Genomic DNA, 461,373 nt, shown 5'->3' with positions numbered 1-461,373 from the left:
AAATTTATTTTTATATTGTCTCCTAAAAATTGCTTTATTTGGTCTTCATAAATTTCTCCAGCATCTTTTTTTAAACTTACAATAGCTAATTCCATTTGTTTCATTTTAACCTCTCATACAAATTTGACTTATTTTAGATTATATAACAATTAAACTAGATATAAATAATTTTGTTTAATTGTTATTATAAATTCATTATAGATTATACATTGAAGTAAAAGAAATCGCTAAAATTGTTCCTTTTATTTTTGTTTTTTGTATCTATTTGGTATAATAGTATTAAAGCATATAATAATTTAGGCAAAATTTTTAAATAGGAATATTAGAGGAGAATACAACATGAAAAAATGTCTTTACTGTAATAGGGATATAAAGTCACCAAATAATAAATTGGCTATACAATATGATGACAATACAAACATATATCCATGTCGTGCAGAATGTAAGGAAAAAATTGAAGAATATATAGCAAAAAAACCTACTTATAAATTTATAAATATATTAGAGGTTCTTTTAGGTGTGTGTGGAATATTTTGTTTTTTGAGTAAATGGACTATTGCAGCCCAAGTTGTACTTGGAATTGATGCATTAGTTATATTTTTATTTCCATTAGCAGGATTTAAGATGAATGGAAAGTTAAGTATGGAACAAACTAAGAATCAAAGTAGGTCTATTGCAATATCAATTTTAGCATTTATAGTAATAATAACTGTATTGTATTTTAAACAAATTGGTAAGTAAAGCATAATTGCATAAGACATCATTAGAGTATGAGGTGAGTTTATGGAAGAAAGAAAATTAGCACCAAACAATGAGAGAGAAGCTCTTATAAAAAGATTAAAGAGAATAGAAGGTCAAGTAAAAGGGATACAAAAGATGGTAGAGCAAGAACGTTATTGTGTTGATATATTGGTTCAAATATCGGCTATAAGGTCTGCTATAAACAGAGTAGGTACGATTATATTGGAAAATCATATAAAAGGATGTGTAGCAGAAAGTATCAAACATGATGATGGCGAGCAAACTGAAGAAATGATAAAAGAACTTATGGATACTATAAATAAATTTACAAAATAAGGAGGCGGTTAGTTATGAATCAACAAGGATTTATTATGGAAATTGTTGATGATAGAACTGCAAAATTAAAAATGCAAAGACATTCAGCTTGTGCTGCTTGTGGAAAATGTGCTACTACAAATTCAGCAGAATCAAAGGAAATATTAGTAGAAGTAGATAACACAATTGGTGCAAAAATTGGTGACCATGTAGAAGTAAGTATGGATAATATGAATGTATTAAAAGCAGCTGTAATGGCTTATATAATACCACTTATAGCACTTCTTGTTGGAACAATAGGGACTTACTATATATTAGGTGCAATAGGTATGAAATCTGGGGTTGAAGCCATAAGTGGATTAGTTGGAATTTGTCTTACAATACTTTGTTATTTATACTTAAAGAAGAATGACAAAAAATTCAGAGATAGTAGAGAGTTTATACCAGTAATAACAAGAATATTAATTGACCTTTAAAATAATTATAATTAAAAATAGCAATGTACTTTTTGAATAAATACTCAGTGTGTATTTGTAGAGCTTTAGCACATTGCTATTTTTATGTTTTTATTTTGATTTTCTGTAAGGAATAAAGTTTTTTCTGATTTTCAAAAGATTCAATGTTCTTACAAAAGAAGTTACAACTAATACACCGAGTGCTATTGCAGCACTTAAAAATAGTGCATCTGTTCCTTTTGACATGGCTAAAGAATAATTTTTTTGAATCAAAGATAACATTGTATTGTACAATCCAATACCTGGTATTAAGGGAAGAATACCTGGGATTACGAATACAATAGCTGGTTGCTTTAATTTTCTAGCTAGAGTCTCACTACATGCTGATACTAAAGCAGCAGCTATAAAACCTGCAAAAACTGCATTTGTAGTAAAATTAAATAAATAAACATACACAATCCAACCAATTCCACCAGTTATTCCAGCTGGAAGAAGTAGATAAAGTGGTGCATTAAAGAAAACAGCAAATCCAGCAGTTGCAATGCCTGAAAATAAAAAATGTAAAATCATTGACATATCAGTCATTAGAAAGGACCTCCTATTCTATACCATGTATCAAGAACAAAACCTACTCCAGAAGCAATTGCGATAATAATCATAGCTGCATCAAAAGCACGAGAAATTCCTGATATTAAATTACCTGATATTAAATCCCTAATAGCTTTTATAAAGGCAACTCCTGGGAGTAGTGGCATTATAGCACCAACTATAAGCATTTTAGGGTCATTTAAAATACCTATTTCAACTAACAGAACTCCTGAAAGTGCAATTAAAAAAGAAGATACTAAACAGGAAAACGCAGATATCGCACTTATTTTCATAGTTTTATCATAAGTAATTGCGGCAAAGATTGCTATTATAAATGTAAGTATAAAATTTAATACAGAATTCCCTCCAAGCAAACAAGCAAAACAAGCAGATGCAATTCCTGTACAAGAGTAAAATATCCATAAAGGATAAGGTTTTACATCTTGTATTTCATAAAGACGTGCAATGGCATTATCAATATCATATTCTTTGTCGCCTACAAATTCTCGAGAAAAACTATTTAATAAAGAAATCTTATTTAAGTTTATACCTCTTGATTGAATCGTTTTCATAAATGAAAAGCCATCAAATTTTTCATCAGAAATAATTATTACTGTAGGAGTTGTAAAAATATTTACATGATAAAATCCTCTTGACCTGCATATTCTAAGGACACTGTCTTCAACCCTAGATGTTTCAGCTCCATTTTTTATCATAAGTTCCCCTACAAATAGAGCTAATTTTAGAATATTTTTCTTGTATTCAAGCTCCTCATTTTGATTCATAAATACACCTCCAAATTAAAAAACATAATATTGAAATTATACCAAATTTCTAGGCAATATTCCTTAATATATATATAAATTATATTATCTTTTTTTATTTAAAAATAGTCACATTTAAATTATATCCAATTAAAAGAATTAGACAATATTATTTCTTATATTTTAACTTAAAAATAAAGAAAGTAACTATGTTAAATATGGAAAAATGGCAAAACACTTGACTATTAATTTGTAAAGGACTATAATAATAAATTATCATATTGATAAAAACGAAAATTATGAAATGTCTGTAAAAATGAAAATTAAATAATAACTAGGAGGAGTAATATGTTTGAGAACTTGAAAAAAGCGGACCCTGAGATTTATGAAAGTATGAAAAGAGAGTTAAAAAGACAACAAAGAAATATTGAATTAATAGCATCTGAAAACATAGTATCAGTTCCTGTGATGGAAACTATGGGAAGTCATCTTACAAATAAGTATGCGGAAGGTTACTCAGGCAAAAGATATTATGGTGGATGTGAGTACATAGATGAAGTTGAAACTCTTGCAATAGATAGAATTAAAAAAATATTTGGAGCAGAACATGCTAATGTTCAACCTCACTCTGGAGCAAATGCAAATATTGGTGTATATTTTGCTATGTTAAAACCAGGTGATGTTGTTATGGGAATGAATTTATCTCAAGGTGGGCATTTAACTCATGGTGCTCCCGTTAATATTTCTGGTCAGTATTATAAATTTTATGAATATGGCATAGACAAAGATAGTGGACTTATAGATTTTGATGAGGTTAGAAAAATAGCACATGAAGTAAAACCTAAAATGATAGTTGCAGGAGCAAGTGCATATCCTAGAGAAATAGATTTTAGAAAGTTTAGAGAGATAGCTGATGAGGTTGGAGCATTGCTTATGGTAGATATGGCTCATATAGCAGGTCTTGTTGCAGCAGGTCTTCACCAGAATCCATGTGAAGTGGCCGATTTTGTTACAACAACAACTCACAAAACTTTAAGAGGACCTCGTGGAGGAGTTATTCTTTGTAAAGAAAAGTATGCTAAAGCTATAGACAAAGCGATATTCCCTGGAATTCAAGGTGGGCCTCTTGAACATATAATTGCATCTAAGGCAGTTTGTTTTAAAGAAGCTTTAAGTGATGACTTTAAAGAATATCAAGTGCAAGTTGCTAAAAATGCAAAAGCACTAGCTGAAGAACTTATTAAAAGAGATTTTAAATTAATTTCTGGAGGCACAGATAATCATTTAATACTATTAGATTTAACTAATAAAAATATAACTGGTAAAGCTGCAGAAAAAAGATTAGATGATGCTTACATAACAGCTAATAAAAACACAATTCCATTTGACCCAAACGGTGCTCTTGTTACAAGTGGAGTAAGACTTGGTACTCCAGCTGTAACTACTAGAGGTATGAAAGAAGAAGATATGGCGATAATTGCTGAGGCTATAGACCTATGTTTAACTTATAATGAAGAGTCTAAGGCTAGAACATTAGTTGTTGGATTAACTGAAAAATATCCTTTATATGAAGAATATAATATTATGGATTAGTTATAAAGAATAATTAAATAAAGTATGTTTAAATAATTATAATGATTGTGTATGTATTTGAATATATATAGATATAAAACCCAATTAGTATAGGAGATAATCTTCTATATTAATTGGGTTTTGTATTTTTTAATTAAAACTTTAAGATTTCTTAAGAATTATACTAGGTTTTTCTAAAGATTTAAAGTCTATACTTATAAATATAGTAATTAGAGGAAAAGAAAGGCTTTAATGAGGAGGGAATCTTATGAAAGTATTAATTCTTACAGGAAAATTTGGGATGGGTCATTACTCAGCATCAAACTCTTTAAGTGAAGATATAAAAACTAAATTTAATAATTCAGAAATAATAATTAAAGATATATTTGAATACATTATGCCTAACTATTCAGATAAAATGTACAAGACTTTTTCTATCCTTGTAAATCGGGGAAGTAGTCTTTATAATTTATTTTATAAATGTACAGAAAATGGGAAGAAAGATATAAAATTTACTTTTTCAGATTATTTTTTAACTAAATTAGACAAGTTACTTGATGAGATACAACCAACAGTAGTTATTTCAACTTTTCCATTTTGTTCACAATTAGTATCAAGATATAAGGAAAAGTATAATTCAAAGCTTCCTCTGATAACATGTATAACAGATATAAGTAGTCACTCAGAATGGATTAGTAAAAATACAGACTGTTACTTAGTAGCTAGTAAATCTACTAAGGAGGAACTTGTTTTTAAGGGTATAGATGAAGAGAAAGTTAAAGTTAATGGTATTCCAGTAAAAAAAGAATTTAAAAGAATAGAACATATAAATCATTCAAATAAAAAAAACATACTTATAATGGGTGGAGGATTAGGATTACTACCTAAATCAGAACAGTTTTATAGTGAATTAAATAGTTTAGAAGGAGTAAAAACTACTGTAATAACTGGTAATAATAAAAAAATGTATTATAAGTTATCTGACAGATATGAAAATATAGAGGTAGTAGGTTATACTAATGAAGTATATAAATATATGAAAAATGCTGATCTTATTATTTCTAAACCAGGTGGAATAACATTGTTTGAAACAATTTATTCAGAACTTCCAATATTAGCATTTAATCCATTTTTACAACAAGAGATAAATAATGCTGATTTTATATTAAATAATAAGATTGGAAGAATACTTGATAAAAATAAAAAATACTACGTAGATGAAATAAAAGATTTAATTTATGATGATGCTACTCTTCAAGAGATGAGTAAAAATATGAAAGAATTAAAAAAACAGTTTGATAATAATACATTAGAAAATATTTTATTTTCATTTGATGAACAAGGAGAGTGTATAGAATGTATGTAGTAGGTTTAATTACAGTTGTTGCATTGATTTTTTTAGTACATTCAATTATACCTACATATTATAACAAACTATTAAATAAAGATGTATTAAAAAATATGACTAGAGAAAATGAAATTGCACTGACATTTGATGATGGTCCAGATAAGAGATATACAGAAAAATTATTAGATGTATTAAAAGAAAATGATATAAAAGCCATGTTTTTTGTAGTTGCAAAGAATGCTGAAAAAGAGCCTGAAATTATAAAAAGAATGTTAAGAGAAAATCATGTAGTTGGTTTACATTCATTGGAACATAAAAATGCATGGCTTTACAGTTATAATTATGTTAAAAAAGATTTTATAGAAAGTATAAATATAATGAAAAATTTAGGTGTAGATATAAACTATTATCGTCCACCATGGGGTCATACTAATATATTTTCAAATTCATTTGTTAAAAAATATAATCTAAAAATGACCTTATGGGATGTAATGGCAGAAGATTGGAGTAAAGATAGTACTGTAGAGATTATTATAAACAAATTAATGTGTAGGACAAAAGAAAATTCTATAATTTGTTTGCATGATGCAGGTGAAAATTCAGGTGGTGCAGTGGGTGCACCTGAGCGTACTATTGAAGCTTTGAAGATAGCCATTCCAAGACTTAAAGATAGTGGTTTTAAATTTGTAACACCAGAAAGGATGTAGCTATGATAAGTAAAACTGAAAAGAAAAATAAATGCCTAGGTAGTGTTGCTTTTTTAGTTTTACTAATGGGCATAACAGGATATTTTGTTTTTAGAGGACAATCAATTGAATCGTTAATAAAATCATTAAAAGGTGCAAGTCCTATGTTTATATTAATTGGATTTATGATGATGATTATATATGTTGCTTGTGAAGGTATAAATATATATTTAGGTATAAAAGCTTTAAAACAAAAAACTACTCTTTTAAAATGTATGGGATATGCTTTTATTGGATTTTATTTTAGTTCTATTACACCTTCAGCATCAGGTGGTCAACCAGCACAAGTTTATTATATGAAGAAAGATGATATAAATATATCTTATTCTTCACTTATATTATTAGTTATTGTTGTTATTCATCAAGTGGTTATATTGGCATATAGCGGAATAATGTTCATTATGGAACGTGAATTTATACTAAACAACGTAAGTGGTATGAATATTTTATTAATATATGGTGTAATAACAAATGTAGCTCTTGTAGCTGGAGTAATAGCAATTATATTTTCAAAAAAACTGGTAAATAATTTTATAATATTAATAACAAAATTATTAGGAAAGTTAAGAATAATAAAAGATGTTGAGAGTTCAAGAAAAGTCATAACTTCTCAAATTGAAGAATACATTAAAGGTGCTCAATATATAAAACAGAATCCAAAGCTTGTAATACAAATTTTAGCTATAACTATTGTACAAATAACAGCTATGTTCTTAGTACCATTCTTTGTATACAAAGCTTTTCATTTATCAACATATACTGTATTTGAGATATTGGCAATACAATCACTACTAAATATTGCTGTTTCATCATTACCATTACCAGGAGCTGTTGGAGCTTCTGAAAACAGTTTTATGACACTGTTTAAGATATTTTTCCCAGGTCATTTACTAGTTCCAGCAATGCTACTTAGTAGAGGAATAAGCTTCTATGCATTTGTAGCTATAAGTGGTTTGATATGTATTATGGTACATGTAAAATCTTCTGAAAAAGTGAAGTCAGTAAAAAAAGTTATTTATGCAAGATAGTATAATATAGATTATTTTTATAAACGTGTCAATTTATGTATACTTGTTAATTGAACATTAAATGCACTTACAATAGTAGAAAGTATTAAAACGTGTGACATTGCTAAGCTTTTGCTAATAAAGTATAATATTTTATATAGTTTGAAATATTTAAGAAATATAGCAAAGAAAGGAGCTTGGTGATGAATAAAGAGATTCCAAAAAAAATTTTAGTAGCTGATGATAATCCTGAGATTAGAGAAATTGTAGAAATACTTTTAACTGGTGAAGGTTATGAAGTTGTTATGGCAACGAACGGGGAAGAAGCTGTAAACTTAGTAGATAGTACGATTGACTTGATTATTTTGGATGTTGTCATGCCTGTAAAGACGGGGTTTGTTGCATGTAACGAAATTAGAGAAAAAACAACAGCCCCAATCTTATTTTTAACTGCAAAAACTCAAGATTCTGATAAAGTTATTGGATTTTCAGCAGGAGGAGATGACTATTTATCAAAGCCTTTTTCATATTCTGAATTAATTTCAAGAGTTAAGTCACTACTTAGACGTTATTATATATATCAGGGAAAGGAAAAGGAAAGAGAGCCAAACATATTACATACAAAAGAATTATATGTCAATTTAGATACTCAAGATGTTACATTGGATGGAGAACCTGTGTTTTTAACAACTATAGAATATAGTATTTTAGTTCTTATGTTAAAAAATAGAAAGAAGGTTTTTTCATCTGAAAATCTATATGAAACTATTTGGGATGAACAATATTTTTACACAGCAAATAATACTATAATGGTGCATATTAGAAATTTAAGAAAAAAATTAGAAAAAGACCAAAAAAATCCACAATACATAAAAACTGCATGGGGAAAGGGGTATTATATTGATTAGCAAAATTAAGCCATCAAAGTTGGGTGTTATATTATTGATATATGTTGTAATCTCAGCTGCAGTGGCTTTTGTTTTAAATATACCACTTTACTCTGCTGTTGAATCTATAGTAAAAGATGTATCAGAAGGAAAGGTGTACTTTAAAAGAGAAGTAGACCAACTTATGGATGATTTTCAACTTTATGTTACTGAGAATAGCATAAGTTCAAATGATGGAGATGATATAGCAAAATGGAATGGTGATAACTGGTTTGTTTCTATGAAAATATACAAAGGAAATAAGGTTTTTTATGATACATTATACTATCCTAATGAAGTTCCTGATAAAAGTGAGGAAAATGAATTTTATAGTAGTTCTATGGCTAGACATTATGAGATACAATTTTCTAATGTTAAAGCTGATATAGTTGTAATAGCTTTATTTAGATTTAGATTTCAAAATTTTATAGATGCAATTTCTATTACATTCATGGCACTTACATTTATTATAACATTCCTGCTATTGCTGAGTAGAAAGATAAAATACCTAAGAAAAATAGAGATGGGTATAAAGATAGTAGAGAGTGGCAGTTTAAAGTATAGAATTCCAGTAAAAGGGAATGACGAATTATCATCACTTGCATCTAGTATTAATGAGATGAGTCAAACATTAGAGAATCAACTTATAAAAGAAAGAGAAATGAAGAATAAAAATAAAGATATAGTAACTTCAATATCACATGATGTTAGGACTCCATTAACATCAGTAATATGTTATTTAGATTTGATTAAAGACCATAAATATAATAGTCCTGAGCAACTAGAACAGTATATAAAAAATGTAAGGTCTAAAGCATATCAAATAAAAGATTTAACTGATGACCTTTTTACCCATTTTGTCAATTCTGGAGAGGAAGTTTCCAAAGAATATGAAAAGATAAATGCAAATGAATTTATTTTTCAATTGCTTTTAGATAGTTCATACACATTGGAAGAAAAAGGATTTCATATAACTATAGAGAATGAACTTTATAATCAGTATCATATTTATGTAGATGTAACACAATTTAGGAGAATATTTGATAACCTATGTTCTAATATAATAAAATATGCTAGAAGAGATAAACCAGTAGTATTTTTAATTAAAGTCGAAGATTCAAAATTATTAATCGTACAAAAAAATAGAGTGAGTAATTTTTCCAAAAACGTAGAAAGTTTTGGAATAGGTATAAAGAATTGTGAGAAAATAGTTGCACACCATAATGGAAGTATAAATGTAAACTCAGATGATAAAGAGTTTTCTATTGAAATAGCTATCCCAGTAAAAGAATCATAAAAATTTAAATTTTATATTGTATAGTTAATCATTGTGTATCTGTAAGCAAGTAACAAGTTCACTTACAAGACCATATAATATTATTATCTTAAAAAAAGGGGACATAATAATATGGTTTTGACAGGAGCACATTATATTTACATTATATTTATGGTAATTATATTAATTACTATGATTATGAAAAAGGATACAATAGTACCATGTATATTGGGTGTTTTTTTCATGGGGTTGTTCTTTGAGAAAAATATATTTGGTGCCATAACAGCAGTGTTTAACTCATTTATTATATCTTTGAATGAGTTGGGTCCAATTATTTTAATTATAGCTATTATGGTTGCTTTATCTAAAGCATTAGAAGCTAATAATGCTATACAGTATATGGTAAGACCATTTTCAAAAGTTATAAAAAATTCTAATACTGCATTTTTTGTAACTGGATTTGTTATGTTGATTCTTTCTTGGTTTTTCTGGCCTACTCCAGCTGTTGCTTTAGTTGGGGCTGTATTTTTACCTGTTGCTATGAGAGCCGGATTACCAGCAATTGGTGTTGCAGTGGCATTAAATTTATTTGGTCATGGTCTTGCTTTATCTACAGACTTTGTTATTCAAGGGGCTCCAAGCATAACAGCTGGTGCAGCAGGAGTTGCAGTATCATATGTCATAAATGATGGTATGATTTTATTCTGGGTAATGGGAATTGTAACAATATCTATGGCATTTTATACATTGAAAAGAGACATTAATAAGGGAATGTTTAGAGAAGAACTCAAAGATTTTGAAAGTGAAGAAGTAGAAGAATTTAATGGAAAATCTAAGATAGCAACTATTTTAGTAGCTTTAGGATTTCTTACTGATATAATTGCAATGTATGTATTTGACCTAAAAGGAGGAGATGCTTCAGCTCTTTTAGGTGGAACAGCAGTATTTTTAATAATCATTATAAATACTGTAAATTTTGGAAAAGATAGTCTTGAAAATGTTTGTGAGAATATAATTGATGGTTTTGTATTTGGTATAAAAATATTTGGCGCAATTATACCAATAGCAGCGTTCTTCTATATGGGCGAAGTTGCACCTTTAACAGGCGTATTTGGAAAAGTGTTAGCACCAGGTTCTCAAGGTTTATTATCAGATATAGGTATAGCTCTTTCTCAAACAATACCACTTAATAAATTTGCTGTATCAGGTATAGAAACAATAGTAGGAGCAATAACTGGACTTGATGGTTCTGGATTTTCTGGAATTTCATTAGTAGGTTCACTTGCTTCCGTGTTTGGAACAGCTATTAATGCAAGTGTTGGTGCATTAGCTGCATTAGGACAAATCAGTGGCATATGGGTAGGTGGAGGATGTCTAGTTCCTTGGGGACTTATTTCAGCAGCAGCAATCTGTGGGGTTAGTCCAATAGAATTAGCAAAACGAAATTTTGTTCCTGTTATAACTGGGTTGATTGTAACAACTATAGTAGCAATGTTTATTATTTAGTTGAGCGAATAAGCCTTAATTATATGCAAATTTAAACAAACATTGATTATACAAATTAAAAATAGATGTATAACTATAATTTATAATAATGATTTTAATAACATTAAGCTATACATCTATTTTTTATTGGTATTCTTCTATTAAAATTATTTAATTAAGAAGAATATTTTTATGTTATATTTTATAATTCTTAATAAGCTATGTAAAATTGCATACTTTAGATGCAATTTACAGTATTAATATTTTAAAAGCTCAAACTCATATCCTAAATTTCTTGCATCTGATATAAAATCATTTAAAATTTCTGTGCTAGTTTTGGAAACTGCATGTAATAGTAAAATAGAACTATCATGTAAATTATCCATTATTTTTTTGCTTGCTTCCTCATGTGATGGTTGCTTTTCAGTATCCCAATCTCTGTATGCAAAACTCCAAAACACAGTCTTATATCCTAAATTTTTAGTCATTGCCAAGCTTTTCTCTGAATATTTACCCATAGGAGGTCTGAAGAATTTAACCATATCTTTCCCAGTCACATCCTTATAGAGTCTTTCAACATCAGAAAATTCTTTATTAAAGCTTTCTAAATTATTTGTTTTTGTTGCCATAGATGGATGAGATTTACTGTGATTTCCAACTATATGTCCTTCAGACACCATTCTTTTAACTAAGTCTTTATTTTCTTTTATGTATGGAGATGTAACAAAAAAAACTGCTTTAATCTGATTTTGTTTTAAAATATCTAGTATCTTTGATGTATATCCATTTTCATAACCCTCATCAAATGTAAGATATAAAGTTTTCTGACCATCTTTTTTCTGACCATTGTATATGGCATCATAGTCAGAAAATTTAAAGTCAATGTCAGTATTCACTTCTGGTGTCTTGTGTTTAGTGTTTGGTATGTAGAACCAATCAAGAGTAGTGTTATCTAAAGAGGATACATCTAGCTTATCACTACCATTATTAATAGTATCTTGTTTTGATGGCTTATCTGTTCCATCTGAAACGATAACATTGGAAGTATCTTTATCGTTATCTACTTTTTCAGTATCTTCTTGTGACTGTGTTTCTTTATTTTGGTTTGTATTTTGTTTGTTCTCTGAGCTTGAACATCCAACAATAAAAAAAATAGATAGAGAAAGTAGTGTTAAAAAATATAATACCTTTCTAAACATTTTGAAGCTCCTTTCTAAATTAATAACAATTGTATATAGTATCATTATAATTGCAAATTGTTACTAATAATAGTTACATCTTTGAAAACAAAGTCACAATAGTATTACAAAAGGTGAATAATCGATAAATTTAAGAAAAAATGAAAAAAGTAGTTGACCATACTAGAATAAGATGTTATTATAATAAATGTGCTCAACAAGAAGTAAAAAAATAACAAGCACAAAATTGAAGGATAAGTTAAATGAACTTTGAAAATTAAACAGTAGGTTAATTTATAAAACAAGAAACAAACCATAAAGCCAGATATTTTGATAACAATAGTATCTGAGCCTGATAAACTTTTATTTGAGAGTTTGATCCTGGCTCAGGATGAACGCTGGCGGCGTGCCTAACACATGCAAGTTGAGCGATTTACTTCGGTAAAGAGCGGCGGACGGGTGAGTAACGCGTGGGTAACCTACCCTGTACACACGGATAACATACCGAAAGGTATGCTAATACGGGATAACATATTTGAGAGGCATCTCTTAAATATCAAAGGTGAGCCAGTACAGGATGGACCCGCGTCTGATTAGCTAGTTGGTAAGGTAACGGCTTACCAAGGCGACGATCAGTAGCCGACCTGAGAGGGTGATCGGCCACATTGGAACTGAGACACGGTCCAAACTCCTACGGGAGGCAGCAGTGGGGAATATTGCACAATGGGCGAAAGCCTGATGCAGCAACGCCGCGTGAGTGATGAAGGCCTTCGGGTCGTAAAACTCTGTCCTCAAGGAAGATAATGACGGTACTTGAGGAGGAAGCCCCGGCTAACTACGTGCCAGCAGCCGCGGTAATACGTAGGGGGCTAGCGTTATCCGGATTTACTGGGCGTAAAGGGTGCGTAGGCGGTCTTTCAAGTCAGGAGTGAAAGGCTACGGCTCAACCGTAGTAAGCTCTTGAAACTGGGAGACTTGAGTGCAGGAGAGGAGAGTGGAATTCCTAGTGTAGCGGTGAAATGCGTAGATATTAGGAGGAACACCAGTTGCGAAGGCGGCTCTCTGGACTGTAACTGACGCTGAGGCACGAAAGCGTGGGGAGCAAACAGGATTAGATACCCTGGTAGTCCACGCTGTAAACGATGAGTACTAGGTGTCGGGGGTTACCCCCCTCGGTGCCGCAGCTAACGCATTAAGTACTCCGCCTGGGAAGTACGCTCGCAAGAGTGAAACTCAAAGGAATTGACGGGGACCCGCACAAGTAGCGGAGCATGTGGTTTAATTCGAAGCAACGCGAAGAACCTTACCTAAGCTTGACATCCCAATGACATCTCCTTAATCGGAGAGTTCCCTTCGGGGACATTGGTGACAGGTGGTGCATGGTTGTCGTCAGCTCGTGTCGTGAGATGTTGGGTTAAGTCCCGCAACGAGCGCAACCCTTGTCTTTAGTTGCCATCATTAAGTTGGGCACTCTAGAGAGACTGCCAGGGATAACCTGGAGGAAGGTGGGGATGACGTCAAATCATCATGCCCCTTATGCTTAGGGCTACACACGTGCTACAATGGGTAGTACAGAGGGTTGCCAAGCCGTAAGGTGGAGCTAATCCCTTAAAGCTACTCTCAGTTCGGATTGTAGGCTGAAACTCGCCTACATGAAGCTGGAGTTACTAGTAATCGCAGATCAGAATGCTGCGGTGAATGCGTTCCCGGGTCTTGTACACACCGCCCGTCACACCACGGGAGTTGGAGACGCCCGAAGCCGATTATCTAACCTTTTGGAAGAAGTCGTCGAAGGTGGAATCAATAACTGGGGTGAAGTCGTAACAAGGTAGCCGTATCGGAAGGTGCGGCTGGATCACCTCCTTTCTAAGGAGAATTGCCTACTGTTTAATTTTGAGGGTTCGTTTTTACGAATACTCAAAATTAGCACTTGAATCAACTAGATAAACTAAACCAATGTGAAGTTTGTTTGTTGAAGATGTGCGTTAGCACCTTAAAAACTGCATATATATTTAGTGATATGACATCTAATTTGTAATATATAAAGCTGATAACTTTTTAAAATTATCAAACCTTTTTAACTGGTCAAGTTATTAAGGGTGCAGGGCGGATGCCTTGGCACTAGGAGCCGATGAAGGACGCGATAAGCTGCGATAAGCTTCGGGGAGTTGCACGTAAACTTTGATCCGAAGATTTCCGAATGAGGAAACTCACTTAGAGTAATGTCTAAGTATCATTAAGTGAATTCATAGCTTAATGAGGGGAACTCAGGGAACTGAAACATCTAAGTACCTGAAGGAAGAGAAAGAAATTCGATTCCGTAAGTAGCGGCGAGCGAACGCGGAAGAGCCCAAACCAATAAAGTTTTCTTTATTGGGGTTGCGGACATATCATAACGAAGAGGTATCGTAATTGAAGAGGTTTGGAAAGACCCACCACAGAAGGTAATAGTCCTGTATGTTAAACGAGAAGACTTTAGATATGATCCAGAGTACCACGGGACACGTGAAACCCTGTGGGAAGCAGGAGGGACCACCCTCCAAGGCTAAATACTACCTAGTGACCGATAGCGTATAGTACCGTGAGGGAAAGGTGAAAAGAACCCCGGGAGGGGAGTGAAATAGAACCTGAAACCCTGCACTTACAAGCTGTGGAAGCACATTTCTTGTGTGACCGCGTACTTTTTGTAGAACGGGCCAACGAGTTACGTTAAGTAGCAAGGTTAAGCACTTAAGGTGTGGAGCCGTAGCGAAAGCGAGTTTTAACTGAGCGTTCAGTTACTTGACGTAGACCCGAAACCGGGCGACCTACCCATGAGCAGGATGAAGCGAAAGTAAAATTTCGTGGAGGTCCGAACCCACGAGCGTTGAAAAGCTCGGGGATGACTTGTGGGTAGCGGTGAAATTCCAATCGAGCCCGGAGATAGCTGGTTCTCCCCGAAATAGCTTTAGGGCTAGCCTCAAGGTGAGAGATACGGAGGTAGAGCACTGAATGTCCTAGGGGGTATTGCACCTACCGAAGACTATCAAACTCCGAATGCCGTCATCTTATACTTGGGAGTCAGACTGTGGGTGATAAGATTCATAGTCGAAAGGGCAACAGCCCAGATCGTCAGCTAAGGTCCCTAAATGTAAGTTAAGTGGTAAAGGATGTGGGATTGCACAGACAACCAGGATGTTGGCTTAGAAGCAGCCACTCATTCAAAGAGTGCGTAATAGCTCACTGGTCGAGTGATCCTGCGCCGAAGATTTCCGGGGCTAAAACTTACTACCGAAGCTACGGCATCATTATGATGGGTAGGGGAGCTTCCCATACGGGTTGAAGCATGACCGTAAGGACATGTGGACAGTATGGGAGTGAGAATGTTGGCATGAGTAGCGAGATGTGGGTGAGAATCCCACAGGCCGTAAACCCAAGGTTTCCAGGGGAAGGTTCGTCCGCCCTGGGTTAGTCGGGACCTAAGCTGAGGCCGAAAGGCGTAGGTGATGGACAACAGGTTGATATTCCTGTACTACCGATAACCGTTTGAGAGATGGGATGACACAGTAGGATAAGCTAAGCACACTGTTGGTTATGTGTGCCCAAGCATTGAGGCAGTCAGAGTAGGTAAATCCGCTTTGATAATGCTGGGATGTGATGGGGAGCGAAATTTAGTAGCGAAGTAGCTGATTTCACACTGTCAAGAAAAGTCTCTATCGAGGTTAAAGGTACCCGTACCGCAAACCGACACAGGTGGGTGAGGAGAGTATCCTAAGGCCCGCGAGAGAACTGTTGTTAAGGAACTCGGCAAAATGACCCCGTAACTTAGGGATAAGGGGTGCCACCATCTGGTGGCCGCAGAGAATAGGCCCAAGCGACTGTTTACCAAAAACATAGGTTTCTGCTAAGTCGCAAGACGATGTATAGGAGCTGACGCCTGCCCGGTGCTGGAAGGTTAAGGGGATCTGTTAGAGCAATCGAAGCAGTGAACTTAAGCCCCAGTAAACGGCGGCCGTAACTATAACGGTCCTAAGGTAGCGAAATTCCTTGTCGGGTAAGTTCCGACCCGCACGAAAGGCGTAACGATTTGGGCACTGTCTCAACAACAGACTCGGTGAAATTGTAATTCCGGTGAAGATGCCGGATACCTGCGACAGGACGGAAAGACCCCATGGAGCTTTACTGTAGCTTGACATTGGGTCTTGGTACTACATGTACAGGATAGGTGGGAGGCTTTGAAACCAGGACGCCAGTTTTGGCGGAGCCATCCTTGGGATACCACCCTTGTAGTACTGGGACTCTAACCATAGGCCATGAATCTGGTCTTGGGACACTGTCAGGTGGGCAGTTTGACTGGGGCGGTCGCCTCCCAAAAGGTAACGGAGGCGCTCAAAGGTTCTCTCAGTACGGTCGGAAATCGTACGTAGAGTGTAAAGGCAAAAGAGAGCTTGATTGCAAGACATACAGGTCGAGCAAGGATGAAAATCGGACTTAGTGATCCGGTGGTTCTGCGTGGAAGGGCCATCGCTCAACGGATAAAAGCTACCCTGGGGATAACAGGCTTATCTCCCCCAAGAGTCCACATCGACGGGGAGGTTTGGCACCTCGATGTCGGCTCATCACATCCTGGGGCTGTAGTAGGTCCCAAGGGTTGGGCTGTTCGCCCATTAAAGTGGTACGCGAGCTGGGTTCAGAACGTCGTGAGACAGTTCGGTCCCTATCCGTCGCAGGCGTAGGAAATTTGAGAAGACCTGTCCTTAGTACGAGAGGACCGGGATGGACGTACCTCTGGTGTACCAGTTGTTCTGCCAAGGGCATGGCTGGGTAGCTATGTACGGAATGGATAAGCGCTGAAAGCATCTAAGCGCGAAGCCGACTTCAAGATAAGATTTCCCACCGCAAGGGTAAGACCCCAGAAAGACTATCTGGTTGATAGGTCGAAGGTGTAAGTGCAGCAATGTATTTAGCTTATCGATACTAATAGGTCGAGGACTTGACCAAATTATTTGATGTTCATTCAGTAAGATATATGTGCAGTTTTTAGAGTGTTAATTTTAAAAAATAAGTTTGCTGGTGTGGCTCAACGGTAGAGCAGCTGACTTGTAATCAGCAGGTTGTAGGTTCGATTCCTATCACCAGCTCCAGTAAAGACTATGTTTTTAACATAGTCTTTTTTTTATTGTCTAATATATATATTATTTTATAGTACATATTTTTAGTGATTTATGAGTTATTGATATAGAAAATAACACAGTCTAAAATAAGTATTTTAGACTGTGTCTAGAAGTTTTGAATGCAGAAGTTTTTTAATAAAAATATTTAAATATCTATTAAAAATGTCCTTAATTTGAAACTAATTTACCATGAATCACCATTCTAGCATCATCAAATTCATAAGTACAAGTAGAAAGTGTAACTATTTTATCATTACTACTTACCTTAATAGGTGATTTGTGTAAAGATTTAGAAGTAATGTCTTTTATATAATTTTGATAATCTGATTCACTGTTAAAACTTGTTTTTAAATAGTCATAATCTGATTCTACAATGTAAGCAGAAAATACATCATATAAAAACTCTTTTCCATTAATGAGAATTTTTATTTGATTATTTTCTTTAAAAAATGTTTCATCTTTGAACTTATTTAGATTATTAAACATAGTTTTATTTTTCATATTATGTCCATATATTATGACATTTTGGTTATCAAGAGATTTATTTCTATAATCCATAAATAATGTACCTGAAATAGACTCTTTTTTATAGAAATCTTTGTCTAGGTAATAAGAATTATCTTTAGATTGTACAACTGGATAATTTATATTTGTATTCTTAACAGAAAGCCAAAACTTAAAATCACTATTTATTTTTGATAAGTCCTCTTTTTTATCTTCTTTTTTTTGAAGTTCAGAGGATGTTTTAGTATCATGATTGTATTTAGTAAGTTTTGAGTATATATTAAATCCGCTGTAAATTATTACTAATATTAGTATAATGTTAATTATCATTTTATATGGTTTTTTCAATATTTCACCTCAAGTCAAAATAGTTTATATACTTATATTACACTATTTTTGAAGAAATTTAAATTTTTAGTATAATATGTCTTTGACATATTGAAAAATTTATGTTAACATAACTAAGTAAAATGAATATTAAGTAAGCCAGATAATCGCATGTAGTTTTACATGAGGAAAGTCGGAGCTCCGTAGAGCAGGGTGCTAGGTAACGCCTAGTGGGAGCGATCCTAAGGATAGTGCAACAGAAATAAACCGCCACTTTATGTGGTAAGGATGGAAAGGCGAGGTAAGAGCTCACCAGCGGCTAGGAGACTAGTTGGCTATGTAAACCCCACCTGGAGCAAGACCAAGATAGGAATGAAGAGTGCTGCTCGTACTCTCCGGTAGGTAGGTCGCTTGAGCTTATTGGTGACAATAAGCCTAGAAAGATGATTATCTAATACAGAACTCCGCTTATAGACTTGCTTAATTATTTTGATAGTCGAAACATCAGTTTAAACTGATGTTTTTTTATTTGTAAATTTGTCTAATTTACTTTTAAAATTTTGAGGAATATTGTAATATAAGTTAGTACAGATATTAAAAATGGTATAATATAAGGTAGATATAAAAAGAAAAAGTAAAATGATGTAAATAATATGATATGATATAAGATGTAGCAAATTTAATAGATAATTATTTAAATATCATAATCAAATTAGCAGTTTTGCACAATGTAAATATCACAATAAAATAATTGATTTAAGGAGTGAAGGTTTTGAGTGAAAATAATATAATAAGAAACACTGTTTTAAATGTCACAGCAAGTTTTTTAAAACAAGAGTCTAAGATAAATGAAAAATTAGATGGTGTTTTGGAAAAGAAATTTGAAAAAGTAGAATTTAATGAAGCAAAATATGCTGAGCTTTTAAAATTTAATATATTGTTTTATAAGACATTAGCAAGAAATACAGAACCACTTATTGGAAAATGGATAGTAGATAAGTACATACCTGAGATAGATGAGTTAGAAAAGGATTTAGAATTAACTACAGCTAAATGTAGAAAGTATGTAAATAAGGCGATGAAAGAAGGTTTAGACTCTCTAAAAGCCAATGATTTAAATAGTTTTTTAGCGTATGATAAAATGGAACTATCAGAGCGAAGAAGACGTTTAGAAAAGGATTATAAGGTTTTAAACTTATATAAAGACCTTCTTAATATATCACTTAGAAAAATAAGTTTAGAAAAGAAAGAATGTGGAAGTTTATTTCTTAAAAATCAGGCTGATGCAAAAAGAGAATTAAAAAGAGAGATTATATTCTGTGTAAATAAGATATTGGCTAGTAATAAAGATATAGTGTCTAAGAATATTGAAGAAAACAATGAACAAGACAAAGTGGAAATAAAAGCAACAGAAATTGAAGATTTACAATTAGGTAAAGATAATTCAGAAAATGATACATTATTAAATGAAGCTAAAAAATCAAACGTAGGACAAGAATTAAAAACAAATGATGTAGACTCAAAGTTTATGGACAAGTTAAATAGTTTAAATGATGAAAGTATATCTCAAACAATATACAATGAATATAAGAAGTTATGTGGATTAGAAGAACTTCATTCTGTTGAAGGATATGGCTTTGGCAAAGATGCTATTAAAGATTTTGCTTGTGCAACAATTGCATTGGAATTTTTAAAGAGAAGAAATAGAGACCTTATAGAAGGTGCAATGAGATTAACTATAATTGGAGAATTTGGTGCTGAAAATTTTAAGGAATTTGTAGACTATGTAATTAAAAACAAAACAGAAATTAGTGAAGATGTATGGAATGAAGCCAATAATCTGATAAAAGACAACTACAATGAATTAGAAAATCATGAGATTGCATCAAAAAGAACTAGAAAAAATAAAGATATCGACATTGAAGAATATATTTATATGATAAAAAATGCAGATAAAGATATTTGTTTTAGAAGTAGTATTTCTATAGAAGATGATGTTAAAGAAGAGACAAAAGAAGAAGTAGATAATCATGATGAAAATATAAGTAATGTTGTAGAAGAAAAAGAAAATATAGATAAAGAAGACAATATTGGCAAAGAAGATACAAATGAATCAGAAAATAAAAAGAGTAAAAAGAAAACTAAATTATTTGGATTCATGAAAAAAGAAAATAAAGAAGAAAAAATTGAAGAAGAGATTGAACAAGAAGAAATTAAGCAGGAAGAAACTAATTTAGATGATATTTCTTCTGATGTAACTTTAGATGAATCTATTGAAAACAATCAAGAAGAGTTAAAAGAAGTGAAGCAAGAAGAGTTAAAAGAAGTAAAAGAAGACCTAGAAGAAGAACGTAGTGTAAAAATAGAAAAACCAATAAATAATGATTTAGATGAAAAAGTATCTTTAAATAGTGAATCTAAAACTGAAAAAGTAAGTAAAGACTCAGAAGATGAAATAAAAGAAGAAAAATTAGAAAATGAAAAATCAGAAAATGAAAAGTCAGTAATAATACCTATTAATAAGAAAGAAAGAGGTAATAAAAAATCAAAACATTCTTCTAATAATAAACCTAAAGATAATAAGGTAGAAATGAAAAAGCAGGAATCAAATAAGGATGATTTTGTAGATGAAGAAGAAGTTGGTTCTAAGAAGAGTAGAGTAAAAGAAACTATTATAGCAGTAGTTATAGTAGCAATTGTTGGTGTGGGTTACTTCATAACGGTAGGTAATAACAAGAAAAATGAAAAAGCTGTTACTCCAAAAACATCAACTCAGCAACAAGCTAACAATAAACTAACTGAGGAAGAGAAAAAAGCAAAATCTGAAAAAGAGAAAAAGGAAGCAGAAGAAAAAGCAAAAGCTGAAAAAGAAGCAGAAGAGAAGGCGAAAGCTGAAAAGAAAGCAGCAGAAATGGAAGCCTATAAAGATGGTAAAGGTGTGTATTACACTGTTTACGCTGGTTCACTTAAAGTTGAAAAAACAGCAAAAGAAACAGCAAAAGAATATGAAGCTAAAGGTATCTCTTCAACAATAATTCAAGAAAATGGATACTATAAAATAAAAATAGGTGATTATTCTCAATATGGAGAAGCACAAGAAAAATGTAATGAGTTAGCTAAGAAATCTATTGATACATATATAGCGATGTATGATAAGTACTATGATTATAAATTAGAAGATTTGAAAGAATCAGCTCCTTCATTGAGTGCTGAAGAACTTAGACAAAAATATGATGATTTAAGAAGTGAGTTAAAAAATAAATCTGGATATCGTGAATATGTTAAACATTTAGATAAACTTTATGAAGAAATAGTTAAAGGTGCTTAGAATATTATAAAAAATAAGGAGAAATTATGTCTCAGAATAAAGAGTATTAAAAGATATTATTTATTTTGAGGCATTTTGTTCACCTTTAGATAATACTTATAATTTTGTTTAGGTGGTGAAGGTATGTTGAAATTAGGAGAAAAAATCATATATGAGCTTTCAGATGGCTTTGAGCTTAATGGTATCAGTAGATACTCAAAAGAATATAAAAAACTTCATATAACAAATTTAGGTAATATAATAATTAGCAAAGCGGATGAAGTTAATGATGATACAGGAGTAAAATATATATATAGTTTTTCAGACAATAAAGAAAAATTAGAAGCAGTTTTAGAGGGCTCTAATATAATTGTCCATGGAAATAACTTGCCTTTTTATATAAAAAGTGAAAATTCAAGTAAGAATGTTACAGCAAATCTAACTATGAAAATAACTGTGGATGAATATGATTTAATCTGCAAAAGTCAAAGAGAATTTATATTTTATTTAAAAGATAATATGACTATATTAAGTTTAGATGATAATAAGTTTTATATGGGTGGAATCAATAAAGATAATGAGAAGTTCATATTTATCAGTGGGAAAAATAGATTTGAAATAAACTTTGATGATATAGAAAGATATATTTTAGAAGATAAAAGAGTCTCTTTAAAGGGTTATTTTCATATGGAAAGAGAGGGAATTATAGTAAGAACTGTCTCTATATTTAATAACAATATAGAAAATGTAGTTCCATCTGATTTGAATGAAAAGGTTAGAGATAATAAAAAAATAGGAAACCTTCCTAAAGATTGTGACATAGTATTTTGTAAGATATCAGGCAATATAGATGGATTTGATTACAAAAATACAAATATGCTTTTAGTAAAATATCAAGACCAATTGATTTTTATAAACAAGAAGTCTAAAAAGACTATTGTAAAGTCAGCAAGAGATAATTGTTCAAAATTGAATTTTGGAGAAGATATTATATTATATGACAATAAAAATGTATTCAACTTACATATAAATGATAAAAATAAAGAGCTTATGCAAATAGATGATTTGAATGATATAGAAAATGAAATAGTAGGATATACATTAAAACATGCTCCATTTTTTATTCAAGAAGATTTTGATAGTCTGACTATTCTAAAGTCTTTTCAAAAAGAAATCATATCTATAAAAAATAGTGATGTAAAAGATATTGTAATTAATAAAGAGCTTGAAAGTGAAAATTCTAACTTTGTAGAGACAGAAATAAAATTTAATAATCAAAAAATAACTTTAAATCTAAGTAAAAATATGGTTCAAAAACTTATGCAAGATGTATTTATATACGCAAAACAACCTCTACTTAAAGATACTTCTGTTGAAGTATTATATAAAAACTGGTCTAAAGCTATGAATGATATGATAATATTTAATTTCTTTGGAAATATTTATTATATGAAATATGAGTTTGATAAGGTTCTAAAAAAAGAATTAAATGATGAAATAAGAATAGATGTTATAAATGAACTTTATAAGCAAGTACAAGAACAAAGAAACAATTTAGATTTATTATCAGCCTATATGCCAAGGATATTAGAAAATCAAGAAATAGAGTTATTTGAAAAATATAATGCTAAACTTGATATACAGGTATTTAAGCAGGTTAAAAACTTATTATTTGATTTATCATATAACATTAGTAGTTATTTAGATGAAGTTGAAAAAAGCTTAGATAACATTATATTTGTAATTTCAGGAGAAGATAAGAAGAAATATAATTATAGAATGTTAAAGGAAAGTGAAAGTGCAAGTCTTGATGTATTTTTAAAACAAGCTATATCAAGATTAAATCATTTGGTAGAAAATATGTATCCTTATTATGTGGATGAAACTAGTAGGGAAATGTTTAAGTTATTTGAAGTTTTATGGAAAAACTATAAAAATATCAATGACGATAGTATAAAAGAAATATTATTCGAAAGAATAACAAATACATATGTATTTAGACAATTGACATTAAATAATGGTACAAATGAAAGAAGAAAAGACATAATTGAAAAAATATATAATTCTGTTGATTATGAAGCCAATAAACTAGATGAAAATATGTTTTTCACAGGAGGAATAAAATATGTCAAGTAAATACAATGTTTGGAATTTTAACTATGAGTTTTTAGGATTAAACTCAGGCGATGAAAAAAATAATGAAGTTTATTATGAGATTGATTTAGATGAAATTTTAAATGAAAATTATATAGGTGAAGATATAGATGGAGATTTAGATGCTGATGGAAATAGTATTTTAGGAGAATTAATATCAGAAATGGATATAGATGAGGATGTAAGTGTTGATATGACATATCAAGAATTAGAAGTTGATTTAGAAGATTTAGATTCTTACTTGGATGATGATATAGATAGTGATATTAAAGGTATCTTAGATGAAATTTAGTATCTATATAAGTTTTAGATAAAATATAAACAATAATATATTAACTCATAAAATTAAAGGTAGATGAAATTTCATCTACCTTATATGGTCTTAAGGCATTAATTATTGGGATAATATAGAATTTGAAGAAAAAGTATAAATATGGTATATTAATTTGGTACAAGAGAAAATTTACGAAGAAGGGTGAAAAATGAAGATGACAGTTAAAAAAGCGATAATACCAGCAGCAGGTTTAGGGACTAGGTTTTTACCAGCAACAAAATCACAGCCCAAAGAAATGCTTCCTATAGTAGATAAGCCAACTTTACAGTATATAATAGAAGAAGCTATAGAATCAGGGATTGAAGAAATTCTTATAATAACAGGTAGAAATAAAAAATCTATAGAAGACCATTTTGATAAATCAGTTGAATTAGAATTAGAATTAGAACAAAAAGGTAAGACTGAGATGTTAGAAATGGTAAGAGATATATCAAATATGGTAAATATTCATTATATAAGACAAAAAGAGCCAAAAGGTCTTGGGCATGCAATTCACTGTGCAAAAAGCTTTATAGGTGATGAACCATTTGCTGTATTATTAGGTGATGATATAGTAGACTCAAAAGTTCCTTGCCTAAAACAATTAATAGATACTTATAATGAGTATAAAACAACTGTTCTAGGTGTACAAAAGATAGCTAAAGAAGATACTAATAAATATGGTATATTAGATGTGAAACATATAGAAGAGAGAGTATACAAAGTTAAGGATATGGTTGAAAAACCTGCAATTGAAGAAGCACCATCAGATATAGCTATACTTGGAAGATATATAATAACGCCTGCAATCTTTGATATATTAGAGAAGCAAGCACCTGGTAAGGGTGGAGAAATACAACTGACAGATGCGCTTCAGACTCTAGGGAAGCAAGAGGCTATTTACGCATATAACTTTGAAGGAAAAAGATATGATGTAGGAGATAAGATTGGTTTTTTAGAGGCGACAATAGACTTTGCATTGAAAAGAGAAAATCTAAAAGATGATTTAATGGATTATATGAGAAAAAAAGTAAGTGAAAAATAAATATTAGAAAAGAGGTAATTACTATGGCAGTTTTAGTAGCTGGGGGAGCAGGGTATATAGGAAGCCACACAGCAATAGAACTTTTAGAATCAGGTTATGAAGTTGTTATAGTTGATAACTTAAGCAATAGCAATTCAATAGTCGTTGATAGAATTAAAGAGTTATCTGGAAAACCAATAAAATTTTATAATATTGATATCAGAAATAAAAATGAAATGCATGTTGTATTTAAAGAAAATAATATTGAGTCAATTATACATTTTGCAGCTTTAAAGGCTGTTGGTGAATCAGTAGAAAAACCAATTGAATATTATAGCAATAATCTAATAAGTACTTTAAATCTATTTGAATTAATGAGAGAATATGATGTTAAAAAATTTGTATTTAGTTCTTCAGCCACTGTATATGGAGACCCACATACTTGTCCTATATTAGAGGATTTCCCACTTTCTGTAACTAATCCATATGGAAGAACTAAGCTTATGATAGAGCAGATGTTAGTAGATATATCGAAGGCAGACGATTCATTAGATATAGCACTTCTAAGATACTTTAATCCAGTAGGTGCTCATAAGAGTGGTAGAATAGGTGAAGAGCCAAATGGAGTTCCAAGTAATTTAATGCCTTATATAACAAAAATAGCAGTAGGTAAATTAAAAGAATTAAGTGTGTATGGGAATGATTATCCAACACATGATGGTACAGGGGTTAGAGATTATATACATGTATTAGACTTAGCTGCTGGTCATGTAAAAGCATTACAAAAATTAGAAGAAAATCCAGGTCTTGTTGTTTATAATTTAGGGACTGGAAAGGGCTATAGTGTTCTTGATTTAGTCAAAGCATTTTCTAAAGCAAGTGGAAAAGAAATACCATACAAGATTGTAGGAAGAAGAGCTGGAGATGTAGCTATGTGTTATGCAGATTCTTCTAAGGCAGAAAAAGAGCTTGGATGGAAGGCTAAATATGAGCTTGAAGAAATGTGTCAAGACTCTTGGAGATGGCAAAGTATGAACCCAAATGGATACGATGAATAGAATATAATTAAATGTATAAATGTAACAAATTTGTAAATATAAGGTATTAGTAATTTTATGTTATAATTAGACACATGTAGTAATGTTTCTAAAAGAGGGGGAAGTTATAGTGAAAAAAAGTCTAAAAAAGTATTTAGTACTAGCACTGACTTTAGTTCTAGTATTTGCATGTGGCGTGCCAGAATCAAGTGCTGCTAGTAAGCATGTAATTATAGTAAACTCAAGAAAAAATACTCTAGGATACTTTGTAAACAGTAAACTTATAAAAGAATTTAAAATTGCAACAGGGAAAAAGGGATCAGAGACACCAACAGGAAAAACTAAGGTGGTTAATAAGATAAAAAATAGACCATATTATAAAGGTAATATACCTGGAGGAAGCCCAAGAAATCCATTAGGAGATAGATGGATGGGGTTAGCATTAAAAGGAACTTATGGAGATACATATGGAATACATGGAAATAATGATGAGAGTTCTATAGGAAAGCATATTTCTGGTGGATGTATAAGAATGCATAATAAAGAAGTTAGATGGTTATTTGACCAAGTTCCAGTGGGTTCAGATGTAATTATAGATTATAGTAATGACAGTTATATAAAAATAGCTGCAAAATATAAGATAAATTTAAACCAAACAGGATGGAAAACAGAAAATGGTAAGAAGTATTATGTAAAATCTGATGGAACATATCAAAAAAATAGTTGGTTAAAAGTAAGTGGAAAAATGTATTATTTTGATGCTTCAGGAGTAATGCAAACAGGATGGAAAACAATTAACAACAAGAAATATTACTTAGGAACTGATGGAGCAAGAGTATCTGGATGGAAAGTAATTGATGGAAAGACTTATTACTTTAATGCAGATGGAGTAATGCAAACAGGATGGCAAGAAAAAGATGGTAAGAAATACTATCTAGACGCAGATGGATTAGCAGTTACAGGATGGCAAGAAATAGATGATAATAAATATTACTTTGACAAAACAGGAGTAATGCAGACAGGATGGCAACAAATAGAAGGAAAATCTTACTATTTAGATAAAGATGGTAAAATGCTAACTGGCACTCAAAAAATAGATTCAAAAGATTATACTTTCAATGAAGATGGAACTATAAATCCTACATGGGATACAATCATAGGAGCAAATAGATTTGATACAGCTAAGAAGATAAGTTCAGTTGGAAATTGGAATGCTGAGAGTTCAGATACTGTTGTACTAGTAAATGGTAATGCAATAGCAGATGGAATAACAGCTACTCCTTTAGCAAGTAGTTATAACTCAACAATATTACTTACTAATACAGACAAATTACCATCTGAGACTATTGAACAAATGAAGTTATTAGCACCTAAAACAGTAATCTTGATAGGTGGAGAAAATGCAATAAGCTCTAAACTAGAACAAGAAATAAAAACTACTTTTAATGCGGAAACAAAGAGAATAGCAGGTCAAGACAGATACCAAACTGCTACAAAAATAGCTACAGAACTTGGAAGTAGAGAAGAAATAAAAACAGCTTATATGGTTTCTGGAAGTGGAGAAGCAGATGCGCTATCTATAGCTTCTAAAGCTGGAGAAGAAAAGCAACCTATAATATTAGTTAAAAAAGATGGAATCACTGAAGAATCTTATGCATGGCTAACAGAAAAAAAATTAGAAAATGCATACTTTATAGGTGGACCAAGTGCAATTAGTGATTCAGCAATAGCTAAAATGAATGAGATAACTACTGAAGATGTTTCAGGAAATAGAATATATGGAAATAGCAGATTAGATACTAATGCTAAAGTAATAGAGAAGTTCTATGGAGATGTTGATTTACAAGCTATATTAGTTAGTAAATCAGATACTTTAGTGGATGCTTTATCAGCTGGACCATTAGCTGTAAAATTACACTCACCAATAGTTTTAATGGATAATTCAGGATTATCATCAGAACAACAAAGAGTATTTGCAAATAAAAAAGTTGAAACTCCTTATCAAATTGGAGGCGGAGTATCTTATATAGTAATGGATAAACTAATAGATATTCTTGGAAAATAATAAAACTATATATTGAGAAATAACTATAATTGAGATGTGAAATCCAATCGCCAAAAGCGTTGATTGTTTTACATCTCAATTTTTTAGTCCAAATTTAAATTTAAGTTGTATAAAAATCTTGGAATATTTTTAAAACTCATATAAAATGGATATAGATGCTATCATCATAAGTTAAGAGGGTGAGTGAGATTACAAAGAAAAAATATATAATGTTTATCGATGAAAGTGGAAGAGCTGATATAAATCATGAAGACCCATTTACATTAACAGGAGTAATTTTTGAATATAAATATGCAGTGAGTCAAGGAGACTATGTCTGTTCTTTAAGAAAGGAAATGGATGTATTTAAAGAACAGTGTTTTGGAACTAGTAATATAGGAATACATCTTACAGATATATCAAGAAAATCAAGAGCATTTGAGAAGTTTGATGATTCACAAATTAAATTTTTTTACGATGAGTTGCCTTTATTTCTATCGAGATTAGAGTGTACTATAATATCAGTAACAGTAGATAAAGCTAGATTAAAAAAATATTATGCACCTTCAAAGGAACCTTATGTAGTGGCTTTTATACATGTACTTCAGAACTTTTATTCGTTTGTAAATAATGAAACTGTGGAATCTGCAAGAATAGTTATCGAATCAAGAGATGATGTATCAAATTTAAAAGTACAAAAGGCATTTTTTGATGTTTTTAATAATGGAACAATATATCTAGACATAGATGAAGAATTAAGAGATAAGGTTAAAGGTTTTATAATCGCTAAAAAAGAAGATGTAGATTATAGAGAAGGTTTAGAGATAGCAGATATTTTATGTAATCCTCTTAGTAGAGCAAGAAGAGGATTAATAGAAGCTAATCCTAAGTGCATGCAATATGGAGAGAAAAATAAAATATTTAAATCTGTAAGAAATAAGATATATACTCCAACTAGTGTGAATGACATAAGAAATTGGGGATTCAAAGAAGTTCCTATTATAGAGCCTGTTGGACCATGGCTTGAAAAAATGAGATAGATAGTATTGACAAGTATTATAAAGTCTGATATAATATAAGTGAATTAGTTATTCAGGAACTGAAATCCAGTTGCTGTTGTATAACGATAATTGCTGAGACTCGGATGCCGACTGTCAGTTAGGAATCTATACTTTTAAGAGTATAGATTTTTTTATTTTATAAAAAGAATAAAGAGGATATTAAAAAATAACCCCTTTATTAATAAATTATAGTTGAGCGTTTTTAATGACAAAATTTTTAAAGTTTTTAATTGCAGGAGGTAAATATCTATCTTTTATAAATGCTAAGTAGAAATTTCTTTCCCAACTTGGGTGAACAATCTGAATTACTTTCACTTTTGTAAAGCTAAGCATATTCATATTTGGGACTACAGCAATTCCAAAGTTTTTCGCAACTAATCCAGCAATTACTTGGTCTTCTTCCACTTCATAGACTATGTTAGGTTGTTGATTTATTTTATTAAACATATCATCAATTATATATCTAAGCCCACTTCTCTGATTAAATACTATTTGAGGATAAGGTATGGTTTCTTTTAAGTCTATAGTATCTTTTGCAGCCAATGGGTGGCTATATGGTACAATTAGCACTAAATCTTGTTTAGCAACAGGTATAAATTCAATTCCCTTTTCTTTTTCAAGTTTTGAACAAAATGCAATATCGTATTTTCTTTCCTTAAGACCTTGAATAATGTCCGTAGTTACACCAGTATGGAATTTAAAATCTATTGATTTATCAGGATTAGATTTTAAAAATTTATGCACTATATCAGGTATAAAGTCAGTACCAAGTGTTCTAAGGAAAGCTAAATCTATTTGTCCTTCACCAGTACCAGTTATTTTTAATGACTTTACACTTGAATCTAAAATTTCTAATGATTTTTCCACATCTTTTAAAAATATTTTTCCATATTTAGTAAGAACTATATTTCTACCTTCCTTTTCAAATAGAGCTATTCCAAGCTCACTTTCTAGCAAAGATATAGCATGACTTAAGCTTGGCTGTGTTATAGATAAATTTTCTGCTGCTTTTGTATAATGTTCTAAATGTGCTAGTGTAACAAAATAGCGTAGGTGGTATAAATTCAATTTTTGTTCATCCTTTCCTGAGTACTTTTATTTATATATTTGGAGAAGTTGACCTTTAAGATATTTTTCACATTTTTATTATATATGATTATGCAGTAAGAATAAAAGCTTTTAAAGAAATTTATCGTTTTTTGTCTGAATTATAGGATAAAGATATTTATATAATGTACTAGAAAAGCAAAAGAATTATCCTATAAATGAAATCTATAAACAAAATCTATGAATTGATAGGAAATTATCAATTTGTTATTAATAAAGTCTCATGGTACAATAAATTTATAAAATCTAGATAAAGATAAATCAAAAAGCACTTTTGTTTTTAAAGCTAAATAATACTACTAGTAGGATAATTAAAAATATAAAATCAAAAAAACTATTATTTTTAAAGAAAATAAAGGGGGAAATTTAACTCATGAATAATCAAAAAAATCTTAATATTCCAATTACAATTAGTTCTTATACATTAGGTACAGAAGTTTCATTCCGTGATAGAGTACGTATTGCGAAAGAAGCTGGTTTTGATGGAATTGGATTACGAGCTGAAAATTATGTAGATGCAAAAAATGCTGGTGTTACAGATGAAGAAATGCTTGCAATTCTTGATGAATACAATATGAAGGTTACAGAAGTAGAATACATAACTCAATGGGGAACAGAAGAAGATAGAACAGAAGCTCAAAGAGAAAAAGAGAAAAATGTTTATCATATGGCTCGTTTATTTAATGTTAAACATATAAATTGTGGTTTGTTAGAAATGATACCAGAAGAACAAATTATAAAAGCATTAGGAGAATTATGTGATAGAGCAGGAGAACTTATTATAGGTCTTGAGTTTATGCCATATAGTGGTGTTCCAGACTTAACTACTGCATGGCGTGTTGTTAAGGAATGCAATCGTGAAAATGCAATGCTTATACTAGATACTTGGCACTGGGCTAGAGCAAAACAGACAGCAAAAGATCTTGCACCTGTTCCAGCAGAGAAAATAGTATCAATTCAAGTATGTGACGTTTTAAAAACTCCTTATGAAAAACTTAGAGATGAATCGCTACATGACCGTTTAGCTCCAGGTGAAGGATATGGAAACACAGAAGAATTTGTAAAAATAATAAAAGAACACAACATATCACCTAGAGTTATAGGAGCAGAAGTAATATCTGATTCTTTAATATCTAAGGGATTATCAACTGCTGCTGAAACTGTGTTTAATACAACTAAGAAAGTTTTAGATAAAGCATGGCCTGAAGTATCTCCAAAATAAATCTATACAATATAAAAAGATACAAAGTATTTATAATATAAAAATTTAAAATTGAAACTTGAAAGGAAGGAAAACCTTATGAAGATTAGTTCTATGTTTACACCTATAAAAATTGGTTCGATGACAGTTCCAAATCGTTTTGTAGTTCCTCCTATGGGAAATAATTTTGCAAATACAGATGGGACTTTAAGTGAAACTTCTAAGGCTTATTATCTTGAACGTGCTTTAGGTGGTTTTGGATTGATAACAATAGAATCGAGTGTTGTAGACAAAAAAGCAAAAGGAGGTCCTCGTAAACCTTGTTTATATGATGATAGTACAATAGATAGTTTTAAAAATGTAATAGATGCTTGTCATAATGCAGGTTCAAAAGTATCTATACAATTACAACATGCTGGTTCTGAGGGGAATGAAAAAATAGCAGGTCATCCATTAAAAGCTGCATCTGCAATACCTTCATCAAATGGTTGTAACACACCACTAGCAATAACGACTGAAGAAATATATGAACTTATAGAATCTTATGGAAATGCTGCATTACGTGCACAAAAAGCTGGTGCAGATGCTGTTGAAGTTCACTGTGCTCATGGATATTTAGTTAGTAGCTTTATATCACCAAGAACAAATAAGCGTGTAGATGAGTTTGGTGGATGTTTTGAAAATAGAATGAGATTAGCTCGCCTTATTATTGAAAATATACGTAAAAAAGTAGGAGATTCTCTAGCAATATTATGTCGTATAAACAGTACAGATGATATTTTAGGTGGAATTGATGTACATGATAGTTCAGTAATAGCAGCATATTTAGAAGATTGTGGAGTAGATGGACTTCATGTTTCTCGTAGTATACATATACATGATGAATATATGTGGGCTCCTACAGTTTTACATGCTGGATTCAGTGCAGAACTAGTAACAGAAATAAAAAAAGCTGTTAGTATACCAGTAATAACAGTTGGACGTTATACAGAACCTCAATTTGCTGAATTAATGGTTAGACAAGGTAGATGTGATTTAGTAGCATTTGGTAGACAAAGTTTAGCTGACCCAGAAATGCCTAATAAGGCTAAAGATGGAAAGCTAGATGAAATGATACCATGTATTGCATGCTTACAAGGATGTGTACCAAATATGTTCCAAGGTAAACCTATAGCCTGTCTTGCAAATCCTATATTAGGTCATGAAGCAGAACTTAAACCAGCTGAAATAAGTAAGGAAGTTCTTGTTGTTGGCGGAGGTGTTGGAGGTATGCTTGCAGCATGGGTATGTGCTAAAAGAGGGCATAATGTAACTTTGGTTGAAAAAGCGGACATTCTTGGTGGTCAAATGCGTTTAGCTGCATATCCTCCAGGTAAGGGAGATATCACTAATTTAGTTAGAAGTTATGTTTCAAAATGCAATCAATATGGTGTGAAAATATGTACTAATACAGAAGCTACAGTAGAATTTATAAAAGAAAAATCACCTGATGCAGTTATTATAGCCACTGGAGCAACTCCACTTGTACTTCCTATACCAGGAATTAATGATTCAGGATTAATACATGCTGTAGACCTTCTTGATGGTAAGAAATCTTGTGGGAAAAAAGTACTTGTTGTTGGTGGTGGAATGGTTGGTTGTGAAGTAGCAGCTTTCCTTGGAGAACAAGAGCATGAGGTTACGGTTATTGAGCTTAGAGAAGAAGTTGGTGCAGATGTAATTTCAGAGCATCGCAAGTTCCTTATGAATGATTTTGAAAATTATAATATACATACTGTTACTGGTGCAAAAGTCGCTAAATTCTATGATAATGGTGTTGACTATTTACTTGCAGATGGTACAGAACATGATTTAAAAGGGTTTGACTCAGTAGTACTTGCTATGGGTTCTCGTAATTATGACCCATTAAGTGAATCTGTAAAACAGTTTGTAAAAGAAATTCACGTTGTTGGGGACGCCGTAAAAGCACGTAGAGCATTAGACGCAACAAAAGAAGCCTTTGAAGCAGCATTAAATATATAAATAATAAATAAATTTTCTTTGCAAATAGTTGGATAGACTATTTGCAAAGAAAATGATAATACTGGGAGGAAAAGATAGTTATGGAAATTTCAGGTAGAACAGGATTATTTGCATTAATAGGTACACCAGTTGGTCATTCTAAATCACCAGTGATGTATAACTATAGTTTTGAAAAATTAGATTTAGATTATAGATATTTAGCTTTTGATATTACAGTAGATAAGGTAAAAGATGCACTTTCAGCAATAAAAACTTTTAATATAAAAGGAGCTAATGTAACTATGCCATGTAAGTCTGCTGTTACAGAATATATGGATGAACTTTCTCCAGCAGCTCGTATAATTGGAGCATGTAATACAATTGTAAATGAAGATGGAAAGTTAGTTGGTCATATAACAGATGGAGTAGGTTATGTTCGTAACTTAAAAGAAAATGGAGTAGAAGTTAAAGACAAAAAGATTACAATTATGGGTGCTGGTGGTGCTGCAACTGCTATACAAGTACAATGTGCATTAGATGGTGCAAGAGCAATATCTATTTTTAATGCTAAGGATGATTTTTATAAAAGAGCAGAAAAGACAGTTGAGAATATAAAAAAAGAGGTGCCAGAATGTGTTGTTAATCTATATGATTTAGAAGATACAGAAAAGCTTTATGAAGAGATAGCATCAAGTGATATATTGACGAATGCAACTCTTATTGGTATGAAACCTTATGATAATGAAACTAACATAAAAGATGTCAGTATTTTAAGAAAAGAATTAGTAGTAACAGATGTTGTTTATAATCCAAAGAAAACAAAAATGATTGAAGATGCTGAGGCTAATGGATGTAAGGCCATTGGTGGATTAGGAATGCTATTATATCAAGGAGCAGAAGCTTTTAATCTATATACTGGATTAGAAATGCCTGTAGAAGAGATTAAGGAATTGTGTTTTAAATAATAATTTACAAATAAATTATCATAGTGGGTTATGTATCATAGTTTAGTTAAATTTAAAGATTTGACTATACTTTAAACCCATTATGGTGATAAGTTTATTGTACATAAAAATGTTAATAAATTAACAAGAATAGGAGAAGAATTATGAATAATAAAAAATATTATCCTACTGCCATAGCATTGTATTTTTCATATTTTTTACTTGGTATTGGAATTTCAATTTTAGGACAATATAAACCAGAATTTTCATCAATGTGGGGGGCTAAAACGTTATCAGATGGGACATTAGATGTAAGTATTGTTTTAGCAGTTATTGCTGCATTGGGATTAGGTAGACTTATATCATATCCATTTGCAGGACCTATATCAGATAAGTATGGAAGAAAAGTAAGTGGGCTTATAGGAAATTTTTTACATGCGATTTTCTTTGTTGGAATTGTATTTTCACCAAATTTTTATGTAGCGTATGTATTTGCAATAATTGGAGGAGCTGCTAACTCATTTTTAGATACATGTGTAACTCCTTCTTGTATGGAGATATTTGCTAGTTTGGGAACAATAGCAAATATGTTTACTAAGTTTACAATAGCTTTAGCACAATTTTTACTTCCTTTTATAATTGGTTTTGTCGCAGCAAATTCAATATCATTTAAAGTTATTTTTATAGTGACAGCTATTCTTATTGTCATAGATGCAATTTTAATAGCTATATTACCATTTCCACCAGCTAATGATGTTACTGATAATAAAGGAAAAATAGTTAAATCAGAAAAGATGAAATTTACACCAACAAGTATAGCTCTTGTTTGTATTGGATTTACATGTACATCAACATTTGTATTATGGTTAAATTGCAATCAGGAATTGGGAAAATTATATGGCATGGCTGACCCTACAAAAATTCAGTCTTTCTACTCAATGGGAGTAATATGTGCAGTATTAATAACTTCTGTACTTATTAAAAAGTATATTAAGCCAATAAGAATACTAGTTATATATCCTATAATAGCTTTAATTATGCTATTAGTAGTATATTTTGTCCAAACTCCAACTATTTGTATGCTAGGAGGATTTGTAATAGGTTATTCAGCAGCAGGTGGTGTCCTTCAATTAACAACGTCAACAGCAAATGAAATGTTTCCAACTAATAAAGGAAAAATAACATCTATAGTTATGATTGCATCGAGTATAGCAAACTATGTTATTTTAAATATAGCAGGTATTATCACAAAATCAGGTGGAGTGAATGGACCAAAATATGTTGTATTATTTAATGTGGCTATAACTTTTGTTGGAATTTTACTTGCATTATTTGTAAATATGAGATACGGAAAAGAAAAAGTGTGTGATTATGATATTTAATTTTAACCAGTTTGAAAGCTGAGGTGTCACTATGGAAAAGATAGAAAAGATAAGAGAAAAAATAGATTTATATGATGATGAGTTTATAAATTTGCTTGAAAAAAGAATGGAATGTATAAAGGATATTATAGATATTAAAAAAGAAAAAGGTCTGCCTATTTTACAGTCAGAGTATGAAAATAAAAAAGAAGTGGCGTTGATTAACAAATTAAAGGGTAATAAATTTGAAAATGAAATTATAGATGTTTTTAGATACATGGTTAAAACAAGTAAGAAAATACAAGCTAAAAATTTATTTTCTTATAATATAATGCTTGTTGGATTTATGGGTGTAGGTAAAAGTACTATATCATCATACTTAGGCCATTTATTAGAGATGGAACGAGTAGAAACGGATTCATATATAATAAAACAACAAGGAATGAGTATTTCTGAAATATTTGAGAAACTAGGGGAGGAATATTTTAGAAATCTTGAAAGCCAAACACTAATAGATTTACAAAAAAAGAAAGGTATTGTTGTTTCCTGTGGGGGAGGAATTGTACTTCGAGATAAAAATGTAGAATATATGAAAAAGAATGGAAGGGTTGTCTTGTTGACAGCAAGTCCAGAAACTATTCTTCAACGTGTTAAACATAGTGATGAAAGACCAATACTTAATAATAATATGAATGTAGAATTTATATCTGACCTAATGAAAAAGCGAGAAGGAAAATACCTAGCATCTGCGGATATTATTATCAATACAGACAATAAGACAATAAAAGCAATTTGTGAAGAGATGATTGTAAAGTTAACTGAATTTGATAAGTAAATTTAACATTAGAGCAGGTTTATATTAAAAAAATTGGCATTTAAACTAATAAGGATGTTATTTACTGTTAGAAGATAAGGTATTTACATAATAAATCTTACTAATATTACTAGAATTTCAAATTCTAGTAATATTTTTTTGTGTAAAAATGTAAACTTGCTGAAATAAGTAGTATAATCAATATAAATTACATCATGTAAAGGAGGATAATTTAATGGAAAGTATTTTTAAACAATTGCAGGGATTTAAGGGTTATGATGGATATAAAGAATCATTTGAAATGAATTACCTATGCATATATGAAAATATACCTTTAAGAGAACAAGTGGAACTTTCAAATAATCTAGTAGATGGAATTTTAAATATGTATAAAAGTCAATCTAATGAAATCTATTTATTGGAGAATAATAATTTTAAACCTCTAATTTGCTATTTTGAAATTTTTATAAAAAAGATAAATACTTTAGTAAAAGAAATGATTATTGATGAGAAATGGTTATATAAATTAACTAAAGAATTAATATATAAAAGTAAAAAGGCTGAATATGTAAAACTTGGATTAGTTTTAAGTGAGAGATATTTAGAGGTGGAAAATATAAGAGAAGTTGTGGATACTTTTTCTAAATCTGGAGAATATGTATTTTATCTTAGTAATACTATTAAGAAACTAGAATTTTACAATACATATTTATTTAATTTATCTAAAAAAGCTACAGGCTCGATAAAAGTATTTGCTATTGTCAACATGGAAATTTTGGATTCTAAAATAAATTCCTATTTAATTGAACAGGGTTACAAAGATATGAAACATGAACGATTATTGATGAATTATATTATTTCTATTATTGATTTGGATAAATATCTTGAAAGAAGAGATTTAGATAGAGAAAAGATAAATAACTTAGCCTATCTGATATGTAACTACTTGTTAAGTGTAGATTTTAAATACATAGGAAATAAAGTCCAATTAGTAAATCAATTTTTACCAATTGTAGTGACCTATGGAACTACTTTTGAAAGTTTATATTCAATTTTTTTAATAGCTATAAATGTCTTGAAAGATGAAAATATAGAGTGCGATAAGATTGAATTTGAGAAAGAAATGAATGCTGTCTTACTTAGTGAAAAGTGGAAGAATATATATTTTGAAGCATTAAAAAATGCAAGAGGTAAGACAGAAGATATGATAAAAATATCAAAAACTTATGATGTGAATTTATCTTTTGATGATTTATTACCATATTTGGATAGAGATATTAGAGATTTTGAAGTATATTGGTACATATCTAAAAAAGGGGAGAAAAGCTCTAGATTAAAGTTATTAAGCTTTTTTGAAAATACATTTAACCTAGATAATTTAACCGGAAAAATGGAAGATATAGAAAAAGATAGATTAACACAAGAATATTATGATGATATGTTATTTTTTATTGTCACTAAAGGCAGTAATTCCCTATATCCTGAAGGAAAAGATATATCTTTGAAAGGTATATTTGGCAATATAAATGAAGTTAGAAAAGAATCTATAAATATTTTAAAAAGATATAGAGAAAAATTATCTCTTGAAGAATTGAAAATAGTTAAAGAAGCTTATGAAAAGGAAAAAAATGTAATGTTGAAGGATGAACTGAGAAGATTATTATATGAAAGTAATAATTTGAAGAAAGAATTTATAAATATTGAAAAAATAAAAGTAGATGAACATGGTAAGGACATATACTTAACTTCAGTAGCTGTTGCGGGTTCAAGATTTAGAAATAGAGAATGTCTGGAAAAAGAATTAGAAGAGAGTAAGATATATTATCTAAATAGGGAGAAAGGTAATCTATACGATGAAAAGGCTATTAAAATAGTTGGGGAAACTGGTTATGTAATAGGTTATGTTCCAAGAAAAGATAATTATATTTTAAGCAATTTAATAGATGGAGGAAAGTTATTGTATTGTAGAGTAACTGAATACAATTTATATGAAGATTATATTTATGTAAATGTATACTTAAGTTATAAGGATGTAATTGAAACGGTTGAGAACTCTCTAAAAATGGTATTAGATAAGAGTAAAGTAAAAATTATAAACTAATAATTCTATATATTTATTAAGAATTAAATTATAAACAGCAACATTTGATATTATCGGGTTGAAATATAGAAAAATTTAAAATACAATGAATATATAAATAATTTCAATGTGAAATTTGTAAATATGGTTTTAATTTTGGGGGAGTAAATACATAAGTTTATAAGTAAAATAAATGAATAGTAAATATCTAAAGAAATTTATATTTATATTGTTTATTAAAAATAGGGGGAGAACTTATGAAGATACAAAAAAAAATATTTATTATTCTTATATTAGTTTCAATAATTCCATCAATAATCATTGCTGGAATCTGTATACATAAATTTACTGAAAATTCTAATGATTTGATGGAAAATAACATCAAAACAGCTACAATAATACAATCAAAACGATTAAAGAGTTTTTTTAGTCAAAAAGAGGTAACATTAAAAACGACTTCTCAAATTTCTGAAATTCAAGAGTATCTATCCAGTGAAAATAAGGAAATTTTAGATAATAGATTAAAACAAGAAAATATAAACGAGATATTAAGAGATATTAATAATAAGGAAAAGTTTTTGCTTAGAATGTCCCTTATTGATAAAAATGATGTAGTAGTAGCGTCAAGTGATGAAAATATTATTAATAAAAAAGCACTAATGTCAGGTTCAGAATTTAAAGGATTAGCACAAGATAGTTTGAAAATTTCTAATATAAATAATAAGAGGAGTTTTTATATAAGTAAAAGAAACTTTGTAATAGGTTATCCAATTTGGATTAATAATGAATATCAAGGTTTTGTATCCTTTATTGTAGATACAGACTATATTAAAAATATAATAAATGATATACCTTCTTTTAATACAGGTAAAATGATTATAATTGATTCTATAGGAAATACAGTTGCTAATGATGGTAAATATAAATATAAAAATATAATAGATGACGAAAGTTTTTTTAAAGAATGGAAGTCTAAAAATTTTAAAAAGAATCCAGATGGTTTTATAAGTTACTCTGAAGACGATATCAAAAATATTGGATATTATTCTGAAGTATCAGATGGATGGTTTATATTAAGTACTGTGGAAGCATCAGAGATAATGAAGCCAATTGACAGGGCTATATTTGTTGTACTTCTTTTTATGGTTTTAATTATAGTTTTTATATGCATAATTTCTGTATATGTAAAAAAACACTTTTTAAATCCTATGGGTAAGTTGATTGAGGGGATAGAAAAAATAAAAGATGGTGATACGAGTATAAGATTTAATCTTAATACAAATAATGAGTATGCTAAAATTACTACTGCTTTCAATAGCCTGATTGACAATATGGTCAATAATTCTGAAGAGCTAAAAAGAATAAATGATGATTTTAAAGTGCTGACTGCAAACATTCCTGGAGGAGTATATAAATACAGTTGTGATGGAAATTACATATTTAACTTTGTTAATGAAGGATATCAAAATCTATTGGGATATACAAAAGAGGAGCTTGAATTATTTTTCGATAATAAATTACTGAATGTAATATATGAAGATGACCGTGAAATAGTTAAAAATGAACTAGAAATGCAACTAAAAAATGGAAATATACTTGAAGTTGAGTATAGAGTAGTTCATTCAGATGGAGAGATACGTTGGTTATTGGATAAAGGACAAATAGTAAAAGATAAGTATGGAGATTCATGGGTATATTGTGTTGTTATTGATATTACATCAAGTAAGTCGGCGCAAGAACAATTAGATGTAAGTGAAGAGTGCTATAGAATTGTTATGGACCAAGATAATAACATTGTCTTTGAATGGAATCTAAATACAGATACAGTAAACATTTCTGACAAATGGGAAAAGAAATTTGGATACAAACCAGTAAGAAATAATCTAATTGATAACATGTTAGAAAAAGAAATGATATACAAAGATGATATAGCAAAGTATATAGAACTTTTTACTAGAGCTATGGATGGTGACAATGAATATAATGAAACAGAACTTAGATTTAGAAAAGGAAAAAATGAATATATTTGGTGCAAAGTTAGATTATCTAGTATTATTGATAAGTATAATCAATGTACACGAGTTATAGGTGTTGTTGCAGACATAGACAAAGAAAAAAGGAAAAATGATGAACTTAAAAATAAAGCACAGAGAGATTTACTCACAGGATTATATAATAAAATTACAACAGAAGATTTAGTTAGAACTTATTTAGAAAATGAAGGCAAGGAATGTAGTAGTGCATTGTTTATAATAGACGTTGATGACTTTAAGGGGATTAATGATAATCTAGGACATTTATTTGGAGATGCAGTTTTAAATGATATAGCATCTAAGTTTATAAATATATTTAGAGAAAGTGATATTATTGGACGTATAGGAGGAGATGAGTTTTTAATTTTTCTAAAAAATTTGAATTCAGAAGAAATATTAAAACAAAAGGCAGATGAATTAATGAATTTATTTAGACGCTCATTTACAGGGAAAAATAAAGGCTATAAAATCTCTGGAAGTATAGGAATTGCTATTTATCCTCAACATGGTAAAAATTTTAATGAACTTTTTAGAAGTGCAGACAATGCATTATATGTTGCAAAAGATAAGGGAAAGGATTGCTATTGGATATGTGAAAGTAATAGTCAATCTATGGATAGTGAGATAATAAGGACTAAAAACTTTACTTCTGTATTAGGAGGAGAAGAAGATATTGATGAAGTATATAAAACAAAATCTACATTTAAACAAAATCTTTCTGAGTATATATTTAGAATTTTATATGAATCTAAAGATGTTGATACTGCAGTAAATTTTATCTTGGAACTGGTTGGTAGGTCTTATAATGTAAGTCGTGCATATGTATTTGAAAATTCAGATGATAGTACTTATTGCAGTAATACATTTGAATGGTGTAATGATGGAATTGAAGCAGAAATAGAGAATCTTAGAGAAGTATCGTATAGTTTAATTGGAGATTATAAGAAATATTTTAATGAGAGAGGAATCTTTTATTGTAAAGATATATCTACACTTAATGGTGAATTATATGAAATATTGAAAGCACAGGGAATTGTTTCTATGTTGCAGTGTGCAATCTTAGATGAAGGCGAATTCAGTGGTTATGTAGGATTTGATGACTGTAATGGAAATAGGTTTTGGACAAAGGATGAAATAGAATCTTTAACCTTTATATCAGAGATATTAAGTGTATTTTTGATTAATAAACATAAACAAGATAAATTAATGAAATCTTATGAGACTACAAAAGTAATTATGGACAATTTGAATTCATGGACTTATGTAATAAACAAAAATACTTATGAACTATTATTCATAAATCAAAAGACCTTAAGTATTGCTCCAAATGCAAAGATAAATCAATTATGTTATAAGGCTTTTTGGGGGAGAGATGAGCCATGTGATATTTGTCCAATGAATGGACTTAATGAAGAAAAAAGGTCTTGTACAATTGAGATATATAACGATAATCTTAATGTTTGGAGTAGTGCAAATGCTTCATATATAGAATGGAATGAAGAAAAAAGAGCTTGTCTAATGTGTTGTAATGATATAACTAAGTATAAAGTTAATGAATGCAAAGTTTAATATATAACTAAATTATTTTTAAATCAAATAAAAACAATTGTTTTGTATATATTATGTATAATCAAAGCTATATATTCATATATACAAAACAATTGAAATTTGTATTATTTTATTATTTTAAATTTAGAAGGAATTTTAACTTCTGCTTTTTCTTTTATTTTAGAAGCTTGTTCTTTAACTTTGTTTAACAATTCAGATTCATTTACAACTAATACATTTCTTTCTTTCATTAGCCATTTACCATCACAAATTGTAGAATCTACATTTTCACTAGTCATAGAATAAACTATATTCCCAATTGGATTATGCATTGGTAAAGAATGAATTGTATCTGGATTTAGAATAATCATATCTGCTTTTTTTCCTACTTCAAGGCTACCAATTTCTTTTTCTAATAGAGCGCATTTTGCTCCATTTATAGTAGCCATTTCTAATACTTCTTCAGCAGGAATAACTGTTGGATTTAAAGTTCTACCTTTATGTATTAATGAAGTTAAATACATATCTCTCATAAGGTCCATTCTATTATTTGAAGGTGCTCCATCAGTACCAATTGAAACAGGTATCCCTTTTTCTAACATTTCAGGAATTGATGCAAACCCTAGAACTACTTTCATAGCTGCAGCTGGATTATGAGAAACTTTTACATCATGTAATCTAAATAAATCAATCTCTTTATGAGTAAGCCAAACTGTGTGAGCAGCTAAAAGATTTGGACCTAATACACCTAACTTATCAAGATATTCAACTGTTCCAACTCCATTATTTTGTTTTACAAATGAAATCTCATCAGCTATTTCAGCAATATGCATATGTATACCAGTATCATACTTGTCAGCTAGTTGTTTAGTTCTAACAAGTAATTCTTCTGTTGTATTAAAAATAGTTCTTAATGCAAACCATATCTTGATTCTTTCATTAGATGTATTATTAAATTTATGGAATAAGTCCAATTGAGTATTGATTTCTTCATCAGTAGTTCTTTGCCATGCTTTAGGAAGACCATCTCCTGTATCCATAACTGATTTAGCTAAACACGCTCTAAGTCCAGTTTTGTCAACAGCTTCAACCATAGCATCTACATATTGACCACCAGATTCTAAAAATGTAGTAACACCAGATTTTATCAACTCAATACAACATGCAGTGGATGAAATTAATGAATCTTCATAATTAAAGCTACTTTCAAATGGCCAGATTCTTTCTCTAAGCCAAGTTAAAAGGACAACATCATCTGCAAGACCACGTTCTAATTGTTGGGATAAATGAACGTGTGTATTTACTAATCCTGGCATTAATATTTTTCCTTTAGCATCGTATATCTCGGCATCTTTATCAGCAATATTGCTATCAAATTTGCCAACCTTTTTTATAATGTTATTTTCAATAAGTATACTTCCATTCTCGTATACTTCTCTATCTGCATTCATAGTAATTAGATATGCATTTTTTATAAGTAATTGTGACATAAGTATCCTTCCTCTTTTACATATTTTTGTATCCACATATTATGATAATAAATTTTCTATACAAAGTTAATAGCAAAATCAATTTTATATATAAAATTGATTTTGCTATTAATAAATTAAAAATAAATAAGATTTTATTTTATATATTTTAAAATATTAACTTAGAACTAAGTTTACAACTGCAAGTAAACCTATAACCCAAAGTGTAATACTGATTTTATTAGTTTCTTTAGCTACAACATGCATTATTATATATGAAATAAATCCAAAGCATAAACCAATACTTATACTATAAGTTAAAGGCATCAATAAAACTGTGACAAAAGCAGGTACTGCTATTTTACTATCAGCAAAATCAATTTGTTTTATACTTTCGAACATGAAGACACCAACCATGACAAGTGCAGGTGCTGCAGCGTAAGTAGGAACTATACCAAGTAATGGTGTGAATATAAGTGTGGCTAAGAATAATGCTGCTGTTACTACAGAAGCAAGTCCAGTTCTTGCACCTGCTGCTATACCAGAAGCAGATTCTCCAAATGTTGTAACTGTACTAGTTCCTAAGAATGAACCTATTAAAGTAGAAGAAACATCTGCATATAACATTTTTCCTAAATCTTTTATTTCACCATTTTCATCTTCAAGACCCATTTGTTTACAACAAGTAATAAGAAATGCTAATGAATCAAACATATCTATAAACATGAAAGAGAATATAGGTCCAATTAATGAGAATTTTAATGCTCCTACAATATCTAATTTAAAAGCAATTGGTGCTATACTTGGTGGTTTTGAAATTATTGCTGTTGGTAATTCTACAAATCCAAATATAATAGCTATTATTGTTGCAACAACTATACTTATTAATATTCCGCCTTTAACTTTTTTATATTCCAGTATTGCCATTAAGATAAGAGCAAAAAGGGCTATTAAAACTGTTGGTGTAAAATCTGCAAGTGAAACTATAGTATCTGGGTTTGCTATTATAACACCCATATTTTTCAAACCAACAAAAGCAAGGAAAAGACCTATACCTGCTGAAGAAGCTACTGCTAATTCCCTAGGAATTGCATCTGCAATGGTCTTTCGAAGCCCTGTTACTGCGAGTGTAAAGAATACGCATCCAGATAAAAAGACTACCCCAAGACCTGTTTGCCATGGTATTCCTGCTCCTATAACCAAAGAGTATGTGAAAAATGCATTTAATCCCATACCAGGTGCTAGAGCGAATGGTGCATTTCCTAAAAGTGCAAATATAAGTGTACCAATGGCTGTAGCTAATATAGTAACAGTTATAAGTGCGGCTTTATCCATACCAGCTTCAGATAATATAGCTGGATTTACGAAAACTATATATGCCATTGTTAAGAATGTAGTAACCCCACCTATCACTTCTGTTTTAAGATTAGAGCCACGTTCGCTGAATTTAAACATTTTGTCTAAAAAGCTTAATGATGAATTATTTCCATCTGGTTGTACATTGTTAGTGTTTGGTACCATTTTTACCTCCAAAAAACTTTAAGATATAAACAAAAAAATATATATTCATATAGATAGAATAGAATATATATTCAAAGTTGACATTCTATTCATAGAAAACTCATTTAAGGTGAGTTTGTAGAAACTATTAGACCATATTACTAATATTATATGAACATTTTCTATTTGTTTTTCTGTTGTATTATATCGTAATATTGTATTATTTACAATAAATTTAATAAAATTATTCGTTTTTTTGTCGATTTTATAAAAAATTAAGGTTATTTATTGTTGGAAATTATTATCTTTAATAATAAAATATTTACAGGTAGAGTACTAGTTATATTCAAATGACTTATACTATTAATGGAAGTTTATTATAAATAAGTTTGTGATATAATTATAAATGTACTGAATACAAGAATATTTCGTAAAAACTTTTTAATATATTAAATATATATATTAAGTTAATATATTTAAATAAAATACAGATAAAAAGAATATAATTTATAGTGGAGGGGAAAATGACTAAAATTATTAAAGTACAAAAGCCTAAATTTAAAGAGGAATTAGAAACTATTGAAAATCTTGAAAATATGATTGATGATATACTTAATGATGAAAAAATATTTAATAAAATTATAGAAAATGAAATTATAAGTGATTTAGATGCTATAAGGGTTAGTTTTGAGTCTTGTATATTTAGAAATGTATCTTTCGAGAATTGTAACCTAAAAAAGATTGATTTACTTGATGTGGTATTTGAAAACTGTAATTTATCAAATACATTTTTTGATGAAGGAAGTATCTATAGAGTTGAGTTTAAAGACAGTAAATTGATAGGAGTTAGATTTGATGATTGTATACTTAAAAACGTTTTGTTTAAGGATGTTTTAGGTAAGTATTCTAACTTTTCCTTCTCTAAATTTAAAATAGTTTCTATTTTAGATTCAAATTTTGAGAATTCTGTATTTCAAGAAGTAAACAATGATAATCTAGTATTCGAGTATACAAATCTTAAAAAAGCGAATTTTAATGGAACTAAACTTTCTGGTGTAGATTTTACTACTAATAATATTGAAGGGATTGAGGTTGGAATAAATGATATTAGAGGAGCTATTTTTGATGTATCACAAGCAATTGATTTAACGAAATTGATGGGAATTATAATAAAATGAAAAAAATATTCATAAAATAAATTGGGAAAACGTTAACAATATGTGATTTTTTACCAGATTGACATTTTTCTGAAAATAAAGTAAGATTATCTTAATATTCAAAATATTTTCAAAGGGGGTAGTTTGGTGTGAGTAAGCAGATGAGAGATATTTTTGTAGTTGGTTTTGCTTTATTTTCTATGTTCTTTGGCGCAGGAAATCTTATGTTCCCTCCATTTTTAGGAATGGAATCCGGCAAAGACTGGTTAATTCCTCTTGTTGGCTTTGTTGTTGCAGATGCTGGTATAGCAATGCTTGTTATTATAGCAACAGCAAGATGTAAGGGAAGCATGGATGATGTACTTAGGAGAGCAGGTAAAGGCTTAGCAAGAGTAATGAGTGTAGCTGCTCTAGCGTGTTTGGCACTTCTTGTTATACCAAGAACTTGTGCAACAACATATGAGATGGGTATTATACCTATATTTGGAGACCATGGACCAGCAGCTAAAGCTATATTTTCAGTGATTTTCTTTGGATTAACTTTAGCATTTACAATTAGGTCTTCTAAGGTTATAGACATAATAGGTAAGTATTTGACTCCAGCGTTATTATTAGTATTATTTGTTTTAATAGTAAAAGGTATAATTTCACCAGCAGGACCTATGAGTCCAGAGCATATGATAGATAAAAACCTATTTGGTGAAGGTATATCACAAGGTTACCAGACAATGGATGCTCTAGGGGCAGCCTCTATGGCAACTATAATGTTAATGTCTATAGTGGGCAAAGGATATACATCAGATAAGGACCAAATAGGAATGACTATTAAAGCTGGCTTTGTAGCTTGTGTATTTCTAGCATTAGTATATGGTGGTCTTACTTATTTAGGTGCAACAGCTTCAACATTATATGATACTAGTATACCTCAAGCATCTTTATTGGTTGAAATAACTAGTATACTATTATATGGTCAAGTAGGAAAGATAATTTTAGGTATAATTGTAGCACTTGCCTGTCTTACTACTTCTACAGGTTTAACAGCATCAATATCAACTTATTTTGAAGGAATAAGTAAGGCAACTTACAAACAACTAGTTATAGGTATATGTGTGGCTAGTATGCTTATATCAAATTTAGGTGTTGATTCTATAATAGCTATATCAGTTCCAATATTGCAAACTATATATCCTGTTTTATTAGCAATAGTTATCATGGAATTGGCTGGTAAAAATATAAAAAATGATAATGCATTTAAAGGTGCAGCATATGTTACGTTAGTGGTTAGTGTATTATCAGCTATAAATGGAATGACAGGAGCTATTCCATTTATACAAAGTTTACCACTTGCAGGTTTGGGCTTTAACTGGGTAATACCAGCTATATTGGGTGGAATAGTTGGTAACTTCATAAAAAGCAATAAACAAGTAGCATAATAATTTGTAATTAATTTAATTTTATAATATATAATTTTTTAGTACTATGGGTAGGTTTAATCAAAACCGAATCTACCCATAGTACTTTTTAGATTGAAGTATAATAGTGTGTATATAATTTTTTTATAATATAATTTTTCTTTGAAGTATGATAAAATTAGTAATAGTGATAAGAAAGTACAAATTTAGGAGGTTTTAACTAATGCTTAGAAAAATAACAGCATTTATGCTATCTATATGTTTAATTATTGGACTTACAGGCTGTAGTTTGATTGCAGGCAAGAAAGATAAAAAGGAAATTATAGATGACTTTAAAGTTGCAGTAGTGACTCAACCATTATCTGAAAACAAAGTACAATATAATATAGTAGAAAGTCTAGCAAAAGAGTATGAAGAAGAGAATAAAATTGATAAAGACAAAGATGGTAAAGCTAAAGTTAAACAAACTATAAAACATGTTGTATTACCAGAAAACTTTACTTCTAATATAGATAGCTCTATAAATAAAATAGTAAAATTAGCTGATGATAAAGAAATTCAGGCAATTGTAGTATCTACAGACCAAGCAGGCCTTTTACCAGCTTTACAAAAGGTAAAGGAAAAGCGTCCAGAAATAATAACTATTTCTGCTCCTATGGGAGATGACAAAAATCAATTAAGCCAGTATGTTGATGTAAACTTGGGGGCTAATATAGAGGAAAGAGGAAAGTTGTTAGCAGAACATTCAAAAGAAATGGGAGCAAAGGCTTTCATTCATTATGCTTCTAAAGATGACTTGAAAGATGCTAATATAGCCAAAAGATTAGAAAAGATTAAAGAGACTTGTAAAAATATAGGACTACAATTTGTACAAGTGGATACACCAAACATGAATACTGAAGAAGATAAAAATAAAGTTAAGCAGTTTTTAAATGAAGACATTGAAAAACAAGTTAAAAAATATGGAAAAGACATAAATGTATTTGGCGTAAATGCGGTTATGGATGAAGTTATATTAACTAAAGGTTTAGAGTTAAAGTATATAGTTGCAGAGCAAAGTAATCCATCACCAACGCAAACATATCCTGAGGTTATGGGACTAAAAATATCTAAAAAAGATGCTCAAAATTATAATAAAATAAATGATATGATAAGTGAAAAAGCTAAAGCTGCTGGTATGTCAAATAGACTTGGAGGATATCCTATGCCAATGGATGCTTTTATACCAGCATTAGCAACCCATCTTGCTACTGAAATGGTAAAGGGAGACTTAACACAAGAAGATGTAAGTGCTAGAGATTATTTAGAGGGATTTGTAGAATTAAAATTTGGTATTGGTTCAGAATTTACACCTTTAACAGAGGTACTTTATAATTATCAATTAATAGTCTTAAATCAATTAATATATTAATATTAAAAGCTATGAAATTAGTAATAAAATACTAATTTCATAGCTTTTTGTGATAATAAATAAGTTTGATTATTTAATATGAAGATTTATAGAAAAACAAAATCTTAGGATTATATAAAACTTGATAAAGTAAATATGAATTACTATAGGTTTAAATTATATTATTTTCTATTATTTTTATGCCTTTTTCAGTTAAAGAGGAGCCTTTTCTTCCTTTGCTAGAAGATAAGTATCCATTGAGTGTTAAATATTCTAACATACTTCTTACCTCATATTCTGTGACATTATATTCCATAAATTTCATTAGTTTTGTTCTTCCCATAGGTTTCATATATAATGATTTTAAAATAGAAATACATATATTTTTGTCATATTGACTTAAATCACTAAATATAGAGATATTATTTGATGTAGGATAATTATTTAATTTTGAAGATATATTTTGAGGTAAATCATTTATTGTAAGATAATTAGAACCCATATAAGCCATATATTCAATACAATTTCTCAATTCCCTAATATTACCCATCCAAGTGTAGGAATTTAAAGCATCTAAAAGATACTTATCTAGTTTAACATTTTTATAAGGAAGTTCTTTTAAAAATGATTCTAAAAGAAGTGGAATATCTTCTAATCTATTTCTAAGAGGAGGTAAGTCCAAAGTAAACATACTTATTCTATAAAATAAATCCATCCTAAATTTATTTTCTATAATTAATTTTTCTAAATCTTTATTTGTGGCAGCTAATATTCTTACATCAATTGGAATAATGCCTGTACCACCAATTTTTCTGATTTCTTTTTCTTGTAAAACTCTCAGAAGTTTAACTTGTAAATTATGTGGCATATCTCCTATTTCATCTAAAAATATAGTTCCAGTATGAGCTAATTCAAACAATCCTTTTTTCCCACCTTTTTTAGCACCAGTAAAAGAACCATCTTCATATCCAAATAGCTCACTTTCAAGTAGCTCACTTGGTAATGAAGCACAATTTATAGCTACAAAAGGTTTATTTTTTCTATTTGAATGATTGTGTATTGATTGGATGAAGGCCTCTTTACCTGTACCTGTTTCACCTGTTATTAATATAGGATTATCTGTAAGAGACATTTTCTTTGCCTTTTCAATACAATCTTTTATAACTGAGCTATTTCCAATAATATTATTAAACTTGTATTTAGCTACATAACCTCTTTTAACAGAATCACTTCTTATTTTCTGTTCTAATATCTCAATATCATTTACATCTTTTAATGTAATTAAGCAACCTTCTATATTTTTATAAAGGTAAAATGGTTTTTTAGAAAGTATGAATTTTTTATCTATTTCATCTATGTATATAATCATATTGTCTATGTTTAAGTTCTTCGTAATTTTATGTAAAAAATTCTTTGGAAGATAATCCATTAAAGAGGGAGATTTTATAAATTTTTCATCTAGTTCCAGCATGTTAAGTAAGGATTTATTTACAAAAGTAACTTTGTTGAAAGTATTAAAAAATATTAAACCATCCCCTATTTCATCGATAGTCATGTAAAGTATTGTTTTTAACTTAGATATATTATCTAATGATGTATTTAAAAAATCATGACTCAGTGTTTCCTTAGATAATTTATATAATCTTTCTATAAATTTTTCATTCTTTAATTTTAATACCACAAGTAATGACATATATGTATCTAATGAGATTTTTCTCCATCCTAAGTCAACTATGTTTTTTATGTATTTTGGAATAAATCTAATTTGACCTGGTGTTATAGCTGTATCCAAATCATATATTTCATCACAATCTGGATATGTTGGTACAAAATCTATATGATTTATACCAATCTTATATAGATAAGTAGCCATTTCAAATGCAGATGTTTTATTAGTTGTCATAAGTAATGATTTTGTGCCAGGAGGTAATTGCATCATCTTTTCATATCCAAGTTTTGAAAGTGCTTTTGTTCCATGAATAATCTCAATATCTTCTTTAAAATGTTTTATTAAAAAATTACTAGTTAAAGGTGATAGAGAAAGCACAACATCTCCTTCTAAATTTTCTTTTATGCCATCGATTATATTTTGTGTTTCTATGATTATCTCATCTCCAAAAAAGTTTATTAACTCTTCTCTGTAATGATTGCTATTTAATTTATCGTATGTTATAAGGATTAATTTCTTTTTATCCATTTTATTTCTCCTAACAAAGTAGTATTTATTTTATTTTTTAAAGTACAAGGTAAGTTATATTATACAACAAATAATATGATAAATTTAGAGATTTGATTAAAAAGGTTTTTATAGGATTTTATCCTATAAAAACCTTTTTTATAAAAATATTTTGATAAATAACTAAGACATGTTTTTATATTAAGAAGTATATTTTTATAATCAATAAAGAAAATAATGTATTTAAATACTTTAAAAGTTAGTAATTATAAGTGATTTGTTATATGGAATAAATTTACAATAAAAAAATGGATATAAAGACCTTATTATTAAGTTATTGGCATAACTTTTGCTTATTAAAGAGATATACTAATAAATTTTATTTAAACAGGGGGGAGAATTTAAATGAGCAAATTGGAATTAACAACAGAAAAAGTAGAAGTAAAATGGTATGGATATGTAGCATTAATCTTGGGTGCACTATTCTTTTCAGGAATATTCAAGGATGCGTCAGGTCCATTAAAAGTATTGGATTTTAACAATGTACTGGGTTCTTTTGGTACGTTAGGAACAGTTAATGATGGTGTAGGCACATTAGCTGCAAATTTTAGAGGTGATGGAGGTACTGGTCCTAGAGATGGATGGCTATACGCTTTGACACTAATACCATCTGTTATGTTTGCACTAGGAATAGTTAGGGTTATAGACCATTTGGATGGGATGAAGGCAGCTCAGAAGCTTCTTAGCCCACTATTAAAACCACTATTAGGATTACCTGGATTTGCAGGATTAACTTTGATAGCTAGTTTACAATCTACTGATGCAGCTGCATCTATGACTAAAGAACTTAAAGATGATGGATATATAGACGAGAAACAAAAGGCTGTATTTTGCGCATTTCAATTTTCAGGTGCATCAGCAATCACAAACTTCTTTGCTTCTGGAGCTGCATTGTTTCCATTTATCGGAGATGTTCCAATATTTATACCACTTGCTTTAATATTAATTATGAAATTTGTTGGAGCAAACTTACTTAGACTATATTTAAATAAATTTGACAAGGAGGAAGCTTAATATGAGTGAGGTAGCAAAAAAAGAAGCAAAAGCTAAAAAGGGGAATGTGATAGATGCATTTATTGGAGGGGCTAGAAATGGATTTCAAATAAGTACAAATTCAATGGCTCCAAATGTTATCTTTGGCTTTGCTATAATTTCTATATTTAATTTAACAGGTCTTTTAGACTTGATAGGGACAATATTTACACCTGTAATGAGTATATTTGGACTTCCAGGTGTTGCGGCGACTGCAATAATGACAATATTTATATCAATGGGGGGAGCATCTGGAGTAATAGCAGGTCTGTTTACAGCAGGTCAGATAAGCCAAGCACATGTTGCAATTCTTTTACCAATGTTATTGCTTTCAGGTGCCCAGATACAATTTATGGGCAGACTCTTAGGAACTGCTGAATTAAAGACAAAATATTATCCACATATGTTTGTGATAGCAACTTTAAATGGTTGTATTGCAATGCTTATAATGAATTATTTTGTAGTATAGGTAGTTATAATAAAAATTTACTATAAACATAAGATTTACATTTTAAGGAGGAATTATATTATGGAAACTAATAAAAATTATATTGAGTATGTACATAGTGTGTATGATTATTTACATACTATACCAGAAAAAGGATTTGAAGAATATAAGACATCTGAGTTTGTTTTAAAAGAACTTGAAAAAATGGGTTTTGAAAATATTCATAAAGGTATTGCCGGAACTGGTATTATAGTAACTATAGATTCGAAAAAAGAAGGGCCAGTATTTGCTATAAGAGCAGATATGGATGCATTGGAATTTATAATAGATGGAGAAAAGAAAATGATACATGCTTGTGGGCATGATGGTCATACTTCGATGCTTTTAACAGCTGCAAAATTAATAAAAGAAAGAAATCTAGTAAAGATAGGAACTTTAAAAATACTTTTTCAACCAGCAGAAGAAAAGCTATATGGTGCATTAAGAGTAATTGATTCTGGTTTATTGGATGATGTAGAAGAAATGGTAGGTATGCATTTAAGACCTGGACAAGATTGTAGATTGGGAAAGGCGATACCTGCAATGTATCATTGTGCTAGTTGTATAATGGAATTTACTATTAAAGGAATTACTTGTCATGGTTCTAAACCACACTTGGGAGTAAATGCAGTAGATGCTGTTTGTTTAGCAGTAAATGCAATAAATGCAATAAGAGTAAATCCAGCTATACCAAATTCAATAAAAGTAACAAATATATCAGTTAAAGGAGAAACATATAATAATATACCAGATGAAGCATTTATGGCTTTAGATATAAGAGCAGAAAGTAATGAGATAATAGAAGAATTAAAAGAAAAAGCCATACATGCTATAAAAACTGCTGCAAATTCTATAAATGCAGAAGCTATGTTAATTTCAAAGGATGGAGTACCAGCAGCAGAATTTGATGAAGAACTTGTGAACTTGGCTGAGGAAACTATAAAAGATGTATTGGGAGAAGATGCATCTATAGGTATATTTAAGAATTCTGGTGGAGAAGATTTTCACTACTACACACAAAAACTAAAATGTAAAACTACATATATTGGATTGGGGGCTGATGCTACACCAGGATTTCACAATCCAAATGTGACATTTGATACAAAAGCTTTGGAATATGGAGTTGATATATGGTGTAGATTAGTTGAAAAGAGATTGGGGTAATATCTAAACTAATGATTCTACATTTACAAATTTAGAAGTTATAGAAAAGATTGCTTATGTCAGTTGAAATATAATTAATATGAGCAATCTTGTTTTAATATAGTGAAACTATTTTTACAACATTGAAAAAAACTATAACGATAAAAATAAGTATATTTTAAATCTATTGGACAAAAAAGTGTTACTATTATAATATGTAGAATTGTAAAATAGCACCAAATTACATCCAGTTATATACTTAATAATTATAAAATTTGTATTTTTAGGAGGAGTAAAATGAGTAAATATAATTTTGACCGAGTAATAGATAGAGTAGGGACAGATTGTGTAAAATGGGATTTTAGAACTAATTGTTCACCAAAAGCTCAAAAAGATGGTTTACCTTTTTGGATTGCAGATATGGATTTCGAATGTGCAGAGCCAATAATAGAAGCATTACATAAAAAAGTTGACCACAAAATATTTGGATATAGCTCTAATGATAGTGAGAAATACTTTAATGCAGTTTGTGGTTGGTATAAAAGAAGATTTAACTGGGAAATAAATAGAGAAGATATTATTTTTAGCCCAGGAGTTGTACCAGCGGTTGCTATTTTAGTAAGAATATTAACAGATTCCAATGAAGGTGTAATAGTTCAGAAACCAGTGTATTATCCATTTGAAGCCAAGATAAAAAGTAATAATAGAGAAGTTGTAAACAATCCTCTTATATATGAGAATGGGACATATAGAATGGATTATGCTGATTTAGAAGAAAAGGCTAAGTGTAGTAGTAATAAAGTACTTATACTTTGTAGTCCTCACAATCCAGTTGGAAGAGTATGGAGAGAAGAAGAATTAAAAAAGGTTGTAGAAATATGTAAAAAATATGACTTATGGATAATAGCTGATGAAATACATTCTGACTTAATTAGAAAAGGATTTAAACATACACCTTTACAATCATTATGCCCAGAGTACAAAGATAAGATAGTTACATGTATAGCACCAAGTAAAACGTTTAATCTAGCTGGAATGCAATTATCCAATATAATAGTGAATAATAATGAATTAAAAAAGAAATATCAAGAAGAAGTCACAGCTGTTGGAGTTGGAACTTCACCAAATCCTTTTGCTATTGTAGCTACTATAGCAGCATATAATGAAAGCGAAGATTGGGTCGATGAATTGAATGAATATTTAGATAATAATATAAAATTTATTGATGAATACTTAAAAGAAAATTTACCAAAAGTAAAACTTGTTTATCCAGAAGGAACATATTTAGCATGGTTAGATTTTACTGCCTATGGTTTGAATGAAATAGAACTTGAAGATTTAATGTTTAAGAAAGCTAATGTATTATTTGATGAAGGCTATATATTTGGAAAGCAAGGAATAGGATTTGAAAGAATAAATGTAGCATGCCCACAGTCTTTATTAAAAGAATGTATGGATAGATTAAAGTCTACATTTGAAAATTTATAAGTATAGGTAAAAAGTTATAGAGTGTAGAAAAATAAAAAAATATTAAACTTGACAAATTTTAACTAATCACTTATCATACTATTATGAATAAATAGAAAACATAAGAGAGTGAAATTTTATTAGATTAAATTCTTAAAGACTTTGAAAGGAAGAGTAGTTATAGAATGTAGTTAAAGCGAGTTGGTGATGGTGTGAGACCAATATGAAGTCTATAATGAAGAACATCCTGGAGTTGCTAACCGAAATTTTAAAATAGTAGGCTTAGTCGGAACCAAACCGTTATCAGATTGGGATGTATCGAGTAATATCTGTACATTATGAGCTGGGTTTAAATTTATTTTAAGCTAATCAGGGTGGTACCGCGGAAAGATAACCTTTCGTCCCTTTTATATAGGGATGAAAGGTTTTTTTAATGGAAAAATATATAAATATAGGGAGTGAAATAATATGAGTACAATAATACCAAAAAATTATAAAAGCAGTTTGAATGTAATTGATACACAAGTAGCTATAAAAAAATTAAAAGATTTTTTTGAAATGAGATTGAGTAATGAATTAAATCTAATAAGGGTTTCTTCTCCATTATTTGTATTACCTGAGACTGGTGCAAATGATAATTTAAATGGAGAAAAGGCTGTAAGTTTTGATATACCATTTATGAGTAAAAATGCAGAAATTGTTCAATCACTTGCAAAATGGAAGAGATTAGCCCTTAAAAAATATGGTTTTGAAGTTGGCAGTGGTTTATATACAGATATGAATGCTATAAGAAAAAACGAAGAATTAGATAACATACATTCTCTTTATGTAGACCAATGGGATTGGGAATTGGTGATAGATAAAAGTAGTAGAAATGAAAAAACTTTAAAAGATGTTGTAAAAAGACTATATGGAGTATTTAAGGATACTGAAATATTTGTATGTAGTATGTATGAGGGAATAAAAGAAATATTGCCAGAAGAAATAACTTTTATAACATCACAAGAGTTAGAAGATATGTATCCAGAATTATCTCCAAAGGAAAGAGAAGATAAAATTGTAAAAGACAAGAAAGCTGTATTTATAACTCAAATAGGAAAAACGCTAATATCAGGAGAAAAACATGATGGAAGAAGTCCTGATTATGATGATTGGGAACTGAATGGAGATATATTATTTTATAATCCTATTTTAGATTCTGCACTAGAACTGTCTTCAATGGGAATTAGAGTTGATGAAGAATCTCTTGATAGACAATTGAAACTTGCTGGATGTGAAGAGAGAAAAGAGTTTGATTATCATAAGATGCTGTTAAATGGTGAACTTCCATATACAATTGGTGGAGGTATTGGTCAGTCAAGAATATGTATGTATTTCTTACAAAAGGCACATATAGGAGAAGTACAGGTTGGAGTATGGCCACAAGATATGATTAAAAATTGTAGTAGTGCAGGAATTGAATTGTTATAATTTGAATATATACTAGTTGATAAAATTTATATATAATATACTCATCAAATTAATTATATCGGTTATAATGTAGAATAACCTATAATTATAAGAGGTGATAAATATGGAATTTCTAAAAAGAGTGGTTAATATAATTTTAGATTTTTTTAAAAAAATTTTAGTGAGATTTAAAAATGCTAAATTTGGTTTGCTTTTTATATTTGATTTACTTAAACTACCTGATTTTATGACTGATAAAAGAATCAATATAGTTTATAAAGTAAAAGTAGTTTCTGTTTTAATTTTTACTATATCGTACTTTGTATCTGGCATTGATATAATCCCAGAGATGCTTACTGGAGCATTTGGATTTATAGATGATATTATAGTATTAATTTGGAGTATAGGTATTGTGAATGAAGAAATTAATAGATATAGAAATATTACCAAAAAGGATAAACATTCAAATATAATTGAAAATGTAGAATTTTCTATAAAAGATGAAGAAGAATAACAATTTATATATGTTATTCTTTTTTTTATTAACAAAAAATGGTTAAATTGTTGACGGAGAGATAAAACTCTATTATCATAATAAGTGGATATCCAATATTTAACTAAGTATTCAATGTACAAGAGTACTTAATTTAAAAAAGTTAAGGAGGGTAAAATATTATGAAAAAGAAAATAGGTTTAGTGCCCAAGCTAATCATCGGTATCATAGTTGGTATTTTAATCGGGAGTTATGCACCAGAAATAATAGTACAAATATTAGTAACAGTTAGTACTTTATTCTCAGCATTCTTAAAGTTTGTAATACCATTTATAATTATAGGGTTTGTAACAGCAGGTATAGCAGATTTAGCAACAGGTGCAGGAAAATTATTAGGAATAACTACAGCAATAGCATATGGTTCTACTTTAATCGCAGGATTATTATCATTTGCAGTATCTATGTTAATTTTCCCAAATTTTATTGATGCAAGTGTAGCAAGTCAAATTGGAGACCCAGAAGCGGGAATGTTAGCTCCAATCTTCACTATTCCATTAGAGCCTATGGTAGATGTAACAGCAGCAATTGTGTTTGCATTTGTAATGGGACTTGGAATATCAGCTTTAAGAAATCATGGAAAAGGAGAAGTTTTATTTAAATTCTTCCAAGAATTCCAAGAAATCGTAACAAAAACGTTATCAACAGTAATTATACCTTTATTACCTTTATACATAGCAGGAACTTTCGCAAATATAACTATAGCAGGACAAGTATGGACAATATTAGGTGTATTCTGGAAAGTCTACTTAGTAGTAATACCTTTACATTTTGTATATATGGCATGTCAATTTACAGCAGCAGGAGCGTTTTCAGGAAAAAATCCAGTAAGAATGTTAAAAAATCAAGTACCTGGATATTTAACAGCTATAGGTACTCAATCTTCAGCAGCAACTATACCAGTTAATGTTGGTTGTGCAGAAAAAAATGGAGTAAGTAAACAAATCAGAGAATTTGTTGTACCTCTTTGTGCGACAATACATTTATCAGGTAGTATGATATCAATAACAGGATTTACAACAGCAGTTTTAATGATGAATGGTATGCCACATGGAATAGGTGTATTATTCCCTTATATTGCAATGTTAGGTATAGCAATGGTTGCAGCACCAGGAGCACCAGGTGGAGCTATAATGAGTGCACTTCCTTTCTTACCAATGGTTGGAATACCAGCAGATGGTGGTCTTGCAAGTTTAATGATAGCTTTATACTTAACTCAAGATAGTTTTGGTACAGCATGTAATGTATCAGGAGATAATGCAATAGCAGTAGTTGTAGATAAAATAAATGATGGAATGAGTAAAATCGGAAAAAAAGAAAATCAAAGTGCTTAATTTATTAATAAACCAAAATGAGTTATCTCAAATAGAGATAACTCATTTTTTATACTTATAAAATTATACAATAAAGTATTTTTTTATTTAAAAATTGATTTAAGAGATGATATTAATAACTTATTTTCATTAGGTTTTAATATACATACCCTAAAAAAATATTCATCTAGACCTTCAAATGAATAGCAATCTCTTATTATTATTTTTTGAGAAATTAGCATGTCACGAAGTGATTTAGCCGTAAATTCCTTTGTTTTGATTTTACACAATATGAAATTGCCTCTAGTATCATACACATTTAAGTTCTTTATGCCTTTAAGTTCTTTAATTAAGTAATCTCTTTCAGTATTCATTAAAGAAATAGTACTTGATATAAAATTGAAATCACTAAACATGATTTCTCCCATTTTAGAAGCGATTATATTTATATTCCATAAATCTAAATTTTTATTTATTTCATTTTTAACATTATTGTTAGATATAAGCCCATATCCAAGTCTTATGCCTGGTGTTGAAAAAAACTTTGATGTACCTCTTATAACAAATAAATTAGAATAATCATCAACTAATTGAGTACAAGAGTATATGTCTGTATCAGTAAACTCTACATAAGTCTCATCAATCATCAAAAAAGAATCTGTATTTTTTAAGATTTCTCTCACTTCTATTTTAGTAAATGCAAATCCAGTAGGGTTACTAGGATTGCAGATTATAACCAAATCATAATTTTTAGAGTTAATAGTTTCTATAAGATTTTCTAAATTTATGTTAAAATTATCTTCTTCTTTGGCAAAATATTTATCTATAGAACAATTAATTTTAGATAGCTCTTTTTCATACTCTGAATATACAGGGGAAAGTAAAAGAGCCTGTTTAGGGTTAATTGTATGTATGAATGATGAGATTAATTCTGTAGCTCCACTGCCAAGGACTATATTATCTATAGAACATTTGCAGTAACTTGATATAGAAGTTTTTAAGTCTATGTAATCGGGGTCAGGATACATAGATACCATATCTATATTGTTTACGATGTATTGTTTGGCTAAACTTGACGTACCAAAAGGATTTATATTCGAACTAAAATCCATAAATTCTTCTTTTGAAAAGCCATACTTACTAGATAAACTATATAAATTAGCTCCATGATTTGTGCTCATAAAAGTACCTCCAAAAATAAAATTATATAATTGATAAAAATAGCTGATTAATATATGTACATATAGATTATAATACAAAGGAATGTTTATTCCAAATTTTTAAGATAAAAAGCAAAAAAGTATGGATAAGCTGTTACTTTAAGTTTAAAAATGATGAAAAATATTTTAATTGATATTTTGGTATGCTATAATATATAGGTTAATAGATGGAAAGCGGGAGGGTACAAGATGTACAAAATTACAGGAAAAATGTTGACAGAAGAACAAATAAAAGAAAAAGTTTATGAATTAGGAAAAAAAATAGAAGAAGATTTTAAAGGTGAAGACTTGTTAGTAGTAGGTATCCTTAAAGGAGCTAGTGTATTTGTTTCAGACTTAATAAGATGTATAGACTTAGATGTAAATATAGATTTTATGAGTGTTACAAGTTATGGCAGTTCAACAGAATCTTCTGGAACAGTTAAAATATTAAAAGATTTAGATGTAGACATCGAAGGGAAGAATGTGTTAATTGTAGAGGATATAATAGATTCTGGATTAACATTAAGTAACCTAGTTGCAGCTTTGAAGACTAGAAGTCCAAAATGTCTAAAATTATGTACTTTACTTGACAAACCTCAAAGAAGAAAAGCTAATATACCTGTAGACTATGTAGGATTTGTTATTGAAGATAAATTTATTGTTGGTTATGGAATAGATTATGCTGAGAAGTATAGAAATTTACCTTATATAGGTATAGTTGAGGATGTAGAATAAGACTTAAATGTGAATTAAAAGCACTAATCTCTAAGGGATTTAGTGCTTTTTAATTAAGTATATAAAATCTTAGTGAAGGAGACATCTATATGGATATTCAATTAAGTATATTATTATTTTTCCAAAATTTAAGAAATCCAATTTTGAACTTTATATTTCTTGTGTTCACAATAAGTACAGAAGCACCACTATTAATATTAATTACAACAATCATTTATTGGTGTATAAACAAGAAATGTGGACAGAAAATATTGTTTGCTATAATTGGAAACTTTGTTGTGAATTTAGGAATCAAAGAATTTGTAAAAGCTCCTAGACCAATAGGAATAAAAGGTCTTGAGTCATTGAGAGTTTCTACTGCTGGTGGTTACTCTTTTCCAAGTGCTCATACTCAAACTGCAACTACATTTTGGGTTAGTATTATGACTATATTTAAAAAGAGATACATTCATTTGATTGGTGCAGTAATGGTGTTAGGTGTTGGTTTGTCTAGACTATATTTGGCAGTTCATTGGCCTATAGATGTAATAGCTGGCTGGACGTTAGGCATATTTTTTACAGTAATATTTGTAAAAATATTTGACTATATTGATGATAATAAAAATTATATTTTTCTTGTGGCTTTACTTATACCATTTGTAATAGTAGCTATATTTTTAAATAGCCCTGACTATTTTGAAAAGTTTGGTATTATAGTAGGGTTTGTATTTGGATATATAGTTGAAGATGTATTTGTTAAATTTAATACAGATAATAATAATAAAATTAATTTTAGTAGCAGGAATAAAAATAGTAAAAATATAATATTTTCAAGAATTTGTAGATTTTTGGTTGGGATAGTAACGATAGGCATGTTATATATTGGCATTAAAGTATTTATTTCAATGTTAATTGTTACTTTAAATCTAAGTGATTCTAATATGAGTATAATTTTTATGAATTTTATTAAGAATACTGTAGTTGTTTTTTATGGAGTTGCAGGAGCTCCTGCATTATTTAAACTTTTGAAGTTAAATTAAGTTAAATTACTTTATCAATAATTTGACTTAAAAAATTAAGGGAAGAAAAGAGTGATTATTTGAAGAAGGTAGTAGTAATAGGTGGTGGACCAGCAGGGATGATAGCAGCATCAACTGCATGTGAAAGAGGATTTGATGTAACATTGATTGAGAAAAATCATAAATTAGGTAAAAAACTTGCAATAACAGGAAAAGGTAGATGCAATATAACTAACGCTTGTGATATAGAAGAATTAATAGAAAATGTTCCTACAAATGGAAAGTTTTTATATAGTGCTTTTTATACTTTTACAAATGATGATGTAATAAGCATGTTTAATAATCTTGGTGTAAAAACTAAAACAGAAAGAGGTAAAAGAGTATTTCCAGAAAGTGATAAAGCATTTGATGTTGTAAAAGCTCTTGAAAAACAACTCAAAAACAAAAAAGTGGATATATTATTAAATTCGAAGGTAGAAAAAATAATATCTAAAAATAATAAAATTGAAAAAGTAGTTTTAGCCAATAAAAAAGAGATTAAGTGTGACTCAGTTATAGTAGCAACTGGAGGATTAAGTTATCCACTTACTGGTTCTACTGGTGATGGATATAAATTTGCTGCTTCACAAGGGCACACCATTGTAGATACAAAACCATCTTTAATTGGGATTGAGGTACAAGAAAGCTTTATAAAAGATTTGGAAAAATTATCATTAAGAAATGTTGAAATAAAAGTGTTTAATAGCAAACAAAAGAAAGTTTACAGTGATTTTGGAGAACTTGAATTTACTAAGTTTGGCTTAGATGGAGCTATAATTAAGTCTGCAAGTTGTAGAATGAAAGATACAACTAAAGAAAATTACACTATATTGTTAGATTTAAAACCAGCGCTAGATGAAGAAAAGTTAGATAAAAGAATTCAAAAAGATTTTGCAAAGTATACAAATAAAAAATTTGAAAAAGCATTGGATGATTTACTTCCAAAAAAACTTATACCTGTAATAATAGATTTGAGTGAGATTAATCCAGATACAGTTGTTCACCAAATTTCTAGAGAACAGAGAAAAAACTTAGTGCATTTACTAAAAAATTTAAAATTTACTGTAAAAAGATACAGACCTATTGATGAAGCTATAATAACTTCTGGTGGTGTAAAAGTAAATGAGATAAATGCAAGTACAATGGAGTCAAAATTAGTGGAAGGTCTATTTTTTGCTGGAGAGATAATTGATATAGATGCATATACAGGAGGATTCAATTTGCAAATAGCTTTTTCTACTGGATATTTGGCAGGTTTTAATTGCTAAAAATTACCTGAATTAAAAATGTTTAAAATCACATAATATTATCAGCAACACAAAATAAATTAAACAGAAGGAAGGTAATCAACATGGCAAGTAACAATAACAACAACAGAACAGTAGTACCAGGAGCAAAAGAGGCTTTAAACCAAATGAAATTAGAAATAGCTAACGAACTTGGTATGAGTAATTATCAACAAGTTGATAAAGGAAACCTTACTGCAAGAGAAAATGGTTATGTAGGTGGATACATGACTAAAAAATTAGTTGAAATGGCTGAACAACAAATGGCTGGAAAAAGCAACAGATAGTTAATAAATAATTATTTATAACTATTAAGCTATTAGTTTAGCTAAAGCTATCTCAAATATAGAAAGTAATTTCTAAATTGAGATAGCTTTTTTTTATTAAATTTTACATAGGTGCATTTTTATGTAATAAATTTTATGAATTTGGATAAAATAATACAAATGAATATGTTACATAAGGAGTGATGTAAAATGAGTAGTGTAAATTTTGAGGATTTAAAAAACAAGTTTATTAATAGTGACTTAGATGAAAAAATAAGAATATACACAACAACAGAAGGATTATCAGTAGAACAATTTAAAGAACTATTAAAATATTATCCAATACAACATTTATCTAAATTAGAAAAAGCTCTTGGATAATAATCTTTGATTAAAAAATTAAAAAGGCAATTTATTTAATATTAAAATAGTTTTTATTAAATAAATTGCCTTTTTATAATAGCTTCATATTATCATATTTTTGATATATAGTTATATATTCTCTCATTTCCAAGCTCAATAGACCCAGTATTAATTAGAGTGACTATTCCTTCTATATCCTTAGAAGTTAAGTATTTATATGGAATCAATAAATTATAACCAGTATCATTTAGTAAGTTTTTTAATTTGAGTATCTGAGAGATGTTGAAACACTTTACAGGCTTAGTAGATTTTTTTCTAGAATTAGATAAATTTTCATTTTGTATTTTTATCAAAGTTTCTATATAGTTTCTATAAGATGACTTAAAGTCGTATTCCTTGATTATTTTTTCATCAAGTATATTACTAATAAAACCTTGAGATAATATATTATCTGCAAATTTATCTGCTGTTAATTTCCCAGATGTTATACCTTTTTGGTATTTTCTAAGTATTTTTTTAGTATAGCAATATATTTTGTTTCTTGTTTCTAAATCAAGTTGTTCTATTTGCACACAACCACTTCCTTTTAATTGTAAAAATATTTATTTTTAAAAATTCATACTTAGCCTATAAAGTTTAACTAACTTATTTACAATAAATACTAAATTATAAAATATTTGTTATTTTTTATTATTACCAAGTATAAAAAATATTATAATTGTAAAACTTACAAATATATGTAAAATATTTAGGAGTGATGAAAATGTTAAATGGGATAATAAAGCTTTTTTATTCTGAAATTGTAAAAACAAAGATTAATAATTTAGATTCAAGTGGATATTCTTTAAGAGATGAGTGTAAAGAAATTAGAAATATAACTTTAAAAATAGATAGTGTATTTTTTAAACTTTTAAAGTTAGTTTTTGGTTCAATATTACTTATGGTAGCTTTTAATTTAAACTTGGTTTTAGGGATGGGGGCATTTTTAGTTGGTGTAGTTTATATTCTATATAAAAGAAATATGGAAGAACAAGTAAAAGAGCATATAAATAATGTAAAGAACAATATAGATATATCTAAAATTACTTTTATGGATGAAAAAGGGAGAACAGGTCTAAATGCATTAATTACATTGCTTCTTATAGGATTATTGACAGGATTTAACTGGATATTAGTTGCTAGTTTTGTCGTTGTTTTTGTTTTTACTATGAAGAATGTATGTTAAAATACTAATAAATAGTTTAATATATAGGGGGAGAAATTGAGTATGACTAATGGCAGTTATAAAATGAAGAATTTAGTGGAAATATCCGCTATGGTGACTGAATCTACAGATTTTTTTAATATAAAAGATGACATAATAGAAAAAATGTTAGAGGTTGTTCACCCTACAAAGGCATGTGTAAATCTATTCTATAAAAATGATTCTAAATATGCCTATTTAGTATGTTCACAAACCTTAGAATATGTACCTCAAATTTTTCCAATCAATAGTCTTAAAGGTGCAAAGATTGATTTTGACACATATCCAGAATATATACATGAAGCTGTAAATGAAAAGAAGATAATATATGTAAAAAATGTATTTGAAGATTCTAGAGCAGAAGGTGAACGAGATTTAGCAAAATCTGAAGGTTATATTGGGAGAATAGTTTTTCCTTTTATAATAAACAATTTAGTTGTTGGATTTATGACTTGTTTTTTAAAAGAAGAGGATTATTTAACAGAACAAGATATAGACTTTATATCTTCTGTTGCATCACTTCTAAGTTTATCAATAGAAATAACTAATAAAAATAATAATGTGCAAATTTTAATTGACAAGTTAAGAGGTTCAATAAGTGCTATAAATGAAGCTACTAAAAAATTGTACCTTAATAAGAGTATAGATGGGTTTTTAGAAAATTTAAGTAAACAAGCTTGCAATATTACTAATAGTAAAGAAGCTTTAATAATTATAACTGGTCATGATAATAAGGATAAAATATTTAGCTGTTACAATACTGAGCAAAAAAAGAAAACTAATTTATACCCTATGCTTGACACGTTTTTAAAGAAAGAGTCACTGGGAGGATACTTAAATAACTTAAAACCATGTTCAAAAAAAGGCATCAACTTGGAAAGTTATATATATTATAAACTTCAAGATAAGAATGAGACTATAGGATGTATAGTTTGTGCAAACAGCAAAAACTATACTAGTGATGATTTAAATATCCTTAGCATATTATCCAAACAAGTTTCTGTTGGGATGCAATTATATGAGCATAATGAAAAAGAAGTAAAGCATAAGGTTCTTGAAAATGAGTTGAATATATTAAATAAACAGCAACAACTTATTATGGACAAAGGAAAAATGGATTGTAATGAAGACAAAGAACTTTATTTTTATCATAAACCAGCAAGAGTAGTTGGAGGAGATTTTTATTATGCTACAAGAGTAGATGATGAGCATATAGTCTATATTGTTGCTGATGTAATGGGACATGGAATGGTATCAAATTATGTTGTTGCGATGATAAAAGGTGCTTTTAAAGTATTATGCAATCAATATAATACTCCAAGAGAAATAATGACACATTTAAATAGCATGTTATATGACGAGTTTGACAAAATGGGTGTATTTACAACTTGTTTAATAGGCATTATAGATACTAAAGAAAATATTATTACAGTATCTAATGCTGGTCACTATAGTCCTGTAGTTGTAAAGAAGGATGGGACAATAGAAAATAATTTAAGTTGTAAAAAGGGGATACCTATTGGGATAATGGAAGACGCTACTTATGAAAATAATATTCTTTTAATGGAAGATTATGCAATGGTATGTATGTATACTGACGGAATTTTAGAGATAAAAAACACATCAAAAGAAGAATATGGTATAAACAGATTAGAAAACTTCCTAAAAGAAAACTTTAAGTTAAATCAGCAATTGATAGTAGAAAATTTAAAATTAGATTTAAAGAAATTCTCATCAAAAGATAATTATGATGATGATATTTTAATAGTTATGTTAAAGGATAGGTAGACTGATTATGGATTTAAATGATAAAAAAGAACTTAAAAGTCCAGAGATTATGATAATAAATGGAAGTCCAAGAAATAATAAAAATTGCAGTTTTATAGCAAATGAAGTAAAGGTTAAATTAGAAGAGAATGGATTGAGTAGTAAAATATTTAGTATATATGATATGGATATTGAATATTGTACAGCTTGTGGATTTTGTGAAAAAACAGGTTTTTGTAAGTTTAATGATGATATGAAACCCTTATATAAAATGTTTGATGAATCAAAAGGAACTATCGTGATAAGTCCTGTGCATTTTGATTCAATATCAGCTAAATTAAAAACTGTTGTTGATAGAACTCAAGCTATATATGCAAGTAAATATGTGTTAAAGAAACCCTCAATTGATAGGAATAAGAAACGTGTTGGTATGTATATTGCGGTAGGAGGTAGTAAATCTTATGATTCACAATTTAAAGGTGGACAGATTGTCATGGACTTTTTCTTTAAGAGTATAAATACTAAACTTTTACACAATATATATTTAAATAATACAGACAATGTACCTTATACAGATAATCAAGAATTTAAAGATATAATATATAAAAATTTAAAGATATATATTGATTCAATATAATTTGATTTTGTAGGTAATATTATGTATAATTGTATTGCAATAATTTAAAATAATTAAAAGGAGGGAATTTCAATGAAATTACCAATAGCATTATCTAATAAACATGTTCATTTAAGTCAAGCTGATATAGACGTATTATTTGGAGCCGGTCATGAATTAACTAAATTTAAACCATTATCTCAACCAGGACAATATGCCTGTGAAGAAAAAGTAGATTTAGTAGGTCCAAAAGGAACTTTAAAAGGAGTTAGAGTACTAGGACCAGCTAGAGCTCACACTCAAGTTGAAATATCTTTAGCAGATGGTTTCCCATTAGGAGTAAAAGCACCAATAAAAGAATCTGGTGATATAGCGGGGACTCCAGGTGTTAAATTAGTAGGACCTGCTGGAGAAGTAGAAATGAAAGAAGGAGTTATAGTTGCTTCTAGACATATACATATGAGCAATGAAGACGCTGCTAAATTTGGTGTAACAGATAAACAAATAGTAAAGGTTAAAACATCTGGACCAAGAGCATTAGTATTTGAAAATGTACTAGTAAGAGCTAGTGATAGCTTTAATTTAGAAATGCATGTTGACATGGAAGAAGGAAATGCAGCAGGTGTTAAAAATGGAGAGTTAGTAGAATTAATAGTTGATTAATATTATAAATGAAGTTTATGCTAGTGGATGCTATATTTGCTAGCATATTTTTTTAAATGTAATAAATTTCTATCTGATAAGTTTAATCTATTAGATTAATTTATAAAATAAAGGGGTATTATGAAAAATATAATAAAAACTTACAAAAATATGATGTAATATGGTAAAATTATATATATAAAAATTTACATATAATAAAGAGAAATATTTTGCTTTTATATTAAATATACACAAATAGATGAAAAAGTTTGAAAAATCTAACTTAATTTATTATATATTGTATACAAAATTATGAAAAAAACTTAACATATTTAATTTAAAAAAAAATCTACTTAAATATGTAATTAATTTACAATTTTCAAAGGAATTTTATCTAATCTGTAGTATTATATTAGAAGATAGAGTATTTGCGCGACTATATGTGTGTTTATATTTTTGTTGTGTAAATTATATGTAAATATAAAAAATAGACTTGTTATAAACAAGTACAATTGTAGCTATCAAGGAGGATACATATTATGGCTAAGTTTATGAAAACACTTGATGGAAATACAGCTGCAGCTCACGTTGCCTATGCGTTTACAGATGTAGCAGCTATATATCCAATCACACCATCTTCAACTATGGCTGAAGTAGTTGATGAGTGGGCATCACAAGGAAGAAAAAATGTATTTGGACAAGAAGTTAATGTTGTTGAAATGCAGTCAGAAGCAGGAGCAGCAGGAGCATTCCATGGTTCTTTACAAGGAGGAGCTTTAACTTCTACTTTTACAGCATCTCAAGGTTTATTATTAATGATACCAAACATGTATAAAGTTGCAGGAGAGTTATTACCAGGAGTATTCCATGTAAGTGCTCGTGCTTTAGCATCTCAAGCTTTATCAATATTTGGGGATCATCAAGACGTTATGGCTGCTAGACAAACTGGATGTGTATTATTAGCTTCTGGTTCAGTTCAAGAAGTAGCTGACATAGCACCAGTTGCACATTTAGCTGCAATAGAAGGTAGATTACCATTTATACATTTCTTTGATGGATTCAGAACTTCACATGAAATCCAAAAAGTTGAATTATTAGAAAATGAAGATTATGCAAGTTTATTAAATTTTGAAGCAGTTCAAGCATTTAGAGATAACGCATTATCTCCAAATCATCCAGTTACTCGTGGTACTGCTCAAAATCCAGATATATATTTCCAAACTAGAGAAGCTTCTAACAAATACTATCAAAATATAGTAGGTATAGTTGAAAAATACATGGAAAAAATGAGTAATTTAACAGGTAGAAAACATAGTTTATTTGATTATTATGGAGCAGAAGATGCTAAGTATGTATTAATAGCTATGGGTTCTGTAACAGAGACAATAGAAGAAACTATAGATTACTTAAATGCTAATGGAGAAAAATATGGTTTAGTTAAAGTTCATTTATATAGACCATTCTCAATGAAACATTTCTTAGATGCTATGCCATCTACTGTTGAAAGAATATGTGTACTTGATAGAACTAAAGAGCCAGGTTCAACTGGTGAACCATTATACTTAGATGTACGTGATGTATTCTATGGAAAAGAAAATGCTCCTATGATAATAGGTGGAAGATATGGATTAGGTTCAAAAGACACTACTCCTTCAGATATAAAAACTGTTTTTGATAACTTAGTTTCAGAACAACCTAAGAATGGATTTACAGTAGGTATAGTTGATGATGTAACTAATACTTCTTTAGCTCCTGCTGAGCCAATTAAAATAGCTTCTAAAGGAACTATAAGATGTAAGTTCTGGGGATTAGGTTCTGATGGTACTGTTGGAGCTAATAAACAAGCTATAAAAATAATCGGTGACCACACTGAAAAATATGCTCAAGCTTACTTTGATTATGACTCTAAAAAATCTGGTGGTATAACTATGTCTCACTTAAGATTTGGTGATACTCCAATAAGAGCAACTTATTTAATAGATGAAGCTGACTATATTGCCTGTCATAAACAATCATATGTTTATCAATATGATTTATTAAAAGGTCTTAAAAAAGGTGGTACATTTGTACTTAACACTATATGGGACCAAGCTGGACTTGAAGAAAACTTACCAGCTCCTATGAAACAATATATAGCTAAAAATGATATAAAATTCTATACAGTTAATGCTGTTAAACTAGGACAAGAAATAGGTCTTGGAAATAGAATAAACATGATAATGCAATCTGCATTCTTTAAATTAGCTGAAATAATACCAGAAGAAGATGCTGTTAAATACTTAAAAGATTCTATAGTTAAAGCTTATGGTAAAAAAGGTGAAAAAATAGTTAATATGAACTATGCTGCTGTTGATGCAGGAATAAATGCTTTAGTTAAAGTTGAAGTTCCAGCTTCTTGGACAAATGCTGTTGATGCAGATAAAGAAGAAGTTAAAGAACCAGAATTTATAAGAAATATATTAAGACCAATGACTGCACAAGAAGGAAATAACTTACCAGTAAGTACATTCAATGGTATAGAAGATGGAACATTCCCTTGTGGTACTTCAGCTTACGAAAAACGTGGTATAGCTGTTGATGTTCCTGAATGGGTAATGGATAACTGTATCCAATGTAACCAATGTTCTTTTGTATGTCCTCATGCATGTATAAGACCAGTATTAGTTACTGAAGAAGAATTAGCTAATGCTCCAAAAGGATTTGAAGCTAAAAAAGCATTAGGTAAAGGATTAGAAGGATTAAAATATAGAATGCAAGTTAGTCCACTTGACTGTACAGGTTGTGGAAACTGTGCTGACATATGTCCAGCTAAAGAAAAAGCTTTAGTTATGAAACCAATAGATACTCAACTTGACCCTGAATTAGATAACTGGGCATTTGCAGTAGATACTGAAAAAGTAGCTCCAAAAGTTGATGTTATGCCTGCAAATACTGTTAAAGGAAGTCAATTTAGACAACCATTAATGGAATTCTCAGGAGCATGTGCTGGATGTGGAGAGACTGCTTACATTAAATTAGTTACACAATTATATGGAGATAGAATGATGATATCTAATGCTACTGGATGTTCTTCTATATGGGGGGCTTCTGCACCATCAACTCCTTATACTTGTAACCATGAAGGTAAAGGTCCATCTTGGGCAAACTCTTTATTTGAAGACAATGCTGAATACGGATTTGGTATGTACACAGCTGTTAAACAAATAAGAGGAAAAATAGTAGATGCTATGACAGAATTAGTTTCTATGGATATCTGTGAAGATGCTAAAGCAGTATTTACAGAATGGTTAGATTCTAGAAATGATGGAGAAGCTTCTAAAGTAGCAAGTGCTAAAGTTGTTGAATTATTAGAAAAACCAGCTTGTGATTGTACAGATGCAAAAGCTAAAGAGTTAGTAGAAGCTATAAAAGATAGAAAAGATTATCTAGTTAAGAGATCACAATGGATACTAGGTGGAGACGGTTGGGCATATGACATCGGTTACGGTGGATTAGACCATGTTCTTGCATCTGGTGAAAATGTAAATGTACTTGTATTTGATACAGAAGTATATTCAAATACAGGAGGTCAAGCTTCTAAAGCTACTCCAGCTGCTGCTATGGCTAAGTTTGCTGCAGCAGGTAAGCAATCTAGAAAGAAAGATTTAGGAATGATGGCTATGACTTACGGAAACGTATATGTAGCTCAAGTTGCTATGGGTGCTGATAAAAACCAATTTATTAAAGCTGTTCTAGAAGCTGAAAAACATGATGGACCATCTTTAATAATAGCTTATGCTCCATGTATAAACCACGGATTAAAAGAAGGTATGGGAAGAACTGTAGCTAACGAAGCACAAGCTGTTGCTTGCGGATACTGGCATTTATACAGATTCAATCCAGAAGTAAAAGCTGAAGGTAAAAACCCATTCACTTTAGACTCTAAGGAACCAACTGCAAGCTTCAGAGATTTCATACTTGCACAAGTAAGATACTCTGCTATAGCTAAACAATTCCCAGAGCAAGCTGAAGGATTATTTACTAAAGCTGAAGCTGATGCTAGAGAAAGATATGAAGGATATAAAAAATTAGCTGAATAATATTAAAGTATTATAAGCTTATATAAAATATAGATTTGATAAAAAGAGGCTATCTCAAAGTAGAGATAAGCCTCTTTTTTATTGTTGAAATGATGAAAATATATTTGATTTAACATAAAATATTAAAGTTTTGTTTACATCTTTTGAGTATTTTTTTTAGTGATATTTTAGGAAGAAACATTCCAGTTTTTTTACGATAAGCAATATAGTTATTTCCAAATTCATTTATCATATCATTCTCTTCTTTTTTTGCTAATCTATAATATACAACTACTAATATAGGCCACATGATTAAAAGAGGAATAGTTGCCCATTCAAATATCATGCCAAGAGTTATTAGTAAAAATCCTGTATATTGTGGATGTCTTATATGCCTATAAATTCCTGTAGTCACCAATATTCCTTTTCCATCCTCATATTGCCAATATTTTTTATATATTGCTCTCCAACCCCAAATTACTAGTAAAGCGCCAATGATATTTAAGATTATACATATGTACATTCCAAAGTGACCAATATATTGATTTAGTGTATGTCCCCATAAGATGCCATCTGGTAATTGTTTGCCAAAAAACCATGCTACAAAGTACATACTCATTGGTATACCAAACATTTCAAGAGCATAGGCTATTATAAATGCTAGATAAGCTGTAGTAGGTTTTCTTTGACTTTTTTTGTAAAAAGGCAGAAAGAATAGAAAGACTCCATATATTAGTATCCAAATAGTTACGCCATCCCAATTACCATAATGTAAAAGTGCCATATCATTCATAAAATTACCCCCAAAGATTTAAATAGTATTAACTTACCTTAGAAAAATAAAAAAATTTTAATTATGTATTGAAAAATAGTGTTATATTAATAAATCTATTAACAATATTTTTCGACCGGTGGTCAGATTTTCTTTATTGTATCATGTTTTCGACCAGTGGTCAACTTTTTGAGCCTATGTTATAATACAATATAAAGGGGGTGAGTATATGGACAAGAAAGAATTGATTTTAAATGCTATGCAGGAATTATTAAAGGAAGAGAAAGGGGCAACTTGTTCAGTTAGTGATATTGCAAAGAGAGCAGGTATTGGAAAAGGGAGTATCTATTATTATTTTAAGTCTAAAGATGAAATCTTTGATGCAGTGGTTGAACGTACTTATAAACAAATTATAGATAAATGTAAAGCTATTGTGGATAAAAGTCAATTAGATTCAATATCAAAATTAATGTTGTTGTTTCAAAGCTACGTTACATCAACTGTTGAATCATCTATTGACGAATATTTGCACCAACAATTTAACGCTTCAATTCATCAAAAATCTCTTGCAAAAATACTTACTTCACTTTCTCCTATTGTAGCAGAAATCTTTCAACAAGGAGTTAAAGAAGGGTTATTTGAGTGTGAATATACATTAGAAATTTCAGAAATAATTTTATCTGTTTTTACATTTTTACTTGACCCAGGTATTTTCACTTGGGATAAAGAAGAAAGAAACCATAAATTAAAAGCATTAAGTTTAATTTTAGAAAGAACTTTAATTGCACCTAAAGGAAGCTTTGATTTTTTTACGAATGATTTTTAAAGTATATATTACTAAATGATGTTTATGTTGTATCTATTTGTATTTAATGATTTTGAATATAGATACAAAAGAGTATCTCATTTGTGATTTTATTTAATCATTTAGAGATACTCTTTTGATTTATATGCTAAAAGAGTATTTTATCCTACAAAGATTTGTGTCCAATAAAGTGAACCACCACTTTTTTGTGCTACTCCAACACCTATTTTACTAAAATTTGGATTTAGTATATTTTTTCTGTGACCTTCAGAATTCATCCATGCATTTACAACTTCTTTTGGAGTTTTTTGACCCATAGCTATATTTTCACCAGCTGTTTTATAACTTATCCCAAACTTTTTCAACATATCAAATGGAGAACCATAAGTTGGAGAATTATGTGAAAAATAATTGTTATCAATCATGTCTTGAGACTTCTTAGTAGCAACATTTGATACAGAAGAATCAAGTGTAAGAGGATTTAATCCAGCTTTAGCTCTTTCTATATTTACTAAATCAACGACTTCTTTTTGGTAAGCTGAAAAATTTCCATTTGTAGAATCCGAATTATCATCTTCAGGTTTATTAGATTCTGAGTTGTTGTTATCCTCAGGTTTGTTAGATTCTGAGTTATTATTGTCCTCAGGTTTATCAGTAGAGCCTGAGTTATTATCGTCTTCAGGCTTATTAGTAGAGCCTGAATTATTATTGTCCTCAGGTTTATCAGTAGAGCCTGAGTTATTATCATCTTCAGGCTTATTAGTAGAGCCTGAATTATTATTGTCCTCAGGCTTATTAGTAGAACCTGAATTATTATTGTCTTCAGGTTTGTTATTGTTGTTACAATTCTTGTCATTATGGTTCTTATCTTTGCAAGAATTATCTTTATCAGGCTTAAGCTCTGGTTTTACAGAACAATTTGGTTTTGCTGAAAACTTGTATTTAGTATTGCTATATACTAAACTTTTGTTACTTAGATTTACATTATTTTCAAGTGATGAAGCACTTGCAGTAACAGCACTAGATGCTGTAGCTAAGGTTAACACTCCCAATGCTAACATAGTTTTTAATTTTGTTGGTATATTTTTTTTCATTATACACACCTCTCAATCTAAAAATTCTAAAAATGTTACTAATTTGTAACCTTTAGTGTAGGGGGTACCCGTGCATCTATACTAACATAAGAATAAGCATTTTTTCACTGTAAAGATATGTAAAAAGAGTATGCATGGAATAAATAGGTATATTTAAGAAAGATTAATAAGTTGCATCATAAAGCTACATAGTATGAAATCACTAGCTTTGAAAAAAGTGTATTTTTATAATAATTTTATAATGTAAATTTGTGGTTACGAAAAAAAAATTATATAGTTATTGAAATTTATTCAATATACGTTTTAGTGCCAATAATAAATTAGTCTTATTGAAATCTTTGAAAAATAAGAAAGCCATCTATTGGAATAGATGACTTTTTATATAGTAAATTATAATATATTTTAGTTTAATACATTAGTAATCCTAATGTAATTACAATAATTTCTGCTATTAATGAGCCAACTGCGACTACAATGAAAGTTTCTTTAAATCCAGTTTTATGTGTTAACTTAGATAAACTTAAGAAAGTAAGAAAAACACCACTTTGTGGAACTATAGTCAATATATTTGACGCTATTGTAGCAACACGGTGGATTAACTCTGGGTTCAGACCAGTGCTTAAATAATAATCTGCAAAGTTTGGCATTACTATTCCTAATGCACCAGAAGATGAACCTGTTATTGCTGACATTGTTGAAGTTAATACAGTAAGACTTATAAGTGGACTTCCAGGTATTGACATAATAAGTTTGCTGAATACATTAAAACCTGGTGCAGTCATTATTACTGCTCCAAATGCAACAGCAGAAGATGTAGCAAATATAGGTCCAATAGAACCACTAGCTCCTATACTCAATGTCTGTATCTTGGATGATAAAAATTTACGGAATAAAAAGGCAGATAGAATAATTGCAACTATTAAAGCTATGTAAATTACATTTTTTTTCAAAAACTCTGAACCAAAAGTACTTCCAACTATTGCTATAATTACAAGTGCTAATAGAGGAAAGATACTTGCAAAAAATCCTGGTAATTCTCTATCTATAGATTCTTCTTCTGATTCCGAAGTGTAAGTTGCATAAGTTTCACCATTTTTAATACTTTTGTTCAGAGCGTATTTCATGTAGACAAGTCCAAATATAGCACAACCTATACTTCCAGCAATACTTGGTATAATAGCTGCAGTAAGAGAAGTATTTAGATATTGAATAGGAATAACATTTTGAATGGCTGGTGTTCCAGGAATCATAGTCATAGTAATTGTCGCAATTCCAAGCCAAAGAGGTATTTGAATGAGGTTCCAAGAAATATCAAGTTTTTTAAATAGAGTTCTTGCAAGTGGAATGACTGCAAACATAACTACAAATAAACTTATACCACCATATGTCAATATAAAGCTTACTATAAATATAGCAACTAGTACTCTATAAGGATGTTTAGAGCCAAATTTATTTAAAATAAAATCTGCTATAGATACAGTGGCCCCACTTTCTTCCATAAATTTAGCAAGTATTGAGCCTAACAAGAATATTGCAAAATAGCTCATTATATAATTTCCAAGTGCTCCCATGTAATTGTTTTTGCCAGCACCTAGCATCGATGTTACAACATCCATTTTATTTAAAAGAACAACTATTAAGGTTGCTATTGGAGCAGCTATAGTTATATGAATTTCTTTAACTGAAAAATATATAATAGCTATTATACCAATAATTATACCAATTGGTGCGATGATACTCATAAATATCCCTCCTTAGTAGAAGGACTTGAAGAATAGTTTCTTCAAGCCCTAAATATAATAACTACTGTGCAGTATATCCTCCATCTAGTAGGCAAGCTTGTCCTGTAATTCCTTTAGCTTTATCACTTGCTAAGAACATAGCATAATCTGCAATTTCTTGAACATCTAATAGACGTTTTTGTGGTACAAGTGGATATAAAACTTCTTCCAATACATTTTCTAATGGTATATTACGAGTTTTTGAAAGGTCATTAAACTGACCTCTAACAAGCGGAGTGTCTACATATCCAGGGCATAAAGCATTAACTGTTATACCAGAATCAGCAGCTTCAAGGGCAGCAACTTTTGTCAATCCTATAAGTCCATGTTTTGCTGAGTTATAAGCAGCTTTACCAGCAAATCCTATTACACCGTTGATAGAAGCCATATTTATTATACGACCAAAGCCTTGTTTTTTCATTATAGGGAATACTTTTTTAGTAGCTATAAAAGGTGCTGTTAGCATTATTTTTATCATAAATTCAAATTTATCTGTTGGGAAATCTTCTATCATAGAAACATGTTGAAGTCCAGCATTATTTATTAATATGTCTAATCTACCGTACTTTTCAACAGTTTTGTCTATAGCTTGGTTAATTTCTTCTTCTTTAGTTACATCACACTTTACATTCATACAATCATAGCCTTCTTTTTGTAGCTCTGTTGTGACCTTGTCTAAAGCTTCTTGATTTATATCAGAAAACATTACTTTAGCACCACTTTTTAAAAATGATTCAGCTATTTGTTTACCTATTCCGCTTGCAGCTCCTGTTACGAATACAACTTTGTCTTTAACCATTTTCATTTCCTCCAATTTTCTTTTATTTTTATATTAATATTTTGAATAATATAAATTTGCATCTAATACATTTTTATTTTTAATTACTTTAAACAACTGATATGTTTCCCTCTAATGAGTCTGATAATATTAAAGGTGCTTCAGTAGCGGAAATAACATCATCTAATGTAAAAGCAGGATTTATTTCCTTAAGCAAAATCCCATCTGATGTAATCTCCATAACTCCCATTTCGGTAACTATCAAATCTACAGCATTGGTTGCAGTAAGTGGAAGAGTGCAATTATTTAATATTTTTGCAGAACCTTTTGAAGTATGTTCCATTGCTACAATAACTTTCTTAGCACCAGTTACTAGGTCCATAGCTCCACCCATACCTGGAACCATCTTGCCTGGAATCATATAGTTTGCTATATTGCCATATTTATCAACTTGAAGTGCACCAAGAACTGTTATATCTACATGGCCTCCTCTAATTATTCCAAAAGATGTAGCACTATCAAAGAAACATCCGCCAGGAAGTATCGCAACTGGCTGTCCACCAGCATTTACAATAGTTTCATCACTTAAATTACTGTCTTCAGCTACTCCTAAACCTAGAAAACCATTCTCAGATTGCAAGATAATGTTTACATCATCTGGAATATAATTTGCTACTTTAGTTGGTAGACCTATGCCAAGGTTTACAACAGCTCCATCTTTTAATTCCTTAGAAACTCTATTTGCAATATATTCTTGTATTTCTAATTTATCCATTATAAATTACCTCCTTCAACGATGTAATTCACAAAAATACCTGGTGTAGTAACTTCATTTGGGTCAATATCACCAATTTCAACGATTTCATCTACTTCAACTACTGTAATTTTGGCAGCTGAGGCCATTAAATTATTAAAATTGTTCATAGAACCCTTATAAACTAGATTTCCTGCCTTATCAACCTTTGATGCAAATAGAAGAGCGACATCTGCATGAATTGGTTTTTCAAGAAGGTATTCTTTATCATCTACTACAATTTTTTGTTTTCCTTCTTCAACAAGAGTACCAATACCAGTAGGTGTTAATATACCTCCCAAACCATAACCAGCTGAACGTATTTGTTCAGCGAGAGTTCCTTGAGGAACCAACTCAACATCTGTTTCATTATTGTTCATTTGTCTACCTGTTTCTTTATTTAATCCTATATGGGAAGCAATTATCTTTTTGAATTGTTTGTTTACAACCATTTTTCCAACGCCTTTGTCAATAAAGCCAGTATCATTACAAATTAATGTTAAATCTTTTATATTTTTATTACATAAATAATCAATCAAATTTTCTGGTGAACCATTAGCCATGAATCCACCAACCATTATTGTATCTCCATCTTTTACATGAGATAGAGCCTCATTGATGCTAACTATTTTATTCATATTTCCTCCTATCGTGAAACCACCATTGATATTCCTTGACCACCACCGATACAAAGTGTTGCAAGACCAGTTTTAGCTTTACGTTTTTGCATTTCATAAAGTAGGGTAACAAGTATTCTAGCACCACTTGCACCTATTGGATGTCCTAATGCTATTGCACCACCATTAACATTTAATTTCGAAGAATCTATTTGAAGTTCATTTTTAACAGCTAGTGCTTGAGCAGCGAATGCTTCGTTTGCTTCTATTAAGTCAATATCATTAATATTAAGTCCAGCCTTTTCTAGTGCTTTCCTAGTTGCAGGGATTGGACCAGTCCCCATTATTTCAGGTTCAACACCAGCTGATGCATATGATTTTATTTTAGCAAGTGGTTTAATTCCTAGCTCATCTGCTTTTTGTTGACTCATTAATATCAACATAGCTGCACCATCATTAATACCTGAGGCATTTCCAGCTGTTACAGTACCATCTTTTTTGAAGGCAGGATTAAGTTTGGATAAACCTTCAAGTGTTATACCTAACTTAGGATATTCATCTGTATCAATAGTCTCTACTTTACCATGGCGTACTAAAATATCTACTGGAACGATTTCATCTTTAAAACGATTGTTTTTTATAGCTTTCTCAGCTTTGTTCTGACTTTCTAATGCTAGTTTATCTTGCATTTCTCTAGTAAATTCAAATTTAGTGGCAATATTTTCGGCAGTTATCCCCATATGGTACTGATTGAAAGTATCAATAAGACCATCAGTTAGCATACTATCTACCATAGTTGTATTGCCCATCTTACTACCAAAGCGAGCAGTTGGAACAATATAAGGAGCTTGACTCATATTTTCAGTACCACCTGCAATGACTACATCATTTTCTCCAGATGTGATTGATTGAGCAGCTAACTGAACACTTTTAAGTCCTGAGCCACATAATTTATTTACTGTATAACTTGGGATAGAATTTGGTATACCTGCGTTTATAGCAATTTGTCTAGAAACATTTTGTCCAAGTCCCGCTTGTAATACATTTCCAATTATTACTTCATCTATTTCAGATAAATTAAGACCTATACGTGATATCGCTCCTTTAATAGCGGAGGTTCCAAGTTGAACAGCAGAAGTATTTTTAAATACTCCTCCAAAACTTCCTATAGGTGTTCTGACTGCTGATACGATTACTACATCTTTCATGTTTAATAGCTACCTTTCTTGAATGATAATTAAAAATTTTCTGAATAAACAAAATATAGAAAACTATAATAAAGTACTTTTAATACAAGCTTGCTTTTAAGTATTTTAATTATTTTTATTTCTAATGCTTTAGGTTTTCCTGTTTCTAATTATAGATTACGGCGAAAAAAGTGTTTTGTCTAAGTCTAATTTTTTATATAGTGTATAAGAAAAATTTATAGGACAAAAATTTATATCATATTTAGAAAAATATTTTGTTAAAATATTAATGAAATTATGTTGATTTTCCTATAGAATATTACTATAAGAAAAACATAATCTAAACTATACTTTTGAGAAAGGTGGTTTAAAATGGATATAAAACAATTAAAATATTTTGTTGAGATAGTGAAATCTGGTTTTAATTTATCAATAGCATCTAAGACACTTCACATATCTCAACCAGCACTAAGTCAAATCATTAAAAATTTTGAAGAGAGTGAAGATGTATACTTATTTGAGAGGTACAAAGGCAGGTTAAATGGATTAACGCCAGCAGGAGAAAGATTTTATGTAAATGCAGAACATATTATAAATGAATACAAAAACATGATGGAAGATTTAAGGGAAGATTCAGTTCAATTTAAAGGTAAAGTTAGAATAGGAATACCTCCACTTATACTTGGAATAGCCTTTTCAGATGTAGTTGCACAATTAGTTGCAAACAATCCAGATATAGAATTTGATATAGTAGAGAAGGGGGCATATGATTTAAGTAGAATGCTTATCTTACAAGAATTAGATTATGCAGTATTGTTACATCCACATAAAATTGATAAAAGTGTAGTAACTGAACATGTGCTTCAAGAAGATGAACTTACAGCTTTTTTAAATGTAAATCATCCACTTGCTAAAAAAAATAAGATAGACTGGAATGATTTGAATGAGCAGTTGCTTGCAATATTTAATCCTACTTTTATGATACATCATAAGTTAATGCAAAAATTTACAGATGAAAACGTCAAATTAAAAAGATATATTATGTCTGGTTCATGGGATTTTTTATTGTTATCAACTACAAACTCTGACTTTATAACCATTCTACCATCACCAGTCCATGATTTCTTTGAGAATAGTAAAATTATAGAAAGACCATTTAATCATCCCATTACATGGAAAGTTGTATTATGCAGACCTAAGAAAGAACGCTATAGTCATGTAGATGAACATGTATTTAAATTTATTATAGATTTCTTTAGTAAAAAGAATTCATAAATTGTTATTAAAATAACAAATAAAAGTAAATAAATTTTTTGAAATTACAATAAACTATTAGTTTTTTCTCTATATATTTTATAGATAGTAATAGGTTTTACATATGTATTAAATTAGTATTAGAAATTATAATGTACAAAATATGTTTTCTAAAAATAAAAAATAAAAACAGTGAGTATCTGCAGATAGTCACTGTTTTTATTTTTCTATACAAAAAATAATTAAGTATTACTAGAAAACTTTTTGCTTATTATAGTTAAGCTCATAACTGTTAAAAATATAAGTAGACCTGGAAATACAGCTAAATATAACTTATCAAAAATATGTCTTTGAGCATCTTGAAGCATATTACCCCATGATGCAAGAGGTAATTGTATTCCAAGACCTAAAAAACTAAGAGCAGATTCAGTTAAGATAGCATTAGCAATATTTAATGAGCCTGCAACTACGATAGTCTCTTTTAAGTTCAAAACGATGTGTCTTAATAGTATATTTCTAGTTTTAATGCCTGTAGCTTTAGCAGCTATGCAGTATTCATTTTCCTTTATTTTTAATGTTTCTCCACGAACGATTCTTGAGACTTCCATCCAACTTAAAAATCCAATAATTAGTATAATAGTGGAAACTTTAGGTGTTAGATAAGTGTTTAGCACAATTAAAACTAAGAAGCTTGGGATGCTCATAAGCATATCTACTATTCTCATTAAGAATTGGTCTAACTTGCCACCAATATAGCCACTAATAACACCTACAGCAGTACCAAATACTATAGAAATAATCATTGATAAAATACCAACACTAAGTGAAATTCTTCCGCCATAAAGAGCTCTGGAGAAATAATCTCTACCCAGTTCATCTGTACCGAAAATATGCTTTAAACTAGGTTCTTGAAGTTTAGAAGTAGTGTCAATTGCATTAGAATCTATATTTAATATGAAAGAGGCTATGATTGATATGATTATTATACTAAGAGTAATGCATGCAAAAGCAAAAGCCTTGTCTTTTTTTAATTCTTTTAGAATATTCGTAAACATAATCAGAAGCCTCCCTTACTAGATTTAATTTTGGGGTCAATTAATAGGTATAATATATCAGCTACTAAATTACCTAAAATTAAAAAGAGTGCTGATAACATAGTTATTGCCATAATTATGGTATAATCTCTTGAAAAAATTGAATCAATCATTAACCTACCCATGCCTGGCCAAGAGAAAACTACTTCTGTAACAAATGCACCAGTAACTAGTTTTTGTATACTCATGCCAAGAATTGTAACTAATGATGTCAGTGAATTTTTCAAGACATGTTTAAAGAGTATGATTTTTTCTGATAATCCTTTTGCTCTTGCTGTAACAACATACTGTTTTTTTAATTGTTCACTTACACTAGCCTCTACATAGTTTGTAAAAATAGCTGTATTATATAAACCTAAAGTTATTACAGGGAGCACTAAATGTTTTACTAAATCTCCAAGACTATCATTTCCAATAGTATGCATACCTCCTGATGGAAAAATATTAAACTTAACTGAAAAAATTGAAATGAGTATCATACCTATCCAAAAAGAAGGAATAGAAACACCTATATAATTAAAAATAGATGATATTTTACTAGTTATTGAATTTTTATTTACAGCTAAAAATATTCCGAGAGGTATAGCTACTAATATTGAAAATATTAAAGAAGTTCCCATAAGAATAAATGTATTTCCCATCTTCTCCATAATTTGTTCTGTAACAGGCATATGGTTTATATAAGAAATACCTAGATTTCCACTTAAAGTGTTTTTTAACCAACTTAGGTATCTTATGTATACTGGCTTATCAAGTCCCATGTTAACTCTTATATTTTCAATATCTTGTGCAGACATTAAAGGATTTATATATGCATCTGCTGGGTCACCAGGAGCTAATTCTAAAAGTCCAAATGATAATATAGATATTAAGATTAACATAGGTATTAAAACTTTTACTCTATTTAATATTAATTTCAACATAAATGAATTCTCCTAATTAAAGGAGATGTCTCATTTTATAATAATAAAACAATGCAATGGACACTAAGTTCAAAGTTGCCATATTATTTTTAGACATCTCCCTTTTTAATTAATAATATAAAATTTTACATAAATTATTCTACATATACTTTAGACCAGTCTTCAAATAATATTGCAGGAGATGGTTTAGCATCTTCTATTCCTTTTAAATTTTTTTGAGCTGCCATTAAATTCTGTTCATAATCTATAGTGTAAATAGGTGCATCTTTAGATATATCCTGTTGTATCTGTTTGTATATTTCTTTACGTTTTTCTTTGTCTAATTCAGTAAATCCTTTTTCCCATAAAGCATCTATCTCAGTATTAGAATATTTAGTTTGGTTACAATATTGGCCAGTTTCAAACATACCTCTATATGGATTTGGTTCTAATCCCCAAGCATATCCATTTACATACATATCACATTCAGTACCATTACTAAATAATATATTGAAGAAAGCTTTACTTTCATAAGGAACTATTTCAGCTTCTATACCAATTTTTTTCAACTCTTGTTGAGCTACTAAAGCATAGTTTTTATGCCCAAATCTACCTGTGTTATAACCTATTTTTAATTTATCAATTTTTACACCACTCTTAGCTAATAAGTCTTTAGCTTTATTTGTATCTTGGTTATATCCTTCAACACCTTCTTCAGTGTAGAAGTCTGCTTCTGGAACTAATATAGATTTAGCAGGTACAGAACCTTCTTTTCCATATGCTGATTCTATCATTTCATTTCTATTCAAGGCATATGATAATGCTTGTCTTACTTCTTTATTAGCCATATTAGCTATATTTTGGTTAAATACAATATAGTTTAGTCTTTCTTCACTATAAGTATAAGTTTGTAAGTTTGAATTTGATTTTGCTTTTTCATATCCTTCAGCAGATGTCTTCATAAGCGAAATTTCACCATTATTTAAAGCTGCTTCTTGAGATGCTTCATTAGGTATTATTTTTAATGCTATAGAGTCTGCCTTAGGTTCTCCACCAAAATAATCTGTATTTTTTTCAAATACTATGCTTTCACCTTTTTTCCATTCTTTGAATTTGAATGCCCCAGAACCAACTGGATTATTATTTTTTTCTGATTTAGCTATATTTGCTTCTCCTTCAAATACATGTTTAGGTATTGGAGCTATTTTAGATATACCATACAAGAAAGATTCACTTGCAGTTGGCAAGGTGATTTTAACAGTTAAATCATCAACCTTTTCTACTTTAACTGGTTTTTCGCCTATCAATAAGTATTGTCTTGATGGTGAATTTTGTTTTTCGTCTAAAACTGTATTAAATGTAAATAAAACATCTTCAGCAGTTATTGATTTTCCATCATGCCATTTTAAGTTAGATTTTAATTTTATAGTTAATTCTTTACTATCTTTAAAATCTACTTTTTCTGCTAGATAATTTACTAGAGTTCCTTTTTCATAAGTATAAAGAGGAGCATAAACTATATTTGATGCCAGAGAATCTTCTTTAACATTTGCAAAAGCTCCATTGATTATATCAGGGTCACTTGCCATAGGAATTACAACAGTTCCACCCGATTTACTTTCTCCTCCACTAGATTTGTCTTTATCATTAGAACTACAAGCTGTGAATGTAAGCATTAATGCCGAAACTAAGATTAATGATGCCAATTTTTTGAATTTCATATTCTTATAAAACCTCCATAAAATAATATTTGACGCACATTTTTTATTGTATAATAAGAATCATTATTAAATCAATACATATAGAAATTAACTATCATGCTGGCTTTATTAATAGAAAAAAAGAATAAAATGTAAGAAAATGTTGTAATTTAAAATTTTATAAAATACAATCAGAAAGTGTATGTTATTTTAAGCAATTTTGCTGAAAGGAGAAAATAATGAATAAAACACTAGTTGAGGTTAAAGATTTAAAAGTTTATTTTCATACAGATAAAGGGATTGTAAAGAGTGTAAATGGAGTAAGTTTTAATATAAATGAAGGTGAAACTATTGGAATAGTTGGAGAATCAGGATGTGGTAAATCTGTAACAGCTATGTCTTTGATGAAGCTACTTCCAACATCAAAAATAGAAGGTGGAGAAATAATATTTCAAGGGAAAGACATTTTAAAGATGAATGAAAATGAACTTATGAGAATAAGAGGAAATGAAATATCAATGATTTTTCAAGAGCCAATGACATCTTTAAATCCAGCATTTACTGTTGGGAATCAAATCATTGAAGGAATTCTGTTGCATCAGGACTTATCAAAAGAAGAGGCCAAAAAAAAGGTAATAGACATGATAAAGCTAGTAGAGATACCAAGAGCTGAAGAAATATATAATTCATACCCACATGAGTTATCAGGTGGTATGAGACAGAGAATAATGATAGCTATGGCTTTATCCTGTAATCCAAAATTACTTATAGCTGATGAACCAACAACCGCTTTAGATGTTACCATACAAGCTCAGGTTTTAGATATAATGAAAAATGTAAAAGAAAAATTAAACACATCGATAATGATGATTACTCATGATTTAGGGGTAGTTGCAGAAATGTGTGATAAAGTAATAGTAATGTATGCGGGTAAAGTTATAGAAGTAGCAGAGGTTGTTGAATTATTTAAAAATCCAAAACATCCTTATACTATTGGACTTTTAAAGTCAAAACCTATTCTTGGAGAAAACAAAGAAAAAAGATTGTATTCAATTCCAGGACAAGTACCAAATCCAATTGGAATACCAGATTCATGTTACTTTAGTGATAGATGTGAAAAAGTATGTGATAAATGTAGGACTCAGATACCTCCTTTAATAGAATTGAATAATGGTCATAGTACTGCATGTTGGTTATATAAACAGGAGGAGATATAAATGAAAAAAGAAGAAAGTTTATTAAGAGTAGAAGGTCTTAAAAAGTATTTTGAAGTTAAATCTGGATTGTTTAATAAGGAAGCTAAATATGTAAAGGCAGTAGATGGAATTTCTTTCGATTTAAAAAAAGGAGAAACTTTAGCTATAGTTGGAGAATCAGGATGTGGAAAATCAACTGCTGGAAGAACAATTCTTAGATTGATTGAAAAAACTGAAGGTAAAGTTGAATTTAATGGTATAGATATATATAAGTTAGAGAAGGAAGAACTTAGAAGATTAAGACCCAAAATGCAAATGATATTTCAAGACCCATATAGCTCATTAAACCCAAGATTAAATGTAGAGCAAATAATATCTGAAGCAGTTATAGAACATAATTTAGTACCAAAGAATGAAATAAAAGATAATATATTAAATGTTGTAGAGAATTGTGGTCTTTCTAAGTACCATTTAAACAGAAAACCAGGTGAGTTTTCTGGAGGTCAAAGACAGAGAATAGGAATAGCAAGAGCGTTAGCATTAAATCCAGAATTTATAGTCTGTGATGAACCTGTTTCTGCACTAGATGTTTCTATCCAATCTCAAATTATAAATTTGCTTATGGATTTACAGGATAAATATAAACTTTCATATTTATTTATATCTCATGATTTAAGTGTAGTAAATCATATTGCACATAGAGTCTGTGTAATGTATCTAGGTTCTATAATAGAAATTGCAACTAAAGAAGAACTTTACTTGCATTCTCAACATCCATATACAAAAGCACTTATGAGTGCAGTACCAATACAAGACCCTACAATTAAGAAAAATAGAATTATATTAAAAGGGGATATACCATCTCCAACAAACCCACCAAGTGGATGTAAGTTTCATACAAGATGTCCTTATTGTAAAGAAATATGTAAAACAGAAGTTCCAGTTTTGAAAGAAATATCAAGTAATCATTTTGTTGCATGCCATCTAGTATAGATATTTTCAAAATTAAGTTTGAGAGATATAATAAGGTTAATAGAATAAATTGAAAATTTTTTTATGCAGATAAAATTATGCTCTATTAATATTAAGTTAGTTGATATATAAGTTTAATCTATAATGTAATTATTGAAAAGAGGGGTAGGCATGTCAATTTTAGTAACATTATTAGGGTTATTGGTTTGTACGACAATTTCAACTGTACTTAGTAAAAAATGGAACAATATTCCTCTTGCAATATATCAAATTGTATTGGGTGTAATATTGTCTATTTTGCCATTTAAATTTTCATTTTCATTTAATCCAGAGATATTTGTAATATGTATAATAGCTCCCTTATTATTTAGTGAAGGGCAAAATGTGTCGAGAAAAGAGTTGTTGGAACTTAGAAAACCAATTTTACTTCTTGCATTTGGACTAGTTCTTACAACCGTATTTGCAGGTGGAATTTTTATACATTTCCTTATTCCTGAGATGCCTATGTCAGTTTCATTTGCTTTAGCAGCAGTAATATCTCCAACTGATTTAGTGGCAGTAAAATCAATCACGCAGGGATTGGATTTTCCTAAAAATATGATGAATATACTTGAAGGTGAATCTCTATTAAATGACGCTGCTGGAGTAGTAGCATTTAAAGTAGCAGTACTTGCCACAGTTACAGGAGCATTTTCAATAAAAGAAGCAGGCATTCAATTTATAATTACTGCTTTTGGAGGAATAATATTAGGAAGTCTCTTAGGATACATAATTATAAAAATAAGACTTAGTTTACATAAGTGGAATCTGGAAGAAATTCCAATGGTAATAGTTATACAAATAATGACTCCACTTTTTGTGTATTTTGTGGCAGAAGAAGTGGGTGTATCTGGAATACTAGCTGTTGTAATGGCAGGAATAGCTCATGGAATTGAAAAAGAACATTTACAAAATACAACTACTAAACTAAGGATAATATCAGACAATACATGGTATGTTTTAGAGTATGTATTGAATGGGTTTGTATTTACATTACTTGGTTTTTTATTACCAAGTATATATATAGGACTTAGTACTAAAAATGAAAATATGGCATTGAAATTGACTTTTATTGCTGTTTTAATTGTACTTATTTTATTTTTAATAAGATTTATATGTGTATATTTGTGGCAGGATTCTTTTATAAAGACTAAAAAGAATCCATTAAATAATTTCTTTATAGGATTTTTAGGTTTTAAGAATGAAGAAGTTGTAAAAGACAGTATTTCTAGATGTAAATACTCATTAATAGTTGCCACTTGTGGTGTTCATGGTACATTTACACTAGCAACTGCACTGTCCATACCATTTTATCTAGCTAATAAAGATATATTTCCGATGAGGGATACAGTTTTATTTATATCATCAGAAGTTATTCTTATAAGTTTAATACTGGCCACAATTTTATTGCCAAGATTATTAAAAAATAATATACAAGAATCAGAACATTTACTATCTGATAAAGAAGCGTATCAACTAATTTTGAAAGAAGCTATTTTAAAACTTAGCAATGAAAAAGTACAAGAAGTACAACCAGTTATACATGATTTAAATGAACAGTTAGTAGACTCTGAAAAAGGAATATTAAATACTCCAGATAACAAACTTATAAGTATGATGATTGCACAAGCAGACCATCAAGGTTTGTTGGCTGTTCAGAAACTATTAGAAGATGGAAAAATTTCTGACAGAGCATTTAAATTGTATAGATTTTATATTACAAAATCAAGAAAATCTGTTCAGAAATCTATATTTAAGATTGCAAGGTTAAAAATAAGTATGTGGATTATAGATAGAAAAGTAAAATTAGAACTAAAAGAAAAAATTACAAAAATAATATCCGAAAATAAAGAAATAATTAAAGAATTTCACCATGCATATGCACTTTCTACTAAAACTGCTATGTCTTATATAAATGAAAATACTGGTGAAAACAACAGACATGAGTCCTTAATAGTAATCAGATTTTATAATCGTTATTTGAATTGGCTGACTAGAAAGGTTCAAAATGATGAAAAATTTGAAGCGAAAGTAGAACACTACAGATTAATGGCAATCCAAAGTGAAAGAGATAGTGTTCAACAATTAGTTGAAACTAAACAAATATCAAGAGAAGTAGCTAAGGAATTATTGGAGAATATCCTTTATGATGAAATGATGATGATAGAATCATAAAAACAATGGAATATAGTGTGTGGTCTTTGACATTAAAATTAATCTGGAAAAATAGGAAATAGTTTTCAATAATTTGCTTGACAGATATATTTATTTATAATAGAACAAAACCATAAATTGAATACAATATTTATAAGCATTAACAAACTGGATTGTTACTGGAAATCAGGCAATACCTAAGTTAAGATATACAGGTGAATTGTATCTTAATTTAGGTGTTTTTTTATGAATAAGGGAATTTGTATTTTGGGAGAGATATTGATTATGATTATTCAACAAATTTATAATAATAATGTTGTATTGGTTCTAGATGAAAATATAAAAAAAGAATTGATATTAACAGGATGTGGAATTGGATTTCAGAGAAAGAAAGGTCAAGAAGTAGACAAAAGTAAAATTGAAAGAACTTTTATAATACAGGATGAAAATTTTGTAGATAAAATTGGAAAACTAGCAAGCCAGGTTGATGAGAAATTTTTTGAGATTAGCACAGATATAATTGCTTATGCAGAGGAAATTTTGAATACTGAACTTTATGAATATATTTATGTAGCACTTACTGACCATATTGCATTTGCAATTAAGAGATATAATGAAGATATAACCATAAAGAATGACTTACTACATGAAATAAAAAGAATACATAAAAAAGAATATGAGATTGGTAAATGGGCTGTAGATTATATAAATAAAGAATTTAATGTAGAATTTCCACTTGATGAAGCTGGTTTTATAGCTATGCATGTAGTAAATTCAAATTACAAAGGAAGTTCAAAGGAATCTCTATTAATTACTAAAATTGTAAAAGATATACTCAATATTATAAGATACTACTATAGAGTTGAATTCAAAGAAGATGATATAAATTATGATAGGCTTCTTACTCATCTGAAGTTTTTTGCAAATCGTTTGGTAAAAAGGGAAGAAATAAATGATGCAAGTAATGAAATTATAGATATAATAAAAATAAAGTATGAAAAAGATTATAACTGTGCATATAAAATAAAAACTCATGTAGAAAAGAATTACGATTACTATGTAAGCCAAGATGAATTACTGTATTTAACACTACATATCAAGAGAGTTATATCTGTATTGAATTCATAAAAAATAGCAATTTGATACAAAGTATATAGGTTTAATATATTATTTAAAATTTAATACAAAATAATAATTTTAAAACATTAAGGTTGTTACTGATGATGCAGGCAAGACTTAGGTTTATAAAAAAATTATAATAGTTTATTTTTAATTCTTAAATTAGGTTAATATAGTTCTATTTATATTAGCATAAGTTGTATTTTTGAATTAAGTGTACTAATGTAATTTTTTATAAACTTAAGTCTTTTTTATTTAAAAATATAAAATAATAAGGAGAGAAGAGTAAATGAAAAAAATATTTGGTATTTTACAAAAAGTAGGTAAATCTCTAATGTTACCAGTTGCACTACTTCCAGCAGCAGGTATATTACTTGGTGTAAGTAATGCTTTAGCAGGAGAAGCATTATTGGCTCATTTTCCGGCTTTAGCGAACCCTACATTTCAACTTATAATAAGTATAATGGAAAGTTCAGGTCAAATTATATTTAATAACTTACCACTTATATTTGCAGTTGGTGTAGCTGTAGGTTTGACTGAAGGAGAAGGTGTTGCAGCATTGGCAGCCATAGTAGGTTTTTTAATTCTTAATACATCTATGGGTGTTATGGCAGGAGTTACAGCAGATATGATAGATAATTCTATGTATGCAAATATTGTTGGAATACCAACCATTCAAACAGGAGTATTTGGTGGTATCATAATAGGCATAGTCGCTGCTTATCTTTACAAAAAGTTCTATAAAATTGAATTACCTCAATATTTAGGTTTTTTTGCAGGTAAAAGATTTGTTCCAATTGTTACTTCATTGGCAGCTATAGCGATAGGAATTGTATTGTCTTTCGTTTGGCCTCCAATACAAGAGGGATTACTTAGTTTCTCAAAAAATGTCATAGAGACAAATCAAACATTAGCAGCATTTATGGAAGGTTTTTTAGAAAGACTATTGATACCTTTTGGCTTACATCATGTTTTTCATAATCCGTTTTGGTATCAATTCGGCGAATATGTAAATAAAGCTGGTGAGCTTGTAATGGGTGACCAAAAGATATTCTTTGCTCAACTTAAAGATGGAGTAACTTTCACATCAGGTACATTTATGACAGGAGCATTTCCATTTATGATGTTTGGTCTTCCAGCAGCAGCTCTTGCTATGGTACATGAAGCAAAACCAGAAAAGAAAAAATTTGTAGCAGGTATAATGGCATCAGCAGCATTGACTTCTTTTTTAACAGGAATAACTGAACCAATAGAGTTTGCGTTTTTATTTGTCGCACCAGCATTATTTGCAGTACATTGTTTATTTTCAGGTTTATCATATGCAGTGATGCAATTATTAGGAGTTAAAATTGGTTTTACATTTTCAGGTGGATTAATAGATTTCTTATTATTTGGTGTACTTCCTAATAGAACTCCATGGTACTTGGCTATTTTAGTAGGTCTTGGGTTTGCAGTATTATACTATAGTGTATTTAGATTTATGATAAGAAAGTTTAACTTAAAGACACCAGGAAGGGAAGATGAGTCAGAAAATAATGTTGAGGTTATCGAAATGTCTAAAAATGAATTAGCATCAGAGATTTTGGTTGCTCTAGGAAATAAAGAAAATCTAAAAAGTTTAGATGCTTGTATAACAAGACTTAGATTAGTTGTAAATGATATAGATAAAGTAGATAAAGAAAAGCTAAAATCACTTGGAGCAGCAGGTGTTATGGTTATTGGTAATAATGTTCAAGCTATATTTGGACCAAAATCAGATGCAATAAAATCTGACATAAAAGATATAATAGAAGGAAAAATAAAAGTTGAAGACAAAAACGTTAAAAATACATATAAAGATAAAGTGAAAAAAAACAACACAGAAATCATCAACATGAAAGATACGTTATTAGAAGAAGAGATTTATTCCATTACAAATGGAGAGTTACTAGATATAGAAGATGTGCCAGACTCTGTATTTTCAAGTAAATTGATGGGTGATGGCTTTGCAATTAAATCTGATGATGGATTAATATACTCACCAGTTGATGGAACTATTGGAGTTGTATTTCCAACTAAACATGCAATAATAATAAAATCTAAAAAAAGTGGAGTAGAAATACTTATACATTTAGGCATAGAAACTGTAAATTTAGAAGGAAAGGGATTTGAAGTATTCGTAAATGTAGGGGATGAAGTCAAAGCAGGGGATAAGTTGGTGAAAATGGATTTAGAGTATGTTGAGAAAAATGGTCTATCAACAATAAGTCCTGTAGTATTTACGAATTTAGAACAAAATCAGAAACTAAGCATTAAAAAAGGAAGAATCACAGTAAAAGAAGAAAATCGTGTAAGTATCCTAAAGGATAATGTTGAAAAGATTGGATAGATACATAATATTCTAATTTACTTAATAATATATTTTAGCAGATAAAGACCACATAAGTTTATATCTTAACATAATTTGAAATACTAGCAAACATGAGATATTAGTAAGGTAAATATACTAATATCTCATGTATTCATTAAAATAAAATTTATAATAAATAATTTACTCATCTAAAAGAGTAATATCTAAAGGATTTTTATTGCTTATATAATTTTTAGGAGATACACCATAGTATTTTTTAAATGCTCTTACAAAACTAGAGTAATCATTGAATCCACATTTACTACAAACTTCACTCATAAGATTACCATTTATTATTAATGATTTTGCCAAAATTAATCTTTTTTGAACTATATAATTGTGTATGGATGTTCCAGTATAAGACTTAAATTTTCTCATAAGATAATATTTACTTATAAAAAACTCAGAGGATATACTATCTATTGAAAGCTTATTATCTATATTTGAATTTATATAGTTTAATATTTTTTTTATAGTGTCATCATAAAAAACATCTTCTGTTGATTCTATACTTTCGCTTTTTAAGAAAAGTCTATTTAAGAATATCATGAGTTGTATAAACAATGTATTTCTCAATAGTTCATTTCCAAATTCATTATTAGACTCAGAAATATTTATTTGCTCGATAAAAGTCTTAATGGATTGAATATCATGTATATTTAAACGTAATCTATTACATTTATTTTCTGTAGCTATTTTAAAACATTTTTCTAAGTCACTAGTAGTATCACTATTTTTTTTCATAAATTCTGGACTAATCCATATTGCAATTCTCTCGTAAAATACATCTGAATCTATAACTGGTTTATGGATTTCATCATTACTGATAAAAAGTATATCCCAAGGTTTTAGTTTATAAGGAATTCCTTCAACAAAATAAGTGACATTTCCATCTATAAATATAATTATCTTATTAAAATCATGATTATGGTATTCAAATTTTATATCTTTTTTATCTCTAATATTAAATATTTTGAAATTATCATTTAAGTACCCAATTTTTTTATCCATAGCTTTTGTATAAGACCTTTCTTGAGTTATGTTATAGAAAATTATAGAGCATTTTTTGCAATATTTCAAGCATTTTTAACCATTCACATAGTAAAAAATTCTTAATATAATATTATATGTAGTGTAATTTTAGCAGAAAGAGTTTAAAGGGAGGAAAGCATTTATGAAATTAAATGATATTATACAAGGTTTGGATGTAATCAATGTCAAAGGTGAATTAAATATAGATATTAATAATGTACAATATGATTCAAGAAAGGTTACAGAAGGTACATTATTTGTATGTATAAAAGGATTTGTGTCAGATGGTCATAAATATATAAAAGATGCTATAGAAAAGGGAGCAAAAGCCTTTATTGTTGAAGAAGATGTAGAAATAAAAGGATATACATTTATAAAGGTAAAAGATACAAGAAAAGATATGGCAAAAATAGCTGATAATTTTTACAATCATCCATCTCAGAAATTTAATATTATAGGAGTTACAGGTACTAATGGAAAAACTAGTATAACTACTATACTAAATGAGATATTAACTTTAAATAAAAATAAAGTTGGTCTTATAGGAACTATAAAAATTTTTGATGGGGAAAAAGACATTGTTTCTAGTTCAACGACTCCAGAAAGTATAGATTTACAATATCATTTTAATAATATGTTAGATAATGGATGTGATTACTGTGCAATGGAAGTTTCATCACACTCATTAGCATTAAATAGAGTTGATGAGACAGACTTTAAACTAGGCATATTTACAAACTTGACACCAGACCATTTAGATTTTCATAAAGATTTAGAGGATTATAGAAAAGCTAAAGAAAAATTATTTTTTAAGACTACTATGGCAAACATAATAAATATAGATGATGAAGGTGGCAAAAAGATATACGAAAATATAAAAGATTTAAATGTACCTTGTTACACTTATGGTGTTAATACTAAAGCTGATTTTATGGCTAGAGATATAAAATCAGATTCGGATGGAGTATCTTATAGATTGATAACACCTTCTTATGAAGAAGTTATCTTTATACCTGTTCCAGGGATGTTTACAGTATATAATACATTGGCAGTTATAGCTGCTTGTTATGTACTTGGCATACCTAAGCCAGTGTATAAAGAAGGTCTTAGACTTTCTAATGGAGTATCAGGAAGGTTTGAAACAGTTCCAAATGATAAGGGAATAAGTGTAATTGTAGATTATGCTCATACTCCTGATGCACTTGAAAATGTATTGAAAACAACTCAACAATTTGCAGAGGGAAAAATAATTTCTGTATTTGGATGTGGTGGAGATAGAGATACTGAAAAGAGACCTTTAATGGGAGCTATTGGACAAAAGTATTCTGATTTATGTATTATAACTTCTGATAATCCAAGGACTGAAGAACCAGAAGCAATAATAAAAGACATACTTGAAGGAATTGATGAGAAAAAAGAAAATTATCATGTTGTTGCTGATAGAAAACAGGCTATAGCAGAGGCTATAAGCATGGCAAAGAAAAATGATGTTGTTATAATAACAGGTAAGGGACATGAAAATTATCAAATTATAGGTAAAGTTAAGCATCATTTTGATGATAAAGAAGTTGCAAATGAATGTTTAAGTAAAATGTAGTATGAGAATTTAATAAAATATGACATCTAAAAATGTAATATCAAAATTTATTTTGATATTACATTTTTATTTTGTATATGGAAATTATTGTAAAATAGGTAATACAATAATAGCAGTTCTAATAGCTACATTAATTAATTTATTATTGTAATAAAGTTTATAATTTTGTATAATTACAGTAAATATGGAAAAATAAGTATCATTATAAAATGCTTACAGTAATTGACATAAAATAATAATTATATATATAGATTCTAGAAAGGCAGGAAGCATAATGTTAAGTGATGCAAAAAATAATAGGCATGGTTTGTCCATAATTGCGGTAACAAGTATCTTAGTAATTACAATTTCCTGTTTGATTTATGGTTCAAGATTGAATAAGACATTAGGTGAAGAAACGAATCAATATCTTTCAGAAATAGCAAATCAAAGCGTCAATGTGTTAAGAAAACAAATTAATGGAGATATAAAGTTATTACAATCAATTTCAATATTTGTTGAAGGAGAAGGGTCTTTTAAAGTAGATAATATCCTTTCTATACTTAAAAGAGAAGCTATTAATAGCTCATTTAAAAGAATGGGGGTTATTTTGCCAAATGGCACAGCATATACTACAGATGGTCATGTAGAAGATTTATCTAAAAGAGATTATTTCTTAAAATCGATGCAGGGAGAAGTAGCCATAACGGGCAAGTTAAAAGATGTAATAAAAGATAACGAAAATGTTAATAACGACATTAATGTATATTCTGTACCAATTTATAAAGGTAATGAGGTTAAAGGAGTCATATTTGCCACACATAATACCAAGTTGTATGAAAAAATACTTTCTGTACCAACCTTTAACGGAAGAGGATATTCTTATATAGCTAAGAGTAATGGCGATATTGTTTTAAATCCAAGTAGTAAAAATGCCAACACTAATAAGGAAAATTTATTTACTTATATTGGTAAAAGTGATTCTTTATCAAAGTCTACTCTCAATAGCATGAAGTCAAACATAAAGAATTTTAAGTCTGGTTCATTTAGTTATAATATGTCTGGAAGAGGATATTATTTGAGTTATGCACCAATAGGAATCAATGATTGGTATCTTTTTTCTGAAGTACCTAAAACTGCTGTATCTGAAAAGTCATATGCTATTATAAAGCTTACATTATCAGCTTGTATAGTTTTGATTATAATATTTACTGCATTAACAATTTACATATTGCTTATACAGAAAAAGAGTAAGGAAAAATTAGAAGATTTTGCTTTTAAGGACAACGTTACAGGTATAGGAAATTCAAATAAATTTAATCTTGAGGGAGGTAAATTCTTATCATCTCATGAGAAGAAGAATCTAGTTTTAATTTATTTTGATGTGGATAAGTTTAAGCTAGTAAATGATAGGTTTGGATATGAAGAAGGAGATAGAGTATTAAAAGAAATAGCGGATATAATTAAGAATATATTCAAAGAGCAATCTGTATTTTCAAGAATTTCAAATGATAATTTTGCTATAATATTTGAAAAGAAAAATAATAGAGAATCAGTTATTGAAATATGTGAACTTATACGTAAAAAATTATCAATGCTAAAAACTAGTTTGGGAGTAGAGCTAAATTTAATTCCATCAATAGGAGTATACTTTGTTGAAGAAGGAGAAACAAATATTTCTACCTGTCTTGATAAAGCTATGATTGCAAAAACTACAGTAAAAAGAAAATATTTAAAAGTTTATGAAATTTATGCTGAAAATTTAAAAGAAACTCTCATAGAAGAACGTGATATTGAACAAGAAATGCATGATGCTTTAAAGAATGAACAATTTAAAGTTTACTTACAACCGAAAATCGAATTATCAACTGCTAAAATTGTAGGTGCTGAAGCTCTTGTACGTTGGCAGCATCCTAAAAAAGGATTAATAAGCCCAGGCGTATTTATTCCTATTTTTGAGAAGAATGGTTTTATAACAGAATTAGATATGTTTGTATTTACTCAAGTTTGTAAAAATTTTAAACGTTGGGAAAATGAAAGTTTCCCTACATTTCCTATATCAATAAATTTATCAAGAGTGCATCTTGAAAATCCAGATTTTATATTTGAGCTTGAAAACATAACAAAAGAATATGGAATTGAACCAGATTTAATTGAAATTGAACTAACAGAAAGTGCAATTTTTGATAATACAAAAATACTGTTTAAAATAATGCAAGCTTTAAAATCTGTTGGATTTAAAATTTCTATGGATGATTTTGGTTCAGGTTATTCTTCCTTAAATATGCTTAAAGATATGCCAATTGATGTATTAAAATTGGATAGAGAATTTTTTATAACTGTAGGAGATATGAAGAAAAGTCAAATTGTCGTTTCAAGTATTGTCCAAATGGCAAAACAACTTAATATAAAAGTTGTTTCAGAAGGTGTTGAGACGTTGGAGCAAGCTGAGTTTTTGAGAGTTATAGGTTGTGATATGGCTCAAGGATTTTTATTTGCTAGACCAATGCCAATCGAAAAATATGAAAAACTAATATTAGATAGATATAATGTAAAAGGTAAAGAAACAAATTAAATAAGTTTTAAAATATAACATAAAAATTTATAAAAAGTGAACCTTGTTTAATCAATGCTCACTTTTTTTATATAAAAATACACTATTATAAGAATATAAATTGTTATAGAAATAAAATGATATTTTATACAAAATATATGAAATATTCTGATATAAATTTTTAGTCTAATAGTATTGTTTATGAAATTAAGCATATTAAAAATTATTGGAAAACTTAGGAGGTAAATTTGGATAATATAATAATTAGAGAAATGGAAGCTGATGAAAGAAGGTTTGTGTGGGAACTTGGTAAATCAAGTTTTGGATTAGTTGAAGGGTTGGCATTCAAGAAACCCAAAGAAGCTTTTCTTTCTATAGTAAATGGACATATTGTTGGGATGGCTTCTTATAGGATTTTTTCTGCGAAAAATAGTCAAAATATTGGTTATCTAGAAACAGCTTATGTAAAAAAAGGTTATGAGGGCAAAGGAATAGGAAGCGAACTTTATAAAAAAGTAACTATATTTTTAAAAGAACAAGGTTGTAAAACAGTAACTGCCACTGTAAAAGATGATAATGTTGCATCATGGAAGCTTTTTGAAAATAATGGATATAATATTATGAGTTTTACACAGATGTTACAAAACTATGGGTTAATTGGTACTATACAATTATGGATACACAGTACGCTTTTTATTGCATCTGGATTTCATCTATGGAGTACTTCAGTACAAAAAAGTAATTCAACAATTCAACAACTAGTAACTTATATGATTTTAAACTTATTGATATTACTTCCTATCTTATTGTTTAATAGTAATTTAATTGATTTTAGCATCATGGTAGGAGCTTTTTTTTCTTTGTTGATGATATCCTTAATTAGTGGAATGTTTGCAACTTTAATTTTACCTGAAAAATGGACATTTACTGTTACACGAGGTGGATTGTTTATATCATTATTGGTTACAATGTTAGGTGGTATATGGCCAATGATAGGTCGATTTTATCCAAAAGAGTACAAGTCAACTGCTAGATTTAGACGTAACATGGCTATTGAAGGATTATTTGAATGGTTAGGATTATTGTGTTTTGTTTTATGGGTAGCAGTTGTAGGACAATCAGAGTTTTGTGAATACATGGTTTCACTTGGAAAAACCTTATTGATTTTACATAGTATACCTTTTTATCCATTTGAATGTTTTGGTGGAAGGCGTATTTGGGATTATAGTAAAATATTTTCAGTAGCAACAGTAGTAATTTCTATAAGTATATTATACATATTTTAGAATTAAGATTTGAGGTTAAGATTTTATTATATGTGATATATTAGGTTTTATCATATGAAAAAGAGAGTTTTTCATCGTGATTATTATAAATCATTTAGAATAACTCTCTTTTTTACAAAAAATCTATCTAATTATTGTAAGATAATAAAAAATTTCATTATTATAACTATAATATTTTAATCATAGTCCTTGCAATAGCCAAAGTGCAAAAAGTTAATTATTTTAAACATTAAATCTAAATAATATAACATCTCCGTCTTTAACTATGTATTCCTTACCTTCTAGTTTAACTAACCCTTTTTCTTTAGCAGCAGCCATAGTACCATGCTCAACTAAATCATTAAAAGCTATTGTTTCAGCTCTTATAAATCCTCTTTCTATATCAGAGTGTATCTTTCCCCCTGCTTGAGGAGCTTTACTTCCAACTTTTATAGTCCATGCTCTAACTTCTTTTGGACCAGCAGTTAAGAATGAAATTAAACCAAGTAAAGCATAAGAAGATTTTATAAGTTTATCAAGCCCTGATTGTTCAAGACCTAATGTCTCTAAAAATTCTTTCTTTTCTTCAGGAGAATCAAGTTCAGAAATTTCTGCTTCTATTTGCGCACATACAACAACAACTTCAGCATCTTCTGTTTCAGCAAATGCTTTAACTTGTTGAACATACTTATTATTTTCTCCATTATCAGCTAAATCATCTTCTGATACATTTGAAGCATATATTACAGGTTTAGATGTAAGCAAATCTAGTGAATTTACGAATACCTGTTCATCTTCTGTAAATTCCATAGTTCTTACACACTTACTTTCTTCTAAAGTAGACATAATTGATTTTAATAAATCAAGTTCAGAACCTAAAGTCTTATCAGCTTTAGCAGCCTTTTGAGTTTTATGAATTCTTCTTTCAAGAATTTCTATATCAGAGAAAATTAATTCTAAGTTTATAGTCTCTATATCACGAAGTGGGTCTACAGAACCATCTACATGTATAACATTTTCATCTTCAAAACATCTAACAACATGGACTATTGCATCAACTTCTCTTATATGTGATAAAAATTTATTTCCTAAACCTTCTCCTTTAGAAGCACCTCTAACTAAACCAGCTATATCACAAAATTCTATAGCAGTAGGGACTATTTTTTCGGAATTATATAATTCTTGTAGCTTGTTTAATCTTTCATCTGGAACAGATACAACTCCAATATTTGGGTCTATTGTACAAAAAGGGTAATTTGCAGATTCTGCACCTGCTTGAGTTATTGCGTTAAATAGTGTGCTTTTACCTACATTTGGTAAACCAACTATACCTAATTTCATATTAATCGTCCTCTCTCTTATTCGTTTTTATATTCTTTATATAACTTTAAACAATCAATCTATAGGATTGCAAAATTGTTTTAATTATAGACATACATATTAATTATACATCATATATATTAAGCTTGTAAACTAGACTTTAAAGCAGATTGATTTAAATAATATTTGAATTTAATTTAAATAAAAATATTACTTTTAGAAAATAATAAAAAGGATATAATTAAATAGAAGGTTTTTATATGTTAGTATATACAATTAGAAAATAAATAAATTTCAATTTAAAAATTGATGTTTAAATAAAAATAGGAGGTACATATGGTTAATACTAAGAAAATAATAAATTTAGGTAATAATATTAATCTTACTTTGATAAAAACAGAGAAGTTTAAATCAAATCTTATAAGTTTATATGTTCAAAGAATACTTGATGAAAAAGAAACTACAAAAAATGCTTTGCTTCCAGCAATAATAGCAAGTGGAAGTGAAAAATATCCTAGTGCTAGAGCTATATCTAATAAACTAGATGATTTATATGGCTCATCTATGGGAGCTGATGCTGTAAAGCGTGGAGAACGACAAGTATTGAGTTTCAAAATAATCAATATAAGTGAAAAATATTTAGATGAGAGTATATTTGAAGAAGTAGTGGAATTTTTTAATGAAGTAATAAATAACACGCTTATTGTAGATGGAGGATTTAAAGAAGAATATTTAAATATTGAAAAAGAGAATCTAAGAGAAAAAATACAATCAGTAATAAATGATAAAAAAGAGTATGCACAAGACAAATGTATTGAAGCTATGTGTAAAGGTGAGAGATACAGTATAAGTGAATTTGGTTATGAAGATGAAATAGATAGTATAACTTCAAAAGATTTATATGAACATTATAAAAATATACTTAAAACATCACCAATAGATATAGTTGTAGAAGGTGATTTTGATGAAGATAAAGTTGTGGATATAATAAGTAAGAATCTAAAATTTGAAAGAGAAGATATTATAGAGATACCAAGAGCAGATTTTATAAAAAAAGTAGATGAAGTAAAAATTGTAGATGAACAAATGGAAATAACTCAAGGTAAGTTAGTTATGGGTTATAGAGCAAATATTGATTATGCAGATACAGATAGATATTATGCTCTTGTTGTTGGAAGTAATGTATTAGGTGGTGGACCTCATTCTAAATTATTTGTGAATGTAAGAGAAAAAGAAAGCTTATGTTATTATGTATTTTCTTCAATAGAAAAGTATAAAAGTATTATGTTTATATCTTCTGGTATAGAAACTAAAGATTATGATAAAGCTGTGAAATTGATAAAAGAACAAGTAGAAAGTATAAAAGCAGGGGATATATCTGATGAAGAATTAGAAAATAGCAAACTTGCTTTAGTTAACTCTATGAAATCTATAACAGATAATATAGGTGGGATGTCTGACTTTGCTTTTTCTCAGTCTATGTCAAAGACAAATTCTGAAGTAGAAGACATAATATCTAGTATAGAAAAAGTTACTAAAGAAGATATAGTCGCAGCTATAAAGGGTATAGAACTTGATACTATATACTTTTTGAGAAATTAATGGAGGAAATGTCTATGGAAAAAATAGTTAATGATATATTGAGAGAAGAAGTTTATTATGAAAAATTGCAAAATGGACTAGATGTATACTTTATGCCTAAAAGAGGTTTTACTAAAAAGTATGCTATTTTGGCTACTAATTATGGTTCAAATGATTTGGAATTTATACCAATTGGAGAAGATAAAAAAATTAAAGTAAATGAAGGTATAGCACACTTTTTAGAACATAAGATGTTCGAACAACCTGATGGAGGAGATGCATTTGATAAATTTTCTAAGTTAGGAGTAAATGCAAATGCATTTACTAATTTTACAATGACAGCATACTTATTTTCTGCTACTGAAAATTTTTATGAGAGTTTAGAACATTTAATTGACTATGTCCAAACACCTTATTTTACAGATGAGAATGTTGAAAAAGAAAAAGGTATAATAGCACAAGAAATCAAAATGTACAATGATGACCCTGATTGGAATGTATACTTTAATTGCTTGAAGGCAATGTATGTAAATTATCCTGCTAGAATTGATATAGCAGGTACAGTAGATAGTATATATAAGATAACTAAAGAAGAACTATATAAATGTTACAATACTTTTTATAATCCAGGAAATATGGCTTTATTTGTTGTTGGTGATTTAGATGTAGAGAAAGTTATAGATGTAACTAAAAAAGCAAATAACTATGATGTAGATAAGCTTTCTAAGAGTATAGAGAGATTTTATCCAGAAGAGCCTAAAAGTGTAAAAGACAAAGAAGTCATAGAAAAATTCCCGATATCTATGCCTATGTTTAATATAGGTTTTAAGGATAGTAATGTTGGTTTAAAAGGAAAAGAACTTCTACGTAAAGAGATTGTAACTGACATACTTGTGGGTATGTTATTTAAAAAAGGAAGTAAACTTTATGAAGATTTGTATATGCAAGGATTAATAAATGAAAATTTTGGCGCAGGATTTTCATCTCAAGTGGATTATGCTTTTAGTATAATAGCTGGAGACTCTAAGGAACCTAAAAAAGTAAAAGATATAATTATTGAGTATATAGAAAACTCAAAAAAAGAAGGTTTATCTAAAGAAGAATTTGAAAGAACTAAAAAGAAAAAGATTGGTTCATTTATTAAATACTTTGATTCAATAAATTTTATAGCAAACAGTTTTATATCTTATGTATTTAAGGATATAAATATATTGGATTATTTAGATGTTGTTAAAGATATTACTTTTGATGAAGTAGAAGAAAGATTAAAAGAACACTTTAAAGAAGAGTATTGTGTTATTTCTATTGTAGAACCTAAATAAAGATTTAATTATAATAAGAATAACTAGATAAATACTAAATTGTAAGTTTGAATACTTATTTAAATAAAAAATAAATTTATAAAATATATTTATGTAAATTAAGTTGAAAAATTTAAGAATCATATATAAAAATGTATAAGAGGTTGGTGCATAAATGTACCAATCTCTTTAATTTTAAAGAATTTTAAAGCAATTATATTGGTATAATATATGTAATATATTATGGGTATTTGTAGAATTAGTTTTAAAATTTTTTGTGGAATTGACATTAATATGTTATCATAATTTAGTATAATTACAATTAATTGTAAAAATAAGTATATTGCTTTGGAAATATTTTTAATTAATACGAAGAGGTGACGTTATGGATAGAGTGGCATTTACACTATTTGGAATAGACATCATGTGGTATGGAATACTTATGGCATGTGGAATGATTCTAGGAACTTTGATTGCAATAAAAGAGTCAAAAAGAGTAGGAATTAAAGAAGATGATGTATTAAATATAGCTATAATAGCAATTCCAGCAGGACTAATCTGTGCAAGAATCTATTATGTAGTATTTAATTGGAGTTACTATGCTCAAAATATATCTCAAGTCTTTAATTTTAGAGGTGGCGGACTTGCTATACATGGAGGTTTAATTGGTGGAATATTAGCTGGATATATATACACTAAAGTTAAAAACATTAACTTCTTAAAAATGGCTGATACAGTTATACTTGGAATGCCCTTAGCACAAGCTATAGGAAGATGGGGAAATTTTATCAATGGAGAAGCACATGGAGGTGCGACTAATTTACCTTGGGGAATAATGGTTGATGGAGTAAAGGTACATCCAACTTTTCTATATGAATCTATATGGGATTTTGGTATATTTATAGTTTTATTGCTGTTTAGAAAAAATAAAAAGTATGAAGGTCAAGTTATAGTTACTTATATAACTTTATATTCAATAGGAAGGTTTTTTATAGAGGGATTAAGAACCGATAGCTTAATGTTAGGGCCACTTAGAATGGCACAAGTTATAAGCCTAGTTGGAGTGATTGGTGGTATAATTGCACATATTTATTTGTCAAAGAGAAATAAAAAAAATATTAGTGAATAATAGTTTAAATAGTGAATTTAAGGGAGGTAACTATGGAATTTCATCATGTATCAGTTCTTTTAAATGAGTGTATAGAAAATTTAAAGATAAAACCAGATGGAGTGTATGTAGACTGTACTATGGGAGGAGCAGGACATTCTAGCGAGATAGTAAAAAGACTATCAGATAAAGGATTATTTATAGGATTTGACCAAGATAAAAATGCTATAAATACAGCGAGAGAGAGATTGGGTGAATATGAAGGTAGAGTAAAGTTTGTTCATAGTAATTTTGAAAATATAAAAGAAGAATTGGAAAAAATAGGTGTTTACAAGATTGATGGTGTATTAGCAGATTTAGGAGTATCATCTCATCAACTTGATGAAGCAGATAGAGGTTTTTCTTATATGCAAGATGCACCACTTGATATGAGGATGGATGTTAGATGTGAGTTTTCTGCATATGATGTAGTAAATACTTATACAGAGGATGAACTTGCTAAGATAATAAAAGATTATGGTGAAGACAACTGGGCTAAACGTATAGCTAAATTTATAGTTGAAGAAAGAGCAAATAAACCCATAGAAACTACAGGTGAATTGGTAGATGTAATTAAAAAGGCTATTCCTAAAAAAGCTAGAATAGATGGACCTCATCCAGCTAAAAGAACTTTTCAAGCTATACGAATAGAAGTAAATAATGAGCTTGGAGTAATTACGAAGATGATAAATGATGCTTCTTCTATAATGAATGAAGGTGGAAGAATATGTATAATAACATTTCATTCATTAGAAGATAGAATAGTAAAGAATGCATTTAAATATCTAGCATCAGATTGTATATGTCCACAACATTTACCTATATGCCAGTGTGACAAAGAATCCGAGGTTAAAATAATAACTAGAAAACCAATATTACCTAGTGATGAAGAAATAGAAGCAAATCCACGTTCAAGAAGTGCTAAGTTAAGAGTAGCAGAAAAAATATAACTTATACAACTTAGGGCTAAAGAGTAAGTTTATGTAAAGAAGGTCTATTATAAGCAATTAAAAAGTATGATAGATTATGTTGTATTAAAAAGTATTTTAGAAACAGTTGCTACTATAAGGTATATTTTTGTTATTGATATAAGTGATGAAGATTTAGATATAAAAATATGGAGATAAATAATATATAATGAAGAGATTAATAATAAAAAATAGATAAACTAGTTGCATATTGTACTTATGGAAAAGATTATCTGAATATAATATAATTAATAAAAATAAATAAAATTAGTGTATAACCTATAGATTCAATATAAGAGTATAAGTGAATTTATAGGTTTTTTGTTGTGTATAGAAAAAATTACAATTAGATTGTGTATTAGTGTATTAATTTAGCGAGGGAATTTTAGAGGAAGAGATATGATTAAGAACAAATATAGTAATAGAGGAAAATTTAAAATATATATTATCGGGGTGATAATTTGAAAAAAAATTATAAAATACATAATCTAAATGAATATAAAAATAAGAAAAAGAATAATTATAAAAAGAGAAATAATAAAAAAATAGGGGCTAAATGTATTTTATTGATTGCAACTTTTACAGTAATAATATTGAATCTATGTGGTTATTCGAAAATCTCAGAAATGAAGTATGACATTTATTATTTACAAAAAGATTTAAGAAAAAAAGAGATAGTACTAGAAGAACTAAAGGCAAAAGAAACTGAAAAAACATCGATAAAAGAAATTGAGCTAAAGGCAAAAGACTTGCTCAATATGGACTATCCAAAAGATGGACAAATAAAGTATATAGATGTGGATAACTAGGGGGAATAGATTTGAGAAAAGTAAAGAGGATAAGTAAAAAAAGACTGGTACTCGTTCTTATTCTATCATGCGCATTGTTTTTTTGCCTTGTTATTAGGACTGGATACCTACAACTTATGAAAGGAAATTGGTTAAGTACAAAAGCATTAGAACAACAAACAAGAGATATACCAATAGAGCCTAAAAGAGGAACTATATATGATAGAAATATGAAAGAGTTAGCAGTAAGTGTAACTAAGTATACTGTCTGGTGCAAACCTGTAGAAGTGGAAGATAAAAAAGAAGCAGCTCAAAAAGTAGCTGACATTTTGGATGAAGATTATAAAGATATTTATGCTTTAATAAGTAAAAAAAATATGGCTCTTGTAAAAGTCAAAAGATGGATAGATGATGATAAGGCAAGCCAAATAAGAGATGCTAAACTGGGTGGAATATGGGTAGCAGAAGATAATCAAAGATATTATCCATATGGAAACTTTGCACCATATGTACTGGGACATACTTCTTCAGATGCAACAGGTATATCTGGTATAGAGATGCAATATGATAAAAAATTAAAAGGAAAGCCTGGAAAATTGATAGTGAGTACTGATGCTTCAGGAAGAGAAATACCACAAGGAATGGAAAAGTATTATGAACCTGTTCAAGGTAATGGGCTTGTTTTATCTATAGACGAAGTCATTCAACACTATACTGAAAAAGCAGTACAAAAAGCTTATGAGATAAACAATGCAAAAAAGGTCACTGCAATAGCTATGAATCCTAAAACTGGTGACATACTTGCTTTAGCATCAAAACCAGACTACGACCCTAATGATTCTAGAACACCAATATATCCATACTATCAAGAAGAACTTGAAAAGTATAATGATAAAGAGAAAATAAAAGGTTATTATCAAATGTGGAGAAATCCAGCAGTAAGTGATACATATGAGCCAGGTTCTACATTTAAACTTATCACATCTTCTAGTGCCCTTGAAGAAGGAGTGATTAAAGATGGTGAGAAATTTACATGTACAGGTAGTGTAACTGTTGGAGGAAGAAAGATTAAATGTTGGAGACACTATAGACCTCATGGTACACAAGAGTTTAAACAAGCAGTACAAAACTCTTGTAACCCTGTATTTGTTGAGTTAGGAAGTAGATTAGGTGTTGGAAAAATGTATGATTATATAGAATCTTTTGGTCTTATGGATAAGACTGGCATTGATTTACCAGGAGAAGCTAAAGGAATATTGTATAATGAAAAAAATGTAGGTCCAGTTGAATTGGCTACAATATCATTTGGTCAATCTATATCAGTGACTCCAATACAACTTATAACTGCTATATCATCAATAGCAAATGGTGGAGATTTAATGCAACCAAGAGTTGTAAAATCTTATACTGATAACAAAGGAAATATAACTGAAACAGTAAAGCCAAAAAAAGTAAGAAGTGTTATATCTAAAGAAACATCTAAGAAAATGTTAGAAATTGCAGAGTCAGTTGTAAGTGAAGGTGGAGGAAAGATAGCCTATATACCAGGTTATAGACTTGGTGGTAAAACTGGAACAGCTCAAAAGGTTATAGATGGGAAATATGCACAAGGAAAATATATATGTTCCTTTGTTGGAATAGCACCTTGTGATGACCCACAAATTGTAGTTCTTGCTATTGTTGATGAGCCAACAGGAGTGAGTGCATTTGGTAGTACTACAGCAGGTCCAATAGTAAAAGAAATAATGAACGATTCTTTAAAATATTTAGGAGTTAAACCTGTATATAAAGAAGAAGAGAAAGCTGAATATGAAAAGAAACAGGTTCAAGTGCCAGATGTAAGAAATCTAAAAATTGGTGATGCTGTGAAGGCTTTAGAAGATGCTAAGTTAAAACCAGATTTAGATACAGATATAGAGCTTCCAGAGAATACAAAGGTAAAAGATATATTCCCAAAACCTGGAGTAAAAGTTAATGAGGATTCAAGTATAACACTATATTTTGAGAAGTAAAAAGTAACAGATAATTAACATATACCCATAAACATCTTCAAAAAAACAGAAATATAGTATATAATTATAAAGTTAAGAGTTATCGTAGGCAATGTATATATAACGGTATACATTGCCTTTTGTTGCTAAGACAATATAACTAAAGGTTTTAAAGGAGGAGTTTGATAATGGAGTGCTTAACAATAAAAGAGTTAGTACTTGCAACTAATGGGAAGTTAATATATGGAGATTATAATGACTGTGTAAGTGATATAGTTATAGATAGCAGGGAAGCAAATGCTCAAAATGCATTTGTAGCCATAGTTGGAGAAAATTTAGATGGGCATACATTTATGAAGTCTGCATATGATAGTGGATGCAAAACTTTTATAAAAAGTGAAAGTAATGGAATAAAATTAGAAAGTTCGGATATAAATTTAATAGAGGTAAAAGATACATCTTTAGCCCTAGGAGATATATCAAGATATTATAAAGAAAAATTTGATATTCCATTTATAGGTGTTACAGGTAGTGTAGGAAAAACCACTACTAGAGATATGATATATTCTGCTATATCTGCAAAACTAAACATATTAAAAAATGAAAAGAACTTAAATAATCATTTTGGAGTTCCGTTGACTTTATTTAATCTAAATAAAGAACATGAGTGTGCTGTAATAGAGATGGGAATGTCTGGATTTAATGAAATAAAATATTTAGTAGATATAGTAAATCCAAAAATTGCAGTAATATCAAATATAGGATTATCACATGTAGAAAAACTAGGTTCACAAGAAGGTATTTTAAAAGCAAAGATGGAAATTACTTCTAATTTTAACGAAACAAATACTTTAATTGTAAATGGAGATGATAAGTTTTTATCTACATTAAAAGAAAAAGAACATGTATATAAACTAAAAACATTTGGATTCAACAAAAATAATGATATTTATTGTGAAAGTTACACTATGGAAGAAGATAGTCTTACATTTATATGTGTTATAGATGGAAAAAAAGAGGAAATATTTATACCAACAATAGGAGAACATAATATATATAATGCTATGTCTGCAATATTGGTGGGAATGTGTCTAAATATTTCTTTAGATTATATAAAAAAAGGTTTAAAAAATTTTAAAGGGACAAAAATGAGACTAGACATAATAAAAAATGAAAAATTAACAATAATTAATGATTCATATAATGCTAGTCCAGATTCTATGGATGCTGCTTTAAAGATACTTGGAAGATATAAAGGTAGAAGGGTAGCAATACTTGGAGATATACTAGAAATGGGTGAAATTTCAGAGTATGGTCATAGATTAGTAGGAAAATCATCTATGAATAATACTGATATTATAATAACTATAGGTGAAAATTCAGTGTTTATTGGAGAAGAGGCAAAACAATTAGGCTTTAATCCAGCTAATATATATCACTTTGAGAATAGAGAAGAAGTACTTAACAAGTTAGATGAATTAGTAAAAACAGGAGACACTATTTTAGTAAAAGGCTCAAGAGGCATGAGATTAGAAAAAATAGTCGAATATCTAAATAAATAAGCTTAAACTAATGAGTTAATTGACAAGGGAGAGGAGTTTTACGATGTTAGGAATAACAGAGCTTACGTACACCGCATTGATTGCGTTTTTAATAGTAATTATAATAGGACCAATATTTATACCAATGCTTAGAAAATTTAAATTTGGTCAGACAGTTAGAGATGATGGACCTCAAACACATCTAGCAAAAAATGGAACACCTACTATGGGTGGAATTATAATGATAGTTGCAATTCTAATAACTGGACTTACAAGAGTAAAAGTTAGTCATGATATGGCAGTAGGTCTTATATGTATTGCTGGTTTTGGTTTTATTGGTTTTTTAGATGACTTTATAAAGATAAAGTTAAAAAGATCACTTGGATTAAAAGCATATCAAAAAATAATCCTTCAAGTTGCATTATCTTTTTATGTTGCTTTTTATCAGTATACATCATCATCAAGTGCTTCACAACTTATGATACCATTTACAGATTTTGTAATAAATGTTGGAATATTATATATACCAATAATGATGTTTATAATAGTAGCAATAGTAAATGCTGTGAATTTAACTGATGGATTAGATGGATTGGCATCAGGAGTAACTTTAATAGTTTCTGTATTTTTTATGCTATTTGCAAGTTCTATTGCTGGAAACACAGAAGTTGCAGTTTTAGCGGCAGCAACTGTTGGAGCATGTTTAGGTTTTTTAGGATTTAATTCATATCCAGCAAAGGTATTTATGGGAGATACAGGTTCAATGGCATTAGGTGGAGCAGTTGTAGCATTTTCAGTTCTAACTAATTCAGTGCTTATAATACCTATAATTGGAGGAATTTACTTTGCAGAAGCTCTATCCGTATTGATTCAAGTTGGTTATTTTAAAGCGACAAGAAAGAGATTCTTTAAGATGGCTCCAATACACCATCATTTTGAACAATGTGGTTGGCCAGAGACAAGAGTTGTATTTGTTTTTTGGATTATCACAGTTGTTTTAGCTTGGATAAGTATAATAGCAGTATTTTAGAGGTCTAGGGGGAATTAAAAATGAACTTAAAAGGAAAAAAAGTTTTATTAGTAGGACTTGCGAAAACTGGTATATCTACAATTAAACATTTAGATAAATTAGGTGCAAGTATAATAGTGAATGATATTAAAGATGAAAATAAATTGAAAAACATACTTGATGAATTGAAATCTATAAATGACATAGAATACATATTAGGACATCATCCAGAGGATGTAGATAGTATAGATATGGTAGTAGTATCTCCAGGGGTACCACTAGACCTACCATTTATCTTGAAATTAAAAAATTCGGGCAAGTATATAATTGGTGAAGTGGAACTAGCTTTTAAATTATCAAATAATCCAACTTTTATAGGGATTACAGGTACAAATGGTAAAACAACTACAACTAGCTTGGTAGGAGAAATTTTTTTAAGAGCGAAAAGAGATACATATGTAGTTGGTAATATAGGAAATCCTGTGATAGATACTATAGAAACTTCAAATGAAGATTCTGTGCTTGTAACTGAACTAAGCAGTTTTCAACTTGAGAGTATAGATGAATTTAGACCTAAAGTAAGTGCAATATTAAATATTACAGAAGACCATCTAAATAGACATCACACTATGGAAAAATACATAGAAGCAAAAGCAAATATATTTATGAATCAAACTGCTGAGGATTTTTGTATATTAAATTACGATGATGAGATAGTGAAAGGTCTAACTCACAAATGTAATGCTAAAGTAATTTACTTTTCAAGAACTCAAAAAGTAAATGGAGGAGTATATTTAGAAAATAATGACATAATAATAGATATAGATGATAAAATCAAATTTCTAAATAAAGATGATGTAAGTTTGCCTGGAGGTCATAATTTAGAAAACTGTATGGCAGCTATAGCAATAGCATATGTCTGTAAAGTTAACTTAGAAGTTATAAAGGATGTACTGATGACATTTAAAGGCGTTGAACACAGACAAGAGTTTGTACGAAACTTAGATAATGTAATCTATGTAAATGATTCAAAAGGAACTAATCCAGACTCTACTATAAAAGCTGTGCAGTCTTACAATAGACCTATAATACTTATAGCAGGAGGAATGGATAAAGGCAGTAATTTTGATGAACTTTTTGAAACTGCAAAGTCATACGTTAAATCAATAGTGTTGTTAGGAGAAACTGCATCAAAGATAGAAAATTGTGCCAAAAATAAAGGATTTAATGACATACATATAGTAAAAGATATGGAAGAAGCAGTTAAGACTTCTCATGAGATTTCAAAAAATGGAGATATAGTGCTTCTTTCACCAGCTTGTGCAAGTTGGGATATGTATGAAAGTTTTGAAGTAAGAGGAAAAGACTTCAAAGATAATGTAAACAATTTAAAATAATCTCTTACCTCTAAACTTACTTGAATGGAAGAATGGAGGTAGATTAGTTGGATGCCTAAAGAAAATTTGAAAAAACAAATTGACATAAGGATGAAGACTGAATTTGATGGAGTAGTATTTTATACTACTATGCTTTTAGTATTTGTAGGAATAGTTATGGTGTTTAGTGCAAGTTTTATACAATCTTCATTTAAACACAATGATGCGTACTATTTTCTAAAAAAGAATGTAATATATGCTATACTTGGGTTTATAGTCATGATTATTACATCAAGGATAGATTATAGTTTTTGGAAGAAAAATGCTACAGCAATTGGAGCCATAGCAGTAGTGTTATTATTGTTAGTTCTAACCCCTTTAGGGATAGAAGCAAACGGAGCAAAAAGATGGTTAGGAATAGGTGCTTTAACATTTCAGCCAGCAGAAATAGCTAAGTTTGCTACAATAATATTAACTGCAAAATTAATTGAAAAAAATTATGATAAGATAAAATCTTTGACAAAAGGTGTTGTACCACTTCTCGTAGTTCCAGGGATATTTTTTGCGTTGATAATACTTCAGCCAAATCTATCAACAGCAGGTACTGTAATTTTAGTTACATTTGTAATGATATTTGTTGCTGGAATGGATATGAAAATTGTATTTGCTATGATTGGAAGTGGGGCTGCTTTATTTGCTGCATTAGTAATTGCTGAACCCTATAGACTTAGCCGTGTTACATCGTTTTTAGACCCTTTCCAAGACCCTCTTGGTAAGGGGTATCAGGTAATACAAGGTTTATATGCACTTGGTTCAGGTGGATTGTTTGGTCTAGGCTTAGGAAAGAGTAAACAAAAGTATTTTTATATACCAGAGCCACAAAATGACTTTATATTTGCTATAATAGGAGAAGAGTTAGGATTGATTGGTTGTATAATAGTTATTATGCTATTTGTAGCATTAGTCTACAGATGTGTAAGAATAGCTTTGAAGACTTCTAATGTATTTGCTTGTATGGTTGTCATAGGTATAGGAGCACAAATTGGAATACAAGCAGCTTTAAATATAGCAGTTGCAACATCATCAATGCCAGCTACAGGTGTAGCACTACCATTTATAAGTTATGGGGGAACCTCACTCACCATATTTATGGGAGCTGTGGGTATAGTGTTAAACATCTCAAAGCATGTCAAAATTAATTAACAGGAGATGATGATTTGATGAAAGTTTTATTATCAGGCGGTGGAACTGGAGGGCACGTGTATCCAGCTATAGCTATTGCTAACAAAATAAGAGATGAGCATCCAGACGCTGAGATAATTTTTGTTGGGACGGAAAAAGGAATAGAATCAGAAATAGTTCCTAAGTATGGATTTGAATTAAAGACTGTAACAGTACAAGGATTTAAGCGAAAAATAGACTTCGATAATGTAAAAAGAGTTTTTAAGCTTTTCAAAGGCCTGGAACAATCAAGAAAGATTGTTAAGAAATTTAAACCAGATGTAGTTATAGGAACTGGTGGATATGTTAGTGGACCTGTTTTATTTAATGCATCTATGGGGAAAATACCAGCCATAATACATGAGCAAAATTCTTTTCCTGGCGTGACTAATAAGATTTTATCCAAAACAGTTACAAAGGTACTTACAAGTTTTGAAGATTCACATAAAAGATTTCCAGAAACAGCAGAAGAAAAATTAGTTTTCACAGGAAATCCAGTTAGAAAAGAAATTTTATTATCAAGAAAAAATATTGCAAGAAAGAATCTTTCAATAAGTGAAGAAAAAAGAATGGTTCTTTGCTATGGTGGTAGTGGAGGCTCAAGAAAAATAAATGATGCAATGAGACTTGTAATAAAGAACATGGTAAATGAAGATATAGCTTTTATATTTGCTACAGGAAGAAGCTATTATGATGAGTTTATGGAAAGTATTAGTGATATAAATCTTAAGCCATACCAAAAGGTTGTACCTTACTTAGAAGATATGGCGAATGCACTTGCAGCAAGTGATTTAGTTATAGGTAGTGCAGGAGCAATTTCATTAGCTGAAATAACTGCTCTTGGAAAGCCGTCTATAATAATACCTAAAGCATATACTGCCGAAAATCATCAAGAATATAATGCTAAAAGTATAGAAAAGCAAGGTGCAGGGATTGCAATTTTAGAAAAAAATCTAACTCCAGAGAGCCTAAATACAGCAGTATTTAAACTTTTAGGAGATAGAGAACTTTTGGTTGATATGGCAAATGCAAGTAAAACTATAGGGAAACCTGAAGCCATAGACCTTATATACGATGAGATAATAAAAGTATATAATTCAACACAAAAATCATCATCTAAAAAAACAAAAAAAGAAAAGGTTGTTGAGGAAGTAAAAGAAATAAAAAAAGAAGCAACTCCAAGTATAGAAGGTCAAGCCAAAGTAATTGGAATAAAGAAAAGGTAAATCAATATTTACCCCTGATTTATAATATATTAGATTTTCTAAATTATTATAAATTAGGGGTTTATTTGTATGTACACAAGTTTAAATGTTTGAAATATATATATAACCTTTTATATTTATTTTGGTGAAGCATTGATTTATTTATGTTTATTTATATTTTATTTAGATGTTTTGTAAGAAAATGAAAAAATTTGACTTTAAATATTATAATTTTCTTGTAGGGAAAATAAGCTCTAAAGGTGTATTTATTAACCAAAGGGGTTGATTATATTTGAAAAAGAAAAGGAAGCTAAATACGAATAATGTCATGATAGTTTTAGTCTTTATACTTATGCTATCTTTTGGAATATGTATGATTGTAAAAAGTGATTTATTTGATGTAAAGAAGATAGATGTAATCGGAAATAAGAGAGTCACTAAATCAAATATAATGAAAGAACTAAATACAAATACACATGAAAATATCTTTGCATATAATTTTAAAGATATGAAAAAGAAACTTATGGAAAATCCATATATAGAAAATGTAGAAATAAAGAGAAAATTTCCAAATAAAATAATTATAAGTTTAAAAGAAAAAGAAATATTTGCAGTATTAAAAAATGTAGATAATTATTGTTATATAGATAAGAAAGGTAACTTATTAGAGGAACTTAGAGGTTCTAATGAAAGTAAAAAAGACTTAGTAGTAGATGTTGATTATAGTGTTGATGATGATAAATCAATAAAATTTAAGAATTACAAAACTAAAGAGAATGTATTTAAAACTTTAAACTCTTTAAAAGAAGAAGGACTTTATAGAAAAATAAATTATGTAAACTTAAGAAAAGAAAGCAATATAGATATGCTTACAAGAAGTAATATAAAAATCTTACTTTCTAATGATGATAACTTAGATTATAATATATCTAGGGTAAGTAAAATTCTGATTGACCTGCAAAATAAAAATACCAAGGGCGGGACTATAAATCTTAATTATGGGAAATTAGCTGTGTATAGTCCTGAAGGATAGACAATCGTAAGGAAGTGATATATTGAAAAAAAGTTTTATAAATAAAAGCATAGTCATAGGAAGTATTGTATTAGGTGTCCTTGTTAGTTTGCAACTTAAAATTATTAATATAGAAAATAGAGGTATGACAACTTTCAAAAGAGGAGAGCAACTTACAGAAGAACTCAAATCTTTAAAAAAAGAAAAAGAGGATTTACAATCAGAAATTAATAGTGTGAAGAAAGATGTAGAGACTTATAGAGGTAAAAATGATGAAGGAGAGCAAGATATACTTAAGTCAGAAATAGAAAAATATGAGACATTGGCTGGATATACAGATGTTGAAGGCAAAGGTATAAAAGTGGAGATAAATTCTGTAAAAGATTTAGGAAGCTCTGATAAAAATGATAGTATACTATATAATTATGATTTATTACTATCAATGATAAATAAATTAAATTCAGCACAAGCTAGTGCTATATCTATAAACGGACAGAGAATAGTTTCTAATACATATATGTATTTAAAAGAGGATAAGCTTTACATGAATGACACTGTTATAAAAGAACCAATTATAATAAAAGCAATTGGTGATTCTGATACATTAGCTTCTGCACTTAATATAAAATATGGTATTGTCTGGGAAATAGAAACGTATTATAATGCTAAGGTAAAAGTAAGCAAAGAAGAAAATGTAGAAATAGATGGACATGGTGATATAAACAAAGTAGAGAGGAAATAATAGTATGAAAAAGAAAATGGTTATATTAGGAGCGTTCATATTAGGCATTTTCATATCAACTTATACAAAGTCACTAGACCCAAATAAAGTATATATAACATTGAGTCAGACTGAAAATATTGAAAGTGAGATAGAAAATACAAAGAAAGAAATAAAACATTTAAAAGAAGCGCTTAAAAGTAACAAGAAAACTTTAAATGAATATAAGGAAGCAAAAGAGAATGGAAATGAATCTATTCAGATACTTATGAAAAAAGAACTTGAAGAAGTTAAAGAATTAAGTGGTTATTCAACTGTTACAGGGCCAGGTATAACTATTACTATGAAAGATAGTGATAGAGAGCTAAAAGATGGGCAGAACCCAAATGACTTGATTATACATGACATTGATATTTTAAGAGTTTTAAATGATTTAAAAAAAGCTGGTGCAAAAGCAATTTCTATAAATGGAGAAAGAGTACTATCAACTAGTAAGATAAAATGTTCAGGAGCTACTATTACAGTAAATGATACTACATATGGACAACCCTTTATAATAAAAGCTATAGGAGATATAGATTTATTGAGTGCTGCTATAAATTCTCCAGAATCATATGCTAAGTCTCTTAAGGAGATATATGGAATCAACATAAAAATAGTGGAAAATAATGGAAATAAAGTGGATTTATTCGCAAAATAAAGCGAAAAATATAAAAAAATAAAGAAAAAATAAGAAAATTTAATAAAAAGGATTGTAATATAGTTGTGTTTCAAAGTAAAATAAAGAGGTGAGGATTTATGATATGGGTTTTAGGAGGATTGGCATTTGGTGTGGTAGTAGGTTACTACATTCCATTTACATATTCTATGGATTATTCTATATATATGTCAGTAGCTATTCTTGCAATAATGGATTCTATTTTTGGAGCGATAAAATCCAGTTTTGAAGATAACTATGATAATGTAATTTTTGTTACTGGTTTCATAGGTAATGCTATATTAGCTATACTATTGACTTATATAGGAGAAAAATTAGGAGTTTCTCTTTACTATGTTGCTGTATTAGTTTTTGGTATGAGATTATTTAATAATTTATCCATAATTAGACGTTATGTCGTTAGCAATATTATGAATAAAAAACGTAGAAATTAAAGAGCATTTGATATATATGTAAATTATTTTATACTCAAGAGTAATATTTGACAATATAAGTAAGAAAATTAAAAAGGAAAATTTACGTTTTTGTGGAATATGTTACTTAAAGGTTAACAAAATAAAAGAAGAAAATGATATAATTAATACATACGATAACTTTGAATCATGAGAGAAGGGGGTTTATGATGCTAAACTTTGACGTAGAATTAGAAGAATGTGCACAAATTAAAGTAATAGGTGTAGGTGGCGGTGGAAACAATGCTGTCAATAGAATGGTAGAAGCTCAACTAAAAGGCGTTGAATTTATATCAGTAAATACAGATAAACAAGCTTTATATACATCAAAAGCTGAATATAAAGTTCAAATAGGAGAAAAATTAACTAGAGGACTTGGTGCAGGAGCAAATCCAGAAGTAGGAAAAAGAGCTGCTGAGGAGAGTAAAGATGAGATAGTAAAATTGCTTCAAGGAGCTGATATGGTCTTTGTTACAGCCGGAATGGGCGGCGGTACTGGGACAGGAGCTGCTCCAGTAGTTGCAGGCTTGGCAAAAGAAATGGGTATACTTACAGTTGGTGTGGTTACAAAACCTTTTGCATTTGAAGGTAAGATAAGAATGAAAAATGCTGAAGGTGGAATAGCAGAACTTAAATCAAAAGTTGATACTCTTATAACAATACCAAATGATAGGCTTTTACAAATAGTACAAAAAAATACTTCAATGTTAGACGCTTTTGCAGTTGCAGATGATGTATTAAAACAAGGTATACAATCAATTTCTGACCTTATAGCAGTTGAAGGCTTAATAAACCTAGACTTCGCAGATGTTACTACTATAATGAAAGATAAGGGTCTTGCTCATATGGGTATAGGTAGTGCTAGTGGTGAGACTAGAGCAATAGATGCTGCTAGACAAGCTATTCAATCTCCACTTTTAGAAACATCAATACAAGGAGCTAAAGGCGTTCTTCTTAACGTTACTGGTGGACCTAACTTAGGATTATTTGAAGTTAATGAAGCATCTACTTTAGTTATGGAATCCTGTGACCCAGAGGCGAATGTTATATTTGGTGCTTCTATAAAAGAAGATTTAGGTGATGAGATAATGATTACAGTAATCGCAACAGGATTTGAAGGATTACAAAGTGGGATATTAGACTTAGATACTAAGCCTAAGTCAAGCATACGTTCTTCATTAAATACAACAGTAAAACAAGCTGTAAAAGAAATTGAAGAAGAAGTAATTGTTGAGGAAAAAATAGAAGCTCCTAAAAAAGCAAGCATAATCGAAGAAGATGATGATGAGAGCATGGAGATACCTACATTCCTAAGAAGAAGAAGATAATATATAAATTTATAAAGAAGTCAGTAGACTTCTTTTTATTTTGCCTAATTTAAGTTCCTAAAGCGTAAAAATATATTGCAATATTTTGAAATATAAAAAGAAGTTTTTTAATAAATGAATTAAAACAACATATATAGGAAAAAATGATAGTTGCAGGAACCAGTATAGTTTTTTGCGATTAGACAAGGGTAGTCTTATTTGTTAATATTAAATCTGAATTAAATTGTAAATATTTGAGGAAAAAGACAAATTGAAGTCTGAAAGGGGATTAAGCATGATTAAGCTAAAAAAAATTCTTTCTTTAGTGATGGTAGGTATCCTATCAACATCAATTCTTGCTGGGTGTTCAAAAAAAGAAGATTCTAAAGGTAAAGGTGGTAAAGAAAAATTAGTTGTGTGGTCTGCACCATTGACAGACCATGATGCAGATGCATGGAAACCAATATTGGAGAAATTTGAAAAGGAAAATAATTGTGAAATTGAATTCCAGATAGTACCATGGGATAATTATGCAGAAAAATATGCAACTGCAATAAGTGCAGGTGAAGGCCCAGACATAGGATACATGTATGCAGAGATGTTTCCTCAATTTATAGAAATGGGTGCAGTTGAAGACTTGACACCATATCTAGAAAAATCAGGAACTTCAGATAATTATATATACTTGGATAATGCAAAAATGATGGGTGGTATTTATGGATTACCTATAGAAGCTGCTAATCCAGGTGTACTGTACTATAATAAAGATATACTAGAAAAATTAGGAGAGAAGCCTCCAAAAACATGGGATGATTTTAAAAGAATCTGTGAAAAAGCAACAAAAGATACTGATGGAGATGGAAAAATCGACCAGTGGGGTCTTGCACAAGGTTGGGGTTCTAAAGTATTTGGAAGCTTAAACTGGAACTGGTATCCTTATTTATGGCAAGCTGGAGGAGATATATATAATGATGATTTAAAATCAGTTAAATTTAATAATGCAGAAGGTTTAAAAGCTGCAAACTTTATAAATGATATGAAAAAATATATACCAGACAATGCTCTATCAAAAGATAGTAATGAAATGGTTGAAAGTGTATTTGGGCCAGGAAAAGCTGCATTCACTATAATGTTATCTTCTGCGGCTACAAGTACTTTTGATAAATCATTTCCAGATTTAAACTGGGGATATGTAACTTCATTAGAAGACAAGACAGTTGGTAGTTTTGCTTCAGTAGATGATTTAACATTAATGTCAGCATGTAAAAATAAAGAACTTGGATTTAAACTTCTTGAATATATGTTAAGCAAAGAATCAATGGAAGCTTTCCATAAAGAAATACCAAGAGCACCAGTTGCAAAAGGGGAAAAATACCAAGGAGACCCAAGATTTGAAGAAATGGTAACAAAAGATAAAGATATGTATAGACCATTAACTGTTGGGCCTCATGGAGTAGAGATATATGAATACTTATGGAAACAACTTCAAATGATGATAGCTGGAGACATAACTCCAGAACAAGCACTAGATGATTCTGCAAAATATGCAAATGGATTATTAGCGCAATAATATAAATTTGAATTTATGGACTATGTAATTTGATTTTATACAAGTAAAAAATTTACTTGATATATTATTAAATTACATAGTCTTTTTTTATAAAAATATACCCCAAAAAGAACTAATAACTTCTACCTAGATATATTAGATTCTACAAAAAAGCTTATTTGTTTGATACTAAAAAAATATCTTTTGGCGACATAAAGTATAAGACATATATCATTGTTACTTTTAAATAGAATTTGTTTTGGATTCGACCATCAAAAGTGACATAAAATTTTGTACATACTATCTTATAATATGTTTAAAGGTTTTAAGGGGGGATACATGGTGTATATTGAGTACTATGTTATAGAAAACCTAGTAATAAATTATATTATTATAAGTTGTACTTCTATTCTCACTAAAAAATACAATCCTAAAAAAAATAAGTTATTGGGGGCTAGCTTAGGAGGTGCCTATTCGGTTGCTTATTTGTATCCATCAATGAACATATTATTCACAGTACCATTCAAAATAATAATCATGAGTATAATAACTTTAATTTCATTCAGGAGCAAGAGTAAAAAAGATTATGTTCATGTAGCATTAGTTTTCTATTTGGTGAACATTTTTATTTCTGGAAGCACTTATTTTATAATTTATTTTACAGGAATAAGTCACTTAAAAATATCTTTCTTAATTGCATGTACTTATGTAAGTTGCGAATTATTAAAGTACATTTATAAAGACTTGAAAATGCTTAAATACATCAAGGAACTTACAAAGACTATAAATATAAACTTGTTAGAGAAAAGTTTTTGTTGTAAAGCCTTAGTAGATAGTGGGAATTTATTAAAAGACCCAATAAGTCAAAGTGATGTAATAATAGTTAAGTCAAGTGTGTTAGAAGGGTTTATTCCAGAAAATCTATTAAATATTAATTATGAAGATATAGATATGAAGAAAGCACAAGAGATTATAGGAAGCCTAGATGATAAAACTTCAGGAAGAGTGAGGATAATACCTTATAAACATGCTGGAAGTAATAAGACAAGCATAATAATAGGTCTAAAAGCTGATTATGTAGAAGTAGATGAACAGAAGATAGGAAATATAATACTTGGTATCTCAAATTTTAATGATAGAGAATATGGAGCAATAATGAATCCAAATATATTGCCTGGATTTTAGGTGAAAATTTAAGGGGGACAAGGAATGTTACGATTGAAAGAAAGAATTATAAGCTTTATTACTATGTTAGGTATTAAATTAAAAATAATAAAGCCAAAAGGGATATACTATATGGGAGGAGCGAATATACTTCCTCCACCATTAAAACCAGAAGAAGAGATGGAAATTTTACAAAAACTAGAAACAGATGAAAGTGTAAAATCAATTTTGATAGAAAGAAATCTCAGACTAGTAGTCTACATATCGAGAAAATTTGAAAATACAGGTATAGATGTAGAAGACTTGATTTCTATAGGGACTATAGGTTTGATAAAAGCAGTTAATACTTTCAAACTAAATAAAAATATAAAATTAGCAACCTATGCTTCAAGATGTATTGAAAATGAAATATTAATGTACTTAAGAAAAAATAATAAAAAGAAAACAGAAGTATCATTTGATGAGCCTTTAAATATAGATTTGGATGGAAATGAACTTTTGCTATCTGATGTTCTAGGTACAGAAAATGATGAAATATACAAAATAATCGAAGAAGAAATAGATAGAGATTTACTGGTTATGGCGCTAGACAGATTAAGTGACAGAGAAAAGCAAATTATGGAATTAAGGTTTGGACTTATAGATAAAGGTATCGAAAAAACACAAAAAGAAGTTGCTGGAATGCTTGGAATATCTCAGTCTTACATATCTAGACTTGAAAAGAAAATAATTTCAAGATTACAGAAAGAAATGAAAAAATTTGTATAATGCTAAATTAATTCTTCTTAAAAAGTATAAAAAAATTGGAAATGTAAATAATTTCAATAGATGAATACTTTTGAGAGAGGACTGAAAATGTATGCAAGTTAATAAGGTTGAAATATGTGGTGTTAATACATCGGAACTTCCAGTTCTTAAAAATAAGCAAATGAAGGAACTTTTATTACAAATAAAAAGTGGTGACGAAGAAGCTAGACAACAGTTTGTAAGAGGAAATTTAAGATTAGTCTTGAGTGTAATAAAAAAGTTTAACAACAGAGGAGAAAATATAGACGATTTATTTCAAATAGGTTGTATCGGTCTTATAAAAGCTATAGATAACTTTGATTTAAGTCAAAATGTAAGATTTTCGACTTATGCGGTTCCTATGATTATAGGAGAAATTAGAAGATATCTAAGAGATAATAATCCAATTAGAGTAAGTAGGTCATTAAAAGATATAGCATATAAGGCACTACAAGTTAGAGAAAGATTAATTAGAACAAACTCTAAAGAACCTACAGTATCAGAAATAGCAAAAGAGTTAGAATTAGAAGTTGAGTCAGTTGTAATGGCACTAGATGCAATACAAGACCCTATATCTCTATTTGACCCAGTATATCAAGATAATGGAGATGCAATATTTGTTATGGACCAGGTTCAAGACAAAAAAGATACTGATGAAAACTGGTTACAAGAAATATCACTTAAAGAAGCTATCAAGAAATTAAATAGTAGAGAGAAGTTGGTATTAGATTTAAGGTTTTATAAAGGAAGAACTCAGATAGAAGTTGCTGATGAAATCGGTATATCTCAAGCACAAGTATCAAGAATTGAAAAAAATGCTTTAAAAAATATGAGAAAATATGTATAAGTAATCCATGGACTGTAAACATTATTTTAAATTTAAATGACCTATATAGGTCATTTTTTTTTACTTCAATACATATTTATTTTTAAAGAAAGGGTGAGTATAATATGATTAGAGTTTCTGATATAATGGAAAAAGAAATTATAAATGTAAAAAATGGAAAAAGGATGGGATTTATAATAGACATAGATATGGATATTCATGAGGGAAAGGTAGTCTCATTTACCATTTTTGGAGATGGAAGTAGAAATTTTTTTTCAAGAGGAGGGGATGAAGAAGTTATATTTTGGAATGATATACTTAAAATAGGTTGTGATACAATAATAGTAAATATAGGTTCAGAATTAAGCTTAGATGAATTTGAGATATAGTTAAAACAAAGGAGGAATATATATGCAATGTCCTTATTGTAATTATAAAGAATCAAAAGTAATAGATTCTAGACATACGGATTTAAAATCTATCAGAAGAAGACGTGAATGTGAATCGTGTAAAAAGAGATTCACTACTTATGAAAAAATAGAAACAACTCCTTTAATGGTTATCAAAAAGGATAACAGTAGAGAGTATTTTGATAGAGAAAAGATAAAGTACGGGTTATTAAAAGCATGTGAAAAAAGACCTGTATCTATAGAAGAAATTGAAAGTATCGTTGTACATATTGAAAATGAAATAAATAAATGCTTTATAGAAGAAATCGAAACCAAAAGAATTGGTGAGATGGTGATGGATAAATTGAAAGATTTAGATGAAGTAGCTTATGTAAGATTTGCTTCTGTTTATAGACAATTTAAAGACATAAACACTTTTGTAAATGAGCTTAAGAGTATATTGATAGAAAAAGGAGACAAATGATGAAAGATTATATAAATATAAAAAATGTACAAGATATTAAAGAGTATGTTAATTTAAATGGTAATTGTAAAGAACTTGATGAAAAATTAAATTCTATAAACCTAGTTATAACATGTAAGAATATAGATGCAAAAAGTAAAGAAGATATGTTAAAAGTATGTAAAGAAAGTGATTTGACATTTGAGAACTTGACTAGTAATTCTCAAATACATTCAGATATAGTTAATATAGTAAATAAAGACACTATAGGAAGAAGAATAGATGGAGATGCACTTATAACGAATTTAGAGAGAGTGCCACTTTTATTATTTACAGCAGATTGTGTACCTATATCAATTATAGATGCTAAAAATAAAGCCATAGGACTGGCTCATGCAGGTTGGAGAGGTACTTTTAGTAATATAGGTCATAAAACAATTAAATTAATGTCTGAATGTTATAAAACAGTTCCTGAAGATTTAGTTTGTATAATTGGACCATCAATTGGACCTTGTTGTTATGAAGTGTCTGAGGATTTAGTAGAAAAATTTAACACAATTCTTACAAATAATGATGAAAAGTTCTATATAATAAAAGAGGGAAGTTACTATTTAGATTTATGGAAAATTAATGAGTATATGCTGAGATGTAGTGGAGTTAAAAAGGAGAATATAATAAATTTAAATTTATGCACTAGTTGTAGAGCAGATGAATTCCACTCTTATAGAAAACATAATAAGGCATCAGAACGAATAGGAACGGTACTACAGATAAAATAGAGAGGAGCTTTTTAATGAATACTAAAGTGCTTGTTATAGACGATGAAATGCATATAGTTGAGCTATTAAAATTCAATTTGGAGGTGTCAAATTACGAAGTTAGTTACTCATATGATGGGTTTGATGGATTTATAAAAGCTAAGGAAATTAAGCCAGATTTAATACTTTTGGATTGGATGCTACCAAATATAAGTGGAATAGAAGTTTTGAGAAAAATAAGAAGTGATAAAGATTTAAAAAATATTCCTGTTATAATGCTTACTGCTAAAAATATGGAAAATGACAAGGTCGAAGGGCTTGAAATAGGTGCTGATGATTATATAACTAAGCCATTTAGTATAAAGGAGTTGTTAGCTAGAATTAGTTCTGTTTTAAGAAGATATAACCTGACTAGCTTAGGTGAAGAAAATAATATACTTACTACAGGTAATTTAAAATTAGATTTATCAAAGCATGAGGTCACTAAAGGTTCTGAAAAGATAGAGTTAACACTTAAAGAATTTGAACTGTTAAAATTATTAATTCAAAATAAAGGTAAAGTACTTTCAAGAAATTATCTTTTGGATAAAATATGGGGGTATGAATACTATGGAGAAACTAGAACAGTAGATGTTCATATAAGGTATTTAAGAAAAAAAATAGAAGATGAAGATAAGTCAGAAAAATATATAGAGACTATAAGAGGTGTAGGATATAAAATAGATTAAAAAGGTTATATTTTAGGAGTGTTATCTTGTGGAAGAATTAAATAGCATATATTTTTTTATTGTTATGTTGTCAATAGCTATTGTGATATTATCTGTAAGGTATACAATAACTTTAAGAAAATATTTAAAAGAATTTATATATGTCTCAAAAAAAGTAAGTAATAATGAATACCACGCTAGACTCAATATATCAGCTAAAGGAGAGCTTGGAGAATTAGCTAGAAATTTTAATCATATGATTAAAAATATGGATAAGACATTAGAAGAAGTGCAGTATAAACATTTACAGTTAAGGTCTATATTAAAGAGTATATCACATGGAATCCTAGCTATAGATGTAAATGGAAGTATACTTCTTATAAATGATGAAGCAAAAGAAATGATAAAAAGTGCCCCAAATCAATTGGTAGAAGGACATAATATTAATGTTGTAATAAAAGAAGAAGAAATATTAAAACAAATACTTAGGTTTATTGGCTCTAAAGATAATGAAACTGCAAATATTACGACTAAAGATGATATAGTGTATAAAATAAAAGTGGACCCAGTGTATCTTCAAAATACCAATAATGTAATAATAGGTTCTATAGTAAACATAGAAGATATTACTAAAAAAGTTAAGCTTGAAAATATGAGAAGTGATTTTGTTGCAAATGTAAGTCATGAACTTAAAACACCTCTCACTTCTATAAGTGGGTTTGTTGAAACGCTAAAATCGAATGAAAATATAGATGTAAATACTAGAAATAGATTCTTAGAAATAATAGAAAGTGAATCAGATAGATTAAAGAGATTGATTGATGATATATTATTATTATCATTCGTAGAAAATAAAGATACCCTTCTTATGGAAAATGTTGTGGTATATGATGTGTTTAAAGAAGTATATGAAATAACACAACATTCAGCTAGAGAAAAAAATATAGAAGTTCTATATAAATGTGATGATAAATCAATAAGTATATTATCTAATAAAGATTATATAAAACAAGTATTTTTAAACTTAGTAGATAATGCTATAAAATACACTCAGGATAATGGGATTGTACAAGTTGTAGTTTTAAAAGATGAAGAAAAAATAGTAATCAAGGTTATAGATAATGGTGTAGGTATACCAAAAGAAGATGTAGAACGCATCTTTGAACGATTCTATAGGGTAGATAAAGCAAGAAGTAGGGATGTAGGAGGAACGGGTTTAGGGTTGGCTATAACTAAGCATATAGTTAAATCGCTAAATGGATGTATAAAAGTAAAAAGTGAGCTTGGTATTGGTAGTGAATTTATTGTTACAATACTACAAAAAAATTTCCTTAAATAGAAGGAAATTTTTTTTGTTTTTTGCACAAACTATATAAGAGAAGGAGCTGAGAAAATGGAAGAAAGTTTATTGAATGCAAATTTATTTAGACACTCTTTTATAGTTGCATTAGTTGTAGGAATATTATGTAGAGGATTAGTTTTAAGAGTTACAGACAAACAGTACCCATCAAGACCACAAGATTATTTAGAACAGATAATAATATCAGGGCTTTCAGCTTCATTAGGTGCGATAGCATTGCCTGCACTTATAGATAAAGAGTTTTCGGCATTGACATTTTTTGCAGTAGCAATACAACAATTTCAAGGTCTTGCAGAGCAAGAAAGAATAACATTAAAGAATATAGATAATGAAGAATTAGTGCCAAAAGGAGATGCTTATGTCGAAGAAATAGCATCTACCTATGAATCTAGAAGTTATATAAGTCTCTTTTCTGCATTAGTATCTTCTATAGTTTATATTGTTTTTGCAAGAAAGTATGACCTTGGCTTTTTTTATTGTACAGTATTAGCTGTTGTGGCAGGAGCTATTGTTGGTGTAATTTTTAGAAGGTTTTTAAGAAGAAATAGCATAGCAGATATAGCAGATATAGTTCCTGCTAAAATAAGTTTTGAAGGACCTATCTTAATGGTAAATGATGTAATAATAACTAATATAGGTCTAGAAAGTACAAGAGAAAAATATAAAAATGAATGCCTAGCTGTAGAAGTTATACCAAGAGACTTAGGTGCATTTGGAATAGTAAATGATGTAGGGCAAAGGCAAGCTATAATACATAATCTATTTATTCATATGGGTATAGATAAAGATGTAGATGAGGTTGATATTGTAGCTATTTCTAAGACTAATTTAGAAAAAAGTACCATAGTTATACCATATATGCCAATACTCAAAGATATAGATGTCATGATAAATGTAGTAAAGAGTACACCTATCATAGAGACATCAAAAGGGAAACAGAGTGATTTTTCTAGGAAAACTTTGTAGATTTACATGTAAAATTTTAGACTAAATATTTTAGGAGTGATTTAATGGATAGAGTATTTTTTGTTGCTGTTATTATTGGTATGACATCTAGAATTATAATGCTAAATTTAGACCAAAAACAGTACCCAACACAACCAAATGTTTTGCTATCTCAGCTTATATTAGCATTCGTTGCTTCTTCATTAGGAGCGTTATTAGTTCCAGCTCTTATAAATCGTTCTTATACATCTATAACATTTTTATCTCTAGCAGCAGAACAATTTAGACAAGTAAGAGCAAATAGAAGGAATACATTGCAAAACTTAGAGGAAGTTCAGCTTGTAAAGAGAGGAGCTGCATTTATAGAAGAGATAGCTAGAACTTACGAAGTGAGAAATTATATGTGTATAGTTACATCTTTTTTAACAATAGGATTGTATTATGTAATACTTGCAGAAACAAATATAAGTGAAGGTATGAGTTTAATAATAAGTTCAATTTGTGGATTATTATTAGCTTTTATACTAAAAAAACTCCTTACTAGAAAAAGTATTGGAGATATAGCTGATGTAATGCCTGCTGAGATTAGTTTTGTAGACGAATCTATATTGAAGGTAGGAGATTTAAAAGGTATAACAAATATAGGTCTAAAAAGTGATAGAGAAGTATATATTAATAGAGGTGTAGGAATACAAATAATTCCTAAAAATAAAGATTATGCTAATGCAGGAATATTATTTGATTCAGGTCAAAGACAAGCAATAGTATACAATATATATTCAAGGTTAGGTCTATATGGAGATTATGGAGAACCTTCATTTGTACCATTGCCTAGAAGAAATAAGGATGATGAGAGTATAATGATTGCTTATTTACCAATAGATAAGAATGTAGAAAAAGTAATGGAAGCTGTAAAGTCATGTCCAATACTTTCAAGTTCTAAAGGTAAAAACTTATCCCTAAAAAATTATAAAATAGGAAAGAAAGGAAGTGCATAAGATGGGAATGGATATAGGTTTAAACGAATATACCCTAGCTATAGTTACATTAGATAAGAATATGAAAAATGGTGGAGGTTGTCCAATATTTTATGCAAACGATGAGAAAGACTTACAAAATAAGGCAATGTTAATGTCAAAGTGTGTAGGTGGAATGGTTCATGATATGACAAATGGGACATTAATCATAGTAAAACATTAAAGTTATAAAATATTTCTAAGAACAAATAGTATTCAAATTTTTAAAATACTTAAATTTGAATATTATTTGTTTTAATCTCTTTTATAGCTAGTTACTTATATTGACTATTAGAATTAAAATGTGTTATTATGACATGAAATGCTTAAAAATGCTATTATAAAATATAATAAACTTACAAACTGTATATGAAAACATATTATAATAAGCTTTGATGAATACAAAAGAGTGGTGAAAAAGTTGGAAGTAAATGTAAAAAAAATAAATAATATTATAAGTAAGGTTTACAAAGATAGTATTGCAGAAGAAATAGGCATAGAAGTAGGAGATTTACTTATATCTGTGAATGAACAACCAATACATGATATAATAGAGTATAGATTCTTACTAAGTGATGAATATCTAGAGGTAGAGGTACAAAAAAAAGATGGCGAGGTTTACATATACGAGATAGAAAAAGACTATGACGAAGATTTGGGTGTTGAATTTACAAATCCGATAATAGACCAAGCTAAAAGTTGTAGAAATAAGTGTATGTTTTGCTTTGTAGACCAGCTGCCAGAAGGAATGAGAGAAACTCTTTATTTTAAAGATGATGATTCAAGACTATCTTTTTTGCAAGGAAATTTTGTCACACTTACAAATATGAGTGAAGAAGATATAAATAATATCATTAAATATAGAATAAGTCCTATAAATATATCTGTGCATACGACTAACCCAGAATTAAGACAAAAAATGATAAGTAATAAATTTGCAGGAAAATTATATGGTATAATGAAGAGATTGGCAGATGCTCATATAGAAATGAACTGTCAAATTGTTTTATGTCCAGGTATAAATGATGGAAAAGAATTAGAGAGAACGATAAAAGAATTAGCTCAACTTTATCCATATGTAAATAGTGTTGCTATAGTGCCAGTTGGAATTACAAAACACAGAGAAAATTTAGCAAACCTAGATATTTTCGATAGTGAAAGTGCAAGTAGAACTATAGAACAGATACACAAGATGCAAAAAAAACATTTTAATGAAATAGGGACTCGATTTGCTTTTTTATCAGATGAATTTTATATATTATCTAGTAGGGAGTTGCCTACATATGAAGAATATGAAGGTTTTTTACAATTTGAAGATGGTGTCGGAATGATACGTAGGCTAAAATCAGAAATTGAAGAATATTTAAATACATTACCAGAAAAGATTCTTAAAAGAGAGAAAAAGGTATCAATAGCTACTGGTCATTCTGCATATGAGTTCATAAAAAGTATGGCAGATGCTATGATGGACAAGTTTAAAAATCTTCAAGTGGATGTGTATGAAATAAAAAATAAATTTTTTGGAGAGACAATAACTGTATCAGGTCTTTTAACAGCTAAAGATTTAAGAGAGCAACTTGAAAATAAAGAATTAGGAGAAGCTCTTTTTATAACAAGGAGTATGCTAAAAGCAGATGAAGAAATTTTCTTAGATAATATTGAATTAAATCAATTAGAAGAACTTATGAAAATAAAAATTATCCCATGTTTGAATGAAGGAAAAGACTTTGTGGATAAAATTTTAAAATAGAAAACAAAAGATGGAAGGAGAAACAACATGAGTATAAGTAGGCCAGTTGTAGCTGTAGTTGGGAGACCAAACGTTGGTAAGTCTACAATATTTAATAAATTTGCAGGAAAAAGGATATCAATAGTTGAGGATACGCCTGGAGTTACAAGGGATAGAATATTTGCTGAAGTAGAGTGGCTAGATAAGTATTTTACATTGGTTGATACAGGAGGAATTGAACCTGACAGTGAAGACATAATATTATCTCAAATGAGAAATCAAGCCATGCTTGCAATGGATATGTCGCATGTAATACTTTTTATAGTTGATGGTAAGGCTGGGATAACAGCTGCAGATAAAGAAATTGCGCAGTTGCTTAGAAAGACAAAAAAACCAGTAATTTTGGTAGTTAATAAGATTGATAGTCAAAGTCAATTTGATAATATATATGATTTTTATGAGTTAGGGTTTGGAACTCCTTTTGCAGTTTCAGGAGCTAATAGTATGGGATTTGGAGATTTATTAGATGAGATAGTTGAAAATTTTCCAGCAGGATTAGATACAGAGTATGAAGAAGATATAATAAGAGTAGCTATAACAGGTAAACCAAATGCAGGAAAAAGTTCTATACTTAACAAAATACTTGGAGAAGAAAGAGTAATTGTAAGTCCAATTGCAGGGACTACTAGAGATGCAATAGATACTTACTTTGAAAAGAATGGACAGAAATTCCTTCTAATAGATACAGCAGGACTTAGAAGAAAAAGTAAAATATATGAGACAATAGAAAAATATAGTGTAATAAGAGCCATGAGTGCTGTAGATAGAGCAGATGTAGTATTGATAGTAATAGATGCCCTAGAAGGTGTAACAGAACAAGATACAAAAGTTGCAGGTATAGCACATGACGAAGGTAAAGGATGTATATTTGTAGTCAATAAATGGGACTTAATAGAGAAAGATAATAAAACTATGAGTAACTATACAAAAGACATAAAAGAAAAATTCCCATTTATGATGTATGCTCCAATAGTGTTTGTTTCTGCAAAGACTAATCAGAGAATGAATAAGATATTGGATACAGTTGAGTATGTATCAAATGAACATTCTAAGAGAATATCGACTTCAGCATTAAATGAAGTAATTGGAGAAGCAGTAATGTTAAATCAACCACCATCTGATAAAGGTAGAAGATTAAAAATTTACTATGGAACTCAAACAGATATTAGACCTCCTAAAATTACACTGTTTATAAATGATAAGAACTTGACTCACTTCTCATATCAAAGATATATTGAGAATAAGATAAGAGAAAACTTTGGATTTGAAGGAACTTCCATAAAATTTGAGTATAGACAAAAAAATAAGAAATAAATATTTAAAATATAACTAAAAGGGGGAAATTCAGTGGAGATATTTAGTTATATAATTATCGCTGTTGTTGCGTATCTTTTAGGCAATATATCTACTTCGTACATAGTTGCAAAGCGAATTGCTGGAGTTGATATAAGGACTCAAGGTTCAGGTAATGCAGGTTCAACAAATGTACTTAGGACACTTGGAAAAAGAGCAGGAGCAATGACATTTTTAGGAGATGTTCTTAAAGGTGTAATGGCTGTTTTAATATCAGAGCTTGCAGCAAGATTAGTTGGTATAGATACTCTTTTAGCTGGATATCTGGCAGTTATATGTGTTGTAGCAGGTCATAATTGGCCAGCAGTTTTAGGATTTAGAGGGGGTAAAGGTGTTGCAACTTCGTTAGGAGCGATGCTCGCTGTAAATCCAGTAATAACACTAATGTGTCTAGCAGTATTTATATTGGTGGTAGTTATAACAAAGTATGTTTCATTAGGTTCTGTTGTAGGAATAGGATGTTCACCAATATTTATGATTATAGTAAAAAATAAAGCTGGATTAATAGTAGCTTTGTTTTTAACTGCATCAGTAATATATAATCACAGAGCAAATATAAAGCGATTATTAAATGGGACAGAGAGAAAAATTGGTCAAAAGAAAGAATAGTAAATATATTATACTCAGGTGGTGTTAAAAATGGAGAAAGTATGTGTATTAGGTACTGGAAGTTGGGGAAGTGCATTAGCTTTAGGTCTTGCAAAAAAAGGTAACGATGTAAGTATGTGGACTCGAAAAGAGGAACAAGCTAAAAAAATAAATAGAACTAAAGAAAATACAGACTATTTACCAGGAGTATTATTTCCAAATAATATAACTATAAGTACTGATATAGAAAAAACTATAAAAGATTGTAAGGTGATAGTTTTAGCAGTTCCATCACAGGCCGTAAGGAGTACTTGCCAAAAGATAAAACCATTTATAAAAGAGGGACAAGTTATTGTTAATGTAGCAAAAGGTCTTGAAAAAGGTACTGGACTTAGACTATCTCAAGTCTGTGAAGAAGAATTACCACAAAATCCATATGTAATACTATCTGGGCCATCTCATGCTGAAGAAGTGGCAAGAGATATTCCTACCACAGTAGTAGTAGCTTCTAAAGATTTAAAAATAGCACAGATGATACAAGATTTATTTATGAGTCCCAAGCTTAGAGTTTATACGAATCCAGATATAGTTGGAGTAGAACTTGGAGGAGCATTAAAAAATATTATAGCCTTTGGAGCTGGAATCTGTGATGGGTTAGGATATGGTGATAATGCAAAAGCTGCTCTCATGACAAGAGGTATTAGTGAAATGAGTAGACTTGGAATTGCTATGGGAGCTAATATGCCTACATTTGCAGGACTTTCAGGCATAGGAGATTTAATTGTTACCTGCACAAGTATGCATAGTAGAAATAGAAGAGCAGGTATACTTATAGGTCAAGGTATGAGCTTAGAAGATACTTTAAAAGAAGTAAAGATGGTTGTAGAAGGTATAACTGCTACTGAAGTAGCACATGATGTCGCTGAAAAATTGAATATAGACATGCCAATAACTAATGCCATATATTCTGTAATAAATAAAGGTTCAAATCCTAAGGAAGTTGGAATAGAACTAATGATGAGAAGTAAAAAGCATGAAATGGAAGAAGTAGTTTTAGGTGATGATATATAAACTATTGTAATATAAAATAAAAATATAGTAGATTTATTTTAGCCCTCTTTAATATAAAGAGGGCTATTTTAATTTCATCTAGCATAGTCTATGTATATACGATATAATAAATTATTTTATATGCAATTTATAGTTATCATGATTGTCATTATATCTTTTTAATATAATGAATTTTAATAAATTTAATTCACCTTGAAGTTTACTAGTTTCTGTATGTAGGGGAAATTAATATTGCTAGTCTTTATTTTTCTATTTTAAGAATATTAACCCCTAACTCTAAATATAATTTAATAAGATTAGATGTATAGGAGGAATAATATGAATAATAACATATACGAAGATATATCCAAAAGGACTCAGGGGGATATATATATTGGAGTAGTGGGTCCTGTAAGAACAGGAAAATCAACTTTTATAAGAAAATTTATGGAAAAGTTGGTTATACCAAATATAGACAATGAGTTTAAGAAGGATAGAACAAGAGATGAGATACCTCAAAGTGGCTCAGGTAAAACTATAATGACAGTAGAACCAAAATTTGTACCAGCAGATGGAGTAGAAATTAAAATAAAAGACACAGTATCTTTGAAAGTAAGAATGGTAGATTGTGTTGGATACATAGTTGAAGGAGCTTTAGGGCATGAGGAAGGAGGAAAACAAAGATTGGTATCAACTCCTTGGTCACAAGAAGCTATGACATTTGAAAAGGCAGCAGAAATAGGAACTAAAAAAGTTATAAAAGACCATTCTACAATAGGAATAGTTGTATTGACAGATGGTTCAGTTACTGGTATTGACAGAAAAAGTTATGTAGAACCAGAAGAAAGAGTTATACAGGAATTAAAAAGTCTTAAAAAACCATTTGCTGTTGTTTTAAATACACTAAGTCCAAAAAGTGAGGAAACAAGTATGCTTAGAAATGAATTGGAAGAAAAGTATGAAGTCCCAGTTCTCCCAATGAATGTAGTTGAAATGGAGGAAGATGACATAGAGGAAGTTATGGAAGCTGTATTGTATGATTTTCCACTTACAGAAATAAGAATCAATTTACCTAAATGGGTTGAAGGGCTAGAGAGAAATCATTGGATAAAAAGTAGTATAATAACAACATTAAAACAAAGTATTATAGATATAGGTAAAATAAGAGATATAGAAGGAATTATGCAAGGATTTTCTGAATTAGAATTTTTAGAAGATACAGGTGTTGATAATGTAGAATTAGGAGAAGGTGTTATAAACATTGATTTACAGACAAAGCAAGATTTATTCTATAATGTCCTTGAAGAAAAGAGTGGATTTAAAATTGAGGGAGATTATCAATTGCTTAGTCTAATAACTAGATTATCTAAAGTTAAAAATGAGTATGATAAAATAGAAAGTGCTTTAGTAGATGCTAAGGTAAAAGGATATGGAGTAGTAGCACCTTCACTAGAAGAACTTAGCTTAGAAGAGCCAGAAATAATGAAACAAGGAAAACAATATGGTATCAAGCTAAGAGCTAATGCACCATCACTTCATATTATAAAAGCAGATATATCTACAGAGGTTTCTCCAATAGTCGGTAATCAGAATCAAGGCGAAGAAATGATAAAATACCTTATGGAGGTATTTGAAGAGCAACCAGCTGATTTATGGGAATCAAATATGTTTGGTAAGTCACTTCATGATTTAGTAAAAGAACAATTACAGAGTAAATTATATACTATGCCAGAAGAGATAAGAGTTAAGATGCAAAAGACTTTACAAAAAATTGTAAATGAAGGAAGTTCTAACATTATAACTATTTTATTATAAGAGTATAAGCTACTTATTAAAGTTAAACGATTGTTTACTTTATTAAGTAGCTTTTTATTTATAAAAATTGACAACAAGTTCTAATTATGGAAAAATTATATATATAAGATATATTTTTTAACATTATTATATTAAAAATATTAGGAGAAAAAGATGAAGAAGTCTGAAATATTTATTTTTGTAAGTATAATAATACTCTGTTTTATAACTTATCCAAACAAGGTGTTTGGACAAGAGGATAATTGTTTTGAAGATTTTGAAAGATGGGTTCAAGAAAATAAAAACAATAAAGAAGAAATAGTTTATACTCTTCCTTGTGATATGGTAATAGACGAAGAGTTTAGATTTTATATTCCTTATAACAGTAATTTTACAATAGATACCAACAAATATAAAATACTGATAAAAAATCATGGGAGATTTATTATTGATGATAATGAACTAAATATAATAGGTGAAGGAGGAAAAGAAGGAGTAATACATGTAGAAACTGGTGGAAGTATAAGTATTGGTATAAATAACATAATTGCTACTGATGGGACAGCCTTATACGTTGAAGAAGGAGGAGACTTATATATTAAATCATCCTATGAATCTGTTGAAAAAATAAAGGCAAATGGAAAAGATGCAATAGGAATTTATACTGAAAATGATATTAGAATATTAAATAAAGATATTGAAGTGAATGGAGAGAGTGCTATAGGTGTTTATTCTAAAGGTGATGTTGAGATAGAAGAATCTTCAATAAAAGTTTATAGTAATAACAAAGAAAATGGATTATTAAGAGCTAATAATAAGGCTGTACAATCAATTGTATCAGAAAGCAAGAAAGTTTATATGATTGATAACTCTAATGAGCTTATACCAGCTATATCTGAAGATTCTGGCTATAATATTATAACCTGTTTCCAGAGGGGAATTGATGTATTTAGTGAAGAAATAAAAGTAAGTAAAGATGATAAAATAGAAGATATAAAATTTCCAAAAGATATGGTATTAGAAACATCTAGTGGTAATCAACTTGATATAGATGTAGAATGGGATTTTACTGATTATTATGAAGAGTTAAAAAAAGAAGAAACTTTTAGTATAACAGGAAAGTTTAAAATAGAAACATTAAATAGAGAAAAAATTGTAATAAATGATGATGTTGTTCCTATTTTGGACATATCTGTTGCAGAGAAAAAACCAATAGATAATTTGGAATTAGATTATCAAAACACAAGAGATGGATATGTAGCTGTTTTGTATTTTGATATGCCATACAATGCAAATAAAGTTTTTGTTGAATATTCAGCAGATGGAATCAATTGGATATCTGAGGAACAGGAAGATATTAGAGACCAAGCTATACTTTTTTTTGAAGATTTTAAGCTACGTTGTTTTAGAGTAAGAGTGGAAGGCGGATTAAAAGAAGGTTATTCAAATATGGTTTTTAAACCAGGATTTATAATGGGGGGTGGCGACAATCAAGAGACACCAGATGGTGAACAGGGAAATGATGATATTGATGGTGACCGTGGCGGTGGAGGTAGAGATGACCCAGATAGAGAAAATGATGGACTTGATTTAGATAGTAATAATGACAATGATAATACTACTGAAGAAATTCCAGAAGATTCTAATAATATAACAGATTCCAATAATGAAGAAAAAGATAATATTCATCAAGAAGATGAAAAAAATGATAAGTCTAACGAAGATACTACAGAGAAGGATAAAGAAACTAATAAGACTAACATTAATGATATAGATAATGATATTAAGAATGATGAGTTAACTATTATAAATAAGTCTGAGAATAGTTTAATTCAAATATTAAAAAGAGATTTTAAAGAAAATCAGGAAGGCAAAAACACAACTGATGATAAAAAGATATCAAATGAAAAAGAGATTTTTAATGTAGATAAATCTAATAATAGCTCAAACTCTACTTCTAATTCATATAGTAAAACTCAGAAGTTCCAAAAGAGAGCTATTATTTGGGTAGGAATTATAGCCTCAGTTATGTCTTTTTCAATAGTAGTAGCAAATCCTGGTATCATAAAATATATAAATAAATTTATAAAATATAAAAAGTAGATAAAATAGTTTAAAGAGTTTTATTTTTATTAAAAAAATTAATTGGAGAACGACATGAATAAAATAAATAAAGTTTTTGTTCTTATAAACTTGTTAATTATAATTTTACCAAGTAAGAGTTTCTCGCAAGAAAATAATTGTTTAGAAGATTTTAAAAATTGGATTATAAATAATAAAGACAATAAGAAGGAAATAGTTTATACTCTCCCTTGCGATATGATAATAGATAATTATTTTGAATTTAGTATTCCATATGGAACCAATATTACAATAGATACAAACCAATATAAAATACTTATAAAAGATAAAGGTAATTTTAATATTAGTGGTAATAAGTTAAATATAATTGGAGAAGGAGAGAATGAAGGTGTAATACATGTAGAACGAGGAGGAAAATTAAACATAGGAATAGATAATATAGTTGCACTTAATGGAACTGCTTTATATGTTGAAAAAGATGCAAATTTGAGCATAGATACATACTATGGGGAGATTGGAAATATAAAAGCAACTGGAGAAAATGCAATAGGAATTTATTCAGAAAATGATATTAGAGTGGATTCTAAAATAATTAAAGTTGATGGAGAAAATGCAATAGGAATTTATTGTAAAGGAGAAGTCGAAATAGAAGATACTTCAATAATTATACATAGTGGTAATAAGAAGCAAAACGTATTATTGGAAAATACAAATATTAAGTCAATTGTATCAGAAGCCAATAAGGTTTATATTATTGGAGAACAAAATACAATAACTCCAGATATATCTCAGAATAAGAATTATGAGATTGTAAAATGTAACTATAGAGGGATTAGAGTTTTTGAAAAAGAAATGAGTATATCAAAAGAAGATAAAGTAGAAGATATAGTATTGCCAGATAAAGTACGTTTAAGAACTTCTAGTATGAACTTTATAGATTTAGATGTTGAGTGGGATTTATCAAACTATTATAAAGATTTAAATGAGAATATGGAGTTTAATATAATTGGTAAATTTAAAGAAGAAGATTTAAATGAGAAGAACATAATTGTAAACAAGGATGTTATTCCTGTTTTACGTGCTTATATTGCGAATAAAGAACCTATAGATGATTTAGAAGTATCTTTCTTAAATTTTAAAAATGGATATCTAGCTACACTAGAGTATAGTATGCCATATAGTGCTAAAAAAGTATTTGTAGAATATTCAGAGGATGGTGTAAATTGGGTAAGTGAAGAAGTAGAGAGTATTAGCAATCAGGCTATGCTCAATTTTGAAGATTTTAAGTTGCGATGTTTTAGGATAAAGGTAGAAGGTGGACTGAAAGAAGGGTACTCGAATGTGTTTTTAAAGCCTGGATTTGTAATAGGAGGAGGTAATAATCAAATTACACCAGATGATGAGCAAGAGGTTGACGATGATAGTGGTGACCGTGGAGGAGGAAGAGATGACCCAGATAGAGAGGACAACAAAGTTAATTCAGGTGTAAATAATAAAAATAATACTGATACTGATGAACAAAGACCATTAGATTCCAGTGAAGTCATAGAAGATAATGATGAAGAAAAAAATAATCAACAAGATGAAAAAAGTGATAAGTCATATGAAAAATATATTGAAATAGATAAGGAAGCACATAAAGAAAAAAATGAAGAGAATGTCACTAATAAAGCTAAAAATAATAACTTGATTGAAAAAAATAAAATTGAAAATAATTTAGAACAAGACCTAAAAGAAGGTTATAAGGAAAATAATGAACCTTCTAAAAATACATATAAAGATAAAGTAATTTTAAGTAAGACAGATGGTATTGAAGTAAATAATTCTAATAATAAACTAAAATCTATTTCAAAGTTATATGATAAGACTCAGAATTCTACAAGTGAGCTTATAATTGGAGTTGAAATCATAGTTTTAACTATGTTATTTTCAGTAGTAGTAATAAATAGGGATATTATAAAATATATAGATAAAATTATAAGATTAAAAATTAATAAATAAAATACTTTAAAGAGACATAATTTTACTTGACAAAATAATCAAATAGGAGAAAAAAATGAATAAAAAAAATAAGATATTTGTTCTTATAACTTTATTAGTAATTACTTTTATAATTTTACCAAAGGAGAGTTTTTCGCAAGAAGATAACTGTTTGGATGATTTTAAAAATTGGATTGTAAAAAATGAAGAGAATGAGGGAAACATAGTTTATACTCTTACATGTGATATGGTAATAGATAATTATTTTAACTTTATTATTCCATATGGGACTAATATCACAATAGATACAAATCAATATAAAATACTTATAAAAGATAAAGGCAATTTTAATATTAGTGGTAATAAGTTAAATATAATTGGAGAAGGAGGGAATGATGGTGTAATACATGTAGAACAGGGAGGAAAATTAAATATAGGAATAGATAATATAGTTGCACTGAATGGAACTGCTTTATATATAGAGAAAGAAGCTAAATTAGTTCTAGCTACATATTATGGAAAAACTGGTAATATACGTGCAAGTGGAGATAATGCAATAGGGATTTATTCAGAAAATGATATTAAGGTAGAATCTAAAGTAATTGAGGTTAATGGAAAAGATGCTATAGGTATTTACTGTAATGGAGAAGTGGAAATAGAGGATACATCAGTAATTGTTAATAAGAATAATCAACAAAACACAATAGCAAATAATACAAAAGGCGAATCAATTGTATCAAAACCTAAGATTGTTTATATCATTGGTGATGGGAATGTAATAATGCCAGACATACCACAAGATGAAGATTATAACATTATAAGGTGTAATCGTAGAGGGATTAGTGTATTAAAAGAAGAATTGATATTAACAAAAGATGATAAAATTGAGGATATAGAACTTCCAAAAAAAGTAAGTCTAAAAACTTCGAGTGGAAATGTTATAGACATAAGTGTAGAGTGGGATTTATCAAATTACTATACTGACTTAAATAAAAATATAGAGTTTATTATAAGAGGTAACTTTGATGAAAATCTTCTAAATGAAAAAAATATAGTATTAAATCAAGATGTTTTTCCAGTTATAAATATCTCTATTAGAAATAAAGAGCCTATAAGTAATTTAATTGTGTATTTTAGAAACCGAGAAAATGGTTATGCAGCTGCTTTAGCTTATGATATGCCATATAATGCAAAAAAAGTATTTGTAGAATATTCAGAGGATGGTATAAACTGGATAAGCAGTGAATTAGAGTATATTACAGAACAAACTGTAATTGATTTTGAAGATTTTAAATTACGATGTTTTAGAGTAAAAGTGGAAGGTGGATTAAGAGATGGGTATTCAAATATATTTTTAAAACCTGGATTTGTGTTAGGAGGAGGTAATAATCAGATTACACCAGATGATGAACAAGAAAGTGATGATGCTGGTGGTGACCGTGGAGGAGGAGGAAGAGATGACCCAGATAGAGAAGAAGATAATAATGGTAATCTAAATAGCGATAATAAAGATAAAGATGATAACAATAGTAATAATGATGAAAAAACTCCTAATACTCCAAATGATGATAATATAGAGTCTGGCTCTAGTAGTACTATAAATAAAAATCCTCCAAAGGACAAAGATGATAATAGTGAAGTAAATGATAAAGAGAAAGACAGTGTTTTAAAAAACGAAAGTGAGTTAAAAAATGAGGATAAATCTAACAAAAGTTTTATCTTAGAAAATGATAATAAAGACTTGAATCAAAAGTCTGTATTTAGCACTAATAATAAATCATATTTTTATAATGAAGATTTTTATGATGATAATTTGGATATAAATAGTAATCAATCGAAAATAAATAACCAAATAAATGGCAATAATCAAAAGATAGATAAAGTTAACACTAAGCTATTAACTAAAAAATATAACTTTGAGAAAGATAGTTTCATTTTAATTGGAGTGTTAAGTTTAACCATGTTTTGCTCCATATTGATTGTAAATCCTAACATAAGAAAAAATATAATTAGATTCATACAAACAAAAAAATAATTTTTAGGAAGGTATTATTTATCAAATTAGGAGTTTGTTAAGTGATACCTTTCATTATTATGAAAACTATATATTTTTATCAATAAAATGTATAATACATGTAATTTGACTAAATAGTATAAAAATAATAGAATATTGAAAAAAAATTGACAAATGAAGGTATAGGTATTAAAATATATTAAATATATACATAAAAAGTGATTTACTAATAAATAAATGAAATATATGCTAATAAAAAGTTCAATTTGTGAAAGTGCAAGATTTATAAAAAAATAAGGGAGGATATTATTATGAGAGCAATTTTAACAGTAATTGGAAAGGACAAACCAGGTATAGTAGCAGGAATCAGTGATGAGTTATTCAAGCAAAATATTAACATAGTGGATATTTCACAAAAGATATTACAAGAGTATTTTACAATGATTATGATAGTTGATTTAGAGAAAGCATTAAATTCTTTTGAGCAAACGGTTGAAGATTTAATAAAAAGAGGGAAAGAATTATCAGTAGATGTAAAAATTCAAAGAGAAGAAATATTTAACTCAATGCATAATCTGTAAAAAAACAGTAATAGGGAGGTGATAATAGTGAATGTAGGAAATATACTTGAGACAATCAAAATGATAGATGAAGAACAATTAGATATAAGAACTATAACTATGGGGATTTCTTTATTAGATTGTATAGACCCTGATGGAGATAAGGCTAGAGAGAAAATATATAACAAGATTATGAACTCTGCTAAAGACTTAGTGAAAGTTGGAAAAGAAATAGAGCGTGAATATGGTATTCCAATTGTAAATAAAAGAGTATCAGTAACTCCAATATCTATTATTGCAGGTGCAACAGATGAAAGTGACTATGTAAAGTTCGCACAGACATTGGATAAAGCTGCAGAGGATTTAGGAATAGATTTTATAGGTGGATTCTCAGCATTGGTTCAAAAAGGGTATACAAAGGGTGATAAGATATTAATCAAATCAATTCCAAAAGCTTTAGCAAGTACAAATAAGGTATGTGCATCAGTAAATGTAGGTTCTACAAGATGTGGTATAAATATGGATGCAGTAAAAGAAATGGGAAAAATTATAAAAGAAACAGCAGAATTAACAAAAGAGGCAAAGGGATTTGGTTGTGCAAAGCTAGTAGTATTCTGTAATGCGGTTGAAGATAATCCATTTATGGCAGGAGCCTTCCATGGCGTTGGTGAAGCTGATAGAATAATAAATGTCGGTGTAAGTGGTCCTGGTGTTGTTAAAAGAGCTTTAGAAAAGGTAAAAGGAGAACCATTTGATGTTGTAGCAGAGACAGTTAAGAAGACTGCATTTAAAATTACAAGAGTTGGACAATTAGTAGCAAAAGAAGCTTCTAGTAGACTAGATGTACCATTTGGAATAATAGACCTATCTCTAGCGCCTACACCTGCTATTGGAGATTCAGTGGCAAACATATTAGAAGAAATGGGTCTTGAAGTTGTTGGTACTCATGGTACTACAGCAGCGTTGGCTCTTTTAAATGATGCTGTTAAAAAAGGTGGAGTCATGGCTTGTTCACATGTTGGAGGTTTAAGTGGTGCATTTATACCAGTATCAGAAGATGCGGGGATGATTGATGCTGTTATAAAAGGTGCTTTGAGTATAGATAAGCTTGAAGCAATGACTGCTATTTGTTCTGTAGGTCTTGATATGATAGCTGTGCCAGGAAGTACTACAGCAGGTACACTTGGAGCTATGATAGCTGATGAGGCGGCAATAGGTATGATTAACAATAAGACTACAGCAGTTAGAATTATACCAGCTCCAGGATGTGATGTAGGGGATATGGTAGAATTTGGTGGTCTTTTAGGACGAGCACCAGTAATGCCTATAAATACAAATTCGTCTGAGTTATTTACTCAAAGAGGAGGAAGAATTCCAGCTCCTATACATTCATTTAAAAACTAAGTATATTTACATAGATTAATATTTAAATAAATATTTATTGACTGGATAAAAGATATTTAGATATTAAACAATCATAATATAAGATAATAAAATTTATTTGTTAAGATTAAGATAATAATAAAGCGATATATAACCTTGTAAAATGGTCATATATCGCTTTTATTTTAATACTATCTAATTAATATAAAATTTTTATGTATTTTAAAAGTTATGTTATCTAATAATAATTATACTAATTTTTATGTTTAACATATCAACTAAATAAAAAACTAAATAAAAAGAATTAAATTAAAAAATAAAAATTTATCTAAATATTCAACACACATAATAATTGTAAATATAAATAAAAAATAAAACGCTTGCAATCAATAAAATTGCTACAATATAAAACTCTACCATTTAAAATATTGACTTAAAATATAAATTTATAAATCTTATAAATTTAAGCAATTTCTTCTTCTACATCAGTACCACGTATCTTGTCAGCAGTAAGAACCTTAAAGGTACTGAATATTTTTGAGCCTACAAATCCTGCCATTACATTAAATAAAGCACATAGTCCAGCTGTTATGAGAACTTTATTAACTGGATTATAGGCAAACATTATGGCAAAACCAGCCACAGGTGTAGCTGTACCAGGTGTCATGTTTACAAGACCCATCAGAGCTACAATGATACCAGAAAAAGCTCCTCCAAAGAAATTAGTAGAATATATTGGTATTGGATTAGCTGAAATTATGTCTGATTGAGTCAGCGGTTCAATAGCAACAGATATAATATCTTTTTTAGAACCTAACTTTAATCTTGCAAATAGTGTTGAGTTCATAAAAGCGGAACCAAAAGCTCCTAATGCTCCTATTGCCATAGGAAGACCAGTAAGACCAATTATAGATGTAAGAGCCATTGAACTAAGTGGAGACGTTCCAACTACTGTTATAAGACCTCCTAATATAATTCCCATTATTATAGGGCTAATATTAGTAGCTTCTATTAGAACCTGTCCAATTTGTAATAGTGTACTATTAACTAATGGGTCTACATTTGATGCTATAAAACGAGATAGTGGAGCACATAAAAGTATTACAACTACTAAATCTACTCCAGGTGGTACTTTTTTCTCTATAAACTTAATTAAGAAAGAAACAAAGTATCCAGCAACGAATCCAGATAATATAGAAAAATCTAAACATGATAATCCTATTAAAACTGCATAAACTGGAGACACACCTAAAGCTAAAGGTACAAGTATAGCAGCAGCAACTCCACCAAGGCTACCATTAGCGACACCAACACTTCTAAAAAATTCCATACCTAGAACATCGCCAAGCAAGGAAAGGTTGAATGCCTCTACTAAGAAAGTAGCACATGCAGCGTTTGCTAAGGCTCCCATAGCTTTCATACCATATGGAGCTTTGTAACTAAAAATTGTGAAACAACATAGAACCAATAAAAGTAAACCTGTTCCTAATAAAATTTCTGACATAAGAAAATCCTCCTTGTATTTTTTTTAGGACATAAACCTTTGTTGTGATAACGTTATCCTAAAGCATAAATGCTTAACCGAATTAATATCAACAAAACAAAAGTCATTTTAAATTTTAATTGGTTTTATATTGTATCTAAAAATAAAAATAACTATAAAAATATATAAAGTAAGTTTAAAATATAAATTAAACTTATACTTTATAATATAATTATATATAAATAATACAGTCTTGTATAGGAAGATTGATAAAAAATAAATTTAATATGAAAAAAACAATTATTAGAACATAAAATATTAGCATATAAAAAAGGAATAAACATTTTTTAGAAGAAGTACTTATAATGATAGAAATTTTATAGGGGGAGAGTTTTTGAAAAAGATTAAATATACCAGATTGGTGATACTTGGTATTCTTATATATTTAGTATTTAATGTGCTAGTAATGATTATTAGCAAAAATGTAGAGACATTGGTTTTAAAAGTAGAAAAAGTTGATGCAAATATTCATGTAGAAGGAACCATAGAAAAAGATGCTAATGACCAAAGCAATTATCTATCAGCATATATAAGTAAAGAAGATTCTAAGAACTTTGAAAAAAATCAAAATGTAATAATTGAATATCGTGAGCAAAAAATAGATGCAAAAGTTTACAAAATATATAAAAATAATAATAAAATAATGCTAAAATTAAAAATAAGTAACCAAATTGTTGCAAATCAGGATACAAGTGTCGAAGAATTTGATATAATATATAATCAGATGGAGTGTTTAAAAATACCTAAAACTTCTATAAAAACAAAAGACAATAAACGTGGTGTATATGTAATTGATGAACAATCACAAAGTGTAAAATTTGTCATATTAGAAGGAATAACTTATGAAAATGAATCTTCTGTATTTGTGGATTATTATAAAAATGACATAAATGGGGTGACAAGTGTTAATCTATATGACAAAATAATTTTAAGACCTAATTGTATAAACACAAATATAAGGATAAAGTAGGTGATAATAATGGGTTCTATTAAAGATAATTTATCTGAGATAAGAAGTAAAATTGAAAAAGCTGCAAAAAAAGTAAATAGAGATAGCGAAGAAATAACCCTTTTAGCAGTCACAAAAACTGTTGATGTAGATTTAGTTAATGAGGCAATGAATGAAGGAATTACTTCAGTTGGTGAAAATAAACCACAAGAATTAGCTAGAAAGTATGATATTATAGGTGACAAATTAAACTGGCACTTGATAGGAACTTTGCAAACAAATAAAGTTAAGTACATAATAGATAAAGTTTGTATGATACATTCTTTAGATAGAATTGCATTATGTGAAGAGATTCAAAAACGTGCAGAACAAATAAATAGAGATATAGATTGCTTAATACAAGTGAATATATCTAAAGAAGAATCTAAGCATGGACTTTATAAAGATGAAGTTGTAGATTTTGTCAAAGAAGTGTCAGAAAAATATAAAAATATAAAAATAAAAGGTCTAATGACAATGGCACCTTTTGTAGAAGATGAAAATGAAATAAGAGGTGTATTCAAAGGTCTTAAAGATTTATCAACACGAATAAAAGAACTAAACATACCTAATGTAGGAATGGATGTTTTGTCAATGGGAATGAGTCACGATTATGAGATTGCTATAGAGGAAGGGGCTACCATTGTTAGGGTTGGAACATCAATCTTTGGAGAAAGAAACTACAATAAAAAATAATTACTCAAATCTGAATAAATTCTAAGGAGGAAGTTAATAATGTCAAATGGAATAATATCTAAATTTAAGAACTGGATAGTTGATGAAGAAGAAGATTACATTGAAGAAGAATACGAAGGTGGTATGGACGATATAGTTCAAGAAGAAGAAATAAATAGTGGATTTAGTACTGCAAAAGCAAATAAAATTGTAAATTTACATACAACAAGTCAAATGAAAGTTGTAATAGTTGAACCTAAAGTTTATGATGAAGCTGCAACTATAGCAGACCATCTAAAACAAAGAAGGGCAGTTATAGTGAATTTGGAAGGATTGACTAATTCTGAAGTTCGTAAATCTATATTTAACTTTATGAATGGGGCGGTTTATGTTTTAGATGGAAGTATACAAAAGGTTTCTAAATCAATATTTATACTAGCTCCTAACAATGTGGATATAGATGCAAATATGAAAAAAGAATTAGAAAGTAAAGCATTCTTCCCTTGGCAAAATAAATAGTAAAAAGGCGGTTAATATATGGGAACAATAAGAATTGCACTTTATTATCTTTTGGATATAATAGCATGGATGATAGTTATAAAAAGCTTGATGACTTGGTTTCCAAATGGAAGACAAAGCAAAATTTTCGAGATTTTAGAAAATCTTACAGAGCCAATAGAAGGACCAATAAGGTCTATAATGTACAAATACACAAATGGACCTATAGATTTTTCTCCTTTAATTGCGATAGTATTATTGATGTTCCTAAGACAATTAGTATTGGTTATATTCTAAGGTGATAGAATGGATAAATTAAAATTAACAAATCACATAAAGGATATAGACTTGAAAAATAAAATGTTTAAAGTAATAGACAAGGCTAATAGTTGTATAAAAAACTATGATGTTAAATTTACTGAGTTTCTTAATCCATATGAAGTGAAAAATGCTGTAGCGATATTAAATTCTACAAATGAAATAAAATACAGTGTGGATGGAGGTTATGAACAAGCTGAAAGAAGCACTGTATTTATTTATCCATTTTACATGGAATATGAAGATATAGAAGATACTCTTAGATTTTTACAGATAGAAGGGAATTTCAAATTTAAAAATATATCTCATAAAGATTATTTAGGTGCAATTATGAGTCTAGGTATAAAAAGAGAAAAAATTGGAGATATAATTATACATGATAGCTTTTGTCAAGTAATAGTAAGTAGTGATATTTGCGATTTTATAATCGTGAATTTGGAGAAAGTTTCGAGAAATAATGTAATTGTAAAGGAAATTTCCAGAGAAAACATTGTTAATAGTTCTTCAAAATATAAGGAAGTATCATTTACAGTATCTTCAGATAGGTTAGATTGTGTCATAAGTGGTCTTTACAATATATCTAGACAAGATAGTGCAAAATACATAAATGGAGAAAAAGTCCATGTCAATTATGAAAAGATAACTTCAACCTCTAAAATAGTTAAAAATGATGATTTGATTTCTATTAGAGGTAAAGGAAGAGCTAATGTAACACAAATAGGAGATATTACTAAAAAAGGTAAAATAAAAGTTCAAGCAAGATTAATTGTATAAGGACTAATTTAAATTATAGCTGGGAGGAAATGTAATGCTAACTCCAATTGAGATAGAAAATAAAGAGTTTAAAAAAGGTTTAAGAGGGTATAGAGATGAAGAGGTTGATGAGTTTTTAGACATCATCAAAGAAGATTATGAATCTCTATGTAGAGAAAATACAGCTCTTAAAGAAAAATTAGGATTATATCAAGACCAAGTAAATAAGTATGAAAATATTGAAGAGACATTAAAAGCTACTCTAATAACTGCTCAAAGTGCAGCAGAAGACACTTGTAGCGCGGCTAATAAGAAAGCTAAGATAATTGTTGAAGAGGCTGATTTAAAAGCTAGACAAATTATAGAACAGGCTAATAACCGTGTTATAGAAATAAGAAAAGAGTATGATGCTTTAGTTAAAGAATTTAAGATATTTAGAAATAAATTTAAGTCACTACTAGAAGATGAGATAAGAAGTGTTGATGAAATTTTTTATGATGTAGATGAAAAATGTGTAAATGCATTTGAAGGAACAACAGTGTATAATTATAGTAATGATGAAGCTGCTACAACTCTAGAATAAAGCTATGATTTATTGGATTTTTAGGGAAAATTGTTGTAGAAGTTTGAGAAATCTATAACAAAAATTTAAAATAGGATAAAAGTGTAAGAAAAATAGAAATTATTATATTTTTCAAAAATATATTGACTATTCAAATTATTTGTTATAGAATTTCATATAAACACAGATAAATTTTTAAAAGCGTTGATAGAGACAATTATCTTTAGATAATTTTACAGAGAATTGGGAATGCTGAGAACCAATGAATTTATAAAGGTAAAAATCACTCTTGAGCTGCAGGCTGAACGATTAAATTCTACTAAGCTGTGCCGGTTAGTACCGTTATACTATTAGAGTGTTATATGTGGATAGTATTAAATTCACATATAGAATTAGGGTGGTAACGCGATTTATAACTCGTCCCTTTGTTTAAAGGGGGCGAGTTTTTTAGTATTTAAATTTATGTGAAAGAATAAAAAATTTTGGAATTATAATATTTATAGGAAAGGGTGATTTGCATGGCGAAATTTAAGCCATTAGTGGACAGTTCAGTAAAACAAGCAGAAGCACAAGTTTTTGATTATTGGAAAGATATAAATATACTTGAAAAAACTTTAGAAAAAGGGGAAAATGACCCAAGTTTTGTATTCTATGAGGGACCTCCTACAGCCAATGGAAATCCGGGAGTACACCATGTTTTATCTAGAACACTTAAAGATTCAGTTTGTAGATATAAAACAATGTCTGGTTATCAAGTAAAGAGAAAAGCTGGTTGGGATACACATGGATTACCAGTTGAAATACAAGTAGAGAAAGAATTAGGTCTTACTAGTAAGCAACAAATAGAAGAATATGGAATAGCTGAATTTAACCAAAAATGTAGAGAATCAGTTTTCTCATTTGAAAAACAATGGAGAATAATGACTGAGAGAATGGCTTATGAAGTTGATTTAGATAATCCATATATAACTTTAGATAATAACTATATAGAGTCTGTATGGTGGATACTTAATAAATTCAACAAAGAAGGATATATCTATGAAGGACATAAAATACTTCCTTATTGCCCAAGATGTGGAACTGGTCTTGCTAGTCATGAGGTTGCACAGGGGTATAAAGAAGTAAAAACTAATACAGTTATAGCTAAATTTAAGAAAAAAGATGCTGATGAATATTTCTTAGCATGGACAACAACTCCATGGACTTTACCATCAAATGTTTCATTAACAGTAAATGCTGATGTTGATTACTTAAAAGTTAAAAAAGGTGACGAGATATATTATGTATCTAAACCTCTAGCTAATAAAGTACTAGGTGAAGATTATGAAGTTTTAGAAGAAATGAAAGGTAAAGACCTAGAAGGATTAGAATATGAGCAATTAATGCCTTTTGTAGAAGTTGACAAGAAAGCATTTTTCATTACATTAGGAGATTATGTAACTACTGAAGATGGTACAGGAATAGTTCATACAGCACCAGCATTTGGTGAAGATGACTATAATACAGGTAAAAGATATGATTTACCAGTTGTACAACCAGTAGATGAAACTGGTAAATTTACAACTACTCCTTGGGAAGGTAAATTTGTAATGGAAGATGGGCTAGATGTTGAAATAATAAAATGGCTAGCTTCTGAAAATAAGTTATATAGTAAAGAAAAAGTAGTTCATAATTATCCACATTGTTGGAGATGCCAAACTCCATTAGTATACTATGCAAAACCAAGCTGGTATATAGAGATGACTAAACTTAAAGATAAATTAATAGAAAATAACAATGGTGTAAAATGGTTCCCAAGCTTTGTAGGTGAAAAGAGATTTGGAAACTGGTTAGAAAATTTAAATGACTGGGCAATATCAAGAACTAGATATTGGGGAACTCCACTTCCTATATGGAGATGTGAATGTGGTCATACGGATTCAGTAGGTTCAAGAGCTGAATTGGCTGAAAAAGCTATGGAAGATGTAAATCCAGAGACTGTTGAACTTCATAGACCATATGTAGATGATATACATTTAAAATGTGAAAAATGTGGAAAACCAATGACAAGAGTAACAGAAGTTATAGACTGCTGGTTTGATAGTGGGGCTATGCCATTTGCTCAACACCATTATCCATTTGAAAATAAGGAAAACTTTGACCAATTATTCCCAGCTGATTATATATCAGAAGGTATAGACCAAACTAGAGGTTGGTTCTACTCATTACTTGCAGTATCAACATTTGTATTAGGAAAGGCGCCATATAAGAGTGTTTTAGTTCCAGACCTTGTACTTGATAAAGATGGAAAGAAAATGAGTAAATCAAGAGGAAATACAGTAAATCCAATGGAGTTATTTGACCAATATGGAGCAGATGCATTAAGATGGTATCTACTATATGTTTCTCCACCATGGACTCCAACTAAATTTGATATGGATGGATTAAAAGAAATACAAAGTAAATTTATAGGAACTATGAAGAATGTATATAACTTCTTCACTTTATATGCAAATACAGATGATATAAATCCAACTGAATTCTTTGTAGAATATAAAGATAGACCAGAACTTGATAGATGGATACTATCTAAGTTTAACAATTTAATGAAAGAGGTAGAAGAAAATCTATCTATATTTGAATTAAATAAGACTTTAAGAATGATACAAGATTTCATAAATGATGATTTATCTAACTGGTATATCAGACGTTCAAGAAGAAGATTCTGGGCAACTGAATTAACAGAAGATAAAAAAGCAGTGTACAATACAACTTATGAATTATTACATGGTCTTTGCAGAGCTATAGCTCCATTTGCACCATATATGTCAGAAGAAATGTACAGAAATTTAACAGGAGAAGTATCTGTTCATTTAGCAGAGTATCCTAAGCCTAATGAAGAATTAATGGATGCTAAATTAGAAGAAAAGATGGATTTAGCTAAAAATCTAGTTACTTTAGGTAGAGCTTCAAGAGAAGTTGAAAGAATAAAAGTTCGTCAACCATTACAAAAAGTATTAGTAGATGGTAAATTTGAAGATACAATAAGTGATGTAGTTGATTTAATAAAAGAAGAACTTAATGTTAAAGAGGTAGTATTTGCTAAGGACTTAGATGAGTACATGAACTTTAGTCTAAAACCAAACTTTAAGGCAGCAGGACCATTACTAGGGGCTAAGATGAATTTATTTGTGGGAGCATTAAATAAATTAAATGCACATGAAGCTGTTAATAAACTTGAAAATGGTGAAAGCTTAACAGTTGATTTAGATGGTGAAGCTTTTGAGTTTAATAAGGATTTAGTGTTAATAGGTATAACTGCTAAGGAAGGATTTAATGTATCTGTTGAAAATAATCTTTTTGTTATACTAGATACTAAGTTAACTGAAGAATTAGTTGATGAGGGTTATGCTAGAGAATTTATATCTAAAGTACAGCAATTAAGAAAATCTAATAACTTTGAAGTATTAGATAATATAGTTATAGATTACTGTGGTGATGATGAAATTGCTAAGGCTGTTGGTCACTTTGAAGAATATATCAAGTCTGAAACTTTAGCTTTAGAAATAAATAGAGTAGACGATAAGTCTTTAGAAGAACAAAACTTAAATGACCATATGACAGGTATAAAAGTTACAAAAAAATAAAAAGAATAGTTAGTTAATTAAAATCCTTATAGAAATTAGTTTATAAATTTCTATAGGGATTTTTTAATACAGTATAATTCTATATTCAATAAAATGTTGAAATATTCCAAAATTTACAGTAAATAAATATATATAAATCATATAAATTATTTATAGTATGTGATAGAATATTAGTGAATAAGCGTTTAAGTGAGGATGAATAATATTTTAGAGTAAACTACTTCTGATAAATTTATTTATAAATTTATTGTGTATAATGCAGGGTGGTTTATTTATTATGCAAAGGGGTGCGTTTTGATGTATGGTGAAAGTAAAAAACTAAGTATTGATAATAACATATTTTTACAATATGGTCTTATTATATTGGGTATGATTTTATCAACCTTAGGAATAAATTTATATCTAGCACCAGCCAAGTTATTGAGTGGAGGAGTAGCTGGAATTTGTGTTATATTATATAATCTATTTGGTATAAATCAAGGAATCTCCAGTTTTTTGATGAATATACCAATATTTATTATAGCTAAAAAGTATTTTGATAATAAATTTTTGTTAATAAGTTTTGTTAATATGTTACTATTTTCTGTTGCTCTTGGATTAACACAGGATATTGCTAAATATTTTCCAATAAATGACACTATGCTACAGTGTATTTATGGTGGTGCTTTAACCGGTATAGGTATGGGGTTGACTTTTAAAGCAAGAGCTACTGCTGGAGGACTTGACATAATAGCAGCTATAATGAAAAGAAAGTACGATATACCTATGAAAAATACATTTTTATTTATAAATTTCTTTGTAGTATGTGCAGGTGCATTTTTATTTGGAGCCAAGTTGGTAATGTATACTCTAATTGCTATGTATATAATTTCTTTTACAATGGACATAGCAAAAGATTGTTTTGATAGAAAAAAATCCATACTTCTAATATCTAATAAATATGATGAAATATCCAAAGTAATAATGAATAAGATGGGAAGAGGTGTAACTTTTCTAGAGGCAGAAGGAGCATACACACAAAATAAGAAAAAAATGATTTATTGTATAATATCTGCAAATGAAATAGGTAAATTTAAAGATTTGATTTATGATATGGATAGTGAGGCTTTTATTTCTGTTAATAATGTGGAGGAAGTAAAAGGAGGAGGTTTTAAAGATAAGTTTCTTTAAAATATCAATGTTAAAAAATACCATATGTATTGTGATTACACCTAGTTAGATGTATACTGTAATTAATGGGGTACATGAAGTACTCAATAATATACTAGGAGGTATAAGAATATGTTAAGAGAGAGATTTGTAGTAAGAAATCACCATAATCCACATACAAGTGGATGTTGTGGAACTGGAGGAGAAGGATGCTGTGGAGGAGATAACCATGAGCATACACATCAACATTCTCACAGTCATGGGCATGAGCATGAGCATGTAAATGGTGCAGGTCACGACCACAATCATGAGGATGGTTTTTCAGGAACTCATGAGCATAGTCACGAGCATTCACACACACATGGGCATGAACACTCTGATGGACATACACACGAGCATAAATAGAAATATTTAAAAATTATAAAAGATTTTTATTTTGTGAATCCATGAAGGTTTAAATAAAAATTAAATATTTTAAATAAAAATTATTGATAATAAATAAGAAAGTGAACTGTTAAATTAAAAACTTTAATAGTTCACTTTTATTAAGTATTAAATTTAAATCCAATGATTAACTAAAAAAGAAGCTATATTTTCATAAGGTATTTTTTCTGTTCTTAATAAGCTTTGGACAACTAAACCATCAACTATAGACATAAGTAAGAAGGAAAATGATTCAGCCTCTTGTTCACTTTCACTGCTACTGTATTTTTCTAATGACTCAACAATTTCAGATTTAAGAGTAGTTCTCCATTCAATATATTTTAATCTCATTCTTTCTTTCAAATCATCATTTGAAGTAATTGCTTCGCAAATAAGATACATATGTACTCTACCACGACTTTCTATAGTAGATATTTTCTCTAAGATTAAATTAACCATTTCTATTTGAGAATTTTTTGATTTAACGTTTTTTACACAGTTTAATATAGCACTGGTTATAACTTCTAAATGAGTGTCTGCAATATCATATATAATATCATTTTTAGATGCGTAGTGATAATACAAAGTACCTTTACTTATATTTACATCTTTTGCAATATCAGCAAGACTAGTATTTTGAACTCCATTTTTGGCTATTAAATTAGTTGCAGATGATAAAATAGCCTGTTTCATATTGTTTGTTTTCATAAAACCTACCTTTCTATGTATATTTATAATAAATTAATAACATTATAAGCTTATGGATATTTATTGTCAATAAAGCAAGAATTTATATCTATTGACTTTTTTTCATTCAAAATATAAAATAATAATTAAATCGGTCGTGCGACCGACTGAATAAATAAAAACAATATCTTATAGTGAGGTTAATATGGATAAAATAAAATTGATAGTGGATAGTGCATGTGACTTACCTAATGATATAATAGAAAAATACAACATCGAAGTTGTTGGTTTAAATGTATCTTTTGGAGAAGAAAGTTATATATCTGGAAAGGAAATAGATAATGAAACTTTCTATAGAAAAATGAGTGAAAGTAAAGTACTGCCAAAGACATCATGTCCTTCACCTGATAAATTTTTAGAAGCATATCATTGTCAGGAAGAAAGTATATTGGTGATTAATATAAGTTCAGGATTATCTGGGACTTATAATAGTGCACTTTTGGCAAAAGATATGTTTGAAAAAGAAGGGAATAACAAAAAAATTGAGGTTATAGACTCACTTAGTGGGTCAATTGGAATAGGACAACTTGTGTTAAAAGCAGCAATATTAATCAAAGAAGGAAAAGAACTCGAAGAAATTGTTTCAATAATAGATAAATATAAAGATAATCCTCCATTTTTTGGCACTTTAGAGACATTAGAAAATGCTATTAAGGGAGGTAGGATAAACCCTATAGCAGGAAAAATTATAAATACATTGAATTTTAAGGCTATAATACAAGTTGCAGATGGAATTGTAACTCCAATAGATAAGGCAAGAGGCGAAAGCAATAGCTTGAAAAAATTGATTAATTTAGTAGAATCTAAGATTAATGATAGAGAAGAAAAAATTTTATTTATAGGTCATGCAAACTGCCCTGACAAGGCTCAAAAAGTAAGGGAAGTCATGGAGAAAAATGTGAAATATAAAGAGGTTGTAATCTGCGAAGTTGGCTCAGTTATGGGTACATATACTTCAAAAGGTGCGATTTTAATAACTGCTATATAAATCATAAACTGAAAAATTAAAGCCATAAAAAAATGCTTTAAAGCATTTTTTTATGGCTTATTTTAATTTTAGTGAGTTAATTTTATAATTAACCAACTACACATATTTCTTTATCATATTTATTTAATATCTCACAACCATCTTCAGTAACAAGTACTAAATCTTCTATTCTAACTCCAAATTCACCTGGTAAATATATACCTGGCTCTATAGAGAATATCATTCCTGGTTGTACAGTATCTGTATTTATAGAAGATACATCTCCCTTATCATGAACTTCAAGTCCTATAGAGTGACCTGTTCTATGAGTAAAGTATTGTCCATATCCTTTTTCAGTTATGTAATCACGAGCAGCAGCATCTATATCACAGAATCTAACTCCTGGTTTTACAATAGCTTCAGCTCTCTTATTAGCTTCAAGAACTATTTCAAATATTTCTCTACCTTTTTCAGGTATTTCTTTATAGAATACAGTTCTTGTCATATCAGCACAATAATTGTCTTTTATACAACCTATATCTAATATTATTGCATCTCCTGGTTTTACAAGTGCGTTTCCAGGTTCACCATGTGGATTAGCTCCATTAGGTCCAAATCCTATAATAGGGTCAAATGAAAATCCATCAGCACCTAAATCTTCATATATTTTAGATAATTTACCAACAAGTTGTTTCTCAGTAAGTTCACCAGAAACAGTAGCTTTAAGTTGCTCCATACTCTTGTCATTTAATCTTGAAGCTATTCTCATTAATTCTTTTTCTTCTTCATCTTTACACATTCTTAAAGTATCTATTATATAAGATGAATTTACAAATTTACTTCCTCCACCTAGTTCCATTAAGCTTAATAAGAATCTAGCTGGCCAGTTTTTATCAACACCCATAGTGGCATTTTTGTCTATATGTTCAGTTATTATTTCTACTGGATTTTGAGTATCATTAAACCAAACCATTTCAACACCTAAATCTTCTGCAACTGGGAATAATTCATTTATAAATAATTTATTATTTCCATTTAAATTTAGGTATAATGCTAATAATCTTTCGCCTGGGTGGATTAGTGCTCCTGTTAGATAAAATATCGAAGTAGGGTCACTTACCAACATTTGAGAAATATCATCTTTTTTCATTTGTTCAAGTACAGCATTTAATCTTTGAGCCTTCATAATAATTTCCTCCTAATCAAAATTTAATACAAATCAATTTTAGCATTATTAAACAAAAAAGAGTATACTTTTCTTTTAGAAATATAAAAAATTTTTGTTATATATTTTTTATATTAAATTTAATCATCACTTTTACATTAAATATAGAGGTAAAATGATTTTTTATTGTGAAAAATTTATAAAAACAATAAATAAAAGACATAAAGTTGTGTATTTAAGCTTTTTATATCATCATGAAAAATAATAAATAAAATTTTATATTAAAATAATATTGAAACAATTTTAAAAATTTAGTATGATTAGAATTGAAGTGGTAGAGCTTTTGAGATTTATCATTTTTAATAAACTTTGATTTCAAAGTATTTGATTTTTATTAGTGAATGACTTTAATAAATTGAAAATTCTGAAAGTGATTGATTTAATGACAATGAATTTATTTTATTAATTTTGAAATCAATTTTTAACTAATTAATAGAGAGGAGAATTTAGATTAAGATGGAAAAGAAAAAAATAGGCCTATGGAGTTTGGTATTTATGAATGTATCAGCTTTATATGGTATCAGATGGATAGCTAAATCCACAGCATCAAGCTTTGGTTTAGGATTAGGTGCAATACCTATGTGGTTATTATTCTCATTTATATATTTTGTACCAGGAGCTTTAATTTGTGCTGAATTAGCTTCTACATATCAAAAAGGCGATGGAGGTTTATATGATTGGGTTAAGGAAGCCTTTGGAGAAAAATATGGATTTTTAGTTTCTTGGTTAAATTGGACAGCTAAAATATTTTGGTATTCTTCATTCTTAACTTTCTTAGCAGTAAATGTTTCTTATACAATAGGAAATCCAGCACTTGCAGATAATAAGATGTTTGTACTTATATTATCTTTAGTAATATTCTGGGCATTATCTCTTATAGCAACTAAAGGTATAAGTTTTACAAAGATATTTACTAATACAGGTGCATTAGGTTCAACAATACCAAGTGCTATACTTATAATATTTTCATTTGTAGCAGTATTTGTATTGAAAAAACATGATATAGCTTCAACATATACAATAGCTTCAATGACTCCAAAACTTAACATGGATGCATTTGTTGCTATATCAGCTATCATGTTTGGTTTAGCAGGAGCAGAAACTGCAGCTAACTTTATAACAGAGATAGACAAGCCTGAAAAGAACTTCCCTAAAGCTATATTAATATCAGCTGGGATAGTAGCTTCATTATATGTATTAGGTTCAATTGCAATAACTATGATAATACCACCAGATCAAATTACAGCTTCTAAAGGTGTACTAGATGCACTTGCAGCAGTTTGTCAATCTTTAGGAATAGGCTCTTGGTTGGTTCAATTAATAGCTTTTGGTATAGCTTTCTCAATATTAGGAGCGATAGTTCTTTACATAGCATCACCAATAAAAATGTTATTTGGTAGTGTTAAAAAAGGAGTATTCCCAGATAGCTTGGTAGAAGTAAATGCACATAAAATACCTTCTAAAGCTGTTATACTTCAAGCAATAATAGTTACTATAATATTATTGGTGACAACATTAATGCCTTCTGTTGATGCTATATATAATGTCCTTGTAACTATGACAGCATTAACTGCGTTATTCCCATATGTATTATTATATGCTTCTTATATTAAATTAAGAAAAGATAGACCAGATGAAATTAGACCTTATACTATGGCAAAATCAACAAGCACTTGTATAGGTTTAGCTAAAATGGTTTTAACAGTAACTGTAGTTGGGATATTATTATCTGCAGCACCAGTTATGCCTACATTTGCTGAAAATATCATATATGAGATAGAGATGATTGGTGGAGGTCTTCTAGTTATATTATCTGGTTTATGGTTATGGAATAGATATGAAAAGAAAATAGCTAAATAAGATGTATTTTAAAAATTTCTTTTGGATATTATAATATATAGTTGACAATTTATAGTGTAAGGAATATTATAAAATAAAGAAATTAATGAATTGAATCCTGTGATAAGAAATAGTAAATAAATATACTTTTGTACAGAGAATTAAGGATGCTGAGAACTTAATAAAAAGCGTTTATTGAATGGGTCTTTGAGGAGTGAGGTGAAATGTAGTTAAAGCTACAGAGTATCTGATATCGTGTGTGCACGTTACAGCATATATTGAGATATATATATTTATTTTTAAGTATATATAAATTTAGGTGGTACCACGGAAAATATATCCGTCCTATTGATTTAGGACGGATTTTTTAATATAGAAAATTTAGGAGGAAAAATGAACGTAATAGGAATTATAGGTGCAATGGATGAAGAAGTAAGTATTTTAGTTAATCTAATGGATATTAAAGAAACTGTAAAAAAAGCTAGTTTAGAGTTTCATCAAGGAACATTAGAAGGAAAAAATGTAGTATTGGTAAAATGTGGTATAGGTAAAGTTAATTCTGCTCTTTGTGCACAGATACTAATAAGTGAATTCAAAGTTGATGCTATCGTTAATACAGGTGTTGCAGGTGCTTTGAACGAAAACCTTGATGTTAATGACATAGTGATATCAACGGATGCTATACAATATGATATAGATACTACAGCATTTGGAGACCCTAAGGGAGTTATACCAAGAATGAAGACTTCTGTATTTAAAGCAGATGAAAGACTTATAGATGCTGCTTATAAATCTTCTGTAGAAGAAGTAAAGACTCACAAAGTATTGAAAGGAAGAGTAGTTACAGGAGATAAATTTATAAATTCTAAAGAATTAAAAGATGAGTTAGTAAATGATTTTGGTGGATATTGTGGAGAAATGGAGGGTGGAGCTATAGCTCATGTATGTTATTTAAATAATACTCCATTTGTAATAATAAGAGCAATGTCTGATAAGGCAGATGGAAGTGCTGATGTTATGTATGATGTATTTGTGCACGATGCTGCCAACAATTCTAAGGATATAGTTTTAAATATGTTAAAATCAATATAAATATAAGGAGGTACAAATAAAATGAGTGAAAAAAAAGTTATATTTAGTGGTGCACAACCATCAGGAAAAATGACTTTAGGAAATTATTTAGGAGCTATAAAAAACTGGACTGAACTTCAAGATAATTATGATTGTTATTATAGTATAGTTGATTTACATGCAATAACAGTACCTCAAGACCCTAAAGTTTTGAGAGCTAATGCTATAGAATTACTTGCTCAATATATAGCTTGTGGGTTAGACCCAGAAAAAAATACTATATTTATTCAATCTCATGTTAAAGAGCATGTTGAACTTATGTGGGTATTAAGTACAATGACTTATATGGGTGAATTAAGTAGAATGACACAGTTTAAGGACAAATCCCAAAAGAGTGAAGCAAATCTAAATGCAGGTTTATTTACTTATCCAGTTCTTATGGCTGCTGACATATTATTATATCAAACTGATTTGGTTCCAGTTGGAGATGACCAAAAACAACATTTAGAGTTATCTCGTGATTTAGCAAATAGATTTAATAATAGATTCTCACCTACATTTGTAGTCCCAGAAGGATACTATCCAAAAGGTGGAGCAAGAGTAATGAGTTTACAAGAGCCAACTAAGAAAATGAGTAAATCTGACTCAAATGAAAATGCTTTTATATTATTGGCAGATGATTCAGATACTATAAAGAGAAAGATAAAGAGAAGTGTCACTGATTCTTTAGGAGTTGTAAAGTATACTGACGAGCAACCAGGTATTAAAAATCTACTTGATATATATTCTAATTTAAGTAAAAAGAGCGTAGAAGAGATTGTAAACCTGTATGAAGGTAAGGGTTATGGAGTATTTAAAGAAGATGTAGCTGAAGTAGTAGCAGAAACTTTAAGACCTATAAGAGAAAAATATGTTGATCTTCTTAATAATAAAGATTACTTAGAAAAAATATATAGTATGGGAGCAGAAAAAGCTGAAAAACAAGCTAGAAAGACTCTTAGAAAAGTTTATAAAAAAGTTGGTTTTATAGAAAGAAGATATTAATGATTAATTATAGATAAACATTTATATTTTTAGTTGAAGAAATTATGGTAATAAAGCAAAAATAATATTTATTTATGAAAAGGTTGTAAGTAGATTTGTATAAAAATACATTCACATACAACCTTTTTTTATTAAATAAGTCTAATAATAATTAAAAATTTATTTAGATTCTTTTAATTTTCTCCATAAAGTACTTCTGCATATTCCAAGTTTGTCAGCTACTATTTGTTTATTCCACTTATGTTCATTTAAGTAAGATAAAATAATTTCTCTTTCCATTACTTCAAGGGTATCTCTATGTATCTTAATAATCTCCTTACCTTCTTTTTTGTCTTCTATAACATTATTATCCATGACATTAGTTGTATTTTCTAAACAATTATAAATCAAATTATTATTATTTTCTTTGCCATAAAGAAGTACAAATCTATGAATAGTATTCTCTAATTCTCTCACATTACCTGGCCAATTATAATTTGTTAATATATCTAACTCATGTTTTTCTAAATCTGGAATGTTTATTTTGTATTTTTTTGAATAGTAATTTAAAAAATGAGTGGATAAAATCTCAATATCATTCTTTCTATCAGAGAGAGTAGGTAGGTTCAAATTTAATATATTTAAACGATAATACAAGTCAGTTCTGAATTTATTATTGTGAGTTAATTTATTCATATCTTGATTTGTAGCTGCTATTATTCTAACATCAACTGAAATTATAGAATCTGAACCTATTCTATTAAATTCTTTTTCTTGTATTACCCTTAACAATTTACCTTGGAGAGAAATTGGTAGAGAATTAATTTCATCTAGAAAAATTGTTCCTGTATGTGCTAATTCAAATAAGCCTTTTTTTCCATTCTTTTTTGCACCTGAGAATGCTCCTTCTTCATAACCAAAAAATTCACTTTCAAGAAGAGTTTCAGGAATTGCTCCACAATTTATAGGTACAAAAGGTCTATTTTTTCTGTTACTCTCGTTATGTATACTTTGTGCTAATAATTCTTTTCCAGTACCACTATTTCCAGATATTAGAATGCTTGCATCTGTTGAAGCATAGATGCGTGCAGAATTAATAATGCTTTTAAGAGCATTACTTTTTCCTATTATATCATCAAAATTATACTTTGCTACAAATCCTTTAGCATTCAATTTTGACCTAATTTTCTGTTCCTGCTCTTGTATTTTTTCAACATTATGGAAACGTAATATCTTTTCTGCAAAACCACTTTCATTAAGATTGGATTTTTCTATTAGAAAATTTGACTTATCAATTTTGATTATTTCTTTATCCTTGCCTTCTTTATTTAAAAAATCAGCTATTGTATTGTTTATATCACCAATTTTTTTATTAAATACCTGAACATTTTTAATACTTAAGATATCTTCCAAAGTTGAATTAATCAGCACCACTTTATCACCCTTAATGGCCATAACACCTTCTGATATATAGTTTACAATTAATTTTAGACTTTCTAATTGTTTTCTTTCTTTTTTTCTTACTTTAATTATAGATAGAGCTTGCTTTATAGCTTCAATTACAGAAGTTTTACTTGATTTAACAAATACTACTGGCATTTTATTTGATGTACCACTTTCTAATGCTGCTATTCCCCCACCTACCATTGCATCCATACCATCGGATTTTCCACAAATTACTTGCTTATGAATGTCATCTATAGTTTCAAAAGCATATATTTTAAGTTTATGTAGATTAAGGATATTTTTAATTATGTCAACTTTGTCTGTTATCAATTCTATTGTTTCTGAATGCATTATAATACCTATATTATCTCCATATAACTTTGCAGAATTAACCGCATTTATAATATCAAAGTAATCAGGCTCCATTCTAATTATAACCGTATTTTTAAATATTTTACTTATGTGACTTGCCACACCACCTCTACTAATTATTACTTCAGGATATGAATACTCTGTAAAAAGATTGTTTAATTTATTTATTAAATAATCATTTATATTGTATCCTTCAATTACAGTTGGATATAAATTCATTTCATTAAGTATCTCAGATAGTTGGGATTCAAATCCTTCATAAGGAGATAAAATCACCAAATCCTTTTCTAAATTGTTTACTTCTGAATTAGTTATTTTCAATTTAATCACCTTCAAATCGTAATAATATGTCTAAATTAAGCTTTTGGAGTGTATCTATTAACAATCATTATATAGATATTTGTTTAATTATTCAACAAAATGTTTTATAAGATTATATAAATAAACATTATTAATTTATAACTATAATAAATACTAAATATAGAATACCAATTTAAATCTATTTCAAAGACCTGCAATAGCATTGATGAGTAAGAAAACGATTTTTAAAAAAGTTATTTGGCATATTTGTTGCTTATTATAGTGTTGAAAGATTTAATTACATTTAGATAGGAGAAATATAATATGATTGATTTAAGAAGTGATACACTTACACAACCATCAGAAGAAATGCTAAAAATGATTCTTTTAGCACAAACTGGAGATGCAGGTAGAGAAGATGAGTATGGTAGAGGAGAAGATAAAACAGTTAATGAATTAGAAGATTTTGCAGCACAATTAACTGGAAAAGAATCTGCTGCATTTTTTCCTTCAGGAACATTAGCAAATACTACAGCAATCCTTACATATTGTAAGCCTGGAAATAAGGTACTTGTAGATGAAAAACAACATATTTTACTTAATGAAAAAGTGGTTTTTGATTCAAGTTTTGGACAATTATTGCCAATTAAATTTAAATTAACAAAAGATGGTATTCCTGATAAAAATGATATCATTAAACTGATTAAAGCAAATAATATCAAATTGATAAGTATTGAAAATACACACAACTTCGCAGGTGGGAAATGTATACCTTTAGAAGATTTGAAAGAACTAAGAAAAATATCTATAAAACATAATATTCCTATTCATATGGATGGAGCTAGAATATTTAATGCATCTATTGCAACAGGAGTTGATGTAAAAGATATTTGTAAGAATGTGGATTCAGTTATGTTTTGTATTTCTAAAGGATTAGGGGCACCTATAGGTTCAATTCTATCTGGGAATAAAGATTTCATAGATGAAGCTAGAAAACTTAGAAAGCTATTAGGTGGTAATATGAGACAAGCTGGCATAATTGCTGCTGCTGGTATCTATGCTCTAAAGAATAATGTAGAAAGATTGGCTATTGACCATAAAAATGCAAAATATTTAGCCAATAATTTAAAAGATATTAAAGATATAAATATAGACCATAATATTCAAAGTAATATTGTGATTATAAATATAGCTAAATCTAGAGTAGTTCAAGAGGCGTTTTGTGATAAATTATTACAGAAGGGTTTGAAGGTCACAGTATTGCCATCTGGAGAGATTAGATTAGTATTTTATAAAGGAATTACTATTGAAAATGTAAAGCAAGCTGTGAAAATTATAAAACAAGTTTTAAATGAAATATAAAAAATTATAAAAAAGATTAGTGTTTATAAAAGTTATTAAAAAACACATAAAGGGGTGGCAAGTTTTATGGAAAAGGTAGATAATAATAAAAAATATATTATTTTAGGTATACTATTTATTGCTTGGTTTGTAGGATACTGTGATAAGATGGCAATTAACGTTGCTGCAATACCAATAAGTAAAGAGTATGGTCTAAATCCAACACAAGTTGGTTTTTTAATTAGTTCATTTTCTTTTGGTATGGCTATTATGTCTCTTTTTGGAGGATACTTTGCTGATAAATATGAATCTAAAAAATTGATTATAGTAATAGTATCTATATGGGCTATATTTTCTACATTTACAGGTATGTCATGGTCATTTGTTTCTCTCATGGTGATAAGATTTATGTATGGATGTGCAGAAGGCATATTTCCACCAGCAAGCTCAGTTACAATAGCAGAGAATTTTAAAAAAGAGCAGTTTGGAAGGGCAAAGTCTTTTCTTATATCAGCAGGTCAGTTGGGGACTGCCTTTGCAGGTTTGATTATAGCCTATTTAGCATTTTCTTATGGATGGAGAAAAGCATTTTTCATTTTTGCCATAGCTGACTTAATAATTGCTTTATCTTTGTACTTATTAAATAAAAATGAAAAAAAGACAGGTAAGAGCACACAAAAAACAAAATCAAAAAAGGTTCCCCTTAAAGAAGCTTTTAAAAATCCTATTGTGTGGAAGACACCAATTATTCAATTTGGCGTAGGATTTTTAATGTGGGGATTGAATTCTTGGTTGCCACAATACTGGGTGAATGTCAAACATTTAGATATAAAAACTATGGCTACTTATTCAATGATACCAGCACTTGCATCATTTATTTTTGTAAATATATCAGGATGGATTATTGACAAATACTTTGTTGGACGTGAAAAAATAGCTATTATTGCTTCTCTAATTATAATGTGTATTTCTGTTTTCTTAATGTATAATACTGGAAGTATCGTTTTAGGATTTATATATCAAACGATTGCTAATTTAGGAGTGTGTTGTTTGAGTCCAGCATTTTATACCTTAGTGTTAAAATATGTTCGAAAGGATTTAGTTGGTACAGCAACTGGATTTATAGCTTTTGGGTCATCTGTTGCTGGAATTATTGCACCATTAATAATGGGGCTTTCAATTACTCTTCTTAAAGGGTCTTATATAGCAGTTTTTGGAATGATTATAGTTATACTTATATTATGTATATTTCTTGCAACTACAATTAATACACGTGAACAAGCTGAAAAAAACATGAATGAACAGAATTTGTAGTTAATAAGGTTTTTAATATTTGAAATGAATAATATTTATAAAGGGAGTGTGTATTATGTATTATAATTTTGAAAGAATTGATGAAATAGAATTTAAGAAAGAGCTTATTAAGGTTCGCAGAGACTTACATAAATATCCAGAATCAGCATGGACTGAGTATCGTACTACTGTAAAAATAATTGAAATGTTTGAAGAATTAAAAATTCCTTATATATATGGAACTGAAATTCATTCGCCTGAACATATGCTTGGAAGGCCTGATGTGGATATTCAAGAAGAGTGTATTAAACGTGCTATCAAAGAAACTGGAAGAGAAGATTTAATCAATAAAATTGCTGGAGGATTTACAGGAGTAGTTGGTGTTATCAAAGGAGAACAAGCTGGTCCTACTGTTGCAATTCGTTTTGACATTGATTGTAATGAGTTGATAGAAAGTGAGGAACCTGAACATGCACCTGTAAAGGAAGGTTTCAATTCAGAACATCATGGATGTATGCATGCCTGTGGTCATGATGCACATACTGCTATTGGATTTGGTACAGCAAAGATTTTATCAAAATACAAAGACAAGATTAAAGGAAAAGTTATGCTTATATTTCAACCAGCTGAAGAAGGTGGAAGAGGTGCAATTTCTTTAGTAGAAAAAGGAATTCTACATGAGGTCGATTACATATTTGGTGGTCATATTGCAAATGTAACAGGTAACTTAGGGGCAATAGCAGCTGGTAGTTATGGATATCTTGTCAGTAGTAAATTTGATGTATGTTTTGAGGGAAAATCAGCTCATGCAGGTAATTGCCCAGAGGCTGGTCATAATGCCCTTGCTGCTGCAGCAACAGCAACACTAAATATGCTTGCTATACCTAGAACTGGAAAAGGTGCAAGTCGTATTAATGTTGGAGTATTACAGGCAGGTACAGGGCGTAATGTTATCCCTGATAATGCTATTTTGAAGGCTGAGACAAGAGGTATTACAAATGAAATTAATGAATATATGCTTGAAAGTGCAATTAGAGTATGTGAATCTTCAGCATTAATGTATAAGTGTAAATATAGTCTAGATTTTAAAGGAAAATCTGCTGATTCTTATTGTAATAAAGATTTTGTAGAGTTTGTAACAAAATCAGGTAAATGTATTGATGGAATTAGAGAAATAGTTGATTATGCTGATTTGGGTGCAGGAGAAGATTTTACATTTATGATGAATGATGTTCATAAGCATGGTGGAAAAGCGACATATCTTCTACTTGATGCTGGATTAACTGAAAAACATCATAATAGAAACTTTGACTATAATGAAGATATTATACCAATCTCTGCTAAGTTATACTCTAAAATTGCTTTAGATATCTCATCTAACTATTAAAGTTGTTATAAAAAATTAAGATATATAAAATGGGGCATATCAAATGGATATCAGCCCCTATTTATATGTAAATGTTAATAAATTTAACTTTACACATATATAAATATGCATAAAAAAAGATGAGCTTTTGCTCATCTCAAAGGGGTTAGATTATTCTTACTTTGGGGAAAGTAGAATAAAGGTAAAAGTTAACTAATGTTAACTTTGTCTTTTTTGCATATCACTACTGAGCATAAAAAAATCAGAAAACCATAGCCTTCTGAACTAACTTTAAATATGTACTTTATACCCAATATGTAATTTATGAGTTAATTTTAACTCTTATAATAAAAATTGTCAATAATATATCAAAAAAACATTTTTTAAATTTATATAATTAAACGAATTTATGTTTCTATATAGATGATATGATACAATAACTATGGAATTTATTTTTATGTATTTAATTTACAATAAATATGTGTCTAATTTACAATAAAAATAATAAATTTAAAGTGTGTAAAGATTTATTTTTTAAGAGGGAAAATATGAAAACATCAATTTTAATAGCATTAATAGAAAAAACAAGTCTTATTGTTGTACTATTTCTTCTGATAACAAAGTTAAAAACATTTAAGCAAATATTTCAAAAAGAAGAATATAGCTTTAATGATTTGGTATGTATAGCATTAGTTTTTACCTTTTTAGCTATATTTGGTACTTATAATGGTATAAATTATATGGGTTCAATAGTAAATACTAGAATAATATCTATAGTATCAGGAGGTGTTTTATTTGGACCAATGGTAGGTATTACAGCGGGGGTTCTTTCTGGTATTCATAGATACTTTATGGATATTGGAGGTATAACATCTGTTCCATGTCTTTTATCGAGTATACTAGCAGGTGTATTATCAGGATTTCTATATAAGAGGATACCAAAACAACATAGAGTAATATATGGCATATTGGTAGGTATGGTTTCTGAAAGTTTTACTATAGTACTTATATATTTAATAGCGCACCCACATTCTTTAGCAATTCAAATAATTGGTGGAATATATTTGCCTTTAATTGTTGGACAGATTGGAATCGGATTTGTTATATCCATAGTTGAGGGGATTGAAAAAGATAAAAAGGATATAGAAGCAAGAAATAAAGCAGAAATAAAAGCACTTCAAAGACAGATTAATCCTCATTTTTTATTCAATTCTCTAAATACAATAGCTTCATTTATAAGATTTAGTCCAGATAAAGCCAGAGAACTAATAATAAATTTATCAACTTATCTAAGATACAATCTGGAATATAGTGATAATCTGATAGATATAAATAAAGAAGTTGAACAGGTTAAATCTTTTGTAGAGATAGAAAAGGCTAGATTTGGAGAATTATTAACTGTATCTTATGATATAGATGATGTAAATATAAAGATTCCAAGTTTAATTATACAACCATTGGTGGAAAATGCAATAATACATGGGATCTTAGAAAGTGGAAAAGCTGGTACAGTAAAAATATCTATAAAAAAATTACAATATTCATTAGAAAATACTGTAAGGATATCAATTGAGGATAATGGTATAGGTATAAGTGAAGAAATCATAAATAATGTATATCAAGATAATATGCCTGAAAATAAGATTGGGCTTTATAATGTACATTTAAGACTTAAATTAATGTATGGAAATGGGCTTAATATGAGAAGAACTGATAATGGAACCTTGATAGTATTTTATGTAAAGGAGTAGTGGGATGAGAGCTATAATAGTGGAAGATGAGTTTCCAGCAAGAAAGGAATTGAGATATTTTATTGAAAATAAAAGTAGTATTGAGGTAGTAAGTGAATTTACTAATGGTATAGAGGTGTTAGATTTTATTCAGGAAAATAAAATAGATGTAATTTTCTTGGATATAAATATACCTCATCTTGATGGTATGTTACTTGCAAAAACATTGAATCAATTTAAATCAAGACCTAAGATTATTTTTATAACGGCATATGAAAATTATGCAGTTGATGCTTTTTCTTTGGGCGTATTTGATTATGTACTTAAGCCATATTCTGAAGAAAGAATAATTTCCATGCTGAATAAGTTAGAAAAAAGTGAAATGAATAATGTTGAACTATCTAATGATAGTAATAATTTATCTGATAGCAAGAAAGACATAATAAATCAAAATATAGAAGAAATAACACATAAAATTAGTCTTTGGAAAGGTGACAAACTGGTTGTAATAGATATTGATGATATATATTATTGTGAAGCCAATGAAAGGCAGACATTTATATATACAGAGAAAGAGAAATTTATATTAAAAGAAGGAATATCAGAAGTAGAAACTATGATAAATGATAAAACTTTTTTTAGAACACATAGGTCTTATATCGTAAACTTAAGTAAAGTAAAAGAAATTATACCATGGTTTAATAATACATACATATTAAAATTAAAAAATAGTGACTATGAGGTAACTGTAAGTAGAAGCAAAGTAAAAGAATTTAGGTTATTGATGCATATATAAAGTCATTTCATGTACTTAAATATGCACTTAATGTAATTAACATTTATATTAGCATAAAAAAGTATTACTATTTGAACTGGAAATAGTTTTCTTAAACTTATAAAAATTTATAAAGCAATTATACAAAAAACTAAGGGGATGAATTTATGGTAAGTTTTTTAGGTTCAATAGTAGTGCTTATAGCAGGGTATTTTATCTATGGCACTTTTGTAGAAAAGGTTTTTGGAATCAATGATAAAAATCAAACTCCAGCTATAGCTTGTAGAGATGGAGTAGATTATGTTCCAATGAAATGGAAGAGAATCTTTTTAATTCAATTTTTAAATATCGCAGGATTAGGACCTATATTTGGTGCTATACAAGGAGCGTTATTTGGACCATCAGCATTTTTATGGATTGTATTTGGAACAATCTTTGCAGGTGGAGTACATGATTTTGCTTCTGGATATTTATCAATGAAAAACAAAGGAACATCTGCATCAGAGTTAGTAGGTCTTTATTTAGGTAATAGTGCAAAAATAGCAATGAGAATATTTAGTGTTGTTCTTTTAGTATTGGTTGGAGTTGTATTTGTAACAGGTCCAGCAGGATTATTAAAAACATTGACAGGTATAAATACACAAATATGGGTTGGAGTGATAATCCTTTATTATATTATGGCTACTGTTTTACCAATAGACAAATTAATTGGTAAAATATATCCTGTATTTGGAGCTGCTTTGTTAATTATGGCAGTAGGTGTAGCAGGAGGATTAATAATAAAGGGATATAACATACCAAATATAAATTTACAAAATATGAATCCAAATGGAACTCCTTTATTTCCATACTTATTTATAACAATAGCATGTGGAGCAATATCAGGTTTCCATGCAACACAATCACCACTTATGGCAAGATGTGTTGAAAAAGAGAGTGAAGCAAGACCTGTATTTTATGGTTCAATGGTTGCAGAAGGTATAATAGCATTAGTTTGGGCAGCAGCTGCTATGTCATATTTCCATGGTATACCTCAACTTAATGTAATATTTAATGATGGTGGAGCAGCCACAGTTGTAAACACAGTGTCTGTTGGATTGATGGGTCCTATTGGAGGAGCTTTGGCTATACTTGGAGTTGTAGCATGTCCTATAACTTCTGGAGATACAGCATTTAGAAGTGCTAGATTAACAATAGCAGATGCAATGAATTATAATCAAGATGCAGTTAAAAATAGATTTTTAATAGCTTTGCCATTGTTTGCAGTTGGTGTTGCTCTTACATTTATAGATTTTAATATAATTTGGAGATATTTCTCTTGGGCAAATCAAACACTTGCTATGATAATGTTGTGGACTGGTTCTGCATATTTGGTTAAAGCAAATAAAAATCATTATATAACTACATTACCAGCACTTTTTATGACTGTAGTTACATTTAGTTATATAATGCAAGCAAAAGAAGGTTTTAGATTGCCAGTTAATATATCTAATGGAATAGGTATTATTGTTGCAATAATTCTTGGACTTTTATTCTTTAAAAAAGCTAAAGATATAAAAGAAGAAAATAGTCATAAATTGGCAAGTTAGAAAAAAACTTATTATAAAAATTAAAAAATTTATATTTAAATTATGTTCAAAAAATTGTAGGTGAATTTAAAATTTACCTACAATTTTTTTTATCAAATCTTATTTTTTATTGTATGTTTAATTTAGTTTTCCACATACTATTTTTATGATATAAATATGAAAATAGAGGTGTTAGAAATGAATACTAAAAAATATAAAGATAGATTATTAAAAGAAAAAGAAAAATTAACTAATTTAGTAGTAGATATGAAAGATAATACTTTATTTGGAGATACAACTAAACATACAAGCGAAAAGTATTCATCAGGAGAGCTATCTAGCTATGATAATCATATAGGAGATATGGGAACAGATGTATATATGCAAAATATGCAAAATAGCTTAATAAATCATGAAGAGGGAAGAATGTATCAAATAGATTTAGCACTATCTAAAATAGAAGATGGAACGTATGGGATTTGTGATTTATGTCATAAACAAATAGATTTAGAAAGATTAGACATATTGCCAGATACAAATTTATGTAATAGCTGTGCTAATAAGAATGATGATTTATTAGGAGATGCAAGTGAAAATCCTGAAGTTGAAAATACTAATTTTTATTCAGAATATTTAACTGATTTGACTGATTTAAATAAAAATGAATTATTGAAAGATTAAAAACTGACATCACATATTATTCAAGTTAATTGGAAAAGAGGTAATGACATGAAAAAGGTAATATGGGGTATATGTATATGTTTATTATCACTAGTAGGTGTGTATACATATAATCATAATCAAGATAACTTAAAAGAAACTTATAGTTTGAGTGAAAATAAAATAAGTGATTATGAAGATGTGATAATCAAAAAAGGAAATGATGATGAAAAGGTTATAGCTTTGACATTTGATGATGGACCAGACGAGGTCTTTACACCACAAGTACTTGATATATTAAAGAAAAATGATGTAAAGGCAACTTTTTTTGTAGTTGGAGAAAAGGTAGAATATAATAAAGAATTATTAAAAAGACAGTATGATGAGGGACATGAGATAGGGAATCATACATTTACACATATAAATGTCGCAAAAAATAGTTATGGTAAGGTAGAAAAAGAAATAACAGATACACAAAATGCTGTAAAAAATGTAATTGGAGTAGAACCAAAAATATTTAGACCTCCATATAGAGCTATGAGTAAGAGTGTTTGTGATATTATAGTTTCTAAGCGTATGAACATAATTCTATGGTCAAACTTAGACCCTAGAGATTGGTCTAATCCTGGAGTGGGCAGTATTATAAATACTATTCTTACAAAAGTTCAAAATGGTAATATAATACTTTTACATGATTATAACAATAAAAGAAATGATAAGTCACAAACTATACAAGCCTTAGAAGTAGTAATACCTAAATTAAAAGAACAAGGATATAAGTTTGTAACAATATCAGAACTTATAGAACATTTAGATAAAAATGAGCAGGTACAAAAATAAAAAATACTTATTAAAATATTAATGATGTTTGTATTTCAAATTTACAAACATCATTAATATTTTAAGATAGTTGCTCTTTAGAGTATTTTTTTTGTATAATAGTAATAGTGTGTTTCAAATAAATTTGATTTTTAAATAACTTATAGGGGGAAAAATCATTGTTATATATATTAATAATAATTCTACTCATAGGATTAGACCAACTATCTAAAATATGGGTATTGAATAATTTGGTAGATGTATCAACAATACCAATAATAAATAATGTATTTCATTTAACTTATGTGGAAAATAGAGGTGCAGCATTTGGGTTACTACAAAATAACCAATGGATATTTATAATAGTTGCATTGCTTGCAACAGTATTTGGATTATATTATCTTAATACAAGAAAAGTACATATATTTGGTAAATTAGGGATTATATTAGTAATATCAGGAGCATTAGGAAATCTAGTTGATAGAGTTAGACTTGGTTTTGTAGTTGACTATTTTGATTTTAGGATTATATGGGAATATGTATTTAATATGGCAGATGTATTTGTAGTTGTAGGAACTGTATTTTTATGTATATATGTATTATTTTTTGAAAGTAAAAGTAGGTGATTTAATGGATGAAATAAAAGAGTTTTTAGTTCTTGAAGAGGAAGAAGAAATTAGACTGGATGTTTACCTAGCAGAGCAATTAGGTGATATGTCACGAAGTTATATACAAAAAATTATAAAAGATGGTAAAGTAAAGGTTAATAATAAGGTAGAAAAGGCTAAGTATCTGGTTAAAGAAGAAGATAAGATTGTTATAGAGATACCAGAGCCTAAAGCTTTAGAAGTTATAGCTCAAGACATTCCAATAGACATTGTATATGAAGATAATGATGTGTTAATAATAAACAAACCTCAGGACATGGTTGTTCATCCTGCTCCTGGAAATTATGAAAACACATTAGTAAATGGAATTTTATATCACTGTAAAGATAAATTATCATCAATAAATGGTGTTATTAGACCAGGTATAGTCCATAGAATAGACAAAGATACATCTGGTCTTCTTATGATAGCTAAGAATAATTATGCACATAATTTTTTAGCAGAACAATTAAAAGAACATACTATAACTAGGGAGTATGAATTTATATGTTATGGTGTTGTTAAAGAAGATAGAATAACTGTAGACAAGCATATAGGAAGGAACCCTAAAGATAGGCTAAAAATGGCCATAGTAAAAGATGGGAGAAATGCAACTACGCATTTTGAAGTGGTAGAAAGATTTGAGAAATTTACTCATATGAGGGCTAGGCTTGAAACTGGTAGAACTCATCAAATAAGAGTTCATGCTTTATCTATAAATCACCCACTTTTAGGTGACAATGTATATGGTCCAAAAGAAAATAAGTTTAAATTAAAAGGACAAACTTTACATGCCAAGAAATTGGGATTTATACATCCTACTACAAAGGAGTATATTGAATTTAATTCAGAATTACCTGAGTATTTTAAGGAAGTTATTAGAAAAATTAAATAAGATTTTGTGTAGTACTATAAATCATTTATTTGGTTTTATATAAGTGATAAATTTAGTGAAATTTAACTAAAATATTTTATATTAAAGCATTTTGCTTAAAAAAGCTTGAAAAATTTGAAATATAAATATATAATTTGAGTTAATGGATTATAAAAATTATCTTTAAACGATACAGAGATATCGTAAGACAATTGCTAAATTAGACTGTATATTTTTATATAAGAGCTTCTTGTCTTGTGATGAGGAGTTTTTTGTTGTTTAAATTGGAAATTTAAGTAAAAATAAAATTATAAAAATTAAAAGAAAGGAGTAGATTTGTCAAAAATATATATTATATATTTGACAATAATTATGATATGGTAGAAAAAGCTCAATTAATGGATGAAAAGGCAATAGCAAGAGCAATTACTAGAATAAGTCATGAAATAATTGAAAGAAATAAAGGTGTAGAAAATCTAGTTTTAGTTGGAATAAAAACTAGAGGTGTACCAATTGCAAATAGAATTTCTAAAAGAATAGAACAAATAGAAGGAACAAAAGTGGATACAGGAGATATTGATATAACATTGTATAGAGATGATTTGGAAAAAATTGACGTTGAACCTGTAGTTAAAGGAACTTATTTAGATTTTAATGTAAATGATAAGACTGTGGTTTTAGTTGATGATGTTTTATATACAGGAAGAACTGTGAGAGCAGCACTGGATGCTATTATTGATATAGGAAGACCTAAGTCAATACAATTAGCAGTATTAGTGGATAGAGGGCACAGAGAGTTGCCTATAAGAGCAGATTATGTAGGAAAGAATGTACCTACTTCTAGGCATGAAATTATATCTGTTAGTTTACTAGAGATTGATGGAGAAGATTCAGTTACAATCAAAGAATAATAATTTTAAAATATTGTATAAAAGCTTAGCATTGAATAGTCAGGGAGGAGGATAAAGCTTACATAGATTGCACAAAATAAATATCATAATTTTATGTATGTGTGTCTTAATGTAACCTTTATTCTCCTTTGTTTGAGTTTTAGTGTCGTAAAATGTAAAAAAAGCGAATTATATAATAAATATATATAGATTAAAGAATAGAATCTAGGGAATGATAATTAATTAAAAGATATTAATTAAACAGAGAATTTATTTATATATAATAATTTTGGAGGTTTTTATGAAAAAAACAATAATGTCTTTACAGCATCTATTAGCCATGTTTGGAGCGACAGTATTAGTTCCCATTTTGACAGGTTTTAATCCGTCAGTTGCCATTTTCTGTGCTGGTGTTGGTACATTGATATTTCATTTTTGTACAGAAGGAAAAGTACCTGCCTTTTTAGGTTCAAGTTTTGCATTTATACCAGTTATACTGGCTGCTAAAGAGGCATATGGTGGAGATTTAGCATATGCTCAAGGTGGTATAATAGTAGCAGGATTAATTTATATTATAATGTCAATTATAGTAAAAGTTGTTGGAGTAAATAAAATTAAATTGTATTTTCCAGCACAAGTTACAGGAGCTATGATAGTAGTTATAGGATTAAATTTATTGCCAACAGCTTTTAGTATGGCTTCAGCAAATTTTGTAATAGCATTTATAACTTTAGCAATAGCAATTTTAACTAATAAGTTTGGTAGAGGATTTATAAAGCAATTAGGAATATTAATAGCTGTTTTTTCTGGATATATAATATGCTTAATATTAAATTTAGTAGATGTAACTACAATTACAGAAGCAAGTTTATTTGCAATACCTAACTTTACAATACCTAAGTTTAGCTTAGGAGCAATTGTAATTATATCTCCAGTTGTATTAGCTGTATTTATGGAACACATAGGAGATATGACTACTAATGGTGCTGTAGTAGGTAAAAACTTTATAGAAAATCCAGGTCTAAATAGAACTTTACTTGGAGATGGATTTGCAACTATAGTTGCAGGTTGTTTAGGTGGACCAGCTAATACAACTTATGGAGAAAATACAGCTGTACTTGCTATAACTAAAAACTATGACCCTTCAATTCTTAGACGTACAGCAGTCTTTGCTATATTACTTGCTTGTGTAGGCAAGTTTGGAGGATTTCTTCAAAGTATACCGAGTTCAGTTATGGGTGGAATTAGTATAATGCTATTTTCAATGATAACTTATGTGGGATTAAAAACTATAAGAGATAGTTCTTGTGTAGAAAGTAAAATTAATTTGTTAATAATAGCAGTTATATTACTAATAGGTCTTGGAACAACATACCTGTCTAATAAAGGTATCTCTATAGGTATACCAATAACAAGTACAGTAAAGATAACAGGTCTTAGCTTAGCTGCAATTGTTGGAATTGTATTAAATAGAATTTTAAATCATAAGGATTTTAAAGCTAAAGAATAGTAAATAATAACTTGTATAATTTTAAATAATTAAATTTCTATAGACATTTGTAATTAATGTTGATATAATGATTAAAAATAAATGAAAGAAAGGGCAAGGTAACTGGGACAATGAGAATATAATCTATTTTTTATAATTTAAAGTATTGTAGTTTTTGAAAAGCCTATTTTAGTGGCTTTATTTACGGTGCTTAAATTAAGGAGAGTAGATTATAGTCTATACGTTTATTTGTTATGCCTATTTATGTAAATCTCTCCTTATATTTAAGTGTGTTAAGGAGGGATTTTTTTATGTTGTTAGTAAAAGTAGAAAATTTGAAGAAATATTATTCTGATAGATTAGTTTTAGATATAGATAAGTTTGAAGTTTCAGAAGGTGAGAAAATAGGTCTAGTTGGTTCAAATGGTCAAGGAAAAACAACTTTATTAAAGGCAATATTAGGTGAAATAGAAATTGATGAAGGTCAAATTTATCTTACAGACAGCTATTCTTATATAAGTCAAAGTGAAAATAACATTGAAACATGTAATAATAGCAGAGAAAAGAGTATTTTAAATGCTCCTGATAGATTTGAGGAGTACTTATCAGGAGGTGAAAAAGTTAAGCTAAAGATAGCAGATGCACTAAGTGATAAGAAAAGTATGCTAATAGCTGATGAGCCAACTTCAAACTTAGATAAAAAAAGTATTGGTATTTTAGAAAATATGTTTAAAAGGTATGAGGGAGCATTATTATTAATATCCCATGACAGACGTTTCTTAGATGAGTTATGTACAACTATATTGGAGTTAGAAAATGGAAAATTAAAAGTTTATAAAGGCAATTACACCGATTATTTAATGCAAAAAGATGAAGAATTAAAAAGGGCTGATTTTGAGTATCAGGAATATGTTAAAGAGAAAAAAAGGCTTGAAAAAGCCCTTTTATACAAAAAATCTTTAAGTGATGGTATAAGAAAAACTCCAAAACGAATGGGGAACTCAGAGGCGAGATTACACAAAATGGGTGGGCAAACTAATAAGAAAAAATTAGACTCAAATGTGAACGCTATAAAAACTAGAATTGATAAGCTTGAGGTAAAAAATAAACCTAAGGTTTCTGCTGAAATGAAGATTAAGATTCAAGATGGTATGGAGATAATTAGTAAAAATTTAGTAGAGATAAAAGATATGACTTTAACTTTGAGAAATAAACTCTTACTAGATAATGTTTCCCTTAAAATAAAAAGAGGTAAGAAAATAGCTTTACTAGGTGATAATGGATGTGGAAAAAGCACTCTGCTAAAAGAAATATTAAATAATAAAAATGACTGTATAAAAACAAATGGTAAGGTAAAGATAGGTTATTTCGACCAACATCAAAGTATATTAGACGAAGAAGAGAGTGTTTTATACAACACTAAAATTAGTAGTTCATTTGATGAGTCTTTTATAAGGATAAATTTAAATTTATTTGGATTTAAAGGTGATGATGTCTACAAAAAAGTAAAAGTACTCAGTGGTGGAGAAAAGGTAAAAATAGCTCTATGTAAAATAATATTGGAAGATAATAACTTTTTAGTATTGGATGAACCAACAAATTACTTAGATATAAAATCTATGGAGGCACTAGAAAAAGCATTGATAAATACTGATAAAACTATGCTTATAGTATCTCATGATAGAGTATTTACATCGCATATTTGTAACTATATTGTAGAGATAAAAGATAATAAGATAAGAGAATTTGATTGTACTTATGATGAATATATAGTTAATAGAAATAAAAAAACTCCTAGTAGAGATAGTCAAGCTAAAAAAGAAAATCTTTTAGTGTTAGAAAATAGACTTACAAATGTTATCTCTATGTTATCTATAGAAAAAGATAATACAAAGAAAGAACATTATGAATCAGAATATAATGAGTTATTAAAGCAAATCAGCAAAATAAAAAATAGTTTGTTAGAAAATTAAATGTATCTTTATCATTTCAGCAATGAAAAATAGGGCTATCTCTATTTTGAGATAGCCCTTTTTCATTTGACATGATAATATATAATTATTTGAAATTAAATTTTATTCTGATTTAACTTTAAGCTTGGCTACCATTTCTTCTTCAGGAGTAACATAAATAGTACTATTAGTCTCGTAAATAACCATACCTGGTTTAGAACCACTAGGTTTTTTTACATTTTTTCTTTTAGTGTAGTCTATAGGTACTTGAGAAGAAAGCTTTGACTTACTAAAAAATGCTGCCAGCATAGCTCCTTCAAATATAGTGTTATCAGGTACTTCCTTACCAGCACACTTTATTATTACGTGAGAACCAGGAATATTCTTTGTGTGCATCCACAAGTCATCATTATCAGCAAGTCTTAGTGTAAGATAGTCATTCTGTTTATTATTTTTACCAACTAAAATCTTAAATCCATCAGAAGAAATAAATTCATGAGGTTTTGTAGAAGGAATAGTATCTTTTTTGCTATTTTTCTTTTGAGCCTTGATATAACCAACCTTAGCAAGTTCTTCTTTTATATCTTGTAGTTCAGCTAAATTTTCGCAGTTTTCAATACTTAAAATTATATTTTCTAAGTAATCTATTTCTTCCTTATTTAATGAAATCTGATGAGATATTTCAACTTTAGCATGTTTCATTTTATTATACTTTTTAAAATATTTTTGAGCATTTTCAGATGGTGTCAAGTTTTTGTTTAATTCTATAGTTACATTCTTACAATTTTCATCATAAAAATTAGCAACTTCAATATTTTCCATACCTTTTTCTACCATATAGATATATGAAGTAATCAACTCTCCTTTTACCTTATAAATATCTGCATTTTCAGACTCTGATAATTCTTCCTCTTGTTTCTTTAGTTTATTATAAAGTCTATCAAGTTTAACTGATATGCTCTTCTTTAAGTCAGATGAACGTTGATTAATTCTATCCTTAATATCTTTAGTTCTATAAAAATCTTCTAGGATACGAGACATACTATCTTTATTGATATATGATAAATCATTAAATAATGTAAGATTTACACAACTGAAATCTACTACTTTATCCACTTTTTTATCTATAACAATACAAGGTGAGTATTTGCTAGCATTTATAGCACTGAACAAACTACAAAATTCTTTGTATAAAGAATCAAACTGTTCGTTAGTTACATCCTTTATAGAAGTACTTTGATTTACATTTGCTCGGTAACAGATTTCTTTGGATATAGTAGGGCTTATACCTAGAAATTTAGAATATATAGACTTAAAAATAGGTCCTTCAAATTCATTCAAGTTATTAATAAACAAATCTTTAGATATACTATCAAGAGGGTTAAGTTTATCTTGTTTTGGTGGCAACGAATAGCTATGAGCAGGTAAAACCTGACGCACTCTACTTATGCTAAAAGGTACTCTTTTTATTGAATCTATAATTTTATCATCTTCATCATGAGTTATTATTATGTTGCTATGTCTTCCCATAATTTCAATCATAATATTTTTAGTTGTTTTTTCTTTTAGTTCATCCAAGGATTCAATACTTATCTTTATTATTCTTTCAAAGCCTATTTGAGAAATTTCTACTATGTTACCACCTTGTATATATTTTCTAAGTAACATACAAAACATAGGTGCTTTTAGAGGGTTTTCTTTTTGATAATTACTTGTAAGATAAACCCTAGGATTTGAAGCACTTGCACTTAAAACCAATCTGAAATTTTCTTTATTATTTCTTATATTAAAAATTACCTCATCATCTTCAGGTTGATGTATTTTATCTATTTTACCGCCTGTAAGTTTTGATGATAATTCATCTACTATTGAATGTATAACTAATCCATCTAATGCCATATATAGCACCCCTTTCTTTGACCAAAATAGTCAGTAAATTAATTATACACATAATATATGCTTTGTGACTAGGGGAAATTTAAACAAGATAGTAATATTTGAATTGAATAATTATTTATGCTTATTTATGAAAGGAAATACTATATTTTAAAATTAATAATTTAAAGTTGATTAAATGTAAAATAAATATAGTATAATTATTGTGTAAAGTATAAGTTATTATAATATATGAACTTTAAAAAATAAATCAATTTTAAAGTATAATAGTACATAAATATGAAAGAAGGTTGAAAAAATGAAATTTATTGATTTAAGAAGTGATACTGTTACTATGCCTACTGATGAAATGAGAGAAGCTATGGCAAAGGCTCCTGTTGGAGATTCAATCTTTAGGGATGACCCAACTGTAAATAAACTTGAAGAATTAGCAGCAGCTAAAGTTGGAAAAGAAGATGCTATTTTTCTTCCAAGTGGAACTTTTGGAAATCAACTGGCTTTATTTACTCACTGCTTAAGAGGACAAGAAATCATTATTGGTAAGGGTTATCACATTGTAACTCATGAAGTTGGAGCACCTGCTGTAATAGCTGGAGTTCAACTTAGAACTATAGATGAAGATGAAAATGGAGCTCTTAATCCTGAGCTTGTTGAAAAGGCAATTAGAAGAGATGACATACATGAACCACAAACAGGTCTTATATGTGTAGAAAATGCGTATTCAGGTGGAACTGTTGTGAGTCTTGAAAATTTAAAAGAGATTAAAAAGATAGCTGAGAAACATAACTTACCAGTACATTTAGACGGAGCAAGATTATTTAATGCAGCATTAACTTTAGGTATAGAAGCTAAAGAAATGGCAAAGTATTGTGATAGTGTTATGTTCTGTGTATCAAAAGGTTTAGCTGCACCAATGGGCTCTATACTTGCTGGAAGTAAAGAATTCATAGCAAAAGCTAGAAGAAAGCAAAAAATTATGGGTGGAGGAATGAGACAAGTTGGTATAGTTGCAGCTGCTGGTATCATTGCCATTGAAAAAATGACATTAAGATTAAATGAAGACCACGAAAATGCAACATATTTAGCTTGTGAATTAAATAAAATAGACGGCATTGAAGTAAACAATATTAATCCAGACATAAGCATGGTGTTCTTTAAAATGAGTGAAGAGGTTATAAAAGAGGATGTCTTAATAAAAGAATTTTTTGACAGAAATATAAAGATTAATAAAATGGAAAATGGTGAGTATAGATTTGTAACTCATGTAGATATCACTAAAGCAGATTTGGATTATGTTTTAAAAACACTTAAAGAGTTAATAGGTGTATGTTAATAGAAAGCTACAAAAAGAGAATTATAGCTAACTATTAGATGTTTAATTATAAAATTCATAAATAGTTTAAATAAAACATACATAAAATTCATATAGAAATATTATTATATAAACATAGAAAGAACTAGCTTAAAAACATAATATAATTACCCTAATTGTAATGGCAACTCTCCCTCACATCCTCAAATTATAGTTGTCATTACAAAACTTTTCCCATAAATTATAAGTTTATGGGAATTTTTTTATGTTATAATAGTTTAAGTGTTAATTTACAAAGGAGCGATACTTATGAAATTTTGGAAACTACATGGAATAGGTAATGATTTTATTGCAGTAGATGGAAGATTCGACAATATAGATTCATCGAATTATACTGCTTTAGCAAAAAAAGTATGCCATAGAAGATTTTCTGTAGGAGCGGATGGCTTATTAGTCGTAAAAGATTCAAAAGTTGCAGATATAGAAATGGTATATTACAATTCTGATGGCTCAAGAGCAGCCATGTGTGGAAATGGTCTTAGATGTTTTTGTAAATTTGTTTATGATAATGGGATAGTAAAAAAAGAAAATTTTACAGTAGATACATTGGATGGCATTAAAGATATAAAAATAAACCTTACAAATGGCGAAATAAATTCCATAAGAGTCAATATGGGAGAAGGAAGTTTTATAGCTAAAGATGTTCCAGTATCTACAGATAAAGAGCGTTTTGTGCAAGAAAGTATAAAAGTTCTAGATAGGGATTTTATGCTTACTTCTATGTTGATGGGGGTTCCTCATACAGTAGTTATAGTAGATGAACTAGATGTGGATGATGTTTGTAAATATGGAAAAGAGATTGAAAATAATAAAATATTTCCTGAAAAAACGAATGTAAATTTTGTAAAGGTAGAAGATAAGTATAATATACATGTTTACACTTGGGAAAGAGGTTGTGGATATACTTTAGGCTGTGGGACTGGTATGACTGCATCAGCAATAGTATGCAATTTACTTAACATGGTGGAAAGTAGTGTAAATGTAACTTCTCAAGGTGGAACAGTTAAAATAGATGTAGGAGAGTTCTCTTATATGACAGGTCCAGCAGTAAAAATATGTGAAGGTGTTTTGGAGGATTAAGTAATGGCTATAAGTATGACTGGTTTTGGAAGAGGGGAATACAAAGATGACAATTATTATTTTCTAGTGGAATGTAAAACGATAAATCATAAGTATTCAGATATAAATATACGTCTTCCAAGAAAAATTTCATTTTTAGAGGATAAAGTTAGAAATTTAGTAAAAAATTATGTAAAAAGAGGAAGAGTAGATTTATACATAAAATTTGACTTATTAGGCAAAGAAGATGTAAACTTAAACTTTGACGAAGGACTAGCTTCTCAATATATAGAGATACTAAAAGAAATAAAAAACAAATTCGATATTATAGATGATATTAGTGTTATGAATGTTGCAAGGTTTCCTGATATTGTAAAAATAGAAGAAAAAGAAGACGATGAAGATTTATTATGGTCAATGTTGAATCAAGCCGTTGAAGACGCATTAATAAAATTAAAAGAAATGAGAAGTGAAGAAGGTAAAAAACTAGCAGAAGATATTACTATGAGATGTGATTTATTAAAAACTCATATAGAAGAAATTGAAAAATATTCAAGTAGTGTTGTAGAAGATTATAGGGAAAAATTGAATTTAAGAATAAGTGAATTGTTGGATGACCCAAGTATAATGGATGAAAATAGATTGGCACAAGAAGTTGCAATATATGCAGATAAAAGTAGTATAACAGAAGAAATAGTTAGATTTAAAAGTCATATAGGCCAACTTAAAAACACTATATTTAAAGATGATTCTATAGGTAGAAAAATTGATTTCTTAATACAAGAGATGAACAGAGAGACTAATACTATAGGTTCAAAGTCATCTGATATAAATATAACTAATTTAGTCGTGGAAGTAAAAAGCGAATTAGAAAAAATAAGAGAACAAATACAAAATATAGAGTAAGAATACAATATTAGAAGGGGAATGCTTAAATGTTTGCGAAAAAAGGATTATTGCTAGTTGTATCAGGACCATCAGGTGCAGGAAAAGGTACTATTTGCAAAGAACTACTTAAAGAAAATGATACAATAAAACTTTCTGTATCAGCTACTACAAGAAAACCAAGAACTGGAGAAGTTGATGGAGTAAATTATTTCTTCATAAGTAAGGAAAAGTTTGAAGAAATGATAAAAAAAGGTGAGTTTTTGGAGTATGCTCAAATTTATGATAATTTTTATGGAACTCCAAAAGCAGCAATAATGGAATGTTTAGAAAAAGGTCAGGATGTACTATTAGAGATTGAAATGCAAGGGGCAAAACAAATAAAAGAAGTTTGCCCAGAGGGAGTATTTATATTTGTACTACCACCATCACTTGAAGAACTAAAAAATAGAATTGTTGGAAGAGGTACAGAAACAGAAGCTGAAATAGAAAAGAGATTTAGTTGTGCATATGAAGAGATTAAAATGATTAAGGATTATGATTATTTTATATTTAATGAAGATGTAAAAACATCTGCTAAAGAAATAGAAGGTATAATATCATCTGAAAAGAATAAAGTTAGCAGATATAAAAATATTATAATAGAGAAATTCAAGGAGGAATTATAATTATGTTAAAACCATCTATCAATGAGGTACTAGAAAAAATAGACAACAGATACTATTTAGTAGGGACTGTTTCAAAGAGAGCAAGAAAATTAATTGATGGAGAAGAGCCATATGTTTCAAATAAAGCTAAAGAAAAGCCTGTATGTGTAGCTACTAAGGAAGTTGCAAGTGGAAAAATAACATATAGATTATTGACAGAAGAAGAAATAGAGATAGAAGAAGCTAGACACCATGCTGAGCAACATAAACAAATTTCAGAAGAGGAGTAAGGACATGCTAAAAGATAAAACTGTTGTAATTGGCATAAGCGGCGGAATCGCTGCGTATAAGGCTTGTGATGTTGTAAGTAAGTTAAAAAAACTAAATGCAAATATCCATGTTATAATGACAAAATCGGCAACAGAGTTTGTTAAACCACTTACACTTCAATCACTAAGTCAAAATTATGTAGTAGAAGATATGTTTGAAGAACCAAAGACTTGGGAAGTTGAGCATATATCATTAGCAAAAAAGGCAGATTTATTCTTAATAGTGCCAGCAAGTGCAAATATTATAGGAAAAATTGCAAATGGTATAGCTGATGATATGTTGACAACTACTGTTATGGCAACCAAAGCACAAGTTCTTATGGCACCAGCTATGAATACTAATATGTATGAAAATCCAATTGTCCAAAAAAATATTCAGACTTTAAAAGATTTTGGGTACAAATTTATTGAACCAGAAAGTGGAAGACTTGCATGTGGAGATATTGGAGCAGGTAAATTGGCTAGTCCAGATGTAATAGTAGAGGAAGTATTAGCTAATATTACTAAAGAGCAAGATTTAAAAGGTCAAAGCATTATAGTTACAGCTGGTCCAACTGTAGAAAGTATAGACCCAGTAAGATATTTAACTAATAGGTCTTCTGGGAAAATGGGATATTCTATAGCAAAAGAAGCTATATCTAGAGGCGCTGATGTAACATTAATATCAGGTCCTACAAATCTTTCTATTCCACAAAATCTTAAAAAGTTTGTGAAAATAGAATCAGCACAAGATTTGTATGAAGCAGTAGTATCAAATTTAAGTGAAAATAAAATAGTAATTCAAAGTGCAGCAGTTGCAGATTATAAGCCAAAAACCTATTCTGACAAAAAGATTAAAAAGAAGAATGATGATTTATCAATAGAACTAAGTAGGAATTATGATATTGCTTATGAAATAGGAAAAATAAAAGAAGATAGGATATTAGTAGGATTTGCAGCTGAAACTAACGACCTTATAGAGCATGCCAAAGGAAAAATAAAAAAGAAAAATCTAGATTTTATTGTGGCAAATGACTTAACTAAAGAGGGCGCTGGTTTTAGAACTGATACTAATATTGTAAAAATAATAGATGTAGAAGGAAGTATTACGGAGTATCCTAAAATGAAAAAAGAAGAAGTAGCTAATGTTATTTTAAATAGAATTAAAACGTTACTTGAGAAATAAGAACTTTTTTAAATATGATATTTGTGTATTTTATCACAGCTAAAGTAGCTGAAAGCTGCAATTTAATTTTAGCGAGTAAAAACTCGCAAATGTCAGTTAAATTGTAGTTTTCAGCATTTATTTTGCCATAAAGTATAAAATATAATTAATAGTTAATTATTAAGATATAGTCAATATTATTAGTAACTTGAAATTTTTATAAATACTGAGATTTTTGACATTTTGTAAAATACATTAGAATATAAACATTAGATTAAATTTAAGTAGAGGTTTTACAATGAAAAAATATGCAAAGGTAATAGTTAGAAGTAATACTATATACACAGATAATTTATTTACATATCAAATTCCTGTATTTTTATCAGAATCTATAAGAATTGGACATAGAATATTAGTGCCATTTGGAAAGGGTAATAAACCAACAGAAGCCTTTGTATTTCAATTTACAGACAATTTAGAAGAAAAAATAAAGACAAAAGAAATAATTGATGTATTAGATGAGAATCCAATATTTAGAGAAGAAGAATTGGAATTGGTTTATTGGATGAAAAATAGATATTTGTGCACTTATATAGAATGTATAAATTTAATATATCCAAAAGGATACAAATTAAATAATTATAAAGTAATATTATTAGGTGAAAGTTTAATTGGATTAAACGAAGTTCAGTTAAAAGAAAAAATATTGACCTTAAGTGATAAAAATAGAGAAATAGTAGAAAAAGTAATTGATAGTAAAGGAAAAATTAAGGTTGATAAGTTAAAATATATACCAAATCTAAATAGCTCTTTGTACACAATGAATAAAAATGGAATCATAAAACTATGTTGGGAATATAAAAATCATAAAAATGAAAAGAAAGTATGTTATATATCTTTGAGCTTGGAAAGTGATAAAATTGATGATTATATAGAACAAAATAAAATAAATGTGGGAAGCAAGCAAAAAGAGATATTAAGTTTTCTTAAAAATAATGAAAAGGTAGAGATAAATGATTTATTAGATTTATTAAATGCTTCAAGACAAAGTATAACTTCTTTAAATAAAAAAAAGTTAATAACATTAGAGTTTAAGGATTATTATAGAGAACCAAAAAGTATTTACAAATCTACATCAAAAAGTATAAAATTAAACAATGAGCAACAACAAGCGGTTGATGAGATAAAGTCGAATATGTTTGTGGATGATAAAAAACCATACTTAATTCATGGTGTAACTGGAAGTGGAAAAACCGAAGTTTATATGGAAATAATAGAATTTGCACTAAATCAAGGTTTAGATAGTATATTTTTAGTTCCTGAAATAGCACTAACTCCTCAAACAATAGATAGGTTGAAGAGTAGGTTTGGTGATTTAGTAGGAGTGTTTCACAGTAAACTATCTGAAGGAGAAAAGCATGATGTCTATAAAGCTGTAAAAGCAGGTAGAATAAGAATTTTAATTGGAGCTAGGTCAGCTCTATTTGCCCCTTTTAATTCTTTAGGGATTATAATAATTGATGAATTCCATGAGTCATCATATAAGTCTGAGAAGAATCCAAAATTTAATTCTATAGAGGTAGCTAGATTTATGGCATTAAAAAATAATCTAACTCTTATTTTAGGTTCAGCTACTCCTTCAATTGAAGAATACTATAAAGCAAAATCTGGAGAATACAAACTTATAAATATAAAGAATAGAGCAAATGATAAACCACTTCCAAATATTGAAGTTGTAGACATGAAAGATGAGTTGGACAAGGGAAATAGAAGTATATTCAGTTTAAAACTTCAAAAAGAAATAAATTGTGCAATTGAAGAAAATAGTCAAGTTATACTATTTTTAAATAGAAGAGGTTATGCAAATTTTGTATCTTGTAGAAAATGTGGATATGTGTTTCAATGTGAAAATTGTGACATATCTTTAACTTATCATAAGAAAAGTAATACTGGAAGATGCCACTATTGTGGGTATGAGAAAGAAATCCCAAAAGAATGTCCTGAGTGTAAAAGCCACTATGTTAAGCCTTTTGGAGTTGGCACTCAAAAGATTGAAGAAGAATTAAAACATATTTTTCCAGATATAAGAACTTTGCGAATGGATAAGGATACAACTTCAAAAAAAGGTGCTTTAGATGAAATACTAAATAAATTTAAAGATAAAGAAGCAGATGTACTTATTGGGACACAGATGTTAAGTAAAGGGTTAGATTTTGATAATGTAACTTTAGTAGGTATTTTATCTGCAGATATGATATTAAATTTTCCAGACTTTAAAAGTTTTGAAACTACATTTCAGTTGATAACTCAAGTTTCTGGAAGAGCAGGGAGAGCCGATAAAGAGGGTAAAGTAGTACTTCAGACCTATGATACTGAACACTATGCTATCAAGCATGCTATTGAATATGATTATGAAGGTTTTTATGAAGATGAGATAAAAATAAGAAAAGCATTTGGATATTCTCCTTTTAATAACATGTTGAGTGTAGTTGTTAGTGGTGAAGATGAAAGATTAGTAATAAAAAATATAAAAAATATGTATGCATCATTGATTTATTTATTAGAAAAAAGGGGTATAAATAATTTAGAATTTATATTAGGTCCAAACCCATGTTCAATATCAAAAATAAATCAAAATTATAGATGGCAGATACTCTTTAAAGATGAAAATATTGAAATTAATCTGTTAAAGGGTATAATAAAATATATATGTATAACAAAACGAGATTTGATATTTGATAAGAATATCAATGTATCTATAGATATTAATCCAAACAGTGTATTATAAATTTAGGAGGAAATATAATGGCTTTAAGACAAATAGTTCAAATAGGAGAACCAGTATTAAGAAAGAAATCAAAAAAGGTTGAAAAAATTGATGAGAAAATAATACAATTATTAGATGATATGGCAGAAACTATGTATGATGCAGATGGTGTCGGATTAGCTGCACCTCAAGTTGGAATTTTAAAAAGAGTAGTTGTAATAGACATTGGAGAAGAACTTATAGAGCTTATAAATCCTGAGATAATAGAAACATCTGGAGAACAAATAGATGAGGAAGGATGTTTAAGTGTTGTTGGAGAAGCTGGAGATGTTCGAAGACCAAATTATGTAAAAGTTAGAGCTTTAAATAGAAATGGTGAAACAATAGAGTTAGAAGGAGAAGAACTTTTAGCTAGAGCATTTTGTCATGAGATAGACCATTTAGATGGAATTCTATTTGTTGACAGAATAGAAAAGTAGTAGGAGTTGATTTAATGAAAATAGTATTTATGGGGACACCCGATATAGCTGTTCCTTGTTTACAAAAAATAATAGATGAGAAGTATGATATATTAGGTGTTGTAACTCAGCCAGATAAACCAAAAGGAAGAGGTAAAAAACTGGGAATGAGTCAAGTCAAAGAACTTGCAATTGAAAATAACATACCTGTATATCAACCAATTAAAGCTAGAGATGAAGAATTTATAGCGATAATGAAATCTTTAAATCCAGATGTAATAGTAGTTGTAGCTTTTGGACAGATACTTCCAAAAGAAATATTAGAAATTCCTAAACTTGGATGTATAAATGTTCATGTGTCTTTACTTCCAAAATATAGAGGTGCGGCACCTATAAATTGGGTAATAATAAATGGTGAAGAAAAGACTGGTGTTACAACTATGTACATGGACGAAGGGTTAGATACTGGAGACATGATACTAAAGACAGAAGTAAATCTTGATGAAAATATAACAGCAGGAGAACTTCATGATAAAATGATGAATATAGGTGCAGAAACTTTAAAAGAAACATTAAAGTTAATTGAAGAAGGAACTGCACCAAGAGAAGTGCAAAACCATGAAGAATTTTCTTATGCACCAATAATGAATAAATCATTAGGAAATATAGATTTTTCAAAAAATGCTATGGAAATACACAATTTAGTTAGAGGTGTAAACCCATGGCCAAGTGCTTATACTACTTATAATGGTGTTACAATGAAAATTTGGAAAACTAAAGTATTAGATGAAAAAAGCACAAAAGACGCAGGTACAATAATTGATGTAAATAAAGATGGAATAAAAGTGAGTACTAAAGATAAGGTTCTTTTAATTGAAGAAATTCAGATGCCAAATAAAAAGAGAATGTTGGTTGGTGAATATATAAAAGGGAATACTATAGAAACTGGTTTAGTATTGGGTTAGGTGAAAAGTATGACAGATATAAGGAAGTATTTAACAAGTGTTGGGATTTTAATTTTAATATTAGGAATTTTAGTAGGAGTTGTAAACTTTTTTATAATGAGTTTAACTCAAATATTTTCTTTAGCAATAAATATTATAATAATATCTCTAATACTTATAATACTATGTTCAACAATAATTACTTATAGAGTAATTAAAGGTAAGAATGTTAACTCAAATATAATGAAAATAAACTTTAAGATTGCCAGTGGCTTATTTCCTATTGTATCTTTCATTGCATCATCATTTGGTATGTCAAAAAGTGAGATTAGAAGGATATATATAAAGTTAAATAATGAATATATATACAGTAATAAATATAATTTTAATCCAGAGGATATAATAATTTTAATACCTCATTGTATTCAAGAGAATAGTTGTAAATTAAAAGTTACTAATGATATAGATAATTGTAAAGAATGTGGAAGATGCAACATAGGAGAATTAACTAAGTTAAAGAAGAGAAGTAAAGTAAAAATCTTTGTAGCTACAGGTGGAACTTTAGCTAGAAAGATTATAATAGACAATAAACCTAAAGCTGTTATAGCTGTTGCATGTGAAAGAGATTTAACATCTGGAATACAAGATATAAAAAAAATTCCTGTTTTAGGTGTATTTAACAAAAGACCTAATGGACCTTGTGTAAATACTAATGTAGATATGGTAGATATTGAAAAAGCTATAGATTTTTTAACAGGAAAATAAACTAACTTGTAATTAAACTGTTTTTAAGCTATATGAATATTAAGAGGATGTGTAAAAATATATTTTAGGAGAGTGTTATTTATGTACCCTGTATATGGCGGGTTTTGGGGATTTGACCCTACGATGATTATATTAATTCCAGCTATACTATTCACTGCATATGCGCAATTTAAAGTGAGTTCAACAACAAATAAGTATTTGAGAGTAAAAACACGTCGAGGATATACTGGAGAACAAACAGCGAGAAGAGTACTTGATTCAAATGGTCTATATGATGTAAGTATAGAAATGGTTAGAGGTCATTTAAGTGACCACTATGACCCAAGAAGAAAGGTAGTAAGGTTATCAGAAGATGTATATTATGGGTCTTCTATAACTTCTGTTGCAGTAGCTGCACATGAGTGTGGTCATGCAATGCAACATGCTAAAGGTTATGCTCCCCTTCAAATAAGAAGTAGCTTAGTGCCAGTAGTAAATTTTGCATCAAGTATATCTTGGTTTCTAATATTTATAGGATTTATTATGGCTGGTCCATTTTTAAAAATTGGAATACTATTATTTTCAGCTTCAGTATTATTTCAGATAATAACATTACCTGTAGAATTTAATGCTTCAAGTAGAGCAATTGTTCAACTTGGAAATTTAGGTATTATAGATGAAAGTGAGTCGAGACAAAGTAGAAAAGTACTTTCAGCAGCAGCTTTAACATATGTTGCAGCAGCATTGGTTTCAATACTTCAATTACTTAGATTGTTACTAATAGCTCAAAGAAGAGATGACTAAAAGTAAAGTGGGTTGTTTAGAAACAACCCTTTTTTATGTTTAATAAAAGGGAGAAATTTATATGGACGCAAGAGAAATTGGATTTAAGGTATTATGTGATATAGAGAAAAATAATAACTACTCAAATATTGCAATAAACAAACATTTTAAAAACTTAGAAATAAGTGACATGGATAGAGGGCTTGCAACAGAATTAATCTATGGAGTAATAGAAAATAAGTATTATTTAGATTACATAATCAATAAACTTTCAAAAATAAAAGTAAAAAAAATGTCAACTTATGTTAAAATCTTTTTAAGAATGGGAACATACCAAATTTTATTTTTGGATAGTATATCAGATTATGCAGCAGTTAATGAAACTGTAAAATTAGCAAAGAAATATGATAAAAAATCTTCTGGTTTTATAAATGCTATTCTTAGAAATGAAATAAGAAGTAAAGATACTATAATGGATATAACTGAGGAAGAAAGTGTAAAATATTTATCTATAAAGTACTCTTATAATTCTTGGATTATAAAAAACTGGATAGATAATTTTGGACAAGAATTTACGGAAGATTTATTAGAAGCAAACAATGAAAAACCAAGTATCTATATAAGAACAAACACACTTAAAATAAGTAGAGAAGAACTTATTGAAAAATTAAATAAAATGGGTATTGTATGTTTTAAAGTTCCTATGGTAGAAGAAGCTATTAAAGTCGAAAAAATGAAGAATATAGAAAAAAATGAATTATTTAAGGATGGTTTATTTACAATTCAAGATATAAGTTCTATGATAGTAGGGAAAGTAATTAATCCAAAAGAAGATTCATATGTTTTGGATGTATGTAGTGCTCCTGGAGGAAAGTCTACCCACTTAGCTACTTTAATGAATAATACTGGTAAAGTAATAGCTAGAGATATTTTTGAGCACAAATTAAAGCTTATAAAAAATACTGTAAATAGGCTAGGTATAAAAAATGTATGTGTAGAAAAGTTTGATGCTTCTGAAATTGATGAAAATAGTATAAGTAAATTTGATTATGTTTTAGCAGATGTTCCTTGTTCTGGTCTAGGTATAATAAGACGTAAGCCAGAGATTAAATACAAGAAAGAAGAAGATTTAAAAGATATTACTTCTATACAAAAGAAAATTTTAGAAAATGCGTCAAAGTATGTTAAAATTGGTGGAAATTTAGTATATAGTACATGCACAATTCAAGATGTGGAAAATATAAATATAATTACTTCTTTTATTGAAGAAAATAATAATTTTGAATTAATTCCAATTGATACAGTAAATGTAGATTTGGATAATCAAGATAAAGGATATTTAAAGATATATCCTAATATTCATGGTATAGATGGTTTTTTCATAGCAAAATTAAAGAGAATAAGGTAGTGAAGATAATGGAAAAGAAAAAGATAGTATTAAAAAATTTTACTGAAGATGAACTCAAAGAATTTATGAAGACTATAGATGAAAAGCCCTTTAGAGGAAGTCAAATATTTGCTTGGATATATAAGGGTGCAAAAACTTTTGATGATATGAATAATATACCAAAAAGTTTGAGAAATAAATTAGAAGAAGTATCATGTATAGGACATATAGATATAGAATTAAAATTAGAGTCTAAGGTGGATGGTACAAAAAAATATTTGTTTTTATTAGATGATGGAAATATAATAGAAACTGTGATGATGGATTATGATAGTAGGGTTACTGTCTGTATTTCTAATCAAGTGGGTTGTAGAATGGGATGTAATTTCTGTGCATCTACAATGGATGGATTGATTAGAAACTTAGAACCATGGGAGATTTTAGACCAAGTTATTAAAATTCAAGAAGATACTGGGAAGAGGGTATCAAATCTTGTATTGATGGGAAGTGGTGAACCACTTGATAATTTTGAAAACACAAAACAATTTTTAAAAATAATCAATGAAAAAAATGGTCTTAATATAGGGTATAGACACATAACTCTTTCAACTTGTGGAATAGTACCTAAAATGTATGAATTGGCAGATTTAAAGATAGCTATAAATTTAGCTTTATCACTTCATTCACCATATGATGAAGAAAGGCGAAAAATTATGCCTGTAGCAAATGCTTACTCTATTAAAGAAATATTGGATGCATGTAGATACTATATAAAAAAGACAAATAGAAGGGTCACATTTGAATATTCTCTTATAAAAGGAGTAAATGATTCTGAACAAGAAGCAAGGGCATTAGCTAAGCTTCTAAAAGGTATGCTTTGCCATGTAAATTTAATACCAATAAATAAAGTCGAAGAAAGAGAATATGAAAAGCCTGATAAAGCATTTATTTATAAATTTAGGGACAGTTTAGAGAAAAATAATATACCTGCCACAGTTAGAATGTCTATGGGGTCTGATATTAGTGGAGCTTGTGGGCAATTGAGAAGAAAATACAAGTAATTTGTAAGGAGGAAGTCGTATGGTTTATAGTTGTGCCTCCCATATAGGTAAAATAAGAAAAAACAATGAAGACTATTGTGAGGGAGAAGTTATAGATACAGAACATGGTCCAATAGGAATATTTGCCATAGCTGATGGAATGGGCGGACATAAAAAAGGTGAGGTTGCCAGCAAATTAGCAGTAGAAAATATAATTGATTTTCTAAAAGAAAACTTATTACAACATGATAATGTAAAAATAGACTATATAGATGATATATTAAAACAGGCTTATAATAATGTAAACTCAATTGTACACAAAAAATCTATGGAAGATATAGAATTTGAAGGAATGGGAACTACATTAGTTACAGCTATAGTGTATAATAATGTCTTATATGTGGCAAATGTTGGAGATAGCAGATGTTATTTGTTAACAGATGCAAAATTTGATAAAATAACTATAGACCATTCCGTGGTTGAAGAACTTATGATGGCTCATGTTATTACAGAAGAAGAGGCAAGAAGACATCCACAAAGGAATAGAATAACTAGAGCAATTGGAACAGATGATATGGTTGTTGTAGATATTTTTAAGAAAGAAATTAAAAAAAGTGATATAATACTTCTTGCGACAGATGGATTAACTGGGTTTATTGATGATGAAGATATAAGAGATTTAATATTAGATTATGAATATGAGAGAATTAGTAATATAAGTGAAGAATTGATAAGTATGGCCAATGATGTTTCTGGTAAAGATAATGTTTCGGTTATAGTGATAAAAGTATAATTAGGACGGTGATATTGTGGGAGATACAATTTTAGGAAATCGATATGAAATCATCAGAAAGATTGGTGATGGAGGTATGGCCTTTGTATATGAGGCTAAAGACAGGTTATTAAATAGGACCGTTGCACTTAAGGTACTTAGACCTGAATTTGTAGATGACGATGAATTTTTAACAAAATTTAAAAGAGAGGCAGAGGCAGTAGCAAGTCTTTCTCATCCAAATATAGTAAATGTTTATGATGTTGGTGAAGATGGAAAAGTTCACTACATTGTAATGGAGTTTGTAGATGGTAAGAACTTAAAGGAGATTATACAAGATGAAGGTATATTAGATGAATATACTGCATTAGATATAACAAAACAAATAGCTATGGCACTTAGTGCTGCACATAAAAAAGGGATTATACATAGAGATATAAAACCTCATAATATTCTCATATCCAATGAAGGAAGAGTAGTAAAAGTAGCTGATTTTGGTATAGCTAAAGCTGTCTCAAACTCAACAATGACCAATATTGGTAGTATAATAGGTTCAGTACATTATTTTTCACCAGAACAAGCAAAAGGTAAATTTGTAACTAATAATGCTGACCTGTATTCTTTAGGTATAGTTTTATATGAAATGTTGATAGGAAAAGTTCCATTTAGGGGAGATAGCCCAATTTCTATAGCTCTTCAACATATTAATGATGATATAGATTTTACATCAGAAGAAAAGGTTAGGATTCCTCAAAGTGTAAGAACTACAATAAAAAAGCTTACAGAAAAATCTAGTGCAGACAGATACCAATCTGCTGAAGAATTGATAGAAGATATCGAGTATATAGAAAAAAATATCGATTTAGATTTTATAAAAGAATATGATGATTTTGCAACTAAGAAAATTGATGAAAAAGAAATTAATAAAGTTGTAAATCCAGTGCTTGCAAAGCCAGCTCCCGAAAAAGTAGTTAAGCCTGTTGAAGTTGCTGATTTGGATGAAGATGATGATTACTATGATGAGTTTTATGAAGACGATGAAGAAGAAGATGAAGATGAGGAAGAGATAATGAGAGCTAAAAAGAATCAGAAACCAAAGAATACTCCAAGCAAGAGGGCTAAGAAAAAGAAGAAAAAACAGGAAAGTCCAAAATCTAGAAAAAGATTAAAAGTAATAGCAGCTATTTTAATAGTGATATTATGTGCTCAAGTATTCTTAGCATATAAATTTTTATTTGCAGGAGGATTTGGGAATAAGTCTTTAAGTGTTCCTAATCTTGTAAATATGACTTTAGAAGAAGCTCAAAGTACTGTTGAAAAAGAAGGATTATCCTTAAGTGTAAAAAGTGAAGAATATAGTAGTGAGGTAGATGAAAACTGTATAATATCACAGACACCTGAAGGTGGAAGTACAAATGTTAAGAAAGGTGATACTATAAATGTTGTTGTAAGTAAAGGTGCAAACCAAGCTACTGTTCCTAATGTAGTGGGTCTTACTTTGAGTAATGCAAAACAACTTATTGAAGAAAATAACTTAAAAGTGGGAACAGTTAAGTATGAGTACAGTTCTATATATAAAGAAGGTACAGTTTTAAATCAAAGTCCAGGAGCTAGTTCATCAAGAGTTCAAGAGGGCGATGAGATAAACTTATATGTAAGTAAAGGTTCAGAGAAATCGAATACACAGACACCAACAACACCAGATAAAACACCAACAACACCTGATGATGATACAAAAACACCTGGTTCAAACTCAGGAAATAATGGTAGTAACTCAGGAGGTTCAAACTCAGGAAATAGTGGAGGAAACTCAGGAAACAATGGTAGTAATTCAGGAGGTTCAAACTCAGGAAATAGTGGAGGAAACTCAGGAAGTAATGGTAGTAACTCAGGAGATACTGGAGATAACTCAGGAGGTTCAAATTCGGGCGGAAATGGAGATAACTCAGGAGGCTCAAACTCAGGAAATAGTGGAGATAACTCAGGAGGCTCAAGTTCAGGCGGAAACGGAGAAACTCCATCTGGAACTGGAGGAAATATTGGTAAAACAGAATAAACATTAGCAAAATAAGAGCTGTCTTTTTATGGAAATTATTTTCTTTAAAGAGGCAGTTTGTTTTGTATAAAATATGAAATTGGTTATAATAAAGGAGAAAAGTGTTATGAAAAATAGAACAGTTTTAATTACAGGAGGGGCCAGAGGTATTGGGAAAGCTATGTCTGAAGCTTTTGCAAAAGAAGGATATAATGTATTAATAAATTTTAATAAGTCAGAAAATGAAGCTAAAGAACTCCATACTAAATTAAGTGAAAAAAACTTATCTGCAAAACTTTTTAAAGCAGATGTTTCAAATAGAGAAGAAGTAGAGAAAATGATAGAATACTGTATAAAAGAATTTAGTGGATTAGATATACTTATAAATAATGCTGGCATAAGTCAAGACAAGTTATTTACAGATATAACTGACGAAGACTGGGATAGGATGATGAATATTAACTTAAAAGGATGTTTTTATTGCTCGCAAGTTGCTTTAAAATACATGGTTTCAGAAAAAAAAGGGAATATAATTAATATATCTTCGATTTGGGGAATATCAGGTGCTTCTTGTGAAGTACATTACTCTATAACAAAAGCAGGTATAATAGGTATGACAAAGGCATTAGCTAAAGAAGTTGGACCATCAAATATTAGAGTAAATAGTATAGCTCCAGGTGTCATTAATACTGACATGTTATCTGGATATAATAGTGAAGATATAAATGTTCTTGTAGAAGAAACTCCATTAATGAGGCTAGGGACTCCAGATGATATAGCAAACTGTGCTATTTTCTTAGCATCAGATAAATCAAATTTTATTACTGGTCAGGTAATTAGTCCAAACGGAGGATTTGTTATTTAAAAAAAATGTGGTATTATATAAAAATAGGAAATAATAACACGATATACTACTCATGAACAGTATGTGTTTATATAAATTTTATAAAGGGAGGCATTTGATGCTAGAAGGAAAAATTATAAAGGGGATTAGTGGATTTTATTATGTAGATACAGATAATGGTATTTATGAATGTAAAGCTAGAGGAATCTTTAGAAAGAAGAAAATAACACCTTTAGTTGGTGATAGAGTCAAAATAAGTATTGTTGATGAAGATGAAAAAAAAGGTATTTTAGAAGAAATAGATAGTAGAGATACAGAACTTATAAGACCTCCTATAGCAAACGTAGATAAGGCATTAATAGTATTTGCAATAAAAAATCCTAAACCAAACTTGTCTCTTTTAGATAGATTTATAGTTTTGGCAGAAAAAGAAAATTTAGAAACTGTAATAATCCTTACAAAAGCAGATTTAGATGATAATGATACGTTAGAAACTGTTAAAAATGTATATGAACTTAGTGGATATAAGGTTATCCCTGTAAGTAATATTACTAAGTTAAATATAGAGAAAGTGAAAGAAGAATTAAAAGGAAATGTTGTAGTATTTGCAGGACCATCTGGAGTTGGAAAATCAAGCTTATTAAATGAAATAGATGAAAACTTTAAACTGCAAACAGGGGTAGTAAGTGATAAAATAAAAAGAGGAAAACATACTACTCGTCATGCAGAGCTCTTAAAGTTGGAATTTGGTGGAATGGTTGCAGATACACCAGGTTTTAGTTCACTTGCACTTGAAGATATAGAAGAAGTTGAGCTTAAAGATTATTTTATAGAATTTGATAAATTTAATGATTGTAAGTTTGGTTCAAAATGTATTCACGAAAATGAACCTAATTGTGCTATAAAAGAAGCTGTTGCAAATGGAGAAATATCTAAAGAAAGATATGATAGTTATATACAGCTACTAAATGAAATAAGACAAAATAACAGTAGGAGGTATTAGAAGTATGATTAAATTAGCACCATCAATATTATCAGCAGATTTTGCAAAATTATTAGAAGATGTAAGAAAAGTAGAGAGTGCAGGATGTGAGTATCTTCATATCGATGTAATGGATGGACACTTTGTGCCAAATATCACATTAGGTCCACTTGTAGTTAAAAGCTTAAAAAAAGAAAATATAAATATGGTATTTGATGCTCATCTTATGATAGAAAATCCAGACCAATATATTGAAGAGTTTGTAAAAGCAGGATGTGACATAATAACTGTTCATCAGGAAGCTTGTGTGCATCTACATAGAACTATACAAAATATAAAATCACATGGAATAAAAGCTGGTGTTGTACTTAATCCAGCTACACCAATAGATACGATTAAGCATGTACTACCTGATTTAGATATGGTATTATTAATGTCTGTTAATCCTGGATTTGGAGGTCAATCATTTATACCTTGTGTTTTAGATAAAATTAAAGAGTTAAAAGCACTTATAGATAATCAAGGATTAAATATTGATATAGAGGTTGATGGTGGTATAAGCCCTAAAAATGTGGCTGAAGTTGTAAAAGCAGGAGCTAATGTAATAGTAGCAGGTTCTGCAATATTTGGAAGTGATGACATTCAAGAAACAGTCAATTTATTTAGAAAGAATGCTTCTCTTGAAGAATTGGTTTAAATTTAATAATGAAAATATGTATTATTTTAAATGGAGAAATTGAAGATTACGAAGTTACAAGAGATATTATAAATAAAGAATGTTATGACTATATAATATGTGCAGATGGAGGGGCAAATCATGCCTACAAAATGGAAATCATGCCAGATTATATATTAGGCGATTTAGATTCGGTAGACGAAGAAAAGGTAGACTTCTACAGAAATCAGGGTGTTAAATTTGAAAAATTTCCATCTAAGAAAGATGAGACTGACACAGAGCTTTGTCTTTTTTTAGCTAAAACTCTTAAAGCAAATCATATTGATTTTTTTGGAGCTTTAGGTGGAAGGATTGACCATACAATTACCAATATAAATCTATTGTACTATCTAAAAAAAGATGGTATATATTCTAGAATACTCTCAGATAAAGAAGAGATGTATATAGTTATGAATGAAGAAATTACCTTATATGGAAATGCAGGTGATACTATTTCTGTAATAGCTGTAAAAGGAGATGCCAAAGGTGTGACACTTACTGGTTTAGAATATCCTCTAGATAACTATTATATGAAATACTCTGTGCCTATTGGAATGTCAAATGTTATGCTGAGTGATTCTTGTAGAATTAAAGTAGAGCAAGGGTGTGCAATTGTAGTTAGAAATTTATAAAAATCGATTTTAACAATTGATTTTATATTACAAAGCAGATACAATCAAGTAAAATATATTTATGATTGTATCTGCTTTTTAGTATATAATTATAAATATATGATAAATTTTGGACATAAGGGGGATTTTTTTGTGGTAGATAGTATTATTTTTGATTTAGATGGAACATTGTGGGATTCAACTGAAGAAGTATGCAAGGTTTGGCAGGATGTTTTAAATAAACATGAAGATATAGACTTAAATGTCACAAGAGAACTTTTTAGAAGTGTTATGGGTCTTTCTTTTGATGAAATAGCAAATCGTTTATTTCCAAATCTAAATGAAGAAGAAAGAATGAATTTATTGAATGAATGTTCTCTAAAAGAGTGTGACTATTTATCTGAAAATGGAGCTAAATTATTTGACGATATAGAAGATACTCTTAAGTTGTTATCTAAAAAATATAAATTATTTATAGTAAGTAATTGTCAGGCTGGATATATAGAATCTTTTTTAAAAGCACATAAATTAGAGCAGTATTTTATAGATTTTGAATGTCCTGGAAATACTGGTTTGCATAAAGGTGAGAACAATAAGCTTATAATTGATAGAAATAAATTAAGTAATCCAATTTACATTGGAGATACTCAAGGTGATGCAAATAGTGCCAAGTTTGCGAATATACCTTTTATATATGCAAAATATGGATTCGGGGATGTAGATGGATATGAATATTCTATAGACTCATTTAAAGATTTATTAGAACATGATATATTAAAATAAGATGAGTTTAAAGATTATATTAATATAATAAAAAAGTTATGGGGGGATTTAAAAATGGAATTACAAGATACTATTTTTAAAAGACAAAGTGTAAGAAAGTTTAAAAACGAAGATGTTTCAGATGAAGATATTTTAAAAATGATAAAATCAGCTGGAGCAGCTCCATCAGGAAAAAATATTCAAAACTGGCATTTTGTAGTTATAAAGAGACGCGACTTAATGGAAAAAATTGCAGATGTAATAACTAAAAAACAACAGGAGATACTTGTGGAGATGGATAAAGTATCAGTAGAAAAGGCTAATAGATTTAGAAAATTTGTGCCAAACTTTACACTATTCTACTTAAAAGCTCCAGTTTTGGTATTAGTTTTTACAAAAGTATATAATCCATCAGGATATTATGAATTAGAGCTTATAGATGCACCTAAAGAGACTATAGATAAGTTGTTTATAAGAAATCCAGGCATGCAGAGTTTGGGCGCTGCAATTGAAAACTTTACATTATCAGCAATTGAATTAGGATATGGCTCTTGTTGGTTGACAAGTCAAAACTATGCAGCAGATGAGATAGAAGCTATTTTAGAAGCAGAAACTGGATTTGAAAAGGGAGAGTATTTTTTAGGAGCAATGTTGGCTCTTGGAGTACCAGAAGATAATCTAAAGAGTCCATCTAAAAAACCAGTAGAAGAAATATGTACATTTATAAAGTAAAAATAAATTAAATAAAAATAGGTATGTTACAAATTAAAAAGTAGGTTTTATTGATATTAATATTATATTTCAAATTATTGATTTAATTAATACAATAAGAGCTACTTTTTTTGTGCATATTAATTTTTAATAGATTTAAATCTTTAGAAAATCTTTAGAAAAGTATGTATAATATCTTTAGTTTTTAACTTTAATATTAAGTATATAAACAAAATAAAAAAATACTAAATTGTACTAGAAGGAGGTTTTTAAAATGGGAATTAAGTTCAGATAACTGAAATTAAAAGATATAAATATATAAAAAAATGGAAAAACTTCTATCATATTGTATAATCATAGATGTAAATAAAATTTTCAAATTAACAGATAAAAGGAGATTAAAATGAATTCATATAATATTTTGGTGGTAGAAGATGAGAAAGAAATAGCAGATGCTATAGAAATATATCTATTAAATCAAGGATATAATGTTTTTAAGGGGTACAATGGACTGGAAGGTCTTAAAGTTATAGAAGACCAAGAAATACATTTAGCTATAATTGATATAATGATGCCTAAAATGGATGGAATAACACTTACAATGAAACTTAGAGAAAATCATAACTTCCCAGTAATAATGTTATCTGCAAAGTCAGAGGAAGTTGATAAAATAATGGGGCTTAATATAGGAGCAGATGATTATGTGACAAAACCTTTTAAACCATTAGAGCTATTGGCTAGAGTTAATTCACAACTTAGAAGATATACTAAGTATCTAAACATGATTGGAGATAAAGAGCAAAGTGTAGAAACTAATGACAATGTATTTGCAATCGGAGGATTAGAATTAAATGAAAATACGAAAGAAGTTAGTATTGATGGAAAATATATAAAAACAACTCCTATAGAATTTAAAATACTTAGTTTACTTATGAGAAATGCAGGAAGAGTTTTTTCTGCTGATGAAATATATGAAAGAGTTTGGAATGAGAATGCTGTAAATACAGATACAGTCATGGTACATGTTAGGAATATAAGAGAAAAAATAGAGATAGACCCAAAAAATCCAAAATATTTGAAGGTGGTGTGGGGTGTTGGATACAAAATTGAAAAAATTTAAAGATAAATATATAGTTACTATTATAGTTTTTATACTTATGTTATCAGCATCATTAGGTATGATTAGTCAATATTCTACTATACAAGCAGGTGCTAAAGGTGGAGCCCAAAATCCGTTTGAACAAGAAAATTTTGTAGATGATATGTATAAAGGAAGTTATGTTTTATATCATAATATGAAAGAAGATCAAGAAGGCAAAATGATACAACCATCAAAGCTTTTTATAAATGAAGAGACTATGAACTATATAAAAAATGTAAGTAAAGAAAAAAACTCATATGATGGTTCAGAAAGCTATTATACAGATGATAGGATTAATGCAGATTTTAATGAAAACTTTGAAGGTTGGGAGTCTTTTATTAATGATTCAGGAAAAAATTTAAAATATTATTTAGTTGATAAAGAAAAAAATTTCGAACTTTTTAATGAAGATAAAGAATTAAGAGCTCTTGATACAACAAAGAATGATAGTTCAGGAGAAAATTCTGATGAAAATCAAACAAAAAATACAACAATGAGTGATGAAGAAAGACAAAAGCAGCTTAAAGATATAAAAGAAAATTATAGATTTTATGTTGTAATGAATTTTAATAAAGATGGAAAAGTAAATCTTGTTGATTCTTATGGAGTAAATCAAAAAGTTATTAATCAAATGTTGTTGTCTAAAGCAAGAGAAGATTTAATGGATACAAATTTAGGTGGAAATTCAATTTCATATAAACTAACACCAATAAAAAATGTAACAGTAGTATATGCTGTGCCTAAAGTAATAAGCAAAGGTGATAGTACAGAGTACGGTTACGGAAGTATTTATAACAATGACAATATAAGTTCATATATAAACAATGTAGAAAATAATTCTTATTATAAAATTTCTGGAATGATTTTAAAAATAATATTAGCTATAGTTGTGATTGTAGCTTTAGCATTTCCATATAGAAAATCTAAGGAATTACTAGGATTTGATACATTATCAAGAATACCATTAGAGATACTTTTTATTGCCATTGTTATTGTACAAGGGATTGTAGATTTATATCCAACTGGTATAATAAGTGGTACTTTGAATGGAACTTATGTAGAGTATCTAATAAATAACGATATAAGTGCTAAAATGGCAAGTATATTGGTAAGCTTAATGAATTTAACCTATTGGTTTGTAATCTTCTCAATAATATTTGTATTTATAACACTTTTAAAACATATTTTAAACGTTGGAATAAGATCGTATTTTGTAAAAAACACTGTAACAGGAATGTTTCTTGTGTGGTTTAAAAAAGTGGGGAAAAAAGTTATTAATCAAATTAGAACAATAGATTTGAAAGAAAAACCAAATAAAACGATAGCTATAATTCTTGGAGTAAACCTATTAATTATAGTTATAATGTGTAGTATGTGGTTCTTTGGGATAATACTTGCAATAATTTACTCAATAGTTTTATTCAAGGTACTATCAGATTATTCTAAAAAGACAGTATGTGAATATAATCAACTTTTAGATGTTACAAAGAAAATTTCAGATGGAAACTTAGAAGTAAATATGGAAAAAGATTTAGGATTCTTTAATCCTATAAAAGATGAACTAGGAAATATTCAAACTGGATTTAAAAAAGCTGTTGATGAAGAAGTTAAGAGTCAAAAGATGAAAACAGAGCTTATATCAAATGTATCACATGACTTAAAAACACCTTTAACATCTATAATAACTTATATAGATTTATTAAAAGATGAAAGTATAACAGAAGAAAATCGTAGGTTGTATATTGATACATTGGATAGAAAATCACAAAGATTACAACACTTAATAGAAGACTTGTTTGAAGTAAGTAAGGTAAATAGTGGAGATGTACATTTGAATATAGTAAATGTGGATATTGTATCTCTAATGAAACAAACACTTTTAGAATTGGATGACAAAATTGCAGATTCATCTCTAATACTAAAAAATAATTTTTCTAGTGAAAAGATAATATTACCACTAGATAGTCAGCGTACATTTAGAGTATTTGAAAATCTTATAATAAATATAAGTAAGTATGCAATGCCAAGTTCAAGAGTGTATATTGATATTTTAGAAACAGATAATAAAGTAACTATTATGCTTAAAAATATGTCTGCAACTGAGATTGATTTTAGTGTAGATGATATAATGGAGAGATTTGTAAGAGGGGATAAGTCACGTAATACAGAAGGTTCTGGACTTGGTCTAGCAATAGCAAAAAGTTTTGTAGAGTTACAGGGTGGTAAGATGAATATAAGTGTGGATGGTGATTTATTTAAAGTTACAATTACTTTTAATAAAAACTAAAGTAAATCTTTATAACATATTATACTTATAGAGTCTATAAGATAAAATTTTATAAGTACAATATTAAAATATAATGATAATTTGTTAAAGTAAAAAAGGCGAATCCTAATATATAGGATTCGCCTTTTTCAATTTATAGAATTGAGTAACTTACTAATTATCTTTTGTATATATTACTATAGCATCTCTCAAAAACTTTGCTAGTCCAGTTTGTTCTTTATCATAGTATGATGTAAAACGTTCATCACACACATACATCTCCGCTAAAGAGGCATGAGCTTCTTTAGAATATGTATTCCAAGTGTAACTCAACCATTTATGATGTAATCTTGCAACTTCCTGAGAAAGTTCATTAGAAGCATCACCAGTTTTAAAAGCTTTTTTGAGTTTATCAATTATCTCAATACTTAAATTCTGCCAATCTTCATAATCTTGTTTAGACATATTTTTAAACTTTTTATTTGATGCATCTACTGCATCGTTACCATATTTCTCTCTAATTTCATTTCCATAATTTTTTTCATTTTCATCAATCACTTTTTCTTTAAAACCTTCAAATTTTTCTATATCTGTCATATTATATTTTCCCTCCTTTAAAGCTATAGTTTTAGTTACATTTTCTATGAGTAAATCAATTTGTTTTCTTTTTGCTAGTAATTTGTTGTGATGTTCTTTTAATGCACTTAGACTATCAAAAGTTGGTGAATTTATGATGTTTTTTATGTTTTCTAAGCTAATTCCTAACTCTCTATAAAAAAGTATCTGTTGTAGTTTATTAACTTCATTTTGACCATATATACGATAACCTGAAGAATTTATTTTAAGTGGCTTAAGAAGCTCAATTTCATCATAGTATCTAAGTGTTCTAGTACTTATACCAGCTATTTTGCTTAATTTCTGAACTGTATATTCCATAAGTGATACCTCCTATAAATTAAATATACGCTTTTACGTAACGTCAATGTCAATATATTAAAATATAAAAATTCATATCTTTTAATAAAAATATAAAAAAATATCTTTACTGGATATTTTGCACACAAGTGTCAATACTCACAAGTGAAAATTAAAAAATAATATTTATAGATTTTCTTTAATGAAATATAGAGAATCTATAATCTAGGAGGAACTGTATGAATTTAAAAAGAAGCAACGAAAAACGAGAAGAGTATATAAGAATGTATTCAGATAAAGAAAGTTTTTTAAGTTTGATTCAAAATTTTACAAGTGTCTCAATAGCAAAAGAATTAACTCTTAAAAATATAGAGTTAGAAACATCTTTTATATGTGAATATAAAGGAAAGGAAGTTGATATAATATATAAGGTTTTTTCTAAAAATCATAAGGTATCACATTATATAGTATTGGAGTTTCAAACGGAAATGGATACTGATATTGTACCAAGATTAAAATCATATAGAGAACAAATTTGGAAAAGCTTTATTATGAAAAAGAGTCTTGAAGAAATAGAAGACAAGAATTTTAAACTTCCTAAAGTTATACCAGTGGTCTTATATAGTGGACCTGAAAGATTAAGTAAAAAAAGAGGTATTTTAGATATGATAGAATCTGTATCAGAGGAGAGTAATAATTCTAGTATAAAAAATTAAAATTACATATTATGTTTATTGGTCTAAAGTGGGAAACTTTCGCATAAACTTGAATATGAAAATATTTATAGATACAAGTTCTATGTGGAGGTGTTCCATGAGAAATAACAAGTCTAAGGTATTGCTAGGAATACTATGTCTGGCAACAGGAATGGCTGTAATTTTGTCTATGTTGCTTCCTGGCTGGATTTGGTCAGCACTTACCGCATTAATACTTATTGGATGTGGAGCATTATTATTTTTTTGTTAAAATAATTTTAACTATAAAGTGTGGGGTGAGTATTGATGAAAGTAGTAACAATAAAGTTACCAAAATGGATTTCAAATATAGTCTTAAAATTCATGAGAAAGAGTAAAAATGACTAAATTAAAAAGCCTACTTACGGAAGTAGGCTTTTAAACGTGGTTACTAAGCTCTTTCAATCTTACCAGAACGTAAACATCTAGTACAAACTTTTACTCTCTTAGGAGCTCCATCTATAATCGCTCTTACGCTTCTTAAGTTAGCTGACCATGTTCTTTTATTATGTTTATTTGAGTGTGATACTTGGTTTCCAGAAACCTTACCTTTACCACATACGCTACATACTTTTGCCATCTACGCACACCTCCTTAAAATGATAACTATTTAAAGACTAAAAACATATTTATATTATCATAAATAACAAAAATTTGCAATAGAAATATATATTTGCCTTACACATATTGAAGAATTTCTTATTATCATATAAAATTATATATATAATTTTATATAAAGTAAATATATTTGGAAAATAATTATTATTTTTCTTTGAATATATATACTAATAGAAGAAATTTTATCCAAAAACTTTTCTAGGTTTAAATTATACCATATTTATAGTATGATATGATTATAATTTTATATAATAAATAAGTAAAAATAGTAAAAAATAAATTAAGAAGTATTTTTAATAAAAATAAGCTTAAGGGGGTCAACCATGAGTGCAAAGGTAACGAATCAATATGGAAGTATAGAAATAGATAATCAAGTAATAGCTCAAGTCATATATAGAGCTGCAATGGAAAGTTATGGTTTAGTAGGTTTAGCATATAAATCTAAAGGAATAGTAGAGTTATTAAAAGGCGAAAATGCTACTAAAGGTGTTAGAGTTGAAGAAGTTGAAGAAGATGCCATAGCAATAGAACTTTATGTTATAATACAATATGGTACAAATATATCTACTGTTGCCAATAATATAATAGATAGAGTAAAATATGTAGTTGAAAAAATGACTGGTGTAAGAGTCACTAGAATTGATATTAATGTACAAGGAATAAGAGTTAAGTAATTTCATAGGAGGAAACAAATGATTCAGTATATAGATGGTAAAAGGTTAAGAGAGATGTTTATTTCAGGTGCAAACAATCTCCAAAACAATAAAGATTTGGTTGACAAGTTAAATGTGTTCCCTGTACCAGATGGAGATACAGGTACTAATATGTCATTAACTATATCTTATGCCTTAAAAGAATTAGCAAAAGTGGAGACTGATAACATATCAGACATAGGGAAGGCATTATCTAAAGGCTCTTTAATGGGAGCTAGAGGAAACTCAGGAGTTATACTTTCACAGATAATAAGAGGGATAGCTAAATCTATAGAAGGAAAAAGTAAATTATCGACAGATGATTTAGCAAAAGCTTTTAAAAATGGTTCAGATACAGCCTATAAAGCTGTTATAAAACCAATTGAAGGAACTATACTTACTGTAGTTAGAGAAAGTGGCGAATTTGCAATAAAAGCTGCCAAAAAAGAAAAAGATATAGTAAAGTTTTTAAGTATGCTTGTAAAGGAATCTAATTCTTCATTAGAAAGAACTCCAGACCTTCTAAAAAACCTAAAAGATGCTGGTGTAGTTGACTCTGGTGGAAAAGGTCTTGTACTTATATATGAAGGAATGTTAGCTTCTATAAAGGGAAATGATATAGAAATAAAAAATGTTAACCTAGATATTAATACCTCAGCGAGTATGGACTTTGCAAAGAGTACCACTAGTACAGATGATATAAAATATTGTTACTGTACAGAATTTATACTAGAAAGTTCTAAGGTAGAAGATACTAAAATAAGAGATATAATGATGGCTTATGGTGACAGTTTAGCAGTAGTTGGAGATGATGGAGTCATAAAAGTACATGTACACACTAATGACCCAGGAAATGTGCTTCAAGAAGCTCTAAAGTATGGTCAACTATTAACTATAAAAATAGAAAACATGAAACTACAACATGAAAATACATTATTAGATGTAGAAGAGAAGAAAGAAAAAGAAGAGGAGCCTTTAGAAGAAGAAAAAGAGTTTGGATTTATAGCTACTTCTATGGGTGAAGGATTAGCAAATATATTTAAAGACTTTGGGGTTGACCACATAATAGAAGGTGGTCAAACTATGAATCCAAGTACTGAAGACTTTATGAATGCCATAAATAATATAAATGCTAAGAATATATTTATTTTCCCAAATAACAGCAACATAATAATGGCTGCTAATCAAGCAAAAGAATTGAGTGAGAAAAATATAATAGTTATACCTACAAAAAACACACCTCAAGGATTTGCTGCATTAGTAACATTTAATGGAGAATTAAATGAAGATGAGAATAAAGAAGCTATGATGAATGCTTTAAACTCAGTTAAATCAGGTCAAGTAACTTTTGCTGTTAGGGATACAGTAATGAATGAAATTGATGTTAAAGAAGGTAATATAATTGGAATTGCAGAAGGAAATTTATTATCAGCAGGAGATTATGTGGATGAAGTAACATCAAACCTTATTGAAAAGTTGGTTGATGAAGATACTGCTATAATAACATTATTCTTTGGTGAAGATGTTACAGAATCTCAAGCAAATGAGCTACGTACTTCTTTAGAAGAAAAATTTGAAGATGTAGATGTAGAATTATATTATGGAGGACAACCTCTTTATTATTACTTAATTTCAGTTGAATAATGATTATAAGAACCTGTATGACCAAGTAGCTTTTATAAAGTTGGTTGTACAGGATTTTTGTGTAGTAGGTGATATATTTGTTGGATTTATATAAAGATGTTCAATATGTTAAAGGAATAGGACCTAAAAAGGCAGATAAGCTAAATCGATTGGGAATATTTACTTTAAAAGATTTATTGTATTATTTTCCAAGGCAATTTGAAGATAGGAATAATCTAAAGAAAATAGCACAATTAGAGGATGACGAGAAAGTTACAATAAAAGCAGTAATATCAAGTATAAATACATTTAGTCCAAAAGAGGGTATGACTTTAACAAAAATTGATGTAAAAGATGAGACTGGTTCAGCTAAATTAGTATTTTTTAATAAGAGCTATATAAAAAATACATTTCGTTCAGGAGATTCAATATTAGTTTTTGGTAAGGTTAAGAAAAAATTTAATAATTTAGAGCTTACATCATGTGAGTTAGAGTATCTTACTAATTCACCTAAGAATACTTGTAGATTTATGCCTGTGTACCAGCTTACATATGGTGTTACAAATAAAGAGATTATGAGTATAATTAGAACAGTACTTGAAGATAAAGAACTAATTATACAAGAATATATGCCAAAGAGAATTATAGAGAAATATAGGCTATGTAATATAGATTTTGCAATTAGAAATATACATTCTCCAAGTGACAAAGAATCATTAAAAATAGCTTTATATAGAATTGTATTTGAAGAATTACTTATATTACAACTGGGATTATTTGTATTTAAAAGTGGAAGAAATAAAGAAGATGGAATAAAGTTTGAAATAAGTAAGGACTTAAAAAATATAACAAGCTCTTTACCATTTAAATTGACAAAGGCTCAAAATCGAGCATTGGATGAAATTATACAAGATATGAATTCTGATAAAATAATGAATAGGTTAGTTCAAGGAGATGTAGGGAGTGGTAAGACAGTAGTAGCTCTTTTGGCACTTGCAAATTGCGTTTTAAATGGATATCAAGGAGCTTTGATGGCACCTACAGAGATATTAGCAGGTCAACATTATATTTCACTTACTGAGTCTCTGAAAGATTTTGGAATAAATGTAGGTTTATTAATAGGTAGCCTTACAAAAAAACAAAAGGATACAGTATTAGAACAAATCAAAAACAATGAAATTGATATATTGATAGGAACACATGCACTAATAGAAGACAAGGTTGAATTTAATAATATTGGATTAGTTATAACAGATGAGCAACATAGATTTGGTGTTATGCAAAGAAGTAAACTTTCAATGAAAGGTGCAAATCCAGATATACTAGTAATGACAGCAACACCAATACCAAGAACTTTGGCACTTATACTTTATGGAGATTTGGATATTTCTATTATAGATGAGCTTCCACCAGGTAGACAGCCAATAGAAACACTTGCCATTGAAAAGAATAAAAGAGATAGAGCTTATAACAACCTTGTAAGAAGAGAGGTTGAATCAGGCAGACAGGTATATATTGTATGTCCTTTGGTAGAAGAAAGTGAAGCTATAGAAGCTAAATCAGCTGTTGAACTTGTAGAGGAATTAAGAGCTGAATATTTTCAAGATTTAAGGCTTGGATTGCTTCATGGTAAAATGAAGTCAAGTGAAAAAGATGAAGTAATGGGTCGTTTTAAAAATAAAGAAATAGATATTTTAGTTTCAACAACAGTTATAGAAGTTGGTGTCAATGTGCCAAATGCAACACTAATGATAATAGAAAATGCAGAAAGATTTGGACTTGCACAATTACATCAGCTTAGAGGACGAGTTGGGAGAGGAAGTCATAAATCGTATTGTGTACTAATTTATGATTCTAAAACAGAAGTGTGTAGACAACGAATGGCTATAATGGAAGAGACAAATGATGGTTTTAAGATTTCAGAAAAGGATTTGGAAATAAGAGGTCCTGGAGAGTTTTTTGGGACAAGGCAACATGGGCTTCCAGAACTTAAAGTAGCAAACTTGTTTAAACATATAAAAATATTAAAGTTAGCACAACAAGAAGCTAGATATATATTAGGTGAAGATAATAATCTACAATTGAAAGAAAATATGCCACTTAAAAAAGAAATTATAGATAAATTCAAAGATACATTGAAAGAAATTTCATTAAATTAATTTTAAATTATGTTAAAATATTACTAATGTAATAATGTGCTGAAGGGAGATTGTCATATTGAGAGTAATTTCAGGAAAAGCGAGAGGATTAAAACTAAATACTCCAAAAAATGAAGATGTAAGGCCAACTACAGATAGAGTAAAAGAATCTCTATTTAATATAATAAATTCATATATAATGGAAAGTGAAGTTCTGGATTTATTTGCTGGAACTGGTTCCTTAGGAATCGAGTGTTTATCTAGAGGTGCCAAGGCATGTACTTTTGTAGATATCAGTAAGGAAAGTATAGATATTATTAAGTCTAATATAAAAAAAGCAAGAGTTGAAAATGAAAGTGTTATTTTAAACCTAGATTTTAAAACTGCTGTAGACAAGCTTAAATCACAAAATAGTAAATTTGACATAATTTTTATGGACCCTCCATATTATAAAAATATGTTTATAGAAGCTATTGAAAAAATTGATAATTCTAATCTGCTGAATGAAGATGGAATAATAGTTGTAGAACATGATACTAATGATTTGTTTCCAAACAAAATATGTAAATTAGAAAAAACTAGAGATAAGAAATATGGAAATACTACATTAACTTTTTATAAGATGGAGGCATAATATGGAAAATAAACCTAGAAAAGCTATATTTGCAGGAAGCTTTGACCCAATTACTAATGGACATTTAGATATTATTTGCAGGGCTTCGAAGTTATTTGACGAATTACAAATAGGAGTATTAAATAATCCTAATAAAAAAGGTCTATTTAGCTTTGATGAGAGAGTAAAGCTTATAGAAAAAAGTACAAGCCATTTAAATAATATAAAAGTTGTAACTTTTGATGGTTTATTAATAAATTACTGTCAAGAAAATGGGATTGGAGCACTAGTTAGAGGTGTGAGAAGTGGTGCTGATGTTGATTATGAACTTCAAATGGCTCATATGAATAGAGAACTTAATCCAAATATAGAGACTATAATTTTACCAAGCTGTACAAAATACTCATTTATAAGCTCATCTTTGATAAAAGAGGTTTTGCTCTTTGATGCTGATATAAAAAATTTGGTTCCAAAGATTGTTTTGGAAGAATTAAAGAAAAAAACTACTGGGGGTAATTGATATATGAAGATAGATTTAGAAATGATTGAACTATTTGAGCAGTTAGAGGAGATATTTAGAAGTGCCTCTACAATTCCTTTCTCACATAAATGTACGGTAGATAAAGACGAAGTTTTAGCTATAATTAACGATATAAGAACTTTGATACCAGAGGAAGTAACACAAGCAGTATGGATTAATAAAGAAAGAAATAAAATAATAAGTCAAGCTAAGCAAGATGCTTCAAATATAGTTGAACAAGCAAAAAAAGAAGCTGAAAGAATACAACAAGAGTATCATGAAAATATAGAAGAGTTAAAGAAAAATTCTGAAGATGTGGTAAAAGCATATGTAGAATCAAGTGAACCTGTTGTTCAAGCAGACCAAAGAGCTAAGGATATAGTTGAGAGGGCTGAAAGAATAGCAAATGAGATAAGAATTGGGTCAATTGAATATGCAGAGGATGTTCTTTCTAGTGTTGAATACAATTTGAAAGAAATATTAGAAGAAGTAAAAAGAGATAAGAATGAACTTAGACCTAAAAAATAAATTTTAGATGAATAAAATGGAGCTATCATACAAATAATTTTAAATGATTTGTGATAGCTCTTTTTTATTATAGAAACTCTTTTACATTAGAGTTGAAATGTACAAAATTATAAAATAATATAAAATCATGTGCAATTATTTGGTATGGAATTGTATATATAAAATATAAATACTTTAATAAAATCAGAAAACGTTGTCATAGAAAAAAACTATAATAAAAAAAAACGCATAGAAAAAACTGATTAGACAATAAATACATGCTTTGATAATATTTTAAATGGAATAAAAATATGTAGAATTATAATGAAAAATAAAATAAGATGGAGGGAATCAAATTGGGTATGTTGAAAAAATTATGTTCACTAGCTATGGTGGCAATTATGACTACAACTCTTATAACAGGGTGTTCAAGCGGGAATGGAAAAGATTCAAAAAAGGATGGGGAAAAAGAAAAGCTAGTTCTTTGGATGCCACCAGTAGAAGATAATATGAAGGAAGTTTGGGACCCTATTTTAGATAAATTTGAGGAAAAAAATAACTGTGAAGTAGATTTACAGATAATTCCTTGGGAGAATTATTCTGAAAAATTTGCAACAGCTATAAGTGCTGATGAAGGCCCAGATGTAGGATATATGTATGCGGAAATGTATCCACAGTTTATACAAAGTGGTGCAGTAGAAGACTTAACTAACTATGCAACTAAAGAAGATAAGGAACAATCTATTTATATAAAGACATCTGAAATGATGGGTGGAATGTATGGAATGCCATTCCAAGCAGCAAATCCAGGTGTGCTATACTATAACAAAGATATCTTAGAAAAAATAGGAGAAAAGCCTCCTAAGACATGGGAAGATTTTAAAAGAATCTGTAAAAAAGCAACACAAGATACTAATGGTGATGGAAAGATAGACCAATGGGGATTGGCTCAAGGATGGGGAGCTAAAACTTTTGGTAATTTAAATTGGAACTGGTACCCTTATTTATGGCAAGCTGGTGGAGATATATATAATGATGATTTAAAATCAGTTAAGTTTAATAATAAAAATGGATTAGATGCAGCCAATTTCTTAAAAGAATTACAAGCATATGTACCTGAAGATTCTTTATCTAAAGATAGTAATGAAATGATAGAAAGTGTATTTGGTCCAGGGAAAGCAGCATTTACAGTAATGTTATCCTCTGCAGCAACAAGTATATTTGATAAATCATTCCCAGACTTAAATTGGGGATTTGTAACTGGATTAGAGGATAAGAAAGCTGCGACTTTTGGAGCAGTAGACCACTTATCTCTAATGTCATCAGCAAAAAATAAAGAACTTGCATACAAACTAATACAACATATGTTAAGTGTTGAATCAATGACAGAATTCCATAAAGCAATACCAAGAGCACCAATAACAAAAGGTGAACCATATCAAGGTGATGAAAGATTTAAAGAAATGGTTGAAAATGACAAAGATATATATAGACCATTGGTTGTAGGACCTCATGGAGTTGAAATATATGAATATTTATGGAAAGAACTTCAAACAATGATTTCAGGAGATAAAACTCCAAAACAAGCATTGGATGATGCTGCAAAATATTCAAATGATTTATTAGCACAATAAAAGTTTACGGCTGTAAGACGTTTCATAGTATCTTGCAGAATAAAATTAGCATTGTATCATAAGTACAATGCTAATATTTATATTGGAGAGGATAAAATGGAAAACTTAGTTAGAGATTTTGAAGGAAACTCAAAAAAGAAAAAAATAAGATTAAATATTAAACCATATATATATATATTGCCATTAGGTATAATTTTAGTGGCATTTTATGTGATACCAATAATAATGTCAATATACTTTAGCTTTACAAAGTATAATATTATTAGCCCAGCTACATTTATAGGTTTAGAAAACTATAAAAAATTATTTACAGATGAAACACTAAAAGTATCTATTATAAATACAATTAAATTTACTCTTGTTGTAGTACCTTGTCAGACCATTTTATCATTGATTTTGGCAGTTTGGATTACGGGAAAAGGAAATAGTAAAATAGCTTCATTTGCTAAAGGTGCGATATTTATACCAGTGTTATCATCTATGGTTTTGATAGGTATGGTATGGAGAGCTCTATTAAATGGAGAAGGTTCAATTGTATATCAAGTATTGGGGGTCTTTGGAATAGAATCATCTAAACTTTTAGGAGACAGTAAGACCGCACTACCTACGCTTATGTTTATATCTATGTGGAAAAATATAGGTTATTTCATGGTAATTTATATTTCAGGTATAATGAATTTACCAAAACATTGCTATGAAGTGGCAAAGGTTGATGGAGCCACAAAACTTCAAGAATTTATGAAAATAACAGTTCCTTTATTGAAGCCAACAACAATAATGGTTGTGTTTTTAGGGACTATATGGTCATTACAGGTCTTTGACTTAATCTATACTGTAACTGGTGGAGGACCAGGAATAGCTACTATGAGTATAGTTATGCATGCTTTTAATTTAAACTTTAAAAACTTTAATTCTGGATATGCAATGACTGTAGCAAATGTATTATTCTTGTTGATAGCTATAGTATCAATTTTGCAGAATAAATTTGTAAAACGAGATAATTCAGATATTTAGAAAGGTAGGTACAAAATGAAAGCGACAAGAAGATTATTGAGTGATGGTTTGCTATTATTTATAGCATGTGCAAGCTTGATACCTTTTATATACATGTTGATAATATCTTTAAAGATAACATATAATTCATATAATTTAGATATATCTTTTTCAACAGTTACACTACAAAACTATATAGATATATTTACTAAAAAAGGCTTTGCACAATACTTTTTAAATACAGCTATAGTATCTTTCTCAGGTGTATTATTAAATTTGGTATTTAGTACATTAGCGGGGTATTCTTTTGCAAAGATGAATTTTAAAGGTAGTGATAAGTTATTTTTGTTTATGATAATGACTTTAATTATACCATCTCAAGTTACAATGATACCACTTTATATAATAATGAAGCATTTAGGTTGGATAAATAGTTACCTTGCACTTATTATGCCAATACCAACTGCATTTGGTGTATTTATAATGAGACAAGCTATTTTAGGGGTACCAAAAGAGCTATTAGAGTCAGCGAAAATAGATGGTTGTTCGGACCTTAGGATTTTAATACAAATAGTATTGCCTCTAATAAAACCAGCATTAATTACATTAGCAATATTTACTTTTATGGGAGCTTGGAATGAATTTATGTGGCCTCTTATAGCAACAACTAAGGATACAATGAGAACATTGACGGTTGGGTTGTCTACTCTTAAGACCTTCCAGATAACAAATTATGGGCAAATGATGGCAGGAGCAACAATAACATTTTTACCTCCATTTATTTTCTATTTGATTTTACAGAGCAAATTTGTAGAGGGTGTATCTTTGTCTGGAATAAAAGGTTAGATAGCTTAATTTAAAAATATAAAACAGAATTATGTAGATATGGAGGAGTTTAAAATATGGAGATTTCATATGTATTAAAGGATTGTACATTTAAACATGATAAATATTCAGTTATAGAAGCTGAGACTTGGGAACATAAAGATTTAAATATTGTAGTAGCTAAAGGGGAAAAGTTTGCTTTTCAAATTATGTTAAAAGCTACAGAAGAATTTAATTGTACGATTGATGGAAGTAGTACTATATCATGGAAAGGTCTTGGAAATAGGGTAAGACTTGGATTAAATGTGCCAAATGAATTAGAAAATAATTTTAGCATCAATATAATGGGATATGTTCAAGATGATACAAAAGCATTTGTAAATGATGCTATTTTGAGAGATAAAGATGTATTAGTAGAACAACATTTACCTCAAATGTTCTGGGTTGAAGGTCAAGTACCTGAGAACTTCGCAGAAAATAACTTTAATATAGGTATTGATGTGTTCAAAAGTTTTGGATATGAAGATGAAGAAAAAGTTTGTACAATTAATGTTCCTGTGGAAGTAAAAAACGTTGTATTAAAGCCTTTAGATGAAAGTAGATTCTTTTTAGATTTATGGCAACATCCGAGCTGTTTAGCTAGAATGTATAAAGTTGAATTATGGTCTGATATACATTTTGAAATAATTGATAACTATTTAAAAGAACTAGCTTCTTTAGGAGAAAAAGTTACAACTGTGATAGTTTCTGATTATCCATGGGCAGGTCAAAGTTGTTATAAAGTTTATAAAAATCCATCAAACTTATATGAATATAATATGGTGAGTGTTTCAAAAGATAAAGATGGAAAAATTAAATGTAATTTTGAAAGTATAGACAGGTATATAAATATAGCTAATAAGCATAAAATGGCTCATGAGATAGATTTATTTGGTTTATTGGGTAATTGGTGTGCTGGCGAGTTTGGAAACCCTATAGAAGGATACAAGGACCCTATCAGAGTAAGATACTATGATGAGAATGATAAGGTATTTAAGTTTATAAATAATACAAGCGATTTAAAAGAATACATAGGATTAGTTTTAAATCACTTAATAGAGTGTGGGTTATGGGATAGAGTTAGAGTGATAGCTGATGAACCAAATAATCCAGAAGTAGTAAAAGAGTGTATCGAGTTTATAAACTCCACTGTAGATGAACACAAAGTTAAGTACAAGTCAGCAACACATGACCAAAATTTCTTAGATAGAGCTAAAGATGAAGTTGATGATATGTCGATAAACTTAAAACTTACTATTCAAAATTATAAAGATATAGATAAGTTAAAGAAAAAGATTAATGATAAGGGTGGAATATTAACTTGGTTTGTATGCTGTTTTCCAGAGAAGCCAAATAGTTTTATAAGTTCTCCTTTTGTGGAAAATAGAATAATAGGATGGTATACTTATTATTTTGGTCTTGATGGATTTTTAAGATGGGACTACAATTTATGGACGGAAGACCCTTGGAAGGATGCAAGTTACAAATTCCCTATTTGGAAGGCAGGGGATATGTTCTTTGTTTATCCTGGAAAAGATTTAAAGCCAGTTAGAAGTGTCAGAATGGAGAATTTGAGATTTGGTATACAAGATTTTGAATTATTCACTATGTTGGAAAAAGAAAAAGGAAGAGAATATATAGAAGTTGAACTTATGCAAGAATTATTAAATAAAAAAGAAAATGCTGAGATTAAAGGTTTTGGAAATATAGAACTAGGATATTCACTTGATAATTGTGGATATGATAAAGTTAAAAAACAAGTATTAGATTTATTAGATAAATTGTAAAAAATATAAGGCAGTATACTACTAGATAATTAAAACTATTTAGTGGTGTACTGCCTTTATTTTTTTAAGAGTATCAAATGTTTTTAATCTATATTCAATGCAAAATTTATAAATGAGAATAATTGTATATAACATGATACAATTTAATTTGTTATAATAAAGATTGCATAATATTATATAGAAAATAACATTGTTAGGAGGAGAGTAAGATAAAAAGGATAGGTGTTGTTATAATATTTTTTTTAAGTATAGTGTTTATTGGGGGTTATTTTTATACTTATTTTAAGAAATATTCTTTTTACTAAATACTTCTTTATCGACTTTTCCAAGTGATTTTCCTACAGTAATTGAGGATACCATAGCACCATTAACATTTATCATTGTACGCCCCATATCTAATATAGGGTCTATTGCAAGTATTCCTCCAACTAATGGAAAATAAGAGCCAAGACCAACACCAGATATAACAACTGAAACTGCCATTGTAGCAGTTCCTGGAAGTCCTGCTATTCCAAATGAACTAATTGTTATAACTATTAACAACATGACATAAAAGCTCATGTCCATGTTTACACCAGCCATATTAGCAAGTGTAACAGCCATTAAAGCAGGATATATACCTGCACAACCATTCATACCCATATTTGCACCTAAACTTGCTGTAAAGCTTGATACGCCCTCATCAACTCCATGATTTTGTACTAGGCTTTCTATCGTTACAGGTAATGTTCCTAGACTAGAACGCGAAGTAAATGCTAGAAGTAGAGCTTCAGTTGAATTTTTTATATAAGTAATTGGATTTAACCCATTTAAAGTTATAAAAATTAAGTGTATAACAAACAATACTGCAACTGATATATAAAGTGCTAGTATAAAATGTAAAACAGATAATATTGAGCTAATACCTTGTGAAGTTATTGTATTTGCAAGTAGAGCAACTACAGCATAAGGCATAAATTTAATAACAGTCATAGACACACTTACAATTATCTTATAAGATGCTTCTATAAAATCTATAAATGGTTTTATTGTTTCAGAATGTTTTTTGTTTAATCTCTTTATTGATGTGGCTATAAATGTAGCAAATATTATTGTAGCCACGATATTTCCATTTGCCATAGCCATTACAGGATTTGATGGCAGTAATCCTCTTAAAGTATCCACAAGAGAATTTATTTCTTTAAGTTCTTGATTTACTCCTAAAGCAGGTAGATTAACTCCTACACCCAAATTCATTATATTTGCAACTACAATTCCAACAATAGCAGCTATAGCAGTAGTGGTAAGAAGCATGCCTAAAGACCTAAATGTAAGCGTTCCAAGATTATTATCTTTCATATTAATAATTACCTTTATAATTGATAAGAAAACTAAAGGTACTACTAACATTTTTAATAAGTCCATAAATCCAGAGCCAAATAGGCTATACCATTTACTTACTTCTTGTAGCCAAGTAACTTGAGTTGTATCATTAGGAAAACCAGCAAAAGCTTGAATTATAATTCCTAATATAAGTCCTAGTATTGTAGCATATATTGTTCTCAATGAAAATTTGATTTTTTTCTTTTCAAATTGTCTAACAATAAAGAATGTAACTAAAAGTAAGATTATGAAAAAAATCGTTTTAAAATCTGTAATCATAAGAAATTGTGATAAGAATGAACTTTGCAATATTTTTTCTCCTTTATCTAAAATAAATTTTTCTAAGTCTAAATAATATCAATATATTAAAAAAATGTCAATATTATATCACAATTTACCAAAATAGAATAAATTAATTTAATTTACAGAAATGTGATTAAATACAGAAAAATAGGGTATAATGTGTGTTTAAAGAATTTAAATTGGGGTAAGAAAAGATAAAATAGCTTTTATAAAATTTGATTTCGAATAAAAAAATGTGAAAAAAATAACTTTGATTTGTTATAAAAATGTGTACATAGAATATATATCAAATGAAAAGCTCAAAATAAGTAAAGAAATTAATCAGACATCAAAGGAGAGATAAAATGAGAGTAATAATAATTGGTGGTGTTGCAGCTGGAATGAGTGCTGCGGCTAAATTAAAAAGGATAAAACCTGAATATGAAGTTGTTGTTTACGAAAAAACAGAGATAGTATCTTTTGGTGCTTGCGGATTACCATACTTTGTTGGTGGATACTTTGATGATGCTAATGACTTATTGGCAAGGACACCAGAAAAACTTAAAGAATCTGGGATTGATTTAAATATATTTAGAGAAGTTATTGAGATTGATAGTGAATCTAAGAAAATAAAAGTAAAAAATGTAAAAACAGGTGAAATACATGAAGATTACTATGATAAATTGATGATAGCAACTGGGGCAAGAAGTATTATGCCTCCTATAAAAAATGTAAAATTGAAGAATGTTTCTATGTTAAAAAGTTTGTATGATGGAGAATATTTAAAAAAGATTTTAAATGATAAAGAAAATAAAAGGGTTACAATAATAGGTGCTGGATTTATAGGATTAGAAGCAGTTGAGGCATGTAAGAAGTTAGGAAAAGATGTACATGTGATTCAATTGGAAGATAGGATATTACCTCAAGTATTTGATAAGGAAATTACAGATGTGTTAGAGGAAGAAATAAGAAGACATGATGTTAAATTGCACTTGGATGAAATGGTTGTAGAACTGTATGGAGAAGAGAAAGTAGAAAAAGTCATAACAAATAAAGGAGAAATAGATACAGATGTAGTAATAATTGCTACTGGTGTGAGACCTAACACAGAGTTTTTGTCAAATACTAATATAGAAATGCTAAAAAATGGAGCTATAGTAGTTGATGAGTACGGAAGAACTTCTGTAAAAGATATATACTCTGCTGGTGACTGTGCAACTATAAAGAATATAGTAAGTAATGAAAATGTATATGTACCTTTAGCAACTGGAGCTAATAAATTAGGCAGGATAGTAGGAGAAAACCTAGGAGGAAGAGAAGTTTCTTATCAAGGTTCACTATCTTCAAGTTGTATAAAGATTATGGATATGGAAGCTGCATCAACTGGAATTACAGAAAGACAAGCTAAAAATTTAGGTATAAATGTTAAATCTAAATTTATTTCTGACTATAATCAAACTCACTACTATCCAGGAAGGAATAAAATATATGTAAAACTTGTTTATGATGCAGGTACAAAAGTTATCTTAGGAGGACAAGTGGCTGGGTTTAAGGATGCTGTACAAAGAACAAATGTATTGGCAGCAGCTATTTTTGGTAAAATGACCACAAGTCAACTTGGAATGTTAGATTTGTGTTATGCTCCTCCATTTGCAAGAACATGGGATGTGTTAAATGTTGCTGGAAATGTATCTAAATAATATTATTTAGATTGTGGTTAATAAGTAATTGAAGGAATGAATTTACAGTAAAATATTTATATAAATGTAAAATTCATTCCTAAGTTTTTGTTAATAAATATAAATAGAGAATTATTCATCAAAATTTAAGTGTAAACTTAGCCTATCTTCTCCAAGAATTGTATTTTCAAAAACATTAGTGGCATTTTCTAAGTACATATTAGGCATATCTAATGATGGGCTAAAATGTGTTAATAAAAGTTGTTTAACATTTCCTGATTTTGCAAGATTTGCAGCTTCTCTAAAAGTCATATGTTTGTTTTTAACAGCTTTTGATATGTCTAAATCATCACCATACATAGCTTCACATATGAATAAATCACTATCTTTTATAAAATCTGGTATTGATTCTATAGGTCTTGTATCAGTTGTAAGACTTATTTTAATTCCCTTTCTTGAGTCTCCTAAGACCATATCTGGAGTGTATTTTTTTGAATCTAAAACTACACTTTGACCTTCTTGAAGTTTTTTCCACAACATTTTAGGAACTTCATTTTTAGTTGCCTTATTTATATTAAATTTAGGATTTCTTCTAAAATTAAAACTGTATCCTAAACACTCTATAGAGTGTTCTAAATCAATTGTTGAAATTTCTACATTTCTTAAAAACTCATTATCTAAAGTAAAAATACCTTGAGGATTCTCTATAATTTTTAAAGCATATGGTACATATTCTACTAAATTTCTCATAGAACGAATACAATCAACTATTCCAACTGGGCCAATTATAGTTAAATCACTTGTACGACCGCTATTTCCAATCGTTGACAAAAGTCCTAAAAGTCCAAATATATGGTCACCATGTAAATGGGTTATACAAATCAAGTCTATATCTTTAAAGCCACATTTTTTTAGCTTCATAGATACCTGAGTCCCCTCACCACAGTCAATTAGTATTTTTCTACCTTTATAATTTATGAATACAGAAGATAGAAATCTGTTTGGCATAGGGACATTTCCACCACATCCAAGTAAAGTTAAATCTATCATTTTTTCCCCTTTCTAAAATTAACACAAATCTGTTGTTTGTTTTTATTATAATATCCTATTATAATTATTTTAACATTAAATATAGTAATAAATGTGTATTTGAGTCAAGAAATATTGTCAAATAGTTTTTTTGTATTGTAATATACAAAAACTTTATGATGAGAAATTGAAATTTATTTTAAAAAATGTTTACAAGGAGGATAAAATAATGAAAATATTAAAGAAAATTGCTATTTTGTCATTGATTGCTTTAACTTTGGTTGGATGTAGCAATGGAGAAGGTAAAAAAATGGTTGAAGATTCTAAGAAAACTCAAAATTCTAAAGAAGATGAACAAGCAATAATAGTACATAAAGATGCAAATATATTGAAAGACAGGTATGAACCACCAAAAGGTTTTAAAAGAGTTGATGTAGAAAAAGGTAGCTTTGAATCATTCCTTAGAAATACTAAGTTGAAAAACTATGGAGAGAAGGTAAAGTATTATGATGGCAGAACTAAGGAATCAAAAGGCATCTATGATAGTGTGTTTGATGTTGACATTGGGAATAGAGATTTACATCAATGTGCAGATGCAATTATGCTTATGAGGGCTGAATACTTGTATCAGAACAAGAGATATGATGAAATAAGTTTTGATTTTGTCGATGGTTTTAAGGCTAAGTACTCAAAATGGTCAGAAGGATATAGAATTTCAGTAAAAGATAGTGGTTCAAGTTGGTATAAATCAACTGAATATTCAACATCTTATGAGAGCTTTAGAAAATTTATGGATATAGTGTTTGCTTATTCAGGAACATTATCTCTTGAAAAAGAATTGAAGCCTGTAAAAATTGATGATATGAAAATAGGCGATGTATTTATAGTTGGTGGAAGTCCAGGACATGCAAGTATAATCATGGATATGGCAAAAAACGAAAAGACTGGAGAAAAGGTATTTATGATAGCTCAAAGCTATATGCCTGCGCAACAGACTCAACTTCTTATTAATCGTAAAAATTCAAACTTAAGTCCTTGGTATAGTTTAGATTTTAAAGGTGATTTAACAATACCTCAATGGACTTTTAAAAGAGACCAATTGAAAAGATTTTAAAATAATTTTATATAAAATAAAAGAAAAATATAGATGTGAAAAAATGTAATTAGATTAAAACTAATTGGATATGGACAAAATTAAATTGATAGATAAATATTAAAGATTATGCTAATTAATTTTATGTATATTTAATATTTACCTGAAAGGTTTTATGTAAAATATAAATTTTATCTAAAGCTAAAACTAATTTGAGGAGGATAACTTATATTGAAAATTAGAAGATATTTAATTTTGGTAATTCTAATTCTAATTACAACAAGTCAGAGTTTTATTTCTTATGGGTTAGAGCAATTTGAAGAAATAACTATTTTTCACACTAATGACATACATGGAAGATATGCTGAGGGTAATGAACATATACAAATAGGTAATCTAGCTACATTAAAAAAAGAAACTCCAAACTCAATTTTGGTAGATGCAGGAGATTGTTTACATGGACTTCCAATAGTAAACATGGACAAAGGGAAAGATGCAATTGAATTGATTAAATGTGCTGGATATGACTACATTACTCCTGGCAATCATGACTTTAACTATGGAAAAGATAGATTGTTTGAATTATCTCAAATAGCTAGTTCAGAGAATACTTTAAAATTTTTATCATCAAATATCCTCAAAAATGGTAAAAAAGTATTTGATAGTAATGATATAAAAGAAATAGATGGTATAAAAATAGGATTTTTTGGACTTACAACTCAGGAAACAAAGAGCAAAACAGGATTCAAAAACGTGGAAGGATTAGAGTTTACAAATCCTGTAGAAAATGCAACAGAGCAAGTGAGTGAGTTGACAAGAAAAGGTGCTGATGTAATAGTTGCAATATGTCATATTGGTACGAATAATTTAAGTAATCCAAATAGTATAGACATAGCAAATGAAGTCCAAGGTATTGATTTAATTATTGATGGACATAGTCATACTAAGTTTGATAATGGCAAGCAAGTTGGTGACACATTGATTGTAAGTACAGGACAATATCTAGAATATATTGGTGAAGTAAAACTAACACTTAATACTAATGATATAGAAAATATAAAAATAGAAAGTAAATCAGCTAGACTAATAGATAGGGAAGAAGCATTAAAGTATGAACTGGATGATAGTATAAATAAAAAAATTGATAAAATAAAAGAACAACAGGAAAAAATATTAGATAAAGTTATAGGTGTGACAAAAAATACTCTAGATGGTTCATATGAAAATGTAAGGACAAAAGAAACTAATTTAGGTAATTTAATAAGTGATATTTTACTTGATAAGACTAAGGCTGATATTTCTCTATTTAATGGAGGAAATATCAGAGATACAATAGAAAAAGGGGATATAACGAGAAGAGATATTGTGGATGTATTTCCGTTCAGTAATACAATAGTTACCAAAGAACTCACAGGAGCACAAATTAAAAATGTATTGGAGCAAGGGGTAAAACTCTATCCAGAAAAGAATTCAGCCTTTTTACAAGTAGGAGGAATATCCTATTATTTTGACCCAAAACAAAAAGAGGGAGAAAAAATAACTGCTATTTCAAAAGATGGAAAACCATTAGATTTGGATAAGAAGTATGTGGTTGCAACTAATGATTATATAGCATCAGGTGGGGATGATTTTAGTTGCTTTTCAAAAGAACCAATATTAAAAGACTTTGGAAATTTAGAGAGTATAGTAATCGAATATATAGAATACAAAAAAGAAATATCACAAAGTATAGATGGAAGAATTAGTATCAAGTCTAAAGAAGAGATAGTAAGTAATAATCAAGAGAGTGAATTGATAGTAGGAGAAAATAAAGAAAATATTAATGATAATGAAGGTAGTATACCTAATAATGATATAAGAAATTTTGATAGTGATAAAAATAAAAAACTAGATAAAAGAAAACCTGTAGAGAGTTCTAATGTGGGAGTATATAAAAGAGAAGATAAAGAAAAATCTCCTAAGACAGGAGACTTAGGATTTTCGAATAGTATGATTGTATTTATAGCTTCAAGTACATTAATATACTTATTAAATTTTAATCAAAGAGATTTAAAAAATAAAAAGTCAAAATAAAAATTAATAAGTAAAAATTAGTAAATAGAAATTTAGTTTTAGATACTAATAAAAGAGCAAAGGTAATTAGTTGTATAAATACTAATAATCTTTGCTTTCTTTGTGTTTAAGTATGTTTGTATTTAAGTAAAATCCAATTAACAACCTATTAGATATTTATAAATAAAATGCTTTTACTAGTATGATATAATTTAGCTAGTATATATAATAATGGAGGATAAAAGGATGAATAATATATTACTTTTGGAAGATGATAAATCTTTAAATAGAGGAATTAGTTTTAAATTAAAAAAAGAAGGATACAATGTTTTTAACGCATTTAGCATAGAAGAGGCAAAAAATATTTTCGCAAGAGAGGAGATAAATTTAATTATTTCTGATATAGGTCTGCCTGATGGTAGTGGTTTTGATTTTTGCGAGGAGATTAGAAATAAAAGTGATGCTTATATAATAATGTTGACAGCCCTTGATGAAGAAGTGGATATTGTCACAGGATATGATTTAGGTGCAGATGATTATATCACAAAGCCATTTAGTTTAATGGTATTAATATCCAAAGTGAATGCACTTATGAAAAGAGCAAATACAGTAAAGAATTATACTTTATTGGTTTGTGATGATTTATTTTTTCATTATATAGAAAATAAGTTAATTATAAAAATAGATGATAAAGAAGAAGAGATAATTTTAAGTAAAACAGAGACTAAACTCTTAAGATATTTGATGGAAAATTCAATGCAGACATTAACTAAAGAACAACTATTAGAATCTTTATGGGACAATAGTGGAAATTTTGTAGATGATAATACTATAGCAGTAAATATAAGAAGACTTAGACAAAAAGTAGAAAAAAATCCATCTGAACCTAAATATATAAAAACAGTAAGAGGAGTTGGATATATGTGGGGGGAAAGGAGTATAAAAAAATGTTAAAAAGCATGAATCTCAAAGATAATCTGAGTATGAAAGATGATTATATAATGAGAAGGGCTATTGGATGTTCTATTTTATCTGTACTAATAGTAACGCTTATATTTATACTCTTTGAATATAATAGATTACATAAATTATATGAATATCAAATAAAAAATACTCAAAGTATTGCGGGAGTATTGATTGAGAAATACCCAAATGATGAGATAGATATAGTAAAATCTATTTACAATTCTGATTATAGCAAAGTGGATATTGGAGAAAAAGCATTTAAAAAATTTGGATATGGATTAGAAAATAAAATGTCAAATGATAAAAATTTTGGTCTATATTTAAAATCTTTTTTTAAAGAATCTGTTATTGTCTTTTTAGTATTGTTTATAGTTGTTACAGGTATAATTTATTATTTTATAAGATACATAAATAAAAGATTGAGTAAAATTTATTTTATAGTAGATAAGATGTCACAAGAAAATTATTTGAAGGACACTACTGAGTTAGAAGATACTGGTTATCTAGTAGAATATAATGAGTATTTTAAAGAAGGTACATTTAGCAAGATAAATAACTGTCTATATGAGTTGAATAGAAGTTTAAAGATAAAATTTATTAAATTAGAGAAAGAAAAAGAAAGTGTAAAATCATTAGTAACAGATATTTCTCATCAATTAAAAACTCCTTTAGCATCATTAAAATTATATAATACATTGCTTATAGAAGAAGAATTAAAGGAAGATGAAGCTCAAGAATTTTTGCTAACTAACAAAAATTCTATACATAAATTAGAAAACTTAATAAATTCTTTGGTTAACATATCAAGGCTAGAAATTAGCATGATAAGCATAAAAAAAGAAGATAACGATATAAAGGATACTATTCTAAATGCTATAAAAAGTGTAGTTCCTAAGGCTAAGATTAAAAATATAACATTAAATATAAATGAATTCGATAGTAGGATTATACCTCATGATAAAAAATGGACGGAAGAGAGTATTTTCAATGTATTAGATAATGCTGTAAAATACACACAAATAAATGGTGAAATAAATATATCTGTAGAAGAAACTGTTAATTATTTTAAAATTATAATAGAGGATAATGGCAGTGGGATTAAAAAGAGTGAATTCAATAACATATTTAAACGTTTTTATAGAGGAATATCTGAGGAAATTGAATCTATAGAGGGTAGTGGGATAGGATTGTATCTAAGTAGAAAAATATTAGAAGAACAGGGTGGAAATATTATGGTTTATTCTGAATTAGGAGTAGGAAGCAAGTTTTCTTTGTTTCTTACAACTATGTAATGTTAAATGAAAGGAAAATGTAAGCCTCTACATTTATTATATAAGTATAAACAGCTCCAAAAATAAAAAGTAATAAAAAATGGGGTAATATAACTTAGAATGAGAGGGTAATTTTATGAAAATACTATACACTGAAAACTTATCAAAACATTATGGAGCAGGAGAGAGCTTAGTAAGAGCTTTAGATAATGTCAACTTAGAAATAAATGAAGGTGACTTTGTTGCAATAATAGGAAAATCAGGTTCTGGAAAAAGTACTCTTTTACATATGATTGGAGGACTTGATATACCTACATCTGGGAATGTATATATAGATAATAAAAACATATTTACATTAAAAGAAGAAGAACTTGCTGTATTTAGAAGAAGAAAAATAGGATTTATATTTCAAAGTTATAACTTAATCCCATCTCTTAATGTATGGGAAAATGTAGCATTACCAATTGGCCTAGATGGTAGAGAAGTAGATGAAGATTTTATAAAAGAACTTTTAAAATCATTGGGGCTTGAAAATAAACACGATGTTTTACCAAATACATTATCAGGTGGTCAACAACAAAGGGTGGCAATAGCAAGGGCATTAGCTACAAGACCAGCTATAATACTTGCAGATGAACCAACTGGAAACCTAGATTCTAAAACATCTGATGAAGTTATGAGTATTCTAAAGTCTATGTCTAAGAAATACAGTCAAACTTTAGTTATGATAACTCACGATGAGAGTATAGCTCAAATGGCTGATAGAGTTATATTTATAGAAGATGGTAGGGTATCAAAGGTTGGTGATAAAAATGATTAATACTACTAAAATAGCAAAAAGTAATCTAAAGCAAAATAAATCAAAAAGTATTCTAATAATAATTACTATAATACTTTCAACTTTAATGCTTTCATCTATTGGAATTTATATTGTTGATGCAGGAACCTATCAGAAAGAAAATACTATAAAGTATTCAGGTAATTATCAAGGTATATTAGCTAATGCGGATGAAAAACAAGCTAATATATTGAGTAATCATGCAGATGTAGAGTTAACTGGTAAAATGAATGGAGTAGGTTTTGAGAAGTTAGAAGATGATTCAAATATTTCTCTAGCATACATGAATGAAGATGCTTTAAAATTAAATAATTTTGAGTTTGTCAAAGGGAAGTTACCAACAAAAGAAAATGAAATCGTGTTAGATAGAGGAGCTTTAAAAGCACTTGGCTATAGTAATAAAAACTTAGGTGAAAAGATAAAAATATCTTATAATGATTATAAAAGTGATAAAAGAATTGAAAAAGAGTTCATTATAACTGGAATTTTAAAAACTAGTGAAATATCTGAAGCAGGTAAATTTTATTCAGCTATTATATCAGAAACATATATGAAAAATACTAGAGATATGTCACAAGAAGATTTTAATATATATGTGAAATTAAATGATAAAAGTAATTTATCGATAGAACAAGCAAAATCAAAATTAAATAAGGTTGCTAATGATATAGGATTGGATACTGTTAATGTAGCTGTAAATGAAAATTATATAAATGCTTTAAAACCTGATATGGAAACAATTATGGGTGGAGTATTTGTAGGGCTAGTAATTGTATTGTCTAGTATTTTAGTAATATACAATATATTCTACATTTCAATAGTTACGAAGGTTCAAGAATTTGGAAAACTTAGAGCAATTGGTGCGACTAAAAAACAAGTAAAAAATATAGTATTTAAGGAAGGTTTTATCTTAGCAGGGATAGCAATACCAATGGGAACAATCTTAGGATATGCACTTTCAAATATTATAATAAAATCAGCTATGGATATAGATGTAAAATCATCACAATTACCAGTTATATTATTGGTTATAATAATAAGCTTTATGTCTGTTGTGTTATCACTTTTAAAGCCAATGAAAGTAGCATCAAAAGTATCTATAGTTGATGCAGTAAGATATACTGGAAATAAAATAAGTAATAAAAATAAGAGAAAAGGTTATAAAAATATAAATTTAAAGGGATTATCACAAGCTAATTTAGAAAGAAATAAAAAACGTACTTACATGACATTGGTATCTCTTATATTGAGTGGAACTATATTTATAACAGTATCAACTGCCTTAGAAAGTTTTGATGCTGAGAAGATGGCAAGAGCAAATTTTCCTTATGATATAGAAGTTAGAATTACTGGTTATGAAATGGATAGTGATAAAAATCCTAAAAATAATTTGAATATTTTGCAAATGAATAATCCTTTAAGCAAAGACTTTTTAAATCAAATAAAAGATATAGAAGGAATTAAAAAAATAGAGTCTGCAAGAAGTGTAAAGGTTGGAATGGATGATTATAATGTTGAATTTAAACATGACCTTTTACAGAGTGTAGATGAAAATGATGTGAAATCACTAAATAATAATTTAGTAGATGGAAAAATAAATTTTGAAAGACTGCAAACAGGAGATGAAATAGTAATTACTCATGTTGATACAGCAAAAGAAATGGGAGTAAAGGCAGGAGATAAAATAAAATTAACTCTATATGATGGAGATAAAGTAATAAAAAAAGAGTTTAAAGTTCAAGCAATAGCTATGGGGTCTCCAAGTTTTGGTATAGGAAAAGATTTTATAGATAGAACGTTAAAAAATGACTCAACAAGTAGTTTAGGAATATATACAGAAGAAGGAAAGTATAAAGAAATAAAAGATAGTATAAAGAAAATTGCAAAATCTAATGGATTTTTAGAGACAGATTTTTTAGATAGTAGAATAGAGTCAAATAAGGCTGTGATTTCATTTATAAAAATAATGGGATACACTTTAACAGGTATAATAGGTGTTATTGGATTTATGAATCTTGTAAATACAATGATAACTAGTATAGTTACTAGAAAGAAAGAACTTGGTATGCTTCAAGCTATTGGTCTTACTAATAAACAATTAGTAAAAATGCTTAACTCAGAGGCTATATATTATACTTCTAGAATGATGATAGGAAGTATTTTATCTGGAGGAATATTAGGATATATTGCTGTTATATTTCTAAAGAAGACTGGATTATCTTATGCAACATATGCTTTACCAATAGTGCCAATCCTATTGATGGCTGTATGTATTTTTATAGCTCAATTTATAACAACATATTTAATAGGAAAAAGTTTCAATAAAGAATCACTTATTGATAGAGTAAGATATAGTGAATAAAATATGGGTATTTAATTGGTAGTTTTTAAGTAATAAAAAGAAGAATATAAAAAGATAAGTAAATAGATTAAAATATATAGATACAGAGTAGATATTCTAAAATGATATTTGCTCTGTATTTTATTGTGCAATTATTTGTATGTCTAATATAGTGATATTGTTTATAGGGAAAATGTATTGGTACAATTTTAAAAAAATATAAAATTGTACCATATAAAATGAAAATTTTGTATAATAATCGTATAGAAAATAAAAAGGAGCTGAATATATATGAACAATAAGATTAATTATGCACCAGGACCAACAGAAACTAGGGGAAATGTAAGATTAGCAAGAGCAGAAAAGACAACAAACCCAGATATAGATGTTGATTTTGTTGAATTTTATAAAAAGACATGTGAAAAGTTTGGTGATATAGTTGGTACAAAAAATGATGTTTACATATTGAGTGGTGAAGGTATATTAGGACTTGAAGCAGCTTGTGCATCACTTACAGAAAAGGGAGATAGAGTACTTGTAATTGACAATGGTATATATGGAGAAGGTTTCAAAGATTTTGTAACAATGTATGGTGGAGATTATGTGCTTTTTTCAAGTAAATATACAAAAAGTATAGATGTTGATGAATTAAAGGCATTTTTAGATAAGGATAGTAACTTTAAGTATGCAACAGTTGTACATTGTGATACTCCAACAGGTGTATTAAATGATGTAAGTAAAATATGCCCATTACTTAAGCAATATGGAATATTAACTGTAGTTGATTCTGTAGCAGGTATGGTTGGAGAGAGATTAAATGTAGATGAATCTAAAATAGACATAATATTAGGTGGTTCGCAAAAAGCTATCTCTGTACCAGCAGGTCTTACTATAGTTGGGATAAGTAAAGGTGCAAAAGATTGTATAAAGAACAGAAAAACAGATGTAATAGGTTTTTATTGTAATTTAAATATATGGGAAGGATATTATGAAAAAAAATACTTTCCTTATACTATGCCAATAAGTGACATAATAGGACTTGATAAAGCATTAGATAATATATTAGAAGAAGGAATAGAGAAAGTACTAAATAGACATGAAAGAATAGCTTATAGTGTTAGAAAATCTGTTGAGGAATATGGTTTAGAATTATTTTTAGAAGAAGGATATTCTAATACAGTTACAGCTATAAAAATTCCTGAAAGTATAGGAGCTTTAAAGCTTACTGATTATATGCTTAAAAATTATAATACACTTGTTGCAACATCATTAAATCAATATATGGATACTATTTTAAGAATAGGTCATATGGGGGAAAATGCTAATCTAAATAAAATAGAACACATACTAAATATTTTAGATAAGAGTCTAAGTACATTAGGATTTAAGGGAAATGGAAGCTTGTTAGATTTATTTAATAAGTATTATTTTTAATAGATAGACAAGGGGGATGAAGCATGGAAATTACAGCTAAACAAAAGTTTACGACGAAAGACATGGTGGAAACATCACTATTAATAGCTTTAGTGTTTATTGCAACTAAATTTATAAATATAAGATTGCCAATATCTATAAATGGTGGACTTGTTCATTTAGGAACAGCAATGTTATTCATATCAGCAATAGTATTTGGAAGTAAGAAAGGTGCTTTATCAGGTGCTATTGGTATGTCACTTTTCGATTTAATATCTGGTTGGACTCTATGGGCTCCATTTACTTTTATAGTTAGAGGTATCATGGGTTATTTACTTGGAAAGATTGTATGGGCAAATGGCAAGAATGGAAACAATTTTTTAATCAACGTAATAGGAATAGTTGTTTCATCAATTTGGATGTTGTTTGGATATTATGTAACAGAGGTTATACTTTATGGAAATTTTGTAGTACCTCTTACTTCAATACCAGGTAATTTAATGCAAGTATTAATAGGTCTTATAATAGCACTTCCTATTTCTAAAATATTGAAAAAATGTATGAAATAAAAATAAAGCAAACTAAAATCTCTGATAGTGTAAATTATATTGTATAATATTAGGGTGAGGTACATAATAATAAAAATATTTTAGGATAGGGGATAACTCAATATGTTATCAGTTACAAGATATTCAGTTAGAAATGCTCGTCTAAAGCAGTGGGTAAAGTTTATTTGGTATCTTGAGACAAAGGAAAGTATACTGCTAAATAATAAGTTGCTACCCACAGATAGTATAGATATTATTCTTAATCTTTCTGATGTTATAGAATATAAAGTTGAAAATCAAAACTATACAACTAGTAATATACATTTTAATGGAATAAGAGATAAACATGGATTTATCGTTCAACATGGAAATATACGTGTTATAGGAATTTCTTTTTACCCATTTGGTCTTTATCCATTTTTAAAGATACCAATTTCAGAATTTAATAGTCAAATAGTCAATTTAGAACAAGTGTCAGAGGTATTTGTAAAAAAATTGGAAGACTCTTTAAATAAAGAATCATCAATAGAAAATACTATCTTGTACTTAGAAGAAGTATTATTATCTACAATGGATGAAGGTTTAATTGAAAATAAATATATAAAACTTTTGGATTCATTTATATATGACAATATGTATAGTAATATAAAATCTTTTTGCAATGATATGAATATAAATATTAAAACTTTGGAAAGAATCTGTTTAAAATATACCGGATATACACCTAAAATTTTAAAGAGAATATGCAGATTTAAAATGTCAAGTAGTCAGCTTATTTACAGCTATAAAGACAAGGAACTTTTTGATTTTATTTATGAAAATGAGTACTATGACCAAGCACACTTTATAAAAGAATTTAAAGAATTTTCAGGGACATCGCCAATTAAGTTTATTAGTGAGAATAAGACTATTAAAGAAAATATAAGGTATAGTTATTTGTAATTATACTGTCGATTTTTTACAATACCTCTAATTTAGTTTTTGATATGATATAAGAAAAATAAATTGGAGGTTTTGTATATGAAAATTATTACAGAGATAGTGGAATTTAGTGTGGAAGAAAACTTGTCAAAAGGTGAGTTTATAGATATTGTAAATGATTTAGAAATGAAATTTCATTCTATACAACCTGGTTTTATTGATACTGAGCTTTTATATGATGAAAAAAGTCAGAAATGGATTATGATACAACATTGGGACTCTCTGGAAGACCTTAAGAATTCTTCTAGTAAGATGTTTAAGGAATCTTCAACTGAGAAGTTTAGAAAAGCTTTAAAAAGTCAAACTATTAAAATGAACATAATGCCACAAATTAAAAGTTGGAAATTATAGTATTAAACCTAGAAAATAATTAAACCACAAGAAAATAAATTAGCCAAATAACATTTTGTATTAAAATTGTTATTTGGCTTTTAATATCTATTTTAATATTTAAATATTGTTATCTAAAAGAACTATTGCTGTACGAGAGGCAATAGGTATTTTTGAAGATGGTGGAGCTGAGCTAAAATAGGCATTGTAGTCTAGTAAGTTTTCTTTTTTTGTGTTTCCTCCAAATTCTATCATATCAGTGCTTAGTATTGTTTTGTAGTTTGTATTTTGAAATTTTGAAATATCAACTGACTGCATTAGATTAGGGTGGAAATTAAATATAAATAAATATTTACCCTTACTGTATACTAAAAGTTTTTTATCATTATCCATATGTATAAGTTCATAGCTATTTTGGATAAAAACATCACTGTATTTTGGAAGCTCAAGCATAGCTTTATCAAAGTTTAATAATTGTTTATATTTTAAAGAATCATTTTCTGAAAGGCTCCATTGCCTTCTAGCATACTTATAACTCCAATTGTTTCCTTCTCGTGGAAAATCAATCCATTCAGGATGTCCAAATTCATTTCCCATAAAATTCAGATATCCCTCACCAGCTAGAGAAAAAGTTATTAATTTAATTAACTTAATTAGAGAGATAGCTCTATTTATAACATGGTTATTTGAGTTTATTTCCATATTCCAGTACATTTCCTTGTCAGCTAACCAAAAAATAATTGTTTTATCACCGACTAATGCCTGATCATGAGATTCACAATAACCTATATTTTTTTCACCAGGACGTCTAGTTGTAAGTTCATGCCACATTTTACCTAAATCCCAGTTTTCATCAGATAAGTTAGAAATAGTTTTTATCCAAAAATCTGGTACACCCATTGCAAGTCTATAGTCAAATCCAATTCCACCGTCTTTTATAGGTATACACATACCAGGCATTCCACTCATATCTTCTGCAATACTTATTGAATTAGGTTTAATTTCTTTTATCAATTCATTTGCAAATTGGAGGTATGTTATGGCTTCAATATCTGTATTCATGCTAAAATATTTTTTGTAACTATCAAATGAAACTCCAAGACCATGGTTATGATATAACATTGATGTTACACCATCAAACCTAAAGCCATCAAAATGGTACTCATCTAACCAAAATTTTATATTTGAAAGTAAAAAATGGATTACTTCAGGTTTACCATAGTTAAAGAGTTTTGTACCCCAAGCAGAATGATTCCCCTTTGAACCTGAATGGAAGAATTGATATTCACTTCCATCAAACTCATTTATTCCCTCTAAGGTATTCTTTACTGCATGAGAATGAACTAAATCTAATAAAACAGCAATTCCCATGGAATGAGCAGTATTTATTAGATTTTTTAAGTCTTCAGGAGTACCAAACCTAGAGGAGATTGCATAAAAGTTTGAAACTTGATACCCAAAAGATGCATAATATGGGTGTTCCATAATAGCCATAAGCTGAATAGTATTATATCCAGATTTTTTTATTTTAGGAAGTATATTTTCAGTAAACTCACTATAAGTTCCAATAGATTCATTTTCAGTAGCCATACCTATATGACATTCATAGATTAGTGGAGAAGTTATGCTTTTTAAGTCAAATTCATTGTCAGTCCAGATAAATGGAGCCTCTGGTTGCCATACTTGTCCATTAAAGCCACCAAAGTCCTTTTGAATTACTCTTTTTATATATAGTGGTATACGGTCAAATGTTTTTCCATTTGCAATGACTTGGATTTTTACCTCTGATTTATGAGGTAAGCTATCTTTGTTGGGAATAAATATCTCCCAATTACCAGAATTAATTTTTTTTAGAGGATGAGATTTTCTATCCCAATTATTAAAGTCACCAATTAATGATAAACTGTTTGCATTTGGAGCCCATTCCCTGTAAAACCATCCATCATTTGTTTGATGAAAGCCGTAGTAAAGATGAGCATTTGCAAAAGAACTAAAATCTTTATAGTTAGTTAATAGTTTTGCTTTAACATCTTCATAATGTTTCATTCGTTTTTTTATATCAGATTCAAATGGTTGTAGGTATACATCAATATCTAAAATTTTAAATCTTTTTTGACTTTTCATTTTATTTCTCCTCCATAATAAATATTACATCTAAAAAATAATATTTATCTCATACTATCTTCTCTATATAATTGATATATATTATATAATCCTAATAAAAAGCTTAAGCCACCAATGATTAATTTCATAATTTACCTCCTTAGTATTTACACTTATATATCATATTCATCGAAATTTAAAAGTTTGTTTAAAACTCTTTTAATAATATCATAATCAAAGCCTTTGTAGGAAAGATGTTGAGAAATTTTTTGATATATTTTCTTTTTATCTTCTTTCTTTACCCTTTCAAACCTTTTTTTTGCTAGATACATAGCATTTTCAAATTCAGTGTCCTTATCCAATTCAGACACAGCTTCGTCAATTGTACTTCTATTGATACCTTTATTATATAGATTTTGCTTAATTCTATTTTTACCACATCTATTTAAATTAACATTTGTATTAACTATTTTTTGAGCTAATACACTATCATTTACAAGATTATAATTTTTAAGAAAATCTATAACTCTATCAATTATGTTTTCATCAAACTCTGCGGATAACTTTTCTTTTATTTTTTTTTCAGACTGGTCAGCATGAGATAAAATATTTAGAGCTTTATTTTTAGCTTTTATATACATCTCATCGTCCAAAATAGGTTTTAATTCCTCTTCATTTATTTCATTTCCTTTTTTTAAATTGAATGTATAAACAAGTTCTTTAAATATAGCAATAAAAAATTTATCATCTACATAAATATTAACTCTATCATCATTTCTTTTTTGTTGTTCTATTTTAGTAATTATACCCATAAATCCTCCCTTTTTGTATGTAATTATATTAACAAAAGCAACTAATAAAATTTAATAAAAAACTTACATTTATATGTTATATTTTATCAAAATTAAGACAAAATAGTAAAAAGTTATTTTTATTAAAAAGTAAAGTAAAAACATGTTAAATAATTATTTTTTAAAGCATTTTTTATCATATAAATATAATTATATACCAAAAAAAATAAATTATAAGCTTTAAGAAATAAAAAATAATGGTACAATAGTATTATAACATTAAAAGGAGACAAAATATGAAAAGCGAAAATCTAGTTAAGAAGGCAGAGTTGAAAAATACTGAAAAACTAGAGAAATTTAATCGCCATAAAGGCAAAATCAAAATAGGTATATTGGGAGGTACTTTTGACCCTATACACTATGCTCATTTAGCAACAGCAGAGTTTATTAGAGACAAGTATGACATTGACAAAATTATCTTTATACCATCAGGAAATCCACCACATAAATTATGTATCACTACAGACAAGTATGATAGATATAATATGACACTTCTAGCAACTGAAAGCAATGAAGATTTTTTAGTTTCAAAAGTAGAAATCGAAAGAAAAAAAAGGACTTATACAATAGATACATTAAAATACTTGAAGAAAAAATACAAAAATGCAGATATTTATTTTATAACAGGGGCAGATGCTATTTGTAGTGTTGAAGAGTGGAAGGATGTAAAGAAAAACTTTGAGTTGGCTACCTTTATAGCTGCAACTAGACCAGGGATTAGTTTGTTAAGGTCACAAGAGACTATAGAGAAATTAACGAAAAAGTACGATGCTGACATTATAACAGTTTATGTTCCATCACTGGATATATCATCCACATATATAAGGGAACAGCTAAATGAAGGCAAGTCAATACGTTACTTAGTACCCGAAAATGTAGAAAATTATTTATATGAAAATAAACTATATCAATATGGAGATGATTAAATGAACTTAGAGAATATTAACCAGAGACTAAATCAAATGTTACCAGTGGGGAGGCTTAGCCACTCAAAAAATGTTGCAAAATGTGCTGAAAAATTGTGTGAGATTTATGGGTGTGACAAAGAAAAAGCTTGTTTAGCAGGAATGATTCATGATTGTGCAAAGTATTTAAGTAATAAAGAAGTAGAAGATTATGTAAACAAGTATGAAATATACTTAGACCCAATAGAGGATGGAAATCGCTCTCTATCTCATAGTGTAATTGGGTCATACATATGTGAGTATGAGTTTGGGATAGAAGATGAAGATATTATAAATGCAATCAAATATCATACAACAGGAAGAGAAGATATGTCTCTTTTAGAAAAAATAATTTACATAGCTGATTTAATTGAAGAAGGAAGAAAATTTCCAGTTGTAGATACCTTAAGAGAATTGGCATATGGAGGAAAACTTGATGAAGCACTTTTAACTTCTTTTAATAATACTTTAATGTTTGTTATTAATAAAAACGAAGAGATACATCCAAGAACAGTTATGGCAAGAAACTATCTAATTAAAGAAAAGTTATTATAAAAAATAGACATAAAGGCAAATATATTAATAAATTTAAAGTTGACTATGTTACAAAATCGTATTAATATGTTACAATAACTAAGTGTATTTTAATTAGGAAAGTGAGGAATTTTATATGACAGTGGAACAAATGACAAAAATAGCATATGATGCCATAGAAGATAAACTGGGTCAAGATACAGTTATAATAAATATAGGAAAAGTTTCTAGTTTGTGTGATTACTTTATTATCACTACAGCATCTTCTCAGAGACAGGTAAAAGCTATTGCAGATAATGTAGAAGATGAATTAACAAAGCTAGGACTAGAGCCAAGAGGAAAAGAAGGACAAAGCACTCAAACTTGGGTACTTCTTGATTATGGAGATGTAATGGTTCATGTATTTAATGAGGAAAACAGAGGATTTTATAATTTGGAAAAATTATGGAAAGATGCACCTTATATAGATATTGACACATTAGCATAAACATGATAATATATGTTATTATAATTAGAAAATTTCAAAAATTATATTAAATTGAATAGACTAGAGCAGTAAAAGACTATATTTTTTCAGAGAGTTAGTGGCAGGTGAGAACTAATATTATATAACTTTGAACTTACTAGATTGAAATCTATTTTCCGTAGCTGGATTAAAAGCTATCTAAGAGAGTCTATATAATGTAGGCTAATTAGGGTGGTACCGCGAAGATTTATCCTCGTCCCTAAACGCAAGTTTAGTGATGAGGATTTTTTATTTTCAAGGAATTATTTGGAAATTATAAGTAAATAATATTAAATAAGATAGTTGAACACAACTAAAATAGGAGGCAAAATATGAGCGTATATAATTTTAAAGAAGTAGAATCGAAATGGCAAAAGATTTGGAAAGACAATAATCAGTATAAAATGGATACAGCACAAACTGAAAAACCTAATTATTACACATTAGAAATGTTCCCTTATCCATCTGGAAAGATACACATGGGTCATGTTAGAAACTATTCTATAGGTGATGTTGTCGCAAGATTCAAAAAAATGGAAGGGTACAATGTACTTCATCCAATGGGATGGGATTCTTTTGGTTTACCAGCTGAAAATGCTGCTATAAAGCATGGAATACATCCACACAAATGGACAATGGAAAATATAGAAGAGATGAAAGAGCAATTAAATTTATTAGGTCTTAGCTATGATTGGGATAAAGAAGTAGCAACTTCAACTCCAGAATACTATAGATTTACTCAAGAGATATTTTTGAAGTTTTTAGAACATGGACTTGCATATAAGAAAAAATCTTATGTTAACTGGTGCCCTTCTTGTGAGACTGTTCTTGCAAATGAGCAAGTTGTTCAAGGAGCATGTGAAAGATGTAAAGCAACAGTATTAAAGAAAGATTTGGAACAATGGTATTTTAAGACTACTGAATTTGCAGAAGAATTACTTAATGATTTAGATACATTAGATGGATGGCCAGAAAAGGTTAAAATAATGCAAAGAAACTGGATAGGTAAGAGTACAGGAGCAGATTTAGTTTTTGATATAGATGGAACTGATAAGTCTATGACAGTATTTACAACTAGACCAGATACAACTTATGGAGTTACTTATATGGTACTTGCTCCAGAACATGAGTTAGTTAAAGAATTAGTTGCTGGTACTGAATATGAAGCAGAGGTTGAAGCTTTTGTTCAAAAAATGCACACAATGACAGAAATAGAAAGAACAGCTGCTGATGTAGAAAAAGAAGGAATGTTTATAGGTAGATACGTTATAAATCCTTTAAATGGTAAGAAAGTTCCTCTATGGATAGCTAATTATGTATTAGTTGAATATGGAACTGGAGCTATAATGGCAGTTCCTGCACATGATGAAAGAGATAGAGATTTTGCTGAGAAATACAACTTAGATATAATAGATGTAATAACAGAAGATAATAAAATAATAAACTCAGAAGAGTTTAATGGATTAGATGCTTCAGAAGGTTTTGAAGGAATAATAGATAAATTAGAAAAAGAAGGAAGAGGAAAGAGAACAATTAACTATAGATTAAGAGACTGGTTAGTTTCAAGACAAAGATATTGGGGTTGTCCTATACCTGTAGTTTATTGTGATGAATGTGGGATAGTTCCAGTTAAAAAAGAAAATTTACCAGTTCTTTTACCAACAGATGTTGAATTTACAGGAAAAGGAGAATCTCCACTTACTACTTCAAAGCAATTCATGTCAACAACTTGCCCTCACTGTGGAAAACCAGCTAGAAGAGAAGTTGATACTATGGATACATTTGTCGATTCTTCTTGGTATTTCTTAAGATATGTGGATAGCAATAATGAAAATGAGCCATTTAGTAAAGAATTAGTTAATAGATGGCATCCAGTAGACCAATATATAGGTGGAGTAGAACATGCTATAATGCACTTACTTTATGCAAGATGGTTTGTAAAAGCATTTAAGAGTATGGGTATGGTAGATTTTGATGAACCATTTAAAAACTTACTTACTCAAGGAATGGTTCTTATGGATGGTTCTAAAATGAGTAAATCTAAAGGTAATACAGTATCACCTATGGATATAATTGATGAGTATGGAGCAGATACTGCAAGACTTTTCGTATTATTTGCAGCACCACCAGAAAGAGATTTAGACTGGTCAGAGCAAGGTGTTGATGGATGCTTTAGATTCTTAAATAGAGTTTATAGATTGGTTGATGAGTTAGCAGATGTAGTTAAAAAGGATGTAGAGTTTGGAGAATTAAATTCTCAAGATAAAGACATGAGATATACTATACATTCTACACTTAAAAAAGTTACTGCTGATTTAAGTGAAAAATTTGGATTTAATACTGCTATATCAGCTCTTATGGAATTAATAAATGATATGTATAAATATAAAGAGTTAGATAATATAAATGAAGCAGTTATAAAAGAAGGTGTACAAACTATAGTAACTATAATTGCACCATTTGCACCTCATTTAGGTGAAGAATTATGGACTATGATAGGTAAAGATGGAAGTGTATTTGATATAGATTGGCCTAAATATGATGAAAAAGCTTTAGTAAAAGATGAGATAGAAGTTGTTGTACAAGTTAATGGAAAAGTTAGAGGAAAATTAACTGTTAATTCAAACATATCTAAAGAAGAAATGGAAAAGGTAGCTTTAGAAGATGAAAAAATAAAAGGATTAGTTGAAGGCAAAACTATAGTTAAAGTTGTTGCTGTACCTAAGAAATTAGTTAATGTAGTTGTGAAATAAATCAAAACTATAGGATAAAATGAAACCCCTATTACAGAGTAATTAAAAATTTGTAATAGGGGTTTATTGTTTTAAACTTTATTATAATTAACAGTAGATTCCTTTTTCAAAGAAGTCTTTGATTTCATCAAGATTATCAGTTTTTCCAAGTGCTAAAATAAGTTTTATTCTAGCTTTTTGACCTGGAAGGTCTCCACCAAATATACATCCAAGATTTTTTAAATCTCTACCAGAACCATAATAACCATAGCTATCAAACACTCTACCTGAATGGCATCTAGACACTATAACAACAGGAAGTCCTTTTTCTCTAGCATATTCAACTCCAGAAAGCATCTGAGGAGGAATATTACCTCTACCCATTGCTTCAATAACTATACCTTTATATCCACTATCAACAGCAAATCTTATAAAGTCTGCATTTTCTCCTACATATGCTTTAAATAAAGCGACTTTAGATTCTACCTTGTCAGTTTCTATAATTGTTCTATTTACAATATCTCTTGTAAGAACAAGTTCATTGCAGTCAATTATTCCTAATGGACCACTAGTTAAAGATTTAAATGTATTTAAAGAAAGAGTATTTGTCTTAGTAGCCTCAGAAGCTAAGATTACTTCATTGTTTAAGACTACAAGAACACCTTTGCCCATAGCATCTTTAGATACAGCAGTACAAACTGATGCAGATAAATTACTTGAACCATCATATCCAAGTTCAGAGCTACTTCTCATAGCACCCGTGACTATTACAGGTTTGATGTTATCAATTGTAAGGTCTAGAAAATAAGCTGTTTCTTCTAAACTATCTGTACCATGTGTTATTACAACTCCTGTAATATCTTTTCTTGATAATAAATCATTTACATAATTTTTTAATTCCATCATTCTATAAGGTGTTATATGAGGTCCTGGAATTTCATCAAAGTTAAAGACCTCAACATCTGCAACTTTATCAATGTTGGTAACCATTGATAATATTTGTTCCCCCGATAAAGTTGGTATAGCAGCTCCTACTTTATCATCTACTGTCATAGATATAGTTCCACCAGTAAAAACTATGGCAACTTTTTTCTTAATACACATACTATTCTCTGCCTTTCATAAATAAAATTTATAATTCCGATAGGATTATATCAAAAAAAGTAGCTAAGGTCTACATAAATTCTTTTATTCATATAATTTAGATATTTCAGTGTAATATAACTATTTCTTAGTTTTTTGCCATTCAGTAATGTAACCATTTAGTATTTCTCTGATAGCTTTTCCTATCTTAGTGTAAGCTTCATCATATAAATTTGCTAGAGATATTCTAATTGACCATTCAGGACCATAGAATCCATTTCCACTAAGTAAGACTACAGAATAGTCATTAGCTAACTTATAAAGGACATCTACTGGAGCGGAAATTTTATTTATAAATTTAAATAAATCTTCTCCATAGTTTAATTTAGCCCATTCTTCAATATCAAACTGAGTATAATATGCAGCATTATTTTTACTTTCATTAATTGGAAGTTCTAAGGCTTCAAACAATAGTTTTTGACGTCTATGACAAATACTCATATTAAGTTTTTTGTAGGCATCAACTTTGTCAATTAAAGCAAATGCAGAGAAAAATGCCATTTGTACTTGTTGAGGAGTAGAAAGACCAGCAGTATGGTTAAGAGCAACAAGTCTACTATCAGCAACAACTCTTTCCATAAATGAAAGACTAGAAGGATTAAGACTCATATCACTGTAACGCTTATCTACTGATTTTTTTAGCTCTCCAGTTAAATCATTTATTTTCTTATCAAAAACATTTTTCTTATGAAGTGCAAATGTACCAAGTCTCCATCCTGTAACTCCAAAATATTTTGAATAAGAATAAACTCCAATAGTGTTGTAAGGAAGTTTTGACATTAATGATGAAAAGTCTTCTACAAAAGTTCCATATACGTCATCTGATATTATCATTAAATCTTTGTTATAATTCTCAATCACATCTATTAGGTTATTACAAGATGTGTCATCCATAGCTATAGATGCAGGATTATTAGGATTAACAACAAATAAAGCTTTAATAGATTTGTCACGAAGCTTTTCTAATTCCTTTTTAGTGTATTGCCATGTATGAGCGCCTTTTTCATCAACTTCATTAGCATTTATATTTACAACTTTAAAATCATAACGAGGAAGATTAGGTATTTCAAGATAAGGTGTAAATATTGGAGTCATCAAAGCTATAGTATCACCTTTTTTTAGTAGTTCATTAGCCATTAATGAATCAAAAATATAACACATGGCAGCTGTAGCACCTTCAACAGCAAAAATCTCTACATCACCATAGTCGCCTGATATATCGTATTTCATTTCTTGAACTAAGTAATCATGTACTATTTTTTCCATATGAGGTAACATTCTATCTGGAAGTGGATAATTATCACCAATAATTCCATCAGCTAGTTCATGAATAAATTCATCTCCATCAAATCCAAGTTCATTTATACCAAAGTTTATAATATCTCTAGCTAAGTATGCTCCAGGCATATCTATATTTTCATTTATAAATTTAAAAAATCTTTCTTTAATACCTTTCTTTTGAGGCATTCCAGCCAAATGACCTAAATCCCAGTTAGAACGAGTTTCAGTAATAGCAAAATGACCAAAAGTAAAAAATGCTTCTCTAGCAGTTGAACAAGTCCAGTTTGGATTACCACGACCTGCATCAAGCAACTCCCTGTTATTTTCTTTTGCAGTGTGTTTTGCAATATCTATTAATTTGTCCTTAAATTCAAAAGGGCTTATTTTTCCATATATGTTTTTGATTTCTTTATAAGTATTATTTTTCATGTTAAATTCCTCCTTATGTAATAAGTTTCACATTTTTATAATAAAATAAACAAGTTAGCAAAATGATTATACTTTAATTATAATAGGTTTATGGAAAAAGTAAAGTATAAAATTAAAATAATAACTCTATTTAACCTTATTAAATATACAATAAAGCAAAAAATGCCTTTTAATAAAAAATGATTACTATATAAAATAAATCTCCAATTTGATTTGCATTTTAGTTTTTTTATTATATTTTATTATTAATGTATAGTTTTCTAATTTTGAATAAAAATAGAGTAAAACTTTCTTTTATATTGAAGTTGTTTAGCAATATATATTTTTCATTATTTTGTTAACTTTAATAAGGTTAACAAAACTTAAAAAAATAGTTTATAAGTAAATAAAATAATATAAAATACAAATTTTAATAAAAATAATAAAGAATCTATTGTTATTTTGATAAAATTGTAAAATATATTTTTAAATTATCATTTAATGTAATTTGAAGGAATTGAAGATATATGTTTATTGTATTCAATTGTTGTATTTTTAGTTTTTTTGTGATTAATTAAAAAATTATAAAAATCGTTTACATGTTGATTTTTTAAAAAAAAAGATTTAGAATTATATAGAAAGTAATAAACAAAAATTGGATTTACGGGAGTGAAATAAAATGATAAATGTTACCTTAACAGATGTGAAAGAAGCTAGAGAGACCATCAAAAACATAGTAAAAAGAACTGACTTACTTGAAAGTGTTAAACTTAGTGAAAAAACAGGAGCAAACGTGTTCTATAAATGTGAGAATCTTCAAAAAACAGGTTCTTTTAAATTAAGAGGAGCTTGTAACAAAATAGCAAGTTTAACAGAGGAAGAAAAGGCAAATGGAGTTATAGCTTCAAGTGCAGGAAATCACGCTCAAGGTGTTGCATTAGGGGCAAAAATGACTGGTATAAAATCAACAATAGTAATGCCAGCAACTGCACCTTTAGCAAAAGTTAGTGCAACTAAAGGATATGGAGCAGAAGTAGTTTTAAATGGTGCGGTTTATGATGATGCATATGCAAAAGCTGTTGAAATACAAAAAGAAACAGGAGCAACTTTCTTACATCCATTCAATGATAAATATGTTATAGCAGGACAAGGAACTATATCTCTTGAAATTTTCGAACAATTAGACAATAAAGTTGACACTATACTATGCCCAGTTGGTGGTGGTGGAATCATCTCTGGTGTTGCTGTTGCAGCTAAAGCATTAAATCCTAATGTGAAAATAGTTGGTGTTCAAACTGCAAATATACCTTCAATGAAAGAGTCAGTTAAAAATGGAAAAGTAACAACAGCATTTAATGATACTACAATAGCTGATGGTATAGCTGTTAAAACTCCAGGAGATTTAACTTTTGAAATAATAAATGAATTAGTTGATGAAATAGTTGTGGTTGAAGAAACAGAAATCGCAGAATCAATATTATTTATGATGGAAAGTCAAAAAATAGTTTCAGAAGGTGCTGGAGCGGTATGTACAGCTGCTATATTAAGTGGTAAGTATGTACCAGCAAAAGATGAAAATGTAGTTTGTATAATATCTGGTGGTAATATAGACATAAATACATTATATAGAATAATAGGTGTTGCTTTAGCTAAAGAAGGAAGAAGATATTCATTTAGTACAATTATGGAAGATAAGCCAGGAAACTTTGCTGAATTAACTAGAATAATAAGTGAGAATGGTGGAAACATTTTAAGTGCTAATCAAGGTAAATTATCAGCAGGAGAAGCTCTAGGAAAACAAAGTGCGGAATTTATATTAGAGACAATAGATTATGACCATATAGCTAAAATAAAGAAAGCTATAGAAGACAAAGGTTTTAAAATTATAGAATTATAGTAAAAAGTGTATATAATATACAAGAAAAATAGTATAATAGTGTATGAAGATACATTTTATATGTATCAGATTAACGAATTAGGAGGATTTTAAAATGAAACATGAAGTAATACATACTAATGATGCACCAGCAGCTTTAGGACCATACTCTCAAGCTATAAAAGCTGGAAACTTATTATTTGTGTCTGGACAAGTTCCTCTTGTACCAGAGACTATGGAAGTAGTTGAAGGAGATGTACAAGCTCAAACTGCTCAATCTTTAAAAAATCTTAAAGCTATATTAGCTGAAAGTGGAGCTGACTTTTCAAATGTAGTTAAAACTACAGTATTTATAAAAGATATGAATGAATTTGGAGCTATAAACGAAGTTTATGCTGAATATTTTGGAGAAAACAAACCAGCAAGAGCTTGTGTAGAAGTTGCTAGATTACCAAAAGATGTTAAAGTTGAAATAGAAGTAATAGCTGTATTATAAGAATATATAATTTAAAATATGTAACTATTAGATTAGGCATGAGTTCTTGGGTATTTTTATCCTGAGGATTCATGCCTTTTTGCAGACCTTTTATCAAAATGTATTCACAAACATATGATAATCTATTAAAATAAAGGGTGATATTTTTAGAAGGGTAGAGTGATACAATGAGAATTATAAATAAAATTTTCTGGCAAGAAGATAGGATTGGCATGATTACAAATCATTTAGAGGCGGATACACATAACCATTGGATGTTACAATTATTTATAGGAATAGAAGATAGCCTTGAAATAACAGTCAATGAAAAATTAGTTAAATGTAATTGTATTGTAGTAGATAAAAATATCCCTCACTCATTTTCGGCAAGAAAAAAAGTTTATTATTCTGCTCTCATTGAACCCACATCTATATATGCAGAACAACTTACTTCAAAAATGAATGATTTTGGCTATTGGATATGTGAAAAAGATGGATTAGAGAAATTGCGTCAACAAGCAATCTTTTTGATACATCAATCAAGTGAAGAACAATATTTAAAGTTTATGAAAATGCTTAACAACTATTTGGGCATCCCTGCAACTATCAAATGTTATGATGATAGAATTACCGAGTTACTTCACTTATTACATACTTGTAATTGTGATAATCATACAATTTCAAATTTTGCAAATAGAGTGGCACTATCATCAAGTAGATTATCACATCTGTTTAAAGAACAAATTGGGATACCTTTAAAAAGCTATATTTTACTTCATCAAATGGAATGTGCTTTTAGAGAATTGCTTTCTGGAAAAAATGTTACTGAAGCTTCTATGGTTGCTGGATTCGATACTCCATCACATTTTGCAGGTACAGTTAAGCGAATGATGGGAATGCCTGTTTCTTTATCTTTAAAAGATAGCGAGTTTTTGAAAGTATATTAAATATTCTCGTTATATAATGAAGTTGTACTAAGAAAGGGGATTTGTTATGAATAAAGAATACTTAGAAGAAACAAAGATGTTAAACTATAATGAACCACAACTTAAGGTTTTGGTATCATCAAAGAAGTGGCTGGAATTAGATGATTTTCATAAAATAAAATCTATTTATGAGTTTGTCCAAAATGATATTTTATTTGGATATAATGCTTCTGATATATTGAATGCAACACAGGTATTAAATGACGGTATGGGACAATGTAATACAAAAGCTACACTTCTAATGGCATTATTGCGTTCAGTAAATATCCCTTGTAGGCTTCATGCTTTTAATGTAACAAAAGATTTTCAACAAGGTGCTATATCTAAAATGGTTTCACTATTAGCACCAAAATATATTCTTCACACTTGGGTAGAGGTATTTTATCAAGACAAATGGATTGCTCTGGAGGGAGTCATAACTGACAAAAAATATTTAGAAGCAATTAAGAAGAAATTTATTAATCAAAGTGGGATATTCAAAAAGTATGCAATAGCTATAAATGATTTGAAAAATACATCTATTGATTGGGATGGTGAAGATACCTTTATTCAAAAAGAAGCTATCGTATACGATTATGGCACTTTTCCTTCACCAGATGTATTTTTCTCTACTCATTCACAACATTTGTCAAAATTAAAAAATTTCATATATGTGCATTTTATAAGAAAGATAATGACAAAAAATGTATGTAAGATTAGAAATAATTATTTTGTTAAAAATAACTGAGTGTTTAATGTAGATAGCTATATAGAAAATATATAGAATAATTAAAAATGTACTAGTTAAAATAAGCGAAAAGGAGTTATCACAGAGCAAACTTAAATTGTTCATGTGACAACTCCTTTTTTATTTTCTATTAATTTCTTTTTATTAACTTCTGGCAACTTGATGTTCTTTTATAAAACATATAGAGATAACTAAACCAATAAATGCAAGAGTTGCAGCTGTTGAAAATGCAACATCCATTCCATGTATGCTAGACAGAATAGCTGAACCCATATGAGCTTTTTTTGTAGCAGCTGTCATTATAGTAATAAGTACAGCAGAACCTATAGCACCAGATATTTGTCTAAGAGTACTATTTATTGCTGTAGCATGAGATATAAGTTCTCTGTCTAGAGTTTTAAGTCCCCATGTAGTTAATGGCATTAGAACTAGTGAAATACCAATCATACGTATACAATACATCAATGATACATGAATTAAAGATGTATCCTTACCTAAAAAAGCAAAAGACAAAGTTCCTAAAAACAAACAGCCAGTTCCCATTATTGATAAAGCTTGAGGTCCATATTTATCTAAATGACGACCTGCAACTGGATTTAATACAACCATCAGTATAGCACCTGGCATCATTAAAGAACCTGAAACTAGTGCAGAAAAACCTCTTACAGATTGTATATATAGAGGAATCATCAATGTAGCAGACATCATTGAAGCATATACAATCATGATTAATACTGTAGAAATTAAAAATGGTTTGTTTTTAAAAACTCTTAATTCTAAAAATGGTTCTTTAGATTTTAATTGACGTAATGCAAATAATATTAATGATATAATTCCTATAATTATTGGTGTATATGTGGCAATATTAGTCCATCCATAATTACCTTGATTAGTAAATCCAATCAACAAACCACCAAATCCTAGAGAAGATAATATTATTGAAGGTATATCTAATTTTAGTTTTTGAGCTTCTCCAACATTTTTTAATAGGATGAATGAGAGTATAACATCTAATATAGCAATAGGTGATAGAAATAAAAATAAACTATGCCAACCAAATGAATCTACCAGCCATCCAGATAAAGTTGGCCCTATTGCAGGAGCAAATCCTACTGTAATACCAACTAAACCCATAGCTGCACCACGTTTTTCTACAGGGCATAAATAAAGTATAATAACTTGTAATAGTGGCATTAAAGAACCAGAACCTACTGCTTGTAATACACGAGCAACTAACATAGTTGAAAAATTATTAGAAAAAAGTGCAATAACACATCCTAGAGAAAATATAGTCATTGATGTAATAAACAATTTTCTGGTACTAAACCTATTTATTAAGTAAGCTGTTGTGGGTACAATAATACCTGCAATTAGTAGATAAATTGTTGTTAACCACTGACCAACATCAGCAGTAATTTTAAAATCTGACATTATATTAGGTAATGCAGTTGATAATAATGTTTGACTAAGGGAGCTTATAAAAGCACCAGTCATTACGATTGCTATTATTAAATTTCCTTTTTTGTTATTACTTTGGGTTTCCATGGTTTATAACGTCTCCTTTTTTAATTGATTTTTAATACTGTTCAATAAAAGTACCTTTGGTCTCAAAATGTCTTCTTTTTCTAAATATGTAATCATTGCATCCATGATTAAAGAATCATATTGTTGATTTTTTTCCTCGATATATAGTTTTTGGGTTGCTTCTAGTAACTTGGGGTTTTCAAGGAGTGAAGTATCCGTTTTTATTAGTTCCTCTATATCTTGTATCGTTTTAAAAAATAGCGATTTATTATGAATGGAAAAGTAGGCTTCATCTTCTTGTTCATATAAAAACATTGATTTTTCAATTAAAGGATTTAGAGTATTAATATTTTCTACAACTAAATCTAAAATTTGTATAGTGAATTCAGCAATAAAGTATACATCTACTTCTCTTTTTTGTATATGAATAATATACGTAAACTGGTGAATCAGAGCATCTAACAAGAAAACTAAATCAAATATATTGTTTTCTATTTTATCCCCATAGTTGTCGAATAAACTAAGTTTGTATTCATTCAATAAGTTAGCTCGAGATTTTTTTTGTAATTTACTTGTAGTATTACGTTGCACTTCAGAAAAGTTTTCCCTTATATAGGTGTTTATAGTAGTTCTAGAAAAAATATTTTCCCACACAGCAATTATCTTTCTTCTTAATTTTTCAGATGATGGGATATCATTATTTTCATTAATAAAATGTATAATTTCTAAGAATTTTTCATCATAATAATTGATTATTTCACAGATGAAAATTTCTTTAGTTTCAAAATGTTTATAAAAAGTAGCTTTGGACATTTTACATTCTTTGACAATATCCAGTATTGAAGTATTTTGAAAACCTTTTTGGTCAAAAATTCTTTGTGCAATAGTTATAATGAGTCTTTGTTTGTCTGTCACTTTACTATCTCCTTTCGTATAAAAACATAAAGTACTAGATAGTACTTAAGAGTTTCTATAAATACATTATACACTATTTGGAAAAAAAATCAATATATGTACCATTAACCTGAGAATTTTGAAAAATTTGTTGTTGTTTTTCGTCATATATAGAAGAAATTAAGAATTTCGTAAGAATACTTTAATTATATTGCAATAAATTAGTGGTATGATTATACTAAGAAAGAAAATGTCTTGAAATTTTCTGTATCAAATACTAATTATGGAGGTGTAGTATATGAAAAAGAAAACTTGTATAGCCATGGTTTTTGCTCTATGTATAGTTTTTGTAGGGATGTTTATTGATAGTTCTAGTGCAGGAAAGAAAATCATAACATCTGAATTAAGTAAATACAGGAGAGGTGTAAATGTATTATCAATAAATAACATTATAGTAGCAAATAAGAAGTATAGCTTACCTAAAGACTATTCTCCACAAGAGAGTAGTGAAGCAAAAGATGCTTTTTATAAAATGAATAAAGAGGCTCAAAAGGCAGGATTAAATTTAAAAGCTTTTAGTACATATAGAAGTTATGAATATCAAGATAAATTATTTAAATCGTATGTAAAAGAACATGGAGAAAAGGAAGCAAATAGATTTTCAGCTAAACCTGGAGAAAGTGAACATCAAACTGGACTTGCTTTTGATATTGGAGGAAATGACCAATCTAGTTGGGCAAATGAAAAGTTTAATAATACAAAAGAGGCTAAGTGGTTGTATGAAAATGCATATAAGTATGGTTTTATACTTAGATATCCAAAAGGTAAAGAGAATATAACTGGATATATGTATGAATCTTGGCATTATAGATATGTTGGGACAGAACATAGCAAAAACTTTGCAATGAATAATTTGACTTTAGAAGAATACTTACATTTAAATTAAGTTATAGTTTGTTAAATTTAGGTTAAAATAAAAAATAAGCTAGACTATTAATTACATAAGGTGATATAATGTAAATACAATTTAAGATAACTACTCGAAGGGGAGTAGCTTACACGAAAGTGGTAATTAATCGTCAAGACAGTAGAAATACTCGGTTAATTAGCAAGGAATTCCTTGATAGCAAGACCTTCAAAATAAGCATTAAGTATGTTTGTTTTGGGGTCTTTTTTTATTCAAGGAATTTTTATTTAAAAAAATTTAAATTTCAAGTATACATAAGAGCCCCCAAACATAAAATAAATTTATTAAAGAGGAGGGCAACAAATGTCTTACAAAAGTACTTATCAAGAAGTAATTAGAAATTTAGACTCAAGCTTATCTGGTTTGAGCAAAGAAAGAGCAGAAGAGCTATTAGAAAAAAATGGAGCTAATGAATTAAAAGAAGCAGACAAAGTTCCTACTTATAAGCTTTTCTTAGAAAGTTTTAAAGACCCATTAGTAATAATTCTATTAATAGCTGCTTTAGTACAAATATTTTTAGGTGAAACTGTAGAGTCTATAATAATTTTTGCAGTTATTATTATAAATTCTGTTCTAGGTGTCGTACAAACAAAAAAAGCAGAGAGTTCATTAGAAAGCTTAAAAAATTTATCTGCACCAAACGCAAAAGTAATAAGAGACAATAAAAAAATGACAATTCCAGCAAAAAATTTAGTGGTTGGAGATATTGTATCCTTAGAAGCTGGCGATTACATACCAGCAGATGGAAGACTTATAGAAGCACAATCTCTGAAGGTTGTAGAAGGTATGTTAACTGGAGAATCAGAGCCAGTTTTAAAACATACAGAACAAATAAGTGAAGATGTAAGTTTAGGTGACCAGAAAAATATGGTGTTTAGTGGTGCCGTAGTTGTTTATGGCAGAGGTTCCTTTGTAGTAACTGGAACAGGTATGAATACTGAAATGGGTAAAATAGCTGGGCTTTTAGAAAGTGCTGAAAATAAACTTACACCATTACAGCAAAAAATAGAAGACTTCAGTAAAAAACTTGGTGTAGGCATTGTAATACTTGCTCTTTTAATATTTATAATTCAAGTTGCAAGAAATTACTTTATGGCTGGAAATGGCGAAATGACACAGATAATTCTCGATTCATTCATGTTCTCTGTAGCAGTGGCAGTAGCAGCTATACCAGAAGCTTTATCATCAATAGTAACTATTGTATTAGCTGTTGGAACAAACAGTATGGCAAAAAAACAAGCTATAATAAGAAAATTACCAGCAGTAGAAACTTTGGGTTCAACAAGTGTTATATGTACTGATAAAACTGGTACTCTTACACAAAATAAAATGACAGTTGTTGATTATTACATGTATGGAACTAATAATGATGAGTTAAATAAAGAAAAGGTAAACTATTCTTATCATGCTAAATTGTTGACTATGGTTTCTACATTGTGTAATGACTCTCATATAACTAGTGATGGTAAAGAAGTTGGTGACCCAACAGAAGTAGCATTAATAAATTATTCAAGTAAAAATGATTTAGATTATGATAGATTAAGAAGTAAATATATTAGAATAAATGAAATACCATTTGACTCAGATAGAAAGCTTATGTCTACTGTAAATAGCATATATGGAGACTATATAATGTTTACAAAAGGTGCTCCAGATATTGTATTTAGTAGATGTAAATATGCTTTAAAAAATGGTTCAAAAGTAGATATAACAGATGAAATAATAGAAGAATATAAGCATAAAAATGAGGAATTCTCAAATAGAGCGCTCAGAGTATTAGCTTTTGCAATAAAAGATGTTCCAGAAGACGGTTTTACACCTTCAATTGATGATGAGCATGATATGACATTGGTTGGAATAATGGCAATGATAGACCCACCAAGAGAAGAAGTGATGGATGCTGTAAAAGAAGCAAAGAGCGCTGGGATAAAAACTGTTATGATAACTGGTGACCATAAAACAACAGCAGCAGCAATTGCAAAAGAAATTGGTATAATGAAAGATGGAGACTTAGCTCTTACTGGAAAAGAGCTTGATGCTTTGAGTGAAGAAGAACTATATGAAAAATTAGAAAATATAAGTGTATATGCTAGAGTATCACCAGAAAATAAAATTCGTATAGTAAAAGCATGGCAACATAAAAACAATATAACTGCTATGACTGGTGATGGTGTAAATGATGCACCAGCATTGAAACAAGCGGATATAGGAATAGGTATGGGAAGTGGTACTGATGTAGCAAAAGATGCATCTGCCATGGTACTAGTCGATGATAACTTTGCAAGTATAGTAAATGCTGTTGAAGTTGGTAGAACAGTATATAGCAATATAATAAAAGCAATTACTTATTTATTTGCAGGAAACTTAGGAGCTATAGTGGCTATATTGTTTGCAGTATTTGCAGGTTGGTCGAATCCATTTACGGCTTTACAACTTTTATTTATAAACTTAGTAAATGACTCTTTACCAGCAATTGCATTGGGGTTTGAAAAATCAGAAAAAAATATAATGAATAAACCTCCTAGACATCCAGATGAAAGCATACTAGCAGGAGGAACATTGAAGGCAGTAGCGATAAGAGGTTGTATAATAGGTGTAGTTACAATTATTGCACAATATATAGGATTACAAGTATCTCCAGAACTTGGAGTAGCTATGGCATTCTCAACATTGATATTAGCTAGAATAATGCAGACATTACCTGCACGTTCTAATAATCAAACAGTAATAAAATTAGGTTTTTTCAGTAATAAGTATGTTATAGGAGCAGTTGTAATTTGTTTTGGACTGTACTCTTTAACACTAATACCAGTATTAAGAGGGATATTCTCTATACCAGAAGTATTTGGATTATATCAATTGGGAATTTGTTTAGGTCTAGCGTTGATTTCATCAATATTAATGGAGCTTAACAAATTAATTAGTAGAAGTACAGTAAAATAATTGAAAAATTAAAGGGGCGTATTGGTTTTAACAATATGCCCCTTATATAATTTACTCTATATTATCAATTATTTGGAATGCTTTTATAACTTCAGGAAGTTCTTTTTCTTCAGGCATTCTAAATCTTATAAAATTTTTATCAAGTCCAGTGAAGTCACTACCAGATATAACTCTTATTTTTAACTTTGCAAATTCTTGTTGTAAATCTATGTCTTTGTTTTTATGTTCAACTGTCATTATTGATACAGTATCATTAGTTTCAGCTATATTAAGGTTTTTCCAAGGAATTAATAATTGATTTTTTATAGCTTGTGTTTTTTCCTTTAATTCTTCTATAAATTGAACATCATCTAATAAATTGGCTGCAATACTACGAGATATTTCAGATACTTCGTAAGGAGTAGAAATCTTTTTAATAGGGTCAACAAGTTCTTTTGGAAGAACTGCATATCCTGCTCTTAGTCCTGCTAAACCAAAACCTTTTGAAAATGTTTTTAAGACAATTACATTATCGTAATTATTTAGAAGTTTTACAGCTGAATTTTCTTTTGGCATGTATTCACCATAAGCTTCATCTACCATAACTGCGATATTATATTTAGATGCTTCTTTTACTATATTTTCAATTGATGATAAAGGTATAATTTGTCCTGTAGGATTATTTGGATTGTCTATGTAAATTACTTTATATTCTGGATTTATTTTTTCAATAAATTCTTTTTCATTAAATTTGAAATTATCCTCTTTCTTTAAAAGAACATAATCATAAGTAGCACCATGCATTTTTATATCTGTCTCATATTCAGAGAATTGAGGTGAATATCCTAAAACCTTATCTCCTTTTTCAATAAACAGTCTATTTAAAAGGTAAATAACATGTATAGAACCATCTGCCAAACAGATTCTATCAATATCTAATGTTATAAAGTCTTTCCAATAATCAACTATATTGTCTTTTAAGGCAATTGAATGAGGGTACCCTCTTATCATATCAAATTCTAAAGCATTAAAAGCTTCTACAGCTTTATTTGAGTAAGAAACTGTATTTATACCTTCACCACAGTCTATCTCAAATACATCTTCTGAATGTCCAGATTCTATTGCATAACTTTTTTTCAACTGCATTTCAATAGCTTTGTTAATTTTTAATTTCATAGTTCATCACTCCTTATTTAGTCAATAATAAATGTTATAAAAGTCGCTAGATTTAAAATATTATGAAAATATATAATAGTAAAAAATGAATATAAATATTATAATAGCTTACTTTATTTAATATGATTATATATCATATATTGTAAAATTTCTAGCATTATAAGACTATAAATTGAAAATATTCAGAAAAATACTACAAGAAACGATTTATTTTTCTCTTAAAATAGGCTAAATGAATGTTATTAATTTTGTAAATTGAAATAGTTTAAGTATAAAGTTATGATATAATCTAATAAGGGTAATTCTTTAGATTATATTAAGGAAATAGAGGTATACAATAAAAAGTTATGGAGTTGGATTATGGGATATAAATTAATTGTAACAGATATGGATGGGACTTTATTAGGAAATAATCATAAAGTTACAGATGAAAATAAAACTGCACTACAAAAAGTTATAGATAGTGGTATTAATGTAACTTTAGCAACAGGAAGAGCCTTCGATTCAGCTAAATGCAATGTAGATTTTCTTAAAGAAGATATGCCAATAATAGCTTGTAATGGTTCATTGATAAGAGAGCAAAATGGAAATATAATATATTCAAATAAAATTGACACAACAACGTGTTTAAATATCTTGGATGTATTGGATAAATACGATATTTACTACCAGTGTAATAGTATAGATTCCATGCTTTCAAGAAAAATAGAGGGGCGTGAGGACAAGTTAAGTATATTTTTAGGTAATGAGACAGAAGTAATTGTAAAAGACGATTTAAGAGAAGAAATTTTAAAAAATGATATACTAAAATTTGTAATCATAGAAGAAAAAAATCCTTCTATTTTAGATGATATAAGAAAAGAATTGATAAAGGTTCAAGGAATAAAGATGACTTCTTCATGGCCAAACAACATTGAAGTTATGAATGAAGGTGTTGATAAAGGCAATGCAGTTAAGTTTTTAGCTGAAAAGATGAATATAGATAGAGAAGATATAATTGCATTTGGAGATAATTATAATGATATAGAGATGATAAAATTTGCTGGTCTTGGAATAGCTATGGGAAATGCAGAAGAATTAATTAAACAAGAAGCTGATTATGTTACAGATACCAATCAGGATAGTGGAGTTGCAAAGGCAATTTATAAATTCTTAGAGTTAAAAAAATCACTTAGCTGTTAAAAAAGGTATATACAGGAAAAAAGAGGTTGACTATTTTATTGATAGTAATTATAATACAAATAGATAAAACATAAAAAACTTAGATTCAGTGAAGAAGAGAGTAGATATAAAGAAAATCTCAGCGAGTTAGGAATGGTGCGAGCCTAATGATAACACTTTATATTGAAAAGAACTTTGGAGAATACTACTTGAAATTTAGTATGGTAGTAGGTAATCTCGCCTTAAGAGAATAGAGTGGGTAAACATTGTTTATCAACTAGAGTGGTAACACGGAATATTTCGTCTCTTGGTCTTTTTGACCAAGAGATTTTTTAATTTTAACTTAGATGTAAATATTATAATTAAAATAAAAAAATTTAAAATATGAGGTGAAAGGTATGAAATTATGGGGTGGACGCTTTAGAAAAGCGGAAAATCAACTTATGGAAGAATTTAATAAATCTTTTGGTTATGACTGTGTACTGTACAAAAAAGATATTGAAGGAAGTATAGCACATGTGCATATGCAAGTAAAATGTGGTCTTTTGACAGAGGAAGAAGGAAAGACTATAACAGAAGGATTACAAGGAATACTTGAAGATGTAGAAAATGGAAAGTTAGCATTAGATGGAGAATATGAAGATATACATAGTTTTACTGAGATAAATTTAATTCAAAGAATTGGTGATGTTGGTAAGAAACTTCATACAGCACGTAGTAGAAATGACCAAGTTGCAGTTGATATGAGATTGTATGCTAAAGAAAAGGCAAATGATTTAGTGGATTTAATATCTGGATTTAAAGCAACTATAAAAGATGTTGCTGATAAAAATCCATTTATGATGCCAGGTTATACTCATCTTCAAAGAGCACAGGTGGTAACATTTAAACATCACTTGATGGCTTATTATAGCATGTTTGATAGAGATGAGAAAAGAATAAAAAATGCTATAGAAATATTAGATGAATCACCTTTAGGTTGTGGAGCTTTGGCAGGAACTACACATGATATAGATAGAAATATAACTTGTGAACAATTAGGGTTTAAAAAAGTAGTAGATAATTTTATGGATGGAGTAAGTGATAGAGATTATTTATTAGAGTTAATGAGTGATTTTTCAATTATAATGATGCATTTAAGTAGATTAAGTGAAGAGTTGATACTTTGGAGCTCTCAAGAATTTGGATTTGTTGAGATAGATGATTTATATACTACAGGAAGTAGTATAATGCCTCAGAAGAAAAATCCTGATGGAGCAGAACTTATAAGAGGAAAGACTGGTAGAGTATATGGAAACCTGTTTGGTCTTTTTACTGTAATGAAGGGGATACCATTAGCATATAATAAAGACATGCAAGAAGATAAGGAAGGTTTTTTCGATAGTGTACATACTATTGAAATGTGTATACAGATAATGGATAGAATGATAGCTACATTAAAGGTAAATGAAGATAAAATGAAACAAGCAGTAAAGAATGGATTTTTAAATGCAACAGAAGTCGCTGACTATTTGGTTAAAAATAATGTGGCTTTTAGAGATGCACATGGAATAGTGGGAAGTATTGTTATATATTGTGAAGACAATAAAAAGGCAATTGAAGATTTAACATTAGAAGAATTACATAAGTTTTCAGATACATTCAAGGAAGATATTTATGACTTTATAGATTATGAGAGTATATTAAATAAAGGAATAAAAAAGAATTTAAGATAATATATTAAATTTCCAGAAGCTGTAAATTTGGGTGGTGGCATTCAAATTTACAGCTTTTTGTTGTATAAAAATTTATTGTATGTAAAATGTAGTAGGTTTAAAAGAAGTAATATTGGAAATAAATACAAATAAAAAAATATATTATTAAAATGATAATTAATATCAATAAGTATTGACAAATTTATTTCTAGATACTATTATATATAATATAAATAATAATGAAAATCAATATCAAATAAATGGGAGGAAATCTAATGAACTTATTAGTGATTGGTGGTCATGAAAGAATGGAAAAAGATTATATGGTTATGGCCAAGAAAAAAGGTTATAAGACAAAGGTGTATACTACTATGTCTTCTAAGTTAAATAATTCTATAGGAAAACCAGATGCAGTTGTTATACTCACATCAACAGTTTCACATAAGATGTCTAGAACGGTTGAGTCTCAAGCTAAAAAACAAGATATATTAATTGTAAGACATAAAAATAGTAGTAAGGTAGCATTTAATGAATGTCTAGATATGGTCGATGAATGTCTTGGAAATTGTTCAAAATGTAAACTTAATGATAAACAAAAACAGAAAAATACATAAACATAAATTAAAGGTACTGGCATAGTATTTTATATTTAATAATTTTGAGAGATTGTCTCAATAAATTAAATACATATTACTATAACAGTACCTATTTTATAAGAAGAAATAGATTTAAGTTTTTTTCTTATAATTATTATTTTTTCATATTTCTTTTGGATTTTATTCTATTATTTTTTTTATTTTTCTTCTTGATACTTAAAGCTATTATAAATAATACTAAAAGTATTAAAATTCCTGCAACAATCTTAACTAAAGTCATTAGAGTATCATTACTAGTTATAAATGGAATACTACTATCAAGATTATTTTTTGCAACTAGGTCTATACTATTTTCTAGCGTACCACCATTATATATATTTAAAGTACCAACCTTAGAACCTTTTTTTATAGGTAAATCAATTTTGTTTAGTTCTGTTTTAACATTATAGTTATCTTGAGATTCATTTTTTCCTAAAAATATCTTATAACTATTTTTGGGTTCATAAACTAATTCATGCTGTTTTGAAAATAATACTTTTTTACTATCAGCATATTTTTTCTTATCAACAATAGTAGCACACTTAAAGTTATCAAATCCATAATCAATCAAGATACGTGAGTCTAAATATAAATCGGCATTTGTTGAGTTAAAGACAGCAGAGATAACTCTTCTTTCATCTTTTACAGCACTAGATAAAAGGCATTTACCAGCAGCATCAGTAAATCCAGTTTTTATACCATCAACTATATCATATTTTATATCTATAGGCTGACCTTTATATGTAATCTTAGCATGTGATGTCAAAAACTTATTAGTGTTTACAAAATACCTTTCATAAGGGTATGCTTTTGTAGCTTCAAATTTAAGTGATTTAGTCTTTACAATTTGTCTAAAAATATCATTATGCATGGCTTCTCTAGCTATAAGAGCCATATCATGAGCTGTTGTATAATGATTAGGGTCTGGCAATCCATGAGGATTATTAAAGTGAGTATTATTAGCTCCAATTTTCTTTGCCTCAGAATTCATAAGGTCAACGAATTTTTGTACATCTCCACCACCTACATATCTAGCTAATACAAAAGCGGCATCATTCGCAGAATGAATTAAAAGAGCATTTAATAACTCTCTTACAGTAAAAGATTCTCCTTCTTTTAAATACATACTAGAACCATCTATTTGAGGTAGATTTTTAATCTCTATTACTTGATTTAAATCTTTAACCTTTTTTAGAACTAGGCAAGCTGTCCATGCTTTAGTTGTTGAAGCTGGATAAAGTTTGGAATCTCCATCTTTATTGTATAATATTTTTCCAGTTTCGTAGTCCATTAAAACTGCATGTTTGGCAACTATAGCTGGTTCATCATCTGCAAAAGAGATATTAGAACTTCCTAAAAATGAAGTGAATATCAATAAACAGATTAATAAAAGTGATAAATTTCTTTTCATTGTGAACCTCCAAATTTTAAATTCATCTTTTAGTATAGCATATATTTGTCAATAATTAAAAGAAAGGAGTGGTTAATATATGAAAAAAAAGGTAAAGATTATTTCATTTTTTGTTTTCTGTTTTTTAATATTATCTTCAGTAATCGTTTATAAATCAAATATTTTTAAAGATGATATTTATGTTGTAAGTAAAAAAAATTCAGCTAATGAAAAAAATCATAATCTAGATGATTCAATTAAAAATAAAGATAATAGTCAGAATAAAGTAGCTAAAGACATAGATAAAAGTGTTCAAAATAAAAAAATAACTATATACATAAGTGGAGCAGTAAATAGACCTGGAATCGTAACTATAGAGACAGATAAGAGGCTTTATGATGCTGTAGAATTATTGGGAGGAACAACAAGTGAAGCTGATTTAAATGGAGTTAATTTATCCATAAAGTTAGAAGACGAGCAACATTATATAATACCTAAAATAGGTGAGACAGTATCAGTATCAAGTAATAATGATTCCAATAAATCAAATCAAAACGACGAATTAAAAAGTGAATCTAAGAGCAAAGACAATAAAAATACATATAAAGAAGAAAAAACAAATATAAATGTAGCAACGATAGAAGAATTAGATTCTTTGCCTGGTATTGGAGAAGCCACTGCCAATAAAATTTTACAGTATAGAGAGGAAAATGGGCAGTTTAATTCAATTGAAGATATAAAAAATGTAAATGGTATTGGAGATAAAAAATATGAAAATGTAAAAGATTTAATTTGTGTAGACTAAAATATAATACAAAACTTACTTATAGATATGGTATTATAAATATGTATGTATATGTGTGTATATGTGGAAATTTAGTAAAGGAGACACTTTTATGAAAAAAGAACAAAAAAAACTTACAGAGATGACAACAGCAGGTGGTTGAGCCGCTAAAATAGGGCCAGAGGTTCTGGCATCAGTTTTATCTCAATTACCTAAAAATGATAATATAGAAAACCTACTAGTAGGATTAGATACAGCAGATGATGCAGCAGTTTACAAATTAAATGATGAGATGGCACTTATTCAAACATTGGACTTTTTTACACCAATGGTAGATGACCCATATGTATTTGGACAAATTGCCGCATCAAATTCGCTATCAGATGTATATGCTATGGGAGGCAAACCTTTGGTTGCAATGAATATTGTTTGTTTTCCATCATGCCATGATATGGATGTGCTTGCAGAAATATTAAAAGGTGGATTTGATAAAGTAAAAGAAAGTGGGGCACTTTTAGTTGGAGGACACACTGTAGATGACAAGGAACCTAAGTATGGTCTTTCAGTTTCTGGAATTGTAAATCCAGATAAAGTTTTGTCAAATGCTACTGCGAAACCTGGAGATAAGCTAATTATAACAAAACCAATTGGAGTAGGTGTATTAAATACTGCTATGAAAGAAGGCATGGTAGAACAACGCATAGCAGATAAAGTAATAGAAATAATGATACATTTAAATAAATATGCAGCAATGAGCTTTGATAAATTTGATGTAAATTCAGTTACAGATATAACAGGATTTGGTTTACTTGGTCATACCTTAGAAATGGCTAAAGCTTCTGAGGTAAGTATTGAAATTGAATCAAATCATGTACCAATTATTGAAGGTGCAATAGAAATGGCACAAATGGGAATTATACCTGCTGGTATGTACAAAAATATGCATTATGTATCTAAAGATGTGGAAGTTGTAGGAAATGTGGAAGTAGCAGTTCAAGATATTTTATACGACCCACAAACATCAGGAGGATTATTGATTTCTGTAAAAGAAGAACTTGCAGAAGAACTTGTGAGAGATATGAAATTAAATGGAGCAATAGAAGCAAAAATTATAGGTTCTGTGGTTCCAAAAGGGGAAAAATATATTACCGTTTTATAAAATATTATAGAGAAAGAGTGATTGTTTTGAGCAAAAGAGAATTATTTGCAATGTTGCCTTCAGTTGATGAAGTATTAAGTGATAATAGAATTGTAGGAATAATAAATGAATATCCAAGAAGCTTAGTTTTAGAATCTGTTAGAGAAGTAATAGATTTTAAAAGACAGTTTATATTAAGATTGAAAGAAGATGCATCAAATTCTGTAACAATAGAGTTTGATGAAATAATAGAATCTGCGATAGACAGAGTTAAATTAAATTATTCACTATCATTAAAAAAAGTTATAAATGCAACTGGTACAGTTGTTCACACAAACTTAGGAAGGTCTTTACTTAGTGAAGATATAAAAGATGAATTATGGTGCGCCGCTTCAAGATATTCAAACTTAGAATATGATTTGGATACTGGAGAAAGAGGTTCAAGATATTCTCACTTAACTAGCACAATAAAAAGACTTACTGGTGCAGAAGATGTACTAGTTGTAAATAATAATGCAGCAGCAGTACTTCTTGTACTTAGCACAATGGCTAAAGGAGGAGAAGCAATTGTATCTCGTGGAGAATTAGTTGAGGTAGGTGGTTCATTTAGAATTCCAAGTATAATGGCTCTTAGTGGTGCAGAGCTTGTTGAAGTTGGTTCAACTAATAAAACTCATTTAAAAGATTATAAAGAGGCTATTACAGAGGATACAAATGTATTAATGAAAGTTCATACAAGCAACTATAGGATTATGGGATTCACAGAGAGTGTTTCTATAGAAGAGTTAGTTAACTTAGGTAAAAAATATAAATTACCTGTAATAGAAGACCTAGGAAGTGGAGTGTTTATAGACTTATCAAAATATGGATTGTCTTATGAACCAACTGTATTAGATTCTATACGACAAGGTGCAGATGTAGTAACTTTTAGTGGAGATAAGATGCTTGGAGGGCCACAAGCAGGAATTATAGTTGGTAAAAAAGAGTATATAGAAAAAATGAAGAAAAATCAGTTTACTAGAGCCCTTAGAGTTGACAAACTTACAATATGTGCTCTTGAAGCAACATTGAGAATGTACTTAGATGAGACAAAGGCTGTGGAGAGTATACCTACTCTAAAAATGTTGACATATAAAATAGAAGAATTGGAAGCAAAAGCAAACAATCTATTTGAAAAAATAACTGCATTAAATTTAAATGCAACTATAAATATAGAAGATGGATTTTCACAAGTAGGAGGAGGGTCTATGCCTCTTGAAACTATAAGTACAAAGGTAGTAACAATAACTCCTGAACATATGAATGTGTCAGCTTTAGAAAAGAAGTTAAGACTTAGTGAAGCTCATATAATAGCTAGAGTATATGATAATAAATATGTACTAGATGTAAGGACTATATTTGATGATGAGTTTGATGTAATAGTTGAAGAATTGAGAAAAGCCTTTAATTAAATAAATTTGAGGTAATATTGATATTAAATTTAATTTGTAATTAGAAGTATTGAAGTTTTGATAGGGGGCAAAAAATGAAAAATGTAGTAATTGGAACGGCAGGTCATATTGACCATGGAAAAACAACTCTTATAAAAGCATTGACTGGAAGAGAAACTGATACATTGGATGAAGAAAAAAAGAGAGGTATTTCAATAAATCTAGGATTTACTTATTTTGATTTACCAAATAAGAAAAGAGCTGGTATTGTAGATGTGCCAGGACATGAGAAGTTTATAAAAAACATGTTAGCTGGAGCATCAGGCCTTGATATAGTATTACTTGTTGTAGCAGCAGACGAAGGCGTTATGCCACAAACAGTTGAGCATTTAGATATTTTAAGCTTTTTAAATATAAAAAATGGAATAGTGGTTTTAACTAAATGTGATACTGTAGACGAAGAATTTAGAGAGTTGGTAAAAGAAGATATTTGTGAAAAAATAAAAGGAACTTTTCTTGAAAACGCAGAAATAATTGAAGTTGATTCTGTATCTAAAAAAGGTATAGATACCCTTATTAAAAAAATAGATAAGATGAGTGATGATATAGAAGATAAAAATGAAAATTCTCCATCAAGACTTAATATAGACAGAGTATTTTCAATAAAAGGATTTGGTACTGTAATAACAGGAACTTTAATAGAAGGAAAGATAAGTATAGAAGATGATTTGGTTATATATCCACAAGTATTAAAAACAAAGATAAGAAGTATACAAGTTCATGGAGAAAATAAAGATACAGCTTATGCAGGGCAAAGAACAGCAATCAATATATCAAATGTAAAAGTCGAAGATATAAAAAGAGGAGATGTTTTGGCTGCACCAAATTCATTAGAAGAATCAATGATGCTAGATGTGAAATTATCACTAGTAAATCATTTAGACAAAGGGTTAAAACATTGGGATAGATTAAGACTGTATCATGGTACTAGAGAAATACTTTGTAGAGCAGTACCATTAGACAAAGAGTTAATTGAAAGTGGAGAGAGTGGTTATGTTCAGTTAAGACTTGAAGAAAGTATAGTATCTAAAAAAGGTGATACCTTTGTAGTTAGACGTTATTCTCCAATGGAAACTATTGGTGGAGGTGTAATAATCGACCCATCTCCTAAAAAACATAAGAGATTTGATGAAAAAGTTATAGAAGCATTAAAAATAAAAGAAAAAGGCGAGCTTAAAGATATAATAGAAGAATATTTAAAAAGGAATCTAAAAAATTATCCAAATATAAAAGAAATAATGAGTTATAGTGGTGCCCACGAAGAGCAGGTAAAAAAATCTCTTGAAACACTTATATCAGAAAACAGAGTATTTATTATAGGTAATATGTATATGCATATAAATCAATATAATAAATTAAAAGAAAATATAGTAAACCTTTTAAATGAATACCATAAGAAATATAGATTGAGAAAAGGAATATTAAAAGAAGAAGTAAGGTCTAAAATAGAAAGTAATTTCAAGACTAGAGAAATGGATATTTTATTAGAAAGATTATCTACAGAAAATATCATAAAAATAGAAAATAATATAGTATCTCTATTTGATTTTGAGGTCGTTTTAAATGACAAACAAAAAGAAATAGCAAAAAAGATAGAAAAAAGATTGAAATCATGTGGAGTTTCTTCGATATTGACGATAGATGAAGTTTCTGAAGGAAATAATAACTATGCTGAAGTGTTAGAGTCAATGATAGGTAATAAGGTAGAGAAATTAGATGATTTGTATATAATGGACAAAGGTATTTATGAAAATGTAAAGAATACTTTGATAAATTATATAAAAGAAAATAAAGAAATAACACTAGGGGAATACAGAGATTTGATTGATTCTAGTAGAAAAAATTGTATGATTATACTGGAAAACTTCGATAGAAACAAGATAACTAAGAGGGTAGAAAACAAAAGAATTTTGTTTTAGCGGAAAATGTCTGTTTTTGCTTTGAGGTATAAAGAAGGAATTATAATGTCGAGTATCGTATAAATTAATTAGTATAAAATATTAATTAAGAGGAAGTGTAAAGTATTGAAGAATATAATACCTGATGTAAATCCAGATATAAAAGAAAGAGAAGACATGAGCCTTTTATTTATAATAATGGGCTCAGTACTTTTATTATTTATTATAAAAGATATAGATAAATATGAAACTTTATTACATGCAATATATGCTACATTTTTAATAGCTACAGGAATGATTATATTTAATACTACTAAGTTTAAAGTAGATTCATTTTCTACCTTTTTAGGATTAATTTTTACAGCTACTGGAGCATTGGAGTGTGTGTATTTATTTAACTGCTTAGGAATTAGAACAGATTCTATAATTGATACTAATATCACGATATCAGCAATAACCGATTTATTTCCTATACTTGGTGTATACTTAAGTTTCAAATTTGTTAAGGATAATAAACAAATTAACTCAAGTGTAGTTTTATTCATAGCAAGTGTGACTTTGACTGTAGCATCTTTATTCATGATATCTAAAATGTTTGATTCTCTAGGAAATGATAGATTACAATATGCTTTAGGAGTTATAACATCTGTGTTCATGATAATTACTTCTATTGTAAGTGGAATTGAATTAAATTCAAGTTCAAATGAGAGTAAATGGGAATACAATGAAAAAAAGTTTTTTAATAGAATAATAATAATAATAATATTATCAAGGGCTCCAAATTTATTGCATATAGTGATTGCTGATAGACATGTAGAGGGAATATTATCACAGATAATAATAAATGTAGCCTTATATTATTTGTATAATTATATAGTATCTAAGAATATTAAGAAAACAGCATTAGAATTACATGATACTAATGAAGAGCTAACAATAAAAACAGAAAGTTTAAAAGAAAAAAATAAAAAACTAATCTATGAAACAGAAAAGATAGAGGAACTTAAAGGGATACTTATAAAAAGAGAATCTAGACTACAATCTACTTTGGATGTTGCAGTAAATAGCATAGTGGTGTTTAGTAAAGATGGAGAAATTACATATGCAAACAAGAGTTTTAGAAATATTTTTGGAGATTATAAAGAACAGGATAAATTAGGCGATAAAATAAAAAATTTCCAAGATTTAATAGAGAGCATTCATTCTGTATTTGCCAATGAAAAGAACGAGGAGAGGTTTATTAATACAAGTGATAATAAGGTCTATCAAGCTATATTTGCTCCTTTAGTCATTGCTTCACAAATAGAAGGTGTATTATGTGTATTGAAAGATAAAACTAAGAAAAAGGAATATGAACGTAAACTTATTGAAGCGAATAAGAGAAGCAGAGACTTTTTAGAAAGTGTTGGAGATGGTATAGTAGTACTTGAAGGTAGTAATAAAATATATGTGAATAATGCATGTAGGGAAATTTTTAAAAATAACTTGGAAAGTATTGATTTTTCTTCAATATGTAAAGGCAAAGAAAGTATAGAAAAAAGATATTTAATAAATGGTGAAGTAAAGTATGTTGAAATGAGTTTTTCTCAGTATACTAATGCAGGAACAGATAAAACAATTATTGTGATACGTGATACAACTTCTCGAAAAATATCTCAAATAAAACTTGAAGAAAGTCAATCATCTTATTCAAGATTTATAGATATATTACCTGATGGGATATGTTTACTAAAAGATGATTTGAGCGTAAACTATGCAAATAAGTCATTTTTAGATATGCTAGCTTTTACAAATATAGATGATATAAAAGATTCTAATATTAGGTTATTGATGAATGCAAATACTGAAGAAAAAATGAAATTTACTGATAATATGGCTAAGGTTTTAAATGAGAATAGGAGTATATTTTTATTAGAGTATGAGTTAATAAATAGCTATGATGATATAGTAGAAGTGGAATTAAGTGCATTACCTTTTGCTATATATAATACTAGATACATAATGCTTATTGTAAAAGACTTAGCACATAAAAAATATTCAGAGCAAGCAGAAAAAGAACTACTTGAAAGATTTAAAACAGATAAAATAAAAACTGAGTTTTTCGCAAATATGTCTCATGAGTTAAAAACTCCACTGAATGTTATATCAAGTTCAAATCAATTAGTAGACTCTTTCTATAGAAGTGAGAAGATAAAAGATTACAACAATAATATTAAATCCCATGTAGATTTAGTGAGACAAAGTTCTTATAGACTTCAAAGATTAATAAATAATATTATAGATTTAACAAAGATGGAGTCTGGATTCTATACATTAAAACTTGCAAAATACAATATTGTATCTGTAATAGAAGACTTATTTATGAATATAGAAGAATATACAAGTAGAAAAGACATAAAAATTCTATTCGATACAGAACTTGAAGAAATTAATGTATATATAGATAAGGTTGAAATTGAGAGAATTATACTGAATCTATTGTCAAACTGTATTAAGTTTACTGACAATGGAGGATGGATATATGTAAATATTTATTATAAAATAGATAAGGTAATTATAAGTGTAAAAGATACTGGAGTTGGAATACCTCAAGACAAACTAGAATTGATTTTTGAAGAGTTTTCACAAGTTGATAAGACCTTATCTAGAAATACTGAAGGAAGTGGAATAGGACTTGCTATAGTTAAGAATCTAGTAAGTCTTCATGGTGGTGATATAGAAGTAATAAGTGAAGTGAACAAAGGGACAGAATTCTTGATTTCACTTCCAATGAAGAGCTTTAATAGTGAACATTATACAGAAGATAAGAGAATATATAATATTCAAGAAAAGATAAAAATAGAATTTTCTGATATCTATTATTAAAGACTCTTATAGGTAAAACCTAAATCAAAATACTATATGTTTTAGTAAGTATTTTATAAAAAATAGGCTATCATAAGTAAGTTATTATGATAGCCTATTTTTAGTTATATTTTATATCTAGATATGAGAACATATAATCTCCAAATTACCTTCAAAGCTAAAATCTCCAAAGTTATTTGGTAATATAAAATGCATACCTTTTTTTAAATCATATTCTACAGAATTGTGTATTAGTTTTCCATTTCCCTCCAAAATACTATATAAGGAAAAAGGTGTATTGTGTGTAAAATTACATTTTCCAAAGATATCTAATTTGTAAACACTAAAAAATTCATTTGACACAAATGTTGTACATTTAAAGTCTGATGTTGATACAGTTTTATAATTAGCATCAAGATTTACATGAGGAACATTCGTAACATCTATGGATTTTTGAACATGAAGTTCACGTTTGTTGCCTGAATTATCAGTTCTATCATAATCATAAACTCTATAAGTAGTGTCTGAATTTTGTTGAGTTTCTAAAATTAATGTTCCTTTGCATATGGCATGGATAGTACCACTAGGAACGTAGAAAAAGTCTCCTTTTTTTATATTAACCTTTCTAAGCAGTTTGTCCCATTCATTATTATTTATCATGTCTACAAATTCTTTATGAGATTTTGCATTATGACCTATTATAATTTCTGCATCATCAGAACAATCTATTACATACCAGCACTCTGTTTTGCCTAATTCTCCATTTTCATTCTTCTTTGCATATTCATCATTTGGATGAACTTGAACTGATAAATTATCATTTGCATCTAATATTTTTGTAAGCAAAGGAAATTTATCTCCAGATGTATTTCCAAATAATTCTCTGTTTTTATCCCACAATTCAGATAGACTTTTTCCTTTGTGTTCTCCATTTTCTATTAAGCAATCTCCATTTTTATGAGAGCTTATAGCCCAACATTCACCAGTTGTTGGCGAAGTTATTTCATAATTAAATTTATCTTTAAGTGCAGTACCACCCCATATTCTATCCATAAAAATAGGTTTTAAAAATAATGGTTCCATAATTTTGTTCCTCCTATGATATTAAATTTATCCTACAAATAATTATATATAAATAGATTATAAAATCAATAGTAAAAAAGTTTTGTCCCTTGAAATGACATAAAGTATAAGGAGTTATCAAATAAGATAAACTATGATATATAATATAAAGTTCTAAATTGGAGTGATAATAATGAAATTATTTAAAGAAAAAAGTAAAAAGTATGAAAAAGAATTTTTAAAACTGTTGGAAGAATGGGTGAGCATACCATCATTTTATGATAATAAAACTGTAACTAAAGATATGCCTTTTGGAAAAGGAGTCTATGATGCGTTAAATTGGTTTGAAAATCTAGGGAGAGAAAACAATTTCAAGGTCAAAAATATAGATAATCATGCTGTTCAAATTGAATATGGAGATGGAAAAGAGTTTGTAGATATATTTGGACATTGTGATGTTGTAAATCCAGGAGATGGATGGGACAGTGAGCCATTTAAACTAAATATTATAGGTGATAAATTGATTGCTAGAGGAGTATCAGACAATAAAGGACCTATGATAGTAAATTTCTTGGCATTAAAAATGATAAAAAGTCTAAATATTGATTTAAAAAGAAAGGTTAGATTAATTGCTGGAGGAAACGAAGAAAGTGGTTTTAAATGTATAAAGCATTATTATAGTAAAGAACCATATGGTGTGTGTGGATTTACTCCAGATGCTAAATTTCCTGTACTAAATGGAGAAAAAGGTGGAGCAATAATAAAGCTAATTTCAGAAATAGAGGATAAGTCTTTATACATAAGTGGCGGAATAGAGTTTAACACAATACCAGATAAAGTATATATAAAAAATACAAGAAATTTGGGTAAAGATAATATATGTTGTGATTTTAATAATACCTCAATAAGTTATAATAATGGAGATTATGTCATACATGGCAAAGGTGGGCATTCATCTAAGCCTGAGAAAGCCATCAACCCTATACTAGGTGCAATTAAATTTTTATCAGAAAATATTGGTGAAGATTGGACAAAAAGTTTGGATAAGCTAATAAATCAAGAGAATACAGATGGGAGATTATTTGGTTTGGATATTGAGGGAAAATGTGGTGTTTTATCAATGGTTCCAACAATAATTAACATAATAGATGGAAAGTTAGAGTTAGTTTTAAGTGTCAGATATCCAGAAGTATTAACAATTGAAGATATAATAAAAAAATTTAATTTGTATATGAAGACAAATAATATTAATAAATTCGAGATTATTGGGGAAAATTTAAAGCAAGCAAATTATATAGATAGAAATTCAAAACTTGTAAAAAGTTTGCATCATATATATGTAAAGTATTCTGGAGATTTAAAAAATGATGTTAGAGTAACTAGCGCAGGAAGTTATGCTTCTGAAATGAATAATTCAGTAATATTTGGTTGTGAATTTCCTGATGGTAGTTTTGGAAATGTTCATAGTGCAAATGAATTTGCTAGCTTAGATAGATTTATAACTTCAATAGCCATATATGCAGAGGCAATAGTTGAATTATGTAATAATATATAAATACAAAATGTCCCTTATATAGACATATTATATATACAATTAAAATTTTACTTGATATATAATTGAAATCAAAGAGAAGGTGATACAATGATAACTAAGAAACATGCAGTAATAGTAAAAAGTTTAAGCAATAAAGACGGATATATGACATCAAATGAACTAGCTATCAAATTGGATGTGTCTACAAAAACTATTAAAAGATATATAGCAGATTTAAGTAGTATTTTAAGCAAGTATGATTTGGCAATAGCTTCTTCGAGAGGTATAGGATATAAGCTAAGTGGCTCTAAAAGTAATATAGCAAGAGCTGTTAAAGAAGCAAATAAATATATTGATGGTTTTTTAGATGATTCTGAAGAATCAAGAATGTCAAATATAATATGTATGCTTATTAATAGAAATTATATGAGTATAGAAGCAATGGCAGAAGAATTAAATCTAAGTATAGCTGCTATAAACAAATTGTCCAGTAAGCTTAAAAGAAAACTTGAAAAGTATGACTTAGTTATAAAATCTAAACCTTACTATGGAAGCTATATACATGGTGAAGAAATTAATATAAGACAATTGATTACTGACTATGCAATAAAACTGGATGAAAAAAGTAAAATCAAGGTGCTTTTAGATGACATCAGTGAAAACGATATATACTGTATAGAAAGTATTTTAGAAAAACATTTAAGAGAGAAAGATACAATAATTTCAGATAAAGATTTTAATCTTTTGCTTTCAAAGATAATTGTTTCTGTATTTAGAAGTAAGAGAGGTCATAGTAACAATATAAATCTAATAGATACAAACTATAGATTTCATAATTACTCTTTTATAGAAAGTTTGATGAAAGAAATATCTGACAAGATTGGAATTAAACTTATTGAAGATGAAGTGATTTACATTTCAAATTACTCTGGTGTAATCGCATATAAAGGTACACAAGGAAGAAAAAATACAAGCGAAATTGAGGAACGAATAAATAATGTTATAAATAGTGCGCTTCAAGATATATTGCTTATTTCAGGAAGTGATTATACAAAAGATGAAGAGTTTATGGTTGCAATATCTGACCATATAAAGAGATTTTTAAATAGAGCTAAAGCTAATATAAAATCTAATAATCCTCTACTTCATCAGATAAAAGAAAAGTTCCCAATAGCTTTTAATCTAGCTGTGTTTTTATCAAACAAACTAGAAACTGAGTTTAATTTAAAACTTGATGAAGATGAACTTGGATATATAGCTATTCACTTTGCTGCTTCAAATGAAAGAATGAAAAAAAATACTAGTAAGAAAATTTGTATAGTTTGTCATTATGGTATAGGAACAGGTCAACTTATTTCTGAAAAATTAAAACAGAATATAAGTGATTTAAATGTTGTAGGTGTTTATCCAGTTAGATATCTTGATATGGCTATAAGCCAAGATGTTGATTTAATAGTGTCTACTGTTGAATTAAAAGGCTATGAAAAACCTGTCTTGTATATCGAAAATATATTTGATGATAGCTTGATTGAAAACGTAAACAAAGCATTTTATGAAAAAGAAGAAAGAAGAAAAATAATAAGTAATATGTTTGATGAAAAAGCTTTTTTTAGTATAAAGGCGAGTACAAAAGAAGAAGTCATACTTTCTCTTTCAAACAAATTAAAAGAAAGAGATTTCATAGAAGAAAGCTCAATAGAAAGCATAATAGATAGAGAAAATATTTCATCAACTGAAATAGGAAATCTAGTAGCAATACCTCACACAATCGTGAAGGGAGATAAAAAATCTATAATAGGAGTTGGGATACTTGAAAATCCAATAGTTTGGGATAAACAAGAGGTTCAGCTAGTATTTATGGTATTTTTTAATACTAAAGAAAAACATAATTTTTCAATATTTAAATACCTTTATAATTTTATAAAAGATGAAGGTGGAGTAAGAGGAATTATTAAAATATGTGACTTTAATAAATTAATGGCACTGATAGGTAATTAAGGAGGAAATTAATAATGGAAACAAACATATTTAATACAGAATATGTATTTTTAAATGTTGATACTAAGTCTAAGGTTGAGGTTTTAAACTTTATAGCAAAAAAAGCTAAAGAATTAAGCTTAACAGATAACGAAAATTTAGTATATGAAGGATTAATGGCTAGAGAAGAACAATTTACTACAAATTTAGGTGAATCTATCGCAATACCTCATACTAAAAATGATGCAATTGAAAATCCAGCAGTAGTAGTATTGAAATTTGCTGATGATGTTGTTTGGAATGAAGGTGAAGATAAGGTTAAATTGGCAATAAGCTTACTTATGCCAGGAAAAAGTAAAGAAAATATTCATCTTAAATTATTATCATCTCTTTCAAGAAAATTAATAAACAAAGATTTTAAAGATTCTCTTTTAAAGAGTGATAATGTTGAAGAAATATCTAAATTAATAAGTGAAGCTTTAGGTTTATAGTTAAACGCTAAGGCTAAAATAAAACAAATAATTAATTAAAAAATAGGAGGAATTTAACATGAATAAAAAATTAGTAGCATTATGTGCTTGTCCAATGGGACTAGCTCACACTTTTATGGCAGCAGAGGCAATAGAGCAAGCTGCAAAGGCATTAGGTTATGAAGCAAAAGTTGAAACTCAAGGTGCAGATGGTGTACAAAATGAGTTGACAAGAGATGATATATTAGGAGCAACTATGATAATACATGCAGTAGCAATAACTCCAGAAGGCATGGAAAGATTTGATGGTTGTGAAGTATATGAAGTTGAATTACAAGAAGCTATAAAAAATGCAGAAGGCGTTATAAAAGAAATAGAAGAAGACTTAGGAATATAATAAATTTATTGTGGAGGAAATCGAATGGCAATTAAGAAAAAAGTTATAAACACTTCAGGTGCTTCTACAACAGGAGGAAATAATGTAGGAAAACCTACTCCATCTAATCCAACTCAATCAAAGGGAAATGGAAAGTGGAAGGAAATAAGTAAACATATAATGACAGGTATATCATATATGATACCAGTTTTAGTAATGGGTGGACTTATAGGAGCTTTATCTCAATTAATACCATATGCCATATTAGGACTTGACCCATCTGTAGGTATAGTTGATGCTATGAATTCAGGTGATTTTACAGGGTTTAAACTTACTCTTTTAAATATGGCACAATTAATGTCAAATTTCGGATTTACTTTGTTTGGATTTGCAATACCACTATTTGCAGCATTTTGTGCAAACTCTATAGGTGGAAAAACAGCTTTAATTGCAGGTTTTATAGGTGGATATATAGCTAATAAGCCTGTAGGTGTACCACAATTTGTGGATGGTCAATGGACAGAAGTTGTTCCAGTTGCATCAGGATTTTTAGGGGCAATATTAATAGCATTTATAATAGGATATTTTGTAAAATGGTTAAATAAATCTATCAAAGTTTCTCATAACTGGTTAGCTTTTAAAACAACATTTTTAATACCACTAATAGCGTCATTAACTTGTATGATATTAATGATATTTATAATAACTCCATTTGGTGGGTTAATTAATGAAAGTATGAAAAACTTCTTAACAGCAGCAGGAGCAGCAGGAGAATATGTATATGCAACAGCTTTAGCAGCAGCTACAGCATTTGACTTAGGTGGACCAATAAATAAAGCAGCAGGATTCGTTGCACTTGGTTTAACTACAGAGAACGTACTACCAATAACAGCAAGAACAATAGCTATAGTTGTCCCTCCAATTGGATTAGGATTAACAACTTTATTGGATAAAAGATTAGTTGGAAGAAGAGTATATGATAGACAATTCTATCAAGCAGGAAAGACTTCTATATTCCTGTCATTTATGGGTATATCTGAGGGAGCAATACCATTTGCACTTGAAAGACCAGGCTTTGTTATACCTTTAAATATAGTGGGAAGTGTAATAGGAGCTATTACAGGTATAGTTCTAGGAGCTATCCAATGGTTCCCAGAGTCAGCTATATGGGCATGGCCTTTAGTTGACAATTTATTTGGCTATATAATAGGTATAGCAGTTGGTGCTATATTCATAGCAGTAGGAAATATATTCTATAGAAATAAATTAATAAAAGAGGGTAAACTTGTTGTGGATTATATAGACTAACATTTAAGTTTATTTATGATAATTTTGGCTGGTAATATTGTTTTAATTAATATTACCAGCCTTACCTATATATTAATTAAAGGTGGTGGATAAAAAATATGAGTAAAATAGAAAAGATAAGAAAGTATCTAGAAGAATATGATGTAGATGGGATTCTTATTAATAGTTCTACCAACAAATTTTATATTGGCAATCTATTTAGTTCATCAGGTTATGTTTTTATAACTAAAAGAGAACAATATATAATAGTAGATTTTAGATACTTTGAAGAAATCAAAAGAAAATCTAATTTATTTGATGTAATCTTAATGGATAAAAACAGAACATATTTTGACATAGTTAATGATATTTGTAAAAATCAAAATATAAAAAAAATTGGATTTGAAGGAAGCGAAGTATCTTTTGATTCATATAAGAATATGAGTAAAAGGTTGAATGCAACTTTAAAATCAGTTGATTTATCTACTTTAAGAAAAGAAAAAGATGAAGATGAAATAAAATATATCAAAAAAGCTTGCGAAATAGTGGATGCTACATTTTATCATATAATTGATTTTATAAAAGTTGGTATGACTGAAAAGCAAGTTGAAAATGAAATTGTTAGATTTATAAAAGAGTTGGGCGGTCAAAAAGAGTCTTTTGATACTATAGTAGCATCTGGATTGAGAGGAGCTTTGCCTCATGGAAAAGCCAGTGAAAAAATTATAGAGTATGGAGACTTTGTTACTTTTGATTTTGGTGCTAAATACAATAATTATTGTTCAGACATTACTAGAACTATTTGTATGGGTACTGTAAATAAAGAGTTAGAAGAAATATATAATGTAGTAAAAGAAGCTAATGAAGAGTGTATAAGGGTTTTAAAACCAGGTATGACTACTGGTGAGATAGATAAAGTTGCAAGAGATATAATTGGTTCATATGGATATGCTGATAATTTTGGGCATAATTTAGGTCATGGTGTAGGTATTATGGTTCATGAATATCCTGCATTAGCTCCTGAATCAAAAGAAGTATTAAAAGAAGGTATGATTGTAACTATAGAGCCAGGTATATATATACCAAATCTTGGGGGAGTAAGAATAGAAGATGATGTTCTTATAACACAATATGGGAGTATGAGGTTGACTACATCTACTAAAGACTTAATAGTCGTAAACTAAAAATGAATTAGACAAATATTTTATAATAAGTAAGATAATTAGAAAAGAAGAGGTAAATTTAAATGTATAATTTTGATGATAGACCAGATAGAGTAAGTGAAAAGTGTAGAAAATGGGATTTAAATATCATAAGAGATAAGTTTGGAGATATTAGAGAAGATTTTGTACCAATGTGGATTGCTGATATGGATTTTAAAATACCAACAGAAATAGAAAATAAATTTATTGAAGCTATAAAAAGAGGTGTGTTTGGATATACATACTGTTATGATGAATTTTATGATTCAGTTATCAGATGGCAAAATGATATGCATAAGGTAAAGGTAGAAAGAGAATGGATTACATTGACTTATGGAACTGTATCAACACTCCACTATGTAGTACAAGCTTTTTGTCAAAAGGGGGATAGTATAATATTAAATACACCAGTTTATGACCCTTTTGAATCATCAGCTAAAAAGCAAGGTGTAAATATAGTTTGTAATACATTAGATATTATAAATGATAGATATTATATAAATTTTGATAGATTAGAGGCTCAAATTAAAGAAAACAAACCTAAGCTAATGATGTTTTGTACACCGCACAATCCATCTGGAAGAATATGGTCGACTGAGGAGATGGAAAAAGTAGCAACTATATGTAAAGAAAATAATGTTATTTTGGTTGCAGATGAAGTACATGCAGAGCATATTCATTATGGTGAATTTAACTCAATACTTAAAATTGAAAAAGAGCTTTTAGAAAATGTTATTCTATTGACATCACCAAATAAAGGATTTAATCTTGGAGGATTAAAGACTTCTTACTCAATTGTTATAAATAAGGATATAAGAGAGATATTTAGAGATAAACTAAAACAAAACTCGATAACTTCTCCAAATGTGTTTGGAATTATAGGATTGATAACTGCTTATAATGAATGTCGTAAGTGGTTGAGTGGTGTAAATGAATATATAAAATCAAATTATGAGCTTTTAGAAGATTGGGTAGAAAAATATGATAATATAAAATTGATGAAGATGGAGTCATCTTATTTGGCTTGGATGGATATAAGTGGGCTAGGAATAAGTGCGAGTGAATTTACTGATAAACTGGCTATTGATACAGGAGTATTATTGGAGGATGGAAGCCATTTTGTAAAAGATGGTGAGAATTATGTTAGAATAAACTTAGGAACTCAAAAAGAAAATGTGGTTGAAGCTTTAAATAGGATGGAGTTATTTTTAAAGTCTTTATAAAATAATTCTAAAAAACAAGATAAGTAAGTTTTGTTACAATAATTATAATATTGTTTGAGCGATTGTGTATTTGAAATATGATGAAGAAAATTTTATAGAGTAAAATATAAATTGTTTGTAATAGTTAATAGAATGCTATGAAAAGCACCTTTAATATAATAAGGTGCTTTTTTTATTGTTATTAAAGTCTTAAGTTTTATCTTTGTCAGTATAATTTATTTATTATAATATAGTTTATGTAGATTTGTTTTAGATAAGCATATACACTTATGGTAAGAATTTAGAGTATGAGTTTATTATATAAAAAAGAAATGACTTTAGTAAATGTCTATGATAAAATTGATGCAAGATTTATACCAGGGAGGCTAGACTAGAATGGATACAGCATTATTGCTAAGAAAATATTTTGATAAAAAAAGAGAAATGTCTGATAAAAAAATTGATAATTTATTAGAAGAGTCCCAGATTATTAAAAAACTTATAAAAGATTATGAGGAAAATGAATTTTTTAATATTTTTAGGATTATATGTTTGTCTGAAATTCCCTACATAAGTAGATTAACTTATACACAAAAAGTGATTTCATTTATATCTCAAAGACTATCAACACCACAAGGTTTTTCTTATACAGGGAGTTTGGACTATATTGTTCCTTGCTATAATGCAATGTTATTAGAAGCATACACTCGATTGGGTCTAGAGGAGTCACAAGAAGTTCGAAATGCTTTGAATTGGATAAAAAAATATCAAGTATTTGAAAGGAATCAAAAAACTGAGTGGAAATATGATGGAATTTGTAAACATGGTGGTTGTATGTATGATACTCCATGTTATATAGGTATAGGAAAAACGGTTAGAGCTTTAATTACATATTCTGAATATATAGGTCATAGAGATAAAGAAGTAAATAAATTGATTAATGAAGGAATTTCTTATATGTTAAAGCATAATATGTATCAGCGTTTGTCTAATCAAAAACCTATTAGTACACATATTACTGATATAATGTTTCCACAAGCCTATATGCTATCTTTGTATGATTTAGTTTATATAGCAAATAAAATGAATTTATGGAAAGATTCAAGAACAAATCAATTAAAACAATTGATTGAGCAGAAAGCAGTGCAACCAAATCAATGGAAGATAGAGTATATTTATAGTCATAAAGGATATAAAGCGTTTGAAACAAAAAGAAAACCATCTGAATGGATAGAGTATATATTCCAAGTAATTTAAATGATGTCTATATAAATAAAAGATGTATTTTATAAAAAAATTAAGTTAGTATTATATAATGCTAACTTAATTTTGTATAAATTTGAAAACAAGATTTACTTGATTTTACTATTTATTTAGTTTTTCAATAGAAAAAGCTTTGTCAGTAAGTTTGAAATTATCTTTTATACCATTAGTTAAGTATACTTTTTTATCCTTAGTTATGAATATAGCATCTACATTATTAATACTATTAATTAAATTCATACCTTTTTCAAGTCCAAGTCCAAATGTAGAAGTGGATAAAGCATCACAATTAATAGATTTATCAGATATTATTGTTACACTACTTAAGCCATTTTCAAAAGGATAACCTGTAAATGGATTTAGCATGTGATGATATATTTTGCCATCCTTTTCTATAAATCTTTCATAAATTCCAGATGTAACAACAGATTTGTTTGTGGTTTCTATATTTCCTATAGATTCTCCATTTTTACTAGTTGGGTCTTGAATACCGATTTTAAAAGGCTTATCATTTTTCCCATTTTCTAAAGTAAATATATTGCCTCCTAAATTAACTAAACCTTTTTGTACACCTTCTGATTTTAAATAGGCCACAATTTTATCAGCAGCATATCCTTTAGCTATTGCGCCTAAATCAATTTTCATGTTTTCTTTGGTCAATTTTATAGATTTATTTTTTTCATCCAATACAATATTCTTATAATCAATTAGAGGCAAAAGCTCTTTTATTTCAGAATCACTTGGCACTTTAGCTTTATCTGTTCCAATTGCCCATAAGTTTGATACTGGACCAATTGTTATGTCAAAATATCCACTTGATAGTTTAGAATATTGGATTGCCTCTTTTACAACGAAAAATGTATCATCTGAAACTTTGACAAAATTCTTTCCAGCGTTATCATTTATTTTAGAAACATCACTGCCTGGTATATGAGTGCTCATTTTATTATCAATATATCTTAAAATTGAATCACATTCATTTAAGATTTTATCACTTTTGGATTCTTTTATATTAAATACAGTAACTTCGTTTACTGTACCAAGGTAATAGCTAGTTTTACTATATTTAGTATTCTGGCTTGAACTCCTAAAAAATGAAAATAAAATTAATGCTAAAATCAATATCACAAAAATAAATGTGATTTTTTTCTTATTCATGGTATATTCCTCCTATGAAATTGTGTTATTATTTTATTATAACATAATTTCATAGGAGGACAAAAAATGAAGAAAAAAGACATTCTTCTTATTTTAGGCATTTTGGTTGTTATTACAGCATGTTATGGGATAATAAATATTATAAATTCTAAAAATGCTGGAAATATTGAGATTTATGTAGATAATAAATTGTATAAAACTGTTCCAATAGATGCCAAAGAAGAATTTAAAATAGAAAATAGAGGAGGGTATAATGTAGTCAAGATTCATGATAAAGGAGTAGAAATAGTAGATGCTTCGTGTCCTGACAAGGTTTGTGTACATACTGGTTTTATAAATAAGCCAAGTCAAAGCATAGTTTGTATACCTAATAGAGTTAGCATAAAAATAAATACAAATGAAAAGGATGATAATCAAGAAGATATAATTTCTAAATAAAATAATAAAAATAATTGAAAGGAATTGGTGATAAATATGGTTAACTTAGAAAATGATTGGAATGAATTATTGAAAGAAGAATTTGAAAAAGATTACTACTTAAATTTAAGAAAATTTCTTATAGAAGAGTATAAAACACGTCAGATATTCCCAAATATGCATAATATATATGAAGCTTTGAAACATACTTCATATAAAGATACAAAAGTTTTGATACTGGGACAAGACCCCTATCATGGAGATAATCAAGCTCATGGTTTAGCTTTTTCAGTTCAACCACAAGTGAAAACTCCACCCTCTTTATTAAATATGTATAAAGAATTAAAAGAAGATTTAGGATGTTTTATACCTAACAATGGATATTTGATGCCTTGGGCAGACCAAGGAGTGTTACTTTTAAATACTGCTCTTACTGTAAGAGCTCATGAAGCTAATTCTCATAAGAATAAGGGGTGGGAAATTTTTACTGATAGAGTAATATCTATTTTAAGCGAACGAGAAGACCCAGTTATTTTCGTATTATGGGGAAGTAATGCACGTAAAAAAGTAGAATTGATTGATACAAGTAAGCATTATATTTTAGAAGCACCTCATCCAAGTCCATTATCAGCAAGTAAAGGTTTTTTTGGATGTAAACACTTCTCTAAGATAAATGAAATTCTGAAAAAGTTAGGAAAAGAACCTATCAATTGGCAAATAGAAAATATATAAAATTAAAAGGTAACAAAATGATAACAAAACAACAATAAACAGTGACATTGTTGTAACTTATAGAAATGTGTTTAAATAGTTGAAAATACTATATAAGCATATTTCTATTTTTTTTGTCAAGTTGACAACTCTTGAAAAAATAGTTACAATTTAGTTACACAAAAAACACAAACAAAAAAAGAAACTAACAAAGCAGAATTTTATGAAGCAAAATATATAGTATAAAAAATTTGAGGGAGGAAAGTTTATATGAATTTTAAAAAAATGAGTAATGCTAAAGTCTCGGTAATGGCTGTTGTTTTATCAGTTGGAATATTATCGGGGTACTCTGCACTTAATAAACAAGTAACATTAGTCGTAAAGGGAGAAGAAAGAACTATATCAACATTTAGTTCTAATGTAGGAGATCTTTTAGAATCTCAAAACATTAGCTATGATGCAAATGATATAGTTACTTTAGATGAAAACTCAAAGTTATCTAATGGAGATAAAATAGAAGTAATTGATGTAAAGGAAAAAACAGTTGTAGAAACTAAAGATATTCCATTTGAAGTTACAGTTGTTGAAGATGGTTCTTTATCAAAGGGAGATTCTGAAGTTAAAGAAGAAGGAAAATCTGGTAAAAGTGAATTAATATATAAAGAAACTTATCACAATGGAAAGAAAGTAGAAAAGGAATTTGTGAAAAAAGTTGTTAAAACTGAGCCTGTAAACAAAGTAGTAAACAAAGGAACAAAAGTAGAGATGCAAGTAGCTTCATCAAGGGGAGAAAACTCAAGAAGAATGGCTTCATCATCATCTAGTAATAGTAGTAGTAACAATGGTAAAAATATGAGAGTAGTAGCAACTGCATATAGTGGTCATAGTATAACTGCTACAGGAACAAAGCCTAAGTGGGGAACGATAGCTGTAGACCCTAAGGTTATACCATATGGAACTAAGGTTTATATACCTCAATTTGATATGGTATTTACTGCAGAAGACTGTGGTGGAGCAATAAAAGGAAATAAAATTGATATATTTATGAATGACTCAAAAACAGTTTATAACTGGGGAAGAAAAACTATAGATATACGTATATTAAAATAATTATATAATCTATATTTGTACTGGAAATTATATTTTGATTAATATAGAGAGGAAACTCTTTATATATACATAAAATATAATTTCCAGTTTTTAATTTTATGCATATAATAAAAAAGTAAATTTTAACCATGTATAGATAAAAGCTATTTAAATTATAATTTACTATCAGATAAATCTATAAAAATTGTTGCAAAGAGTCAAAATATATGATATTATAGATTTCGTTGAGAAGCATTTCACTATGGGAGTGGATGGGTGCCGGTGTGCCCTCTAGTCTTCAAAACTAGTATGAGGGGTTAAGAGCCTCTTAGGTGGGTTCGATTCCCACGCATTCCCGCCAGTATATAAAAGGTATCTTTTAATATTAAAAGATACCTTTTTAAATTTATTTTAAGATGATTTACTTTTAATGATATATAATATTTTAGTATTATATAATGTGAAATTTATAATACTATTATTGTTTAGATAAAAATCTAGGAGAGTGAAAAGATGGAAAATAATTTTACAACGAGAACTAGTTTTCTAGTTGGAGATGATGGAATAGAAAAACTTAATAATTCAAATGTAATAGTATTTGGAGTCGGAGGAGTTGGTAGTTTTACTGTTGAAGCTCTAGCAAGGGCTGGAGTTGGTAGTCTTACTATTGTGGATTTTGATGATGTGGATATAACAAATATAAATAGACAAATACCAGCATTACATTCAACTGTAGGTAAGTATAAAGTTGATGTAATGGAAGAGAGAATCTTGGATATAAACCCTAATATCAATATAAAAAAAATAAGAAGTCTTTATAATAAAGACACTAGTGATGAAATATTGACTGAAAGATACGATTATGTTGTGGATGCAATAGATATGGTAAGTTCTAAAATACATCTAATTGAAACCTGTGAAAAAAAAAGCTTAAAAATAATAAGTTCTATGGGGATGGGGAATAAATTAGACCCAACTAAAATAGTCGTTACTGATATACACAAAACAAGTACTTGCCCTTTAGCTAAAGTTATGAGGAAAGAGCTTAGAGATAGAGGCATTAAAAAATTAAAAGTAGTATATTCAACTGAACAACCAATAGAACTTAAAAAGAAAGTAATGAATGGGAGAAAAGTAACGCCAGGGAGTGTATCATTTGTTCCATCTGTAGGAGGACTAATAATTGCATCTGTAATAGTGAATGAATTATTGGAACAATAAGTTGAATATTTTAATTTATAAAGTTTAAATACGTATTTTAAAGGCTAAAAGTATCAATGTAAAACTATCTTACTATTGATACTTTTAGCCTAATTATATTATGTAGTTTTATTTTTTATATTATGTATCTATTTCATATTTATATTTTGTAAATATTATTTCTCCATCACTATAAAAGACGATATCACCTATTTTATCTGTTCTATAAATTGATACATGGTTTTGTTTCAAATTGTTGAGAACTTCTTTATGAGGATGACCATATTGATTTTTATATCCACATGATATTGCAGCTATATCTGGATTAATTTTTTTTATAAATTCTAAAGATGATGATGAATTACTTCCATGGTGACCTATTTTTATAAAATTAATATTGTTCAATTCAAAAGAGTGTAAGATTTCTTTTTCAATTGATTCTTCTGCATCACCCATAAATAAAAATGAATTATTATTAAAAGTTAGTTCAAAAACTATTGAATTTAAATTTGATTCTTCTTGTATATATGATGGACTTAATACATATATATTTATATTGTTATCGATATTTAAAATATCATCTTTATAGAGATATTGAATAGAGAGGTTTTTGTCAATACAAGAATTTATTAGATTTTGATAAGATTCACTACTTGTTGATTGTTCAGGCATATATATAGAAAGTACATTAAATTTTTTTACAACGTTATCAAGACTTCCTATATGGTCAGAATCTGGATGTGTAGCTATTATTATATCAATAGTTTTTATTTTTTTATGTTTCAAATAACTAGTAACTATATTTCCACTATCTTCATCACCTCCATCAATTAATATATTTTTATTTGTAGGTGTTTGTACTAAAATACTATCACCTTGTCCCACATCTATCATATGTATAGATAGTAGAGATTTTTTGTCACAACCGCTTAAAAGTGATATTATAATAAGTATTAATAAAAAAATTTTATTTCTCAATAAAAAATCACTCCAGTCATTACATGTTTATATAAATTTATGATGGGTAATATAAGATATATATGACTTATTATATTTTATATTTTAAACAATATAAATGAAATTAATACTAAAATAAAATTGGAGTTTTTATAGATATAAAATTTAAAAAAATTAAGCAATAAAAAAGGTAGGAGGATTTTATGTTTTTCAAAGATATTGAACTAAATTCAAAAAAGGAGCTAGACCCATATTTTGATTTAGTAGATTATGAAGCTTGTGAGTACTGTTTTAGTACTTTATATATGTGGCAACATGTTTATAAGACAGGATATTATATAGGAGAAGATTTTGCTGTTTTAGTTGGTGAATACGAAGGGGATAGTTTCTCAATATTACCACTAGCTAAAAGAGAAAAACTTCCAGAAGTTGTAGATTTTGTACTTGAATATTTTTCTAAAAATAATAAAAAGATATACTTAAGAGGTATTACTACTGAAGTAGTAGAATTTTTAAAAGAAAAATATCCAAATAGATTTGAGTATATAGAAGAAAGAGATTTATTCGACTATATATATGATGCAGAAAGTTTAAGAACTCTAGCTGGTAAAAAGAACCAGAAGAAGAGAAACCATATAAATTATTTCTTAAAAGAGTATGCAGGTAGATATGAAGTCAAATTATTAGATAAAGAAAACTTCAATGAATGTTTAGTATTAATGAAAGAATGGGAAAGTAATAAGGAAGAAAATAATGAATTTGATGAAAGTATGGATGATGAATTAGTAGGTATCAAAAAGATATTTAACCATTATGATGTACTAAAAGATAGGGTAAAAGTGTTTGGTGTTTATGTGGATGGAAAATTAGAAGCATTCAGTATAGGTGAGCTTTTAAATAAAAATATGGCACTTATTCATATAGAAAAAGCTAATCCTGATATAAGAGGTTTATATCCATTTATAAACCAACAATTTTTAGTAAATGAATTCAAAGATGTTGAGTTTGTAAATAGAGAAGAAGATTTAGGTATTGAAGGTCTGAGAAAGGCTAAACTTTCTTACCATCCTTGTAGATTTGTTGAAAAGTATAGTGTTAGGGAGGCTTAGTAGGCTATATGGATATTAGGTATGCTAAAGAAGAAGAAATAGAAGGCATAAAAGAAATTTGGAACTATTGTTTCAATGACAGTGAGAGTTTTATGAAGTACTATTTTGATGATAAGTATAAATATGAAAATACTGTGGTAGCTTTAGACGAAGGAAAAGTTGTTTCCTCTCTTCAGCTAAATCAGTATAAGTTAATACTAAATAATAAGGTATACAATACATCGTATGTAGTAGGGGTTTCCACACTTCCAGAAGGAAGAGGAACTGGATATATGAGTAAAGTCATTGAATTTACTTTAAACGAATTGTATAAAAAAGGGCAATTAGTTTCTATATTGATGCCAATTGATTATAGACTTTATAGAAGATTTGGGTATGAACACTGTTATGACCAGATTGAATATACTCTTAATACAGATGACTTAAAAAAATTTAGGTCAAGTGGAAAGATGATAAAAGCTGATGTATCACAAATCGATGATTTGATACAAATAGATAGAGCTTTTTTAAATGAGGTTAATGGTAATGTGTTAAAAGATGAACATTATTATGAAAACTTATTTAAAGAAATTCAATGTGAAGATGGACTTTTATACATTCATGAAGGGGATGAAAAAGATGGATATATAGTTTATTTTCTTCAAGGAGATAAAATGTTTGTTAGAGAGTTGTTTTATAAGAATATAGATGCTCTTAAATCAATGCTTAAATTTATATATAATCACAATACTCAATGTAAGATAGCTACTATATCTGCTCCTATAATAGATAAAATAAGATTTATATTAGACAACCCTAAAGATTGTGAGATAAAAATAAAACCTTTTATGATGGGAAGAGTTATAAATGTAAAGAAATTTATAGAGGATACAGTTATAGATAAGGATATTAATGGTTCGATTAATTTATTAATAGAAGATAAGTTTATAGATGAAAATAATGGTCTATTTAAAGTTTCTATAAAGAATCATAAGATAGCTATAGAAAAATCAGATAAAAAAGGCATAGAAGAGTCTCAAGAAAGCTTTGATATTAAATTAGATATAAATGCCTTAACACAGTTAGTATTTTCATATATAGATGTAGAGGAAGCTATTTTTTTAAATAATCTGGAAGGTGTTTCAAAAGAAACAATAGAAATACTTAAGTGTATTTTTTCTAAAAAAAATAACTATGTAAATGAATATATATAAAAAGGATACGTCAAAAGATTTCTAAAATCTTTTGGCGTATTCTTTTGTTTATAATAATTTATATTGTTTAAAAATTTACTATTTGAAAATAATCTAAATAATATGTTTTTATATAGGAGTGATTATAATTCAAATAAGAAGGCCTTTATTAATTATATTAATATTTGTGATAGTTATAGCATTTATCACTACAAAAAGTAAAAAGAAAGATGAAGAACTTAATGATAGGATAATAACTGTACAAGGAGTAGTTAAAGGAAAAATTGAAAAGAAAAAATACAATCAGTATAAAGTTGGTGTTTTTTTAATAAATGATTATACAAGGCATAAAACTTTGAAAATTGGACAAGAAGTTAATATTATGGGAAAATTTAAGAGTTTAGATAAGATGAAGTATGATGATTTTGATTATGGAAGGTATATAAAAAGTACTGGATATAGAGGCATAATATATATAAATAACTATAAAGTTATTGGGAAAAATAAAATATACTCTTTAGTTGGAAAAATAAAGCTTTATATAAGTAAGACTTACAGATATTTATATAAAAAAAATTCTGATTTTATAAATTCTATATTGTTGGCTGAAGTTGAAAATCTGACTGACGAACAAAAAGAAATATTCACTAGAACTGGAACTAGTCATGTAATATCTATATCAGGTCTTCATACAGGCATACTTTGTGTAATTATATCTTTTTTATTAAGAGGTATAAATAAATTGTATAAATTATTAATATTGTCGATTTTTATAACTTTATATTGTATAATGGTAGGTGCGTCTCCATCCATAATTAGGTCTATAACATTTGTTATAGTTTTCTATTTATCAATATTTATTGATAGAAAAAAGGATGGTATATCAACATTGTCTCTAATAGGGATAGTTTTAATTATGAATAACCCCTATGTTATATATAATGTAAGCTTTCAATTGTCTTTTTTAGCTACACTTTCTATATTGATATTCTACAATAAAATAAATAGTATTATAAAATTAAGTATGGTATCATTGACAATATCATCAAATATATTAACTCTACCTATAATTTATTATACATTTAAAGGAATACCATTGCTTTCAATTATAGGAAATTTGATTATAGTACCATTTGTAGGTGTAATAATGTATTTGAGTATTTCAAGCTTAATAGTATTTAAAGTAAGTGTAGTAATAGCTAAAATTATATCCTTTTTTAATAGTTTATTGATAGAAAGTATATTTTTTTTACTAGACAAGCTCAGCAATTTAAATTTTGCATATATTAATATAGAAAATCCTAAATTTTATATTGTAGTGATTTATTACATAGGAGTGTTTTTTTACATATTTTACATAGAAGGAAAAGAGATAAAGGAGCAAGAAAATGGATTACAAGGATATTATAAGGAATGTAAAAGAGAATAACTTTGAAAAAATGTATCTTTTTTATGGAAGAGAGTATTATTTAATCGAAAATGCAATAAAGGCATTTAAAGATAGTTTAAACGAGGGAATGCTTGATTTTAATTTAGATATAATAGATGGAAAGGAAATAGTCTTAAATCAGCTTATAAGCTCTATAGAAACACTTCCATTTATGGATGATAGAAAAATAGTAATAATAAAAGATTTTGAATTATTAAAAGGAAAGAAAAAGAATTTTACTGATAGTGATGAGAAATACTTAATCGAGCATTTAGACAATATTCCAGATACTACCACTATAGTTTTTGTTGTATATGGTGATGTTGACAAAAGAAAATCGCTAGTTAAGAAAATCGGGAATAATGGAATTGTTTTTGATTGTGATAAGCTTTCTGACATGGATTTATTTAAGTGGATAAAAAAATCTTTTGCTCTAAATGAAGTTATAATAGAAAATTCTCAAATAATGTATTTTATAGAACAAGAAGGATATAGAGATAAGAGTAGTGAAAAGACTTTATCTGATTTGGAAAACGAGATAAATAAGATAAGTTCATTTGTTGGTAAGGGGAATAATGTAACTAACGAAGTAATTGATAAATTATCTCAAAAAAAAGTTGAGAATGATATATTTAAATTAATTGATTATATTGGAGAACAAAATGCTTCTAATGCAATGAAAATATTGAATGATATGATACAAGAAGGTGAGTCTGTATTAGGGATATTTTCTATGATAGCAAGACAATTTAAAATAGTGATGCAAGTAAGACAGTTACAACTTGATGGATATTCAACAAAACTCATAGCTGACAAATTAAAAATGCATCAATTTGTTGTAGGAAAAGCATTAAAGCAAACTAAAAATTTTTCTGATGATATAATTGTAGAAATATTAAATTATATATTAGAAAGTGACTATAAAATAAAAACAGGTCTTATAAGGGATACTTTAGCAATAGAAATGTTGGTTAGTAGATATTGTAAAAGATAAATTATATAAATTAATAATATATATAAAATAAATAGTAGTGTTATTCTAGCTATTTATTTTTTTATTGTATAAATTTACAAAATAAAAAACCCCTACATAGGGGTTATTATATATAAGAAATATAAACTGGTAATTAAGCGTTCATACCGTTTAATTTTTGAGCTAATTTAGCTATTTTTCTAGCTGCAGCATTCTTATGTATAGTTCCTTTAGAAGCTACTTGGTATATTCTTTTTTGAGCGTATTGGAACTTAGCAACAGCATCTTCTCTGTTTCCAGCTGCAACAGCATCTTCGAATCTTCTTATTGCAGTTTTTATTTGAGATTTTCTAACTCTATTTAAAGCAGTTTTCTTTTCGATAACACCTATTCTTTTCTTAGCTGATTTTATATTTGCCACCGTGTTCACCTCCCTGTATTTTTTTATCATATTCATCGTCAACATATTAGATTTTAACAGAAATAAATCTAAAAATCAAGGATTATTATTTATATATTTTAATAATGTTTTTTATTTTGATTTTTTAGATTGTAGATTGTGTATAAATAATTTGCAATATCTTGTTTTTAGCCTGGTCTATTTTGTGTTTTAAATATTTTAATATATATAAATTAATATTTCATTTTTGCAACAAATATTTTGAGATAACACAAACTATTAATATACATTTTGATAGTATTTCCAATTATTATAAGATAATACAAGAAATTACTAATTTTTATGGGTTTAGTAAAAAAATTATGAAAATATAATTTTATACGATTAATTAAGATAATCTTTATGTTAATCAAGACAAATTTTTTCATATTATTATCCTACTACTTAAGTAGATAAATAATATATACAAGAGATTTATATTATTAAAATATGCAGAAAATTATTAACTGTGGAGATTTTATTGTAACTAGAAATTTCTACCTTCTCAATAGTATCGAGTGTATCAATATTATTGACTAATTTAGTCATAAATAATATAATTATAATATGACTAATTCAGTCATAAAACTGAATAAGGAGGTATCTAATTGAATAAGACATTTGAAAATCTTAGTGATGAAAAACAACAGCGAATAATAAATTCTGCGATAGAAGAATTTGCAAACAAAGGATATAAAAATGCAACAATAGATAATATAGTATCAAAAGCAGGTATATCAAAAGGTTCTATATTTCAATACTTTAAAAATAAAGAAAGTTTATACATATACATTTGTAATTATCAAATAAACATCATTAAAGATGAGATATTAAATCAAAAAGAAATTAATGAAACCGATTTTTTTGAATTGTATAGACATGCAGTACATATTAAATTTAAAATACTTAAGAAAAACCCATATGTTTTTAAATTCTTTAAAACCTTATATTCAGATGATTCAAAAATAGCAAAGAAATGGTTAAATGATATATATATGAACAAAAACCAATTAGTATTAAATTTTATGGGGGATTATGATAAAACAAAATTTAGAGATGATATAGATATTGATATGGCAATAAAAGCAATTGAACTTACCTTTGATGGTCTATCAATGCAATGGATAGAAAAACTATCATATGAAAATTATGAAAAAGATTTAAAAAGTTTATTTGATGAAGTAGAAGATTATATAAATTTTTATAAAAAATTATACTATAAGGAGTAAAATAATGTTTATTGAAATCAATAACTTATGTAAATCATATAAGAGTGAGGATATAGAAACTATAGCATTAAAAAATGCAAATATTTCATTAAATAAAGGAGAAATAGGTGTAATACTAGGCCCCTCTGGAAGTGGGAAATCTACCTTGATGAATATACTTGGAGGATTAGATAGTGCTGATAGTGGTGAGGTAATTGTAGATGGCATTGATATTGTTAAGTTATCAGATGATGAATTAGTTGAATACAGACGAGAAAAGACAGGTTTTATATTTCAGTCATACAATCTTATTCCACATTTAACAGTACTAGAAAATATAGAAATAATACAGAATATTAGCAAATCACCACTTGATATCAATGAAGTATTAGATTCAGTAGGATTAATAGATAAGAAAAATAGATTTCCAAGAGAATTATCTGGTGGGCAACAGCAACGTGTAGCAGTAGCAAGAGCTATAATAAAAAATCCAGCAATATTACTTTGTGACGAATTAACGGGAGCCCTAGATTATGAGTCTGCTATTGATGTACTTTCTCTTGTACAAGAAATAAATAGAAAGTTTAATACTACAATTTTAATTATTACACACAATGCAGCAATAGGTGAAATGGCAAATAGAATATACAAATTTAGAAGTGGAGAAGTTAAAGATTATATTATTAATAATGACCCTATTGATGCAAAGGGAGTTGAGTGGTAATGAGGCTAAATAAAAGTATATTACGTGTAATGAAAGAAAATAGAGGGCAATACATAGGTATGTTATATATGCTGATATTATCAGTATTTCTATTTGTTGCTTTAACTATTACAGCTCAAAATTTAAAGCACAATAAGGACATGTATGTAAAAAATAATATTCAAGAAGATTTGGAGTTTTATACTAGTAACAAAATTGATAGTATAAGAGAAATAGAGGATAAGTTTAATTTAAAGTTTCAAGAGACGCTTGTAAAAGAATATAAATATGGTGATAAAACATTAAGATTGTTTACACCAAATAAAAAAGTAAATATTACAGCAGTATTAGAAGGCGATATGCCAAGGGTTGGAGAAATAGCACTAGACCCTCAATTTGCTAAAGTTAATAAATTAAATATTGGGGATGAATATAATATTGGAAATTCTTCTTATAGGATATCAGGATATATTAGTATACCAAACTACGCTTATATACTTGAAAAAGATGGAGATGTGATTAATAATCCAAATAATTTTGGTATAGGTATTTTAAATAAAGAAGATATGGTAAGAGGAGATTATTTGTATTCAGTAAAATATAATGAAAATAGAGATATATATACACAGTCAAAAAATCTTAAAAACTACCTAAAAAGTAAGGGAGTAAATATAATTGACTGGACTTATGCTAAGAATAATATGAAGATATCAATGTTAGATATTGAAGTAAAAGCAATAAGTGTTTATTCAGTTATTCTACCTACAGTCATATTACTAATAACAGTCGTATTGATAAGTATTGTTTTAGGAAGAATGATGAAGAATGAGATGGCGAATATTGGTACTTTGTATGCCTTAGGTTATAGGAAAAGAGAAATAATGATTCATTATATGAACTATCCTATAATACTTTCAAGTACCTCAGGAATAATTGGTGGGACAATTGGTATTATAGCACAGAAATATCTATTTAATCTATTTCTTACGTTTTTTCCAATACCAGTAGAAAAAATATCATATAGTCCTATTTATTTTATACTGGGTGTAGCTCTATGTATGGTGTTCTCAATTGTTGGAAGTTATTTATCAATTAATAAAGTATTAAAATTGTCCCCAGTGTCGTTAATGAAAAATGAAAATAAGGGACAAAAGGTAAATATAATTGAAAGAAAGTTAACTTTAAATAATTTCAAATTTAAAAATAAATTTGCTATAAGAGAACAATTAAGGTCAATATCTCGTTTAGCATTTTTGGTAATCGGAGTTTCTATAGCTACAGTATTTTTAATGTATGGATTTATTGCTAAATGTTCTATGGATTATATGATAAATCAAGAAAGAAATGATATATTTAGTTATAAGTATGAGTATATATTAAAGCAATTAAGTACAGATAAACCACCTATGGGTGGAGAAGGAGTATCAGGAGTTAAGTTTGTACTTGATAGCGAAATGAATAATGACTTTGAGTTAATAGGTGCAAATAAAAATTCGCACATGATTGGTTTAAAGGATGGAAAGGGAAATAAAATAAGTATAGATGATAACAAGTTTATTATTACATCTATAATGGCAAAAAAATATAAACTTAGTATTGGTGATAAGTTATCTTTTATTAATATAGTTGATGATAAAGAATATTCTATAGAAATTACTGATATTGCTAATACTAATGTGGGAGATTATATATTTACTTCATTAAATAGCTTTAATCAGATGATGGGAACTGAAAAAGGTTCATATAATGCAATCATGTCAAAAACACCTATTGAAATTAATAAAGATATGGTATATATGATAAATACACCAAACAATATAACTAATATGTTAGAAGACTATATGCAATTAATGTCAGCATTTATATATGGAATAGCATTTGTAGCATTTATTATAGGTGTAATTATCATATATGTAGTTGCGTCTATAAGTATAGATGAAAATAAAAATCATATAGCTCTTATGAAGGTGTTTGGATATAAAAAGAAAGAAATAAATTCAATGATGCTTAATGGTTCAAGAATGTATGTAGTTTTTGGATATATTATAGGTGTTCCTATAGGATACTCTATAATAAAAGCAATATTTAAGATATTTGAATCATTAGATATAGCTTTAGAAGCAAGACTCAATTTATCTTATGTTATAATTGGTTTTATTATAATAATTTTTACATTCGAAGTATCTAAATTTATGTGTGCGAGAAAAATTGATAAGATATCTCTAAGTGAAGCTCTTAAAACTCAAAAAGAGTAGTATAATAAATTATTTAAATCTACAGAGGGTTGTTGTACTAAAAAGATTGCTTTTTTTAGTGCGATAGCCTTTTTCGATATTCCGATATAAATAGGTTATTTGATATTCTTATATTTATAAAATGGATTAATAAAAATACCATTTAAGTTGTAATTACTATTTATATCATATACTTGAATAGTCTAAAAAATTAGACTATAATATTTTTATAGACTAAAGAAAGGGATGATAAGGTGGACATAGTAAAATTAATTTTAAATCCTGTTAGACTTCGTATTTTGCAGTATATTAGACTTCATGGCAGTGTTCGAACATCTGATATAGTAAAGTATCTAAATGATATACCTCGTGCAACAATTTATCACCATGTAAAAATTTTAGAAGAGAACAACATGATTGAGGTAGTCAAAGAAAATCGTGTGCGTGGTACTATTGAAAAAGTTTATGCACTAAAGGAATATACAGCAGCTATGGAAGGAGAAACATTTGTTGCACTTTCCACAGCATTTCATGTAGGATTGATGCAGGAAATGAATGAGTATTTTAGTAGAAAAGAGCAAGACCATAAAAAAGATAATGTATTTTTCTCTTCAGCATTGCTATATATGAGTGATAATGAATATGAAAGTCTTCTTAAAAGTATAGCTGATTTATTGAAGCCTTATATAGAGCAAAAGCCTAAATCAAATCTAAAACTTAGAAAACTTTCAATTATATCTTCTCCAGCAATTGATAATGATAAGACAAAATAGCATACATCTCATCTTTATAGAAGGAGGTTACATATGAAATTTCATGAATTTGGAAATAAAAACAAACCACATATTATGTTGATTCATGGAGGAGGAAATGCGTGGTGGAATTATTTACGACAAGCAGAAGTTTTGTCCAATAACTATTATGTGATACTTCCTACATTGGATGGTCATGGAGAAGAATATGAAACAACGTATGTTTCTACGGAAGATACAGCAGATAAATTAATGTCATATATAGATGAAAAGTGTGATGGCCATCTTTTTGCCTTGTGTGGAGTCTCTCTTGGTGGTCAAATTGTAATGGAGCTTTTATCTCGAAAACCTAATATTACTAAAAAAGCAATTATAGATGGTAGCATCTGTTACCCAAGACCTAGTATGGCAAGATTTTGTATTGCTGGTATTCGATTTTTTGGAGGACTTTTATTCAGTGAGAAGGCTTGTCGTTTTCAAATTGCTATGATGCCAAAGTTATTACCTAAAAATATGCAATATCCAGACGAAATTAAGAAATATTATTTGCAAGATATGCCACATGTCAGAAAAGAAACATTTTACAATATGTATCGTACTTATATGATGCAATACACGCTTAAAGAAAGTATAAAAACAACCAAAGCAGAAGTAATGTATTGGTATGGAGAAAAAGAAATGAAGTGTGTCAAAAACTCTGCAAATATGTTTCAGTCTTATGTTAGTACCTGCCAAATTTATGAAGCTAAGGGTTATAATCATGGATATATTTCTCTTTATCTTCCAAATGAATGGCTAGCAATTGCTCAACCATTTTTCAACAGTAATAATGAATGAAAATTGAATAAGAAAATGATAAATAGATAAAAAGGTAGCGCCTATATAAATAGTTGCTACTTTTTTATGCTTGTAAATAAATGATAGATAAGAAAGTTTACTGACAAATTACTGACCAAACTCAATTTTCTTACATTGAAAGCCTTAATTTTACTTGTTTTAAATAAATTTATAGTTTTTTGTTATAAAATACGAAGTTGATAGTACAAAATAGAATACCAAGGAATAAGTTAGCTATTCCAATGGTTATGTCAGAATATGCAAGAATATAAAACCCTGCCAAATTACTGACCACGTGCAAAAATAGGGCAAAAAATAGTATTTTACTGACACATTACTGACACGCTACTGACACATTAACTAAATAGTAATTTGCTTATATTATTACTTGCTTCTTCGTTCATTTCGTCTAAGACATGAGAATATGTATTCAATGTAATATTAATATCTGAATGACCTAAACGCTCTGAGATTGTCTTATAATCGGTTCTAGCTAGTAATAAAAGCGTAGCATGTGTGTGTCTTAAATCATGCAACTTAATTTGTCTCAAATTATTTTTTTTAGTGAAAGTTATAAAATTAGACCTTAAATTAGTTTCTGTCCAAGGTCTAAGTTGACCATTTAAACATACTAAATCGTGTTCATTTTCCAATAGTCCTTGAAGTTTTAATTTATTCTGTCTTAGCTTCTCTTGTTTTAATTTGTCAATAACCTCTTTAGAAACTGTTAAGCTTCTTTTAGAACCGCATGTTTTAGGTTCTTTGAATTGAAAATTTCCTTTAATATAAAGTAATATTTGATTAATATTAATTATATTATTATCAATATCTATGTCTTTCCATCTGAGACCAGCGACCTCGCTAAATCTTAATCCAAGAGTAACCATTAGAAGAATTGGTATTTCTATCTTATTTCCAAGCAATTTATCTAACAATTCTTTTGTTTCTTGTTTATCATATATATTTATATTTTTTTCTTTTCCTCTCACATTAGGAATTTTTATAAAATCATTTATATTTTCATTTATTTCTCGTAGTCTATAAGCTTCTTTTATGACACTTCTTAAAAATGTAGTGTATGTATTAGCACTTCCTTTTTCATATTCAATATAAGTTTGATTTATAAAACTTTGTAGTAAAAGAGGTGTCAGTTCAGAAAGTTTTATATTCTTAAAAAAAACTTGTATTTGATTTTTAGTTATAGACTCATATGTTTGTGCTGTGACAGGAGATAAGTTTAATTTTAAATCTTCTATGTACTTGTAACATCTATCAACTACAGTTAGCTCCTTTGGAGCTATAAACTTATTATTATTTATAGTAGATTTTATCTCTATCAGACGTTTTTCAGCATCCTTTTTCTTCTCATAACTTCCATAACTTTTTTGTCTTTTTTTCCCTGTAAATTCATCCACATACTCCACATATACAAAAAATTTACATCTTCTTTTTCTTATAAAAGCTGCTGTTGAGTCCATAATTTAACCCTCCCTTAATGCTTGTAATTATATTTTACATCAAGTATAAATCTTTTTCATGTTTTTATTAGAAAATAATATTATGTTTTAATACAATTTTTTTATAGTAAATGTATAAATAAATTATATTTAAAAAAACACTATATACATGATGGAATTTAAAAAAATATAATAAAAAGCTCGATTAATAATACCTTTAATTGGAAAAAACTTCCAACTGTCTACAAAATTCGATTTTTTTATTACAATTACGCTTTTTTTATTGCATTAACAAATCAAAAGTATTATTATGTAAGTAAGATAATTATCTAACACAATTCTGAATAATCTAAAAATATTTCTAGAAATGAAAGGGTACAATTACATAGTTTTTATTAAAAAATTGTTGGAGTTTTTAACTAAAAATAAGAACATAAGTTCTTATAAGAGGGGATGGTATATGTGCAGTGTTCAAAAAGATTAATATTAGAACTAGAGAATTTATTTAAAAACTTTAAAGAAGTTGAGGAAGAGGAATTTGAGAAGTATAAAAAGATGTTGAAAGAAGAGAAAGAAAAAAGAGAGGTATAGTTCCTCTCTTTCAAATATATTATATTTATCATATCTAATTGCCATTATGTTTAATATTTTTTTCTGTTACAAATACTTTTGCGATTTTTAACATTTTATCTCTAGTTTCTTCATCTAAGCTAATAACTATTTTTATCAATTCTTTTATATCATCTGGACTACTTAAACTATCTATAAATTCATAGCTTTCATCAATATTTAGTTTTTCTGTATCTGACAAACCAAGAATATAATCAGTAGATACATCAAAAATTTTAGCAAAGATTATTAACTCCTCATCTCTTATTGCTCTTTCACCAGATTCTATTCTATTCATAACACTTGTATTTATATTTGCTTTTTCAGATAATTCTTTTTGCGACATATTCATATTTTCCCTAAGATATTTAATTCTTTGACTTGCATTCATGTATAATCACCTCGAAAAATTTTCTATTATGGAAATATAATAGCATACTTTTCTATAATAGAAATAAAAAATTTCTAAAATAAATATAAAAAAGCCTTGAATTTCTAAATTAGAAATGTTATTATTGAAATATAGAAATTGCTAAAATAGAAATTGAGGTGAGTGTATGAAAAAGATAAACCATGATTTTATAAAAAAAAGAAGAAATACATTAAATTTATCTTTACAAAAGGTTGCAAAAGAATTAGGTTTTAAAAACGCATCAACTTATTTTAAATACGAGACAGGTCAATATTCAATTAGAGCTGATATGTTGCCTAAATTATCTAAGATACTTGATTGTGATATAGAAAATTTTTTTACAAATTAAATTTCTAAAATGGAAATTCAATGAAGGGAGTAGATAAATATGAACAACTTACAAGTAATAGAAAGAAACAACGAAAGAGTTTTAACTACACAGCAACTAGCAGATGTATATGAAACAGATGTAAGAAATATAAGTAATAATTTTAATAATAATAAAGAAAGATTTATTGAAGGTAAACATTATTTTTTATTGCAAGGTGATGATTTAAAAACTTTTAAAGGTATTCATATAAAATATGAAAGCCTAAAATTTACTTCTAAAATGTATCTTTGGACTGAAAGAGGAGCAAACAGACACTGTAAAATATTAGATACTGATAAAGCTTGGGAACAGTTTGATAACTTAGAAGAAACATACTTCAACGTTAAGCAACATAAACCATTGTGCATAGAAGATGTTTTGATAGAAAGTTTAAAGGAAATGAAAGATTTAAGATTGCAAGTTAATCAAGCTAATAACATTGCTTTAGAAGCAAAGACAGAGATTGAAACAATAAAAGATGTAGTTTCATTAGACTCAAATAGTTGGAGAACAGATACACACCAACTAATTGCAAGAATAGCAAAAAAACAAGGTGGTTTTGAACATATAAATATGCTTAGAACAGAAAGTTATGAATTATTAAATAAGAGATTTGGAGTTGATTTGCATAGAAGATTAATCAATAAAAGAAGAAAGATGGCAGAAGAAGGGGTATCTGAATCTAAAAGAGATAATGTTAATAACTTAGATGTAATACAAGACGATAAGAAGCTTATAGAAGGCTATGTGGCTATTATAAAAGATATGGCTTTAAAATACGGAATATCAAGTGATTTAAATAAGAATTAGTTTAAATTGAACTAGCACTTTGAAAACTAAATACATAATAAAAATATCTCCCTTAAAAGTTTTTTAAAGAGAGATAAACACTTTATTTTGTAACTATTTGAATACATGATGGATGAATGCAATAGTTTTTATCTTTGTAATCTACAGAAACATAATTACTAGAGTACATCTTATCAAGGTTCCCATTAATATATTCTACTGCATTACAACCATTTATAGTGCCAATATCAGTTATATCAATCCAGTTATTAAATATCTTAACATAAACAAATTTCATGATAACACCAACCTTCATTAGAATTTAAATTAATTATAACATGGTGCATTGAGATAATGTGTTAAGAAATAGATACAGAGTATTTGAAAGAGGTGAGATAGATTGAATAGTAAAAAGAAATATACACTGAGTATTACAGAAGAATTATATGCTAAATGCAAAGAAAAAGCTAATCAAAGAGGTATGTCAGTAAATGAGTACATACTATCAGTGATTAGCAAAAATTTAAAAAATATTTAATTTTTATTAACTTAAACATTAATTTTACCATTTATTTTTTCATAACTTTCAACATGCTTTTTAATTAATTGTTCTATTTCTTTATTAGCGGAACGACCTTCACTTTCAGCAATATACTTGATTTTTTCAAGTAGATTGTTATCTATTCTAAGTGTGTATCTAGGCAATTTTGATGGCATAAATATAGCACCTCCCTTGAGTCTAAATGATGTCACTATTATACCATGTAAATTATTTCAAAAAAAGCATTGACGCAAAGGTGACGCAATGATAATATAATAAATAAGGAGGTGGTTCAAAAGTGACGGCAAAAAAGAGAGTAACTGTTAGAATACCAGACGAATTAAATGAAGAGCTACATAGACAATCTCAAAGAAAAGGATTAAGTAAAAATGCTTTTATAATAAATATCTTATGGAAAGAATTTGAGGATTTACAGGACTTAAAAGATGAACAGGAGGTTGATAAGCATGAATAACTTACAAATATTTGAAAAGATGGAATTTTAAGACATTGCAAAGGGGTAGTGAAACACGAGGGGTTTAAAATTAATGGTATTAAGGTTGCTTTGATAACCGAAGGTGATGTTTACAGATTAATAGTAGGCTCGAATCTTCCAAATGCAGAAAAATTTGAGAGTTGGGTATTTGATGAAGTACTTCCAAGCATAAGAGAAACAGGCAAATATCAGTTACAACAAAATGCAATAACAGAACTTACAGGAACTATAGGAGATTTAAAAGGAACAATAATAGAATATAAAAAGTTGTGTAAGATAACTTGTTCTAAGAAACAACAGTATTCTAGATACATAAAAAATAGACTTGATATAAATAAGGCAAATAAAGAATATAACCAAGTAAAAGCGAGATTATTCCTCATTCTTGGTGTTGAGAAATGGGAAGATATAGACTTTGATACATCTAACAATATAATACAAATTATAGATGATTGTATAAGAGTTATAAAGTCAGAGAGACCATATAAACAGCTAAGTTATTTTGAACTTTGAAAATTAAATACAGAATATTTTGAAAAGGAAGTGATTAAATGAACTATAACGAAAATTGCATAACTAGAAAAGACTTAGTAAAAGAAATGAGGGAGCTTTTAACAAGAGCAGAAGAAATAACTAAACTTATTTTAGAAAACAAGCAAGAGGATATGGAATTTATGACAGTTAAAGAGTTTTGTAATTACATTAAATGTTCTGATAAAAAGGCTCACAGTATGATTAAACAAGCAAGAGCTACAAATGCCTTTATTACAACAAAAGTTGGAACAGATTACAGAGTTGATAAAAATTCATTCAGAAATTGGGTTTTAAAAACAGGTGGAGTATTTGAACAATAGGAGGGAGTTAATATGAAAACAATCTATAAAAACAAAGTCTATAAGGTAGAGAGAAATAAAGCGTTATACAGGATTACATACTACGACGAGCAGAGAAGCAACAAGAAGTTTAATAAAGATAAGAAAGTCAAAAGAAGTGCATTAACAAGAGATATAGAGTTAGTTAACACATATTTACCATCTAATTTAAAAATAAATAAAGGGGTTTAATCATGAAAATACTTAAAGTAAAATTTCCTACAGAAGTTCTTAAAAGGGGGAAAGCAATAAAAGTAACATGCAAGAAATTTAATTTTGAAAGCGATTGCATAGTAACACAAGTAAGCAAGTTTAAATTAACAATAGTTTATTTTAATAAAAAAACAAAGAAAATGTGTGAATCAGTTTTAACAATAAAGGATGCAATAGACAACGAATATTATATTGAAATATTAAATTAAAAGGAGGTAATTATGAATAAATTCGATTTAAAGAAAGTTGGAGTAGGAAATGCAGTAAAAGTAAATTGCAAAAGACTTGGTCTTGAAATTGATTGCATTGTAGTAGTAGCAACAGAAAATGAACTGAATTTAGCATACTACGATAAAGAAAGAGGATGTATGGAGTATCAAGCATTAACAGTAGAAGATATTAAAGATAATGATTATGAAGTTAAAAATTTAAACTAGGGGGTTAATTATGGAAAGTTTAAAAAGAATAAAAAAAATGGTTCAAAAACAATTAGTTTTAGCTGAATTAGAGATAAACAAAAATAGCAAGCTTTATGAGGAACTTAGAAATAAGGATAGAGGTTTAATAGATGATATACACATGAGAGAATATCTAAGAGAAAAAGTTGCATGGGAAAGAGTAAAATATGCTATCGAAAATATTTTAGGTGGTATAAATTTAGAGATTAAATCAAAGGAACATGAAGAAAGTGAGGATTACAAGATATTTCAATTAATTTTAGAAGAAATTGAAAGAGATAGACCTATAGAGGTGCAGATATAAGAAAAGAGCCACTCGTAATGGCTCTAATCAAAAACAAAAAATAAAGATATTAATGTATATTATAGCACAAGGGGGAAGAAATGAAAACTAGAAATGAGATAATTAAGGATTTAGAAGATAGATTATTTTTTTCACAGTTTACTATAGTTGATGAAATTGATTTGGATGAAAAGTTTGGAGAAATATCAGCTTTAAAATCTTGTATAGAAAAACATGAAAAAGGTTGGACTTTAGAACAATTTAAGAATCATTTAGAAAAATATGAATCAGAAGAAATGTATGGAGATTATGTAAATGGCTTTATGTCAGTTTTAAGAAGAAATATAAAAGATATGGAGGGGTTGGAAAATGAATAATAAGGCTTTAGAATTAGCGACATGTACTTTAGAGTCAGGTCAAATACTTGATTATACAACAGTAAAGAATTATCTGGTAAGTGGTAGTGGAAATGTAACAGACCAAGAAGTTCTAATGTTTATAGAATTATGTAAGGCTCAGAAACTAAATCCTTTTATAAAAGAAGCATATTTAATAAAGTTTGGTAATTCACCAGCAAATATAGTAGTTGGTAAGGATGTATTTGTAAAAAGAGCAAATAAAAATCCTAACTTTGAAGGTATGAAAGCTGGGATAGTAACTGTAAATAAAAATGGAGAAGTATTTGAAAGAGAGGGCAGTTTAAAACTACCTCAAGAGGAATTAATTGGCGGATGGTGTGAAGTATCAGTAAGAGGTATGAAGTTTCCTATAAAGTCTGTAGTGTCTTTAGAAGAGTATTCAAAGAGCCAAGCTACTTGGAAGCAAATGCCTTGTGTAATGATAAGAAAATGTGCAATTGTTACAGCTTTAAGAGAAGCGTTCCCAGAGGATTTGCAAGGATTATATGATAGTGCAGAAATAAAGATTGTACCCGACAAATTACCTCAAAAGCCTATTGAAATAGGTAAGGCAAGTCCATCGCAAAAACAAGGAATACTTAAGTTAGCATCAATGAAAGGTTTGTATGATTACGAGAATAAAAAGGATACTTCAAAGTTAGAAGAATTTTGCGAAAGTAATGGATTTGATTTAAAAGAACTAAAATTTGAGGAAGTAGATGAATTAATTGAATTACTAAGTGAATATGAACCAAAAGATGATTTTATAGATGCTGAGTTTGAGGAAGTAAAAGAGGATGAAGTAGAGATAAAAGAAGAAATTGAAAACAAAGATGGCCAAATGAGTATGGAAGATACTATGAATTTTGATTAAGTAGGTGAGTCACCTTGAAATATACAATATTAGGATTCAGTCAGAAAAAGGCAGTAGAATTAGGATTAAATACAAAGGATTTACTTATATTGAGATGGTTTGTAGATTTTCTAGGTAGTGGCAGGATGGCAAGAAAACTTATTAATGGAATTGAATATTATTGGGTTGATTATTCTGGGGTTATTAAAGAGCTACCAATTCTTTATACAGAGAAGCATGACACTATTTATAGAGTACTCAAAAAGCTAGATAAAATAGGTATATTAGAACATGCTACATTAAAGCAAGGTGGTACATGGAGTTACTATAAATTAGGATATAGGTACATAGAGTTGATTAGTGATAGTTATCAACAGGTCGGAAATAAATCCGACTGCTCGGATATAAATCCGAACCACTCGGATAAAAATCCGACCCAAACGGATATAAATCCGGAACGAAAAACCCATCCACTATATCCTTCTACTATACCTTGTAACCAAACCAGTGAGGTGGAGGAAAAGAAGAAAATAATTGAAGAAATGACGCAATTAAAAATAAGTAAAAATATGTGTAATACAATTAAAGATTGGGATATAGAAAGGCTTTTAGTAGCTATAGAAATATATAAAGAATGTGATGGTAAAAGTTTTAAATATCTGAAAACAGTCTACAACAATGATGATAACTTTAGAAAAAATAAAAGTAAAAATATCTCAGAGACAAAAAAGACTAAGTTTCATAATTTTAATGAGACATTTACTAAGTACACCAGCGATGAATTAGACGACATTATTAAGAAAAGCCAGAAGGAGAAATTCAGTTAAGTTAAATAAAAATAAATATATTGGAGGAATAGAAATGATAATAATTAGAAGTCAAGATAAATTAGGTTTAATGAGAACTGATAGGGTTGAAATAGGTTTTAATCGAATGTATGCAATACTTGAAAATGAAAATAGAAAAATAGCTGAATATGAAAGTAATGAAAGAGCTATACAAGTGTTAAATGAGATACAAAAGTTTATTGAAAGTGGAGTGAAAATGGATTATATAGATTCTTGCAGAGTTAGACACAATCAAGAGAAAGTATTTGAAATGCCAGCTGAATAAGGGGGGATAAACATAGCTAAAGTTTGGATAGATGCAGGAGAGCTGTTAGAGAAAACTATGGATTTAGAAATTATGTATGAAAATAATCTAAAAAAAGTAAGAATTAAAAATAAGCGAGAAAATGTTATTGATTTGCAAATAAATAATAATGTGCAAGGTAGAAAGGGCAAGAAAGTAGAGTGTTTCAATATTAGAACTGGAGAAACTAAAGTATTTGATACTACTGTTGAAGCAAGTAAATATGTGCATTTTACAGATGTTCATATTGCTAACTTAGCAAGAACAGGTAAGGTTTCTAAAAATGGATGGAAAGCTAGATATATTCAAGAGGTGTCAGATGGTATTAGCAAATGTGGAACAAGTAATTAAATTAGCTGAAAAGATAATAAATAAGAGAAAGTGTTCTGTAAATAAAGCTATTGATATAGCTATAAAAATATTGAGCAAGTATGAATATGAAGGGATGTTAGAAAAATGAAATGTTTGAATGATATTTTAGAAGAAGCAAAATTAACAGGAAATGGATTGGCATTAAGATACAAAGAAAAACCCAACTTTAGACTTTCAGAAGATTATAAATGTCCTTACTGCAAAAATAAGAAAAATAAAAGTTGCTCTGATTGGTATGAAACAGATGAAGATATAAAATTTATGGTCGAAAATACTGGATACAGTTGGACAGAAGACCGTAAATGTGATTGTTGTGGAAAAGTATTTAGCATGAGAAATGGTTGTTGAGAAATGAATATATTAACTGTTGTAATACTTATAGTAGGAAGTTTTATAGCTGGTAGGGTTTATGAGTATAGATTGAATTTAAATGAAAATGATGAAGTTGATTCGAAGTTACTTTTAAATATCTTTAATGAAATTAGTAAGTTAAGAGAAGAAAATAAAAATCTTAAAGAAAAGTTAAAAGAGAAAGACTTGTCATTTATTGATAAATTACTAGATTTCTTTCTTGATAAAAATATATGTGAATGTTGTGTTTATGATTGTAAGATTAATGATATTGAATATGATTGTGAAACTGGAATAAAAAAATGGCTTGAAATGGAGGTAGAAGAATAATGAAGAAGCTTTATATATGTAGTCCACAAGGATTAGAAGAAGTTGAAATACTGGAGGAAACAAAAGGTAGATATAAAGTAGGAAGGAATGGTCAATTTTTAAGAGTTATTAATAAAAGTGGACTTGATGTCAAATGTGCTAGTTATGTTGCTTCTTTAAATAAAGATAGAGCTATAAAAATTTGGAATGATGAAATAAACAGAGAAATAGAAAGATTAAAAGGATTTTTATATACAGAAAATATCTAATTAAAACAGTTTACAGGAGGAATAGATTATGGAATATAAAGAATATGAAGATTTAAAAAATAGAGTAGAAAGTTATGAGGATTTACAAGGTAGTGCAGAGTTTGCAGAGCGAGTTATAGAAAATCTTGAGGATGTAGATTGCCCTATAAGAATAGGATTTAAGTTTCCTAACAAAGAGGATTACAAAAATATAGAACTTGATATAGCTGCTAAAGATTTAAATTCAATTTTTATAAGAACAGAGTTGGCAAAAGCATTTAAAGAGATTTTATCTAATTATGAAATGGATATGGAAAATATCTAACAAAAACAGTTTATAGAGTTGCAAAATGAATTTTAATATAAATTATTGTTGAAGTGTTTTGCGACTCTTAAAAATGAAAACAAGGGGTGAAATTATGATAATACATAAATTTATAATACATGTTTTGGATAAGAATAGCGATACTCCAATACTAAATGATTTTGAAGGTAAAGTTAGTCAAGATATGGACCTATTCTTTCAAAAGAAAATCAACAAAGTATTAAGAGATAATGACATCAGAAAAGCAGTATTTAATGACTATAGTAACAATCTGATTAAGAAATGTTGTGAACAGATAATATATGATGAAAGTTCTTTTTTAAGTAACTCTAAAGAGATTGCAGCTTATTTATTTGAGATTATGAAAGTGAATGCTACATTAGAATCCTGTGACTTAGCAATATGTTTATACTCTCAAAAAGATGAAAAGAGAGTGGCTATATTAAAACTTGATTACAACAAGTCGTATACTCATTCTATTGAGTTTGAAGATGATAAATTTAATATACAGATGTCAACTAATGAAGTTAATATACAAGAAACTAAAGCAATTAAAATAGGTGCTTTGGTTGGTCTTAGTGGAGTTAATGATGAATATCATCTAAGTGTTTTAGATAAAGATGCAGAAAAGGAAGAAACTAATTCTAAGTTTGTTACAGAGTTTTTAAATGCTACTAAAATTAAAGATGATAAGTATAAGACTAAGGTGTTTAAAGGCTTGGTAGATGCTTTTATAGCAAATTTATATAGTGATATGAAGCAGGGAGAAGATGTAAGAAGTATCTTGCTTTACATGCTAAGAGAAAAGCAAAAACTTGATATAAATGAGTTTACTGAAATAGCAATAAAGGAAGATTTAAAAGATAGTTTTAAGGACCATGTAGAAGAAAAAGGTCTTGATGGAAGTTTTAATATTGATAAAAAGTGGGTTGAGAAAAATCTAAAAAATAGACATATAAAAACAGATACAGGGATTGAGATAAAAGGCAAAATGGATGATTTCGAGGATTTTATGAAATATGGCATTAGACATAATGGGAATGGAACTGTAGATATAATTATTAAAAATGTAAGTTTTTATAATGAAAAGTAGGTGCTCATATGAAAGTAGGGTTAATAGATGTTGATGGGCATAACTTTCCTAATTTAGTACTTATGAAAATATCAGCATACCATAAAGAATTAGGTGATAAAGTGGAATTTGTAAATTTCTTCGAAAAATATGACAAAGTATATAAAACCAAAGTATTTACTTTCTCAGATGATGATTACACAGTTATAAATGCTAAGGAAGTCATAAAGGGTGGCACAGGATATGATTTACAGAATAAATTGCCATCACAGATTGAATTTATGTATCCAGATTATGATTTATATGATATTAAAAATGTCGCTTATGGCTATTTGACAAGAGGTTGTCCACGAGGGTGTGAGTTTTGCATAGTTCAAAAAAAGGAAGGGAATAAAAGTTATAAGGTAGCCGATTTAAACCAGTTTTGGAGGGGGCAAAAAGAGATTAAGCTATTAGACCCTAATATTTTAGCTTGTAGTAAGTGGGAAGAACTCTTAAAGCAACTTATAGATAGCAAAGCTTGGGTTGATTTCACTCAAGGGCTTGATATAAGACTTATGACAGAGAAAAAAGCAGAAATGATTAACAGAATTAAAATAAAACGGATCCATTTTGCATGGGACAATTATGAGTTCAATACATATGACAAGCTGAAAGAATTTAGAAGTAAATTGAACTTTAAAAAACAAAAACTAGGCGTTTATGTTCTTACTAATTTCAATACTACTTTTGAAGAAGATTTAGAGCGTGTTTATAAATTAAAAGAGTTAGATTATGACCCTTATATCATGATATTTGAAAAATGGAAATGCCATCATAAGTATAGAAGGTTGCAAAGATGGGTTAATAATAAGATTATTTTCAGAAGTGTAGATAAATTTGAAGATTATAAGAGGTGAGCATATGACTAATAAAGAAATGTGCAAGTCAAAGAATCTTGATGAAAGAGAAGTGTATAAGGAATTTGGGAAAGAGATTTGTGGTAGTTGCAAAAATACTAAGATAGATTGCGAAAGCAAAGATTGTGATATAGCACATAAAATATGGTTGAAGAAGGAAGCAGAAAATTATTTATAAAATTTGGAGGGAATAAAATGTTATTAGTTGAGAATAAAAATGATAGGTCCATTCTTGCAAAAGAATCTCTTGAAAAATTAGGGGCTAAAAATGTGAAAATATACAATATGGATACTGGGAGCAATGTTATATATTCAGTTGAAAATGGAAAAGAGCATCTAACTATATCAAATGAAAAAAGATTTCCTAATTGGAATGAAATTAAGTATGTTAGATATAAATTAATGAAACCAAATAAGACTATAGTACAGATATTGCCACCAAAACAAGAATATATAAATTTACATGAAAATTGCTTTCATCTTTGGGAAATAGAGGATAATGCAGTTCCAACTAAGTAATTGTAAAATAAATAGTCAAGGTAAGTTTGTGGATGAAACTAAAAGTTTATAGACTTACTTTGACTTATAGAAAGAGGGTTAAATATGAATAAATTTGAAGGGTTGGAATATACAAAGGATGGTTATATAGTATCAAATGGACAATATATAGGACTGAAAGATAATAATGATTGGTATTGGTATGGAAACATAGATTTAGCAAAGAAAAACTTGAAACCTATTATAAATATGAAAATAATAGAAGAAATAAAAGATTATGTAAAATTTGTACAAAATATGTAAGTAGAATAAATAGTCAAGGTAAGTTTGTGAATGAAACTAGAATGTTATAGACTTACTTTGACTTATAAAAATGAGGTGAGATTATGATTACTACTCAAATGTATAAGATAAATAATGAGATATTTCTAAATGATTTATGCTTGGAAGAAAATAAAGAAATGACAATATGGATAGAAAAAAATAAAGACACACATGAATTTATATGGTTAAAAATAGCGAATGTAAATGGCAAGTTAGCTATATTTGTACAAGATATTGAAGATGCTATAGTAAACGAATGGCAAGGTCAAATAGCATATAAAAAAGTTATATATCGAATAGAATGTGAACAAGTTGAAAAAGGTGAAATAGACTAAAACTTTTAAAGGGTGTGAGCTTATGATACATGAATTGCAAATAGCTTCTAGTACTTTTAAAGATGTAATTAAGAATAAAAAACAAATTGAAGTAGAACATATAGCAGATTTTAAAGCAGGAGATACAGTTATATTACAGTCATTTAAAGATAAAAAATTTACAGGAATTGAGGTAAACAAAGAGGTTGATTATTTTGTTAAATTGGGAAATGGGTATGTGCAATTAGGAATAAAATAGAGGAGGAATTTATATGCAAAATAAAAATATGTGGCTATATAGTTGGGATGATGAATATTTTGCAAGTGATGAATTTGAAAGTAAAGAAGAAGCTATTGAAGCTGCTAAGAAAGAACTTAAAATGTTTGGGTATTTAGAAGAAAATGTTTACATTGGTAAAAGAGAAGATGTTAGTCTCAAAGGTGTAGATACAGAAGATGTATTAGAACGTGTTCAAGAACTGGTTGACGACGAATTTGAAGATTATAGTGAAGATTGGATAACAAGAATAAAAGATGAAGATAGAAAAATACTTGATGATAGATTAAATAAAGTATTTTCTAAATGGATAGATGAATTTGGATATAAGCCGACATGGTTTAAAGTTGTAGATGTAGAAAAAATAAAACTAAATGAGGTCGCAAATGAAGATTAATTTTACAATAGATGGAGAACCAATCGGAAAAGAAAGACCAAGAATGAACTGTATAACTAAAAGGACCTATACACCTAATAAAACTAAAGACTATGAGAATCTTATAAAGTGGCTATATCAATCTAAAGTTAAATATTACTTTGAAGGTTATATAAAAATGACTTTAAGATGTTATTACTCTATAGCTAAAAGTAACAGTAAAAAAGTTAAAGAGCAGAAAAGAAATAATGTGTTAAGACCTAGTAAGAAACCCGATATTGACAATGTCATTAAAGTGATAGCTGATTCACTCAATGAGATAGCGTATAAGGATGATACACAGATAGTTGAGGTAGTGGCTAGTAAATATTATAGTGACAATCCAAGAGTTGAAGTTGTATTGGAAGATATTAGCTGAACAACGGAAAAATCCGTTTATCAAATCATTAGATAAAAATAATTTGGAGGAGGATTATAAGTATGAATGATTTAAAATTAATCGAAAATGAAGGAATTATAAAAGTATATATAACAGATGAAGATATAAAGGTTGTAGATGGTAGGGAACTTTGGGAAGGATTAGGTGTTAAACAGGATTTTTCAGATTGGATAAAAACAAACCTAAAAAGTGTTGATGCCATTGAAAATAAAGATTATTTCACAACCCCTTTTAAAAGGGAGCGTCAGATTTTAATAGAGTATACTTTGAAATTAGAAATAGCAAAAGAAATTTGTTTAGTAGCAGGAGCAAGTCCAAGGGCAAATAAGGAACTTAAAAGAAATTCTAAAAATTATAGAAAGTATCTAATTGCAGTAGAAGAAAAATACAAAGCATCAAACAATCTTACAAAAACACAGTTAAATCAAATTAATAATATTGTAAGTAACGCATTATGTGAAATGCAAACTAAGCATGATGCACAGATAGAACAATTTAAAAAAGAATCATCAGAGTATTATAGACCTACAAGTAAAACTAAGTATGATATTTCAAGCTACATAAAAGATAGATTAGATATTCCTAGAGCTAATGAGGAGTTTGATTTGGTTAAAAAGAGAACTTTATTAATTCTTGGAGCTGATAAGTGGGAAGATATACCAAAAGATGTGTTATTAAAATCTTTAAATATTATAGATGAATCAATAAGAATTATAAAATCTGAAAGAAAAACAAATCAGATTAGTTTCTTTGAAAAAGATAATTTCTGTTAATTAAAGAAAAAAGGAGTGCTTTCACACTCCACTTGTCAAAAATATAAAACTTTTATATACAAATATTATTATAACATAAATAATTGATAGGAGTGTGAAGGTATGAATAAAAAGACACTATTCCAAGAAGTTGAGGGAAGATTATATAACTATAAAAAATTAGAAAGTCAAATAAGAATAAAAGATATATATATTAAAAAGTTAGAAAACGAGTTTTGTGGATGTCAGGCTCAAAGTTATGAAGAAAAAACAGGACCTACCTATAATATAAGTTCAAGCGTGGAAAATGAAGTTATTAAAAGAGAAGAGGATTTAAATAGATTAAAAGAAGATAAGAAAACACTAGAGATTGAAAAAGAAACTATAGAATGTGCATTAACAAGTCTAAATAGCTTTGAAACAGAGTTCTTCAATGAAATGTACATGAACAATGAAAAAATAAATATGGATTATATGTCTAATGCTATGCACATAGATAGAAGTCATTGCTTTAGAATTAGGAAAAGGATAGTTTGTAAGATTATGGATATGTTATATCCTAAAATAAAAGAGTTTGAGTTGCCTATTTTTTCATGGAAAGCTTAAAAATGAGACTATTTTGAGACTTTTTGGAGACTATCGTGAGACTTTTTATTGGCAAAAACATGAGATAATAATATTGTGGAAATAAAGATTTCCCTCTCAAAATTAAATAGTTGGCTAGGGTTAAGGGATTGCCCTAGCCACAATACAATAATAGAGAAAGCAATAATATATTTGCGGATATGTTATAGATAAAAAAGGATGCCAAAATTGCACGCTCTATTATTATAAAGGGCTTAGATGTCAGTGACAGAAAGTCTTTTATGTGAACAGACTAGGCAGGGCGTGAGGATGCTGTTAGTTCAATTCTAACTATGTTCAAAATCTATTGATACACTATATTAAGTATTTGAATTGAGATTAAAATCTCATACAATTTTGTATCTTAATTCAGAGGTCTAAAAAGAGTGGGGCTTGGTAACCTCACTCACCATGCAAGGACTGGTTTAATCTAGGTTCGATTCCTAGAACTTGCTACCAACAATATACATTCCCTAAAAAAGGCTAAGTTACCCCTACTTAGTCTTTTATCTTTTTTTAAAAAGGAGGTCTTAAAATGAACAAAAGAGAAGTTGTTTATCTTAATTTAGAAGATATAAAACCATATCAAAATAACCCTAGACGTAATAATGAAGCAATAGAGAAGGTTATTAAATCAATTGATGAGTTTGGATTTACTAACCCAATTTTAATTGATGAAGATAACATAATAATAGCAGGTCATACGAGGTATGAAGCGTCTAAACAATTAGAACTTAAACAAGTACCTTGCTTAGTTCTAGACAATTTAACAGAAGAACAAATAAAAGCTTACAGGTTAATAGATAACAAGACTAATGAATATGCTAGTTGGGATTATAATAAATTAGTTGAAGAATTATCTGACATAGTTAATATTGATATGAAAGAGTTCGATTTTAATATTAATGATTTTGAAGATTTAAGTATAAGTGATAAAGATTTTATATTAGATGAAGAATTAGAGGAAAAAGAGAAAAAAGGTAAGATGGTGAAATGTCCATGTTGTGGTGAGGAGTTTGAAGCATAATGAGGATTTTTCTTGCTGCAACAAAAAGTGGAATGAATAAAGAATTAAGATTAGAAACAATAGAGAAATGTAAACCTTTATATATCTTAGAAACTTTTTTTAATAAAGAGAAATCATGCCTAGAAGCTTTGCAAATAGTAGGAAATGAGAATTTTTTACTCGATAGTGGAGCTTTTTCTTTTATGAATGGTACAGAAATATCGAAACAAGAGCTGGAAAACTATATTGATAGATATATAAAATTTATTAAAGACTATAATATAAAATATTTCTTTGAAGTTGATGTAGATGTGATATTTGGTTTAGAACAGGTGGATAAGTGGACTAAAAAAATAGAAAGTGAAGTAGGCAGACAATGTATACCTGTTTGGCATAAATCAAGAGGTGTGGAGTATTGGAAAAAACTATGTAAAGAGTACAAATATATTGCAGTTGGTGGGTTTGCAATAAACGATATAAAGAAACAAGAGTATCCTTTAATACAAAAAATGGTTGAGTATGCGTATCAAAAAGGTGTAAAAGTGCATGGATTAGGATTTACTAAGACAAAGATATTAAAGTCATTCAAGTTTTATAGTGTTGATAGCAGTAGCTGGACTATAGGAGCAAGTATTGGACAACAATTATATACATTTAAAGATGGAGATATACATATAAGAAGGTTAGAAAAAGAAGGTAATAAGAAAACTGATTTAAAAAAATTAGTAGCTCATAGCATGTGTGAGTGGGTTAAATATCAAAAATATATGGATGGAGTGAGATGGTGAAAAAGACAGAAAGAAATTTAACATTATTAAATTGTGTATTTGTAACAAGTCTAGTGGTTTCTAATATTGTTGCAGGAAAAGTCGTTGATATATTTGGACTTGTGGTTCCTGCCGCGGTGGTAGCATATCCACTTACTTTTTTATGTACAGATGTAATTGGAGAAATTTGGGGCAAAGAAGAAGCGAACAGAACAGTCAAAAGAGGTATTTTAATGCAGTTATTTAGTCTTTTATTAATTACAATAGCAATAGCCCTTCCAAGTGCAAGTTTTGCAACAGAGTATAGTAGCAACTTAAAAGTAGTATTGGGGCAGAATGTAAGATTTGTATTAGCTAGTTTAATAGCTTATATATTAGCTCAAAGTAACGATGTATTTATATTTCATAAGTTAAAAGAGCGATTTAATGGAAAGCATAAGTGGCTAAGGAACAATGCTAGTACTATGTTAAGCCAATTAATAGACACATCTATTTTCATTACGATTGGATTTTGGGGTACTGTTCCAAATCTACTAGTAATGATTATAAGTCAGTATGTAGTTAAGTTCTTCTTAGCTTTAGCAGATACTCCATTCTTCTATTTGTTAACTAGAAATAAAGAAATAAAAGTAGATAAACAAGCTTCATAATAAAAAATAAGATTCAAACGAATATAGAAATAATGAGGTGGTGGTGTGGCAAAAGCTAGAAGCCCCAACAGGGATAAAGCACTTAATTTATATATAGAACGCAATGGAAATATAACAAACAGAGAAATATCAGAAATATTAAAAGAAAATGAAAAAACAATAAGTAATTGGAAATGCAGAGATAAATGGAATGTAGTACTACGAAAAGGTGAATGTAGTACTACAAAGAAAAGAGGGGGGCAAATTGGCAATAAAAATGCTGCTGGTAGTGGTGCTCCAAAAGGGAATAAAAATAGATTAAAGCATGGTCTTTATGAAGGTGTTTACTGGGATACTTTAAGCGAAGAAGAAAAAGAAATGTTACAAGAAATGGAATTCGATAGAGAGGAACAACTTTTAAAAGAACAATTAATGTTGTTTACAGTAAGAGAACGACGATTGCTAAAATCTATAGAGAATTATAAAAATAAACCAAAAGGATTAGTTTTAGAAAGTGGAACAATAAGAAATTTAACAATACAAGGTAATCTTGTAAAAGATAATGAGCAAAAACAGATAGAAACAACTAGTAGAACTATAAGCGTATTTGAGGTAATACAAAAACTTGAATCTGAATTAACTAAAATACAATCTAAAAAAACTAGATGTATTGAACTTCTAAGTAAAATAAATAGCCAAGAAAATAGAGAAGATAAACTCGACAGATACTTTGATAAGCTTGAGAGTGTGATAAAAAATGATTGATAAATTATATCATAAAAAGCAACTTGAAGTTCTTGATTTTGCTTTAAATAATGACTATTTCATGTTAATAAATTATGGAGCTAAGAGGACTGGTAAAACAATAATTGATAATGATTTATTCTTGCTTGAACTTAGAAGGGTCAGAAAGATAGCTAATAAACTAGACATTAAGCTTCCTCAGTATATTTTAGCAGGTGCAGATTTAGGAGCGTTACAAAGGAATGTACTAAATGAACTCACAAATAAGTATGATATTGAATTTAAGTTTGATAAACATAATAGATTTGTACTTTTTGGAGTTCAAGTATGTTGTTTTGGACACTCAAAAACGAATGACTTGGGAAGGATAAGAGGTATGACTTCGTTTGGTGCATACATAAACGAAGGTACAGTTGCAAATGAAGTGGTTTTCAATGAAATAAAGTCAAGATGCAGTGGCGAGGGTGCTAGAATACTTGTAGATACTAACCCCGACCAACCCGAACATTGGTTGAAAACTGATTTTGTAGACAAGACAGATGGGAAAGCTATTCAATCTTTCCATTACACATTAGATGATAATATATTTTTGAGTGAAAGATATAGAGAAAATATTAAAAAAACTACTCCTAGTGGTGTTTTTTATGATAGGGACATAAATGGCTTATGGGTTTCAGCAGATGGGCTTGTTTATCAAGATTTCAATAAAGATATACATTATATATCTAAAGATAAATTGAATGATATTAACTTTGTAAGATACTTTGCAGGTGTTGACTGGGGCTATGAACATTTTGGAGCTATTGTTGTAATTGGTGAAGATGATAAAGGCAACTTATACTTATTAGAAGAACATTCAGCTCAACACAAAGAAATTGATTATTGGACAGATAAAGCTAAGAGTATAAAAGAGAAATATGGAAATATAAAGTTTTATTGTGACAGTGCTAGACCCGAACATTTGGCAGCATTTAAAAGAAATGGAATAAAAGCTTTTAATGCTAACAAAGCGAGATTGTCGGGTATTGAAGCAGTTGCAAAAATGTTTAAAACTAATACTTTATTTGTAGTTTATGAGAATGTTAATTTATTTAGAAAAGAAATTTTTATGTATGCTTGGAACAAAAATACAGGTGAGCCAATTAAACAATGGGATGATGTATTAGACGCACTTAGATATGCTATTTATACAGATTCATTAGGTACAGGAATTAAAGTGCTTACTCCAAATGGAAGAAGGTGATAAATTGGAACTAGATGTAATAAAAAAGTTAATTGAACAAACTAATAGTAAACATAATAACTTTGTTAAAAAAGCTGATGAAGCTGAAAAATACTATAAAAATGAAAATGATATTATAAGAGATAGAAGCCCTAATAATGTTGGCAAAGTAAATACAACCAATAATCCATTACGAAATGCAGACAATAGAATACCATTTAATTGGTTTGGTTTTTTAGTTAATCAAAAAATATCATATCTGTTCACTTATCCTCCTACATTTGACGTTGGAGATGATAGTATAAATTCAAAGATAACCGATATTTTAGGTGATAGATACCCAAAAGAAGCCAAGACACTTGGGAAAAATGCTAGTATATGCTCTAAAGCATGGCTACATGTTTGGGAGGATGATAATAACGACTTTCAATATACTAATATAGACCCTCGGCAAATAAGAGCGGTATATTCATCAGATTTAAATGGAAAGCTTCTGGCAGTACTTAGAGAGTATGAAAAGACTGATGTCGAAGGGAAAGAATATGTAATCTATGAGTATTGGACAGATGAATGTTGTTATACTTACGGAAATAAAAATGGAAAGAGTGACATTAATGGATTAGAGATACTTAATAAATTTATAGAGAAAAACTTAGATAATAAACTTGAAACTCAAACTAATGTGTATAAACATAACTTTGGAGAAGTTCCATTTATTGAATTTCCAAACAATGATTTAGAGGTAAGAGATTTAGATAATGTTAAACATCTCATTGATGTATACGACAAAGTTTATAGTGGTTTTGTGAATGACATTGAAGATATACAAGAAGTTATTTTTGTTCTTACAAATTATGGTGGTGCAGACTTAACAGAGTTCTTAAAAGGACTTAAAGAATATAAAACTATTGACTTACAAAGTAGTGGTGCAGATGATAAGAGTGGACTAAGTACAATTACAATAAATATTCCAATAGAAGCTCGAGATTCACTTCTAAAAACAACTGAAAAGCAAATATATGTGCAAGGTCAAGGGGTTGACCCTAAACCCGAAAATTTTGCGAATACAAGTGGTGTAGCACTTAAATTTCTATACACTTTATTAGAATTAAAAGCAGGTTTAATGGAAACTGAGTTTAGACTAGGGTTTGCTAAACTGGTTAGAATGATATGTAGATATTTAGGATATTCTCCTAAAAGGGTTTTACAGACTTGGACTAGAAATATGATTCAAAATGACTTGGAGTTAGCAGAGATATGCTCTAAGAGTGTTGGAATAGTATCAGAAAAGACTAATTTAAAAAATCATCCGCTTGTAGATAATGCGGAGGAAGAAGAAAAACAGATTAAGAAAGAAAAAGAAGATAGCCAACAAGAATATGATAATCTAATTCCTAATCAAGATGGTGTCATAGATGAAACATAAGGATTATTGGAGGAAGAGATTTGAACAATTAGAAGAAGCTCAGAATAATAAAAGTGTAAAATACTATCTTGAATTAGAAAAGCAATATAAGTTAGCTATGAATAGTATAGAAAAAGATATATTATCATGGTATAACAGATTTGCTGAAAATGAAGGTATTTCTTTGTTAGAAGCTAAGAAGCTACTTAACACAAGAGAATTAGAAGAATTTAAGTGGAATGTAGAAGAGTATATTAAATATGGCAAAGAAAATGCTATAAATCAGAAATGGATGAAAGAGTTAGAAAATGCTAGTGCAAGGGTTCATATAACGAGGCTTGAAGCTTTAAAACTTCAAATACAACAACAAGTGGAAGTACTTTATGGAAATGAACTTGATAGCATTGATAGGTTAATGAAAGATATTTATACAAGTGGATACTATCATACAGCTTTTAATGTTCAACAAGGAGTAAACGTTGGTTGGAGTTTAATGAGTCTTGATGCTAATAGAATAAATAAAGTTATTTCTAAGCCTTGGACCAGCGATGGGTTAAATTTCTCAGAAAGAATTTGGGGTAAACATAGACCTGCTCTAATTAGTGAGCTACATACTAAACTGACTCAATCAATTATAAGAGGAGAAAATCCAAAAAGTTTAGTAAATGACTTTGCTAAGAGATTTAATGTATCTAAATCTCAAGCTAAGAATTTAATAATGACTGAATCAGCTTTTTTTGCATCAGCTTCAAGAAAAGATTGTTTTAATGATTTAGATGTAGAGAAATATGAGATTATCGCTACACTAGATTTAAAGACTTCTAATATATGTAGAGAGTTAGATGGAAAAGTATTTGAGATGAAAGATTATGAAATAGGAGTTACTGCTCCACCATTTCATTGTCGTTGCAGAACAACAACAGCTCCTTTTTTTAGTGATGAAGAAGGTTATAGAGTAGCAAGAGATGAAAATGGTAAAACTTATTATGTGCCATCAAGTATGAAATATCAAGAATGGTATGAGAAATACATTAATAAAAACATTAAGTTATCAGATAATGAACAACTTGCAATTAATAAATATATAAGTAGTGATTCTTATAAAATTAATGAGAAGCTTAGAAATGGTCTTACATTGACAAATGAGGACAAAAGGTTTATAAATGACTTAGATAGTGCATTAGATAAGATGTCTAACTATAAAGGAGAGGTAAATAGGTCTTTATATTTCTTTAATGATAGTGATAAAATAGCTTTTTTAGATAAACATCAAGTAGGTAAAGAAATAATTTATAATGAATATATCTCTACATCCAGTAAGGGTGAATATAATCCAAGTGGTCAAGTTGAATTAAATATTATAAGTGCAAATGGTAAAGATATAAGAAAATATAATCCTCAAGAAGCAGAAATTTTATTTAAAAGAAATAGCAAGTTTATAACTACTGATAATTTTGAATATGATGGGAAATATTATATAACAATGAAAGAGGTGTAATATGAAAAAGGATAATGAAAAATTATTTTCAGCACCAAGATGGGCAGAAATACCACAAGGTAAAGTAGTTGGAGAAAGACGTTTAACAGAAGAAGAAGTGAAAGAAGCTCAAGAAATTAGAAGAAAGATAATTGAAAGAAAAATTAATAATAAAGAATAAAAGCACTTGCTAAATGATTAATTAGTAGGTGCTTTTATTATGTAAAAATTTATTGAGAGGGTGATTTGAAATGCTTAAATTATATATTTTATCAATAATTGTATTTTGTACTGGGTTTTATTTGTATATGTTAAGGCTTGGAAATATTAAAGAAGTAATCGAAGCTTTAAAAAAATATAGAGCTTGGAAAAACTATAAACTTATTTTTATAGCTTTGTTTCCATTGTTAAACTTTATTCTTGGTTTAATATTTATAGCAGTTTCTTTATTTGCAACAAATAAGGATATAATTAAAAGTTTGGAGGATGATAAATAAAATGGCTAAATTTAAAAGGAAGTCCGAGGAAGTAGAAGCCTTCAAATGGATATTAGGAAGTACAAACACTCCTAGATGGTTTTATCAAGCTTTTGAAAAAGGGACTATATGGCTTGATGAATCTTTAAACTCTATGAATCGCAAAGGTGAAGTAAAGAAAACTATTTGTATAAAGTATAAAAATGGAGTTATTAGAGCAACTAATGGAGATTTTATTATAAAAGATAGTGAAGGTAAAATCTATTCTTGTGCATGTGGGGAATTTGAAAAGTATTATGAGGATTTAGATGATGAAAAAACAAAGATTTCTGATAAAGTTTTTAAATATCCGAGTGAGATGGTATCAAAAGAGGTAAGGTTAATATGTCCAGAAATGAAACTTGAAATTTTAGGATTTAAGGGGGATAAATAAATGGCTAGATTTGTAAAGAAAGCAATTGAAGTGGAAGCTTTTAGATTTGATATAGATGTAGAACCAACAGTATGGATACGAAAAGAGATTGAACGTGGCAATGCTTGGGTTGAACACTCTATTGATAAGGCACATACTAAATTGTTCATAAGAACTCTTGAAGGGCTGATATATCAAGTTAACATAGGGGATTATGTGATACAAGGTGTAAAAGGAGAAATATATCCTTGCAAAGCAGATATATTTGAAATGACATATCAAAAAGTTGAATATACTGCAACTATTGAAAATTTAACAAATTATGCTGAAAATTTAGAACAAAAGCATAGATACATTGATAAAGAAAAGGTTAAGAAAAATAACTTAGAATTTTCAGCTAAGTTGGAACTAGATACAACAGATTTTGAGGAAAATATAAAAAGTGCTACAAAAGAAATTGACATATTTAACGAAGCAGTGAGAAATTTAGAAGAAAATTTAAATAGAATATTTGGAAAAGAAAAAAATAATGAAACAAAAATAAAAATAAAAAGTCCTGTAAAGCAACTTTCTGATGAGGATTTGAAGCATATAAGAGAGCTAGCATCTAAAGATATAAAAACACGTTTTGCTAAAGAAGGGAAAACTAAGATAAATTATTAGATAAAAAGGGTAGGTGATTTTAATGTGTATATTAACTCAAGTTATAGTTGTAGTTTGTGTAGTACAAATTGTTATTAATTGTATTGCTAATCTTAGCGTAAGTATTCTTTGCAATAAATTAAAAAAAGAAAATAAAGCTAATATAGATGAAGTTTCTGATGAAATTTTAAAAAGAGTAAGAGAAGAATTAAATAAATCATTAGAAAAAAGTCTTTAAGAGTTTTTTTATTAGGTAAAAAACAAAAGGAGGATTGCATTATTGAAAGAGTATGTAATTTGGTTTAAGAGTGGAAATTGTATATCTGGAATAGTAGATGAAGATGTTGCTGATAATTTAATGCAAGATTTTATTGAAGCTGACTCAGATTGTAGAGACTTGAAAGGATATTTAGATGAAGATGGAACAACAATAATAGATTTATCACAAATAGAAGCTATATCAATAAATAATTGTAATGAGAATAATAATATTGGTTTTAGTAAGTCCTAGATAGGGCTTTTTATTATGTAAAAATGAAAGGAGAATTAAATAAAATGAAAAAAGGTGAACTGATTGCACTAGGTCTTAGTGAAGAAGATGCAAAGAAAGTAGAAGTTGAATCGCTAAAAGAATTAGACAGTTACATTAATAAGATTGAGTATGAAAAAGTAAAAGAAGAATTAAAAGCATCTAAAGAAGCAATTGAAGGTTTTAAGGATGGAATGACAAAAGAGCAGATTGAAGAACTTAAAAAAGGTTATGAGACTAAATTAACTGCAAAGGATGAAGAATATCAAAAAAAATTAAAAGAAAAAGAGCAAAGAGAGTTTGACATGGCGTTAGAAAATGAACTTATTAAGCTTAATGTTCATAGTACTAAAGCAGCAAAAGCAGAACTTGATTTAGAAAGGGTAAAATATGAAAATGGTACTTTTACGGGGCTAAAGGAACAGACTGATAGTTGGGCAACTCAAAAGTCTTTCTTAATAAAAACAGGGGAAACTAAGATAAATTACAATCCCGATAATGGCAATAAAAATACATTAAGCAGGGCTGAAAATATTGCAAAAGAAAAAAATGAGGAAGGTTCAAAAAATCCATATGCTGACGCATGGAGTATAAAATAAAAAGGAGGATAAAGTATGTATTTTAAAGAGGTAAATTTTAATAACACACCCGAATTTCTAGCTTCTCAACACTATATTAACTTTACAAATACAGTATTAGATACAGATGTAGTGGCTGATGAAAATGGCAGAAAGTATGTATTAGCAGGAAGCTTATTAGGTGAAAGTGGAAAGATAGTAAAGATAACTAGAGCAGGTTCTTCGGGTAGCTATACATACACATTATCAGAAGACCCTGTAGGAATTGTATTTGCAACTGTAGATGTTACTTATGGACCACAACCAGTTGCATCAATGGTAGAAGGTTATGTAATAACTGAAAGATTACAAGGTGAGTATGTAAAAGAAGCTATAGAAACTATAAAGACAAAATTACCAAATATTAAATTTATGTAGGAGGATGAAATATGGCAAGAGTAGAGGAATTATTATCAGTTCAAGAGCTGATAAACTATACAAAGACTAGAAAACTGAAAGAAACAATGGGAGATTTATTGTTTCCAACTCAAAAGATAGAAGGGCTTGAAATAAAAATGATAAAAGGTGCATCTAACCTTCCAGTATCAGCAAGTGTTCATGCGTTTGATACAGAAGCAGAAATTGCATCAAGAGAAGGTGATAATTTAAGTATAGCTGAACTTGCACTTGTAAAAAGAAAAATAAAGCTAGATGAAAAAGATATAATTGTACTTGAACAACCAAGAAATTCTCAAGAAGAAACTCAGATGATAAATCAAATATTTAATGATGTTGATAACCTTGTATCAAGTGTGAATACTAGAGTAGAAGCAATGAGAATGGAAGTGCTATCGACTGGAGAATTGAATATAAATGAAAATGGAGTTAAAGCTGCTTTAAAATATGGAACTCCAACAAATCATAAAGAAACAAAAACTTGGTCTAGTGGAACACCAGATATATTAGGAGATATTTATAATATGACTGATAAAATAGTTGTTGATACTGGATTTACTCCAACAAGGTCATTGACTTCTAAAACTATCCTAAATGTGATATTAAGGGATGAAAAACTAAGAAAGGCTATATTTGGTATAAATAGTGATAAATTACTTACTTTAAATGAATTAAATACATTTTTAGTTTCTCAATCTCTTCCACCTATTTTTACTTATGATGAAAGATATAGAGTACAAGGCAAGGATGGTAAGTATACAACAAAAAGATTCTTAGATGAAAATAAATTTATACTTATGCCTGATGGTAAGATGGGAGACACTTTTTTTGGACTAACAGCAGAAGAATTAGAATTAAGAAAGAATTCATCTATAGATATTAGTTCGATAGGAAATATAATTGTAGAACAATACTCTACTGCTGACCCAGTCGCTAAGTGGATAAAAGCAGTTGCAACAGTTTTACCTAGCTTTCCTTATGCCGACCAAGTGTTTATGGGTACAATAAATTAGAGGTGTTAATATGGAAATTGAAAGACTAAAAAAGCTTTTAGGGTTTAGCAGGGAAGATGATTCAAAAGATATTATATTAGAGTTTGTATTAGAAGATGTAGAGGAAATGGTCAAAAATCATTGTAATATATCTATCATTCCTAAAGAGTTGAATAATACAGTTTTAAGAATGGCTATAGATATGTATAAAAATGAGAGTCTAGGAAGCGAAGATATTGCATTAGGCTCTATTTCTTCTATAAGTGAGGGCGATACATCTGTTTCATATAGAAGTTCAGCTAGTGAATTTAAAGAATCTTTACTCAAAGATTATAAAGCACAATTGAACAGATACAGAAAAATTAGGTGGAAATAATGAATAAATCAAAGAAAGCAATAGAAATGTTATATAGAGATAAATGTACTATAGTAGAATATCAACCAATTAAAGACCCTGTAAGTAAAAGAACTAACAACAAAGAAGTAGTTGTATTAGAAAATCAACCATGTAAGCTTTCATATAAAAATATTGCATCAGCTACAGATGGAAAAGTAGCTAAGCTAGAGCAAACTATTAAACTCTTTATATCTCCAGATATAAAAATTAAAGCAGGTTCAAAACTTATTATAAATGATAAAGAGTATGTAAGAAGTGGAGAATCTGCTATATACCCTAATCATCAAGAATTAATATTAGAATTACTTAAGGATAAAGCTTAATGGCTAGATGGGGCAGTGTTGATTTTAGAGAGTTTAAAAGAGCTTGTAAAAGGATGGAGAAATTTACAAAGATTGATTTAGATAAGTTTTGTAAGGATGCAGCAAGAGAATTAGCAGCAAGACTCTTAGGTAAAGTAATTAGAAGAACACCGGTTGATACAGGATTTTTGAGAGAGGGTTGGAGTGGAGTAGCTTACGCTAGGTCGCTTCCTGTTTACAAACAAGGTAATAATTATATTATAGAAGTCGTTAATCCAACTGAATATGCAAGTTATGTAAATTTCGGGCATAGAACTAAAGATGGCAAGGGATGGGTTAAAGGACAACATTTCTTAACTATTTCAGAGATGGAACTACAAAGTCAAGTTGATAAGATTATAGAGAAAAAGTTATTAATCTTGTTGAAAGGAGTGTTTGATGCTTAATAATATTATAGATGGAATATCAGTAAAATTAGACAAAACATTTGGAGAAAGTTATACAATTTACAGTGAGGATGTAGAACAAGGGATAAATGAACCTTGTTTTTTTATTTGCCCTCTAAATCCAAGCAAAGTGCCATATCCAAATGGCAGAGAGTTGAAGAAAAATTCATTTGATGTACATTATTTTCCACGTTCAAAAGATAAGAGTTTTGAAATAAATGAAGTAGCTGAAATGTTGTTGGAGGAATTAGAGTATATAGAAATTGATGGAGATTTAGCAAGAGGTACAAATATGAACTTTGAAATTATAGATAATGTGCTACACTTCTTTGTTGATTATAACTATTTCACTATAAAAAGTAATAATACAGATAAGATGAGTGATGTTGAATTGTTTGGTGGATTAAAGAGAGGTGATAAACTTGAGTAAAACATTAAGTAAAGAAGATAGCTACAAGTTCACTAAGGAACAGATAGTTAATTCTAAAAAATATGTAAACAGAAAAGACTTATTAAATGCAATTTTAAAAGAAAATGAGTTATATTCTTTCTTAGAAGTAGAGGATAGAATAAATAATTTTATGAAAGGAGTGAGTTAATATGGCTTTAGGTGGAGGAACATTTATAACACAAAATAAGGTACTGCCTGGTGCCTATATAAACTTTGTAAGTGCTGCAAGGGCAACAAGTACATTATCTGATAGAGGTATTGTCTCAATGCCACTTGAATTTGATTGGGGTATTGATGAAGAAGTATTTCAAGTAACTAGTGATGATTTTGAAAAGTATTCAACAAAGTTCTTTGGATATGATTACACTCATGAGAAGTTAAAAGGTCTGAGAGACTTATTTAAAAACATACGACTAGGATACTTTTATAAACTAAACAAAGGAGTTAAAGCTAGTTGTAGTGTTGCTATAGCTAGATGCAGTGGTATAAGAGGTAATGACTTAAAAGTAATAGTTACAACAAATATAGATGATAACACTAAATTTGATGTTGTAACACTTTTGGATAATAAGAAAGTAGATACACAAATAGCAAAAGTCATTACAGATTTAATTGACAATGACTATATCACTTGGAAGAAGGATGCAACACTAGAAGCAAGTGCAGGACTTGTATTTACTGGTGGTACTAATGGAGAAACGATTACAGGGACAGAATATCAAGCTTTCTTAGATAAAATAGAAAGCTACTCATTTAATGCACTAGGATGTTTGGCTACAACAACAGAGATTAAAAGTTTGTTTGTAGAATTTACTAAGAGAATGCGTGATAGAGTTGGAGCAAAGTTTCAGACTGTATTATATAAGAAAAATGATAGTGATTATGAAGGTGTAGTATCTGTAGAAAATAAAATAAAAGATGTTGGATTATTAGAGTCGAGTTTAATTTACTGGGCTACTGGAGCTATAGCAGGATGCGATATAAATAAATCTAATACAAATAAAAAGTATGATGGTGAGTTTGATATTGATGTTAATTATACTCAGATACAGTTAGAAGAAGCATTAAAGAGTGGTAAATTTATATTTCATAAAGTTGGTGATGAAGTTCATGTGCTAGAGGATATAAATACTTTTGTCAGCTTTACAGATGATAAGAATGACGATTTTTCAAGTAATCAAAGTGTTAGAGTACTTGACCAAATTGCTAATGATATAGCGATTTTATTTAATGATAAATATCTTGGTAAAGTGCCTAACGATAAGGCAGGAAGAATAAGTTTTTGGAATGATGTAGTAAAACATCACAAGGAATTAGAGAATATAAGGGCAATAGAAGATTTTAAAACTGATGATGTTAGTGTGGAGCTTGGAAATGATAAGAAAACAGTTATAGTAAGTGATGCAGTTAAGGTTATAAATGCTATGAGTAAGCTTTATATGACTGTTTCTGTTAGTTAATTAGGAAGGAGAATATTAGAATGGCTAAAAATATTACTATGAAGTCGAAAGATGCAATAAGTGCATCTTTGGCAGAATGCTATGTTACCATTGAAGGTAAAAGATACCTTCTTATGCAGTGCATCAAGGTAGAGGCTAAATTTAAGAAGAATAAAAGTAAGATACCAATTTTAGGGCAAACAGGAAAAGGAAACAAAACTACTGGATGGGAAGGCACAGGAAGTGCAACTGTTCATTATAATACTTCTATCTTTAGAAAACTTATGCTTAGATATAAGGAGACTGGAGAAGATATATATTTTGATATGCAAATTACTAATGAAGACCCTACTTCAAGCATAGGAAGACAAACTATTATATTAAAAGATTGTAATATAGATGAGGTCACATTAGCTAAATTTGATGCAGATAGTGAATATTTAGATGAGGATATAGATTTTACTTTTGATGATTGGGATATGCCAGAAGAATTTAAAATTTTATTAGGTATGATATAGAATACACATTTATAAATTATAGATGTGTGTTTTTTATGTAAAAATTAAAATAAAAAGGAGAATTAAGAAATGAGTAATTTAAGTGCTTTTTTAAGTCAAAATGCAATAAAAAATGAGAATGTAATGTATGTGGCAAGTGACAGATTTTTAGATGAAGAAGGAAAACCAGTCGAATGGGAATTAAGAGTTTTATCTTCTGAGGAAGATGAAGTATTAAGAAGAAATTGTACCAAAAGAGTGAAAGTGATTGGCAATAATGGGAAACATACAGGACAATATACAAGTGAAATTGACTACAACAGTTATGTAGCTGAATTATGTGTGGCATCTACTGTATTTCCCGATTTGAAAGACGTTGAGTTACAAAATTCCTATGGAGTAATGGGAGAAGCTCAGCTATTAAAAACAATGCTTACGGCAGGAGAATATGTAAATTACACTGTAAAAGTGAATGAGGTTAATGGATTTGATACAACTTTTGAAGATAAAGTAGAAGAAGCAAAAAACTAATCAGAGGTGGCGATTTTGATGCTAGTATTACTCATTATTGTATTCAAAAATTAAAGTGGAAACCTAGTGAATACTTGAATTTAGAAGTTAATGAGAGAGCATTAGCAGCCGCCTCAATACTTGTTAAAATAGAAGATGAAGAAGAAGCAATGAAAGAAGCTGAAAGAGAGAAAAAGAGAGGGCGAAGAAGATAATCTATAATGTAAAAATTTTACTGATATAGTATAATATTGCTAAAGAATATAATTTAGGGGGATATTATATTATGTGGAGTAAATTTAAATCTTTTAGTAAAGGCAAGAAAATATTCTTTGGAATACTAGCTTTTATTTTATTTCCAGTTACAATAGCCATTTTTTTAGGAGAGGCAAGTATAAACTTATTAATAGGAGGATTTAAAAAGAAGAAGATATTAAAGATTGTAGGAGGATTATTTGTAGCATATTTTTTTATAGTCGTTATAATAGCAGATATAGAGATATATAGCAGTTTATTCAAAGGAGAACTTCAAAATGCTGAACCAGTAGCTAATGAAAATGAAGGTCAAATTAAAAAAGCGAAAGAAGAAAAAACTGATGAGATTAAAATGTCTGAAGATGAACAAAAAATTTCTAAAGTTATAGATACAGAGCCAAAGAAAATTAAAAATATAGCTAATATACTTAAAGAATGTGGAATAGAAGATTTTGATAGTATAAAACATGATGATGGATTGGATAATGCACATTTTGATGGGGAAAAAGGTTATAGAATTGAATTTAGTGGCTCTAAAAATATAATACTATATATAAACAAGGATAGTTCTGTTTACAATGTTAGATGGGCTAATAATGACTTTTACAAAGATAGCAAAGTAGTATCTAAAGTGAGTGATTATACTCTTACAATTGATGAAAAAACAGAATTACAATTACAATGTGAAAATGGTGTTAGTGCAGTTCTAAAGTCACCAAGCACGGCTAAATTTCCAAATATAACAGAATGGGCATTTTCTAAAGATAAAGAAAAAATAGTAGTTCAGTCTTATGTAGACTCTCAAAATTCACTAGGGGCAATGCTTAGAAGTGATTTTCAAATAACTTTTACAAGTGATAGTAAAAATGTAAAATCTTTTATATTTGATGGAGAAGAAATGATAAAATAAATGATTTAAGGAGTAATCGAGTTGATTACTCCTTTCTTATATCTAAAATAATAAGGAAGGAGGTTGAAATATGGCTACAATACAAACTTCTATAAAAATATTCGATGGAATGACACCTGCATTCAGACATATGACTAATGCTATGAATATAGTAATTAGCTCATTTGAGCAGTTACAAAGAACTTCTAGTAATGCAGTAGATGCCAATAGTATAAGAACCGCTAGGGAAGAATTAGCACGTGCAGAGGCTGGGTTTGATAGATTAGAAAGACAAATAAGAGAAGCAGATGGGCAGCAAAGAAAACTTAATGATGATATTAGCAAAGGAACAAGTAATACAGATAAATTACTTAGAAGTGCTAAAAAACTTGTTGGAGTGTACATGAGCTTAAGGACTTTGGGGAGTGTTGTTAATTTATCTGACCAAATGACTAGCACAAATGCTAGACTTAATATGATAAATGATGGTCAACAATCAGATAGTGGACTTAATAAAATGATATTTCAATCAGCAGAAAGAGCAAGGGCATCTTATTTAGATACTTCTAAAATAGTAACTAGAGTCGGAATGAATGCAGGTAAAGCATTTAGCAGCACAAAAGAGATAGTAGCATTTGCTGAACAATTAAATAAAAAATTCGTAATTGCAGGAGCAACGACAGAAGAAACAAATTCAGCCTTGCTACAACTAACACAAGGATTAGGAAGTGGTGTTCTAAGAGGTGAGGAACTTAATGCAGTATTTGAGTCAGCACCTAACATTATTCAATCGATTGCCGATTATTTAGACGTGGATATAGGAAAAATAAGGAGCATGGCAAGTGAAGGAATGTTAACAGCAGACATTGTAAAAAACTCATTACTTGCAGCAGCAGAACAAACCAATGCAGAGTTTGAGAAGATGCCTTATACATTTAATCAAATTTGGACATCAATAAAAAATAATTGCATTATGATTTTTGGTGTTATACAAAAAAAGATAGAACAATCTATGTCTAGTCAAGGTTTTCGAACCTTTATAGATAATTTTATAAATGGATTATATGTTTTAGGCAATGTATTTTTTAATATTTTCAATGGTATTGTAAATATATTAGGAAGCCCGTTTTTTCAAGCTTTTACTAATATAATTATTGTAGGTGTTAGTTTGATAACAGAAGCACTAGGTTGGATAATAACACAAGCATTAAATGTTGTTAATGTTTTTGCACAAAACTGGAATATTATTGCACCTATAATTTATGGAGTTGTTGCAGCTATTGCAATTTATTCTATAGCTCTAGCAGGAATGTGGTTGTGGGAAAAATTGGTCGCAGCTTCTAAATTCGTTGTAATGTTTGCTCAGATGCTTTTGAATACTCAAACATTGACGGGGTATGCATATCTTATAAAATATGCAGCTGGACAATGGATAGCAAATGAAGCCATGTTAGCATGTCCAATTTTTTGGATAGTTGCAGGTATAATCGCTTTAGTAGTAGCTTTGTTCGTTGGGATTGCAGTTTTCAACCATTTTGCAGGAACAAGTATAAGTGCAGTTGGTGCAGTAGCAGGAGCAATATCAGTTGCGGCAAGTTTTATAGGTAATATATTTATTGCAGTAGGTAATATGCTTATAGATATAGTTGCTTTAATTTGGAATACATTTGCTACTTTTGCAGAGTTTTTAGCAAATGTATTTAACGACCCACTAGGTTCTGTCATAAGGTTATTTTCAGGGATGGCAGATACTGTTTTAGGGATTTTACAAAGTATAGCTTCTGCAATAGACACCATATTTGGTTCAAATCTAGCAAATGCAGTGAGTGGATGGTCAGATAAGTTACAAGGATGGACAGACGAAGTGGCAGGAGAAGCTAAGATAAAAGTAGAAAGAATTGACCCTTCATCTTTACATTATGATAGGCTTAATTACGGAAAAGCTTGGGACGCAGGATATAAATGGGGAGATAAGCTAGAAACTAATATAAAAGATAAATTCGATATTGGCAAAATGGCAGAGGATGCAAAGAAAAAACTTGGGCTTGATGATTTATGGGATAAAAAATACGGACTTGGTGATGGAATTGGTTCAGCTGGATTAAACTCACCTCTCAGTGATGCAGCAAAAGGAGCAAAGGATACCGCGGGAAATACTGCAAAGATGGCTAAGACTATGGATAAAAGTCAAGAAGACCTTAAATACCTTAGAGATATAGCAGAACAAGAAACCATCAATAGATATACAGGAGTAAATATTAAAATTGACATGAACAACACAAATAACATAAGTAAAGATACAGATGTAGATGGAATAGTAAATGTGCTAACAGAAAAACTGAATGATGCTATGGTTGTATCAGCTGAGGGAATAGTTTAGGAGGTGTAGTAGTGGCTTATGATTTTTATTTAGATGGAGTGCAATTGCCAATCACACCTGGTAAGCTTGAGGTCAAAGTAACAAACAAAAATAAGACAGTAGACCTAATAAATACTGGAGAAGTAAACATATTAAAAAAAGAAGGATTATCTGAAATAAGTTTTGAAGCAGAATTTACACATAATAAACTACCATTTTATCGTGGTCAATTTAAAGATGTACAATTCTTTTTAAGTAAACTAGAGTTATTAAAAACTGATTGTAAGCCGTTTCAATTTATTGTTTCAAGGGAAATGGGTAATAAGGTCCTATTTAATACTAATATGAAAGTATCACTTGAGGAATATACAATCTTAGAAGACGCCGACAATGGCTCAGATACGAAAGTTTCTATTAAATTAAAACAATATAGAGATTATTCAACTAAAAAATTAGTTCCTGTGACACCTAAAACTACTAATGATACTGGGAGACCAAACGTAAAGATAGAACCTAAAAGGATTGATTCAGTCAATGCACCAAACTCTAAGACGTACACAGTAAAAAGTGGTGATTCTCTTTGGTCAATCTGTCAAAAACAACTTGGTAATGGTTCACTATATAAGAAAGTATATGAACTAAATAAATCAATGATGGATAAAGCTAACAAGAGCAAAAACTTAAGTAAATATACAATCTATAAAGGGCAGGTGTTGAGGCTTGTCTAATGAATTAGTATTAGCAAATGATAGAGATATAAGGTTAGTTATTGCACACTTAGAAGATTTCTATGAGCCCGTAGTTTTAGATGGAATCACATGGGAAATTGAAAGACGAGGAACACCTTCTAAGTTAGAGTTTACTATAGTAATGGATGATATACTACAGTTTTGTGAAGGTAATTCAGTTCGTTTATATTTTAAAGGAACAGGCGTATTTTATGGATATATATTTCAGAAGAAAAGAGATAAGGAAAATCATATTAAAATTATTGCATATGACCAGTTGAGATTTTTTAAGAATAAAGATACTTATGTTCTTGAGAACAATACTGCAAGTGAACTTGTAAAGATGTTAGCTAAAGATTTTAAATTAAAATACAATGTCATAGAAGATACAAAATATAAAATATCGAGAGTTGAAGAAAATAAAACACTCTTTGATATGGTTTTAACTGCACTAGATGATACTCTAAGAGAGAAAAAAGAAATGTATGTTTTGTATGATGATTTTGGAAGGATAACATTAAAAAATGTTGCATCAATGAAATTAGATACTGTTATGAATAATGATGTAATAGAAGATTTTGACTATAATTCATCAATAGATAGTGATACTTATACAAAAATAAAACTTGTCAGAGACAACGAGGAGACAGGTAAAAGAGATGTGTATATTGCACAAGATTCTACACATATGAGAAGTTGGGGAATACTTCAAATGTTTGATACTGTAGACAAAAACATGAGTGAAGCAGAAATAAAACAAAAATGTGATATACTTTTAAAACTATATAATAAGAAAACTAAGTCGCTAAGTTTAAAAAATGCAATTGGAGATATTAGAGTGAGAGCAGGTTGTTTAGTACCTGTTTTTTTAGATTTGGGAGATATAGAGTTACAAAATTATATGCTAGTTGAGAAAGTTAAACATACTTTTGAAAATAATTCGCACTTCATGGACTTGACACTTGTTGATGGAGATGAATTTGCTTCTTATTCTTCAAGTTCCTACTCAAGCGGAAATAGTAATAATAAAAATGAGAAACAAAATGGCACTGCACAAAGCACTACAAGCAAAGAAGATACTGAAATGGCTAATAAAATTAATAAACTACTTAAAGGGAAATTATCAAATACAGGGAATGACTATGTTAAATACTCAAATGCTTATAAAGTTAATCCAGCTTTAATGGCTGCAATATCAATGCACGAATCAGCTAGGGGTACTTCAAACATTGCAAACACTAAAAATAATTTCTTTGGAATGAGAAGAGATGGAAAGTATTTAAGTTTTTCAAGTACTGATGAAGGAATAAAAAGAGGTATAAGTAATTTATCAAGAAACTATATCTATCAAGGTAGAAAAACATTAGAAAGTATCAGAAATAAGTATTCTTCAAGTTCAGATAAAGAATGGGTAAAATGTGTAAGTTCATTTTATAAACAAATAACAGGTAATAGTTATAATAATTCAAGTGGTACAGGAATTGGAAGTGATGAAGAAGCAGAAAAGAATTTAAAAGATACAACTTATCAAGTTCAAAATAATAGCACTGATAATACATCAACAAACAATAATAGTAAAGTAAGTAAAGTTATTCAAGAAGCAAAAAATCAACTTGGCAAGCCATATGCTTGGGGTGGTAATGGTCCTAAAAGTTTTGATTGTAGTGGACTTATGATTTGGGCATTTAAGAGAGGTGCAGGAATAAATCTACCTAGAGTTTCAGCAGACCAATCAAAAGATAGTAGAGGAAAACTATTATGCAACATAAATGATGTAAAAGCTGGGGATTTAGTATTCTTTGCATACAATCAAGGAAAAGGAAAGGTACATCACGTTGGACTATGTATAGGAAATGACCAGTTCATACATTCGCCAAAGACTGGTGATGTAGTCAAAATAAGTAGTTTAAGTGGTAGACAAAATAAGAATCATGATTTTGCAAGAGCTAGAAGATTCTTTTAAGTGAGGTGATAATATGAGTCAAGAATTATTGCAAATAATTAAAAAGGCAGCAATGGATGCAGTAGAAACAAGTAATCCAATGCAAATTGTATTTGGAACAATAGAAAGTGTAAGTCCTTTAAAAATTAAAATAGAACAAAAATTATCTATTGGTGAATTTTTTTTAATACAAACAGATACATTTAAAAGATATACAGATAAAAAGATAGGAGATAAATTAGTTCTAATTCGTATGCAAGGAGGACAACAGTATTTAATTTTAGATAGGATGTGATGAAGTGATACCAACAGACACTATTGACTATGATATTGAAGATGTATCAATTATAAATTTTAATGTAAGGCAAGAACCAAGTAAGACTTTTAAACTTCATATAGAGAGAAATAAAGTAGATGGTATTTGTGATGATGTGGAAGCATTAAAACAGACCATCTTTTTAATTTTAAATACAGAGAGATACCAACATCTAATATATAGTTGGAATTATGGAGTCGAGTTGAACGACCTTATTGGAGAACCTGTCTCATATGTAATACCCGAACTTGAAAGAAGGATAACAGAAGCATTAATGCAGGATGATAGGATTGAAAATGTAGATAATTTTGAGTTTGAAAATCAAAAAGGAAAGGTTCAGTGTAAATTTATTGTCCATACCAAATATGGAAATATCAAAGCAGAGAAGGTGGTGAGTATTTAGTGTTTGAACTTATGACATTTGAAAATATAATTAAAAGAATGTTAGATAGTGTACCTGACACGTTTGACAAACGAGAGGGTTCTATAATATATAATGCCTTGGCACCAGTTGCTATAGAACTTACAGAGACCTACATTGCCATGGATGAATTACTAGACCAAACATTTGTTGATACTGCCAGTTACTATTATTTAGAGAAAAGATGTAAAGAAAGAGGAATTACACCACTTGAAGCTACTAATACAATTGCAAAAGGAGTCTTTAATATAGACATTCCATTAGATTCACGTTTTAATCTAGGAGAATACAATTATATTGCAACAGAGAGAATTAGTGAAGGAGTATATAAAATGAAATGTGAAACTGCTGGACCTGTATTTGAACTTGGTCAGTTGATTACAATTGAATATATAGATAAATTAGAAACAGCAGAACTAACAGAAATATTGATAAATGGAGAGGATGAAGAATCTGAGGACAGTTTGAGGCAAAGATACTATGATAGTTTAAACTCACAAAGTTTTGGTGGTAATATACAAAACTATAAGGATGAAGTTAATAAGATACAAGATGTCGGAGGAGTTAAGGTTTATCCTGTCTGGAATGGTGGAGGAACTGTTAAGTTAGTAATAATTAACTCTAATTTTAAAGTACCATCTGCTGATTTAGTTAATCTAGTACAAGAAGAAATTGACCCAAACCCAAAAGGAGAAGGTCTCGGACTAGCACCTATAGGGCATAAAGTTACTGTTACAGGAGTCGTGAGTACAACTATAAACATATCAGCAGAGATAACATATAAAAGTGGCTACACTTGGGAGAATATAAAGAATATAGCAGAGGAAACAATAGACGACTACTTAAATGAACTTAACATGAGCTGGGAAGATGAAGAAAACTTAATAGTCCGTATATCTCAAATTGAAACTAGATTGCTTAGTATAGATGGAGTATTAGACATTGCAAATACTATGATAAATGATGTTGCATCAAATTTTAGTGTTGATAAAGATTCAATAGTAGTAAGAGGTGAGGTACTTGGATAAAGAGGTAAATCTAATAAGTTACTTACCACAGATTTTACAGGACAAAGAAGAATATATAAAAGCATTTAATGCAGATAACAAAGAAATAAAGATACTACATGATAAATTAGATGATGTCTTAAATGACCAGTTCTTAGAAGATTTGACCATAACTGGTATAAAAAGATGGGAAAAAATAATGTCTATAGTTCCAAAAAGTAATGAAACTTTAGAGGATAGAAAGTTTAGGATTTTCAGTAGATATATAAGCAAATTACCCTACTCAGAGAGATTTCTTAGGAACTGGTTAGATTCAATTGTTGGAGAAGGTAATTATGAGTTAACTATTAATAGTTCTACTTATAATATACACCTGGAAAGTGATGCAAGGAATCAAGACTGGTTTGAGGAAGTTCATTCATTTGTAAGTAGTATCAAACCTTGTAACCTAACTTTAGATTATACTAGAGTTTTGGTTAGTAAAGATAATGGTCTGTACTTTGGAGCGACAACTATTACAGGGCATGAGATTACAATATACCCTTGGTCACCTAGTGATATTGAGACTTATGGAGAGATTAATATTCTCAGTGGCAATGGTTGTGGATACCAAGAAATAACTATTTATTAGGAGGTGGTAGTTTGGCTATAGATAAAAGCTATTACACGATATTAACAAACATAGGTAAGGCTAAAATAGCAAACGCAAGTTTAGTAGGAGGAAAAGTTGATTTTGTCAAGATTCAACTTGGAGATGGTGCAGGAAGTGAATATAATCCAACAGAAGAGCAAACAGTACTCAAAAATGTAGTTTGGGAAGGTAATGTAGGAAATGTTAAAACTGATGAAGACTTGGCAAATTGTCTAATTTTAGAGAGTCTTATACCTGCAAATGCTGGAGGCTTTATAGTTAGAGAGATAGGTTATTTAGATACAGAAGGTAATTTACTTGCTATATCAAAATATAGGTCAGCATACAAGCCTAGATTAGAAGATGGAGCAGTTATTGACATGAAGGTAAAAACTATTTTTGTTGTATCTAATGTTAATAATATAGAGCTTAAAATTGACCCTACAATAATTTTTGCTACATTAAAAGATTTGCAAGATTTAGAGGTCAAAATAGACACTATTAATGCTAAAATAGATACAACTAAAACAGAGTTAACAAGCAACATAGAAACTGCTAAGACAGAGTTAAACACTAGAATTGACACAGAAAATGAGAAACAAAATATCAAGATTGACCAATTAATCGCAGGTGGCTCGAATGTGGCATATACTCAAAAAGTCACAATTGATGATTGGGTGGATGATACAGAAAATGGATTCAAAGCAACTGTAACACATAGTTTGTTAACACAGAGAATAACTGTAAATATTATAGATGCTACTACAAAAGATAATGTAGTTCCCGATTTCACAATTATAGACGATAATTCTATTGAGGTTAGAAGTGGAGTAAAAGTTGAGTTAAATGTTTATGTTATAAATGGAAACGCAGAGACTCATTTTATTAATGCGACCGTTGATGATAATAGAGTGTCTGAAATGACTACTTATTCATCTAAAAAGATTGAAGATAGATTCGTTAATTTAGAAGAAAAAGTAAATGGTGGGCTATCCAGTATTGCAACTAGCGTGAATGAGTTAATAACTTATTGTTAGAAATTAGAAAGGAGAGTGATGAAATGACTACGGAATGGAATTTTGATTATACAGGTACAGAACAACCTATTACTTTAAAACCAGGTAGATATAAACTTGAATGCTGGGGCGCTAGTGGTGGAGAAACGCATAGTGCTACTTCTCATTCGGGTGGAGGATACTCTGTTGGTGAACTTATACTAAGAAAAGAGACTCTTTTATATGTTTATGTTGGTCAACTAGGTTTAGATACTTCTTCTACTAACTATGCATTTAATGGAGGTGGTTATGGTGTTAGTACTGGAGGAGGAGCTACTGATATAAGACTTGTTGGAGGAGCGTGGGACAGTGAACAAGGTTTATTTTCACGTATAATTGTAGCAGGAGGAGGCGGTGGTGGTCATGCAGGTTTTGGAGGTGGTAATGGAGGTGGATTAAAAGGAGAAAATAGTATTACTTCTGATGGAAGTGCTGTTGGAGCAACTCAATATGATGGAGGTAGAGGTTTAGAAAATGATGGCAAAAATGATGGCTTCTTTGGAAAAGGTGGTTGTTCTTCTAATCATGCAGGAGGCGGTGGTGGATGGTTTGGTGGTTCAGGTTGCTACTATTCTCACTGCAATGGCGGAGGAGGTAGTGGATATGTTCTAACTAAAAACAGTTATAAACCTACTGGATATACACCAACTTCTGAATATTGGCTAGAAAATGCTAGTACAACAGCAGGTAAAACATCAGCGGGTAATAGTGGAGTCAATGGTAAAGCCAAAATAACATTACTCCAAACATTACCTTTTTTAAATGTATCAGCTTATAACTCAACTACTGCAACGTTTAAAGCAGACCACACAGACCCTGCATTATTAACTAAAATAGAAATATTTATAGATGATGTATTAAAAGAAACTATAACAGAAGATTTAACAACAGAGAAAACAATTAACTATACATTAGAAGATAATGCACTACACACACTTAAAATAGTAGTTACAGACAGTGCAAATGCTACAGTAGAGAAAGTATTAAGTATAAGTAAGAATATAATGCCATTGCCCGAAAATGTGAATTTAAATGATATATCTACAAAATTGACAGAAGTTAATGCAGGATTTAAGAATGGAAAAACAAGTATTATAAATACTTTAGCATTAAAGAATATAGAAGCAAATTTAAATAATACACTCGTTGAGTTATCAGAGAAAATAAAGACTTCTTTTGATAGCTCAGATGCTAGTGTACAGGAGTTACAAAATAGAATAACAGAGTTGAATAATCAGCTTAGTCAAAGAAAAAAGTGGGCTAGTGGTACTTATACTTTTACTCAAAATGATTATGACAATTTTTACTCACGATATTCGGCTGGTAGTAACTATGCGAGAAGTCTTACTGTTCCTATTAATTTAAATTTCATCCCTAGTCTCATTATTGTTGAAAAAATTACCCTTTATGATGGTAGTTATGGCTCAGATTTTTATGCTGTTAATAATTTAAATAAATTCACTTCTGTTGGTCGTGTTAATAGAAGTAATGAATATTATTTTCTTGCTCATATGTTTGTTTTAAGTGTTGATAGTAGTAATTTTGTTTTACGTACTTATCGTGACACACGCACTAATACTAGTGATGACATATATCGTTGCAAAGTTGGAGAAAGTTTTACATGGTATGCTTATGAATAAGAAAGGTGGTAATTAAATATGAATAGAGGAAATAGAATAATTTATAATCAAGACGGAAAAATATTACTTCAAACTGGAGAAACAACAGGAGATGTATCAGAGCATGATACAATAACCGAATTACATTACTTAGATGTTGAGTTTGGAAGTATAGACTATAGTAAACAGTATATAGAGTCAATAAATCCAATCACAAAAGAGCCTGTTTTAAAAAATATAGAAGTCATTTTGACAGATGAACAAAAGAGATTACAAGCATTAGAAGAAGAACTAAGTATGTTAAAAGAAGAAAATAAAAATAGAGATAGTGAGATAGTAAACACAGCCTTTGAAGTAGTAAATATGAAATTAAATAATAGTCTTTAGGAGGAATTAATATGTATAACTTATTAAAATTAATGATAGAACAAAAGAACTATAGTGCCAAAGAGGATTTGCAGCACAAAATGGATGTATTCTATGCGGTAAACAGGATTACAGAGGAACAATATTTAGAGTTAACAAGTTTATTAAATAAAGAAGAAACACCAGTAGAACCAACAGTATAGAAGGTTCTTTTTTTATTGGAAAGAGGTGATTTAATTGACTTTCAAAGAGTTAGTTAATAAAGTTAGAAATCTTGTTTTAGAAGCAAAGAAAGTAACTATAGAAGATACGGAGAATTTATTTGAAAGTGATAATGTAGAAGATGCTTTAAAAGAGGTTTTTCAGTCTGGAGTTAATGTTAAAAATAATGTAGTAACAACATTAAACTCCAAAGGTGCAGAGGTTACTACAAATGATACATGGGAAGAAATAAAGAATAAAATTGATAAAAAAGAGGGTCGATTGGATTTAAGAGAAACAACACTTTCAAATAGCTATGCGTATTTAGTTACAAATGGAGCTATAAAATATATTGAAAGATGTAGTGGAAATTTCAAAACTTTTGACTATGAAGAACCTTATTTTTATGTAATTAAAGAAACTCATTTAATTAAAATTAATGCTAATGATGAAACAGTAGTTTTTGATATTACTTTAGCTAATGCTAACTTCTCATGTATTTGTATTACTCAAGAATTTTTATTTATATCTGATAATAATAAATTATATAAAATAAATAAAGCAACTGGAAGCGAGATACAATCTATAGAAGGTGCTTATTATAAATTGTGTGCATATGGAGATTGTGTTTATGGAGTATATGGAAATGAAACTTCTTCAATACTCCATAAAATAAGAATATCTGATATGTATATAATGCTAACTAAGAATTTATCATCAAATGAAATTTACAATTTTAATAGAGGCAAGTTTGTTTGCAACAAAAATGGTATTTATGCAACAACAGAACATTCAAACACAAGTAGTATTACAAACTGTCATTTATCTAAAATAAATTTTGATTTTACTATAGCTAAAGATTTTAGGATAGGTGGATATTTGTATGAAAAAAATATTAAGTTTTTAAATGATTTTGTTATTGTATCTGATGCAGAAAGAGGCATAGAAATTGATAGTAACAAAAAAGGTGCTTTAGTAAAATACGACGCAAATTTAAATTTAATCGTATATTCGGATGATAGTAAATATGACAATTTTGATATATATAATGGATATATATATGCTTTATATTCACTTTCTAGTAGTCCTTTTGTAAAAATAAGTTTAAATACTCTTAAACACGTTGACAGTTACCGAAAACTTACTGAAACATACCCAAATGCTGGTATGTTTATAATAAATGATATAGTTTTTTTTATTAATGGTGGAATTTTTAGAAATGTATTATCAAAAAAGGTTTATTCATATGAAAAAGGAGAGGAACTTTAATGATTTATTTAGGAAATTTACTAGATACAGAGAAACAAAATATAAAATATATTGGGATGATACACTATAAACCAACTTTACTATCAGAAGAAGATTTAAAAAGTGGAGTTTTAGTTGAGGAATTGCCAGTACAACAATATGTAGAGAATAAAGAGGCAAAGTTATTTATAAATATAGATACTAAAGAAGTTTTCTATAGATATACAGATGTTAAAAGTAGTATAGAAGATAGAGTAAATTCTACAGAACAAACAATAGCAGATTTAACATTTCAACTTATGAGTAATGGGGTGATATAAATGAATTGGTACAAGATAATAACAGATTTTTATAAAAATGGAAATTGGACTAAAGAGCAAGTTAAAACAGCAGTTGTAAAGAGTAAAATAACATCAATAGAATATAAAGAAATTGTAGGAGAGGACTATATAGCATAGTCTTTTTTTAATACCAAAAATTAGGAGGCTTACATGAATGAAGAACTTTTCAAAGACCATTTGAAACGACATGAGGTAACAATAAATAAACATAATGATGAAATAGACGAATTAAAAGTAGCAAATATAGAATCTAAAGCAGAGTTAAAGGCACTATGCGAGAATTTAAACTCGCTTACAAGCATGTTAAAATGGCTAATTGGAACAATGATTACAACATTAGTAGGGTTCTTTATATTTGCAATACAGAGAGGAATATTTTAATTAGGAGGATAAGATATGGATAATTTAATAAGTTTCATACCAGAGCAGTTACTAATTTTAGTAGCTGCTCTTTATGTTATAGGAGCAGGATGTAAGAAGTATAAACAATTAGATAACAAGTATATTCCAGTAGTATTATTGATACTTGGAGTAGGTTTTTCAGTATGGATGTTAGGATTAAATCCAACCTCAATCTTACAAGGCGTAATTTGTTGGGGTATATCAATAGGTATAAATCAAACTTACAAACAATTGAAGGAGGAAAATAAACAATGAAAATAGCAATAGTACCAGGTCATACACTAACAGGTAAAGGAACTGGAGCAGTAGGTTATATAGATGAAGGAAAAGAAAACAGAATACTAACTGACTTAATAGTGAAATGGTTAAAACAAGGTGGAGCAACTGTATATACTGGTAAGATAGATAAATCTAATAATTATCTATCTGAACAATGTAAAATAGCAAACAAACAAGACATAGACTTAGCAGTACAAATTCATTTTAATGCAAATAGTACAACCTTAAATCCAATGGGTACAGAAACAATATATAAAACTAATAATGGTAAAACATATGCTGAGAGAGTTAATTCAAAATTATCAACTGTATTTAAAAATAGAGGTGCCAAATCAGATGCAAGAGTCTTGTATTGGCTTAGTCATACAAAAGCACCAGCAATATTAATTGAAGTATGTTTCGTAGACAGTAAAGCAGATACAGATTACTATATTAAAAATAAAAATACAGTTGCAAAATTAATAGCAGAAGGTATATTAAATAAGAAAATAGATAATATTGAGGTGAAACAAATGTATAAGCATACAGTAGTTTTCGAGGGAGAAGTTGACAAGGTATTAGCACAAATAATCAGTTGGAATTATAAGAAAGAAGAATGTAGAGTATGTGATATAAAAGACTATGTACCAGGTCAGACGGAGAACTTATATGTTATTGGTGGAGGAGCATGTAATAAGATAAGTTCTATAACTAAGGAGAGATATACTATGATAAAGGGAAATGATAGATTTGATACACTTTATAAAGTATTAGATTTTATTAATAGATAGACTTAAAAAGGACTATCTTTTTATTTTAAGAAAGTCCTTTTTGTATTTAAAAATGGTTTTTATTTATACTCATATAATTTGTTGAGTAATTTATTTAGAGAAACTCTTAAACTATATGTTTCTTTTTGTAACTCTTGCAAATTCTCTGATGGATGGTTGTTAAATATTAAAGTTTCATAAGGTGTACTATGAAAATATTTAGGAGTTAAATATGAATTTAATGTGGAGATATTTGCTAAAATATTAAACTTTATGTTTTCCAGATTAATATTATCCATCCTATTTGTTATTTTTCCCCATTTATACAGTATATTATCTAGATATGACTTTAAATTCAAATTAAATGGCTCAGCTGAAAAGTCTATAGATATTATATATTCCACAATATGAGCTATATCATTTTTAAATTCATTTAACTTTATACAATCTTCATCACTTAGAAAAGATAATCCTATAGGCATATTTTTAATTTTTTCATAGAACTTATCTCTGCGATTCTTTAATTCTTCAATGGAATAGTTTTTTCCTTTTGGGTGCTTTGGATTGTATGAACCAACATCTGCATGGCAATCAAAACATAAAGGGATACAATTTTCAATTGTATCTTTTCCATTTTTTGATTTCGGTATAATATGATGTAATTCAATATTAGTTTTACAGTATTTTTCACATAGGCAACAATGTCTTTTGCAAGAGGCAAGTGCGTTAACTTGTACATTTTTTGGAAATGCCATTTTATTCCCCCCCCATTTTTTATTGTTTATATTATTCTACACTATATTAACAAAAACATATAGTAAATACACAACTAAATTAGCTATAAAAGAAATATATCATGAAAAGAACTGTGTTTGGAGAATAAAGTTTCTACTTATACTATAGTTTTATGTTTAAAAAGAAATACATAAAACTATAGTATAAGTTGTAACAATAAAACGAACGAAAATTATCATACTAAAACATAAGACATGTTATAATTGTATTAGATATATACATTAACATACACCAAAGCACTCCTATAAAAAGAGTGCTTATTTTTTTGAAATACATAAACTATTAAGAATCTTACTCAACATATCTTAGAAACGATTTAAATAGGTCTTTTTCATAGAGTAAATTATATGATATAATAAAAAAAGTAAAGATGAACATCCAATCCATCTTTACTAAGTTAATCATATTAAAGAGAGCATTTTCTGTCGTAAGGGATGCTCTTTTTACTTCTCCAAATAACCTCGTTTTTTTCATCAATGATTATCAAATCAATCTCATTATCTCTCAATATTTCTGTTGCAGTACAAATAAGATTATCTAAGTCAAAACTTCGAGTTATTTCTAGTTGTTTATTGTTCAGAGTTCTTTTTAATATGTAAGTTTTAAAATTACACAATTCATTCACCTACTTAACTAACTTTAATCTTCTAAATTTATTTCATTTAAGATTCTTTTTAATTCTCTGATTCTAGGCTTTAGATATTCTTGATTTTCATCTAAAAATTTTTCTAATATTTTATTATCAGATTCATTTAATATAACTTCATCTAAATTAGTCTTTGAAAGATTATTATCTTTTTTAATCATCATTGATGATAGTATTAATATATTTAAATCCAATACTCTATGTAGGGGCAATTCTTCACTTTGTCTAGACCATTTCCCTCCAGTGTGTCTCCAAACTTTAGCTGAAATTTCAATATTCTCATCATCACTCCATTGTGCTTTCCCTAAAGACAAAGCTTTTGCATCAGAATTATTTGCATACTTTCCATCAATTCTATCATAATTATCTACCGCAACTATAGGTTTGTGTGACAAATATTCAGGTACTCTCATTTTATCAATCTCCTTTTATTTAAAAATTTTATTAAATTCATTTTACTAAAGTATTTAATAAATGTCAATAGAATTAATAAATAAAATATCTAGTAAATAATTTAGTAATTACATTGAAATTACTAGATTATATTAAAATTTTCACTAGAATAGATATGATTTACACAAGATGGATGATATAAATTAATTAATCTTTTATAATTATATTTACCTATCAATATCATTGCTTTATGCAGACAAGATTCTACCATATTTTCTATGCACCATATTACAAAGTCGTCTAACTGTGTATTTATAAAATTATAATAACCATATAAACTATAATTATAAGTAGTCAATATATGTGTATATCCATACAATTTATTTTTAAATATAGATATTATTGCCCACCTAAAAAACTTTCACAAAACCAAAAGAGTATATGTTTTTGATAACTTACCAATATAACTTATAATTCATTTTACAAGTCTTATTTAATAAATATTTATGCCACTAAATTCCTCTAGTTTTACCAATTTAGTATTATTCTACAATTAAAACAATACAATACAACTAATTATTATTCAACATATGTGTTTGAAAATTGAATAAGTTTATAGATATGAATAATATTTTTTATATATAAAAACAAACTAAAACAGTAGAATATATGGTAAATTTTACCTCTAGTTTTTGTGTTAAAAAGCTCCTATTATTAGTTTAAGTTAGACAAGTTGAGGAAGTGACATAAGATGGAGCAGCAAGAGGTAATAGCCAAATTACGCAGGGGAGAACTAATGTTAATGGAATATATGTGGAGGAAAAAGTCTATTCTATCTAAAAAAGAAATAATCTTAGCAATGCAGGAGAGGTATAAATGGAGGAAAAGTACTACAGAAATTTTACTTAAAAGATTAGTAAAGATGAAAGTATTAAAAAAGAAGAGGATAGGTTTTCAGTTTAGTTATGAAGTATTATTAACTAAAAAAGAATATTTAAATGCTATAAGAGAAGAAAGAAATATAAATATAGATGATGATTTTTTTACTCGAATATTTACAACTATACATAGAAGGAATCAAATAATAGAAGAAAAATTTAAAAAATTCATAACAAATATAAAAGATATGATAAAAAGACAAGTTTGAGTTTTATAGAAAGAAGGGATATATTATGATAAATAAGAAATTACCAGATGCAGAATTAAAAATTATGAAATACATATGGAATACTGGTTATAAAACTGTAATATCAAAAGATGTTGCAGATGAGATAGAAAAAATGTATGGCTGGAAACATACAACTACAATTACACTTTTAACTAGACTAACTAAAAAGGGTTTTTTAATATCTCAGCGAATTGGGAAACATGTACACTATACAGTATTAGTAAAAGAAAAAGAATATTTAAAATTAGAAGGTAAAAGAATTTTTGGAGGTTTACATAACAATCCTCTGTCAGAACTGATTTCAAAATTACACGATGGGGAAAAAATAACGGAAGATAAAATAACAGAAATAGGAGATTGGATAAAAACTTGGAAAGAAGAAGATTAATAGATACAAAAAGGTAGCGCCTATATAAATAGTTGCTACCTTTTTCATATCTGTGGATAAATCTGTTGATAACATTGTGGATAAAATGTGGATGAATATATTTACTGACCATTTACTGACCAAACTCATTTTTGTGGTTCTGAAAGCGTTGAATTTACTTGTTTTAAATAAATTTATAGTTTTTTGTTATAAAATACTAAATTTTGTTAACAATTATAATTAGCATTTAATTTATACTGGAGGTTTATATGATTAGTGTAAGAACAGATTTAGCTTTAGAAGCTAGTGAAATGTGTGAAAAGTCTCAAGAAGGAAGTAGTATTCCTGGTGTAAAAATAGAAACGAAAGAATTAGAAAATTGTATTGTAACAAAAGTTGAAGTAGTAGACGGACAAGGTGCAGAGATAATGAATAAGGATATAGGAAAGTATATAACTCTGGAAAGTAATCTTATGAAGTTTGATGATGATGAATCAAGAGAAGAAATGATAAGTTATTTGAAAGATGAATTGGTAGATTTATTTGGACAAGATAAAAACAAAAAGACATTGGTGATTGGTCTTGGAAATAGAAACATTACTTCTGATGCATTAGGACCAAAGAGTGTATCAAAAACACTTGTAACTAGGCATCTTTTTAAAAATTATAATAAAGATTATGATGATGATTTTACAGAAGTATCAGCTTTAAGCCCAGGGGTTATGGGAGTTACTGGAATAGAGACTAGTGAAATAGTAAAGTCATTGGTTGAGAAGGTTAAGCCAGATAGAGTAGTAGCAATAGATGCCTTAGCTTCGAGAAAAATGGAAAGAGTAAACTCTACTATACAAATATCAACAGCAGGAATATCACCTGGTGGAGGTGTTGGCAATACGAGAAAATCTCTAACTAAGGAAACTTTAGGAGTGGAAGTTATTGCAATAGGTGTACCAACTGTAGTTGATGCAGCAACTCTTACTATAGATGTTTTAGATATGGCAATAGACAATTTAATAGCTCAATCAGAAGAAACAGAAAGTTTTTATGAAATGTTAAAAAAACTTAAAGAAGAAGAAAAGTATCATCTAATAAAAGATTCATTAGACCCATATGATAAAAACTTAATAGTAACACCAAAGGACATAGATGATACAATCGAAAATCTATCTATAATAATAAGCGAAGGATTAAATAGGTCTTTGCATCCAGGTAGATTGGTATAAAATAAGGAGGAACAATTATGTTTAAAAAATGCATTAAAGTAGTAACCTTGACTTTTATATTAGCATGCATTTTACCAGGAAAATCATTGGCTTTGAATCAAGACGATTTTTTAAAGTTTTTAGTAAATTCATCTTATCCAGAAGCTAAAGTCGAAGGAAATAATACAGAAGATAAAAAGAATAATAAAAATAAAGAAACAAACAAAGAAAGTAAAAATGAAAATGAAAAATCTGAAGATGTCAGTAAAGTTGATAACAAAAAAGAAAGTGAAAAAGAATATATAAAACTTTATGTTGGTAAAGAAAATGTTCCAGATATTGAATCAAAAAATTCGGATACAACTGAAACTAACACTACATCGAGCTCAGAATACAAGGATGATTTAAGAGTAACTAAAGAAAATCCAAGGATTTTAATATATCATACTCATGGATGTGAAACTTATTCAAATTCACCTGCTGGAAACTATCATTCAAGAGATAAGAAAAACTCAGTAATGGAAGTAGGAAGTGCATTGACTAGTGCTTTAGATAGTAAGGGATGGGGTGTAGTTCATACAACTAAGTACCATGACTATCCATCTTATAATAATTCTTATGCAAGTAGCTTAAAAACAATAAAAAGTATACTCCCTAAATATAATTCAGTGGACATAGCAATAGACTTACATAGAGATGCTAGGGATTTAACTAATCCAGCCACTAAAGAAAAAGACCATTTAAAATATACAACTATGATAAATGGAGAGAGAGTAGCGAAGTTTTTCTTTGTTGTAGGAGGTAAAAATACAAATAGAGCACAACTTAGAGCTTTAGCAGATGATATAACTGCTTTTGCCGAAAAGAAATACCCTGGATTGGTATCTCCAATAGTAGAAAAAGACTATGCTAGATTTAATCAATTTGCAGTTAAGAATCATATGCTAGTAGAAATAGGAAATAATGCAACAAGTATAGAAGAATCTAAAGCTACTACAAAGTATCTAGCTGAGATTTTGGATGAATATTTTAAACAAAAAAATTAGATTGTTAGATACAATTAGGAGCATGTTAAATGAGCCGATTAGAAAAGAATATAGAAAGTAAAAGTAAACTAAGAAAATATAAGTATATTATGAAAATAGTTTTTTTGATTACTATGATTATATGTACATCAGTTTGTGTCTTTATAGTAGATAGTAATGCAAAAAGTATGTTAGGAATGAAACAATATGATTTTCCAAGTATTAATTTTGATATAACGAACTTTGATATAAATGGAATTATCAAAAAATTTAATAAGTAATAATAAGTGAATAAGGTTTATTGATTAAAATAAGCCTTATTTTAGTTATATGTTCTTAGTGTAGAAAATAAAAATACATTAACTGTGCCTTATAGGATTTACTTTAAGTTTATGATATTATATAATATTTAGTGTTAGACTTGATAATCCACATATAATGTGGATAATTTTGTTTAGTGTCAATTAGTTTATATTCAAAAATTTTATATAATATAAAGAGTTTTTATATAATATAAAGAGTTTTTATATAATATAAAATAATAACTATAAGAATAATTAAGAGGAGGGAATTTTAAGGTGGACAATAAACAAAGTAGAACTAGAAATTTTAGTATAATTGCACATATAGACCATGGAAAGTCTACCTTAGCTGATAGATTAATACAACAAACGGGGCTTGTTAGTGAAAGGGACATGAAAAGTCAATTACTTGACAATATGGACCTTGAAAGAGAAAGAGGAATTACTATAAAGCTTCAAAACATAAGATTAATGTATAAAGCGAAGGATGGAAATGAATATTATTTAAATCTTATAGATACACCTGGACATGTAGATTTTAACTATGAGGTATCAAGAAGTTTGGTTGCATGTGAAGGTGCATTATTGGTAGTCGATGCGGCTCAAGGCGTTGAGGCACAAACTTTAGCCAATGTTTATCTTGCAATAGACCAAGATTTAGAAATATTACCAATAATAAATAAAATAGATTTACCAAGTGCAAGACCAGAGGAAGTAAAACATGAAATAGAAGATTTAATAGGGCTTGACTCAAGTGAGGCACCTCTTATTTCTGCTAAGACTGGTTTAAACATAGAAGATGTCTTAGAAGATATTGTAAAAAATGTTCCACCCCCTAAAGGAGATAATGAAGCACCATTAAAGGCATTGATATTCGATTCTTACTATGATGCTTATAAAGGTGTTGTAGCTTATGTTAGGGTATTTGAAGGAACTGCCAAAAAAGGCATGACAATAAAAATGATGAACACTAATAAAAAGTTTGAAGTAACTGAAGTTGGTGTTATGGCTCCAGGGCAAACTGAGCTTAGTGAATTATCAGCAGGTGATGTTGGTTATATTGCAGCCAGCATAAAAGATATAAGAAGTTGTCGTGTGGGAGATACAATAACAGATTCGAATAATCCTACAGATGAACCTTTACCAGGATATAAAAAAGCTACTCCAATGGTATACTGTGGTATATATCCAGGAGAAGGAGAAAAGTATGAAAATGTAAGAGATGCTCTTGAAAAACTTCAAGTAAATGATGCTGCACTTGAGTATGAAGCAGAGACTTCAGCAGCACTAGGTTTTGGTTTTAGATGTGGTTTCTTAGGTCTTTTACATATGGAGATAATGCAAGAAAGACTTGAGAGAGAATTCAATCTTGATATAATTACGACAGCACCATCTGTTATATACAGAGTTACAAAAATTGATGGAGAAGTTGTAATGATACAAAATCCTGCAAACTTACCAGAGCCATCTGAGATAAAGATGATAGAAGAGCCTATAGTAAAGGGAGATATAATAGTTCCTAAAGATTATGTAGGTGTAGTCATGGAACTTTGTCAAGAAAGACGTGGAAACCTGTTAAATATGGAATATATAGATGATAGAAGAGTAATGCTTCACTATGACCTTCCTCTTAATGAGGTTGTTTACGATTTCTTTGATGCTTTAAAATCAAGAACTAGAGGTTATGGTTCTCTTGATTATGAGGTTAAAGGTTATGTGGCATCTACACTTGTAAAACTTGACATATTAATTAATAAAGAGCAAGTTGATGCACTTAGTTTTATTGTTCATGAAACACGTGCGTTCCCTAGAGGGAAGGCAATGTGTGAGAAACTAAAAGGTGAAATCCCAAGACATCAATTTGCTATACCTATACAAGCAGCTGTTGGTAATAAGGTTATTGCAAGAGAGACGATAAGTGCGTTAAGAAAAGATGTACTTGCTAAATGTTATGGTGGGGATATATCTCGTAAGAAGAAACTTCTTGAAAAACAAAAAGAAGGTAAGAAGCGTATGAGACAAATTGGTTCTGTAGAAGTTCCTCAAAAAGCATTTATGTCTGTACTTAAATTAGATGAATAAATTTTTATAAATTTAGATAAAGTTATTTAAAAGCTAGAGTGATTTTAGAATTATTTCTAAATTAATCTAGCTTTTTTGTGGTATATTTTAAGTAAACTCATAGAAAATATAAACAAGAGTATATTGAAGAAAAATAAAAAGGTGATATTTATGATTAATATAGAAATTCCTAAAAAAGTAGATTATATAATTAAAGAATTAGAAAAACATGGTCATGAAGCATATGTAGTTGGAGGTTGTGTTAGAGATTGTTTGTTAGAAAGAATTCCAAATGACTGGGATATAACAACTAGTGCAAGACCAGAAGTAGTAGTAGAGTTATTTAAAAGAACAATTCCAACTGGGATACAACATGGGACTGTAACAGTTATGATTGAACATGAACCATTTGAAGTAACAACTTATAGAATAGATGGAAATTATAGTGATGGTAGGCATCCAGATTCAATAGAATTTACAAATAACATAATTAAGGACCTATCAAGAAGAGATTTTACTATCAATGCAATTGCATACAATTCAAAGACTGGGTTGGTTGACCCATTTAATGGGTATGAGGATATACAAAGTAAGTATATACGTTGTGTTGGAAATCCAGTAGATAGGTTTGAAGAAGATGCACTTAGAATGCTTAGAGCAATTAGGTTTTCAGCACAACTCAGTTTTAAAATAGCTGAAGAGACTAAGCAAAGTATTCACAAAAAAGCAGATTTGATAAAAAATGTTTCTATAGAAAGAATCCAAACTGAATTCAATAAAATGCTAGTATCTGATTCATCTAAATTAGAATTGTTAAATTCAACAGGGTTGTTGAAATTTATAATTCCTGAAATATGTGAATTAGAAGATATTACTCAACATAATCCATATCATATTTATGACGTACAAAAACATACTTTAATGGCTACAGAAGTAATTGAAGATGAATTATATTTAAAGCTTACAATGTTGTTTCATGATTTGGGAAAAAAGGTAACTAAAACGACTGATAAAAATGGAATTGACCACTTTTATAATCATAGCAGAGAGTCTGTAAAGATTGCAAAGCGGATTTTAAAGAGACTCAAGTATGATAATTATACTATTAATAAAGTTTTGATATTAATACAATATCATGATTATAGAATAGAGCCAAAAAGGAAAATAATTAAAAAGTTATTAAATAAGCTTGAAGATGTTGAACTATTTGAAGATTTAATAAAGGTTAATTGGGCAGATACACTTGCTAAAAATCCGAAATATGCAAAAAGAAAGATATTAAACCTTATTGAGTGTGAAAAAGAATTTAAACATATAATAAATCAAAACGAATGCTTTAATATTAAAGATTTAGCTATTAATGGAAGAGATTTGATATCTATAGGTGTAAAACCAGGTAAAGATATAGGACATCTATTAAATAAGATGCTTGAAATTGTTATAAATAATCCAGAACTAAATGAAAAGGAAACACTGAAAGAAAAAGTATTAAATATATATACATTTTAGAATAGAGTATGAAAATTTTAGTTTAATTAATTTAAAAAGCTGAAAATATGGTACTTATTTAGAGAAAATAAATGATTTTTAGAGATTATTTCAGAGATTGAGATTGTACAATTTTTAAATGTATAGAAACTTAATCTAAAATTAGCAGATTAATATAAAAAAAAACTTTGGGAATACTAAAACCATAATTTATAAAATTAATATTTTATGCACTATAAAACAGTGAGGAGGGACAGTATGCGTACTCAACTACAAAAGACTATTGGTCTTTCAGCAGCTCTTTCTACTGTTGTAGGTATGGTTATAGGTTCGGGAGTTTTTTTTAAGCCACAAGCAATATACACTACAACTAATGGAGCTCCAGGTCTAGGTATTATAGCATGGTTTTTAGGTGGATTTATAACAATAACTGCAGGTCTTACAGCTACAGAAATCTCAGCTGCTATACCAAAAACTGGTGGTATGATGATTTATATCGAAGAGATATATGGAGAGAAGTTAGGTTTTTTAACTGGATGGATGCAAACTGTATTATTTTTTCCAGGTACATCGGCAGCTCTAGGAGTAATATTTGCTCAACAAGCATCTGAACTTTTGGGTATGAGTCCAAATAATATGGCTAATGTACTTCCTATAGCAATTGGAGTTATACTATTTCTAGCATTACTAAATATAATAGGCTCATCTTTAGGAGGTAAAGTTCAAACAGTAGCAACTGTTGGAAAAATGATACCTTTAATTTTAATAATAGTTTTTGGATTTATTAAAGGTCAAAGTAGTGAAGTGTTAAGTCCATTTGTAGGAGATGGTGTCAGCGTATCAAATGCACTTGGACAAGTATTAATAGCAACATTATTTGCATATGATGGATGGATAAATGTTGGAGCTATATCAGGAGAAATGAAGTCTCCAGAGAAAGATTTACCAAGAGCGATAGTTGGTGGTTTATCACTAGTTATGACAGTTTATATTATAATAAATATAGCTTACCTTTGGGTAGTGCCAGCAAGTGAATTAGCAACAGTTACTTCCCCAGCTACATTAGTAGCAACAAGATTATTTGGAAATTTAGGTGGAAAAGTAATAACTGTGGGTATATTAATATCAGTATTTGGTACGTTGAATGGATATTTATTGACAGGGTCAAGAATACCATATACATTAGCTGAAATGGGAACTTTACCAGCATCTAAAGCTCTTTTAAAAGTAAATTCAGGAGGTTCTCCTGTAAATTCAATATTACTTATAACTGTATTAGCTTGTGTATATGCATTGTCTGGGCAGTTTAATCTTCTTACAGATTTAACTATATTTTCAATATGGGTATTTTATGTACTGACTTTTATAGGAGTTATGAGACTTAGAAGAGAAAAGCCTGATTTACACAGACCATATAAAGTTCCTTTATATCCAATAATACCAATCATTGCTATATTAGGAGGTCTGTTTGTAATAATAAATCAACTATTAACTTCAACAGTAATATCTTTAGGTGGAATACTTATAACACTATTAGGTCTACCAGTTTATTATTATATGAAGAAAAGATAAGTACTTAATTTAAGTTATATGAATTTGGATAAAAGTAAAAATTAACTTTTATCCAAATTTTTTATGATATTACATGATATAAGTATTTTATATGTTACTTGATGTGCTATCTTGTTTGATTTATAATTTAATAATTGATATTTTAAGATAATTTAAGAAATGAGGAATAAAAAATGTTAGGACTTTATATACATATTCCATTTTGTGTGAAAAAATGTAAGTATTGTGACTTTAACTCTTACAAAATGGACATAGATTCAAAACGAAGATATATAGAAGATTTAAAAATTGAAATGGAATTATACAGTAATAAATTATCTAAGGATAATAAATATAAGAAGAAAGAAGATTACCATCTAAATAGTAACAATACAATAACGAGTATTTTTGTAGGGGGAGGTACACCTAGTATATTGACATCTAATGAAATAAGAGAAATATTTACAAGTGTAAGAGAAATGTTTAATGTAGATGAGAATGCAGAAATAACTATAGAGTGTAATCCTGGGACATTGACACTAGAAAAATTGAAAACTATGAAAGATATTGGTATAAATAGACTTAGTATTGGATTACAAGCTGTTCAAGAACAACATTTGAACTTTATAGGAAGAATACATACTTATGAAGAATTTGAGAAAAACTATAAAGATGCATTAAGTGTAGGTTTTAAAAATATTAATATAGATTTAATGTACAGTCTTCCAAATCAAACTCTATGTGACTGGAAGGAAACGCTTCAAAAAGTTTCAAACTTAAATCCAACACATATATCAGCATACTCTCTTATATTAGAAGAAGGTACTGAGCTATATAATATGTATGAGAGTAATAAGTTTGAGCTTATAGATGAAAATGTAGATATAGAAATGTATGAGTATACAATAAACTATCTAAAATCAAAAGGATATAATCAATACGAAATATCAAATTACTCAAAAGAAGGTTATAATTGTGAGCATAATATCTTATATTGGGAATGTGAACATTACATAGGTCTAGGAGCAGGGGCTTCTGGCTATATTAATAAGAATAGATATAATAATTTAGAATCTTTAGATGAATATCATTTAAGTCTAGCAAAAAGAGAGAAACCAATACAAGAAAGTGAAGTTCTTTCTGAAAAAGATATGATAGAAGAGAAAATATTTATGGGACTTAGAATGAATAAGGGCATAAAATTTAAAGATTTTAAAAAAAATTTTGGACTAGATTTTAGAGAAAAGTATAGTAAGCAAATAGAGATATTATTAGATAGAAAGCTTATAAATCAGAGCTTTGAAGGTATACAACTAACTCAAAAAGGAAGGGAAATATCCAATAGTATATTTATAGAATTTATGGAATAATTTTTAAGGTGTTGACAAAATAAATTTATAATGGTATATAATATATATAATCTTTTTAGCACTCGAACTTGGTGAGTGCTAACAGCTAGGAGGCATAATAAGATGGAATTAAATGAAAGAAAATTAAATATCCTCAAAGCTATAGTTAAAGATTATATAGAAACAGCTGAAGCTATAGGTTCTAGAACAATATCTAAAAGACATGATTTAGGTGTTAGTGCTGCTACCATAAGAAATGAGATGGCTGACCTTGAAGAATTAGGGTACTTGATTCAGCCTCATACTTCTGCGGGTAGAGTTCCGTCTGAAAAAGGCTATAAGTTATATGTAAACTCTCTTATGAGTAAAAGCGAATTGGATGATAATGATAAGATTCTTATTGAACAATGTATGAATCATAATATAAATCATATAAAAGAATTGATTCATGAAACTTCAAAGCTACTATCTCAACTAACAAACTATACAACTGTAGCAGTTACTAAGAGTTTAATAAATCAAAGTGTTATAAAGCACATACAATTGGTTGCTATGAATGACAATAATATTTTACTTATAGTTGTAACAGATAAAGGAGATTTAAAAAAAGCTAACCTTACAACTAATGTATATTTAGATCAATCTAAGTTAAACTTGATTTCTGATAATCTTACAAGGAAGCTCTTAGGTAAAAGTATAACAGATTTGGATGATAATCTAATTGCTTTTATTAAATACGAAATAAGTGAGTATTCTGGACTTATAGATGAGCTTTTAAATGCTTTGAATTCAAATATGAAAGAAGAAGATTTTTCTCTATCATTAAATGGAGCTACTAATATATTTAGCTATCCAGAATTTAATGATGTATTAAAAGCAAAGTCATTTTTAAATATGTTGGAGAAAAAGGAAACAATAGCTGACATAATTAAATCAAAGGGAATACAAAAGGACAATCTAAATATAATAATTGGTAGTGATAATGATTGTCAGTTGGCGCAGGATTGTAGTATAGTTACAGCAACTTATAATGTAGATAGAGACTTGGTCGGGCGAATAAGTTTTATAGGCCCTACAAGAATGGATTATGCTAGAATTTACTCTATAATAAATTATATGAGTTTATTAATTAATAGAAAGTAAAGAAATTTTAAATTGAGAGGTGTAAAGTCTTGGATAAAAAAAATGAGCAACAGGAAGTAAATGAAGAAAATGATACTTCTATTAACCAAGAATCTGAAACTCAAGTAGAGTTAGAAGAGGAAATTGTTAATGAAGAATGCAAGGAATCAAGCGAAACAAGTGATGAAAAAGAAGTTGATGATGAAAATGTAACAGATATAAATTCTAAGTTAGCAGAAAAAAAATTGCAAGACGAATTAGATGAATCAAATGATAAATATCAAAGACTTCAAGCCGAATATGCGAACTACAGAAGAAGAACTCAACAAGAAAAAGAGACAATAGGTGTGTTTGCAAATGAAAAGATAATAACTGAGTTGATACCAGTTATAGATAGTATGGAAAGAGCCTTAGATGCATGTGAAGATAAGGAAGATACTATGTATAAGGGTATAAGCCTTGTACATAAACAGTTAATAGACACTCTAGTAAAGTTTGGAGTAGAAGAAATAGAAGCAGAATCTAAGGAATTTGACCCTAATTTACACCTAGCAGTTATGCAAGAAAGTGTAGATGGAGTTGAAGCAAATCAAATAGTAATGGTGCTTCAAAAAGGATATAAGCTAGGAACTAAAGTTGTAAGACCTTCAATGGTTAAAGTTTCTTGCTAAATATAAATTAAAGGTTAAATTATTTAACCTAATATAAAATATTCAAATAAGAAAAACTTAATTATATAATTACTCGAGGAGGATTTTAGTCATGGGAAAAATAATAGGAATAGATTTAGGAACAACAAATTCATGTGTTGCAGTATTAGAGGGTGGAGAAGCACAAATAATAGCAAATAGTGAAGGTATGAGAACTACTCCATCAGTAGTAGCATTTACAAAAGATGGTGAAAGAATAGTTGGAGAGCCTGCAAAAAGACAAGCAGTTACAAATGCAGATAAGACAATAACTTCTATAAAAACTCATATGGGAACTGATTACAAAGTAAATATAGATGGAAAATCATATACTCCACAAGAAATATCAGCAATAATATTACAAAAATTAAAATCAGATGCAGAAAGTTACTTAGGACAAACAGTAACAGAGGCAGTTATAACAGTTCCAGCTTACTTTACAGATGCTCAAAGACAAGCTACTAAGGATGCTGGTAGAATAGCAGGACTTGATGTTAAGAGAATAATAAATGAGCCAACAGCAGCAGCTCTTGCTTATGGTATGGATAAATTAGACCAAGAAAAGAAAATACTAGTATTTGACTTAGGTGGAGGAACTTTTGACGTATCTATACTTGAAATAGGAGATGGAACTTTTGAAGTTTTAGCTACAGCTGGTAACAATAGATTAGGTGGAGATGATTTTGACCAAATAGTAATAGACTATTTAGCAGATGAATTCAAAAAAGCTGAAGGTGTAGACTTAAGAAATGATAATATGGCTCTTCAAAGATTAAAAGAAGCAGCAGAAAAGGCTAAGAAAGAATTATCATCAACAATGAATTCAAACATAAACTTACCTTTCATAACTGCTACAGCAGAAGGACCAAAACATTTAAATATAGATTTATCAAGAGCTAAATTTGAAGAATTAACTAGAGGTTTAGTTGAAAAAACTATGGAACCAACTAAGAGAGCTTTACAAGATGCAGGACTTTCTACAGGAGAAATAGATGATGTATTATTAGTAGGTGGTTCTACAAGAATACCAGCAGTACAAGAAGCTGTTAAGAAATTTATAGGAAAAGAGCCTCATAAAGGTATAAACCCAGATGAGTGTGTTGCAGCAGGTGCTTCTATACAAGCAGGAGTTTTAGCAGGAGATGTTAAAGACTTATTATTATTAGATGTTACTCCATTATCTCTTGGTATAGAAACTATGGGTAATGTAATGACTAAGATAATAGAAAGAAATACTACAATACCAACTAAGAAATCTCAAGTATTCTCAACTGCTGCTGATAATCAAACAGCTGTTGATATACATGTTCTTCAAGGTGAAAGAAGTATGGCTTATGACAATACAACTTTAGGAAGATTCCAATTAACAGATATACCACCAGCACAAAGAGGAATACCTCAAATAGAAGTTACATTTGATATAGATGCAAATGGTATAGTTAATGTTTCAGCTAAAGACTTAGGTACAGGAAAAGAACAAAAAATAACTATAACATCAAATACTAATCTATCAGAAGCAGAGATAGAGCAAAAGGTAAAAGAAGCTGAAATGAATGCAGAAGCTGACAAACAAAAGAAAGAAAAAATAGAAGCATTTAACCAAGCTGAATCTACTATATATCAAACTGAAAAGACTTTAAATGAACTTGGAGATAAAATAAGTTCAAGTGATAAAGAAGATATAGAAAAAGCTATAGAAAACTTAAAATCTGTAAAAGACAAACAAGATGCTACAGCAGAAGAACTTAAGAAAGCTACAGATGAAGTAATGACTAAGTTCCAAAAAGTATCTCAAGAAATGTACCAACAAGCAGCACAAGAGCAACAAGCAACACAAGGTGCAGAACAACAAGCTCAAGACAATGGACCTAAAGATGATAATGTAGTAGATGCTGACTTTAAAGAAGTAGATGAAGACAAATAAGATATATAATATGTAAGACTAAATGATAGCTAGATAATATATGATTTATGAAAATCATATAGATGTTAAAGATATATGGACAATATACATCATAAAGAATATAATATATCATAGATTATATAACTTAAAGTAGAATATAAGAATTAATGATAGCTTGTAGTTTATTATTCTACAAGCTATCGTTTTGTAAAATGAAGGTGGTGTCAATTTTTGAGTACAAAAAGGGATTATTATGAAGTCTTAGGCATCAGTAAAGGTGCAGAAGCTCAGGAGATAAAAAAAGCTTACAGAAAATTAGCAATGAAGTACCATCCAGATAGAAATCCTGGTGATGAAGAAGCAGAAGAAAAGTTTAAAGAGATAAATGAAGCTTATGAAGTACTATCAGATGATACAAAGAGAAAAACTTATGACCAGTTTGGGCATGATGGACTAAATGGCCAAGGAGGTTTTGGTGGTCAAGGAGGATTTAACGGTCAAGGCTTTGGTGGTTTTGAAGATATGTTTGGAGATATATTTGGTGACATGTTTGGAGGAGGCTTCGGAGGTGGAAGACAGAGAAGAAGAGGTCCTCAACGTGGTGCGGATATAAGACAAAGTGTCACTATATCTTTTGAAGAAGCTGCATTTGGTAAAAAGATGTCTATAAAAGTAAACAGAAGTGAAGAGTGTGAAGAATGTAGTGGAACTGGAGCAAAACCAGGTACATCAAAGAAAACTTGTTCAACTTGTAATGGAACTGGTCAGGTTAGAACTGTTCAAAGAACTCCATTTGGTAATATAGCAAGTTCAAGACCTTGTAGTGCTTGTAATGGAACTGGAGAAGTTATTGAATCTCCATGTAGTAAATGTCATGGAACTGGAAATACGAGAAAAGTTAAGACTATAGAGGTAGATATACCTGCAGGTATAGATGATGGTCAAATGATAAAACTTTCTGGTCAAGGTGAAGTAGGAGAAAAAGGTGCTCCAAGAGGAGACTTATATATTGTAGTTAATGTTAAGTCACACCCACTATTTACTAGGGATGGAAATGATATTTACTTTGAGATGCCAATTACATTTGTTCAAGCGACTTTAGGTGATGAGATAGAAGTACCTACTTTAGATGGAAAAGTTAAATACAGTATACCAGAAGGAACACAAACTGGAACTGTATTTAGACTTAAAGAAAAAGGAATCCCTAGAATTAGAGGTAATTCAAGAGGAGACCAGTATGTTAAAGTTGTAGTTGAAATTCCTAAAAAATTAAACGACAAGCAAAAAGACCTATTAAGGGAATTTGCGAAGGAGTGTGGGTCGAACGTCCACGAAAAGAAAAAAACATTCGGGCAGAAAATAGAAGATATGTTTAAGAAAAAGTAATTAAAATGGCCAATATATAATCGTATTTCTGAAATCTTATCTATTTAAGAGATTTTCAATGAAGATAGTATGATTTTTATATTGGCTATTTTTATGTAAAAAAATAAAAAACTGAATATAAATAATTTTCTGAAAAATACTTGTCCCTAAATATATAATATGCTATAATATAATCAAACAACAGAAAGAGGTGATTCCAGTGGGAACGGATGTGGCGCTGCCAAATGATGAAGAGAACTCAATTATAATATGTAAGATAAAATTAGATACTTTTAGTGCTATATTAAGTACTGGGAAAACTCATAAGCTGGGATAATTATTGTAATTACCTAGACTTAAACCTTTGATAGTAAAATAGTAATATCATATAGGCGAGGTATCTAATTTTTAAATCTTTTGTATAGTATAAGTTAAAATTTTTATAAAAGATTTATCTGCTTATAATTCAGTTAGGAAAAACTAGTTGTAAATTGATTTTAGTATGTACATTTGTAAAGAAATATGTGTATACTATTATTTGTTGCACTAGATATGTATGCAAAGAAATATATATCTAGCCATGTATATGTAAAGAAATATGCATGTAATGTGTATAAAGTTTTTAGTATAGATTAGAAGAAGATAGGATTGTCTTTTGTAGAAAGTTAAATTCTAACTACTAAGAGACATACTTAAGATTTGTTTGATGTTTAGCTATAAATAATATTGAAGATAAAAAATAAGTATAGATAAAGGCTTAAAATACTTGTTTTAGATATAGTTTGTTTTGAACGCTTAACAAATAAAAATAATTAATAAAATAGACATCTTCTCATAGTAAATATATACTGTGAGAAGATGTTTTTAATTTGTGTATAAATTGTTATGAAAAATTTGCATAGTGTCACATTTTAATATACTATATATATAATAAAATATAGAGTAAAATTAAATGATTCAAAAGAGAAAGGTGAAAAGGGATGTATTATATAGGTGTAGATATAGGTGGAACAGGTATACAAGCAGGTGTAGTTGATGATAATGGAAAGATACTTTTTAGGTCAGAATGTAAAACTGTTATTGAAAAAGGTTTTGAAGGAATACTTAATGACATAAAAGTAATGATTGATAAGTTGTTGGAAGATAATGAGCTTAATATTAGTGATGTAAAATCTATTGGATTTGGAGTACCTGGATTTATAAATAAAGATGGTTTAGTAACATGTGTAAATTTAAAGTGGGATGGAGAAGATTTTAATAATGAACTAAAAAAAATCTTTCCAAATGTTGAAATTCATGGAGAAAATGATGCAACAGTAGCAGCACTTGGAGAAGCAAAGTTTGGAAGCATGAAAGGTGCTGATGTTGGTGTCTTATATACTTTAGGAACTGGTGTAGGTGGAGGAATAGTAATTAATCAAAAAGTTTTTTCTGGAGCACATGGATTAGGTTCAGAAATAGGCCATCAAATTATAGGAGAAAACTATTTTAACTGTAATTGTGGAAATAATGGTTGTGTAGAAACTTTTTGTTCAGCAACTGCAATTATAAAGTATTCTCAAAAATTGATACAAGAAGGACGAGAGAGTATGATTTTAAATTTAGCAGAAGGAAATTTAGAGAATATAAATGCAAAGATGGTATTTGATTCATATAGAGAAAATGATGAAGTTGCAATTGAAGTAATAAATCGATTTAAAGAATATTTAGCAAAAACTTTTGCAAATACCATAAATTCTTTAGACCCAGAAATTATATCTATTGGTGGAGGGATTTCTAAAGCTAGTGATATAATACTTGATGGAATAGAAGATTTAGTAAGAAAATTTGTATTGTACAAAAAAGAAGATATAGCTACAATTACATGTGCAACTTTGGGTTCAGACGCAGGAATTATAGGAGCTGCTTTTTTATAAGGTAAAGGAGTTGCTTACTGGAGGCATGATATATGAGTAAGATAAATGCTAGAAGAACATTTTTTTTGATAGCAATAGGTTCAGGAACGATGCTTAATCCTCTTAATTCATCTATGATTTCACTTGCTTTACATAGTATACAAAATGATTTTCATATTAGTTTTACAACTGTATCGTGGATTGTTTCAGCTTTTTATTTAGCTAGTGCCATTGCACAACCAGTTTCAGGGAAGATAGGAGATTTAATAGGCAGGAAAGTCTTGTTTTTGAGTGGTTTGATACTTGTAATTTTGTCTGCATCTATGGTACCATTTGTTCAATCATTCTTTATATTGGTTTTTATAAGAGTAATTCAGGCGATTGGAACAAGTACTCTATATCCATCTGGGGTTGCTCTTATACAAAATAATATAAAGGAAAGACAATCTTCTGCATTAGCTGTTTTAACTATCTTTGCTTCAACTACAGCAGGATTAGGACCAACATTAGGCGGTTTATTGTTGGATTTAGGTGGATGGCATGCTATATTTCTTGTCAACATACCTATTGTTATGGTTTCTATATGTCTAGGATATTTTTTATTTCCAAAAGAAACAAAAGAGAAAAAATGTATAAAAGAGACTTTACAAAATGTCTTGTCAAGATTAGATATTATTGGAATACTTCTATTTTCAATTGCAATGATTTTTCTATTACTATTCTTACTATCTATGAAGGAGTCTTTTAATCTAGAGCAACTTGTATTGGGTGTAATATTGATGTGTATTTTTATTTGGCATGAGATTAGAACAAAATTACCATTTATAGATATTAAATTATTTGTAAATAATCCTAAATTGTCAAAGGTTTACTTACAGTTTATTATATTAAATTTCTTTAATTATATTTTGTTTTTTGGTCTTCCTAGTTACTTTCAAGATGCACTACATTATAGTGCAAAATCGACTGGTTTATTTATGCTATTTATGTCTGGTATAGGTATATTTATATCTCCATTAACTGGGAGATGGATAGATAAATCTGGTACTAGATTGCCTCTGATGATGTCATCAATTTTTATGCTGATTAGTGCAGTACTTCTTTCAATAATTTTTGTTCATATACCAGTAATAGGAAAGGGAATAATTTTGTCATTAGCAGGTATTAGTTATGGAGTTGGTAATGTGGCATTACAGTCCTCTATGTTTAAAGAAAGCCCTTCTGATAGTATAGGGACAGCTTCAGGTCTGTTTCAAACTAGTCGTTATTTGGGTTCTATTTTAGCAACAGTCTTACTTGGAATGGTATTTGAAGCAAGTATAACATCAGCCCAATTTCAAATATTAGGTTATGTTATGGTGGTTTTAGGCACAATAAGTTTTTTATTGAATTTTGTTTTAAAGAAAGAATTAAGAACAGTAAAATAGTAGATTTATGGATTTAATAAGTTTAGTATTTAATACACTTGAAAATATTGTTTGTAAAACATGAGTGATTGCTATTTATAAACTTCAGTCCTTGAAATGAAGAATATTTGAAAGGTATACAATATTTTGAATTAAAATTAAGCAGAACTTTTAATTAATATTTAGAAGTTCTGCTTAATTTAGTATTTAAATTTTTTTATATAGAAAATAAGATTTGACACTCAGATAAAAAATCATTGCATTTTCAAAGTTTTTTAAATCAAATCCAAGTATCTCATTAATTTTTTCCAATCTATATACTAATGTGTTTCTATGTAAAAACATACTAGTAGATGTCTTAGAAATATTTAAATCATTATTTATAAACTTTATTCCTGTATATAGAAGCTCTTCATCAATAGATTTAATCTTATTAAAGTCTATTAATTTATTGAGTATATTATCTTTATTAATCAAATCAAAAGTTTTATATCTAATGAGGTCAAATAAGTTTAAAAATTTATTTTCAGCGTTATCTTTTACAATATAAGGTAGTAAATCAGAACATAATTGTAATCTAAAATTAAAATCGGATTTATTATCTAATTCACCAAGATAAAAAATATAGGTACTTTGATAAGTTTCAGTTTCAATTATATTTTGTGTATTTACATTAATATCTAAGTCATATTTAGAATTTACAATAAAGAAACTATTATGTTGTATTATATTTATATCATCATATAAGTTATAAAAAATATTTTTTAGATATTCAAAATCTATATGAGATTGATAAATTAAATAAAAGTTACCTTTTAGATTATCAAGATTATTTTCATCTAGAAAGTCAATAACATAAATAGTATTATCGAAAGAAACTAAATTGCTATTAGAGTTTAAACTTTGATTTTCATACGGATAGATATTTATTTCTTTATTAAGTTGTCTTTCTAAAAAACTTTTTAAATCTTCCATAAAGTCTCCTTAAAAATAAGATTATATTCTTATCTTATAGCTAAAGTAGTCTCTTTGTCAAATAGGTGTATTCTGCTGTTATCAACTGAAAGTGTTAAGTCATCACCAACATTAATTCTGTTTTTACTATCAAATCTAATTGTTATCGTATTTTCACCCAATTTTAAGTGAGCATAAGTTTCTGCTCCCATAAGTTCTTTTATTTCAATCTTTGATTTAAAACAAGTGTCAGGATTGGATTTAATAAAATAATCTTCTACATGAATATCTTCTGGTCTGATACCTATAAAAATTTCATTATTAATATAATTTTCTTTTATTAAATCATAGTGTCTTTCTTTATCCAATTTAAGTTTAATATTTTCATTTTGTGCATAGATTTCATTATTCTCCTCTATTAATGTCACATCAATAAAATTCATCTGTGGTGCTCCAATAAATCCTGCAACAAATATATTAGCTGGATAATCATATACATCTTGTGGAGTTGCAATCTGTTGAACTACACCATCTTTCATTACAACAATTCTATCAGCCATAGTCATAGCTTCAACTTGGTCATGTGTTACATAAATAAATGTAGTTCCAAGCTGTTGGTGAAGTTTAGTTATCTCTGTTCTCATGGCGGTTCTAAGTTTTGCATCTAAGTTGGATAAAGGTTCATCCATTAAGAATACTTTAGGATTTCTAACTATTGCACGTCCTAATGCAACCCTTTGTCTCTGTCCTCCAGATAATGTTTTAGGCTTTTTATTTAAAAGAGGTGTTAAATCTAATATTTTAGCAGCTTCTTTAACTTTTTTGTCTATCTCATCTTTGGATAATTTTCTAAGTTTAAGTGCAAATGCCATGTTTTCATAAACTGATAAATGAGGATATAAAGCATAGTTTTGAAAAACCATAGCTATATCTCTATCTTTTGGTTCTATATCATTGACAAGTTTGTCTCCAATGTATAGTTCTCCTTCAGAAATTTCTTCAAGACCAGCAATCATTCTAAGTGTGGTTGATTTACCACAACCAGATGGACCTACTAAGACGATAAATTCTTTATCATTGATATCTATATTTATGTTTTTTACTGCATTAAATCCATTAGAGTAAAGTTTTGATATATTTTTTAATATTACTTCTGACATTGTGTTCTCCTTAATATTTAAATTTTAATTATATAATATCAAATTTTTTTGTTCTATTAAATGTGTAAAATGCCTAAACTTTTTTGTTTAATAATATGATTACTATTATTTTTACATATAATGTAGATTATTATGTAATTGGTAAAAGATATTAAAAGTGATATTTACCACTGTTTCAATAGAATTTAATAATATATGACTTTTAAATTACTACTTATAAGCCTAATTTGGTAAAAATCGAAAAGTCTATGTAATTAAGATATTATTAATAAAAATTTATAAAACAAAAAAGTATGATATTTATGATATAATAAAAGTTATGGAAAAACAGGAATATTACTATAAAGAAGAGAGGTAAACTTATGAATAATTGGATAGAAGTAACTATAAAAACAACAACAGAAGCAGTTGAACCTATAACAAATATACTATATGAACAAGGAGCTGGTGGGGCTGTAATAGAAGACCCAAAAGACTTTTTATTTCAGAAGAAAAATGAATTAGATTGGGATTATGTTGAAGAAGAAGTATTTAAAAAGAATGAAGAAGATAATGTACTTATAAAAACTTACGTTTCAGAAGAAAAAAATGTGATGGAATTTGTCGAAATAATAAAACAAAAAGTTTTAGGCTTAAAAGATTTTGGTATAGATATAGGTGAAGGAAGTGTATCATTAGACCAAGTAAATGAAGCTGATTGGGCAAATGCATGGAAGGCATATTACAAACCAACAAAAGTAGGACAAAGAGTAGTAGTAAAACCTACATGGGAAGATTATACTACACAAGAAGGGGACTTAATAATAGAGCTTGACCCTGGCATGGCATTTGGTACAGGGACACATGAGACTACTAGCATGTGTATCAGAGAATTAGAAAAATATGTGAATAAAGATTCTAAAGTATTTGATATTGGTTGTGGAAGTGGAATCCTTGCAATAGCAGCAGCTAAATTAGGGGCAAAAGAAGTTATAGCTGTAGATTTAGATGAAGTGGCAGTAAAAGTTGCAAAAGAAAATGTGATTGAAAATAAAGTAGAGGAAAATGTATCTGTAATGCATGGAAATTTAACAGATGTAATAAAAGATAAAGCTGATGTAATAGTTGCAAATATAATAGCTGATATAATAAAAATACTAGCAAAAGATGTTCAAAACTTTATGAAAGAAGATGCTATATTCATATCTTCAGGTATAATTTTGGACAAAGTAGAAGAAGTTAAAGAAAGTTTAATTGAAAATGGGTTTGAAATAGTTGAAGTTCAAAAACTAGGTGAATGGTCAGCAATAGTTTCTAAGCTTAAAAAATAGAGGGTATGGTGGAGTATAATGGACAGATTTTTTGTTGAAAAAGATAATATAAATCTACAAGATAAAACTTGCACTATAGAAGGTGAAGATGTAAAGCATATTTCGAAGGTCTTAAGATGTAAGCTAGGCGAGAAGCTTGAGGTATGTGACAAGAATAATAATGAGTATATTTGTGAGATAACGAATATAGATAAAAGTGTGGTTAATTTAAATATTTTAGAAAAAGTAGATATAAATAGAGAATCAGTACTTAAAATAAGATTATATCAGGGACTTCCAAAAGCTCCAAAAATGGAGATGATACTTCAAAAATTAACTGAAGTAGGTGTGGAAGAAATAATATTAGTTCAAACTAAAAGAAGTGTTGCTAAAGTTGATGATAAAAAAGAAGACAAAAAATTTGAACGTTGGGAAAGAATAATTTATGAAGCAGCAAAGCAAAGTAAAAGAGGTAAAATACCAAAGCTAAGAGGTGTTTTAAGTTTTAGAGAAGCTTTAGAAGATATGAAGAAAAATAATATAAATATTTGCCCTTATGAAAATGAAAGGACAGTTTCAATAAAACATGCACTTAAAAAGTGTGATTCTAATATGAATAGTATTGGAGTTTTTGTAGGTCCTGAAGGTGGATTTTCTGAAGAAGAGATAGAACAAATACAACAATATAATTGTAATGTTGTATCATTAGGACCTAGAATATTGAGAACTGAGACAGCTTCTGTTGTAGCATCAACAATAGCTTTGTATGAGCTAAGTGATTTAGGAGGAGAAGAATAAATTGAAAAAAGTAGCTTTTTATACACTTGGGTGTAAAGTAAATCAATATGAAACTGAAGCTATGTTAGAGCTGTTTGAAAAAGATGGTTATGAACAAGTTAATAGTGAAGAATATGCTGATGTTTATGTTATAAATACATGTACAGTTACTCATATGAGTGATAGAAAATCTCGTCAATATATAAGACGAGTTAAAAAGAAAAATCCAGATGCAATAATAGCCGTAGTGGGATGCTATTCTCAGGTATCTCCAGAGGAAATTTTGGATATAGAAGAAGTAAATTTAGTTATGGGTACAAATGATAGAAGAAAGATTGTTGAAGAAATTAAAAAGATAGATGCAAGTAAAAAAGTTAGTACAGTTGATGACATAATGAAAGTTAAAGCATTTGAAGATATAGAAATCAGTCAAACTAATGGAAAGACTAGAGCATTCATGAAAATACAAGATGGATGTGATAGATTTTGTACCTATTGTATAATTCCTTATGCACGAGGACGCGTTAGAAGTAGGGATATTGATAGTATAGTCGATGAAGTGAAAAAATTGGCTAATAATGGCTATAAAGAGGTTGTATTAACAGGAATACATGTTGCCTCTTATGGAAAAGATTTAAAAGATGAGAATATTAAACTTCTTGATGTAATAAAACGAATAAATGAAATAGACAAAATTGAGAGGATTAGACTTAGCTCTGTTGAACCAATATTATTTACAGATGAATTTGTGAATGAAGTTTTAAAGATGGATAAAGTTTGTCCTCATTACCATTTATCACTTCAAAGTGGATGTGATGAAACTTTAAAAAGAATGAATAGAAGATATACAACTTCAGAATACAAAACTATTGTAGATAGATTGAGAAGTAAAATGCCAAATGTCGCAATAACTACAGATGTAATAGTAGGATTTCCAGGAGAGACAAATGATGAATTCAAAGAAACATATGAGTTCTTAAAAGAAATAGAGCTCTCACAAATGCATATTTTTAAATACTCACCAAGAAAAGGAACTCCAGCTGCGACTATGGAAAATCAGGTTGACCCTCAAATGAAACATTTTAGAAGTGAACAACTTTTAAATTTAAGCAAAGTAAATTTTAATAAATTTGCAAATAAATTTATTGGTAGTGAGTTGGATGTTTTATTTGAACAAAATATAGAAGGCAATAAATTTGAGGGGCTAACTTCAAATTATATAAGAGTTGTTGTTGAAAGTGACAAAAATATACAAGGTCAGATATTAAAAGTAAAAATAAATGATGTAAAAAATGAATATGTAGAAGGAATTTTGATATAACGTGTAGAAATTATAATATTTATAAGATAGGAGGTGGAAAAAATGGATTGTATTTTTTGTAAAATAGCGAACGGAGAAATACCTTCAACTAAAGTTTATGAAGATGATAAAGTCTTAGCGTTTAATGACTTAAACCCAGTTGCTCCATACCATATATTGGTAGTACCTAAAAAACATTATGATAGTGTAATTGATATTCCTGATAAAGAGATGGATATTGTGTCACATATTCATGTTGTTATTAATAAAATAGCTAAAGAGAAAGGTTTTGACCAAACTGGATTCAGAATCATAAATAATTGTGGAAGTGATGGAGGGCAAGAAGTTAAACATTTGCACTATCATATTTTAGCTGGTAAAAAGCTTCCTAATTACGAAGCGGGACAAAACTAAACTAAATTATTGAAAAATTGAGTTCCTTCTTGATAAAAATACTTGATAAAAGTAAAAATTTAGTTTATAATAAACAAAGTGTTAGGTTGTAATGCATATTATGCAAAAAGAACATAGTTACAGTCCCAGCATAATTGCGCTATTGGAGGGAGGGAAAAAGAAATGTCAGAAGTAAGAGTTAGAGAGAATGAAACATTAGACAGCGCTTTAAGAAGATTTAAGCGTCAATGTGCAATGTCTGGCATCATGTCAGAAGTGAGAAAAAGAGAGCACTATGATAAGCCAAGCGTTAAGCGTAAGAAAAAAGCTGAAGCAGCAAGAAGAAAAAACGCTAAGAAATAGTAGTAAATAAGAATAAAGAGGTGAAGGGGATGTCCCTTAAGCAAAAGTTACAAGAGGATTTGAAATCTTCTATGAAAAACAAAGATACAGTTAGAAAATCTGTAGTAACTTTAATAAGAGCTTCCATAAAACAGTATGAGGTTGATAATAGAGTCGAGCTTGATGAAGATGGAATTATCGATGTAATAGCAAAGCAATTAAAGCAACGTAGAGATGCATTAGTTGAATTTGAAAAAGCTGGAAGAGAAGACTTAATAAAAGAAACAGAAGCTGAAATTGAAGTTTTAAAAGAGTACCTACCTCAACAATTAAGCGAAGAAGAGTTAGAAGAAATTGTAAAATCTACTATATCTGAAGTAGGAGCAACTTCTATGAAAGATATGGGAAAAATAATGTCAGTTATCCAACCTAAGGTTAAAGGAAGAGCTGATGGAAAACTTATAAATAAGTTGGTAAAACAAAACTTACAATAGATTGATATAGCCTAGAGAGAAATCTCTAGGCTTTTTATATTTTTTGAGAATAACAAGTCATATTTGAGCATATCTATAATCAAAGAAAATTTTGAAAGAAGGGGAAGAATTTGATTATATCAGTAAAGGAAATTAGAAATTTTTTGATAAACATATTGATACCATTAATAATAGGTTACTTAAGTAGTGTTTTAACAATGATTATTAGTGGGACAGATATCTCAACCTACTATTTACAGCTCACAAAGCCAAGCTTTGCACCACCAGCATTTATATTTCCAATAGTTTGGACCATGTTGTACATATTGATGGGTATATCTTCATACTTAATATTAAGGAAGGGTTACAATTTACCTAAAGTAAGAGATGCAATTTTTTATTATGGGTTGCAACTTGCATTAAACTTTGTTTGGTCTATATTATTTTTTGGATTTGGACTTAGATTTACAGCTTTAGTAGACATAATAATAATGATTTTGGTTTCTATAATAATGATTTCAAAGTTTTCTAAAATAGATAAGAGAGCTGGGTACATAAATTTGGTTTATCTGATGTGGCTTGTTTATGCTGGATTTTTAAATTATTTTATATGGTTTATTAATAAATAGAATGTAAAGATTCTGTAAATTACCCTGTACTTTTAATAATATCATATCAAATAAAAAATAAATAGACTATTAAAAAGAATCATTTTCATATACAATAATATTAATTTAAATATAATAAATTTACCAAAATTGTATTTAAAGATTAACATATTAAAGTATTAGAATTGTAAAGGCTCGAAGGGAGAGGTTTTTATGCAAATAATAGTATCTGGGAGACAAATGAAATTAACTGACGGAATAAAAGGATACGTAGATGGAAAATTAAGTAGGTTAGAAAAATACCTTGATCCTGAATCAGAAGTGAAAGTAACAGTAAGTGCGAAAAAGGATAGACAAAAAGTTGAGGTTACAATAATTCCTATTAGTGGACAAATAATAAGAGCAGAAGATGTAGAAGATGATTTATATGCAGCAATTGACATTGTTTGTGACAAATTAAGTAGACAAGTTGTCAAGTATAAAACTAAAGTTAAAGACAAAAGTCAAAATAATAAGAGCATAAGATTTGAAAATATTGACTTTATAGATAACAGCAATGAATTTAATGATTATGATTATGATGATGAAGAAGATGAAAATATAGTTATAGAAAGAAGAAAGAAATTTAATGTAAAACCTATGAGTTCAGAAGAAGCGATACTTCAAATGGAATTGGTAGGACATAATTTCTATATGTTTAGGAATCAAGATAATTTTGAAATAAACATAGTGTATAAACGTAAAGCTGGTGGATATGGTTTAATAGAACAAGATTAATAAAAAAATTGTATACGTTGTAGATTTTATATAAAAAAAATAAAAGGTAATCATGTTGATTTTTTATCAATATGATTACCTTTTTATTGTTTAAATAATATATTAAATATTAGGGTATTATTGTATAAAAATTTTAGAACTAATCTGCTATAACATCAATAAAGTGCATAAATACCTATTTCAAGCATAAAATTAATTAAGGGGGTAATGCTTATGTTAGAAATATCCACTGACTTACAGGTAAATCAACCAGTTGTTACTGTTACAGGTAATACGTTTATTAGTATAGAAAATTATCTATCAATACTTGAGTATGAAGTTGATTTAATAAGAATAAAAACTAAAGTTAAAACGATTAAAATATCTGGGGATAAACTTTCGCTTAAGTATATTACTGATAGTGAGATAGGTATAAAAGGAATTATCTACAATATGGAGTATGTTGATTAGGAGGAGATACACTTGATAAGCTTTATAAGGGGATACTATGTTATAGTTGTGGAAGGAGTAGGACTTGAACAATTTTTAAATCATCTTATAAGAAATGGGATAAGTGTTTACAATGTAACTAGAATAAAAAATACTAAAATTGAGTTTCATATAGATAGACAAGATATAAAAGAATTTAAGAATATTTATAGAGGGAGTAAGTTTGACATAAAGGTAAAACAGAAAACAGGGGTTCCTTTTATTATTAAAAGAATTTATAAGCACAAAGGTATGTGGATTTGTGCTATTCTCTCTTTATTTTTATTGATGTCAACATCACAGTTTGTGACAGATGTATATATACAATCTCCTGAAGGTATAAAAAAAGAAACTCTTAGAAGTGAACTTTACAAAGTTGGAGTAAAACCGGGAGTTTATAAGAAGAGTATTGATAGAAAAGAAGTTAGAGACCATATGATGTCGAAATTTAATGATGTTGCATATTTATCTATCAATGTAAAAGGAACAAATATATTTGTTACTGTTACAAAAAAAGCGGAATCCCTAAAATCTACAGACCAATCAAATTATTGTAATGTAATTGCTTTAAAAAATGGTATAATAGAAAAGGTAATCCCTAGAAGTGGTAAATCTGTCATTAAATCTGGAGATATAGTGCAAAAGGGAGATGTATTGCTAAATGGAGCTAATACAAAATCAATACCAGAAGTATGGGCAAGTACTTTTTATGAATCTGCTAAGAAAGCAAGTTATGTGGATACTGTAAATAAAAAGACAGGAGAAAAGAAGAATATATACACAATAAGCTTTTATGATAAAGAATTTACAATGAGGAAGAATATAAAATATAAAAATTATATTGTTGAAAATAAAGAGAAAAAATTAGCAATAGGAGACTATACTTTTCCAATAAAGATAAAGACGAGTACATTTTATGAAACAAAAAAAGTTGAGGTAAAAAGAAATAAAGAAGAGTTGAAAAAAGAATTATCTGAAAAAGCTTTAAAAGAGTTAGAATACATAATCCCCGCTTCGGCTAGAATAATAGATGTAAAACATAACTTTAAGGTTAATAAAAATATGTTAGAATATTTAATAACAGTTCAAACTAGTGAAAATATTGCTAAAATTTATCCTCTTAGTAAATCAGAGGCAGAAAGATTTATAAAGGAAGAAAGTAAACCAAAAGAAGGAGAAGAGGAAGTTCCTTCTAATCCAGAAAAAAGACCATTAAATGATATAAGAAATGACTTTGATGAGGATAATAATAAAAATAACTCTAATGAAAATAATAGTAATCAAAATAGTGACAACAGTAAAAATAATAATAGTAACAATAATTAATAAAATCAAACTTAAAACTTGAGGAGGAACAATTCAATTGATAATACAAAAAAAATTTACAATAGCAGATGGAAATTTTGAAAGAGAATTATTTGGAAATTTTGATGAAAATGTAAAATTAATAGAGAAAACTTTAAATATAGATGTGATACTTAGAGAAGGCAATATAATTTTAATTGGAGAAGAAAAAAATGTAGATTCTTCATTAAAACTTATGAATGAATTGCATCAAACTGTATCAAACGGTAAACATTTAGATAAACAGAGTATTTCTTATTCATTATCTCTTTTACTTGAAGGTAGTGAACAAAAAATAAAAGAACTTGAAGGAACCATTGTTGTAACGCAAAGAGGAAAAGCTGTTCAACCTAAAACACTAGGTCAAAAAGAATATATAAAGCTTATAGAAAATAATGATATAACTTTTGGTGTTGGACCTGCTGGAACAGGAAAGACTTACCTTGCAGTTGCTATGGCAGTAAAAGCCTTTAAGAGAGATGAAGTTAGTAGAATTATACTTACAAGACCGGCTGTAGAGGCTGGTGAGAGTCTAGGCTTTTTACCAGGAGATTTAAAGGATAAAGTTGACCCATATTTAAGACCATTATATGATGCACTATTTGAAATGTTAGGTGCTGATAAATTCAATAAATATTTAGAAAGAGGTACTATTGAAGTTGCACCACTTGCTTTTATGAGAGGTAGAACGCTTGATAATTCTTTTATAATATTAGATGAAGCTCAAAACACTACTTCTGAACAAATGAAGATGTTTTTAACTAGATTAGGATTTGGTTCTAAAGCTGTAGTTACAGGTGATATAACACAAACAGATTTACCACAAAATAAGAAAAGTGGTCTAATACAAGCTACAGAGATTCTTAAAGGTGTTCCAGGTATTGGGTCTATAATGCTAACAGATAGAGATGTTGTAAGACACGAGTTGGTACAGAGAATAATAAGAGCTTATGAGAAACATGATAAAAGAGAAGAATTTAAAAAAGAAGAACGCAAAAAAATGAAAATACAGGAAAAGACTTTCAAAAGAAAGTAAAAGTGTAGTAATATAGATGTATAGCATTATTAATGAATAAAAAGTAGGTGTAATTAATGGATTTGATATTAGATGATAGACAAGATAAATTAGAAGTAAATGAAGAGTTAATTGAAAAAATAAAGGATATAATCATAGAATGTTTGGATTATGAAGGCTATGATGATAATTATGAGGTGAGTCTTTCTTTTGTAGACAATAAAGAGATTCATGAGTTAAATAGAGAATACAGAGGAGTTGATAGAGTAACTGATGTTTTATCATTTCCTCTTTTAAGTGATGATTTTGAGGATGTTGAGTTAGAAGAAGAATCCCTAGGTGATATAGTAGTGTCTCTTGAAAGAGCTTTAGAACAGAGTATAGAGTATAATCATAGTTTTGAAAGAGAAGTATGTTTTTTAATATGTCATAGTATGTTTCATCTTTTAGGTTATGACCATGATACAGATGAGAATACAAAGGAAATGAGAGAAAAAGAAGAACACATATTGAATAAGTTAAACATAACAAGGGAGTAGTTTTTATGAAACCAGGAAAAACTCGTCAAGGTATAATTAAAGCTTTTAATGCAGCTATAGAAGGGATATTGTATACATTTAAATTTGAAAGAAATATGAAAATACACTATTTAGGCTCAGTTGCTGTGCTTATAATAAGTTTGTTTTTCAACTTCTCAAAATTAGAAATGATAATGTTGTTAATGTCCATATGTTTAGTCGTAGTTGCTGAGATGTTCAATACAGCTATAGAAAAGGCTGTTGATTTAGTAACTGATGAATACCATGTACTTGCTAAGATAGCAAAAGATGTTGCAGCAGGTGGTGTTCTAGTAGCAGCACTAAACTCAGTAGTGGTAGGATATATCTTATTTTATGATAAATTGACAGATATATCTGGGATATTAATTTATAAGATAAGGGAATCAGAATTACATATAACCTTGATATGTATATTATTGGTTCTTATAGCTGTCGTGGTTGTAAAAGCATTGACTTCCACAGGAACGCCTCTAAAAGGAGGTATGCCAAGTGGTCATGCTGCATTAGCATTTGCTATAGCAACTGCAATTACACTTATGACTGAAAGAGTAGTTGCATCTACTCTTGCATATATAATGGCTGTATTAGTTGCCCAAAGTAGGATTGAAGGAAAAATACATACATTTTGGGAAACTATAGCTGGAGCTTTGTTAGGTGTATTAATAGCTATCTTAGTGTTTCAGCTTGGAATGTTCTACAATTAAAATAAATGTACATAAAATATTTAAAATAAAACAAATCTGTGCTAATTAAATTTTTATGATATAATGTAGAGTATTAAATAAAAATAACTTCTAATTATTGTATACAGGAGGAGATGTTGTGGATAACATAGAATTGTTAAAGTTGGCGGAAAATGCCAGACAACATTCTTATGCTCCTTACTCTAGTTTTAGAGTGGGTGCGGCTCTTTTAACTAAGAGTGGTAAAGTTTATACTGGGTGTAATATTGAATGTGCATCATTAGGTGGGACAAATTGCGCAGAAAGAACAGCTATTTTTAAAGCAATATCAGAAGGTGACAAAGATATATATAAAATAGCTATAGCAAGTGATAACTCAGAAAATAATGAGCAGACATATCCTTGTGGAATATGCAGACAGGTAATTATAGAGTTTGGTTCTGATATAAAAATAATAACAGGATATACTAAAGGAGAGGTTTTTGAGCACGATATAAAGGATTTGTTGCCAAACTATTTCTCTGGAAATGATTTAAAATAGATTTAAAATATAAACAAATTTAAAATAATTAAAACAAGAAGATAAATAAAGTTAGGAGACAGTTAATGTTTAAATCAGGTTTTGTCAGTATAGTAGGTAGACCTAATGTAGGAAAATCTACTTTAATGAATAATGTAGTTGGAGAAAAAATAGCTATAATGAGTGATAAACCTCAAACTACAAGAAATACAATACAAGCAGTATATACAGATGAAGAGATGCAGATAGTATTTTTAGATACACCAGGTATTCACAAACCAAAAAATAAATTGGGTGAATTTATGGTGAAGGCAGCAACAGAGGCCTTTAAAAATGTAGATTTAATATTATTTGTAGTTGATGATTCTAAAAAAATAGGTCCTGGAGATAGAAAGATAATAGAGGACTTGAGAAGTGTTAAAACACCAATAATTCTAGTTGTAAACAAAATAGACCAACTAGACCAAAAAGATGAGTTATTTGATATAATCAAAATGTATGATAAAGAAGGTGTTTTTAAAGAAATAGTACCAATATCAGCATTAAAAGGAAAGAACACGGATACTCTAATAAAAGTTATACAAAATTATTTAGAAGAAGGTCCGAAGTATTTTCCAGATTATATGATTACAGACCAGCCAGAGAGAGTATTAATAGCAGAACTTATAAGAGAAAAAGTTCTTCACTATCTTAATGATGAAATACCTCATGGTGTAGCTGTTGAAATTGAAAAAATGAAAGCAAGAAATGATAAAGAAATAGTGGATGTATCTGCTGTAATATATTGTGAAAGAGATTCGCATAAAGGAATAATAATAGGAAAGAATGGTAGGAAGCTAAAAGGAATAGGAAAATCAGCAAGACAAGATATAGAATTGCTTTTAGGTTCACAAATAAATCTTCAATTATGGGTTAAGGTTAAAGAAAATTGGAGAAATCTACAAAATTATATAAATAATTTTGGATATAATGATAAATAAAGGTGGGTTATATGGATAGGAAACTGGATGCTTCCCAAGATTTATTATATGAAGTAAAATCATTAATTGATAATAATAAAGTATTGGAGTTAAGAGAATTAATAGAGGAATATCATATAATTGATATATTCGATATAATGGAAAATTTAGAGGAAGATAAGAAAATTCAATTATTTGAAGTACTTCCTTTAGATATGGCATCTTCTATATTAGAAGAAGGTAGTGTAGAGTTTTTTATTAGTATTTTGTCTAAGCTTGACGTAGAACACTCAAAAAATATACTTGAACTTATGTCTCTTGGAGATATGGCAGATAAATTAAGTGAGCTTGAAGAAGAAGAGAGAGAACATATAATAAATCTTTTAAATCAAGAAAACGCTGAGTATGTAAAAGAACTATTATTCTACGATGAAGACTCTGCTGGTGGAACAATGACTACTGGATATATATCTATAAACAAAGACATGACAGCTCTTGAAGCTATAGACCATATGAGAGAAGAAGCTGAAGAAGCTGAAACTATTTATTATATATATGTGGTGGATGATGAAGAAAAACTAGTTGGAGTATTATCATTAAGAGAATTAATAATAGCAAGAGATGCAAATATAGTAGAAGAATTAATGAGTGAAAATATAATCTCTGTTTATGTTGACGAAGATAGAGAAGAAGCAGTTAGATTAGTATCTAAATACAATTTAATAGCAATTCCAGTAGTGGATAGACAAGAAAAGTTAAAAGGAATAATAACGGTAGATGATATAATCGATGTAATGGAAGAAGAAGCAACAGAAGATATGTATAAATTTGCAGGAAGTTCAGAACATGAAAGAGAAGTTGCTGAAAAAGAAAATCCTACATTGAAAGAGCAGATAATATCAGCACTTAGAGGAAGATTACCTTGGTTGATTATTACATTAATAGGAGGACTGTTGGCTTCCTTAATACTTTCTAATTTAGATTATATAATGAATCCTGTATATGCTCCACTAGTGTTTTTTATACCAGTAGTAATAGGTATGGGTGGAAATATTGGAACTCAATCATCATCCGTTACAGTAATAACATTATCTAATAAAGATTTAAATTTTAGTAATGTGGTAAGAGAAGGTATTGTAGGAATTATTACAGGTCTTTTGTGTAGCATAATAACTGGTATTGTAATTTACTTTGTTATGAGAAAATTAGACATTGTACTAATTGTTTCAATATCATTATTTATAAATATGGTTTTGGGTGCAACAATAGGTGCATTTATGCCTGTTCTATTAAAAAAAATGGATGCAGACCCATCTACAGTTTCATCACCAATTATATCTACAGCTCTTGATATAACTGGTATAGCAGTTTACTTTATAATAACAACGGCATTATTGTCAAAAATTGTTTAATAACTTTATGTATGATTTATCCTCTTCTTACTAAAAATATAAGTATAAATGTAAGAAGGGGGTTTTTTAAAAATGAACAATATAAGTTGGGAAGTTTTTAAAAAAACAGGTAGTATAGATGCATATCTATATTTCTGTGATTGCAAAAACATATATGAAGAAATTGAAGAAGTAAGGGAGAAAAAAGAAGACGATGATAATCCTGAACACCCAGGGGATAGTACTTAAAGCTATAAGGTACAAGGAAAGTGACGTAATACTTACACTATTTACAAGGAAACTTGGAAAAGTATCTGCAATAGCAAAAGGAGCTAAAAAAAATAAGAGCTCCTTACTTTCATCATCACAGTTATTTTCTTATAGCAATTTTACCTTAAAAAAACAAGGTAATATGTACAAGGTTACTCAAAGTGAAATAATAAAAAGTTTTTATAATATATCCTATGATATAGAAGCATTTTCTTATGCTACATATATTACAAAATTAGTTGAGAATTCTATACTTGAAAATCAGACTAATAATAGGTTGTTTATATTACTTGCACAGACATTGTACTTGTATACACAGGAGAATACAGATAATAGGTTTATAACAGCAGCATTCGAGTTGAAATTTTTAGACTATATAGGATTTAAACCTATAGTAAATAAATGCATTAATTGTGAATGTAAAATTTTACAAAATTCTATGTTTAATATCTATGAAGGTGGTATACTATGTAGTAAGTGTAGTAAACTTTTTGATAATAATATAAAATTAGACTTAACAACTGTAAGTCTTATGGAATATGTATTAAATAATGATATTTTAACATGTAGTAAAGCTAAAGTATCAAAATATATAACACATGAGCTTGAAAATATTCTAGATAAGTATTTGAAAGTTTATGTTGATAATATTAATTTTAAATCATTACACGTATTACAAAGTGTAAAAAATAATAAGGGAGTGGATAATGATGAGTAGTAATATAACTATTGAAATGGTTGATTCAGTCTTTGAAAGAGTTCCAGGAGCAACTTATGCAGAAGCAAAAGAAGCATTAGTAGTATGCAATGGAGATGTAATTGAGGCAGTAATATATTTAGAAAATAAAAAAAATACTTGTAATTGTAAAGCAAAATCTGCTAAAGAGACTATGGAAGAAGTGTTTGGTAAGGATGGAGAAAATATAAAACTTCAACTAAAAGAGCTTCTTAGAAAAAGTAGTGTAGTAAGAGTAATAGTAGAAAAAGATGGAAAAACTATGATGAACATTCCTCTAACAGTTGGGGTTGTTGGATTAGCTTTTGTTCCATTAGCTACTTTAGTAGGTTTATCTGCTGCTGTTATAAGTAAATATCGTATAAAAGTTCAAAATGAAGAAGATGGAGAAATTGTAGACTTAGGTGAGTTGAATGAAGAAAAGCTTCATGTTTTGAAGAATATGATAACTAATGCTGCTAAAGATGTGAAGGATGTAGTAGTTGACAAAAAAGAAGACGATAAAGATGTAACTGCTGACCTTATGAAAGAAGAATTTGAAAAGAATAAAGAAGACGAAGACGAAAATAAATAGATATAAAGTGACTTTTAAAAAATGAAGAGAAGATAATTATAAGAATTATCACTAACATTGACAAATTTTATAGAATTTGATATTCTAAAAGTTGTAGAAGAACTATTAAAATAGCCTTTCGTGTAGACGAGAGGCTTTATTGTTATAGGAGGGATTTTTATGAATTTTCAAGAGATGATACTAGCGTTGCAAAAATACTGGTCAAAGCAAGGTTGTATCATGATGCAACCTTATGATATTGAAAAAGGTGCAGGAACTATGAATCCAAATACTTTTTTAAGATCATTAGGACCTGAGCCTTGGCAAGTATGTTATGTAGAGCCTTCAAGAAGACCAGCAGATGGAAGATATGGTGAAAACCCAAACAGACTATATCAACATCATCAGTTCCAAGTTATATTAAAGCCATCTCCAGATAATATACAAGAGTTGTATTTGGAAAGTCTAAAAGAAATTGGGATTGACCCAAGTGAGCATGATATAAGATTTGTTGAAGACAACTGGGAAGCTGCTACAGTTGGTGCTTGGGGACTTGGATGGGAAGTTTGGCTAGATGGTATGGAAATAACTCAATTTACGTATTTCCAACAAGTAGGTAATATTGAATGTGAGCTTGAGACAGGAGAAATTACATATGGATTAGAAAGATTAGCTATGTACATTCAAGAAGTTGATAGTGTTTATGATTTAAAATGGAATGATAAAATAACTTATGGTGAAGTATTTAATAAAGCTGAGTATGAAAACTCAATGTATGCGTTTGAATTATGTGATGCAGATATGTTGTTTAATCTGTTTGATATATATGAAAAAGAAGCATTAAGACTTATGGAAAAAGGACTTGTAATACCTTCATATGATTATGTATTAAAATGTTCTCATGCATTTAATACATTGGATGCAAGAGGCGCAATAGGTGTTAGTCAAAGAGCGTCATTTATAGGTAGAGTTAGAAATATGGCAAAGACTGTTGCAGAAACTTTTGTAAAACAAAGAGAAGAAATGGGATTCCCTCTTTTAAAGGACGGTGACAAATAATGAAAAATTATCTTTTATTTGAAATCGGTGTTGAAGAAATGCCATCTAGATTTGTGGGCAGTACACTAGAACAATTAAAAAACAATCTTAACAAATTATTTGATGAAAATAGAATATCTTTTGACAAAATAAGTGCATATGGTACACCAAGAAGACTGACTTTAGTAGTTGAAGGATTGAGTGATAAACAAAGTGATTTAGAAGAAGAAATAAAAGGTCCTGCTAAGAAAATTGCTGTTGATGCGGAAAATAATTTAACAAAGCCAGCTTTAGGATTTATAAAAAGCAAAGGATTGAGTGAATCTGATATATACTTTAAACAAGTTGGTAAAGATGAATATATCTTTGCTACTATAAAACAAGCTGGAAAAGAGACTTCAGAAGTATTAAAAGATATATTACCAGAGACTATAAAATCTGTAGTATTCCCAAAAGCTATGCGTTGGGGAGGTAAAAATCTTAAATTTGCAAGACCTATAAGATGGATAGTTACATTGTTAAATGACAAGGTATTAGAGTTTGATTTAGAAGGAATAATATCTTCTAATATAACAAAAGGCCATAGATTCTTAGGAGAAAGTACAATAGAAGTCAATTCTATAGAAGATTATCTTGAGAAATTAGAAAAAAATTATATAGTTTTGGACCAAAATAAGAGAAAAGAAATTATAAGAAAACAATGTATAGAAGTTGCAGATTCTTTAGGTGGAGAAGTTGAATTTGATGAAGATTTATTAGAAGAAGTAACTTACTTAGTTGAGTATCCAACTGCTTTTTATGGAGAGTTTGATACAGATTATATAAAGTTACCAAAAGAAGTTGTTATAACTCCTATGAAACAACATCAAAGATATTTCCCAGTGCTTAAAGAAGGAAAACTGTTACCTAACTTTATAGCTGTTAGAAATGGTGATTCTTACAGAATAGATAATGTTAAAGCTGGAAACGAAAAGGTTTTAGAAGCAAGATTAGCAGATGCTTTATTTTTCTATAGAGAAGATACTAAGAGAAACTTAGAAAGTTATATAGAAAAATTAAAAACTGTTGTATTCCAAGTAAAACTAGGAACTATTTATGATAAAACTTTAAGACTTGAAAAATTAAGTGCTGATATACTTGATAGCTTAGGTTTAGTAGACGAAAAGACAGATGCTATGAGAGCTGCTAAGTTATGTAAAGCAGATTTAGTCACTGGAATGGTAGGAGAATTTGACGAATTACAAGGTTTTATGGGAAAAGAATATGCAAAAGTTGGAGGAGAAAATGATATTGTAAGTGAAGCCATTTTTGAACATTATCTTCCAAGATTTGCAGGAGATATACTTCCTAAAACTAATTCAGGGGTTGCCTTATCAATAGCTGATAAATTGGATTCAATAGCAGGTTTCTTTGCTATAGGAATACAACCAACAGGTTCTCAAGACCCATATGCTTTAAGAAGACAAGCTTTAGGTATACTTAGTATACTAATGGATAGAAAAGTTGCTGTAGATATAAAAGTGCTTATTGAACATGCTTTAGATAATTATTCTGAATTAGACTTTAATAAAGAAGAAGTTGTTGAACAAATAATGAATTTCTTCAATGAGAGAGTAAAAAATCTGTTTAAAGATTTAGGAATAAGATATGATGTTGTTGATGCTGTATTAAGTTCTGATATAAATGATGTTTCTGATATGCATATGAGAGCATTAGAGCTTAATAATTGGATAGAAAAGGATGAGTTAGTGGAGATGCTTACTGCATTTAATAGAGTGTCTACTTTAGCTCAAAAAGCAGAATGTGATAAAGTTGACGAATCATTATTGAAAGAAGATGCAGAAATAAAACTTTACAATGAGTTTAAACAAGTAAAGGTAAAAGTTAAGGAATTATTGAAAGATAAGAAATATGGTGTTGCCTTGGATGAGTTTGCATCTTTAAGACCAGTAGTTGATAACTTATTTGATTCAGTTATGGTCATGGATAATGATGAAGCTATCAAGAATAATAGACTTGGTTTACTTAAACAAATATATGATACTATGTTAGAGATTTGTGATTTATCTAAAATAGTTTATAAATAAGAAAATTTAAATTACTTATAAAAAATGAGATAGCTTATAACTATCTCATTTTTTATAAGCAAATATAATAAATTATATCTTATACTTATCAGTTATTTTGTTTAAAATATCACTATCAGAATTTATCCATTCATAAAAATCTCCTGAAGAAACTTCAGATATTTTATAAAGCATTTCAGGAATATCACTAGCTTTAAAATCACCTATAGATTTTCCTAATTTAGTCTTGCCTATTTCAAAACTGCCTCCAACAAACAATTCAAATGTATCTGTAGATACTCCATCAACACTCTTCTTTTTACCACATAAACCGATACTACCAACTTGATGAACACCACAGGAATTTAAGCATCCTGATATATATAATTTTGGTGCTTTATTTAAAACTTCTTCATTATTTTGCAATCTAAAGTAATCTATGATTTCATGTAACATTTTCTGACTGTTTTGTATACCCATTTGACATATTGGGACTCCTATACAAGATATGCTTTGTTCTAATTGAGAATTACAACTAATAGTCTCACTTATCTCCAATATTCTTTTTGCTTCATTTCCATTTAAATTTAAGATGTATAATCCCTCTGTCATTCCTAGTCTAATCATAGGGGACTCAATATTATCTAATTCTTGAAGTAAAATACTTAAATCCTTTGTCGACAAGATACCTCCAACAGGATGTATATATACAGTGTATAAACCATCTTGTTTTTGATGTATCAATCTAGAATCCTGAACATCTATTTTAACACCAGATTTTGAGTAATCTATTTCTTCAACATTGAGTTCAAAGTTACCTTTTTCTTTCTCTAATTTATAATATTCTTTAAATTTTTCTAAAAATAGTTCCTCACCAAGTGTTTCGACCATATATCTAACCCTAGCTTTATTTTTATTTTCATAATTACCATAAGCCATAAAAAACTTAATCATACCTTTAACACAGTATAGTGCATCTTTAGGTTTTATAAGTTCATCAAGTTCTAAAGCTACCTTAGGTTGTTTACCTAAACCTCCACCTAAGAAGACTTTAAAATAAGGGTTGCCATTCTTTAAAGTAGCTACAAATCCTAAATCCTGTATGCTACAGTGAGCAGTATCTGTATAGCAACTAGAATAAGAAACTTTTAATTTTCTAGGTAAATTATATGTAGTAGCATTTTTGATAAAATACTTATCAGTAGCAACTGCATATGGAGTAACATCAAAGGCTTCATCAGGGTCAACTCCAGATAATGGAGATAATCCGACATTTCTAGGATAATTACCACCACCACCTCTAGTAAATATGTCATTTTTTATTCCCTCTTCCATAACATCAACAATAGAATCTATAGATAAATCATGTAATTGTATAGCTTGTCTAGTTGTTAAATGTATCTTATTCAAATCATGTTTAATAGCCATTTCATAGATTTTATTAAGTTGACATTTAGATAAAACTCCAGCAGATACTCTAAGTCTTATCATAAAAGACTTTTTGTCCCTTTGAGCATAAACTCCATATCCACCAGAGAAGCCTTTATATTGTATTTTATTTATCTCCTCATTTAAGAACTTTGAAGAATATTCTTTAAAGTTAGGTAGTTCATTTAACAATTTTTTCTTAAAATTATCCATTATTTCACCTCATTATTAGTCTTGTATAAAACTGATTCTATTGTATAATAGAGATATATATTATTATTATCTAGATAGGATAAAAATATAACAGAACAATATTGTTGAAATAAAAAATAAATAAGATATAGTAAGTATTTTGTTTTTATTTTATAAAATAAGTATAATATTTTTGTTTTATAAAATATAATTAAGATAAATAGATAATTTTGTAATTTTAATATATAATGTTTAGTAGAGTGTTGAAATAGCACTTAATATTCGCAGGAGGAGTATTTGTATATGGGAGAAATAATAAATGCATTAGATAGAGCCCTAGACATAATTTTGCTATTATATCATGAAAAGAGAGAAATGGGAATAACTGAAATAAGTAAGGCTATGGGAGTATATAAAAGTACTGTACATAGAACTTTAGTCACTCTTGAAAACAAAGGTTTTGTTATACAAAACGCAGAGAATGGTAAGTATTGGCTAGGAATAAATTTATATGCAATAGGTATGGTTGTAGGAGAAAAAATGTCATTGACTGAAATAGTAAAACCATATACGAAAAAATTAAATCAAGAATTTAACGAAGTAGTTAATGTATCTATATTAGAAGAAAGAGCTCAAGATTCTCCAAGAAGTATCATAATACATAAAGAATATGGTTCAAATCAATTACTCTCAGTAAATCCATCAGTTGGCTCCAGTAGCGAATGTTATTGTTCAGCAGTTGGGAAATGTCTCATGGCATTTAATGATTCTATAGACTTTGAAAAATATAGAAAGACACCAATACACAAGTATACAGAACATACAATTGATAATTGGGATGATATGATGCTCTTTTTAGCAAAAATAAAAGAACAGGGGTATGCCATAGATGATGAAGAATTAGAACATGGATTAACTTGTATTGGAGCACCTATTTTAGATAAAGATAATAAAGCTATCGCAGCAATAAGTTTATCAGGTCCTACTATAAGAATGAGAGAAGGAGACTTTGAGTATAAAATTAAAAGAGTTATGGAAACTGCAAAAAGTATATCTGAGCTTTTTAGATAATTTTTTAATCGAAACAATAAAAAGAGGTTATATTTAAATTGTTATTTGTGAATATCAGTTTAAATAGAACCTCTTTTTATTTAATCAAAAATTAAATATTCTTAAAATTTAAAATGTTGTTGAAATATATAAGCGAATGTGTTATCTTTTAATTAAGCGATAGAAATAGAACAACGTTCTAAACTACAGAACAAAGCTAAGGCATATATAATGTCTATATAAAATATAAATATTATATATTTAAAATTAAGTAAAAAAATATTACATAAAGGGGAGATTTAAGAAATGGAAAAAGTCAAGTTGAGTGTTGAAAGATGTAAGGGGTGTTATCTTTGTATTGAAGCTTGTAAAAAAGATGCAATAAGTCTTTCTGATTACACAAATAAAAAAGGCTTTGTAACTATCAAAGTTGATGAAGAAAAATGCATTCAATGTGGCGCTTGTTATACAATGTGTCCTGATTTAGTATTTGAGATATTATAAACCATATTTTATTGGAGGGGAGAAAACGTATGCAGAGTTTATTAATTAAGGGAAATGAAGCTTTAGCAGAAGGTGCTATACGTGGTGGCTGTAGATTTTATGCAGGTTATCCAATAACACCACAATCAGAAATATTAGAAATGATGGCATGGAGACAAAAAGAAGTAGGAGGAGTATTTATTCAAGGTGAATCAGAAATAGCCAGTGTAAATATGGTTATGGGAGCAAGTGCACTTGGAGCAAGAGCTATGACTTCTTCATCTGGGCCAGGATTTTCATTAAAACAAGAAGGTATCGCATACTGGGTATCAGCTGGTTTACCAGCAGTTGTAGCATGTGTACAAAGATATGGTATAGGTGATGGATTTATAGGAGCAGGTCAAGATAACTATTGGCAAGCTGTAAAAGGTGGAGGAAATGGAGATTATCATTTAATTGTGTTGGCACCTAACAGTGTTCAAGAAAATATGGATATGGCATATGAGTCTTTTGAATTGGCTGAGAAATATATGCATCCAGTGCTTATACTTTCTGATGCTACAATAGGTCAAATGGTAGAGCCTTGTATAGCTCCACCAATGAAAGAGTATGATAAGGATAAAGCTCCATGGGCAGCAAAAGGAACACCTGTAGGAGAAAAAAATAAAGTTATAACTGATATAACATATTTTGAAGACCAAGATACATGGCAAAAAGGATATATAGAAAAAATGAGAAAAGTCCAAGAAAATGAACAAAGATGGGAAGAAATAGAGATAGAAGATGCTGATGTAGTATTTGTTGCATATGGAATTTCATCAAGAATAGCAGAAGGTGCAGTTAGAGATGCTAGAGCAAAAGGAATAAAATTAGGATTAATAAGACCAAAAACATTGTGGCCTTATCCAAGAAAAGCATTTAAAAAATTGAATGATTCATTGAAAGGTCTTGTAACCGTTGAAATGAACATGATGGCACAAATGAAGGAAGATGTAATTATAGCATGTGATAATAGATTCCCAGTATATTCAGTGGCAACAGCTCAATACATGGCAGAAGTAAATCAATTAATAGATTTTGCTCAACAGATTATAGATGGAAAAGCTAAGCAAGAGGAGGTATTTTAATTATGGCTAAGAAAGCACCAGCAATAATGATGTGTGAAAATATGTTCTGTGGAGGCTGTGGACACTCTATAGTCGATAGAATTATTGGAGAAGTATTAACAGAAATGGATATATGTCAAGATACAATTATATGTTCAGATATAGGATGTAATCATATGTTTCAATTTAGTATGAATGTAGATGTTGTCGTTCCTCCTCATGGTAAAATGGGCGCAGCGATGGCAGCTATGAAAAGAGTTAGACCAGATAAATATATATTTACAATAGCTGGAGATGGTGGAGCTTATGCAATAGGACTTGGGGAAACTATGTCAGCAGCTACTAGAAATGACAATGTTATATTCCTTGTTATGAACAATAATATGTTTGCAATGACAGGGGGTCAAATGGCTCCAACTACTATAGAAGGTCAATATACAGCTTCTACTCCAGGTGGTAGAAATTATGCAGAACATGGTTCAACATTTGATGTTGTAAAAGTTATGGGAAATTTAGATATAGCATATCTAGCAAGAGGAACAATAACTAACCCTAAAGAAATAAATACAACAAAAAGATACATCAAAAAGGCATTAGAAAAACAAAAAGAAAATAAAGGTTTTTGTTTAATAGAAGTACTTGTACCATGTCCAACAAACTGGGGGTTAAAACCAGTAGATGCTATGAAGAGAATCGAAAATGAACTTGTTCCAAAGTATCCACTTGGAGAATTTATTGATTAGGGAGGAAATGATATGTTAAATGAAATCATATGTGCTGGTTTTGGAGGACAGGGAGTTCTTACAGCAGGAAAAATTATAATGTATGTTGCATATAAAGCGGATAAGAAAATTACATGGTTCCCATCTTACGGAAATGAGATGAGAGGAGGAAGTGCAAATTGTAATGTTGTTGTAAGTGATGAAAAAATTGCAAATCCTTGTGTAAAAAATCCAGATATATTATTAGGAATGAATAGTGTATCAGTAGATAAGTATGAAAGTTTAATGAAAGCAAATGGTTATATGTTTGTCAATGAATCACTAGTAGGTAAGGATAGAAAATATAGAGAAGACATTAATGTTATAAAAGTACCTGTTACTGAAATCGCACAAAATTTAGGTAATGAAAAAGCTGCTAATATTTGTATGTTAGGTGTAATGGTGAAGAATTTAGATTTATTTACAAAGGAAGAGTTTGAAAGTGGTATGTGTGAATACTTTGAAAATCAAGGTAAAGGTAAGTTTAATGCCAAAAATATAGAAGCATTTGAAGCTGGGTATGATTATAAGTGAATATTTTAAATATTTAAAATAATTATTGAAATACTTATTTTTATATGTTAGTATTTAATTAATAAAATATAGAACGTCGTTCTGGATAGTAGGACGTGGAAATTTAGGTTGAAATATCAGAACGATGTTCTATATAGTGAAACTGGGGGGTGTTAAATTGAAAATTCTAGTAATAAATCCTGGTGGGACATCTACAAAGATTTCTGTTTTCCAAGATGAAAATGAAGTTTTGAAAAAAAATATAACTCATACAAGAGAGGATTTAAAAAAATTTTCTAAAGTATTTGATGAATATGACTATAGAAAACAACTAATAGTGGATATTTTAAGTAGTGAGAATCATATTATAAATTCTTTTGACGCAGTAGTTGGCCGTGGTGGACTTATGAAAGCTATAAAAGGTGGCACTTATACTGTGAGTGAAGAAATGATTGAGGACATGAGAAATGAAATAAATGGAGAACATGCATCGAATCTAGGTGCATTGTTGGCTAAGACTATAGCCGATGAAATAGGAGTACAATCATTTGTAGTAGACCCAGTTTCTGTAGATGAATTTGATGATGTATCAAGGATTACAGGAATTTCAGACATAGAAAAAGCTAGTTGGTTACATGCATTAAATCATAAGGCTGTTTCAAGAAAGATTGCACAAAAACTAGGTGGAAAATATGAGGATTATAACTTTATTGTAGCTCATCTAGGTTCAGGAATATCAATTGTAGCACATAAACAAGGAAAAATGATTGATGGAAGTGGTGGAAGGTCTGATGGTCCATTTTCTCCAGAAAGAAGTGGTGGATTACTTGCATATCCTCTTGTAGAATTGTGTTACTCTGGAAAATATACTCATGACGAAATGGTTGCAAAAGTAAGTTCAATTGGAGGAATGTACGATTATTTAGGCACTAAAGATATGATAGAAATTGAGAATAGAATTAAGGATGGTGATAAAAAAGCAAAACTTATAATGGATGCATTTATTTATCAAGTAGCAAAAGAAATCTCTATGTATGGGGCTTCACTTTCAGGGGATGTAGATAGAATTATTTTAACTGGGGGGATATCACATTCGGAAATGGTAATTAAAGGAGTCATAGAGAAAGTTTCGTATTTGGCACCAGTAGAGACAGTTCCAGGAGAAATGGAAATGGAAGCACTTGCTCTTGGAGCACTTAGAGTACTTAAAGGAGAAGAAATAGCAAAAACTTATTAATATTTAGGAGAAAGAGTATGTTAAAAGATTTTAATAATTTATTAGAAGAGGCTAAAAAGCTTGAACCTGTTATTGTAAGTGTTGCTGTTGCAGAAGATAAAGAAGTATTAAAAGCTGTGAAATCAGCAACAGATTTAAATATTATAAAGCCAATTCTTGTAGGAGACAAGGATAAAATAGAAAATATATCGAAAGAAATTGGATTAAAAGGTCACGAAATAATAGGATGTCAAAATCCTGAAGAGTCAGTCAAAAAAGCTGTAGAGATAGTTAAGAATAAAGAAGCTAAAGTTCTTATGAAGGGATTAGTTAATACAAGTGTCTATATGAGAGCTATATTAAATAAAGAGACTGGTCTTAGAACAGGGAGATTATTGAGTTTACTTGCAGTATATGAATTACCTCAATATCACAAACTTATTTATTGCACTGATAGTGGTATAAATGTATCACCAAATTTAAATCAAAAAAAAGATATAATGATAAATGCACTTCTTACTATGAAGAGTATAGGCATGGAAAATCCTAAAACTGCTATACTTACTGCAAATGAAATGGTAGACCATAAAATACAATCTACAGTAGATGCAAACCTGCTTGTAGAGATGGAGAAATCAGGAGAAATACCAAAGTGTATAGCAGAAGGTCCAATAGCATTTGATGTGGCATTTGATGCACATGCAGCAGAACATAAAGGTATTAAAAGTAATATAGCTGGAGATGTCGATTTACTAGTATTTCCAAATATAGAAGCAGGGAATATATTAGGAAAATCATGGCTTAGATTTAATCAAGCTAAGTGGGCAGGTATAGTTTTAGGAGCAACAAATCCAATAATTTTAGGTTCACGTTCTGATACAGCAGAAATTAAAATAAATTCAATAGCATTAGCGTGCTTAGCATCAAAATAAGAAATTATTATTAAGGAGGAGAAAGTATTATGAAATATGCAAAAAGAATGGATATGGTAAAAGCTTCAGCTATAAGAGCTTCTCAAAAGAAAATAGCTCAGAAAGTGGCAAGTGGAGGTACTGTTATATCTTTTGCTGCAGGACTTCCTGACCCAAACTTATTTCCAATAGAAGAGATAAGTGAAGTAACTCAAAAAGTACTTAGCGAAAGAGGAAAATTTGCTTTAGCATATGGACCTACTAAAGGTGAAGATGAGTTATTGGAGTTATTAGTAAAAAGAATGAAGGAAGAAGAAAATATTGATACAAAAGCAGAAAATATCATAATAACTACTGGTTCACAACAAGGTATATCTCTTAGTGCTATGATTTTATTAGAAAAAGGAGATATAGTAGTTACAGAAAATCCAAGTTACTTAGGTGCAATAAATGCATTTAGACCTTATGAATGTGATTTTTTAGGCGTAGATACTGATGATGAAGGAATGGTAACAGATGATTTGGATAAAATATTATCTGAAAATTCTAACATAAAGGTAATCTATGTAATACCAACATTTCAAAACCCTACAGGAAAAACATGGTCTTTACAAAGAAGAAAAGATTTTATGGAAGTTGTGAATAAATATGATGTCATAGTAATAGAAGACAATCCTTATGGGGAAATAAGATTTACACCAGAGCCTCTACCTACACTTAAATCTCTTGATACTAAAGATAAAGTATTATATCTAGGTTCATTTTCAAAAGTATTATGCCCAGGATTTAGAGTTGCTTGGATGTGTGGGAATGTAGACATCATAGATAAAGCAGAACTTTTGAAACAAGGTATAGATTTACAGTCAAATCAATTTTCTCAAGTACAAGTAATAGAATTTTTAAAGAAATATAATTTAAATGAGCATATAGAAAAAATAAGAGCTGAGTACAAAAAAAGATGTTTATTGATGTTAGATGCTATGAAAAAACATTTTCCAGAGGAAGCTAAGTATACAAAGCCAGATGGAGGAATGTTTATATGGGTTGAACTTCCTGAAAGTATAAATGTAGATGATTTACTAGACAAGGCTATTGATGCTGGAGTTGCTTATGTTTCTGGAGAATCATTCTTTGCAAATAATGGACCAAAAAATACTATGAGACTTAACTATACAACAATGTCAGAAGAGCAAATCGTTAATGGAATTCAAATACTTGCAGAAGTTATAAAAAAAGAACTCAATTATGCTTGTGAATAAATATAAAAAGTGAGGGCTTAAATATGGGAGAAAAAGGGAACGGTATAAAGTTTGGAAAGTTAATGTTTCAACTTGTTATTATAGCGATATCTTGGGAATTAGTTTATATTATACCATTTATCCAATATACATTATATGATCCAATCTTAAAAGCATTAGAGTGTACAAATACTCAACTAGGTTTTCTACTTACAATTTATGGATTAGGTAATATATTTGGAGCTCCTATAGGGGGTTGGTTAGCAGATAGATTTGATTATAGAAAGATAATTTTAGGTTCTGTATTTCTTAATGGATTAGTATCATTTGCATTTGCATTTAACATGAACTATCCGTTTGCAGTTGCAACTTGGGTAGGTTGTGCAATCACATCATTAGTTATGAACTATCCTTCAATGGTAAAGATACTTAGAGTTATAGGAAAAGATAATCAAGGTAAAGTTTATGGATTCAATGAAGCGATGGTTGGAGTTTCTGGAGTAGTAATGGGAGCAATATTCTTATATATTTATACATGTTTTTCAACTCCTGTATTGGGTATGAGATGGGTAATGATATCTCTAGGAGTATTATCAATAGTAATGTGCCCAGTATTATGGTTTGTAATTAGAGATGTAGATATCAGAGAAGACAAAGAAGAAGAAGCAAGTGAAAAAATGTCTGCTGGTGATTTTATGACAGTACTAAAATCACCAAATACTTGGCTAGTAGGAATAAGCATATTCTGTGTATATTCATTCACAGTTACAATGTCTTATTTTACACCATATATAACATCAGTGCTTGGAGGTTCTGTGGCATTGTCTGGGGCATTAGCAATAATAAGACAACATGGTCTAAAATTGTTTGGAGCACCATTTGGAGGATATTGTGCAGATAAAGTAAAATCACCTACAAAAGTACTCCTACCAATATATGTATTTGGTATAGCAGTGATAGTTTTATTCCTAGTATTACCTGCATCAACTCCAATGACTATATTTATAGCTCTAACATTTGTAGTAGGTATATTAGGTTACATGGGAAAAGGTATATATTATGCAGTTCAAGATGAAGTAAAAGTTCCAGTTAAATACTCAGCAACTACTATAGGTATAGCTGCAGCTTTAGGATTCTCACCAGATGTATTCCAATTTGCATTAATAGGACATTGGATAGATACTTATGGTAATAAAGGTTACACATATACATTTATATTCCAGATAGCAATTTTAATAATTGGTATACTATCTTGTTTGTATATATTAAAAGTTAAGAAGAAAAGAGAAAGTAAGTTAGAAGCATAAATATTGTAAAAATATCAAATTATTAAGTTTTATAGCAATACTTAAAATTTAAAGTGAAACACATCAAAATGTTATCAAGTTTTCTAGGTTTTAGTATAAAGTTACCCCTAAAGGTCTGGAATTGAGTAGCAATTATCATCTATTTATATATTTACATAAACCTATTTAATTTAAATTTTAAAAAATTTTCAAGAATAGGTGGTAATTGTACTCAATTTTACACCTCATAATAAATACGAAAATTTAAAATCTAACTATATACGATTTAATTATATACTAATAATTGTATATAGAACTATTTATATAGTAACAGTTTCAGGCTTTTCATTACATGTATTCCAATTTATATTGTTTGATTGTTTGTCAAATACATATCGTTAAAAAGTTTATAAATTTACGTTTATATATCGATTAATATTCTTTGTTTTAGAGATAGATACTTAATAGTTTGTGGAGAAAAAATAATATAAATAGAAGATAGATTTTTTAGATATATTGAGTTATAGGTTATATAGAATGTTGAAACATAGCTACTTAAATTATTGTCTATAAATATAAAATGAATGGTGGTGAGTTAAGTGACCGATTTAGTTAACACCATTAATGGAATTGTTTGGTCACCTGTATTAGTTGCAATGTGTTTGTGTATAGGATTATATTTTTCACTGAAATTAAGATTTTTTCAAATAAAAGATGTAAAAGAAATGTTTTCTCTTTTGCTTGAAGGAGATAGCTCTCATGTTGGAATATCTTCGTTTCAAGGATTTGCTACATCCATGGCAGGAAGGATAGGAACTGGAAATATAGCTGGTGTAGCTGTCGCGATAGCAATGGGAGGGCCAGGAGCATTAGTATGGATGTGCATAATGGCTACATTAGGGTCGGCAACTGCATTTGTAGAGTCTACTTTAGCTCAGATATATAAGGATGAGCATGATGGGCAGTATAGAGGAGGTCCTCCTTATTATTTTGAAAAAGGTCTTGGTTGGAAAAAATGTTCAATTTTATTTTCAGTAGTTGCAATAATAAGCTATACATTTTTTATGCCTGGAACACAATCAAATACTCTATATCTAGCAATGAATCAAGCATTTGGATTTTCAAAAATGACAATAGCAGTTGCATCTTCTGTTGCACTAGGAATAATAATTTTTGGAGGAATTAAAAGGATTGGTTTATTTGCTGAGAAAGTAGTACCTATAATGGGGGGAGCATACCTTATTATGACATTGGTAATAATCATAGCAAATATAAATCTAGTTCCTGAAGCTATTATGACAATGTTTAAATCTGCATTTGGATTTGGTTCAGCTTTTGGAGGTATGTTAGGTTCAGCAATATCTTGGGGAGTAAAAAGAGGTATATACTCAAATGAAGCAGGAGAAGGTTCTGGAACTTATGGTGCAGCAGCAGCGGAAGTTAGCCACCCAGCCAAACAAGGATTAGTCCAAGCTTTTTCTGTTTATGTAGATACTCTATTAATATGTATGGCTACAGGTATTATGATTATAATAACAGGAATGTATAATGTTACAGATGTGTACACAACATTACCAGGTGTAGAACCAGGTCCACAATTTGTACAGAGTGCAGTAAATACATTATATCCTCAATTAGGTGATATTTTTATAGCAATAGTTTTACTACTGTTTACATTTACAACTTTATTAGCATTCTCATATATGATGGAGACTAATGTATCTTACTTAGTGACTAGAATTAAAGCAGAGAAACATGAAAAGTACATAATTAATGTCTGTAGATTTATGCTTATAATATGTGCAGCAATGTGTTGCTTTATAGAACCACTTACAAGTTGGGCACTTGGTGATATATGTATAGGTGTATTAACATATATAAACCTAGTTGGTATATTTACACTAAAAAAACCAGCTATAAAAGCATATTATGATTACCAAAGACAGAAAAAGATGGGAGTAAAAAGGAGCGATAGAACTTTTAATCCTATAGAACTGGATATAAAAAATGCTGGATTTTGGGAAAACAGGTGCATAAAAGATAATAAACATAAGTTAAATTAAAGAGATTTTATAGAGTCCTATACATGTTTTATTTAATGTTATGTATGTGAGAAAAACTGAATGTTAGAGTAAATATATTTAAACTTTTAAATTATTGAAGATTATTTTATGAATGTGAAATATAGAGTATTTATATTTGAAATTGTTATTTTAGATAGTAGTATATAGTAAGATTATTTATTTTAATAGATATAAGGATATTTGGATATTCATTGTGTGATTAAATTTTACAGTGGCAATATCATTAAATTTTATAAGAAATCTAATAATATTGTCACTGTAGATATATTATAAGTTCAATATAGTAAATTAAAGTTTATAATAGGATACAAGAGTTAATAAATAAATTTAGTGGGAGGTAAGATTGATATGAAAGAAAAAATAACACAGGTAGCGGATTTAAAGAAAGAAAAGATTTTAGGTCTATGTCAATCTTTATATGATGAGCCAGAAATTGCCCTACAAGAATATAAGTCTGCTAAAAAAATAGCAGAATTTCTAAGAGAAGAAGGATTTGAGGTTGAGGAAAATTTGGCTGGTATGGCTACAGCTTTTAAAGCAACTAAGAAAAATGGTGATGGTCCAAGAATAGCCTTTATAGCAGAATACGATGCTCTTCCAGGTAATGGCCATGCATGTGGACATCATTTGATAGCGTCAATGGGAGTTGGAGCTGGAATAGCTCTTTCAAGTATACTAGATACTTACAAAGGAGAAGTAAGTATAATTGGTACACCTGCTGAAGAAACTGGAGATGGAAAACCTTACTTAATAGAACATGGAGTATTTGATGGATATGATGCAGCAATGATGATACATCCAAATTCAAAGACTTGTGTAACACCAGAAATTATAGCAATAGGAGGATTAGATTTCATATTCACTGGGAAAGCATCTCATGCAGGGGCTAAGCCATATAATGGAATAAATGCTTTGGATGCAGTAGTGTTATTGTATAATAATGTGAATGCATTGAGACAACAATTGGTAGATGGAACTAGAATACATGGTATCATACTAGAAGCAGGAACTGCTGCAAATGTAATACCTGACATGGGAAAAGTAAGACTAGAAATACGAGCAAAAGAGCAAGACTACTTTGATGAGGTAGTTGAAAAAGTAAAAAATTGTGCTAGAGGAGCTGCAATAGCTACTGGCTGTGAACTTGAGTTTTACCATTTTGAGCCAACTTGCCAAGGTTTAAATGCAAATAAGGTTTTAACAGGTATCTTTACAAAAATTATGGAGGAATTTGGTATATATGATGACGATGAACAAGTATTATTAGGTTCGACAGATATGGGAAATCTAAGTCAAATGATACCATGTATACACCCTTTAATGAAATTCTCAGAAAATTGCGAAGAGCTACATACAAAGGAATTTTTGAAAGCTTCTATGAATCCATATGCAAAAAACAGAGTGATTGATGGTATAAAGATATTAGCTTTAACAGGCTTTAGTTTATTTGAAAACCCAGACTTAATTAAAAAGATGAAAGAAGAGTAGACTTTAGATAAAGGGGATTTTGCTATGACTAATAAAACTGAAGGCAAAAAGAGAAAATTATCATTCCCAGATGCATATGTTTTGATGATAGGTCTCATAATATTTGCAGCTATAATGACCTATATTGTTCCTTCTGGAACATATAATAGAGTTGAAGATTTAACTACTGGAAATATGCTTGTGCAAGCAGGAAGTTTTAAATATGGAGAACAACATCCAGTCAGTATAATGGATGTATTTAGAGCTATACCAAGTGGGCTTGGGAAAAATTCTGTAACAGTTTTCTTTGTACTTATTATTGGAGGTGCATTTGGTATAGTAAATTCTACTGGCTCACTAGATGCTTTGATTGGAAGAGTTATTTCTAAAAGTCAGGGAAGCAAAAAAGGCGAGATTATAATTACCTGCTTAGTATTGACTTTTGGTTTAGCTGGTGGAGTGGTAGGTATGTATGAAGAATGTATTGCATTCTTGCCTATATTAATGACTCTGTGTATTGCTTTAGGGTATGATGCTTTAGTTGCTGCAGGTATTTTACTTCTAGGGCTCGCATCAGGTTATGGTTCGGCTACTATTAATCCTTTTACTGTAGGACTGGCACAAGGTATTTCTGGATTGCCACTTTTTTCAGGAATGTGGTTTAGATGGATATTTTGGATTTGTACCATGATTTTACTTTCAACATACATAATTTTTTATTGTAAAAAAATAAAAAAAGACCCAAGCAAAAGTTTAGTAGCAGATATTGATTATAGCCATTGGCAATTAGATAAGTCTTCCATTAAAGAAAAATTGTCTGCTGGAAATATAAGAGTATTAGTTACATTCTTTGGTGGGATACTTGCCTTGATGATATTGATTGTAAAGTTTTCTTTGAGTATGTCAGACTTATCAGCTTATTTTTTTGCTTTAGGAATCTTATGTGGAGTAGTCTATGGAATGAGCCCAAATAAAATTGCTTCTGGATTCGTGAAAGGTATGCAAGAAATGGTCTATCCAGCTATTTTGATAGGATTTGCATCTAGTATAGTAGTTATATTAGAACAGGGAGTAATTTTAGATTCAATAGTTCATGGATTGTCATTAGTGTTGAATTATGTTCCTAGAATTTTTAGTGGTGGAGTAATGATGATTATGCAGTCTGTAATCAATTTCTTTATACCTTCAGGTACTGGTCAAGCTATGGTAACAATGCCACTTATGGCTCCACTTGCAGATGTTATAGGTATACCTAGACAGGTTGCAGTGTTAGCTTATCAAATGGGCGATGGATTTGCAAATGGAATAGTTCCAACGCTTGGAGTTCTTATGGCTGGAATATCTATTGCTCATGTACCTTATACAAGATGGTTTAAATTTGCATCAAAGATAATACTTATGGAATTGGTCTTAGGATTTATATTTTTGATGATTGCAGTACAGATTAATTTAGGTCCTTTTTAAAAAATTAAAATATATTTTGATTAAACATATTAAATTATAATATAATAAATTACATTTAAATATAGTTTTGAAAACAAAAGGTGAACTCTTTAGAGTTCACCTTTTTAATTTAATTTTCTAATTTATAAAAAAAGTTTTAAAAAAGGCTTGACCTGAAGTTAACTTAAGGTTGTATATTAAAACAAGATACTTATAAGGAGTGTGATGCTTATGACAATTAAAGAAGCTTCAAAACGTACTGGGATATCAGTAGATAATTTACGTTATTATGAGAGGATAGGATTAATACCACCTATTCCTAAAAATAAGTCTGGAATTCGTGATTATGATGAACGTGCTATCCATTGGATTGAGTTTGTGATGAAGTTTAAGAAAGCAGGAGCTTCTTTAGAAGCTATTATTGAATATGTACGACTTGCATGTTCTGATGATGATACAAAGGAAGTACGTAGAGAAATATTGATAGAAGTAAAGGAAGGTTTGACTACACAGATTAATAAACTTCAGGAATGCTTAGATGTTGTTGAGTATAAAGTTGAAAATTATTATAACTTGTGTGACCCTGTAACACAACAAATGGTTAAGGAATGGAAAGAAAAAGATGAATATAAAAAATAAAAGAAAAGAGGTAGTTATATATGAAAAAAGATTTAGGCTCTGTAATAGGATTATACCCTACACCATTAGTAGTTGTTGGAGTAGTAATTGATAAAATACCCAACTGGATGCTAGTAGGACATTTGGGTATTATTGGACATGACCATATTATGATAAGTTTAGCAAAATCACACTATACAAATAAAGGAATTAGAGAAAGTAAAGTACTCTCTGTAAATGTTGTGGATGAGTCTATGTTGCCAAAAGCAGATTATGTTGGTTGTGTAAGTGGAAGCAAAATTGATAAATCAAAAGTATTTGAATACGAAATAGGTAATGAAGGTGCTCCACTAATAAAAGAATCAAAACTAAACATGGAATGTTATGTGGATGATATTTATGAGACAAATGGATTTGAAAATTTCATCTTAAAAATAAGTCATACATATGCAGATGAAGAAATTTTAAATGAAGAAAATAAAATCGATTATGATAAACTAAAACCAATTTTATTTGAGATGCCTGGTTATACATATTTAAAAACAGGAAATACAGTTGCTAAATGTATGACATTAAAAAATAAGGGGGAATAGATATGAGTAAAAAAAATATTGTAGTATACTTTTCAAGTTCATCAAACACTAAAAGAATTGCAGAGATTATTCAAAAATACACATTAGCAGATATACAAGAGATATTTTCAGAAACACCATACACAAAGGATTATAATGCACTAGTAAAACAAGCTCAACAAGAAATACAAAGCGGTATTATGCCTAGTATTAAGAAAATGTCATATGATTTAAGTAATTATGATACTATTTTTTTAGGTACGCCTAATTGGTGGAGTACAATTGCACCACCTATAGCAACTTTACTTAGTCAAAATAATTTAAGTGGAAAAAATATTATACCTTTTATTACTCATGGAGGTGGTGGAAAAGGTCATGCTAACAAGGATATAAAAAAATTATGTCCTAATTCAAAAATTTTAGATATGTTTGATATTTATGGAAATGGTGGAAATGCTGCAGAAGAAAAAATTATTTCATGGCTTAAAAGAATAGATATGTATGAACAAAAGTAATATTTTAGGCTTACACAATTAATTTAGATAATAGAAATTTAAATAATCCTATATAAATCTAGTACTTATTATACTTTTTAGATTTATGAACTTATTATAGCAAAAAATATCATGAAAGGTTATAGTTCTAATGATAAAATCAAGTACAAGATATATATAGGAGGTAACAAGATGGAAACTTCAAAAGTAAGAACTTTCGAATTATGTGGTACAAACTATGAAATAGGATATAAGTTAGGAAAATCAATTGAAAATATGCCAGAGTTGATATGTGAACAGACTAATAAATCTAATGTTGTAACTAAAGAAGAAGAAAAATGTATGATAGAGTTATTTGATAAATATTGCCAAGGTCTTAATGAAGAATTACAAGGTTTCGCTGATGCTATTCAAGTAGACAGTAGTCAACTTTTATACTATACTATGACCTATCTTAGACCAGGTTGCAGTCAATTTGCTTTAACACCAGAATTAACTGAAAATGGGCATGTTCTCTTTGCTCGTAATTTTGATTTCTCACACCATATGGAAGATTTTGCTTTATGTAAAACTAAAGTGGTTGGCAAATATGCACACATTGGAACTACAGTCATGCAATTTGGAAGAAGTGAAGGTATGAATGAATGTGGTTTAGGGGTAAGTCAAACATCTTGTGGTTATCCTGTAGGAGGTCAAGAGGGTATGAGAAAACCTAAAATTGTAGGTTTACAGTTTTGGGCTGTTATTAGATATTTATTAGAAAATTGTAAAGATGTAGAGGAGGCATTAGAATATATAGAAGATATGCCTATTGCATATAACATTAATTTATTACTTGCAGATAAGTCTGGAAATATTGTACTTTTAGAAACTTTAGATGGGAAAAAAGAGGTAAAGAGAATAAATAAATTTGAAGATAAGAGAGAATATTTTCTTCATTCTACAAATCATATTCATATTGATAAGCTTCATAAATTGGAACCTCAGTCAATGAATAATTCTATTTATAGATATAAGTTAATTAAAGAATATGTAGATAATTCTAAAAAAATTAGTGAGAGAGATTTAATGGATTTTTTAACTTTAAAATATCCATATGGGTTATCTTGTAATTATTATAATGATTTTTTTGGAACTTTAAAAAGTATAGTTATGGATTTAAATACAGGAAAGTTTAATATATTATGGGGTGGATTAGAAAGTAATGTATGGAATGTCTACTATTTAAACGACAATATTAAATCTACAACACAGATAATAAATATAGATATTGAAAAAGCACCATCTGATTTTTTTAAGATGATTGAATAAAAAACACATTTGATACACTGAAAGAGAGGGTAAATAATATGAAAAAGCTGATTTTATGTGTTTGTATGTTATGTTTTATTATATCAGGTTATAATTATATCAAAATTACAAACACAGAAAAAGAAGCACAAGCCAAGCTACAAGAAGAAACTGTAGATACAAAACAACCAGAAGAAATCATAAATATTAAGGATATTAATAAGGATAATAAAATGAAAATTCAGGTATCAGGAAATGGAAATACTATTGTATATGAATTGAATGATTCACAGGCAGCAAAGGATTTATATGAACAACTTCCTTTGACAATGGAAGTAGAAAATTTTAGTACTAATGAGAAAATATTTTATCCACATAAAAAGCTAAATACCACAGATACACCTATGGCGAATGCTGATAAAGGAACATTAGCTTATTATTCTCCATGGGATGATGTTGTAATGTTTTATGACTATTCTGGAAGTAACAGTAATCTTTATGAATTAGGTGTTGCTATATCAGGTGAAGATTATATTGATACACTTTCGAAAACAATCAAGATTACAGTACAAGAATAAATTATAATATGATGAAATCTGATAATAAAACTTATTATTATAGATAGGTTTTACATGTAATATAAGATACATAAATGATAAATTCTTATTATATCCTAGTAGATATAATAAGAATTTCTAATCTTTATATAACATATAGAGTTAGGTTGAAAATTAAAAATAGGAGGCATTATATGGAAATAATCAAATTAAATAATAATTTGGAAATGCCATTGTTAGGTTTTGGTGTATTTCAGGTAACTGATTATGAAGAATGTAAAAAAAGTGTTTTAAATGCATTGCGTACGGGGTATCGTCTAATTGATACAGCAGCTTGTTATGGAAATGAGAAAGCAGTGGGTGATGCAATTCGTGAAAGTGGGATTTCAAGAGAAGAGATATTTATTTGTTCAAAGGTGTGGATTCAGGATGCTGGTTATGAAACAACTAAAATATCTTTTGAAAAGACACTATCTAATTTACAAATAGACTATTTAGACTTATATCTTATTCATATGCCTTATGGGGATTATCATGGAAGCTGGAAAGCAATGGAGGAACTTTACCATATGGGAAAAATCAAATCAATTGGTGTGTGCAATTTCCTATCAGATCGCTTGATTGATTTGATTTTAAGCCATAACATTACCCCATCAGTCAATCAGATTGAACTGCATCCATTCTGTCAGCAGAAAAAATTACGTAATATTATGGAAAAATATGATATTAAGTCTATGGCATGGGCGCCATTTGCAGAAGGACAAAAAAATATTTTTCAAAATAGTTTGTTGGCAGAGATTGGAGCCTCTTATAGGAAAACACCTGCTCAAGTTATTTTAAAATGGCTTAATCAAAGTAGTATCATAGCAATTCCAAAGTCTGTTCATTTGGAAAGGATACAGGAAAATTATCAGATTGATGACTTTTACCTTTCTAATGCAGATATGGAGAAAATTTCTAATATGGATTTGGAAGATAGTCTTATTCTTGATATTTCAAATTTAAATGAAGTTTATCGATTGCATAGAATACGATTTGAACAATAATATTTTCGTAAGAGAAAAATACGTTTTGTGTGAGTGAGTATTATGCTTTCCTATAGATACTTTGTTCTAAGGGATAATCAAATGCTTAGTTCTTTTTTATTTAATTCTATAAACAATTTAAAAATTGTAAAATAATAAAGAGTATATAGAAATGTATTGAATTATTTATTATATTTTAGTATATTAACAAAATAGTATTAATTTAGATAAGTATAGTTACTATTTATAAGAATATCTAATTTAGGGAGGTGTCATATTGGATTACTTAAATTATTTTGAAAAAGCTGTAGTATATATTGAGAATAATCTAAAAGAAAATATAACTGTAAATGATGTGGCAAAAGAATCTGGATATTCTTATTATCATTTGACACGCCTATTCAAGTCTATGTTTGGTGAAAGTGTAGGAAGTTATATAAAAAAAAGACGCTTGGTCAATAGCACAAAAGAGCTTTTATACAGTGAGAAAAAGATAATAGATATAGCTATTGATAGTGGTTTTGAATCTTCAGAGGCATTTAGTAGAGCATTTAAATCTGTATATAAAGTTAGTCCTATGGAATATAGAAAAAACAGAATAGATGTATTTGTTGGTAAAAAGAAAAAATTAGAATTAGATTTTATGAAACATCTTATGGGGAATATAACTATTAAACCAGTTATAAAAGAAATAGATGAAATAAAGGTAATTGGAATAAGAGGGAATGTTATATTAGAAGATAATTCCTTACCTTGCTTATGGGAGAAGTTTAGGAAGGTACATAATATTGTTCCAAATACTTTACCATCAAAGAGAGCTTTTGGAATTTGTGAAGCAACACCTAAAATACATCTAGTAAGTGAAAATATGGAATTTAATGAAACAATAGGGTTTGAAGTTAGCAGTTATGATGATATTCCTAATTCATTTGCTTCAAAAACTATTACAGGAGGGAAGTATGCTGTATTTACTCATATTGGTAGCTTAGATAGTTTAGATAAAACCTATGAATATATATGGGGTACTTGGTTTTTAAGTTCAAAAGAAGAGCTTGATATAAGAGAGGATTTTGAAGTATATGATGAACGGTTTTTGGGCCCTAATAATATAGATTCACAAATTGATATTTATATACCTATAAAATAATTTATAAAAAAATTAAAAAATATGTTGATTAAAAGATAGATGCTTATCATAAGGCATCTATTTTTTTATCTTTATAAGAGTTAGATAATAAAATAAATAAAAATAAGTTCTTAAATTTTTAAGTAGAATTTAAAATATAGTCGAAATAAAATTTGTATATTTCTGAAAATTCTAATTAGTACAATTTTTTCCTTCATAAAGTTGAAAAAAGATGTATTTATTTATCAAAAGTATTATATTAAAATGATATTAATATACAAAAAGATTTATAATAATAGCATATAGTACAGAAAAAAGAGGTAATTTGTAAAATTAATAGCGAGTAATAAAATTAAAAATTTAAAGATATTATAGGGAGGTTATAATTTTATGGAAAACGTTATTACAGGTCTAAGTAAAGGTGCAGAGTGGTTTATTGGTTTATTTCAGAGGGGAGGAGAACAGTTTGTAGGTCTTGTTTCAGGAACTCTTCCAACACTAATCGTATTAATGGTAGCTATTAACTCTTTGATTAAAATAATTGGTGAGGAAAGAGTTAATAATTGGGCTTCTAAACTAGGAAGGAATTCTTTTACAAGATATATTCTACTTCCACTAGTATCAGTATTTTTCTTGGGAAATCCTATGTGTTATACATTTGGTAGATTTTTAAAAGAAGAGCACAAAGCAGGATTTTATGATGCAGCAGTTTCATTTGTACATCCAATTACAGGGCTTTTTCCACATGCAAATGCAGGAGAACTTTTTGTATGGTTAGGAATATCAGCAGGTTTGACTACTTTAGGTAAAGAGACTACTACATTAGCATTATGGTATTTTATAGTTGGTTTAATCGTAATTTTCATAAGAGGTATAATAACAGAAAAAATGTATGCTTTTTTAACAAGAAAAAATAAAGTAGCAAATAAAGCTTAGGAGGTATTTAAAATGGATGAAAATAAGATATTAAAAATAGAAAAAGGAAGTTCAGGTTGGGGAGGTCCTTTGTATATAAAAAAAGAAGGCAATAGAAATAAAATCTTATCAATGACTGCTGGTGGTATCCATGAAGTAACATTAAAAATAAAAGAACTACTGGGTTGTGAGATTGTAGATGGATTTAAAACTGGTGTTTCTGATGAAGAAGTGGCAGTAGTTATTATTGACTGTGGTGGAACTGCTAGATGTGGAGTATATCCAAAGAAAAAAATACCTACAATTAATGTAAACCCAGTTGGAAAAACAGGCCCCCTAGCAAAATTTATAACAGAGGAATATTATGTATCAGATGTTAATCTTAAGTGTATAAGCGTTGTAGATGGCGAAGATATGCCAAAAAAATCCCAAGAAAATCAAAGTGAAAATAAGAGCTCTATTAGAAAGCCTGATAATTATGATGAAGTAAAATCAAAAGCCCAAGGTGAATATGCTAAAAAGAACATAATACTTTCTATTGGGCAAGGAGCAGGGAAAGTAGTTTCAAAGTTTTATGATGCTGGTAGAGATACTATCCAAATGATAATGAATAATGTAATACCATTTATGGCATTTGTAAGTATGCTTATGGGAATTATTTTAGCATCTGGGTTGGGAGATTGGATTGCAAAAGTAATATCTCCACTTGCTGGTAATATTGGTGGATTATTGATTATATCAATAATTTGTACACTTCCATTCTTATCACCAATATTAGGACCTGGTGCAGTTATAGCACAAGTAGTAGGAACTCTTGTAGGTACACAAATTGGTCTTGGAGCAATACCAGCATATTTAGCACTTCCTGCTTTATTTGCAATAAATGGGCAAGCTGGATGTGATTTTGTCCCAGTAGGATTAAGTTTAGGAGAAGCAGAACCAGAGACTGTGGAATATGGTGTTCCAGCTCTATTTTATTCTCGTTTAATAACTGGTCCAATATCTGTTATCATTGCATATGGAGTTGCAGTATTTGCTTTAAGATAATATTTAATGTCAATATTAGGTTTGAATTTGATTAATAAAATTTAAAATATAAATTTAAGCTAGTCAAGAGTTTTGTTAATGAAAGACTAGCTTTTATACTATTAATTAACTATAATTATCGATTTAGATTAATACTAAATTTTCCTCTATTAAAGTGAAATTTTATGTATTAATTTGGTTTCAAATTTGTACTAGAATGAAATCAAGGAGGAGATACAAAATGAATGTAACTGAGAAAATTCCTTCTATTGACCACAAGATATTTAAAATATTGATTATATGTAGTAAAAAAGAGTTTGTAAGTATCAATTCAATAGCAAATGAACTAAATGTTACAACTAGGAGTGTAAGAACATATATAAAACAATTGAATAAAGATTTAGGTAGTGATATAGCAGTAATCAAATATATAAAAGGTCAAGGATATAAACTGGAAGTAAAAGATGAAAAAATACTTAATAAGATTATTGATATGAATAGAAAAAATGTGTTCTCATTAAACTCAAAGGAAGATAGAGTAGAGTTTATACTAAATTATTTGATAGAACTAGATGGATTTATTACACTTGATAGTTTAGCAGATGAGATGTGTGTAGGAAGAACTACTCTGGTAAATGATTTCCAGTATGTAGAAAAAGTTCTAGCTTCATATAATTTAAACTTGATAAAAAAACAGAATACAGGTATGAAATTACATGGAAATGAACTTGATATTAGATTGTTCATATTAAATCAGTTGTATAAGAACTCAAGAAAGGATTTCAATAATTCGAAATATTTTAAAGATATTAAAAAAGAAGAGCTCACAAGTTTGGAAGAAGAATTACTGACTTTATTCAAAAATAATAATTTTTATGTTACAGATGAAATGCTAAGAGAAGTTCTTAACTATATTGTAGTTTTAATTTATAGAGTAAAAGAAAAAAATCAAGTAAAAGAGTATAATGTAAAGTTTGATTTACTCAAATCATATGATGAATACCTTATTGCTAGGGAAATAAAACATATATTATCAAAAAGATTTGAATGTATTTTAAATGATGAAGAAATTATTTATTTGACTATACCATTAGTAAGTGGAAATGCACCAGCATCAGAATGTGCTTTAAATAGTAGTAGAATTAATAAAAATATTGATGAATTGATGGAAAACATATTTAACCAGATATATATTGATATGGGTATTTTGATAAATGAGGATGAATTAAGGATAGGACTAGGATATCATCTTAGTTTTACTCTAAACAGGCTATTATTTAATATAAAATTAAAAAATGTATTACTAGAAGAGATTAAACAGAACTATATACTTCCTTTTAAATTAGCACAAATAGCAGGAAGAGTAATAGAGCAGAAGTATAATTTAGAGGTCTCAGAAGATGAAATTGGTTATATAGCAATTCATTTTAGTGGATATTTAGAAAGAAATAGCAGTAGATTCTATTCAATAAAGAAAATAGCAATTATATGTGGTACAGGTCTAGGAACAGCAAAGCTATTAAAAATAAGAGTTGAAAAATTAATAGGTAATAATCCACAAATTGATACTCTTTCAAGTTTTAATTTAAGAAATATTAACTTAAATGAATACGATATAGTTTTTACAACGATTGATTTAGACACATCAAATATAGGAACTATAGTATTAAAAATAAATACAATATTTGATGAAAATAAACTAAGAGAACAGTTAAAAACAGTATTGTGTTTAAGAGAAGGAAATATTGATACCACTAATTCTACAAATTTATTAATAAACAATTTGTTAGATGAAGATAAATTTATGATATTGAATGAAAAGACTATACTTGGGTCTTTAGAAAAAATGATGGATAATCTTATGGATTTAGGATGTATTGATGATAAGTTTAGAAAAAACATAATTAATAGAGAAGAAAAATCTCCTACAGTTTTTGATAAAGGTCTATTATTCCCCCATTCTGTAAATGAAAAGTCAGATAAATTTCTAATGGCAATTGGGATTTTAGAAGAGCCAATACAATATGCCAATAGGAGTATAAAAATAATACTTATGACAATGTTTCCATGTGAAAATCAAATGGATTCAGACCTGTTGGTAAAAATTTATGAAGAAGTTTTAAAGATAGGGCAAGATGTAAAATTAACAAATAAGATAAGTAAGTGCAGAAGTTTTTTAGAATTTAAAAAAGTGTTACTCAAAAATATTATATAGCATTGTGTAGAATTAAAAAATAATGTGATTTGTGGAAGGTGTATAAATATGAAACTACTTGTGATTTTATTTGTTGTTTATGTTCTAAACACTATATTTATAATGAAACAGAATAAATTATATTTTAAAACTTTAAATAGAGCTAAAACAAAGGGAGATATAGTATCTACAGGAAAAAAGAAAAGTTATTTTTCTAAAGGAAGTATAGCTATTATATCTTCAGATTCAGATGGTTTTATAAAGTTTGGAGAAATTTTAAAGGGACGTACAGTAATGGCTAAGTTTAAAGAGATTGAAGAAATAGAAGGGCTAGATATATATAGTGCAGAGCAAAAATTTAAAGATGAAGAGAGTATTGTACAGGCCATAAAATTTATAAAAGAAAAAATAAATGTTTCTTTTAATTAACTTAATATAAATATAAATTATCAGGAGGAATGTCATGAAATATGAAGTTAAGATAAGTGGGATAGGCAGTTTGGTTAAAGAGTTAATGGATGAAAGTAATTGTCTTATTATATATGATGAAACCATCAATGATGAAGACCTAAAGGATATATCTGTAATTCATTCAATATCAACATTGAAAAGTGATGTTGAAGTAGGAGATACACTTACAATAGGTAGTAGAGATTATTGTGTAGTTTCAGTTGGTGACATTGCTCAAAAGACTCTTAGAGAAATTGGTCACTGTACAATTAAATTTGATGGAGAATGTGAAGTAAATTTACCAGGAGAAATACATGTAGAAATAGGAAATCCAAATATAACTGTTGGAGACTCAATAACTATTTCTTAATTTGAAAAATAAAATTATTATAACAGGAGGAATTGATATGTTAGATTTAAACAGAAAACTTGCAAAGTTGGAAGAAGAAGGTAAGAAAATAAGAGTAGCTCTTATAGGTGCTGGTCATATGGGAAATGGAATGGTAAGCCAAATGGCAAATATGAAAGGTATTGAGGCTTCTATTGTTGTAGATATAAATTTAGAATTAGCTCATAAGGCATTTACTGATGCAGGAATAGATGAAGCAGTCATAGATAATGTAACAAATGAAAATGATGCAGAACTAAAATTACAAGAAGGGAAAGTATTGACTTGTAGTGATTTTCTTGTAGCTTGTAAGACTAAGTCAATAGATGTTGTTATAGATGCAACTGGTGGTATTGCGATTGGAGCAGAGATAGCACTAAATGCTATTTTAAATAAAAAACACATAGTAATGTTAAATGCTGAGACTGATTGTGTTGTTGGGCCAATACTTAAAAAATTAGCAGATGATGCTGGAGTAATCTTTACAGGTTCTGCAGGGGATGAGCCAGGAGCAGTGATGGGATTATTTGATTTTGCAGATGCAATGGGATTTGAAGTCAGAGTTATAGGAAAAGGTAAAAATAATAAATTAGATTTAGATTGTAACCCTGATACTGTTAGAGAAGAAGCAGAAAGAAAAGGAGCTTCACCTCATATGATAGCTTCTTTTAAAGAAGGAACTAAAACAATGGTAGAAATGGCTTTAATGTGTAATGCAACTGGATTTGTACCTGATGTAAGAGGTGGTCATGGTATTGAAGCTACAGTGAATGAAGTACCTAAAAAATATGCATTAAAAAGTGAAGGTGGAGTATTAGATAATTATGGTGTAGTTGATTTTGTAAATGGTATAGCACCTGGAGTATTCGTAGTAGTTGCTCATAAATTAAAAGCTGTTAATGATGAATTAAAATATTTAAGTATGGGTGATGGACCTAATTACATATTATATAGACCATATCATTTGTGTAGTTTAGAGACTCCTTTATCAGCGGCTATGGCAGTTTTAGAGCATAAGGCTACAATAGTACCTAAAAATGGACTAGTTGCAGAAGTTATGACTATAGCTAAGAAAGATTTGAAAAAAGGTGAGTATATGGATGGATATGGTGCATATACATGCTATGGCACTATAGAAAAATACGATGTTGCAAAAGCTATGAATGCGGTTCCTATTGGTTTAGTTAGCAAAAAGACTAAAGTAGTTAAAGATATTAAAAAAGGTGAAGTTATAACTTACGATATGGTTGAAATAGAAAAAGATACTACTTTATATCATTTAAGACAATTACAAGAAAAAATATTTGGGTAAGATTTGGTGATAATATAATATAGATATTATTCAAAAGGGTTGATGGTTATTTTTAAATCAGCCCTTTTAAATTTATGTATATTTTCGGTAGGATATTTTGTATGTAAATATATTATAGGTCATTTATAATTAAAAATCTCAATAGTATATTTAATTCAAATTAATTATGCAATTTTATATTCATATTTTAAATAATATAATTAAAAATTTTAATATAAAATGAATTAAAATGACCAATTATGTATTATAATATTAACTGTAATACTAATATAGTTCTATTAATTAAAGAAATATCCCCCATTAATATATAATAAATATCTTTAAGCAAGAGGACTTAGTAAAAAAATATATCGTATTCAATAAAAAATCTGTTTACAGAATGGTATATATAGTTATATAATATACTATATAAGATGCGAAAAGATAAAAAGTATAGCACAATGAAAGAAGGTGATTATTATTCAGCTTAATGAAAGACAACTAAAAATTATAGATATAGTTAAGGAAAATGAACCAATAACGAGTGAAAGTATTGCCTCCAGATTGAATGTGACTCGTGCTACACTTAGATCTGATTTAGCTATATTGACAATGACAGGAATACTAGACGCAAGACCAAAAGTTGGATATTTTTATTCAGGAGTTAGTGAAATTAATTTAATTGGTAAAAGCATAAAAGAAAAATCAGTAGAAGATATAATGAGCATGCCTGTACTAGCTAAGAAGGACGAAAGTATATATGATGTAATAGTCACTATGTTTTTATCTGATGTAGGGAGTATAGTTATTATAGATGAAAATGAAGAGTTATGTGGAGTTGTCTCCAGAAAAGACTTGCTAAAAGCAACAATAGGAGGTTCTGATATAAATAAGATGCCAATAGGCATGATAATGACAAGAACTCCAAATGTAGTTACTTTAACTAAAGGAGCAAGTGTTTTATTAGCTTCAAGAAAAATAATAGAACATGAAGTAGATTCGATTCCAATTGTTGAATATAAGGGAGAAGACAAAAATCATATGAGAGTTGTTGGGAGAATATCAAAAACCAACATAACTAAGCTATTTTTAGAAATAGTTGACAATTAAGGAGGTATGCTGGTGAAAAACCTAATTATATATGCAGTATCAGATTCAGTAGGAGAGACTGCACAACAAGTTGCAAAAGCATGTATGTCTCAGTTTTATGTAAATGAAACTTACGAAATAAAAAGATTTCCATACATGATTAATAAAGGAGTACTACTTGAAACGTTGGAGAATGCAAAAGCTGAAAACGCTTTGATTGTATATACATTGGTTGATGAAGAGTTATGCAGTATTGTTGAAAGATATTGTGAAAGAGAAGGTCTTAGTTGTATAGACTTGATGACAGATATCTTAAGAGAAATAAGCAAGAGAACAGGAAGAAAACCTAAAAGAGAAGCTGGTATAATTAGAAAATTAGACGAATCTTATTTTAAGAGAGTTGAAGCTATAGAGTTTGCAGTAAAATATGATGATGGAAAAGACCCTAGAGGTGTTCTTCAAGCAGATATAATTTTAGTGGGAATCTCAAGAACATCTAAAACTCCTTTGAGTATGTATTTGGCTAATAAAAATATAAAAGTAGCTAATGTTCCATTAGTTCCAGAAATACCAATTCCTAAAGAAGTATTTGAAATAAATACTAAGAAGATAATAGGTCTTACTAATTCACCTGAAAAGCTTAATGAAATAAGAACTCAAAGATTAAAAGCTTTAGGTCTGTCTAGTAAAGCTAATTATGCTAATCTAGAAAGAATACTTCAGGAATTAGATTATTCAGAAGAAATAATGAAAAAAATTGGATGCCCAGTAATAAACGTTTCAAATAAAGCAATAGAAGAAACAGCAGGTATAATCTTAGATATAATGAAAGAAAATGGTCTAAAGATATACAAAGAAATAGAAATTTAATAATGTCTATTAATAAAAATGATATAAATTAAAATAAAAAGATTAATGGGGGATTTAACAATGGAAACTAAGTATGTTTATAGTTTTGGTGAAGGAAGCAAAGACATGAAATCTTTACTAGGAGGTAAAGGTGCCAATTTAGCAGAAATGACTAAGATAGGCTTACCTGTCCCTCCTGGATTCACTATAACAACAGAAGCATGTAATGACTATTATGTTAATAATGAAAGTATAAGAGCAGAGATAATAAAAGAAATAGAAAATCATTTAGCTACTTTAGAAAAAGACTTAAATAAAACATTAGGATGCAATAAGAATCCATTATTAGTATCAGTTCGTTCTGGTGCAGTATTCTCTATGCCAGGAATGATGGATACAATTCTTAACTTAGGTCTTAATGACAATAGTGTTGTTGGTCTAGCAGAGGCTACACAAAATGAAAGATTTGCATATGATAGTTACAGAAGATTTATACAAATGTTTTCTGATGTTGCTATGGAAGTTCCAAAATATAAATTTGAGAATGTACTAGATAGAGTAAAAGAAGCAAAAGGATATACAGTTGATACAGAGCTTACAACTGATGATTTAAAAGAAATAGTAAAAGAGTTTAAAGCAATATACAAAAAAGAAATTAAAAGTGATTTCCCACAAGACCCAAAAGAACAATTAATGCTTGCTATAGAGGCAGTATTTAGATCATGGAATAACCCTCGTGCAATCGTATACCGTAAATTGAATGATATAGCTCATAATTTAGGAACAGCAGTAAACATCCAATCAATGGTATTTGGTAATATGGGAGAAACTAGTGGTACAGGAGTTGCGTTTACTAGAAACCCAGCTACAGGAGAAAATAAATTATTTGGTGAATTCTTAATGAATGCACAAGGTGAAGACGTTGTTGCAGGTATAAGAACTCCTCAAAATATATCAACTCTTGCTGATGTAATGCCAGCTGTATTTGATGAATTCGTAAAAATTACTCATATACTTGAAGGTCACTATAAAGATATGCAAGATATAGAGTTTACTATAGAAAATGAAAGATTATATATATTACAAACTAGAAATGGTAAGAGAACAGCAGCAGCAGCAATAGCTGTAGCAGTTGATTTAGTTGAAGACGGAATAATAGACGAAAAAGAAGCTATAATGAGAATCGAACCTAATCAATTAGACCAATTATTACATCCAAAATTTGAAGATAAGGCATTAAGAGAAGCTAAAGTTATAGCAAAAGGTTTACCAGCATCACCAGGTGCAGCAAGTGGTAAAGTTTATTTCAATGCTGATGATGTAGTAAAAGCAAATGAAAAAGGAGAAAAAGTAGTTTTAGTTAGACTAGAGACATCTCCAGAAGATATAGAAGGTATGGTTAAAGCTGAAGGAATACTTACAGCTAGAGGTGGAATGACATCACATGCAGCAGTTGTTGCTAGAGGTATGGGTAAATGTTGTGTTGCTGGATGTGGAGAGATAAAGGTTGATGAGTTTAACAAAGAAATAAGAGCACTTGATGATGTAGTTATAAAAGAAGGAGAATATATTTCTATAGATGGTTCTACAGGAAATGTTTACTTAGGAGATGTTAAGAAAACAGAAGTAGCTTTAACTGGAAACTTTGAGAAATTAATGAACTGGGTAGACAAACACAAGTGTATGATGGTTAGAACTAATGCAGATAATCCTAGAGATGCTCGTGCAGCTATAGAGTTTGGTGCTGAAGGTATAGGCCTATGTAGAACTGAGCATATGTTCTTTGATGAAGATAGATTACCAGCAGTTAGAGAAATGATATTATCTAATACAGTAGAGCAAAGAGAAAAAGCACTTGAAAAAATATTACCAATGCAAAGAGAAGATTTTGTAGAGTTATTTAAGGTTATGGATGGAAAACCAGTTAATATAAGATTACTAGACCCACCACTACATGAATTCTTACCTCATGATGATGAGACTATAGAAGAACTTGCAAAATCTATGGAAATAAAAGTAAGTGATATTAAGAAAAGAATAGTTGATTTAGATGAATTTAACCCAATGCTTGGACACAGAGGATGTAGACTTGCAATAACTTATCCTGAAATATGTGTAATGCAATCTAAAGCTATAATACAAGGTGCTATAGAAGCAATAAGAGCAGGTGTTAAAGTTTCTCCAGAAATAATGGTTCCATTGGTTGGAGAAGTAAATGAGTTAAAGATAATAAGAAAAATGATAGTAGACACTGTTGATGCTATAATAAAAGAAGAAGGTGTAGAAGTTCCTTATACTGTAGGTACTATGATAGAAATACCTAGAGCTTGTTTAACTGCTGATGAAATAGCACAAGAGGCAGACTTCTTCAGCTTTGGTACTAATGACTTAACTCAAATGGCATTTGGATATTCAAGAGATGATGCTGGTAAATTTTTAGGTCAATATGTAGATGAAGAAATCTTAGAAAAAGACCCATTCCAAGTACTAGACCAAAATGGTGTTGGTAAATTAGTTAAGATGGGAGCTAAGTTAGGTAGAGAAGTTAAACCAGAATTAAAACTAGGAATATGTGGAGAGCATGGTGGAGAACCATCTTCAGTAGAGTTCTGTTATAATGTAGGACTTAACTATGTATCTTGTTCACCATTTAGAGTGCCAATTGCTAGACTTGCAGCAGCTCAGGCATCTATAAAAAATCCTAGATAATAGTATACTTTAAAATTATATAATTAAAATAATATCCCCTATATATTTAATGTATCAAATAAATTATTTGTAAGTTGAATATAGGGGATTTTTATTTTATTATAAAAATATAACTTATATAACTTAAGGTGAAACGTATTTAATTGTATTGCATATATTATTGTAGAGAGAAATTTCAACTAACAATTAAATTGAGTTTACTGGAGGGGATAAAGTTGACAAAGTGTCCTAAATGTGGAAAGGAAGTATCATCACGTCCAGGTAGCATATGCCCACGATGTGGATTTAAAGTAGCAGAGGAAAGTCTGAAAATGAGATGCCCAGAACCAAGTTGTAGGGCTTTGGTATCTAGGAAATTAGATTATTGTCCTAAATGTGGATGTAAACTGAAAGGATATAATATTTCTGAATTTGTTAACATGGTAAGATGTAAAATAGATGAGACACTTGATAAAAGATAGTTAAATTCAGAGTTAAATTTTTGAGCCATCCAAGTTGGATGGCTCTATAAAATTATAAGCTTTTGATTACTCTTCATTTCCTTTAATATTGCCTTCATAAAATTCGGGATTTTCAAAAAATCTTTGTGTTAAAACCTGATATCCACCAGCTTTTTGGAGTTCTCTTAATGGTCGTGTATCATAATATATTACAGATGCAGTTTCTTCTGGAAAGAATCGAGCTTTTTTTCGTTCTTCTTTTAATTTAATCTTAAAATATTCTCCTGCATAGGAATACTGTCCAAGTAAAACTACAATTTCTGGGTCAAAATTGATTGCTACATTTTTCAGCATCAATGAGAACATTTCTGCCAGATAAGCAACCTCTATTTTTGCCAGTTCATCTCCATTATCTGCTTCTTCAAACACATGTCGAAGTAAATCTTTAGATTCTATCCACTTATTTATAGAGGAGTCTAAAAGTTTTATTGGATTTTTCTTTAATCTATATCGAATTCTTTCAGCACTAACCATACGCTCAAAACATCCCTTACTTCCACAGGAACAAATCTCTTCATCACTGTAATCAACAGTCATGTGTCCAATCTCACCGATAAGGGCATTTCTGCCAGTAAGTACAACATTATCAATGTAGCATGAAGAAATCCCTGCTTCTGCATACATGACGACTGTTCTTTTATTGCGAAATTCTTCCTCAAGAAGAAGCGCATTTCCAGCCATTCTAACTAGATTCTCTACTATAATTTCCTGTTTTGTATACAATCTTTCAAGCCATTCTTTTATATTGATATTTCTTCCCCAATGTGGAGCCATCATAAAAAATCTGACAATACCACATCTTTGGTCTACAAATCCAGCAATTGCAAAACTTATACCATATAATTCATCATGAGATACTTCTGCACTTACTAAAATATCTTCAATATGAACTGCTAATTCTTTCTGAAATGTATCCAATGTGTTTTTGTAAGTGGCAGGAATTTCTATTTCAAAGACACATTCATTTTTCATAGTTAAAACTGCAAAATGAATGTATCTCTCTTCAAGAGAGATACATAATATTCTTTTATTACAAGAAAACGAATATAATTCGGGGCGTTTTCCGCCAATATTTGTGGAATTTCCTTTACCTGCTGAAATCAAAAGCCCTATATCTTCAAAACTCTGAATAGCTTTTTTTACTGTAGGACGACTAATTTTGGTAGCTTCACTAATATCATTGACAGATACCTCTGTTGTATTTCTGATGATATCAAGTATTCGTTTCCGATTTAAATATTTTAAGTCTGATGGCATGGATGCATTTTTCGGATGTTTCTCTCTAGTTTGCATATAGACAATATTTCCTTTCTTATTATATTTCATTGGTCGTTGCTTTTGTTTAAATATACGATATCATATTTTCTTAATCTTTTCCAGTTCTCTGAGTTGACAATTTAAAAATAAAGTTATAAAATAAAGTTACATAACTATATTACATAATATTAAGGGGGTTTCCAAAATGGAACTAAAACCAAATGTAAATCTTAGTATTTACGAAAAATGCTTTACTGCTGTTGATACACATACAGTTGGAGAATTTACACGTGTTATACTATCTGGATTTCCAGAATTACCAGGAAATACAATGATTGAAAAGAAAAAATATTTGGAAGAGAATTGTGACCAGTATCGTAAGGCATTAATGTTTGAGCCTCGTGGACACCATGATATGTTTGGCTCTATTGTTACTGAGCCAATTCATTCAGAAGCGGATTATGGAGTTATCTATATGGATACTGGTGGATATTTGAATATGTGTGGGCATGGAACTATTGGAACTGTTACTGCAATTATAGAAGCTAGACTTGTAGAAGCAAAAGAACCATATACAGAAGTCGTTTTAGATGCACCTGCTGGTTTAATACGTACAAAAGCAGAAGTAAAAGATGGTAAAGTTGTAAATGTAACACTAACAAACGTACCTGCATTTTTGTATAAGGAAAATTTAACAACTATTATTGATGGAAAAGAGATTACATATGATATTTCATTTGGAGGAAGCTTCTTTGCATTGTGTGATGTTACACAATTTGGTATGGATGTAACACCTGAAAATATTCCATTTCTAACTGATTTCGGTATGAAATTAATTGAGCATGCCAACAAAGAAAATGAAATCCAACATCCTGAATGTGATATTACTTCTGTTGACCTTGCTGAATTGTATTGTCCTACTTCAACATCTGGATGTGACATGAGAAATGTTGTAATCTTTGGGGACTATATGGCAGACCGTTCCCCATGTGGAACTGGAACTAGTGCTAAACTTGCTACTCTTTATAAAAGAGGTAAAATTAGGGTTGGAGAGCCTTTTGTGTATGAAAGCTTTATTAGTACTACATTTACAGGTGTAATCAAGGAAGAAGCTAAGGTAGGAGATTATTCTGCAGTAATACCTAAAATTACAGGAAGTGCTTATGTGACAGGAGTATCTACTTATATTATTGATAATGATGACCCTTTAAAATATGGATTCCAGGTTTCAAAATAAGATTTATTCTTTTGGCTGTCAAATATTCTATTAGAATAAAGACTTACATAGGTATAAGTTCTAGGTAAAATGATTATGCAAGATAAAACTTACAAGAGTTATAATGATTTAAGATGAGAATTATTTGATATAAAATTGAAATCCTAGATATGGACAATCAAGTAGATTTGTATAAAATAAATTCATACATTATATATTAAAAAGACTGTAGATAAATTTGTTTCTATACAAATCTATCTACAGTCTTTTATTTAATGATAAATCAATTCTCTGTGTATTTTTATTAAATAATTTTGTGAAAGTTATTTAATATTTCTATTTACCAGTATTATTTCCAGTACTAAGTATCCAAGGTTTTTCTATACCATTTTTTAGTGAGTTATAGTTTACAATAAGCGTGTCATAGCTATTTTTAGCATCTTCATTACTTACTACTTGTTTTTTATAATCAGTTAGAGTAATTAATCCTAAATCATATCTTAATTTAGTATTTTTTACTTGTTTTTCTGATAACTCAAGTTGCTTTTTAGTAATTTCAATTGTATCTTCTAAAGCAAGTAATTGAGCATAACTGTCAATTAAGCCTTTTTTTAGAGCTTTCTTACTGTCTTCTAATGTCACCAGACCATTTTCAGTATTGTATTTTTGTTGAAGATAATTTGCATATGTAGTAAGTCCAGCAGCATAAGTCTGTCTTTCAAGATTGTATGCCTCAACTTCTTTTTCATATTGCTCATAATCTTTTTTATACTTATCCATAAGAACCTTATATTCATTATCAGGTAAACCATTTTGCTCTGGTTTTGTAGGTGCAACTGGTCTTGTAAGATTAGGTCTATCTGGCAAATCTGCTTTATTCTCATCCTTATCATTAAAACTTTCTTCAGTACGTTCCAAAATCAATTGGTCATACTTTAAGTATTCATTAACCTTACCTTCCATATATGAATCAACTGAACCACCAACTCTAAAAGATTCAAATCTATACTCTTTATCTAATTGATAATTATCTAAATTTATATTGGTCAATAACTTAAAATAGTCTTGATTATTTTTTAGTTCTTGAAGCTTAGATTTTTGAGTATTTTGTAATGTTTGAAGTTCAAGTTCAGCTGACTCAGTTTCTAATGATGTTACTAAACCTAATTCTTTTTTTAATTTCATATCTTTAATTTCTTTAGTTTTTATTTCAAGATTGTTTTTTATTTTATCCAATTCATTTTCTCTTGAGACTAAATCATTGTATTTATTAGTAATATCATTGGCTATTTGGTCTTCCATAAATCCCTTAGCTTGCTCACTTTGATTTTTAAGAAGCCCAATTTGGTCGTATGGAAATGCGTTATCACTTCCAGTAAAACTATCAAACTCATCTTGTACTTCTAATTTTTCTTTTAACATTTTTATTTCTTCTGATTTCATCTTTAATTTTTCGCTATTTTTAAGTGCTGCACTAATAGCATCTCTAGCAGTTAAAAGTTCCTTTTCAGATGTTCTTTTAGTTGAGTCATTCACAATAGAGTTATCAACCTTATTTATAGAAGAAGTATTATCATTTGCATAAACTGGCATTAGATTAGCTGTTATTATACCAACACCACATCCGATTGCAACTATTTTACTAACTTTCTTATTCAATACAATCACCCTCCATTCTATTTAAACTTTAGCTTTCAATTTTGGTTTCTTTATTATTTTTCTTTTTATATCACCTATTTTATCTGTTATTTTACCAAATATTTTAGGCATTTTGTCTGAAAACTTATCTTCCCATTTATCAAATATCAAGTATATAGTAGGTATAAGTACCAAAGTTATAAGTGTAGATACAGTCAGACCTCCCATTATAACTATTGCTAGTGGTTGCATTGTTTCTCCACCTTCACCAAGAGATAGTGCTGTTGGCAACATACCTAAAATTGTTGTAGCTGTTGTCATTAGAACTGGTCTTAATCTTGCTGCACAACCAATAGAAACTAATCCAATTAAATCATTACTACGATTTGTTTTTCTAAGTTGTTCTATGTAGTCGATAAGAACTATACCATTATTAACAACTATACCTATAAGTAATATTATACCCAACATACCTACAGTACTTAAACTTTGCCCACTGACTAAGAGAGAAAGTACAACTCCAACAAATGCAAATGGAACACAGAACATTATTATAAATGGTTTACTAAATGATTCAAATTGAGCTACCATTACCATATAAACTAGAGCTATGGCTATAACCATTGAAAATCCAAGACTTGCCATAGATTCGTTCATCATCTCTGTTTCTCCACCAACACCAATAGAGTAATCTTTAGGTATTACCATCTTGTTAGTTTTCTCTAGTGCTAGTTTTGTAGCAGTACCAGCATCTACATTATCAAGTGTAGCAGTTATATTTACAGAGAAATCTCCATCAGTTCTAGATATAGATTGTAGACCATCTGCCATTTTTATATCTGAAAAAGCACCAAGAGGAACTTCTTTTCCAGTTGCAGAGTTTACTTTTAATTGTTTTATATCTTCTAGATTATCAATACTATCTGCTTTAAATTTTAAATTTACATCAACTTTGTAGTCGTCAATTGTAGCAGTAGTGACTGAATCACCATTTATTGCTGTACGTAGTAATCCTGCTATTTCAGCAGTGTTTACACCATATTCTTGAGCTTTATGTTTGTCTATTGTAAATTGAGCTTCTTGTGTTGTATCTGTAAGAGAAGTCTCAACATTTCTAAATCCTTTTATGGAGCTGAATTGCTTTTCTGCTTCTTTTCCTAATATTTTTAATACATCTAAATCAGGGCCTTTCATTTCCAATGTAAAGTCTGCCCCTGTACTTCCACCCATAACACTACTATTTTGACTTACATTTATTTTACAGTCTGGGACCGTGGCAACTCTATCAATTATTTCCTTTTCTATCTCATCAGTAGTTCTCTTCCTATTTTTTTGAGATTCTAATTCAATTGCTATATTTGCTGTATTGTTGTTTGAATCTGATGTTAAAGTTGTTATTAAAGTTTTAACTTCTGGAATATCTGAAACTTTTTTCTCAGTCATAGATACATAGTAATCATTAGATTCTAGACTAAGACCTTTTGGAAGTTCTATAGAAATTGCCAATGCCCCTTTGTCTGCAGCAGGCATAAAGTCCATACCTATAAAGCTCATTCCAAATAGAGAAGCTATAAAAATAAGTAAACTTGCTATTACTACTAAGCGTTGGTGTCTTAAGCATACACTTAGTAATCTTTTATACCCTTCACTTACTTTATCAAATATAGGGCTATCTTTTTCTTTCATTTTTTCACTATTCTTACCTCTACTTAATTTCGCAAATACACTAGGAACAAGAGTAATCGCGCCTATGAAAGAGAAGGCTAGAGAAGCTATAAGTGTTTTACCTAATGCTCCAAAAGTTATTTTAGCTATACCTTCTGTAAACATAATAGGTAAAAATATTGCTATAGTAGTCAGTGTTGATGCAAGTATGGCATTGGTTACAGTTCTTGTACCTTCAATAGCACAATCATCAATACTCATGCGACCACTTTTCCTATATTTAAATATATTTTCAATTACAACTGTGGCATTATCGACAACCATACCAACTGAAATTACCAGAGAACTTGCAGTGATAAGGTTTAAACTTTCTCCTGTAAAGTAGAGAACTGCTATAGCTCCTATTATAGAAATTGGGATTGCTATGGCAACAACTAGTGAAGCTCTTACACTTTTTAAGAAAGCAAAGATTACCACGAAGGCAATAACTGCACTTATAAGCAAGTTACTCATTACACTGTTTATTGATTCACTTATGTACTCACTTGTATCGTTGGCAATTTTAATTTTAAATTGAGGATTTTCTTTGTTTAATTCATCTACATATTTATATGCATTTTGCATGACTTTTACAGTATTGGCATCTTGTTGCTTAGAAATATCTATTACTAAACTGTCTTTTCCATTATATCTATAAATACTGTCTTTGTCTGCATATCCATAATCTACACTACAAAGATTATCTAATCTAACTGTATTTCCACCTTTTACAGGAATTTGAATCTGTTTTATATCATCTAAAGATTCAAGTTTATCAATTGCTCTTAAAACTATTTTATCTTCACCTTGAGTAATTGAGCCATAAGGGTATGTTTTATTACTAGATGATAAGATACCCTTTATAGTTGATAAACTAACTCCATAATTTGAAAGAACAGCTGGGTCAGCTATTACATTGACCTGTGCTTTTTCTCCACCCTTAAGGTCTGCTGATGTAACACCATCTATAGATTCTATTTTAGGCTGAATCACATCCTCAGCATATTTTCTTAATGCCTGTGAACTATTTTCATTTCCTCCAGATATAACAAGCTGACCTATAGCTTGTGCATTCATATCTAATTTTAGAACTGTTGGTTTAGCTGCATCATCTGGAAGACTAGTCTGTAATGCATCAACCTTAGACCTAACATCATTCATTATTTCATCTAGATTAGTCCCAAATTCAAATTGAGCCACTACCATAGAAACACTTTCTTGTGAGCTCGATATGGTAGATTTTACGTTTGAAACAGCTGATAAACTTTCATCAACTTTTTGACTAACTTGTTCATCGACATCTTGAGGACCAGCGCCAGTCCAAGTAGTCATAACCATTACAACAGGTATTTCTATATCAGGCATTAGATTTATTGACATTTTCTTATATCCAATACCACCAAAAACTATTAATACTAAGAAGACCATTATGATTGTGAGAGGACGTTTAACAGAAGTTTGTATAAAATTCATAGTACTATTTCTCCTTTTCTACAGGAAATATCTTAGTTCCATCAGAAATAAGACTTATCCCCCCAATAACCACTGTATCTTTTTCGCTTACACCACTTTTAATTTCTATTTTATCCTCTGTCACAATTCCAGTTTGAACTAATTTTTTCTTTGCTATATTATCTTTGTTTGCTATGTATACATATTTCTTTCCTTTTTCTTCAAATATTGCCTTTTTAGGTATTGTAACAGCACCATGTTCTTTTTCAACACTTAAGTTTACTTGAGCAGACATTCCTGCTTTAAATTTATTGTTTGTGTTATTAACAAGTACTTTAACAGGATATAAAGATGTCTGTGGGTCAACTACTGAAGGTACATAATCTACTTTTCCTAAAATTCTCTGGTCTTCAATTATAACTTCTACATTTCCATCCTTCTTAAATTTACCTATATCTGATTCTGCTACATTTAAATCAACTTCTAATATGTTAGGATTAGAAATAGTAAACGCTGGCTGTGATTGTGTTATCATTTCTTTTGAGTCAAAATTTTTAGCCGTTATTGTACCATCTACTGGAGCTGTTAATGTTAATTTATCTAAGTTACTCATTGCCAAATTATATGATACTTGAGCTTGGTCAAGTTGTTTTTTAGCAAGAGCCTTAGCTTGAGGTATACTTTTTGAAGTTGCTGTATCATATGATCTTTGAGCAGAGTCTAGTTGTTGTTTTGATTGTTCTAAAGCAAATTCTATTTTTTTAAATTGGTCTAAACTAATTACTTCCTGCTCATAAAGAACCTTATTATTGTCATAATTCCTTTGAGATTCATCATATTGAATCTTTGCATTATCAAGAGCTGTTTTTGCTTGATTTACTTGTGCTTCTAATGAACCACCAGTTGCACTTGAATAACTTGCTTTAGCCAAATCTAATGCTGATTTACTTTGTTTTACACTATTTTCTAGATCTGGACTGCTTATACTCAATAATTCATCTCCCTTTCTTACATTTTGCCCAAGTTTTACATAAACTTCTTGAACTGTGCCAACAGTCTGTGCAGTAACAGCTGTTTCATCTTTAACCTTTGTAGTTCCTGAAAAAGCATTTGTGTTTTCAATTTCTCCTCCTACTGCTTTTTGAACAGAAACTGCTGTTGGTTTCTCAGGTTCAGGTTCTTCTGTTTTTCCACATCCAACTAAAAACAGTGAACTACACATTAAGAAAACTATTAAATATCTTTTCATATCTCCTCCTATTATATATTGCACACTAGCTTGTTGTAGAATTTAAAGTGTCTTATAATTTAAGTTTAGTTTTAGGCTAATTAAAAAACTTCCCTTTATTGGCAATTTATAATTCTCTAATTTGATTATAAATTTATAATTATTATGAGTCAATAACTTTTTCTTGTTTTAAATTTATTAATAGTTTATAATTTATACTATATAAATAACGAATGGTTTATTACATTATTTATTGAAGGGATGTTACAAAGATGGATAACAATAATATACTTAAAATAGCAGACTCTTTTTTAGATTTCTTATTTGTACTTGAAAATAATATATTTAAGGAAAGTGATTTGTTAAAAAAATTTCAAAATAACTCGGATATAATGAAAGCGTATTTTGAAGAATGTCCAATGGCTCCATCGCATGCTAAGGTAATTCTTTATCTTATGACATCGAACTCATCATCAATTTCTCAAATAGCTTCTAATTTAGGAATCTTAAAATCAAATATGACACCGATTATTGATAGGTTGGTAGAGCATGATTTAGTTAATAAATTTCCTGACCCAAAAGATAGAAGAATTCTCAGGGTGGAATTAACAGATAAAGCATTTGAATTATTTGATGCAGTAAAAGCTATCCTTAAAGAGTCTCTAGTAAAGAAACTATCAAATCTTTCTGAGGAAGAGTTAGCTTTATTGGATGAACATACACTGAAGTTATCAGAAATAGTAAAAAAATTGGGTTAGATGTAGTTGTGAAAGTCATAGTTAAAAAAGTAAAAATTTTGGAAAACAATAAATGTCAGTAGCATAATATTATATATTATACTACTGACATTTATTGTTTTATGAGCACTGTTTAATTATCAAACTCTATTTTCCAACTGAAATAACCATTGTCTGGATTCTTACTGTATTTTAATGTAGCATCAAACTTATTACCATTTTTAGAAGTTAAAGACTTTACTTTGGTCTCACCTTTTTTTAAAATGTTTTTAACCATTGTCTTATTAACTTTCTTTTTATAAAGACTTAAGTACTTATCATTTTTCCAAATAACGAATTTACATTCTTTATGATTTTTACAAGCAAACCCTTTATCAAATTCAAGTACATCCCCTTGACAAACAGGACATTTACCAAGAGATGGATTATCATCATTATTTTTATTTTCTTTTTTGTCATCAGATTCTTTTGATACAGCAATTTCTTTTGTAGAATTAGTAATACTCTTTTTCTGCTTTTTTTCTTTTATTCTAGTAAATTTTTTAGTTTTTGAATCAAAAGTATATGCTTCTGTGTTTATGTTTTTTGAAGCATCGTGTTTTATAATATTGACATTTTGATATATAAAATTAATGATATTAGTAAGATATTCTTTTCTAGTATATTTTCCTTTTTGAATATCACTCAAACTTTTTTCAAGTTTTCCAGTATAGTCTACATCAAATAAGTCTTTAACAGGAAAAATTTCAACTAAGTTTTTTCCAAGGTCTGTTATAGAATAAGATTTTCCCTTTTTATTTACATATCCAACCTGGCTTATTTTCTTCAATACATCAGCGCGTGTGGCTGATGTTCCTATAGAATATCCTGATAATACAGTTGTATCTTCTTCAGGCACATTTTTACCACAATTTTTCATAGCCTTTAAAAGTGTATCCTCAGTATATGGTTTAGGAGGAGTAGTCTGTTTAGTTAATGGTTTTATTTCTAAGACATCTACAATATCATCTTTATTTACAAGTGGAAGTAAATCGTTTTTTTCTTCCTTATTATATACTTCAAGATATCCTTTTGATTTGAGTACTTTACCCTTTGTTAAGAAAGTACAATTATCTACTTCTGTTTTAATTTCTGTATTCTCATATTCAGCAGGAGGCATAAAATTTGCTATAAACCTATCTTTTATAGCATCATAAACTAGTTGTTCATCTTTAGATAAACTTTTTGGAATTATATAAGTAGGGATTATAGCACTATGGGAATCTACTTTAGAAGAATCAAAGACTCTTTTAGTCTTGGAAAATTTAATCTTATTTTCATATTCAAGACCAACCTTTAATTTGTCTAAAGTTTGAGAGACCTTAGAAGTTAAACTTTCTTCTAAAAAAATAGAATCAGTTCTAGGGTAAGTTATATATCCACCCTTACCATTCCCCTCATAAAGAGATTGACAGACATTTAGAACCTTGTCAGATGTAAAATTAGAATACTTAGAAGTTATATATCCTTGAAGCGATGTTAAACTAAAAAGTTTAGGTGCATACTCTTTTGACATAGTAACTTTTTTAGCCAGTATTTTGCCAGTTTCAGATGTAATTGAATTTATAATTTTATTTGCATCTTCAAGTGTATCAAATTTACTTTCTTTGTCCTTGATATACTTACCTTTATATTCACCAGCTTCAGCCTTAAAATGACCTTCTATTTCATAATAAGTTTTAGGAACAAAATTTAGTATTTCCATATCTCTATCATAGACTAATTTAACTGTTGGAAGAATTACTCTGCCTATATTTAATAATTTTCCATTTCCATATTTTAATGTAGCAACAGATGTGAAATTTATTCCAATCAGCCAATCTGTTATAAGTCTTGTGTATCCAGCTGCTTGAAGATTTCTCATTTCATCTTCATCTTTTAAGTTTTTTATACCTCTTGTAATATCTTCTGGTGTCCATTCATTTACTAAAATTCTTTTTACTGGCTTTTTATTGTTTGCAAGTAAAAATATTAGAAATGCTATGAGTTCTCCTTCTCGGTCGTTATCAGTAGCATTTATTACATATTCTACATCTTTTCTATTCAAAAGTTTTTTTACAGTATTAAATTGTTTAGTTTTAGAACTATCAATCTTAAATTTAAACTTATCTTCAGGAACAAATGGAAAATTATTCATTTTCCAAGAACCAGAATATTTATCTTTATCATAATCCTTCATATCATATAATGATACTAAGTGCCCAACTGCATAAGTAATTATATAATCATTTCCTTCAAAGTAACCATCTTGTCTAGTCTTTGCACCTAGAAAGGATGCTATAGTTTTTGCAACAGATGGTTTCTCAGCAAGTACAAGTTTCATAAAAAATCCTCCTTTAAAACACTAATAATTATATTACCACAAAAAAATAAAAAACTTCAAGAGGTCGAAATTTAAGTTATAATATTTATAGAAAGTTGAAAGGAGATATAAAATGTACAATTTGAAAGTAAAAAAATTAAATGATGAAGCTATAATACCTAATTTCGCTCATAAGGGTGATGCTGGTATGGATTTGTATTCTATAGAAGAGGTTGTAATACCTTCTGGAGAGACTAAACTTATTAAAACTGGTATATGTATAGAGCTTCCTGCTATGACAGAAGCACAGGTAAGACCTAGAAGTGGACTTGCTTTAAAACATTCTATTACTGTGTTAAATACACCAGGAACTATTGATGAAGGATATAGAGGAGAGCTCAAAATTATATTAATAAATCATGGAAAAAATGATTTTAAAGTTGAAAAACATATGAAAATTGCTCAAATGATAGTAAAACCTATCTATGAAATTAACATAGAAGAAGTGAAAGAATTAAGTGATTCTGAAAGAGGAAAAGGTGGATTTGGCTCTACAGGTTTTTAAAAAGTTACAAAAAAGTTAAAAAATATAGCCATCTTTTAAAAAGGTAAAAGATGGCTATATTACTAAAGTACAGGCTGATAAAAATTAAAATTCATTTATGGTAATTTGTGGTAAATAAAGATTGCTATAGACAAATAGTTACAAATTTGTAATAATATTAATATAAAAGAAATAATTGATATTTTAATAGAGTGTCAATTATTTCTTTTATATTTAAAAGTTAAATAAAGCTACTAGAAAAGAGGAGATGAGTGGAAAGTTATGAATTTTAATCAAAAGAGAATAGCAGCCAGTATAATGGCAACTGCGATAATAATGCCTACAATGGGGAACTTAGCATATGCCGATGAATCTGGAGTAGAGAGTGTAAGTATAGAAAGTAGAACAATAACAGGGAATGCAGTAAATTTTAGAAAAGGACCAAGTACAGACCATGAATCAATGGGCAAACTTTACAAAGGCGATAAAGTTGAGTATGTAGGAAAAGATGGTTCTTGGGCAAAAGTTAAATATAATGGAAACACAGGTTATGTACATGCAAATTATGTAGGAATAAATAACCTTGGGAATAGTAATGAAAGTAATGATGCTTCAGTTAAGTCAACAAAAGTCGTTACAGCCAAAGGATTAAATTTTAGAACAGGACCAAGTACAAGTAGTTCTAAAATATCTACACTAGGATATGGAACTGAAGTTGGATACATATCTGAGTCAAATGGATGGTCAAAAATAAGTTCTAATGGTAGAGTAGGTTATGTTTCAAGCAAATATTTAGGAACTAGTATAAATGAATCTACAGGTGGAAATACTGGAAGTAGTTCAAATGACCTTGTAAAGGACACAAAAGTTGTAACAGCAAAATCATTAAACCTTAGAACAGGACCAGGTACAGGGCATTCTAAAGTGGCTACATTAAACTATGGAACTGAAGTTGGAAGTATTTCTGAAAATGGAGGATGGACAAAGGTAAATCATGACAATCAAACAGGATATGTATCTAGTCAATATCTTGCTGAAAAAGGTTCTGTTGATACTTCAACTCCATCGGATTCAACTAACTCTCCAAGTCAGGGAGCTGATAGTGTAATAAGTTTTGCAAAGACACTACTTGGAAAACCATATGTATGGGGAGCTGAAGGTCCAAATAGTTTTGACTGTTCAGGATTCACACAATATGTTATGAAAAAATCAGCAGGTGTTAGCATACCAAGAGTATCTAGAGACCAAAGTAAGTATGGAACATATGTAAACAGAGGAGACCTTAGAAGTGGAGACTTAATATTCTTTGATACACAAGGGTCAAATAATGGTTCTGTAAGTCACGTTGGAATATACATAGGAAATGGAGATATGATACATGCATCTTCAGGTTCATCAAAAAAGGTAACAATATCTAATATAAATAGTAGTTACTATTCAAGTAGATATGTAAACGCAAGAAGAGTTTTATAATCCTTTTTTATTATAGAACTTAATAAATAGATTTTTCTTTATTGCTTATAATAAAAAAGCAGGTACAATATTGGTAGTATTATAGATTACTTTCTATATTACTATTTAATTAGTACCTGCTTTTTCTTTACCTTCTTCAATTTATAGAAAATAAATTGGATTTATGTTATTTTGTAAACTTTAATAACAACAGTAAATTATAAATTATCAAATAATATTAGTTTATCTAAATAAAAATTTTAGAACATTTTTTGGCATTCTTCTAATTCGTAAGCATCCATTAAAGCTTCACCAAATCTTTGATAGTGAATTATTTCTCTTTGACCTAAGAATTTTAGTACATCTATAACATCAACATCATCTGTTAAATTTATAAGTTGATAATAAGTTGCAAGTGCTTTTTGCTCAGCAGCCATATCTTCATGTAAATCAGTTACAGGATTTGACATAACAGCGATAGGTCTTACATCAAATGGAACACCATTTGAATCTGTTGGATAAATTCCGTATCCATTTTGTGCATAGTTTGAACCAAGACCTGCAGCTTTTAGCTCTTCTGGACTTGCATCAGAAGTCAACTGATAAACCATAGTACATATAAGCTCAACGTGAGCTAGTTCTTCGGTACCAATGTCTGTTAAAAGTGCACGCATATTGCCAGTAGGCATTGTATATCTTTGGCTTAAATATCTCAAAGATGCAGCAAGTTCTCCATTTGGTCCACCAAATTGAGTTATAAGAAATTTAGCCATTCTAGGGTCGCAAGTTTTTATATTAACTGGGTGTTGTATAGTTTTCTGATATATCCACATGAATTTTCAATCCTCCAATACTTGATGTCTAATAATTAAATTCTCTGTCCCAAGGCCAAGGTTGGTCAGCCCATTGCCAAGGGCATCTACTTGGAGCATACCCAAAGTTAGTTAAAGGACCATATTTATTTTCGTAAGCGTATCTAGCTTGCGCAAATTGATTACATAATGAATTGTAAGTGTTGATAGCATTTTTATCATCAGGATGATTGTCTAAATATAAGTTCATATCAACACATGCAAAAGATGTTTCCTGAATTTTTCTCATAAGTTCAGCTCTAGATGAATCTTTCATTATCTTCTACCTCCTCTAAATTTTTTTGGCTTAGCATATAATTCTTTGTTGTACATTTCAGATTCTAATAAGTTTAGTTCTGGGAATATAGTTCCAAATTTTAATGCATCAGAAAGGCAGTACATTTCTGTGAAAATTTGATTGTTAATGTATGGTCTAGCCAAAGATGGACCACAATTTTTTTTGATATCTCTAGTCTTATTTTCCAAGTTGAAAACCTCCTTGTTGTAAATAGATAGGTAACTCTATCTAGTGTATAATATTCAGTCATTTAAAAATCGTTACTCATAATAAAATATTAAATGAGAAAAATAAAAAAGATAATAAAAGAAAGAGGTTATTTATGTTATTATAAGTTTATGTGTTATTGAGAATTATAAATTATTTGTTGAAATTAAAGTGAAAATTATAGTATTTTATAGATGAAGGTAGACTTTTTTGTAAAATATTATTAACATAAATATATGAGGTGATTAAATGAGTGAGCTATCAGGAAAAGGCTGTGAAATTATAGTTCCTTTTGAGGAAAGACTTCCAGTAAGAGATATAGAAAAAAGTATAATAAAAAAATATAGAAAAAATTTATGGTCCAAGTTTATGAAAGCAATAAGAGATTACAAATTAGTTGAAGAAGGGGATAAGATAGCTATAGCAATTTCTGGTGGAAAAGACAGTATTCTTATGGCTAAAATGTTTCAGGAGTTAAAAAGACATGGACAAGTTAATTTCGATGTTGAGTTTATTGCTATGGACCCTGGATATCATGCAAATATAAGACAATTACTTATAGATAATTGTGAGTATCTAAATATACCAATACATTTATTTGATTCAAGAATATTTGAGATAGCAGATGAAATAGCAAAAGATTATCCATGTTATATGTGTGCCAGAATGAGAAGAGGAGCATTATATTCAAAGGCAGAAGAGTTGGGATGTAATAAACTTGCATTAGGTCATCATTATGATGATGTAATAGAGACAACAATGCTTAATTTATTGTGTGCTGGTAATTTTAAAACAATGCTTCCTAAACTTAATTCTACAAATTTTGAAGGTATAAAAATCATAAGACCACTTTATTATATAAGAGAAGAACATATTATAAGATTTATTCAAAATAGTGGTATCTGGCCACTAAACTGTGCATGTATGGTTGCAGCTAAAAAGACAGGAAACAAGAGATACGAAATAAAAGACTTAATAAAAAGTTTAGAGCCTAATTTCAAAAATGTAGAGAAATCTATATTTAAGGCAGCAGAAAATGTAAATCTTGATTCAATACTTGGTTGGCAACAAAATGGGGAGAAACATTCTTTCTTAGACGATTTTGAATAAAAATAATTAAAAAGAATCACTATAAACAATTGGAAAGGGTGTTTATATTGAAAAGAGTATATATAGATTTTGAAATGAATATGCCAAATTCTAAATCAAAGAGGGCAGTATTGAATTCTGATATAATTGCAATTGGAGCAGTTATGTATGATGAAAAGACAAAAAATATTGATAAATTTAAATCTTTAATAAAGCCAGTAAGTAATGAAGAATTATATCCTCATATACAGGAATTAACACATATATCTTCAGAAGAATTGAAGAATGCACCAAGTTATGAAGAGGTCATGAGAAAGTTTAAAAAATGGCTAGGCATATTTTCTGACATTGAAGGAATATATACTTTTGGCAATTTAGATTTGACATGTTTTAATAACACTGATATGAGAAGTTCTAAGAAAAACAATCATCCAAGATTTGTAAATAATATTAGGGATTTATTTATAGATATAAAAGAAAAATATATAAATTGTGGTATGAGATGTATGAACTATATATCATTAAAAAACTTACTTGAATTTGCTAATTTAGAATTTAGTGGAGATGCTCATGACCCATTAAACGATGCATATAATTTATTTGTTTTGGATGAAGCAATCACAAATAATGTGGATATACAAAATCTTTTGATAATACGAGATATAATAAGACCACCTTTTAACGACATAAATTGTGATTTGGACAATTGTTTTAATAAATTTAAGGAGTCGTTGTATAAAAAAGGAGGAAATTATAATATTGTAGATTTTTCTATTGAAATAATAAAAACTGTGAGAATGTACTTATTGACAATCATAAGTATAAATATACAAAATTTAGAGGTTATGAAAGATATCAGCAAGAAATTGGATACTATAGATAAACTGAAAGATATAGAAGAAGGTTATTTTTACTTATTAGAAGATGTATATTTTGATATGAAAGATTTATTAGAGGATTTGATGCTTTATAGAGTGCATGAAGATGAGTATAAGTATGAAGTAGAAAATATAATAAAAATGTTTGATGAAGATTTATATAATGAAAAAATATATATCAATAAAGATAATAATTTAAATATTGTTAACAAGGTATAGAAAAATTATAAATAATATAACGAAACTTGATGAGTAGGAAAATTTTTTATAAGATTAAAGTTAAAGAAAACTAAATTGATATAAAATAATAAAAAATGTAGAAGGGATATATACTTTCTACATTTTTTATACTATATTATTTTAAGTTTAAGAAATATAGTATATGTTTTATAATTAATATATTTTATTTGCATTTTACAATTAAAAAATACAGAAACTATTTCTTGCGAAAGTAATTGATTTGTTGTATTATAATTTACATGAATATGTAAGACAATTAAAAAAGTATTATAAGAGTAAATATATTCAAAAATTTTGACTACTAGTTTATATATTAAAAAGATGAAGGGTAGGATGAAGCCATGGGTTTTAGAGAAGTAAAAATTGAGGAATTACAGTTTAATCCATTTACTAAAATTGGTAAAGAATGGTTACTTATAACAGCTGGTGATTCAGAAAAATTCAACACAATGACTGCTAGTTGGGGTGGTGTTGGAGTATATTGGGGTAAGAATGTTGTTACAACTTATATAAGACCACAGAGATATACAAAAGAATTTGTAGACAGTAATGATACATTTACAATTGCATTTTTCGATGAAACTTATAGAGAGGCCTTAAATATCTGTGGAACTATTTCTGGTAGAGATATAAATAAAGTAGAAAAAGCAGGTCTTACACCATGTTTTGTGGATGATACTGTAGCTTTTGAAGAAGCTAATATGATTATGGTATGCAAGAAATTATATCATGATACTATGCCACCAGAAAATTTTGATGCTGAAGAAAATGATAAAAAGTGGTATCCAAATAAGGATTATCATACTATATATATTTCAGAAATTATAAAAGTTCTTGTAAAAGAATAGCTATAGTAAAAAGTATTCAAAAACAATTTATTATGAGTGAATGAAAGTAATTTTTTGTTTTTATTTAAGTAGATACTAATGACTAATCAAATGCTAATTATTAAATAAATACTATTGTAAAAAGATGAACTCTATTTGATAGGTTTCATCTTTTTATTTATTCATAGAAAATCAGTTGTTGAGATAAAAATGTTTACTTAAAATAGTTAAGTATATTTTATGAATAGTTGTATGTTAATTAGAAGTTCAATATGTCACTTCCATAGTGGATTTATTTTAATAGAAATAATTTTAATATTAATTTTATTCAATATATTATTATAAAAGTATAAATATTACTTGATAAAAATATATATTGTATTAGGTATTTTAAATAAACTTTTAAAGGGTGATTTATTATGGAAAGTATAACTAGTTATTTTAGAACAATACTATGTGTATTTATATGTTTGTCATCTATATTTATATTTACTCAATTAGCAAGAGTATTTATTAATAAGAAAAAGATTAATCAGAAAAATAAATTGAAAAAAGGGTTTAGGTATGATAGAGATTTGATTGAAACGAAAAGAGAAGATGTACATATAAAAAGCAATAATATTAACAAAACTAAGAGTAACAATATCAATAAAAAATTAAAGGAAGAAAAAGTATTCAAATATGACAATGGAGACCTGTATAAAGGTGAGTTTGTTGATGGGAAGAAAAACGGATTTGGAATATATATTTTTTCAAGTAAGGAAAGATATGAGGGATTATGGAAAGATGATAAGATGCATGGAATAGGAAAGTACATCTATAGAGATGGTTCAATATATACAGGAGAATTTAAATACGGATTAAAAAATGGTTTGGGAAAATTAACATATCCAAATAATGATATTTATAAGGGATATTTTCTAGATAATAAGAAAAATGGTAAAGGTGTATTATATAAAAATGATGGAAATAAACAGGCAGGAATATGGGAAGATGATGAACAATGTAAAAGTTTAGATTTTAAAGATTTAAATAATAAAGAGATAAATAATATGTATAAAAATAGATTAAATAATAATAAAGTGAAAATTTAGTGATTATAAAAAAATAATCTTTATTTAGAATGGAATAAATAATATTTATATGTTGTAATTTGTAAAATTTTTCTATATGAGATAAAATTAAGTATTGATTAGTCTATTACATAAATATAGAATATAAATATATCCATTAGATAATAAGGAGAAGAGATATGAATGAATATGTAGTTGTGGATTTAGAAACTACAGGCTTAGATCCATATAAAGGTTGTGAAATAATAGAAATAGGAATAACAGAAATAAAAAATGACGAAATTGTAAAAAACTATTCAAGGTTGATAAGACCTAAAGGCATAATTTCTTCATTTATAACAGAATTGACACATATAAGTAATGAGATGGTAGAAAATGAAGAGCCTTTAGAATTGGTTTTACCTAGATTTAGAAAATACATAGGAAATAGAACTATAATTGCACACAATGCGAAGTTTGATTTAAAGTTTTTAAATTACTATCTTAGAATATTAGATTTAGAACCAATAAACAATTATATATGTACACTAGAATTATTAAAAAAATGTAAAAGTTATAAAGGAAAAAATAAGAAGCTTGAAACAGCTTGTGCTTATTACAATATAGAGAATATAAATGCTCATAGAGCTGACAGTGACACTTTAGCAACTGCAAAACTATTTTTGAAAATAAAAGATGAATATTAATCTTAAATATAGAGAAAATTAGTGAAAATATCCTTTATAAAATTGACCCTTAAACTTACAATTTTGTTCTTTGATTTATTTTGTAGAACAATGTATAATGTACCTTAGTATAAAGAAGGGAGACTAAAATGGGTTATTACGATGATGATGATAATAATAAAATAAGACGTAAAAAAGTCAATAATAGTAAAGATAGTAATAAAAAATCTAAGCATTCTTATACTTCAACAAATAAAAAAAATAAAACCTCTAAGACAAGTTCTAGTAAAAGAATGAGTGAAAAAGTAGATTCACAGAATCTTATAAAAAGAGAAAGAGAAAGTTTTACAAGAGATAATGTAAGACCTTTAAATACAGATTACAATCAAAGAGAAAGAAGAAGAGTAGATTATAAGCAAAGAGAGAAAAAGCTAAAAAGTAAAAAAAGAAAAAAACAAAAAAGGATTAAGATAGCTAGAGCATTGTTATCTATTATGCTAGTCGCACTGATTATATTTTCAGTAGCAGGTGCAATATTTACAGTTTCAGCTATAAAAGGGTCACCTGAAGTTACTAAAAAATTAATTAGGTCTAAATATATAAGTAGTGAGGTTGTAAGTATAAAGCAAATGCCAAATGACTTAAAGCATGCTATAGTTTCTATAGAAGATGAGAGATTTTATAAGCATAAAGGAGTAGATATTATTTCTTTAACTAGGTCAGTACTCAATAATGTATTTACAGATACAACACAAGGTGGAAGTACTATAGATATGCAAGTTTCAAAAAATCTGCTCACTAGTGATGATAAGACTATGAAACGAAAAATAAGGGATATGTATAATGCTAAGCAGATGAATAAGATTATGAGTAAGGATGAAATTCTTGAGGCTTATTTAAATAATATGTATTTAGGTAAAAATGCATATGGGGCTGCAAAGGGAGCAGAAGTGTATTTTGGTAAAAAAGTTAGCGAGTTAAATTTATCTGAATGTGCTATGTTGGCTGGTATGACGAATAATCCTGCGAGGTATATTGACCACGGAGAGGCTAAAAAGAGACAGTTGATTGTATTATATAAGATGCATGAGCTTGGTTATATAACTGACAAGGAATATAGAATAGCTAAAGCTGATGACACTCCATTTAAGTCGGAAATTGACTAAGAAAAGATAAAATCCATTGTTTTCAGCCTAGTAATATATAATAAAAAATTATTTTTCTGCTATAATTGCCACCCAAAATCGTAATTTGGTGGAAATTTGTTTTATTGTATAAAATGTAAAATATAGTATTATTTTAAATATTATATTATGCTAAAATTTACTTGTATTTTATAAAACAAAAAAATGTAGTTTAGTTTTCTAGGGTTCCGCATTTTATAATGGTCAGGTCCAAGAGAAAACGCACAATTATTGTGTACACGGAAGGATAAAAGCCTGGGAGATATTTAATAATATTTCTCTAGGCTTTTTTGTTTTATATATTTTAAACTTTAGGAGGTATTCTAGTGAAAAGATTTGTTATTGAGGATGCGTTTTGGAATCTATTTCCCAGTGCTAAGATTGGAGTTGTTATTTGTCATAATATAGATAACTCAGCAAGAAGTGAAGAATATAAAAAAATGATTTTGCAGGGAGAAGAAGAAGCATTAAAATACTTAAAAGATTCAGAGTTTAGTAAGAATCAAGTAATTAAAGTATGGAGAGAAACATTTAAAAAATTTAAAACGAAAAAAGGAGCTAGGTCGTCTATTGAAGCGCTATTAAAAAGAGTGCACAGTGGAAACAAGATAGGAACTATCAACCCTCTAGTGGATATTTACAATTCTATCTCACTAAAGTATGCATTACCTTGTGGAGGAGAAGATATAGATAAATTTATAGGAGACATTAGATTAACTAGAGCAACTGGAAATGAGGCATTTATTCCATTGGGAGCAGATGAGAATACATCTCCATATGAAGGTGAGGTAGTCTATAAAGATGATGAAGGAGCAATTTGTAGATGTTGGAACTGGCGTGAAGCAATAAGAACAATGCTTACTGAAAGTACAAACAATGCTTTTTTATGTATTGAATTGGTGGATGAAGGTCGATTTGAAGAGTTTGAAAATGCTTTAAGTGACTTAGCTAAAACAGTTCAAGAAAATTTAGGTGGTACATGTAAAATTTCAATTTTAGATACTAATAATAAAGAAGTATTGATAAATTAATTTGGAGATGATATAGCGATGAGTGGGTTTAGCTATAAAGACATCTATATTGAAGATTGTAAAAAGATATTAGAAGCTAAATATACTTCCTGAAAAGTACTGGAATTTTGATTGTATATTTTGTCCTATTGGAAGGTCAAATAATAAAGTAGATACACCACAATCTTTTGATAATATTAATGGCTCATTGAAAGAATTAGAAAGTATGATAGAAAAGAATGGTGAAAAGTTTAAGAAAAAGCTTGGTACATCTGATGAAAGATTTAAAGAAATTTCAAAGGAATTGTGTAATATTAAAATTTAAACTAATTTGATTAAGATTACTATTTAAAATAAGATTATTTGGTAATCTTATTTTATTATTAAAATTTATTTACTTATTAGACTAGTCTATTATTAAAAAAAGTATTATAATATCATTTGTATGTAAATATAGCATTTTTATGAAAAAAATTTAGTATAAAAAAATTACTATGCATTTTTGTAATTAAATATATATAAAAATAAAATATTTAGAAAAGTATATTTCTAAATCTAACTTTTAATATAGTATAAAAATTAGAAAATTAACAAAAAATACAAAAATTCACATTTTTTTCATAAATTGTTTGACTAAAAAATTCACGTGTTGTAGAATTATGTTAGCGGGAGTTTTGGGGGAGGTGTAAATGATGATAAAAAAAATACCACAAGCAGAACTAAAAGTAATGAAATTTATTTGGAGAGTAGATGCTACAGTGACATCAAAAGATGTTATTGAAGCAATGGAACAAAAATATGGCTGGAAACAAACTACAACACTGACACTTTTATCAAGGCTAGTAAAAAGAGGATTCTTAGATGCTCAAAAAATAGACAGATATACACATTACACAATAGTGGTAAAACATAAAGAATATTTAAGCTTTGAGACAAAGGATTTCCTAAGCAATATACATGATGATTCTTTTACAAGTTTAATTTCAGCATTACATGAGGATGAAAATTTAGGCAGAGATAAGCTGGATTTTTTAGAAAGTTATTTTGATAATTTAAAGGATGAATAATTATATGTTGTATGTCTTTGACAATCTTATACAGACAACTATTATATGTAGTCTTGGTATTTGTCTATTATTATTTTTGAAAAGATATGTGTTTAAGAAGTTTAGTAAGAGATTCAATTATTATATTTGGTTGATAATAGTTTTTAGAATGCTACTTTTTCTATTTAATTATACAATAATGTATGAAGTAAAAGAGCCTAAGAGAAATGTAGTAGGTAATGGAATTACTGACATTTCTACAGGTAATAATATTATGTTGTATTTATCTTATTTATGGATACTTGTAACCATAGTCATTGCAGTTTATACCTTTGTAAAGTATACAAAATTTAAAAATCTTGTTGTTGATGTATCTTATGACATTGAAGATAATGATGTAAACTGTATCTATAAAGATTTGTTGAAAGAATTAAATATAAAAAAGAAAATTGAGTTAAGAGGTTCTGATGAATTGATAAGTCCAGCAGGTATGGGATTATTTAAGTCATACATATTCTTGCCAGATTATCCTTATAGTAAGGATGAGTTGACTTGGATTTTAAAACATGAATTAATGCATTTTAAGAACAAGGATATTTTGATAAAGTTTGCAGTGTTGTCTGTCAAAATAATGTATTGGTTTAATCCACTTGTTTATATAATGAGCAATAAAGTAAATCTAGATTGTGAATTATGTTGTGATGAAAGTGTTTTGTCTGATTGTTCTTTAAAAGATAAGAAGGAGTATGCATTAGCACTTATAAAGTCAATTAAGCTAAGTAAGAATTATAATAGTGGGCTTTTGACAACTGAATTTAATAAGACAAATTTAGAAAAGAGACTTGATGGTATTGTTAAGAAGAAAGGTAGAAATGGACTATTGGTATTATTAATTATGTTTACATTATTTTCAGTTACATATTTTGATTTTGAAAGTATTAGCTTTAATAATCCAACTTCTTTAAGAAATATAGGGATTTTAGAAAAATCAGGAGCAAACCTTAGAGAAGAACATGATTATAATATGAAAATTATGTATCCAAATAAATAAATTTATACATTATTAAAACAAATTAGGAGGACTTTTGAAATGAAAAATCTAAAAAAAATTTTAGTAGTTACAGGGTGTTTGACACTAATATCTACTAGTTTAGTATTTGCAACTACTAACAATGATGCAAATGTATTAAAAAGTAATGAAGAGCAAACAACAAATTCATTTACAATAACTGGTTATGAATTCACTTATGAAAATGCACCACAACCTATAAAATCTGATTATGAAAAAAAATGTGAAGAATTGAATATAAATCCATCTAAAGATGATACAATCTTTATTAATGAAAAATTTATAGACACATATAATATAAATATAGAAGATTATAATATTGAGCCAAGAGCATTTATTGTTAGATATAAAAAAGAATTAAATCGTTTTGATGTTACTGGACCTATAAGTTATAGTGTAAATATAAATACTACTGTAGTAGGATATGGACATATAGAAAAAGGTAATCCGGTACATTTAGTACAACTTTTATGCCAACAAATAAATGGTTCTGATATTGCTCCTGATAGTAAGTTCGGAAATGAAACATACAATCAAGTAAAAGTATTACAAGGAAGACTTGGTGTAACAAAAGATGGTGTTGTTGGAAAAGCTACTTGGCGAGCTGCAGGAGAACGCTACTAAAAAAGAGGTTGTCGCACTAAGAAATAGGGCGACAACCTTTTACATAAAATATATTAATTAATAACTTATAAAAATAAATATTATTATATCTAAGCTTTAAATGAAGTTTTAACTATATAATAATCACTTCCATATAACCCTACTATCAATATCCATAATCTCTTGACAACCAGTCAAAATCATAGTCTCACATAACTCATTCCTAACCTTATCTATAAAAAACTCCACACCATCAAGACCACCACCAAAAGAAGCAGTAACAAAAGGTCTTCCCATCAAAACAGCATCAGCACCCAATCCAAGCATCTTAACTACATCAACACCACTCCTAACACCACCATCAGCAAGTATTGTTATCTTTCCTTTTACAGCATTAGCTATATCTGGAAGTACCTCACAAGTACCAGGAGTATAATCAAGCACTCTTCCTCCATGATTTGAAACGATAATAGCACTAGCACCAGACTCTACAGCCATCAAAGCATCATCCGCAGTCATAATTCCTTTTATAATAAAAGGTAATCTAGTTGACTCAACTAATTCTCTAATTTCACTAATTGTCTTAGGAGAAAAAGGATTCTCTTGAAGTTGATTATTAATCAATCCACAAGCATCAAGGTCTACACCAACTGCAAATGCACCTGCTTCTTCAGATAATCTAATTTTTTCTATTATCTTTGAATTTTTCCAAGGCTTTATAAATACAATTCCATTTCCATCATTATCTTTTAATACATCCAAATTATTCAATAAAAAAGTATCCACATTGGTATCACCAACCATAGCATAAATTCCAGAATTGGAACAGCCTTTAACGACAGGTTCTATGTATTCTTTTTCAGAAACTTTACCACCCATATTTAATATAGTACCTGATACAGGTGCAGCGAATATAGGAGAACTCATTTTTCTACCAAACAATTCTATAGAAGTGTCTGGATTTGAAACATTATGTATTACTCTCATATTTATCTTTATTTTTTCTAGGCTCTTTCTATTTTCAATAAAAGATGAGCCACTTCCTTTGCCTCCCATGCCAGGAACATTTCCAGCACAAGCTAATCCATTACAAATTTTACAGACTTTGCATGTTCCATTAAAGTTCTCTCTAGCTGATTTTAACAATTCATTATAATTCATATAAAAACCCTCCTTTTTTATAATATTAAAATTGAGCATTACTATATTGAAAATATCTTAATTGTAAGTATAGAGATGATATTATGATGAGTTAAACTAGATAATACCCATTAGATATTTTTTATTGTTGCAGATACTTAAAGTATAGCATATGAACTACGTTAATTATAGAAAAATAAATAGTGATTGTTCAAGTATACATTTTGAGAAACTTTAAAAGGACTATATATAGATTTCTTTGAAAATCTATATATAGTCCTTAAATTTATGTCAATTCCTTTTTTATTAATGAATATATAATATAGAATACAATATACAAAAAAGTTTCTCAAAATGCTACGCTAATCCCCATTTACAGAGCAACATCATTATACTGTGTAAATTTGAATCAACAATATTTTCACCATATCTAACCATAAAATCATCTAACTGTGTGTCAATAAATGAATAATATCCACTTATACTATCAATGTAGGCCGTCATTAAGTGTATACATTCATCACTTTTATCTTTATACATATATATCTCCCCCTATATACAATATATAAATTTAGATACTAAATTGTATCATATAAAATATTTGAGCATGTCATATCTATCAAGTTCTATATTTATATCCTTATATTAATGGCTAAAGTGAGTTTTGACAATAGGTTTTGAAAAACTGGATATTTAAAGCGTAAACTTGGATTTTAGGGTAATTAATTAATGTAAATGTATGGCGATATATGTATACATGATTTAATTAATTGGAGATATTATAAACAATTACTTTTATTAAGGTTATTTAAGTGGTAGAATAACTTGGAGATTAATAATTACAAGGAGGATATAATATGAGTTTATACAAGTTTATATATGATGATAAGGAATATTTGTTAAAAGAAGAGAATTGTAGTGCTTTAATAAATGATGAAGAAAATCCAATTCAAGGAATAACTATTTCAAAAATAATTGATATACTTAATGAAGCAGAAGAGGTTGATTTTGACATAGAATATTATCAAGAAGCATGTCCATTATGTTTAGAAGGAGTTAAAGAAAAGAAAAAATTCTTTCCTTTCTTAGAATATCATTTTTATATTTTCAGTAAAGATGGAAAATATGTAATAAGTAACATATCTAGTGACTATAAAGGATTATCTTTTAATAAATTATCAAGAGCAAATAAAGTTGATAATAGTTATATTGTAAGTGTGATAATTTGCGAAAATTGTCAGGATTATATAGTTCAGATAGAAAATTGTATAGTTTAATGTAAAGTATGTCTTAATTTAGGAGAAATTTCTAAATTGAGACACCGACTTTTTTATCAAATAGTATGGAAAATTACTAAATTTATGAGATAATGTAAGTCGGAGGTGAGTTACAATATATATTAAATGTTTGGAAGAGATAGATGATACAATTTTAGATTTAATGTTTAGGTTAACATTGAATGAAAGATTATTGAATAATAATGATTTTATTGAAAATAACATTGATATAGTAAAGAATTCAATCGATTGCTATAAAATTGAACAAAACAGTTTGATGTTATTAAAATTAAATTTTTTGCTGGCTTTATTATATGGTATTCAAGGGCTTAGTGAAAAAATGAAAGAGTATATTTTGATTTCCTATAAATATATTGATAAATACTTACCTGAAGATTATAAATTTCTAGCAAGATTTTATTCACAAATAGCTATTTTAAGTTTAAAAAATGAAAATATAAAAAATGCAAATTTGCATATAGATAAATTTAAAGTTATTTGTAATGATAATAATTGTTCAATTGAAGATATTATTTTTAAAGCACAACTTATTTATATTAAGGCAAGTAAGTGCATAGAATCTTCTATAATAATTAAAGAAATAGAAGATTTATATATAAAGGTAAAAGAAATTAACGATTTTAATTGTAAAAAAATATATTTTTTTATTGTTGGTAAAATATATTTTTTGTTTTTAGATGATGCTATAGTTGCTAAAGTAAATTTTTTGAAAGCAAGAAAATATGCAGATTTATTGAAAGATATGGGCGTATCTTCATTATGTAATATAAAAATAGGTGAATGTGAGTGTTCATTTGAAAATTATGAAGGCTCAATAGAATATTTTAATGAAGTAATAAGTAATAAGAAATATATAAATGTAGATACCATACAAAAATATAGAGCATCAAACAATATAACTAAAATATTAATAAAAACTAAAAGTTATTCTGAGGCGATAAATAATTTAGCAAAATCTGAAGTGTACTTGGAAAAAATTAAAAATAATAGTTTAAAAGAATTTGAGAAATTTGGATTATTTATAAATTTAGCTATGTATTATGCGAAAAGTAATGAAAGCTCATTTGAACAATCAATTTGTTATTTAGATAGGGCTAAAGATATGTTAAGTATTATAAAAAACGAAGAAGAATATATATTGTATGATTTGGAGGTGGTTTATCATCAAGTAAAGGTATATTATAGTTTTGGAGATTATAATAATGCATTAGAGACAAGTAAAAAACTACTTGAGAAATCTAAAAATGCTAAAAATTATAATTATGTAAGACTAGCCTATAAGAATATATATATGTGTTTTGAAATGATTCAGGATTATGAAATGAGTATGAAATACTTTAAAATGTATTATGAGTTAAAAATGATGTATGTGAAAGCTAGAAATAGAAATTATATAGATTCTTTAAATTATAGGCACGAATATGTTGAAAAAGAAATAAATAACATGAGACAAGTAAAGATTGATTTAGATAAGAAAAAATATATTGACCATTTGACAAGTGCGTATAATAGAGTTTTTCTAAATAATTTTTTAGAAGGACAAGAAGTTAGCGAATATAGTACTGCATTCATGATAGATGTAGATTACTTTAAAGACTACAATGATACTTATGGACATTATAATGGAGATATTGCTCTTAAAAATATAACTACAATAATAAAAAAATATCTAAAAAAAGACATGCTTATGGTAAGGTATGGTGGAGAAGAATTTTTAATACTATCTATATGTAAAGATTATAAAAAAAGTAAAATCTTTGGAAGAAAGTTATGTAGAATTGTAAAAAAATCTTTAAACAATAATTTAACGGTTAGTATTGGTATTGATACCTGCAAAAATAGTAGTATAGATATAAGTGAGATAATTGGAAATGCGGATAAGGCCTTGTATAAAGCCAAACAAAGTGGTAGAAATAGATGTTTGCATTATCATGATTTTAAGAATTTTTAACTATTTAAATAGGATTGGTGATTTACTTGAAAGGATGTTTAATAGAAGATTTAAAGAGAAATATAAAAAAGATAGAATATGATATGTTGACTAAATTCTATCTAAATTTAACAGATTTAAACTACATCTTGGATTATCACAAAGAACTTTTAAATACAAAAATAGAAGTTAAGAATAAAGTTTATACTTTATATTTAATTAGCCTTATAAACTATATAAAAAAAGATAGAGAGGCATCATACAAATATCTGCTAGATTCATTAAAAGACATTAAAAAATTACCCTCAAAAGAGAATGCAGAGATAATATCTAAGATTTATATTTATCTTACACTATCAGCTATTTCTATAAGAAAATATGATAAAGCAAATAACTTTTATTCTTTAGCAAAAAAAAGCATAAAACAATACCACTTAAACGAATTGTTAGTCTTATTTAATATGAATTTATGTGTAGAAATAAGTGCATTATATAAGACTAAAACGGACGTAATATCTTTAGTGGAAGAAGTATCTTTTTTTAAAAATTTAAAAAATAAAGTTCTTGTAAGTAGAGCAAATTATATATTTGGAAGAGTTTATCTGTATTTATTTAATAACTTTATAAAAAGTATGGAGTACCTAATTGAATGTTTAAGGTTAGCTCAAGAAAATAACTTGCATTCCATAGAAGCTTTCTGCAAATGTATAATAAGCTTGTGTTATTTAGAAAGTGGAAATAATATAGAAGCCATAAAATACATAAAAAATGTACTAGATGTCACACACAATAATAATTCAATATCATTAACTGAAAGAGTAGCCATAAAAATAGACCTTATATGGGCCTATTTAAAGGAAGATATGAATAAAGAAGCAGAAGATGTTCTAGTGAAAGCTATAAAATTGATGAAAGTTGTTGAAGGTGTATATAAGGATTATTTATACTCATTTATATTTTTGTATTCAGCTGAGATTGAGTTAAAGAAAAGTAATTGCAATTTTGAAAAGGTAAACGCATATTTGATTTTATCAAAAAATATATATAAAAGCTTTGGAGATGTTTTTATATATAATTCTAAACTAGATTATATATATAAGTTGTATGGAGATTTATATATAAAATTTGGTAATATAGATGAAGGTATAAGTTGTTATCTAAAAGGCTTAAATTTGGTCAAAAAGAGTTCATTAAACCCTAAAAAAATGTCTATATTTTATGGGCTAATAGCGAATGGATATGAAATAAAAAAAGATTTTAAACTGGCAATTGAGTATTATAAAAGTATGGATTGGTACTCTGATAAATGGGAAAAAAATAATTCCTATAAAACATCCCAAGGAATTCATAAACAATATGAACTTAGACAAAAACAAGAAAGTTTAAGAGCACTTGTAGATAATAATAAAAAATTAGAAAATGATATTTTAAAAGATGGACTTACTAAACTATATAATAGAAGATATTTAGAAGAACAATTAGATTCATTTAATGGAACTAGAGAAAAAAATATGGTTGCAATATTGGTAGATATAGATTACTTTAAGAGTTACAATGATAACTACGGTCATCTAGCAGGAGATAAAGTTATAATTAAGGTAACTGATATTATAAGAAATGTATTTATAGATATTACTGAACACATAATTAGATATGGAGGCGAAGAAATTTTAATATTAGTGGATTCTATAAAATCTGTAAATGCTGAAGAAATTGATAATATAGAATTATACATTAAAAGAGTATTCAAACTTCTTGAATTTGAAGGCATTGAACATATGTATTCTAAAGTAAAAAATTACATAACTATAAGTGCTGGAGTAAGTATAAAAAGGTGTCGTGTCAGAAAAGATGCTGAATTATTAATTGAAGATGCAGATAAAAACCTATATAAATCAAAAAAAGCAGGCAGAAATCAATACATTATAATTTAAAATTGAGGTGATTTTATTGCGAAAAAAAATAGGAATTATAGCCTCTGATATTGAATTAAAAGAAAGAATAGAAGAATTATATAAAGAAGATGTAGCAAATGGAACTATTATAATCGACATACTTAATTTAGACTTAATGGAAAATCAAGGACGTATACTTGTTGAAAAAGGTGCCCAAGCTATAATTGGTAGAGGAGGAGGTTATAGTTTAGTAATAGATACAGTAAATGTACCTGTTATACCAATGAACATGAAATCGACTGACCTCTTAAGAGCAATAGAAATAGCAAAGCGATATTCTAAAAAAGTAGTATTGATTCTTGGAGATAATGAAGTTTCTTTTGATTATGTTGGATGGAGAAATGTAATAAGTACTGAGATAACTGAGGAATGGTTTGAATCTAAGTATGAGATAAGAAGCAAGGTTGTAAAATATATAGACCAAAAAGATGAAGTTGTAATAGTAGGTGGAGGTCTAGCCTGTTCTTTTGCAAGGCAATATGGCATTGATAGTGTATTTGCAACTGCTAGTGACGAATCTATAAGAGAAGCAGTTGAGTATTGTAAGAAATTATTAGATACATTAGGTGAAGAAAAATTTAATAACGAAGTTTTGCGAAATATACTTGATGGTATAAAAGATGGAGTAATAGCGATTGATAGTAATGGTAGTATAATTTTATACAATGAAAGTGCAAAAAACATGCTTAAAGTAGAGAGAAAATGTGCACTCAATAAATATATACTAGATGTATTTCCAAAAATGGAGTGGATGTTAGACTGTTTACATGAAAAAAATGATGTAGAAGATAGAAAGATAAGAAATATAAATAACTTAATTGTTAATACTAGAACGACATTGATAAAAGTGGATAATAGTACTTATGGAGTTTTAGGAATAATACAAGATATAACTAAACTACAAAACCTAGAAAGAAAAATAAGGTTTGATTTAAATCAAAAAGGTCTTTATGCTAGATATACTTTTGATGATTTTTTATTTAAAGATAAATTAACTAAAGAATTTATTGAAGAAGCTAAAAAAATTGGAAAAAGTGATTATACAACTTTACTATATGGAGAAAGTGGGTCTGGTAAAGAAATTATAGCTCATAGTATACACAATATAAGTAGAAGGAAAGATAGACCTTTTGTTGCAATAAACTGTGCTACTATAGCAGAGAATTTGCTTGAAAGTGAACTTTTTGGATATGAAGAAGGTGCATTTACTGGTGCTAGAAAAGGTGGAAAAAGAGGGCTATTTGAACTTGCACATGGAGGGACACTTTTTTTGGATGAAATAAATAGTCTATCTTTTAATATTCAGACAAAACTATTAAGAGTAATAGAAGAACGCCAAATAATGAGAATTGGTTCTGACTATATAATACCTTTGGATATAAGAATCATAGCAGCAACAAATGAATCATTAACTGAGAAAATAGTTATGGGTACATTTAGAGCAGACTTATTTTACAGGTTGAGTAGTTTAGAGATAAATATTCCTCCTCTAAGAGATAGAAGGGAAGATATAATTCCATTGTTCAATAACTTTGTAAATGAAGTATTAAAAGATGATGGTCTTAATGGAATAAATAGCATAGATGAAAATTTTGTTTTAACTAAAGATGAAATTGATAAGTTGTATAATTATAGTTGGCCTGGAAATGTGAGAGAATTAAAAACAATAGCCCAAAAATATGTTGTAACAGGGAAGATTAAATTGACAAAAGAGCGAGATTTTAAAACTCAAAAGGTAGCATCTAGTTCTGAAATAGACAAATTTAATTCTGAAACGACAGCCAGTGATGAAATTCAAGAGGAAGTTGTAGATATAAGTAAGATAAATGATGGTAAGGTATATATAGATATAAAAGAGGTAAATAAGTATGTTGAAGAAAAAATAATCAGCATGCTTTTCGCTCAGGGATTGTCTAAAAATGAAGTAGCACAAGTCCTTGGAATAAGTAGGACATCTTTATGGAAAAAGTATAACAAAAATATATAAATACAAATACATATAGATTATTTTAAAAGTAATGTTAATTTTTTAAAACAAGTGTTAAAAAAAATTAACATTACTTTTTTGCAAATTTTTATTTTTTTAGACAAGCATATATATTTATAAGAAAAATAACTAAAATACTTAATTTAATAATGAAAAAAATCAGAATTCTAAACAAAAGTAGTTTTACATAAAGTAAAATTTGTTGGCATGCTAATTGCTTAATATATAATGTGAGAGTAAATACAATTTTAGGGGTGATGGTATGAGTCAAAGTATGGTTGGTAAGCATGCAATGTGGCCAAAAGAAAATGATGTTATATTTAGCATATCTGGTAGAGCTCAAGCAGCAGAGAAGGCTTTAGGCATTGATAATGTAATAAATGCAACAATAGGCGCTCTAATGGATGATTCAGGAAAATTAATAACAATGAAAACTGTATATGAAGAATATAAGGCATTAGATAACTGTGAGATAGGTGCATATGCAGCTCTTGAAGGTCAACCAGATTACTTAGAAGCAGTTAAAAAAGTATTTTTCAGAGATTACTTACCAGAAGGACATATAAGAGTATTAGCTTCACCAGGAGGAAGTGGTGCAATAAAATTGGCTGTATGGAATTATACTAATGAAGGTGACGAGGTTTTAACATCTGATTGGTTTTGGAGTCCATATGTAAGTATAGCTGAAGAAGCTAATAGAAAGGTAGTAAACTATCAATTGTTTGATGAAAATAGAAGATTTAATTTTAAGTCATTCAAAGAAAATTTTGTAAATATAGCAGAAAAACAAGATAGAGTTTTTACAATCATAAATACACCAGCTCACAATCCAACTGGATATAGTGTTGCAGATGATGAATGGGATAAAATATTAGACTTATCAAAAGAAATTGCAAAAGATAAAGATAAAAAGATAATATTTTTCGTAGATTCAGCATATATTGACTTTGCAGGTGATGATGATGTATGTAGAAAGTTTTTTAAGAAATTTTCAAATCTTCCTGAAAACGTTCTCGTATTAGTTGGATTTAGTATGTCAAAAGGATTTACTGCTTATGGTATGAGGATGGGAGCTATAATTTGTATATCTTCAAGTGAAGATGTAGCTGAAGAGTTCCATTATTCATGTGTTCATTCATGTAGAGCAAACTGGTCAAATTGTAATAGAAGTGCCATGGCAGTTTTATCTAATATTGTAAATGACTCTAAAAAATTCAAAGAATATGAAGATGAAAAAGATGTATATAAGAAAATGCTAACTAGAAGGGCTGATGTATTTGTAAAAGAAGCTGAAAGAGTAGGCTTAGAAATTCTTCCATATATAGCAGGATTCTTTGTAAGTATACCATGTGATAATCCAAGAGAAGTATGTGAAGAATTGACTAAACATAATCTATTTGCAGTTCCATTAAAGATGGGCTTAAGATTTGCAGTTTGCGCAGTTTCAGAAGAAAAATGTAAGAAAGCACCAAGTATTATAAAAGAAGCACTTGAAAGTTTAGAAGTAAAAATAAATAATTAATTTCATTGAACAAATTGGGTGGACTATGAATTTAATAATTGTAGATGGAGGGAATTTTATATGAAACAATTGATGACAGGTAATGAGGCAATTGCACGTGGAGCCTATGAGGCTGGTGTTAAATATGCATCCGCATATCCAGGGACTCCAAGTACAGAAATATTAGAAAATATAGCAACATATAAAGATGCAATAGTTGCAGAATGGGCTCCAAACGAAAAGGTAGCACTTGAGGCTGCTATAGGGGGTTCAATTGCAGGAGCGAGAACAATGGCTTCTATGAAACATGTTGGTGTGAATGTTGCAGCTGACCCAATATTTACTTATGCATATACAGGCGTAAATGGTGGTATGGTACTTATTACAGCAGATGAACCGGGAATGCATTCATCTCAAAATGAGCAAGACAATAGGATGTATGCAAAATTTGCAAAGATACCTTTATTTGAACCATCAACTAGCCAAGAAGCTAAAGACATGATAAAAGAAGCGTTTGAAGTTAGTGAAAAATACGATACACCAGTTTTATATAGAGTTACAACAAGACTCTGTCATTCAAAAGGTTTAGTGGAATGTTATGATAGAGAAGAAGTTGAAATTAAAGAGTACACTAAAAACGCTAAAAAAATGGTAACTGTTCCAGCAAATGCCCAAATAAGAAGAGGCGTTGTTGAAGAAAGAATGGAAACTCTTAAAAAATTCTCAAATGAAACTGACTTAAACTATTATGAAATAAATGATACAAAAATAGGTGTTATAGCTTCAGGTATGTGTTGTAATTTTGCCAAAGAAGTATTTGGAAAAAATGCGTCATATATGAAGTTAGGATTTACAAATCCATTACCTTATGAAAAAATAAAAGAATTTGCAGATAAAGTTGATAAAATATATGTAATAGAAGAAAATGACCCATTTATAGAAGAACAAATAAAAGCATATGGAATAGATTGTATTGGAAAAGATGTAATGCCTCCATATGGCGAAATGACACCCGACGTTTTGAGAAAAGCTATATTTGGAAAAACAAATGATACTATAGAATACAAATCTGAATTAGTAACACCAAGACCACCAAGTTTCTGTGCAGGATGTCCACATAGAGGATTCTTCTATGAACTTGGAAAGAGAAAAAATTTAATAGTTGGTGGAGATATAGGATGTTATACTCTTGGATTTGCTCCTCCATATAATGGAATAGATTATGTTGTTTGTATGGGTTCTGCTTTTGGAACTGCACATGGAGCTCAAAAAGTTCTTAATATGAAAGAAGGAAATGAAAAACGATTAGTAGGTGTACTTGGAGATTCAACTTTCTTCCATACAGGAATAAATGGCCTTTTAGATGTAGTTTATAATAGAGGAAATTCTATATCAGTTATATTAGACAATAGAATAACTGGAATGACAGGTCACCAAGAAAACCCAGGTTCAGGATATACTTTACAAGGTGCTAAAACTAAAGACGTTGATATAGAAGGATTAGTTAAGGCTTGTGGAATAGAACATGTAAGGGTTATAGACCCTAACAATCTAAAAGAAGTAAATGAAGCATTAGATTGGGCTTTAGCGATAGAAGATGAACCATCAGTAATAATTACAAGATGGCCATGTGTACTTAAAAAATTCTCTAAAGAAGATATAGAAGAATTTAATAACCCATTTAAGACTAAGTGTAAAGTTGACCATGATAAATGTATTGGATGTAAATTATGTTTAAAAACTGGATGTCCAGCCCTATCATTTGATAAAGAAAATAAATTATCAAATATAGATAGAAATCAGTGTGTAGGATGTGGCGTATGTTCACAAGTTTGTCCAAAACAAGCAATAGTTAAGGAGGAAAAATAATATGACTAAGAGTATACTTTTGGTAGGTGTAGGAGGTCAAGGAACTATACTTGCTAGTAAATTATTAACTATGGGATTGATGGAAGCTGGATACGATGTAAAAATGAGTGAAATACATGGAATGAGTCAAAGAGGAGGTTCAGTTTCCTCACAAGTTAGATATGGAGATTGTGTGCATTCTCCAGTTATAGAAATTGGTGGAGCAGACATATTAGTATCTTTTGAAAAGATGGAAGCTTTAAGATGGTTCAATTATTTAAAACCAGAAGGAAAAGCTTTAGTAAACAATTATAGAATAGATTCTATGACTGTCTTAATTGGAGGAGCTGAATATCTAGAAAGTGATATAGATGAGGAGTTAAATAGACTAAATGCAAAAGTTATAAATGCAGCTGATAAAGCTGAAGAACTAGGAAATTCAAAAATAATGAATGTTATTTTATTAGGATGTTTAGTTAAGTCTATGGAATTAGAGTCTATAGATTGGGAAAAAATTATAAGTGAAAATGTTAAACCAAAATTTATTGAATTAAACATAAAAGCTTTCCATGAAGGTATGGAAATGGTTAACAAATAGTTTATAATAGATATAGATAAACTATAGAAATTAAGGTGAAAGGAAGAAAATTATGACTTACAGAATATTAGCCATAAATCCAGGTTCTACTTCTACAAAAATAGCAGTATACGATGGAGAAGAACAAATTCTTGTGAAGACAATAGACCATCCAGCTCAAGAGATTGCAAAATATAATACAATACAAGACCAATTTGAAATGCGTAAAGAAGCTGTTTTGAATATTCTTGAAGAAAATAATATAGATTTGAAATCTCTTAGTGCAATAGTAGGAAGAGGTGGAGTTTTACCACCAGTAAAATCAGGAGCATATTTAGTAAATGAAGAAATGATTGATGTACTTAGACATAGACCAGTGCTTGAACATGCTTCAAACTTAGGAGCTGTTGTGGCACATGCAATATCAGAACCACTTGGAATAAACTCATATATTTATGATTCTGTTGCAGTAGATGAGCTTATAGATGTAGCAAGAGTATCTGGACTTTGTGGAATGGATAGAGCAAGTACAGGGCATGCATTAAATACTAGAGCTATGGCTCTAAAATATGCTAAAGATAATGGAAAAGATTATAAGAATTTAAATCTAATAGTAGCTCATATTGGTGGAGGAGTAAGTATTTATCTTCATGAAAATGGAAGAATGGTTGATATGTTATCTGATGATGAAGGGCCATTTTCTCCAGAAAGGTCAGGAAGAGTACCTGCTACAAAATTAGTGGCAGCTTGTTATTCAGGAAAATATTCAGAAAGAGAAATGACTAAGAAAATAAGAGGTAAAGGTGGTATAGTCTCATATCTAAATACTGTAGATGCTAGAGAAGTTGAAAAAATGATAGCAGAAGGAAATAAAGAAGCAAAGATTATTTATGAAGCAATGGCTTATCAATTAGCAAAAGGTATAGGAGAATTAGCAACTGTAGTAGATGGAAAAGTAGATGCTATAATTATAACTGGAGGAATTGCATATTCTGAAATGTTTACTTCAATGGTTAAAAAGAAAGTTGAATTTATAGCACCAGTAGAAATTATAGCAGGGGAAAATGAGTTGGAATCACTTGCTTTTGGAACTTTAAGAGTACTAAATGGAGAAGAAGAAGCTAGAGTTTATAGTGAGAATTAATAAGAACAACTAAAAATGTTTATATATTAAAAAGTGGTATATCCATTTTTATACACTAAAGCTTACAATATAAGTGAAAGCGTATAAAATATGGATTGCCACTTTTTTTATAATTGAAATTTTATATTAAATTAATGAAGAGTTATGTAAAATTTTGTATTTATATATATATTTTATTGTTATTTATTGTTATTATTATTATGAGGAGTGATTTTTGATGGGAAAAATAAATTTAAAAAGTATGGTAAGATTATTTTCAGGTTTTTTTATATTTGCAATTTCTTCTGTATTGATGATTAATGCGCATGTTGGGCTCATGCCTTGGGATGTGCTTCATCAAGGGTTATCTATAAAATTAGGTATAACTATAGGTCAGGCATCTATAATGGTCGGAGTTATAATCGTTATATTGGATGCAGTTTTTGGTGAAAACATAGGATGGGGTACACTACTTAACATGACATTTATAGGAATATTTATTGATTTAGTAATATTCTCTGAAGTAATACCTCATGCAAGTAACACTTATGTAGGTGTATTTATGGTTGTTATAGGAATTATTTTAGCAGCTATAGCAAGTTTTCTATATTTAGGTGTTTGTCTAGGAAGTGGACCAAGAGATGGTCTTATGATTGCTCTTCAGAAGAAAACTAATAAATCTGTACGTCTTGTTAGGACAGTTCTTGAAATACTAGCTCTAGTTGTTGGTTGGTTATTAGGAGGTTCTGTAGGTATTGGTACGCTTGTAAGTGCATTAGGACTAGGATATGTATTACAAATAGTATTTAGAATGTTTAATTTTGATACAAAATCGCTTAAACATAGATTTATTATAGACGATATAAAAGAATGGAAAGAAAAGAAAAGTGATGAACATAAGTGTAAATCAAGTATTGCAATAAAAAATGAGCAAAATTAAGTATACTAAAATATATTTGTATTTTGTCTAATTTATGTAAAGGTAAGGAGATTTGGAAATGGAATTATGGGATTTATATAATACTGATGGAATTAAAACAGGAAAGGTTATAGAAAGAGGTAATTCTATTGAAGAAGGTTATTGCCATTTAGCAGTTGAAGTATGGATTTTAAATAGAGACTCTCAGATTTTAATTCAGAAAAGGTCTAAAAGTAAAAAGACATTGCCAAATATGTGGGGAATGACAACTGGATGTATTATTTCTGGAGAAGAGAGTTTGGAGGGTGCAATTCGTGAAGCAAAGGAAGAAATAGGGATAGATATATCAAAAGATGAAATGAAAGTTTTTAGAAGTATGATTCATGGCGACACTCTTTGGGATGTATATTTTGTCAAGAAGGAGTATGATATATCAAAAGCTATTTTGCAGGAAGAAGAAGTGAGTGATATAAAATGGGTAAGCACAGATAGAATAAGACAATTGATAAAGGATGGTTTGTTTTTTGAATATCCAGAAATATATGAATTACTATATGATATAGATAATAATAATTTAAACTTATGATATGGAGCAGATTTTAGTATAAACATGATTATATAGAATTATCTTCTCTAAATTTTAATATTGTTTTATGAAGAATTAATAAGTTGTTTTTAAATCTTTTTGATTATTTTTATAATTAGAATAAAAGAGTGGCACTTTAAAGTCATAAAAATTTGGGGAGGGTTTAAACTGTGAAAGATAACAAAGAATTGGCACATGATGGTTCAAAATATAAAATTGTTTCTATATCTGTTGTAGTAATTATTTTAATTACATTCTGGTATATGTTAAATATGGTGCTTTTAACATTTATAATGACTTTTATTTTCTATAACTTACTTGTAGCCATAAGAAAACGAATTAATAAAATATCTTCTAGAATTGTTCCAGATTCGTTGATAATTGTAGTATTATACTTACTATTTGCTGTATTATTGGTATTGATTAGTTATGCAGTTGTACCAATAATTATAGTACAACTTACAGAATTGAGTAGGATTTTTAGTAATTTTGATGTAAATCAATTTGCTCAATCTTTAGGTCCAAAACTTTATCCTGTTGTTTCAAAGTTAGATTTTAATAAATATGTTTCACAGGCAGGGTTGCTTATAGCATCAACAGCTACAAAAGTTGGAAGCTTTGGAGTAAACATATTGTTAGGGTTCTTACTGAGTTTACTTCTTTTACTTGAAAAAAATGATATTAAAAAATTTGGAAATAAACTTGCAGATAGTAAGATTTCTTTCATTTATAATTCTCTTGTATTTTTTGGAAAGAGTTTTGTGAAAAATTTTGGCGAAGTAATGAAAGTACAAGTAATGATTGCATTTATAAACTCTGTTGTTTCCATGATTTTTTTAGGTTTCATGGGATTCCCTCAAATATGGGCTTTAGGATTTATGATTTTCGTATTAGGTCTTATTCCAGTGGCAGGAGTTATAGTATCATTAATTCCTCTAACTGTGATTGCCTTTAACATAGGTGGGATAACAAAAGTACTTGGAGTCTTAGTGATGATTTGTATAGTACACGCAGTAGAAACATACATATTAAATCCTAAATTGATGTCAAATAGAACGAAACTTCCAGTTTGTTTTGTGTTTATTATTTTACTTGTAGGAGAGCATTACTTGGGTGTATGGGGATTATTAATTGGAGTCCCAATATTCATGTTCCTTATGGATATTTTGGGTGTTAAATTTACTTCCAGATAAATATATTACAATAATAATTAATTTTATGAATGTGATTTATGATTTGTTTTAAAAAAGAACCTATAAATAGACAGCATTAATAAAAGAAGTCTGTTTTATAGGTTCCATTTTGATTTTCATAAATGTTATACAATTAAATAACAAGAAATTTATTTCATTTCAAAAGTCTCACAACTTGCATTTCCTGAATTTATATGAACTTTTTCAGCTTTACAAAGTTCATTTTTATTGTATTTACATTTTACAGCCTCACAATGAATATTGTCTGTATCAACTTGATTAGTATCATTAGAACGACTAGTTATTCCTGAAGTATATTTGTCTTCAAAAGAAGCACAATAAGTATTTCCTGTAGTAGTTGCTTGCATTCCATCTACTTTTATATTACCAGCATAACAGTATCCACTAGTATTATAAGCACAATTAGTAGCATCGCAATTTAAATTATTATTTTTCATAAAATAACCTCCTAAGTTTTATTTAAACTTATTATGTGAAGTTATTTAAATTTTATACACCTATTTACAATTACATTTATCACATCTAACAACTACATCTTTTGAAGTTTCTCTTCCTAAATTTCTATTGACATGGTATACATCTATATTTTCAGTTGAACCACATATAGAACATTTAAAATTGTTTTCTAGTAAAATTCTTTCTCTAAATAACTTCCAGTACATAGAATTGATGTAATCATTGTAGTTAACCTTGAGACATGTTTCAAGAAAGTTTATGTATAAATTATCTAAATCTCCTGTATCTAATTCTGTATATTCTGGTTCAAAATATTCACAACAACCTCTAAAATCAGGTTTAGTATCCGAAATAACACATCTAATATCATATCTATAGTCTAGGCTAGGCCCCTTGAATGAAAGATGTGTGCAAAAAGAACAAGATGTCTCTGGTAGATTTTTTTCAAGTTCATGTAATTTATTATTCATAAGTATTCCTCCAAAAAAATTTATTTTAAGTATATAAATGTGTAGATTATTTTAAAACTTTTATTTATTTATATTAGAAATTCAGGATAAATATTCCAATAAAGAGTAAATACTTAGTTATTTATGTGTTGAATGAAAAAGAGACAATCTCTAAATTGAGATAGTCTCTTTTTATGATTTTTATATTAAAAGTTTAATCTAAGTGTAACTTTATTTGATTTTAGTCAGCTAGTTTTACATCTGCTTTGTTTTTTAACTTTCTGCCATAGTAGACAGTTAAAACAGCATATAATACAGTAAATATAGCAGCTAAAATATAAGATATATTTATACTTAAGTTAAATCCAATTTGAGCATTGAATATATAGCTAAATATGATAAAAGAATAAAACATACCTGGAATTAAGCTTATAATATAATTTCTTTCTTTTATTATAAGATAGACAGTAATCATAGCAAATGCAAATATAGCAATGGTTTGATTACTCCATGAGAAATATCTCCATAATATATTAAATCCAGAAGCGCTGAGTTTTGCAAATATGAGGATAGCTATGACAGGAATAAATATACAGATTGATAGTATGACACGATGCTTCTTTTCCTTTTGGTCATAATGGAAATAATCAGCAAGCATTAATCTTAGAGATCTTAAAGCTGTATCTCCAGAAGTTATTGGTAAAATGATAATCCCTATTATTGCTATGATTCCACCAATAGAACCAAGTAAATCTCTTGCAACTAAGCCTATTACATCAGGAGAGCCTATCAGTTCCTTAGGTATACCTTTATTGTAAATACCCATAGCAGCTGCAGCCCAAATCATTGCAATTAAACCTTCTAAAATCATCATATTATAAAAAGTAGTTTTTCCTTCTTTTTCATTTGAAACAGATCTTGCTATAAGAGTGGCTTGAGTCGAGTGGAACCCAGAAACTATACCACAAGCAACCGTAACAAAGAATGTAGGAATAAGAGGAATTCCTTCAGGATGAATACCTTTCCAATTTGCAAGACTTAGATTAGCTAAATCATAACCTTGTGTAAATATCCCAATTCCAACACCAGCAGCAGATAAAAGTAGTATTGCTCCAAATATTGGATATATTTTTCCTATAATCTTATCAATTGGGAATAGTGTTGCACATAAATAATATACAAAAATAATTCCGTAAACTATCCATACAACTGGATTGTTTATAGTTGACTTCATATTTAAGATTTGCGTAACAACCAAATCTCCAGGTGTGTAAATAAAAACTGCACCAACTAAAAGCATTAATAGACAAAGGAATATGTTATAGACTTGAAATACTTTATTACCCAAAAATCTACTGATAAGGGAAGGCATCTGTGCTCCTTTTTCTCTTATACTAATCATTCCACTCATATAGTCATGTAAAGCTCCTCCAAATACACAACCAATAGGGATTAGTATAAATGCTATTGGACCAAACAATATACCTTGGATAGGTCCTAGAATTGGTCCTGTACCAGCTATATTAAGCAATTCAATGAGACTATTCTTCCATTTTTTCATTGGAACATAGTCTACACCATCACTCTGAGCAAGAGCAGGTGTTTTTCTGTCATCTGGGCTAAATACTTTTTCACAATAAGCACCATATAAAGCGCCTCCTATTAGTAATATAGCCAATCCAATTAAGAACGTTGTCATAATATCACCCCATTTATAAAATTTTTTGGATTCTGTATACGTATTGAAATAACTTACCAATTCTATAAAATACTAAAAGTAATATAATTTCAGAAATTAATACATACACATAATCATGTACTTAGTATACATGTGTTTGGAAAAATTTTCAATATTATAATAATAAAGAATATAAACAAAATTCTGATAATATTTTACAAAAAAATAAAAAAACATAAAAAATAGTTTAAATAGATAAGTAAAAAAGAGAAATCAATTGATAATTTAAATGTCTATATCTTAACAATATTAAGAGGTCTAAAATTCTTGAAGAAAGAATAGTCAAGTGATATAATGAATTTACAGGTGTATATACACTAGTACATATAGAAAGCGGTGCAATTATGGATAAAGATTTAACATATCTAATCAAAGAGCTAAAGAAAGAAAAAAATGCAATAATACTTGCCCATTTTTATCAACCACCAGAAATACAAGAATTAGCAGATGCAGTTGGTGACTCATATTACTTAAGTGAAATTGCTAGAGATTGTAAAGAAGATGTGGTTGTATTTTGTGGAGTAAGATTTATGGGAGAAAGTGCTAAGATATTATCACCTGAGAAAACTGTATTGATGCCAGTAAGTAACGCTGGGTGTGCTATGGCAGATATGGTAGATGAAGAAGGCGTGGTAAAACTAAAAGAACAGTATCCAAATGCTTTGGTTGTATGTTATATAAACTCTACAGCTAAAGTCAAGGCACATTGTGATGTTTCTGTTACATCGTCTAGTGCAATTAAAATATTAGAACACATAGATAATAAAGAAATCATATTCCTTCCAGATAAAAACTTAGGAGGATATATTGCAGAGAAATTTCCAGATAAAAACTTTATATTTTGGGATGGATATTGTAAATACCACAATAATATAAAGGTTGAAGAAATAATTGAATTAAAAGATAAATATGAAGATGCAGAAGTATTGGTACATCCAGAATGTAAAAAGGAAATAAGAGATTTAGGAGATTATGTAGGTAGCACAGCAGGAATAATAAAATATGCTACTAGTAGTGAAAATAAAGATTTTATAATAGCAACTGAAGAAGGAATATTACATGAATTAAAGAAAAAGAATCCTAATAAAAACTTTTATATCCCTGGAGGAAAAATACTATGTACTGATATGAAAAAGACTACATTAGAAAATTTATACAGTACACTTAAAAATATGGAAAATGAAGTTACTGTAGAAGATGAAATCATGGAAAAGGCTTTAAATTCACTGCTTAATATGCACAGATTAGCAGAAGGATAGAGGGATAGACTTATGAATTTAGAACAAGATGTTTTAATAGTTGGAAGTGGCATTTCAGGATTATATTGTGCCTTAAATTTAGATAAAAATTTAAATGTATTAGTAGTATCAAAATCTACAATTGAAAATAATAATACATATCTTGCACAAGGTGGAATTTCAACTGCTAGAAATATTGATGATATAGAGTCTTTTGTGGAAGATACAATGAAGGCTGGTCAGTATAAAAATAGAGTTGAAGCAGTCCAAGTTCTTGCAGATGAATCTATTGAAAATGTAGGACAAATAGTAGATTATGGTATGCCTTTAGATAGAGAAAATGGAGAAATAGATTACACTAGAGAAGGTGCTCATAGTGTAAATAGGATAGTTCATAGTAAAGATAATACTGGAGAGGTTGTTTTTAAGACTTTATTAAAAGAAGCTAAAACTAGAGAAAATATAACTCTTATAGAAGATGCGTATCTTTTAGATATATTAAAAGATGGTAATAAGTGTATAGGAGCTAGAATTTTTAAGTTTCAAAAAGAAATTAATGTTTTTTCAAAAGTGGTAGTTTTGGCTACAGGTGGAATAGGTGGACTTTTCAAAAACTCTACAAACCAAAGACATCTTACAGGTGATGGAATTGCTATAGCTTTAAAAAATGATATAAAGATAGAGAACTTAGAGTATATTCAAATACATCCTACAGCTTTTTATGAAGAGAATAGTGAAGGTAGGCGAATGCTTATATCTGAATCACTAAGAGGAGAGGGTGCTAAACTTTTAAATAAAAATAAAGAAAGATTTGTTGATGAACTTCTTCCTAGAGATGTAGTTTCAAAAGCTATTTTTGAGCAGATGGAAAAAGATAATTCACCTTATGTATATTTAGATGCAACTCATTTAGGTAGTGAATACTTAATTAACAGATTTTCTTTCATTTACAATGAATGTTTGGTTAGAGGGACAGATATAACTAAGGAATATATAAAAGTATCACCTGCACAACATTATTTTATGGGTGGAATACATGTCGACTTAGACTCGAAAACATCTATGGAAAATTTATATGCAGTTGGTGAGATTAGTTGTACAGGTGTTCATGGAGCAAATAGACTGGCAAGTAATTCTTTACTTGAAGGGCTTGTATTTTCAAAGAGAGCCGCCAAGAGTATAAACTCAGTTATGGGCAATATAAAAGTTAAATTTATAGATATACCAGATATGGACATAGATATAGAAAAGATAAAAAAAGAGAATAAAATATTAGTCATAAAAGAAATTGAAAGAACAAGTGAGGATTTTGGCGATGAATTATTTGATTATTGATAGAATGATACAGGATGCTTTAATAGAAGATGTTCCAAGTGAAGATATAACAACTAATTCTATTGTAGATGAAGATTCTAAGTCTACTGTAGATTTGATTTGTAAGCAAGATGGTATAATAGCTGGATTAGGCGTATTTAAGAGGGTTTTTGAGATAATT

Annotated in this window: 437 protein-coding genes, 2 tRNA genes, 2 rRNA genes, 1 other RNA gene, 2 riboswitches and 5 other annotated features (2 of these 449 running past the window's edge); of the genes, 375 read left to right on the top strand and 67 right to left on the bottom strand. The window is 28.8% G+C overall.

What is annotated here, in order from left to right; all coding sequences use genetic code 11:
* On the bottom strand, positions 1-104 hold the 5' end (the start) of the coding sequence (locus ACTG47_RS14825) for a sigma-54 interaction domain-containing protein (RefSeq protein ID WP_479925119.1). Its footprint begins 1,996 nt before the window's first position; 104 of the gene's 2,100 nt are visible here — the first part of the coding sequence; its start codon is at positions 102-104; its stop codon lies off the left edge, out of view.
* 235 nt (positions 105-339) lie between these two features.
* On the opposite strand from ACTG47_RS14825, the gene ACTG47_RS14820 reads away from it, so the two are divergent.
* The 3 genes from ACTG47_RS14820 to ACTG47_RS14810 are packed head-to-tail and all read left to right on the top strand — an operon-like array spanning position 340 to position 1,532.
* On the top strand, positions 340-741 hold the full coding sequence (locus ACTG47_RS14820; RefSeq protein ID WP_479925118.1) for a hypothetical protein: 402 nt from the start codon (positions 340-342) through the stop codon (positions 739-741).
* 42 nt (positions 742-783) lie between these two features.
* Positions 784-1,077, top strand: coding sequence for a metal-sensitive transcriptional regulator (locus ACTG47_RS14815; protein ID WP_021385716.1), 294 nt, complete (start codon positions 784-786; stop codon positions 1,075-1,077).
* A 14-nt stretch (positions 1,078-1,091) separates the two neighbouring features.
* The gene (locus ACTG47_RS14810) at positions 1,092-1,532 is read left to right on the top strand and encodes a SoxR reducing system RseC family protein (RefSeq protein WP_169469940.1); all 441 of its coding nucleotides are present in this window, start codon (positions 1,092-1,094) and stop codon (positions 1,530-1,532) included.
* Between the two features lie 90 nt (positions 1,533-1,622).
* Here the strand turns inward: ACTG47_RS14810 and ACTG47_RS14805 are convergent, their stop codons facing one another.
* The gene (locus ACTG47_RS14805; protein ID WP_054271304.1) at positions 1,623-2,096 is read right to left on the bottom strand and encodes a threonine/serine exporter family protein; all 474 of its coding nucleotides are present in this window, start codon (positions 2,094-2,096) and stop codon (positions 1,623-1,625) included.
* Positions 2,096-2,884, bottom strand: coding sequence for a threonine/serine exporter family protein (locus tag ACTG47_RS14800; RefSeq protein WP_479925117.1), 789 nt, complete (start codon positions 2,882-2,884; stop codon positions 2,096-2,098). Before ACTG47_RS14800 ends, ACTG47_RS14805 begins: the two co-directional genes overlap by 1 nt.
* Positions 2,885-3,211: 327 nt before the next feature.
* Here ACTG47_RS14800 and ACTG47_RS14795 point away from each other — a divergent pair, with 327 nt between their 5' ends.
* The 7 genes from ACTG47_RS14795 to ACTG47_RS14765 all read left to right on the top strand — a co-directional run bounded on the left by ACTG47_RS14795 (position 3,212) and on the right by ACTG47_RS14765 (position 11,244).
* A complete protein-coding gene (locus ACTG47_RS14795) occupies positions 3,212-4,456 on the top strand; it encodes a serine hydroxymethyltransferase (protein ID WP_169469943.1) in 1,245 nt (414 codons plus the stop codon).
* Between the two features lie 247 nt (positions 4,457-4,703).
* Entirely contained in the window at positions 4,704-5,801 is a 1,098-nt protein-coding gene (hexS, locus tag ACTG47_RS14790; RefSeq protein ID WP_169469944.1) for a monogalactosyldiacylglycerol synthase HexS, read from the top strand.
* Entirely contained in the window at positions 5,792-6,490 is a 699-nt protein-coding gene (gene hexD, locus ACTG47_RS14785) for a polysaccharide deacetylase HexD (protein ID WP_479925116.1), read from the top strand. The genes hexS and hexD overlap by 10 nt, the downstream gene beginning before the upstream one ends.
* Before the next feature lie 2 nt (positions 6,491-6,492).
* Positions 6,493-7,557, top strand: a complete 1,065-nt coding sequence (hexF, locus tag ACTG47_RS14780; protein ID WP_479925115.1) for an aminohexosyl-hexosyldiradylglycerol biosynthesis protein HexF — start codon at positions 6,493-6,495, stop codon at positions 7,555-7,557.
* Positions 7,558-7,739: 182 nt separating this feature from the next.
* A complete protein-coding gene (hexR, locus tag ACTG47_RS14775; protein ID WP_169469947.1) occupies positions 7,740-8,444 on the top strand; it encodes a response regulator transcription factor HexR in 705 nt (234 codons plus the stop codon).
* Positions 8,437-9,759, top strand: coding sequence for a sensor histidine kinase HexK (gene hexK, locus ACTG47_RS14770; protein WP_479925114.1), 1,323 nt, complete (start codon positions 8,437-8,439; stop codon positions 9,757-9,759). The genes hexR and hexK overlap by 8 nt, the downstream gene beginning before the upstream one ends.
* Before the next feature lie 111 nt (positions 9,760-9,870).
* The gene (locus ACTG47_RS14765) at positions 9,871-11,244 is read left to right on the top strand and encodes a hypothetical protein (RefSeq protein WP_169469949.1); all 1,374 of its coding nucleotides are present in this window, start codon (positions 9,871-9,873) and stop codon (positions 11,242-11,244) included.
* Positions 11,245-11,480: 236 nt separating this feature from the next.
* On the opposite strand, the gene pdaA is transcribed toward ACTG47_RS14765, so the two are convergent.
* On the bottom strand, positions 11,481-12,422 hold the full coding sequence (gene pdaA, locus ACTG47_RS14760) for a delta-lactam-biosynthetic de-N-acetylase (RefSeq protein ID WP_479925113.1): 942 nt from the start codon (positions 12,420-12,422) through the stop codon (positions 11,481-11,483).
* Between the two features lie 342 nt (positions 12,423-12,764).
* Here pdaA and ACTG47_RS14755 point away from each other — a divergent pair.
* The 3 genes from ACTG47_RS14755 to ACTG47_RS14745 all read left to right on the top strand — a co-directional run bounded on the left by ACTG47_RS14755 (position 12,765) and on the right by ACTG47_RS14745 (position 17,524).
* Positions 12,765-14,267: ribosomal RNA gene (locus tag ACTG47_RS14755) — 16S ribosomal RNA — on the top strand.
* A 217-nt stretch (positions 14,268-14,484) separates the two neighbouring features.
* Positions 14,485-17,381 (top strand): 23S ribosomal RNA (locus ACTG47_RS14750).
* The 16S and 23S rRNA genes sit together here with 1 tRNA gene alongside, the layout of an rRNA operon.
* A gap of 68 nt (positions 17,382-17,449) precedes the next feature.
* A tRNA-Thr gene (locus tag ACTG47_RS14745) sits at positions 17,450-17,524 on the top strand.
* Between the two features lie 198 nt (positions 17,525-17,722).
* On the opposite strand, the gene srtB is transcribed toward ACTG47_RS14745, so the two are convergent.
* Complete coding sequence (srtB, locus tag ACTG47_RS14740) at positions 17,723-18,406, bottom strand: class B sortase (RefSeq protein ID WP_479925112.1); 684 nt, start codon at positions 18,404-18,406, stop codon at positions 17,723-17,725.
* Between the two features lie 130 nt (positions 18,407-18,536).
* Here srtB and rnpB point away from each other — a divergent pair.
* The 8 genes from rnpB to ACTG47_RS14700 all read left to right on the top strand — a co-directional run bounded on the left by rnpB (position 18,537) and on the right by ACTG47_RS14700 (position 29,304).
* An RNA gene (gene rnpB, locus ACTG47_RS14735) (RNase P RNA component class A) lies at positions 18,537-18,872 on the top strand.
* A 276-nt stretch (positions 18,873-19,148) separates the two neighbouring features.
* Positions 19,149-21,713: an SPOR domain-containing protein gene (locus ACTG47_RS14730; RefSeq protein WP_479925111.1), complete on the top strand. Its 2,565-nt coding sequence runs from the start codon at positions 19,149-19,151 to the stop codon at positions 21,711-21,713.
* 123 nt (positions 21,714-21,836) lie between these two features.
* Entirely contained in the window at positions 21,837-23,828 is a 1,992-nt protein-coding gene (locus ACTG47_RS14725; protein ID WP_479925110.1) for a hypothetical protein, read from the top strand.
* Positions 23,818-24,138, top strand: a complete 321-nt coding sequence (locus tag ACTG47_RS14720) for a hypothetical protein (RefSeq protein WP_479917302.1) — start codon at positions 23,818-23,820, stop codon at positions 24,136-24,138. Before ACTG47_RS14725 ends, ACTG47_RS14720 begins: the two co-directional genes overlap by 11 nt.
* A 190-nt stretch (positions 24,139-24,328) precedes the next feature.
* Complete coding sequence (galU, locus tag ACTG47_RS14715; RefSeq protein ID WP_479925109.1) at positions 24,329-25,204, top strand: UTP--glucose-1-phosphate uridylyltransferase GalU; 876 nt, start codon at positions 24,329-24,331, stop codon at positions 25,202-25,204.
* A 23-nt stretch (positions 25,205-25,227) separates the two neighbouring features.
* Positions 25,228-26,241, top strand: a complete 1,014-nt coding sequence (galE, locus tag ACTG47_RS14710; protein WP_479925108.1) for a UDP-glucose 4-epimerase GalE — start codon at positions 25,228-25,230, stop codon at positions 26,239-26,241.
* A 109-nt stretch (positions 26,242-26,350) separates the two neighbouring features.
* A complete protein-coding gene (locus ACTG47_RS14705; protein ID WP_479925107.1) occupies positions 26,351-28,285 on the top strand; it encodes a cell wall-binding repeat-containing protein in 1,935 nt (644 codons plus the stop codon).
* A 209-nt stretch (positions 28,286-28,494) separates the two neighbouring features.
* Positions 28,495-29,304 carry a DUF3800 domain-containing protein gene (locus ACTG47_RS14700; protein WP_479925106.1) on the top strand — a complete coding sequence of 270 codons (810 nt, stop codon included), beginning with the start codon at positions 28,495-28,497 and terminating at the stop codon, positions 29,302-29,304.
* Positions 29,305-29,511: 207 nt separating this feature from the next.
* Here the strand turns inward: ACTG47_RS14700 and ACTG47_RS14695 are convergent, their stop codons facing one another.
* On the bottom strand, positions 29,512-30,393 hold the full coding sequence (locus ACTG47_RS14695) for a LysR family transcriptional regulator (RefSeq protein ID WP_169468548.1): 882 nt from the start codon (positions 30,391-30,393) through the stop codon (positions 29,512-29,514).
* Between the two features lie 412 nt (positions 30,394-30,805).
* Between ACTG47_RS14695 and ACTG47_RS14690 the strand changes: the two genes are divergently transcribed.
* From ACTG47_RS14690 to ACTG47_RS14660, 7 genes are all read left to right on the top strand, one after another.
* A complete protein-coding gene (locus ACTG47_RS14690) occupies positions 30,806-31,654 on the top strand; it encodes a sugar phosphate isomerase/epimerase family protein (protein ID WP_479925105.1) in 849 nt (282 codons plus the stop codon).
* Between the two features lie 78 nt (positions 31,655-31,732).
* Positions 31,733-33,655, top strand: coding sequence for an FAD-dependent oxidoreductase (locus ACTG47_RS14685; protein ID WP_479925104.1), 1,923 nt, complete (start codon positions 31,733-31,735; stop codon positions 33,653-33,655).
* An 80-nt stretch (positions 33,656-33,735) separates the two neighbouring features.
* A complete protein-coding gene (gene aroE, locus ACTG47_RS14680; RefSeq protein WP_479925103.1) occupies positions 33,736-34,599 on the top strand; it encodes a shikimate dehydrogenase in 864 nt (287 codons plus the stop codon).
* A 143-nt stretch (positions 34,600-34,742) separates the two neighbouring features.
* A complete protein-coding gene (locus ACTG47_RS14675) occupies positions 34,743-35,960 on the top strand; it encodes an MFS transporter (protein WP_479925102.1) in 1,218 nt (405 codons plus the stop codon).
* A gap of 31 nt (positions 35,961-35,991) precedes the next feature.
* Positions 35,992-36,774, top strand: coding sequence for a shikimate kinase (locus ACTG47_RS14670; RefSeq protein WP_479925101.1), 783 nt, complete (start codon positions 35,992-35,994; stop codon positions 36,772-36,774).
* 214 nt (positions 36,775-36,988) lie between these two features.
* Positions 36,989-38,854 carry an HIRAN domain-containing protein gene (locus tag ACTG47_RS14665; RefSeq protein ID WP_479925100.1) on the top strand — a complete coding sequence of 622 codons (1,866 nt, stop codon included), beginning with the start codon at positions 36,989-36,991 and terminating at the stop codon, positions 38,852-38,854.
* 236 nt (positions 38,855-39,090) lie between these two features.
* On the top strand, positions 39,091-42,435 hold the full coding sequence (locus tag ACTG47_RS14660; protein ID WP_479925099.1) for a diguanylate cyclase domain-containing protein: 3,345 nt from the start codon (positions 39,091-39,093) through the stop codon (positions 42,433-42,435).
* A gap of 104 nt (positions 42,436-42,539) precedes the next feature.
* Here the strand turns inward: ACTG47_RS14660 and ACTG47_RS14655 are convergent, their stop codons facing one another.
* Positions 42,540-43,904 (bottom strand): amidohydrolase, encoded by a 1,365-nt coding sequence (locus ACTG47_RS14655; protein WP_479925098.1) that lies wholly within the window; start codon positions 43,902-43,904, stop codon positions 42,540-42,542.
* A gap of 156 nt (positions 43,905-44,060) precedes the next feature.
* Entirely contained in the window at positions 44,061-45,404 is a 1,344-nt protein-coding gene (locus tag ACTG47_RS14650; RefSeq protein WP_479925097.1) for an NCS2 family permease, read from the bottom strand.
* Between the two features lie 72 nt (positions 45,405-45,476).
* Positions 45,477-45,578: riboswitch (purine riboswitch) on the bottom strand.
* A 329-nt stretch (positions 45,579-45,907) separates the two neighbouring features.
* On the opposite strand from ACTG47_RS14650, the gene ACTG47_RS14645 reads away from it, so the two are divergent.
* The 3 genes from ACTG47_RS14645 (at position 45,908) to ACTG47_RS14635 (ending at position 49,363) form a co-directional block, all read left to right on the top strand.
* Complete coding sequence (locus ACTG47_RS14645) at positions 45,908-46,561, top strand: pentapeptide repeat-containing protein (RefSeq protein ID WP_479925096.1); 654 nt, start codon at positions 45,908-45,910, stop codon at positions 46,559-46,561.
* A 140-nt stretch (positions 46,562-46,701) separates the two neighbouring features.
* On the top strand, positions 46,702-47,973 hold the full coding sequence (gene brnQ, locus ACTG47_RS14640; RefSeq protein WP_479927089.1) for a branched-chain amino acid transport system II carrier protein: 1,272 nt from the start codon (positions 46,702-46,704) through the stop codon (positions 47,971-47,973).
* 202 nt (positions 47,974-48,175) lie between these two features.
* Positions 48,176-49,363: a DUF3798 domain-containing protein gene (locus tag ACTG47_RS14635; protein WP_479925095.1), complete on the top strand. Its 1,188-nt coding sequence runs from the start codon at positions 48,176-48,178 to the stop codon at positions 49,361-49,363.
* A gap of 151 nt (positions 49,364-49,514) precedes the next feature.
* Here the strand turns inward: ACTG47_RS14635 and ACTG47_RS14630 are convergent, their stop codons facing one another.
* The gene (locus ACTG47_RS14630) at positions 49,515-51,539 is read right to left on the bottom strand and encodes a sigma-54 interaction domain-containing protein (protein WP_479925094.1); all 2,025 of its coding nucleotides are present in this window, start codon (positions 51,537-51,539) and stop codon (positions 49,515-49,517) included.
* A gap of 384 nt (positions 51,540-51,923) precedes the next feature.
* Here ACTG47_RS14630 and ACTG47_RS14625 point away from each other — a divergent pair, with 384 nt between their 5' ends.
* The 7 genes from ACTG47_RS14625 to ACTG47_RS14595 all read left to right on the top strand — a co-directional run bounded on the left by ACTG47_RS14625 (position 51,924) and on the right by ACTG47_RS14595 (position 59,040).
* Positions 51,924-52,592 (top strand): nucleoside recognition domain-containing protein, encoded by a 669-nt coding sequence (locus ACTG47_RS14625; protein WP_479925093.1) that lies wholly within the window; start codon positions 51,924-51,926, stop codon positions 52,590-52,592.
* Position 52,593: 1 nt separating this feature from the next.
* Complete coding sequence (locus ACTG47_RS14620; protein ID WP_479925092.1) at positions 52,594-53,079, top strand: YjiG family protein; 486 nt, start codon at positions 52,594-52,596, stop codon at positions 53,077-53,079.
* Between the two features lie 60 nt (positions 53,080-53,139).
* Complete coding sequence (locus tag ACTG47_RS14615) at positions 53,140-54,261, top strand: M20 peptidase aminoacylase family protein (RefSeq protein ID WP_479925091.1); 1,122 nt, start codon at positions 53,140-53,142, stop codon at positions 54,259-54,261.
* Positions 54,262-54,537: 276 nt separating this feature from the next.
* Positions 54,538-55,728, top strand: coding sequence for a MalY/PatB family protein (locus ACTG47_RS14610; protein ID WP_479925090.1), 1,191 nt, complete (start codon positions 54,538-54,540; stop codon positions 55,726-55,728).
* A gap of 132 nt (positions 55,729-55,860) precedes the next feature.
* Positions 55,861-56,116, top strand: a binding site (T-box leader).
* Between the two features lie 59 nt (positions 56,117-56,175).
* On the top strand, positions 56,176-57,177 hold the full coding sequence (gene asnA, locus ACTG47_RS14605) for an aspartate--ammonia ligase (protein ID WP_479925089.1): 1,002 nt from the start codon (positions 56,176-56,178) through the stop codon (positions 57,175-57,177).
* A 103-nt stretch (positions 57,178-57,280) separates the two neighbouring features.
* A complete protein-coding gene (locus ACTG47_RS14600) occupies positions 57,281-57,670 on the top strand; it encodes a YkvA family protein (protein ID WP_479925088.1) in 390 nt (129 codons plus the stop codon).
* Between the two features lie 161 nt (positions 57,671-57,831).
* Entirely contained in the window at positions 57,832-59,040 is a 1,209-nt protein-coding gene (locus tag ACTG47_RS14595) for a dicarboxylate/amino acid:cation symporter (protein ID WP_479925087.1), read from the top strand.
* Positions 59,041-59,123: 83 nt separating this feature from the next.
* Here the strand turns inward: ACTG47_RS14595 and ACTG47_RS14590 are convergent, their stop codons facing one another.
* On the bottom strand, positions 59,124-60,200 hold the full coding sequence (locus ACTG47_RS14590; RefSeq protein ID WP_479925086.1) for a pyridoxal phosphate-dependent aminotransferase: 1,077 nt from the start codon (positions 60,198-60,200) through the stop codon (positions 59,124-59,126).
* A gap of 228 nt (positions 60,201-60,428) precedes the next feature.
* Between ACTG47_RS14590 and hpt the strand changes: the two genes are divergently transcribed.
* The 5 genes from hpt (at position 60,429) to ACTG47_RS14565 (ending at position 63,926) form a co-directional block, all read left to right on the top strand.
* A complete protein-coding gene (gene hpt, locus ACTG47_RS14585) occupies positions 60,429-60,956 on the top strand; it encodes a hypoxanthine phosphoribosyltransferase (RefSeq protein ID WP_044213776.1) in 528 nt (175 codons plus the stop codon).
* Between the two features lie 89 nt (positions 60,957-61,045).
* The gene (locus ACTG47_RS14580) at positions 61,046-61,975 is read left to right on the top strand and encodes a phosphatase PAP2 family protein (protein WP_479925085.1); all 930 of its coding nucleotides are present in this window, start codon (positions 61,046-61,048) and stop codon (positions 61,973-61,975) included.
* A 59-nt stretch (positions 61,976-62,034) separates the two neighbouring features.
* Positions 62,035-63,261, top strand: coding sequence for a BaiN/RdsA family NAD(P)/FAD-dependent oxidoreductase (locus tag ACTG47_RS14575; RefSeq protein WP_479925084.1), 1,227 nt, complete (start codon positions 62,035-62,037; stop codon positions 63,259-63,261).
* Positions 63,262-63,344: 83 nt separating this feature from the next.
* Complete coding sequence (locus ACTG47_RS14570; protein ID WP_003416009.1) at positions 63,345-63,566, top strand: alpha/beta-type small acid-soluble spore protein; 222 nt, start codon at positions 63,345-63,347, stop codon at positions 63,564-63,566.
* A 189-nt stretch (positions 63,567-63,755) separates the two neighbouring features.
* A complete protein-coding gene (locus ACTG47_RS14565; RefSeq protein WP_003416012.1) occupies positions 63,756-63,926 on the top strand; it encodes a hypothetical protein in 171 nt (56 codons plus the stop codon).
* A gap of 92 nt (positions 63,927-64,018) precedes the next feature.
* Here the strand turns inward: ACTG47_RS14565 and ACTG47_RS14560 are convergent, their stop codons facing one another.
* Positions 64,019-64,480 (bottom strand): hypothetical protein, encoded by a 462-nt coding sequence (locus tag ACTG47_RS14560; protein ID WP_479925083.1) that lies wholly within the window; start codon positions 64,478-64,480, stop codon positions 64,019-64,021.
* A 191-nt stretch (positions 64,481-64,671) separates the two neighbouring features.
* Here ACTG47_RS14560 and ACTG47_RS14555 point away from each other — a divergent pair, with 191 nt between their 5' ends.
* The 5 genes from ACTG47_RS14555 to nifJ all read left to right on the top strand — a co-directional run bounded on the left by ACTG47_RS14555 (position 64,672) and on the right by nifJ (position 72,255).
* Positions 64,672-65,133 carry a hypothetical protein gene (locus tag ACTG47_RS14555; protein WP_254176369.1) on the top strand — a complete coding sequence of 154 codons (462 nt, stop codon included), beginning with the start codon at positions 64,672-64,674 and terminating at the stop codon, positions 65,131-65,133.
* A 63-nt stretch (positions 65,134-65,196) separates the two neighbouring features.
* Positions 65,197-66,939 carry a GAF domain-containing SpoIIE family protein phosphatase gene (locus ACTG47_RS14550; protein WP_479925082.1) on the top strand — a complete coding sequence of 581 codons (1,743 nt, stop codon included), beginning with the start codon at positions 65,197-65,199 and terminating at the stop codon, positions 66,937-66,939.
* A gap of 7 nt (positions 66,940-66,946) precedes the next feature.
* Positions 66,947-67,555 (top strand): flavodoxin family protein, encoded by a 609-nt coding sequence (locus tag ACTG47_RS14545; RefSeq protein ID WP_479925081.1) that lies wholly within the window; start codon positions 66,947-66,949, stop codon positions 67,553-67,555.
* A gap of 72 nt (positions 67,556-67,627) precedes the next feature.
* Positions 67,628-68,197, top strand: coding sequence for a phosphate propanoyltransferase (gene pduL / locus ACTG47_RS14540; RefSeq protein ID WP_169468493.1), 570 nt, complete (start codon positions 67,628-67,630; stop codon positions 68,195-68,197).
* 518 nt (positions 68,198-68,715) lie between these two features.
* Complete coding sequence (gene nifJ / locus ACTG47_RS14535; RefSeq protein WP_479925080.1) at positions 68,716-72,255, top strand: pyruvate:ferredoxin (flavodoxin) oxidoreductase; 3,540 nt, start codon at positions 68,716-68,718, stop codon at positions 72,253-72,255.
* Between the two features lie 109 nt (positions 72,256-72,364).
* On the opposite strand, the gene ACTG47_RS14530 is transcribed toward nifJ, so the two are convergent.
* Entirely contained in the window at positions 72,365-73,027 is a 663-nt protein-coding gene (locus tag ACTG47_RS14530; RefSeq protein WP_479925079.1) for a methyltransferase family protein, read from the bottom strand.
* A 208-nt stretch (positions 73,028-73,235) separates the two neighbouring features.
* Between ACTG47_RS14530 and ACTG47_RS14525 the strand changes: the two genes are divergently transcribed.
* Positions 73,236-73,832, top strand: coding sequence for a TetR/AcrR family transcriptional regulator (locus ACTG47_RS14525; protein ID WP_479925078.1), 597 nt, complete (start codon positions 73,236-73,238; stop codon positions 73,830-73,832).
* 140 nt (positions 73,833-73,972) lie between these two features.
* Here ACTG47_RS14525 and ACTG47_RS14520 read toward each other — a convergent pair whose 3' ends face one another.
* From ACTG47_RS14520 to ACTG47_RS14495, 6 genes are all read right to left on the bottom strand, one after another.
* Entirely contained in the window at positions 73,973-74,905 is a 933-nt protein-coding gene (locus tag ACTG47_RS14520) for a CAP domain-containing protein (RefSeq protein WP_479925077.1), read from the bottom strand.
* A gap of 407 nt (positions 74,906-75,312) precedes the next feature.
* On the bottom strand, positions 75,313-76,647 hold the full coding sequence (locus tag ACTG47_RS14515) for a GntP family permease (protein ID WP_479925076.1): 1,335 nt from the start codon (positions 76,645-76,647) through the stop codon (positions 75,313-75,315).
* Positions 76,648-76,708: 61 nt separating this feature from the next.
* Positions 76,709-77,485, bottom strand: coding sequence for a 3-hydroxybutyrate dehydrogenase (locus tag ACTG47_RS14510; protein WP_207716250.1), 777 nt, complete (start codon positions 77,483-77,485; stop codon positions 76,709-76,711).
* A gap of 88 nt (positions 77,486-77,573) precedes the next feature.
* Positions 77,574-78,239, bottom strand: a complete 666-nt coding sequence (locus ACTG47_RS14505; RefSeq protein WP_479925075.1) for a 3-oxoacid CoA-transferase subunit B — start codon at positions 78,237-78,239, stop codon at positions 77,574-77,576.
* Positions 78,239-78,895: a CoA transferase subunit A gene (locus ACTG47_RS14500; protein WP_479925074.1), complete on the bottom strand. Its 657-nt coding sequence runs from the start codon at positions 78,893-78,895 to the stop codon at positions 78,239-78,241. Before ACTG47_RS14500 ends, ACTG47_RS14505 begins: the two co-directional genes overlap by 1 nt.
* Positions 78,896-78,903: 8 nt before the next feature.
* A complete protein-coding gene (locus tag ACTG47_RS14495; RefSeq protein ID WP_479925073.1) occupies positions 78,904-80,082 on the bottom strand; it encodes an acetyl-CoA C-acetyltransferase in 1,179 nt (392 codons plus the stop codon).
* Between the two features lie 351 nt (positions 80,083-80,433).
* Here ACTG47_RS14495 and ACTG47_RS14490 point away from each other — a divergent pair, with 351 nt between their 5' ends.
* Positions 80,434-81,336: a LysR family transcriptional regulator gene (locus tag ACTG47_RS14490; protein ID WP_479925072.1), complete on the top strand. Its 903-nt coding sequence runs from the start codon at positions 80,434-80,436 to the stop codon at positions 81,334-81,336.
* A gap of 221 nt (positions 81,337-81,557) precedes the next feature.
* Here the strand turns inward: ACTG47_RS14490 and ACTG47_RS14485 are convergent, their stop codons facing one another.
* From ACTG47_RS14485 to ACTG47_RS14475, 3 genes are all read right to left on the bottom strand, one after another.
* Positions 81,558-82,370 carry an ABC transporter permease gene (locus ACTG47_RS14485; RefSeq protein WP_479925071.1) on the bottom strand — a complete coding sequence of 271 codons (813 nt, stop codon included), beginning with the start codon at positions 82,368-82,370 and terminating at the stop codon, positions 81,558-81,560.
* A 2-nt stretch (positions 82,371-82,372) separates the two neighbouring features.
* Positions 82,373-83,332, bottom strand: a complete 960-nt coding sequence (locus tag ACTG47_RS14480; RefSeq protein ID WP_479925070.1) for an ABC transporter permease — start codon at positions 83,330-83,332, stop codon at positions 82,373-82,375.
* Between the two features lie 134 nt (positions 83,333-83,466).
* Positions 83,467-85,032: an ABC transporter substrate-binding protein gene (locus tag ACTG47_RS14475; RefSeq protein ID WP_479925069.1), complete on the bottom strand. Its 1,566-nt coding sequence runs from the start codon at positions 85,030-85,032 to the stop codon at positions 83,467-83,469.
* Positions 85,033-85,250: 218 nt separating this feature from the next.
* Here ACTG47_RS14475 and ACTG47_RS14470 point away from each other — a divergent pair, with 218 nt between their 5' ends.
* The 5 genes from ACTG47_RS14470 to ptsG all read left to right on the top strand — a co-directional run bounded on the left by ACTG47_RS14470 (position 85,251) and on the right by ptsG (position 92,859).
* On the top strand, positions 85,251-86,228 hold the full coding sequence (locus ACTG47_RS14470) for an ABC transporter ATP-binding protein (RefSeq protein ID WP_479925068.1): 978 nt from the start codon (positions 85,251-85,253) through the stop codon (positions 86,226-86,228).
* On the top strand, positions 86,229-87,200 hold the full coding sequence (locus ACTG47_RS14465; RefSeq protein ID WP_479925067.1) for an ABC transporter ATP-binding protein: 972 nt from the start codon (positions 86,229-86,231) through the stop codon (positions 87,198-87,200).
* 150 nt (positions 87,201-87,350) lie between these two features.
* Positions 87,351-89,393 (top strand): cation:proton antiporter, encoded by a 2,043-nt coding sequence (locus ACTG47_RS14460; RefSeq protein WP_479925066.1) that lies wholly within the window; start codon positions 87,351-87,353, stop codon positions 89,391-89,393.
* 264 nt (positions 89,394-89,657) lie between these two features.
* The gene (gene licT / locus ACTG47_RS14455; protein WP_479925065.1) at positions 89,658-90,500 is read left to right on the top strand and encodes a BglG family transcription antiterminator LicT; all 843 of its coding nucleotides are present in this window, start codon (positions 89,658-89,660) and stop codon (positions 90,498-90,500) included.
* Between the two features lie 280 nt (positions 90,501-90,780).
* Positions 90,781-92,859, top strand: coding sequence for a glucose-specific PTS transporter subunit IIBC (gene ptsG / locus ACTG47_RS14450; protein WP_479925064.1), 2,079 nt, complete (start codon positions 90,781-90,783; stop codon positions 92,857-92,859).
* A gap of 162 nt (positions 92,860-93,021) precedes the next feature.
* Here the strand turns inward: ptsG and ACTG47_RS14445 are convergent, their stop codons facing one another.
* The gene (locus ACTG47_RS14445) at positions 93,022-93,891 is read right to left on the bottom strand and encodes an AraC family transcriptional regulator (RefSeq protein ID WP_479925063.1); all 870 of its coding nucleotides are present in this window, start codon (positions 93,889-93,891) and stop codon (positions 93,022-93,024) included.
* A gap of 163 nt (positions 93,892-94,054) precedes the next feature.
* Between ACTG47_RS14445 and ACTG47_RS14440 the strand changes: the two genes are divergently transcribed.
* From ACTG47_RS14440 to ACTG47_RS14430, 3 genes are all read left to right on the top strand, one after another.
* Entirely contained in the window at positions 94,055-95,509 is a 1,455-nt protein-coding gene (locus ACTG47_RS14440) for a UDP-N-acetylmuramoyl-L-alanyl-D-glutamate--2,6-diaminopimelate ligase (RefSeq protein WP_479925062.1), read from the top strand.
* 274 nt (positions 95,510-95,783) lie between these two features.
* Positions 95,784-98,063: a bifunctional diguanylate cyclase/phosphodiesterase gene (locus tag ACTG47_RS14435; RefSeq protein ID WP_479925061.1), complete on the top strand. Its 2,280-nt coding sequence runs from the start codon at positions 95,784-95,786 to the stop codon at positions 98,061-98,063.
* A 227-nt stretch (positions 98,064-98,290) separates the two neighbouring features.
* Positions 98,291-99,328 carry a GNAT family N-acetyltransferase gene (locus ACTG47_RS14430; RefSeq protein ID WP_479925060.1) on the top strand — a complete coding sequence of 346 codons (1,038 nt, stop codon included), beginning with the start codon at positions 98,291-98,293 and terminating at the stop codon, positions 99,326-99,328.
* A 222-nt stretch (positions 99,329-99,550) separates the two neighbouring features.
* Here ACTG47_RS14430 and ychF read toward each other — a convergent pair whose 3' ends face one another.
* A complete protein-coding gene (gene ychF, locus ACTG47_RS14425) occupies positions 99,551-100,648 on the bottom strand; it encodes a redox-regulated ATPase YchF (protein WP_169468457.1) in 1,098 nt (365 codons plus the stop codon).
* Between the two features lie 315 nt (positions 100,649-100,963).
* Between ychF and yfmF the strand changes: the two genes are divergently transcribed.
* The 38 genes from yfmF (at position 100,964) to ACTG47_RS14235 (ending at position 143,542) form a co-directional block, all read left to right on the top strand.
* Entirely contained in the window at positions 100,964-102,229 is a 1,266-nt protein-coding gene (gene yfmF, locus ACTG47_RS14420) for an EF-P 5-aminopentanol modification-associated protein YfmF (protein WP_479925059.1), read from the top strand.
* A 14-nt stretch (positions 102,230-102,243) separates the two neighbouring features.
* Positions 102,244-103,530 (top strand): EF-P 5-aminopentanol modification-associated protein YfmH, encoded by a 1,287-nt coding sequence (gene yfmH, locus ACTG47_RS14415; RefSeq protein WP_169468453.1) that lies wholly within the window; start codon positions 102,244-102,246, stop codon positions 103,528-103,530.
* 364 nt (positions 103,531-103,894) lie between these two features.
* A complete protein-coding gene (lgt, locus tag ACTG47_RS14410) occupies positions 103,895-104,638 on the top strand; it encodes a prolipoprotein diacylglyceryl transferase (protein WP_479925058.1) in 744 nt (247 codons plus the stop codon).
* Positions 104,639-104,670: 32 nt separating this feature from the next.
* On the top strand, positions 104,671-105,606 hold the full coding sequence (gene rsmH / locus ACTG47_RS14405; protein ID WP_479925057.1) for a 16S rRNA (cytosine(1402)-N(4))-methyltransferase RsmH: 936 nt from the start codon (positions 104,671-104,673) through the stop codon (positions 105,604-105,606).
* Between the two features lie 479 nt (positions 105,607-106,085).
* Positions 106,086-106,433, top strand: coding sequence for a hypothetical protein (locus ACTG47_RS14400; RefSeq protein WP_479925056.1), 348 nt, complete (start codon positions 106,086-106,088; stop codon positions 106,431-106,433).
* Between the two features lie 11 nt (positions 106,434-106,444).
* Positions 106,445-108,424, top strand: a complete 1,980-nt coding sequence (locus ACTG47_RS14395) for a stage V sporulation protein D (RefSeq protein ID WP_169468445.1) — start codon at positions 106,445-106,447, stop codon at positions 108,422-108,424.
* A 167-nt stretch (positions 108,425-108,591) separates the two neighbouring features.
* A complete protein-coding gene (locus tag ACTG47_RS14390) occupies positions 108,592-109,965 on the top strand; it encodes a UDP-N-acetylmuramoyl-tripeptide--D-alanyl-D-alanine ligase (protein ID WP_479925055.1) in 1,374 nt (457 codons plus the stop codon).
* Positions 109,966-110,008: 43 nt separating this feature from the next.
* Entirely contained in the window at positions 110,009-110,974 is a 966-nt protein-coding gene (mraY, locus tag ACTG47_RS14385) for a phospho-N-acetylmuramoyl-pentapeptide-transferase (RefSeq protein ID WP_169468441.1), read from the top strand.
* Positions 110,975-110,994: 20 nt separating this feature from the next.
* Positions 110,995-112,350 carry a UDP-N-acetylmuramoyl-L-alanine--D-glutamate ligase gene (gene murD, locus ACTG47_RS14380; protein ID WP_479925054.1) on the top strand — a complete coding sequence of 452 codons (1,356 nt, stop codon included), beginning with the start codon at positions 110,995-110,997 and terminating at the stop codon, positions 112,348-112,350.
* Between the two features lie 51 nt (positions 112,351-112,401).
* A complete protein-coding gene (spoVE, locus tag ACTG47_RS14375; protein ID WP_054274629.1) occupies positions 112,402-113,532 on the top strand; it encodes a stage V sporulation protein E in 1,131 nt (376 codons plus the stop codon).
* 17 nt (positions 113,533-113,549) lie between these two features.
* Positions 113,550-114,776: an undecaprenyldiphospho-muramoylpentapeptide beta-N-acetylglucosaminyltransferase gene (gene murG / locus ACTG47_RS14370; protein ID WP_479925053.1), complete on the top strand. Its 1,227-nt coding sequence runs from the start codon at positions 113,550-113,552 to the stop codon at positions 114,774-114,776.
* Between the two features lie 271 nt (positions 114,777-115,047).
* Positions 115,048-115,788 carry a cell division protein FtsQ/DivIB gene (locus tag ACTG47_RS14365; RefSeq protein WP_479925052.1) on the top strand — a complete coding sequence of 247 codons (741 nt, stop codon included), beginning with the start codon at positions 115,048-115,050 and terminating at the stop codon, positions 115,786-115,788.
* 22 nt (positions 115,789-115,810) lie between these two features.
* Entirely contained in the window at positions 115,811-116,509 is a 699-nt protein-coding gene (locus ACTG47_RS14360) for a DUF881 domain-containing protein (RefSeq protein WP_479925051.1), read from the top strand.
* A gap of 4 nt (positions 116,510-116,513) precedes the next feature.
* Positions 116,514-117,188, top strand: coding sequence for a DUF881 domain-containing protein (locus ACTG47_RS14355; RefSeq protein ID WP_479925050.1), 675 nt, complete (start codon positions 116,514-116,516; stop codon positions 117,186-117,188).
* Between the two features lie 98 nt (positions 117,189-117,286).
* The gene (locus ACTG47_RS14350; protein ID WP_169468428.1) at positions 117,287-117,640 is read left to right on the top strand and encodes a small basic family protein; all 354 of its coding nucleotides are present in this window, start codon (positions 117,287-117,289) and stop codon (positions 117,638-117,640) included.
* A gap of 188 nt (positions 117,641-117,828) precedes the next feature.
* Positions 117,829-118,986, top strand: a complete 1,158-nt coding sequence (gene ftsZ, locus ACTG47_RS14345; protein ID WP_021385415.1) for a cell division protein FtsZ — start codon at positions 117,829-117,831, stop codon at positions 118,984-118,986.
* Positions 118,987-119,260: 274 nt separating this feature from the next.
* On the top strand, positions 119,261-120,535 hold the full coding sequence (locus tag ACTG47_RS14340) for an ABC transporter substrate-binding protein (RefSeq protein ID WP_169468426.1): 1,275 nt from the start codon (positions 119,261-119,263) through the stop codon (positions 120,533-120,535).
* Positions 120,536-120,853: 318 nt separating this feature from the next.
* On the top strand, positions 120,854-121,699 hold the full coding sequence (locus ACTG47_RS14335) for a sigma-E processing peptidase SpoIIGA (protein ID WP_079747033.1): 846 nt from the start codon (positions 120,854-120,856) through the stop codon (positions 121,697-121,699).
* 24 nt (positions 121,700-121,723) lie between these two features.
* On the top strand, positions 121,724-122,446 hold the full coding sequence (gene sigE / locus ACTG47_RS14330; RefSeq protein ID WP_021385541.1) for an RNA polymerase sporulation sigma factor SigE: 723 nt from the start codon (positions 121,724-121,726) through the stop codon (positions 122,444-122,446).
* 91 nt (positions 122,447-122,537) lie between these two features.
* Positions 122,538-123,311: an RNA polymerase sporulation sigma factor SigG gene (gene sigG / locus ACTG47_RS14325; RefSeq protein ID WP_169468424.1), complete on the top strand. Its 774-nt coding sequence runs from the start codon at positions 122,538-122,540 to the stop codon at positions 123,309-123,311.
* Between the two features lie 104 nt (positions 123,312-123,415).
* Entirely contained in the window at positions 123,416-123,679 is a 264-nt protein-coding gene (locus ACTG47_RS14320) for a YlmC/YmxH family sporulation protein (RefSeq protein ID WP_054271213.1), read from the top strand.
* Between the two features lie 22 nt (positions 123,680-123,701).
* Positions 123,702-124,163 carry a transcriptional regulator NrdR gene (gene nrdR / locus ACTG47_RS14315; protein ID WP_021385527.1) on the top strand — a complete coding sequence of 154 codons (462 nt, stop codon included), beginning with the start codon at positions 123,702-123,704 and terminating at the stop codon, positions 124,161-124,163.
* Positions 124,160-124,921, top strand: coding sequence for a peptidoglycan editing factor PgeF (gene pgeF, locus ACTG47_RS14310; RefSeq protein WP_479925049.1), 762 nt, complete (start codon positions 124,160-124,162; stop codon positions 124,919-124,921). Before nrdR ends, pgeF begins: the two co-directional genes overlap by 4 nt.
* Before the next feature lie 14 nt (positions 124,922-124,935).
* Complete coding sequence (locus tag ACTG47_RS14305; RefSeq protein WP_003416112.1) at positions 124,936-125,628, top strand: winged helix-turn-helix domain-containing protein; 693 nt, start codon at positions 124,936-124,938, stop codon at positions 125,626-125,628.
* 28 nt (positions 125,629-125,656) lie between these two features.
* Positions 125,657-126,946 carry a HAMP domain-containing sensor histidine kinase gene (locus ACTG47_RS14300; protein WP_479925048.1) on the top strand — a complete coding sequence of 430 codons (1,290 nt, stop codon included), beginning with the start codon at positions 125,657-125,659 and terminating at the stop codon, positions 126,944-126,946.
* 54 nt (positions 126,947-127,000) lie between these two features.
* Complete coding sequence (locus ACTG47_RS14295) at positions 127,001-127,933, top strand: YIEGIA family protein (RefSeq protein ID WP_479925047.1); 933 nt, start codon at positions 127,001-127,003, stop codon at positions 127,931-127,933.
* Positions 127,934-127,977: 44 nt separating this feature from the next.
* Positions 127,978-128,910 carry a YIEGIA family protein gene (locus ACTG47_RS14290; protein ID WP_479925046.1) on the top strand — a complete coding sequence of 311 codons (933 nt, stop codon included), beginning with the start codon at positions 127,978-127,980 and terminating at the stop codon, positions 128,908-128,910.
* Between the two features lies 1 nt (position 128,911).
* The gene (locus ACTG47_RS14285; RefSeq protein WP_021385530.1) at positions 128,912-129,112 is read left to right on the top strand and encodes a capping complex subunit for YIEGIA; all 201 of its coding nucleotides are present in this window, start codon (positions 128,912-128,914) and stop codon (positions 129,110-129,112) included.
* A 237-nt stretch (positions 129,113-129,349) separates the two neighbouring features.
* On the top strand, positions 129,350-130,678 hold the full coding sequence (locus ACTG47_RS14280) for a DUF512 domain-containing protein (RefSeq protein WP_479925045.1): 1,329 nt from the start codon (positions 129,350-129,352) through the stop codon (positions 130,676-130,678).
* Positions 130,679-130,705: 27 nt separating this feature from the next.
* Entirely contained in the window at positions 130,706-132,031 is a 1,326-nt protein-coding gene (gene der / locus ACTG47_RS14275) for a ribosome biogenesis GTPase Der (RefSeq protein WP_479925044.1), read from the top strand.
* Positions 132,032-132,064: 33 nt separating this feature from the next.
* Positions 132,065-132,679: a glycerol-3-phosphate 1-O-acyltransferase PlsY gene (plsY, locus tag ACTG47_RS14270; RefSeq protein WP_021385546.1), complete on the top strand. Its 615-nt coding sequence runs from the start codon at positions 132,065-132,067 to the stop codon at positions 132,677-132,679.
* Positions 132,680-132,709: 30 nt separating this feature from the next.
* Positions 132,710-133,729, top strand: a complete 1,020-nt coding sequence (locus ACTG47_RS14265) for an NAD(P)H-dependent glycerol-3-phosphate dehydrogenase (protein WP_169468411.1) — start codon at positions 132,710-132,712, stop codon at positions 133,727-133,729.
* A gap of 318 nt (positions 133,730-134,047) precedes the next feature.
* Positions 134,048-135,523 (top strand): stage IV sporulation protein A, encoded by a 1,476-nt coding sequence (gene spoIVA, locus ACTG47_RS14260; protein WP_169468409.1) that lies wholly within the window; start codon positions 134,048-134,050, stop codon positions 135,521-135,523.
* Positions 135,524-135,676: 153 nt separating this feature from the next.
* Entirely contained in the window at positions 135,677-137,605 is a 1,929-nt protein-coding gene (locus ACTG47_RS14255) for a hypothetical protein (protein WP_479925043.1), read from the top strand.
* A gap of 54 nt (positions 137,606-137,659) precedes the next feature.
* The gene (locus ACTG47_RS14250) at positions 137,660-139,585 is read left to right on the top strand and encodes a hypothetical protein (protein WP_479925042.1); all 1,926 of its coding nucleotides are present in this window, start codon (positions 137,660-137,662) and stop codon (positions 139,583-139,585) included.
* A gap of 55 nt (positions 139,586-139,640) precedes the next feature.
* Positions 139,641-141,599: a hypothetical protein gene (locus tag ACTG47_RS14245; RefSeq protein WP_479925041.1), complete on the top strand. Its 1,959-nt coding sequence runs from the start codon at positions 139,641-139,643 to the stop codon at positions 141,597-141,599.
* Between the two features lie 290 nt (positions 141,600-141,889).
* Positions 141,890-142,159 (top strand): ACT domain-containing protein, encoded by a 270-nt coding sequence (locus ACTG47_RS14240; RefSeq protein WP_054271200.1) that lies wholly within the window; start codon positions 141,890-141,892, stop codon positions 142,157-142,159.
* A gap of 27 nt (positions 142,160-142,186) precedes the next feature.
* Positions 142,187-143,542 (top strand): DUF711 family protein, encoded by a 1,356-nt coding sequence (locus tag ACTG47_RS14235; RefSeq protein WP_479925040.1) that lies wholly within the window; start codon positions 142,187-142,189, stop codon positions 143,540-143,542.
* A gap of 442 nt (positions 143,543-143,984) precedes the next feature.
* Here ACTG47_RS14235 and ACTG47_RS14230 read toward each other — a convergent pair whose 3' ends face one another.
* A complete protein-coding gene (locus ACTG47_RS14230; RefSeq protein WP_479925039.1) occupies positions 143,985-145,025 on the bottom strand; it encodes a PTS sugar transporter subunit IIC in 1,041 nt (346 codons plus the stop codon).
* Positions 145,026-145,398: 373 nt separating this feature from the next.
* Between ACTG47_RS14230 and ACTG47_RS14225 the strand changes: the two genes are divergently transcribed.
* The 9 genes from ACTG47_RS14225 (at position 145,399) to ACTG47_RS14185 (ending at position 154,038) form a co-directional block, all read left to right on the top strand.
* The gene (locus ACTG47_RS14225) at positions 145,399-146,034 is read left to right on the top strand and encodes a biotin/lipoyl attachment domain-containing protein (RefSeq protein WP_479925038.1); all 636 of its coding nucleotides are present in this window, start codon (positions 145,399-145,401) and stop codon (positions 146,032-146,034) included.
* Between the two features lie 9 nt (positions 146,035-146,043).
* Complete coding sequence (locus ACTG47_RS14220; protein ID WP_479925037.1) at positions 146,044-146,748, top strand: YggS family pyridoxal phosphate-dependent enzyme; 705 nt, start codon at positions 146,044-146,046, stop codon at positions 146,746-146,748.
* Between the two features lie 39 nt (positions 146,749-146,787).
* Entirely contained in the window at positions 146,788-147,246 is a 459-nt protein-coding gene (locus ACTG47_RS14215) for a cell division protein SepF (RefSeq protein WP_021385412.1), read from the top strand.
* 18 nt (positions 147,247-147,264) lie between these two features.
* Positions 147,265-147,522, top strand: coding sequence for a YggT family protein (locus tag ACTG47_RS14210; protein WP_054274603.1), 258 nt, complete (start codon positions 147,265-147,267; stop codon positions 147,520-147,522).
* A 9-nt stretch (positions 147,523-147,531) separates the two neighbouring features.
* The gene (locus ACTG47_RS14205; protein ID WP_021385503.1) at positions 147,532-148,317 is read left to right on the top strand and encodes a YlmH family RNA-binding protein; all 786 of its coding nucleotides are present in this window, start codon (positions 147,532-147,534) and stop codon (positions 148,315-148,317) included.
* A gap of 34 nt (positions 148,318-148,351) precedes the next feature.
* The gene (locus ACTG47_RS14200) at positions 148,352-148,879 is read left to right on the top strand and encodes a DivIVA domain-containing protein (RefSeq protein ID WP_003426928.1); all 528 of its coding nucleotides are present in this window, start codon (positions 148,352-148,354) and stop codon (positions 148,877-148,879) included.
* 174 nt (positions 148,880-149,053) lie between these two features.
* Positions 149,054-149,286, top strand: a binding site (T-box leader).
* A gap of 90 nt (positions 149,287-149,376) precedes the next feature.
* On the top strand, positions 149,377-152,484 hold the full coding sequence (ileS, locus tag ACTG47_RS14195) for an isoleucine--tRNA ligase (RefSeq protein ID WP_479925036.1): 3,108 nt from the start codon (positions 149,377-149,379) through the stop codon (positions 152,482-152,484).
* A gap of 297 nt (positions 152,485-152,781) precedes the next feature.
* Positions 152,782-153,654 carry a YitT family protein gene (locus tag ACTG47_RS14190; RefSeq protein WP_169469635.1) on the top strand — a complete coding sequence of 291 codons (873 nt, stop codon included), beginning with the start codon at positions 152,782-152,784 and terminating at the stop codon, positions 153,652-153,654.
* Positions 153,655-153,765: 111 nt separating this feature from the next.
* Positions 153,766-154,038, top strand: a complete 273-nt coding sequence (locus tag ACTG47_RS14185) for a hypothetical protein (protein ID WP_169469637.1) — start codon at positions 153,766-153,768, stop codon at positions 154,036-154,038.
* Between the two features lie 153 nt (positions 154,039-154,191).
* On the opposite strand, the gene ACTG47_RS14180 is transcribed toward ACTG47_RS14185, so the two are convergent.
* Entirely contained in the window at positions 154,192-154,764 is a 573-nt protein-coding gene (locus tag ACTG47_RS14180; protein ID WP_479925035.1) for a TetR/AcrR family transcriptional regulator, read from the bottom strand.
* Between the two features lie 184 nt (positions 154,765-154,948).
* Here ACTG47_RS14180 and ACTG47_RS14175 point away from each other — a divergent pair, with 184 nt between their 5' ends.
* A complete protein-coding gene (locus ACTG47_RS14175; RefSeq protein WP_479925034.1) occupies positions 154,949-155,791 on the top strand; it encodes a DegV family protein in 843 nt (280 codons plus the stop codon).
* 88 nt (positions 155,792-155,879) lie between these two features.
* Here the strand turns inward: ACTG47_RS14175 and ACTG47_RS14170 are convergent, their stop codons facing one another.
* Positions 155,880-156,956 carry a M24 family metallopeptidase gene (locus ACTG47_RS14170; RefSeq protein ID WP_479925033.1) on the bottom strand — a complete coding sequence of 359 codons (1,077 nt, stop codon included), beginning with the start codon at positions 156,954-156,956 and terminating at the stop codon, positions 155,880-155,882.
* 495 nt (positions 156,957-157,451) lie between these two features.
* Here ACTG47_RS14170 and ACTG47_RS14165 point away from each other — a divergent pair, with 495 nt between their 5' ends.
* The 3 genes from ACTG47_RS14165 to trpS all read left to right on the top strand — a co-directional run bounded on the left by ACTG47_RS14165 (position 157,452) and on the right by trpS (position 160,949).
* A complete protein-coding gene (locus ACTG47_RS14165) occupies positions 157,452-158,855 on the top strand; it encodes an APC family permease (RefSeq protein WP_479925032.1) in 1,404 nt (467 codons plus the stop codon).
* 90 nt (positions 158,856-158,945) lie between these two features.
* Positions 158,946-159,185, top strand: a binding site (T-box leader).
* Positions 159,186-159,227: 42 nt separating this feature from the next.
* Positions 159,228-159,926, top strand: a complete 699-nt coding sequence (locus ACTG47_RS14160) for a 5'-methylthioadenosine/adenosylhomocysteine nucleosidase (RefSeq protein ID WP_479925031.1) — start codon at positions 159,228-159,230, stop codon at positions 159,924-159,926.
* 21 nt (positions 159,927-159,947) lie between these two features.
* Positions 159,948-160,949, top strand: a complete 1,002-nt coding sequence (gene trpS / locus ACTG47_RS14155; protein WP_479925030.1) for a tryptophan--tRNA ligase — start codon at positions 159,948-159,950, stop codon at positions 160,947-160,949.
* Between the two features lie 159 nt (positions 160,950-161,108).
* Here trpS and ACTG47_RS14150 read toward each other — a convergent pair whose 3' ends face one another.
* Positions 161,109-163,067, bottom strand: a complete 1,959-nt coding sequence (locus ACTG47_RS14150; RefSeq protein ID WP_479925029.1) for a sigma 54-interacting transcriptional regulator — start codon at positions 163,065-163,067, stop codon at positions 161,109-161,111.
* Between the two features lie 303 nt (positions 163,068-163,370).
* Here ACTG47_RS14150 and ACTG47_RS14145 point away from each other — a divergent pair, with 303 nt between their 5' ends.
* The 13 genes from ACTG47_RS14145 to cplR all read left to right on the top strand — a co-directional run bounded on the left by ACTG47_RS14145 (position 163,371) and on the right by cplR (position 178,471).
* Positions 163,371-164,408: a threonine aldolase family protein gene (locus ACTG47_RS14145; protein WP_479925028.1), complete on the top strand. Its 1,038-nt coding sequence runs from the start codon at positions 163,371-163,373 to the stop codon at positions 164,406-164,408.
* Positions 164,409-164,474: 66 nt separating this feature from the next.
* Positions 164,475-165,701, top strand: a complete 1,227-nt coding sequence (locus ACTG47_RS14140) for an MFS transporter (protein WP_479925027.1) — start codon at positions 164,475-164,477, stop codon at positions 165,699-165,701.
* Positions 165,702-165,756: 55 nt separating this feature from the next.
* The gene (locus ACTG47_RS14135; RefSeq protein ID WP_479925026.1) at positions 165,757-167,067 is read left to right on the top strand and encodes an amidohydrolase; all 1,311 of its coding nucleotides are present in this window, start codon (positions 165,757-165,759) and stop codon (positions 167,065-167,067) included.
* Between the two features lie 527 nt (positions 167,068-167,594).
* Positions 167,595-168,797 carry a sensor histidine kinase gene (locus ACTG47_RS14130; RefSeq protein WP_479925025.1) on the top strand — a complete coding sequence of 401 codons (1,203 nt, stop codon included), beginning with the start codon at positions 167,595-167,597 and terminating at the stop codon, positions 168,795-168,797.
* A gap of 4 nt (positions 168,798-168,801) precedes the next feature.
* A complete protein-coding gene (locus ACTG47_RS14125) occupies positions 168,802-169,572 on the top strand; it encodes a LytR/AlgR family response regulator transcription factor (RefSeq protein WP_479925024.1) in 771 nt (256 codons plus the stop codon).
* Between the two features lie 146 nt (positions 169,573-169,718).
* On the top strand, positions 169,719-171,140 hold the full coding sequence (locus ACTG47_RS14120; RefSeq protein ID WP_479925023.1) for a carbon starvation CstA family protein: 1,422 nt from the start codon (positions 169,719-169,721) through the stop codon (positions 171,138-171,140).
* 177 nt (positions 171,141-171,317) lie between these two features.
* Positions 171,318-171,800, top strand: coding sequence for a TraR/DksA C4-type zinc finger protein (locus ACTG47_RS14115; RefSeq protein ID WP_479925022.1), 483 nt, complete (start codon positions 171,318-171,320; stop codon positions 171,798-171,800).
* Positions 171,801-171,848: 48 nt separating this feature from the next.
* Positions 171,849-172,619: a polysaccharide deacetylase family protein gene (locus ACTG47_RS14110; RefSeq protein ID WP_479925021.1), complete on the top strand. Its 771-nt coding sequence runs from the start codon at positions 171,849-171,851 to the stop codon at positions 172,617-172,619.
* A 158-nt stretch (positions 172,620-172,777) separates the two neighbouring features.
* Positions 172,778-173,224: a signal peptidase II gene (gene lspA, locus ACTG47_RS14105; protein WP_169469667.1), complete on the top strand. Its 447-nt coding sequence runs from the start codon at positions 172,778-172,780 to the stop codon at positions 173,222-173,224.
* Positions 173,193-174,140, top strand: coding sequence for an RluA family pseudouridine synthase (locus ACTG47_RS14100; RefSeq protein ID WP_479925020.1), 948 nt, complete (start codon positions 173,193-173,195; stop codon positions 174,138-174,140). Before lspA ends, ACTG47_RS14100 begins: the two co-directional genes overlap by 32 nt.
* Positions 174,141-174,496: 356 nt before the next feature.
* Positions 174,497-175,030, top strand: coding sequence for a bifunctional pyr operon transcriptional regulator/uracil phosphoribosyltransferase PyrR (pyrR, locus tag ACTG47_RS14095; RefSeq protein WP_021385574.1), 534 nt, complete (start codon positions 174,497-174,499; stop codon positions 175,028-175,030).
* Positions 175,031-175,310: 280 nt separating this feature from the next.
* Positions 175,311-176,519 carry a uracil-xanthine permease family protein gene (locus ACTG47_RS14090; RefSeq protein ID WP_479925019.1) on the top strand — a complete coding sequence of 403 codons (1,209 nt, stop codon included), beginning with the start codon at positions 175,311-175,313 and terminating at the stop codon, positions 176,517-176,519.
* 290 nt (positions 176,520-176,809) lie between these two features.
* Positions 176,810-178,471 (top strand): ABC-F type ribosomal protection protein CplR, encoded by a 1,662-nt coding sequence (gene cplR / locus ACTG47_RS14085; RefSeq protein ID WP_479925018.1) that lies wholly within the window; start codon positions 176,810-176,812, stop codon positions 178,469-178,471.
* A 102-nt stretch (positions 178,472-178,573) separates the two neighbouring features.
* Here cplR and ACTG47_RS14080 read toward each other — a convergent pair whose 3' ends face one another.
* On the bottom strand, positions 178,574-180,349 hold the full coding sequence (locus ACTG47_RS14080; RefSeq protein WP_479925017.1) for an Rqc2 family fibronectin-binding protein: 1,776 nt from the start codon (positions 180,347-180,349) through the stop codon (positions 178,574-178,576).
* 295 nt (positions 180,350-180,644) lie between these two features.
* Between ACTG47_RS14080 and ltaE the strand changes: the two genes are divergently transcribed.
* From ltaE to ACTG47_RS13965, 23 genes are all read left to right on the top strand, one after another.
* Positions 180,645-181,679, top strand: a complete 1,035-nt coding sequence (gene ltaE, locus ACTG47_RS14075; RefSeq protein ID WP_479925016.1) for a low-specificity L-threonine aldolase — start codon at positions 180,645-180,647, stop codon at positions 181,677-181,679.
* Positions 181,680-181,967: 288 nt separating this feature from the next.
* A complete protein-coding gene (gene dapF, locus ACTG47_RS14070) occupies positions 181,968-182,798 on the top strand; it encodes a diaminopimelate epimerase (protein WP_479925015.1) in 831 nt (276 codons plus the stop codon).
* A gap of 3 nt (positions 182,799-182,801) precedes the next feature.
* Positions 182,802-183,683, top strand: a complete 882-nt coding sequence (locus tag ACTG47_RS14065) for a YicC/YloC family endoribonuclease (RefSeq protein WP_169469679.1) — start codon at positions 182,802-182,804, stop codon at positions 183,681-183,683.
* 29 nt (positions 183,684-183,712) lie between these two features.
* Positions 183,713-184,330: a guanylate kinase gene (gene gmk, locus ACTG47_RS14060; protein ID WP_479925014.1), complete on the top strand. Its 618-nt coding sequence runs from the start codon at positions 183,713-183,715 to the stop codon at positions 184,328-184,330.
* A gap of 2 nt (positions 184,331-184,332) precedes the next feature.
* Positions 184,333-184,599 (top strand): DNA-directed RNA polymerase subunit omega, encoded by a 267-nt coding sequence (gene rpoZ, locus ACTG47_RS14055; RefSeq protein WP_021385513.1) that lies wholly within the window; start codon positions 184,333-184,335, stop codon positions 184,597-184,599.
* 4 nt (positions 184,600-184,603) lie between these two features.
* Positions 184,604-185,803 carry a bifunctional phosphopantothenoylcysteine decarboxylase/phosphopantothenate--cysteine ligase CoaBC gene (gene coaBC, locus ACTG47_RS14050; protein ID WP_479925013.1) on the top strand — a complete coding sequence of 400 codons (1,200 nt, stop codon included), beginning with the start codon at positions 184,604-184,606 and terminating at the stop codon, positions 185,801-185,803.
* Positions 185,804-186,080: 277 nt separating this feature from the next.
* On the top strand, positions 186,081-188,570 hold the full coding sequence (gene priA, locus ACTG47_RS14045) for a primosomal protein N' (protein WP_479925012.1): 2,490 nt from the start codon (positions 186,081-186,083) through the stop codon (positions 188,568-188,570).
* A 17-nt stretch (positions 188,571-188,587) separates the two neighbouring features.
* A complete protein-coding gene (gene def / locus ACTG47_RS14040) occupies positions 188,588-189,028 on the top strand; it encodes a peptide deformylase (protein ID WP_054271164.1) in 441 nt (146 codons plus the stop codon).
* A 14-nt stretch (positions 189,029-189,042) separates the two neighbouring features.
* Positions 189,043-189,972 (top strand): methionyl-tRNA formyltransferase, encoded by a 930-nt coding sequence (fmt, locus tag ACTG47_RS14035; RefSeq protein WP_479925011.1) that lies wholly within the window; start codon positions 189,043-189,045, stop codon positions 189,970-189,972.
* Between the two features lie 9 nt (positions 189,973-189,981).
* On the top strand, positions 189,982-190,716 hold the full coding sequence (locus ACTG47_RS14030; protein ID WP_479925010.1) for a DUF116 domain-containing protein: 735 nt from the start codon (positions 189,982-189,984) through the stop codon (positions 190,714-190,716).
* An 81-nt stretch (positions 190,717-190,797) separates the two neighbouring features.
* Positions 190,798-191,499, top strand: a complete 702-nt coding sequence (locus tag ACTG47_RS14025; RefSeq protein ID WP_054271161.1) for a zinc metallopeptidase — start codon at positions 190,798-190,800, stop codon at positions 191,497-191,499.
* A 61-nt stretch (positions 191,500-191,560) separates the two neighbouring features.
* Positions 191,561-192,886: a 16S rRNA (cytosine(967)-C(5))-methyltransferase RsmB gene (rsmB, locus tag ACTG47_RS14020; protein ID WP_479925009.1), complete on the top strand. Its 1,326-nt coding sequence runs from the start codon at positions 191,561-191,563 to the stop codon at positions 192,884-192,886.
* 8 nt (positions 192,887-192,894) lie between these two features.
* Entirely contained in the window at positions 192,895-193,926 is a 1,032-nt protein-coding gene (rlmN, locus tag ACTG47_RS14015) for a dual-specificity RNA methyltransferase RlmN (protein WP_479925008.1), read from the top strand.
* 19 nt (positions 193,927-193,945) lie between these two features.
* Positions 193,946-194,698 carry a Stp1/IreP family PP2C-type Ser/Thr phosphatase gene (locus ACTG47_RS14010; RefSeq protein WP_169469689.1) on the top strand — a complete coding sequence of 251 codons (753 nt, stop codon included), beginning with the start codon at positions 193,946-193,948 and terminating at the stop codon, positions 194,696-194,698.
* A 16-nt stretch (positions 194,699-194,714) separates the two neighbouring features.
* The gene (gene prkC, locus ACTG47_RS14005; protein ID WP_479925007.1) at positions 194,715-196,733 is read left to right on the top strand and encodes a PASTA domain-containing Ser/Thr kinase PrkC; all 2,019 of its coding nucleotides are present in this window, start codon (positions 194,715-194,717) and stop codon (positions 196,731-196,733) included.
* Positions 196,734-196,839: 106 nt separating this feature from the next.
* The gene (ymfI, locus tag ACTG47_RS14000; protein WP_479925006.1) at positions 196,840-197,577 is read left to right on the top strand and encodes an elongation factor P 5-aminopentanone reductase; all 738 of its coding nucleotides are present in this window, start codon (positions 196,840-196,842) and stop codon (positions 197,575-197,577) included.
* A gap of 97 nt (positions 197,578-197,674) precedes the next feature.
* Positions 197,675-198,559: a ribosome small subunit-dependent GTPase A gene (gene rsgA / locus ACTG47_RS13995; RefSeq protein WP_479925005.1), complete on the top strand. Its 885-nt coding sequence runs from the start codon at positions 197,675-197,677 to the stop codon at positions 198,557-198,559.
* 4 nt (positions 198,560-198,563) lie between these two features.
* Entirely contained in the window at positions 198,564-199,235 is a 672-nt protein-coding gene (gene rpe / locus ACTG47_RS13990; protein ID WP_479925004.1) for a ribulose-phosphate 3-epimerase, read from the top strand.
* A gap of 8 nt (positions 199,236-199,243) precedes the next feature.
* The gene (locus ACTG47_RS13985) at positions 199,244-199,885 is read left to right on the top strand and encodes a thiamine diphosphokinase (protein ID WP_479925003.1); all 642 of its coding nucleotides are present in this window, start codon (positions 199,244-199,246) and stop codon (positions 199,883-199,885) included.
* 132 nt (positions 199,886-200,017) lie between these two features.
* Entirely contained in the window at positions 200,018-200,647 is a 630-nt protein-coding gene (locus ACTG47_RS13980; protein ID WP_479925002.1) for an HAD family hydrolase, read from the top strand.
* A 54-nt stretch (positions 200,648-200,701) separates the two neighbouring features.
* A complete protein-coding gene (locus tag ACTG47_RS13975) occupies positions 200,702-201,358 on the top strand; it encodes a nitroreductase family protein (protein ID WP_169469696.1) in 657 nt (218 codons plus the stop codon).
* A gap of 382 nt (positions 201,359-201,740) precedes the next feature.
* Positions 201,741-202,457 carry a response regulator transcription factor gene (locus tag ACTG47_RS13970; RefSeq protein WP_479925001.1) on the top strand — a complete coding sequence of 239 codons (717 nt, stop codon included), beginning with the start codon at positions 201,741-201,743 and terminating at the stop codon, positions 202,455-202,457.
* Positions 202,429-204,765, top strand: a complete 2,337-nt coding sequence (locus ACTG47_RS13965) for a HAMP domain-containing sensor histidine kinase (protein ID WP_479925000.1) — start codon at positions 202,429-202,431, stop codon at positions 204,763-204,765. Before ACTG47_RS13970 ends, ACTG47_RS13965 begins: the two co-directional genes overlap by 29 nt.
* 153 nt (positions 204,766-204,918) lie before the next feature.
* Here ACTG47_RS13965 and ACTG47_RS13960 read toward each other — a convergent pair whose 3' ends face one another.
* A complete protein-coding gene (locus tag ACTG47_RS13960; RefSeq protein WP_479924999.1) occupies positions 204,919-205,680 on the bottom strand; it encodes a MerR family transcriptional regulator in 762 nt (253 codons plus the stop codon).
* A 218-nt stretch (positions 205,681-205,898) separates the two neighbouring features.
* Between ACTG47_RS13960 and ACTG47_RS13955 the strand changes: the two genes are divergently transcribed.
* Together ACTG47_RS13955 and ACTG47_RS13950 are read left to right on the top strand one after the other, a co-directional pair.
* Positions 205,899-206,375: an Rpn family recombination-promoting nuclease/putative transposase gene (locus tag ACTG47_RS13955; protein ID WP_479924998.1), complete on the top strand. Its 477-nt coding sequence runs from the start codon at positions 205,899-205,901 to the stop codon at positions 206,373-206,375.
* 97 nt (positions 206,376-206,472) lie between these two features.
* A complete protein-coding gene (locus ACTG47_RS13950; RefSeq protein WP_009893656.1) occupies positions 206,473-206,625 on the top strand; it encodes a hypothetical protein in 153 nt (50 codons plus the stop codon).
* A 159-nt stretch (positions 206,626-206,784) separates the two neighbouring features.
* Here ACTG47_RS13950 and rpmB read toward each other — a convergent pair whose 3' ends face one another.
* Positions 206,785-206,973: a 50S ribosomal protein L28 gene (gene rpmB / locus ACTG47_RS13945; RefSeq protein WP_003416297.1), complete on the bottom strand. Its 189-nt coding sequence runs from the start codon at positions 206,971-206,973 to the stop codon at positions 206,785-206,787.
* Between the two features lie 361 nt (positions 206,974-207,334).
* On the opposite strand from rpmB, the gene ACTG47_RS13940 reads away from it, so the two are divergent.
* The 10 genes from ACTG47_RS13940 (at position 207,335) to ACTG47_RS13895 (ending at position 218,382) form a co-directional block, all read left to right on the top strand.
* Positions 207,335-207,685 (top strand): Asp23/Gls24 family envelope stress response protein, encoded by a 351-nt coding sequence (locus tag ACTG47_RS13940; RefSeq protein WP_021385398.1) that lies wholly within the window; start codon positions 207,335-207,337, stop codon positions 207,683-207,685.
* 18 nt (positions 207,686-207,703) lie between these two features.
* Positions 207,704-209,347: a DAK2 domain-containing protein gene (locus ACTG47_RS13935; RefSeq protein WP_479924997.1), complete on the top strand. Its 1,644-nt coding sequence runs from the start codon at positions 207,704-207,706 to the stop codon at positions 209,345-209,347.
* Positions 209,348-209,427: 80 nt separating this feature from the next.
* On the top strand, positions 209,428-211,485 hold the full coding sequence (gene recG / locus ACTG47_RS13930; protein WP_479924996.1) for an ATP-dependent DNA helicase RecG: 2,058 nt from the start codon (positions 209,428-209,430) through the stop codon (positions 211,483-211,485).
* A 58-nt stretch (positions 211,486-211,543) separates the two neighbouring features.
* Positions 211,544-212,098 carry a 16S rRNA (guanine(966)-N(2))-methyltransferase RsmD gene (rsmD, locus tag ACTG47_RS13925; protein WP_479924995.1) on the top strand — a complete coding sequence of 185 codons (555 nt, stop codon included), beginning with the start codon at positions 211,544-211,546 and terminating at the stop codon, positions 212,096-212,098.
* Between the two features lies 1 nt (position 212,099).
* Positions 212,100-212,597, top strand: coding sequence for a pantetheine-phosphate adenylyltransferase (gene coaD, locus ACTG47_RS13920; protein ID WP_054271146.1), 498 nt, complete (start codon positions 212,100-212,102; stop codon positions 212,595-212,597).
* Between the two features lie 3 nt (positions 212,598-212,600).
* Positions 212,601-213,125, top strand: a complete 525-nt coding sequence (locus tag ACTG47_RS13915; protein WP_479924994.1) for a hypothetical protein — start codon at positions 212,601-212,603, stop codon at positions 213,123-213,125.
* A gap of 320 nt (positions 213,126-213,445) precedes the next feature.
* On the top strand, positions 213,446-214,738 hold the full coding sequence (locus ACTG47_RS13910; RefSeq protein WP_169469704.1) for an ABC transporter substrate-binding protein: 1,293 nt from the start codon (positions 213,446-213,448) through the stop codon (positions 214,736-214,738).
* Positions 214,739-214,834: 96 nt separating this feature from the next.
* Positions 214,835-215,752: a carbohydrate ABC transporter permease gene (locus ACTG47_RS13905; protein WP_479924993.1), complete on the top strand. Its 918-nt coding sequence runs from the start codon at positions 214,835-214,837 to the stop codon at positions 215,750-215,752.
* A gap of 15 nt (positions 215,753-215,767) precedes the next feature.
* On the top strand, positions 215,768-216,577 hold the full coding sequence (locus ACTG47_RS13900; RefSeq protein WP_169469706.1) for a carbohydrate ABC transporter permease: 810 nt from the start codon (positions 215,768-215,770) through the stop codon (positions 216,575-216,577).
* A 56-nt stretch (positions 216,578-216,633) separates the two neighbouring features.
* Positions 216,634-218,382 (top strand): DUF4091 domain-containing protein, encoded by a 1,749-nt coding sequence (locus tag ACTG47_RS13895; RefSeq protein WP_479924992.1) that lies wholly within the window; start codon positions 216,634-216,636, stop codon positions 218,380-218,382.
* 282 nt (positions 218,383-218,664) lie between these two features.
* On the opposite strand, the gene ACTG47_RS13890 is transcribed toward ACTG47_RS13895, so the two are convergent.
* Entirely contained in the window at positions 218,665-220,053 is a 1,389-nt protein-coding gene (locus ACTG47_RS13890) for a cation:dicarboxylate symporter family transporter (protein WP_479924991.1), read from the bottom strand.
* Between the two features lie 338 nt (positions 220,054-220,391).
* Here ACTG47_RS13890 and ACTG47_RS13885 point away from each other — a divergent pair, with 338 nt between their 5' ends.
* Positions 220,392-221,726 carry a CoA-disulfide reductase gene (locus ACTG47_RS13885; RefSeq protein WP_479924990.1) on the top strand — a complete coding sequence of 445 codons (1,335 nt, stop codon included), beginning with the start codon at positions 220,392-220,394 and terminating at the stop codon, positions 221,724-221,726.
* Between the two features lie 111 nt (positions 221,727-221,837).
* Here the strand turns inward: ACTG47_RS13885 and ACTG47_RS13880 are convergent, their stop codons facing one another.
* The gene (locus ACTG47_RS13880) at positions 221,838-222,755 is read right to left on the bottom strand and encodes a ribonuclease Z (protein ID WP_479924989.1); all 918 of its coding nucleotides are present in this window, start codon (positions 222,753-222,755) and stop codon (positions 221,838-221,840) included.
* Between the two features lie 208 nt (positions 222,756-222,963).
* On the opposite strand from ACTG47_RS13880, the gene ACTG47_RS13875 reads away from it, so the two are divergent.
* The 10 genes from ACTG47_RS13875 to ACTG47_RS13830 all read left to right on the top strand — a co-directional run bounded on the left by ACTG47_RS13875 (position 222,964) and on the right by ACTG47_RS13830 (position 234,588).
* Complete coding sequence (locus ACTG47_RS13875) at positions 222,964-223,848, top strand: DUF4846 domain-containing protein (protein WP_479924988.1); 885 nt, start codon at positions 222,964-222,966, stop codon at positions 223,846-223,848.
* Positions 223,849-224,058: 210 nt separating this feature from the next.
* The gene (locus tag ACTG47_RS13870) at positions 224,059-225,900 is read left to right on the top strand and encodes a bifunctional metallophosphatase/5'-nucleotidase (protein WP_479924987.1); all 1,842 of its coding nucleotides are present in this window, start codon (positions 224,059-224,061) and stop codon (positions 225,898-225,900) included.
* Positions 225,901-226,125: 225 nt separating this feature from the next.
* On the top strand, positions 226,126-226,833 hold the full coding sequence (locus tag ACTG47_RS13865; RefSeq protein WP_169470147.1) for a response regulator transcription factor: 708 nt from the start codon (positions 226,126-226,128) through the stop codon (positions 226,831-226,833).
* Positions 226,827-228,137: a sensor histidine kinase gene (locus tag ACTG47_RS13860; RefSeq protein WP_479924986.1), complete on the top strand. Its 1,311-nt coding sequence runs from the start codon at positions 226,827-226,829 to the stop codon at positions 228,135-228,137. Before ACTG47_RS13865 ends, ACTG47_RS13860 begins: the two co-directional genes overlap by 7 nt.
* A gap of 115 nt (positions 228,138-228,252) precedes the next feature.
* A complete protein-coding gene (locus tag ACTG47_RS13855) occupies positions 228,253-228,936 on the top strand; it encodes an ABC transporter ATP-binding protein (protein WP_479924985.1) in 684 nt (227 codons plus the stop codon).
* Positions 228,929-231,316 (top strand): ABC transporter permease, encoded by a 2,388-nt coding sequence (locus tag ACTG47_RS13850; RefSeq protein WP_479924984.1) that lies wholly within the window; start codon positions 228,929-228,931, stop codon positions 231,314-231,316. The genes ACTG47_RS13855 and ACTG47_RS13850 overlap by 8 nt, the downstream gene beginning before the upstream one ends.
* Before the next feature lie 270 nt (positions 231,317-231,586).
* The gene (locus tag ACTG47_RS13845; protein WP_479924983.1) at positions 231,587-232,729 is read left to right on the top strand and encodes a pyridoxal-phosphate-dependent aminotransferase family protein; all 1,143 of its coding nucleotides are present in this window, start codon (positions 231,587-231,589) and stop codon (positions 232,727-232,729) included.
* A 23-nt stretch (positions 232,730-232,752) separates the two neighbouring features.
* Positions 232,753-233,277 (top strand): ECF transporter S component, encoded by a 525-nt coding sequence (locus tag ACTG47_RS13840; protein ID WP_479924982.1) that lies wholly within the window; start codon positions 232,753-232,755, stop codon positions 233,275-233,277.
* A 102-nt stretch (positions 233,278-233,379) separates the two neighbouring features.
* On the top strand, positions 233,380-234,198 hold the full coding sequence (locus tag ACTG47_RS13835) for a DUF6597 domain-containing transcriptional factor (RefSeq protein WP_479924981.1): 819 nt from the start codon (positions 233,380-233,382) through the stop codon (positions 234,196-234,198).
* Between the two features lie 78 nt (positions 234,199-234,276).
* The gene (locus tag ACTG47_RS13830; RefSeq protein WP_169470154.1) at positions 234,277-234,588 is read left to right on the top strand and encodes an antibiotic biosynthesis monooxygenase; all 312 of its coding nucleotides are present in this window, start codon (positions 234,277-234,279) and stop codon (positions 234,586-234,588) included.
* 99 nt (positions 234,589-234,687) lie between these two features.
* Here the strand turns inward: ACTG47_RS13830 and ACTG47_RS13825 are convergent, their stop codons facing one another.
* Together ACTG47_RS13825 and recX are read right to left on the bottom strand one after the other, a co-directional pair.
* On the bottom strand, positions 234,688-236,691 hold the full coding sequence (locus ACTG47_RS13825) for an alpha-amylase family glycosyl hydrolase (protein ID WP_479924980.1): 2,004 nt from the start codon (positions 236,689-236,691) through the stop codon (positions 234,688-234,690).
* Between the two features lie 152 nt (positions 236,692-236,843).
* Positions 236,844-237,482 (bottom strand): recombination regulator RecX, encoded by a 639-nt coding sequence (gene recX / locus ACTG47_RS13820; protein ID WP_167639594.1) that lies wholly within the window; start codon positions 237,480-237,482, stop codon positions 236,844-236,846.
* A gap of 275 nt (positions 237,483-237,757) precedes the next feature.
* Here recX and nadD point away from each other — a divergent pair, with 275 nt between their 5' ends.
* The 4 genes from nadD (at position 237,758) to leuS (ending at position 242,257) form a co-directional block, all read left to right on the top strand.
* A complete protein-coding gene (nadD, locus tag ACTG47_RS13815) occupies positions 237,758-238,447 on the top strand; it encodes a nicotinate-nucleotide adenylyltransferase (RefSeq protein ID WP_054271118.1) in 690 nt (229 codons plus the stop codon).
* Complete coding sequence (gene yqeK / locus ACTG47_RS13810) at positions 238,448-239,020, top strand: bis(5'-nucleosyl)-tetraphosphatase (symmetrical) YqeK (RefSeq protein WP_479924979.1); 573 nt, start codon at positions 238,448-238,450, stop codon at positions 239,018-239,020.
* Positions 239,021-239,135: 115 nt separating this feature from the next.
* Positions 239,136-239,486 carry a ribosome silencing factor gene (gene rsfS / locus ACTG47_RS13805; protein WP_169470158.1) on the top strand — a complete coding sequence of 117 codons (351 nt, stop codon included), beginning with the start codon at positions 239,136-239,138 and terminating at the stop codon, positions 239,484-239,486.
* Between the two features lie 52 nt (positions 239,487-239,538).
* Positions 239,539-239,729, top strand: a binding site (T-box leader).
* A 107-nt stretch (positions 239,730-239,836) separates the two neighbouring features.
* Entirely contained in the window at positions 239,837-242,257 is a 2,421-nt protein-coding gene (gene leuS / locus ACTG47_RS13800; RefSeq protein WP_169470159.1) for a leucine--tRNA ligase, read from the top strand.
* 87 nt (positions 242,258-242,344) lie between these two features.
* Here leuS and ACTG47_RS13795 read toward each other — a convergent pair whose 3' ends face one another.
* Together ACTG47_RS13795 and aspD are read right to left on the bottom strand one after the other, a co-directional pair.
* Positions 242,345-243,340, bottom strand: coding sequence for an asparaginase (locus ACTG47_RS13795; RefSeq protein ID WP_479924978.1), 996 nt, complete (start codon positions 243,338-243,340; stop codon positions 242,345-242,347).
* Positions 243,341-243,460: 120 nt separating this feature from the next.
* Complete coding sequence (aspD, locus tag ACTG47_RS13790; protein ID WP_479924977.1) at positions 243,461-245,089, bottom strand: aspartate 4-decarboxylase; 1,629 nt, start codon at positions 245,087-245,089, stop codon at positions 243,461-243,463.
* A 658-nt stretch (positions 245,090-245,747) separates the two neighbouring features.
* On the opposite strand from aspD, the gene ilvA reads away from it, so the two are divergent.
* From ilvA to ACTG47_RS13770, 4 genes are all read left to right on the top strand, one after another.
* Entirely contained in the window at positions 245,748-246,965 is a 1,218-nt protein-coding gene (ilvA, locus tag ACTG47_RS13785) for a threonine ammonia-lyase (RefSeq protein ID WP_169467828.1), read from the top strand.
* 94 nt (positions 246,966-247,059) lie between these two features.
* Positions 247,060-247,440: a RidA family protein gene (locus tag ACTG47_RS13780; RefSeq protein WP_003416451.1), complete on the top strand. Its 381-nt coding sequence runs from the start codon at positions 247,060-247,062 to the stop codon at positions 247,438-247,440.
* A 167-nt stretch (positions 247,441-247,607) separates the two neighbouring features.
* On the top strand, positions 247,608-248,366 hold the full coding sequence (locus tag ACTG47_RS13775; protein WP_479924976.1) for a helix-turn-helix domain-containing protein: 759 nt from the start codon (positions 247,608-247,610) through the stop codon (positions 248,364-248,366).
* Positions 248,367-248,412: 46 nt separating this feature from the next.
* Complete coding sequence (locus ACTG47_RS13770; RefSeq protein ID WP_479924975.1) at positions 248,413-249,132, top strand: transglutaminase-like domain-containing protein; 720 nt, start codon at positions 248,413-248,415, stop codon at positions 249,130-249,132.
* A gap of 144 nt (positions 249,133-249,276) precedes the next feature.
* On the opposite strand, the gene ACTG47_RS13765 is transcribed toward ACTG47_RS13770, so the two are convergent.
* Entirely contained in the window at positions 249,277-250,677 is a 1,401-nt protein-coding gene (locus tag ACTG47_RS13765; RefSeq protein ID WP_479924974.1) for an MDR family MFS transporter, read from the bottom strand.
* A gap of 3 nt (positions 250,678-250,680) precedes the next feature.
* On the bottom strand, positions 250,681-251,571 hold the full coding sequence (locus tag ACTG47_RS13760; RefSeq protein ID WP_479924973.1) for a TetR/AcrR family transcriptional regulator: 891 nt from the start codon (positions 251,569-251,571) through the stop codon (positions 250,681-250,683).
* A 277-nt stretch (positions 251,572-251,848) separates the two neighbouring features.
* On the opposite strand from ACTG47_RS13760, the gene ACTG47_RS13755 reads away from it, so the two are divergent.
* Together ACTG47_RS13755 and ACTG47_RS13750 are read left to right on the top strand one after the other, a co-directional pair.
* The gene (locus ACTG47_RS13755) at positions 251,849-252,496 is read left to right on the top strand and encodes a M15 family metallopeptidase (RefSeq protein ID WP_479924972.1); all 648 of its coding nucleotides are present in this window, start codon (positions 251,849-251,851) and stop codon (positions 252,494-252,496) included.
* A gap of 324 nt (positions 252,497-252,820) precedes the next feature.
* Positions 252,821-255,460, top strand: a complete 2,640-nt coding sequence (locus tag ACTG47_RS13750) for a cation-translocating P-type ATPase (RefSeq protein ID WP_479924971.1) — start codon at positions 252,821-252,823, stop codon at positions 255,458-255,460.
* Positions 255,461-255,511: 51 nt separating this feature from the next.
* On the opposite strand, the gene ACTG47_RS13745 is transcribed toward ACTG47_RS13750, so the two are convergent.
* Positions 255,512-256,615, bottom strand: coding sequence for a pyridoxal phosphate-dependent aminotransferase (locus tag ACTG47_RS13745; RefSeq protein WP_054277220.1), 1,104 nt, complete (start codon positions 256,613-256,615; stop codon positions 255,512-255,514).
* Positions 256,616-256,975: 360 nt separating this feature from the next.
* Here ACTG47_RS13745 and ACTG47_RS13740 point away from each other — a divergent pair, with 360 nt between their 5' ends.
* The 3 genes from ACTG47_RS13740 to ACTG47_RS13730 all read left to right on the top strand — a co-directional run bounded on the left by ACTG47_RS13740 (position 256,976) and on the right by ACTG47_RS13730 (position 260,084).
* The gene (locus tag ACTG47_RS13740) at positions 256,976-257,797 is read left to right on the top strand and encodes a Cof-type HAD-IIB family hydrolase (RefSeq protein ID WP_169467843.1); all 822 of its coding nucleotides are present in this window, start codon (positions 256,976-256,978) and stop codon (positions 257,795-257,797) included.
* A 79-nt stretch (positions 257,798-257,876) separates the two neighbouring features.
* Positions 257,877-258,087, top strand: a binding site (T-box leader).
* Between the two features lie 87 nt (positions 258,088-258,174).
* Positions 258,175-259,491 (top strand): argininosuccinate lyase, encoded by a 1,317-nt coding sequence (gene argH, locus ACTG47_RS13735; RefSeq protein WP_479924970.1) that lies wholly within the window; start codon positions 258,175-258,177, stop codon positions 259,489-259,491.
* A gap of 254 nt (positions 259,492-259,745) precedes the next feature.
* Entirely contained in the window at positions 259,746-260,084 is a 339-nt protein-coding gene (locus tag ACTG47_RS13730; RefSeq protein ID WP_021385441.1) for a DUF2325 domain-containing protein, read from the top strand.
* A 136-nt stretch (positions 260,085-260,220) separates the two neighbouring features.
* Here the strand turns inward: ACTG47_RS13730 and ACTG47_RS13725 are convergent, their stop codons facing one another.
* Positions 260,221-261,516 (bottom strand): D-alanyl-D-alanine carboxypeptidase family protein, encoded by a 1,296-nt coding sequence (locus tag ACTG47_RS13725; protein ID WP_479924969.1) that lies wholly within the window; start codon positions 261,514-261,516, stop codon positions 260,221-260,223.
* Between the two features lie 79 nt (positions 261,517-261,595).
* Between ACTG47_RS13725 and ACTG47_RS13720 the strand changes: the two genes are divergently transcribed.
* The 5 genes from ACTG47_RS13720 (at position 261,596) to ACTG47_RS13700 (ending at position 269,670) form a co-directional block, all read left to right on the top strand.
* A complete protein-coding gene (locus ACTG47_RS13720) occupies positions 261,596-262,300 on the top strand; it encodes a DUF655 domain-containing protein (RefSeq protein WP_479924968.1) in 705 nt (234 codons plus the stop codon).
* Between the two features lie 91 nt (positions 262,301-262,391).
* Positions 262,392-263,438: a selenide, water dikinase SelD gene (selD, locus tag ACTG47_RS13715; protein ID WP_479924967.1), complete on the top strand. Its 1,047-nt coding sequence runs from the start codon at positions 262,392-262,394 to the stop codon at positions 263,436-263,438.
* A gap of 50 nt (positions 263,439-263,488) precedes the next feature.
* Complete coding sequence (selA, locus tag ACTG47_RS13710) at positions 263,489-264,868, top strand: L-seryl-tRNA(Sec) selenium transferase (RefSeq protein WP_479927088.1); 1,380 nt, start codon at positions 263,489-263,491, stop codon at positions 264,866-264,868.
* A gap of 74 nt (positions 264,869-264,942) precedes the next feature.
* Positions 264,943-266,826 carry a selenocysteine-specific translation elongation factor gene (gene selB / locus ACTG47_RS13705; RefSeq protein WP_479924966.1) on the top strand — a complete coding sequence of 628 codons (1,884 nt, stop codon included), beginning with the start codon at positions 264,943-264,945 and terminating at the stop codon, positions 266,824-266,826.
* Positions 266,827-266,931: 105 nt separating this feature from the next.
* The gene (locus tag ACTG47_RS13700; protein ID WP_479924965.1) at positions 266,932-269,670 is read left to right on the top strand and encodes a sensor histidine kinase; all 2,739 of its coding nucleotides are present in this window, start codon (positions 266,932-266,934) and stop codon (positions 269,668-269,670) included.
* A 117-nt stretch (positions 269,671-269,787) separates the two neighbouring features.
* Here ACTG47_RS13700 and manA read toward each other — a convergent pair whose 3' ends face one another.
* On the bottom strand, positions 269,788-270,732 hold the full coding sequence (manA, locus tag ACTG47_RS13695) for a mannose-6-phosphate isomerase, class I (RefSeq protein ID WP_479924964.1): 945 nt from the start codon (positions 270,730-270,732) through the stop codon (positions 269,788-269,790).
* A gap of 172 nt (positions 270,733-270,904) precedes the next feature.
* Between manA and ACTG47_RS13690 the strand changes: the two genes are divergently transcribed.
* From ACTG47_RS13690 to ACTG47_RS13655, 8 genes are all read left to right on the top strand, one after another.
* Positions 270,905-272,266 carry a Sapep family Mn(2+)-dependent dipeptidase gene (locus tag ACTG47_RS13690; RefSeq protein ID WP_479924963.1) on the top strand — a complete coding sequence of 454 codons (1,362 nt, stop codon included), beginning with the start codon at positions 270,905-270,907 and terminating at the stop codon, positions 272,264-272,266.
* A gap of 87 nt (positions 272,267-272,353) precedes the next feature.
* Positions 272,354-274,243: a BglG family transcription antiterminator gene (locus tag ACTG47_RS13685; protein WP_479924962.1), complete on the top strand. Its 1,890-nt coding sequence runs from the start codon at positions 272,354-272,356 to the stop codon at positions 274,241-274,243.
* 14 nt (positions 274,244-274,257) lie between these two features.
* Positions 274,258-274,713 (top strand): PTS sugar transporter subunit IIA, encoded by a 456-nt coding sequence (locus ACTG47_RS13680; protein WP_479924961.1) that lies wholly within the window; start codon positions 274,258-274,260, stop codon positions 274,711-274,713.
* A gap of 58 nt (positions 274,714-274,771) precedes the next feature.
* Entirely contained in the window at positions 274,772-275,089 is a 318-nt protein-coding gene (locus tag ACTG47_RS13675) for a PTS fructose transporter subunit IIB (protein WP_003416512.1), read from the top strand.
* 24 nt (positions 275,090-275,113) lie between these two features.
* Positions 275,114-276,376: a PTS fructose transporter subunit IIC gene (locus ACTG47_RS13670; RefSeq protein WP_479924960.1), complete on the top strand. Its 1,263-nt coding sequence runs from the start codon at positions 275,114-275,116 to the stop codon at positions 276,374-276,376.
* A gap of 98 nt (positions 276,377-276,474) precedes the next feature.
* Entirely contained in the window at positions 276,475-277,539 is a 1,065-nt protein-coding gene (locus ACTG47_RS13665; protein ID WP_479924959.1) for an aminopeptidase P family protein, read from the top strand.
* Between the two features lie 62 nt (positions 277,540-277,601).
* On the top strand, positions 277,602-278,780 hold the full coding sequence (locus ACTG47_RS13660; protein ID WP_479924958.1) for a MalY/PatB family protein: 1,179 nt from the start codon (positions 277,602-277,604) through the stop codon (positions 278,778-278,780).
* A 375-nt stretch (positions 278,781-279,155) separates the two neighbouring features.
* Positions 279,156-280,016, top strand: a complete 861-nt coding sequence (locus ACTG47_RS13655) for a hypothetical protein (protein WP_479924957.1) — start codon at positions 279,156-279,158, stop codon at positions 280,014-280,016.
* 108 nt (positions 280,017-280,124) lie between these two features.
* Here the strand turns inward: ACTG47_RS13655 and ACTG47_RS13650 are convergent, their stop codons facing one another.
* Positions 280,125-281,180: an FAD:protein FMN transferase gene (locus tag ACTG47_RS13650; RefSeq protein WP_479924956.1), complete on the bottom strand. Its 1,056-nt coding sequence runs from the start codon at positions 281,178-281,180 to the stop codon at positions 280,125-280,127.
* A 66-nt stretch (positions 281,181-281,246) separates the two neighbouring features.
* Between ACTG47_RS13650 and ACTG47_RS13645 the strand changes: the two genes are divergently transcribed.
* From ACTG47_RS13645 to ACTG47_RS13625, 5 genes are all read left to right on the top strand, one after another.
* Positions 281,247-281,618, top strand: coding sequence for a NusG domain II-containing protein (locus tag ACTG47_RS13645; protein WP_479924955.1), 372 nt, complete (start codon positions 281,247-281,249; stop codon positions 281,616-281,618).
* Positions 281,619-281,654: 36 nt separating this feature from the next.
* Positions 281,655-282,329 (top strand): uracil-DNA glycosylase, encoded by a 675-nt coding sequence (locus tag ACTG47_RS13640; RefSeq protein ID WP_479924954.1) that lies wholly within the window; start codon positions 281,655-281,657, stop codon positions 282,327-282,329.
* A gap of 249 nt (positions 282,330-282,578) precedes the next feature.
* Positions 282,579-283,418, top strand: a complete 840-nt coding sequence (locus ACTG47_RS13635) for a 3D domain-containing protein (protein ID WP_169467879.1) — start codon at positions 282,579-282,581, stop codon at positions 283,416-283,418.
* A 243-nt stretch (positions 283,419-283,661) separates the two neighbouring features.
* Positions 283,662-283,758: transfer RNA gene (locus tag ACTG47_RS13630), tRNA-Sec, on the top strand.
* Between the two features lie 152 nt (positions 283,759-283,910).
* A complete protein-coding gene (locus ACTG47_RS13625) occupies positions 283,911-284,618 on the top strand; it encodes a tRNA threonylcarbamoyladenosine dehydratase (RefSeq protein ID WP_479924953.1) in 708 nt (235 codons plus the stop codon).
* 120 nt (positions 284,619-284,738) lie between these two features.
* Here ACTG47_RS13625 and ACTG47_RS13620 read toward each other — a convergent pair whose 3' ends face one another.
* On the bottom strand, positions 284,739-285,575 hold the full coding sequence (locus ACTG47_RS13620) for a ComEC/Rec2 family competence protein (RefSeq protein WP_479924952.1): 837 nt from the start codon (positions 285,573-285,575) through the stop codon (positions 284,739-284,741).
* Positions 285,576-285,757: 182 nt separating this feature from the next.
* Between ACTG47_RS13620 and ACTG47_RS13615 the strand changes: the two genes are divergently transcribed.
* From ACTG47_RS13615 to holA, 4 genes are all read left to right on the top strand, one after another.
* Positions 285,758-286,663 carry a phosphatidylglycerol lysyltransferase domain-containing protein gene (locus ACTG47_RS13615; RefSeq protein ID WP_169467886.1) on the top strand — a complete coding sequence of 302 codons (906 nt, stop codon included), beginning with the start codon at positions 285,758-285,760 and terminating at the stop codon, positions 286,661-286,663.
* An 8-nt stretch (positions 286,664-286,671) separates the two neighbouring features.
* Complete coding sequence (locus ACTG47_RS13610) at positions 286,672-287,856, top strand: GNAT family N-acetyltransferase (RefSeq protein WP_479924951.1); 1,185 nt, start codon at positions 286,672-286,674, stop codon at positions 287,854-287,856.
* A gap of 112 nt (positions 287,857-287,968) precedes the next feature.
* The gene (locus tag ACTG47_RS13605) at positions 287,969-289,264 is read left to right on the top strand and encodes a ComEC/Rec2 family competence protein (protein WP_479927087.1); all 1,296 of its coding nucleotides are present in this window, start codon (positions 287,969-287,971) and stop codon (positions 289,262-289,264) included.
* Positions 289,224-290,258, top strand: coding sequence for a DNA polymerase III subunit delta (gene holA / locus ACTG47_RS13600; RefSeq protein WP_479924950.1), 1,035 nt, complete (start codon positions 289,224-289,226; stop codon positions 290,256-290,258). The genes ACTG47_RS13605 and holA overlap by 41 nt, the downstream gene beginning before the upstream one ends.
* 133 nt (positions 290,259-290,391) lie before the next feature.
* Here the strand turns inward: holA and rpsT are convergent, their stop codons facing one another.
* Positions 290,392-290,658: a 30S ribosomal protein S20 gene (gene rpsT / locus ACTG47_RS13595; protein ID WP_169467891.1), complete on the bottom strand. Its 267-nt coding sequence runs from the start codon at positions 290,656-290,658 to the stop codon at positions 290,392-290,394.
* Between the two features lie 626 nt (positions 290,659-291,284).
* Between rpsT and ACTG47_RS13590 the strand changes: the two genes are divergently transcribed.
* The 5 genes from ACTG47_RS13590 (at position 291,285) to ACTG47_RS13570 (ending at position 296,410) form a co-directional block, all read left to right on the top strand.
* The gene (locus ACTG47_RS13590) at positions 291,285-291,905 is read left to right on the top strand and encodes a TetR/AcrR family transcriptional regulator (RefSeq protein WP_479924949.1); all 621 of its coding nucleotides are present in this window, start codon (positions 291,285-291,287) and stop codon (positions 291,903-291,905) included.
* A 4-nt stretch (positions 291,906-291,909) separates the two neighbouring features.
* Entirely contained in the window at positions 291,910-292,608 is a 699-nt protein-coding gene (locus ACTG47_RS13585) for an ABC transporter ATP-binding protein (RefSeq protein ID WP_479924948.1), read from the top strand.
* A complete protein-coding gene (locus ACTG47_RS13580) occupies positions 292,608-294,842 on the top strand; it encodes an ABC transporter permease (protein WP_479924947.1) in 2,235 nt (744 codons plus the stop codon). The genes ACTG47_RS13585 and ACTG47_RS13580 overlap by 1 nt, the downstream gene beginning before the upstream one ends.
* Before the next feature lie 233 nt (positions 294,843-295,075).
* Positions 295,076-295,594, top strand: a complete 519-nt coding sequence (locus ACTG47_RS13575) for a helix-turn-helix domain-containing protein (protein ID WP_169467897.1) — start codon at positions 295,076-295,078, stop codon at positions 295,592-295,594.
* Between the two features lie 33 nt (positions 295,595-295,627).
* The gene (locus ACTG47_RS13570) at positions 295,628-296,410 is read left to right on the top strand and encodes an alpha/beta fold hydrolase (protein ID WP_169467899.1); all 783 of its coding nucleotides are present in this window, start codon (positions 295,628-295,630) and stop codon (positions 296,408-296,410) included.
* Between the two features lie 356 nt (positions 296,411-296,766).
* On the opposite strand, the gene ACTG47_RS13565 is transcribed toward ACTG47_RS13570, so the two are convergent.
* Positions 296,767-297,888, bottom strand: a complete 1,122-nt coding sequence (locus ACTG47_RS13565; RefSeq protein WP_479917200.1) for a site-specific integrase — start codon at positions 297,886-297,888, stop codon at positions 296,767-296,769.
* A 441-nt stretch (positions 297,889-298,329) separates the two neighbouring features.
* Between ACTG47_RS13565 and ACTG47_RS13560 the strand changes: the two genes are divergently transcribed.
* Positions 298,330-298,458, top strand: a complete 129-nt coding sequence (locus ACTG47_RS13560; RefSeq protein ID WP_479924946.1) for a hypothetical protein — start codon at positions 298,330-298,332, stop codon at positions 298,456-298,458.
* A 34-nt stretch (positions 298,459-298,492) separates the two neighbouring features.
* On the opposite strand, the gene ACTG47_RS13555 is transcribed toward ACTG47_RS13560, so the two are convergent.
* Positions 298,493-298,867, bottom strand: a complete 375-nt coding sequence (locus ACTG47_RS13555) for a helix-turn-helix domain-containing protein (RefSeq protein WP_479924945.1) — start codon at positions 298,865-298,867, stop codon at positions 298,493-298,495.
* Positions 298,868-299,033: 166 nt separating this feature from the next.
* Here ACTG47_RS13555 and ACTG47_RS13550 point away from each other — a divergent pair, with 166 nt between their 5' ends.
* A complete protein-coding gene (locus ACTG47_RS13550) occupies positions 299,034-299,237 on the top strand; it encodes a helix-turn-helix domain-containing protein (protein WP_479924944.1) in 204 nt (67 codons plus the stop codon).
* A gap of 39 nt (positions 299,238-299,276) precedes the next feature.
* Positions 299,277-300,068 (top strand): ORF6N domain-containing protein, encoded by a 792-nt coding sequence (locus ACTG47_RS13545; RefSeq protein WP_479924943.1) that lies wholly within the window; start codon positions 299,277-299,279, stop codon positions 300,066-300,068.
* 82 nt (positions 300,069-300,150) lie between these two features.
* Here ACTG47_RS13545 and ACTG47_RS13540 read toward each other — a convergent pair whose 3' ends face one another.
* On the bottom strand, positions 300,151-300,345 hold the full coding sequence (locus ACTG47_RS13540) for a hypothetical protein (RefSeq protein ID WP_074438731.1): 195 nt from the start codon (positions 300,343-300,345) through the stop codon (positions 300,151-300,153).
* Positions 300,346-300,447: 102 nt separating this feature from the next.
* Here ACTG47_RS13540 and ACTG47_RS13535 point away from each other — a divergent pair, with 102 nt between their 5' ends.
* Positions 300,448-300,585, top strand: coding sequence for a hypothetical protein (locus ACTG47_RS13535; RefSeq protein WP_479924942.1), 138 nt, complete (start codon positions 300,448-300,450; stop codon positions 300,583-300,585).
* An 11-nt stretch (positions 300,586-300,596) separates the two neighbouring features.
* Here the strand turns inward: ACTG47_RS13535 and ACTG47_RS13530 are convergent, their stop codons facing one another.
* Positions 300,597-300,764, bottom strand: coding sequence for an Arc family DNA-binding protein (locus ACTG47_RS13530; RefSeq protein WP_021396640.1), 168 nt, complete (start codon positions 300,762-300,764; stop codon positions 300,597-300,599).
* Between the two features lie 122 nt (positions 300,765-300,886).
* On the opposite strand from ACTG47_RS13530, the gene ACTG47_RS13525 reads away from it, so the two are divergent.
* From ACTG47_RS13525 to ACTG47_RS13180, 70 genes are all read left to right on the top strand, one after another.
* Complete coding sequence (locus tag ACTG47_RS13525) at positions 300,887-301,063, top strand: toxin-antitoxin system HicB family antitoxin (protein WP_479924941.1); 177 nt, start codon at positions 300,887-300,889, stop codon at positions 301,061-301,063.
* A gap of 48 nt (positions 301,064-301,111) precedes the next feature.
* Positions 301,112-301,597 (top strand): BRO-N domain-containing protein, encoded by a 486-nt coding sequence (locus ACTG47_RS13520; RefSeq protein WP_479924940.1) that lies wholly within the window; start codon positions 301,112-301,114, stop codon positions 301,595-301,597.
* 38 nt (positions 301,598-301,635) lie between these two features.
* Positions 301,636-301,938, top strand: a complete 303-nt coding sequence (locus ACTG47_RS13515; protein WP_479924939.1) for a hypothetical protein — start codon at positions 301,636-301,638, stop codon at positions 301,936-301,938.
* A gap of 12 nt (positions 301,939-301,950) precedes the next feature.
* Entirely contained in the window at positions 301,951-302,148 is a 198-nt protein-coding gene (locus ACTG47_RS13510; RefSeq protein WP_479924938.1) for a hypothetical protein, read from the top strand.
* Positions 302,149-302,150: 2 nt separating this feature from the next.
* A complete protein-coding gene (locus ACTG47_RS13505) occupies positions 302,151-302,378 on the top strand; it encodes a hypothetical protein (protein WP_479924937.1) in 228 nt (75 codons plus the stop codon).
* 12 nt (positions 302,379-302,390) lie between these two features.
* Complete coding sequence (locus ACTG47_RS13500) at positions 302,391-302,606, top strand: hypothetical protein (RefSeq protein WP_479924936.1); 216 nt, start codon at positions 302,391-302,393, stop codon at positions 302,604-302,606.
* Positions 302,607-302,616: 10 nt separating this feature from the next.
* Complete coding sequence (locus ACTG47_RS13495) at positions 302,617-302,931, top strand: hypothetical protein (RefSeq protein WP_479917192.1); 315 nt, start codon at positions 302,617-302,619, stop codon at positions 302,929-302,931.
* An 80-nt stretch (positions 302,932-303,011) separates the two neighbouring features.
* A complete protein-coding gene (locus ACTG47_RS13490; RefSeq protein WP_479924935.1) occupies positions 303,012-303,287 on the top strand; it encodes a hypothetical protein in 276 nt (91 codons plus the stop codon).
* Complete coding sequence (bet, locus tag ACTG47_RS13485; RefSeq protein WP_479924934.1) at positions 303,280-304,182, top strand: phage recombination protein Bet; 903 nt, start codon at positions 303,280-303,282, stop codon at positions 304,180-304,182. The genes ACTG47_RS13490 and bet overlap by 8 nt, the downstream gene beginning before the upstream one ends.
* A gap of 14 nt (positions 304,183-304,196) precedes the next feature.
* Positions 304,197-304,988, top strand: a complete 792-nt coding sequence (locus ACTG47_RS13480) for a hypothetical protein (protein WP_479924933.1) — start codon at positions 304,197-304,199, stop codon at positions 304,986-304,988.
* A gap of 34 nt (positions 304,989-305,022) precedes the next feature.
* Positions 305,023-305,274, top strand: a complete 252-nt coding sequence (locus ACTG47_RS13475; RefSeq protein WP_479924932.1) for a hypothetical protein — start codon at positions 305,023-305,025, stop codon at positions 305,272-305,274.
* A 57-nt stretch (positions 305,275-305,331) separates the two neighbouring features.
* The gene (locus ACTG47_RS13470) at positions 305,332-305,643 is read left to right on the top strand and encodes a hypothetical protein (RefSeq protein WP_479924931.1); all 312 of its coding nucleotides are present in this window, start codon (positions 305,332-305,334) and stop codon (positions 305,641-305,643) included.
* On the top strand, positions 305,612-305,752 hold the full coding sequence (locus tag ACTG47_RS13465; protein WP_479917701.1) for a hypothetical protein: 141 nt from the start codon (positions 305,612-305,614) through the stop codon (positions 305,750-305,752). The genes ACTG47_RS13470 and ACTG47_RS13465 overlap by 32 nt, the downstream gene beginning before the upstream one ends.
* Entirely contained in the window at positions 305,749-306,012 is a 264-nt protein-coding gene (locus ACTG47_RS13460) for a hypothetical protein (RefSeq protein ID WP_479924930.1), read from the top strand. Before ACTG47_RS13465 ends, ACTG47_RS13460 begins: the two co-directional genes overlap by 4 nt.
* A gap of 3 nt (positions 306,013-306,015) precedes the next feature.
* Complete coding sequence (locus tag ACTG47_RS13455) at positions 306,016-306,345, top strand: hypothetical protein (protein WP_479924929.1); 330 nt, start codon at positions 306,016-306,018, stop codon at positions 306,343-306,345.
* The gene (locus tag ACTG47_RS13450) at positions 306,345-306,593 is read left to right on the top strand and encodes a hypothetical protein (RefSeq protein WP_479924928.1); all 249 of its coding nucleotides are present in this window, start codon (positions 306,345-306,347) and stop codon (positions 306,591-306,593) included. The genes ACTG47_RS13455 and ACTG47_RS13450 overlap by 1 nt, the downstream gene beginning before the upstream one ends.
* A gap of 28 nt (positions 306,594-306,621) precedes the next feature.
* Entirely contained in the window at positions 306,622-306,897 is a 276-nt protein-coding gene (locus ACTG47_RS13445; RefSeq protein WP_479924927.1) for a hypothetical protein, read from the top strand.
* A gap of 94 nt (positions 306,898-306,991) precedes the next feature.
* Complete coding sequence (locus ACTG47_RS13440) at positions 306,992-307,990, top strand: nucleoid-associated protein (RefSeq protein ID WP_479924926.1); 999 nt, start codon at positions 306,992-306,994, stop codon at positions 307,988-307,990.
* A gap of 8 nt (positions 307,991-307,998) precedes the next feature.
* Positions 307,999-308,868, top strand: a complete 870-nt coding sequence (locus ACTG47_RS13435) for a radical SAM protein (protein WP_479924925.1) — start codon at positions 307,999-308,001, stop codon at positions 308,866-308,868.
* A 4-nt stretch (positions 308,869-308,872) separates the two neighbouring features.
* Positions 308,873-309,046, top strand: a complete 174-nt coding sequence (locus ACTG47_RS13430) for a hypothetical protein (protein WP_479917695.1) — start codon at positions 308,873-308,875, stop codon at positions 309,044-309,046.
* Between the two features lie 17 nt (positions 309,047-309,063).
* On the top strand, positions 309,064-309,387 hold the full coding sequence (locus ACTG47_RS13425) for a DUF1827 family protein (protein ID WP_479924924.1): 324 nt from the start codon (positions 309,064-309,066) through the stop codon (positions 309,385-309,387).
* Positions 309,388-309,471: 84 nt separating this feature from the next.
* Entirely contained in the window at positions 309,472-309,669 is a 198-nt protein-coding gene (locus ACTG47_RS13420; RefSeq protein WP_479924923.1) for a hypothetical protein, read from the top strand.
* A gap of 83 nt (positions 309,670-309,752) precedes the next feature.
* Positions 309,753-310,025 carry a hypothetical protein gene (locus ACTG47_RS13415; RefSeq protein ID WP_479924922.1) on the top strand — a complete coding sequence of 91 codons (273 nt, stop codon included), beginning with the start codon at positions 309,753-309,755 and terminating at the stop codon, positions 310,023-310,025.
* Positions 310,026-310,047: 22 nt separating this feature from the next.
* The gene (locus ACTG47_RS13410) at positions 310,048-310,263 is read left to right on the top strand and encodes a DUF3850 domain-containing protein (RefSeq protein ID WP_479924921.1); all 216 of its coding nucleotides are present in this window, start codon (positions 310,048-310,050) and stop codon (positions 310,261-310,263) included.
* 13 nt (positions 310,264-310,276) lie between these two features.
* Positions 310,277-310,678: a hypothetical protein gene (locus ACTG47_RS13405; RefSeq protein WP_479924920.1), complete on the top strand. Its 402-nt coding sequence runs from the start codon at positions 310,277-310,279 to the stop codon at positions 310,676-310,678.
* Complete coding sequence (locus tag ACTG47_RS13400) at positions 310,668-311,075, top strand: RusA family crossover junction endodeoxyribonuclease (protein WP_479924919.1); 408 nt, start codon at positions 310,668-310,670, stop codon at positions 311,073-311,075. Before ACTG47_RS13405 ends, ACTG47_RS13400 begins: the two co-directional genes overlap by 11 nt.
* 62 nt (positions 311,076-311,137) lie before the next feature.
* Positions 311,138-311,869 carry an antA/AntB antirepressor family protein gene (locus tag ACTG47_RS13395; RefSeq protein ID WP_479924918.1) on the top strand — a complete coding sequence of 244 codons (732 nt, stop codon included), beginning with the start codon at positions 311,138-311,140 and terminating at the stop codon, positions 311,867-311,869.
* Between the two features lie 102 nt (positions 311,870-311,971).
* The gene (locus ACTG47_RS13390; protein WP_479924917.1) at positions 311,972-312,454 is read left to right on the top strand and encodes a hypothetical protein; all 483 of its coding nucleotides are present in this window, start codon (positions 311,972-311,974) and stop codon (positions 312,452-312,454) included.
* A gap of 553 nt (positions 312,455-313,007) precedes the next feature.
* The gene (locus tag ACTG47_RS13385; RefSeq protein WP_479917691.1) at positions 313,008-313,499 is read left to right on the top strand and encodes a ParB N-terminal domain-containing protein; all 492 of its coding nucleotides are present in this window, start codon (positions 313,008-313,010) and stop codon (positions 313,497-313,499) included.
* Positions 313,499-314,266 carry a hypothetical protein gene (locus ACTG47_RS13380; RefSeq protein ID WP_479924916.1) on the top strand — a complete coding sequence of 256 codons (768 nt, stop codon included), beginning with the start codon at positions 313,499-313,501 and terminating at the stop codon, positions 314,264-314,266. The genes ACTG47_RS13385 and ACTG47_RS13380 overlap by 1 nt, the downstream gene beginning before the upstream one ends.
* The gene (locus ACTG47_RS13375) at positions 314,260-314,895 is read left to right on the top strand and encodes a queuosine precursor transporter (RefSeq protein WP_479924915.1); all 636 of its coding nucleotides are present in this window, start codon (positions 314,260-314,262) and stop codon (positions 314,893-314,895) included. The genes ACTG47_RS13380 and ACTG47_RS13375 overlap by 7 nt, the downstream gene beginning before the upstream one ends.
* 45 nt (positions 314,896-314,940) lie before the next feature.
* Positions 314,941-315,639: a phage terminase small subunit gene (terS, locus tag ACTG47_RS13370; RefSeq protein WP_479924914.1), complete on the top strand. Its 699-nt coding sequence runs from the start codon at positions 314,941-314,943 to the stop codon at positions 315,637-315,639.
* Positions 315,632-316,861, top strand: coding sequence for a PBSX family phage terminase large subunit (locus ACTG47_RS13365; RefSeq protein ID WP_479924913.1), 1,230 nt, complete (start codon positions 315,632-315,634; stop codon positions 316,859-316,861). The genes terS and ACTG47_RS13365 overlap by 8 nt, the downstream gene beginning before the upstream one ends.
* A complete protein-coding gene (locus ACTG47_RS13360) occupies positions 316,848-318,266 on the top strand; it encodes a phage portal protein (RefSeq protein WP_479924912.1) in 1,419 nt (472 codons plus the stop codon). Before ACTG47_RS13365 ends, ACTG47_RS13360 begins: the two co-directional genes overlap by 14 nt.
* Entirely contained in the window at positions 318,256-319,743 is a 1,488-nt protein-coding gene (locus ACTG47_RS13355) for a minor capsid protein (protein ID WP_479924911.1), read from the top strand. Before ACTG47_RS13360 ends, ACTG47_RS13355 begins: the two co-directional genes overlap by 11 nt.
* A 1-nt stretch (position 319,744) precedes the next feature.
* On the top strand, positions 319,745-319,903 hold the full coding sequence (locus tag ACTG47_RS13350) for a hypothetical protein (protein ID WP_479917689.1): 159 nt from the start codon (positions 319,745-319,747) through the stop codon (positions 319,901-319,903).
* A 70-nt stretch (positions 319,904-319,973) separates the two neighbouring features.
* The gene (locus ACTG47_RS13345) at positions 319,974-320,219 is read left to right on the top strand and encodes a hypothetical protein (protein WP_479924910.1); all 246 of its coding nucleotides are present in this window, start codon (positions 319,974-319,976) and stop codon (positions 320,217-320,219) included.
* Between the two features lies 1 nt (position 320,220).
* Positions 320,221-320,631, top strand: a complete 411-nt coding sequence (locus ACTG47_RS13340) for a hypothetical protein (protein WP_479924909.1) — start codon at positions 320,221-320,223, stop codon at positions 320,629-320,631.
* Positions 320,632-321,273, top strand: coding sequence for a hypothetical protein (locus tag ACTG47_RS13335; RefSeq protein WP_479924908.1), 642 nt, complete (start codon positions 320,632-320,634; stop codon positions 321,271-321,273). It begins immediately after the preceding gene.
* Positions 321,274-321,295: 22 nt separating this feature from the next.
* Complete coding sequence (locus tag ACTG47_RS13330) at positions 321,296-321,490, top strand: hypothetical protein (RefSeq protein WP_479924907.1); 195 nt, start codon at positions 321,296-321,298, stop codon at positions 321,488-321,490.
* A gap of 42 nt (positions 321,491-321,532) precedes the next feature.
* Positions 321,533-321,763 (top strand): hypothetical protein, encoded by a 231-nt coding sequence (locus ACTG47_RS13325; RefSeq protein ID WP_479924906.1) that lies wholly within the window; start codon positions 321,533-321,535, stop codon positions 321,761-321,763.
* Positions 321,764-321,807: 44 nt separating this feature from the next.
* A complete protein-coding gene (locus ACTG47_RS13320) occupies positions 321,808-322,380 on the top strand; it encodes a phage scaffolding protein (RefSeq protein WP_479924905.1) in 573 nt (190 codons plus the stop codon).
* A 15-nt stretch (positions 322,381-322,395) separates the two neighbouring features.
* The gene (locus tag ACTG47_RS13315; RefSeq protein ID WP_479924904.1) at positions 322,396-322,776 is read left to right on the top strand and encodes a hypothetical protein; all 381 of its coding nucleotides are present in this window, start codon (positions 322,396-322,398) and stop codon (positions 322,774-322,776) included.
* 11 nt (positions 322,777-322,787) lie between these two features.
* A complete protein-coding gene (locus tag ACTG47_RS13310; protein WP_479924903.1) occupies positions 322,788-323,807 on the top strand; it encodes a major capsid protein in 1,020 nt (339 codons plus the stop codon).
* Positions 323,808-323,817: 10 nt separating this feature from the next.
* On the top strand, positions 323,818-324,162 hold the full coding sequence (locus tag ACTG47_RS13305; RefSeq protein ID WP_479924902.1) for a phage head-tail connector protein: 345 nt from the start codon (positions 323,818-323,820) through the stop codon (positions 324,160-324,162).
* Entirely contained in the window at positions 324,162-324,506 is a 345-nt protein-coding gene (locus ACTG47_RS13300; RefSeq protein WP_479924901.1) for a hypothetical protein, read from the top strand. Before ACTG47_RS13305 ends, ACTG47_RS13300 begins: the two co-directional genes overlap by 1 nt.
* On the top strand, positions 324,506-324,931 hold the full coding sequence (locus ACTG47_RS13295; RefSeq protein ID WP_194655000.1) for an HK97 gp10 family phage protein: 426 nt from the start codon (positions 324,506-324,508) through the stop codon (positions 324,929-324,931). Before ACTG47_RS13300 ends, ACTG47_RS13295 begins: the two co-directional genes overlap by 1 nt.
* Entirely contained in the window at positions 324,924-325,361 is a 438-nt protein-coding gene (locus ACTG47_RS13290) for a phage tail terminator family protein (RefSeq protein ID WP_479924900.1), read from the top strand. The genes ACTG47_RS13295 and ACTG47_RS13290 overlap by 8 nt, the downstream gene beginning before the upstream one ends.
* Complete coding sequence (locus ACTG47_RS13285) at positions 325,345-325,530, top strand: hypothetical protein (protein ID WP_479924899.1); 186 nt, start codon at positions 325,345-325,347, stop codon at positions 325,528-325,530. The genes ACTG47_RS13290 and ACTG47_RS13285 overlap by 17 nt, the downstream gene beginning before the upstream one ends.
* Before the next feature lies 1 nt (position 325,531).
* Positions 325,532-326,842 carry a phage tail sheath family protein gene (locus ACTG47_RS13280; protein WP_479924898.1) on the top strand — a complete coding sequence of 437 codons (1,311 nt, stop codon included), beginning with the start codon at positions 325,532-325,534 and terminating at the stop codon, positions 326,840-326,842.
* A 20-nt stretch (positions 326,843-326,862) separates the two neighbouring features.
* The gene (locus tag ACTG47_RS13275; protein WP_065977991.1) at positions 326,863-327,339 is read left to right on the top strand and encodes a phage tail tube protein; all 477 of its coding nucleotides are present in this window, start codon (positions 326,863-326,865) and stop codon (positions 327,337-327,339) included.
* A 69-nt stretch (positions 327,340-327,408) separates the two neighbouring features.
* Positions 327,409-327,849: a phage tail assembly chaperone gene (locus ACTG47_RS13270; protein WP_479924897.1), complete on the top strand. Its 441-nt coding sequence runs from the start codon at positions 327,409-327,411 to the stop codon at positions 327,847-327,849.
* 265 nt (positions 327,850-328,114) lie between these two features.
* Entirely contained in the window at positions 328,115-328,993 is an 879-nt protein-coding gene (locus tag ACTG47_RS13265) for a hypothetical protein (RefSeq protein WP_479924896.1), read from the top strand.
* Positions 328,994-329,063: 70 nt separating this feature from the next.
* On the top strand, positions 329,064-331,352 hold the full coding sequence (locus ACTG47_RS13260) for a tape measure protein (RefSeq protein WP_479924895.1): 2,289 nt from the start codon (positions 329,064-329,066) through the stop codon (positions 331,350-331,352).
* A gap of 11 nt (positions 331,353-331,363) precedes the next feature.
* Positions 331,364-332,059: a LysM peptidoglycan-binding domain-containing protein gene (locus ACTG47_RS13255; RefSeq protein ID WP_479924894.1), complete on the top strand. Its 696-nt coding sequence runs from the start codon at positions 331,364-331,366 to the stop codon at positions 332,057-332,059.
* A complete protein-coding gene (locus ACTG47_RS13250; RefSeq protein WP_479924893.1) occupies positions 332,052-334,022 on the top strand; it encodes a C40 family peptidase in 1,971 nt (656 codons plus the stop codon). Before ACTG47_RS13255 ends, ACTG47_RS13250 begins: the two co-directional genes overlap by 8 nt.
* Positions 334,023-334,035: 13 nt before the next feature.
* Complete coding sequence (locus ACTG47_RS13245; protein ID WP_227832502.1) at positions 334,036-334,296, top strand: DUF2577 domain-containing protein; 261 nt, start codon at positions 334,036-334,038, stop codon at positions 334,294-334,296.
* A 4-nt stretch (positions 334,297-334,300) separates the two neighbouring features.
* Positions 334,301-334,720 carry a DUF2634 domain-containing protein gene (locus ACTG47_RS13240; RefSeq protein ID WP_479917008.1) on the top strand — a complete coding sequence of 140 codons (420 nt, stop codon included), beginning with the start codon at positions 334,301-334,303 and terminating at the stop codon, positions 334,718-334,720.
* Positions 334,721-334,731: 11 nt separating this feature from the next.
* Positions 334,732-335,766, top strand: a complete 1,035-nt coding sequence (locus tag ACTG47_RS13235) for a baseplate J/gp47 family protein (protein ID WP_479924892.1) — start codon at positions 334,732-334,734, stop codon at positions 335,764-335,766.
* On the top strand, positions 335,759-336,376 hold the full coding sequence (locus ACTG47_RS13230; RefSeq protein WP_479917144.1) for a YmfQ family protein: 618 nt from the start codon (positions 335,759-335,761) through the stop codon (positions 336,374-336,376). Before ACTG47_RS13235 ends, ACTG47_RS13230 begins: the two co-directional genes overlap by 8 nt.
* Before the next feature lie 11 nt (positions 336,377-336,387).
* Positions 336,388-337,413: a phage tail protein gene (locus ACTG47_RS13225; RefSeq protein WP_479924891.1), complete on the top strand. Its 1,026-nt coding sequence runs from the start codon at positions 336,388-336,390 to the stop codon at positions 337,411-337,413.
* 23 nt (positions 337,414-337,436) lie between these two features.
* Positions 337,437-339,071 carry a glycine rich domain-containing protein gene (locus ACTG47_RS13220; protein ID WP_479924890.1) on the top strand — a complete coding sequence of 545 codons (1,635 nt, stop codon included), beginning with the start codon at positions 337,437-337,439 and terminating at the stop codon, positions 339,069-339,071.
* Positions 339,072-339,089: 18 nt separating this feature from the next.
* Positions 339,090-339,437 carry a hypothetical protein gene (locus tag ACTG47_RS13215; RefSeq protein ID WP_479924889.1) on the top strand — a complete coding sequence of 116 codons (348 nt, stop codon included), beginning with the start codon at positions 339,090-339,092 and terminating at the stop codon, positions 339,435-339,437.
* 32 nt (positions 339,438-339,469) lie between these two features.
* Positions 339,470-339,619 (top strand): hypothetical protein, encoded by a 150-nt coding sequence (locus ACTG47_RS13210; RefSeq protein WP_479924888.1) that lies wholly within the window; start codon positions 339,470-339,472, stop codon positions 339,617-339,619.
* Between the two features lie 34 nt (positions 339,620-339,653).
* Entirely contained in the window at positions 339,654-340,886 is a 1,233-nt protein-coding gene (locus ACTG47_RS13205; protein WP_479924887.1) for a hypothetical protein, read from the top strand.
* Positions 340,886-341,185: a hypothetical protein gene (locus ACTG47_RS13200; RefSeq protein ID WP_479924886.1), complete on the top strand. Its 300-nt coding sequence runs from the start codon at positions 340,886-340,888 to the stop codon at positions 341,183-341,185. The genes ACTG47_RS13205 and ACTG47_RS13200 overlap by 1 nt, the downstream gene beginning before the upstream one ends.
* Positions 341,186-341,323: an XkdX family protein gene (locus tag ACTG47_RS13195; RefSeq protein WP_479924885.1), complete on the top strand. Its 138-nt coding sequence runs from the start codon at positions 341,186-341,188 to the stop codon at positions 341,321-341,323.
* A 33-nt stretch (positions 341,324-341,356) separates the two neighbouring features.
* A complete protein-coding gene (locus ACTG47_RS13190) occupies positions 341,357-341,587 on the top strand; it encodes a hemolysin XhlA family protein (RefSeq protein ID WP_054271786.1) in 231 nt (76 codons plus the stop codon).
* A gap of 15 nt (positions 341,588-341,602) precedes the next feature.
* Positions 341,603-341,863 (top strand): phage holin family protein, encoded by a 261-nt coding sequence (locus ACTG47_RS13185; RefSeq protein ID WP_479924884.1) that lies wholly within the window; start codon positions 341,603-341,605, stop codon positions 341,861-341,863.
* Positions 341,860-342,657 carry an N-acetylmuramoyl-L-alanine amidase gene (locus ACTG47_RS13180; protein ID WP_479924883.1) on the top strand — a complete coding sequence of 266 codons (798 nt, stop codon included), beginning with the start codon at positions 341,860-341,862 and terminating at the stop codon, positions 342,655-342,657. Before ACTG47_RS13185 ends, ACTG47_RS13180 begins: the two co-directional genes overlap by 4 nt.
* Before the next feature lie 59 nt (positions 342,658-342,716).
* Here ACTG47_RS13180 and ACTG47_RS13175 read toward each other — a convergent pair whose 3' ends face one another.
* The 3 genes from ACTG47_RS13175 to ACTG47_RS13165 all read right to left on the bottom strand — a co-directional run bounded on the left by ACTG47_RS13175 (position 342,717) and on the right by ACTG47_RS13165 (position 344,490).
* The gene (locus ACTG47_RS13175; RefSeq protein WP_479924882.1) at positions 342,717-343,391 is read right to left on the bottom strand and encodes an HNH endonuclease; all 675 of its coding nucleotides are present in this window, start codon (positions 343,389-343,391) and stop codon (positions 342,717-342,719) included.
* A gap of 446 nt (positions 343,392-343,837) precedes the next feature.
* A complete protein-coding gene (locus tag ACTG47_RS13170) occupies positions 343,838-344,056 on the bottom strand; it encodes a hypothetical protein (RefSeq protein WP_479924881.1) in 219 nt (72 codons plus the stop codon).
* Positions 344,057-344,070: 14 nt separating this feature from the next.
* Positions 344,071-344,490, bottom strand: a complete 420-nt coding sequence (locus ACTG47_RS13165; RefSeq protein WP_054272103.1) for a DUF6530 family protein — start codon at positions 344,488-344,490, stop codon at positions 344,071-344,073.
* 731 nt (positions 344,491-345,221) lie between these two features.
* Here ACTG47_RS13165 and ACTG47_RS13160 point away from each other — a divergent pair.
* The 15 genes from ACTG47_RS13160 (at position 345,222) to ACTG47_RS13090 (ending at position 363,384) form a co-directional block, all read left to right on the top strand.
* Complete coding sequence (locus ACTG47_RS13160) at positions 345,222-345,617, top strand: BlaI/MecI/CopY family transcriptional regulator (RefSeq protein WP_479919142.1); 396 nt, start codon at positions 345,222-345,224, stop codon at positions 345,615-345,617.
* Positions 345,618-345,642: 25 nt separating this feature from the next.
* Positions 345,643-346,026, top strand: a complete 384-nt coding sequence (locus tag ACTG47_RS13155) for a BlaI/MecI/CopY family transcriptional regulator (RefSeq protein WP_479919141.1) — start codon at positions 345,643-345,645, stop codon at positions 346,024-346,026.
* Positions 346,027-346,274: 248 nt separating this feature from the next.
* Complete coding sequence (gene gpr, locus ACTG47_RS13150; protein WP_479924880.1) at positions 346,275-347,228, top strand: GPR endopeptidase; 954 nt, start codon at positions 346,275-346,277, stop codon at positions 347,226-347,228.
* 17 nt (positions 347,229-347,245) lie between these two features.
* On the top strand, positions 347,246-348,253 hold the full coding sequence (gene spoIIP / locus ACTG47_RS13145) for a stage II sporulation protein P (RefSeq protein ID WP_479924879.1): 1,008 nt from the start codon (positions 347,246-347,248) through the stop codon (positions 348,251-348,253).
* A gap of 29 nt (positions 348,254-348,282) precedes the next feature.
* Positions 348,283-348,513, top strand: coding sequence for a hypothetical protein (locus ACTG47_RS13140; RefSeq protein WP_479924878.1), 231 nt, complete (start codon positions 348,283-348,285; stop codon positions 348,511-348,513).
* 297 nt (positions 348,514-348,810) lie between these two features.
* A complete protein-coding gene (lepA, locus tag ACTG47_RS13135) occupies positions 348,811-350,616 on the top strand; it encodes a translation elongation factor 4 (RefSeq protein ID WP_169467907.1) in 1,806 nt (601 codons plus the stop codon).
* Positions 350,617-350,766: 150 nt separating this feature from the next.
* Positions 350,767-352,104: a CCA tRNA nucleotidyltransferase gene (locus ACTG47_RS13130; protein WP_479924877.1), complete on the top strand. Its 1,338-nt coding sequence runs from the start codon at positions 350,767-350,769 to the stop codon at positions 352,102-352,104.
* A 237-nt stretch (positions 352,105-352,341) separates the two neighbouring features.
* A complete protein-coding gene (locus ACTG47_RS13125; RefSeq protein ID WP_479924876.1) occupies positions 352,342-353,655 on the top strand; it encodes an APC family permease in 1,314 nt (437 codons plus the stop codon).
* 173 nt (positions 353,656-353,828) lie between these two features.
* Positions 353,829-355,004, top strand: a complete 1,176-nt coding sequence (gene hemW, locus ACTG47_RS13120) for a radical SAM family heme chaperone HemW (protein ID WP_479924875.1) — start codon at positions 353,829-353,831, stop codon at positions 355,002-355,004.
* Between the two features lie 102 nt (positions 355,005-355,106).
* Entirely contained in the window at positions 355,107-356,126 is a 1,020-nt protein-coding gene (gene hrcA / locus ACTG47_RS13115) for a heat-inducible transcriptional repressor HrcA (protein WP_169467915.1), read from the top strand.
* 29 nt (positions 356,127-356,155) lie between these two features.
* Positions 356,156-356,776, top strand: a complete 621-nt coding sequence (gene grpE / locus ACTG47_RS13110) for a nucleotide exchange factor GrpE (RefSeq protein ID WP_169467917.1) — start codon at positions 356,156-356,158, stop codon at positions 356,774-356,776.
* A 91-nt stretch (positions 356,777-356,867) separates the two neighbouring features.
* On the top strand, positions 356,868-358,718 hold the full coding sequence (gene dnaK / locus ACTG47_RS13105) for a molecular chaperone DnaK (protein ID WP_479924874.1): 1,851 nt from the start codon (positions 356,868-356,870) through the stop codon (positions 358,716-358,718).
* A 210-nt stretch (positions 358,719-358,928) separates the two neighbouring features.
* On the top strand, positions 358,929-360,083 hold the full coding sequence (dnaJ, locus tag ACTG47_RS13100) for a molecular chaperone DnaJ (RefSeq protein WP_169467921.1): 1,155 nt from the start codon (positions 358,929-358,931) through the stop codon (positions 360,081-360,083).
* 959 nt (positions 360,084-361,042) lie between these two features.
* On the top strand, positions 361,043-361,978 hold the full coding sequence (locus ACTG47_RS13095; protein ID WP_479924873.1) for an ROK family protein: 936 nt from the start codon (positions 361,043-361,045) through the stop codon (positions 361,976-361,978).
* Positions 361,979-362,010: 32 nt separating this feature from the next.
* Complete coding sequence (locus ACTG47_RS13090) at positions 362,011-363,384, top strand: MFS transporter (protein WP_479924872.1); 1,374 nt, start codon at positions 362,011-362,013, stop codon at positions 363,382-363,384.
* A gap of 186 nt (positions 363,385-363,570) precedes the next feature.
* Here ACTG47_RS13090 and ACTG47_RS13085 read toward each other — a convergent pair whose 3' ends face one another.
* Together ACTG47_RS13085 and ACTG47_RS13080 are read right to left on the bottom strand one after the other, a co-directional pair.
* Positions 363,571-364,338 (bottom strand): PucR family transcriptional regulator, encoded by a 768-nt coding sequence (locus ACTG47_RS13085; protein ID WP_479924871.1) that lies wholly within the window; start codon positions 364,336-364,338, stop codon positions 363,571-363,573.
* Between the two features lie 29 nt (positions 364,339-364,367).
* A complete protein-coding gene (locus ACTG47_RS13080; protein ID WP_479924870.1) occupies positions 364,368-365,477 on the bottom strand; it encodes an ABC transporter ATP-binding protein in 1,110 nt (369 codons plus the stop codon).
* 362 nt (positions 365,478-365,839) lie between these two features.
* Between ACTG47_RS13080 and prmA the strand changes: the two genes are divergently transcribed.
* The 21 genes from prmA to glyS all read left to right on the top strand — a co-directional run bounded on the left by prmA (position 365,840) and on the right by glyS (position 383,060).
* Positions 365,840-366,787, top strand: a complete 948-nt coding sequence (gene prmA / locus ACTG47_RS13075; RefSeq protein ID WP_479924869.1) for a 50S ribosomal protein L11 methyltransferase — start codon at positions 365,840-365,842, stop codon at positions 366,785-366,787.
* Between the two features lie 18 nt (positions 366,788-366,805).
* Complete coding sequence (locus ACTG47_RS13070) at positions 366,806-367,564, top strand: RsmE family RNA methyltransferase (protein ID WP_479924868.1); 759 nt, start codon at positions 366,806-366,808, stop codon at positions 367,562-367,564.
* A gap of 1 nt (position 367,565) precedes the next feature.
* Complete coding sequence (gene mtaB, locus ACTG47_RS13065) at positions 367,566-368,864, top strand: tRNA (N(6)-L-threonylcarbamoyladenosine(37)-C(2))-methylthiotransferase MtaB (protein ID WP_479924867.1); 1,299 nt, start codon at positions 367,566-367,568, stop codon at positions 368,862-368,864.
* A gap of 42 nt (positions 368,865-368,906) precedes the next feature.
* Entirely contained in the window at positions 368,907-369,257 is a 351-nt protein-coding gene (locus ACTG47_RS13060) for a histidine triad nucleotide-binding protein (RefSeq protein ID WP_021385324.1), read from the top strand.
* Between the two features lie 162 nt (positions 369,258-369,419).
* On the top strand, positions 369,420-369,599 hold the full coding sequence (gene rpsU / locus ACTG47_RS13055) for a 30S ribosomal protein S21 (protein ID WP_003416618.1): 180 nt from the start codon (positions 369,420-369,422) through the stop codon (positions 369,597-369,599).
* Positions 369,600-369,628: 29 nt separating this feature from the next.
* Positions 369,629-370,072 carry a GatB/YqeY domain-containing protein gene (locus ACTG47_RS13050; RefSeq protein ID WP_054271053.1) on the top strand — a complete coding sequence of 148 codons (444 nt, stop codon included), beginning with the start codon at positions 369,629-369,631 and terminating at the stop codon, positions 370,070-370,072.
* 110 nt (positions 370,073-370,182) lie between these two features.
* A complete protein-coding gene (locus ACTG47_RS13045) occupies positions 370,183-370,680 on the top strand; it encodes a TspO/MBR family protein (RefSeq protein ID WP_479924866.1) in 498 nt (165 codons plus the stop codon).
* Positions 370,681-370,872: 192 nt separating this feature from the next.
* Complete coding sequence (gene hpf / locus ACTG47_RS13040; protein ID WP_479924865.1) at positions 370,873-371,436, top strand: ribosome hibernation-promoting factor, HPF/YfiA family; 564 nt, start codon at positions 370,873-370,875, stop codon at positions 371,434-371,436.
* A 213-nt stretch (positions 371,437-371,649) separates the two neighbouring features.
* Entirely contained in the window at positions 371,650-371,886 is a 237-nt protein-coding gene (locus ACTG47_RS13035; protein ID WP_021385288.1) for a YabP/YqfC family sporulation protein, read from the top strand.
* A gap of 12 nt (positions 371,887-371,898) precedes the next feature.
* Positions 371,899-373,230 (top strand): sporulation protein YqfD, encoded by a 1,332-nt coding sequence (gene yqfD, locus ACTG47_RS13030; RefSeq protein WP_479924864.1) that lies wholly within the window; start codon positions 371,899-371,901, stop codon positions 373,228-373,230.
* A 37-nt stretch (positions 373,231-373,267) separates the two neighbouring features.
* Positions 373,268-374,284: a PhoH family protein gene (locus ACTG47_RS13025; RefSeq protein WP_169467943.1), complete on the top strand. Its 1,017-nt coding sequence runs from the start codon at positions 373,268-373,270 to the stop codon at positions 374,282-374,284.
* A gap of 56 nt (positions 374,285-374,340) precedes the next feature.
* On the top strand, positions 374,341-374,802 hold the full coding sequence (gene ybeY / locus ACTG47_RS13020) for an rRNA maturation RNase YbeY (protein ID WP_479924863.1): 462 nt from the start codon (positions 374,341-374,343) through the stop codon (positions 374,800-374,802).
* Positions 374,803-374,807: 5 nt separating this feature from the next.
* Positions 374,808-375,527 (top strand): diacylglycerol kinase, encoded by a 720-nt coding sequence (locus ACTG47_RS13015; protein ID WP_021385290.1) that lies wholly within the window; start codon positions 374,808-374,810, stop codon positions 375,525-375,527.
* Between the two features lie 118 nt (positions 375,528-375,645).
* On the top strand, positions 375,646-376,047 hold the full coding sequence (locus ACTG47_RS13010; protein ID WP_479924862.1) for a cytidine deaminase: 402 nt from the start codon (positions 375,646-375,648) through the stop codon (positions 376,045-376,047).
* A 65-nt stretch (positions 376,048-376,112) separates the two neighbouring features.
* Positions 376,113-377,006: a GTPase Era gene (gene era / locus ACTG47_RS13005; RefSeq protein WP_169467949.1), complete on the top strand. Its 894-nt coding sequence runs from the start codon at positions 376,113-376,115 to the stop codon at positions 377,004-377,006.
* Between the two features lie 11 nt (positions 377,007-377,017).
* Positions 377,018-378,397, top strand: coding sequence for a magnesium transporter (gene mgtE, locus ACTG47_RS13000; RefSeq protein ID WP_169467952.1), 1,380 nt, complete (start codon positions 377,018-377,020; stop codon positions 378,395-378,397).
* A gap of 72 nt (positions 378,398-378,469) precedes the next feature.
* Complete coding sequence (locus tag ACTG47_RS12995) at positions 378,470-378,625, top strand: YqzL family protein (protein ID WP_227858072.1); 156 nt, start codon at positions 378,470-378,472, stop codon at positions 378,623-378,625.
* Positions 378,591-379,364 carry a DNA repair protein RecO gene (gene recO / locus ACTG47_RS12990; protein ID WP_169467954.1) on the top strand — a complete coding sequence of 258 codons (774 nt, stop codon included), beginning with the start codon at positions 378,591-378,593 and terminating at the stop codon, positions 379,362-379,364. The genes ACTG47_RS12995 and recO overlap by 35 nt, the downstream gene beginning before the upstream one ends.
* The gene (locus tag ACTG47_RS12985; protein ID WP_021385335.1) at positions 379,357-379,956 is read left to right on the top strand and encodes a DUF4342 domain-containing protein; all 600 of its coding nucleotides are present in this window, start codon (positions 379,357-379,359) and stop codon (positions 379,954-379,956) included. The genes recO and ACTG47_RS12985 overlap by 8 nt, the downstream gene beginning before the upstream one ends.
* Positions 379,957-380,115: 159 nt before the next feature.
* Complete coding sequence (gene glyQ, locus ACTG47_RS12980) at positions 380,116-380,994, top strand: glycine--tRNA ligase subunit alpha (RefSeq protein WP_021385338.1); 879 nt, start codon at positions 380,116-380,118, stop codon at positions 380,992-380,994.
* Positions 380,994-383,060 (top strand): glycine--tRNA ligase subunit beta, encoded by a 2,067-nt coding sequence (gene glyS, locus ACTG47_RS12975; protein WP_479924861.1) that lies wholly within the window; start codon positions 380,994-380,996, stop codon positions 383,058-383,060. The genes glyQ and glyS overlap by 1 nt, the downstream gene beginning before the upstream one ends.
* A 72-nt stretch (positions 383,061-383,132) precedes the next feature.
* Here the strand turns inward: glyS and ACTG47_RS12970 are convergent, their stop codons facing one another.
* Positions 383,133-384,680 carry a nitrite/sulfite reductase gene (locus tag ACTG47_RS12970; RefSeq protein WP_479924860.1) on the bottom strand — a complete coding sequence of 516 codons (1,548 nt, stop codon included), beginning with the start codon at positions 384,678-384,680 and terminating at the stop codon, positions 383,133-383,135.
* Between the two features lie 282 nt (positions 384,681-384,962).
* Here ACTG47_RS12970 and ACTG47_RS12965 point away from each other — a divergent pair, with 282 nt between their 5' ends.
* From ACTG47_RS12965 to ACTG47_RS12825, 29 genes are all read left to right on the top strand, one after another.
* Positions 384,963-385,730, top strand: coding sequence for an IclR family transcriptional regulator (locus tag ACTG47_RS12965; protein ID WP_169467960.1), 768 nt, complete (start codon positions 384,963-384,965; stop codon positions 385,728-385,730).
* Between the two features lie 285 nt (positions 385,731-386,015).
* Positions 386,016-386,213, top strand: a complete 198-nt coding sequence (locus tag ACTG47_RS12960) for a 4Fe-4S binding protein (RefSeq protein WP_003416663.1) — start codon at positions 386,016-386,018, stop codon at positions 386,211-386,213.
* 29 nt (positions 386,214-386,242) lie between these two features.
* Positions 386,243-387,319: a 3-methyl-2-oxobutanoate dehydrogenase subunit VorB gene (gene vorB / locus ACTG47_RS12955; protein ID WP_054271041.1), complete on the top strand. Its 1,077-nt coding sequence runs from the start codon at positions 386,243-386,245 to the stop codon at positions 387,317-387,319.
* Positions 387,320-387,321: 2 nt separating this feature from the next.
* Positions 387,322-388,041 carry a thiamine pyrophosphate-dependent enzyme gene (locus ACTG47_RS12950; protein WP_479924859.1) on the top strand — a complete coding sequence of 240 codons (720 nt, stop codon included), beginning with the start codon at positions 387,322-387,324 and terminating at the stop codon, positions 388,039-388,041.
* A 12-nt stretch (positions 388,042-388,053) separates the two neighbouring features.
* On the top strand, positions 388,054-388,593 hold the full coding sequence (locus ACTG47_RS12945; RefSeq protein WP_169467966.1) for a 2-oxoacid:acceptor oxidoreductase family protein: 540 nt from the start codon (positions 388,054-388,056) through the stop codon (positions 388,591-388,593).
* Positions 388,594-388,750: 157 nt separating this feature from the next.
* Positions 388,751-389,809: a butyrate kinase gene (gene buk / locus ACTG47_RS12940; RefSeq protein ID WP_479924858.1), complete on the top strand. Its 1,059-nt coding sequence runs from the start codon at positions 388,751-388,753 to the stop codon at positions 389,807-389,809.
* A gap of 17 nt (positions 389,810-389,826) precedes the next feature.
* On the top strand, positions 389,827-390,720 hold the full coding sequence (locus tag ACTG47_RS12935; protein WP_479924857.1) for a bifunctional enoyl-CoA hydratase/phosphate acetyltransferase: 894 nt from the start codon (positions 389,827-389,829) through the stop codon (positions 390,718-390,720).
* Between the two features lie 29 nt (positions 390,721-390,749).
* Positions 390,750-391,958 (top strand): aminotransferase-like domain-containing protein, encoded by a 1,209-nt coding sequence (locus tag ACTG47_RS12930; RefSeq protein WP_479924856.1) that lies wholly within the window; start codon positions 390,750-390,752, stop codon positions 391,956-391,958.
* Positions 391,959-391,981: 23 nt separating this feature from the next.
* The gene (locus ACTG47_RS12925) at positions 391,982-393,244 is read left to right on the top strand and encodes an MFS transporter (protein WP_169467975.1); all 1,263 of its coding nucleotides are present in this window, start codon (positions 391,982-391,984) and stop codon (positions 393,242-393,244) included.
* Positions 393,245-393,822: 578 nt separating this feature from the next.
* Positions 393,823-395,286: an alanine/glycine:cation symporter family protein gene (locus tag ACTG47_RS12920; RefSeq protein WP_479924855.1), complete on the top strand. Its 1,464-nt coding sequence runs from the start codon at positions 393,823-393,825 to the stop codon at positions 395,284-395,286.
* 369 nt (positions 395,287-395,655) lie between these two features.
* Positions 395,656-396,795 (top strand): M20 family metallopeptidase, encoded by a 1,140-nt coding sequence (locus tag ACTG47_RS12915; protein WP_169467979.1) that lies wholly within the window; start codon positions 395,656-395,658, stop codon positions 396,793-396,795.
* A 24-nt stretch (positions 396,796-396,819) separates the two neighbouring features.
* Positions 396,820-398,238 carry a YfcC family protein gene (locus ACTG47_RS12910; protein WP_479924854.1) on the top strand — a complete coding sequence of 473 codons (1,419 nt, stop codon included), beginning with the start codon at positions 396,820-396,822 and terminating at the stop codon, positions 398,236-398,238.
* Between the two features lie 210 nt (positions 398,239-398,448).
* A complete protein-coding gene (locus ACTG47_RS12905) occupies positions 398,449-398,856 on the top strand; it encodes a MerR family transcriptional regulator (RefSeq protein ID WP_169467983.1) in 408 nt (135 codons plus the stop codon).
* A 20-nt stretch (positions 398,857-398,876) separates the two neighbouring features.
* Positions 398,877-399,428, top strand: coding sequence for a flavin reductase family protein (locus ACTG47_RS12900; protein WP_479924853.1), 552 nt, complete (start codon positions 398,877-398,879; stop codon positions 399,426-399,428).
* 2 nt (positions 399,429-399,430) lie between these two features.
* Positions 399,431-399,922, top strand: a complete 492-nt coding sequence (locus tag ACTG47_RS12895; protein ID WP_479924852.1) for a flavodoxin — start codon at positions 399,431-399,433, stop codon at positions 399,920-399,922.
* Positions 399,923-400,093: 171 nt separating this feature from the next.
* Positions 400,094-401,212 (top strand): C45 family autoproteolytic acyltransferase/hydolase, encoded by a 1,119-nt coding sequence (locus ACTG47_RS12890; RefSeq protein WP_479924851.1) that lies wholly within the window; start codon positions 400,094-400,096, stop codon positions 401,210-401,212.
* Positions 401,213-401,250: 38 nt separating this feature from the next.
* On the top strand, positions 401,251-401,769 hold the full coding sequence (locus tag ACTG47_RS12885; protein WP_479924850.1) for a cyclophilin-like fold protein: 519 nt from the start codon (positions 401,251-401,253) through the stop codon (positions 401,767-401,769).
* Between the two features lie 173 nt (positions 401,770-401,942).
* On the top strand, positions 401,943-402,794 hold the full coding sequence (locus ACTG47_RS12880) for an aldo/keto reductase (protein WP_479924849.1): 852 nt from the start codon (positions 401,943-401,945) through the stop codon (positions 402,792-402,794).
* 256 nt (positions 402,795-403,050) lie between these two features.
* Positions 403,051-403,920: an AraC family transcriptional regulator gene (locus ACTG47_RS12875; RefSeq protein WP_479924848.1), complete on the top strand. Its 870-nt coding sequence runs from the start codon at positions 403,051-403,053 to the stop codon at positions 403,918-403,920.
* Between the two features lie 369 nt (positions 403,921-404,289).
* The gene (gene srlA, locus ACTG47_RS12870) at positions 404,290-404,835 is read left to right on the top strand and encodes a PTS glucitol/sorbitol transporter subunit IIC (protein ID WP_169467996.1); all 546 of its coding nucleotides are present in this window, start codon (positions 404,290-404,292) and stop codon (positions 404,833-404,835) included.
* A 12-nt stretch (positions 404,836-404,847) separates the two neighbouring features.
* On the top strand, positions 404,848-405,861 hold the full coding sequence (gene srlE / locus ACTG47_RS12865; protein WP_479924847.1) for a PTS glucitol/sorbitol transporter subunit IIB: 1,014 nt from the start codon (positions 404,848-404,850) through the stop codon (positions 405,859-405,861).
* Positions 405,862-406,081: 220 nt separating this feature from the next.
* A complete protein-coding gene (locus ACTG47_RS12860) occupies positions 406,082-408,055 on the top strand; it encodes a BglG family transcription antiterminator (RefSeq protein ID WP_169468000.1) in 1,974 nt (657 codons plus the stop codon).
* 48 nt (positions 408,056-408,103) lie between these two features.
* On the top strand, positions 408,104-408,463 hold the full coding sequence (locus ACTG47_RS12855) for a transcriptional regulator GutM (protein ID WP_169468002.1): 360 nt from the start codon (positions 408,104-408,106) through the stop codon (positions 408,461-408,463).
* 34 nt (positions 408,464-408,497) lie between these two features.
* A complete protein-coding gene (locus ACTG47_RS12850) occupies positions 408,498-408,854 on the top strand; it encodes a PTS glucitol/sorbitol transporter subunit IIA (RefSeq protein ID WP_169468004.1) in 357 nt (118 codons plus the stop codon).
* 37 nt (positions 408,855-408,891) lie between these two features.
* Positions 408,892-410,184 (top strand): NAD(P)H-dependent oxidoreductase, encoded by a 1,293-nt coding sequence (locus ACTG47_RS12845; RefSeq protein ID WP_479924846.1) that lies wholly within the window; start codon positions 408,892-408,894, stop codon positions 410,182-410,184.
* Between the two features lie 450 nt (positions 410,185-410,634).
* Complete coding sequence (gene ccpN / locus ACTG47_RS12840; protein ID WP_479924845.1) at positions 410,635-411,273, top strand: transcriptional regulator CcpN; 639 nt, start codon at positions 410,635-410,637, stop codon at positions 411,271-411,273.
* Positions 411,274-411,279: 6 nt separating this feature from the next.
* Positions 411,280-412,122, top strand: a complete 843-nt coding sequence (locus tag ACTG47_RS12835; RefSeq protein WP_044213707.1) for a pyruvate, water dikinase regulatory protein — start codon at positions 411,280-411,282, stop codon at positions 412,120-412,122.
* A 60-nt stretch (positions 412,123-412,182) separates the two neighbouring features.
* Positions 412,183-414,810 carry a pyruvate, phosphate dikinase gene (ppdK, locus tag ACTG47_RS12830; protein ID WP_479924844.1) on the top strand — a complete coding sequence of 876 codons (2,628 nt, stop codon included), beginning with the start codon at positions 412,183-412,185 and terminating at the stop codon, positions 414,808-414,810.
* 215 nt (positions 414,811-415,025) lie between these two features.
* Complete coding sequence (locus ACTG47_RS12825) at positions 415,026-415,271, top strand: hypothetical protein (protein WP_479924843.1); 246 nt, start codon at positions 415,026-415,028, stop codon at positions 415,269-415,271.
* Between the two features lie 66 nt (positions 415,272-415,337).
* Here ACTG47_RS12825 and ACTG47_RS12820 read toward each other — a convergent pair whose 3' ends face one another.
* Entirely contained in the window at positions 415,338-416,636 is a 1,299-nt protein-coding gene (locus tag ACTG47_RS12820) for an ROK family transcriptional regulator (protein WP_479924842.1), read from the bottom strand.
* A gap of 136 nt (positions 416,637-416,772) precedes the next feature.
* Here ACTG47_RS12820 and ACTG47_RS12815 point away from each other — a divergent pair, with 136 nt between their 5' ends.
* Positions 416,773-417,804, top strand: a complete 1,032-nt coding sequence (locus ACTG47_RS12815) for a proline racemase family protein (RefSeq protein ID WP_479924841.1) — start codon at positions 416,773-416,775, stop codon at positions 417,802-417,804.
* Between the two features lie 315 nt (positions 417,805-418,119).
* Here ACTG47_RS12815 and ACTG47_RS12810 read toward each other — a convergent pair whose 3' ends face one another.
* From ACTG47_RS12810 to ACTG47_RS12800, 3 genes are read right to left on the bottom strand one after another with little or no spacing between them, the layout of a single operon-like run.
* Positions 418,120-419,442: a TolC family protein gene (locus tag ACTG47_RS12810; protein WP_479924840.1), complete on the bottom strand. Its 1,323-nt coding sequence runs from the start codon at positions 419,440-419,442 to the stop codon at positions 418,120-418,122.
* Between the two features lie 21 nt (positions 419,443-419,463).
* Positions 419,464-422,598, bottom strand: coding sequence for an efflux RND transporter permease subunit (locus ACTG47_RS12805; RefSeq protein ID WP_479924839.1), 3,135 nt, complete (start codon positions 422,596-422,598; stop codon positions 419,464-419,466).
* A gap of 4 nt (positions 422,599-422,602) precedes the next feature.
* A complete protein-coding gene (locus ACTG47_RS12800) occupies positions 422,603-423,826 on the bottom strand; it encodes an efflux RND transporter periplasmic adaptor subunit (RefSeq protein WP_479924838.1) in 1,224 nt (407 codons plus the stop codon).
* Positions 423,827-424,077: 251 nt separating this feature from the next.
* Between ACTG47_RS12800 and ACTG47_RS12795 the strand changes: the two genes are divergently transcribed.
* Positions 424,078-424,563, top strand: a complete 486-nt coding sequence (locus ACTG47_RS12795) for a MarR family transcriptional regulator (protein WP_169468020.1) — start codon at positions 424,078-424,080, stop codon at positions 424,561-424,563.
* A 112-nt stretch (positions 424,564-424,675) separates the two neighbouring features.
* Here the strand turns inward: ACTG47_RS12795 and ACTG47_RS12790 are convergent, their stop codons facing one another.
* Positions 424,676-426,904: a type IA DNA topoisomerase gene (locus ACTG47_RS12790; protein WP_479924837.1), complete on the bottom strand. Its 2,229-nt coding sequence runs from the start codon at positions 426,902-426,904 to the stop codon at positions 424,676-424,678.
* Between the two features lie 112 nt (positions 426,905-427,016).
* On the opposite strand from ACTG47_RS12790, the gene dut reads away from it, so the two are divergent.
* On the top strand, positions 427,017-427,448 hold the full coding sequence (gene dut, locus ACTG47_RS12785; protein ID WP_479924836.1) for a dUTP diphosphatase: 432 nt from the start codon (positions 427,017-427,019) through the stop codon (positions 427,446-427,448).
* Positions 427,449-427,709: 261 nt separating this feature from the next.
* Positions 427,710-428,900 carry a C40 family peptidase gene (locus tag ACTG47_RS12780; protein ID WP_479924835.1) on the top strand — a complete coding sequence of 397 codons (1,191 nt, stop codon included), beginning with the start codon at positions 427,710-427,712 and terminating at the stop codon, positions 428,898-428,900.
* 239 nt (positions 428,901-429,139) lie between these two features.
* Here the strand turns inward: ACTG47_RS12780 and ACTG47_RS12775 are convergent, their stop codons facing one another.
* Genes ACTG47_RS12775 through ACTG47_RS12765 form a run of 3 tightly spaced genes read right to left on the bottom strand, consistent with a single transcriptional unit; the run spans position 429,140 to position 430,216 of the window.
* Complete coding sequence (locus ACTG47_RS12775) at positions 429,140-429,712, bottom strand: manganese catalase family protein (RefSeq protein WP_169468028.1); 573 nt, start codon at positions 429,710-429,712, stop codon at positions 429,140-429,142.
* Between the two features lie 28 nt (positions 429,713-429,740).
* Positions 429,741-430,007 carry a spore coat protein CotJB gene (locus ACTG47_RS12770; protein WP_003416729.1) on the bottom strand — a complete coding sequence of 89 codons (267 nt, stop codon included), beginning with the start codon at positions 430,005-430,007 and terminating at the stop codon, positions 429,741-429,743.
* Complete coding sequence (locus ACTG47_RS12765) at positions 430,007-430,216, bottom strand: spore coat associated protein CotJA (RefSeq protein WP_054270993.1); 210 nt, start codon at positions 430,214-430,216, stop codon at positions 430,007-430,009. Before ACTG47_RS12765 ends, ACTG47_RS12770 begins: the two co-directional genes overlap by 1 nt.
* A gap of 268 nt (positions 430,217-430,484) precedes the next feature.
* Between ACTG47_RS12765 and ACTG47_RS12760 the strand changes: the two genes are divergently transcribed.
* From ACTG47_RS12760 to ACTG47_RS12715, 10 genes are all read left to right on the top strand, one after another.
* Positions 430,485-431,345 (top strand): PP-loop family protein, encoded by an 861-nt coding sequence (locus tag ACTG47_RS12760; RefSeq protein WP_169468032.1) that lies wholly within the window; start codon positions 430,485-430,487, stop codon positions 431,343-431,345.
* Positions 431,346-431,392: 47 nt separating this feature from the next.
* The gene (locus ACTG47_RS12755) at positions 431,393-432,421 is read left to right on the top strand and encodes a 3'-5' exonuclease (protein ID WP_479924834.1); all 1,029 of its coding nucleotides are present in this window, start codon (positions 431,393-431,395) and stop codon (positions 432,419-432,421) included.
* Positions 432,422-432,783: 362 nt separating this feature from the next.
* Entirely contained in the window at positions 432,784-433,290 is a 507-nt protein-coding gene (locus ACTG47_RS12750; protein WP_479924833.1) for a flavin reductase, read from the top strand.
* 398 nt (positions 433,291-433,688) lie between these two features.
* Complete coding sequence (locus tag ACTG47_RS12745; RefSeq protein WP_479924832.1) at positions 433,689-434,363, top strand: MORN repeat-containing protein; 675 nt, start codon at positions 433,689-433,691, stop codon at positions 434,361-434,363.
* A gap of 158 nt (positions 434,364-434,521) precedes the next feature.
* Positions 434,522-435,028 carry a 3'-5' exonuclease gene (locus ACTG47_RS12740; protein ID WP_169467596.1) on the top strand — a complete coding sequence of 169 codons (507 nt, stop codon included), beginning with the start codon at positions 434,522-434,524 and terminating at the stop codon, positions 435,026-435,028.
* 128 nt (positions 435,029-435,156) lie between these two features.
* The gene (locus ACTG47_RS12735; RefSeq protein ID WP_479924831.1) at positions 435,157-436,173 is read left to right on the top strand and encodes a transglycosylase domain-containing protein; all 1,017 of its coding nucleotides are present in this window, start codon (positions 435,157-435,159) and stop codon (positions 436,171-436,173) included.
* A gap of 187 nt (positions 436,174-436,360) precedes the next feature.
* Positions 436,361-436,455, top strand: a riboswitch (guanidine-I (ykkC/yxkD leader).
* A 62-nt stretch (positions 436,456-436,517) separates the two neighbouring features.
* Positions 436,518-437,222, top strand: coding sequence for a B3/B4 domain-containing protein (locus tag ACTG47_RS12730; RefSeq protein WP_479924830.1), 705 nt, complete (start codon positions 436,518-436,520; stop codon positions 437,220-437,222).
* Between the two features lie 668 nt (positions 437,223-437,890).
* Positions 437,891-438,268, top strand: coding sequence for a BlaI/MecI/CopY family transcriptional regulator (locus ACTG47_RS12725; RefSeq protein ID WP_169467602.1), 378 nt, complete (start codon positions 437,891-437,893; stop codon positions 438,266-438,268).
* Complete coding sequence (locus tag ACTG47_RS12720) at positions 438,261-439,298, top strand: M56 family metallopeptidase (RefSeq protein ID WP_479924829.1); 1,038 nt, start codon at positions 438,261-438,263, stop codon at positions 439,296-439,298. Before ACTG47_RS12725 ends, ACTG47_RS12720 begins: the two co-directional genes overlap by 8 nt.
* 39 nt (positions 439,299-439,337) lie before the next feature.
* Positions 439,338-439,940 carry a peptidoglycan-binding domain-containing protein gene (locus ACTG47_RS12715; RefSeq protein ID WP_479924828.1) on the top strand — a complete coding sequence of 201 codons (603 nt, stop codon included), beginning with the start codon at positions 439,338-439,340 and terminating at the stop codon, positions 439,938-439,940.
* 123 nt (positions 439,941-440,063) lie between these two features.
* Here the strand turns inward: ACTG47_RS12715 and ACTG47_RS12710 are convergent, their stop codons facing one another.
* Entirely contained in the window at positions 440,064-441,080 is a 1,017-nt protein-coding gene (locus tag ACTG47_RS12710) for an alpha-hydroxy-acid oxidizing protein (protein WP_479924827.1), read from the bottom strand.
* A 336-nt stretch (positions 441,081-441,416) separates the two neighbouring features.
* On the bottom strand, positions 441,417-441,563 hold the full coding sequence (locus tag ACTG47_RS12705; protein WP_479924826.1) for a hypothetical protein: 147 nt from the start codon (positions 441,561-441,563) through the stop codon (positions 441,417-441,419).
* Between the two features lie 353 nt (positions 441,564-441,916).
* Between ACTG47_RS12705 and ACTG47_RS12700 the strand changes: the two genes are divergently transcribed.
* The 11 genes from ACTG47_RS12700 to ACTG47_RS12650 all read left to right on the top strand — a co-directional run bounded on the left by ACTG47_RS12700 (position 441,917) and on the right by ACTG47_RS12650 (position 455,976).
* Positions 441,917-442,336: a DUF3785 domain-containing protein gene (locus ACTG47_RS12700; RefSeq protein WP_479924825.1), complete on the top strand. Its 420-nt coding sequence runs from the start codon at positions 441,917-441,919 to the stop codon at positions 442,334-442,336.
* Positions 442,337-442,466: 130 nt separating this feature from the next.
* On the top strand, positions 442,467-444,308 hold the full coding sequence (locus ACTG47_RS12695; RefSeq protein ID WP_479924824.1) for a tetratricopeptide repeat-containing diguanylate cyclase: 1,842 nt from the start codon (positions 442,467-442,469) through the stop codon (positions 444,306-444,308).
* A gap of 83 nt (positions 444,309-444,391) precedes the next feature.
* On the top strand, positions 444,392-446,221 hold the full coding sequence (locus ACTG47_RS12690; RefSeq protein ID WP_479927086.1) for a diguanylate cyclase: 1,830 nt from the start codon (positions 444,392-444,394) through the stop codon (positions 446,219-446,221).
* A gap of 7 nt (positions 446,222-446,228) precedes the next feature.
* Positions 446,229-448,229: a sigma 54-interacting transcriptional regulator gene (locus ACTG47_RS12685; RefSeq protein WP_479924823.1), complete on the top strand. Its 2,001-nt coding sequence runs from the start codon at positions 446,229-446,231 to the stop codon at positions 448,227-448,229.
* A gap of 262 nt (positions 448,230-448,491) precedes the next feature.
* Positions 448,492-449,751: a pyridoxal phosphate-dependent aminotransferase gene (locus ACTG47_RS12680; RefSeq protein ID WP_479924822.1), complete on the top strand. Its 1,260-nt coding sequence runs from the start codon at positions 448,492-448,494 to the stop codon at positions 449,749-449,751.
* A gap of 60 nt (positions 449,752-449,811) precedes the next feature.
* On the top strand, positions 449,812-451,599 hold the full coding sequence (gene iorA, locus ACTG47_RS12675) for an indolepyruvate ferredoxin oxidoreductase subunit alpha (protein ID WP_169467622.1): 1,788 nt from the start codon (positions 449,812-449,814) through the stop codon (positions 451,597-451,599).
* A 1-nt stretch (position 451,600) separates the two neighbouring features.
* Positions 451,601-452,176, top strand: a complete 576-nt coding sequence (locus ACTG47_RS12670) for an indolepyruvate oxidoreductase subunit beta (protein WP_169467625.1) — start codon at positions 451,601-451,603, stop codon at positions 452,174-452,176.
* Between the two features lie 52 nt (positions 452,177-452,228).
* Positions 452,229-453,299 (top strand): butyrate kinase, encoded by a 1,071-nt coding sequence (buk, locus tag ACTG47_RS12665; RefSeq protein ID WP_479924821.1) that lies wholly within the window; start codon positions 452,229-452,231, stop codon positions 453,297-453,299.
* A gap of 217 nt (positions 453,300-453,516) precedes the next feature.
* Positions 453,517-454,218 (top strand): DUF6198 family protein, encoded by a 702-nt coding sequence (locus ACTG47_RS12660; protein ID WP_169467629.1) that lies wholly within the window; start codon positions 453,517-453,519, stop codon positions 454,216-454,218.
* Positions 454,219-454,276: 58 nt separating this feature from the next.
* Positions 454,277-454,783, top strand: coding sequence for an NUDIX hydrolase (locus ACTG47_RS12655; protein WP_479924820.1), 507 nt, complete (start codon positions 454,277-454,279; stop codon positions 454,781-454,783).
* A gap of 170 nt (positions 454,784-454,953) precedes the next feature.
* Positions 454,954-455,976, top strand: coding sequence for an AI-2E family transporter (locus ACTG47_RS12650; protein ID WP_479924819.1), 1,023 nt, complete (start codon positions 454,954-454,956; stop codon positions 455,974-455,976).
* Positions 455,977-456,125: 149 nt separating this feature from the next.
* On the opposite strand, the gene ACTG47_RS12645 is transcribed toward ACTG47_RS12650, so the two are convergent.
* The 3 genes from ACTG47_RS12645 to ACTG47_RS12635 form a co-directional block, all read right to left on the bottom strand.
* Positions 456,126-456,434: a DUF1540 domain-containing protein gene (locus ACTG47_RS12645; RefSeq protein WP_169467635.1), complete on the bottom strand. Its 309-nt coding sequence runs from the start codon at positions 456,432-456,434 to the stop codon at positions 456,126-456,128.
* A 60-nt stretch (positions 456,435-456,494) separates the two neighbouring features.
* Positions 456,495-456,923, bottom strand: a complete 429-nt coding sequence (locus tag ACTG47_RS12640) for a hypothetical protein (protein ID WP_479924818.1) — start codon at positions 456,921-456,923, stop codon at positions 456,495-456,497.
* Between the two features lie 220 nt (positions 456,924-457,143).
* Complete coding sequence (locus ACTG47_RS12635) at positions 457,144-458,601, bottom strand: carbon starvation CstA family protein (protein ID WP_479924817.1); 1,458 nt, start codon at positions 458,599-458,601, stop codon at positions 457,144-457,146.
* 383 nt (positions 458,602-458,984) lie between these two features.
* Between ACTG47_RS12635 and nadA the strand changes: the two genes are divergently transcribed.
* The 3 genes in view from nadA to nadC are tightly spaced (at most 12 nt apart) and all read left to right on the top strand, a layout consistent with a single transcriptional unit that may run on beyond the window.
* Entirely contained in the window at positions 458,985-459,899 is a 915-nt protein-coding gene (gene nadA, locus ACTG47_RS12630; protein ID WP_479924816.1) for a quinolinate synthase NadA, read from the top strand.
* Between the two features lie 12 nt (positions 459,900-459,911).
* Positions 459,912-461,213, top strand: a complete 1,302-nt coding sequence (locus tag ACTG47_RS12625) for an L-aspartate oxidase (protein ID WP_479924815.1) — start codon at positions 459,912-459,914, stop codon at positions 461,211-461,213.
* Positions 461,194-461,373, top strand: partial view of a carboxylating nicotinate-nucleotide diphosphorylase gene (gene nadC / locus ACTG47_RS12620; RefSeq protein ID WP_479924814.1) — the 5' portion only. 657 nt of this gene lie beyond the right edge of the window; 180 of the gene's 837 nt are visible here — the first part of the coding sequence; its start codon is at positions 461,194-461,196; its stop codon lies beyond the right edge, outside the window. Before ACTG47_RS12625 ends, nadC begins: the two co-directional genes overlap by 20 nt.

This window comes from Clostridioides sp. LIBA-6622 (genome assembly GCF_056716095.1).
This window is presented reverse-complemented; position numbering and strand designations above follow the sequence as displayed.

Coding starts and splice junctions, on each gene's coding strand:
- ACTG47_RS14435 (WP_479925061.1), top strand. CDS start 95,784: ATGTTAAGTGATGCAAAAAATAATAGGCATGGTTTGTCCATAATTGCG.
- selA (WP_479927088.1), top strand. CDS start 263,489: ATGTTGCCTTCAGTTGATGAAGTATTAAGTGATAATAGAATTGTAGGA.
- rsmH (WP_479925057.1), top strand. CDS start 104,671: ATGGAATTTCATCATGTATCAGTTCTTTTAAATGAGTGTATAGAAAAT.
- ACTG47_RS13690 (WP_479924963.1), top strand. CDS start 270,905: ATGAAATTATTTAAAGAAAAAAGTAAAAAGTATGAAAAAGAATTTTTA.
- ACTG47_RS14765 (WP_169469949.1), top strand. CDS start 9,871: ATGGTTTTGACAGGAGCACATTATATTTACATTATATTTATGGTAATT.
- ACTG47_RS14215 (WP_021385412.1), top strand. CDS start 146,788: ATGTCAAATGGAATAATATCTAAATTTAAGAACTGGATAGTTGATGAA.
- ACTG47_RS13420 (WP_479924923.1), top strand. CDS start 309,472: ATGAATAAATTTGAAGGGTTGGAATATACAAAGGATGGTTATATAGTA.
- ACTG47_RS14645 (WP_479925096.1), top strand. CDS start 45,908: ATGACTAAAATTATTAAAGTACAAAAGCCTAAATTTAAAGAGGAATTA.
- ACTG47_RS14130 (WP_479925025.1), top strand. CDS start 167,595: ATGAAAACATCAATTTTAATAGCATTAATAGAAAAAACAAGTCTTATT.
- ACTG47_RS13730 (WP_021385441.1), top strand. CDS start 259,746: ATGAACTTATTAGTGATTGGTGGTCATGAAAGAATGGAAAAAGATTAT.
- ACTG47_RS13410 (WP_479924921.1), top strand. CDS start 310,048: ATGATACATGAATTGCAAATAGCTTCTAGTACTTTTAAAGATGTAATT.
- ptsG (WP_479925064.1), top strand. CDS start 90,781: ATGAAAAAAATATTTGGTATTTTACAAAAAGTAGGTAAATCTCTAATG.
- spoIIP (WP_479924879.1), top strand. CDS start 347,246: ATGTTTAAAAAATGCATTAAAGTAGTAACCTTGACTTTTATATTAGCA.
- ACTG47_RS14175 (WP_479925034.1), top strand. CDS start 154,949: ATGGATAAAATAAAATTGATAGTGGATAGTGCATGTGACTTACCTAAT.
- ACTG47_RS13220 (WP_479924890.1), top strand. CDS start 337,437: ATGACTACGGAATGGAATTTTGATTATACAGGTACAGAACAACCTATT.
- der (WP_479925044.1), top strand. CDS start 130,706: ATGAGTATAAGTAGGCCAGTTGTAGCTGTAGTTGGGAGACCAAACGTT.
- nadA (WP_479924816.1), top strand. CDS start 458,985: ATGGATAAAGATTTAACATATCTAATCAAAGAGCTAAAGAAAGAAAAA.
- ACTG47_RS13280 (WP_479924898.1), top strand. CDS start 325,532: ATGGCTTTAGGTGGAGGAACATTTATAACACAAAATAAGGTACTGCCT.
- ACTG47_RS13175 (WP_479924882.1), bottom strand. CDS start 343,391: ATGGCATTTCCAAAAAATGTACAAGTTAACGCACTTGCCTCTTGCAAA.
- ACTG47_RS14515 (WP_479925076.1), bottom strand. CDS start 76,647: ATGAGTATCATCGCACCAATTGGTATAATTATTGGTATAATAGCTATT.
- ACTG47_RS14230 (WP_479925039.1), bottom strand. CDS start 145,025: ATGTCAGAAATTTTATTAGGAACAGGTTTACTTTTATTGGTTCTATGT.
- ACTG47_RS13350 (WP_479917689.1), top strand. CDS start 319,745: ATGAAAAAGGATAATGAAAAATTATTTTCAGCACCAAGATGGGCAGAA.
- nrdR (WP_021385527.1), top strand. CDS start 123,702: ATGCAATGTCCTTATTGTAATTATAAAGAATCAAAAGTAATAGATTCT.
- ACTG47_RS14265 (WP_169468411.1), top strand. CDS start 132,710: ATGGAGAAAGTATGTGTATTAGGTACTGGAAGTTGGGGAAGTGCATTA.
- ACTG47_RS14590 (WP_479925086.1), bottom strand. CDS start 60,200: ATGAGCACAAATCATGGAGCTAATTTATATAGTTTATCTAGTAAGTAT.
- ACTG47_RS13860 (WP_479924986.1), top strand. CDS start 226,827: ATGTTAAAAAGCATGAATCTCAAAGATAATCTGAGTATGAAAGATGAT.
- ACTG47_RS14100 (WP_479925020.1), top strand. CDS start 173,193: ATGTATTATTTTTTGAAAGTAAAAGTAGGTGATTTAATGGATGAAATA.
- ACTG47_RS13470 (WP_479924931.1), top strand. CDS start 305,332: ATGGATTTAGAAATTATGTATGAAAATAATCTAAAAAAAGTAAGAATT.
- ACTG47_RS12745 (WP_479924832.1), top strand. CDS start 433,689: ATGGAAAGTATAACTAGTTATTTTAGAACAATACTATGTGTATTTATA.
- licT (WP_479925065.1), top strand. CDS start 89,658: ATGATTATTCAACAAATTTATAATAATAATGTTGTATTGGTTCTAGAT.
- ACTG47_RS14625 (WP_479925093.1), top strand. CDS start 51,924: ATGAGCAAATTGGAATTAACAACAGAAAAAGTAGAAGTAAAATGGTAT.
- recX (WP_167639594.1), bottom strand. CDS start 237,482: ATGGGTATAATTACTAAAATAGAACAACAAAAAAGAAATGATGATAGA.
- ACTG47_RS13060 (WP_021385324.1), top strand. CDS start 368,907: ATGGATTGTATTTTTTGTAAAATAGCGAACGGAGAAATACCTTCAACT.
- hemW (WP_479924875.1), top strand. CDS start 353,829: ATGTTAGGACTTTATATACATATTCCATTTTGTGTGAAAAAATGTAAG.
- ftsZ (WP_021385415.1), top strand. CDS start 117,829: ATGCTAAACTTTGACGTAGAATTAGAAGAATGTGCACAAATTAAAGTA.
- ACTG47_RS13585 (WP_479924948.1), top strand. CDS start 291,910: ATGTTTATTGAAATCAATAACTTATGTAAATCATATAAGAGTGAGGAT.
- ACTG47_RS12655 (WP_479924820.1), top strand. CDS start 454,277: ATGGAATTATGGGATTTATATAATACTGATGGAATTAAAACAGGAAAG.
- ileS (WP_479925036.1), top strand. CDS start 149,377: ATGGCGAAATTTAAGCCATTAGTGGACAGTTCAGTAAAACAAGCAGAA.
- ACTG47_RS12910 (WP_479924854.1), top strand. CDS start 396,820: ATGACTAATAAAACTGAAGGCAAAAAGAGAAAATTATCATTCCCAGAT.
- ACTG47_RS12705 (WP_479924826.1), bottom strand. CDS start 441,563: ATGACGGCCTACATTGATAGTATAAGTGGATATTATTCATTTATTGAC.
- yqeK (WP_479924979.1), top strand. CDS start 238,448: ATGAACTTAGAGAATATTAACCAGAGACTAAATCAAATGTTACCAGTG.
- ACTG47_RS14440 (WP_479925062.1), top strand. CDS start 94,055: ATGAAATTAAATGATATTATACAAGGTTTGGATGTAATCAATGTCAAA.
- spoIVA (WP_169468409.1), top strand. CDS start 134,048: ATGAATAATAACATATACGAAGATATATCCAAAAGGACTCAGGGGGAT.
- ACTG47_RS14805 (WP_054271304.1), bottom strand. CDS start 2,096: ATGACTGATATGTCAATGATTTTACATTTTTTATTTTCAGGCATTGCA.
- ACTG47_RS12915 (WP_169467979.1), top strand. CDS start 395,656: ATGAAAGAAAAAATAACACAGGTAGCGGATTTAAAGAAAGAAAAGATT.
- ACTG47_RS13795 (WP_479924978.1), bottom strand. CDS start 243,340: ATGTGTATTAAGAAAAAAGTTGCCATAGTTTTTACTGGTGGAACTATA.
- sigG (WP_169468424.1), top strand. CDS start 122,538: ATGCAAGTTAATAAGGTTGAAATATGTGGTGTTAATACATCGGAACTT.
- ACTG47_RS13340 (WP_479924909.1), top strand. CDS start 320,221: ATGGCTAAATTTAAAAGGAAGTCCGAGGAAGTAGAAGCCTTCAAATGG.
- ACTG47_RS14660 (WP_479925099.1), top strand. CDS start 39,091: ATGAAGATACAAAAAAAAATATTTATTATTCTTATATTAGTTTCAATA.
- ACTG47_RS14810 (WP_169469940.1), top strand. CDS start 1,092: ATGAATCAACAAGGATTTATTATGGAAATTGTTGATGATAGAACTGCA.
- ACTG47_RS14820 (WP_479925118.1), top strand. CDS start 340: ATGAAAAAATGTCTTTACTGTAATAGGGATATAAAGTCACCAAATAAT.
- ACTG47_RS13195 (WP_479924885.1), top strand. CDS start 341,186: ATGAATTGGTACAAGATAATAACAGATTTTTATAAAAATGGAAATTGG.
- ACTG47_RS14185 (WP_169469637.1), top strand. CDS start 153,766: ATGTTAAGAGAGAGATTTGTAGTAAGAAATCACCATAATCCACATACA.
- ppdK (WP_479924844.1), top strand. CDS start 412,183: ATGGAAACTAAGTATGTTTATAGTTTTGGTGAAGGAAGCAAAGACATG.
- ACTG47_RS13160 (WP_479919142.1), top strand. CDS start 345,222: ATGGAGCAGCAAGAGGTAATAGCCAAATTACGCAGGGGAGAACTAATG.
- glyS (WP_479924861.1), top strand. CDS start 380,994: ATGAAAAATTATCTTTTATTTGAAATCGGTGTTGAAGAAATGCCATCT.
- ACTG47_RS14565 (WP_003416012.1), top strand. CDS start 63,756: ATGAGTAGTGTAAATTTTGAGGATTTAAAAAACAAGTTTATTAATAGT.
- gmk (WP_479925014.1), top strand. CDS start 183,713: ATGTTTGCGAAAAAAGGATTATTGCTAGTTGTATCAGGACCATCAGGT.
- ACTG47_RS14240 (WP_054271200.1), top strand. CDS start 141,890: ATGAGAGCAATTTTAACAGTAATTGGAAAGGACAAACCAGGTATAGTA.
- ACTG47_RS12690 (WP_479927086.1), top strand. CDS start 444,392: ATGTTGACTAAATTCTATCTAAATTTAACAGATTTAAACTACATCTTG.
- ACTG47_RS13385 (WP_479917691.1), top strand. CDS start 313,008: ATGAACAAAAGAGAAGTTGTTTATCTTAATTTAGAAGATATAAAACCA.
- ACTG47_RS14815 (WP_021385716.1), top strand. CDS start 784: ATGGAAGAAAGAAAATTAGCACCAAACAATGAGAGAGAAGCTCTTATA.
- fmt (WP_479925011.1), top strand. CDS start 189,043: ATGAAAATAGTATTTATGGGGACACCCGATATAGCTGTTCCTTGTTTA.
- ACTG47_RS14595 (WP_479925087.1), top strand. CDS start 57,832: ATGAAAAAGAAAATAGGTTTAGTGCCCAAGCTAATCATCGGTATCATA.
- ACTG47_RS14145 (WP_479925028.1), top strand. CDS start 163,371: ATGATTGATTTAAGAAGTGATACACTTACACAACCATCAGAAGAAATG.
- ACTG47_RS13400 (WP_479924919.1), top strand. CDS start 310,668: ATGAAGATTAATTTTACAATAGATGGAGAACCAATCGGAAAAGAAAGA.
- ACTG47_RS13935 (WP_479924997.1), top strand. CDS start 207,704: ATGATTCAGTATATAGATGGTAAAAGGTTAAGAGAGATGTTTATTTCA.
- ACTG47_RS12985 (WP_021385335.1), top strand. CDS start 379,357: ATGAGTAGTAATATAACTATTGAAATGGTTGATTCAGTCTTTGAAAGA.
- ACTG47_RS13315 (WP_479924904.1), top strand. CDS start 322,396: ATGTATTTTAAAGAGGTAAATTTTAATAACACACCCGAATTTCTAGCT.
- yfmF (WP_479925059.1), top strand. CDS start 100,964: ATGGTTAATACTAAGAAAATAATAAATTTAGGTAATAATATTAATCTT.
- cplR (WP_479925018.1), top strand. CDS start 176,810: ATGTTGTTAGTAAAAGTAGAAAATTTGAAGAAATATTATTCTGATAGA.
- ACTG47_RS13565 (WP_479917200.1), bottom strand. CDS start 297,888: ATGGACTCAACAGCAGCTTTTATAAGAAAAAGAAGATGTAAATTTTTT.
- leuS (WP_169470159.1), top strand. CDS start 239,837: ATGAGCGTATATAATTTTAAAGAAGTAGAATCGAAATGGCAAAAGATT.
- ACTG47_RS12960 (WP_003416663.1), top strand. CDS start 386,016: ATGGAAAAAGTCAAGTTGAGTGTTGAAAGATGTAAGGGGTGTTATCTT.
- ACTG47_RS13450 (WP_479924928.1), top strand. CDS start 306,345: ATGAAGAAGCTTTATATATGTAGTCCACAAGGATTAGAAGAAGTTGAA.
- ACTG47_RS14025 (WP_054271161.1), top strand. CDS start 190,798: ATGTACCCTGTATATGGCGGGTTTTGGGGATTTGACCCTACGATGATT.
- lgt (WP_479925058.1), top strand. CDS start 103,895: ATGGATAGAGTGGCATTTACACTATTTGGAATAGACATCATGTGGTAT.
- brnQ (WP_479927089.1), top strand. CDS start 46,702: ATGAGAGATATTTTTGTAGTTGGTTTTGCTTTATTTTCTATGTTCTTT.
- ACTG47_RS14115 (WP_479925022.1), top strand. CDS start 171,318: ATGAATACTAAAAAATATAAAGATAGATTATTAAAAGAAAAAGAAAAA.
- sigE (WP_021385541.1), top strand. CDS start 121,724: ATGTTACGATTGAAAGAAAGAATTATAAGCTTTATTACTATGTTAGGT.
- ACTG47_RS14245 (WP_479925041.1), top strand. CDS start 139,641: ATGAATAAAAAAAATAAGATATTTGTTCTTATAACTTTATTAGTAATT.
- ACTG47_RS12925 (WP_169467975.1), top strand. CDS start 391,982: ATGGGAGAAAAAGGGAACGGTATAAAGTTTGGAAAGTTAATGTTTCAA.
- ACTG47_RS14570 (WP_003416009.1), top strand. CDS start 63,345: ATGGCAAGTAACAATAACAACAACAGAACAGTAGTACCAGGAGCAAAA.
- ACTG47_RS14720 (WP_479917302.1), top strand. CDS start 23,818: ATGTCAAGTAAATACAATGTTTGGAATTTTAACTATGAGTTTTTAGGA.
- ACTG47_RS13155 (WP_479919141.1), top strand. CDS start 345,643: ATGATAAATAAGAAATTACCAGATGCAGAATTAAAAATTATGAAATAC.
- spoVE (WP_054274629.1), top strand. CDS start 112,402: ATGCCTAAAGAAAATTTGAAAAAACAAATTGACATAAGGATGAAGACT.
- ACTG47_RS14490 (WP_479925072.1), top strand. CDS start 80,434: ATGGATATAAAACAATTAAAATATTTTGTTGAGATAGTGAAATCTGGT.
- ACTG47_RS14010 (WP_169469689.1), top strand. CDS start 193,946: ATGGTTTATAGTTGTGCCTCCCATATAGGTAAAATAAGAAAAAACAAT.
- ACTG47_RS13895 (WP_479924992.1), top strand. CDS start 216,634: ATGGAGATTTCATATGTATTAAAGGATTGTACATTTAAACATGATAAA.
- ACTG47_RS14160 (WP_479925031.1), top strand. CDS start 159,228: ATGAACGTAATAGGAATTATAGGTGCAATGGATGAAGAAGTAAGTATT.
- nifJ (WP_479925080.1), top strand. CDS start 68,716: ATGGCTAAGTTTATGAAAACACTTGATGGAAATACAGCTGCAGCTCAC.
- ACTG47_RS13440 (WP_479924926.1), top strand. CDS start 306,992: ATGATAATACATAAATTTATAATACATGTTTTGGATAAGAATAGCGAT.
- ACTG47_RS14170 (WP_479925033.1), bottom strand. CDS start 156,956: ATGAAGGCTCAAAGATTAAATGCTGTACTTGAACAAATGAAAAAAGAT.
- ACTG47_RS14530 (WP_479925079.1), bottom strand. CDS start 73,027: ATGAATGATATGGCACTTTTACATTATGGTAATTGGGATGGCGTAACT.
- ACTG47_RS12800 (WP_479924838.1), bottom strand. CDS start 423,826: ATGAAAAGATATTTAATAGTTTTCTTAATGTGTAGTTCACTGTTTTTA.
- ACTG47_RS13165 (WP_054272103.1), bottom strand. CDS start 344,490: ATGAGAGTACCTGAATATTTGTCACACAAACCTATAGTTGCGGTAGAT.
- ACTG47_RS14180 (WP_479925035.1), bottom strand. CDS start 154,764: ATGAAAACAAACAATATGAAACAGGCTATTTTATCATCTGCAACTAAT.
- ACTG47_RS12780 (WP_479924835.1), top strand. CDS start 427,710: ATGAATTTTAATCAAAAGAGAATAGCAGCCAGTATAATGGCAACTGCG.
- dnaK (WP_479924874.1), top strand. CDS start 356,868: ATGGGAAAAATAATAGGAATAGATTTAGGAACAACAAATTCATGTGTT.
- ACTG47_RS14550 (WP_479925082.1), top strand. CDS start 65,197: ATGAAGAATTTAGTGGAAATATCCGCTATGGTGACTGAATCTACAGAT.
- holA (WP_479924950.1), top strand. CDS start 289,224: ATGGATTACAAGGATATTATAAGGAATGTAAAAGAGAATAACTTTGAA.
- murD (WP_479925054.1), top strand. CDS start 110,995: ATGAACTTAAAAGGAAAAAAAGTTTTATTAGTAGGACTTGCGAAAACT.
- ACTG47_RS14210 (WP_054274603.1), top strand. CDS start 147,265: ATGGGAACAATAAGAATTGCACTTTATTATCTTTTGGATATAATAGCA.
- ACTG47_RS13915 (WP_479924994.1), top strand. CDS start 212,601: ATGAAGATAGATTTAGAAATGATTGAACTATTTGAGCAGTTAGAGGAG.
- srlA (WP_169467996.1), top strand. CDS start 404,290: ATGGAAAACGTTATTACAGGTCTAAGTAAAGGTGCAGAGTGGTTTATT.
- ACTG47_RS13430 (WP_479917695.1), top strand. CDS start 308,873: ATGACTAATAAAGAAATGTGCAAGTCAAAGAATCTTGATGAAAGAGAA.
- ACTG47_RS12715 (WP_479924828.1), top strand. CDS start 439,338: ATGAAAAATCTAAAAAAAATTTTAGTAGTTACAGGGTGTTTGACACTA.
- ACTG47_RS13680 (WP_479924961.1), top strand. CDS start 274,258: ATGGAAACAAACATATTTAATACAGAATATGTATTTTTAAATGTTGAT.
- ACTG47_RS12795 (WP_169468020.1), top strand. CDS start 424,078: ATGGATAACAATAATATACTTAAAATAGCAGACTCTTTTTTAGATTTC.
- ACTG47_RS13270 (WP_479924897.1), top strand. CDS start 327,409: ATGAGTAATTTAAGTGCTTTTTTAAGTCAAAATGCAATAAAAAATGAG.
- ACTG47_RS12635 (WP_479924817.1), bottom strand. CDS start 458,601: ATGACAACGTTCTTAATTGGATTGGCTATATTACTAATAGGAGGCGCT.
- yfmH (WP_169468453.1), top strand. CDS start 102,244: ATGGAAAAAATAGTTAATGATATATTGAGAGAAGAAGTTTATTATGAA.
- ACTG47_RS13365 (WP_479924913.1), top strand. CDS start 315,632: ATGATTGATAAATTATATCATAAAAAGCAACTTGAAGTTCTTGATTTT.
- ACTG47_RS14135 (WP_479925026.1), top strand. CDS start 165,757: ATGTATTATAATTTTGAAAGAATTGATGAAATAGAATTTAAGAAAGAG.
- ACTG47_RS14580 (WP_479925085.1), top strand. CDS start 61,046: ATGGATATTCAATTAAGTATATTATTATTTTTCCAAAATTTAAGAAAT.
- ACTG47_RS12900 (WP_479924853.1), top strand. CDS start 398,877: ATGAAAAAAGATTTAGGCTCTGTAATAGGATTATACCCTACACCATTA.
- ACTG47_RS13900 (WP_169469706.1), top strand. CDS start 215,768: ATGAAAGCGACAAGAAGATTATTGAGTGATGGTTTGCTATTATTTATA.
- ACTG47_RS14120 (WP_479925023.1), top strand. CDS start 169,719: ATGGTAAGTTTTTTAGGTTCAATAGTAGTGCTTATAGCAGGGTATTTT.
- recO (WP_169467954.1), top strand. CDS start 378,591: ATGATAATCCTGAACACCCAGGGGATAGTACTTAAAGCTATAAGGTAC.
- rsgA (WP_479925005.1), top strand. CDS start 197,675: ATGCTAGAAGGAAAAATTATAAAGGGGATTAGTGGATTTTATTATGTA.
- nadD (WP_054271118.1), top strand. CDS start 237,758: ATGAAAAGCGAAAATCTAGTTAAGAAGGCAGAGTTGAAAAATACTGAA.
- ilvA (WP_169467828.1), top strand. CDS start 245,748: ATGATAAATGTTACCTTAACAGATGTGAAAGAAGCTAGAGAGACCATC.
- ACTG47_RS13300 (WP_479924901.1), top strand. CDS start 324,162: ATGAATAAATCAAAGAAAGCAATAGAAATGTTATATAGAGATAAATGT.
- ACTG47_RS14675 (WP_479925102.1), top strand. CDS start 34,743: ATGAATAATAAAAAATATTATCCTACTGCCATAGCATTGTATTTTTCA.
- ACTG47_RS13910 (WP_169469704.1), top strand. CDS start 213,446: ATGGAGGGAATCAAATTGGGTATGTTGAAAAAATTATGTTCACTAGCT.
- hrcA (WP_169467915.1), top strand. CDS start 355,107: ATGGAATTAAATGAAAGAAAATTAAATATCCTCAAAGCTATAGTTAAA.
- ACTG47_RS12835 (WP_044213707.1), top strand. CDS start 411,280: ATGCTGGTGAAAAACCTAATTATATATGCAGTATCAGATTCAGTAGGA.
- ACTG47_RS13675 (WP_003416512.1), top strand. CDS start 274,772: ATGAATAAAAAATTAGTAGCATTATGTGCTTGTCCAATGGGACTAGCT.
- ACTG47_RS13865 (WP_169470147.1), top strand. CDS start 226,126: ATGAATAATATATTACTTTTGGAAGATGATAAATCTTTAAATAGAGGA.
- aspD (WP_479924977.1), bottom strand. CDS start 245,089: ATGAAAAATAATACTTATAAAGAAATCAAAAACATATATGGAAAAATA.
- ACTG47_RS14505 (WP_479925075.1), bottom strand. CDS start 78,239: ATGGATAAATTAGAAATACAAGAATATATTGCAAATAGAGTTTCTAAG.
- ACTG47_RS13555 (WP_479924945.1), bottom strand. CDS start 298,867: ATGAATGCAAGTCAAAGAATTAAATATCTTAGGGAAAATATGAATATG.
- ACTG47_RS14545 (WP_479925081.1), top strand. CDS start 66,947: ATGGATTTAAATGATAAAAAAGAACTTAAAAGTCCAGAGATTATGATA.
- ACTG47_RS13515 (WP_479924939.1), top strand. CDS start 301,636: ATGAACTATAACGAAAATTGCATAACTAGAAAAGACTTAGTAAAAGAA.
- dut (WP_479924836.1), top strand. CDS start 427,017: ATGTACAATTTGAAAGTAAAAAAATTAAATGATGAAGCTATAATACCT.
- ACTG47_RS13425 (WP_479924924.1), top strand. CDS start 309,064: ATGTTATTAGTTGAGAATAAAAATGATAGGTCCATTCTTGCAAAAGAA.
- ACTG47_RS12820 (WP_479924842.1), bottom strand. CDS start 416,636: ATGAAATATAATAAGAAAGGAAATATTGTCTATATGCAAACTAGAGAG.
- coaD (WP_054271146.1), top strand. CDS start 212,100: ATGGAAAATAAACCTAGAAAAGCTATATTTGCAGGAAGCTTTGACCCA.
- ACTG47_RS14525 (WP_479925078.1), top strand. CDS start 73,236: ATGGACAAGAAAGAATTGATTTTAAATGCTATGCAGGAATTATTAAAG.
- ACTG47_RS12660 (WP_169467629.1), top strand. CDS start 453,517: ATGGGAAAAATAAATTTAAAAAGTATGGTAAGATTATTTTCAGGTTTT.
- ACTG47_RS14290 (WP_479925046.1), top strand. CDS start 127,978: ATGGATAGAGTATTTTTTGTTGCTGTTATTATTGGTATGACATCTAGA.
- ACTG47_RS13765 (WP_479924974.1), bottom strand. CDS start 250,677: ATGGAAACCCAAAGTAATAACAAAAAAGGAAATTTAATAATAGCAATC.
- ACTG47_RS13235 (WP_479924892.1), top strand. CDS start 334,732: ATGACATTTGAAAATATAATTAAAAGAATGTTAGATAGTGTACCTGAC.
- ACTG47_RS12935 (WP_479924857.1), top strand. CDS start 389,827: ATGTTAAAAGATTTTAATAATTTATTAGAAGAGGCTAAAAAGCTTGAA.
- ACTG47_RS12725 (WP_169467602.1), top strand. CDS start 437,891: ATGATGATAAAAAAAATACCACAAGCAGAACTAAAAGTAATGAAATTT.
- ACTG47_RS13380 (WP_479924916.1), top strand. CDS start 313,499: ATGAGGATTTTTCTTGCTGCAACAAAAAGTGGAATGAATAAAGAATTA.
- ACTG47_RS12640 (WP_479924818.1), bottom strand. CDS start 456,923: ATGAATAATAAATTACATGAACTTGAAAAAAATCTACCAGAGACATCT.
- trpS (WP_479925030.1), top strand. CDS start 159,948: ATGAGTGAAAAAAAAGTTATATTTAGTGGTGCACAACCATCAGGAAAA.
- ACTG47_RS14465 (WP_479925067.1), top strand. CDS start 86,229: ATGAAAAAAGAAGAAAGTTTATTAAGAGTAGAAGGTCTTAAAAAGTAT.
- ACTG47_RS14665 (WP_479925100.1), top strand. CDS start 36,989: ATGGAAAGTATTTTTAAACAATTGCAGGGATTTAAGGGTTATGATGGA.
- rpsU (WP_003416618.1), top strand. CDS start 369,420: ATGTCAGAAGTAAGAGTTAGAGAGAATGAAACATTAGACAGCGCTTTA.
- ACTG47_RS13475 (WP_479924932.1), top strand. CDS start 305,023: ATGATAATAATTAGAAGTCAAGATAAATTAGGTTTAATGAGAACTGAT.
- ACTG47_RS14725 (WP_479925110.1), top strand. CDS start 21,837: ATGTTGAAATTAGGAGAAAAAATCATATATGAGCTTTCAGATGGCTTT.
- ACTG47_RS13670 (WP_479924960.1), top strand. CDS start 275,114: ATGGCAATTAAGAAAAAAGTTATAAACACTTCAGGTGCTTCTACAACA.
- ACTG47_RS13875 (WP_479924988.1), top strand. CDS start 222,964: ATGAAAATATTAAAGAAAATTGCTATTTTGTCATTGATTGCTTTAACT.
- ACTG47_RS14335 (WP_079747033.1), top strand. CDS start 120,854: ATGGTGTATATTGAGTACTATGTTATAGAAAACCTAGTAATAAATTAT.
- ACTG47_RS13310 (WP_479924903.1), top strand. CDS start 322,788: ATGGCAAGAGTAGAGGAATTATTATCAGTTCAAGAGCTGATAAACTAT.
- ACTG47_RS13395 (WP_479924918.1), top strand. CDS start 311,138: ATGAATGATTTAAAATTAATCGAAAATGAAGGAATTATAAAAGTATAT.
- rpe (WP_479925004.1), top strand. CDS start 198,564: ATGATTAAATTAGCACCATCAATATTATCAGCAGATTTTGCAAAATTA.
- ACTG47_RS13950 (WP_009893656.1), top strand. CDS start 206,473: ATGAGAAATAACAAGTCTAAGGTATTGCTAGGAATACTATGTCTGGCA.
- ACTG47_RS13835 (WP_479924981.1), top strand. CDS start 233,380: ATGTTATCAGTTACAAGATATTCAGTTAGAAATGCTCGTCTAAAGCAG.
- ACTG47_RS13540 (WP_074438731.1), bottom strand. CDS start 300,345: ATGAAATTTGTTTATGTTAAGATATTTAATAACTGGATTGATATAACT.
- ACTG47_RS13215 (WP_479924889.1), top strand. CDS start 339,090: ATGAATAGAGGAAATAGAATAATTTATAATCAAGACGGAAAAATATTA.
- ACTG47_RS13490 (WP_479924935.1), top strand. CDS start 303,012: ATGAAAACTAGAAATGAGATAATTAAGGATTTAGAAGATAGATTATTT.
- ACTG47_RS13640 (WP_479924954.1), top strand. CDS start 281,655: ATGGTTAACTTAGAAAATGATTGGAATGAATTATTGAAAGAAGAATTT.
- ACTG47_RS13905 (WP_479924993.1), top strand. CDS start 214,835: ATGGAAAACTTAGTTAGAGATTTTGAAGGAAACTCAAAAAAGAAAAAA.
- ACTG47_RS14350 (WP_169468428.1), top strand. CDS start 117,287: ATGATATGGGTTTTAGGAGGATTGGCATTTGGTGTGGTAGTAGGTTAC.
- ACTG47_RS13745 (WP_054277220.1), bottom strand. CDS start 256,615: ATGAAATTAAAAATTAACAAAGCTATTGAAATGCAGTTGAAAAAAAGT.
- ACTG47_RS14520 (WP_479925077.1), bottom strand. CDS start 74,905: ATGAAAAAAAATATACCAACAAAATTAAAAACTATGTTAGCATTGGGA.
- ACTG47_RS12965 (WP_169467960.1), top strand. CDS start 384,963: ATGGGAGAAATAATAAATGCATTAGATAGAGCCCTAGACATAATTTTG.
- ACTG47_RS14670 (WP_479925101.1), top strand. CDS start 35,992: ATGGAAAAGATAGAAAAGATAAGAGAAAAAATAGATTTATATGATGAT.
- hpt (WP_044213776.1), top strand. CDS start 60,429: ATGTACAAAATTACAGGAAAAATGTTGACAGAAGAACAAATAAAAGAA.
- ACTG47_RS14485 (WP_479925071.1), bottom strand. CDS start 82,370: ATGTTTACGAATATTCTAAAAGAATTAAAAAAAGACAAGGCTTTTGCT.
- ACTG47_RS13970 (WP_479925001.1), top strand. CDS start 201,741: ATGAATTCATATAATATTTTGGTGGTAGAAGATGAGAAAGAAATAGCA.
- ACTG47_RS12770 (WP_003416729.1), bottom strand. CDS start 430,007: ATGAAAGATTCATCTAGAGCTGAACTTATGAGAAAAATTCAGGAAACA.
- ltaE (WP_479925016.1), top strand. CDS start 180,645: ATGAAATTTATTGATTTAAGAAGTGATACTGTTACTATGCCTACTGAT.
- ACTG47_RS13185 (WP_479924884.1), top strand. CDS start 341,603: ATGGATAATTTAATAAGTTTCATACCAGAGCAGTTACTAATTTTAGTA.
- ACTG47_RS14495 (WP_479925073.1), bottom strand. CDS start 80,082: ATGAAAGATGTAGTAATCGTATCAGCAGTCAGAACACCTATAGGAAGT.
- ACTG47_RS13435 (WP_479924925.1), top strand. CDS start 307,999: ATGAAAGTAGGGTTAATAGATGTTGATGGGCATAACTTTCCTAATTTA.
- hexS (WP_169469944.1), top strand. CDS start 4,704: ATGAAAGTATTAATTCTTACAGGAAAATTTGGGATGGGTCATTACTCA.
- ACTG47_RS13015 (WP_021385290.1), top strand. CDS start 374,808: ATGAAACCAGGAAAAACTCGTCAAGGTATAATTAAAGCTTTTAATGCA.
- ACTG47_RS14445 (WP_479925063.1), bottom strand. CDS start 93,891: ATGGATAAAAAAATTGGGTACTTAAATGATAATTTCAAAATATTTAAT.
- ACTG47_RS14690 (WP_479925105.1), top strand. CDS start 30,806: ATGAATAATCAAAAAAATCTTAATATTCCAATTACAATTAGTTCTTAT.
- ACTG47_RS13415 (WP_479924922.1), top strand. CDS start 309,753: ATGATTACTACTCAAATGTATAAGATAAATAATGAGATATTTCTAAAT.
- ACTG47_RS14305 (WP_003416112.1), top strand. CDS start 124,936: ATGAATACTAAAGTGCTTGTTATAGACGATGAAATGCATATAGTTGAG.
- ACTG47_RS13070 (WP_479924868.1), top strand. CDS start 366,806: ATGGACAGATTTTTTGTTGAAAAAGATAATATAAATCTACAAGATAAA.
- ymfI (WP_479925006.1), top strand. CDS start 196,840: ATGAAAAATAGAACAGTTTTAATTACAGGAGGGGCCAGAGGTATTGGG.
- ACTG47_RS13755 (WP_479924972.1), top strand. CDS start 251,849: ATGAAAAAGAAAACTTGTATAGCCATGGTTTTTGCTCTATGTATAGTT.
- ACTG47_RS13825 (WP_479924980.1), bottom strand. CDS start 236,691: ATGAAAAGTCAAAAAAGATTTAAAATTTTAGATATTGATGTATACCTA.
- ACTG47_RS13275 (WP_065977991.1), top strand. CDS start 326,863: ATGGCTAAAAATATTACTATGAAGTCGAAAGATGCAATAAGTGCATCT.
- pdaA (WP_479925113.1), bottom strand. CDS start 12,422: ATGTTTAGAAAGGTATTATATTTTTTAACACTACTTTCTCTATCTATT.
- ACTG47_RS13180 (WP_479924883.1), top strand. CDS start 341,860: ATGAAAATAGCAATAGTACCAGGTCATACACTAACAGGTAAAGGAACT.
- ACTG47_RS14165 (WP_479925032.1), top strand. CDS start 157,452: ATGGAAAAGAAAAAAATAGGCCTATGGAGTTTGGTATTTATGAATGTA.
- dapF (WP_479925015.1), top strand. CDS start 181,968: ATGAAATTTTGGAAACTACATGGAATAGGTAATGATTTTATTGCAGTA.
- ychF (WP_169468457.1), bottom strand. CDS start 100,648: ATGAAATTAGGTATAGTTGGTTTACCAAATGTAGGTAAAAGCACACTA.
- ACTG47_RS12625 (WP_479924815.1), top strand. CDS start 459,912: ATGAATTTAGAACAAGATGTTTTAATAGTTGGAAGTGGCATTTCAGGA.
- ACTG47_RS14685 (WP_479925104.1), top strand. CDS start 31,733: ATGAAGATTAGTTCTATGTTTACACCTATAAAAATTGGTTCGATGACA.
- ACTG47_RS13265 (WP_479924896.1), top strand. CDS start 328,115: ATGTGGAGTAAATTTAAATCTTTTAGTAAAGGCAAGAAAATATTCTTT.
- ACTG47_RS13095 (WP_479924873.1), top strand. CDS start 361,043: ATGTATTATATAGGTGTAGATATAGGTGGAACAGGTATACAAGCAGGT.
- ACTG47_RS14250 (WP_479925042.1), top strand. CDS start 137,660: ATGAATAAAATAAATAAAGTTTTTGTTCTTATAAACTTGTTAATTATA.
- ACTG47_RS13580 (WP_479924947.1), top strand. CDS start 292,608: ATGAGGCTAAATAAAAGTATATTACGTGTAATGAAAGAAAATAGAGGG.
- ACTG47_RS13775 (WP_479924976.1), top strand. CDS start 247,608: ATGAGAATTATAAATAAAATTTTCTGGCAAGAAGATAGGATTGGCATG.
- mgtE (WP_169467952.1), top strand. CDS start 377,018: ATGGATAGGAAACTGGATGCTTCCCAAGATTTATTATATGAAGTAAAA.
- pyrR (WP_021385574.1), top strand. CDS start 174,497: ATGGTAGAAAAAGCTCAATTAATGGATGAAAAGGCAATAGCAAGAGCA.
- ACTG47_RS12950 (WP_479924859.1), top strand. CDS start 387,322: ATGGCTAAGAAAGCACCAGCAATAATGATGTGTGAAAATATGTTCTGT.
- ACTG47_RS14125 (WP_479925024.1), top strand. CDS start 168,802: ATGAGAGCTATAATAGTGGAAGATGAGTTTCCAGCAAGAAAGGAATTG.
- iorA (WP_169467622.1), top strand. CDS start 449,812: ATGAAACAATTGATGACAGGTAATGAGGCAATTGCACGTGGAGCCTAT.
- ACTG47_RS12805 (WP_479924839.1), bottom strand. CDS start 422,598: ATGAATTTTATACAAACTTCTGTTAAACGTCCTCTCACAATCATAATG.
- ACTG47_RS14800 (WP_479925117.1), bottom strand. CDS start 2,884: ATGAATCAAAATGAGGAGCTTGAATACAAGAAAAATATTCTAAAATTA.
- ACTG47_RS14630 (WP_479925094.1), bottom strand. CDS start 51,539: ATGGATAAAAAGAAATTAATCCTTATAACATACGATAAATTAAATAGC.
- ACTG47_RS13320 (WP_479924905.1), top strand. CDS start 321,808: ATGAAAAAAGGTGAACTGATTGCACTAGGTCTTAGTGAAGAAGATGCA.
- ACTG47_RS13200 (WP_479924886.1), top strand. CDS start 340,886: ATGATTTATTTAGGAAATTTACTAGATACAGAGAAACAAAATATAAAA.
- rsmB (WP_479925009.1), top strand. CDS start 191,561: ATGGACGCAAGAGAAATTGGATTTAAGGTATTATGTGATATAGAGAAA.
- ACTG47_RS13770 (WP_479924975.1), top strand. CDS start 248,413: ATGAATAAAGAATACTTAGAAGAAACAAAGATGTTAAACTATAATGAA.
- ACTG47_RS14470 (WP_479925068.1), top strand. CDS start 85,251: ATGAATAAAACACTAGTTGAGGTTAAAGATTTAAAAGTTTATTTTCAT.
- ACTG47_RS14555 (WP_254176369.1), top strand. CDS start 64,672: ATGTTAAATGGGATAATAAAGCTTTTTTATTCTGAAATTGTAAAAACA.
- ACTG47_RS13505 (WP_479924937.1), top strand. CDS start 302,151: ATGAAAATACTTAAAGTAAAATTTCCTACAGAAGTTCTTAAAAGGGGG.
- ACTG47_RS14320 (WP_054271213.1), top strand. CDS start 123,416: ATGATTAGAGTTTCTGATATAATGGAAAAAGAAATTATAAATGTAAAA.
- mraY (WP_169468441.1), top strand. CDS start 110,009: ATGTTAGGAATAACAGAGCTTACGTACACCGCATTGATTGCGTTTTTA.
- ACTG47_RS13260 (WP_479924895.1), top strand. CDS start 329,064: ATGGCTACAATACAAACTTCTATAAAAATATTCGATGGAATGACACCT.
- buk (WP_479924821.1), top strand. CDS start 452,229: ATGACTTACAGAATATTAGCCATAAATCCAGGTTCTACTTCTACAAAA.
- ACTG47_RS13375 (WP_479924915.1), top strand. CDS start 314,260: ATGGTGAAAAAGACAGAAAGAAATTTAACATTATTAAATTGTGTATTT.
- ACTG47_RS12845 (WP_479924846.1), top strand. CDS start 408,892: ATGTTAGATTTAAACAGAAAACTTGCAAAGTTGGAAGAAGAAGGTAAG.
- ACTG47_RS13685 (WP_479924962.1), top strand. CDS start 272,354: ATGATAACTAAGAAACATGCAGTAATAGTAAAAAGTTTAAGCAATAAA.
- ACTG47_RS12700 (WP_479924825.1), top strand. CDS start 441,917: ATGAGTTTATACAAGTTTATATATGATGATAAGGAATATTTGTTAAAA.
- priA (WP_479925012.1), top strand. CDS start 186,081: ATGAAAAAATATGCAAAGGTAATAGTTAGAAGTAATACTATATACACA.
- ACTG47_RS14355 (WP_479925050.1), top strand. CDS start 116,514: ATGAAAAAGAAAATGGTTATATTAGGAGCGTTCATATTAGGCATTTTC.
- ACTG47_RS13190 (WP_054271786.1), top strand. CDS start 341,357: ATGAATGAAGAACTTTTCAAAGACCATTTGAAACGACATGAGGTAACA.
- ACTG47_RS12775 (WP_169468028.1), bottom strand. CDS start 429,712: ATGTGGATATATCAGAAAACTATACAACACCCAGTTAATATAAAAACT.
- ACTG47_RS13080 (WP_479924870.1), bottom strand. CDS start 365,477: ATGTCAGAAGTAATATTAAAAAATATATCAAAACTTTACTCTAATGGA.
- ACTG47_RS13975 (WP_169469696.1), top strand. CDS start 200,702: ATGGAATTACAAGATACTATTTTTAAAAGACAAAGTGTAAGAAAGTTT.
- ACTG47_RS13610 (WP_479924951.1), top strand. CDS start 286,672: ATGGATATTAGGTATGCTAAAGAAGAAGAAATAGAAGGCATAAAAGAA.
- ACTG47_RS12880 (WP_479924849.1), top strand. CDS start 401,943: ATGGAAATAATCAAATTAAATAATAATTTGGAAATGCCATTGTTAGGT.
- ACTG47_RS13845 (WP_479924983.1), top strand. CDS start 231,587: ATGAACAATAAGATTAATTATGCACCAGGACCAACAGAAACTAGGGGA.
- rlmN (WP_479925008.1), top strand. CDS start 192,895: ATGGAAAAGAAAAAGATAGTATTAAAAAATTTTACTGAAGATGAACTC.
- ACTG47_RS12890 (WP_479924851.1), top strand. CDS start 400,094: ATGGAAACTTCAAAAGTAAGAACTTTCGAATTATGTGGTACAAACTAT.
- def (WP_054271164.1), top strand. CDS start 188,588: ATGGCTTTAAGACAAATAGTTCAAATAGGAGAACCAGTATTAAGAAAG.
- ACTG47_RS13550 (WP_479924944.1), top strand. CDS start 299,034: ATGAAAAAGATAAACCATGATTTTATAAAAAAAAGAAGAAATACATTA.
- ACTG47_RS13460 (WP_479924930.1), top strand. CDS start 305,749: ATGAAATGTTTGAATGATATTTTAGAAGAAGCAAAATTAACAGGAAAT.
- ACTG47_RS13655 (WP_479924957.1), top strand. CDS start 279,156: ATGGATACAGCATTATTGCTAAGAAAATATTTTGATAAAAAAAGAGAA.
- ACTG47_RS14190 (WP_169469635.1), top strand. CDS start 152,782: ATGTATGGTGAAAGTAAAAAACTAAGTATTGATAATAACATATTTTTA.
- hexF (WP_479925115.1), top strand. CDS start 6,493: ATGATAAGTAAAACTGAAAAGAAAAATAAATGCCTAGGTAGTGTTGCT.
- ACTG47_RS14620 (WP_479925092.1), top strand. CDS start 52,594: ATGAGTGAGGTAGCAAAAAAAGAAGCAAAAGCTAAAAAGGGGAATGTG.
- ACTG47_RS14460 (WP_479925066.1), top strand. CDS start 87,351: ATGTCAATTTTAGTAACATTATTAGGGTTATTGGTTTGTACGACAATT.
- ACTG47_RS14700 (WP_479925106.1), top strand. CDS start 28,495: ATGTTTATCGATGAAAGTGGAAGAGCTGATATAAATCATGAAGACCCA.
- ACTG47_RS13290 (WP_479924900.1), top strand. CDS start 324,924: ATGCTTAATAATATTATAGATGGAATATCAGTAAAATTAGACAAAACA.
- ACTG47_RS13780 (WP_003416451.1), top strand. CDS start 247,060: ATGAAACATGAAGTAATACATACTAATGATGCACCAGCAGCTTTAGGA.
- ACTG47_RS12860 (WP_169468000.1), top strand. CDS start 406,082: ATGAATGTAACTGAGAAAATTCCTTCTATTGACCACAAGATATTTAAA.
- ACTG47_RS12760 (WP_169468032.1), top strand. CDS start 430,485: ATGAGTGAGCTATCAGGAAAAGGCTGTGAAATTATAGTTCCTTTTGAG.
- ACTG47_RS14285 (WP_021385530.1), top strand. CDS start 128,912: ATGGGAATGGATATAGGTTTAAACGAATATACCCTAGCTATAGTTACA.
- ACTG47_RS13455 (WP_479924929.1), top strand. CDS start 306,016: ATGAATATATTAACTGTTGTAATACTTATAGTAGGAAGTTTTATAGCT.
- ACTG47_RS13295 (WP_194655000.1), top strand. CDS start 324,506: ATGGCTAGATGGGGCAGTGTTGATTTTAGAGAGTTTAAAAGAGCTTGT.
- prmA (WP_479924869.1), top strand. CDS start 365,840: ATGAATAATTGGATAGAAGTAACTATAAAAACAACAACAGAAGCAGTT.
- ACTG47_RS13840 (WP_479924982.1), top strand. CDS start 232,753: ATGGAAATTACAGCTAAACAAAAGTTTACGACGAAAGACATGGTGGAA.
- galE (WP_479925108.1), top strand. CDS start 25,228: ATGGCAGTTTTAGTAGCTGGGGGAGCAGGGTATATAGGAAGCCACACA.
- ACTG47_RS14615 (WP_479925091.1), top strand. CDS start 53,140: ATGGAAACTAATAAAAATTATATTGAGTATGTACATAGTGTGTATGAT.
- ACTG47_RS13955 (WP_479924998.1), top strand. CDS start 205,899: ATGAATTTAAAAAGAAGCAACGAAAAACGAGAAGAGTATATAAGAATG.
- ACTG47_RS13355 (WP_479924911.1), top strand. CDS start 318,256: ATGAAACATAAGGATTATTGGAGGAAGAGATTTGAACAATTAGAAGAA.
- argH (WP_479924970.1), top strand. CDS start 258,175: ATGAAATTATGGGGTGGACGCTTTAGAAAAGCGGAAAATCAACTTATG.
- ACTG47_RS12885 (WP_479924850.1), top strand. CDS start 401,251: ATGAAAAAGCTGATTTTATGTGTTTGTATGTTATGTTTTATTATATCA.
- ACTG47_RS12855 (WP_169468002.1), top strand. CDS start 408,104: ATGAAACTACTTGTGATTTTATTTGTTGTTTATGTTCTAAACACTATA.
- ACTG47_RS13390 (WP_479924917.1), top strand. CDS start 311,972: ATGAATAAAAAGACACTATTCCAAGAAGTTGAGGGAAGATTATATAAC.
- ACTG47_RS12850 (WP_169468004.1), top strand. CDS start 408,498: ATGAAATATGAAGTTAAGATAAGTGGGATAGGCAGTTTGGTTAAAGAG.
- ACTG47_RS13125 (WP_479924876.1), top strand. CDS start 352,342: ATGCGTACTCAACTACAAAAGACTATTGGTCTTTCAGCAGCTCTTTCT.
- ACTG47_RS12720 (WP_479924829.1), top strand. CDS start 438,261: ATGAATAATTATATGTTGTATGTCTTTGACAATCTTATACAGACAACT.
- ACTG47_RS13720 (WP_479924968.1), top strand. CDS start 261,596: ATGAAAAAAAAGGTAAAGATTATTTCATTTTTTGTTTTCTGTTTTTTA.
- ACTG47_RS13940 (WP_021385398.1), top strand. CDS start 207,335: ATGAGTGCAAAGGTAACGAATCAATATGGAAGTATAGAAATAGATAAT.
- ACTG47_RS13725 (WP_479924969.1), bottom strand. CDS start 261,516: ATGAAAAGAAATTTATCACTTTTATTAATCTGTTTATTGATATTCACT.
- ACTG47_RS12905 (WP_169467983.1), top strand. CDS start 398,449: ATGACAATTAAAGAAGCTTCAAAACGTACTGGGATATCAGTAGATAAT.
- coaBC (WP_479925013.1), top strand. CDS start 184,604: ATGCTAAAAGATAAAACTGTTGTAATTGGCATAAGCGGCGGAATCGCT.
- ACTG47_RS13335 (WP_479924908.1), top strand. CDS start 320,632: ATGGCTAGATTTGTAAAGAAAGCAATTGAAGTGGAAGCTTTTAGATTT.
- srlE (WP_479924847.1), top strand. CDS start 404,848: ATGGATGAAAATAAGATATTAAAAATAGAAAAAGGAAGTTCAGGTTGG.
- ACTG47_RS12930 (WP_479924856.1), top strand. CDS start 390,750: ATGAAATATGCAAAAAGAATGGATATGGTAAAAGCTTCAGCTATAAGA.
- ACTG47_RS13625 (WP_479924953.1), top strand. CDS start 283,911: ATGGAAAATAATTTTACAACGAGAACTAGTTTTCTAGTTGGAGATGAT.
- ACTG47_RS13210 (WP_479924888.1), top strand. CDS start 339,470: ATGATAGAACAAAAGAACTATAGTGCCAAAGAGGATTTGCAGCACAAA.
- ACTG47_RS14065 (WP_169469679.1), top strand. CDS start 182,802: ATGGCTATAAGTATGACTGGTTTTGGAAGAGGGGAATACAAAGATGAC.
- ACTG47_RS13360 (WP_479924912.1), top strand. CDS start 316,848: ATGGAAGAAGGTGATAAATTGGAACTAGATGTAATAAAAAAGTTAATT.
- ACTG47_RS13855 (WP_479924985.1), top strand. CDS start 228,253: ATGAAAATACTATACACTGAAAACTTATCAAAACATTATGGAGCAGGA.
- rpoZ (WP_021385513.1), top strand. CDS start 184,333: ATGTTAAAACCATCTATCAATGAGGTACTAGAAAAAATAGACAACAGA.
- gpr (WP_479924880.1), top strand. CDS start 346,275: ATGATTAGTGTAAGAACAGATTTAGCTTTAGAAGCTAGTGAAATGTGT.
- hexD (WP_479925116.1), top strand. CDS start 5,792: ATGTATGTAGTAGGTTTAATTACAGTTGTTGCATTGATTTTTTTAGTA.
- ACTG47_RS12790 (WP_479924837.1), bottom strand. CDS start 426,904: ATGAAACTTGTACTTGCTGAGAAACCATCTGTTGCAAAAACTATAGCA.
- ACTG47_RS12970 (WP_479924860.1), bottom strand. CDS start 384,680: ATGGATAATTTTAAGAAAAAATTGTTAAATGAACTACCTAACTTTAAA.
- manA (WP_479924964.1), bottom strand. CDS start 270,732: ATGGAACCATTATTTTTAAAACCTATTTTTATGGATAGAATATGGGGT.
- pgeF (WP_479925049.1), top strand. CDS start 124,160: ATGATGAAAGATTATATAAATATAAAAAATGTACAAGATATTAAAGAG.
- ACTG47_RS13750 (WP_479924971.1), top strand. CDS start 252,821: ATGTCTTACAAAAGTACTTATCAAGAAGTAATTAGAAATTTAGACTCA.
- ACTG47_RS13615 (WP_169467886.1), top strand. CDS start 285,758: ATGTTTTTCAAAGATATTGAACTAAATTCAAAAAAGGAGCTAGACCCA.
- ACTG47_RS14610 (WP_479925090.1), top strand. CDS start 54,538: ATGAGTAAATATAATTTTGACCGAGTAATAGATAGAGTAGGGACAGAT.
- murG (WP_479925053.1), top strand. CDS start 113,550: ATGAAAGTTTTATTATCAGGCGGTGGAACTGGAGGGCACGTGTATCCA.
- ACTG47_RS13330 (WP_479924907.1), top strand. CDS start 321,296: ATGTGTATATTAACTCAAGTTATAGTTGTAGTTTGTGTAGTACAAATT.
- ACTG47_RS14220 (WP_479925037.1), top strand. CDS start 146,044: ATGGGTTCTATTAAAGATAATTTATCTGAGATAAGAAGTAAAATTGAA.
- bet (WP_479924934.1), top strand. CDS start 303,280: ATGAATAATAAGGCTTTAGAATTAGCGACATGTACTTTAGAGTCAGGT.
- ACTG47_RS14295 (WP_479925047.1), top strand. CDS start 127,001: ATGGAAGAAAGTTTATTGAATGCAAATTTATTTAGACACTCTTTTATA.
- ACTG47_RS13500 (WP_479924936.1), top strand. CDS start 302,391: ATGAATAAATTCGATTTAAAGAAAGTTGGAGTAGGAAATGCAGTAAAA.
- rsfS (WP_169470158.1), top strand. CDS start 239,136: ATGACAGTGGAACAAATGACAAAAATAGCATATGATGCCATAGAAGAT.
- ACTG47_RS14795 (WP_169469943.1), top strand. CDS start 3,212: ATGTTTGAGAACTTGAAAAAAGCGGACCCTGAGATTTATGAAAGTATG.
- rpmB (WP_003416297.1), bottom strand. CDS start 206,973: ATGGCAAAAGTATGTAGCGTATGTGGTAAAGGTAAGGTTTCTGGAAAC.
- ACTG47_RS14080 (WP_479925017.1), bottom strand. CDS start 180,349: ATGGCATTAGATGGATTAGTTATACATTCAATAGTAGATGAATTATCA.
- ACTG47_RS13035 (WP_021385288.1), top strand. CDS start 371,650: ATGTTAGAAATATCCACTGACTTACAGGTAAATCAACCAGTTGTTACT.
- ACTG47_RS12815 (WP_479924841.1), top strand. CDS start 416,773: ATGGAACTAAAACCAAATGTAAATCTTAGTATTTACGAAAAATGCTTT.
- ACTG47_RS14600 (WP_479925088.1), top strand. CDS start 57,281: ATGGAATTTCTAAAAAGAGTGGTTAATATAATTTTAGATTTTTTTAAA.
- ACTG47_RS13090 (WP_479924872.1), top strand. CDS start 362,011: ATGAGTAAGATAAATGCTAGAAGAACATTTTTTTTGATAGCAATAGGT.
- ACTG47_RS14510 (WP_207716250.1), bottom strand. CDS start 77,485: ATGGTTAAAGACAAAGTTGTATTCGTAACAGGAGCTGCAAGCGGAATA.
- ACTG47_RS12680 (WP_479924822.1), top strand. CDS start 448,492: ATGAGTCAAAGTATGGTTGGTAAGCATGCAATGTGGCCAAAAGAAAAT.
- ACTG47_RS14390 (WP_479925055.1), top strand. CDS start 108,592: ATGGAGTGCTTAACAATAAAAGAGTTAGTACTTGCAACTAATGGGAAG.
- ACTG47_RS14200 (WP_003426928.1), top strand. CDS start 148,352: ATGCTAACTCCAATTGAGATAGAAAATAAAGAGTTTAAAAAAGGTTTA.
- ACTG47_RS13570 (WP_169467899.1), top strand. CDS start 295,628: ATGAAATTTCATGAATTTGGAAATAAAAACAAACCACATATTATGTTG.
- ACTG47_RS13445 (WP_479924927.1), top strand. CDS start 306,622: ATGGAATATAAAGAATATGAAGATTTAAAAAATAGAGTAGAAAGTTAT.
- ACTG47_RS12750 (WP_479924833.1), top strand. CDS start 432,784: ATGGGTTTTAGAGAAGTAAAAATTGAGGAATTACAGTTTAATCCATTT.
- ACTG47_RS12670 (WP_169467625.1), top strand. CDS start 451,601: ATGACTAAGAGTATACTTTTGGTAGGTGTAGGAGGTCAAGGAACTATA.
- ACTG47_RS13740 (WP_169467843.1), top strand. CDS start 256,976: ATGGGATATAAATTAATTGTAACAGATATGGATGGGACTTTATTAGGA.
- ACTG47_RS12710 (WP_479924827.1), bottom strand. CDS start 441,080: ATGAATTATAATGAATTGTTAAAATCAGCTAGAGAGAACTTTAATGGA.
- asnA (WP_479925089.1), top strand. CDS start 56,176: ATGAGTACAATAATACCAAAAAATTATAAAAGCAGTTTGAATGTAATT.
- ACTG47_RS12645 (WP_169467635.1), bottom strand. CDS start 456,434: ATGAAAAATAATAATTTAAATTGCGATGCTACTAATTGTGCTTATAAT.
- pduL (WP_169468493.1), top strand. CDS start 67,628: ATGAAATTACCAATAGCATTATCTAATAAACATGTTCATTTAAGTCAA.
- ACTG47_RS13880 (WP_479924989.1), bottom strand. CDS start 222,755: ATGATAGATTTAACTTTACTTGGATGTGGTGGAAATGTCCCTATGCCA.
- galU (WP_479925109.1), top strand. CDS start 24,329: ATGAAGATGACAGTTAAAAAAGCGATAATACCAGCAGCAGGTTTAGGG.
- ACTG47_RS14140 (WP_479925027.1), top strand. CDS start 164,475: ATGGAAAAGGTAGATAATAATAAAAAATATATTATTTTAGGTATACTA.
- ACTG47_RS14110 (WP_479925021.1), top strand. CDS start 171,849: ATGAAAAAGGTAATATGGGGTATATGTATATGTTTATTATCACTAGTA.
- ACTG47_RS13510 (WP_479924938.1), top strand. CDS start 301,951: ATGAAAACAATCTATAAAAACAAAGTCTATAAGGTAGAGAGAAATAAA.
- glyQ (WP_021385338.1), top strand. CDS start 380,116: ATGAATTTTCAAGAGATGATACTAGCGTTGCAAAAATACTGGTCAAAG.
- ACTG47_RS13495 (WP_479917192.1), top strand. CDS start 302,617: ATGGAAAGTTTAAAAAGAATAAAAAAAATGGTTCAAAAACAATTAGTT.
- ACTG47_RS12945 (WP_169467966.1), top strand. CDS start 388,054: ATGTTAAATGAAATCATATGTGCTGGTTTTGGAGGACAGGGAGTTCTT.
- ACTG47_RS13245 (WP_227832502.1), top strand. CDS start 334,036: ATGAGTCAAGAATTATTGCAAATAATTAAAAAGGCAGCAATGGATGCA.
- ybeY (WP_479924863.1), top strand. CDS start 374,341: ATGGATTTGATATTAGATGATAGACAAGATAAATTAGAAGTAAATGAA.
- selB (WP_479924966.1), top strand. CDS start 264,943: ATGAAAAATGTAGTAATTGGAACGGCAGGTCATATTGACCATGGAAAA.
- era (WP_169467949.1), top strand. CDS start 376,113: ATGTTTAAATCAGGTTTTGTCAGTATAGTAGGTAGACCTAATGTAGGA.
- ACTG47_RS12995 (WP_227858072.1), top strand. CDS start 378,470: ATGAACAATATAAGTTGGGAAGTTTTTAAAAAAACAGGTAGTATAGAT.
- ACTG47_RS13960 (WP_479924999.1), bottom strand. CDS start 205,680: ATGGAATATACAGTTCAGAAATTAAGCAAAATAGCTGGTATAAGTACT.
- ACTG47_RS14475 (WP_479925069.1), bottom strand. CDS start 85,032: ATGAAATTCAAAAAATTGGCATCATTAATCTTAGTTTCGGCATTAATG.
- ACTG47_RS13530 (WP_021396640.1), bottom strand. CDS start 300,764: ATGCCATCAAAATTGCCTAGATACACACTTAGAATAGATAACAATCTA.
- ACTG47_RS13130 (WP_479924877.1), top strand. CDS start 350,767: ATGATTAATATAGAAATTCCTAAAAAAGTAGATTATATAATTAAAGAA.
- ACTG47_RS13985 (WP_479925003.1), top strand. CDS start 199,244: ATGAAAATATGTATTATTTTAAATGGAGAAATTGAAGATTACGAAGTT.
- ACTG47_RS13345 (WP_479924910.1), top strand. CDS start 319,974: ATGCTTAAATTATATATTTTATCAATAATTGTATTTTGTACTGGGTTT.
- ACTG47_RS14650 (WP_479925097.1), bottom strand. CDS start 45,404: ATGGTACCAAACACTAACAATGTACAACCAGATGGAAATAATTCATCA.
- ACTG47_RS14340 (WP_169468426.1), top strand. CDS start 119,261: ATGATTAAGCTAAAAAAAATTCTTTCTTTAGTGATGGTAGGTATCCTA.
- ACTG47_RS13465 (WP_479917701.1), top strand. CDS start 305,612: ATGGTATTAGCAAATGTGGAACAAGTAATTAAATTAGCTGAAAAGATA.
- ACTG47_RS13085 (WP_479924871.1), bottom strand. CDS start 364,338: ATGGAAGATTTAAAAAGTTTTTTAGAAAGACAACTTAATAAAGAAATA.
- ACTG47_RS13830 (WP_169470154.1), top strand. CDS start 234,277: ATGAAAATTATTACAGAGATAGTGGAATTTAGTGTGGAAGAAAACTTG.
- ACTG47_RS13305 (WP_479924902.1), top strand. CDS start 323,818: ATGGAAATTGAAAGACTAAAAAAGCTTTTAGGGTTTAGCAGGGAAGAT.
- ACTG47_RS13050 (WP_054271053.1), top strand. CDS start 369,629: ATGTCCCTTAAGCAAAAGTTACAAGAGGATTTGAAATCTTCTATGAAA.
- ACTG47_RS13645 (WP_479924955.1), top strand. CDS start 281,247: ATGAAGAAAAAAGACATTCTTCTTATTTTAGGCATTTTGGTTGTTATT.
- ACTG47_RS13635 (WP_169467879.1), top strand. CDS start 282,579: ATGAATTTTAAAAAAATGAGTAATGCTAAAGTCTCGGTAATGGCTGTT.
- hexR (WP_169469947.1), top strand. CDS start 7,740: ATGAATAAAGAGATTCCAAAAAAAATTTTAGTAGCTGATGATAATCCT.
- ACTG47_RS13665 (WP_479924959.1), top strand. CDS start 276,475: ATGAGTAAAATAGAAAAGATAAGAAAGTATCTAGAAGAATATGATGTA.
- ACTG47_RS12735 (WP_479924831.1), top strand. CDS start 435,157: ATGGGTTATTACGATGATGATGATAATAATAAAATAAGACGTAAAAAA.
- ACTG47_RS14205 (WP_021385503.1), top strand. CDS start 147,532: ATGGATAAATTAAAATTAACAAATCACATAAAGGATATAGACTTGAAA.
- ACTG47_RS12740 (WP_169467596.1), top strand. CDS start 434,522: ATGAATGAATATGTAGTTGTGGATTTAGAAACTACAGGCTTAGATCCA.
- ACTG47_RS14635 (WP_479925095.1), top strand. CDS start 48,176: ATGCTTAGAAAAATAACAGCATTTATGCTATCTATATGTTTAATTATT.
- ACTG47_RS13660 (WP_479924958.1), top strand. CDS start 277,602: ATGTATAATTTTGATGATAGACCAGATAGAGTAAGTGAAAAGTGTAGA.
- ACTG47_RS14255 (WP_479925043.1), top strand. CDS start 135,677: ATGAAGAAGTCTGAAATATTTATTTTTGTAAGTATAATAATACTCTGT.
- ACTG47_RS13405 (WP_479924920.1), top strand. CDS start 310,277: ATGCAAAATAAAAATATGTGGCTATATAGTTGGGATGATGAATATTTT.
- ACTG47_RS12895 (WP_479924852.1), top strand. CDS start 399,431: ATGAGTAAAAAAAATATTGTAGTATACTTTTCAAGTTCATCAAACACT.
- ACTG47_RS14030 (WP_479925010.1), top strand. CDS start 189,982: ATGACAGATATAAGGAAGTATTTAACAAGTGTTGGGATTTTAATTTTA.
- ACTG47_RS13850 (WP_479924984.1), top strand. CDS start 228,929: ATGATTAATACTACTAAAATAGCAAAAAGTAATCTAAAGCAAAATAAA.
- aroE (WP_479925103.1), top strand. CDS start 33,736: ATGGAAATTTCAGGTAGAACAGGATTATTTGCATTAATAGGTACACCA.
- ACTG47_RS13140 (WP_479924878.1), top strand. CDS start 348,283: ATGAGCCGATTAGAAAAGAATATAGAAAGTAAAAGTAAACTAAGAAAA.
- ACTG47_RS14480 (WP_479925070.1), bottom strand. CDS start 83,332: ATGTTGAAATTAATATTAAATAGAGTAAAAGTTTTAATACCTATGTTA.
- ACTG47_RS13885 (WP_479924990.1), top strand. CDS start 220,392: ATGAGAGTAATAATAATTGGTGGTGTTGCAGCTGGAATGAGTGCTGCG.
- ACTG47_RS13650 (WP_479924956.1), bottom strand. CDS start 281,180: ATGAATAAGAAAAAAATCACATTTATTTTTGTGATATTGATTTTAGCA.
- ACTG47_RS14090 (WP_479925019.1), top strand. CDS start 175,311: ATGAAAAAAACAATAATGTCTTTACAGCATCTATTAGCCATGTTTGGA.
- hpf (WP_479924865.1), top strand. CDS start 370,873: ATGCAAATAATAGTATCTGGGAGACAAATGAAATTAACTGACGGAATA.
- ACTG47_RS14655 (WP_479925098.1), bottom strand. CDS start 43,904: ATGTCACAATTACTTATAAAAAATGCATATCTAATTACTATGAATGCA.
- vorB (WP_054271041.1), top strand. CDS start 386,243: ATGCAGAGTTTATTAATTAAGGGAAATGAAGCTTTAGCAGAAGGTGCT.
- ACTG47_RS14500 (WP_479925074.1), bottom strand. CDS start 78,895: ATGAATAAAATAGTTAGCATCAATGAGGCTCTATCTCATGTAAAAGAT.
- ACTG47_RS13545 (WP_479924943.1), top strand. CDS start 299,277: ATGAACAACTTACAAGTAATAGAAAGAAACAACGAAAGAGTTTTAACT.